The 445,687-nt window shown below is 70.2% G+C and carries 452 protein-coding genes, 4 tRNA genes and 1 other RNA gene (2 of these 457 only partly in view); 205 read left to right on the top strand and 252 right to left on the bottom strand.

The genetic code is table 11. From position 1 onward, the window contains the following. The 3 genes from glgX to glgB form a co-directional block, all read left to right on the top strand. Positions 1-1,520, top strand: partial view of a glycogen debranching protein GlgX gene (gene glgX / locus ACIPY8_RS09410; RefSeq protein WP_400817282.1) — the 3' portion only. It extends 553 nt beyond the left edge of the window; the window shows 1,520 of its 2,073 coding nt (coding positions 554-2,073); the start codon falls outside the window, past its left edge; its stop codon occupies positions 1,518-1,520. Positions 1,521-1,582: 62 nt separating this feature from the next. After that, positions 1,583-3,658 carry an alpha-1,4-glucan--maltose-1-phosphate maltosyltransferase gene (locus tag ACIPY8_RS09405; RefSeq protein ID WP_400817280.1) on the top strand — a complete coding sequence of 692 codons (2,076 nt, stop codon included), beginning with the start codon at positions 1,583-1,585 and terminating at the stop codon, positions 3,656-3,658. Then, entirely contained in the window at positions 3,655-5,862 is a 2,208-nt protein-coding gene (glgB, locus tag ACIPY8_RS09400) for a 1,4-alpha-glucan branching protein GlgB (RefSeq protein ID WP_400817278.1), read from the top strand. Before ACIPY8_RS09405 ends, glgB begins: the two co-directional genes overlap by 4 nt. Before the next feature lie 36 nt (positions 5,863-5,898). Here glgB and ACIPY8_RS09395 read toward each other — a convergent pair whose 3' ends face one another. Together ACIPY8_RS09395 and ACIPY8_RS09390 are read right to left on the bottom strand one after the other, a co-directional pair. Then, positions 5,899-6,834 carry a tetratricopeptide repeat protein gene (locus tag ACIPY8_RS09395; RefSeq protein ID WP_400817276.1) on the bottom strand — a complete coding sequence of 312 codons (936 nt, stop codon included), beginning with the start codon at positions 6,832-6,834 and terminating at the stop codon, positions 5,899-5,901. Further along, positions 6,831-8,810, bottom strand: a complete 1,980-nt coding sequence (locus tag ACIPY8_RS09390) for a glycosyl transferase (RefSeq protein WP_400817274.1) — start codon at positions 8,808-8,810, stop codon at positions 6,831-6,833. Before ACIPY8_RS09390 ends, ACIPY8_RS09395 begins: the two co-directional genes overlap by 4 nt. Before the next feature lie 177 nt (positions 8,811-8,987). On the opposite strand from ACIPY8_RS09390, the gene ACIPY8_RS09385 reads away from it, so the two are divergent. Further along, on the top strand, positions 8,988-10,037 hold the full coding sequence (locus ACIPY8_RS09385; RefSeq protein ID WP_400817273.1) for an AI-2E family transporter: 1,050 nt from the start codon (positions 8,988-8,990) through the stop codon (positions 10,035-10,037). Here ACIPY8_RS09385 and ACIPY8_RS09380 read toward each other — a convergent pair. The 9 genes from ACIPY8_RS09380 to rpsB form a co-directional block, all read right to left on the bottom strand. Next, positions 10,034-10,753, bottom strand: a complete 720-nt coding sequence (locus ACIPY8_RS09380) for an alpha/beta hydrolase (RefSeq protein ID WP_400817271.1) — start codon at positions 10,751-10,753, stop codon at positions 10,034-10,036. The two genes, ACIPY8_RS09385 and ACIPY8_RS09380, sit on opposite strands and share 4 nt — an antisense overlap. Continuing rightward, positions 10,750-11,037: a hypothetical protein gene (locus ACIPY8_RS09375; protein WP_400817270.1), complete on the bottom strand. Its 288-nt coding sequence runs from the start codon at positions 11,035-11,037 to the stop codon at positions 10,750-10,752. The genes ACIPY8_RS09380 and ACIPY8_RS09375 overlap by 4 nt, the downstream gene beginning before the upstream one ends. Positions 11,038-11,046: 9 nt before the next feature. Beyond that, on the bottom strand, positions 11,047-11,697 hold the full coding sequence (locus ACIPY8_RS09370; RefSeq protein ID WP_400817268.1) for a transglycosylase SLT domain-containing protein: 651 nt from the start codon (positions 11,695-11,697) through the stop codon (positions 11,047-11,049). A 66-nt stretch (positions 11,698-11,763) separates the two neighbouring features. Continuing rightward, on the bottom strand, positions 11,764-12,345 hold the full coding sequence (locus ACIPY8_RS09365; protein ID WP_400817266.1) for a DivIVA domain-containing protein: 582 nt from the start codon (positions 12,343-12,345) through the stop codon (positions 11,764-11,766). Next, a complete protein-coding gene (locus tag ACIPY8_RS09360; protein ID WP_400817265.1) occupies positions 12,345-13,484 on the bottom strand; it encodes a phosphatidate cytidylyltransferase in 1,140 nt (379 codons plus the stop codon). The genes ACIPY8_RS09365 and ACIPY8_RS09360 overlap by 1 nt, the downstream gene beginning before the upstream one ends. A gap of 5 nt (positions 13,485-13,489) precedes the next feature. Then, the gene (gene frr / locus ACIPY8_RS09355) at positions 13,490-14,044 is read right to left on the bottom strand and encodes a ribosome recycling factor (protein ID WP_400817263.1); all 555 of its coding nucleotides are present in this window, start codon (positions 14,042-14,044) and stop codon (positions 13,490-13,492) included. A gap of 67 nt (positions 14,045-14,111) precedes the next feature. After that, positions 14,112-14,828: a UMP kinase gene (pyrH, locus tag ACIPY8_RS09350; RefSeq protein ID WP_400817261.1), complete on the bottom strand. Its 717-nt coding sequence runs from the start codon at positions 14,826-14,828 to the stop codon at positions 14,112-14,114. 91 nt (positions 14,829-14,919) lie between these two features. Continuing rightward, positions 14,920-15,747, bottom strand: coding sequence for a translation elongation factor Ts (gene tsf, locus ACIPY8_RS09345; RefSeq protein ID WP_400817260.1), 828 nt, complete (start codon positions 15,745-15,747; stop codon positions 14,920-14,922). 44 nt (positions 15,748-15,791) lie between these two features. Next, complete coding sequence (gene rpsB, locus ACIPY8_RS09340; RefSeq protein ID WP_400817259.1) at positions 15,792-16,685, bottom strand: 30S ribosomal protein S2; 894 nt, start codon at positions 16,683-16,685, stop codon at positions 15,792-15,794. Positions 16,686-17,004: 319 nt separating this feature from the next. Between rpsB and ACIPY8_RS09335 the strand changes: the two genes are divergently transcribed. After that, complete coding sequence (locus ACIPY8_RS09335; RefSeq protein ID WP_400817258.1) at positions 17,005-17,544, top strand: murein hydrolase activator EnvC family protein; 540 nt, start codon at positions 17,005-17,007, stop codon at positions 17,542-17,544. Between the two features lie 27 nt (positions 17,545-17,571). On the opposite strand, the gene ACIPY8_RS09330 is transcribed toward ACIPY8_RS09335, so the two are convergent. From ACIPY8_RS09330 to ACIPY8_RS09290, 9 genes are all read right to left on the bottom strand, one after another. Next, positions 17,572-18,474, bottom strand: coding sequence for a tyrosine recombinase XerC (locus ACIPY8_RS09330; RefSeq protein WP_400817256.1), 903 nt, complete (start codon positions 18,472-18,474; stop codon positions 17,572-17,574). Between the two features lie 81 nt (positions 18,475-18,555). Then, a complete protein-coding gene (dprA, locus tag ACIPY8_RS09325) occupies positions 18,556-19,767 on the bottom strand; it encodes a DNA-processing protein DprA (protein ID WP_400817254.1) in 1,212 nt (403 codons plus the stop codon). Beyond that, a complete protein-coding gene (locus ACIPY8_RS09320) occupies positions 19,764-21,293 on the bottom strand; it encodes a YifB family Mg chelatase-like AAA ATPase (protein ID WP_400817252.1) in 1,530 nt (509 codons plus the stop codon). The genes dprA and ACIPY8_RS09320 overlap by 4 nt, the downstream gene beginning before the upstream one ends. Beyond that, positions 21,290-21,652: a YraN family protein gene (locus ACIPY8_RS09315; RefSeq protein WP_400817250.1), complete on the bottom strand. Its 363-nt coding sequence runs from the start codon at positions 21,650-21,652 to the stop codon at positions 21,290-21,292. Before ACIPY8_RS09315 ends, ACIPY8_RS09320 begins: the two co-directional genes overlap by 4 nt. 102 nt (positions 21,653-21,754) lie before the next feature. Further along, positions 21,755-22,081, bottom strand: a complete 327-nt coding sequence (locus ACIPY8_RS09310) for a DUF2469 family protein (RefSeq protein ID WP_017204525.1) — start codon at positions 22,079-22,081, stop codon at positions 21,755-21,757. A 59-nt stretch (positions 22,082-22,140) separates the two neighbouring features. Further along, positions 22,141-22,800: a ribonuclease HII gene (locus ACIPY8_RS09305; protein ID WP_400817247.1), complete on the bottom strand. Its 660-nt coding sequence runs from the start codon at positions 22,798-22,800 to the stop codon at positions 22,141-22,143. After that, positions 22,797-23,528: a signal peptidase I gene (gene lepB / locus ACIPY8_RS09300; protein ID WP_400817245.1), complete on the bottom strand. Its 732-nt coding sequence runs from the start codon at positions 23,526-23,528 to the stop codon at positions 22,797-22,799. The genes ACIPY8_RS09305 and lepB overlap by 4 nt, the downstream gene beginning before the upstream one ends. A 117-nt stretch (positions 23,529-23,645) precedes the next feature. Beyond that, positions 23,646-23,993, bottom strand: coding sequence for a 50S ribosomal protein L19 (gene rplS / locus ACIPY8_RS09295; protein WP_400817243.1), 348 nt, complete (start codon positions 23,991-23,993; stop codon positions 23,646-23,648). A 177-nt stretch (positions 23,994-24,170) separates the two neighbouring features. Continuing rightward, complete coding sequence (locus ACIPY8_RS09290) at positions 24,171-24,662, bottom strand: MFS transporter permease (RefSeq protein WP_400817241.1); 492 nt, start codon at positions 24,660-24,662, stop codon at positions 24,171-24,173. Positions 24,663-24,771: 109 nt separating this feature from the next. On the opposite strand from ACIPY8_RS09290, the gene map reads away from it, so the two are divergent. Further along, a complete protein-coding gene (gene map, locus ACIPY8_RS09285) occupies positions 24,772-25,554 on the top strand; it encodes a type I methionyl aminopeptidase (protein ID WP_400817239.1) in 783 nt (260 codons plus the stop codon). A gap of 6 nt (positions 25,555-25,560) precedes the next feature. Here map and ACIPY8_RS09280 read toward each other — a convergent pair whose 3' ends face one another. After that, on the bottom strand, positions 25,561-26,010 hold the full coding sequence (locus tag ACIPY8_RS09280; protein ID WP_400817237.1) for a pyrimidine dimer DNA glycosylase/endonuclease V: 450 nt from the start codon (positions 26,008-26,010) through the stop codon (positions 25,561-25,563). Next, the gene (locus ACIPY8_RS09275) at positions 26,007-26,750 is read right to left on the bottom strand and encodes a class I SAM-dependent methyltransferase (RefSeq protein ID WP_400817235.1); all 744 of its coding nucleotides are present in this window, start codon (positions 26,748-26,750) and stop codon (positions 26,007-26,009) included. Before ACIPY8_RS09275 ends, ACIPY8_RS09280 begins: the two co-directional genes overlap by 4 nt. A 53-nt stretch (positions 26,751-26,803) precedes the next feature. Here ACIPY8_RS09275 and ACIPY8_RS09270 point away from each other — a divergent pair, with 53 nt between their 5' ends. Next, a complete protein-coding gene (locus ACIPY8_RS09270; RefSeq protein ID WP_400817233.1) occupies positions 26,804-27,397 on the top strand; it encodes a histidine phosphatase family protein in 594 nt (197 codons plus the stop codon). Here the strand turns inward: ACIPY8_RS09270 and trmD are convergent. Genes trmD through rpsP form a run of 4 tightly spaced genes read right to left on the bottom strand, consistent with a single transcriptional unit; the run spans position 27,394 to position 29,394 of the window. Next, on the bottom strand, positions 27,394-28,095 hold the full coding sequence (gene trmD / locus ACIPY8_RS09265) for a tRNA (guanosine(37)-N1)-methyltransferase TrmD (RefSeq protein WP_400817231.1): 702 nt from the start codon (positions 28,093-28,095) through the stop codon (positions 27,394-27,396). The genes ACIPY8_RS09270 and trmD overlap by 4 nt on opposite strands. Before the next feature lie 19 nt (positions 28,096-28,114). Next, the gene (gene rimM / locus ACIPY8_RS09260) at positions 28,115-28,717 is read right to left on the bottom strand and encodes a ribosome maturation factor RimM (RefSeq protein WP_400817229.1); all 603 of its coding nucleotides are present in this window, start codon (positions 28,715-28,717) and stop codon (positions 28,115-28,117) included. A 2-nt stretch (positions 28,718-28,719) separates the two neighbouring features. After that, the gene (locus ACIPY8_RS09255) at positions 28,720-28,950 is read right to left on the bottom strand and encodes an RNA-binding protein (RefSeq protein ID WP_050721075.1); all 231 of its coding nucleotides are present in this window, start codon (positions 28,948-28,950) and stop codon (positions 28,720-28,722) included. A gap of 6 nt (positions 28,951-28,956) precedes the next feature. Next, positions 28,957-29,394: a 30S ribosomal protein S16 gene (gene rpsP / locus ACIPY8_RS09250; protein WP_400817226.1), complete on the bottom strand. Its 438-nt coding sequence runs from the start codon at positions 29,392-29,394 to the stop codon at positions 28,957-28,959. 207 nt (positions 29,395-29,601) lie between these two features. On the opposite strand from rpsP, the gene ACIPY8_RS09245 reads away from it, so the two are divergent. Further along, entirely contained in the window at positions 29,602-30,753 is a 1,152-nt protein-coding gene (locus tag ACIPY8_RS09245; RefSeq protein WP_400817224.1) for a glutamate--cysteine ligase, read from the top strand. 1 nt (position 30,754) lies between these two features. On the opposite strand, the gene ACIPY8_RS09240 is transcribed toward ACIPY8_RS09245, so the two are convergent. After that, a complete protein-coding gene (locus ACIPY8_RS09240) occupies positions 30,755-31,726 on the bottom strand; it encodes a sugar-binding transcriptional regulator (RefSeq protein WP_400817222.1) in 972 nt (323 codons plus the stop codon). Positions 31,727-31,828: 102 nt separating this feature from the next. On the opposite strand from ACIPY8_RS09240, the gene ACIPY8_RS09235 reads away from it, so the two are divergent. The 3 genes from ACIPY8_RS09235 (at position 31,829) to glpK (ending at position 35,944) form a co-directional block, all read left to right on the top strand. After that, the gene (locus tag ACIPY8_RS09235) at positions 31,829-33,538 is read left to right on the top strand and encodes an FAD-dependent oxidoreductase (RefSeq protein ID WP_400817220.1); all 1,710 of its coding nucleotides are present in this window, start codon (positions 31,829-31,831) and stop codon (positions 33,536-33,538) included. Between the two features lie 93 nt (positions 33,539-33,631). Continuing rightward, on the top strand, positions 33,632-34,390 hold the full coding sequence (locus tag ACIPY8_RS09230) for an MIP/aquaporin family protein (protein WP_400817218.1): 759 nt from the start codon (positions 33,632-33,634) through the stop codon (positions 34,388-34,390). A 39-nt stretch (positions 34,391-34,429) separates the two neighbouring features. Continuing rightward, positions 34,430-35,944, top strand: coding sequence for a glycerol kinase GlpK (gene glpK / locus ACIPY8_RS09225; RefSeq protein ID WP_400817216.1), 1,515 nt, complete (start codon positions 34,430-34,432; stop codon positions 35,942-35,944). Between the two features lie 2 nt (positions 35,945-35,946). Here glpK and ACIPY8_RS09220 read toward each other — a convergent pair whose 3' ends face one another. Further along, a complete protein-coding gene (locus tag ACIPY8_RS09220) occupies positions 35,947-36,891 on the bottom strand; it encodes a LysR family transcriptional regulator (protein WP_400817215.1) in 945 nt (314 codons plus the stop codon). Positions 36,892-36,969: 78 nt separating this feature from the next. Here ACIPY8_RS09220 and ACIPY8_RS09215 point away from each other — a divergent pair, with 78 nt between their 5' ends. Further along, a complete protein-coding gene (locus ACIPY8_RS09215; protein WP_400817213.1) occupies positions 36,970-37,881 on the top strand; it encodes an EamA family transporter in 912 nt (303 codons plus the stop codon). A 6-nt stretch (positions 37,882-37,887) separates the two neighbouring features. On the opposite strand, the gene ffh is transcribed toward ACIPY8_RS09215, so the two are convergent. Then, the gene (gene ffh, locus ACIPY8_RS09210; RefSeq protein ID WP_400817211.1) at positions 37,888-39,447 is read right to left on the bottom strand and encodes a signal recognition particle protein; all 1,560 of its coding nucleotides are present in this window, start codon (positions 39,445-39,447) and stop codon (positions 37,888-37,890) included. A gap of 41 nt (positions 39,448-39,488) precedes the next feature. Beyond that, the gene (locus ACIPY8_RS09205) at positions 39,489-40,073 is read right to left on the bottom strand and encodes a TetR/AcrR family transcriptional regulator (protein ID WP_400817209.1); all 585 of its coding nucleotides are present in this window, start codon (positions 40,071-40,073) and stop codon (positions 39,489-39,491) included. Between the two features lie 122 nt (positions 40,074-40,195). Here ACIPY8_RS09205 and lipB point away from each other — a divergent pair, with 122 nt between their 5' ends. Continuing rightward, on the top strand, positions 40,196-40,849 hold the full coding sequence (gene lipB / locus ACIPY8_RS09200) for a lipoyl(octanoyl) transferase LipB (protein WP_400817207.1): 654 nt from the start codon (positions 40,196-40,198) through the stop codon (positions 40,847-40,849). After that, complete coding sequence (gene lipA, locus ACIPY8_RS09195) at positions 40,846-41,838, top strand: lipoyl synthase (protein WP_400817205.1); 993 nt, start codon at positions 40,846-40,848, stop codon at positions 41,836-41,838. The genes lipB and lipA overlap by 4 nt, the downstream gene beginning before the upstream one ends. A gap of 114 nt (positions 41,839-41,952) precedes the next feature. On the opposite strand, the gene ACIPY8_RS09190 is transcribed toward lipA, so the two are convergent. Together ACIPY8_RS09190 and ftsY are read right to left on the bottom strand one after the other, a co-directional pair. After that, on the bottom strand, positions 41,953-42,453 hold the full coding sequence (locus ACIPY8_RS09190) for a DUF2004 domain-containing protein (protein ID WP_400817203.1): 501 nt from the start codon (positions 42,451-42,453) through the stop codon (positions 41,953-41,955). A gap of 54 nt (positions 42,454-42,507) precedes the next feature. Continuing rightward, the gene (gene ftsY, locus ACIPY8_RS09185) at positions 42,508-43,380 is read right to left on the bottom strand and encodes a signal recognition particle-docking protein FtsY (RefSeq protein ID WP_400817201.1); all 873 of its coding nucleotides are present in this window, start codon (positions 43,378-43,380) and stop codon (positions 42,508-42,510) included. Positions 43,381-43,408: 28 nt separating this feature from the next. On the opposite strand from ftsY, the gene ACIPY8_RS09180 reads away from it, so the two are divergent. Continuing rightward, positions 43,409-44,071: a hypothetical protein gene (locus tag ACIPY8_RS09180; protein ID WP_400817199.1), complete on the top strand. Its 663-nt coding sequence runs from the start codon at positions 43,409-43,411 to the stop codon at positions 44,069-44,071. A 112-nt stretch (positions 44,072-44,183) separates the two neighbouring features. Here ACIPY8_RS09180 and smc read toward each other — a convergent pair whose 3' ends face one another. Beyond that, on the bottom strand, positions 44,184-47,729 hold the full coding sequence (gene smc, locus ACIPY8_RS09175; RefSeq protein WP_400817197.1) for a chromosome segregation protein SMC: 3,546 nt from the start codon (positions 47,727-47,729) through the stop codon (positions 44,184-44,186). 557 nt (positions 47,730-48,286) lie between these two features. On the opposite strand from smc, the gene ACIPY8_RS09170 reads away from it, so the two are divergent. From ACIPY8_RS09170 to ACIPY8_RS09150, 5 genes are all read left to right on the top strand, one after another. Next, complete coding sequence (locus tag ACIPY8_RS09170; RefSeq protein WP_400817195.1) at positions 48,287-48,568, top strand: hypothetical protein; 282 nt, start codon at positions 48,287-48,289, stop codon at positions 48,566-48,568. A 13-nt stretch (positions 48,569-48,581) separates the two neighbouring features. Further along, positions 48,582-49,670: a GNAT family N-acetyltransferase gene (locus tag ACIPY8_RS09165; protein WP_400817193.1), complete on the top strand. Its 1,089-nt coding sequence runs from the start codon at positions 48,582-48,584 to the stop codon at positions 49,668-49,670. After that, positions 49,667-50,746, top strand: a complete 1,080-nt coding sequence (locus ACIPY8_RS09160; protein ID WP_400817191.1) for a GNAT family N-acetyltransferase — start codon at positions 49,667-49,669, stop codon at positions 50,744-50,746. Before ACIPY8_RS09165 ends, ACIPY8_RS09160 begins: the two co-directional genes overlap by 4 nt. A gap of 86 nt (positions 50,747-50,832) precedes the next feature. Further along, on the top strand, positions 50,833-51,528 hold the full coding sequence (locus ACIPY8_RS09155; protein WP_400817189.1) for an ABC transporter ATP-binding protein: 696 nt from the start codon (positions 50,833-50,835) through the stop codon (positions 51,526-51,528). After that, positions 51,525-52,844, top strand: coding sequence for an FtsX-like permease family protein (locus tag ACIPY8_RS09150; RefSeq protein WP_400817187.1), 1,320 nt, complete (start codon positions 51,525-51,527; stop codon positions 52,842-52,844). The genes ACIPY8_RS09155 and ACIPY8_RS09150 overlap by 4 nt, the downstream gene beginning before the upstream one ends. 21 nt (positions 52,845-52,865) lie before the next feature. On the opposite strand, the gene mutM is transcribed toward ACIPY8_RS09150, so the two are convergent. The 6 genes from mutM to ACIPY8_RS09120 form a co-directional block, all read right to left on the bottom strand. Continuing rightward, entirely contained in the window at positions 52,866-53,729 is an 864-nt protein-coding gene (mutM, locus tag ACIPY8_RS09145) for a bifunctional DNA-formamidopyrimidine glycosylase/DNA-(apurinic or apyrimidinic site) lyase (RefSeq protein ID WP_400817185.1), read from the bottom strand. Then, entirely contained in the window at positions 53,722-54,414 is a 693-nt protein-coding gene (gene rnc / locus ACIPY8_RS09140) for a ribonuclease III (protein ID WP_400817183.1), read from the bottom strand. The genes mutM and rnc overlap by 8 nt, the downstream gene beginning before the upstream one ends. Positions 54,415-54,431: 17 nt before the next feature. Next, a complete protein-coding gene (rpmF, locus tag ACIPY8_RS09135) occupies positions 54,432-54,641 on the bottom strand; it encodes a 50S ribosomal protein L32 (RefSeq protein WP_050721097.1) in 210 nt (69 codons plus the stop codon). Between the two features lie 2 nt (positions 54,642-54,643). Next, a complete protein-coding gene (locus tag ACIPY8_RS09130; protein ID WP_400817687.1) occupies positions 54,644-55,138 on the bottom strand; it encodes a YceD family protein in 495 nt (164 codons plus the stop codon). Positions 55,139-55,272: 134 nt separating this feature from the next. Further along, complete coding sequence (gene coaD, locus ACIPY8_RS09125; protein WP_400817180.1) at positions 55,273-55,770, bottom strand: pantetheine-phosphate adenylyltransferase; 498 nt, start codon at positions 55,768-55,770, stop codon at positions 55,273-55,275. A 50-nt stretch (positions 55,771-55,820) separates the two neighbouring features. Beyond that, a complete protein-coding gene (locus tag ACIPY8_RS09120; protein WP_400817178.1) occupies positions 55,821-57,992 on the bottom strand; it encodes an ATP-dependent DNA helicase RecG in 2,172 nt (723 codons plus the stop codon). A gap of 61 nt (positions 57,993-58,053) precedes the next feature. Here ACIPY8_RS09120 and rsmD point away from each other — a divergent pair, with 61 nt between their 5' ends. After that, complete coding sequence (gene rsmD, locus ACIPY8_RS09115) at positions 58,054-58,653, top strand: 16S rRNA (guanine(966)-N(2))-methyltransferase RsmD (protein WP_400817176.1); 600 nt, start codon at positions 58,054-58,056, stop codon at positions 58,651-58,653. Here the strand turns inward: rsmD and thiL are convergent. After that, positions 58,623-59,618, bottom strand: a complete 996-nt coding sequence (gene thiL, locus ACIPY8_RS09110; RefSeq protein ID WP_400817174.1) for a thiamine-phosphate kinase — start codon at positions 59,616-59,618, stop codon at positions 58,623-58,625. The two genes, rsmD and thiL, sit on opposite strands and share 31 nt — an antisense overlap. A gap of 23 nt (positions 59,619-59,641) precedes the next feature. On the opposite strand from thiL, the gene ACIPY8_RS09105 reads away from it, so the two are divergent. Next, positions 59,642-60,142: a DUF3515 domain-containing protein gene (locus ACIPY8_RS09105; protein ID WP_400817173.1), complete on the top strand. Its 501-nt coding sequence runs from the start codon at positions 59,642-59,644 to the stop codon at positions 60,140-60,142. A 27-nt stretch (positions 60,143-60,169) separates the two neighbouring features. Here the strand turns inward: ACIPY8_RS09105 and ACIPY8_RS09100 are convergent, their stop codons facing one another. From ACIPY8_RS09100 to leuC, 6 genes are all read right to left on the bottom strand, one after another. Next, entirely contained in the window at positions 60,170-61,252 is a 1,083-nt protein-coding gene (locus ACIPY8_RS09100) for a D-alanine--D-alanine ligase family protein (protein WP_400817171.1), read from the bottom strand. Continuing rightward, entirely contained in the window at positions 61,158-62,291 is a 1,134-nt protein-coding gene (locus ACIPY8_RS09095; RefSeq protein WP_400817169.1) for an NAD(P)H-dependent glycerol-3-phosphate dehydrogenase, read from the bottom strand. The genes ACIPY8_RS09100 and ACIPY8_RS09095 overlap by 95 nt, the downstream gene beginning before the upstream one ends. Next, the gene (locus tag ACIPY8_RS09090; RefSeq protein ID WP_400817168.1) at positions 62,281-63,036 is read right to left on the bottom strand and encodes a lysophospholipid acyltransferase family protein; all 756 of its coding nucleotides are present in this window, start codon (positions 63,034-63,036) and stop codon (positions 62,281-62,283) included. The genes ACIPY8_RS09095 and ACIPY8_RS09090 overlap by 11 nt, the downstream gene beginning before the upstream one ends. Before the next feature lie 5 nt (positions 63,037-63,041). Beyond that, positions 63,042-64,409 carry a UDP-N-acetylglucosamine 1-carboxyvinyltransferase gene (gene murA, locus ACIPY8_RS09085; RefSeq protein ID WP_400817166.1) on the bottom strand — a complete coding sequence of 456 codons (1,368 nt, stop codon included), beginning with the start codon at positions 64,407-64,409 and terminating at the stop codon, positions 63,042-63,044. A gap of 65 nt (positions 64,410-64,474) precedes the next feature. Beyond that, positions 64,475-65,071, bottom strand: coding sequence for a 3-isopropylmalate dehydratase small subunit (gene leuD / locus ACIPY8_RS09080; protein ID WP_400817165.1), 597 nt, complete (start codon positions 65,069-65,071; stop codon positions 64,475-64,477). 2 nt (positions 65,072-65,073) lie between these two features. Next, positions 65,074-66,525 (bottom strand): 3-isopropylmalate dehydratase large subunit, encoded by a 1,452-nt coding sequence (gene leuC / locus ACIPY8_RS09075; RefSeq protein WP_400817163.1) that lies wholly within the window; start codon positions 66,523-66,525, stop codon positions 65,074-65,076. 187 nt (positions 66,526-66,712) lie between these two features. Between leuC and ACIPY8_RS09070 the strand changes: the two genes are divergently transcribed. Together ACIPY8_RS09070 and ACIPY8_RS09065 are read left to right on the top strand one after the other, a co-directional pair. Further along, the gene (locus tag ACIPY8_RS09070) at positions 66,713-68,008 is read left to right on the top strand and encodes an O-acetylhomoserine aminocarboxypropyltransferase/cysteine synthase family protein (RefSeq protein WP_400817161.1); all 1,296 of its coding nucleotides are present in this window, start codon (positions 66,713-66,715) and stop codon (positions 68,006-68,008) included. Further along, positions 68,005-69,318 (top strand): LLM class flavin-dependent oxidoreductase, encoded by a 1,314-nt coding sequence (locus ACIPY8_RS09065; RefSeq protein ID WP_400817159.1) that lies wholly within the window; start codon positions 68,005-68,007, stop codon positions 69,316-69,318. Before ACIPY8_RS09070 ends, ACIPY8_RS09065 begins: the two co-directional genes overlap by 4 nt. Positions 69,319-69,339: 21 nt before the next feature. Here ACIPY8_RS09065 and ACIPY8_RS09060 read toward each other — a convergent pair whose 3' ends face one another. Further along, a complete protein-coding gene (locus ACIPY8_RS09060) occupies positions 69,340-69,837 on the bottom strand; it encodes a DUF427 domain-containing protein (RefSeq protein WP_400817157.1) in 498 nt (165 codons plus the stop codon). Between the two features lie 36 nt (positions 69,838-69,873). Between ACIPY8_RS09060 and ACIPY8_RS09055 the strand changes: the two genes are divergently transcribed. Beyond that, positions 69,874-70,467 carry an LON peptidase substrate-binding domain-containing protein gene (locus ACIPY8_RS09055; RefSeq protein ID WP_400817155.1) on the top strand — a complete coding sequence of 198 codons (594 nt, stop codon included), beginning with the start codon at positions 69,874-69,876 and terminating at the stop codon, positions 70,465-70,467. Positions 70,468-70,470: 3 nt separating this feature from the next. Here ACIPY8_RS09055 and ACIPY8_RS09050 read toward each other — a convergent pair whose 3' ends face one another. Next, positions 70,471-71,475: a TerC/Alx family metal homeostasis membrane protein gene (locus ACIPY8_RS09050; RefSeq protein WP_400817154.1), complete on the bottom strand. Its 1,005-nt coding sequence runs from the start codon at positions 71,473-71,475 to the stop codon at positions 70,471-70,473. Positions 71,476-71,656: 181 nt separating this feature from the next. Between ACIPY8_RS09050 and ACIPY8_RS09045 the strand changes: the two genes are divergently transcribed. The 6 genes from ACIPY8_RS09045 to ACIPY8_RS09020 all read left to right on the top strand — a co-directional run bounded on the left by ACIPY8_RS09045 (position 71,657) and on the right by ACIPY8_RS09020 (position 77,353). After that, positions 71,657-72,319, top strand: a complete 663-nt coding sequence (locus ACIPY8_RS09045) for a TIGR00645 family protein (RefSeq protein WP_400817152.1) — start codon at positions 71,657-71,659, stop codon at positions 72,317-72,319. 60 nt (positions 72,320-72,379) lie between these two features. Further along, positions 72,380-72,937, top strand: a complete 558-nt coding sequence (locus tag ACIPY8_RS09040) for an RNA polymerase sigma factor (RefSeq protein WP_400817150.1) — start codon at positions 72,380-72,382, stop codon at positions 72,935-72,937. Then, a complete protein-coding gene (locus ACIPY8_RS09035) occupies positions 72,934-74,088 on the top strand; it encodes a DUF4349 domain-containing protein (RefSeq protein WP_400817148.1) in 1,155 nt (384 codons plus the stop codon). The genes ACIPY8_RS09040 and ACIPY8_RS09035 overlap by 4 nt, the downstream gene beginning before the upstream one ends. Before the next feature lie 107 nt (positions 74,089-74,195). After that, entirely contained in the window at positions 74,196-74,744 is a 549-nt protein-coding gene (locus ACIPY8_RS09030) for a helix-turn-helix domain-containing protein (RefSeq protein ID WP_400817147.1), read from the top strand. Beyond that, positions 74,744-75,991, top strand: coding sequence for an MFS transporter (locus ACIPY8_RS09025; protein ID WP_400817145.1), 1,248 nt, complete (start codon positions 74,744-74,746; stop codon positions 75,989-75,991). Before ACIPY8_RS09030 ends, ACIPY8_RS09025 begins: the two co-directional genes overlap by 1 nt. A gap of 45 nt (positions 75,992-76,036) precedes the next feature. Further along, complete coding sequence (locus tag ACIPY8_RS09020) at positions 76,037-77,353, top strand: acyltransferase (RefSeq protein WP_400817143.1); 1,317 nt, start codon at positions 76,037-76,039, stop codon at positions 77,351-77,353. 69 nt (positions 77,354-77,422) lie between these two features. Here the strand turns inward: ACIPY8_RS09020 and ACIPY8_RS09015 are convergent. Continuing rightward, positions 77,423-77,495 (bottom strand) — tRNA-Glu (locus ACIPY8_RS09015). 153 nt (positions 77,496-77,648) lie between these two features. On the opposite strand from ACIPY8_RS09015, the gene ACIPY8_RS09010 reads away from it, so the two are divergent. After that, a complete protein-coding gene (locus ACIPY8_RS09010; protein WP_400817141.1) occupies positions 77,649-78,287 on the top strand; it encodes an MBL fold metallo-hydrolase in 639 nt (212 codons plus the stop codon). Further along, positions 78,287-79,180 carry an aminoglycoside phosphotransferase family protein gene (locus ACIPY8_RS09005; protein ID WP_400817139.1) on the top strand — a complete coding sequence of 298 codons (894 nt, stop codon included), beginning with the start codon at positions 78,287-78,289 and terminating at the stop codon, positions 79,178-79,180. Before ACIPY8_RS09010 ends, ACIPY8_RS09005 begins: the two co-directional genes overlap by 1 nt. A gap of 17 nt (positions 79,181-79,197) precedes the next feature. Here the strand turns inward: ACIPY8_RS09005 and pepN are convergent, their stop codons facing one another. From pepN to ACIPY8_RS08990, 3 genes are all read right to left on the bottom strand, one after another. Then, a complete protein-coding gene (gene pepN / locus ACIPY8_RS09000; protein WP_400817137.1) occupies positions 79,198-81,678 on the bottom strand; it encodes an aminopeptidase N in 2,481 nt (826 codons plus the stop codon). Positions 81,679-81,690: 12 nt separating this feature from the next. After that, a complete protein-coding gene (locus ACIPY8_RS08995) occupies positions 81,691-81,996 on the bottom strand; it encodes a DUF4190 domain-containing protein (protein WP_400817135.1) in 306 nt (101 codons plus the stop codon). Between the two features lie 90 nt (positions 81,997-82,086). Further along, a complete protein-coding gene (locus ACIPY8_RS08990; RefSeq protein WP_400817133.1) occupies positions 82,087-83,046 on the bottom strand; it encodes a DNA topoisomerase IB in 960 nt (319 codons plus the stop codon). A gap of 174 nt (positions 83,047-83,220) precedes the next feature. Between ACIPY8_RS08990 and ACIPY8_RS08985 the strand changes: the two genes are divergently transcribed. Next, positions 83,221-84,024 carry a hypothetical protein gene (locus ACIPY8_RS08985; RefSeq protein WP_400817131.1) on the top strand — a complete coding sequence of 268 codons (804 nt, stop codon included), beginning with the start codon at positions 83,221-83,223 and terminating at the stop codon, positions 84,022-84,024. Positions 84,025-84,073: 49 nt separating this feature from the next. On the opposite strand, the gene ACIPY8_RS08980 is transcribed toward ACIPY8_RS08985, so the two are convergent. The 8 genes from ACIPY8_RS08980 to ACIPY8_RS08945 all read right to left on the bottom strand — a co-directional run bounded on the left by ACIPY8_RS08980 (position 84,074) and on the right by ACIPY8_RS08945 (position 92,476). Further along, positions 84,074-84,145, bottom strand: a tRNA-Gln gene (locus ACIPY8_RS08980). 97 nt (positions 84,146-84,242) lie between these two features. Further along, positions 84,243-85,748 carry a glutamate--tRNA ligase gene (gltX, locus tag ACIPY8_RS08975; RefSeq protein ID WP_400817129.1) on the bottom strand — a complete coding sequence of 502 codons (1,506 nt, stop codon included), beginning with the start codon at positions 85,746-85,748 and terminating at the stop codon, positions 84,243-84,245. 19 nt (positions 85,749-85,767) lie between these two features. Then, a complete protein-coding gene (locus ACIPY8_RS08970; protein ID WP_400817127.1) occupies positions 85,768-86,532 on the bottom strand; it encodes a class I SAM-dependent methyltransferase in 765 nt (254 codons plus the stop codon). Then, complete coding sequence (locus ACIPY8_RS08965) at positions 86,529-87,809, bottom strand: MFS transporter (RefSeq protein ID WP_400817125.1); 1,281 nt, start codon at positions 87,807-87,809, stop codon at positions 86,529-86,531. Before ACIPY8_RS08965 ends, ACIPY8_RS08970 begins: the two co-directional genes overlap by 4 nt. Beyond that, positions 87,806-88,582, bottom strand: a complete 777-nt coding sequence (locus ACIPY8_RS08960) for a fumarylacetoacetate hydrolase family protein (protein ID WP_400817123.1) — start codon at positions 88,580-88,582, stop codon at positions 87,806-87,808. The genes ACIPY8_RS08965 and ACIPY8_RS08960 overlap by 4 nt, the downstream gene beginning before the upstream one ends. An 83-nt stretch (positions 88,583-88,665) precedes the next feature. Next, entirely contained in the window at positions 88,666-89,766 is a 1,101-nt protein-coding gene (locus ACIPY8_RS08955; RefSeq protein WP_400817121.1) for a branched-chain amino acid aminotransferase, read from the bottom strand. Between the two features lie 63 nt (positions 89,767-89,829). After that, positions 89,830-90,873: a 3-isopropylmalate dehydrogenase gene (locus ACIPY8_RS08950; protein WP_400817119.1), complete on the bottom strand. Its 1,044-nt coding sequence runs from the start codon at positions 90,871-90,873 to the stop codon at positions 89,830-89,832. A gap of 67 nt (positions 90,874-90,940) precedes the next feature. Further along, positions 90,941-92,476, bottom strand: a complete 1,536-nt coding sequence (locus ACIPY8_RS08945) for an MFS transporter (protein ID WP_400817117.1) — start codon at positions 92,474-92,476, stop codon at positions 90,941-90,943. Positions 92,477-92,594: 118 nt separating this feature from the next. On the opposite strand from ACIPY8_RS08945, the gene ACIPY8_RS08940 reads away from it, so the two are divergent. Next, positions 92,595-93,140 carry a TetR/AcrR family transcriptional regulator gene (locus ACIPY8_RS08940; protein ID WP_400817115.1) on the top strand — a complete coding sequence of 182 codons (546 nt, stop codon included), beginning with the start codon at positions 92,595-92,597 and terminating at the stop codon, positions 93,138-93,140. Between the two features lie 76 nt (positions 93,141-93,216). Here the strand turns inward: ACIPY8_RS08940 and serA are convergent, their stop codons facing one another. The 3 genes from serA to ACIPY8_RS08925 all read right to left on the bottom strand — a co-directional run bounded on the left by serA (position 93,217) and on the right by ACIPY8_RS08925 (position 95,801). After that, positions 93,217-94,821, bottom strand: coding sequence for a phosphoglycerate dehydrogenase (gene serA, locus ACIPY8_RS08935; protein ID WP_400817113.1), 1,605 nt, complete (start codon positions 94,819-94,821; stop codon positions 93,217-93,219). 120 nt (positions 94,822-94,941) lie between these two features. Beyond that, complete coding sequence (locus ACIPY8_RS08930) at positions 94,942-95,271, bottom strand: hypothetical protein (RefSeq protein WP_400817111.1); 330 nt, start codon at positions 95,269-95,271, stop codon at positions 94,942-94,944. Further along, a complete protein-coding gene (locus ACIPY8_RS08925) occupies positions 95,268-95,801 on the bottom strand; it encodes a hypothetical protein (protein ID WP_400817109.1) in 534 nt (177 codons plus the stop codon). Before ACIPY8_RS08925 ends, ACIPY8_RS08930 begins: the two co-directional genes overlap by 4 nt. Before the next feature lie 76 nt (positions 95,802-95,877). Between ACIPY8_RS08925 and ACIPY8_RS08920 the strand changes: the two genes are divergently transcribed. Further along, a complete protein-coding gene (locus ACIPY8_RS08920) occupies positions 95,878-96,813 on the top strand; it encodes a hypothetical protein (protein ID WP_400817107.1) in 936 nt (311 codons plus the stop codon). A gap of 66 nt (positions 96,814-96,879) precedes the next feature. On the opposite strand, the gene ilvC is transcribed toward ACIPY8_RS08920, so the two are convergent. Genes ilvC through ACIPY8_RS08885 form a run of 7 tightly spaced genes read right to left on the bottom strand, consistent with a single transcriptional unit; the run spans position 96,880 to position 105,626 of the window. After that, positions 96,880-97,908: a ketol-acid reductoisomerase gene (ilvC, locus tag ACIPY8_RS08915; protein WP_400817105.1), complete on the bottom strand. Its 1,029-nt coding sequence runs from the start codon at positions 97,906-97,908 to the stop codon at positions 96,880-96,882. 41 nt (positions 97,909-97,949) lie between these two features. Then, positions 97,950-98,459, bottom strand: coding sequence for an acetolactate synthase small subunit (gene ilvN / locus ACIPY8_RS08910; RefSeq protein WP_400817103.1), 510 nt, complete (start codon positions 98,457-98,459; stop codon positions 97,950-97,952). Between the two features lie 2 nt (positions 98,460-98,461). After that, positions 98,462-100,264: an acetolactate synthase large subunit gene (locus tag ACIPY8_RS08905; protein WP_400817101.1), complete on the bottom strand. Its 1,803-nt coding sequence runs from the start codon at positions 100,262-100,264 to the stop codon at positions 98,462-98,464. A gap of 60 nt (positions 100,265-100,324) precedes the next feature. Further along, the gene (ilvD, locus tag ACIPY8_RS08900) at positions 100,325-102,043 is read right to left on the bottom strand and encodes a dihydroxy-acid dehydratase (protein ID WP_400817099.1); all 1,719 of its coding nucleotides are present in this window, start codon (positions 102,041-102,043) and stop codon (positions 100,325-100,327) included. Positions 102,044-102,052: 9 nt separating this feature from the next. Next, positions 102,053-102,850: a trehalose-phosphatase gene (gene otsB, locus ACIPY8_RS08895; protein ID WP_400817097.1), complete on the bottom strand. Its 798-nt coding sequence runs from the start codon at positions 102,848-102,850 to the stop codon at positions 102,053-102,055. Positions 102,851-102,896: 46 nt separating this feature from the next. Beyond that, on the bottom strand, positions 102,897-104,306 hold the full coding sequence (locus ACIPY8_RS08890) for a trehalose-6-phosphate synthase (protein WP_400817095.1): 1,410 nt from the start codon (positions 104,304-104,306) through the stop codon (positions 102,897-102,899). Between the two features lie 48 nt (positions 104,307-104,354). After that, on the bottom strand, positions 104,355-105,626 hold the full coding sequence (locus tag ACIPY8_RS08885) for an MFS transporter (RefSeq protein ID WP_400817093.1): 1,272 nt from the start codon (positions 105,624-105,626) through the stop codon (positions 104,355-104,357). Between the two features lie 241 nt (positions 105,627-105,867). On the opposite strand from ACIPY8_RS08885, the gene ACIPY8_RS08880 reads away from it, so the two are divergent. Together ACIPY8_RS08880 and ACIPY8_RS08875 are read left to right on the top strand one after the other, a co-directional pair. Then, complete coding sequence (locus ACIPY8_RS08880; RefSeq protein ID WP_400817091.1) at positions 105,868-107,085, top strand: PLP-dependent aminotransferase family protein; 1,218 nt, start codon at positions 105,868-105,870, stop codon at positions 107,083-107,085. Next, positions 107,082-107,360 carry a hypothetical protein gene (locus ACIPY8_RS08875; RefSeq protein ID WP_400817089.1) on the top strand — a complete coding sequence of 93 codons (279 nt, stop codon included), beginning with the start codon at positions 107,082-107,084 and terminating at the stop codon, positions 107,358-107,360. Before ACIPY8_RS08880 ends, ACIPY8_RS08875 begins: the two co-directional genes overlap by 4 nt. A 21-nt stretch (positions 107,361-107,381) precedes the next feature. Here ACIPY8_RS08875 and ACIPY8_RS08870 read toward each other — a convergent pair whose 3' ends face one another. The 3 genes from ACIPY8_RS08870 to ACIPY8_RS08860 are packed head-to-tail and all read right to left on the bottom strand — an operon-like array spanning position 107,382 to position 110,031. Then, complete coding sequence (locus tag ACIPY8_RS08870) at positions 107,382-108,584, bottom strand: acetyl-CoA C-acetyltransferase (protein ID WP_400817087.1); 1,203 nt, start codon at positions 108,582-108,584, stop codon at positions 107,382-107,384. A 24-nt stretch (positions 108,585-108,608) separates the two neighbouring features. Continuing rightward, a complete protein-coding gene (locus tag ACIPY8_RS08865; RefSeq protein WP_400817086.1) occupies positions 108,609-109,256 on the bottom strand; it encodes a CoA transferase subunit B in 648 nt (215 codons plus the stop codon). Between the two features lies 1 nt (position 109,257). Continuing rightward, positions 109,258-110,031 (bottom strand): CoA transferase subunit A, encoded by a 774-nt coding sequence (locus ACIPY8_RS08860; RefSeq protein WP_400817084.1) that lies wholly within the window; start codon positions 110,029-110,031, stop codon positions 109,258-109,260. Between the two features lie 104 nt (positions 110,032-110,135). Between ACIPY8_RS08860 and ACIPY8_RS08855 the strand changes: the two genes are divergently transcribed. Genes ACIPY8_RS08855 through ACIPY8_RS08840 form a run of 4 tightly spaced genes read left to right on the top strand, consistent with a single transcriptional unit; the run spans position 110,136 to position 113,137 of the window. Further along, the gene (locus tag ACIPY8_RS08855; protein WP_400817082.1) at positions 110,136-110,924 is read left to right on the top strand and encodes an IclR family transcriptional regulator; all 789 of its coding nucleotides are present in this window, start codon (positions 110,136-110,138) and stop codon (positions 110,922-110,924) included. 41 nt (positions 110,925-110,965) lie between these two features. Further along, entirely contained in the window at positions 110,966-111,403 is a 438-nt protein-coding gene (locus tag ACIPY8_RS08850; RefSeq protein WP_400817081.1) for a MarR family winged helix-turn-helix transcriptional regulator, read from the top strand. Continuing rightward, positions 111,400-112,614, top strand: coding sequence for an MFS transporter (locus ACIPY8_RS08845; RefSeq protein ID WP_400817080.1), 1,215 nt, complete (start codon positions 111,400-111,402; stop codon positions 112,612-112,614). The genes ACIPY8_RS08850 and ACIPY8_RS08845 overlap by 4 nt, the downstream gene beginning before the upstream one ends. A gap of 49 nt (positions 112,615-112,663) precedes the next feature. Further along, the gene (locus tag ACIPY8_RS08840; protein WP_400817078.1) at positions 112,664-113,137 is read left to right on the top strand and encodes a YbaK/EbsC family protein; all 474 of its coding nucleotides are present in this window, start codon (positions 112,664-112,666) and stop codon (positions 113,135-113,137) included. 60 nt (positions 113,138-113,197) lie between these two features. On the opposite strand, the gene ACIPY8_RS08835 is transcribed toward ACIPY8_RS08840, so the two are convergent. Next, positions 113,198-113,270, bottom strand: a tRNA-Lys gene (locus ACIPY8_RS08835). 148 nt (positions 113,271-113,418) lie between these two features. On the opposite strand from ACIPY8_RS08835, the gene hisN reads away from it, so the two are divergent. The 4 genes from hisN (at position 113,419) to ACIPY8_RS08815 (ending at position 116,239) form a co-directional block, all read left to right on the top strand. Continuing rightward, on the top strand, positions 113,419-114,216 hold the full coding sequence (hisN, locus tag ACIPY8_RS08830) for a histidinol-phosphatase (protein WP_400817076.1): 798 nt from the start codon (positions 113,419-113,421) through the stop codon (positions 114,214-114,216). Positions 114,217-114,249: 33 nt separating this feature from the next. After that, the gene (locus ACIPY8_RS08825; RefSeq protein ID WP_400817075.1) at positions 114,250-114,816 is read left to right on the top strand and encodes a hypothetical protein; all 567 of its coding nucleotides are present in this window, start codon (positions 114,250-114,252) and stop codon (positions 114,814-114,816) included. 153 nt (positions 114,817-114,969) lie between these two features. After that, complete coding sequence (locus ACIPY8_RS08820; protein ID WP_400817073.1) at positions 114,970-115,305, top strand: ATP-dependent DNA ligase; 336 nt, start codon at positions 114,970-114,972, stop codon at positions 115,303-115,305. Positions 115,306-115,378: 73 nt separating this feature from the next. After that, positions 115,379-116,239 carry a transposase gene (locus ACIPY8_RS08815; protein WP_400817071.1) on the top strand — a complete coding sequence of 287 codons (861 nt, stop codon included), beginning with the start codon at positions 115,379-115,381 and terminating at the stop codon, positions 116,237-116,239. Positions 116,240-116,313: 74 nt separating this feature from the next. Here ACIPY8_RS08815 and ssrA read toward each other — a convergent pair. Next, positions 116,314-116,683: a transfer-messenger RNA gene (gene ssrA / locus ACIPY8_RS08810) on the bottom strand. Positions 116,684-116,825: 142 nt separating this feature from the next. Here ssrA and ACIPY8_RS08805 point away from each other — a divergent pair. Beyond that, positions 116,826-117,494: an SIMPL domain-containing protein gene (locus ACIPY8_RS08805; RefSeq protein ID WP_400817069.1), complete on the top strand. Its 669-nt coding sequence runs from the start codon at positions 116,826-116,828 to the stop codon at positions 117,492-117,494. Here the strand turns inward: ACIPY8_RS08805 and hflX are convergent, their stop codons facing one another. After that, entirely contained in the window at positions 117,495-119,006 is a 1,512-nt protein-coding gene (gene hflX / locus ACIPY8_RS08800) for a GTPase HflX (protein ID WP_400817067.1), read from the bottom strand. Between the two features lie 68 nt (positions 119,007-119,074). On the opposite strand from hflX, the gene ACIPY8_RS08795 reads away from it, so the two are divergent. Further along, the gene (locus ACIPY8_RS08795) at positions 119,075-119,728 is read left to right on the top strand and encodes a class I SAM-dependent methyltransferase (RefSeq protein ID WP_400817065.1); all 654 of its coding nucleotides are present in this window, start codon (positions 119,075-119,077) and stop codon (positions 119,726-119,728) included. Between the two features lie 32 nt (positions 119,729-119,760). Here the strand turns inward: ACIPY8_RS08795 and ACIPY8_RS08790 are convergent, their stop codons facing one another. The 19 genes from ACIPY8_RS08790 to ACIPY8_RS08700 form a co-directional block, all read right to left on the bottom strand. After that, positions 119,761-120,414, bottom strand: coding sequence for an HAD family hydrolase (locus ACIPY8_RS08790; RefSeq protein ID WP_400817063.1), 654 nt, complete (start codon positions 120,412-120,414; stop codon positions 119,761-119,763). Next, the gene (dapF, locus tag ACIPY8_RS08785) at positions 120,414-121,286 is read right to left on the bottom strand and encodes a diaminopimelate epimerase (protein ID WP_400817061.1); all 873 of its coding nucleotides are present in this window, start codon (positions 121,284-121,286) and stop codon (positions 120,414-120,416) included. Before dapF ends, ACIPY8_RS08790 begins: the two co-directional genes overlap by 1 nt. A gap of 22 nt (positions 121,287-121,308) precedes the next feature. Further along, complete coding sequence (locus tag ACIPY8_RS08780; protein WP_400817059.1) at positions 121,309-121,743, bottom strand: GNAT family acetyltransferase; 435 nt, start codon at positions 121,741-121,743, stop codon at positions 121,309-121,311. Positions 121,744-121,768: 25 nt separating this feature from the next. Further along, a complete protein-coding gene (locus ACIPY8_RS08775; protein ID WP_400817057.1) occupies positions 121,769-122,296 on the bottom strand; it encodes a dihydrofolate reductase family protein in 528 nt (175 codons plus the stop codon). Positions 122,297-122,364: 68 nt separating this feature from the next. After that, positions 122,365-123,300 carry a tRNA (adenosine(37)-N6)-dimethylallyltransferase MiaA gene (gene miaA / locus ACIPY8_RS08770; RefSeq protein WP_400817055.1) on the bottom strand — a complete coding sequence of 312 codons (936 nt, stop codon included), beginning with the start codon at positions 123,298-123,300 and terminating at the stop codon, positions 122,365-122,367. Further along, positions 123,297-124,844, bottom strand: coding sequence for a tRNA (N6-isopentenyl adenosine(37)-C2)-methylthiotransferase MiaB (gene miaB / locus ACIPY8_RS08765; RefSeq protein WP_400817053.1), 1,548 nt, complete (start codon positions 124,842-124,844; stop codon positions 123,297-123,299). Before miaB ends, miaA begins: the two co-directional genes overlap by 4 nt. Before the next feature lie 110 nt (positions 124,845-124,954). Beyond that, the gene (locus tag ACIPY8_RS08760) at positions 124,955-125,443 is read right to left on the bottom strand and encodes a regulatory protein RecX (RefSeq protein WP_400817051.1); all 489 of its coding nucleotides are present in this window, start codon (positions 125,441-125,443) and stop codon (positions 124,955-124,957) included. Positions 125,444-125,862: 419 nt separating this feature from the next. After that, complete coding sequence (recA, locus tag ACIPY8_RS08755; RefSeq protein WP_050721192.1) at positions 125,863-126,909, bottom strand: recombinase RecA; 1,047 nt, start codon at positions 126,907-126,909, stop codon at positions 125,863-125,865. A gap of 268 nt (positions 126,910-127,177) precedes the next feature. Continuing rightward, positions 127,178-127,402 (bottom strand): DUF3046 domain-containing protein, encoded by a 225-nt coding sequence (locus tag ACIPY8_RS08750; protein WP_400817049.1) that lies wholly within the window; start codon positions 127,400-127,402, stop codon positions 127,178-127,180. Positions 127,403-127,421: 19 nt separating this feature from the next. After that, entirely contained in the window at positions 127,422-127,730 is a 309-nt protein-coding gene (locus tag ACIPY8_RS08745; protein WP_067114945.1) for a helix-turn-helix domain-containing protein, read from the bottom strand. Between the two features lie 141 nt (positions 127,731-127,871). After that, on the bottom strand, positions 127,872-128,351 hold the full coding sequence (locus ACIPY8_RS08740) for a CinA family protein (RefSeq protein ID WP_400817047.1): 480 nt from the start codon (positions 128,349-128,351) through the stop codon (positions 127,872-127,874). Continuing rightward, on the bottom strand, positions 128,348-128,923 hold the full coding sequence (gene pgsA / locus ACIPY8_RS08735; protein WP_400817045.1) for a CDP-diacylglycerol--glycerol-3-phosphate 3-phosphatidyltransferase: 576 nt from the start codon (positions 128,921-128,923) through the stop codon (positions 128,348-128,350). Before pgsA ends, ACIPY8_RS08740 begins: the two co-directional genes overlap by 4 nt. Next, on the bottom strand, positions 128,923-131,646 hold the full coding sequence (locus ACIPY8_RS08730; protein ID WP_400817043.1) for a DNA translocase FtsK 4TM domain-containing protein: 2,724 nt from the start codon (positions 131,644-131,646) through the stop codon (positions 128,923-128,925). The genes pgsA and ACIPY8_RS08730 overlap by 1 nt, the downstream gene beginning before the upstream one ends. Positions 131,647-131,722: 76 nt before the next feature. After that, positions 131,723-133,399: a ribonuclease J gene (locus ACIPY8_RS08725; protein WP_400817041.1), complete on the bottom strand. Its 1,677-nt coding sequence runs from the start codon at positions 133,397-133,399 to the stop codon at positions 131,723-131,725. A 68-nt stretch (positions 133,400-133,467) separates the two neighbouring features. Beyond that, positions 133,468-134,445 (bottom strand): 4-hydroxy-tetrahydrodipicolinate synthase, encoded by a 978-nt coding sequence (gene dapA / locus ACIPY8_RS08720; RefSeq protein ID WP_400817039.1) that lies wholly within the window; start codon positions 134,443-134,445, stop codon positions 133,468-133,470. 28 nt (positions 134,446-134,473) lie between these two features. Beyond that, positions 134,474-134,893, bottom strand: a complete 420-nt coding sequence (locus ACIPY8_RS08715; RefSeq protein ID WP_400817037.1) for an EF-Tu/IF-2/RF-3 family GTPase — start codon at positions 134,891-134,893, stop codon at positions 134,474-134,476. A 19-nt stretch (positions 134,894-134,912) separates the two neighbouring features. Then, positions 134,913-135,674: an SDR family NAD(P)-dependent oxidoreductase gene (locus ACIPY8_RS08710; RefSeq protein ID WP_400817035.1), complete on the bottom strand. Its 762-nt coding sequence runs from the start codon at positions 135,672-135,674 to the stop codon at positions 134,913-134,915. After that, a complete protein-coding gene (locus ACIPY8_RS08705; RefSeq protein WP_400817033.1) occupies positions 135,674-136,150 on the bottom strand; it encodes a dihydrofolate reductase in 477 nt (158 codons plus the stop codon). Before ACIPY8_RS08705 ends, ACIPY8_RS08710 begins: the two co-directional genes overlap by 1 nt. Then, on the bottom strand, positions 136,147-136,956 hold the full coding sequence (locus tag ACIPY8_RS08700) for a thymidylate synthase (RefSeq protein ID WP_400817031.1): 810 nt from the start codon (positions 136,954-136,956) through the stop codon (positions 136,147-136,149). The genes ACIPY8_RS08705 and ACIPY8_RS08700 overlap by 4 nt, the downstream gene beginning before the upstream one ends. Positions 136,957-137,052: 96 nt before the next feature. Between ACIPY8_RS08700 and ACIPY8_RS08695 the strand changes: the two genes are divergently transcribed. The 3 genes from ACIPY8_RS08695 (at position 137,053) to ACIPY8_RS08685 (ending at position 138,572) form a co-directional block, all read left to right on the top strand. Beyond that, positions 137,053-137,466, top strand: a complete 414-nt coding sequence (locus tag ACIPY8_RS08695; protein ID WP_400817030.1) for a thioredoxin family protein — start codon at positions 137,053-137,055, stop codon at positions 137,464-137,466. A 20-nt stretch (positions 137,467-137,486) separates the two neighbouring features. Continuing rightward, positions 137,487-138,050 carry a DUF4395 domain-containing protein gene (locus ACIPY8_RS08690; RefSeq protein WP_400817028.1) on the top strand — a complete coding sequence of 188 codons (564 nt, stop codon included), beginning with the start codon at positions 137,487-137,489 and terminating at the stop codon, positions 138,048-138,050. A gap of 96 nt (positions 138,051-138,146) precedes the next feature. Beyond that, complete coding sequence (locus ACIPY8_RS08685) at positions 138,147-138,572, top strand: OsmC family peroxiredoxin (protein ID WP_400817026.1); 426 nt, start codon at positions 138,147-138,149, stop codon at positions 138,570-138,572. Between the two features lie 5 nt (positions 138,573-138,577). Here ACIPY8_RS08685 and ACIPY8_RS08680 read toward each other — a convergent pair whose 3' ends face one another. The 5 genes from ACIPY8_RS08680 to ACIPY8_RS08660 all read right to left on the bottom strand — a co-directional run bounded on the left by ACIPY8_RS08680 (position 138,578) and on the right by ACIPY8_RS08660 (position 144,020). Beyond that, on the bottom strand, positions 138,578-139,012 hold the full coding sequence (locus ACIPY8_RS08680) for a hypothetical protein (RefSeq protein WP_400817024.1): 435 nt from the start codon (positions 139,010-139,012) through the stop codon (positions 138,578-138,580). After that, positions 139,012-139,752 carry a 4-hydroxy-tetrahydrodipicolinate reductase gene (dapB, locus tag ACIPY8_RS08675; protein WP_400817022.1) on the bottom strand — a complete coding sequence of 247 codons (741 nt, stop codon included), beginning with the start codon at positions 139,750-139,752 and terminating at the stop codon, positions 139,012-139,014. Before dapB ends, ACIPY8_RS08680 begins: the two co-directional genes overlap by 1 nt. Before the next feature lie 60 nt (positions 139,753-139,812). Continuing rightward, complete coding sequence (locus tag ACIPY8_RS08670; RefSeq protein ID WP_400817020.1) at positions 139,813-140,415, bottom strand: histidine phosphatase family protein; 603 nt, start codon at positions 140,413-140,415, stop codon at positions 139,813-139,815. A gap of 85 nt (positions 140,416-140,500) precedes the next feature. Then, positions 140,501-141,526, bottom strand: a complete 1,026-nt coding sequence (locus ACIPY8_RS08665; RefSeq protein WP_400817018.1) for an aldo/keto reductase — start codon at positions 141,524-141,526, stop codon at positions 140,501-140,503. 217 nt (positions 141,527-141,743) lie between these two features. After that, positions 141,744-144,020, bottom strand: coding sequence for a polyribonucleotide nucleotidyltransferase (locus tag ACIPY8_RS08660; RefSeq protein ID WP_400817016.1), 2,277 nt, complete (start codon positions 144,018-144,020; stop codon positions 141,744-141,746). Positions 144,021-144,385: 365 nt separating this feature from the next. Between ACIPY8_RS08660 and ACIPY8_RS08655 the strand changes: the two genes are divergently transcribed. Further along, positions 144,386-145,696: a UDP-glucose dehydrogenase family protein gene (locus ACIPY8_RS08655; protein WP_400817014.1), complete on the top strand. Its 1,311-nt coding sequence runs from the start codon at positions 144,386-144,388 to the stop codon at positions 145,694-145,696. A gap of 31 nt (positions 145,697-145,727) precedes the next feature. On the opposite strand, the gene ACIPY8_RS08650 is transcribed toward ACIPY8_RS08655, so the two are convergent. Then, the gene (locus ACIPY8_RS08650; RefSeq protein ID WP_400817012.1) at positions 145,728-147,653 is read right to left on the bottom strand and encodes a GDSL-type esterase/lipase family protein; all 1,926 of its coding nucleotides are present in this window, start codon (positions 147,651-147,653) and stop codon (positions 145,728-145,730) included. Between the two features lie 154 nt (positions 147,654-147,807). On the opposite strand from ACIPY8_RS08650, the gene ACIPY8_RS08645 reads away from it, so the two are divergent. Both ACIPY8_RS08645 and ACIPY8_RS08640 read left to right on the top strand, forming a co-directional pair. Continuing rightward, on the top strand, positions 147,808-148,380 hold the full coding sequence (locus ACIPY8_RS08645) for a DedA family protein (RefSeq protein ID WP_400817010.1): 573 nt from the start codon (positions 147,808-147,810) through the stop codon (positions 148,378-148,380). A gap of 39 nt (positions 148,381-148,419) precedes the next feature. Next, positions 148,420-148,596, top strand: coding sequence for a DUF5302 domain-containing protein (locus ACIPY8_RS08640; protein ID WP_161804375.1), 177 nt, complete (start codon positions 148,420-148,422; stop codon positions 148,594-148,596). A 57-nt stretch (positions 148,597-148,653) separates the two neighbouring features. On the opposite strand, the gene ACIPY8_RS08635 is transcribed toward ACIPY8_RS08640, so the two are convergent. Continuing rightward, positions 148,654-150,096, bottom strand: coding sequence for a cation:dicarboxylate symporter family transporter (locus ACIPY8_RS08635; protein ID WP_400817008.1), 1,443 nt, complete (start codon positions 150,094-150,096; stop codon positions 148,654-148,656). A 159-nt stretch (positions 150,097-150,255) separates the two neighbouring features. On the opposite strand from ACIPY8_RS08635, the gene ACIPY8_RS08630 reads away from it, so the two are divergent. After that, complete coding sequence (locus ACIPY8_RS08630; protein ID WP_400817006.1) at positions 150,256-151,536, top strand: ATP-binding protein; 1,281 nt, start codon at positions 150,256-150,258, stop codon at positions 151,534-151,536. Next, positions 151,533-152,228 (top strand): response regulator, encoded by a 696-nt coding sequence (locus tag ACIPY8_RS08625; RefSeq protein ID WP_400817004.1) that lies wholly within the window; start codon positions 151,533-151,535, stop codon positions 152,226-152,228. Before ACIPY8_RS08630 ends, ACIPY8_RS08625 begins: the two co-directional genes overlap by 4 nt. 17 nt (positions 152,229-152,245) lie before the next feature. Here ACIPY8_RS08625 and ACIPY8_RS08620 read toward each other — a convergent pair whose 3' ends face one another. The 3 genes from ACIPY8_RS08620 to ACIPY8_RS08610 form a co-directional block, all read right to left on the bottom strand. Continuing rightward, entirely contained in the window at positions 152,246-153,598 is a 1,353-nt protein-coding gene (locus ACIPY8_RS08620) for an FAD-binding oxidoreductase (RefSeq protein WP_400817002.1), read from the bottom strand. 70 nt (positions 153,599-153,668) lie between these two features. After that, positions 153,669-154,313: an FMN reductase gene (locus ACIPY8_RS08615; RefSeq protein ID WP_400817000.1), complete on the bottom strand. Its 645-nt coding sequence runs from the start codon at positions 154,311-154,313 to the stop codon at positions 153,669-153,671. 1 nt (position 154,314) lies between these two features. Further along, complete coding sequence (locus tag ACIPY8_RS08610) at positions 154,315-155,538, bottom strand: LLM class flavin-dependent oxidoreductase (RefSeq protein ID WP_400816998.1); 1,224 nt, start codon at positions 155,536-155,538, stop codon at positions 154,315-154,317. Between the two features lie 110 nt (positions 155,539-155,648). On the opposite strand from ACIPY8_RS08610, the gene ACIPY8_RS08605 reads away from it, so the two are divergent. Further along, complete coding sequence (locus tag ACIPY8_RS08605) at positions 155,649-156,797, top strand: acyltransferase family protein (RefSeq protein WP_400816997.1); 1,149 nt, start codon at positions 155,649-155,651, stop codon at positions 156,795-156,797. Continuing rightward, positions 156,794-157,672: a serine hydrolase domain-containing protein gene (locus ACIPY8_RS08600; RefSeq protein WP_400816995.1), complete on the top strand. Its 879-nt coding sequence runs from the start codon at positions 156,794-156,796 to the stop codon at positions 157,670-157,672. The genes ACIPY8_RS08605 and ACIPY8_RS08600 overlap by 4 nt, the downstream gene beginning before the upstream one ends. Positions 157,673-157,696: 24 nt before the next feature. Here ACIPY8_RS08600 and efeB read toward each other — a convergent pair whose 3' ends face one another. From efeB to efeU, 3 genes are read right to left on the bottom strand one after another with little or no spacing between them, the layout of a single operon-like run. Then, a complete protein-coding gene (gene efeB / locus ACIPY8_RS08595) occupies positions 157,697-159,019 on the bottom strand; it encodes an iron uptake transporter deferrochelatase/peroxidase subunit (protein WP_400816993.1) in 1,323 nt (440 codons plus the stop codon). Between the two features lie 22 nt (positions 159,020-159,041). Beyond that, positions 159,042-160,274, bottom strand: a complete 1,233-nt coding sequence (gene efeO / locus ACIPY8_RS08590) for an iron uptake system protein EfeO (RefSeq protein ID WP_400816991.1) — start codon at positions 160,272-160,274, stop codon at positions 159,042-159,044. Then, positions 160,271-161,224, bottom strand: a complete 954-nt coding sequence (gene efeU, locus ACIPY8_RS08585) for an iron uptake transporter permease EfeU (RefSeq protein WP_400816989.1) — start codon at positions 161,222-161,224, stop codon at positions 160,271-160,273. The genes efeO and efeU overlap by 4 nt, the downstream gene beginning before the upstream one ends. 161 nt (positions 161,225-161,385) lie before the next feature. Between efeU and ACIPY8_RS08580 the strand changes: the two genes are divergently transcribed. Beyond that, positions 161,386-162,390 carry an isopenicillin N synthase family dioxygenase gene (locus ACIPY8_RS08580; protein WP_400816987.1) on the top strand — a complete coding sequence of 335 codons (1,005 nt, stop codon included), beginning with the start codon at positions 161,386-161,388 and terminating at the stop codon, positions 162,388-162,390. Between the two features lie 4 nt (positions 162,391-162,394). On the opposite strand, the gene ACIPY8_RS08575 is transcribed toward ACIPY8_RS08580, so the two are convergent. From ACIPY8_RS08575 to rpsO, 3 genes are all read right to left on the bottom strand, one after another. Further along, complete coding sequence (locus ACIPY8_RS08575; RefSeq protein WP_400816985.1) at positions 162,395-162,724, bottom strand: transcriptional regulator; 330 nt, start codon at positions 162,722-162,724, stop codon at positions 162,395-162,397. Then, positions 162,717-163,583 (bottom strand): hypothetical protein, encoded by an 867-nt coding sequence (locus tag ACIPY8_RS08570; RefSeq protein WP_400816983.1) that lies wholly within the window; start codon positions 163,581-163,583, stop codon positions 162,717-162,719. Before ACIPY8_RS08570 ends, ACIPY8_RS08575 begins: the two co-directional genes overlap by 8 nt. A gap of 173 nt (positions 163,584-163,756) precedes the next feature. Beyond that, on the bottom strand, positions 163,757-164,026 hold the full coding sequence (gene rpsO, locus ACIPY8_RS08565; RefSeq protein WP_017203073.1) for a 30S ribosomal protein S15: 270 nt from the start codon (positions 164,024-164,026) through the stop codon (positions 163,757-163,759). Between the two features lie 185 nt (positions 164,027-164,211). Between rpsO and ACIPY8_RS08560 the strand changes: the two genes are divergently transcribed. Continuing rightward, positions 164,212-165,504, top strand: coding sequence for an MFS transporter (locus ACIPY8_RS08560; protein WP_400816981.1), 1,293 nt, complete (start codon positions 164,212-164,214; stop codon positions 165,502-165,504). A 51-nt stretch (positions 165,505-165,555) separates the two neighbouring features. On the opposite strand, the gene ACIPY8_RS08555 is transcribed toward ACIPY8_RS08560, so the two are convergent. From ACIPY8_RS08555 to ACIPY8_RS08540, 4 genes are all read right to left on the bottom strand, one after another. Further along, positions 165,556-166,110: a YceI family protein gene (locus ACIPY8_RS08555; protein WP_400816979.1), complete on the bottom strand. Its 555-nt coding sequence runs from the start codon at positions 166,108-166,110 to the stop codon at positions 165,556-165,558. A 180-nt stretch (positions 166,111-166,290) separates the two neighbouring features. Then, positions 166,291-166,659 (bottom strand): FKBP-type peptidyl-prolyl cis-trans isomerase, encoded by a 369-nt coding sequence (locus ACIPY8_RS08550; protein WP_050721230.1) that lies wholly within the window; start codon positions 166,657-166,659, stop codon positions 166,291-166,293. A gap of 189 nt (positions 166,660-166,848) precedes the next feature. Then, the gene (locus tag ACIPY8_RS08545) at positions 166,849-167,559 is read right to left on the bottom strand and encodes an alpha/beta fold hydrolase (protein WP_400816978.1); all 711 of its coding nucleotides are present in this window, start codon (positions 167,557-167,559) and stop codon (positions 166,849-166,851) included. A gap of 13 nt (positions 167,560-167,572) precedes the next feature. Beyond that, positions 167,573-168,940, bottom strand: a complete 1,368-nt coding sequence (locus tag ACIPY8_RS08540; RefSeq protein WP_400816977.1) for a PrsW family intramembrane metalloprotease — start codon at positions 168,938-168,940, stop codon at positions 167,573-167,575. Between the two features lie 88 nt (positions 168,941-169,028). Here ACIPY8_RS08540 and ACIPY8_RS08535 point away from each other — a divergent pair, with 88 nt between their 5' ends. Beyond that, a complete protein-coding gene (locus ACIPY8_RS08535) occupies positions 169,029-169,898 on the top strand; it encodes a fumarylacetoacetate hydrolase family protein (protein WP_400816975.1) in 870 nt (289 codons plus the stop codon). 67 nt (positions 169,899-169,965) lie between these two features. Here the strand turns inward: ACIPY8_RS08535 and ACIPY8_RS08530 are convergent, their stop codons facing one another. Further along, on the bottom strand, positions 169,966-171,426 hold the full coding sequence (locus ACIPY8_RS08530) for an aspartate ammonia-lyase (RefSeq protein WP_400816973.1): 1,461 nt from the start codon (positions 171,424-171,426) through the stop codon (positions 169,966-169,968). Positions 171,427-171,519: 93 nt separating this feature from the next. Further along, on the bottom strand, positions 171,520-172,434 hold the full coding sequence (locus tag ACIPY8_RS08525; protein WP_400816972.1) for a phosphodiesterase: 915 nt from the start codon (positions 172,432-172,434) through the stop codon (positions 171,520-171,522). Between the two features lie 69 nt (positions 172,435-172,503). On the opposite strand from ACIPY8_RS08525, the gene ACIPY8_RS08520 reads away from it, so the two are divergent. After that, entirely contained in the window at positions 172,504-173,070 is a 567-nt protein-coding gene (locus tag ACIPY8_RS08520) for a TetR/AcrR family transcriptional regulator (RefSeq protein WP_400816970.1), read from the top strand. A gap of 30 nt (positions 173,071-173,100) precedes the next feature. Here the strand turns inward: ACIPY8_RS08520 and ACIPY8_RS08515 are convergent, their stop codons facing one another. Both ACIPY8_RS08515 and ACIPY8_RS08510 read right to left on the bottom strand, forming a co-directional pair. Then, positions 173,101-173,436 carry a peptidase gene (locus ACIPY8_RS08515; protein ID WP_400816968.1) on the bottom strand — a complete coding sequence of 112 codons (336 nt, stop codon included), beginning with the start codon at positions 173,434-173,436 and terminating at the stop codon, positions 173,101-173,103. Beyond that, positions 173,433-174,794 (bottom strand): anion permease, encoded by a 1,362-nt coding sequence (locus ACIPY8_RS08510; RefSeq protein ID WP_400816966.1) that lies wholly within the window; start codon positions 174,792-174,794, stop codon positions 173,433-173,435. The genes ACIPY8_RS08515 and ACIPY8_RS08510 overlap by 4 nt, the downstream gene beginning before the upstream one ends. Positions 174,795-174,950: 156 nt before the next feature. Here ACIPY8_RS08510 and ACIPY8_RS08505 point away from each other — a divergent pair, with 156 nt between their 5' ends. Beyond that, positions 174,951-177,044 (top strand): S9 family peptidase, encoded by a 2,094-nt coding sequence (locus tag ACIPY8_RS08505; RefSeq protein ID WP_400816964.1) that lies wholly within the window; start codon positions 174,951-174,953, stop codon positions 177,042-177,044. A gap of 205 nt (positions 177,045-177,249) precedes the next feature. Beyond that, on the top strand, positions 177,250-178,077 hold the full coding sequence (locus ACIPY8_RS08500; protein WP_400816962.1) for an endonuclease domain-containing protein: 828 nt from the start codon (positions 177,250-177,252) through the stop codon (positions 178,075-178,077). A 192-nt stretch (positions 178,078-178,269) separates the two neighbouring features. Here ACIPY8_RS08500 and ACIPY8_RS08495 read toward each other — a convergent pair whose 3' ends face one another. From ACIPY8_RS08495 to ACIPY8_RS08465, 7 genes are all read right to left on the bottom strand, one after another. Then, complete coding sequence (locus tag ACIPY8_RS08495) at positions 178,270-179,298, bottom strand: ATP-dependent 6-phosphofructokinase (RefSeq protein WP_067115013.1); 1,029 nt, start codon at positions 179,296-179,298, stop codon at positions 178,270-178,272. Positions 179,299-179,531: 233 nt separating this feature from the next. After that, a complete protein-coding gene (locus ACIPY8_RS08490; protein WP_400816961.1) occupies positions 179,532-181,676 on the bottom strand; it encodes a DEAD/DEAH box helicase in 2,145 nt (714 codons plus the stop codon). A 202-nt stretch (positions 181,677-181,878) separates the two neighbouring features. Further along, positions 181,879-182,832 (bottom strand): bifunctional riboflavin kinase/FAD synthetase, encoded by a 954-nt coding sequence (locus tag ACIPY8_RS08485; protein ID WP_400816960.1) that lies wholly within the window; start codon positions 182,830-182,832, stop codon positions 181,879-181,881. Next, positions 182,829-183,248 carry a hypothetical protein gene (locus ACIPY8_RS08480; protein WP_400817685.1) on the bottom strand — a complete coding sequence of 140 codons (420 nt, stop codon included), beginning with the start codon at positions 183,246-183,248 and terminating at the stop codon, positions 182,829-182,831. Before ACIPY8_RS08480 ends, ACIPY8_RS08485 begins: the two co-directional genes overlap by 4 nt. Before the next feature lie 108 nt (positions 183,249-183,356). Continuing rightward, the gene (locus ACIPY8_RS08475) at positions 183,357-183,725 is read right to left on the bottom strand and encodes a hypothetical protein (RefSeq protein ID WP_400816958.1); all 369 of its coding nucleotides are present in this window, start codon (positions 183,723-183,725) and stop codon (positions 183,357-183,359) included. Next, complete coding sequence (gene truB, locus ACIPY8_RS08470; protein WP_400816956.1) at positions 183,722-184,615, bottom strand: tRNA pseudouridine(55) synthase TruB; 894 nt, start codon at positions 184,613-184,615, stop codon at positions 183,722-183,724. Before truB ends, ACIPY8_RS08475 begins: the two co-directional genes overlap by 4 nt. 28 nt (positions 184,616-184,643) lie before the next feature. After that, a complete protein-coding gene (locus tag ACIPY8_RS08465) occupies positions 184,644-185,306 on the bottom strand; it encodes a hypothetical protein (protein WP_400816954.1) in 663 nt (220 codons plus the stop codon). Between the two features lie 48 nt (positions 185,307-185,354). Between ACIPY8_RS08465 and ACIPY8_RS08460 the strand changes: the two genes are divergently transcribed. Next, positions 185,355-186,254, top strand: a complete 900-nt coding sequence (locus tag ACIPY8_RS08460) for an A/G-specific adenine glycosylase (RefSeq protein ID WP_400816952.1) — start codon at positions 185,355-185,357, stop codon at positions 186,252-186,254. A 35-nt stretch (positions 186,255-186,289) separates the two neighbouring features. Here the strand turns inward: ACIPY8_RS08460 and ACIPY8_RS08455 are convergent, their stop codons facing one another. From ACIPY8_RS08455 to ACIPY8_RS08430, 6 genes are all read right to left on the bottom strand, one after another. Beyond that, a complete protein-coding gene (locus ACIPY8_RS08455) occupies positions 186,290-188,449 on the bottom strand; it encodes a LuxR C-terminal-related transcriptional regulator (RefSeq protein WP_400816950.1) in 2,160 nt (719 codons plus the stop codon). Between the two features lie 124 nt (positions 188,450-188,573). Continuing rightward, a complete protein-coding gene (gene rbfA, locus ACIPY8_RS08450; RefSeq protein ID WP_400816948.1) occupies positions 188,574-189,005 on the bottom strand; it encodes a 30S ribosome-binding factor RbfA in 432 nt (143 codons plus the stop codon). Positions 189,006-189,080: 75 nt separating this feature from the next. After that, complete coding sequence (gene infB / locus ACIPY8_RS08445; protein WP_400816946.1) at positions 189,081-191,840, bottom strand: translation initiation factor IF-2; 2,760 nt, start codon at positions 191,838-191,840, stop codon at positions 189,081-189,083. A 59-nt stretch (positions 191,841-191,899) separates the two neighbouring features. Next, entirely contained in the window at positions 191,900-192,109 is a 210-nt protein-coding gene (locus tag ACIPY8_RS08440; protein ID WP_400816944.1) for a YlxR family protein, read from the bottom strand. 125 nt (positions 192,110-192,234) lie between these two features. Further along, the gene (nusA, locus tag ACIPY8_RS08435; RefSeq protein WP_400816942.1) at positions 192,235-193,218 is read right to left on the bottom strand and encodes a transcription termination factor NusA; all 984 of its coding nucleotides are present in this window, start codon (positions 193,216-193,218) and stop codon (positions 192,235-192,237) included. A 129-nt stretch (positions 193,219-193,347) separates the two neighbouring features. Then, a complete protein-coding gene (locus ACIPY8_RS08430) occupies positions 193,348-194,388 on the bottom strand; it encodes a TIGR00730 family Rossman fold protein (RefSeq protein WP_400816940.1) in 1,041 nt (346 codons plus the stop codon). A gap of 148 nt (positions 194,389-194,536) precedes the next feature. Between ACIPY8_RS08430 and ACIPY8_RS08425 the strand changes: the two genes are divergently transcribed. After that, positions 194,537-195,040, top strand: a complete 504-nt coding sequence (locus ACIPY8_RS08425) for a pyridoxamine 5'-phosphate oxidase family protein (RefSeq protein WP_400816938.1) — start codon at positions 194,537-194,539, stop codon at positions 195,038-195,040. A gap of 64 nt (positions 195,041-195,104) precedes the next feature. Here ACIPY8_RS08425 and ACIPY8_RS08420 read toward each other — a convergent pair whose 3' ends face one another. Both ACIPY8_RS08420 and ACIPY8_RS08415 read right to left on the bottom strand, forming a co-directional pair. After that, positions 195,105-196,862, bottom strand: a complete 1,758-nt coding sequence (locus ACIPY8_RS08420; RefSeq protein ID WP_400816936.1) for a proline--tRNA ligase — start codon at positions 196,860-196,862, stop codon at positions 195,105-195,107. Positions 196,863-196,904: 42 nt separating this feature from the next. Next, the gene (locus ACIPY8_RS08415) at positions 196,905-197,675 is read right to left on the bottom strand and encodes an isocitrate lyase/phosphoenolpyruvate mutase family protein (RefSeq protein ID WP_400816934.1); all 771 of its coding nucleotides are present in this window, start codon (positions 197,673-197,675) and stop codon (positions 196,905-196,907) included. A gap of 203 nt (positions 197,676-197,878) precedes the next feature. Between ACIPY8_RS08415 and ACIPY8_RS08410 the strand changes: the two genes are divergently transcribed. Next, on the top strand, positions 197,879-199,297 hold the full coding sequence (locus tag ACIPY8_RS08410) for an RNB domain-containing ribonuclease (protein WP_400816933.1): 1,419 nt from the start codon (positions 197,879-197,881) through the stop codon (positions 199,295-199,297). Then, positions 199,294-200,001, top strand: coding sequence for a hypothetical protein (locus ACIPY8_RS08405; protein WP_400816931.1), 708 nt, complete (start codon positions 199,294-199,296; stop codon positions 199,999-200,001). The genes ACIPY8_RS08410 and ACIPY8_RS08405 overlap by 4 nt, the downstream gene beginning before the upstream one ends. A 38-nt stretch (positions 200,002-200,039) precedes the next feature. On the opposite strand, the gene ACIPY8_RS08400 is transcribed toward ACIPY8_RS08405, so the two are convergent. Both ACIPY8_RS08400 and ispG read right to left on the bottom strand, forming a co-directional pair. Beyond that, the gene (locus ACIPY8_RS08400; RefSeq protein ID WP_400816929.1) at positions 200,040-200,915 is read right to left on the bottom strand and encodes a hypothetical protein; all 876 of its coding nucleotides are present in this window, start codon (positions 200,913-200,915) and stop codon (positions 200,040-200,042) included. A 141-nt stretch (positions 200,916-201,056) separates the two neighbouring features. Continuing rightward, the gene (gene ispG / locus ACIPY8_RS08395) at positions 201,057-202,187 is read right to left on the bottom strand and encodes a flavodoxin-dependent (E)-4-hydroxy-3-methylbut-2-enyl-diphosphate synthase (RefSeq protein WP_400816927.1); all 1,131 of its coding nucleotides are present in this window, start codon (positions 202,185-202,187) and stop codon (positions 201,057-201,059) included. A 240-nt stretch (positions 202,188-202,427) separates the two neighbouring features. Between ispG and ACIPY8_RS08390 the strand changes: the two genes are divergently transcribed. Further along, positions 202,428-204,311 (top strand): chorismate-binding protein, encoded by a 1,884-nt coding sequence (locus tag ACIPY8_RS08390; RefSeq protein WP_400816925.1) that lies wholly within the window; start codon positions 202,428-202,430, stop codon positions 204,309-204,311. 13 nt (positions 204,312-204,324) lie between these two features. Here the strand turns inward: ACIPY8_RS08390 and ACIPY8_RS08385 are convergent, their stop codons facing one another. Next, positions 204,325-205,641: a M50 family metallopeptidase gene (locus tag ACIPY8_RS08385; RefSeq protein ID WP_400816923.1), complete on the bottom strand. Its 1,317-nt coding sequence runs from the start codon at positions 205,639-205,641 to the stop codon at positions 204,325-204,327. Between the two features lie 81 nt (positions 205,642-205,722). Here ACIPY8_RS08385 and ACIPY8_RS08380 point away from each other — a divergent pair, with 81 nt between their 5' ends. The 3 genes from ACIPY8_RS08380 (at position 205,723) to ACIPY8_RS08370 (ending at position 208,771) form a co-directional block, all read left to right on the top strand. Continuing rightward, positions 205,723-206,295, top strand: coding sequence for a hypothetical protein (locus ACIPY8_RS08380; protein WP_400816921.1), 573 nt, complete (start codon positions 205,723-205,725; stop codon positions 206,293-206,295). Positions 206,296-206,386: 91 nt separating this feature from the next. Continuing rightward, the gene (locus ACIPY8_RS08375; protein ID WP_400816919.1) at positions 206,387-207,058 is read left to right on the top strand and encodes a YcnI family protein; all 672 of its coding nucleotides are present in this window, start codon (positions 206,387-206,389) and stop codon (positions 207,056-207,058) included. A gap of 90 nt (positions 207,059-207,148) precedes the next feature. After that, the gene (locus ACIPY8_RS08370) at positions 207,149-208,771 is read left to right on the top strand and encodes a Mur ligase family protein (protein ID WP_400816917.1); all 1,623 of its coding nucleotides are present in this window, start codon (positions 207,149-207,151) and stop codon (positions 208,769-208,771) included. A gap of 15 nt (positions 208,772-208,786) precedes the next feature. Here ACIPY8_RS08370 and dxr read toward each other — a convergent pair whose 3' ends face one another. Beyond that, entirely contained in the window at positions 208,787-209,869 is a 1,083-nt protein-coding gene (gene dxr / locus ACIPY8_RS08365) for a 1-deoxy-D-xylulose-5-phosphate reductoisomerase (protein WP_400816915.1), read from the bottom strand. Between the two features lie 36 nt (positions 209,870-209,905). Continuing rightward, positions 209,906-210,892, bottom strand: a complete 987-nt coding sequence (locus ACIPY8_RS08360; protein ID WP_400816914.1) for an FKBP-type peptidyl-prolyl cis-trans isomerase — start codon at positions 210,890-210,892, stop codon at positions 209,906-209,908. 124 nt (positions 210,893-211,016) lie between these two features. On the opposite strand from ACIPY8_RS08360, the gene ACIPY8_RS08355 reads away from it, so the two are divergent. Continuing rightward, on the top strand, positions 211,017-211,796 hold the full coding sequence (locus ACIPY8_RS08355; RefSeq protein WP_400816912.1) for a lysophospholipid acyltransferase family protein: 780 nt from the start codon (positions 211,017-211,019) through the stop codon (positions 211,794-211,796). A gap of 17 nt (positions 211,797-211,813) precedes the next feature. Here the strand turns inward: ACIPY8_RS08355 and ACIPY8_RS08350 are convergent, their stop codons facing one another. Further along, positions 211,814-212,311: an OsmC family protein gene (locus tag ACIPY8_RS08350; protein ID WP_400816910.1), complete on the bottom strand. Its 498-nt coding sequence runs from the start codon at positions 212,309-212,311 to the stop codon at positions 211,814-211,816. 126 nt (positions 212,312-212,437) lie between these two features. Between ACIPY8_RS08350 and ACIPY8_RS08345 the strand changes: the two genes are divergently transcribed. Further along, on the top strand, positions 212,438-213,433 hold the full coding sequence (locus tag ACIPY8_RS08345; protein WP_400816908.1) for an asparaginase: 996 nt from the start codon (positions 212,438-212,440) through the stop codon (positions 213,431-213,433). A gap of 43 nt (positions 213,434-213,476) precedes the next feature. On the opposite strand, the gene ACIPY8_RS08340 is transcribed toward ACIPY8_RS08345, so the two are convergent. From ACIPY8_RS08340 to prmC, 16 genes are all read right to left on the bottom strand, one after another. Further along, a complete protein-coding gene (locus ACIPY8_RS08340; RefSeq protein ID WP_400816907.1) occupies positions 213,477-216,236 on the bottom strand; it encodes an FtsK/SpoIIIE domain-containing protein in 2,760 nt (919 codons plus the stop codon). A 60-nt stretch (positions 216,237-216,296) separates the two neighbouring features. Further along, positions 216,297-217,106, bottom strand: coding sequence for a PP2C family protein-serine/threonine phosphatase (locus ACIPY8_RS08335; RefSeq protein ID WP_400816905.1), 810 nt, complete (start codon positions 217,104-217,106; stop codon positions 216,297-216,299). A 207-nt stretch (positions 217,107-217,313) separates the two neighbouring features. After that, positions 217,314-218,099, bottom strand: coding sequence for a large exoprotein (locus ACIPY8_RS08330; RefSeq protein WP_400816903.1), 786 nt, complete (start codon positions 218,097-218,099; stop codon positions 217,314-217,316). 118 nt (positions 218,100-218,217) lie between these two features. After that, the gene (locus ACIPY8_RS08325) at positions 218,218-218,964 is read right to left on the bottom strand and encodes a YaaA family protein (protein ID WP_400816901.1); all 747 of its coding nucleotides are present in this window, start codon (positions 218,962-218,964) and stop codon (positions 218,218-218,220) included. 76 nt (positions 218,965-219,040) lie between these two features. Beyond that, positions 219,041-219,301 (bottom strand): F0F1 ATP synthase subunit epsilon, encoded by a 261-nt coding sequence (locus ACIPY8_RS08320; protein ID WP_400816899.1) that lies wholly within the window; start codon positions 219,299-219,301, stop codon positions 219,041-219,043. A gap of 2 nt (positions 219,302-219,303) precedes the next feature. Beyond that, entirely contained in the window at positions 219,304-220,758 is a 1,455-nt protein-coding gene (atpD, locus tag ACIPY8_RS08315) for a F0F1 ATP synthase subunit beta (RefSeq protein ID WP_400816897.1), read from the bottom strand. A gap of 21 nt (positions 220,759-220,779) precedes the next feature. Further along, positions 220,780-221,679 (bottom strand): F0F1 ATP synthase subunit gamma, encoded by a 900-nt coding sequence (locus tag ACIPY8_RS08310; RefSeq protein ID WP_341934818.1) that lies wholly within the window; start codon positions 221,677-221,679, stop codon positions 220,780-220,782. 19 nt (positions 221,680-221,698) lie between these two features. Then, positions 221,699-223,339 carry a F0F1 ATP synthase subunit alpha gene (gene atpA, locus ACIPY8_RS08305; protein WP_400816895.1) on the bottom strand — a complete coding sequence of 547 codons (1,641 nt, stop codon included), beginning with the start codon at positions 223,337-223,339 and terminating at the stop codon, positions 221,699-221,701. A gap of 47 nt (positions 223,340-223,386) precedes the next feature. Further along, complete coding sequence (locus ACIPY8_RS08300) at positions 223,387-224,178, bottom strand: F0F1 ATP synthase subunit delta (RefSeq protein WP_400816893.1); 792 nt, start codon at positions 224,176-224,178, stop codon at positions 223,387-223,389. After that, positions 224,178-224,732, bottom strand: a complete 555-nt coding sequence (locus ACIPY8_RS08295) for a F0F1 ATP synthase subunit B (RefSeq protein WP_400816891.1) — start codon at positions 224,730-224,732, stop codon at positions 224,178-224,180. The genes ACIPY8_RS08300 and ACIPY8_RS08295 overlap by 1 nt, the downstream gene beginning before the upstream one ends. 27 nt (positions 224,733-224,759) lie before the next feature. After that, positions 224,760-224,996, bottom strand: a complete 237-nt coding sequence (gene atpE, locus ACIPY8_RS08290) for an ATP synthase F0 subunit C (protein ID WP_067115091.1) — start codon at positions 224,994-224,996, stop codon at positions 224,760-224,762. A 43-nt stretch (positions 224,997-225,039) separates the two neighbouring features. Further along, on the bottom strand, positions 225,040-225,822 hold the full coding sequence (gene atpB / locus ACIPY8_RS08285; RefSeq protein ID WP_400816889.1) for a F0F1 ATP synthase subunit A: 783 nt from the start codon (positions 225,820-225,822) through the stop codon (positions 225,040-225,042). A gap of 146 nt (positions 225,823-225,968) precedes the next feature. Beyond that, entirely contained in the window at positions 225,969-226,544 is a 576-nt protein-coding gene (locus ACIPY8_RS08280) for a hypothetical protein (protein WP_400816888.1), read from the bottom strand. Further along, on the bottom strand, positions 226,541-227,713 hold the full coding sequence (locus ACIPY8_RS08275; protein ID WP_400816886.1) for a glycosyltransferase family 4 protein: 1,173 nt from the start codon (positions 227,711-227,713) through the stop codon (positions 226,541-226,543). The genes ACIPY8_RS08280 and ACIPY8_RS08275 overlap by 4 nt, the downstream gene beginning before the upstream one ends. Beyond that, on the bottom strand, positions 227,710-228,414 hold the full coding sequence (locus ACIPY8_RS08270) for an L-threonylcarbamoyladenylate synthase (RefSeq protein ID WP_400816884.1): 705 nt from the start codon (positions 228,412-228,414) through the stop codon (positions 227,710-227,712). The genes ACIPY8_RS08275 and ACIPY8_RS08270 overlap by 4 nt, the downstream gene beginning before the upstream one ends. Positions 228,415-228,476: 62 nt before the next feature. Continuing rightward, the gene (gene prmC, locus ACIPY8_RS08265) at positions 228,477-229,337 is read right to left on the bottom strand and encodes a peptide chain release factor N(5)-glutamine methyltransferase (protein ID WP_400816883.1); all 861 of its coding nucleotides are present in this window, start codon (positions 229,335-229,337) and stop codon (positions 228,477-228,479) included. Positions 229,338-229,435: 98 nt separating this feature from the next. Between prmC and cysK the strand changes: the two genes are divergently transcribed. Both cysK and epsC read left to right on the top strand, forming a co-directional pair. Beyond that, a complete protein-coding gene (gene cysK, locus ACIPY8_RS08260; RefSeq protein ID WP_400816881.1) occupies positions 229,436-230,374 on the top strand; it encodes a cysteine synthase A in 939 nt (312 codons plus the stop codon). 7 nt (positions 230,375-230,381) lie between these two features. Continuing rightward, positions 230,382-231,011, top strand: coding sequence for a serine O-acetyltransferase EpsC (gene epsC, locus ACIPY8_RS08255; protein ID WP_400816879.1), 630 nt, complete (start codon positions 230,382-230,384; stop codon positions 231,009-231,011). A gap of 9 nt (positions 231,012-231,020) precedes the next feature. Here epsC and ACIPY8_RS08250 read toward each other — a convergent pair whose 3' ends face one another. From ACIPY8_RS08250 to lysA, 7 genes are all read right to left on the bottom strand, one after another. Then, positions 231,021-231,434, bottom strand: a complete 414-nt coding sequence (locus ACIPY8_RS08250; RefSeq protein WP_400816877.1) for a hypothetical protein — start codon at positions 231,432-231,434, stop codon at positions 231,021-231,023. A 94-nt stretch (positions 231,435-231,528) separates the two neighbouring features. After that, positions 231,529-232,296, bottom strand: coding sequence for a hypothetical protein (locus ACIPY8_RS08245; protein ID WP_400816876.1), 768 nt, complete (start codon positions 232,294-232,296; stop codon positions 231,529-231,531). 348 nt (positions 232,297-232,644) lie between these two features. After that, entirely contained in the window at positions 232,645-233,724 is a 1,080-nt protein-coding gene (gene prfA / locus ACIPY8_RS08240) for a peptide chain release factor 1 (protein WP_400816874.1), read from the bottom strand. An 11-nt stretch (positions 233,725-233,735) separates the two neighbouring features. Then, positions 233,736-235,655, bottom strand: a complete 1,920-nt coding sequence (rho, locus tag ACIPY8_RS08235; RefSeq protein ID WP_400816872.1) for a transcription termination factor Rho — start codon at positions 235,653-235,655, stop codon at positions 233,736-233,738. A gap of 215 nt (positions 235,656-235,870) precedes the next feature. Next, positions 235,871-236,806: a homoserine kinase gene (gene thrB, locus ACIPY8_RS08230; protein WP_400816870.1), complete on the bottom strand. Its 936-nt coding sequence runs from the start codon at positions 236,804-236,806 to the stop codon at positions 235,871-235,873. After that, a complete protein-coding gene (locus ACIPY8_RS08225) occupies positions 236,803-238,110 on the bottom strand; it encodes a homoserine dehydrogenase (RefSeq protein ID WP_400816868.1) in 1,308 nt (435 codons plus the stop codon). The genes thrB and ACIPY8_RS08225 overlap by 4 nt, the downstream gene beginning before the upstream one ends. Before the next feature lie 56 nt (positions 238,111-238,166). Continuing rightward, positions 238,167-239,579 carry a diaminopimelate decarboxylase gene (gene lysA, locus ACIPY8_RS08220; RefSeq protein WP_400816866.1) on the bottom strand — a complete coding sequence of 471 codons (1,413 nt, stop codon included), beginning with the start codon at positions 239,577-239,579 and terminating at the stop codon, positions 238,167-238,169. Positions 239,580-239,725: 146 nt separating this feature from the next. Here lysA and ACIPY8_RS08215 point away from each other — a divergent pair, with 146 nt between their 5' ends. After that, positions 239,726-240,784, top strand: a complete 1,059-nt coding sequence (locus tag ACIPY8_RS08215) for a YihY/virulence factor BrkB family protein (RefSeq protein ID WP_400816864.1) — start codon at positions 239,726-239,728, stop codon at positions 240,782-240,784. A 25-nt stretch (positions 240,785-240,809) separates the two neighbouring features. On the opposite strand, the gene ACIPY8_RS08210 is transcribed toward ACIPY8_RS08215, so the two are convergent. Both ACIPY8_RS08210 and argS read right to left on the bottom strand, forming a co-directional pair. Beyond that, positions 240,810-241,661 (bottom strand): DUF2993 domain-containing protein, encoded by an 852-nt coding sequence (locus ACIPY8_RS08210; protein ID WP_400816862.1) that lies wholly within the window; start codon positions 241,659-241,661, stop codon positions 240,810-240,812. Positions 241,662-241,714: 53 nt separating this feature from the next. Then, positions 241,715-243,379, bottom strand: a complete 1,665-nt coding sequence (argS, locus tag ACIPY8_RS08205; protein WP_400816860.1) for an arginine--tRNA ligase — start codon at positions 243,377-243,379, stop codon at positions 241,715-241,717. A 70-nt stretch (positions 243,380-243,449) separates the two neighbouring features. Between argS and ACIPY8_RS08200 the strand changes: the two genes are divergently transcribed. The 29 genes from ACIPY8_RS08200 (at position 243,450) to ACIPY8_RS08060 (ending at position 256,458) form a co-directional block, all read left to right on the top strand. Then, the gene (locus ACIPY8_RS08200) at positions 243,450-244,256 is read left to right on the top strand and encodes an SGNH/GDSL hydrolase family protein (RefSeq protein ID WP_400816858.1); all 807 of its coding nucleotides are present in this window, start codon (positions 243,450-243,452) and stop codon (positions 244,254-244,256) included. 16 nt (positions 244,257-244,272) lie between these two features. Beyond that, a tRNA-Arg gene (locus ACIPY8_RS08195) sits at positions 244,273-244,345 on the top strand. Between the two features lie 426 nt (positions 244,346-244,771). Next, on the top strand, positions 244,772-245,044 hold the full coding sequence (locus ACIPY8_RS08190) for a helix-turn-helix domain-containing protein (protein ID WP_400816856.1): 273 nt from the start codon (positions 244,772-244,774) through the stop codon (positions 245,042-245,044). After that, positions 245,041-245,301 carry a hypothetical protein gene (locus ACIPY8_RS08185; RefSeq protein WP_400816854.1) on the top strand — a complete coding sequence of 87 codons (261 nt, stop codon included), beginning with the start codon at positions 245,041-245,043 and terminating at the stop codon, positions 245,299-245,301. Before ACIPY8_RS08190 ends, ACIPY8_RS08185 begins: the two co-directional genes overlap by 4 nt. Further along, positions 245,298-246,008, top strand: coding sequence for a hypothetical protein (locus ACIPY8_RS08180; RefSeq protein ID WP_400816852.1), 711 nt, complete (start codon positions 245,298-245,300; stop codon positions 246,006-246,008). The genes ACIPY8_RS08185 and ACIPY8_RS08180 overlap by 4 nt, the downstream gene beginning before the upstream one ends. Further along, positions 245,996-247,186 carry an AAA family ATPase gene (locus tag ACIPY8_RS08175; protein ID WP_400816850.1) on the top strand — a complete coding sequence of 397 codons (1,191 nt, stop codon included), beginning with the start codon at positions 245,996-245,998 and terminating at the stop codon, positions 247,184-247,186. Before ACIPY8_RS08180 ends, ACIPY8_RS08175 begins: the two co-directional genes overlap by 13 nt. A gap of 17 nt (positions 247,187-247,203) precedes the next feature. Continuing rightward, on the top strand, positions 247,204-247,524 hold the full coding sequence (locus ACIPY8_RS08170; RefSeq protein WP_400816848.1) for a hypothetical protein: 321 nt from the start codon (positions 247,204-247,206) through the stop codon (positions 247,522-247,524). Continuing rightward, a complete protein-coding gene (locus tag ACIPY8_RS08165; RefSeq protein WP_400816846.1) occupies positions 247,524-247,664 on the top strand; it encodes a hypothetical protein in 141 nt (46 codons plus the stop codon). Before ACIPY8_RS08170 ends, ACIPY8_RS08165 begins: the two co-directional genes overlap by 1 nt. Then, positions 247,661-248,257, top strand: coding sequence for a hypothetical protein (locus ACIPY8_RS08160; RefSeq protein WP_400816845.1), 597 nt, complete (start codon positions 247,661-247,663; stop codon positions 248,255-248,257). The genes ACIPY8_RS08165 and ACIPY8_RS08160 overlap by 4 nt, the downstream gene beginning before the upstream one ends. Position 248,258: 1 nt before the next feature. After that, positions 248,259-248,564 carry a hypothetical protein gene (locus ACIPY8_RS08155; protein WP_400816843.1) on the top strand — a complete coding sequence of 102 codons (306 nt, stop codon included), beginning with the start codon at positions 248,259-248,261 and terminating at the stop codon, positions 248,562-248,564. Continuing rightward, positions 248,564-248,809 (top strand): hypothetical protein, encoded by a 246-nt coding sequence (locus ACIPY8_RS08150; RefSeq protein ID WP_400816841.1) that lies wholly within the window; start codon positions 248,564-248,566, stop codon positions 248,807-248,809. Before ACIPY8_RS08155 ends, ACIPY8_RS08150 begins: the two co-directional genes overlap by 1 nt. Continuing rightward, positions 248,809-249,687, top strand: coding sequence for a PD-(D/E)XK nuclease-like domain-containing protein (locus ACIPY8_RS08145; protein ID WP_400816839.1), 879 nt, complete (start codon positions 248,809-248,811; stop codon positions 249,685-249,687). Before ACIPY8_RS08150 ends, ACIPY8_RS08145 begins: the two co-directional genes overlap by 1 nt. Then, positions 249,684-250,619: a phage recombination protein Bet gene (gene bet, locus ACIPY8_RS08140; RefSeq protein ID WP_400816838.1), complete on the top strand. Its 936-nt coding sequence runs from the start codon at positions 249,684-249,686 to the stop codon at positions 250,617-250,619. Before ACIPY8_RS08145 ends, bet begins: the two co-directional genes overlap by 4 nt. Next, positions 250,616-250,864: a hypothetical protein gene (locus tag ACIPY8_RS08135; RefSeq protein ID WP_400816836.1), complete on the top strand. Its 249-nt coding sequence runs from the start codon at positions 250,616-250,618 to the stop codon at positions 250,862-250,864. The genes bet and ACIPY8_RS08135 overlap by 4 nt, the downstream gene beginning before the upstream one ends. Further along, entirely contained in the window at positions 250,861-251,151 is a 291-nt protein-coding gene (locus ACIPY8_RS08130) for a hypothetical protein (RefSeq protein ID WP_400816834.1), read from the top strand. Before ACIPY8_RS08135 ends, ACIPY8_RS08130 begins: the two co-directional genes overlap by 4 nt. After that, a complete protein-coding gene (locus ACIPY8_RS08125) occupies positions 251,141-251,614 on the top strand; it encodes a hypothetical protein (RefSeq protein ID WP_400816833.1) in 474 nt (157 codons plus the stop codon). The genes ACIPY8_RS08130 and ACIPY8_RS08125 overlap by 11 nt, the downstream gene beginning before the upstream one ends. Beyond that, entirely contained in the window at positions 251,614-251,805 is a 192-nt protein-coding gene (locus ACIPY8_RS08120; protein ID WP_400816831.1) for a hypothetical protein, read from the top strand. The genes ACIPY8_RS08125 and ACIPY8_RS08120 overlap by 1 nt, the downstream gene beginning before the upstream one ends. Then, a complete protein-coding gene (locus ACIPY8_RS08115) occupies positions 251,802-252,089 on the top strand; it encodes a hypothetical protein (RefSeq protein WP_400816829.1) in 288 nt (95 codons plus the stop codon). Before ACIPY8_RS08120 ends, ACIPY8_RS08115 begins: the two co-directional genes overlap by 4 nt. After that, positions 252,082-252,513, top strand: coding sequence for a hypothetical protein (locus ACIPY8_RS08110; protein ID WP_400816827.1), 432 nt, complete (start codon positions 252,082-252,084; stop codon positions 252,511-252,513). The genes ACIPY8_RS08115 and ACIPY8_RS08110 overlap by 8 nt, the downstream gene beginning before the upstream one ends. Before the next feature lie 64 nt (positions 252,514-252,577). Then, positions 252,578-252,832, top strand: a complete 255-nt coding sequence (locus ACIPY8_RS08105) for a hypothetical protein (RefSeq protein ID WP_400816825.1) — start codon at positions 252,578-252,580, stop codon at positions 252,830-252,832. Then, a complete protein-coding gene (locus tag ACIPY8_RS08100) occupies positions 252,829-253,077 on the top strand; it encodes a hypothetical protein (RefSeq protein WP_400816823.1) in 249 nt (82 codons plus the stop codon). Before ACIPY8_RS08105 ends, ACIPY8_RS08100 begins: the two co-directional genes overlap by 4 nt. Before the next feature lie 8 nt (positions 253,078-253,085). After that, the gene (locus tag ACIPY8_RS08095; RefSeq protein ID WP_400816822.1) at positions 253,086-253,472 is read left to right on the top strand and encodes a hypothetical protein; all 387 of its coding nucleotides are present in this window, start codon (positions 253,086-253,088) and stop codon (positions 253,470-253,472) included. Beyond that, entirely contained in the window at positions 253,469-254,083 is a 615-nt protein-coding gene (locus ACIPY8_RS08090; protein ID WP_400816820.1) for a hypothetical protein, read from the top strand. Before ACIPY8_RS08095 ends, ACIPY8_RS08090 begins: the two co-directional genes overlap by 4 nt. Then, positions 254,083-254,304 (top strand): hypothetical protein, encoded by a 222-nt coding sequence (locus tag ACIPY8_RS08085; RefSeq protein WP_400817683.1) that lies wholly within the window; start codon positions 254,083-254,085, stop codon positions 254,302-254,304. Before ACIPY8_RS08090 ends, ACIPY8_RS08085 begins: the two co-directional genes overlap by 1 nt. Beyond that, entirely contained in the window at positions 254,301-254,645 is a 345-nt protein-coding gene (locus ACIPY8_RS08080) for a hypothetical protein (RefSeq protein WP_400816818.1), read from the top strand. Before ACIPY8_RS08085 ends, ACIPY8_RS08080 begins: the two co-directional genes overlap by 4 nt. A gap of 7 nt (positions 254,646-254,652) precedes the next feature. Continuing rightward, positions 254,653-255,126 carry a hypothetical protein gene (locus tag ACIPY8_RS08075; RefSeq protein WP_400816816.1) on the top strand — a complete coding sequence of 158 codons (474 nt, stop codon included), beginning with the start codon at positions 254,653-254,655 and terminating at the stop codon, positions 255,124-255,126. Then, entirely contained in the window at positions 255,123-255,662 is a 540-nt protein-coding gene (locus ACIPY8_RS08070; RefSeq protein WP_400816814.1) for a hypothetical protein, read from the top strand. Before ACIPY8_RS08075 ends, ACIPY8_RS08070 begins: the two co-directional genes overlap by 4 nt. Further along, positions 255,659-255,961, top strand: coding sequence for a hypothetical protein (locus tag ACIPY8_RS08065; RefSeq protein ID WP_400816812.1), 303 nt, complete (start codon positions 255,659-255,661; stop codon positions 255,959-255,961). Before ACIPY8_RS08070 ends, ACIPY8_RS08065 begins: the two co-directional genes overlap by 4 nt. Continuing rightward, positions 255,961-256,458 carry a hypothetical protein gene (locus tag ACIPY8_RS08060; protein ID WP_400816810.1) on the top strand — a complete coding sequence of 166 codons (498 nt, stop codon included), beginning with the start codon at positions 255,961-255,963 and terminating at the stop codon, positions 256,456-256,458. The genes ACIPY8_RS08065 and ACIPY8_RS08060 overlap by 1 nt, the downstream gene beginning before the upstream one ends. A 1-nt stretch (position 256,459) precedes the next feature. Here the strand turns inward: ACIPY8_RS08060 and ACIPY8_RS08055 are convergent, their stop codons facing one another. Further along, positions 256,460-256,906 carry a hypothetical protein gene (locus ACIPY8_RS08055; RefSeq protein ID WP_400816808.1) on the bottom strand — a complete coding sequence of 149 codons (447 nt, stop codon included), beginning with the start codon at positions 256,904-256,906 and terminating at the stop codon, positions 256,460-256,462. Positions 256,907-257,002: 96 nt separating this feature from the next. Between ACIPY8_RS08055 and ACIPY8_RS08050 the strand changes: the two genes are divergently transcribed. From ACIPY8_RS08050 to ACIPY8_RS08035, 4 genes are read left to right on the top strand one after another with little or no spacing between them, the layout of a single operon-like run. Then, positions 257,003-257,782, top strand: a complete 780-nt coding sequence (locus ACIPY8_RS08050; RefSeq protein ID WP_400816806.1) for a hypothetical protein — start codon at positions 257,003-257,005, stop codon at positions 257,780-257,782. Further along, positions 257,779-258,099 (top strand): hypothetical protein, encoded by a 321-nt coding sequence (locus ACIPY8_RS08045; protein ID WP_400816804.1) that lies wholly within the window; start codon positions 257,779-257,781, stop codon positions 258,097-258,099. The genes ACIPY8_RS08050 and ACIPY8_RS08045 overlap by 4 nt, the downstream gene beginning before the upstream one ends. 32 nt (positions 258,100-258,131) lie before the next feature. After that, positions 258,132-258,281 (top strand): hypothetical protein, encoded by a 150-nt coding sequence (locus ACIPY8_RS08040; protein WP_400816802.1) that lies wholly within the window; start codon positions 258,132-258,134, stop codon positions 258,279-258,281. Continuing rightward, positions 258,278-259,606: a helix-turn-helix domain-containing protein gene (locus ACIPY8_RS08035; RefSeq protein WP_400816800.1), complete on the top strand. Its 1,329-nt coding sequence runs from the start codon at positions 258,278-258,280 to the stop codon at positions 259,604-259,606. Before ACIPY8_RS08040 ends, ACIPY8_RS08035 begins: the two co-directional genes overlap by 4 nt. Before the next feature lie 217 nt (positions 259,607-259,823). Here the strand turns inward: ACIPY8_RS08035 and ACIPY8_RS08030 are convergent, their stop codons facing one another. Continuing rightward, on the bottom strand, positions 259,824-260,222 hold the full coding sequence (locus ACIPY8_RS08030; RefSeq protein ID WP_400816798.1) for a hypothetical protein: 399 nt from the start codon (positions 260,220-260,222) through the stop codon (positions 259,824-259,826). A gap of 181 nt (positions 260,223-260,403) precedes the next feature. On the opposite strand from ACIPY8_RS08030, the gene ACIPY8_RS08025 reads away from it, so the two are divergent. The 32 genes from ACIPY8_RS08025 (at position 260,404) to ACIPY8_RS07870 (ending at position 281,740) form a co-directional block, all read left to right on the top strand. After that, positions 260,404-260,706, top strand: a complete 303-nt coding sequence (locus ACIPY8_RS08025; protein ID WP_400816797.1) for a hypothetical protein — start codon at positions 260,404-260,406, stop codon at positions 260,704-260,706. Positions 260,707-260,753: 47 nt separating this feature from the next. Then, positions 260,754-261,047, top strand: coding sequence for a hypothetical protein (locus tag ACIPY8_RS08020; protein ID WP_400816795.1), 294 nt, complete (start codon positions 260,754-260,756; stop codon positions 261,045-261,047). A 33-nt stretch (positions 261,048-261,080) separates the two neighbouring features. Continuing rightward, positions 261,081-261,443 (top strand): hypothetical protein, encoded by a 363-nt coding sequence (locus ACIPY8_RS08015; RefSeq protein WP_400816794.1) that lies wholly within the window; start codon positions 261,081-261,083, stop codon positions 261,441-261,443. Between the two features lie 53 nt (positions 261,444-261,496). Next, a complete protein-coding gene (locus ACIPY8_RS08010) occupies positions 261,497-261,790 on the top strand; it encodes a hypothetical protein (protein ID WP_400816792.1) in 294 nt (97 codons plus the stop codon). Next, complete coding sequence (locus tag ACIPY8_RS08005) at positions 261,787-261,942, top strand: hypothetical protein (protein WP_400816790.1); 156 nt, start codon at positions 261,787-261,789, stop codon at positions 261,940-261,942. Before ACIPY8_RS08010 ends, ACIPY8_RS08005 begins: the two co-directional genes overlap by 4 nt. After that, complete coding sequence (locus tag ACIPY8_RS08000; protein WP_400816789.1) at positions 261,942-262,220, top strand: hypothetical protein; 279 nt, start codon at positions 261,942-261,944, stop codon at positions 262,218-262,220. Before ACIPY8_RS08005 ends, ACIPY8_RS08000 begins: the two co-directional genes overlap by 1 nt. Beyond that, positions 262,217-262,564, top strand: coding sequence for a hypothetical protein (locus ACIPY8_RS07995; protein ID WP_400816787.1), 348 nt, complete (start codon positions 262,217-262,219; stop codon positions 262,562-262,564). The genes ACIPY8_RS08000 and ACIPY8_RS07995 overlap by 4 nt, the downstream gene beginning before the upstream one ends. After that, on the top strand, positions 262,554-262,775 hold the full coding sequence (locus ACIPY8_RS07990; protein WP_400816785.1) for a hypothetical protein: 222 nt from the start codon (positions 262,554-262,556) through the stop codon (positions 262,773-262,775). The genes ACIPY8_RS07995 and ACIPY8_RS07990 overlap by 11 nt, the downstream gene beginning before the upstream one ends. Positions 262,776-262,892: 117 nt before the next feature. Continuing rightward, on the top strand, positions 262,893-263,228 hold the full coding sequence (locus tag ACIPY8_RS07985) for a hypothetical protein (protein ID WP_400816783.1): 336 nt from the start codon (positions 262,893-262,895) through the stop codon (positions 263,226-263,228). 23 nt (positions 263,229-263,251) lie between these two features. Continuing rightward, positions 263,252-264,841 (top strand): hypothetical protein, encoded by a 1,590-nt coding sequence (locus tag ACIPY8_RS07980; RefSeq protein ID WP_400816781.1) that lies wholly within the window; start codon positions 263,252-263,254, stop codon positions 264,839-264,841. Continuing rightward, entirely contained in the window at positions 264,841-266,376 is a 1,536-nt protein-coding gene (locus ACIPY8_RS07975; RefSeq protein ID WP_400816779.1) for a phage portal protein, read from the top strand. The genes ACIPY8_RS07980 and ACIPY8_RS07975 overlap by 1 nt, the downstream gene beginning before the upstream one ends. After that, positions 266,373-267,209: an HK97 family phage prohead protease gene (locus tag ACIPY8_RS07970; RefSeq protein ID WP_400816777.1), complete on the top strand. Its 837-nt coding sequence runs from the start codon at positions 266,373-266,375 to the stop codon at positions 267,207-267,209. The genes ACIPY8_RS07975 and ACIPY8_RS07970 overlap by 4 nt, the downstream gene beginning before the upstream one ends. 15 nt (positions 267,210-267,224) lie before the next feature. After that, positions 267,225-268,466, top strand: a complete 1,242-nt coding sequence (locus tag ACIPY8_RS07965; protein WP_400816775.1) for a phage major capsid protein — start codon at positions 267,225-267,227, stop codon at positions 268,464-268,466. Between the two features lie 2 nt (positions 268,467-268,468). Beyond that, entirely contained in the window at positions 268,469-268,849 is a 381-nt protein-coding gene (locus ACIPY8_RS07960) for a hypothetical protein (RefSeq protein ID WP_400816773.1), read from the top strand. A 17-nt stretch (positions 268,850-268,866) separates the two neighbouring features. Continuing rightward, positions 268,867-269,388, top strand: a complete 522-nt coding sequence (locus tag ACIPY8_RS07955; RefSeq protein WP_400816771.1) for a hypothetical protein — start codon at positions 268,867-268,869, stop codon at positions 269,386-269,388. Then, a complete protein-coding gene (locus tag ACIPY8_RS07950; RefSeq protein ID WP_400816769.1) occupies positions 269,388-269,780 on the top strand; it encodes a hypothetical protein in 393 nt (130 codons plus the stop codon). The genes ACIPY8_RS07955 and ACIPY8_RS07950 overlap by 1 nt, the downstream gene beginning before the upstream one ends. A 180-nt stretch (positions 269,781-269,960) precedes the next feature. Next, positions 269,961-270,245: an HK97 gp10 family phage protein gene (locus ACIPY8_RS07945; protein WP_400816767.1), complete on the top strand. Its 285-nt coding sequence runs from the start codon at positions 269,961-269,963 to the stop codon at positions 270,243-270,245. Then, on the top strand, positions 270,238-270,660 hold the full coding sequence (locus tag ACIPY8_RS07940; RefSeq protein WP_400816766.1) for a hypothetical protein: 423 nt from the start codon (positions 270,238-270,240) through the stop codon (positions 270,658-270,660). The genes ACIPY8_RS07945 and ACIPY8_RS07940 overlap by 8 nt, the downstream gene beginning before the upstream one ends. A 60-nt stretch (positions 270,661-270,720) precedes the next feature. After that, on the top strand, positions 270,721-271,314 hold the full coding sequence (locus ACIPY8_RS07935) for a hypothetical protein (RefSeq protein WP_400816764.1): 594 nt from the start codon (positions 270,721-270,723) through the stop codon (positions 271,312-271,314). A 101-nt stretch (positions 271,315-271,415) separates the two neighbouring features. Continuing rightward, entirely contained in the window at positions 271,416-271,883 is a 468-nt protein-coding gene (locus ACIPY8_RS07930) for a hypothetical protein (protein ID WP_400816763.1), read from the top strand. Between the two features lie 101 nt (positions 271,884-271,984). Then, positions 271,985-272,245: a hypothetical protein gene (locus tag ACIPY8_RS07925; protein WP_400816761.1), complete on the top strand. Its 261-nt coding sequence runs from the start codon at positions 271,985-271,987 to the stop codon at positions 272,243-272,245. 11 nt (positions 272,246-272,256) lie between these two features. Continuing rightward, entirely contained in the window at positions 272,257-275,607 is a 3,351-nt protein-coding gene (locus ACIPY8_RS07920; RefSeq protein ID WP_400816759.1) for a tape measure protein, read from the top strand. Continuing rightward, a complete protein-coding gene (locus ACIPY8_RS07915) occupies positions 275,604-276,392 on the top strand; it encodes a hypothetical protein (protein ID WP_400816757.1) in 789 nt (262 codons plus the stop codon). Before ACIPY8_RS07920 ends, ACIPY8_RS07915 begins: the two co-directional genes overlap by 4 nt. Positions 276,393-276,404: 12 nt before the next feature. Beyond that, a complete protein-coding gene (locus ACIPY8_RS07910; RefSeq protein WP_400816755.1) occupies positions 276,405-277,487 on the top strand; it encodes a hypothetical protein in 1,083 nt (360 codons plus the stop codon). A gap of 10 nt (positions 277,488-277,497) precedes the next feature. After that, entirely contained in the window at positions 277,498-278,532 is a 1,035-nt protein-coding gene (locus tag ACIPY8_RS07905) for a hypothetical protein (RefSeq protein WP_400816753.1), read from the top strand. A 10-nt stretch (positions 278,533-278,542) separates the two neighbouring features. Further along, the gene (locus ACIPY8_RS07900) at positions 278,543-278,692 is read left to right on the top strand and encodes a hypothetical protein (RefSeq protein ID WP_400816751.1); all 150 of its coding nucleotides are present in this window, start codon (positions 278,543-278,545) and stop codon (positions 278,690-278,692) included. Continuing rightward, a complete protein-coding gene (locus ACIPY8_RS07895) occupies positions 278,670-279,470 on the top strand; it encodes a hypothetical protein (RefSeq protein WP_400816749.1) in 801 nt (266 codons plus the stop codon). The genes ACIPY8_RS07900 and ACIPY8_RS07895 overlap by 23 nt, the downstream gene beginning before the upstream one ends. Before the next feature lie 17 nt (positions 279,471-279,487). Further along, entirely contained in the window at positions 279,488-279,637 is a 150-nt protein-coding gene (locus tag ACIPY8_RS07890) for a hypothetical protein (protein ID WP_400816747.1), read from the top strand. Then, positions 279,634-280,410, top strand: a complete 777-nt coding sequence (locus tag ACIPY8_RS07885; RefSeq protein WP_400816745.1) for a hypothetical protein — start codon at positions 279,634-279,636, stop codon at positions 280,408-280,410. The genes ACIPY8_RS07890 and ACIPY8_RS07885 overlap by 4 nt, the downstream gene beginning before the upstream one ends. 34 nt (positions 280,411-280,444) lie before the next feature. Next, on the top strand, positions 280,445-280,705 hold the full coding sequence (locus ACIPY8_RS07880; RefSeq protein WP_400816743.1) for a hypothetical protein: 261 nt from the start codon (positions 280,445-280,447) through the stop codon (positions 280,703-280,705). Further along, entirely contained in the window at positions 280,698-281,330 is a 633-nt protein-coding gene (locus ACIPY8_RS07875; protein ID WP_400816741.1) for a hypothetical protein, read from the top strand. Before ACIPY8_RS07880 ends, ACIPY8_RS07875 begins: the two co-directional genes overlap by 8 nt. Positions 281,331-281,344: 14 nt before the next feature. Then, a complete protein-coding gene (locus ACIPY8_RS07870; protein ID WP_400816739.1) occupies positions 281,345-281,740 on the top strand; it encodes a hypothetical protein in 396 nt (131 codons plus the stop codon). A gap of 82 nt (positions 281,741-281,822) precedes the next feature. On the opposite strand, the gene ACIPY8_RS07865 is transcribed toward ACIPY8_RS07870, so the two are convergent. The 3 genes from ACIPY8_RS07865 to ACIPY8_RS07855 all read right to left on the bottom strand — a co-directional run bounded on the left by ACIPY8_RS07865 (position 281,823) and on the right by ACIPY8_RS07855 (position 285,521). Beyond that, positions 281,823-282,140 (bottom strand): hypothetical protein, encoded by a 318-nt coding sequence (locus tag ACIPY8_RS07865; RefSeq protein ID WP_400816737.1) that lies wholly within the window; start codon positions 282,138-282,140, stop codon positions 281,823-281,825. 376 nt (positions 282,141-282,516) lie between these two features. Then, the gene (locus ACIPY8_RS07860) at positions 282,517-283,374 is read right to left on the bottom strand and encodes a tyrosine-type recombinase/integrase (protein WP_400816735.1); all 858 of its coding nucleotides are present in this window, start codon (positions 283,372-283,374) and stop codon (positions 282,517-282,519) included. A gap of 344 nt (positions 283,375-283,718) precedes the next feature. Continuing rightward, positions 283,719-285,521 carry a glycoside hydrolase family 15 protein gene (locus tag ACIPY8_RS07855; protein ID WP_400816733.1) on the bottom strand — a complete coding sequence of 601 codons (1,803 nt, stop codon included), beginning with the start codon at positions 285,519-285,521 and terminating at the stop codon, positions 283,719-283,721. A gap of 75 nt (positions 285,522-285,596) precedes the next feature. Between ACIPY8_RS07855 and ACIPY8_RS07850 the strand changes: the two genes are divergently transcribed. Then, the gene (locus tag ACIPY8_RS07850; RefSeq protein ID WP_400816731.1) at positions 285,597-286,994 is read left to right on the top strand and encodes a glucose-6-phosphate dehydrogenase; all 1,398 of its coding nucleotides are present in this window, start codon (positions 285,597-285,599) and stop codon (positions 286,992-286,994) included. Here the strand turns inward: ACIPY8_RS07850 and ACIPY8_RS07845 are convergent. Then, positions 286,981-287,910, bottom strand: a complete 930-nt coding sequence (locus ACIPY8_RS07845) for an AEC family transporter (protein ID WP_400816729.1) — start codon at positions 287,908-287,910, stop codon at positions 286,981-286,983. The genes ACIPY8_RS07850 and ACIPY8_RS07845 overlap by 14 nt on opposite strands. Before the next feature lie 60 nt (positions 287,911-287,970). Beyond that, a complete protein-coding gene (locus tag ACIPY8_RS07840; protein ID WP_400816727.1) occupies positions 287,971-288,489 on the bottom strand; it encodes a CGNR zinc finger domain-containing protein in 519 nt (172 codons plus the stop codon). A 103-nt stretch (positions 288,490-288,592) separates the two neighbouring features. Here ACIPY8_RS07840 and ACIPY8_RS07835 point away from each other — a divergent pair, with 103 nt between their 5' ends. From ACIPY8_RS07835 to ACIPY8_RS07805, 7 genes are all read left to right on the top strand, one after another. Then, a complete protein-coding gene (locus ACIPY8_RS07835; protein ID WP_400816725.1) occupies positions 288,593-289,993 on the top strand; it encodes a threonine/serine exporter ThrE family protein in 1,401 nt (466 codons plus the stop codon). A 59-nt stretch (positions 289,994-290,052) separates the two neighbouring features. Further along, complete coding sequence (locus ACIPY8_RS07830; protein WP_400816723.1) at positions 290,053-290,517, top strand: MarR family winged helix-turn-helix transcriptional regulator; 465 nt, start codon at positions 290,053-290,055, stop codon at positions 290,515-290,517. A gap of 26 nt (positions 290,518-290,543) precedes the next feature. Continuing rightward, the gene (locus ACIPY8_RS07825; RefSeq protein WP_400816721.1) at positions 290,544-290,966 is read left to right on the top strand and encodes an organic hydroperoxide resistance protein; all 423 of its coding nucleotides are present in this window, start codon (positions 290,544-290,546) and stop codon (positions 290,964-290,966) included. 65 nt (positions 290,967-291,031) lie between these two features. Beyond that, positions 291,032-292,009 carry a zinc-binding dehydrogenase gene (locus ACIPY8_RS07820; RefSeq protein WP_400816719.1) on the top strand — a complete coding sequence of 326 codons (978 nt, stop codon included), beginning with the start codon at positions 291,032-291,034 and terminating at the stop codon, positions 292,007-292,009. Between the two features lie 91 nt (positions 292,010-292,100). Further along, complete coding sequence (locus ACIPY8_RS07815) at positions 292,101-294,563, top strand: glycosyl hydrolase family 95 catalytic domain-containing protein (protein WP_400816717.1); 2,463 nt, start codon at positions 292,101-292,103, stop codon at positions 294,561-294,563. Continuing rightward, complete coding sequence (locus tag ACIPY8_RS07810) at positions 294,553-295,536, top strand: acetylxylan esterase (RefSeq protein ID WP_400816715.1); 984 nt, start codon at positions 294,553-294,555, stop codon at positions 295,534-295,536. Before ACIPY8_RS07815 ends, ACIPY8_RS07810 begins: the two co-directional genes overlap by 11 nt. A gap of 22 nt (positions 295,537-295,558) precedes the next feature. Next, positions 295,559-296,725: an ROK family protein gene (locus ACIPY8_RS07805; RefSeq protein ID WP_400816713.1), complete on the top strand. Its 1,167-nt coding sequence runs from the start codon at positions 295,559-295,561 to the stop codon at positions 296,723-296,725. 110 nt (positions 296,726-296,835) lie between these two features. Here ACIPY8_RS07805 and ACIPY8_RS07800 read toward each other — a convergent pair whose 3' ends face one another. The 3 genes from ACIPY8_RS07800 to ACIPY8_RS07790 are packed head-to-tail and all read right to left on the bottom strand — an operon-like array spanning position 296,836 to position 300,472. Beyond that, positions 296,836-298,464 carry an extracellular solute-binding protein gene (locus ACIPY8_RS07800; RefSeq protein WP_400816711.1) on the bottom strand — a complete coding sequence of 543 codons (1,629 nt, stop codon included), beginning with the start codon at positions 298,462-298,464 and terminating at the stop codon, positions 296,836-296,838. A gap of 59 nt (positions 298,465-298,523) precedes the next feature. Next, the gene (locus ACIPY8_RS07795; protein WP_400816709.1) at positions 298,524-299,501 is read right to left on the bottom strand and encodes a carbohydrate ABC transporter permease; all 978 of its coding nucleotides are present in this window, start codon (positions 299,499-299,501) and stop codon (positions 298,524-298,526) included. Then, a complete protein-coding gene (locus tag ACIPY8_RS07790) occupies positions 299,498-300,472 on the bottom strand; it encodes an ABC transporter permease (RefSeq protein ID WP_400816707.1) in 975 nt (324 codons plus the stop codon). Before ACIPY8_RS07790 ends, ACIPY8_RS07795 begins: the two co-directional genes overlap by 4 nt. 163 nt (positions 300,473-300,635) lie before the next feature. Here ACIPY8_RS07790 and ACIPY8_RS07785 point away from each other — a divergent pair, with 163 nt between their 5' ends. The 3 genes from ACIPY8_RS07785 to ACIPY8_RS07775 all read left to right on the top strand — a co-directional run bounded on the left by ACIPY8_RS07785 (position 300,636) and on the right by ACIPY8_RS07775 (position 305,986). Further along, a complete protein-coding gene (locus ACIPY8_RS07785) occupies positions 300,636-302,846 on the top strand; it encodes an alpha-galactosidase (protein WP_400816705.1) in 2,211 nt (736 codons plus the stop codon). 47 nt (positions 302,847-302,893) lie between these two features. After that, positions 302,894-305,491: a X2-like carbohydrate binding domain-containing protein gene (locus ACIPY8_RS07780; protein ID WP_400816703.1), complete on the top strand. Its 2,598-nt coding sequence runs from the start codon at positions 302,894-302,896 to the stop codon at positions 305,489-305,491. Positions 305,492-305,584: 93 nt separating this feature from the next. Next, entirely contained in the window at positions 305,585-305,986 is a 402-nt protein-coding gene (locus tag ACIPY8_RS07775; RefSeq protein WP_400816701.1) for a RidA family protein, read from the top strand. A 14-nt stretch (positions 305,987-306,000) separates the two neighbouring features. On the opposite strand, the gene ACIPY8_RS07770 is transcribed toward ACIPY8_RS07775, so the two are convergent. The 5 genes from ACIPY8_RS07770 to ACIPY8_RS07750 are packed head-to-tail and all read right to left on the bottom strand — an operon-like array spanning position 306,001 to position 310,032. Beyond that, positions 306,001-307,077 (bottom strand): DNA polymerase IV, encoded by a 1,077-nt coding sequence (locus ACIPY8_RS07770; protein ID WP_400816699.1) that lies wholly within the window; start codon positions 307,075-307,077, stop codon positions 306,001-306,003. Between the two features lie 58 nt (positions 307,078-307,135). Then, positions 307,136-307,528 carry a DUF1304 domain-containing protein gene (locus ACIPY8_RS07765; RefSeq protein ID WP_400816697.1) on the bottom strand — a complete coding sequence of 131 codons (393 nt, stop codon included), beginning with the start codon at positions 307,526-307,528 and terminating at the stop codon, positions 307,136-307,138. A gap of 18 nt (positions 307,529-307,546) precedes the next feature. Further along, a complete protein-coding gene (locus tag ACIPY8_RS07760) occupies positions 307,547-308,440 on the bottom strand; it encodes a CPBP family intramembrane glutamic endopeptidase (protein ID WP_400816695.1) in 894 nt (297 codons plus the stop codon). Next, complete coding sequence (trmB, locus tag ACIPY8_RS07755) at positions 308,437-309,162, bottom strand: tRNA (guanosine(46)-N7)-methyltransferase TrmB (RefSeq protein WP_400816693.1); 726 nt, start codon at positions 309,160-309,162, stop codon at positions 308,437-308,439. Before trmB ends, ACIPY8_RS07760 begins: the two co-directional genes overlap by 4 nt. Before the next feature lie 30 nt (positions 309,163-309,192). Beyond that, positions 309,193-310,032 carry a DUF3097 domain-containing protein gene (locus ACIPY8_RS07750; protein WP_400816691.1) on the bottom strand — a complete coding sequence of 280 codons (840 nt, stop codon included), beginning with the start codon at positions 310,030-310,032 and terminating at the stop codon, positions 309,193-309,195. Between the two features lie 122 nt (positions 310,033-310,154). On the opposite strand from ACIPY8_RS07750, the gene ACIPY8_RS07745 reads away from it, so the two are divergent. From ACIPY8_RS07745 to ACIPY8_RS07730, 4 genes are all read left to right on the top strand, one after another. Further along, entirely contained in the window at positions 310,155-312,197 is a 2,043-nt protein-coding gene (locus tag ACIPY8_RS07745; protein ID WP_400816689.1) for a TPM domain-containing protein, read from the top strand. 55 nt (positions 312,198-312,252) lie between these two features. After that, the gene (locus tag ACIPY8_RS07740) at positions 312,253-312,999 is read left to right on the top strand and encodes a PspA/IM30 family protein (RefSeq protein ID WP_400816687.1); all 747 of its coding nucleotides are present in this window, start codon (positions 312,253-312,255) and stop codon (positions 312,997-312,999) included. Positions 313,000-313,061: 62 nt separating this feature from the next. Beyond that, on the top strand, positions 313,062-313,865 hold the full coding sequence (locus ACIPY8_RS07735) for an arginase family protein (RefSeq protein ID WP_400816685.1): 804 nt from the start codon (positions 313,062-313,064) through the stop codon (positions 313,863-313,865). After that, a complete protein-coding gene (locus ACIPY8_RS07730) occupies positions 313,862-314,317 on the top strand; it encodes a Fe-S oxidoreductase (RefSeq protein WP_400816683.1) in 456 nt (151 codons plus the stop codon). Before ACIPY8_RS07735 ends, ACIPY8_RS07730 begins: the two co-directional genes overlap by 4 nt. Before the next feature lie 13 nt (positions 314,318-314,330). On the opposite strand, the gene ACIPY8_RS07725 is transcribed toward ACIPY8_RS07730, so the two are convergent. Genes ACIPY8_RS07725 through ACIPY8_RS07715 form a run of 3 tightly spaced genes read right to left on the bottom strand, consistent with a single transcriptional unit; the run spans position 314,331 to position 316,042 of the window. Further along, positions 314,331-314,801 (bottom strand): SIP domain-containing protein, encoded by a 471-nt coding sequence (locus tag ACIPY8_RS07725; protein ID WP_400816681.1) that lies wholly within the window; start codon positions 314,799-314,801, stop codon positions 314,331-314,333. Positions 314,802-314,834: 33 nt separating this feature from the next. Next, complete coding sequence (locus ACIPY8_RS07720) at positions 314,835-315,569, bottom strand: tyrosine-protein phosphatase (RefSeq protein WP_400816679.1); 735 nt, start codon at positions 315,567-315,569, stop codon at positions 314,835-314,837. After that, positions 315,566-316,042 (bottom strand): carboxymuconolactone decarboxylase family protein, encoded by a 477-nt coding sequence (locus tag ACIPY8_RS07715; protein ID WP_400816677.1) that lies wholly within the window; start codon positions 316,040-316,042, stop codon positions 315,566-315,568. The genes ACIPY8_RS07720 and ACIPY8_RS07715 overlap by 4 nt, the downstream gene beginning before the upstream one ends. A gap of 185 nt (positions 316,043-316,227) precedes the next feature. On the opposite strand from ACIPY8_RS07715, the gene ACIPY8_RS07710 reads away from it, so the two are divergent. The 6 genes from ACIPY8_RS07710 to ACIPY8_RS07685 all read left to right on the top strand — a co-directional run bounded on the left by ACIPY8_RS07710 (position 316,228) and on the right by ACIPY8_RS07685 (position 322,180). Next, positions 316,228-317,154, top strand: coding sequence for an alpha/beta fold hydrolase (locus ACIPY8_RS07710; protein ID WP_400816675.1), 927 nt, complete (start codon positions 316,228-316,230; stop codon positions 317,152-317,154). 96 nt (positions 317,155-317,250) lie between these two features. Further along, on the top strand, positions 317,251-318,771 hold the full coding sequence (locus tag ACIPY8_RS07705; RefSeq protein WP_400816673.1) for an ABC transporter substrate-binding protein: 1,521 nt from the start codon (positions 317,251-317,253) through the stop codon (positions 318,769-318,771). 16 nt (positions 318,772-318,787) lie between these two features. Then, positions 318,788-319,735 carry an ABC transporter permease gene (locus ACIPY8_RS07700; protein ID WP_400816671.1) on the top strand — a complete coding sequence of 316 codons (948 nt, stop codon included), beginning with the start codon at positions 318,788-318,790 and terminating at the stop codon, positions 319,733-319,735. Then, the gene (locus tag ACIPY8_RS07695; protein WP_400816669.1) at positions 319,735-320,601 is read left to right on the top strand and encodes an ABC transporter permease; all 867 of its coding nucleotides are present in this window, start codon (positions 319,735-319,737) and stop codon (positions 320,599-320,601) included. Before ACIPY8_RS07700 ends, ACIPY8_RS07695 begins: the two co-directional genes overlap by 1 nt. Further along, complete coding sequence (locus ACIPY8_RS07690; protein ID WP_400816667.1) at positions 320,598-321,389, top strand: ABC transporter ATP-binding protein; 792 nt, start codon at positions 320,598-320,600, stop codon at positions 321,387-321,389. Before ACIPY8_RS07695 ends, ACIPY8_RS07690 begins: the two co-directional genes overlap by 4 nt. Further along, entirely contained in the window at positions 321,386-322,180 is a 795-nt protein-coding gene (locus ACIPY8_RS07685; protein ID WP_400816665.1) for an ABC transporter ATP-binding protein, read from the top strand. Before ACIPY8_RS07690 ends, ACIPY8_RS07685 begins: the two co-directional genes overlap by 4 nt. A 16-nt stretch (positions 322,181-322,196) precedes the next feature. On the opposite strand, the gene ACIPY8_RS07680 is transcribed toward ACIPY8_RS07685, so the two are convergent. The 4 genes from ACIPY8_RS07680 to ACIPY8_RS07665 are packed head-to-tail and all read right to left on the bottom strand — an operon-like array spanning position 322,197 to position 325,363. Then, positions 322,197-322,808: a GNAT family N-acetyltransferase gene (locus tag ACIPY8_RS07680; RefSeq protein WP_400816663.1), complete on the bottom strand. Its 612-nt coding sequence runs from the start codon at positions 322,806-322,808 to the stop codon at positions 322,197-322,199. 40 nt (positions 322,809-322,848) lie between these two features. Next, entirely contained in the window at positions 322,849-323,559 is a 711-nt protein-coding gene (locus tag ACIPY8_RS07675; protein WP_400816661.1) for a uracil-DNA glycosylase, read from the bottom strand. Positions 323,560-323,561: 2 nt separating this feature from the next. Continuing rightward, positions 323,562-324,344, bottom strand: coding sequence for an SDR family oxidoreductase (locus tag ACIPY8_RS07670; protein ID WP_400816659.1), 783 nt, complete (start codon positions 324,342-324,344; stop codon positions 323,562-323,564). A gap of 35 nt (positions 324,345-324,379) precedes the next feature. Next, a complete protein-coding gene (locus ACIPY8_RS07665; protein ID WP_400816657.1) occupies positions 324,380-325,363 on the bottom strand; it encodes a DMT family transporter in 984 nt (327 codons plus the stop codon). Between the two features lie 33 nt (positions 325,364-325,396). Between ACIPY8_RS07665 and ACIPY8_RS07660 the strand changes: the two genes are divergently transcribed. Next, positions 325,397-325,987, top strand: a complete 591-nt coding sequence (locus ACIPY8_RS07660) for a TetR/AcrR family transcriptional regulator (protein ID WP_400816655.1) — start codon at positions 325,397-325,399, stop codon at positions 325,985-325,987. A gap of 75 nt (positions 325,988-326,062) precedes the next feature. On the opposite strand, the gene ACIPY8_RS07655 is transcribed toward ACIPY8_RS07660, so the two are convergent. Beyond that, complete coding sequence (locus tag ACIPY8_RS07655) at positions 326,063-326,878, bottom strand: MerR family transcriptional regulator (RefSeq protein WP_400816653.1); 816 nt, start codon at positions 326,876-326,878, stop codon at positions 326,063-326,065. A gap of 189 nt (positions 326,879-327,067) precedes the next feature. On the opposite strand from ACIPY8_RS07655, the gene ACIPY8_RS07650 reads away from it, so the two are divergent. From ACIPY8_RS07650 to ACIPY8_RS07640, 3 genes are all read left to right on the top strand, one after another. Further along, positions 327,068-328,390, top strand: coding sequence for a bifunctional o-acetylhomoserine/o-acetylserine sulfhydrylase (locus tag ACIPY8_RS07650; RefSeq protein ID WP_400816651.1), 1,323 nt, complete (start codon positions 327,068-327,070; stop codon positions 328,388-328,390). 139 nt (positions 328,391-328,529) lie between these two features. Beyond that, positions 328,530-329,483, top strand: coding sequence for an endonuclease/exonuclease/phosphatase family protein (locus ACIPY8_RS07645; RefSeq protein WP_400816649.1), 954 nt, complete (start codon positions 328,530-328,532; stop codon positions 329,481-329,483). Positions 329,484-329,546: 63 nt separating this feature from the next. After that, on the top strand, positions 329,547-330,755 hold the full coding sequence (locus tag ACIPY8_RS07640; protein WP_400816647.1) for a homoserine O-acetyltransferase: 1,209 nt from the start codon (positions 329,547-329,549) through the stop codon (positions 330,753-330,755). Positions 330,756-330,763: 8 nt separating this feature from the next. On the opposite strand, the gene ACIPY8_RS07635 is transcribed toward ACIPY8_RS07640, so the two are convergent. The 5 genes from ACIPY8_RS07635 to ACIPY8_RS07615 are packed head-to-tail and all read right to left on the bottom strand — an operon-like array spanning position 330,764 to position 335,063. Next, positions 330,764-331,378, bottom strand: coding sequence for an NUDIX hydrolase (locus ACIPY8_RS07635; RefSeq protein WP_400816645.1), 615 nt, complete (start codon positions 331,376-331,378; stop codon positions 330,764-330,766). Positions 331,379-331,421: 43 nt separating this feature from the next. Then, the gene (locus ACIPY8_RS07630) at positions 331,422-332,639 is read right to left on the bottom strand and encodes an MFS transporter (RefSeq protein ID WP_400816643.1); all 1,218 of its coding nucleotides are present in this window, start codon (positions 332,637-332,639) and stop codon (positions 331,422-331,424) included. Positions 332,640-332,648: 9 nt separating this feature from the next. Then, positions 332,649-332,981, bottom strand: a complete 333-nt coding sequence (locus ACIPY8_RS07625; RefSeq protein ID WP_400816641.1) for an MTH1187 family thiamine-binding protein — start codon at positions 332,979-332,981, stop codon at positions 332,649-332,651. Between the two features lie 4 nt (positions 332,982-332,985). Continuing rightward, positions 332,986-334,224 carry a hypothetical protein gene (locus ACIPY8_RS07620; RefSeq protein ID WP_400816639.1) on the bottom strand — a complete coding sequence of 413 codons (1,239 nt, stop codon included), beginning with the start codon at positions 334,222-334,224 and terminating at the stop codon, positions 332,986-332,988. After that, positions 334,221-335,063, bottom strand: coding sequence for an NAD(P)H-hydrate dehydratase (locus ACIPY8_RS07615; protein WP_400816637.1), 843 nt, complete (start codon positions 335,061-335,063; stop codon positions 334,221-334,223). Before ACIPY8_RS07615 ends, ACIPY8_RS07620 begins: the two co-directional genes overlap by 4 nt. Positions 335,064-335,139: 76 nt before the next feature. Between ACIPY8_RS07615 and ACIPY8_RS07610 the strand changes: the two genes are divergently transcribed. Next, entirely contained in the window at positions 335,140-336,207 is a 1,068-nt protein-coding gene (locus ACIPY8_RS07610; RefSeq protein WP_400816635.1) for an NADH:flavin oxidoreductase/NADH oxidase, read from the top strand. A gap of 63 nt (positions 336,208-336,270) precedes the next feature. Here the strand turns inward: ACIPY8_RS07610 and ACIPY8_RS07605 are convergent, their stop codons facing one another. The 3 genes from ACIPY8_RS07605 to ACIPY8_RS07595 all read right to left on the bottom strand — a co-directional run bounded on the left by ACIPY8_RS07605 (position 336,271) and on the right by ACIPY8_RS07595 (position 340,208). Beyond that, positions 336,271-337,332 (bottom strand): hemolysin family protein, encoded by a 1,062-nt coding sequence (locus ACIPY8_RS07605; RefSeq protein ID WP_400816633.1) that lies wholly within the window; start codon positions 337,330-337,332, stop codon positions 336,271-336,273. After that, positions 337,329-338,645, bottom strand: coding sequence for a hemolysin family protein (locus ACIPY8_RS07600; protein WP_400816631.1), 1,317 nt, complete (start codon positions 338,643-338,645; stop codon positions 337,329-337,331). Before ACIPY8_RS07600 ends, ACIPY8_RS07605 begins: the two co-directional genes overlap by 4 nt. A gap of 108 nt (positions 338,646-338,753) precedes the next feature. Continuing rightward, positions 338,754-340,208 (bottom strand): GuaB1 family IMP dehydrogenase-related protein, encoded by a 1,455-nt coding sequence (locus ACIPY8_RS07595; protein ID WP_400816629.1) that lies wholly within the window; start codon positions 340,206-340,208, stop codon positions 338,754-338,756. Positions 340,209-340,367: 159 nt separating this feature from the next. Here ACIPY8_RS07595 and ACIPY8_RS07590 point away from each other — a divergent pair, with 159 nt between their 5' ends. After that, positions 340,368-344,042 (top strand): multifunctional oxoglutarate decarboxylase/oxoglutarate dehydrogenase thiamine pyrophosphate-binding subunit/dihydrolipoyllysine-residue succinyltransferase subunit, encoded by a 3,675-nt coding sequence (locus ACIPY8_RS07590; protein WP_400816627.1) that lies wholly within the window; start codon positions 340,368-340,370, stop codon positions 344,040-344,042. 76 nt (positions 344,043-344,118) lie between these two features. Here the strand turns inward: ACIPY8_RS07590 and ACIPY8_RS07585 are convergent, their stop codons facing one another. From ACIPY8_RS07585 to ACIPY8_RS07575, 3 genes are read right to left on the bottom strand one after another with little or no spacing between them, the layout of a single operon-like run. Then, positions 344,119-345,426: a GNAT family N-acetyltransferase gene (locus ACIPY8_RS07585; protein WP_400816625.1), complete on the bottom strand. Its 1,308-nt coding sequence runs from the start codon at positions 345,424-345,426 to the stop codon at positions 344,119-344,121. A gap of 52 nt (positions 345,427-345,478) precedes the next feature. Then, positions 345,479-345,724, bottom strand: a complete 246-nt coding sequence (locus tag ACIPY8_RS07580; protein ID WP_050721337.1) for a zf-HC2 domain-containing protein — start codon at positions 345,722-345,724, stop codon at positions 345,479-345,481. Continuing rightward, the gene (locus tag ACIPY8_RS07575; RefSeq protein WP_400816623.1) at positions 345,721-346,383 is read right to left on the bottom strand and encodes a sigma-70 family RNA polymerase sigma factor; all 663 of its coding nucleotides are present in this window, start codon (positions 346,381-346,383) and stop codon (positions 345,721-345,723) included. Before ACIPY8_RS07575 ends, ACIPY8_RS07580 begins: the two co-directional genes overlap by 4 nt. Positions 346,384-346,454: 71 nt before the next feature. Here ACIPY8_RS07575 and aroA point away from each other — a divergent pair, with 71 nt between their 5' ends. The 3 genes from aroA to bcp are packed head-to-tail and all read left to right on the top strand — an operon-like array spanning position 346,455 to position 349,330. Further along, on the top strand, positions 346,455-347,780 hold the full coding sequence (gene aroA / locus ACIPY8_RS07570) for a 3-phosphoshikimate 1-carboxyvinyltransferase (protein ID WP_400816621.1): 1,326 nt from the start codon (positions 346,455-346,457) through the stop codon (positions 347,778-347,780). Then, positions 347,777-348,847, top strand: a complete 1,071-nt coding sequence (rsgA, locus tag ACIPY8_RS07565; RefSeq protein WP_400816619.1) for a ribosome small subunit-dependent GTPase A — start codon at positions 347,777-347,779, stop codon at positions 348,845-348,847. Before aroA ends, rsgA begins: the two co-directional genes overlap by 4 nt. A gap of 9 nt (positions 348,848-348,856) precedes the next feature. Beyond that, a complete protein-coding gene (gene bcp, locus ACIPY8_RS07560; protein ID WP_400816618.1) occupies positions 348,857-349,330 on the top strand; it encodes a thioredoxin-dependent thiol peroxidase in 474 nt (157 codons plus the stop codon). Between the two features lie 21 nt (positions 349,331-349,351). Here the strand turns inward: bcp and ACIPY8_RS07555 are convergent, their stop codons facing one another. Then, positions 349,352-349,735, bottom strand: coding sequence for a hypothetical protein (locus ACIPY8_RS07555; protein ID WP_400816616.1), 384 nt, complete (start codon positions 349,733-349,735; stop codon positions 349,352-349,354). A 234-nt stretch (positions 349,736-349,969) separates the two neighbouring features. Between ACIPY8_RS07555 and ACIPY8_RS07550 the strand changes: the two genes are divergently transcribed. Next, a complete protein-coding gene (locus ACIPY8_RS07550; RefSeq protein WP_017203224.1) occupies positions 349,970-350,218 on the top strand; it encodes a WhiB family transcriptional regulator in 249 nt (82 codons plus the stop codon). A gap of 67 nt (positions 350,219-350,285) precedes the next feature. Here the strand turns inward: ACIPY8_RS07550 and ACIPY8_RS07545 are convergent, their stop codons facing one another. Together ACIPY8_RS07545 and ACIPY8_RS07540 are read right to left on the bottom strand one after the other, a co-directional pair. Beyond that, positions 350,286-351,770: a sensor histidine kinase gene (locus ACIPY8_RS07545; RefSeq protein WP_400816615.1), complete on the bottom strand. Its 1,485-nt coding sequence runs from the start codon at positions 351,768-351,770 to the stop codon at positions 350,286-350,288. 24 nt (positions 351,771-351,794) lie between these two features. Next, positions 351,795-352,181, bottom strand: a complete 387-nt coding sequence (locus tag ACIPY8_RS07540) for an Rv3235 family protein (protein WP_400816613.1) — start codon at positions 352,179-352,181, stop codon at positions 351,795-351,797. Between the two features lie 127 nt (positions 352,182-352,308). Here ACIPY8_RS07540 and ACIPY8_RS07535 point away from each other — a divergent pair, with 127 nt between their 5' ends. Then, entirely contained in the window at positions 352,309-352,920 is a 612-nt protein-coding gene (locus ACIPY8_RS07535) for a hypothetical protein (protein WP_400816611.1), read from the top strand. Here ACIPY8_RS07535 and ACIPY8_RS07530 read toward each other — a convergent pair. Beyond that, on the bottom strand, positions 352,908-353,186 hold the full coding sequence (locus ACIPY8_RS07530; protein ID WP_400816609.1) for a helix-turn-helix domain-containing protein: 279 nt from the start codon (positions 353,184-353,186) through the stop codon (positions 352,908-352,910). The genes ACIPY8_RS07535 and ACIPY8_RS07530 overlap by 13 nt on opposite strands. An 89-nt stretch (positions 353,187-353,275) precedes the next feature. Between ACIPY8_RS07530 and ACIPY8_RS07525 the strand changes: the two genes are divergently transcribed. Next, a complete protein-coding gene (locus tag ACIPY8_RS07525) occupies positions 353,276-353,908 on the top strand; it encodes an SAF domain-containing protein (protein WP_400816607.1) in 633 nt (210 codons plus the stop codon). Next, on the top strand, positions 353,905-355,137 hold the full coding sequence (locus ACIPY8_RS07520; protein WP_400816605.1) for a CpaE family protein: 1,233 nt from the start codon (positions 353,905-353,907) through the stop codon (positions 355,135-355,137). Before ACIPY8_RS07525 ends, ACIPY8_RS07520 begins: the two co-directional genes overlap by 4 nt. Here ACIPY8_RS07520 and ACIPY8_RS07515 read toward each other — a convergent pair. Further along, positions 355,061-356,287: a pyridoxal phosphate-dependent aminotransferase gene (locus tag ACIPY8_RS07515; protein WP_400816604.1), complete on the bottom strand. Its 1,227-nt coding sequence runs from the start codon at positions 356,285-356,287 to the stop codon at positions 355,061-355,063. The genes ACIPY8_RS07520 and ACIPY8_RS07515 overlap by 77 nt on opposite strands. Before the next feature lie 77 nt (positions 356,288-356,364). Further along, the gene (gene secA / locus ACIPY8_RS07510) at positions 356,365-359,172 is read right to left on the bottom strand and encodes a preprotein translocase subunit SecA (protein ID WP_400816602.1); all 2,808 of its coding nucleotides are present in this window, start codon (positions 359,170-359,172) and stop codon (positions 356,365-356,367) included. Positions 359,173-359,337: 165 nt separating this feature from the next. Between secA and ACIPY8_RS07505 the strand changes: the two genes are divergently transcribed. After that, positions 359,338-359,940, top strand: coding sequence for a PadR family transcriptional regulator (locus tag ACIPY8_RS07505; RefSeq protein WP_400816600.1), 603 nt, complete (start codon positions 359,338-359,340; stop codon positions 359,938-359,940). A gap of 63 nt (positions 359,941-360,003) precedes the next feature. Continuing rightward, positions 360,004-361,338: a hypothetical protein gene (locus ACIPY8_RS07500; protein ID WP_400816599.1), complete on the top strand. Its 1,335-nt coding sequence runs from the start codon at positions 360,004-360,006 to the stop codon at positions 361,336-361,338. Positions 361,339-361,420: 82 nt separating this feature from the next. Here the strand turns inward: ACIPY8_RS07500 and hpf are convergent, their stop codons facing one another. From hpf to mtrA, 5 genes are all read right to left on the bottom strand, one after another. Further along, the gene (gene hpf / locus ACIPY8_RS07495; RefSeq protein WP_400816597.1) at positions 361,421-362,077 is read right to left on the bottom strand and encodes a ribosome hibernation-promoting factor, HPF/YfiA family; all 657 of its coding nucleotides are present in this window, start codon (positions 362,075-362,077) and stop codon (positions 361,421-361,423) included. 124 nt (positions 362,078-362,201) lie between these two features. Next, positions 362,202-362,867, bottom strand: a complete 666-nt coding sequence (locus tag ACIPY8_RS07490) for a ComF family protein (RefSeq protein WP_400816596.1) — start codon at positions 362,865-362,867, stop codon at positions 362,202-362,204. Between the two features lie 116 nt (positions 362,868-362,983). After that, positions 362,984-364,708, bottom strand: coding sequence for an LpqB family beta-propeller domain-containing protein (locus tag ACIPY8_RS07485; protein ID WP_400816595.1), 1,725 nt, complete (start codon positions 364,706-364,708; stop codon positions 362,984-362,986). Further along, positions 364,705-366,378 (bottom strand): MtrAB system histidine kinase MtrB, encoded by a 1,674-nt coding sequence (mtrB, locus tag ACIPY8_RS07480; protein WP_400816594.1) that lies wholly within the window; start codon positions 366,376-366,378, stop codon positions 364,705-364,707. Before mtrB ends, ACIPY8_RS07485 begins: the two co-directional genes overlap by 4 nt. Before the next feature lie 6 nt (positions 366,379-366,384). Further along, a complete protein-coding gene (mtrA, locus tag ACIPY8_RS07475) occupies positions 366,385-367,065 on the bottom strand; it encodes an MtrAB system response regulator MtrA (RefSeq protein WP_400816592.1) in 681 nt (226 codons plus the stop codon). A 95-nt stretch (positions 367,066-367,160) separates the two neighbouring features. Between mtrA and ACIPY8_RS07470 the strand changes: the two genes are divergently transcribed. The 5 genes from ACIPY8_RS07470 (at position 367,161) to ACIPY8_RS07450 (ending at position 372,784) form a co-directional block, all read left to right on the top strand. Next, a complete protein-coding gene (locus ACIPY8_RS07470; protein ID WP_400816591.1) occupies positions 367,161-368,585 on the top strand; it encodes a glycerophosphoryl diester phosphodiesterase membrane domain-containing protein in 1,425 nt (474 codons plus the stop codon). Further along, the gene (locus ACIPY8_RS07465; protein WP_400816589.1) at positions 368,582-369,220 is read left to right on the top strand and encodes a DUF4129 domain-containing protein; all 639 of its coding nucleotides are present in this window, start codon (positions 368,582-368,584) and stop codon (positions 369,218-369,220) included. The genes ACIPY8_RS07470 and ACIPY8_RS07465 overlap by 4 nt, the downstream gene beginning before the upstream one ends. Then, positions 369,217-370,407 carry a DUF4350 domain-containing protein gene (locus tag ACIPY8_RS07460; protein WP_400816587.1) on the top strand — a complete coding sequence of 397 codons (1,191 nt, stop codon included), beginning with the start codon at positions 369,217-369,219 and terminating at the stop codon, positions 370,405-370,407. The genes ACIPY8_RS07465 and ACIPY8_RS07460 overlap by 4 nt, the downstream gene beginning before the upstream one ends. Positions 370,408-370,552: 145 nt before the next feature. Continuing rightward, complete coding sequence (locus ACIPY8_RS07455) at positions 370,553-371,476, top strand: AAA family ATPase (protein ID WP_400817681.1); 924 nt, start codon at positions 370,553-370,555, stop codon at positions 371,474-371,476. Further along, positions 371,477-372,784: a DUF58 domain-containing protein gene (locus tag ACIPY8_RS07450; RefSeq protein ID WP_400816585.1), complete on the top strand. Its 1,308-nt coding sequence runs from the start codon at positions 371,477-371,479 to the stop codon at positions 372,782-372,784. Positions 372,785-372,808: 24 nt separating this feature from the next. Here the strand turns inward: ACIPY8_RS07450 and ACIPY8_RS07445 are convergent, their stop codons facing one another. Next, the gene (locus ACIPY8_RS07445; RefSeq protein ID WP_400817679.1) at positions 372,809-373,801 is read right to left on the bottom strand and encodes a stage II sporulation protein M; all 993 of its coding nucleotides are present in this window, start codon (positions 373,799-373,801) and stop codon (positions 372,809-372,811) included. A gap of 16 nt (positions 373,802-373,817) precedes the next feature. On the opposite strand from ACIPY8_RS07445, the gene ACIPY8_RS07440 reads away from it, so the two are divergent. After that, the gene (locus tag ACIPY8_RS07440; RefSeq protein ID WP_400816584.1) at positions 373,818-374,627 is read left to right on the top strand and encodes an RDD family protein; all 810 of its coding nucleotides are present in this window, start codon (positions 373,818-373,820) and stop codon (positions 374,625-374,627) included. A 21-nt stretch (positions 374,628-374,648) separates the two neighbouring features. On the opposite strand, the gene ACIPY8_RS07435 is transcribed toward ACIPY8_RS07440, so the two are convergent. The 4 genes from ACIPY8_RS07435 to ACIPY8_RS07420 form a co-directional block, all read right to left on the bottom strand. Next, positions 374,649-375,863, bottom strand: coding sequence for an ABC transporter permease (locus tag ACIPY8_RS07435; RefSeq protein ID WP_400816582.1), 1,215 nt, complete (start codon positions 375,861-375,863; stop codon positions 374,649-374,651). Continuing rightward, positions 375,860-376,675 (bottom strand): ABC transporter ATP-binding protein, encoded by an 816-nt coding sequence (locus ACIPY8_RS07430; protein WP_400816580.1) that lies wholly within the window; start codon positions 376,673-376,675, stop codon positions 375,860-375,862. The genes ACIPY8_RS07435 and ACIPY8_RS07430 overlap by 4 nt, the downstream gene beginning before the upstream one ends. Further along, entirely contained in the window at positions 376,672-377,631 is a 960-nt protein-coding gene (locus ACIPY8_RS07425; protein WP_400816578.1) for an efflux RND transporter periplasmic adaptor subunit, read from the bottom strand. The genes ACIPY8_RS07430 and ACIPY8_RS07425 overlap by 4 nt, the downstream gene beginning before the upstream one ends. Before the next feature lie 84 nt (positions 377,632-377,715). Next, positions 377,716-377,922: a DUF3499 family protein gene (locus ACIPY8_RS07420; protein WP_400816576.1), complete on the bottom strand. Its 207-nt coding sequence runs from the start codon at positions 377,920-377,922 to the stop codon at positions 377,716-377,718. Between the two features lie 82 nt (positions 377,923-378,004). On the opposite strand from ACIPY8_RS07420, the gene ACIPY8_RS07415 reads away from it, so the two are divergent. Further along, a complete protein-coding gene (locus ACIPY8_RS07415) occupies positions 378,005-378,427 on the top strand; it encodes a hypothetical protein (protein ID WP_400816574.1) in 423 nt (140 codons plus the stop codon). A 33-nt stretch (positions 378,428-378,460) separates the two neighbouring features. Here the strand turns inward: ACIPY8_RS07415 and ACIPY8_RS07410 are convergent, their stop codons facing one another. The 4 genes from ACIPY8_RS07410 to manA all read right to left on the bottom strand — a co-directional run bounded on the left by ACIPY8_RS07410 (position 378,461) and on the right by manA (position 384,608). Beyond that, on the bottom strand, positions 378,461-379,843 hold the full coding sequence (locus ACIPY8_RS07410; protein WP_400816572.1) for a DUF5719 family protein: 1,383 nt from the start codon (positions 379,841-379,843) through the stop codon (positions 378,461-378,463). Continuing rightward, a complete protein-coding gene (locus tag ACIPY8_RS07405; RefSeq protein WP_400816570.1) occupies positions 379,840-382,896 on the bottom strand; it encodes a glycosyltransferase in 3,057 nt (1,018 codons plus the stop codon). The genes ACIPY8_RS07410 and ACIPY8_RS07405 overlap by 4 nt, the downstream gene beginning before the upstream one ends. Before the next feature lie 95 nt (positions 382,897-382,991). Next, a complete protein-coding gene (locus ACIPY8_RS07400; protein WP_400817677.1) occupies positions 382,992-383,309 on the bottom strand; it encodes a WhiB family transcriptional regulator in 318 nt (105 codons plus the stop codon). Positions 383,310-383,465: 156 nt separating this feature from the next. Next, positions 383,466-384,608, bottom strand: coding sequence for a mannose-6-phosphate isomerase, class I (gene manA, locus ACIPY8_RS07395; RefSeq protein ID WP_400816568.1), 1,143 nt, complete (start codon positions 384,606-384,608; stop codon positions 383,466-383,468). A 101-nt stretch (positions 384,609-384,709) separates the two neighbouring features. Between manA and ACIPY8_RS07390 the strand changes: the two genes are divergently transcribed. Continuing rightward, positions 384,710-386,128 carry an O-antigen ligase family protein gene (locus tag ACIPY8_RS07390; RefSeq protein ID WP_400816566.1) on the top strand — a complete coding sequence of 473 codons (1,419 nt, stop codon included), beginning with the start codon at positions 384,710-384,712 and terminating at the stop codon, positions 386,126-386,128. Next, complete coding sequence (locus ACIPY8_RS07385; RefSeq protein WP_400816564.1) at positions 386,125-387,423, top strand: O-antigen ligase family protein; 1,299 nt, start codon at positions 386,125-386,127, stop codon at positions 387,421-387,423. The genes ACIPY8_RS07390 and ACIPY8_RS07385 overlap by 4 nt, the downstream gene beginning before the upstream one ends. Before the next feature lie 16 nt (positions 387,424-387,439). On the opposite strand, the gene galE is transcribed toward ACIPY8_RS07385, so the two are convergent. After that, the gene (galE, locus tag ACIPY8_RS07380; protein WP_400816562.1) at positions 387,440-388,429 is read right to left on the bottom strand and encodes a UDP-glucose 4-epimerase GalE; all 990 of its coding nucleotides are present in this window, start codon (positions 388,427-388,429) and stop codon (positions 387,440-387,442) included. Positions 388,430-388,580: 151 nt separating this feature from the next. Between galE and ACIPY8_RS07375 the strand changes: the two genes are divergently transcribed. The 3 genes from ACIPY8_RS07375 to ACIPY8_RS07365 are packed head-to-tail and all read left to right on the top strand — an operon-like array spanning position 388,581 to position 392,048. Next, positions 388,581-390,491 carry a glycosyltransferase gene (locus ACIPY8_RS07375; RefSeq protein ID WP_400816560.1) on the top strand — a complete coding sequence of 637 codons (1,911 nt, stop codon included), beginning with the start codon at positions 388,581-388,583 and terminating at the stop codon, positions 390,489-390,491. Beyond that, complete coding sequence (locus tag ACIPY8_RS07370) at positions 390,488-391,450, top strand: glycosyltransferase family 2 protein (RefSeq protein ID WP_400816558.1); 963 nt, start codon at positions 390,488-390,490, stop codon at positions 391,448-391,450. The genes ACIPY8_RS07375 and ACIPY8_RS07370 overlap by 4 nt, the downstream gene beginning before the upstream one ends. A gap of 4 nt (positions 391,451-391,454) precedes the next feature. Beyond that, positions 391,455-392,048 (top strand): hypothetical protein, encoded by a 594-nt coding sequence (locus tag ACIPY8_RS07365; RefSeq protein ID WP_400816556.1) that lies wholly within the window; start codon positions 391,455-391,457, stop codon positions 392,046-392,048. A 53-nt stretch (positions 392,049-392,101) separates the two neighbouring features. Here the strand turns inward: ACIPY8_RS07365 and ACIPY8_RS07360 are convergent, their stop codons facing one another. From ACIPY8_RS07360 to glf, 3 genes are read right to left on the bottom strand one after another with little or no spacing between them, the layout of a single operon-like run. Beyond that, positions 392,102-392,836, bottom strand: coding sequence for an ABC transporter ATP-binding protein (locus tag ACIPY8_RS07360; RefSeq protein WP_400816555.1), 735 nt, complete (start codon positions 392,834-392,836; stop codon positions 392,102-392,104). After that, a complete protein-coding gene (locus ACIPY8_RS07355; protein ID WP_400816553.1) occupies positions 392,836-393,654 on the bottom strand; it encodes an ABC transporter permease in 819 nt (272 codons plus the stop codon). Before ACIPY8_RS07355 ends, ACIPY8_RS07360 begins: the two co-directional genes overlap by 1 nt. Positions 393,655-393,664: 10 nt before the next feature. Next, a complete protein-coding gene (glf, locus tag ACIPY8_RS07350; RefSeq protein WP_400816551.1) occupies positions 393,665-394,801 on the bottom strand; it encodes a UDP-galactopyranose mutase in 1,137 nt (378 codons plus the stop codon). A 62-nt stretch (positions 394,802-394,863) separates the two neighbouring features. Here glf and ACIPY8_RS07345 point away from each other — a divergent pair, with 62 nt between their 5' ends. Then, positions 394,864-395,292, top strand: coding sequence for a GtrA family protein (locus ACIPY8_RS07345; protein ID WP_400816549.1), 429 nt, complete (start codon positions 394,864-394,866; stop codon positions 395,290-395,292). After that, entirely contained in the window at positions 395,285-396,265 is a 981-nt protein-coding gene (locus ACIPY8_RS07340) for a glycosyltransferase family 2 protein (protein WP_400816547.1), read from the top strand. The genes ACIPY8_RS07345 and ACIPY8_RS07340 overlap by 8 nt, the downstream gene beginning before the upstream one ends. 15 nt (positions 396,266-396,280) lie before the next feature. Here the strand turns inward: ACIPY8_RS07340 and ACIPY8_RS07335 are convergent, their stop codons facing one another. From ACIPY8_RS07335 to ACIPY8_RS07295, 9 genes are all read right to left on the bottom strand, one after another. Continuing rightward, a complete protein-coding gene (locus ACIPY8_RS07335) occupies positions 396,281-398,233 on the bottom strand; it encodes a DUF6541 family protein (protein WP_400816545.1) in 1,953 nt (650 codons plus the stop codon). Between the two features lie 97 nt (positions 398,234-398,330). Further along, on the bottom strand, positions 398,331-400,454 hold the full coding sequence (locus tag ACIPY8_RS07330) for an acyltransferase family protein (RefSeq protein WP_400816543.1): 2,124 nt from the start codon (positions 400,452-400,454) through the stop codon (positions 398,331-398,333). A 14-nt stretch (positions 400,455-400,468) separates the two neighbouring features. Then, the gene (locus ACIPY8_RS07325) at positions 400,469-401,761 is read right to left on the bottom strand and encodes a nucleotide sugar dehydrogenase (RefSeq protein ID WP_400816541.1); all 1,293 of its coding nucleotides are present in this window, start codon (positions 401,759-401,761) and stop codon (positions 400,469-400,471) included. A gap of 45 nt (positions 401,762-401,806) precedes the next feature. Then, the gene (gene wecB, locus ACIPY8_RS07320) at positions 401,807-402,874 is read right to left on the bottom strand and encodes a non-hydrolyzing UDP-N-acetylglucosamine 2-epimerase (RefSeq protein ID WP_400816539.1); all 1,068 of its coding nucleotides are present in this window, start codon (positions 402,872-402,874) and stop codon (positions 401,807-401,809) included. A gap of 28 nt (positions 402,875-402,902) precedes the next feature. Continuing rightward, entirely contained in the window at positions 402,903-404,084 is a 1,182-nt protein-coding gene (locus ACIPY8_RS07315; protein WP_400816538.1) for a hypothetical protein, read from the bottom strand. Then, entirely contained in the window at positions 404,074-405,258 is a 1,185-nt protein-coding gene (locus ACIPY8_RS07310) for a glycosyltransferase family 1 protein (RefSeq protein ID WP_400816536.1), read from the bottom strand. The genes ACIPY8_RS07315 and ACIPY8_RS07310 overlap by 11 nt, the downstream gene beginning before the upstream one ends. After that, a complete protein-coding gene (locus tag ACIPY8_RS07305; protein WP_400816534.1) occupies positions 405,252-406,259 on the bottom strand; it encodes a 3-oxoacyl-ACP synthase III family protein in 1,008 nt (335 codons plus the stop codon). Before ACIPY8_RS07305 ends, ACIPY8_RS07310 begins: the two co-directional genes overlap by 7 nt. Before the next feature lie 27 nt (positions 406,260-406,286). Then, a complete protein-coding gene (locus tag ACIPY8_RS07300; protein WP_400816532.1) occupies positions 406,287-407,054 on the bottom strand; it encodes an SDR family NAD(P)-dependent oxidoreductase in 768 nt (255 codons plus the stop codon). Further along, positions 407,047-407,265 (bottom strand): acyl carrier protein, encoded by a 219-nt coding sequence (locus ACIPY8_RS07295; RefSeq protein ID WP_400816530.1) that lies wholly within the window; start codon positions 407,263-407,265, stop codon positions 407,047-407,049. Before ACIPY8_RS07295 ends, ACIPY8_RS07300 begins: the two co-directional genes overlap by 8 nt. 88 nt (positions 407,266-407,353) lie before the next feature. Here ACIPY8_RS07295 and ACIPY8_RS07290 point away from each other — a divergent pair, with 88 nt between their 5' ends. Further along, complete coding sequence (locus ACIPY8_RS07290) at positions 407,354-408,259, top strand: LpxD N-terminal domain-containing protein (protein ID WP_400816528.1); 906 nt, start codon at positions 407,354-407,356, stop codon at positions 408,257-408,259. Positions 408,260-408,266: 7 nt separating this feature from the next. On the opposite strand, the gene ACIPY8_RS07285 is transcribed toward ACIPY8_RS07290, so the two are convergent. Then, a complete protein-coding gene (locus tag ACIPY8_RS07285; protein ID WP_400816526.1) occupies positions 408,267-408,941 on the bottom strand; it encodes a GCN5 family acetyltransferase in 675 nt (224 codons plus the stop codon). A gap of 176 nt (positions 408,942-409,117) precedes the next feature. Here ACIPY8_RS07285 and ACIPY8_RS07280 point away from each other — a divergent pair, with 176 nt between their 5' ends. The 4 genes from ACIPY8_RS07280 to ACIPY8_RS07265 are packed head-to-tail and all read left to right on the top strand — an operon-like array spanning position 409,118 to position 413,880. After that, entirely contained in the window at positions 409,118-410,311 is a 1,194-nt protein-coding gene (locus ACIPY8_RS07280) for a hypothetical protein (protein ID WP_400816524.1), read from the top strand. Further along, positions 410,308-411,483, top strand: coding sequence for a glycosyltransferase (locus tag ACIPY8_RS07275; RefSeq protein ID WP_400816522.1), 1,176 nt, complete (start codon positions 410,308-410,310; stop codon positions 411,481-411,483). Before ACIPY8_RS07280 ends, ACIPY8_RS07275 begins: the two co-directional genes overlap by 4 nt. After that, positions 411,480-412,658: a glycosyltransferase family 4 protein gene (locus tag ACIPY8_RS07270; protein ID WP_400816520.1), complete on the top strand. Its 1,179-nt coding sequence runs from the start codon at positions 411,480-411,482 to the stop codon at positions 412,656-412,658. The genes ACIPY8_RS07275 and ACIPY8_RS07270 overlap by 4 nt, the downstream gene beginning before the upstream one ends. Before the next feature lies 1 nt (position 412,659). Beyond that, complete coding sequence (locus ACIPY8_RS07265) at positions 412,660-413,880, top strand: hypothetical protein (RefSeq protein WP_400816518.1); 1,221 nt, start codon at positions 412,660-412,662, stop codon at positions 413,878-413,880. 12 nt (positions 413,881-413,892) lie between these two features. Here ACIPY8_RS07265 and ACIPY8_RS07260 read toward each other — a convergent pair whose 3' ends face one another. Continuing rightward, positions 413,893-415,038 carry an acyltransferase family protein gene (locus tag ACIPY8_RS07260; RefSeq protein WP_400816516.1) on the bottom strand — a complete coding sequence of 382 codons (1,146 nt, stop codon included), beginning with the start codon at positions 415,036-415,038 and terminating at the stop codon, positions 413,893-413,895. An 88-nt stretch (positions 415,039-415,126) separates the two neighbouring features. Between ACIPY8_RS07260 and ACIPY8_RS07255 the strand changes: the two genes are divergently transcribed. From ACIPY8_RS07255 to ACIPY8_RS07245, 3 genes are read left to right on the top strand one after another with little or no spacing between them, the layout of a single operon-like run. Beyond that, on the top strand, positions 415,127-416,182 hold the full coding sequence (locus ACIPY8_RS07255) for a glycosyltransferase (RefSeq protein WP_400816514.1): 1,056 nt from the start codon (positions 415,127-415,129) through the stop codon (positions 416,180-416,182). 35 nt (positions 416,183-416,217) lie between these two features. Next, complete coding sequence (locus ACIPY8_RS07250; RefSeq protein ID WP_400816512.1) at positions 416,218-417,303, top strand: glycosyltransferase; 1,086 nt, start codon at positions 416,218-416,220, stop codon at positions 417,301-417,303. Further along, entirely contained in the window at positions 417,300-418,382 is a 1,083-nt protein-coding gene (locus tag ACIPY8_RS07245; RefSeq protein WP_400816510.1) for a glycosyltransferase, read from the top strand. The genes ACIPY8_RS07250 and ACIPY8_RS07245 overlap by 4 nt, the downstream gene beginning before the upstream one ends. A 43-nt stretch (positions 418,383-418,425) precedes the next feature. Here ACIPY8_RS07245 and ACIPY8_RS07240 read toward each other — a convergent pair whose 3' ends face one another. Genes ACIPY8_RS07240 through ACIPY8_RS07225 form a run of 4 tightly spaced genes read right to left on the bottom strand, consistent with a single transcriptional unit; the run spans position 418,426 to position 422,930 of the window. Next, a complete protein-coding gene (locus tag ACIPY8_RS07240) occupies positions 418,426-420,225 on the bottom strand; it encodes an ABC transporter ATP-binding protein (protein WP_400816508.1) in 1,800 nt (599 codons plus the stop codon). A gap of 10 nt (positions 420,226-420,235) precedes the next feature. Next, positions 420,236-421,225: a Gfo/Idh/MocA family oxidoreductase gene (locus ACIPY8_RS07235; protein WP_400816506.1), complete on the bottom strand. Its 990-nt coding sequence runs from the start codon at positions 421,223-421,225 to the stop codon at positions 420,236-420,238. Next, positions 421,225-422,322 carry a DegT/DnrJ/EryC1/StrS family aminotransferase gene (locus ACIPY8_RS07230; protein WP_400816504.1) on the bottom strand — a complete coding sequence of 366 codons (1,098 nt, stop codon included), beginning with the start codon at positions 422,320-422,322 and terminating at the stop codon, positions 421,225-421,227. Before ACIPY8_RS07230 ends, ACIPY8_RS07235 begins: the two co-directional genes overlap by 1 nt. After that, the gene (locus tag ACIPY8_RS07225) at positions 422,319-422,930 is read right to left on the bottom strand and encodes a DapH/DapD/GlmU-related protein (RefSeq protein WP_400816502.1); all 612 of its coding nucleotides are present in this window, start codon (positions 422,928-422,930) and stop codon (positions 422,319-422,321) included. The genes ACIPY8_RS07230 and ACIPY8_RS07225 overlap by 4 nt, the downstream gene beginning before the upstream one ends. An 80-nt stretch (positions 422,931-423,010) precedes the next feature. Between ACIPY8_RS07225 and ACIPY8_RS07220 the strand changes: the two genes are divergently transcribed. Then, positions 423,011-423,697, top strand: a complete 687-nt coding sequence (locus ACIPY8_RS07220) for a glycosyltransferase family 2 protein (RefSeq protein ID WP_400816500.1) — start codon at positions 423,011-423,013, stop codon at positions 423,695-423,697. Positions 423,698-423,702: 5 nt separating this feature from the next. Continuing rightward, positions 423,703-424,092, top strand: coding sequence for a DUF2304 domain-containing protein (locus ACIPY8_RS07215; RefSeq protein WP_400816498.1), 390 nt, complete (start codon positions 423,703-423,705; stop codon positions 424,090-424,092). A gap of 19 nt (positions 424,093-424,111) precedes the next feature. Here ACIPY8_RS07215 and ACIPY8_RS07210 read toward each other — a convergent pair whose 3' ends face one another. From ACIPY8_RS07210 to ACIPY8_RS07190, 5 genes are all read right to left on the bottom strand, one after another. Further along, positions 424,112-426,061, bottom strand: coding sequence for a DUF6541 family protein (locus tag ACIPY8_RS07210; protein WP_400816496.1), 1,950 nt, complete (start codon positions 426,059-426,061; stop codon positions 424,112-424,114). After that, complete coding sequence (locus ACIPY8_RS07205; RefSeq protein WP_400816494.1) at positions 426,058-426,795, bottom strand: ABC transporter ATP-binding protein; 738 nt, start codon at positions 426,793-426,795, stop codon at positions 426,058-426,060. Before ACIPY8_RS07205 ends, ACIPY8_RS07210 begins: the two co-directional genes overlap by 4 nt. Next, a complete protein-coding gene (locus ACIPY8_RS07200) occupies positions 426,792-427,694 on the bottom strand; it encodes an ABC transporter permease (protein ID WP_400816492.1) in 903 nt (300 codons plus the stop codon). Before ACIPY8_RS07200 ends, ACIPY8_RS07205 begins: the two co-directional genes overlap by 4 nt. Positions 427,695-427,791: 97 nt before the next feature. Continuing rightward, positions 427,792-430,182: an FG-GAP repeat domain-containing protein gene (locus ACIPY8_RS07195; protein ID WP_400816490.1), complete on the bottom strand. Its 2,391-nt coding sequence runs from the start codon at positions 430,180-430,182 to the stop codon at positions 427,792-427,794. Between the two features lie 140 nt (positions 430,183-430,322). After that, entirely contained in the window at positions 430,323-431,396 is a 1,074-nt protein-coding gene (locus tag ACIPY8_RS07190; RefSeq protein WP_400816488.1) for a glycosyltransferase, read from the bottom strand. 86 nt (positions 431,397-431,482) lie between these two features. On the opposite strand from ACIPY8_RS07190, the gene ACIPY8_RS07185 reads away from it, so the two are divergent. Together ACIPY8_RS07185 and ACIPY8_RS07180 are read left to right on the top strand one after the other, a co-directional pair. After that, on the top strand, positions 431,483-433,249 hold the full coding sequence (locus ACIPY8_RS07185) for a DUF4012 domain-containing protein (RefSeq protein WP_400816486.1): 1,767 nt from the start codon (positions 431,483-431,485) through the stop codon (positions 433,247-433,249). Positions 433,250-433,391: 142 nt separating this feature from the next. Then, entirely contained in the window at positions 433,392-434,006 is a 615-nt protein-coding gene (locus ACIPY8_RS07180; RefSeq protein WP_400816484.1) for a hypothetical protein, read from the top strand. Positions 434,007-434,235: 229 nt separating this feature from the next. Here ACIPY8_RS07180 and ACIPY8_RS07175 read toward each other — a convergent pair whose 3' ends face one another. From ACIPY8_RS07175 to ACIPY8_RS07150, 6 genes are all read right to left on the bottom strand, one after another. Continuing rightward, positions 434,236-435,690 (bottom strand): LCP family protein, encoded by a 1,455-nt coding sequence (locus tag ACIPY8_RS07175; RefSeq protein ID WP_400816482.1) that lies wholly within the window; start codon positions 435,688-435,690, stop codon positions 434,236-434,238. Further along, the gene (purE, locus tag ACIPY8_RS07170) at positions 435,687-436,154 is read right to left on the bottom strand and encodes a 5-(carboxyamino)imidazole ribonucleotide mutase (protein WP_400817675.1); all 468 of its coding nucleotides are present in this window, start codon (positions 436,152-436,154) and stop codon (positions 435,687-435,689) included. Before purE ends, ACIPY8_RS07175 begins: the two co-directional genes overlap by 4 nt. Before the next feature lie 113 nt (positions 436,155-436,267). Continuing rightward, positions 436,268-437,392, bottom strand: a complete 1,125-nt coding sequence (locus ACIPY8_RS07165; RefSeq protein ID WP_400816480.1) for a 5-(carboxyamino)imidazole ribonucleotide synthase — start codon at positions 437,390-437,392, stop codon at positions 436,268-436,270. A 90-nt stretch (positions 437,393-437,482) separates the two neighbouring features. Continuing rightward, positions 437,483-438,001, bottom strand: coding sequence for a PH domain-containing protein (locus tag ACIPY8_RS07160; RefSeq protein WP_400817673.1), 519 nt, complete (start codon positions 437,999-438,001; stop codon positions 437,483-437,485). A gap of 88 nt (positions 438,002-438,089) precedes the next feature. After that, the gene (locus ACIPY8_RS07155) at positions 438,090-438,860 is read right to left on the bottom strand and encodes a biotin--[acetyl-CoA-carboxylase] ligase (RefSeq protein WP_400816478.1); all 771 of its coding nucleotides are present in this window, start codon (positions 438,858-438,860) and stop codon (positions 438,090-438,092) included. A 2-nt stretch (positions 438,861-438,862) separates the two neighbouring features. Further along, positions 438,863-440,146, bottom strand: coding sequence for a CDP-glycerol glycerophosphotransferase family protein (locus ACIPY8_RS07150; RefSeq protein WP_400816476.1), 1,284 nt, complete (start codon positions 440,144-440,146; stop codon positions 438,863-438,865). 149 nt (positions 440,147-440,295) lie between these two features. Between ACIPY8_RS07150 and ACIPY8_RS07145 the strand changes: the two genes are divergently transcribed. After that, complete coding sequence (locus tag ACIPY8_RS07145; RefSeq protein ID WP_400817671.1) at positions 440,296-441,321, top strand: glycosyltransferase family 2 protein; 1,026 nt, start codon at positions 440,296-440,298, stop codon at positions 441,319-441,321. A 25-nt stretch (positions 441,322-441,346) separates the two neighbouring features. Here ACIPY8_RS07145 and ACIPY8_RS07140 read toward each other — a convergent pair whose 3' ends face one another. The 3 genes in view from ACIPY8_RS07140 to ACIPY8_RS07130 are tightly spaced (at most 52 nt apart) and all read right to left on the bottom strand, a layout consistent with a single transcriptional unit that may run on beyond the window. Next, positions 441,347-442,783 carry a CDP-glycerol glycerophosphotransferase family protein gene (locus ACIPY8_RS07140; RefSeq protein ID WP_400816474.1) on the bottom strand — a complete coding sequence of 479 codons (1,437 nt, stop codon included), beginning with the start codon at positions 442,781-442,783 and terminating at the stop codon, positions 441,347-441,349. Continuing rightward, positions 442,780-444,033 carry a CDP-glycerol glycerophosphotransferase family protein gene (locus tag ACIPY8_RS07135; protein WP_400816472.1) on the bottom strand — a complete coding sequence of 418 codons (1,254 nt, stop codon included), beginning with the start codon at positions 444,031-444,033 and terminating at the stop codon, positions 442,780-442,782. Before ACIPY8_RS07135 ends, ACIPY8_RS07140 begins: the two co-directional genes overlap by 4 nt. 52 nt (positions 444,034-444,085) lie before the next feature. Then, positions 444,086-445,687 carry the 3' portion of a trypsin-like peptidase domain-containing protein gene (locus ACIPY8_RS07130; protein WP_400816470.1) on the bottom strand. The gene runs 9 nt beyond the window's last position, so only the last 1,602 of its 1,611 coding nucleotides appear in the window; the start codon falls outside the window, past its right edge; its stop codon occupies positions 444,086-444,088.

Below are 445,687 nucleotides of genomic sequence, written 5' to 3'. Positions count from 1 at the left end.
TCGAACTGCTCCCCGTGCACGCCTTCGTGCCGGAGCCGCGCCTGCTGGAGCGCGGGCTCACGAACTACTGGGGGTACAACACCCTGAACTTCTTCACCCCGCACACCGCGTACGCGACCGACGACGCCCGCAAGGGAGGGCCGGAGGCCGTGCTCGCCGAGTTCAAGGGCATGGTGCGGCTTCTGCACGAGGCGGGGCTCGAAGTGATCCTCGACGTCGTCTACAACCACACCTCCGAGGAGGGCATCGGCGGGCCGCGGTCGAGCCTGCGGGGCATCGACAACGCCAGTTACTACCGACAGGACGCCGCCGGCGCGTACGTCGACACGACCGGGTGCGGCAACACGCTCGACACCTCGACGGATGCGGGGGCGCGCCTCGTCCTCGACTCGCTGCGGTACTGGGCGCAGGAGATGCAGATCGACGGCTTCCGCTTCGATCTCGCGACCGCGATCGCCCGCGACGGGACTCACACCTACACCCCCGAGCACCCGCTCCTCACAGCGATCGCGGAGGACCCGATCCTCCGCGACACCAAGCTGATCGCCGAGCCCTGGGACGTCGGTCTCGGCGGGTGGCAGACCGGCAACTTCCCGGTCGGCTGGCACGAGTGGAACGACCGCTACCGCGACCGCGTCCGCAACTTCTGGCTCAGCGACATCGACTACGCGCGGCGGGCGTCGGCACCGGTCGGGATCGGCGGGTTCGCGACACGCCTCGCCGGCTCCTCCAACACGTTCTCGGAGGAGCGCGGTCCACTCGCGAGCATCAACTTCGTCACGGCGCACGACGGCTTCACCCTGAACGACCTCGTCTCGTACGACGTCAAGCACAACGAGGCCAACGGCGAGAACAACCGTGACGGCGCCGACACGAACCGCGCCTTCAATCACGGCATCGAAGGACCGACCGACGACGTCGGGATCCTCTCGACCCGACGCAAGGCGATGCGCAACCTCCTCGGCACCCTGCTGCTCTCCGCCGGTATCCCCATGCTCACGGCGGGTGACGAGGTCGGTCGCACGCAGCGCGGCAACAACAACGCCTACGCACAGGACTCCGCGCTGACCTGGCTGAACTGGGAGCCCGAGCCGTGGCAGGAGGATCTGCGGGCGCACGTCTCCCGGCTCATCCGGCTGCGCACCGAGAACCCGGCGCTCCGTCCGAGTCGCTACGCGCGGCTCGGCGAGCACATCCCCAACGCCTCCGTCATGGACTGGTTCGACCAGAACGGCGAGACGATGGAGAGCGAGCAGTGGACCGATCCGGGCAACCGCACGCTCCAGTACGTCGCCGCCTCGACGCCGGATAGAGAGGCCGCGAACCGCATCCTCCTGATCGTGCACGGCACGGAGTCGCCGATCGACGTCCGCCTCCCGGAGGATCTCGAGGGCGCGACACGTTTCGTGTCGCTGTGGTCGAGCGCGGACGAGCACCCGTCGTCCGCGGAGGACGTCTTCGCCCCGGGCGACGTGCTCCCCGTCCCCGGCACGTCGATGCGTCTTTTCCGGGTCGAGTAGCACACGGCACGCCGCATGTCTGCGCGCTTCCGAGCATCCGGACAGCGCGGTACTGTCGGGATGTGGCCGCACGAACGAGCAGCACCCGTCCGACAGCTCTCCGGAGCGCCGCTCAGATCCCCCTGCGCCCGTTCGGGCCGACGCAGGACGCACAGGATCTCCGCACGCCGCGGATCCCTCTGCTCGATCCCTCCCCCGTCGTCGCGGGCGGGTTCACGCCCAAGGCGTTCGTCGGAGAGGTGGTGCCGTTCAGCGTCGTCGCGTTCCGCGAGGGGCACGACCTCATCGGGGTGCAGTTGCGCCTGACGGCACCGAACGGCGAGGAGTCGTTGCATCGCCTGCGCCCCCGGCTCGACGGCACGGACCGGTGGGGGGCCGAGGTGGCGCTGGACCTCCAGGGCGGCTGGACCTTCGGGTTCGAGGCCTTCTCCGACGACTTCGCGACGTGGGCGCACGCGACCGAGCTAAAGGTCGCAGCCGGGGTCGACGTCCCGGTCATGGCGGCGCTCGGCGCAGACCTCCTCGCCCGAGCCGCCGCAGAGAAGGACCGGCCGGCTCCGCAGCGGAAGCTCCTCTCCGCGACGGCCCTGGAGCTGCGGACCGCAGAGCCCGACCGCATCCTCGCCCTCTCGACCGATCCCGCCGTCGCGGCGGTCTTCCGGGAGCGCCCCCTGACCACCCTCCGGTCCGTCACCGGGCCTCGTCCGCTCCTGGTCGAGCGAACAGCCGCCGGAGTCGGCGCCTGGTACGAGTTCTTCCCGCGCTCCGAAGGGGCGAGACGGCTCAAGGACGGCACCGTGAAGAGCGGGACGTTCCGCACCGCCGCACGACGTCTTCCCGGCGTGGCCGGGATGGGCTTCGACGTCGTCTACCTAGTGCCGATCCACCCGATCGGCACGAGCAACCGCAAGGGGCGCAACAACACCCTGACGACCGAGCCCGGCGACCCCGGTTCCCCCTATGCGATCGGCTCGCCGGATGGCGGCCACGACGCGATCCATCCCGACCTCGGCACGGCCGCGGACTTCCGCTTCTTCGTGCGCGCGGCGCGCAAAGAGGGTCTCGAGGTCGCTCTCGACCTCGCACTGCAGGCCTCTCCCGACCATCCCTGGGTCACGGAGCACCCCGAGTGGTTCACGACGCTTCCCGACGGGACGATCGCGTACGCCGAGAACCCGCCCAAGAAGTACCAGGACATCTACCCCCTGAACTTCGACAACGACCCCGAGGGCATCTACGCGGAGATGCTGCGGATCGTGCAGCACTGGGTGCACGAGGGAGTGAAGATCTTCCGTGTCGACAACCCGCACACCAAGCCGCTGCAGTTCTGGGAGTGGCTGATCGCGACGGTGAACGCCGACGACCCGGACGTGATCTTCCTCGCCGAGGCGTTCACCCGGCCGGCGGTCATGCGCGCCCTCGCGGCCGTGGGGTTCCAGCAGAGCTACAGCTACTTCACGTGGCGCAACACGAAGGCCGAGCTCGAGGAGTTCCTCAGCGGCGTCGCCCACGACACGAGCGACTACATGCGCCCGAACCTCTTCGTGAACACGCACGACATCCTCACCGAGTACCTCCAGTTCGGCGGACGAGCCGCGTATCGGATCCGCGCCTGCATCGCCGCCACGGCCGCGCCGGTCTACGGCGTGTACGCCGGGTACGAGCTCGTCGAGAACGTGGCACGCCCCGGGTCCGAGGAGAACATCGACAACGAGAAGTACGAGTACAAGGTGCGTGACTGGGAGGGGGCCGAGCGGACGGGTGACTCTCTCGCTCCCCTGCTGCGGCGCCTGAACGCCATCCGGCGCGAGCACCCCGCGCTCCGCCAGCTGCGCAACTTCGCGACGCACTGGAGCGACGACGACGCCGTCCTCGTCTACAGCAAGCACCTCGACGCGGTGTTCACGGCCACCGGACGCCCCGACACGGTCATCGTCGTCGCCAACGTCGACCCGCACTCGGTGCGCGAGACCACGGTGCATCTCGACACCTCGATCTGGGGGGTCGTGCCCGGCGAGCCCTTCGAGGTCGAGGACCTGCTGACGGGAGCGGTCTGGACCTGGACCGATCACAACTACGTACGACTCGACGCCTTCGACGAGCCGGTGCACATCCTGAGGGTGAGGGAGCGATCATGAGCTATCTCGAGGACGTCACGTCGTCCGCCGACTGGGCGGCCGTCGCTGAGGGGGCGCACCACGATCCGCACGCGGTCCTCGGCTCGCATCCGCACACCGATGCGGCGGATCGCACCGTCACCGTCATCCGCGTCCGCCGACCGCTCGCGGCATCCGTCGCCGCGGTGTTCCGCGACGGTACGCGCCTCGAGCTCGCTCATGTCGCGCACGGCATCTGGGAGGCTCAGCACGACGGCTCGCCGGTGGCGTATCGCGTCGCGACGGCCTACGGCGACGACGAGGAGACACTGAGCGGGGACCCGTACCGCCATCCGCCCGTTCTGGGCGATCTCGACCTGCACCTGATCGCCGAAGGGCGCCACGAGCGCCTCTGGGAGGCTCTGGGGGCCCATCCTCGCGACCTCGACGGCGACTCCGGCGTCTCCTTCACGGTATGGGCACCGAACGCGACCGGCGTCCGCGTCGTCGGCGACTTCAACGGCTGGAACGGCCAGGGGCACGCGATGCGCTCCATGGGCGTGAGCGGGATCTGGGAGCTGTTCGTCCCGGACGTCCCCGTCGGAACCACCTACAAGTACGAGATCCACACGCGCAACGGCGCCTGGTTACTCAAGGCCGATCCGATGGCGCAGGCGGCACAGGTGCCCCCTGAGACGGCGTCGGTCGTGACGCGCTCGTCGTACTCGTGGAGCGACGGCGCCTGGATGACGCGCAGAGCGGCCACGCACGCGGTCGCGCAGCCCCTCTCGGTGTACGAGGTGCACCTGGGCTCCTGGCGAGCGGGACTCGGCTACCGCGAGGTCGCCGATCAGCTGATCGCCCACGTGACCGAGGCCGGATTCACGCACGTCGAGTTCATGCCCCTGTCCGAGCACCCGTTCGGCGGCTCCTGGGGCTACCAGGTGAGCGGCTACTACGCCCCGACCAGCCGCTTCGGCAGCCCCGACGATCTCCGTCATCTGATCGACCGCCTGCACCAGGCCGGCATCGGCGTCATCATGGACTGGGTCCCCGGTCACTTCCCGAAGGATGCGTTCGCCCTCGCCGGGTTCGACGGGCAGCCCCTCTACGAGCACCCGGATCCGCGACGCGGCGAGCACCAGGACTGGGGCACGCTGATCTTCGACTACGGCCGCCCGGAGGTGCGCGGCTTCCTCGTCGCGAACGCGCTCTACTGGCTGCGGGAGTTCCACGTCGACGGGCTGCGTGTCGACGCCGTGGCATCCATGCTCTACCTCGACTACTCGCGCAAGGACGGCGAGTGGGAGCCCAACATCCACGGCGGGCGGGAGAACCTCGAGGCGATCCGGTTCCTCCAGGAGGTGAACGCGACCGCGTACCGGCTGCACCCCGGCATCCTCATGATCGCCGAGGAGTCGACGAGCTTCCCGGGCGTGACGGCGCCCACGGACCATGCGGGACTCGGATTCGGGTTCAAGTGGAACATGGGGTGGATGAACGACTCCCTGCAGTACATCGAGCGCGACCCCATGTACCGCTCGCACCACGAGGGCGAGATGACGTTCTCCTTCGTGTACGCGTTCGGCGAGAACTATCTGCTCCCGATCAGCCATGACGAGGTCGTGCACGGCAAGGGCAGTCTGCTCGCCAAGATGCCCGGCGACCACTGGCACAAGCTCGCGAACGTCCGCGCGTATCTCGCGTACATGTGGGGCCATCCGGGCAAGAAGCTGCTGTTCATGGGGCAGGAGTTCGGGCAGCTCGCCGAGTGGTCGGAGTCGCGAGAGCTCGACTGGTGGCTGCTCGACCAGCCTTCGCACGCGCAGCTGCAGGGCTTCGTCGGCGAGCTCAACCGCACGTACCGCGCGCAGGCGCCGCTGTGGGAGCGCGACAACGACGGCTTGTCGTTCTCACGGCTCGGTGCGCCCAGCTGGGACCCCACGGTGATCGCCTTCGAGCGTCGGGACGCACACGGCGGACGGCTCGTCGTCATCAGCAACTTCGCGGGCGTCGAACGCACCGGGTACCGGCTGGCGCTCCCCCGCGAGGGCGCGTGGGAGGAGATCCTCAACTCGGATGCGGAGAGCTTCGGCGGACGCGGATCCGGCAACCTCGGCCTGGTGGTGGCCCACCCCGAGGACGGCTCGGACACGTCGGTCGCGACCGTCACGCTGCCGGCGCTCTCCACCATCTGGCTGCGCCATCAGAACGACCCGCACATCCCGAGCGTCACTCGCGGCTGACGGCGGACCCGGAAGACCGGATCCGCCGCGAAAGCGTCAGAAGAGCAGTGAGGACAGGCGGTTCCGCGCCGACACGACACGCGGATCCGCGGCGCCGATGAGTCCGAACAGCTCGACGAGACGCTCGCGCACGGGGGCGCGTTCGGCCGACGGGAGCTGCGCGAACAGGTCGAGGAGCCGTCCGAAGGCGTCGTCCACGTGTCCGCCCGCGAGGTCCAGGTCCGCGACGTCGAACTGCGCCTGCACGTCGAGAGGGCCTGCGGCCGCCGCGGCACGCGCCGCCTGCAGGTCGAGGCTCTGCACGCGGTCGAGGAGACGCACCTGCCCGAGACCGGCGATCGCGTCCTCATCGCGGGGGTTCTCCGCGAGTGCCTTCTCGTAGGCGATGATCGCCGCCGCGTAGTCGCCGCGCTCGATCGCCTCGAAGGCCTCGGCGTGCAGGGGCGGCATCGGCGGCTCCACGGGCTCCGAGTCGGAGGTCTCGGGGGCGTCACCCACGGGCAACGTCCCCGTCACACCGTTCTGCGCGGCGACCTGGAGCAACTGAGCGAAGACCTCGCGCACCTGCTCCTCGGGGACGGCGCCCGTGAACATCGGAACCGGCTGGCCGGCGATGAGCGCGACCACCATCGGGATCGACTGCGCACGGAAGCCCTGCGCCAACTGTGGATTCGCGTCCACGTCGACCTTCGCGAGCAGGACGCGACCGCCGAGCTCGCGGGTGACCTTCTCGATGACGGGGCTGAGCTGCTTGCACGGACCGCACCACTCCGCCCACAGGTCGACGACGACGGGGACCGTGCGCGAGATCTCGAGGATCTGCCCGAACGACTCGTCGGTCGCGTCGACCACGACGTCGCTCACGGCGCCCGCGGGAACCGGTGCCGCCGCGCCCGCGGCGGGGCTGGGGCGGTTGCGAAGGCTCGACAGGTCGACGGCGCCGCGCAGGGCCGCGGGAGAGATATCGGTCACTTGATCACCTCGACGGAGAGAAGGTCCTGGTGCACGGCGAGAAGCTTGATCTGCTCGGTGGAGCCCTGCGCCGGGACGGAGAAGAAGAGCTGGAACTCGTACTTGGTCGTGACGCCCTTGGCGGACTCCGTCACACCCGTGAGCGCCTTCGCCTGCGCGTTCTGGTCGAAACGGATCACGGCGTCGGCCGAGGTCGGCGTCACGCTCTCGGAGTCGATGAGGGACACGGCGACGATCGCACCGCTGCCGAGAGTGGTCATCGACACCGGAGCACTGTCGGCCGGCACGATGTCGAAGGACGTCTGCGAGGTCTCCGCGGCGCCCGAGTCGGCGAGGTTCTGCACCACCGTCTGGCGGCTGTCCTGGATGGACTTCGCGAGGTTCAGGGCGGTGTCGTCGAACAGCCCGTGCGACGCGCTCGCATCCCCGGCGTCCACGACGTCGGCGAAGGCGGCGGCGAGCTGCCCGGGCTGCAGGCTCAGGAACGCCGAGTCCGCGGGCACGAGAGAAGTTCCGAGCCACGCCGCGGCGACGTCCGGGAACACGGCATCCGCGGACATCTCGGCGATGTTCGTCACCTTGTAGGGGGACCAGGGGTCCTGCTGCGTCATGGTCAGGATGACCGGGGGCACCGTGTCGTCGCCGGTGCTCTGCGAGAGCATCAGGACCGTCCGGGGCCAGCGGTCGGTCGCTTCGGGCAGCACGACCTCGACGTCATCGGTCGGGATGACCGTCGGCACGGGCGTCTCGGGCACCGCGGAGCGCAACGCGTACTCGGTGGTCCTCGCCGCGAGGGCAGGTCCGTCCATGCGGGTCTTCGCGAGCTCGATGTCCATCGCCGTGTCGGCATCGGCGAGCGTCGACGAGACCTCCTCGAGGATCCGCTTGGCCTGCGCCTCGGTCACTGCCGGAGGCTTCTGGTTCTCGGGGGCGATCACCGTCGCGCTGGGCGACGGCGTCGGGGTGCCCTCTCCGAACTGCGGCCACGAGTCGGCGGAGCAGCCGGTGGCGATCACGGCCGTCAGGGCGAGCGCGGGGATCGCGAGCAGCCGACGTCGCGGCGTCGGGTGTGCGCGGCTCTCGGAACGACGAGCGTCGTCCGTGTCGGCGGGAGTCCCCTCCCCGGCGCCCGGCACCGGGGTGTCCGCGGTCTCAGAGCCGTCGACCGGAGCATCGTGCGACGGAGCATCGACCGACGAGGACTCGATCGCAGCGCGCTCCGACGGCGGCAGCTGGGCCAGGTCGATGGGCTCGGTGGCCGGCAGCGGTCCGGGTCCCTTGCGACGCGGTCCGCGGCCTCGACGCTGATGCCGGATCGCCAGCACGTACAGCACGAGACCGGCGGCGAGCACGATGCCTCCGGCGACCATCAGCGGCCCGGCGAGCGGCGTGGAGTTGTCGAGCGGCCACGACACGACGATGTCGCTCGGAGCATCGGCGGTGCCGTCCTGGGCGACGAGCACGCTCACGCCCTCGGGAACCTGCATGCCGGCGGTGAGGGTGCCGGTGTCACTGAAGGACTCCAGCCAGAGGTCCGACCCCGCGGGGTCGCGCCCCGGCGCCGGAGCCTCGGCATCGTCCGTCGCGGCGTCATCGGTCGCGGGAGTCTCCGTGGGCTGCGGCGCGGCGCTCGTGTCGTCCGTCGACTCGACGGACGCGGTGACGTGCTCGACGTCAAGGGCGCCGTCCGTCCCCACGCTGACGTGGTTGTAATCGGAATCGGCCAGCCAGGCCTCCATGTCGGCGGTCCGACCGTACGCCGCGAAGACGTCGCCGTCTCCCGAGACCCGCAGGGTCTGCGCACCCGGATGCTCGCGGAGCACCTCCCCGTCCAGCAGCACGAACGGCGCCGGCTCGTCCACCTCGACCGAGACCTTCTGGCTCGAGGGACCCATGAAGACGGTGCGCTGGGCGATGCCCGCACCGATCAGGCCCGCGGCCAGCACGAAGGCCACGACAGCCCATACGAAACGCACGAATAGTCTCCTCACGCGCCTCGGACGCACGCCCGAGTCGCAACACTCGACATTTCAGACTAGCGAAACCACCTGTGTGTTGCCCACGAGGCATGTCTCGCGGGCTCGCCGCGGCACGTCGCGGTCGGTGCGCACCTCCGCGCCGGATAGCCTTAGGTACCGATCACGAGGAGTCCGATGAAGATCCACAGTCCGTTCCGCACCGCCCTCGTGGCGACGCTCGGCGTCGGGCTCGGCATCCTCCTCATCACCAGCGTGCAGAGCCTGTCCACGGTGCTGCTCTACGTGGGAACCGCGCTCTTCCTGAGCCTCGGCCTCGATCCGCTCGTCTCGTTCCTCGAGCGCCGACGGCTCCCCCGGTGGCTGGCCGTCCTCATCACCATCCTCGCGGTGCTCGGCGTCTTCGCCGGGATCATCCTCATCGTCATCCCGGTGCTCGTCGACCAGATCTCGCAGCTCGTGACGCAGGTGACGGTGATCGTCAGCCGTCCGAGCCTGCTCGGCGACATCGAGGAGTGGATCACGGCCGCGTTCCCGAACCTCGACGTCGAGCGCGTGCTCCAGGAGGCCCAGGCGTGGCTCATCGCCAACCTCGGCGACATCACGAACAGTGTCATCAACGCGAGCCTGTCCGTCGTCACGGGGCTCTTCGGGGCCTTCATCGTGCTGATCCTGACGATCTATCTCACGGCATCCACTCCTTCTCTCAAGCGCGCCGTCTACCAGCTGGCGCCCGCGTCGAAGCGCGACCGGTTCGTCGACCTCGCCGATCAGATCACCGACTCCGTCGGCTACTACGTCATGGGTCAGGTGTCGCTCGGCGTCATCAACGGCATCCTCAGCATGATCTACCTGTCGATCATCGGCGCGCCGTTCCCCGCCGTGCTCGCCGTCGTGGCGTTCTTCTTCTCGTTGATTCCGCTCGTCGGCACGCTCACGGGCTCGACGATCATCGTCCTGGTGTGCCTGATCCCCGGTCTCGGGTCCCCCGGGATCGCCATCGCCGCCGCGATCTACTACCTCGTCTACATGCAGATCGAGGCCTACGTGATCTCGCCCCGCATCATGAGCCGGGCGGTGTCGGTCCCCGGCGCGGTGGTCGTGGTCGCCGCGCTGGCCGGCGGCAGCCTGCTCGGTCTGCTCGGTGCGCTGATCGCGATCCCGGTCGCGGCGAGCATCCTGATCATCTACCGCCAGGTGCTGATCCCGAGGATGAACGAGCTCTAGGCGACAGGCCACTGCGTCGGCAGCGGCAGCGCCGACGGGTTGACAGCCGCGACGATCTCGGTGAGCACACGGCGCGTCTGGCTCTCGCCGACCCAGAGGTGCTTTCCGCCCTCGACGGCGATCAGGTTCGCGTGCGGGATCGACGCGAACCGCTCGCGCGCCTCGGCCGGACGCAGATAGTCGTCGAGCTCGGGAACGAGGATCACGACCCGTGTGCCGGAGTCGCGCCAGGCGGCGACCTCCTCGTCCGTCGCGCGGTGCAGCGGAGGAGACAGCAGGATGATGCCCTCGACGTCGTGGTCCCGCCCGTACTTCAGCGCGAGCTCCGTGCCGAACGACCAGCCCAACAGCCACGGCCGCGGGAGGGAGCGCTCGCCGACGAAGTCCATCGCCGCCGCGACATCGAGTCGCTCGGCAGCTCCGCCGTCGAACGCGCCGTCGCTCGTGCCCCGGGGCGAGGTCGTGCCACGCGTGTTGAAGCGCAGCACGGCGAGGTCGGCGAGGGCGGGCAGGCGTGCCGCGGCCTTGCGGATGATGTGCGAGTCCATGAAGCCGCCCGCGGTGGGCAGCGGGTGCAGCGTCACGAGCGTCGCGACGGGTGCGGACGTCTCCGGGACGGCGAGCTCGCCGACGAGCGTCAGGCCGTCCGCCGTCCGGAGGTCCACGTCCTCACGTCGTGCCGGAAGCTCCAGCGGTCCACGGATCTCGAAGCTCACGCCATCCTCCAACAGTGCGTATGCCAGTGCCGACGTGCGGCGAGGTCCGCCGCGTCGCCCAGGACGCCGTCCGCACGCCACGCGACGATGTGCGCCGTTCCCGGGGTGATCATGCGCCCGCATCCGGGGCACATGTACTCCTTCTGCGCCTGGGGCCCGGAGACCGGCTGCACCGTCCACTCCGTCCCCCGACGCACCTCGGTCCTCTTCCAGGAGGCGAGGAGACGGTCCAGCGAGTCCTCGCCCTCAGGGCGCGACGGACGTCGTCGGTGCGAGCGGGGCATCGCCGCCGCTCACCACCAGTGGTTCTTGGTCCAGAACGCGTGCGCGCCGGCCCAGCTGCCGTAGCGGCCGGTGGCGTAGCCCGTGGCCCAGCGCAGGTTGTCGACGGGGTCGTATCCGTTACCCGGGACCTTGCTGCACGGGAGCGCCTGCACGAGGCCGCACGCGCCCGAGGACTTGTTCGTCGCGTTGGGGTTCCAGCCGCTCTCGCGGGACACGATGTAGTCCACGTAGCCCCAGTCCGCCTCGGCGATGCCGGCTGCGGCCATCCATTCGGCGGGAGCGCCACCGCCGGTGTAGTAGAGCGGTCCCCCGCCGGAACTCGATCCCGAGGACGCGGTGGTCGGCGTGGGCGTCGGGGTCGGCTTCGGCGTCACGTAGACGGAGAAGGAACCGCGCTGGACCGGAGCGATCTCCGCTCCTTCCACGGTGACGGTGAGGTTCTGCGTATCCGCCAGAGCCGCCGCGTACGCGGACTCGGTCTCGGCCTCGGCGGGCTGCTGCGCCAGGGCGACGCCGGTCGGAGCGACGAGCGCCGCCGCGAATCCGACCACGGCCAGAGCGGCGAAGAACCCGACGATCCCGCGCCGACGGGTGCCCGAACGCGCCGACAGCGCGGTCGATGCGGGCACCGGCGTCACGTCGTTTCGATGAGGGGTCATGTCGTTTCGGGAGTTCACGATAGGGGGCAGTCTACCCGGTCACCGCCGGAGCGGCCACGGGAACGTTCAGCGAACGGCCAGGATCACGTCGATCGTCGCGTCGAGCAGCGCGTCGACCTGCTCCTCGCGGTATCCGCCGCGCTGCATCCGGAACGCCGCTCCCCGCAGCTGCTCGGCCGTGAGCGGCTCGCCGTCACGCAGGTAGCGCACGATCCGCGAGGCGACGTGGTCGACCTCGTCGACGCGGTATCCGAAGGTGAGGACGCCGGTGCGCGCGAAGCGGTGGCGCCGGGGTCGGGCGAGGTGGTCCAGGATCACCTGGGCGTCGCCGCGGGCCTGCTCGACCCATGCTCCGGCGCCCTGCGCACGAACGCTCCGATCACGGGAGCGCGCGGCCAGTGCGTCCTCGACGCGGCCGAGGGCGGCGTCGACCTCGGCGACGACGTAGCCGTTCTTCACGAGCGGGAACGAGGCGACGCGCACGTCGGCGGCGGTGAGCTCTCCCCCGTCCTCGAACGCCGTGCGGGCGGCGGCAAGGAACGTGTCGACCGCGGCGCGATGGTAGCCGCGCACACGGCCCGCGGTCAGTGTGAACGCCGGCCGCGCCTGCGGCGCCTCGGTCGTGTCGAGCAGGTCGTCAGAAGCCATCACAGCACCGTCCAGGAGGAGAAGAGGAAGTACAGGCACAGGGCGGGGATCGTCGACGGCAGGATGCTGTCCAGGCGGTCGAGGAGCCCCCCGTGTCCGGGGAGCCAGGAGCTCATGTCCTTGATGCCGAGGTCGCGCTTGAGCATCGACTCGCCGAGATCGCCGAGGGTCGCGGACAGAAGGATCGCGACGCCGAAGATCACGCCGATCCACCATGGCACTCCCAGCAGGAAGATCGCGAGGAGCACCCCTGCCGCCACGGAGGCGACGACGGCTCCCCCGAACCCCTCCCACGTCTTCTTGGGGCTGATGCGCGGAGCCATCGGGTGCCGGCCGAAGGCGAGACCGGCTGCGTACGCCCCGGTGTCGGCCGCCACGGCGATCGCGATGAAGCTGAGCACCCACCACTCCCCGCCGTCCTGCTTGAGCAGGATGAGGGCGACAGCGGCGAGGAACGGCACGTACACCTGCACGAACCCGCCGATCACGGCGTCCGCGAGCACGTCGCCGTACGTCCGACCGTCCTTCTCGACCATCTGAGCCACGAGGCGCCAGACGATCACGAACGCGACGGCGAGGAACAGCGTCACCCAGACGAGCCAGAGATCGAGGAAGAACGCCGACAGCACGAGGAGACCCGCGGCGACCAGCTGCGGGACCACATCGATGCGTCGTCCGGACGTCCGAAGCGCGAGCGAGAGCTCGTACACGCCGAGCAGCGCGGCGGCCAGCGCGAACGGCACGAACAGCACCTTGATGAACAGGAGCGACGCGAGGAGTGCGCCGCCGAACGCGAGTCCGATCAGGATCGCGACGATCAGGTCGCGACCCGTGCGCTCCTTGATGCGCTCGTTCGCCAGATCGAGCTGATCGCGGGCGTTCGAGACGTGCGTTCCGAACTCGTCGCGCGCGGCGCGCCACTGCTCCCGGATCGCGTTGTGGTCACCCGTCGCGAGGGTCTCCACAGGCACGACGGGCAGCTCGTCGGGAAGCGGCGGGCGCGGCGGGATCGCCTCGGCGTCGAAGCGCGGGAAGGCGTCGTCGGCCAACGGCGTGCCGCCGGTCGACGTCGACGAGTCGCGCGCCTCACGGCGCGTATGCGGCTTGTCGGTGTCTTCACCGGTGGGGTCGTCGGTCATGCGGCCTACACCTCGAGGAGTTCGGCCTCTTTGCGCTTGAGAGCGTCGTCGATCAGGTCGACGTGCTGGCGCGTGAGGACGTCGAGCTCCTTCTCACCGCGGACGATCTCGTCCTCGCCGAGCTCGCTCTTGAGGGCGTCGAGCTCATCCTTGGCTTTGCGACGGATGCCGCGGACGTGGACCTTCGCATCCTCACCCTTGGACTTCACGAGCTTGACGTACTCCTTGCGACGCTCGGCCGTGAGCTCCGGCATCGTGACGCGCACGAGGTTGCCGTCGTTCGTGGGGTTCGCGCCGAGGTTGGGCATCTCGCGCACGGCCTGCTCGATCGCCTTGAGCGCCGACTTGTCGTACGGCGTGATGATGAGGGTGCGCGCCTCCTGGTTCGCCAGGGAGGCGAGCTGGGCGAGAGGCGTGGGCGTGCCGTAGTAGTCGACGAGCAGCTTCTGGAAGAGCTGCGGGTTGGCCCGGCCGGTACGGACCGTGGAGAAGTCCTCCTTGGCGGCTTCGACCGCCCGCGTCATGCGAGTGGTGGTTTCAGCGAGGACGTCCGCGATCACGGTGACTCCTATCGTCGGGGTGTTCTGAGAATTCTATCGGGCCGGACGCGGGAGTCCGGTGAGGCGCTCAGGCGGTGACGAGCGTGCCGATCGGCTCTCCGAGGAGGGCGCTGGTCACGTTGCCCGCGGGCTCCATGCCGAACACGCGCATGTCCATGTTGTTGTCCATGCACAGGCTGAATGCGGTCGAGTCGACGACCTTCAGACCACGCTGCAACGCGTCACGGTAGGTCACGCGATCGATCCGCTCGGCATCCGCGTGCTTGTTGGGGTCGGCGGTGTAGATCGCGTCGACGCCGTTCTTGGCGACGAGCACCTCCTCCGCGCCGATCTCCAGCGCGCGCTGCGCGGCCACCGTGTCGGTCGAGAAGTACGGGAGCCCGGCGCCGGCGCCGAAGATCACGACGCGGCCCTTCTCCATGTGCCGCTCGGCGCGGCGCGGGATGTACGGCTCCGCGACCTGCGTCATCGAGATCGCCGACTGCACGCGGGTCGGGGCGCCGGCCTGCTCGAGGAAGTCCTGCAGGGCGAGGGCGTTCATGACGGTGCCGAGCATCCCCATGTAGTCCGCGCGACCGCGGTCCATGCCGCGCTGGCTCAGCTCCGCTCCACGGAAGAAGTTGCCTCCTCCGACGACGATCGCGATCTCGACGCGATCGACCGCGGCGGCGATGTCACGGGCGATCTGACTGACCACGTCGGGGTTGACGCCGAGCTGGCCGGCGCCGAACGCCTCGCCGGAGAGCTTCAAGAGGACGCGGCGGCGTCCGGTGCGTTCGGTCATGGGGGTAGTCCTCTCGTCCCGTTTCAAGATAGTGCCTTCTGGGCATGAAGAAGGGGTCCGGATCTCCTGGATCCGAACCCCTTCGACTGTGCTACGCGCCGACCTTGAAGCGTGCGAAGTCCGTGACGGTGATACCGGCGTCCTTCGCCACCTGGGCGACCGAGAGCTTGTTGTCCTTCGCGTAGTCCTGCTCGAGCAGGGCGACCTGCTTGATGAACGCGGACACGCGACCCTCGACGATCTTGGGCAGAGCCGCCTCGGGCTTGCCCTCGTTCCGGGAGATCTCGGTGACGATCTCGCGCTCCTTCTCGACGGCGTCCGCGGGGACGTCCTCGCGGGACAGGAACGAGGGGTTCGCGAACGAGATGTGCTGCGCGATGCTGCGAGCGGTTTCCGCGTCGTCACCCGTGTAGGCGACGACGACGCCGATCTGCGGGGGCAGGTCCTTGCTCGTGCGGTGGAGGTAGACCTCGACCTTGTCGCCGGCCACGGTGCGGACCTGACGCAGCTCGACCTTCTCGCCGATGATGGCGGCCTCTTCGGAGATGACCGTCTCGACGGTCTTGTCTCCGGCCGGGGCTGCCAGCGCAGCCTCGACCGAGTCCGCCTTGGCAGCGGCGACGGCGTCGGCGACCTTGTCGGCCAGCGCGATGAAGCGCTCGTTCTTGGCGACGAAGTCGGTCTCGCACGCGAGCTCGACGAGCGTGACGGAACCGTCGTTCTCGCGAGCGGCGATCAGGCCCTCGCTGGTGGAACGGTCGGCGCGCTTCGCGTTGCCCTTGGCACCCTTGAGACGCAGGATCTCGGTGGCCTTCTCGACGTCTCCGTCGGCCTCCTCGAGCGCCTTCTTGGTGTCGACCATTCCCGTGCCGAGCTGCTCACGCAGCGCCTTGAGGTCGGCGATGGTGAAGTTGGCCATGTGTGGTGGCTCCTTGCTTCGTGATGTGTGTGGTGGTCGCGGAATTACTTGGCGTCTGCGGCCTCGGCGGCGGCGACCTCTGCGGTCTCCTCACCGGAAGCGGCCGCGACAGCCTCGTCGTGCGCCTCGGCACCGGCCTCGTCGGCTGCGGTCTCGACGACCTCGGCCTCGGTGACCTGCTCGGCGGGAGTCTCGAGGAGCTCCTTCTCCCACTCGGCCAGCGGCTCGACGTCGCCGGACTCGGGGTTGTGCTTCTGCTGCAGGCCCTCGGCCGCGGCGTCGGCGATGATGCGCGTCAGCAGCGAGACGGAGCGGATCGCGTCGTCGTTGCCGGGGATCGGGTACTGGAAGTCATCCGGGTCGGCGTTCGTGTCGAGGATGCCGATCACGGGGATGCCGAGCTTCTTGGCCTCGTCGATCGCGAGGTGCTCGCGCTTGGCGTCGACGACCCAGAGGGCGGACGGCGTCTTGGTGAGGTTGCGGATACCGCCGAGCGACTTGTGCAGCTTGTCGAGCTCGCGCTTCTTGAGCAGCAGCTCCTTCTTCGTGAAGCCCGAGGCGGCCGGGTTCTCGTAGTCGAGCTCCTCGAGCTCCTTCATGCGGGCGAGGCGCTTCGCGATGGTGGAGAAGTTCGTGAGGAGTCCACCGAGCCAGCGCTGGTTGACGAAGGGCTGGCCGACGCGCGTCGCCTGCTCGGCGAGGATCTCCTGGGCCTGCTTCTTGGTGCCGACGAAGAGGATCGTGCCGCCGTGCGCGACGGTCTCCTTGACGAAGTCGTAGGCCTTGTCGATGTAGCCGAGCGACTGCTGGAGGTCGATGATGTGGATGCCGCTGCGCTCGGTGAGGATGAAGCGCTTCACCTTCGGGTTCCACCGACGGGTCTGGTGTCCGAAGTGCACGCCGCTGTCGAGCAGCTGGCGGATGGTGACCACAGCCATGGTCGTCTCCTGGTTCTGGCGCGGTTCTGCGCCGTTGAGGTTGTCAAGCCGATCGGTCGATCGGACTTCCTGGCACCCGGCGCACACCCGCCCGTTCGGAAACGGGACCTGTGGGAGTGGATGCCACGACCTTCGTCTCTCGACGACGTCGCTGTGGGCACGCGTAGTCACCCCGAAATCGAGGTGCTCCTTCAGCATACAGGATGCGGCCGTGGCACTCGCCCTCCCCGACGGTGCCGGTGGCTCGCTTCTCCCCCGCTCTCGGCACACCACTCGCGGGCGCGGGCACGCTCGGGTGCGGCTCGGGCAGGATGCCGCGATGAGACCCCGCCTGTGCCTCGCGCTGATCCTGCTCCTCGCCTTCCTGCTCCTCGTCCCGGGGTCCAGGGCGGCGGGTGCGCCGTCGGCGGACCCCGGAGACGACGTCGTCGCCGACGGACTCCCGCAGTGGACGTGGCCGGTCGTCGGTCCTCGCCGGGTCACCGAGAGGTTCCGTGCTCCCGCGCACGCCTACGGCCCGGGCCATCGGGGCATCGACGTCGATGCCCCGATCGGCGTCACGGTCACGGCGCCGGCCGACGGCATCGTCGCGTTCCGCGGGGTCGTCGTGGACCGTGCCGTGCTGACGATCACCCATTCCGACGGACTCGTGTCCTCGTTCGAACCACTGCGTTCGGACCTCACCGCAGGCACCAGCGTGGCGGAGGGCGACGCGATCGGCGTCGTCGAGATCGGCGGCCACAGCGTCCCCGGAACCCTGCACCTGGGCGTTCGCCTGGATGGCGCCTACATCGATCCGCTGCTGCTCTTCGGCCCCGTTCCGCGCGCGGTGCTCCTCCCCTGCTGCGAGCTTCGGTGACCGTGCGTCGGTGCCCCGCAGCCGTACTCAGGCGCGAGGGTGGGCGAGGCGGTAGGTGGCCGCCAGCCGTTCCGAGGACACATGGGTGTAGATCTGGGTGGTGCCGAGACTCGCGTGACCGAGGATCTCCTGCACGGCCCGCAGGTCCGCCCCGCCGTCGAGGAGGTGCGTCGCGGCCGTGTGCCTCAGGGCGTGCGGCCCGACAGTCTCCTCGCCGACGATCGGAGACAGGACGTCGGCGACGAAGGCGTAGACGGCGCGGGAGCCGATACGTCCACCGCGTGCGCCGAGCAGAAGCGCCGGCGAGGCTGCGGACGCACGCAGGGCGAGAGCCGGACGCCCACGCGTCAGGTAGGCCCGGACGGCGTCACGCGCAGGGATGCCGAAGGGGACGACCCTCTCTTTGGCCCCCTTGCCGAGGACGCGCGCCGTGGCGCGGTCGAGGTCGAGGTCGTCGACGTCGAGCCCGCACAGCTCGGAGACTCGGATCCCCGCGCCGTACAGCAGCTCGAGGATCGCGTGATCGCGGAGCGCGACGGGGTCGCCCTGAGCAGCGCCGACCCGCTGCGCGTCGAGCAGCGTGCGCATCGCGTCCTGCGAGGCCACGGTCGGAAGCGTGCGCCCCCGTTTGGGGGCGACGAGGCGCAGGCTCGGGTCGTGCGTGATGAGCTCCTGCTCCTGAGCCCAGCCGAAGAAGGAGCGGACCGCGGCAGCACGGCGCGCGAGTGTCGAGCGTGCGTCCCCGCGCTGCGTCGCCCGCCAGAGCCAATCGCGGAGCGTGTCGAGAGTCACCTCCTCGAGTGACGCCGAGCCGACATCGACGGCGAGATCCCGCAGATCGGAGCGGTAGGCACGCACCGTCGCCGGTGACAGGCGTCGAACACGCTCGAGGTGCTCCGCGAACGCGGTGGCGGCCTCGGCGAACTCCATCCCCCCAGGATGCCGCCGCGTGCCACCGCCTGTCTGCAGCCTCGCCGTGCGGATCGCGTTCCGTCCGCGCGGTGACCGCACTCAGCTCCTCGACGCATGGCGGCGACGCCGAATCCATCCCCTCTCGGATCGTTCGACCTCGCCGCCGAGTTCGAGGATCCCGAGGAGCGAGGACACTCTGTCGACGGCGAGGCCGCAGCGGCGCGCGAGTTCGGCCGCGGACAGGGTCACGCGACTGCTCAGTGCATCGAGGAGCCGCGTCTCGTCCGGATCGACGCGCTGCTGCACGCGCACGTCGGCCTCATCGCCCCACAGCTCCCGGATCTCCGCGACGGACGTGACGCACCGGGCGTCGTACTCTCGCAGCAACCGGTGGCAGCCCTCAGAGCTTGCGGACGTGACGGGACCGGGGACCGCGCCGAGCGGCCTGCCCAGCGCTGCGGCGTGGCCGGCTGTGTTCAGAGAGCCGCTTCGCCGCCCGGCCTCGATCACCACGGTCGCGTCGCTCGTCGCCGCGATGAGCCTGTTGCGCGCGAGGAAACGCCACTTGGTCGGAGCCGTACCGCACGGCACCTCGCTGACCACGGCCCCCGTGCTCCGGATGCGCTCCAGGAGGTCACGATGACCCCGAGGGTAAGCGCGGTCCACACCCCCGGCGAGGAAGGCGACCGTCGCCCCGCCGGCACTCAGTGCCGCGCGATGCGCCGTTCCGTCGATTCCGTAGGCTCCGCCCGACACGATCACAGATCCCGTCGCGGCCAGGTCTCCCGCGAACTCGGCGGCGACGTGCTCTCCGTAGGCCGACGCCGCGCGCGCTCCGACGATCGCCACCCGAGGGGCGACCGTCAGCATCCCGACATCGCCTCTCACCCAGAGGAGCAGCGGAGCGTGCGCACCGAGGTCGTCGATCTGCGCGGGCCACTGCGGATCACCGGGGATCACCAGCTGCGCGTCCGCGTCACGTGCACTCCGCACGGCATCCGACACCCGTCGTGGATCGGTCCGCGGGCACCACCGCGCGAGCCCCTCCGCGAGGGCGGTGTCGTCGATGCGGCTCGACCCCCGCATCCGAGCCGGGGTCGGAGCGTCGCCGACCGCGACGCGCAGCGCCTCGACCGCACCGAGCTGGCGGACGAGCGCGCCGGCCACACCGTCGCCGGGCTCGGCGAGCACGTTCATGGCCACGCGCGCGAGCACATCCAGCCTGCGGTCGCCGTGCACGTGCGGACCCGAGCAGAGCAGTGAGGCGACAGCCGACAGGAGCCCCTCATCATGGCGCAGACGGTCGATCATGCGAGGAACCCCCGCTTCAGGAAGAGTGCGCGACCGACCTGGTCACGACCGGGACGCTCGACCCCGTCGAGGTCGGCCATCGTCCACGCGAGTCGCAGCACCCTGTCGTAACCGCGGAGCGTCAGGAGTCCTTTCTCCAACGCCCGGTCGAGCGGTGCGCGGGCGTCCGCTCCCACCCGGACGTCCGCCTGACGCAACCGGGTCCCCGGGACGTCGGCATTGCGACGCCAGGGCGTGCCGTGCCATCGCTCGGCCGCCCGGGCCCGAGCGGAGACGACTCGACGCTGGGCATCGGCGCTCGTCAGACGGGACGACCGATCGGATGCGGCCGCAGCCGTCGAGATGCGCGAGACGTGGAGTTCGATGTCGACGCGGTCGCGAAGAGGTCCGGACAGGCGCGCGGCGTAGCGCCGGATCGCGAGCGACGGACACGTGCACTCCCCGCCGCGGGCCCCGTAGTTCCCGCACGGGCACGGATTCATCGCCATGACCAGCTGGAAGCGCGCGGGGAACCGCGCGGTGAACCCCGACCGATGCACGTCGATCGAGCCCTCCTCGAGAGGCTGGCGGAGTGCGTCCAGCGCCACGCGCGAGAACTCCGCTGCCTCGTCCAACAGCAGCACCCCTCGATGGGCGCGCGCGATCGCCCCGGGACGCGCCGAGCGGGATCCGCCCCCGACCAGTGCCGCCACCGATGCACTGTGATGCGGAGCCTCCAGGGGTGCGCGACGGTCGAGCGCGTCGACGACCTGACCCGTGAGGGAGCGGATCGACGCGACGTCGAGCGCCTCGTCGACCGTGAGTGCGGGCAGTATTCCAGGGAGACGACGCGCGAGCATGGTCTTGCCCGCGCCGGGCGGGCCGCTCAGCAGCATGTGATGGCCCCCCGCGGCGGCGACCACGAGCGCGTCCACGGCCTCCTCCTGACCCGCGACGTCCGCGAGGTCGAGGTCATCGCTTCCGCTCGGCTCGAGCGCGGCCGGTTCGGCGGGCTCGACATCGGGCACCACGACGTCCGCTCCATGCCACGCCGCCACCTCGGCGAGAGTCGTCGCCGACCGCACCTCGATCCCCGGCACGAGCGCGGCCTCGACCGCATTGGCGAATGGGACCACGACCGTGTCGAACCCGGCCCGAGCGGCCGCGAGCACGGCGGGCAGCACCCCCGGAACCGGCCGGAGCCGACCGTCGAGCGCGAGCTCACCGATATGCACGACCTGTCGGATCGGCTGAGAAGCGATCGCGCCGCCGGCGGCCAGGGCGGTCACCGCGATGGCGAGGTCGAACGACGACCCCTGCTTCGGCAGGCTGGCCGGAGACAGGTTCACGGTGAGCTTGCGACGGGGAAGGTCGAGCCCCGCGTTCTTGCAGGCGTTGTGCACGCGCTGCACCGCTTCGCCGAGCGACTTGTCAGGAAGTCCGATGATCCGGAAGTCCGGCGTCTGGTTCGAGAGGTCGGCCTCGACCTCGACGAGATGGCCGTCGACACCCGTGAGCGCCACCGCCCAGGTGCGCACCGTGCTCATGCGAGGTCCACGAGGTGTTCGAGATCGCCGACGGACGGGTCGTCGCCCGTGACGGCGACGGCCTCCACACGCACGGCGAGGCCGCGCGCCTGCACGGGGTGTTCCGCCACCCACGCGTACGCGAGTTTCCAGAGGCGGCCCAGCTTGCGCGCGTCGACGGCCTCGAAGGGATGCCCGAACCGACCGGAGCGACGCGTCTTCACCTCGACGATCGCAAGATGTCCGCCGATGCGCGCGACGATGTCGATCTCGCCCTGCGCGCACCGCCAGTTGCGGTCGAGGATGTCGTAGCCGATACCGCTCAGATGGTTCGCCGCCCGGTCTTCGCCGGCCCTGCCGAGGTCGTCTTTCGCTGCCATGCCGACAGCCTGTCGAGGGTCGCGGACCTTCCCCGGGCTGCGGAGCAGACGACGACGGGCGTCGTGGAGAACCTGCTCATCCCTGACGCGGTGGAGAAGAGGTCACTCCCCGTCGAGCGACAGCTCCTGCGGCAGTTCGAACTCCCGCCGCTGCAGTTCCTCGACGTTGACGTCCTTGAACGTGAGCACGCGGACGGCCTTCACGAACCGGTCCGCACGGTAGATGTCCCACACCCACACGTCGCTCATGGAGATCTCGAAGTAGAAGTCGTGCTCGGTGTCCCGACGGACGACGTTCACCTCGTTCGCGAGGTAGAACCGTCGTTCGGTCTCGACGACGTACTGGAACTGCGAGACGACGTCGCGGTACTCGCGGAACAGCGCCAGCTCGAGTTCGCGGTCGTAGTCGTCGAAGGCTTCCTCATCCATGATCTCTCCATCCTAGAGTCGGCGACGAGGACTGCGTCGCACGGGACCGTCTCCGATGGTCAGAAGAGAGTCGGGGCATCCGCGATCGCCCAGGAGGAACGGTGGTGCGGCGACAGCCCGAGCGACCGGATCGCGTCGCGGTGCTCCAGACTGGCGTACCCCTTGTTCCGGTCCCACTGATAGGCCGGATGGTCGACGTGGAGCTCCGCCATGTAGCCGTCTCTGGCGACCTTGGCGATGACGGACGCGGCGGACACCGACGCGCAGTCCCGGTCCGCCTTCACCACGGGGCGCACCCGGAGCGGCACGGGATGCACCGCCGAGACGTAGTCGTGGTTGCCGTCGAGGAGCACGAGCGCGTTCTCCATCGCGACTCCCTGCGCGACCACGCTGGACACGGCCCGGGATGCCGCGAGACCCAGAGCGCGCATGATGCCGACCTCGTCGACCTCCGCGGCGCTCGCCCAGCCGACCCCGGACGCCTGCACCCACGCCGCGGCGCGCACGGCGACCTCCGGACGACGCCGCTCGGTCACGAGCTTCGAGTCACGGAGCCCCTCGGGCACGCGGCGACGCGCTCCCGCAGCGTCCATCACGGCGGCGCCCACGGCCACCGGTCCGGCGAGAGCTCCCCGTCCCACCTCGTCGAGCGAGATGATGAGATCGCACTCGGCGAGCAACCGGCGCTCGAGGGTGAGCTTGGGGGCGACGACGGTCATTCGGCGTCCGGGACCCCGTTGAAGATGTCGTGATGCCCGTCGATCGTGCCCATGCGGTCGAACGGCCACGTCGTGAGGAACGCCTTGCCGACGACGTTGTCGAGCGGCACGAACCCGCCGCTCGGCAGGTCCTGGTGCGCCCGCGAGTCCCGGGAACGATCGCGGTTGTCGCCGAGCACCCAGAGCGATCCCTCCGGCACCACGATGTCGAACGGCTCGTTGGACGCGGCCGTGTCGCCGTCCGGCAGGTTCAGGTAGGAGAGCTCGTCGATGGGCGCGCCGTTGATCGTGATCTGACCGAGCGCATTGCAGCAGACCACGTGATCCCCGGGCATGCCGATCACGCGCTTCACCAGGTGGTCCTGCGAGTCGGACGCCGAGATGCCCACGACGGTGAGAACCCAGTCGATCGCCTCGACGAGCGGAGGCTGCGCGGGAGTCTGCGGCTGTCCGTCGAGCCACCCGCCGGGATCTTTGAAGACGACGATGTCGCCGCGTTCGTAACCCGTCCAGCGCGGCGTGAGCTCGTCGACGAGGATCCGATCGTCCGTCATCAGCGTGCGTTCCATGGACGCCGACGGGATGTAGAAGGAGCGGACGACGAACGTCTTCACCACGAAGGAGACCAGCGCGGCGATGACGATGATGATCAGCACATCGCGCAGGAAGACCAGAATCCCCCGACGTCGGGTACGCGGCGTCGATGCGGATGCGGAGTCAGTCGTCATCAGGTTCCTTCACAGAGCGGCACCGCGCGGAGACGGCAGTATCAAGGGTCGCACACCCCGGGGAGAACACAGCACCCCGGGACATCGTGTCCCGGGGTGCTGTGGAGAACCTGCGCGTCAGTTGTCGCGCTTCTCCTTGATCTTCGCCTTCTTGCCGCGCAGCTGGCGGAGGTAGTAGAGCTTCGCGCGACGCACGTCACCGCGGGTGACGACCTCGATGTGGTCGATCACCGGCGAGTGCACCGGGAAGGTGCGCTCCACGCCCACCTGGAAGCTGATCTTGCGGACGGTGAAGGTCTCGCGCACACCGTCGCCCTGGCGGCCGATGACGACGCCCTTGAAGACCTGGATACGAGAGCGGCTGCCCTCCGTGATGTTCACGTGGACGTTGACCGTGTCGCCGGGGTTGAAGACCGGGATGTCGGAACGGAGCGAAGCCGCGTCGACGGCGTCGAGGATCTGCATGATCGTCTCTCTCTGCACTCGCCACAGGTCGGTTGCATGGTTCTGGAAGGAATAAGAACGGGTTCGTGCCGAACGGCGCTCGAAAGCGTCCGCGGGCTCCCCTGTGGCAGAGCCGGACACGGCACAAGGAACTATTCTGCCATGGATGGGACGAGCGACCAAAACCGCCCGCTCGGGTCAGACGTCGCGCTGGTCGCTCTCGCGAACCACGATGACCTCGTGCGCACGCGTCGTCGGAGCGGGTTCGTCTTCACGAGGCAGCGTCGACCAGGTGATCGTCTCGCGGATCCGTGCTCCGCTGCCCTTCGCCTCGTTCCAGAGCTGCCACAACTGCAGCCAGACGAGTCCGATCCCGGCGATCACAGCGCCGGTGAGGAGCCATCCGAATGCGGCGCCCGGGAAGAAGCCGACCGCGATCGTCAGGCCGTGCCACACGGTGAACCCGGCGACGTCCCACCACGACACCGCGCGTTCGATGCGCACGGACGGTCGGGAGCGCGTCAGGAGCGTGAGCAGCAGCTGACCGAGGAACACCGACGGCACAGCGATGAAGAGGACCCAGAGGATCGCCCAGCCACCCTGGAACACCCCCCAGCCGACCAGGATCCACAGCGGCAGCAGGAACGCCGCCGGGAGCAACCACCGGAAGAACGCCTGACGCAACCACATGCGTCGATCGTACGACGGCGCGCTGTGGGCGGCCCTGGTGTTCGCTGTGAGCGCGTGGACGCCCGGGCGACGTGGATCGGGGAGAATGGAGACGACGAGAGGACACCCGATGATCGAACTGCGCACCCCCGCCGAGATCGACGAGATGCGCGCCGCCGGACGCTTCGTGGCGGAGACACTGGCCACCCTCCGCGACGAGACGAAGGTCGGCACCAACCTGCTGTCGATCGACCGTCGTGCTCACGACATGATCCGCAAGGCGGGCGCGGAGTCGTGCTACATCGACTATCACCCCTCGTTCGGCGCGAGCCCCTTCGGCAAGGTCATCTGCACCTCGGTGAACGATGCGGTCCTGCACGGCCTCCCCCACGACTACACGCTGCGCGACGGCGATCTCGTGTCGCTCGACTTCGCGGTGTCGGTGGACGGGTGGGTCGCGGACTCCGCCGTCTCCTTCGTGGTCGGCACCCCGCGCGACGAGGACCTCCGCCTCATCGAGACCACCGAGCGCGCGCTGGACGCCGCGATCGCCGCCGCTGTCGTCGGCAACCGCATCGGCGACATCTCCGCCGCCATCGCCGCGATCTCGCACGGCGAGGGCTACTCGATCAACACCGACTTCGGAGGACACGGCGTGGGCCGGATCATGCACGGCGACCCGCACGTGCCGAACGACGGGCGCGCCGGCCGGGGGTTCCCGCTCCGCGAGGGACTCGTCTTCGCGCTGGAGCCCTGGCTGCTCGCGACCACCGACGAGCTCGTCACCGATCCGGACGGCTGGACGCTGCGCAGCGTGGACGGATCACGCGGTGCCCACTCGGAGCACACCGTCGCCGTCACGGCCGACGGCCCGATCGTCCTGACGGACCGGTCGTTCCTCGGCGTCAAGTAGGCCTGATCAGCCGTCGTCGACCGCGCGCTCCCAGGAGGCGACCGGTCCGTCCGTGACGAGGAAGAGCGGATGCGGCTCAGGCGCGGTCACATCGCTCCAGAGCGCGCGGACGTCCGGCGACCGTGCGGCGAGCTTCGCGTCGAGCTGCTTCCATTCGTGTCGGAGCTGGCCGGTCGTCACGGTCAGGGACGGATCAGGCGCGAGGATCACCGGGCGGAGGATCCGCGTGCGATCGAAGCGGTATCCGCGGACCTCGGCCTCGTCGGCGATAACCGCGAGGTAGGCGCCGAGCGTCTCCAGGGGGTCCGATGCGGCGCGGAACCGCTCGAGCTGCGGATGCGCGAGATATCCCTTCGTGCGACCGGCGAGCACGGCCTGTGCGAGAAGCGCCTCGCGCCAGCACGCCACGAGTCCTTGGCGGTCGAGATACCGCGGATGCAGCGACCAGATCCTCATGCGCGTCGATAGGCGTACACGTCGGTGAAGTGCGGCACGTCGAACTCGCGCCGGCCCCGCGTATCGGGGTCCGCGTCGAGGATCGCCTCGATGTGCTCGAGCATGCGGCGCTCCGTCTCGTCGTCGGCGACGAGGAACGTGCTGACGGTCCGCCACCTCGCGAGGTACGACTCGCGCGTCATCGTCTCCCGCCAGCGGACCTCGTCGTGCCGTTCGAACACGAACCCGGGCAGGTCGTCGGCGGCGCTGCTCGATGTCGCGTCGTCGGACGTGCCCCGGACGGCGGGATGGGCGACGCGGTGTGCGGCGACATCCCACGCGCACGCGGGGTCGGATCGATTCCACAGGAGACCGAGCCGACCGCCCGGCACGAGGATCCGGGCGATCTCCGCGCATGCGGGATCCCTGTCGAACCAGTGGAACGCCTGCGCGACCGTCACCACGTCCACCGACTCGTCGGAGCAGGGGATCGCCTCCGCACCTCCCGCGCGGGCGTCGACGTCGGGGAGGTTCGCTCGCAGCACGTCGAGCATCGCTGCAGAGGGCTCCACCGCGATCACCGTCTCTGCACGGTCGAGCAGGAGCCTCGTGAACTTTCCCGTGCCGGCGCCGAGATCGAGAGCCGTGTCCACCCGCGACGGAACCATGATCTCGACCGCCGCGGGCGGGAAACCCGGGCGATAGCGGTCGTAGTCCGCTCCGGAGGTCTCGAACGAACGGGCCAGCACCTCATCCACCATGCCTCGACGCTAGCAGCCGTGGTCCGGGCGGGCGGCTGTGCCATCCTGGACGCATGATCCCGCAGGACCGCCACGTTCCGGAGCACCTGTTCCTGGCGCGCCACGGCCAGACGCGGTGGAATCGTGAGCACCGCCTGCAGGGGCAGCTGGACTCGCCGCTCACCGACGACGGCCTGCGCCAGGCCGAGACGATCGCCCAGATCCTGGTCGGACGAGGCGTCACCACCGTGTGCTCCAGCCCGCTGGGACGGTCGCTGCGCACCGCGATGATCGTCGCGGAACGCATCGGGGCGGACCTGGTGGAGGTCCCGGAGCTCGCGGAGATCCATCACGGCGAGCTCGCCGGGCTCACGTGGGACGAGGCCGACGAGCGCTTTCCCCGCGCCCGCGCCGAGCGGGCGGAGAACCGGTACGGGTGGGCCTTCCCGGGCGGGGAGAGCTACGCGCAGGCGCGGGCGCGTGCGCGTAGGGCGTTGACGGCCTGCGGGTGGGCGTCGACCGGCATCCCGGTGCTGGTGAGCCACGAGATGATCGGACGGATGCTGCGCGCCGAGCTCCGGGGACTCGACGCGCCGACGGCACTCGGCCTCCGGCATCCCCCCGGCGTGGTGTTCGAGATCGAACGACGCACCGAGCGGATGCTCTAGACGTCGTCCGGGAGCAGATCGGGTCGACGTCGTCGCGTGCGCTCGACCTGCTGCTCGCGACGCCAGGCCGCGATGGCCGCATGATTGCCGCTCAGGAGCACGTCCGGCACGGCGCGCTCGCGCCACGCGGAGGGCTTGGTGTAGGACGGGTACTCGAGCAGGCCGTCCTCATGGGACTCCTCGACCAGGCTCTCCGGATTGCCGACGACGCCGGGGATCAGGCGTCCGATCGCCTCGATCATCGCCATCGACGCGACCTCTCCCCCGTTGAGGACGTAGTCGCCCAGACTGAGGAGCCGCACCTCGCCGAGTTCCGCGGAGTACTCGAACACGCGCTCGTCGATCCCCTCGTAGCGGCCGCAGCCGAACACGAGGTGCTCGCGGGTGCTCAGATCGCGTGCGGTCGCCTGTGTGAAGACCTCACCCGCCGGCGAGGGGAAGATGATGGTCGGCCGTGCGGCGATCGGTTCGCGCGACACGAGATCGTCGAGCGCCGCGCCCCAGGGCTCGGGCTTCATGACCATGCCGGCGCCGCCGCCGTACGGGGTGTCGTCGACCGTGCGGTGACGATCGTGCGTCCAGTCGCGCAGATCGTGCACGTTCAGGTCGAGGATGCCGGTGCTGCGCGCCCTGCCGAGCAGGGAGAGCGTCAGCCCGTCGAAGTACGACGGGAAGATCGAGACGACGTCGATGCGCACGGGGGAACCGTACCAGCGGTCACGCGGAGGCGTCGGAGTCCGTGGACTCCCCCGCGCTCTCGGCGTCTTCAGCCTCGGCGAGCTCCTCGAAGAGTCCGGCCGGCGGCGTGACGATGACGCGGCCGGCGCTCACGTCGACAGTGGGGACGATGGCCTCGACGAACGGGACCATGACCTCCTGCTCGCCGGCCTTCACGATGAGGAGGTCCTGCGCGGGCATGTGCTCGACACGGGCGACACGGCCGATCACGACGTCGTCGCGCACCACGTCGAGCCCGACGAGCTGATGGTCGAACCACGCGTTGTCCTCGACCTCGTCGACGTCCTGATCGATCCAGAGGATCGCGCGCACGAGGCCCTCGGCCGCGGTGCGGTCATCGACGTCGTCGAGGAACACCACCGGGTTGCCGTTCATCACCCGGTACTCGCGGACTGTGACGGTCTTGCCGTGCCACGGAGACGCCTCGGGCACCTGCAACGTGAACTCGGCCCCGGTGAAGAAGCGGCGCTCGGGGTTGTCGGTGTACAGCTCCAGCTTCAGCGCACCCTTGAGACCGTGCGCCTTGACGAGCCGACCGACGCGGAGCTGGTTCCTGCCCTGGTTCTTGTCCTTCGACACCACGGTCAGTCGTCCGCGACGTCGACGCGCACGCGACGGCCATCCGCCAAGGCGGTGATCAGCGTGCGCAGAGCCTTGGCTGTGCGGCCGCCGCGCCCGATCACGCGTCCACGATCGTCGGGGTGCACGCGCACCTCGAGCAGGTCGCCTCGCGGCGAGGTGGAGGCGTTGATACGCACATCCTCCGGGTGATCGACGATCCCCTTGACGATGTGTTCGAGCGCGGCGGCGAGCACGACGGATTACTCGGAGTCGGCGGCGGGAGCCTCGGCGGCCTCCGCGTCGGCAGCGGCAGCGGGAGCCTCCTCAGCGGGAGCCTCCTCCTTCTTCTCCGCCTTCGGCTTGATGACGGACTTCTTCGACGAGTCGGCCTCGAACGCCGTCTTCTCGTCGGCGACCTTGAGCGTGGACTTCGCGTCCTTGTCGCCCTTGAAGGTGCCCCAGTCGCCCGTGATCTTGAGCAGTGCGGTGACCTGCTCGGTCGGCTGAGCGCCGACCGACAGCCAGTACTGCGCACGCTCGGAGTCGACCTCGATGAACGAGGGCTCCTCGGTGGGGTGGTACTTGCCGATCTCCTCGATCACACGACCGTCGCGCTTGGTGCGCGAGTCGGCGACGACGATGCGGTAGTACGGCGCGCGGATCTTGCCCAGGCGCTTGAGACGAATCTTGACAGCCACGATTCTCCTGAATTGTGTGGAAGGTGACGAACCGGTCGCCTGGAGAGTGGGGTGCACAACCCGGCGGAAGCTCAAAGGGAGGACTCGTGCTGGATAGAGGGTCGAGCACGTCGTCCGACCCTCTATTCTGCCAGATCCGCGCGCCAGGAGCGAAACGCGGCGACACGGCCTTGTCGTGTCGCGGAAGCCGCGTGTCAGACTGTGCGGGTGACTGTCGAGTTCGCCCCCTCCGCACGCTCCACCGTCGGCCTGGAATGGGAGATCATGCTCGCCGATCCGGCGACCGGCGATCTCGTGGGACGCGCCCCCGAACTGCTGTCCGCGCTCGAGTCGGCGAGCGAGGACGAGCGCCACACGGTGACGGGCGAACTGCTCACGAACACGATCGAGGTCACGAGCGGTGTTGGCGACTCCGTCGCTCACGCGGTGGACGACATCGCGAACGCGATCACCCTGCTGCGCACCTCCACGGATCCGGCTGGCGTCGAGCTGCTCTCGGCCGGGAGTCATCCGTTCGCGCAGTGGTTCGACCAGGAGGTCACCGACAAGACGCGCTATCACACACTGATCGAGAGGACCCAGTGGTGGGGCCGCAACATGATGATCTGGGGCATCCACGTGCACATCGGCGTGGAGGACCGCGCCAAGGTGATCCCGATCATCAACGCGCTGACCGCCTACCTCCCGCATCTTCAGGCGCTGTCGGCGTCGAGCCCGTTCTGGGCCGGTGAGCGCACGGGGTACGCGTCGAACCGCGCCCTCGTGTTCCAGCAGCTCCCGACGGCGGGACTCCCCTGGCAGCTCTCCGACTGGGCGGAGTACGAGTCCTACCTCGACGACATGGTGCGCACCGGCGTGATGGCCGATGCGACCGAGGTGCGCTGGGACATCCGGCCCGCCCCGCGCTGGGGCACGATCGAGGTCAGGGCGTGCGACGGACTCTCCACGCTCCCCGAGCTGGCCGCCGTGGCCGCACTCGTGCAGGTGCTGGTGGAGCATCTGTCGCGCGAGCTCGACGAGGGTCGCACGCTCCCGACGATGCCCTCCTGGTTTCACCGCGAGAACAAATGGCGTGCCGCCCGCTACGGCCTCGACGCCCGGGTCATCGTCGACGCACGGGGCACGCAGCGTCCGGTGCGCGATCATGTCGCGGAGGTCCTCGAGGACCTCGCACCGCTCGCCGTGGAGCTCGGCTGCGTGCGGGAGTTCGGCAGCATCGGCACGATCCTGGCGGACGGCGCGAGCTACGAGCGTCAACTGACGATCGCGAACGCCACCGGTGGCGATCTCCAGGCAGTCGTGCAGCACCTCATCCGAGAGTTCCGCTCCGGCCCCGAGACGTCGACCGACGTCCCGTGATCTAGTCCTCGACGAGGCGTCGGGCGAGTCCTTCGTCGAGCACCACGTCGGTGACGAGGTCCGCGGCGATCGCGGCCCGCAGGCTCACGAGCTTCGGGATGCCGGAGACGACGCACACACGGCGGGGCACCCGGCGCAGCCTGTCGAGACCCGGTCCCGTCGCACGCGCGTTCACCCGGATGTCCCTCCAGGAGCCGTCCGCACGGAAGAACACGGTCGCGACGTCGCCGATCGCGTGGTCCTCTCGCAGGCTCCGGTAGTCGTCGCGTCCCAGGTATCCGCCGACATACACGCGACTGGGGACCTCTGCCGCGGGCGAGCCGAGGCTGAACACGGCGATGTCCATCTTCGCCTGGAGGTCGAGCACCCGGCGCGTGCTGCGTTCGCGCCACATCGCCTCGCGCGTCGAGGGATCGTCGAAGAACGCCGGCACGGGGAACTGCTGCACCTGGGCGCCGAACGCGCTGCCGAAGCGCTGCAGGATGTCGCTCGAGTACTCGACCCCGCTGGTCTGGGTGTTACCGGCGCCGTTGAGCTGAACGAACGTCGTGTTGTGGGTCTCCTTCTGGGTGAGCCCTCGACTGACGGCGCTGATCGTCGATCCCCACGCCACGCCGACGATCATGTTCGAGTCGACGAACTGCGAGAGCAGTCGTCCCGCAGTCAGAGCCACCCGTTCGAGACGCTCGACCTCGCTCACGATCTCGGGTGTCGGCACGACGTGCGCGACGACCCGGTGACGGTCGCGGATCCGCTGCTCCAGCATCCCGAGCCGCTCGAGCGGCGAGTTGATCCGGATGTCGACGAGACCGCTCTCCCGCGCGAAGCTCAGCAGACGCGAGACCGAGGAGCGCGAGGTCTTGAGCTCCTGGGCGATGACCTCCATCGTCTTGTCCTGCATGTAGTAGAGCTGCGCGGCGGTGAGCGCCGCGACCAGCTTCGAGTCGCGTGATCCCGCGTCCGTCTGGGCCATCCCGACCTCCTCGACCTCGATCCTTGCACATATGTGCAGTGGACTTGCGCACTCCGATACATCGGGTCGATGCTGGGGGCACGCAATACAGGGAGGTCGAAGATGATCGAGTCGACACACTCGTCACCGGAGCGCGCAGAGGTCCGCGCGGTCCGCGAATCCGGACGCACGAGCGTCCTCGTCATCGGAGCGGGGATCAACGGCATCTCGACGTTCCGGGACCTGGCCCTCCAGGGGGTGGATGTGGTCCTCGTCGAACGCGGCGACTTCGCCTCCGGTGCCTCCGCGGCGTCGAGCCACATGATCCACGGTGGCATCCGCTACCTCGAGAACGGCGAGTTCCGCCTCGTCCGCGAGTCCGTCGAGGAGCGCAACGGCCTCCTGAAGATCGCGCCCCACTACGTCAAGCCGTTGCAGACGACGATCCCGATCTACTCCACGTTCTCGGGCATCCTCTCCGCACCGCTCCGCTTCCTGACGCACAAGAGCGGCAAGCCCCAGGAGCGCGGCGCCTTCCTCATCAAGGTCGGCCTCACGATCTACGACACGTTCTCCCGCGACGGCGGCACCGTGCCGCGCCACCGCTTCCTCGGACGCAAGAAGTCGCTCGCGGAGCTGCCGCACCTCGACCCGAACATCAAGTACACCGCGACCTACTACGACGCGTCCATGCACGACCCCGAGCGCCTCGCGCTCGACGTGCTCCAGGACGGTCGATCCGCGCACCCCGGCGCCGTCGCGCTGAACTACGTCGAGGCGATCGCCCGCGACGGCGAGCAGGTCATGCTCCGCGACCGCGAGAGCGGTACCGAGTTCCCGATCACCGCCGACGTCGTGGTCAACGCCTCCGGACCCTGGACAGACCTCACGAACGACGCCCTCGGCGCCGACACCCGCTTCATGGGTGGCACCAAGGGCTCGCACATCGTGCTCGACCACCCCGAGCTCCTCGACGCGACCCGTGGACGCGAGATCTTCTTCGAGCACTCCGACGGCCGCATCGTGCTGATCTACCCGCTCAAGGGCCGTGTGCTGGTCGGCACGACCGACATCGACGCCGACCCGCGCGAGGTCCCGGTGTGCACCGAGGAGGAGATCGACTACTTCTTCGATCTCATCCACCACGTGTTCCCGCAGATCGACGTGACGCGCGAGCAGATCGTGTACAACTTCTCCGGCATCCGCCCGCTCCCCCGCCACGAGGACACGGCACCCGGGTTCGTGTCGCGCGACTACCGCATCGAGGTCGACGACAAGGGCGCTGTTCCACTCGTCAGCCTCGTCGGCGGCAAGTGGACCACGTTCCGCGCCCTCGGCGAGTCGCTCTCCGACGTGGTCCTCGGGCTCATCGGACGCACGCGCACCGTATCGACCGCAGGGCGCGCCATCGGCGGCGGCCGCGACTTCCCTCGTACCGAGAAGGCGCGCCGGATCTGGATCCAGGAGAACCTGTCCGGCGCCGGCGACCGCTCCGAGAAGCTCCTCGCCCGCTACGGGACCCGTGCCGCGCAGGTGTGGGAGTACATCGAGCAGGGTCCGGATGCTCCGCTCGCGGGAGGCGACCTCTCGACACGGGAGCTCGAATGGATGGTGCAGAACGAGCTCGTCGCGCGCCTGCAGGACGTGATCCTGCGCCGCACGAGCATCGCCTTCACCGGCAACGCCGACGCCGAGGTGCTCGAGGAGATCGCGGACGCACTGGCGCCGCTGCTCGACTGGGACCGCGCACGTCACGACGCCGAGCTCGAGCAGACGCGTCTGCTCCTCAACGAACGACATGGACTCCAGATCTCGTCCCGCGCCCGCGGCTGACGAGAACTCCGAAACGTCGCCCTCCTCGCGGCGAAACTCCCATAACGTGCCGGGGCTGAGGGGCCCCGGCACACAAGAAAGGTCAATGAAGACATGACTGATGTGAATCTCGGTCTCTACTTCCTCTCGGAGTTCGTCGGCACGGCGATGCTGATCCTCCTCGGATGTGGAGTCGTCGCGAACGTCGCCCTGGCCAAGAACAAGGGCTACGGCGGCGGCTTCCTGATGGTCAACTGGGGATGGGGTCTCGCGGTCTTCGTGGGTGTCCTCGCCTCCGCTTACTCCGGCGCCATCCTGAACCCGGCCGTCGGCATCGGACTCCTGATCGGCGGCAAGATCGGCTTCGCGCAGTTCGCCGTCGCGACCGCCGCCGAGCTCCTCGGCGCGATCGTCGGTGCGATCCTCACCTGGCTCGCGTACAAGCAGCACTTCGACGAGGAGCCCGAGCCCGCCAACAAGCTCGGCGTCTTCTCTACCGGCCCCGCGATCCGCTCCTACGGCTGGAACCTCGTGACCGAGGTCATCGGCACCTTCGTGCTCGTGTTCGCGGTCTTCGCGTTCGCGGACTACGGCGTCGCCGACATCGGCGTCCCCGGAGGCCTCGGACCGCTCAGCGCGCTTCCCGTCGCTCTCGTCGTGGTCGCGATCGGCGCGTCGCTCGGTGGCCCCACGGGCTACGCCATCAACCCTGCCCGTGACCTCGGTCCCCGTATCGCTCACGCGATCCTTCCCATCAAGGGCAAGGGCTCGAGCGACTGGTCGTACTCGTGGGTGCCCGTGGTGGGCCCGCTCATCGGTGGTGCCCTCGCCGCCGTCGCCGCGCCGGTCCTCCTGGGCCTCGCCGCCGCCTGACGCTGATCGCCCGCAGAGACATTCAAAGGAGAACACACAATGGCTGACTACATCATCGCGATCGACCAGGGCACGACCTCGAGCCGCGCGATCATCTTCGACAAGAAGGGCAGCATCGTCGCGACCGGTCAGAAGGAGCACGAGCAGATCCTTCCGAAGGCCGGCTGGGTCGAGCACGACGCGTCGGAGATCTGGCGCAACGTGCAGGAGGTCATCGGCCTCGCCCTGAGCCGCGCGGACCTGACCCGTCATGACATCGCCGCGGTGGGCATCACGAACCAGCGCGAGACCGCCGTCGTCTGGGACAAGAACACCGGCAAGCCCGTCTACAACGCGATCGTCTGGCAGGACACCCGCACCCAGGAGATCGTCGACCGCCTCGCCGGTGACGAGGGCGTGGACCGCTTCAAGTCCGTGGTCGGTCTGCCGCTCGCCACGTACTTCTCGGGGACGAAGATCACCTGGATCCTCGAGAACGTCGACGGCGCCCGCGAGAAGGCCGAGGCCGGCGACCTGCTGTTCGGCACCACCGACAGCTGGGTCCTGTGGAACCTCACGGGCGGCGTCGAGGGCGGCGTGCACGCGACGGACGTCACGAACGCCTCGCGCACGATGTTCATGGACCTCGAGACGCTCGAGTGGCGCGACGACATCCTCGAGGCGTTCGGCGTGCCGCGCTCGATGATGCCGGAGATCCGCTCGTCCTCCGAGGTCTACGGTGCAGCGGAGAGCTCTTCGCTGCTGCGCGAGACGCCGATCGCCGGCATCCTCGGCGACCAGCAGGCGGCGACCTTCGGCCAGGCTGCGTTCGACAAGGGCGAGAGCAAGAACACCTACGGCACGGGGTGCTTCCTCATCTTCAACACCGGCGAGGAGATCGTCCGCTCGAAGAACGGGTTGCTCACGACCGTCGGCTACAAGCTCGGCGACCAGCCCACGCACTACGCGCTCGAGGGATCGATCGCCGTCACGGGCTCGCTGATCCAGTGGTTGCGCGACCAGCTCGGCATCATCGACTCGGCCCCGCAGGTCGAGGAGCTCGCCGACAAGGTCGACGACAACGGCGGCGTCTACATCGTCCCCGCGTTCTCCGGTCTGTTCGCTCCCTACTGGCGTCCGGACGCCCGCGGCGCGATCGTCGGCCTAACCCGCTACGCGAACAAGAACCACATCGCGCGCGCGGCGCTCGAGGCGGTCGCGTTCCAGACCCGCGACGTGCTCGACGCGGTGAACGCCGACGCCGGAGTGGATCTGACCGAGCTCAAGGTCGACGGCGGAATGGTCGCGAACGACGCGCTCATGCAGTTCCAGGCCGACGTGCTCGGCGTGGCGGTCGTCCGCCCCGTCGTCGCGGAGACCACGGCGCTGGGCGCCGCGTACGCCGCGGGCCTCGCGGTGGGCTTCTGGAACGGGCTCGACGACCTGTCGGCCAACTGGCAGGAGGACAAGCGCTGGGAGCCGTCGATGGACGAGGCCGAGCGCGACCGTCAGCTGCGCCTGTGGCGCAAGGCCGTCACCAAGTCCATGGACTGGGTCGACGACGACGTGAAGTGATCTCAGGATGCTGAGGGAGCGGGCTCGGAGGATTCCTCCGGGCCCGCTTCCGCGTCCTGCCCGGGCGGCTGCCGGGTCGACTCGTCCACCACATGACGGAACGCAGAGGTGACCGGCCTCCCGGACCGCTCATCCCACGCCAGGTACTCGACCCGTGAGGGACCGTCGCTCACCGGGACGACCCCGATCGAGGCCGAGGTCGCCGCGACGACCCCGGGGGCCAGCAGCGTGACCGCGAGTCCTGCGGCGACGAGACCGAGGAGCAACTCGGCGGAGTCCGCCTCGAACGCGACGTCGCGTCGCACGCCCGCCGTCGCGAACGCCGCGTCGCTCTGCGCACGCCCGGACGTGCCGGCCGGGAAGTCCGCGAACACCTCCTCCCCGAGGTCGGCGACGCGGATGCGTCGTCGCCCCGCCAGCCGGTGATCGGGCGGCACTACTGCGACGAGGCGCTCGCGCGCGAGTTCCCGCGTGGAGACCCCGACCGGCTCCACCTCCGCGCGGAGCCCGAGGAGAGCCGCGTCCAGTGAACCGTCGCGCACCCGGCGCGAGAGGACGTCGCTGTTGCCGACCACGAGCTCGACCCTTGTCAGCGGATGGGCCGACCGGAAGCGCGCGATCGTCGCCGGGACGTCGAGCGCCGTGACCGTCGGTATCACCCCGAGACGCAGCGTGCCGGTCACCGCACCCGCGGCAGCCGTCGACGCCTCCCTCGCCGCCGCGGCCGCACCGACCGCGATGCGCGCGTGCACGACGAAGGCCTCTCCGGCCTCCGTGAGCCGTACTGTCCTGCTCGAGCGCGCGAACAGCCGCTGGCCGATCTCGCGCTCGAGGGCGGCGATCTGATGGCTGAGCGCCGACTGCGTCACGAAACAGCGCTCCGCGGCCCTCGTGAAGCTGGCGGTCTCGGCGACCTCGACGACGTATCGCAGCTGCTGCAGATCCATTCATCCATGATCTCTCCGCATGATTGACATGACAAGCATGCGTTGGACTCATGGACAGGTTCACGGGACGCTGGAAGCATGAACCGGCTGACCCTCCTCCTGCTGACCGCTGTCGCCCCGATGTCCTGGGGGACCACTTACCTCGTCACGACCGAGCTCCTCCCGGTCGGCCATCCCTTGCTCGCCGGACTCCTCCGCTCGCTGCCCGCGGGTCTCCTCGCGCTCGCGATCGGCCGCACCCTGCCGACGGGGTGGTGGTGGCTCAAGTCCCTCGTGCTGGGTGTCCTCAACATCGGGGCGTTCTTCCCGCTGCTGTTCCTGGCCGCCGAGCGCCTGCCGGGAGGAGTCGCCGCGGCGGTCGCCGGCGCCCAGCCACTCATCGTCCTCATGCTCGGGTCGCTCGTGCTCCGAGACCGCGTCCGTTCGGCGACGGCCATCGCAGCCGTCGCCGGCGCCGTCGGCGTCGCCCTCGTCGTGCTCGGCCCCGCGGCTCGACTCGATCTCCTCGGCATCCTCGCGGCGCTGGGCGGCGTGACCGCGACCGGGCTCGGAATCATCCTCACGAAGCGCTGGGGGCGCCCCGCGGGAGTCGGCGCCGTCTCCTACGCGGGATGGCAGCTCACGGCGGGCGGACTCTTCCTGCTCCCGCTCACGCTCGGTCTCGAAGGTCTGCCGACCCACCTCGACGGCGGGGCGATCCTCGGCTACGTCTGGCTGGGGACCGTCGGCGGTCTCGTCGCATACACGCTGTGGTTCCGCGGCATCCAGCAGCTCCCGGTGATCGCGCCCGGCCTGCTGGCGCTGCTCTCCCCCGTCGTCGCGACGGTCCTGGGCGTGACGATCGCCGGAGAGTCGTTCACGGGCGTGCAGGCGCTGGGGATCGTGATCGTGGTGACCGCGCTCGTCGGAGGGCAGTTCGCCGCCCGTCCGCGGCGCCCCGCCCGCTCGGGCGAACCGGTCCGCTCACCCCTCGCGACTGCCGAGCGCTGAGACGCCTCAGCTCTTTCCGAAGAGCTTCTGGATCTCGGCGAGGTCCGCCTCGGTCGGCGCCTTCGTTCCGCCGCCGAGGCCGAAGCCCGAGCCGGTCGGCGAGGAAGTCGGTGCGATGCCCGCGTTCTCGGCGGCGCGCTTCGCGGGGTTGCCCGAGCGCGAGCCCGAGGCCTTGCCCTTGCCCTTCTTGCCGCGCTTCGAGGAGGCGCCGGGGCGCCCCATGCCGGGCACGGGACCCATTCCCGGGATGTTGGGGGTTCCACCGCGGGCGACGGTCTTCATCATCCTGGCCGCCTGGTCGAAGCGCTGGACGAGCTGGTTGACGTCGGTGACGGTCATGCCGGAGCCTTTGGCGATGCGCAGTCGGCGTGAGCCGTTGAGCACCTTCGGGTTGCGTCGCTCACCCGGCGTCATCGAGCGGATGATCGCCTCGGTGCGGTCGATCTCGCGCTCGTCGAAGTCCTCGAGCTGCTGCTTCATCTGCCCCATGCCCGGGAGCATCCCGAGCATCTTCTTCATCGAGCCCATCTTCTTCATCTGCTGAAGCTGGTCGAGGAAGTCCTCGAGGGTGAACTGCTCGGTCGCGAGCTTCTCCGCCATCTTGGCGGCTTCCTCCTCGTCGAAGGCCTGCTGGGCCTGCTCGATGAGGGTGAGGATGTCGCCGAGGTCGAGGATCCGGCTCGCCATGCGGTCGGGATGGAAGGGCTCGAGGTCCTCCAGGCGCTCGCCCGTCGAGGCGAAGATGATGGGGCGCCCGGTGACCGAGGCGACCGAGAGCGCGGCACCACCGCGCGCGTCGCCGTCGAGCTTCGACAGCACGACGCCCGTGAAGTCGACGCCCTCCTGGAAGGCCTTGGCGGTGTTGACGGCGTCCTGACCGATCATGGCGTCGATCACGAACAGGACCTCGTCGGGGTCGACCGCCTTGCGGATGTCGGCGGCCTGCTTCATGAGCTCGGCGTCGACGCCGAGGCGTCCGGCGGTGTCGATGATGACGACGTCGTGCTGCTGACGGCGGGCGTGCTCGACCCCGTCGCGCGAGACCTTCACCGGGTCGCCGATGCCGTTGCCCGGCTCGGGCGCGTAGATCGTGGCGCCGGCCTGCTCGGCGACGACCTGCAGCTGGTTCACGGCGTTGGGGCGCTGGAGGTCGGCGGCGACCAGCAGCGGCGTGTGCCCCTCGCCCTCGAGCTGCTTCGCGAGCTTGCCGGCGAACGTCGTCTTACCGGAGCCCTGCAGACCGGCGAGCATGATGACCGTCGGCGCCGTCTTGGCGAACTGCAGGCGACGCTGCTCGCCGCCGAGGATCTGGACGAGCTCCTCGTTGACGATCTGCACGACCTGCTGAGCGGGGTTGAGCGCCTTGTTCACCTCGTCACCGAGCGCACGCTCGCGCACCTTCGCGGTGAAGTCCTTGACGACCGCGAGCGCCACGTCGGCGTCGAGCAGCGCGCGACGGATCTCGCGAACGGTGCCGTCGACGTCGGCCGCGGTGAGCTTTCCCTTCGTGCGCAGATTGCGGAAGGTCTCGGTGAGCCGATCGGAGAGCGTGCCAAACGTAGCCATGGTGCTACCGATTCTAGCCGAGCGCCCCGCGCCGGACCGCGTCAGCGCCAGCGGAGGTCGTCGAGGTTCTGCAGCGCGTCGCTGAGGACGGTCTCGGGTGCCGAGTATCCGGCCCCCTGCTCGGCCCACACCCGGAGCGACGACAGCACAGCGGCGGCGTGCGACGCCCCCAGGATGTCGGCGCGGATCGCTGCGACGCCCGAGGCGGATGCCGCGGCCGCGACGATCGAGGCGAGGCGGGCGAGTCGCAGCGCGGTGTCGCGCGTGAGCTCTTCGTCGAGTCCCATCGCGGTGCGGTTGCGCAGGGCGAGGGCGAGCGGGTCGGGGGCGAAGCCGCGCAATCCGTCCACGAGAACGGCGCGCACGGAGGACGCATCCGCGTTCCTCTCGAGCACGTCGAGCGCGGCACTGACATCGTCGATGCGCGCGTCGAGCCCGGACCAGAGCACGTCGCTCTTGGACGAGAAGTAGTTGAAGAAGCTCGACCGGCTCACACCCGCGCGCTGGGTGATGTCGGCGACGGACGTCGCATCGTAGCCGCGCTCGAGGAACAGCTCGCAGGCCGCCTCGGCGAGGGTCTCGCGAGAGGAGGCCTTGGGGCGGCCGGCGCGGCTGGTGCTGGTCATGAGGACACGGTACCGCTCAGCTACGGCGTGCAACGCCGAGCCTCTCACACCGGAGTATTGTTAGACGCGATCCATCTATCCATACGCGTCCTCACGAATGCGTCCTCACGAGGGAGTGCAGCATGCTCGACATCGTCACGGCCGGACTCGCGCCGGACTACATCCCGTACACGGAGGGCTGGGACCTGCAGCGCCGCATCCACGCCGACGTCGTCGCCGGCACCCGACCGGACACACTCCTCCTGCTCGAGCACGAGGCCGTGTACACGGCGGGCAAGCGCACAGAGACTCACGAGCGTCCGCAGGACGGCACGCCCGTGATCGACGTCGACCGGGGCGGCAAGATCACCTGGCACGGCCCAGGGCAACTGGTCGGCTACCCCATCGTGCGTCTCGCGGAGCCCATGGACGTCGTGGCCCATGTGCGCCGTCTCGAGCGCATCCTCATCGACGTCCTGCGACCTCTCGGCGTCGACGGCTACCAGGTCGACGGACGCAGCGGCGTGTGGGTGCGACGGCCCCTCTCCGAGGACAAGGTCGCCGCGATCGGCGTGCGCGTGCAGCAGGGCGTGACCATGCACGGCTTCGCGATCAACTGCGACAACACCCTCGCCGGCTTCCGCGGCATCATCCCGTGCGGGATCACCGACGCCGGCGTGACCACCGTGAGCGAGCTCGTCGGTCGGGACGTCTCCCCCGCAGACATCGTGGACTCCGTCTCCGCGGGCTTCGCCGCCGCCTATTCGACCGCCGACCTCGCAGGAGCTCCCGCATGACCGCCGCCGCACCCGAGGGGCGCAAGCTCCTCCGCCTCGAGATCCGCAACTCCGAGACGCCGATCGAACGCAAGCCCGAGTGGATCCGCACCAAGGCCAAGATGGGCCCCGAGTACACCGCGCTGCAGTCCCTCGTGAAGACCGAGGACCTCCACACCGTGTGCCAGGAGGCCGGCTGCCCCAACATCTTCGAGTGCTGGGAGGACCGCGAGGCGACGTTCCTCATCGGCGGCTCGCAGTGCACGCGTCGCTGCGACTTCTGCCAGATCGACACGGGAAAGCCCGACGCCTACGACACCGACGAGCCCCGCCGCGTGGCCGAGAGCGTGCAGCGGATGGGCCTCCGCTACGCCACCGTCACGAGCGTCGCCCGGGACGACCTCCCCGACACCGGTGCCTGGCTGAACGCCGAGACCGTGCGCCGCATCCACGCCCTCAATCCGAACACGGGCGTTGAGCTCCTCGCCAACGAGCACAACGCCGACCCGGCGTTCCTCGGCCAGATCTTCGACGCGCGGCCCGAGGTGTTCGCGCACAACGTCGAGACCGTCCCGCGCATCTTCAAGCGCATCCGCCCGGCCTTCAAGTACGAGCGCTCCCTCGACGTCATCACCCAGGGACGCGATGCCGGGCTCATCACCAAGTCGAATCTCATCCTCGGCATGGGCGAGGAGCCGGAAGAGGTCGTGCAGGCGCTGAACGACCTGCACGACGCCGGGTGCGACATCATCACGATCACGCAGTATCTGCGCCCGTCGCCCCGTCACCTGCCCGTCGCCCGGTGGGTCAAGCCCACGGAGTTCGTCGAGTTCAAGGAGGAGGCCGAGCGCATCGGGTTCCTCGGCGTGCTCGCCGGTCCGCTGGTGCGCTCCTCGTACCGAGCCGGACGCCTCTGGGCGCAGTCGATGATCTCGAAGGGACGCGAGATCCCCGCGCACCTCGCGCACATCGCCGAGGGTGCCGATCTGGGCTTCGCTCAGGCCGTCTGACGTGCTTCCGACCTCGTCATCGGCGTAGGCGGTGACGGCGGGGTAGGACGATTCGCCGGCGGTCGTCCTACGCCGGCGGCATCTCCCGCCCCGGAGGGAACGGAGCGCGACGCGTCAGTCGGCGCTCATGACCGACAGCACCGCACCGTCGGAGCCGAGATTCACGAGCAGGACGTCATCGGTCGTGTCGGCGTCGAGCGCGTACTCCAGCACCGCGAACGGCTCGGAGCCGCCGTGCTCGTCGGCGAGGATCGTCATGCTCATCAGGCGCAGCGAGCGGATGATGTCGACCGCGGCGTCTCCGCTCACGTCGACCAGGACGACGTCGAGCTCGTCACCGTACGCTTCCTGCTGCTGCAGGATGTACTCCGTCACCTCGCTCGTGCGGTCGTCGACCTCGGAGAGCATGCTGCGGCGCGCGGTGCCGTCGACGGTCTCGAGACCGGCGATCAGCGAGGCGGCGATGTCGAGCGCGTCTGCCGAGACGTCGTCCTGGTCAGGTGCGGTGAGGTCGACCGTGACGCTCTGGTCGCCGAGCTCCACGGTCTCCGACCAGAAGATCGAGCCGTCGGGGCCCGACGACAGGAGTCCGAAGTAGTCGTGTTCGATCGCCATACCGATATGAAACCAGCCCGGTGCGCGCGGCGGTAGTCCTGTCGTCGCGTGTCGTCAGCCGACCAACGACTGGACGAACACGTGCGGGGTGAAACCGCTGAGATCGTCGATCCCCTCGCCCTGCCCCAGAAGCTTCACCGGGATGCCGGTGCGCTCCTGCACCGCGAGCACGAAGCCGCCCTTCGCGGACCCGTCGAGCTTGGTCAGCACGAGCCCGGTGACCCCCGCGTGCTGCAGGAACGCCTCGGCCTGCATGACGCCGTTCTGGCCGGTCGTGGCGTCGAGCACGAGCAGCACCTCGCTGATCGGAGCCTGCTTCTCGATCACTCGGCGGATCTTCGTGAGCTCGTCCATCAGGCCGCCCTTGGTGTGCAGGCGCCCGGCCGTGTCGATGATCGCGATCTCGATGCCCTCGCGCTGCGCGAACTCGATCGTCTGATAGGCGACGGATGCCGGGTCCTGGCCCTCCTGCTGGGGACGGACGATCGCCGCTCCCCCGCGCTGGGCCCACGTGGCGAGCTGGTCGACCGCGGCCGCACGGAACGTGTCGGCGGCGCCGACCACGACGCTGCGCTGGTAGCCGCGCAGGAACTTGGTGAACTTGCCGATCGTCGTGGTCTTGCCGACGCCGTTCACGCCGACCACGAGGACGACGGCGGGGCGCTCGGTGAGCTTGAGGGTCGTGTCGAACTTCGCGAAGTGCTCCTCGAGCGTCTCGCGCAGCATCCGCTGGAGGTCCTTCGGGTCGGTCGTGCGGTAGCGCTCGACCTTGCCCCGCAGCTCGTCGACGACGCGCTCGCTGATGTCCGGGCCGAAGTCCGCGGTGATCAGGGCCGTCTCGAGGTCCTCCCACGTCGTCTCATCGATCGTGGGCTTGACGAACATGCCGCGCAATGCGCGACCGAGGGACCAGGACTTCTCCGCCATGAGTCCAGCCTACGGCTACGATCCTGAGATGCTTTCCGCCCGGCTGTTCATCCACAGCGCCGACCGCCCGGTGCAGGATGCCTGGCCGCATCTCGACGCCGACGACGCGCACGCAGTGCCCATGCCGCCCGACGCCTCCGTCGCCGACCAGACTCGGATGCTTCTCGACGATGCGCGCACGGCCCGCAGCGTGGTCTTCGCTCATTCCCTGCGAGCAGTCCCCGCTGTGCTCGCCGCCGAATCCGGACAGATCGCGGGGCTCGTCCTCGTCGAACCCGCGCTCTACGACCTCGTGCGCGGCGTGTCATCGGCGGAGAGGCACATCGCGATCGTGTCCGACGCTCGCGCCCTGGCCGCGGCGGGCGATCTCCACGGATCCTGGGCGATGCTCCGACCGCTGATGTTCGGCGGCGCGCTCGACGAGACGAGGTGGGATGCCGAGTCCTCCGTCGCGGAGCGGTGGGCGACCAGCGAGGTCCCGTGGGGTCATGGTGTTCGCCGGCGGATGCTGAGCGGCATCCCGGCCCTCGTCGTCACGGGCGGATGGAACGAGGAGTACGAGGCGATCGCAGCGGTGCTCGTCTCCCTCGGCGCCACGTACCGCGTGCTCTCCGGCGCGTCGCACCGGCCGCAGGATCTTCCCGGGTTCGCCCCGATCGTGGCCGACTTCGAGGCGCGTCTGCCCGGCTGACCCGGGCACGAGTTCGGAGTTCGCCGCCGACACGCCGCGCTCCGCCGGCGACACGCCGCGGCATCCCGTCCCTGCTCCGAAGCTGTGCCCGCCGGGGTCCCACGCAGCTCCGTCAGACGGCAGCGGCGGCGCGATCACCCACGCGCTGTCCGACCACCGCGGACACGCCGTCCTGCCGCATCGACACGCCGTAGAGGGCGTCGGCGATTTCCATCGTCCGCTTCTGGTGCGTGATGACGAGCAGCTGAGAGCTCTCGCGCAACTGCTCGAACACCGTGAGGAGTCGGCCGAGGTTGGCGTCGTCGAGGGCGGCCTCCACCTCGTCGAGGATGTAGAACGGGCTCGGGCGCGCCTTGAAGATCGCGACGAGCAGAGCCACAGCGGCGAGCGATCGCTCTCCACCCGACAGGAGCGAGAGCCGTTCGATCTTCTTGCCGACGGGGCGCACCGAGACCTCGATGCCGGTCGTGAGCATGTTGTCGGGGTCGGTGAGGGAGATGCTGCCCGAACCACCGGGGAAAAGCAGCGGGAAGACCTCTCCGAAGGCCGCCTTGGTGTCTTCGAACGCGCTCGCGAAGATCGTCTGCATGCGCTCGTCGAGGTCCCCGATGATCGTCAGCAGGTCCTGACGGGTCTGCGTGAGATCGGCCAACTGCTCGGTGAGGAACGCGTGACGCTGCTCGAGCGCGGCGAACTCCTCGAGGGCGAGAGGGTTCACTCGGCCGAGCTGCGCGAGCTTGCGCTCCGCCTCGGTGAGACGACGCTGCTGGATGCGGCGGTCGAACGGGATCGCCGTGTCGTCGAGCAGCTCCCCATCGGCGGGTTCGGCGCCCGGATCGCGCGGGACAAGCTGATCCGGGCCATATTCCGCAACGAGAATATCTTCGTCGAGAGCGAGCTCCGAAGCCACCCGCTCGAGCAGGCTTCCCAGGTGCAGCTTCTTTTCGTGGATCTGCAGCTCGAGTCCGTGCACGCTCTCCGTGAGGCCGGCGAGTCGCTCTCGCAGCGAGGTCTCCTGTGCGCGGAGCCCCGTGAGCTCCTCGTTCTGCGCGGACCGCGCGGACTCCGCCTCGGCCAGCGCGAGACGGGCTTCGGTCACCGAGCGGTCCAGCGAGTCCAGGATGCGCGGGAGCTCATCCGCCACACCGGATGCCGCTTCGCGTTGCGCCCGACGGATCACGGCGCGACGCGCGGCCTCTGCCGCCGCATCACGTTCCTGCTCACGCTGCCGCTCGAGCCCGGCGACGCGCGCCTGAGCAGCCCTCACGCGCTCACGGAGGGTCTCGATCTCGAGTCGCGCCCTGACCTCGCCCTCCCGCGCGAGCTCGAGCGCCTCGAGCAGACCGTCGCGGGCGGAGGCATCGAGCACGGGGCGCGGTGCGGACACGGCGCCCTCCAGTTCGGCCTTCGCGGACTCGGCGGTCTTCTCGGCGTCCTCGACCGCGGCCTGCGCCTGTGCGAGACCTGCTTCCAGACGCTCGCACTCGGCCACGGCCGACTCATGGGTGACGGTGATGCGGTTGACCTGCTCGGCGTGGCTCGCCAGTGCGGCGTCGTGCTCACGGAGAGCGCGGAGCGTCTCCCTGGCCTGACGCCGGGTCGACTCGACCGCCTCGTCGGCGTCGATCCGTGCTTCGCGCAGCGAGTCGACGATCACCTGCACCTCGGACATGCGGTCCGTGGCGGCGTCGCGTTCGGCGGCGAGCTCGAGACGCGAGCGTTCCCCGCCCGATCCGGTGCGGAGCGTCTGCGCGGTCACGACGTCGCCCGTCGCGGTGACGATCGTCGTGGTGACGTCCCCGGCGAGATCGAGCGTCCGACGTGCCGTCCGCGCGGCGTCCAGATCGTCGGCGATCAGCACGTGCGAGAGGATGCCGAGCACTCCGTCGGGCGCCGACACGGTGTCGACGGCGCGAGTGACCCCGGCGATCTCGGGGAGATCGACGGTCGGGAGAAGCCCGTCCGCCACGACGAAGTCGATGATTCCCCGGTGCCGCTCGGCCGCATCCGCGGCGAGAGCGAAGGCGTCGGCTGCGGCATCCACGAGCACGCCCTCCGCGAGCGGGCCGAGGACCGCGGCGATGGCCGCCTCGAAACCCGCGCGGACCTGCACGGAGTCGCCCACCAGCCCTCGGATGCCGGTCCCTCCGGCCTTGACGATCTCGGCCGCGCCTCCGGAGACCGCCAGCGCACTGCCGAGGGCAGCGGCCTTGGCCGTGAGGGAATCCACCTCGCGCTCAGCCGCGTGCAGCCTCTCACGCAGGGTCTCCCGCTCGCTCTCCGCGGCCGTCGCCGCGCGCTGCGCGCTCTCGTAGGCGGCGGAGTGCTCCGCGGCGGTGCCCTCCGGAGCCTCGGCGCCGTCGATCGACTCGAGCGCCTCCGCGGCCTCGCGACGACGCGTGTGCGCGGCCTCGAGCGCGTTCTCCTGGCGCAGCACCGCGCCGCGCACCGCGGCGAGGGCGGACGCGGCGGCCTCGGCCGTGCCGCGCAGCGCGGTCAGGCGCATGTCGTACTCCGACACCAGAGCGCTCTGCTCGGCGATGTCCACGTCGAGCGTGTCGAGCTCGGCGCGGGCGGCGACGACCTCGCGGCTCGCTGCCGCCGCGGCATCCTGCGCGTCACCGAGTCCGGCGGATATCTCGGTGATCTCGTCCTTCGCCTCGTCGATCGTGGCCTGCGTGACGGTCACCGCCGTGACTGCGGCGTCGTCCTCCTCGGAGCCGAGCAGCGCGAGTCGCTGGTTGGCGAGTGTGTACAGTCCGCGCATGCGCTCCTGCACCTGCTCGAGACCGAAAGCGACACCGCGGGCCCGATCGACCGCGACGGAGTTCTGGTCCTGCTCGAGCCGCGTGATGCTCGCTCGCACGGCTTCGGCCTGGTCCGAGAGCACCAGTCGCTCGGTGTGACGTTCGTGCTCGGTGCGGGTGTGGTCGGCGAGGGCCGTGCGCAGCGCGACGACGTCGTCCGCGAAGATCCGCGCCTTGGCGTCGCGCACGACCGCCGCGATGGTCTGCGCCTCGCGGGCGATCTCCGCCTGGCGTCCGAGGGGCTTGAGCTGACGGCGGATCTCGCCCGCCAGGTCGCTCAGCCGCGTGAGGTTCGTCTCCATGGCGTCGAGCTTGCGGAGGGTCTTCTCCTTGCGTCGACGGTGCTTGAGGATCCCGGCGGCCTCCTCGATGAAGCCGCGACGGTCCTCTGGCGAGGCCTGCAGCACGGTGTCGAGACGCCCCTGCCCGACGATCACATGCATCTCGCGGCCGAGGCCCGAGTCGCTCAGCAGCTCCTGCACGTCGAGGAGCCGGCAGTTCTCGCCGTTGATCGCGTATTCGCTGGAGCCGTTGCGGAAAAGCGTGCGGCTGATCGTGACCTCGGCGTACTCGATCGGGAGCGCCCCGTCGCTGTTGTCGATCGTGAGTTGCACCTCGGCACGGCCGAGCGGGCCTCGCGTCGAGGTTCCGGCGAAGATGACGTCCTCCATCTTGCCGCCGCGAAGCGTCTTCGCCCCCTGCTCCCCCATCACCCAGGCGAGCGCGTCGACGACGTTGGACTTGCCCGATCCGTTCGGGCCGACGATGCAGGTGACCCCGGGTTCGAAGACGAAGCTCGTCGGCTGCGCGAAGGACTTGAACCCCTTGAGGGTCAGGCTCTTCAGATGCATGCGCGTACCGCGCTTCCCGGGTGGATCACGCCCTCACGCTACCGGAATCCCGCTCCAGCACCGGCATCCCGCGCGGGCGGAAGCCGAACCGAGAGCACTCGCGACACGCCGGACACGCCCGGGATGCTTGACGTCCGCTGTGAGTTGTCGCTACCGTGAACCTCCGGATCGCCACACGAAAGGAGGTTACCGATGATCACTCTCATGAACGCACAGGCCACAGGCCTCGCCGCGCCGTTCGCGCCGCGCTTTGCGCACTCGGTAACCGCCGGCGTCCGTCGCAGCGCTCTGTCGTAGAACAGCACGCGGCCGTACCGCCGCCGCTCCTCCGCAGAGCAGCATCCAGAGGACCCGCCCGTCATCGGGCGCCCACCTCAGCGCGTCTTCGCGCCACCCCCGCTGATCCGTCCTCGGATCACGGACCCGCCTCCCCGGCATCCGCATCCGTGCGGCCGGGACTCGGCCTCTCGTCGGCACCGTCCGGCACGGCGACGTCGTCGTCGACCGGGACGGAACGACGCTTTCTCCGCACCACCCATCTCTCGAAGGACACCATCGTGAACACCACGCTGTACCGCAGCACCACTCACCCACCGGATACCGAGGACCAGCTGGTCCTGCAGATCCCCGACCACGACGAGCTGCAGCGCCTCGCGCTCGCGGACCGTCTCTCCCTCCGGATCGGCCTCTGGCTGCTCCAGAGGGCCCAGCGTCCGCGCCCCGCCCGCCGACCGGCGACGGTCCGGACCGCAGAACTGATCGATCTCGATCGACGGACACGGTCCGCCGCCGAGACGACCGCCCTGCTCACGTTCGACCTGCAGCGCCAGCTGCGCTGACCTGGAGGCCGACATGAGCATCCGACTCACATCGGAGGCGACGCTGCATCCGCTCGTGCTCCCCGCACGGGCGGATGCCGCGGACGCGGGCGAGTTCCGTGAACTCGCCCGCGTCCGAAACCTCGTGTACCGCGAGATCTCCGGTCGCGACGAGCAGGACCTCACCCCCGAGGCGCTGCTGCCGCTCCTGCGCTCCCGCGAAGAGCGCACCACTCTCGTCTGGGCCGTCCGCCTCGGGGACGAGATCGTGGGTCGTGCCGTCATCGACATCCCGCACGAGAAGGACTCGCGGGTCGCTATCGCCACGATCGAGCTGCGACCGCAGGCGTGGGGCCGCGGAATGGGCAGCGCGATCCTCCCGCACGTGGAGGCTTTCGCGCGTTCCCACGGCCGCACCGTGATCCAGAACTGGACGGAGCAGCCGCAGAGCGACGGCGACCGGCTCACCGCCCGCACCGGGATGGGGAGCGTTCCGGACGACCACGTCGCCCGGTTCCTGGCCCGTCAGGGCTTCGTGCTCGAGCAGGTGTACCGCATCAGTCGCCTGCCCCGCACTCCCGGGACCGAGAAGCGTGCACGGGAGCTCCTCGCCGAGGCCCACGAGGCGTCTCGGGGGTACCGGATCCTCCAGTGGGAGATACCCACGCCCGCCGAACACCTCGACGGGTTCGCGTGGATGAAGTCGCGCATGTCGACGGACGCCCCCTCGGCAGGGCTCGACGCCGATGAGGAGACCTGGGACGGCGACCGCCTGACCCGCAGCGAGGAGCGGACCGTCGAGATGGGACAGCGCGTCCTCGTCACGGTGGCGCAGCACGTCGACACGGGCGATCTCGCGGGCTTCACCGAGCTCGGGATCGGGCCCGACCTCGCGTCGACGACGCACCAGCACGACACCCTCGTCCTGCGTGAGCACCGCGGCCATCGACTCGGACAGCTCCTCAAGTGCGCGGCGCTGCTGCGCTGGTCGGACATCGCGCCGGACTCGCCGAGCATCATCACGTACAACGCCGAGGAGAACCGGCCCATGCTCTCCATCAACGAAGCCCTCGGCTTCGACGCCATCGCCTACGAAGGCGCCTGGAGGAAGGAACTCGCGTGAACGCGACCACTCTCACCATCAGACCGCTGACCGTCCCCGCGTCGCTGGAGGATCCGGACGCCGCGGATTTCCTCGCCTTCGGCGCGCTGAACCGGCTGGTCTGCGACGAGGCCACCGGGCTGCCCGATCTCGCGCCCGACGCCGCACAGATGCTGGCCGCGTGGCAGGAGAACACCGATTCGCTGAGCCTGGGGTTCGTGGCCCGCGCGGGCGACGACGTCGTCGGCATGCTCGCGATGGACTTCGCCCAGGAGGCCGAAGCGCGCGCTGCGGAGATCGACGTCCTCGTCCCGGAGTCGTCGGCGGGACTCGGAGTCGAGGATGCGCTGCTCGATCTCGCCGAGCGCGAGGCCCACGCCCGCGGGCGCACGCTCCTGCAGAAGTGGACTCTGCACCGGCCGATCGAGACGGAGCGCATGATCGTGCCGCGCACCGGGTGGGGTCGCATCCCCGCGATCCCCCTCACCGATGCGCTCGAGCGCCACGGCTACGTGTGCGAGCAGGTCGAGCGCAACAGCGAGCTCGACCTGCGCGCCGATCCAGCGCCGCTCGTCGCCGCGCTGGCCGAGGCCGAAGCGCACGCCGGACCGGACTACCGCACCGTGCACTGGATGGCGCCGACGCCCGTCGAGCACCGTGACGGATACGCCGCGATCCTCGCACGCCTGTCGACGGACGCCCCCAGCGGCGACATGGAGTTCGTCGCCGAGGAGTGGGATGCAGATCGGGTGATCCGTCGCGATGCGCGCAACACCGCAGCGGGCCAGGCGTTCTCGGTGGTCGCGGTGCAGCACGTGCCCACGGGTGCGCTCGTCGCGTACAACGAGCTTCTGATCGGCGCGGATCGCAGCGGGGTGACGCACCAGTTCGGGACCCTCGTGGCGAGCGAGCACCGCGGGCACCGCCTGGGGATGATCGTGAAGTGCGCGAACCTCCTGCGGTGGCGCGAGCTCATGCCTGCGTCCGCCGTGGTCTCGACGTTCAACGCCGAGGAGAACCGTCCGATGCTGAGCATCAACGAGGCGATCGGCTTCGTGCCCGTGTCGTACGCCGGAGCCTGGCAGAAGCGGATCTGAGGATCATCCGCGCGGAGTACGACTCCGGCGATCGATCATCCGTCCGACCGACGCGACGACGGCCGACTTCTCGCGAGGCTGGGAGCATGAACTCCTCCGTCCTCGAAGCCCGAGCCCTCAGCAAGTCCTACGGAACCACGCGCGCACTCGCCGGGGTGGACCTCACGATCCACCGCGGCGAGTCCGTCGCGATCATGGGCGCGTCGGGGTCGGGCAAGACGACCCTGCTGCATGTGCTCGCCGGCATCGTCGCCCCGGATGCGGGCACGGTGACGTTCCAGCCGTCGGTGGGGCATCCGGTCGAGATCTCCGGACTCCGCGAGACCGACCGTTCGCGGCTGCGACGCGAGCGGTTCGGCTTCGTGTTCCAGCAGGGTCTGCTGATCCCCGAGCTCACGGCCGTCGAGAACGTCGCGCTCGCCTCGATGATCAACGGCGTGAAGAGAGCGGATGCCGTTCAGCACGCGGCGTCGTGGCTCGCCGCCCTCGGCCTCTCGGGAATGGAAGACCGTCGCATCGGGGAGCTCTCCGGCGGTCAGGCGCAGCGCGTGGCCATCGCGCGCGCCCAGGCGACCGGTGCGGAGCTGGTGTTCGCCGACGAGCCGACGGGTGCCCTCGACTCGCAGACCTCGCAGGAGGTGATGGACGCCCTGCTGTGGTCGACCACCGGTCAGGGGCGCACCCTGCTCGTCGTGACCCATGACCCCGAGGTCGCCGCACGCTGCTCCCGCATCGTCGCGGTCCGCGATGGACGGATCGTGAGCTCGGCGGTGTCCGCATGAACCCGCACGTCCTGCGTCTGCTGCTCCGTCCGACTCCCGGCCAGAACGCCGTTCTCGCCCTGCCGATCGTCGCGTTCGCCCTCGTGACGACACTCGTGCTCACCGTCGTCGGCGGCGCGCAGTCGTTCTGGTCGTGGACCGACGACATGGCCGGGCTCTACCAGGCTCTCGCCGCGATCGCGCTGGTGCTGCTCGTCGTCCCGCTCGCGGGCCTCGGAGGCGCCGCAGCCCGCCTCTCAGCGCGGCGTCGCGACGAACGTCTGTCTACTCTGCGTCTGCTGGGCGTGACGCCGGCGGGCGTCGGCATCGCGACCGTCGTCGAATCCCTGTTGGTCGCCGGGATCGGGGCTGTCGTCGGGGTGCTCGGCTCCGTCGCCCTCAGCCCGCTGATCGGCCTGATCCCGTTCCGCGGCGAGCCGCTCGGTCTGACGTCCGTGCTGCTTCCGCCGCTGACGGTGATCGCCGTCGTCGCCGGGATCCTGCTGATCGCCGCGGGGAGCGCCGCGCTGGGGCTGCGTCGTGTGGCCATCTCCCCTCTCGGCGTGCGGATGCGTAGCACGGTGTCGACCGTGCACTGGTTCCGTGCAGTCATCGCGGTGGCCGTGCTCGTGCTCGCCTTCGTGCTGATCACGGTGTTCCCGTCGATCGCAGGCCTCACGACCACGATCGTCGTGCTCGCCGGGCTGTTCGCCGCTGCCCTCGCCGTGCTGAACGTTCTCGGCCCGTGGGTCCTGAAGATCACCGCGACCCGCCAGCTGCGGCGTGCCGAACGCCCGGAGCGTCTGCTCGCCGCGCGGACCGTGCTCGACTCTCCGAAAGCCGCCTGGCGTCAGGTGAGCGGCATCTCCATGGCGAGCTTCATGGCGGTGTTCGCCGGTACCGGGGTGTCGCTGCTCTCGCTCATGGACGGCGAGGGATCGTCACAGGACGCGACGCTGATCGCCGACATCCGCACCGGACTCATCATCACGCTCGTGGGATCGTTCCTCATGGTGGCCGCGTCGGTCGGCGTCAACCAGGCCGCCGCGATCCTCGACGAGCGGGAGTTGCACCGGAGTCTCCACGATCTCGGCGTGCCGTTGGAAACCGTCGATGCCGCCCGCCGGCGCGCGATCATGTCGCCGCTGCTCATCACGGCGATCGGGTCGGCCCTGTGCGCCGCGGCGCTCGTGCTCCCTCTCCTGGGCATCGCGTTGATCACCGCCCCGATCTCGCTCATCACGATCGCCGCGGTCGTCGCGATCGGGGTCGGCGTGGTCTGGACGACGACGCGGATCACACGACCGCTGCTCGCGCGCTCGTTCCAGGCGGCGTGAGGCGCCCGCGCACCGGGATGCTCAGCGGCGACGCTGGCAGCGGGGGCAGTAGTGGCTCGACCGGTTCATGAACGCCTCGCGGCGGATCGGCCCGCCGCAGCGGGGACACGGTTCTCCCCCGCGCCCGTAGGCGTTGAGCGAGTGCGCGAAGTAGCCGGCCTGTCCGTTGACGTTCACGTACTGCGCGTCGAAGCTCGTGCCGCCCTCGGCCAGCGCCTTGTGGAGCACGACACGGATCTCGGCGAGCAGACGACGGACGGCCTGCGTCGACAGCGACGACGCAGCGGTCTCCGGGTGGATCCGGGCCGCCCACAGCGACTCGTCGGCGTAGATGTTGCCGATGCCGCTGACCACCTGCTGGTCGAGGAGCACTCGCTTCACGGCACTGCTCCGCCGTCGCAGCGCCGTGAGGAACGCCACGTCATCGAACAACGGATCGATCGGGTCCCGCGCGATGTGCACGACCTGCGTCGGGATGCGGCTCGGTCCGTCGGACGTCAGGTCATCGACCGCGAGGGAGCCGAACGTGCGCTGATCGGCGAACACGACGGCGAGGTCGCCGTGCGTCGGATGATCGAGGTGGAGACGGATGCGCTCGTGCCGCTCCGGGACGGCATCGGGGGCGCGCAGCAGCATCTGCCCGCTCATGCCCAGATGGGCGATGAGCGCCGACTCGTCGCCCTCGAGCGGCAACCAGAGAAACTTCCCTCGGCGGTCCGCTGCGGTGAAGCGACGTCCCTCGAGGCGCGAGACGAAGTCGGCCGCACCGGCGGGGTGACGAGTCAGCGCTCGCTCGTCGAACACGCTGACGGCCGTGATGCGGGCGCCGATCGCCGCCGGCGCAAGGCCCGCGCGGACGACCTCGACCTCGGGGAGCTCAGGCACGTTGGTCGAGCAGACGCCAGGCGCTGAGCGCTGCCGCCATCTCCGCCGTCTTCTTGCTGCTGCCGAGACCGGTCATGGTGAGCTCCCCCACGACGACGGTCGCAGTGAAACGACGATCATGGTCGGGACCGCTCGCCTCGACCGAGTACTGCGGAGGCGTCGACCCGAGCCGGGCGGCGAGCTCCTGCAGGCTGGTCTTCGGATCCATCGCCGCGCCGTAGCGCTCGGGGTCGGCGAGCAGCGGCTTCGTGAGCCGCAGCACGAGTTCGGTCGCGGCGTCCGGACCCGCCGAGAGGAAGGTCGCTCCGAAGACGGCCTCCATCGTGTCCGCGAGGATCGAGTCCTTGTCGCGGCCGCCGGTCTGCTCCTCCCCGCGCCCGAGCAGGAGGTGCTCGCCGAGTCCGATTCCTCGCGCCACCTCCGCGAGGGCGACCGTGGAGACGACGCTCGCGCGGCGCTTGGCCAGCGATCCCTCGTCGAGGTCGGGGTGCGTCGTGAACAGCATGACCGTGACGGCCTGCCCGAGCACCGAGTCGCCGAGGAACTCGAGCCTCTCGTTGTGCGGGATGCCACCGTGCTCATAGGCGTACGAACGATGGGTCAGCGCCAACTCCAGAAGCTCCGCGTCGATCTCGACACGGAGCTTCTCAGGAAGTGTGCGCGTCCCTTCGGGGACCACTGTCACAGCGCTGGGGTCGCGACTCAGACGTCGGCGACCTTGCGGCCCTTGTACTCGAGGAACAGCTCGGTGCCCTGCGAGTCCGTGACGACCTTGGCCTGGTGCGGACGGCTGTAGACGACCTTGCCGTTCTCGACGGTCTTGACGAGCGCGGGAGCCTCGGCCTTCCACTGCGCGCGGCGCGAGCGGGTGTTGGAACGGGAGACCTTGCGCTTCGGGGGGTTACCAGCCATGACTAGCTCTCTTCTTTCTCGGCGGCCCGGCTCTCTGCCGTACCGTCCTGGTCTGTGATCTTCTGGAGCGCACTCCATCGAGGATCGATGGGAGCGGCCTGCTCCGATCCGGTGCTCTCGGTCAGCCTCTCGCCTGTGACCGGGTCGAGCCCGAGGCAATCCGGCTGACACACCGGCTGGAAGGGAAGCGACAATACGGCCGCATCCCTGACCAGAGTTTCAAGATCCACGTGGTCGTCTTGAACCTCGAAGTCAGTTTCTTCCTCACCAGGATACGCGAAAAGCTCCTGGAACTCGACTTCGACAGGCCGGGCGATGTCCGTGAGGCATCTCCCGCACACTCCGGAGTACTCCGCGTCGACGGTCCCCGACGCGAGGATGCCCTCGTGCACGGACTCGAGACGCACGTCGACGTCGAGCTCGGCATCCTGGGCGAACGAGACGATCCCCTCACCCCACGGCTCCGCGAGTGTCACCGTGAAGGCATGCTCGCGCATCTCCCCCGGCTTGCGCACGATGTCGCGGACGGGGAGGACGAAGGGGCCGTTGAGTCGGGAACGCACCCGGCAATGCTACCGGCTCGCGAGCGTCCGAGGCTGGTCGCCGGCTGACCGCACCGCGATCGCGCCGCTCAGATCCCGCGTCCGCCGGTGTCGAGGAACGCCGCGACGGCGGGCGGCACGAACGGCGCGATGTCGCCGCCCAGGCCCGCGACCTGACGCACCAGCGAGCTCGAGACGAGCGCGTGCGCGGGGTCGGGCAGCAGGAAGACGGTCTCGATGTCGGCGAGGTGCCTGTTCACGATCGCCATCGGCGACTCGTACGCGACGTCGATCTGCGAGCGGATGCCCTTGACGAGCACGCCGGCGCCCACGTCGCGCGCGTAGTCGACGAGCAGGCCCATGCTCCAGGAGCCGACGATCACGTTGCCGTCCATGCCGTCCTCCGCGATGGACTGCTCGAGCAGTGACATGCGCTGTGCGATCGGCAGCATCGCCTCCTTGCCGGGATTGTGCACGACGAGGACGTGGAGTTCGTCGTACAGCTTCGCCGCCCGACGGATCACGTCGAGGTGACCCAGGGTCGGCGGATCGAAGGAACCCGGGACGACGGCGATCCGGCTGCTCATGCTCCCAGCCTAGAGCACCTCTCCCTATGGCCCGACTGGATGCGACGGGCTCAGTTCTTGGCGAGAGCGGCCCGATCCTCGTCACTCACGCGACGCGCGATCGCCGACCGCAGCCCGGGATTCGCCCGGAGATCGGGGTCGTCGGCGAGGATGCCCTCCGCCAGCTCCCGCGCCCGGACGATGAGCTTCGAGTCCTTGACGACGCGCAGCAGCTTGAGCGACGAGCGCACGCCCGCCTGCGCCGCACCGAGCACGTCGCCCTCGCCGCGGAGCTCGAGGTCCACCTCGGCCAGCTGGAATCCGTCGAGCGTCGCCGCCACGGCATCCACGCGCTCACGCGCCACCGAGCCGGACTCCGCCTCGGTCACGAGCAGGCACAGCCCGGGCACGCCTCCTCGGCCCACGCGTCCTCGCAGCTGATGGAGTTGCGACACGCCGAAGCGATCCGCATCGAGCACGATCATGGTCGACGCGTTGGGCACGTCGACGCCGACCTCGATCACGGTGGTCGCCAGGAGCAGATCGATGTCGCCGCGCGCGAAGGCCTGCATCACGGCGTCCTTCTCGTCCGAGGGCATCCGGCCGTGCAGCACCGCGCGACGCAGACCGCCGAGCGTCGGATGGGTCGCGAGAGCCTCGTCGAGCTGCACCACACCCCAGCGCGGGCCCGACGCACCCTCGGGCTGCAGGAGGATCTCCCCCGCTTCCGCGGTCTTCTTGGTCGTGTCGATCGCCGCGCACACCGCGAAGACCTGGCGCCCCTGCGCGATCTCCTCCGCCGCGCGCTCCCAGACGCGGTTGAACCAGCCCGGATGCTCGGCGAGCGGTGCCACGAAGGACTCGATGCCCGCCCGCCCCTTCGGCAGCGTGCGGATCACGGACGTGTCGAGATCACCGAAGACGGTCATCGCGACCGTGCGCGGGATCGGGGTCGCGGTGAGCACCAGCGCGTGCGGGCTCGATCCCTTGGCACGGAGGGCCTCACGCTGCTCCACGCCGAAACGATGCTGCTCATCGACCACGACGAGCCCCAGATCGGCGAACGTGGTCTTCTCGCCGAGCAGGGCGTGGGTCCCGACGACGATGAGCGACTGCCCCGAGGCGACCCGGAGCGCTGCCTTGCGCCTCTCCGCCGCCGGGAGCTGCCCAGTGAGCAGCGTCGGCATGACGAGCGGGGCGAGCTGCGGCCCGAGCATCTTCGTGATCGACCGGAGGTGTTGCGCCGCGAGCACCTCCGTCGGTGCGATGAGTGCGGCCTGCCCGCCGGATTCGGCGACCTGCAACATCGCTCGCAGCGCCACGAGCGTCTTGCCGGAGCCGACCTCGCCCTGCACCAGGCGGTTCATGGGCCACGAGCCCACGAGGTCGGCCGCGACCGCCTCGCCGACCGTGTGCTGGTCGGGGGTGAGCGTGTACGGCATCGCCGCGTCGAAGCGTTCGAGCAGGCCTCCGGGCGCCGTCGGGCGCGCGGTGGCCGAGAGCGAGCGCACGGCGTCGCGCTGCTGCAGCAGAGCGGTCTGCAGCGTGAGTGCCTCGTGCATGCGCAGCGTGCGCACCGCGGGGTCGATGTCGTTGCGGGTCTTCGGTCGGTGGATCTGCTCGAGCGCGTCGCGCGCGGTGAGCAGCTCCTCGCGAGCACGGACCTCGGCGGACAACGGCTCGGGCACATCGACGAGGTCGTCGAGCACACGGCCCACGAACTTCGCGATCTGCCAGGTCTGCAGACTCGACGTCGCCGGATAGATCGGGATCAGCACTGCCGCGCGCGCATCCGCTCGGCGCCGGGCCGCATCCTCGTCGTCGAAGAGCTCGTACTCCGGGTGCGCGAACTGGGTCACGCCGTTGAACTCGCCGACCTTGCCCGAGAACACGCCTCGCCGTCCGACCGCGAGCTCCTCGGAGCGCCACTTGGCCGCACCGAGGTTCTTGGCGAAGAAGGTCAGCGACATCTTGCCGATCCCGTCGCCGATCACGACGTCCGCCATCGCGCCGCGGCGGTTGCGCATCGCACGGGCGCTCGACGACAGCACCTCGGCGACGATCGTGACGGTCTCTCCTATCGGCAGCTCCCTGATCGGGGTGAGCTCGCCCGGGTCCGCGTAGCGGCGTGGATAGTGCGAGAGGAGGTCGCCCACGGTCGCCATCCCGAAGGCGCGATCGAGCGTCTTCGCCGGGGTGGCGCCGAGCGCCTCCGCCAGCGACGTGTCGAGCGTGAGCGGCATGATTCGAGTCTAGGAGGCAGCGCCGACACGGCGCGCTCCGCGGCTGTCGTATCGTGAACGGGTGACGAGGATCATCGCCGGGACGGCACGCGGAGCACGGCTCGAGGTCCCTGGGGCGGGGACGAGACCCACGAGCGACCGCGTCCGGGAGTCGCTGTTCGGCGCACTGGAGTCGTCCGACGCGCTCGTCGGCGCACACGTGCTCGACCTGTACGCGGGTTCCGGGGCGCTCGGTCTCGAGTCCCTGAGCCGCGGCGCCGCCGACGTCGATCTCGTGGAGCACGGTCGTGCCGCCGCCGCGATCGTGAGGCGCAACGCCGCCGTCGTCGCGAAGGCGGGCGGGCTCCCCGCCGCGCGCGTGCACCAGAGCACGGTGCGGGCATATCTCCAGCGGGCGACCGGACCCTTCGATCTCGTGTTCACGGACCCTCCCTACGACCTCGACGACGACGCGATGACCGCCGATCTGGTGGCGCTCGCGCCGCTCCTCAGCCCGGATGCCGTCGTGGTGATCGAGCGCGCGCGACGCTCGACGCCCCCGGACCTCGACGCCGCCAAGCTGGAGCTCCTGCGCGACAAGACCTACGGCGACACGAGGATCTGGTGGGCCGGGCCCGCGGAAGACGAGGGTCAGCCCGCAGCGGAGTCCCAGTCGCGGTAGGGGTCCCACCCGCTCACATCGACCGGGCGGTCGTCGACCAGCAGATCCTGCCCGCCCCGGGCACGCACCTCGCCGATGCGGCGGTATCCGGGAGGGAGCACCTCGTCGGGGAACGTGGCGAGCAGCGCGTGGTCCTCTCCCCCGGCGAGGGCGCGCTCCGGATCGTCGCCGAGCGCTGCCCCGTCGAGGGCGATCGTGACACCGGATGCGGCCGCGAGACGCCGGGCATCGAGCGCGAGCCCGTCCGACACGTCCATCATCGCCGTCGCCCCCGCGAGCGCGGCCACCGGACCGAGGCCGATCGGCGGCGACGGTCGCAGCTGCGCCGCCAGCGCCGCCCGCTCTCCGTCTCCCAGACGGATGGCGTCCACGGGCACCGGGGTGTCGCCGTCGCGGAACCGCCCGAACAGCACGGCGAGCCCGCGAGCGGCGTGTCCCAGCTCCCCGGCGATCGCCACGGCATCCCCGGGCCGTGCGCCGGCGCGTGTGACCGCCGGGCGCCCCTCGAGGTCGCCGAGCGCCGTGACCGCGACCGTGAGCACGTCGGACACCGTGAGATCTCCTCCCACGACCGCGCAGCCGGGCGCGAGCGCGGCGCAGGCCTCGCGGAAGCCGTCGGCCAGCTGCTCCACGAAGGACAGCCGCAGGTCGCGCGGCACCGCGAGGGCGACCAGCAGAGCCGTGGGGCGCGCACCCATCGCGGCGACATCGGCGAGGTTGACGGCTGCGGCCTTCCATCCCAGGTCGTATCCGCTCGACCAGGCGAGCCGGAAGTCGGGGCCGTGCACGAGCGTGTCCGTGGTGACGACGACCGAGCCCGAGGGCGTGGAAACGAGCGCGGCGTCGTCGCCCGGCCCGATCAGCGTGTGCGCGCCGGGAACGGTCCGGGTCAGGATCGCACGGAGGATCTCGCCCTCGGAGAGGTCTCCGAGGCGCGGGTCGTCGGAGTCGGGTCGGGAGGGCATGGAGTCAAAGGTAGCCTGGATGCATGCCCTCCTCTCGTCGTCTGCTCCTCGTCGCGGGCATGCTGGTCGCCGCCGCAGGCCTCGCCGGCTGCTCGACCACGATCCATCTGGAGCCCGCGGACGACGCGAACAATCCGGCATGCGCCGAGGTCTCCGTCCTGCTGCCCGACGCCGTGGGCGATCTCGACCGCGTGTGGACCGACGCGCAGGCGACCGGCGCGTGGGGCGACCCCACCGTGGTGCTACGCTGCGGCGTCGACGTGCCCGCGCCGTCGACAGAGGTGTGCACGACGATCGGCGGCGTCGACTGGCTCGTCCTCGATCAGGAGGAGCAGCGTCAACGCCTCGTGACCTACGGCCGGGACCCCGCGGTCGAGGTCATCATCCGCCGCGGTGAGGAGCTCGACTTCCGCACGGTCGTGGACACGCTGTCGAAGAGCATCCAGTCCGGCCTCGAGCCCGCGACCGCACGGTGCACCGACCGCGTCCCGACGGACGACGGAACGGGATCGACCGAGGGCTGACCCGCTCCGTTCGTCGGCGCGGAACGCTCAGCGGCGCAGACCGGCCTCGATCAGCTCCGAGATGAGGTCGCCGTAGCTCAGGCCCGACGCCACCCAGCACTTCGGGAACATCGAGATCGGCGTGAAGCCCGGCATGGTGTTGAGCTCGTTCACGACGAGCTCCCCCTCGGGCGTGAGGAACATGTCCACGCGCGCGAGTCCACGCCCGTCCACGGCCTCGAACGCGCGGATGCCGGCGTCCTGGATCGCCGCGATCTGCGCGTCGTCGAGCTCCGCAGGACAGACGACGTCGACGCCGTCACCACCGAGGTACTTGCCCTCGAAGTCGTAGAAGCCGCGCGCGGTGAGCACGATCTCCCCGGGCAGCGAGGCCCGCACGCCCTCGGCGCTCTCGAGCACCGCGACCTCGATCTCCCGGCCGGACACCCCGGTCTCGATGAGGACCTTGTCGTCCTCCGCGAACGCGATGGCGAGGGCGGCGTCGAGCTCGTCCGGGGACTCGACCTTCGAGACGCCGACGCTCGATCCGGCGCGCGCCGGCTTGACGAACAGCGGCAGGCCGAGCTCGGCGGCCGCGGAGCGCACGCGCGCGGCATCCTGCGCCCACTCCCGCGCGCGCACCGTGCGCCACGGGGCCACGGGGATCCCGGCGGCCTGCAGCGCGATCTTCATGAAGTGCTTGTCCATGCACAGCGCCGAGTCGAGCACCCCGCCACCCGCGTACGGCACCTCGAGCGTGTCGAAGTATCCCTGGATGGTGCCGTCCTCGCCGTGCGGGCCGTGCAGGATCGGGAGCACGATGTCGATCTCGCCCAGCCCCTCCGTGGCGCCGTCGGTCCGGACGACGCGCAATGTGCGGTCACCGCCCGGCTCGGGCCACAGCACCCGGGTGCCGTTGTCCACGACCTCGGGCAGGTGCGCGGCGTCCAACGGGAACTTCGCAGGATCGTCGTCCTCGAGCACGAAGGCGCCCTCGCGGGTGATCCCCACGGGGATCACCCGATAGCGGTCGCGGTCAATCGCGCCCAGCACCCCGCCCGCCGTTGCGGAACTGATCGAATGCTCGCTGGAGCGCCCTCCGAAGAGCACCACCACCGTCTGCTTGTCCATGGTTGGTCCTCTCACCCTGCGGGGTGTCGTCGTCCGTCGTCAGGTGGGGTGCGATGTCGCGGGGATCCATCTTCCCGTCGAGCACCATCTTCACCTGTTCGACGATGGGCATGTCCACCTCGGACTCGCGTGCGAGCTGCAGCACCGGGGCGACGGACGCGAGTCCCTCGGCGGTCTGCTGCATCTGCTTCACGACGTCCTGGAAGCTGTAGCCCTGGCCGAGCAGGCGCCCGGCCGTGTTGTTGCGGCTGAGGGGCGACTGGCACGTCGCGATCAGGTCGCCGAGGCCGGCGAGTCCCTGCAGCGTCTCGGGATGCGCGCCGTTCGCCACGGCGAAGTCCGTCATCTCCACGAGGCCGCGCGTGATGATCGACGCCTTCGTGTTCTCGCCGTAGCCGACGCCGTCGACGATGCCGATCGCGACCGCGATGAGGTTCTTCAGCACGCCACCGAACTCGGTGCCGATCACATCGGTGTTCACAAAGGTGCGGAAGTAGCCGTTGCGCGCGGCGCGCGCCACCTCCTCGGCGGTCTCCTGGCTGCGGGAGGAGATCACGGCGGCGGTGGGCTGCTCCCGGGCGATCTCGAGCGCGAGGTTCGGACCGGACGCGACCGCGACGCGGTCGGGATCGCACCGCAGCTCCTGCTCGATCACCTGGCTCATGCGGAGTCCGGTACTGCGCTCGACGCCCTTCATGAGACTGACGATCTTCGCGTCGCTGTCGGAGAGCAGCGGCCTCAGCGCTTTGAGGTTCTCACGCAGCGACTGGCTCGGCACCGACAGGTACACCTGATCGACGTCACGCATCGCGATCGCGAGCTCGTGCGTCGCCGCCATGCTGCGGGGCAGGTTGATCCCGGGCAGGTAGCGCGAGTTGCGCTTGGCCTCGTCGATCTCGTGGGCGAGTTCGGCACGGCGGGCCCACATGGTGACCTGGGCCCCGCCGTCGGCGAGGATCTTGCCGAACGTGGTGCCCCAGCTGCCGGCGCCGATCACGGCGACCCGGGGTCCGGATGGTGCGGTGCGCTTAGGAGTCAAGGCGTCCCGTCTCCTTCTGCCCGTGGGCGGCGGGGTTCCACCGCTCGACGGGGGCCTTCTCGTCGCGGAGTCCTTCCAGGAGCGCGGTGATCGCGTTCATGACACGAGTGGTGGCCTCGTTCAGCGCGGCGGGCTCGCCCGCACGGTGCCGCAGATCGGACAGGTCGACCGGATCGCCGACCACGACCTGCACCGGCTTTCGCAGCGGCCAGAGACTCAGACCCTTCTGGTACCGACCCATGATCGCCTGCGTACCCCAGTGGGCCATCGGGATCACCGGGAGACCGCCCGCCAGGGCGAGCCGCACCGCACCGGACTTGCCGCGCATCGGCCACATGTCGGGGTCGCGGGTGAGCGTCCCCTCCGGATACACGATGACACCACGGCCGTGCTCGACGAGCTCCTGCGACTGCCGCATCGTCTGCTTCGCCGCAGCGGCCGACGACGAGCGCGCGACCGGGATCATGCCGGTCTTCCGCAGGATCCAACCCACCACGGGCACCCGGAACAGGCTCTCCTTGGCCATGAACCGCGGCGCGCGGCCGATGCGCCACACGGCGACCGCCACGATCAGCGGGTCGAACTCCGAGTAGTGGTTCGGCGCGAGCACGAAGGAGCCCTCACGGGGAAGCTTCTCCGCACCCGTGATGCGGATGCGCGCGAGCAGCCCCACGAGCGGCAGGACGATCGCGGCGACCGGCCAGAACAGACTCGGGCGGGTGGTCTCCGGCGACCGGGAACCCATCGTCGTCACCGGACGACGTCGAAGTCGGCGCCCAGGGCGTCGAGCTTGGCGAGGAACTTCTCGTAGCCGCGGCTCAGGATGTCGACGCCCGAGACCTGCGACTGGCCCTCCGCCGTGAGAGCGGCGATCACATGGCTGTATCCCCCGCGCAGGTCCGGCACCACGATGTCGGCGCCGTGCAGCGGGGTCGGTCCCGTGATCACGGCGGCTTGCTCGAGGTCGCGACGCGGAACACGACGCGGTCCGGCCTGCAGGCCGCGGGGGTGCACGACGATGTCCGCGCCCATCTTGACGAGCGCGTCGGTGAAGCCCATGCGGTTCTCGTACACGGTCTCGTGCACGACGGAGCGGCCGTGCGCCTGCGTGAGCGCCACGACGAGCGGCTGCTGCCAGTCCGTCATGAATCCGGGGTGCACGTCGGTCTCGACGACGACGGGCTTGAGCTCGCCACCGCGGCGGAACAGGATGCCGTCCTCCTGGATGTCGAACCAGCCGCCCGCCTTGCGGAAGACGTTGAGGAACGTGAGCATCTCCTGCTGCTTGGCCCCGCCGACGAAGATCTCGCCGTCGGTCGCGAGTGCAGCGGACGCCCACGACGCCGCCTCGTTGCGGTCGAAGATCGACCGGTGATCGTACCCGCGCAGCGTCTCCACACCCTCGATGAGGATGACCCGGTTGGGCTCGTAGGAGATGATGGCGCCCATCTTCTGCAACACCGCGATGAGATCCATGATCTCGGGCTCGATCGCCGCGTTGCGGAGCTCGGTCGTGCCCTCGGCGCGGACCGCGGTCAGCAGCACCTGCTCGGTCGCACCCACGCTGGGGTACGGGAGGTGGATGTTCGCGCCGTGCAGACGTGCGCCGCCGGTGGAGAGACGGATGCCGCTCGGGAGCTTCTCGACGATGGCGCCGAACTTGCGCAGCGCGTCGAGGTGGAAGTCGATGGGACGGTCGCCGATGCGGCATCCGCCCAGATCGGGGATGAACGCCTGCCCGAGGCGGTGCAGCAGCGGCCCGCAGAACAGGATCGGGATGCGCGAGGCACCGGCGTGAGCGTCGATCTCCTCCATGTGCGCGGACTCGACGCCGCTGGGGTCGAACACGAGGGAGCCGGGCTCGTCACCAGCCGACACCTGGACGCCGTGCACCTCGAGCAGCGAGCGCACCACGGCGACGTCGCTGAGGTCGGGGACGTCGCGCAGCGTGCTCGCGGTCTCGCCGAGGAGCGTCGCGACCATCGCCTTGGTGGCGAGGTTCTTCGCGCCCTTGACGTCGACGCGGCCGCGCAGCGGGCGCCCTCCGCGGATGGCGAGGACGTCTCCGGTCAACGCAGGGACTCCATCCGCCAGAGCATCGCGCACAGGTGTCGTCATTCGGAGCCTCACTTCGTTCAACGGAATTCGGGACGGGGTCGCCCTCTGCTCCCCCGTCCCGCCGTTCACTGAACGGGGAGGGTCCGGGGCCGCCACGATTCGCGGCGGGCTTCGAACTGCGCGATCTTGTCTTCGTTGCGCAGCGTGAGCCCGATGTCATCGAGCCCTTCGAGGAGCCGCCATCTAGTGTAATCGTCGATGCCGAGGTCGGCCTGGATCTCGCCGATGGTGGCGACGCGGCCCTCGAGGTCCACGGTGATGGAAGCCCCGGGATTCCGGTCGATCTCGGCCCAGATGCGCTCCAGATCCTCTTCCGAGATCGTCGCGGCGAGCAGCCCCTGCTTGCCCGAGTTGCCGCGGAAGATGTCGGCGAACCGCGGGCTCAGCACGACCTTGAAGCCGAAGTCGCGCAGAGCCCAGACCGCGTGCTCGCGGCTCGACCCCGTGCCGAAGTCGGGTCCTGCGACGAGGACCGACGCACCCTGGAACGCGTCCTGGTTGAGGACGAAGCCGGGGTCCTGGCGCCAGCCGTGGAACAGGGCGTCCTCGAAGCCGGTCTTGGTGACCCGCTTGAGGAACACCGCCGGGATGATCTGGTCGGTGTCGACGTTCGAGCGCTTCAGCGGAGCGGCGATCCCGGTGTGGGTGGTGAACTTCTCCATGGTCAGACCTCCGCCATCTCGTACAGGTCGCTGGGACTCGACAGCGTTCCGCGGATCGCGGTCGCCGCGGCGACGAGCGGCGACACGAGGTGCGTGCGTCCGCCCTTGCCCTGGCGTCCCTCGAAGTTGCGGTTCGAGGTCGACGCGCAGCGCTCACCCGGGGCGAGCTGGTCGGGATTCATCCCGAGGCACATCGAGCAGCCGGCGAAGCGCCATTCGGCGCCGAAGTCCGTGATGATCTTGTCGAGGCCCTCGGCCTCGGCCTCGAGGCGCACGCGTGCGGAGCCGGGCACGACCATGACGCGCACACCCTCCGCCTTGGTCCTGCCCTCGATGATCGACGCGAACGCGCGCAGGTCCTCGATCCGGCTGTTCGTGCACGATCCCATGAAGACCGCGTCGACCGGCACCTCTTTGAGCGGTGTCCCCGGCGTCAGATCCATGTACTCGAGGGCGCGCTCGGCGGCCGCGCGCTCGTTCGGATCGGCGATCTCGGCAGGGTCGGGGACGGATGCCGAGAGCGAGCTGCCCTGTCCGGGGTTCGTGCCCCAGGTCACGAAGGGCTCGAGTTCGTCGGCGTCGATGAACACCTCGGCGTCGAACGCGGCGCCCTCGTCGGTGGGGAGCGTGCGCCAGTACGCGACCGCGTCGTCCCAGTCCTGGCCCTTCGGCGCGTGCGGGCGCCCCTCCAGGTAGGCGAAGGTCGTCTCGTCCGGGGCGACCATGCCCGCGCGTGCACCGGCCTCGATCGACATGTTGCAGATCGTCATGCGGCCCTCCATGGAGAGCGCCCTGATCGCGCTGCCGCGGTACTCCAGCACGTAGCCCTGCCCGCCCCCGGTGCCGATCTTCGCGATGACCGCGAGGATGATGTCCTTCGCCGTGACGCCGGGCTTGAGCGTGCCCTCGACGGTGATCGCCATGGTCTTGAAGGGCTTGAGCGGGAGGGTCTGCGTCGCCATGACGTGCTCGACCTCGCTCGTGCCGATGCCGAACGCCATGGCGCCGAACGCGCCGTGGGTCGACGTGTGCGAGTCACCGCACACCACCGTGATGCCCGGCATGGTGAGGCCGAGCTGCGGGCCCACCACGTGCACGATGCCCTGCTCGGCATCGCCCAGGGAGTGCAGCCGCACCCCGAACTCGGCGGCGTTGCGGCGCAGCGTCTCGATCTGCGTCCGGCTCGTGAGGTCGGCGATGGGCTTGTCGATCTCCCACGTCGGGGTGTTGTGGTCCTCGGTGGCGATCGTCAGGTCGAGGCGACGCAGTGGTCGACCCTCGGCGCGGAGGCCGTCGAAGGCCTGCGGGCTCGTGACCTCGTGCACGAGATGCAGGTCGATGTAGATGAGGTCCGGCTCGCCGTTCTCGCCCTTGACGACGAGGTGATCGTCCCAGACCTTCTCGGCCAGGGTGCGGCGACGTGCGGACGCAGAGTCTGCTGCGGGGCTGTTCATTGCGGTTCTCCTGAAGCTGGCGGTTCGGCCCACAGTGGACTCCGCGACGAGGAGGGGCTCAGAACGAGGTCTCGTCGCGGCCGCTAAGAAGGAGCACGATCCGCATGACGTCAGGTTACCACCGCTTCCGCGGAGTGCGACGCGCCATGACACAGTACTGTCACCCGCACCATCGAGAGGGCTCTGCATGACCGTCGACTCCCCCGGCTTCGCCACGAAGGCCGTCCACGCCGCCCGGAACCAGGACACCGCGTCGTCGCGTGCGACGCCGATCTACCTCACCGCCGGCTTCGAGTTCGACGACTTCGACCACGCGGCGCACCACTTCGGCACCGGCGCGGGCTTCGGCTACACGCGCACGGGCAACCCGACGGTGCGCGCGGTGGAGCGTCAGCTCGCGGCGCTCGAGTCCGGTGCGGACGCGGTCCTCGTGGCGAGCGGACAGGCCGCTGTGGCGACAGCGCTGCTGACGGTCGCCGGCGCGGGCGACCACATCGTCTCCTCGACGCACATCTACGAGGGCACGAGGGGTCTGCTGCTCGACAACTTCGCGCGGCTCGGCATCGAGACGACGTTCATCGACGACATCCGCGACCCTGATGCCTGGCGTGCGGCGATCCGACCGAACACCCGCGCGCTGTTCGCCGAGTCCATCGCGAACGCCCGCAACGACGTGCTCGACATCGCAGCCGTGAGCGCGGTGGGCGACGAGACGGCGATCCCGCTCATCGTCGACAACACCCTCGGCACCCCGTTCCTCGTGCGTCCGCTCGAGCACGGGGCGGCCATGGTCGTGCACTCCGCCTCGAAGTTCCTCGCCGGACACGGATCGGTGCTCGGCGGCGTGCTCGTCGACGACGGGCGGTTCGACGCCGCCGCCGCCGGGCACAACGCCCCGCATCTGGTGCTGCCCGGACGCGCGGGTCTCGCGAGCGTCGCCGCACGGCACGGTGGGAACGCCCGGATCGCGTACGCCCGCGAATCGGTCGCCCCGCGGTTCGGCGCCGCGCCCTCACCGCTCAACGCCTTCCTGATCGGGCAGGGCGCCGAGACCCTCGGCCTCCGCGTCGAGCGGCAGTCCCGGAACGCGCTCGAGGTCGCCCGCTGGCTCGCCGCTCAGGACGCCGTGGAGAGCGTCGACTACGTCGGGCTCGAGAGCCACCCCGATCACGCGGTCGCGACGAAGTACCTCGGCGGCGGCTTCGGCTCGATCTTCACGTTCACGCTGAAGGGCGGTCTGGCCGCCGCACGATCCTTCGTCGAGGACGTGCGGGTGTTCACCCACATGACGCACATCGGCGACGTGCGCTCGCTCGTGCTGCACCCGGGCACCACGAGCCACGCCTATCGCACCGAGGAGGAGCGCGAGGTGCTCGGCGTGCGCCCCGGAACACTGCGCCTGTCCATCGGGATCGAGGACGTCGCCGACCTCATCGCCGACCTCACCCGGGTGCTCGAGCCCGCGCGGGAGGCCGTCGCATGAGCAGGCTCCAGCACTTCGGCTGGTTCCTCGCCCGGGGGTTCGGCCCGCAGGGGTGGGGCTACCCCTCGCTCGACTGGGACTACGACTGGACACGGCCGGAGATCTATCAGGAGGCCGCACGCACGCTCGAGCAGGCCGGGTTCGATCTGGTCATCATCGAGGATGCTCCTTCGCTGGGCTCGGCCGACACGATCGACCTGCGCGTGCGCCATGCGTTCGGCGGTCCGAAGCACGATCCCCTGCTCCTCGCGCCCTACTTGTTCCAGGCCACACGGCACCTCGGAGTCGTGCCGACCGTGAACCCCGCGGCGTACCTGCCGTACACGGCGGCGCGGCAGTTCTCGACGCTGCAGCACCTCAGCGACCACCGTCTCGGACTCAACGTCGTGACCGACACCGGCAGCGCCCGGCATTTCTCGGCGGCCGCCCAGCTCGGACACGACGAGGCCTACGACCGCGCCGAGGAGTGGCTCGACGGCATCCGCGCGCTCTGGCGCAGCTGGGACGACGGCGCCCTCGTGCGCGACAGGGACACCGATGTGTACGCGGACGGTTCTCGGCTCCACGCCGTGCAGCACCGGGGCGAGTACTACGCGTTCGACGGGCCGCTCAACGCCGTGCCGTTCACGCGGGGCGAGCCCGCGATCGTCTCTCCGGGCGGCTCGGGGCGAGGGCTCGGCTTCGCGGGCGCGAACTCCGACGTCCAGCTCGCGCTCGCGCCGTTGACGGAGTCGTCCGTGCGGGGGTACCGCGCGAAGATCCACGATGCCGCACGTGCCGCCGGTCGTGCGCCGGAGGACATCAGCATCCTCTTCGCGATCCAGCCGGTGATCACCTCGTCCGCGGAGGAGGCCGATCGCATCGTCGCCGCCTCCGCCGATCCCGACGACGCGGCGCTCGTGCAGATCGCCCGCAAGCAGTCGAGCGACCTCGAGACAGACCTCACCGCGCTCGACCTCGATCGACCGCTCGACCTGTCGGTGTTCGGTCCGCACGTCTCGCGCGGCAGCATCCAGCGTCTGGTCGGCGAGCGCGACGAATCCGCGCCCCTGCGGGCGCACCTCACCGCGCTCGCGCGCAGCGGCCGGATCAGCGACCGCACCGGTTTCGTGGGCACCGCGGAGGAGTTCGCCGATCTGATCGAGGAGCTCGGCGACTGGGGCAACGACGGCGTGCTGCTGTGGGGCGACTTCCACCCCGTGACGCTGCACCGCACTCTCGACGAGCTCGTCCCGGTGCTGCGGCGCCGCGGCATCCTGCGGCGGGAGTTCGTCGACGGGGGCCTGCAGGCCAACCTGCGCGCGTTCTGAACCGCGCCGGAACTCGGGCCGCTACCAGCCCATCGACCCGGGGACGCCCTTGAAGGGCCCGACCACGGTCGAGGTGACCCAGCCGCCGTAGAACCCACCGGGTTGCGGCACGACGACCTCGCCGTCGACCGTGCACTCGTCCATGGGCCCCGCGTAGACCGCGACCCTGCTCTGCAGCGCCTCGAAGCCCGACGACGGGTGAGGGTAGTTCCAGGCGGCGCCCGCCGCGACGAGGGCTCCGCCGTGCACGTCGAGGTATCGCGCCGCGCCCTTGAACTCGCAGAACGAGGATCCCGGCGCGTCGACGAGCGCCCCCGGGATGAAGTCGGCGATCGGCAGGTAGTACACCGGCGGGTGGCTGGTCTCCAATACCCGCACCGCGTCGCGGGTGTCCGCGACCACCTCGCCGCCGAGTCGGATCGTGACGCGTGCACCCACGGGCTCGACGCGCGGCGGCCGGGGATACTCCCACACGGACTCCTGCCCGGCGGCGGGGATCTCAGGACGTGGTCTGCGCATCTGTTCACTGTACGTCTCACGGTGTTGACTGGCCTCATGACCGCGTTGCCGATGTTCCCGCTGGGATCGGTGCTGTTCCCGTACACACCGCTGCCGCTGCGCGTGTTCGAGCCGCGGTACCTCACGATGGTCGGACGGCTCCTCGACGAGGAGGATCCTCAGTTCGGCGTCGTGCTGATCGAGCGCGGCCACGAGGTCGGCGGCGGTGACCAGCGCAGCGCGATAGGCACCATGGCGCGCCTCGTGAGCGTCTCCGCCGACGCGGAGATGCTGCACATCATGGCCGTCGGCACCGCACGGTTCACGGTGGAGAGCTGGGCGGACGACGAACCGCACCCGCGGGCCGAGACGTCGCCCGTCCCCGCCCTCGTGTGGAACGACGCGCTCACCCCGCTGCGCACTGAGGCCGAGGCGATCGTGCGGCGCGTCCTCGCGCGGACCGACGGCCCCTGGGCTCCCGACACCGAGCTGTCGGAGGAGCCGATCGCCGCTGCCTGGCAGCTCGCGGCGATCGCCCCGCTCGGCGAGTACGACCGCTACACGCTGCTGCAGTCGGCGACGACAGGCGCGCTGCTGGGGCAGCTCATCGACCTGACGCTCGAGGCGGAGTCGCTCTGGTCCGAGGGGTGAACGTCACTCCACCGGGGACGCGAGTCGTACGGCGCGCTTCTCCCGGGACGACGCCACGAGGCTCGCGATCGTCGCGACGGCCATCGACACGACGATCACACCGAGGGACACGAGGTTGTCGATGTCCGGCACCCACTCCACGTGCTGACCGCCGTTGATGAACGGCAGCTCGTTCTCGTGCAGTGCATGCAGGATCAGCTTGACGCCGATGAAACCGAGGATGACAGCGATGCCGTAGTGGAGGTATCGCAGGCGATCGAGGAGGTCGCCGAGCAGGAAGTACAGCTGCCGCAGGCCCATGAGCGCGAAGATGTTGGCCGAGAACACGAGGAAGCCGTTCGTCGTGATCTCGAAGATCGCCGGGATCGAGTCGATCGCGAAGATGAGGTCGGTCACGCCGATCGTGATGAACACGATGACCATCGGCGTCCACATCCGCTTCCCGTCGACGGTGGTGCGGATCTTCGAGCCGTCGTACGTCTCGCTGATGTCGATGCGGCGACGGAGCAGCCGCACGATGAAGTTCTCGCGCTTCACGTCGTCGTCGTGGTCGCCCTCGGGCATCGCCTGCTTGATCGCGGTGTAGATGAGAAACGCGCCGAAGATGTAGAAGATCGGCGAGAAGTGCTCGATGATCGTGACACCCACGAGGATGAACGCTCCGCGCAGCACGAGAGCGATGATGATGCCGACCATCAGCACCTGCTGCTGCAGGCGGCGCGGCACCGCGAACTGGGCCATGATCAGCACGAAGACGAAGAGGTTGTCGACCGAGAGACTGTATTCGAGCGCCCATCCGGTGATGAAGTCGCCCGCGTTGCGCCATCCGGCGACGTTGCCGAGGATCAGCGCGAAGAGGAGCGCCAGACCGACGTAGAAGACGACCCAGAGGGTCGACTCCTTCGTGGAGGGGATGTGCGGGCGGAGGCGGATGAGCAGCAGATCACCGATCAGCACGAGGGTCAGGACGACCATCGAGGTGATCTCGAACCAGACGGGGATGTCCACGGGCGTGCGGGACCTTTCGAGAGGGTACGGAGAATTCCGAAAGTCTCTCCCCCGCACACGTCGGTGCGTCGCGCGCCCGGAGCAGCTTCGACGATGCTCGTGATGACGTTACGCGCGGATCCGGGATACTCCCTCTCGCAGAAGTCCATGTTAGACCCTGCGGCGTGGTGGAATGGTCGTCGTGACCACGACTTCTCACACGGACCAGCCCGCCTCCGGACCCGCCCCGCTCGAGACGCCGCAGCGCAATCCGTGGGCGCGCTCGATCGGCTCCCTCATCTTCGTCAGCCGGTGGCTCCAAGCGCCGCTCTACATCGGCCTGATCATCGCCCAGCTGGTCTACGTCGTCGTGTTCATGGTCGAGCTGTGGCATCTGGTGGAGGAGGTCATCGCACACCCCACCGAGATCAACGAGGCCGTGATCATGCTGGCCGTCCTCGGTCTCATCGACGTGGTGATGATCGCGAACCTGCTCATCATGGTGATCATCGGCGGCTACGAGACGTTCGTCTCGCGCATCAACACCGACGGCCACCCCGACCAGCCGGAGTGGCTCTCGCACGTCAACGCCAACGTGCTCAAGGTCAAGCTCGCGATGGCGATCATCGGGATCTCCTCGATCCACCTGCTCAAGACCTTCATCGCGGTCGGCGGGCTGGATCAGGGCGGCAGCACGTTCGAAGGCAGCCGGTACACCCCGACCGGCGTGCTGTGGCAGGTCGTGATCCACATGGTGTTCATCGTGTCGGCGCTCGCCCTGGCGTGGATCGACAAGATGTCGCAGAGCACCATCAAGGCGGCTCACGCGACGCAGGCTGCGACGAGCGGAACTCCCGCGCACTGATCTGAGACGATGGGGCATCCGTCGACACTTCCCTGGTGAGAGACACCGAACGGAATCAGGATGCCCGTGCAGACGAGTGATCAGAGATGGGTGGCCCAGGCCGCGGCCGGCGACGAGAGCGCCTTCCGCGAGCTGTACCGCTCGTACGTCCGGCCGGTCTACTGGATCGCCCACGGCATCATCGGATCCCCCGCCGACGCCGAGGACGTGACCCAGGAGACCTTCGTGACCGCGTGGCGCAAGCTGCCGGGGCTCGAGCTGCGAGGGGAGTCCGTCCTGCCGTGGCTGGCGACGATCTGCCGCTTCCAGGCGGCGAACCGGATGCGCCAGCGACGTCGGGATCAGGCGCACACCGCGGAGGCCGTGGACGACACGCTCCCCGCGACGATCAGCGTCGAGGATCAGGTCATCACGACGGCCCTCGCGGAGCGGATCGCCGTGGAGATCGGCACTCTGAGCGAGCTCGACCGCGAGATCTTCCGGCTCTGCGCCGCGGAGGGGTACGCCTACCAGGCGGCGGCGGAAGAGCTGGGCATCAGTCACGCCGTGGTCCGGAATCGTCTCTCGCGAGTACGCACCCGTCTGCGCGGTGCCGTCGAGGAAGCGAGCGAGGCATGAACGACAAGACCACCGATGCGCTGCCGGAACTCTCCGACGCCGCTGTCGAACGCATCGAGGAGGCGGTGTTCGCGGAGATCGCCTCGGAGCGACCGCGCCCGGCACCGGCATCCGTCTCCGACCGCTCGCGTGAGCGCCGTCGACGCTGGCTGACCGGCGCCGGGATCGCGGCCGCCTTCGCGGTAGGGGTGCTCGTGACGCCTCCCATCCTGAACAGCGTCGGCGGGACGGCCATGAGCACCGCCGAAGACGGTTCGGGTGCCACAGGGTGGAGCGCCGATGAGTCGGCCGCCGGGTCCGGTGATCGGAGCGCGCCCCTGGGCGCCTCCGACACGCTCTCGGAGTCCACCGCGGTGGACCCGGAGCTCCAGCCCGCGCAGGGCGACGTCGATACGACCGGGCGGGACATCATCGCGACCGGCACCGTGACCCTGCAGGTGAAGGACATCGCCGACGCGGCGGACGAGATCTCGACGCTGGCCGACGAGCACGACGGATACGTGGAGAGCACCGAGATCGGCAAGAGCCTCGCGGTCGACGACGGACGAGGGTCCGTGCCGCCGGACTCCGGCTACGGCTGGATCAGCATCCGCGTCCCCTCCGCCGAGCTCGCCGACGTGATCGACGAGCTCCGGGAGTCGGGAGAGGTGCTCTCCTCCTCGATATCGAAGCAGGACGTCACCTCGACCACGATCGACCTGCAGGCCCGTGTGGAGGCGACCACCGCCTCGGTCCAGCGTCTGACCGAGCTCATGGCCCAGTCCGGGAGCGTGTCGGAGCTGATCGAGGCCGAGGTCGCGCTGACCGATCGCCAGGCGCAGCTCGAGTCGTATCAGCAGCAGCTCACCGCGCTGCAGGACCAGGTGGCGATGTCGAGCCTGCAGGTGCAGCTCACGAAGACCGCCGAGCCGACCACCGCGGATCCCGCCGGGTTCGGCGACGGCTTGCTGGCCGGGTGGAACGGGCTGGTGGTGTCGCTCAACGCGCTCGTCGTGGCCGTCGGCTTCCTCCTCCCCTGGCTCGCGATCGCGGCCCTCGTGGTGCTGGTCGTGTGGGGTGTGCGCCGGGCCCGTCGGAGCCGTCGCCGGCGCTCGGCCATGGCCTCCGCGGCCGCGACGGCGTCGCCGGGCACCCCGGACTCCACGGACTGACCGCTCTGAAGGCCGCTCCGGTGCGTCTGGAGCGGCCTTCGTCGTTGATTTTCCGGGATATACAAGAAGTCTTGTCGTCTGACCGCGTCGGCCGTACGTTTGCGTGCATGGAGGACATCTCGGTCATCACCGCCGTGCACCACCCGCTGCGACGGCGGATGTACGACTATCTGATCCTGTACGGGACCTCGCAGGTCACGACCGTTGCGAACGCCCTGCAGAGCCAGGTCGGCAGCATCAGCCACCACCTGCGGATGCTGGAGCGCGCCGGCCTCGTGGAACGCGTCGACGATCCGAACGGCGATCGACGCACGAGCTGGTGGCGCGTCGCGCGCCGCGGTCTCACCTGGTCTGCCGGGGACTTCGCGGACTCCCCCGCCGACGCGCTGCTGGCTCGCGAGGCGCAGCGCCAGAGCATCCGGATGCAGATCGAACGCCTGCAGCGCTGGCAGCGCCGCCACGAGGATCCGGCGTTCGCGGCGTACGACGCGTCCAACACGGAGACGACGTCCTGGGCCTCACCCGACGAACTGCGCGACCTCACCGCTCGGCTTCTGCGGACGCTCGACGAGTGGCGGGCATCCGTCGATCTCGAGGACGGCCAGGAGCGCACGCCGATCTTCTTCTTCGCGCACGCCTTCCCGACGGTGCCGTGATGACCGCCGTCGCGCCGGAGCAGCTCACGGTCCCGCCCCCGTTCCGTCGGGACCGCCGGGTGCACGCCTGGATCATCGTCAAAGCGCTGTCCGATGCCGGCGACGCGATGTGGACGATCGCGCTGGCGTGGACCGCCGTGCAGGTCGCCTCCCCCGCCGTCGCCGGAGTCATCGTCGCCGCCGGCACGGTTCCGCGGGCCGTCATCCTGCTGTTCGGCGGCGTGATCGCCGACCGCGCCGATGCCCGCCGCGTCATGATGCTCTTCAACGCGGTGCGGGTGGCCGTTCTGGTGGCCGCCGCGCTCTGGGTGCTGGTCGAACCTCCGAGCATCGCGCTCCTGCTGTGCGCTGCCGTCGCGTTCGGCGTGTGCGACGCCTTCTACGAGCCCTCGGCGGGCACGATCGCCCGGCAGCTCGTGCGTCCGGAGGACCTGCCCTCGTACAGCGCGATGGCGCAGACCGCGACGCGTCTCGGCACCATGGCGGGTGCGGCCGTCGGCGGCGTCCTCGTCGCGTGGTCCGGCCTCGCGGGCAGCGCGAGCGCCAATGCGCTGACCTTCGCCCTCGTCGTGGCGTTCATCGCGATCTGGCTGCGGCCGCGATTCCGTCTGCCCCGCGCCGAGCGGGAGTCGACGCTGCGCGGGATCGGACGCGGCTTCGGACACCTGCGCTCGCATCCCACGACCCGGACGCTCGTGGTCGCCCTCTCCGGGCTCAACCTCGCCGTCGGCCCGGCGATCGGCATCGGCCTGGCGCTCCGCGCGCACGACCAGGGCTGGGGCGCGCAGGCCGTGGGGCTCTTCGAGGCGCTGCTCGGACTCGGAGCCGCGCTGGGCGCCGTGAGCGTGCTGCGGTGGCGTCCGCGTCGCGAGGCCTTCGCAGGATTCTGGGCGCTCGTCGTGCAGGGCGCGGCGATCGTCGCGCTCGGTTTCGGTCCTGCCTGGACGGTCGCCGCTGCGGCGTTCGTCGTCGGCGTCACCGCGGGGTACGCGTCGGTGCTCCTGAGCGCGACGTTCGCGGCCACGGTCGACACGGCCTACCTCGGCCGCATGAGCTCGCTCACCCGCCTCGGCGACGACTGCCTCATGCCCCTCGCGATGGCCGCATTCGGCGCTCTCGCCGCGGTGACCTCGGTCGGCATCCCGTTCGCGTTGTTCGGCGGGGCCATGATGGCGATCATGATCCTTCCCCTGAGCAACCGGACGTTCCGGAGCCTGACGATCCGCGACACGTCGTCCCCAGCCTGAGACGCACGCCGCAGAGCGGACCACCACGACGCTAGAGTCGTCGCCATGAGCAGCGCCGCACCGGAGACGACCGCCCGCGAGGTGCCCGTCGGCCGCGACCTCACGCTCGACCTCGCGCGCGTCACCTGCGTCGTGCTCGTCGTGTTCGTGCACATCCTCTTCACCGGCGTCGGCCGGGGCGCGGACGGGTCGCTCCTCATCGAACGCACCGTCGAGGCGCAGCCCTGGTTCAGCGCGGCCACCTGGATCGCGAACATCATGCCGCTGTTCTTCGTGGTGGGCGGCTACGCGGCGCGCGCGGGCTGGCGCTCGGCAGTCGCCCGTGGGGAGAGCGCCGACGCGTTCGCCCGGGTGCGCCTCGCTCGACTGGCCCGACCGGCCGTGCCCGTGTTCGTCTTCTTCACGGTCGCGCTCGGAGCGGTGCGGATGCTCGGCGTCGATCCCGCGCTCGTCGACGTGGTCGCGGTCGGCGTCGGCTCGCCCCTCTGGTTCCTCGCCGCCTACCTCGTCGTCCAGGCGTGCGCGCCCGCGATGATGCGTCTGCACGAGCGGCACGGTGCGCGTGTGCTGGTCGTGCTCCTCGCCGCGGCTCTGCTCGTCGACGGCTTCCGGTACATCGTGATCGGCGGCCTCCTCGGCATCCAGCCCGTTCCGCCCGTCGGGTACGGCGCGGGTCAGGAGCTGTTCGGAGTGCCCAACATCGTGTTCGTGTGGCTGTTCGCCCAGCAGGTCGGCTTCTTCCTGTACGACGGCTGGTTCGCGCGACGCCGTTGGTGGCAGCTCGTGCTGCTGATGGTCGCAGGGTACCTCGCGCTCTGGGGACTGGTATCGCTCGACGGATACTCGTGGAGCATGCTCGCGAACCAGTGGCCGCCCACCACCCCCATGGCGGTCCTCGCGGTCATCCAGGCCGCGGGCCTGACGCTGCTGCATCGGCCGCTCACCGCCCTCATGAGGACGAGGGCGGCGCAGGGGGCCGTGTTCCTGGTCGGTTCGCGGCTCATGACGATCTACCTGTGGCACCTGCCGGTGATCATGATCCTCATCGGCATCCAGCTCGCGCTCCCGCTGCCGATGCCCGCGCCAGGAAGCGCCGTGTGGTGGTGGACTCGCCCGCTGTTCCTGGTGCTCGTACTCGCCGTCGTCTGGGTCGCCTCTCTCTGGCTCGTGCGCTTCGAGGCCGCACCGGCTCCCGAGCCGGCGCGCTTCCCCGGGCCGCGGACCTGCGCGGTCGCGGTGATGGTCTTCGTCGCGCCGATCATCGGCATCACGACCTATGGACTGGACTTCCCGCTGGCCGCGCTGTCGCTCGTCTGCACTCTCGCGGCGCTGTGGCTCACCGGGTCGCGACGAGCGACCTGACCCGACCTGGGCGAAGGTCCCCGGAGACGACGAAAGCCCTCGGATAACCGAGGGCTTTCGCGTGTTGTGTGACCCCAGCGGGATTCGAACCCGCGTTACCGCCGTGAGAGGGCGGCGTACTAGGCCGCTATACGATGGGGCCGTCCTGCGGAGCGTTTCCGTCCCGCGACAACTGTTCAAGTATGCCACGACGATTCTCACGTCGCCAAATCGAGGCCGGAGCGGACCGGATCCCGGGCGTGGCGCGCCGCGCGCATCGTTTGCCAGAGTCGGCGCGAAGGAGTTGACTCGTCTCATGCGCGTCACGAAATTCGAACATGCCGCCCTCCGCATCGAGAAGGGCGACGACGTCCTGGTGATCGATCCCGGATCGTTCACCTCTCCGATCGACGATCTGCACGGCCTGGTCGCCGTGGTCATCACGCACGAGCACCCTGACCACTGGACCCCCGAGCACCTCGACCGCATCCTCCGAGCGGCGCCGGGTACCCCGATCTTCGCGCCGGCAGGCGTCGCCCGCGCCGCCGAAGGATACGAGATCACGGTCGTCGCGCCGGGCGACACGGTCACCGCCGGACGCTTCACCCTGCGCTTCTTCGGCGGCGTCCACGAGGTCATCCACGCCTCGCTCCCCGTGGTCGAGAACGTCGGAGTCCTCGTCGACGGCGAGTTCTACTACCCCGGCGACTCCTACGCGGTGCCCGAGGGCGTCGAGGTGCAGACCCTCGCCGCACCGCTCGGCGCCCCGTGGCTGAAGATCGGCGAGGCGATGGACTACGTTCTGGCCGTGAAGCCGCGGCGCTCGTTCGGCACGCACGACATGACGCTGTCCGTCGCAGGCAAGACGATGCACCGGCAGCGCCTGCAGTGGGCGACCGAGCAGGACGGCGGGGAGTTCTTCGTGCTCGAACCCGGCGAGTCGCTCGACGTGTGATGGCGGACTCACCCTCCGCCGAGCGTCGTCTCGACGCCGACGGCGTGCGGGCCGTTCTCGCCACCGCGTCGAGCGATCTCGCGGCCCTTCCTCTCGCGCTCGTCGCCGAGGGGTGGGACAACGCGATCTGGCGGTTGGGCGCAGAACTGGCGGTGCGCGTGCCCCGACGAGCACTCGCTGCCGATCTGATCCTCCACGAGCAGCGAGCGCTTCCGGAGATCGCTCCGCGCCTCGCGCGCATCGGCGTGCGGGCTCCCGTCCCGGTGGTGGTCGGGCGTCCGACCGCGACGTTCCCGTGGCCGTGGTCCGTGGTCCCGTGGATCCAGGGATCGCCCGCCCTCGGTCGATCGCGCGACACAAACTCGGCGTGGGCTCCCGCCCTCGCCGCCGCGCTCCTCGCGGTGCACCGACCGGCCCCGCCCGACACGCCCTCGAACCCCTACCGCGGCGTCCCGCTGCGGGAGAGGGACTCCGCGCTGCGCCTGCGCCTCGAGTACCTGCGCGCGGAGGACCGCGCCGCGGCCGAACCGCTCGACGCGGTCTGGCAGAGCGGCCTCGCCGCTGCACCGGCACGTGCTCGGGTCTGGATCCACGGTGACCTGCATCCGGGCAACATCCTCACGCACGAGGGCGCCCTCGCGGCGCTGATCGACTTCGGCGACGTCACCGCCGGGGATCCCGCCTACGATCTCGCGGCGACCTGGCTGCTCTTCGACGCCGACGGGCGTGCGCGCTTCCGAGCCGGGACCGCCGACCGCTACGACGATGCGACGTGGACGCGCGCCCGCGCGTGGGCCGCGTACATCGCCGCGGTGTTCCTGACGCAGAGCGACGACCGCCCGGACTTCCGCGCCCTCGGGGAGAGCACGGCGCGGGCGGTCGTCGAGGACTGAGACACGGCCTCGCGGGACTACTGCGCGGCGCGGACCCGCAGGTCTCGGGCGAGGTGATCACGCTGCTCGATCACGATGCGACGCAGGGCCGCCGGCGCGTCGCCGTGGGCGTCGAGCCACGCATCGACCGGGTCGAGAGTCGACGTCGCCGGAAACAGCCCGACCACGAGCCGCTGCGCGAGTTCGATGCTGCGCGTGCGCCAGGCGTCGGCGATACGCGCGAAGTACTCGTCGTCGAAGCTCTCCACGAGGTCTCGGCGTCCGCCCGCGCGGAACCCCGCGATCTCGGCGTCGAGATGGTCGTTGCTCAGCGTGTCGTCGTTCCAGGCCGCGTTCCAGGCGGCCTGGCGCACGGCGGCTTCCGGTCGCGAGGCCCGCGCGCGTCGCGCCGCCGTACGCCCGGTGCCGGTGTCGTCGCGGGCGCTCTCGGCCTCGATCTCCTCGAGGCCCACGTGCGCGGTCGCGGCGAGAGCGGTCAGCAGCTGCCACCGCAGGTCCGGGTCGACCGTCAGCCCGTCCGGGGCGTGCCCGTCGAGGAGGGCGCGCACCTCCCGGTGATGCACGTCGTCGAACGCGGATGCGGCGGCGAGCGACCGCGCCCACGACAGCTGAGCGTCGCTCCCCGCCTCCGCAGCACTCAGCGCCGCCCACGAGGTCTCGGCCCAGAGCCGCTGTTCCTCGGCCCGCTGCCCCTCGGCCACGTAGTGATGGATCGCGAAGGCCGCGTTGGCGATCACGCCCACGAGCAGACCGATGTTCGACTCGTCGGGAGCGTGGCGTCGGGCGATCGACGTGTACCGCGTCGCGGCGAGTTCGCCGTCGCGCGTGGCGTTCCACAGCGACGACCAGACGAGGGCGCGCGCGAGCGGATCATCGATCGAGGACAGCGCTTCCTCGACCGTGGCGAGCGAGCGCTCGTCGAGCCGCGCCTTGGCGTAGGTGAGATCGTCGTCGTTGAGCAGCACGAGCTCGGCATCCGGTACCGCCAGCGCTGTGCGCTCCTCGGTGACGTCGAGGGCGATCTGGTCGCGTCGCACGAGGCGACCGTCGACCCGGTCGTACAGGCCGATGCGCAGCCGGTGGGGACGCGGGTCGTGCTGCACGAGGACCGCCGCGCCGTCGGCATCCCTCTCCAGCTCCAGCGTCGACAGCCCGGAGGTCTGCAGCCAGGCACGCGACCACTCGGTCATGTCGCGGCCGGAGACGGCACTGAGCTGCACGAGGAAGTCGTCGAGCGTCGTGTTGCCGAAGGCGTTCGCCGAGAAGTACCGGCGCGCACCCTCGAAGAACGCCTCGTCCCCCACGAAGGCGACGAGCTGCTTGAGCACCGACGCCCCCTTGGCGTAGGTGATGCCGTCGAAGTTCAGCTTGGCGGCCTCGAGGTCGCTGATGTCGGCCACGATCGGATGCGTCGTGGGCAGTTGGTCCTGCTGGTACGCCCAGGCCTTGCGGCGGGCGGCGAACGTGACCCACGCGTCGTGGAAGCGGGTCGCCGCCGCAGAGGCGTGCGCGCCCATGTAGTCGGCGAACGACTCCTTGAGCCACAGATCGTCCCACCACTTCATGGTGACGAGATCGCCGAACCACATGTGGGCCATCTCGTGCAGGATCGTGTTCGCCCGAGCGGCGCGCTGCGCCTCGGTCGCCGCGCCGCGCGAGAGGTACGACTCGGTGAACGTCACGAGACCCGGGTTCTCCATCGCGCCGAGGTTGTACTCCGGGACGAAGATCTGGTCGTACTTGCCCCACGGGTACGGGTACGCGAACGCGTCGGTGAAGAAGTCGAGTCCCTGCCGCGTGATCTCGAGGACCTCGTCGGCCTCCAGGTGCTCCGCGAGCGACCGACGGGTGAAGACGCCGAGCTCGATGCGCTGGTCGGCGCGACCCCACTCCCCCTCGACGCGCGTGTACGGGCCGGCCGCGACCGACGTGATGTAGCTCGAGATCGGGAGGGTGGGCGCGAACTCGACGCGCCGCACGCCGACCCCTTCGTCGATCGAGGCCGGAGCCTGGTTCGACAGGATCTCCCACCCCGCCGGAGCATCGACGACGAAGACGTACTCGGCCTTCATATCGGGCTGCTCGAAGCAGGCCATGACCCGACGCGAATCGGCAGGCTCGTACTGCGTGTACAGGTAGGTACGGTCGTCGGCGGGGTCGTGGAAGCGATGCATCCCCTCGCCGGAGCGGCTGTAGGCGCCCACGCCCTCGATGCGCACGGAGTTCTCGGCGACGAGTCCACGGACGCGGATCCGTGCTCCGTCCCAGTCGACGCCCTGCTCCTCGCCGTTGACGACCACGCGATCGACGGACAGGCCGATGAAGTCGACCCACGTCTCCGGCGTCGTCGCGGAGAACTCGAGCGTGGTGGTCGTGGGGAACCCCGACCGTGCCCGCTCGGGCGCTCCGGTCAGGTCGAGCTCGACGCGGATGCGGTGCACGGTGACGGATGCGGATCGCGCGGCCGTCTCCTCGCGGGAGAGATTGGCTGTGTCCATGCACCCATCCTGTCATCTGCCCCCGAACGCGAAACCCCCGGCCACCGCGACGATCGCGATCACCGCGAGCACGAGGTACCCGGCGAGGGCCAGGTAGCCGAGGACGAGCCCGGCGACGGCGAGACCCGCCCCGCCCTCGTGACGGCTGCGGATCTGCCCGAGGGCGATGTGCCCCAGCACCACGGGCAGGATCGCGAACCCGCAGATGCCGAGGACGAGCGTCGCGATCGCGAGCCCGTTCGTGCGGGGAGTCTGCGGCGGGGAGTAGACGGTCTGCGGCATCGGATGCGAGGCGTGCTGCGGGTTCTGCGTGCTCATGGTCTCAGCGTAGGAAGACCAGAACGCACGGTGGTGGCGGTGGTGTCGCAGTCCTGTCGCAGTCCTGAGACAGGGCTGCGGGCCGGAGCGTCATCGACCGAGAAGGCGCCGGATCGCGGACTCGGGCGACACCGTGAGGTCGAGCGTGCGGCCCCGCGCGTACTGGCGGAAGACCCGCGGGTCGATGTAACTGCCCCGGGCGACCGCGATCGTGTTGCCGAGGGCGGAGGCCGTGGCCTGCACGGCCAGCCGCTCGGCCTTCTTCCGATCGGAGCGCCCCTCCAGCACCCCGATTCGCGCGAGGGCGTCGGCCGCGAGGATCGTGCCGTGCAGCGTGCGGAAGTCCTTGGCCGTGAACTTCCCGCCGGCGACCTCGCGCAGATAGTCGTTGATCTCCGCGGACGACAGCCGCACCCGTCTCCGCCCCTTGCGGTAGGCCAGCAGGGTCGCCCGGGGCGAGCCGACCGAGAACTCCGTGAGGGCGTCGGCCAGCGCGTCGTCGGTGATCTCGATCGAGGCGAGCTGCTTGCTCTTTGCGGGGAAGCTGAGGTGCACGGTGCTGCCGTCGATCCGGACGTCGCGTCGCCGCAGCGTGCTCAGGCCGCGGCTGCCGTGCTTGACGAGGTAGCGCTCCGAGCCGATCCGCAGCGCGCCGTCGTCGAGCAGACGGAACGCGACGGCCAACGCCCGATCACGCGAGAGCCCGGGTTCTCCGATCGCCTTCGTCACACGCCCGCGCGCGGAGGGCAGAGCGGCGGCGAGGCGCAGGGCACGTGCGAACTTGCGCTGGTCGCGACCGGTGCGCCAGAGCGGGTGGTACACGTACTGACGGCGCCCGGCGTCGTCGGTGCCGACGGCCTGGATGTGCGCGAGCGGGTCCGCCGCGATCCAGACGTCGGTCCAGCGCGGCGGGATGACGAGGTCGGAGATCCGTTCGCGATCCGCCTCGGCGACCGGATCACCGGCCGCATCGAGATAGCGGAACCCGGAGCCCGACCGCCGTCGACGGATGCCCGGTTCCTCTCCCGGTACGACTCGCCTCAACGCCATCCTCGTGCTCCCCCGTCGTTCTCGTCTCGACCGAGCATGCCCCTGACCGGACCACCGGTGAAGGGCATGGCGTCGTGACCGGGCGATCTGCTAGAGGTCTCCCTGCGCACCGCGCCGGTGAGATGTCACCCTCCGGATTGTTGGCGGACACCCGCGTCTGTCATCCTCATCTGTATGACGATGTCACTCGAGCAGTTCCGGTCGGCCCTCGCGACACCGGACCTGCGCGGTGGCCTGGCGCTCCCGCTCAGCGACGTCGAAGCCGACCAGGTCGCCGCCGATCCGGCGTCCACGCAGAGCTGGTACGGCTACTGGCTCTCGCTCCAGCCCACGGTTCCGTTCGAGACTCCCGCTCACGCGGATCCGGCGTTCGCCGTGACCGCCGCATATCCGGAGACGGGCTACCCCGGGGCCGGATACGCGGATGCCGGTTACCCCGGTGCCGCGCAGTTCGCCGGCGCCCCGGGCGTCGCCGCGCCCGCGAGGAAGAACGTCGGCCTGTGGGTGACGCTCTCGATCCTCGGCGCGCTGCTGCTGATCGTCGCGATCGTCGTGGTCACGGCGTTCACCACCGCGCGCACCTGGACGAAGGTCGACGTGCCGGAGCAGCCCGAGACGTTCCACAGCGAGACCTATGAGACCGGTCGCTTCGACGTCACCATGGACGCCGTGAACCCCTGCTATGTCGACCAGGACTGGACCGACTGCACGAACCTGCTCCTTGCGACCTACAACGCGACCTGCGTGGGCGTCGAGCTGACCGAGAGCGCGACCGTCCTGTGCACCGACTACAACGGCGCGATCCTCGAGATGCAGGCGCAGGACACCCCGGGATCGTACGTCGCGACCCTCGGCACCTACGGCAACCTGACCCGCACTGCGGAGACCGACGTCCGGCAGGTCTCGAACAACGACTACCGCCCCGCGGAGACCCACGAGGCCGTGTGCTATCTCGGCTTCCTCGGAGAGTGCGAGTAGCCCTCCCAGAAACCACGAAACCCCCGCCTGAGCGGGGGTTTTCGTTGTGCTGGGGTACCTGGACTCGAACCAAGAACAACTGAACCAGAATCAGCCGTGTTGCCAATTACACCATACCCCAAGGGCGAAAGCTGGGCCTCGCACCGAGAGTCAAGCCTACCCGAGCGGCGACCGGAATGCCAAAACGTCCGGCTGCGCGTCGCCGCCCGGGCGCGCCGTCACTGCGCGAGGAAGGCCGAGAGGCCGCGCAGGCGGCGCAGCGACTCGTCCTTGCCGATCAGTTCCATCGACTCGAAGAGCGGCGGGGAGACACGGCGGCCCGTGATGGCGACGCGGGGCGGTCCGTAGGCGACCCGAGGCTTGAGCTCGAGCTTCTCCACGAGCGCCGTCGCGAGCGCGTCCTGGATCTTCTCCGGCGTGAACTCCTCGATCGGCTCGATCGCCGCGACGCACGCGTCGAGCACCTCGGCCGCGTTCGCGGGCAGCCCCTTGAGCGCGTCGGCGTCATACGAGACCTCGTCGACGAAGAGGAAGCCCAGCATGCCCGGGACGTCGCCGAGCAGCTGCACGCGCTCCTGCACGAGAGGTGCGGCGCGGAAGGCCAGCACGAGCTGCTCGTGCGTCGGCTCGTCGAACAGGCCTGCGGCGGCGAGATACGGGATCGTCCGCTCGGCGAAGTCCTTCTCCCCCAGCATCCGGATGTGGTCGCCGTTGATCGACTCGGCCTTCTTCTGATCGAAGCGCGCCGGGTTCGGATTGACGTTCGTGATGTCGAACGCCGCGATGAACTCCTCGAGCGAGAACACGTCGCGGTCGGGGCCGATCGACCAGCCGAGCAGCGCCAGGTAGTTCAGCAGCCCCTCGTGGATGAACCCGCGCTCGCGATGCAGGAACAGGTCGGCCTGCGGGTCGCGCTTCGAGAGCTTCTTCGTGCCGGTCTCCCCCAGCACGAGCGGCATGTGCGCGAAGCGCGGCACGAACGTCGTGACACCCGCGTCGATCAGGGCCGCGTACAGCGCGAGCTGCCGGGCGGTCGACGGCATGAGGTCCTCGCCGCGCAGCACGTGCGTGATGCCCATGAGCGCATCGTCGACCGGGTTCACGAAGGTGTACAGCGGGATGCCGTTGGGGCGGACGACCACGAAGTCGGGGAACGACCCTGCCGGGAAGGTGACCTCGCCGCGGATGAGGTCGACGTACGTGACGTCCTCGTCCGGCACACGCAGGCGCAGCGCGGGCTGACGACCCTCAGCGCGGAACGCGGCCTTCTGCTCGTCGGTGAGGTCGCGGTCGAAGTTGTCGTAGCCGAGCTGCTTCGCACGGCCGGCGGCTTCATTGCGCGCGTCGATCTCCTCGGCGGTCGAGTAGCTCTCGTAGAGCGCACCCGTCGCGAGCAGCTTGTCGATGACGCCGCGGTAGATGTCATGGCGCTCGGACTGGCGGTACGGCGCGTGCGGACCGCCGACCTCGACGCCCTCGTCCCAGTCGATCTTGAGCCAGGTCAGCGCGTCGACGAGCTGACGGAAGCTCTCCTCGCTGTCGCGAGCGGCATCGGTGTCCTCGATGCGGAACACCATCTTCCCGCCGTTGTGGCGCGCGTACGCCCAGTTGAACAGCGCGGTGCGGACCATGCCGACGTGCGGCAGACCCGTCGGCGAGGGGCAGAAGCGGACGCGCACGTCGGCGCCGCTCGCGGTCGTGGTGAGGGGATGAGGAGTAGCCATAGCCCTTCGATTCTACGGCTCAGCGTGCCTCGCCCACGGCGATCGCCGCGGTGTGCTCGAGCGGCACCTCGCCGTCGACCGCCCGCTCGCCGCACACCGCGTCGAAGCCCCGGCGGAACGCTGCGCGACCGGCATCGTCGAGGCTGCGGTAGAACAGGCCAGCGCTCGCGACGCCACCCTCGGCCGAGATCCAGAGCACCTCCGGTCGCGCACGCCACGTCCAGGTCTTCTCGGCCACGGCGACCCCTCGCCAACCGGCCTCCGTCAGCATCCCGGCGAAGCCCTCGGAGGTGCGCGCGAAGTCCCGCTCGGCGGGCAGCCGCTCCCCCTCGGCGGGTACGAGACCCGCACGATCGCAGACCTCTCGCCAGAACCATGACGGCGACTGCGCCCAGATCGTGGCGGCGACGCGGTCTGCCGAGACCCGCGCGAGCTCGGTGGCCGATGCCCGCGGATCCGCGACGTGGTTGAGGACGAAGTTCGCGGTGACGACGTCGAACGAGTCGGTCGCGAACGGCAGCTCCGGAAGGCCGCCGGGCAGGGACACGATCTCCGGATGCTCTCGCTCCGCGACCACGCGCATCGACGGCTCCGGCTCGCAGCCCGTGACCGTCCAGCCGTCTCGTGCGAACGCGGCGAGCAGGGACGACGTCCCCGAACCGACGTCGAGCAACGTGCGACCGGCGCCGGGTCCGAGCGCGGCGATCAGCTCCGGCGCGGTCCCCAGGCACAGCGACGCGTACGACGCCGCGTACGCCTCCCCCGTGGCCGTCCAGCTCTTCATGTCACAGGCGCTCCGACTCGCGCGGCGCGCTGCACCGCGAGCGGCGACAGTGCGACGATCGCGAGGACGATCACGGAGGCAGCGACGCCGAGACCCGCGTACTGGAAGTTCGCGAGCACGACGCCCGCGAGCACGGCGCCCGCTGCGGCGGACAGGCTCATCAGCGAGTCGCTCCGCCCCTGCCGGCGAGTGCGCAGCTCGGGCGCGCTCGCCTCGGTGAGCAGAGCCGCTCCGGCGACGGTCGCGGCGCTCCACCCGAGACCGAGGAGGATCAGCGCGACGATCACGCCCCACTCGCGGTCGTTCGCGAACACGGCGAAAGCCAAGGCGCCGCCGAGCAGCACCTGCCCGAGCAGCACGACGCGCAGGCGACCCCACCGATCGGCGAGGATGCCGAACAGCGGCGAGAGCGCGTACATGCCGCCGACGTGCAGGGCGATCGTGACGCCGACCAGCGCCGACACGTCGGCCGGAGTGGGCGCCATGCCGTGTGCGCCGTGCGCCATGTGCGAGAGGTGCACGGGGGTCATCGCCATGACGGACGCCATCACGACGTGCGACCCGGCGATCGCGAAGATCGCGTAGCGCGCGATCCGCGGCCGGTCGGCGACCGCGGTGCCGGTCGCTGCCGTCGTCGCGGTCGCGAGACGCTGTGCAGTGAGCAGCGGGTCGGGGCGCAGGGCGACCAGGTACAGGACGAGCGCGGCGCACTGCGCGACGAACGAGAACGCGTACGACCCCGTCTGCGGCGGCATGCCGATCATCTCGCCGACGATCTCGCCGGGACCGAGCAGCAGCGGACCGGCGACGCCGCCGATCGTGGTGGCCCACACGACGATCGAGAGGTCGCGTCCTCGATGCGTGGGCGCTGCGAGATCGGTCGCCGCGAACCGCGACTGCAGGTTCCCCGCGTTGCCGGCGCCGATCATGACGATGCCGACCAGCAGCAGCGGGAACACCCGCAGCGATGCGGCGAGGATCACGACGACGATTCCCACGAGCGCGAACAGGTTGCCGAGCGTGAGCGCGCGCCGTCGACCGACCCGGGCTGCGAGGCGCGCGAGCGGGATGGCGCACAGCGCGGCGCCGAGGGTCACGGATGCCGTCGCCAGGCCCGAGAGCGCATCGTCGCCGGAGATGTCCGCCGCGAGGAGCGCGCCGAGCGACACGGTCGCACCGAAGGCGATGCCGCCGAGCACCTGCCCGAGCGACAGGGTCAGCACGGTGCGGCGCTGCACCCTCGCCAGCTGCGTCGCCGACAGGGCGACGACGCTCATGATGCGCGGGGCGCGTCGCGCACGACGTTGCGCAGGATGCCGAGTCCGGTGATCTCCACCTCGACCGTGTCTCCGGCGGAGAACGCGCCCACACCCGCGGGCGTCCCGGTGAGGATCACGTCGCCGGGGAGCAGCGTGAACACAGCCGAGGCGTGCTCGATGATCGCGGCGACCGAATGGATCATGTCGGTGAGCGGAGCGTGCTGGCGCACCTCGCCGTTCACGCGCGTCTCGATCGTCGCCGTCGAGGGGTCGAAGTCGGTGTTGATCGTGGGGCCGAGCGGGCAGAAGGTGTCGAAGCCCTTCGCGCGGGTCCACTGACCGTCCTTGCGCTGCAGGTCGCGCGCCGTCACGTCGTTCGCGATCGTGTAGCCGAGCACGTGGTCGAGGGCGTCGGCCGCCGAGACGTTCTTCGCGACACGACCGATCACGACGGCGAGCTCGCCCTCGTACTCGGTCTGCTCGGAGATCGCCGGGCGCACGATCGCGTCGCCGGGGCCGATCACCGCGGTGTTCGGCTTGAGGAAGAGCAGCGGCTCCTCCGGCGCTTCGCCGCCCATCTCCGCCGCGTGGTCGTGGTAGTTCTTGCCCACGCACACGATCTTCGATCGGGGGATCACGGGCGCCAGGATCACGGCATCCGCGATCGGCACGCGCACGCCCGTCGTCTCGTATCCCGCGAACAGCGGGTCGCCCGCGAGGACGACGAGGTCGGTGTCGTCGACGATCCCGAAGAGGATGGCGTCGTCATGGCTGAATCGGGCGATCTTCATGCATTCAGCCTAGCCAGCGGGCTCGACGACGAAGCCCCGCCTTGCAGAGTTCGCAAGACGGGGTCCGGAGTCGTGGAGAACGCTCAGACGTCGAGACGCAGCAGCCAGCCGTGCCGGTCCTCACGGCGCCCGTACTGGATGTCGGTGAGCTCCTCCCGCAGCGACAGCGCGAGCTCCCCGAGAGGCTGCTCCTGCTCGAAGCCCTCACCGAGCAGGGCGCCGATCGGCGTCACCACCGCGGCGGTGCCGCACGCGAACACTTCGACGATGTCGCCGGACTCCACGCCCTCGCGCCACTCGTCGATCGAGATGGGGCGCTTCTCCACCGTGTAGCCGCGGTCCTCGGCGAGCTGCAGCAGCGAGTCCCGCGTGATGCCTTCGAGGATGCTGTCGGACTCGGGCGTCACGACGCGGCCGTCCTTGAACACGAACACGACGTTCATGCCGCCGAGCTCCTCGACATAGCGGTCCTCGTTGAGGAAGACGACCTGGTCGCAGCCCTTCGCGCTGGCCTCCTTCTGCGCGAGCAGACTCGAGGCGTAGTTGCCGCCGGTCTTCGCCTTGCCGGTACCGCCCTTGCCCGCGCGGGCGTAGTCCTCCGAGAGCCAGATGCGCACGGGCTTCACGCCACCGGTGAAGTACGCGCCCGCGGGGCTCGCGATCACGTAGTACGCGACCTTCTGCGCCGCGCGAACACCGAGGAACGCCTCCTTGGCGAACATGAACGGCCGCAGGTACAGGCTCTGGTCGGCGCCGGACGGCACCCAGTGCCCGTCGACTGCGACGATCTCGCGGAGCGACTGGATGAAGTACTCGGTCGGGAGCTCGGGGAGGGCCAGGCGGCGCGCGCTCGCCTGCATCCGCGCCGCATTGCGGTCGGGACGGAAGGTGTGCACCGAGCCGTCGGCGTGACGGTAGGCCTTGATGCCCTCGAAGATCTCCTGCGCGTAGTGGAGCACGGAGGCGGCGGGGTCGAGCGCGATCGGACCGTAGGGCTGCACGCGCGGCCGATGCCACCCGCCCTTGGCCGACCAGCAGATGTCGACCATGTGGTCGGTGAAGGCCGTGCCGAAGCCCGGGTCCTCATGCACCTCGGCCACGCGCGCCCTCGTGGCGGCGTTCAAGTTCTTCGTCACCGCGAACTCCAGCGGAGCCAGAGCCGCCTCAGCGTCGATGGTCGTCATCTCGTTTCTTCCGTTCCTCGTGGGTGGGCGCATCATCGCGCCTTCTCAGCCTACGCCTGCCGTTCAGAGGCGTGCGGTGATCGCGGAGCCGATGTCCGCGGTCGCTCGCGCACCGGTGCGCGCGGCGATGTCGGCCTCCACGGCGGCGCTCACACGAGCGCTCTCCGTCGCGAAGCCGAGGTGGTCGAGCAGCAGCGCGACGGAGAGGATCGCGGCGGTCGGGTCGGCCTTCTGCTGACCGGCGATGTCGGGCGCGGAACCGTGCACCGGCTCGAACATCGACGGGAACGCGCCGTCGGGGTTGATGTTCCCCGAGGCCGCGAGGCCGATACCGCCCGTGACGGCGCCGGCGAGGTCGGTGAGGATGTCGCCGAAGAGGTTGTCCGTGACGATCACGTCGAAGCGCGAAGGGTCGGTCACGAGGAAGATCGTCGCGGCATCGACGTGCAGGTAGTCGACCTGCACCTCGGGGTGCTCGGCGGCGACCTCGTCGACGATCCGCTTCCAGATCGCGCCGGCGTGCACGAGCACGTTGGTCTTGTGCACGAGCGTGAGCTGCTTGCGGCGGCGCTCGGCGAGGTCGAACGCGTAGCGCACGACGCGCTCGACGCCGAACGCCGTGTTGACCGAGGTCTCGTTCGCGATCTCGTGCGGGGTGCCCTGGCGGATCGCTCCCCCGTTGCCCACGTACGGCCCCTCAGTGCCTTCACGGACCACGACGAAGTCGATCGCACCCGGGTCCGCGAGAGGGCCGGACGCACCGGCGAAGAGCTTCGACGGCCGCAGGTTCACGTAGTGGTCGAGAGTGAAGCGGAGCTTCAGCAGCAGACCGCGCTCGATGTTCGCGTCCTTGAGGCGCGGGTCCCCCGGGGTGCCGCCGACCGCGCCGAGCAGGATCGCGTCGTGCGCCGAGATCGCCCGCAGATCGTCGTCGGTCAGCGTGTCGCCGGTCTCGAGGAAGCGTCCGGCTCCGAGGGAGAACCGCGTCTTCTCGAAGGTCACGTCGCTCGCGGCGGTGACGGCGTCGAGGACCTTCTCCGCCTCGGCGACGACCTCGGGACCGATCCCGTCTCCGGGGATCACGGCCAGCTTCACGACACGCGACATGCGACTCCTTGCATCGGGATGGACCGGCGCACCCGGTACGGGCGGGCCGGTCCTCCCAGCGTAGTGGTCAGTGCGTGGGGGCCTTGCGCAGTGTGACGGCGGCGATGACGCCGGCCAGCACGACCAGTGCGGCGCCGATGAGCGAGGTCACCAGCACCCCGGAGCCGAAGGCCGCGGACGCCGCAGCCCACAGCGCGTCGCCGAGCTCCGCGGGCAGCCCGGCCGCCGCGGTGAACGCTCCGGCGAGGGTCTCGGACGCCGCGTGCGCCGCCTCGGCGGGGATGCCCTCGGGGATCACGAGGGCGCCACGGTAGAACGCGGTGATGAGGCCGCCGAGCACGGCGGTGCCGAGCACGGCCCCGAGCTCGTAGGCCGTCTCCGACACCGCACTCGCAGCGCCGGCCTTCGCGGCCGGTGCGCTCGACAGGATGAGCTCGTTCGAGATCGTCTCGGCCGCGCCGATGCCGATGCCGAGCACCACGAACGCGAGGATGAGAGGAGCGACGCCGTGATCCTCGGTCGAGACCGCGACCAGCAGGTACCCGATGACCGAGAACACGAGTCCGGCGGGAACGAGGATGTGCGGCGGCACCCGACGCGAGATCGGCACGACGCTGAGGCCGGCGATGATCATCGCGACCATGCCGGGCACGAGCGCGAGACCCGCGACCATCGGCGACAGGCCGAGCACGAGCTGGAGGTGCTGCGACACGAAGTACAGGAAGCCCACGAGCGCCACGACGCTGAGCAGGTTCACGAGGATCGCCCCCGAGAACGACCCGCGCCGGAACAGCGCCATGTCGAGCATGGGGACCTCGGCGCGCAGCTGACGGCGCACGAAGAGCCAGCCCATCGCGACGCCGAGCAGCGCCCAACCGCCGGCGGTGAGCGAGGGGCCGTCGACGGCGAACGACTTGATCGCGTACACGACCGGGATCATCGCGGCCATCGAGAGCAGGATGCTGATCGGGTCGGTGCGTCCGGGGTGCGGGTCGCGGCTCTCGGGAACGAGCAGCGGGGCGCAGATCAGGAGCGGGATCAGCACCGGCACGGCGATCAGGAACACGGCCCCCCACGCGAAGTGCTCGAGCAGGAACCCGCCGACGATCGGGCCGAGGGCCGCGCCCGCGGAGAACGCGGAGGCCCACACCGCGATCGCGAGGCGGCGCTGGTCGCGGTTGAGGAAGATCGAGCGCAGCAGCGACAGGGTCGACGGCATGAGCATGGCGCCGAAGAATCCCAGCAGCGCGCGAGCGGCGATGAGCAGACCCGCGGTCGGCGCGAAAGCGGCGAGGGCCGACACGATCGCGAAACCGGTCGCGCCGATGAGCAGCATCCGCCGACGTCCGAAGCGGTCGCCGAGCGTGCCCATCGTCACGAGAAGACCCGCCAGCACGAGCGGGTACACGTCGATGATCCACAGCTGCTCGGCTCCGCTCGGCGCGAGGGCGATGGAGATCTCCGGGAGCGCGAAGCTCAGCACCGTGTTGTCCACCGACACGAGGAGCACCGGCAGCATGAGGACGACGAGAGCCGCCCATCCGCGGGGGCCCACGCGGGGAGCATCCGTCTCCGTCGTCGGGATCGACGCCGTCCGGGTCATGGGTCACACCTTTCGAGTTGCGGCGGCCTGATTCTAAACCGTCCGGATGGTATAGTAACAGAATCGCCGCTCCCCTGGCGTAGCGTGAACACAGGAATCCGCCGAGCAGAGGACCCCGATGCCCCGACCACCTCTCGCGCGCGAGCGCGTCCTCGACGCGTTCGAGAAGATCGTCATCAACGACGGTGAGCGCGCCGCGACCCTCGACGCCACCGCTCGCGAAGCGGGCGTCTCGAAGGGTGGGCTGCTCTACCACTTCGGGTCCAAGGACGACCTCGTCGCCGGCATCCTCGACCGGCTCGACCGCCTCACCACCGTCGACCTCGAGCGCATGAACGCCCACGAGGACGGACCGGTCGCGTACTACGTGCGGACCTCCGTGATGGAGGACGACGACCTCGACCGCGCGCTCATCGCCACCTCGCGCCTCGCGCAGGGCGGATCCGTCGCCGCCGGAGACGCGCTGCGCCAGGTGCGCCGGCGCTGGGAGGACACCATCCGCCCGCACGTCCGCGATCGAGCGAGCCTCGACCTCGTGATGCTCGTGAGCGACGGCCTCTACTTCAACAACTCGCTCGATGTGAACGGCGAGGAGCACCTGGTCCCCCACCGCGAGGAGCTCGAGGCGCTGCTCGCGCTCGTGCTGCGCGCCACTGCCCGCTGACCGCCCCGCCACCCGCTGACGCGACGAGGGAGGATGCCGTGGCGCACGGCATCCTCCCTCGTCGACGTCCGGAGCGTCAGACCTCGGTGATCTCGATCTGACGGAACAGGTCGGCGTCGATCGCGTGGCGCACGTCGTCGAGCAGCTCGTCCGACACGGGCGAGTCCAGCGTGAGCACGCTGAGCGCCTGGTCGCCGGCCGCGAGGCGACCGATCTGCATGCCGGCGATGTTGATCCCCGCCTCGCCGAACTTCTGCCCGTAGACCGCGACGATGCCGGGACGGTCGGTGTAGAGCATCACGACGTGGTGCTTCTCGATCGGCAGCTCGAGCGCGTGGTCGTTGATGCCGATGAGCTTCTCGGTCTGCTTCGGTCCCGTCAGCGTGCCCGACACCGACAGCTGCGAACCGTCGGACAGCGCGCCGCTCAGCGTGATCACGTTGCGGTACTCGTCGCTGACGTCGTCCTTGAGCAGACGCACCGCGATGCCGCGCTGGTCCGCCAGCAGCGGCGCGTTCACGTACGACACGGTCTCGCTCACGATGTTCGTGAAGACGCCCTTGAGCGCCGCGAGCTTGAGCACGCTGACGTCGTAGTCGTTGAGCTCGCCGTGCACCTCGACGTCGAGACTGGTGAGAGGCGACGTGGCGAGGGCCGCGAAGATCTGCCCGAGCTTCTCGACCAGCGAGATGCCGGGGCGCACGTAGGGGTCGATGACACCCCCGGCGACGTTCACGGCGTCGGGCACGAGGTCGCCGCCGAGCGCGAGACGCACGGACTTCGCGACCGAGACGCCGGCCTTCTCCTGCGCCTCCTCGGTGCTGGCGCCCAGGTGCGGCGTGACGACGACATTGGGCAGGTCGAGCAGCGGACGAGCCGAGCCGCCCTCCGCCGGGGGCTCGGAGGTGAAGACATCGAGACCCGCGCCCGCGATCTCTCCCGCGACGAGGGCCTCGTGCAGGGCCTCCTCGTCGATCAGGCCGCCGCGCGCCACGTTCACGACGAAGGCGGTCGGCTTCATGGCGGCGAACTGCTCGGCGCCGATCATGCCCGTGGTCTCGGGGGTCTTCGGCATGTGGATCGTGAGGAAGTCGGCCTCGGCGACGAGCTCGTCGAGCGACAGCAGCTGCACGCCGAGCTGCTGCGCCCGTGCCGACGTCACGTAGGGGTCGTAGGCGACGACACGCATGTCGAAGGCCGCGAGGCGCGCCGCGACGAGCGCGCCGATGCGTCCGAGGCCGACGATGCCGACCGTCTTCTCGAACAGCTCGGCGCCGGTGAACGAGCTGCGCTTCCACTGGCCGGCGGACAACGACGCGTGGGCGGCGGGGATGCGACGGGCGAGGCTGAGGATGTGCCCGACCGTCAGCTCCGCGGCCGAGACGATGTTCGAGGTGGGCGCGTTCACGACCATGACGCCGGCGGCCGTCGCGGCCTTGATGTCGACGTTGTCGAGGCCCACGCCGGCGCGGGCGACGACCTTGAGCTTCGGCGCGTGCGACAGCGCCTCCTCGTCGATCTGCGTCGCCGAGCGGATGAGGACGGCGTTCGCCTCCGCGAGCGCCGCGAACAGGGCGTCGCGGTCGGTGCCGTCGACGTGCCGGACGTCGAAGTCCGGGCCCAGGGCCTCGATCGTGGCGGGAGAGAGAACTTCGGCGATGAGCACGACGGGCTTCGGCACAGTGGATCCTTCGGGGCAGCGACAGAGGGGCCGATGCGCCGCACACCGTGGGGGCGCGATCACGTCAACTGTACCCGAGCGCGCAGTGCCGCCCGCGACGTGTGACGCCCGGCGACGACGTCAGCCCGTCGCGAGAGTGAGGCTGTACGCGATGAGGCTCAGCCAGAAGACCGCCACGACTCCGAGGCCCGCGAGGAGCGCCAGCGCGAGCTCGCCGGCCCGACGTCGACGGCCGATCAGGTAGGCGAACACGAACACGATCGCGGGGAAGACGACCCCGAACACGAGCGTCACCCAGCCGGCGGTGTCGAGCCCGCTCTGGGCCATGGTGATCAGATGGGCGACCGCGTTCCAGATCGCATAGGCGTAGAAGAGGCCGGCGAGCCCGAGCACGAGCCCGGTGATCCAGCGCGGTGAGGCGGAAGACGTCCGCACGGTCGTCTCGCTCATGACCCGATCGCCCCCACCGTCACGAACGGCCACGGCACGAGGAGCACCACGCCGAGCAGGAGCACCCCGATCCGGATCCACGCCGCCTTGCCGCGCGTCAGCACCCAGCTCGCGAGGAACCACAGCGCGGGAGCAGCGATCGCGAGCACGAACCACGGGAGGAACATGGCGTCGGCGACGAAGAAGTTCGCGAGCGGCTTCAGGCGCAGACCTCCGACGACCCAGCCGACGCTGTACAGCAGGTAGACCCCGCCGACGACACCGAGAGTGAGGAGCATCGCGGTGCTCAGCGGCGGGTGCTCGTCGATGAGGGGGTCGGCCGCGGCGCCCGCATCCGTCACCCCCGACTCCTCGTCCGGACGATGCCCGACGGCCTCGCTGCCGCGCCCGACCGCGTTCCATCCATCGGGGAGCGACGCCTCTCCGGCGGGCGGGGTCACGGACGCGGCCTTCTCGGGGACGGGCCGCGATGGCCGAGCGCCATCGTCTCCGTCCCAGGTGAGGGCGTCGTCGTCGGGATCGGATGTCATGTCTCCAGCGTAGGACACGCACTCCACTAGGCTCGGGGCATCCGGGCCAGAAGGGGCCCCAGCGGGAAGGATCACCGTGGCCGAGCAGAACGAGAACCTCGACGTGACGGCGTCGGACGGGTCAGGCGCCGAGCCGGCTCCGGGCTGGAAGCCGACCGCTCAGGCGAAGTCGAAGGCCGCCACCTTCCGATGGATCGCCGTCGCCCTCTGGGTCGTCGCGATCGCCGCCGAGGCCGTCGCGATCTTCTGGGTCCTCCGTCAACGGGTCATGGTCGGCGAGGACGGCACGTTCGTGCGCGATGCGGACACCGGTCTGCTCGAGAGCCAGAACGCCACCGCGCAGTTCCCGCAGTGGGCGTTCATCACCCTCCTGGTGATGCTCGTCGTCATCGCGGCGCTCTCGATCACGGGGTCGATCCTGTGGAAGAAGGCGAATCGCCTGCACCCTGCACGCAAGTCCGACACGGTCCGCTTCTTCGTGCAGAACCAGCTCGGCGCCATCATCGCGGTCGTCGCCTTCCTCCCGCTGATCATCCTGATCTTCCTCAACAAGGACATGGACAAGGGGCAGAAGGCCACCGCGGGCATCGTCGGCATCGTGCTGGCCGCCCTCGCGGTCGTGCTCGGCATCGACTTCGACCCCCCGTCCGTCGAGCAGTACACGGCCGATCAGTCGACGGTCATCCAGCTCCTCGGCAAGGACGAGGTCGTCTGGGTCGCGGGCGGAGCCGTGTACCACGTGTGCGACGAGGTCTCCGACATCCAGACCGGCAGCGAGAAGCTCACCGGCACGACCGCCGAGGCCGTCGAGGCCGGCAAGATCCGCCTCACGCTGAAGTTCGCCTCCGAGCTCCGCACCTGCGGGCTCGCCGTGCCCGAGAACGCGGAGGACATCGCCGACGCTCTCCGCGAGATCCAGGGAGGCGCCGTCGACACGCCGCTGCCCGCGCCGGTGTGGGCCGACCCGGCCGAGGCGCCCATCCAGGTCGAGGACGCCGCTCCCGCGGAGTGAGACTTCCCCGCGACGACGAACGGGCCCGGTGCGTGATGCACCGGGCCCGTTCTCGTGGACCGAAGGTCAGCGTGCGGCGCTGCCGTCGACGTAGTCCTCGTCCTGCTGCTTCCAGGCGAAGAGCGAACGCAGCTCCTTGCCGGTGGCCTCGATCGGGTGCGTCTCCTCCTTGGCACGGAGGGCCAGGAACTCCTCGGCGCCGTTGTCCTGGTCGTCGATGAAACGCTTGGCGAACGCGCCCGACTGGATGTCAGACAGGACGCCCTTCATGCTCTCTTTGACGCGCTCGTCGATGACGCGCGGGCCCGAGACGTAGTCGCCGAACTCGGCGGTGTCGGAGATCGACCAGCGCTGCTTGGCGATGCCGCCCTCCCACATGAGGTCGACGATGAGCTTGAGCTCGTGCAGCACCTCGAAGTACGCGATCTGCGGCTGGTAGCCCGCTTCGACGAGCGTCTCGAAACCGGCCTGCACGAGGTGGCTCATGCCGCCGCACAGCACGGCCTGCTCGCCGAACAGGTCGGTCTCGGTCTCCTCGGTGAAGGTCGTCTTGATGACGCCGGCGCGGGTGCCGCCGACGGCCTTGGCGTACGACAGGGCGGTCGCCCACGCGTTGCCCGAGGCGTCGCGCTCGACGGCGATGATGTCCGGGATGCCGCGACCGGCGACGAACTCGCGACGAACCGTGTGGCCCGGCGCCTTCGGAGCGACGAGGATCACGTCGACACCCTCGGGGGCGTCGATGTAGCCGAAGCGGATGTTGAAGCCGTGCGCGAAGGCGAGCGTCTTGCCCTCGGTGAGGTTCGGGGCGATCGACTCGCTGTAGATCGTGCGCTGGTGCTGGTCCGGCGCGAGAATCATGATGAGGTCGGCCCACTGGGTCGCGTCGGCGACGCTCTTGACCGGGAAGCCGGCCTCCTCGGCCTTGGCGGCCGACTTGGAGCCGTCCTTGAGGGCGATGGCGACCTCGACGCCCGAGTCGCGCAGGTTCTGCGCGTGGGCGTGGCCCTGCGAGCCGTAGCCGACGACCGCGACCTTCTTGCCCTGGATGAGGGACAGGTCGGCGTCGGCGTCGTAGAAGATCTCGGTGCTCACTGGTTCTTTCTCCTTGATTGGGGTTCTGTACGTGTGGTGGATCAGCCGCGAAGGACGCGCTCGGTGATGCTCTTGCCGCCGCGGCCGATCGCGAGAAGACCTGACTGCGCGATCTCCTTGATTCCGAAGGGCTCGAGTGCGCGGAGCAGGGCCTCGACCTTGCCCCGGTCTCCCGTGACCTCGATCACGAGCGCATCGGAGGCGTAGTCGACGACGGAGGCGCGGAACAGGTTCACGACCTCGATCACGTTGGAACGGGTCGAGTTGTCCGTGCGGACCTTGATCAGCATGTGCTCGCGCTGCACGGACGTCGAGAAGTCGAGCTCCACGATCTTGATGACGTTGATGAGCTTGTTCAGCTGCTTCGTCACCTGCTCGAGCGGAAGGTCGTCGAGGTCGACGACCACCGTGATGCGCGAGATGCTCGGCACCTCGGTGACGCCCACGGCGAGGGAGTGGATGTTGAAGCCGCGGCGGGCGAACAGTCCGGCGACTCGCGTCAGCAGGCCGGGGGTGTCCTCCACGAGGAGGCTCAGCACGTGCGTCGTCATGGTCAGTCCTCCTCGTCGAATGCGGGCGCGTGGTCACGCGCGTACTGGACATAGCTGTTGCTGACGCCCTGAGGGACCATCGGCCACACCATGGAGTCGGCGCTCACGACGAAGTCGATCACGACGGGGCGGTCGTTCGTCTCGAGGGCGAGCTGGATCGCGGCGTCGACCTCCTCCTCCTTCTCCACACGGATCGCGAGGCACCCGTAGGCCTCGGCGAGCTTCACGAAGTCGGGGATGCGGATCGTGCCGTGGCCCGTGTTGAGGTCGGTGTTCGAGTGGCGACCGTCGTAGAACAGCGTCTGCCACTGGCGCACCATGCCCAGCGACGAGTTGTTGATGATCGCGACCTTGATCGGGATGTTGTTGATCGCGCAGGTCGCGAGCTCCTGGTTGGTCATCTGGAAGCATCCGTCGCCGTCGATCGACCACACGACGCGATCGGGCTCGGCGACCTTCGCCCCCATGGCCGCGGGCACCGAGTAGCCCATCGTCCCCGCTCCCCCGGAGTTCAGCCAGGCATTGGGACGCTCGTACTTGATGAACTGCGCCGCCCACATCTGGTGCTGTCCCACGCCCGCCGCGTAGATGCCCTCGGGACCGGTGAGCTCGCCGATCCGCTGGATCACGTGCTGCGGCGCCAGGAGCCCGTCGGTGGGCGGCGTGAAGCCGAGCGGGAACTCGGTGCGCAGTCCGTCGAGGTACGACCACCATTCCTCGGTGTCGGGCTTCGCCGTGCCGATCGCCCCGCGGAACGCGGTCTCGAGGTCGATCAGGACGTCACGGACATCGCCCACGATCGGGACGTCGGCCGTGCGGATCTTGGAGATCTCCGCCGGGTCGATGTCGACGTGCACGACCTTGGCGTTCGGGGCGAAGAGCGCCGCCTTGCCCGTGACGCGGTCGTCGAACCGCGCGCCGAGCGAGACGATCAGATCGGCCTCCTGCAGCGCGAGCACCGCGGGAACCGTGCCGTGCATCCCCGGCATCCCGAGGTGCTGCTGGTGGGAGTCGGGGAATGCACCGCGCGCCATGAGCGTGGTGACGACGGGAGCTCCCGTGGTCTCGGCGAGGTCGAGCAGCTCGGCCGACGCCTTGCCGCGCACGACACCGCCGCCCACGTAGAGGACCGGCTTCTTCGACTCGGCGAGCAGGGCCGCCGCGGCCTGGATCTGCTTGCCGTGCGCCTTGGTGACGGGACGGTAGCCGGGCAGGTCGAACTTGGGCGGCCAGACGAACGGCGCCACGTTCTGCTGCGCGTCCTTGGTGATGTCGACGAGCACTGGGCCGGGGCGGCCGGTCGACGCGATCTCGTAGGCCGCGGCGATCGCGCCGGGGATCTCAGCTGCATCCTTCACGAGGAAGGAGTGCTTCGTGACCGGCATGGTGATGCCGACGATGTCGGCCTCCTGGAACGCGTCGGTGCCCATGAGGGTCGAGAACACCTGCCCGGTGATCGCGAGGAGCGGCACGGAGTCCATGTACGCGTCCGCGATCGCCGTGACGAGGTTCGTCGCACCGGGTCCCGACGTGGCGATGCACACGCCCACCTTGCCGGACGCGGAGGCGTAGCCCTCGGCCGCGTGGCCTGCGCCCTGCTCGTGACGCACGAGGATGTGCCGGAGCGCCTCGGCGTCCATGAGCGGGTCGTACACGGGCAGGATGGCGCCGCCGGGGAGGCCGAAGACATCGGTCACACCGAGGAGCTCGAGCGTCCGGACGACGGCCTCGGCGCCCGTGATCTCGGGCGCGGCGGACTTGGGTGCGGGGGGCCTCGGCACGGCCGAGACGGAGTCAGCAGTCATGACTTTCCTTCTGGTGGTCTGCGGATGACGTCGGATGCCGGAGAGGCGGTCCGACGTTGATCAGCCGGTCGTCGCGCCCTCGGCGGCGGACCGCACGAGACGCGAGTACTTGGCAAGGACGCCACGGGTATAGCGCGGGGGAAGCGGCTCCCAGCCAGAGCGGCGGGAGGCGAGCTCCGCCTCATCGACGAGTAGATCGAGAGAGCGAGCTGCGATATCGACCCGTATCAGATCACCATCGCGCACGAAGGCGATGGGACCTGCGTCCACCGCTTCGGGTGCTATGTGGCCGATGCACAGGCCGGTTGTGCCGCCTGAGAATCGTCCGTCCGTCAAGAGTAGTACATCTTTTCCGAGCCCAGCGCCCTTGATGGCGGCGGTGATCGCGAGCATCTCGCGCATACCCGGTCCGCCCTTGGGTCCCTCGTACCGGATGACGATCACGGCGCCCTTGTCGATCTCGCCGTTCGCCACCGCGTCCATCGCGGCGCGCTCGCGCTCGAACACCCGGGCCGGGCCCTCGAACACGGCGGCGTCGAAGCCCGCGGTCTTGACCACGGCGCCCTCGGGAGCCAGCGATCCGTGCAGGATCGTCAGGCCGCCGGTCGCGTGGATCGGGTTGTCGAACGTGTGGATGACCTCGCCGTCGATCGGGTGCGGGTCGAGCTCGGCGAGGTTCTCGGCGAGCGTCTTGCCGGTCACGGTGAGCGCGTCGCCGTGCAGCAGACCCTCGTCGAGCATCGCCTTCATGATGACGGGGATGCCGCCGTGACGGTCGACGTCGTTCATGACGTACTTGCCGAACGGCTTCATGTCGGCCACGTGGGGCACCTTGTCGCCGATGCGGTTGAAGTCGTGCAGGCTCAGCTCCACCTCGGCCTCGCGGGCGATCGCGAGCAGGTGCAGCACGACGTTGGTGGAGCCGCCGAGCGCCATCGCGAGGGCGATGGCGTTCTCGAAGGCCTCGGGCGTGAGGATGTCGCGCGTCGTGATCCCCTGGCGGAGCAGGTTGACGACGGCCTCGCCGGAGCGGTGGGCGAAGTAGTCGCGCCGACGGTCGGCCGCGGGCGGGGCCGCGGAGCCCGGGAGGCTGAGCCCCAGGGCCTCCGCCACCGAGGCCATGGTGTTCGCGGTGTACATGCCGCCGCACGCGCCCTCACCGGGTGCGATGGCGCATTCGATCCGCTTGAGGTCCTCCTCGCTCATGAGGCCGGCACGGCAGGCGCCGACCGCCTCGAAGGAGTCGATGATCGTGACGTCCTTCTCGGTGCCGTCCGAGAGCTTGACCCAGCCGGGAGCGATCGAGCCCGCGTAGAGGAACACGCTCGACAGGTCGAGGCGCGCGCTGGCCATGAGCATCCCGGGGATCGACTTGTCGCAGCCCGCGAGCAGCACGGAGCCGTCGAGGCGCTCCGCCATCATGACCGTCTCGACGGAGTCGGCGATCACCTCGCGGGAGACGAGCGAGAAGTGCATGCCCTCGTGCCCCATCGAGATGCCGTCGGAGACCGAGATCGTCCCGAACTGCAGCGGGTACCCTCCCCCGGAGTGGACGCCTTCCTTCGCCCCCTGTGCGAGGCGGTCGAGGCTCAGGTTGCAGGGCGTGATCTCGTTCCAGCTGGAGGCGATGCCGATCTGCGGCTTGTCCCAGTCGGCGTCGCCCATGCCGACGGCGCGGAGCATGCCGCGCGAGGTCGTCGCCTCGATGCCGTCGGTGACGACGCGGCTGCGCGGTTTGATGTCGATGGACTCGTGGGATGCGGACTCGAGCGAGGACATGACGGAAGTCTATTCCCGACGAGCGGAACGCTCGTCCGCGAGCGCTCCCAGAAGCAGGGCGATCTCCTGTGGGTTCTCCACACGGAGCTGCGCCGCGCTCTCCCCCGGGCCGACGCGCACACCCAGGTCGTCGCCCTCGAGCACGCGCATGGCGTCCTCGTCGGTGACGTCGTCGCCCGCGAACAGGATCGCCGTGGCGTCGAAGTGCTCGCGAAGCGCGGCCATCGCCGCATCCTTGCCCTCTGTGCGGGAGGAGAACTCGAGCACGCGGTGCCCCGACCGGCGCCGCCAGTGCGGGAAGCGCTCGGCCACGAGGGCGTCGATCTCGGCGAACACCGCGGTCTCCACCTCGCGCGTGGCGGTGCGGGTGTGCACGCCCATGCCGAACGTCTTGGGCTCGAGCTCGGCACCCTCGTAGCGATCGATGATCGGTCGTGCGGCGGCCCAGAGCTCCTCGCGGGCACCGTCGGCCGTGTCCGGCCCCGTCGACTCCGCGTGCCCCATCCCGGGGTACCAGTACTGCGCTCCGTGCGACCCGGCCAGGGCGATCAGCGAGTCGTCGGTGTGCTCGGTGATGATCCGCAGATCGTGCATGCTCCGCCCGGACACGTACGCCACGACGGTGTCCGGCAGCGCGGCGAGACGGTGGACCTGCTCCGCGACCTCGGGCAGAGCCCGCGCCGCCATGGGGTCCGGCACCAGCGGGGAGGCTGTGCCGTCGAAGTCCAACGCGACGACGAGTCGCGGTGTGGCGGCGATCGCGCTCAGCGCGGCATCCGACGTGCCAGGGGTCCAGGAGCGGGTCACAGGGTCTCCAATCGAGGCGGGTGTCCCTCCAGTATGGCCGCCTCCGTCAGCGCCCTCTGACCTCCGCGAGCGCGGCGAGGAACGACGACGACCAGGCGTCGACGTCGTTCTCGAGCACGCGGCGCCGCAGCGACCGCATCCGCTTGCTCTGCTCGGCCGGCGACATCTCCACCGCCGTCATGATCGCGTCCTTGAGGCCTGCGATGTCGTGCGGATTCACCCGCACGGCCTGACGCAGCTCGTCCGCCGCGCCGGTGAACTCGCTGAGCACGAGCACCCCGCGGTTGTCGGCCCGCGTCGCGACGTACTCCTTGGCGACGAGGTTCATGCCGTCGCGCAGGGCGGTCACGAGCATGACATCGGCGGCGAGGTACAGGGCGACCATCTCCTCGCGCGGGTAGCCCTGGTGCAGGTACCGGATGGCCGTGTGACCCATGGTGTCGTGGTCGCCGTTGATGCGCCCGACCGCGAGCTCGATCTCGTCGCGCAGGTGCACGTAGGCGTCGACGCGCTCGCGGCTCGGGCTCGCCACCTGCACGAGGGTGGCGTCCTCGACGTGCAGCCGGCCGTCCTCCAGGAGCTCGCCGTAGGCCTTGATGCGGTGACGGATGCCCTTGGTGTAGTCGAGGCGGTCGACGCCGAGCAGGATCTTCGCGGGATTTCCGAGACTCTCGCGGATCTCGGCCGCGCGCGCCTGCACCTCGGGACGCGCCGCGAGCTCGAGGTACGGAGCCGTGTCGATCGAGATCGGGAAGGCCCTGGCGACCGCTGTGCGTGTGCCGCCCTCGGCGTCGGGGACCGTCACGGCCGCGCCCTTGACCTCGTACTTGAGCCGACGGCGCACCGCCGTGAGGAAGTACGTCGCGTCCTGCGCGCGCTGGAAGCCGATGACATCGGCGCCGAGCAGTCCGCTCAGCACCTGGTCGCGCCACGGGAGCTGCGCGTAGAGTCCGTGCGCCGGGAACGGGATGTGGTGGAAGTAGCCGATCGTGACGTCCGGTCGCAGCTCGCGGACCATCTGCGGCACGAGCTGCAGCTGGTAGTCGTGCACCCACACCGTTCCCTCGGGCGCGACCGCCGCCGCAGCCGCCTCCGCGAACCGGCGGTTGACGCGCGCATAGGCGTCCCACCACTCTCGGTGGTACTGCGGTGGCGCGATCACGTCGTGGTACAGCGGCCAGATCGTGTCGTTCGCGAAGCCCTCGTAGTAGTCCGCGATCTCCTGCGCGCTCAGCGCGATCGGGATGAGGTCGATCCCGTTGATCTCCAGCGGCTCGAGTTCGAGATCGGCTTGTCCGGGCCAGCCCACCCAGGCTCCGCGGGCGTGACGCATCATGGGCTCGAGCGCCGCCACGAGCCCGCCGGGGGACGTCCGCCACTCCTCCTCGCCGTCCGCCCCGATGATCCGGTCGACGGGGAGGCGGTTGGCGACGACGACGAATTCTGCGGCGGGCATGGCGGGTCTCCAGTCGGTGCGGTGCGGTGCTCCTCAGGCTACAGAGGCTCAGACCGAGGCTACGCGAGGTCGCGTGGCGCTCAGAGGCCAGTTGACGAGCGCGGCGACGAAGGCTATGGCCGCGGCGGCGATCGGAAGGAGCAGCGCCGCCCCGGTGCCGAGGCTCTCGGCGAGTTCGCCCGCCACCGCCGCGCCGAGGGACTGTCCGACGATCACCCCGGAGCCGAGCATCGTCATGACGGTGGCCGAGCGGCCGAGCGGGCTCCGTGCGGCGCCGAGGCTGTACTGGGTCACGAGCGTCGGTCCGATGCCGATGCCCATGATGGCGAGCGCGAGCATCATGGTGCCCGGAGCGTCGACGACCAGCAGCAGGAGTGATCCCGCGAGCAGGATGCCCGAGAACACGAGCCAGCGCGCGCGCAGCGTGAATCGCGCGGGAAGCCACGCCACACCGAGCGCGAGGATCGCCGATCCCACGCCCATCACGCCGTACAGGAGTCCGGCCTGCTCGGAGGCCCCGCGATCCGCCATGAACGAGGTGAGCGAGGTGAGCATGGTGCCGAAGAAGATCCCGACGCCGAGGATGCCGAGGACGACGACCAGCACCCGCAGGTCGAACAGCTCGGATGTCGAGGACGGCGCGCGACCATCGGCGCCGCGGTGCACCGACACCACCCGGCCGCTCGGGTGCAGCGCGAACGCGCCGACGAACAGCACGGTCAGCGCCGCCGCGCCGACGAGCGGTGCCCAGGGCGCGAGCGCGGAGGCGAGGATGCCGACGAGGAACGGCCCGAACACGAAGACGGTCTCGTCGGCGGCCGACTCGTAGGCCATGGTCCCCGAGATCGTGCGCGATCGAATGCTCTCGGGCATCCGGTCGGTGATGATCGTGACGAGGCGAGACCGCGACATCGGTGCGACCTGCGGAGCGGTCGCGCCGATCCCGAAGGCGGAGAGCAGTACGAGCGCGTCGACGGCGTCGCCGTAGACCACCAGCGTGAAGAGCAGCAGCATGGCGCCGTTCGCGATCGCCAGGACGAGCAGCACGAGGCGCTGCCCGAAGCGATCGGCGGCCGCCCCCAGCAGCGGCCCGAAGCAGGCGGTGCCGAGCCCGACGGCGGCGGAGGTCAGCCCGCCGAGGGAGAGCGATCCGCGGGCGGAGACGACGACGGTGAGCACGCCGACGACCATCATGGCGAACGGCAGGCGCGCGACGAACGCGATCACGAAGTACGGGAGACCCGCGAGGCGGAGGAGATTCGGCTGCTCGGCGGCCGGATCGGAGGTGGTCGACGAGGACGAGGATGTGGCGTGTGTCATGGCTCTCGCGCGTCCGCGGACGCGGGGTCGGGTGCCGCCGCTGTCCGCCGGGGAGCCGACGGCCGGTAGATACACGGGTGCGGCCGCGGACGAGCCGCGACCCACCCATCGTAGCGGGTCGCCTCCGTGAGAGGGCTGGGACGAGGGCGGATCCCCGCGCGGGGAGATCGGTGCCGCCAGAGCGAGGAGTCCGCGGGCAGTAGGGTGGGTGCACCCGTCACGCGAAGAGGAGCTCCTGACCATGCCCGAGATCCTCACCGCCGCGCCCGCCTCCTCCCGGTTGCCCGAGCGCTCGGTCCGCGCCGGCGCCGCGCGGACCTCGCCCGTCCGCGACCTCCTGGCGCTCACGACCCGCCCCGAGGTCATCTCCTTCGCCGGAGGGCTGCCTGCGCCCGAGCTCTTCGACCTCGACGGCATCCGCGCCGCGTACGACGCCGTGCTCCGCTCCCCCGCCGTGCTGCAGTACTCGACCTCGGAGGGCGACCCGCTGCTCCGTGAGGAGGTCGCGCGCCGGTACACGGTCGACGGGTTGACGACCACGCCCTCCGAGATCCTCATCACGACCGGGTCGCAGCAGGGGCTCGGCCTCCTCTCGACCGCTCTCCTCGACCCCGGCGACACGATCCTCGTCGAGGAGCCCTGCTATCTCGCGGCGCTGCAGACCTTCGCGCTCGCCGGCGCCCGGGTCATCGGCGTCCCCACCGTCGACGACGAGCTCGACATCGACGCTCTGCACGCACTGGCAGTCGAGCACCGTCCGAAGTTCTTCTACACCGTGCCGACGTTCCAGAACCCGACGGGGCGCACGCACGGGACCGAGGCCCGACGGCGGATCGCGGAGGCGGCTCAGACCCACGGCTTCCGCATCATCGAGGACGAGCCCTACCGGCAGCTGCGGTACAGCGGCGAGAGTCTGCCGTCGATCGCAGGCTTCGCTCCGGAGCACACGGTGAGTCTCGGCAGCTTCTCGAAGGTGATCGCGCCGGGGCTGCGGATCGGCTGGATCCGCACGACGCCCGACATCCGTCCGACGGTCACGATCGCGAAGCAGGCCGCCGACCTGCACACCTCGACCATCGACCAGGCCGCAGCCGCGCACTACCTGGGGTCGGGGCGCGGTGAGGCGGCGCTGAACGGCATCCGTGCCGCGTATGCCGAACGGCGTGACGCGATGCTCGACGCCCTGCCGGCAGCGCTCCCCGCCGGCAGCACCTGGAACAGCCCGGACGGCGGCATGTTCGTCTGGGCGCGACTGCCCGAGGGCATGGATGCCACGCAGGAGCTCGCGCGCGTCCTGGCCCGCGACGTCGCCTACGTGCCGGGAGCGCCGTTCTTCGCCGGAGTTCCCGACGAGCGAGCGCTGCGCCTGTCGTTCACGACGTACGCCCCTGACCGGATCCGCGTCGGCTTGTCAAGGCTGGGCGCGGCGTGGGCGACCCCGGGTAGCGTGAAGGCATGAACTACCTCACGGGAACAGGACTCCTGGGCGCGATCATGTCGGGCGTGTCCCTGCTGCGCGGTTCGCGCGAGACGAAGATCACGTGGCGCGCCGTACTCGCCTGGGTCAGTTGGGCGATCACCTTCGCCCTGGCGATCGGAGCCGTGATCGACACGCGCCGCTACAACCGCGGCCGTCCCGTGTCGGAGGACTCCCCCCTCTACGCCAAGCAGCAGAAGGACGTCTCCAAGCAGGAGAAGAACTTCAACAAGGAGCTCAAGCGTTCGCGTCGCTGAGCCCCTCCCCCGACGCGTGGCTCAGCGCGTGAGGATGAGCGCTTCGCCCTGACCGCCGCCGCCGCACAGGCCCACGGCGGCGACCCCGCCGCCCCGGCGCGCGAGCTCATGCGCGACGTGGACGACGAGCCGGTTGCCCGAGGCCCCGATCGGATGACCGATCGCGATGCCGCCGCCGTGGATGTTCACGATGTCGGCGTCCAGTCCGAGCTCGACCTGCGACCGCGCGACGACCGCGCCGAAGGCCTCGTTGATCTCCACGAGGTCGAGATCTGCCGGGGTGATGCCCTGTCGGGCGCACGCCTGTTCGATGGCCCGTGCCGGCTGGGCCTGGAGCGAGTTGTCGGGTCCCGCGGTCTGTCCTCCGGCGCCGACGGAGACGAGCACCGGCCAGCCCTCCGCGGTCGCGCGCCCCCGGCTCGTCACGACCACCGCCGACGCGCCGTCCGAGATCTGCGAGGAGTTGCCCGCGGTGATGGATCCGCCCTCGGCGAAGGCCGCGCGCAGTCCGGCCAGGGACTCGACGGTGGTGTCGGGGCGGACGCCCTCGTCGGCGGTGACGACGATCGGCTCGCCGCGACGCTGCGGCACCGTGACGGCCACTATCTCGGCGTCGAACACTCCGGAGCCCTGCGCCGCGGACGCGCGCTGGTGCGAGAGCGCCGCCACCGTGTCCTGCGCCTCGCGCGTGAGTTCGTATCGGGCGTTGTGCCGCTCGGTCGACGCGCCCATGCTCTCGCGGTCGTACGCGTCCGTGAGGCCGTCGTAGGCCATGTGGTCGAGCACCTCGACGCTGCCGTAGGTCCAGCCGTCACGAGATCCCATGAGCAGGTGCGGCGCGCGCGTCATCGATTCCATACCGGCAGCGACCACGACCTCGGCGTCGCCCGTCCTGATCATCCGCGCCGCGTCGATCACGGCTGTCAGCCCCGAAAGGCACACCTTGTTCACCGAGTGCGCCGGGACGTCCCAGCCGATGCCGGCGCCGATCGAGGCCTGCCGGGCGGCGTTCTGCCCCGAGCCCGCGGCGAGGACCTGTCCGACGATCACGGCATCCACGTCGCCCGGGTCGACCGCGCCCTGCGCGAGCGCTCCGCGGATCGCGAAGGCGCCGAGCTCCGGGGCCGAGAAGCTCGAGAGCTGCCCCTTGAGCCGCCCCTGCGGAGTGCGAGCGGCGGCGACGATGACGACGTCCTGAGCGGACGGTGCGGGTGCGGCGTTCATGGGGGCATCCTTCCTGATGCGGTGTCAGTGCGCGAGCGCGGCGGAGACGCGCAGCGGAGGCTCGGTCGCCGCGATGACGTCCTCGACGCTCACGCCGGGCGCGGTCTCGACGAGCACGAGGCCGTCGTCCGTGACGTCGATCACGGCGAGGTCGGTGATGATCCGGTCGACGACGCCTCGGCCGGTCAACGGCAGACTGCAGTCGTGCACGATCTTGGCGGATCCGTCGCGGGCGACGTGCTCCATGAGGACGATCACCCGAGCCGCCCCGTGCACGAGGTCCATCGCGCCCCCAGGTCCCTTGACCATCTTCCCCGGGATCATCCAGTTCGCGAGGTCGCCGGTCGCCGACACCTGCATGGCGCCCAGGATCGCGGCGTCGATCTTGCCGCCGCGGATCATCCCGAAGCTCGTGGCCGAGTCGAAGAACGCGGCTCCGGGGAGCACCGTGACGGTCTCCTTACCGGCGTTGATGAGGTCGGGGTCGACGGCGTCCTCGCGCGGATAGGGTCCCACGCCGAGGATCCCGTTCTCGGACTGCAGCACGACCGTCATGTCCGCGGGCACATGGTTGGGCACGAGCGTCGGCAAGCCGATCCCGAGGTTGACGTACGAGCCGTCCTGCAGCTCTGCGGCCGCGCGGGCCGCCATCTCATCGCGTGTGAGCGCCATGTCAGGCTCCGTCCGTCGTGACCGTGCGCCGTTCGATGCGCTTGGATATACCGGGTCCGACCTCGATGATCCGGTGCACGAAGACGCCGGGGAGGTGGATGCCGTCGGGATCGAGGGCGCCCGGTTCGACGAGCTCCTCGACCTGGGCGATGCACACCCGACCGGCCATGGCGGCGAGGGGGTTGAAGTTGCGGGCCGCTTTGTTGAACACGAGGTTGCCGTGCCGGTCGCCCCGAAGCGCGTGCACGAGGGAGAAATCGGTCGTGATCGCCTCCTCGAACACGTACTCGCGCAGGGTGCCGTCCACGGCGAACGTGCGCACGTCCTTGACGGGAGAGGCGACGGCGATCGACCCGTCCGGCGCGTACCGCCGAGGCAGGCCGCCCTCGGCCACCTGCGTGCCGACACCGGTCTGCGTGTAGAACGCCGCGATGCCGGATCCCCCGGCGCGGAGCTTCTCGGCCAGCGTGCCCTGCGGCGTGAGCTCGAGCTCGAGTTCTCCCGAGAGGAACTGCCGCTCGAACTCCTTGTTCTCCCCCACGTACGACGAGGTCATCTTGCGGATGCGCTGCGCGCCGAGCAGGATGCCCAGCCCCCAGTCGTCCACTCCGCAGTTGTTGCTGACGATGCTGAGGTCGCTCGCCCCCTGGGCGAGAAGGGCCTCGATCAGGGCGATCGGATTGCCGGAGAGCCCGAATCCGCCGACCGCGAGCGATGATCCGTCGGCGATGTCCGCCACGGCCTCCTGGGCGGAGGCCCACTGCTTGTCGATCACGTGTGCTCCTTCGAAGACGTGCCTCACTCCAGCGTGCGCCGTCCGCCCTCCGGTCCCAAGCGGACTCTTGCGATGTGGACGGACTTCACCGTAGCGTCCATATCGTGGAATCCTCGAAGCGGAGCGTCCCCGGCGCTCAGGCCATCGCGCGCGCCGCGTCGCTGCTGCGACTCGTGACGGCGAGCGGCGCCGAGGGAGCATCCCTGCACGAACTCGCGCGCGACGCCGACCTGTCGCGCTCCACGACGCATCGCCTGCTCTCCGCACTCCGCGCCGAGGGGCTGGTCGACCGCGACGACGACAGCGTGCGCTGGATGCCGGGCCCGGAACTCTTCCTCATGGGTTCCGTCGCCGCCGCCCGCTACGACGTCACCGCGCTCGCGCGGGACATCGTCCGCTCCCTCGCGGTCAAGACCGAGGAGAGCGCGTTCCTGTCCGTGCGTCGCGCCGACGAGACGGTGTGCCTCCTCCGGGAGGAGGGCTCGTTCCCGATCCGGTCGTTCGTGCTCAGCGAGGGAGTCCGCTTCCCGCTCGGCGTCGCGAGCGCCGGACTCGCCATCCTCGCCTTCCTGCCCGACCACGATGTGGATGCGTATCTCGACCGGCACCCGGAGCTCGAACAGAACTGGGGGCGCCCCCACGGGGAACGCCGCCTGCGCGCCCGTCTCGCCGAGACCAAGGAACGCGGTTACGCCGTGAACCCCGGACTCATCGTCGAGGGCAGCTGGGGCCTCGGCGCCGCGGTGTTCGACCGGTCCGGGCGACCGGAGTGGGCACTGAGCCTGACGGGGGTCGCGTTCCGGTTCGGCCCTGAGCGCACGATCGAGCTCGGGCGCATCCTCCTCGCGCACGCGCATCAGCTCTCGGCGCGGATCGCCGGCTCTCGACGCTGAGCCCGGTCGAGTTGCATACCATCGGGTATATACTTCGTGGTATGAATCGCACGGACGTCATCCCCTCCCTCGTCCTGTCGTCGTATGCGCTCGGACGCATCGCCGCGCAGGATGCCGGGAACGACGCGCCCGCAGCACAATGGCGCGTGCTGAGCCTGCTCGAGCGGAGCGGACCGAGACGCGTCGGCGAGCTCGCCGCCGCGGCACGCACCACACAGCCCGGCATGACGCGTCTGATCGGGGTGCTGGAGCGCGACGGACTCGTGCTCCGCTCCCCTGTGCCCGAGGATTCCCGGGCCATCGCCGTCGGCATCACCGAGACCGGATCTCACGCGCTGCAGACGTGGCGCGCCGAGTTCCGCGACACTCTCGCGCCGCGATTCGCCGCACTCGGCGAGGACGACTGGCAGGCGCTCACCCGCGCCGCCGAGATCCTCGCCGCGCACACCACCATCGACTCGACAGGAGTTCCGCAGTGAGCAGTACCACCGCTTCCGTCTGGAAGCAGCCCGCACAGGTGTGGGCCGTCGCCTTCGCCTGCGTCGTCGCCTTCATGGGCATCGGCCTCGTCGACCCGATCCTTCCCGCCATCGCCGACTCCCTGCAGGCGAGCCCGGTCGAGACCGAGCTGCTCTTCACGAGCTACCTCGCCGTCACCGGCCTCGCGATGCTCGTCACGAGCTGGATCTCCAGTCGCATCGGCGCCAAGCGCACGCTGCTGATCGGGCTCGCCCTCATCGTCGCCTTCGCACTGAGCGGCAGCGTCGACGCGGTGATCGGGTTCCGTGCGGGCTGGGGCCTCGGCAACGCCCTCTTCATCTCGACCGCTCTCGCGACCATCGTCGGGGCGGCGTCCGGCGGCAGCGCCGCGGCGATCGTCCTGTACGAGGCCGCCCTGGGCCTCGGCATCGCGATCGGCCCGCTGCTCGGCGGCCTGCTCGGGGAGCAGAGCTGGCGCGCCCCGTTCTTCGGCGTCGTCGTGCTGATGGCGATCGCCTTCCTGGCGGTGCTCGTGCTCCTGCGCGGCCCGCAGGACAAGCCTGCGCCCGTGCGCTTCTCGGCGCCGTTCACGGCCCTGCGCCGCCCCGCTCTGGCGATCCTCGCCGTCGCCGCCCTGTTCTACAACATCGGGTTCTTCATCCTGCTGGCGTTCTCGCCGTTCCCGCTGGGCTTCGGCGCCATGGGGATCGGGTTCACGTTCTTCGGCTGGGGAGTCGCCCTCGCGATCACCAGCGTGTGGGTCGCGCCCGTCCTCATGCGCCGGATGTCCCGGACCCGCGTGATCCTCCTGGTGCTCCCGCTGCTCGCCGTCGATCTCGTCGTCGCGGGTCTGCTGGTGTCCTCGGCCGCCGCGCTCGTGACGTGCATCATCGTGGGCGGTCTCCTCCTCGGCATCATGAACACCGTCCTCACCGAGGCGGTCATGGAGGCGACGGACCTGCCTCGCTCGGTCGCCTCCTCCGCGTACTCGGCGGTCCGCTTCCTCGGCGGCGCCATGGCCCCGCCGCTCGCCGCCGCGCTGTGGCACGCGCTGAACGCCACCGTGCCGTACCTGGTCGCCGCGCTCGCCGTGCTCATCGCCGCGCTCACAGTGTTCCTCGGACGCACAGCGCTCGCCCACATCGACGACGAGCCCGCGGATGCCTCGGCCGAGGACGCGGAGGCGATCCTCATCGGCGACGCGGGGTGACCCTCTCCCCCGCGCGCTCATGGCCCCATCGTCTCGATACGGTGGGGCCATGAGCGATCTCCCCGAACGCAGTCTCCTCGTCCAGCGGCACCTCGCGGAGGCCGGTGTCGCCAGCGAGATCCGCGTGCTCCCCGACTCCGCGCGCACGGCAGTCGCCGCCGCCGCGGCGATCGGCTGCGACGTCGCGGCGATCGCCAACAGCCTCGTGCTCGTCGCCGACGGCTCCCCCGTGCTCGTCATGGCGAGCGGCGGCCACCGCGTCGACCTCGACCTCTTGGCCGTGGCTCTGGGCGTCTCGACGATCGCGATGGCACCGCCGGCGGTGGTGCGCGACGCCACGGGGCAGGCCATCGGCGGCGTGGCTCCCGTCGGGCATCCTGCTCCCCTGTCCACGTGGATCGATGAGGCCCTGGCCGAGCACGACGTCATCTGGGCGGCTGCCGGGCATCCGCACACCGTCATGCCCCTGAGCTTCGCCTCGCTGCAGCAGCTCACCGGAGGCACCGTCATCCGCGTGGCCTGAACCTTGACCCCGGACGCGAAGAAGCCCCGGAATCTGGCGAGAGATTCCGAGGCTGATCCGTGCACCCCCAGGGACTTGAACCCTGAACCCACTGATTAAGAGTCAGTTGCTCTGCCGATTGAGCTAGAGGTGCGTGGCCCGGGTTTCCCCCGGCCGAGGAATTACATTACCAGCCGATCGGCGCGACACGAAATCGGCGCCGATCCCGCGGGACCGCCGCGCGTGTCGCCCCGTGTCGACCCGAGGAAGGTGCTCGCGACGACGGCGGTTATCCTGGTCTCGTGACCGCATCCCCCGCTGCCGCCGACCACTCCCACGACCTCGCGCTCGCCCTGCGACTGGCCGATGCGGCCGACGAGCAGTCCCTGCCCCGGTTCGACAGCGCCGACCTGGAGATCTCGACCAAGGCCGACCACTCGCACGTGACGGACGCCGACCTCGCCACGGAGCGCGCGATCCGCGAGATCATCGCGGCCGAGCGCCCGGACGACGGCATCTTCGGCGAGGAGTTCGGCGCACAGGGGGACTCGCATCGGCAGTGGATCATCGATCCGATCGACGGCACCGCGAACTTCCTGCGCGGCGTACCGCTCTGGGGCACCATGATCGCCCTCGCGGTCGACGGCGTCCCGCAGGTGGGGGTCGTGAGCATGCCCGCCTTGGGCCGCCGCTGGTGGGCCTCCGCCGGTGCCGGCGCCTGGACCGCGACGGATGCCGAGCCTCGGCGCCTGCGCGTGTCCACCGTCTCCTCGCTCGACGACGCGAGCGTGAGCTTCCAGAGCATCGCGCAGTGGACCCGCTCCGGGCACCGCGAACAGCTGCTCCGCCTGGCGGATCGCGTGTGGCGCGACCGCGCCTACGGGGACGTCTACGCGTACATGCTGCTCGCAGAGGGAGGCATCGACATGGTCGCCGAGTTCGACGTCAAGGAGTACGACGTCGCCGCGGCGGTGCCGATCGTCCGCGAGGCCGGCGGCCGTATGACGGGTTTCGACGGCGCCGAGACGATCTCGGATCTGTCGACACTCGCCACCAACGGGGTTCTGCACGGCGCGTTCCTCGACCTCCTGCACGACTGATCCCCGCCTCCCCATCGCCCACGAAGGCCTGTGATGACGCACCGCACCCTGACCACCTCGCTCGGCGTGATCGCCCTCGTGGCCGTGCTCGCCGGATGCTCCGGCGGCCCTGACGCCGAGGCGACTCCGACTCCCGACGCGCCGAAGCCCACACCGACGGCGACACCCGCACCCACCCCGACCACGGAGCCCGATGCCGGCGCCGCGCCCACGTGCGACACCATCGTGTCCCCCGGCACGGTCCAGGCGCTCACTGACGCCGGATGGACCTTCGAGGAGAAGGAGTTCGTGATCGGCGACGTGACGATGACGGACGGTCTCCTGTGCTTCTGGGCCGACTACTCGGTGGCCTCCGACCACGGTCAGCTGTACGGCTGGTCGGCGCTCACCCCCGACGAGGCCGGGCGTGCGCAGTCGTCCCTGCTCGCGTCCGGGTGGACCCGCGAAGACGGCGCCGACGGCATCTACATCACGGAGAACCCGGACTTCTCGATGGGCACGGACGACGACGGATACGGTATGACGTACCTCTTCGGCGACGGGTGGGTGAAGTTCGCCGACACGCGTCAGGGCCTGATCCTCATCGACTGGCAAGGCTGACGAGGACACCTCACGAAGCACCGTGTCGCTCCGCGACGCCGATGCGGCGTGTCGTGCCGGTGTGTGCGAGAGTGAGTCCATCTCCACACAGCGACCACCTCGGTCGCGCCTCTTGGCACGGGTCTCCGTGGCGACGAACACCCGGAGTCCTTCATGGGCAAGTTCATCTACGAGGGCGGACCCAAGGTCGAGATCGAGGATCGCGCTCTCACCCATCTGCAGTTGGTCATGACCGCGAAGCTCCGCCGCGGCGAGCCGTTCTCGTTCTCCTGGAAGGACGATGCGAGCGTGGGAGGCGGCCGCACCACGGTGTGGGTGCACTCGGGCAGTTCGCTCGTGTTCAAGTACTTCGGAAGTCGACCGCCCGCGATCAACCGCGCCTGGGTGGATGCTCTCGCGTTCACGGCGAACGCCCCGTCCGGCATGTATCTCACGCCGGAGCCGACCGACATCGGCGCGGCGCGTGTCACCGACCCCATCGCGGTGTGACCGAGGCGCCTCCTCGGCCCACGGCTCGCGCCTGACCGCGGCGCGACCGTGACCGCGGTGTAGTGTCGCTCGCATGCGCACGGACGCCGACCTTGTCGCGATCGCCGCGGAGCTCTACAGCGGTCCTCTCGCGGACTTCACGGCGATTCGGAACACCCGCGCGAGAGCCACCGAGGATGCGGCGCTCGCGGCCGATATCCGCGCTCTGCGCAAGCCGTCGGTCGCCGCCTGGGTCGTGAACGTCTTCGCCCGGGAGCGGGCCGCACAGCTCGAGGAGGCGCTCGCGCTGGCCGCGGATCTGCGCGAGGCGCAGGCCGATCTCGACGCGAGGGCCCTCGCTCGGCTGGGACGCGACCGTCGCGCCCTGACCGCGCGACTCGCCGCGGCCGCGGCGGACCTCGCTTCGGCCCGAGGCGAACGCGTCACCGCGTCGACACGCGACGCGGTGCTGCAAACGATCTCCGCCGCGTTCTTCGATCCGGACGCGGCAGCCGCCGTGGCCTCCGGTCGCCTGGTGCGGGAGCTCGAGCCGGCAGGGAACTTCGCCGACGTCATGGACACGATCGTCGGAGGCGGGGCTCCCTCCGCTCCGGAGGTCCCGTCCCCGCCCGCCGACGAGGTCGCTGCCCGACGCGAGCGCAAGAACGCCGAACGTGCCCTGCATGAGGCCGAGCAGGCCCGTGACAGGCTGTCCCGCGAGCGGGCCGACGCGGCCAGGACCGCGACGTCCGCGAAGACGGGAGTCACGGACCTCGCGTCCAGGGAGACGGAGCTGGAACGCGAACTCGCACAGGTGCGACGGGATCTCGGCCGTGCGCAGTCGGCGGCGCGGAGCGCCGAGGACGCCCTGGACGCCGCGGCGGACCGCCTTGCCGACGCCGAGCGCTCCGTGACGGACGCCGAGAGGGCGCTCAACGCTCTGGACGAGTCGTGATCCCTCGGTCCGCATGACGAGACCCCGCCGGGTGCGCGAGCATCCGACGGGGTCTGAATCCGGTGACAGCGACCTGGTGGAGCTGGGGGGAATCGAACCCCCGTCCAACGCTGAGTCTCCACGCCTTCTCCGGGCGCAGTCTGTGGAAGCGTTCTGCTCGGCTCCGACCTTTGTCACAGACACCCAAGTCGACGAGCCCAGCCTGGGAAGAGTCCCACGTGACGTCCAGACGCCGTCACGCAGCAAGATTCCTAGATGACGCCAGGATCCGTATCGGAATCACATACGGTCTGACGGACTATCGGGCTCGCTTAGGCAGCGAGGGCGAAGTCGTTGCGCTTGGTTTCGGCAACTATTGTTTTGCAGAGAGCGTTTACGAGATAACTCTGCATCCTCGGCCCGCTTCTCGTGGATTCACAGGCGCTGTCGAAACCGATCAGCCCCGTGGTCCTTCTCTCGAAGGAGCCGCTGTCACTCTATGGATTTGTCACCTCGGAGAGCAGTGCTCCCGAGCATCTCAGACTACAACGTCCCCGGCGTCTTCGCCATTCCACGGACCGTCGGGACAGAGGCGTAGAGTCGCCGCATGAGCGAAGTCACCGTCACCGTCCGCGGCGAGCACGAGGCGCGCGTCGCCCCGGAGCGCGCCACCGTCCGCATCAGCGTGCGCGCCGAGGGACCCGAGCGCTCGACCGTGGTGGATCGCGTCATGGGCCTCGCCTCGCCCGTGCGCGACTCGATCACGACGAGGGCGGATGCCGGCACGGTGGTCGACTGGACGAGCACGCGCCTCGCGGTGCGGGCCGAACGTCCCTGGAACAACGAGGGCAAGCGCCTCGCGCCCGTGTACTACGCGAGCATCGATCTCACCGCGACGTTCATCGAGGCATCCGAGCTCTCGATCTGGGTGTCGGACGTCTCCCCGTGGGACGGTGTCGAGGTCGGGTGGGTCGACTGGCACCTGACCCCGGAGACCCGCGCCGAACTCGAGCGCGAGGTGGCCGCGCAGGCCGTGGGCGTGGCCGTGACGCGCGCGCAGGCCTATGCGGGCGCGCTCGGTCTGCACGAGGTGACGCCCCGGGAGATCGCCGACGTGGGTCTGATCTCGAACGGTCAGCCGTCGCCCGCCGCGCCCGTGATGATGAAGGCCGCCCGCGGGGCATCGTTCGCCGCGGACTCCGCCCCTGCCATGGAGTACGAGCCCGACGAGATCGTGATCTCGGCCACCGTCGAGGCGCGCTTCATCGCTCGGTGATCACGCGCCGACCGCGAACTGCTCCAGGTCGGCGGCGAGGCGCTCCGAGACGCGCGCGTGCACGGCTGTGCCGTCCTCGCGATGGTCGACCGACAGGAGCATGCCGCTCTCGTGGATCGCGGCGACGAGGTCGCCGCGGTCGTACGGGACGACCGCGTGGATCTCGACGGCGGGCTTCGGAAGCGCGTCCTCGATGGCGGCACGGAGCTCGACGATGCCCTCACCGGACCGGGACGACACGAAGTGAGCCTTCGGCTCCAGGCCCTGCAGCACGAGACGCTCGTCCTCGTCGATCAGGTCGGCCTTGTTGAACACCACGAGCTCCGGCATGTCGCGCACGCCGACATCCCCCATGACGTCCCGGACGGTCTGCAGCTGTCCGGCGGGATCGGGGTGCGAGCCGTCGACGACGTGCAGCACGACGTCGGCGTCACCGACCTCCTCGAGCGTCGAACGGAACGCCTCGACCAGCTGGTGCGGGAGGTTCCGCACGAACCCGACGGTGTCGGTCAGCGTGTAGACCCGGCCGTCGGTCGTCTCGGACCGTCGCACCGTCGCGTCGAGGGTGGCGAACAGCGCGTTCTCGACGAGCACTCCCGCGCTCGTGAGCGCGTTCAGCAGACTCGATTTACCGGCGTTCGTGTACCCGGCGATCGCGACGGAGGGGATCGTGTTCCGCCGGCGCTCGGCGCGCTTGGCTTCGCGTGCGGGACCGAAGTCGCGGATCTGACGACGCAGCAGAGCCATCTTGGTGCGGATGCGACGGCGGTCGAGCTCGATCTTCGTCTCACCGGGACCGCGCGAGCCCATACCGGCTCCGCCGGCGCCGACCTGTCCACCGGCCTGACGGCTCATCGACTCACCCCAGCCGCGCAGACGCGGGAGGAGGTACTCGAGCTGGGCGAGCTCGACCTGCGCCTTGCCCTCACGGCTCTTGGCGTGCTGGCTGAAGATGTCGAGGATGACGGTCGTGCGGTCGATGACCTTGACCTTCACGACGTCCTCCAGGGCGCGCCGCTGGCTCGGAGCGAGCTCGGTGTCGGCGATCACGGTGTCCGCGCCCGTCGCGGCCACGATGTCCTTGAGCTCCTGAGCCTTGCCGCGCCCGATATAGGTGGCCGCGTCCGGGTGGGGACGACGCTGGAGCACGCCGTCGAGAACGACGGCGCCCGCGGTCTCGGCCAGGGCTGCCAGTTCGCGCAGCGAGTTCTCCGCGTCCTCCTGCGCACCCTGCGGGTACACGCCCACGAGGACCACGTTCTCGAGCCGCAGCTGCCGGTACTCGACCTCGGTGACGTCCTCGAGCTCCGTGGAGAGCCCGCCCACTCGACGGAGAGCGTGACGATCCTCGAGGTCCCACTGGTCGCCGTCCGATCGGGCATGCGCCGCGGTGGATTCGTCCTGCAGCGCCTGGGCCGCTCCGAACACGCGCGCCTCGGTGCGCTTCTCCGCGTTCGCGAGCACGCGATCGAGCGCGTCGTCGCCGGTCGAGTGTGTCGTGGTATCCGTCATCCGTCCCTGTTCTCTGGGTTTCGTTGCGAGCCTTAACCTTAGCCCGCGCTGTCCGCTACGCTCACGGTATGGGGTCCGACCATTACTTCACTGCGGCCCCGGCGAGTCCTGAGAATCTGCGCACGATCCGTGTATCGCTCGCAGGCCGTGAGCTGGACGTCACCACCGCTGGTGGCGTCTTCAGCCCGGATCGGCTGGACGCCGGAACTGCAGTGCTCTTCGCCAACATGCCTCCGGTACCGCCGGGCGGCCATCTTCTCGACCTCGGAAGCGGCTGGGGACCCATCTCGCTCACGATGGCCCTGCAGTCACCGCATGCCACGATCTGGGCCGTCGACGTGAACGAGCGTGCACTCGACCTCGTCCGCCGCAATGCCGCGGCTCTCGGACTCACCAATGTCAACGCGGTCCGCCCCGAAGATGTTCCCGCCGACCTGATGTTCCGCTCCATCCGCTCCAACCCGCCGATCCGCGTCGGCAAGAACGAGCTCCACGGGATGCTGGAGAAGTGGATCCCCCGACTGGACGAACGCAGCGACGCCTGGCTCGTGGTGCAGCGCAACCTCGGCGCGGACTCTCTCCAGCGCTGGATCGCCTCGACGTTCACGCCCGGTTTCAGCGTGTTCCGCACCGCGACGGCCAAGGGCTACCGCGTGCTCAAGGTCCGCAAGCACGGCACGCCGCCGACGGAGCCCCTCGAACTGTCCGCGCTCTCGTTCTGATCCCGACCCGGTCCCATCCGGGGCGCCGAGCCTCAGGCCGTCAGCATGTCGGGGAGTTCGCGCATGTCGGTGAACACGATCGCCCCCTCGTCTTCGAGCCACTCCCCTGGCGTGATCCCTCCGGCATAGCCGAGCACGCGCATGCCGGCTGCTCGGGCGGCCTGGACACCGAATCGGCTGTCCTCGACGACCACGCACCGCCCGGGGGCGACGCCGAGCTGCGCGGCGGCGTGGAGGAACAGATCCGGTGCGGGTTTGCCATCCCGCACATCGTCGGCGCTGAAGATGCGTCCGTCGAAGTGCGACAGCATCCCGGTGAGCGTCAGGCTCCGCCGGATCTTCGCGTGGGATCCGCTCGAGGCCACGCAGGTCGCGAGATCCAGCGCCTCGATCGCCGCACGCACTCCCGGAACGGCGATGAGGTCGCGCTCGAACGCCTCGCGGTACCACTCCTCGAACGGGGCGGCCCAGTCGTCGTCGAGGGTGTGGCCGAGGTGCTGCTCGACCTCGGCGCGGAAGTGCGCATCCGAGCGTCCCACGAAGCGATGGACGATCTCCTCGTTCGTGAGCGACCAGCCGAACCGGGCGAGCACGCGGCGGTCGATGTCGACGGAGATCCGTTCGCTGTCGACCAGCACACCGTCGCAGTCGAAGATCACGAGGTCGATGTCTCCGGACGACGCCATCAGAGGAGGTCGACCTCACCGCTGTAGACCAGCTGGGCGGGTCCCGACAGGGCGACGTGCTCGCCGTCCTCCGCCGGGAACATCCGCACGCCGAGGACACCTCCGGGCACCTCGACGCGCCAGTGATCCGGTGCCTTCTCCCCAGCCCAATGACGCACGGCGAGAGCGGTCGCCGCCACACCGGTGCCGCAGCTGAGAGTCTCGCCGACACCGCGTTCCGAGACGCGCATGCGCACGTGCCCGATGCCGTCGCGGACGAGCGGCTCCCCCGGCACGACGAACTCGACGTTCGCGCCGTTCGGAAGTGCGGGATCGAGCTCCGGGGCGCGGTGGAGCTCCAGGACGGCGAGTTCCGCCTCCTCGGCGAGAGCCACCACGACGTGCGGGTTCCCGACGTCGATGCCCAGTCCGGGACGTGCGACCGGCAGGCCGTCCGCTGTCACGAGCGGGTCGTCGCCGGACAGCTTCCACAGGCCGAGATCGACCTGGTAGCCGTTCGCGCTGCGCGTGATGTCGCGGACGCCGGCCCGCGTGCCGATCGGCAGCGTCGAGCCGGGCTCGAGCGTCGCGAGCCCCGAACGCAGCAGATAGTGGACGAACACGCGGACGCCGTTGCCGCACATCTCCGCGATCGAGCCGTCGGCGTTGCGATAGTCCATGAACCATTCGGCCGCGGGTTCCTCGGCGAGCGTTGCGGCACCTTCGGCGATCGCGGTAGATCGCACCACGCGGAGGATGCCGTCGGCCCCGATGCCGAAATGACGATCGCAGAGCGCCGCGACCTGATCCGCGCTGAGTTCGAGCGCCCCGTCGGGGTCGGCGATGATGACGAAGTCGTTGCCGGTGCCGTGCCCCTTGGTGAATGCGATCATAACCCCAGTCTAGGGATCCCGGCTATGCGTCGACGATGAGCCGTTTGCCCGTGTTCGAGACGGAGAAGCGCTCGTAGCCGAGCTCGTCGTAGAACTCGAGCGCCTGCTCGTTGCCTTCTCTGACCATCAGCTGGACCTTCGGGCAGCCCATGTCCCGCAACAGTCGCTCAGCCTCGGCGACGAGCGCTCGACCGACGCCGCGGCGACGGTGCGAGGACGCGGAGGACAGGTAGTACAGCCAGCCGCGATGTCCGTCGTACCCGGCCATGACCGTGCCGATGATGCGCGACGCGGCCTCATCGTCGACCGCGACCAGGAACAGCTCGGGCTGCACGCTGAGCTTGCGCTCGATGTCGCGTCGGGGGTCGTTCCACGGGCGGGTCAGACCCGCGTCGTCCCAGAGAGCGACGACGCTCTCCGTGTCCTCAGGGCGGAAGGCGCGCACGTTCCAGGTCATCCCCCGAGTCTAGGAGCGTCCGGCCTCACTCCCGGACGACGCGATACCGGCCGCACAGGAAGTCACGGTTGCGTGCCACCTCGAGCAGTTCGAGCTCGAGCGCGCGTGGGAGCAGCGGCGATCCCGCACCGAGCGTCACCGGGGCGTACTGCACCCAGATCTCGTCCAGGAGTCCGGCGTCGGCGAACTGTCCGGCCAGGTCGCCCCCGCCGACGACCCAGAGGTCGCCCCCGCCCGCCGCCGCCGTCATCTCGTCGTGCACCGCCGTCACATCCGCCTGCGTGAGTCGCACGTCGGCACCCTCCGGGACGTCGAGGTCGCGGTGAGTGAACACCCACGTGGGCTGGGTGTACCCCCATCGCCCTTCCTCGTGACGCATGACCCATTCGAAGGTGGACGCGCCCATCGCGAGCGCGCCGATCCGCTTCTCGAACTGCAGGTACGACATCGGCCCGTCCTGGTCGATGTCACGTGAGAGCAGCCAATCGAGCGAGTGCTCCTCGGTCGCGATGAATCCGTCGAGGCTGGACGCGGTGAAGTAGTGAGTCGCCATGCCGTCACCCTGTCACGGACCACGGACATCCCCGGGCCCGGCGGCGACGTCGGCCGGGGACGGTGCGCTCAGACGTCCGGGAGCTTCTCGACGTCGATCGGAGGCTCGAGCCAGCGCAGCTCGGGGTACCGCTTGAACCACGACACCTGGCGGCGCGCATACCGGCGTGTGAGCGCTTGCGTCTGCGCGATGGCCTCGTCCTGTGTCATCCGCCCGTCCAGCTGAGCGAGAGCCTGGGCGTAGCCGATCGCGCGGCCGGCGGTGGCTCCCCGTTCGAGTCCCTGCTCCCGGAGCCGCACGACCTCGTCGACGAGGCCGTCGCGCCACATGCGTTCGACCCGGGCGTCGAGTCGCATGACGAGGTCGGCGCGCTCCACGTGCAGCCCGATCACGCGTGTGGCCCCGGGCTGCCAGAGCGCCGGTTCGGCGGGGAGAGCCGCACCGTGCGTCGCGCTCCCCTGCTCGATGACCTCGAGCGCGCGGATCACGCGCCTCTCGTTCCGAGGGTCGACCCGCCCGGCGGTGTCGGGGTCGAGAGCGCGGAGTCGGTCGATGAGAGCCGCGACGCCGTCGTGCGCGAGTTCCTGCTCCAACCGCTCGCGGATCGCCGGGTCCCGCGGAGGGAACGCGAAGTCGTAGATGACGCTCGAGACGTAGAGCCCGGATCCTCCGACGAGGACGGCATCGCCCCCGCCGCTCTGGATCGCTGTGATCGCCTCGCGCGCCCGGGGCTGATACCAGGCGACGGCAGCCTCCTGATCGACGTCGCGCACATCGAAGAGATGATGCGGGATGCCGCGCCGTTCGGCGGGAGGCAGCTTCGCCGTGCCGATGTCCATGCCGCGGTACAGCTGCATGGCGTCCGCGTTCACGATCTCCGCCGGGTTGCCGCGCGAGCGCAGCGACTCGGCGAGGTCGAGCGCGAGATCGCTCTTGCCGGTGCCCGTCGCTCCGACGACGACCCAGAGGCGCGGGGACCGCGACTCGTGCGTCGCGGTGGTCACACGCCGACGCGCAGCGTCGGCAGCCCGAGGGAGACCGCGCGCGGCGCGCCCTCGGCGCTCGGCGCGGGCACCGCGCAGGACTCGGCCTGCGCACGATCCCAGGCGTCGCCGCCACGCGTGCGACGGATCCGCAGGGGCGCGCCGGTGGGGTCGTCCGCGAGCAGGTGGAACGGCGCCGCGTGGCTGATCGTGACCGTCACGACGTCGCCCGGACGCGGCATCGGCGACCCGGGGGTCACCTCGAAGTGGATGAGGCGGTTGTCCTCGCCGCGGCCGGTGAGACGGTGGGTCTCGGTGTCCTTCTTGCCTTCGCCCGTGGACACGAGGACCTCGACCTCGCGGCCGACCTGCTTCTGATTCTCTTCGAGAGAGATCCGCTCCTGCAGGGCGATCAGGCGGTTGTAGCGTTCCTGCACGACGGCCTTCGGCACCTGATCTTCCATGGTCGCCGCCGGAGTGCCCTCTCGGATCGAGTACTGGAACGTGAACGCGCTCGAGAAGCGCGCCTGCTCGACGACGCGCATGGTGTCCTCGAAGTCCTCGTCCGTCTCGCCCGGGAAGCCGACGATGATGTCGGTCGTGATCGCGGCGTGCGGGATGCGGTCCCGGACCCGTTCGAGGATGCCGAGGAATCGTTCGCTGCGGTAGGAGCGGCGCATGGCCTTGAGGATCCGGTCACTCCCGGACTGGAGGGGCATGTGGAGCTGAGGCATCACGCTCGTCGTCTCGGCCATCGCGTCGATCACGTCATCCGTGAAGGCGGCCGGGTGCGGGCTCGTGAAGCGGATCCGCTCGAGACCGTCGATCTCGCCGGCAGCCCTCAGGAGCTTGCCGAAGGCCTGCCTGTCGCCGAACTCGACGCCGTAGGAGTTGACGTTCTGGCCCAGGAGCGTGACCTCGATCGCACCGTCCTCGACGAGGAGGCGGATCTCGTTCAGGATGTCACCGGGTCGACGGTCCTTCTCCTTGCCGCGGAGGCTGGGCACGATGCAGAAGGTGCAGGTGTTGTTGCACCCGACGGAGATCGACACCCAGCCGCTGTGCGCGGAGTCGCGCTTGGTCGGGAGCGTCGAGGGGAAGACCTCCAGCGACTCGAGTATCTCCAGCTCGGCCTCGCCGTTGTGGCGCGCCCGCTCGAGGAGGCCGGGCAGCGAGCCCATGTTGTGCGTGCCGAAGACGACGTCGACCCAGGGCGCCTTGTCGAGGACGGCCTGCTTGTCCATCTGCGCGAGGCACCCCCCGACGGCGATCTGCATGCCGTCCTTGCGTCTCTTCACAGCGGCGAGCTGACCCAGCGTGCCGTAGAGCTTGCCCGCGGCGTTGTCGCGCACGGCGCACGTGTTGATGATCACGACGTCCGCCTCGTCCCCGGCGTCCGCGCGGACGTATCCGGCGCTCTCGAGGGACCCGGACAGGCGCTCGGAGTCGTGCACGTTCATCTGGCAGCCGAACGTGCGGACCTCGTAGGATCGCCGATTCCCGTCGAGGTCGACGGCTGCCGACGAGGAGGCGATGATCGTCGGTTCACTGCGCGGGATAGTCATGATGCTCCCATTGTACGAGCGGCTCCCGCTACGCCGACCGACTCGCTGCACACGCCGATCCGTGGGCCGCCGCGGCACCTGTCGACGGACACGGCCCTCCGGGGCCGAGGTCAGTCCGAGTCGACGAAGCGCACACCGGATGTCGGGCGCCCGAAGGTCGCCTCGGCCAGGGCCGTCTTCGCCGCGGACATCGCGATGCCGCCGTTGTATCCCCGTCGCGCGAGCTGACCGACGAGTCGACGCAGCGCGGTGTCGGAGTCCAGCCGGGTGAGGGACCGCGCCTTGGAGCGCGCGTACTCGAGCGCGCGCTCCGCGTCGTCGTCCGGCAGCTCGTCGAGGGCGGCGTCGATGATCTCGCGTGGGATGCCCCGTTGCGCGAGCGCTCTCGACAGAGCCACACGGCCCTGTCCCTTGCGCTCGATCCCCGCGGCGACGAGCTGTCCGGCGAGCTGCGCGTCGTCGAGGTAGCCGCGGCGGGAGAATGCGTCGAGGACGTCGTCCACGACGTTCGCGGCGAGTCTCACCCCGTCATGGTCGAACCCGCGCAGGATGAGGCGCGCCTCCGACACGGACAGTGATCGCGAGCGCAGCTTGCGCACGAGGATCTCTTCCGCGATCGCGCGGACGTCGGCCGCCGTCGTCGTCCCGTCGCCTCCGTCCTGAGCGTTCTGCAGCGCTCGGAGACGTGGAGCACCACCACGGGCACCGCCTCGCGCAGGATGCCGGTCGCTCGGCCCCGTCCGCTGCTCCGGGTCCGCGACCCCGAACGATCCTTCCCGTGCGGGAGAGATCCGCGATCCGGTCGAGCGCGCCGGGACGTCATCCCATGTCGAGCGCCAGAGCCCCGCATCCCCGGTCCGGCGTGGGACGACGTGTTCTGCCTCGTCCGCTCGAGTGTGATCGTCTGAACGCCCCCTCGAGTCGGGTGCGGAGTCCGACTCGGACCGCGCAGCACCGAAGAGCGGGATGACGGGGGCGATCCGCTCGGATGCGCCCCCGTCGTCTCGTGTCGTCATGATCAGGCGGGGCGACGCTCGGCGAGCTCGTCTGCCGGCGCGGCGGGAGCGGCGCCGCCGATGCCGAGCTTCTGCTTGATCTGCGTCTCGATGGTCAGAGCGATGTCGGGGTTCTTGATCAGGAAGTTCCGGGCGTTCTCCTTGCCCTGTCCGAGCTGATCACCGTCGTAGGTGTACCAGGACCCGGACTTCTTCACGATCCCGTGGTCGACGCCGAAGTCGATGAGGCTGCCCTCTCGCGAGATGCCGACACCGTAGAGGATGTCGAACTCCGCCTGCTTGAACGGCGGCGCCATCTTGTTCTTGACGACCTTGACCCTGGTGCGGTTGCCGACAGCATCGGTGCCGTCCTTGAGCGTCTCGATGCGGCGGATGTCCATACGGACCGACGCGTAGAACTTGAGCGCCTTTCCACCCGCGGTGGTCTCCGGCGAGCCGAAGAAGACACCGATCTTCTCGCGCAGCTGGTTGATGAAGATCATCGTGGTGTTGGTCTGGTTGAGCCCACCGGTCAGCTTGCGGAGAGCCTGGGACATGAGCCGTGCCTGAAGACCGACGTGCGAGTCGCCCATCTCGCCCTCGATCTCCGCCCGGGGAACGAGCGCTGCGACCGAGTCGATCACGATCAGATCGATCGCGCCGGACCGCACGAGCATGTCCGCGATCTCGAGCGCCTGCTCACCGGTGTCGGGCTGCGATACGAGCAACGCATCGATGTCGACTCCGAGCTTGGCGGCGTAGTCGGGGTCGAGAGCATGCTCCGCGTCGATGAAGGCCGCGATGCCGCCGGAACGCTGGGCGTTGGCGATCGCGTGCAGAGTCAGCGTGGTCTTACCCGAGGACTCGGGACCATAGATCTCGACGATGCGGCCACGCGGGAGGCCGCCGACGCCGAGGGCGACGTCGAGGGCGATCGATCCGGTCGGGATCACGGCGACAGGGGCGCGCTCATCGCTGCCCAGCCGCATGACCGAGCCCTTTCCGAACTGACGGTCGATCTGGGCGAGGGCGGTCTCGAGGGACTTCTCGCGGTCGGCGGGTGATGGCATGTCATGCTCCTTCTGCTCGCGTGATGCCGCCTGTAGGCTGTCGCGGCCCGCCCGGGATGGGCGGAACTCTCCGACAAGGCGTATGGCTCTTCGGCCTGTTCACACCGTACGAGCGACCTCGGACATTGCGTCGTCGGCGCCGGAGAACGGGGAGAACGAGAACTCTGAACCACTTGTGCAGAAGACTACGCCTGCATCGAACGGATCTTCGATGACACGCCGCGTCGGTGTGTCATTCAGACGAAGGTTCGTGACGCGACCGGGACCGTCACCGACGGCGGGGCTCGAGACGGCCGGCGCCGTGGCGACGCTCGATCGGCACCTCGGTCGCCGCGCACAGCGCTTCCCAGATGTCGCGTGGGGGCACTCCCGCGTCCAGCGCCTCCTCGGCAGTCCGACCGGAGAGCTCGTTCAGCACGAGGTCGCTGACCAGGGACGATGCCCGGCCGCCGAACTCCGCGTCGACGGCGCGGAGGAACTCACTGCGTCGCATGGACGGACGTTCTCCGCGGTCAGTGCAGCGAGAGCTCGGGCTCGACCGAGGCCACGAGGTCGTCGGGGACGACGTCCGGGAAGACCTGGATGCCCTCGAGGACGGAGATGCGGTCGCCGACCTCGCGCATGATGGTCGAGATCGGGACGTCGAGCGCATCCGCCACGGAGGCGAGGATCTCGCTCGAAGCCTCCTTCTGACCGCGCTCCACCTCACTGAGATAGCCGAGCGCCACAGACGCCTTGCTGGCGACCTGCCGGAGCGTACGCCCCTTCTGCAGGCGGAAGTCCCTCAGCACATCGCCGATCTCCTGTCGTACAAGAATCATCGGAACCTCCTCCCAGATCGTGTTCTCGAGGTCTCCCCCGATGGAATCGTCAGTCTAGCCCTAAGGACTGTCACAGAATCTACCTTCGCACGCTGTGCTTTCGATGTGAGCACATTCATGACAACGGACACCCCCGCGGCACTATTCCCGGACCATTCGAACGAGTGCGCTCAGCACGGCATCCTGCGACCGCGCTCTGATCTCCGCGCGGTCCCCGGAGAATCGATGGGACTCGCTCAGCACGCCCTGCGGAGTCACGACGGCCACGTGCACGGTGCCGACCGGCTGCCCGTCGGGCGAGTCAGGGCCGGCGATCCCGGTCGTCGCGATCCCGACGTCGCTCGGCCGTCCGACGGAGACGACCCGACGGATCCCGGTCGCCATCTCGATCGCCACACGCGGATGCACCGCGCCCTGTGCGGCGAGGAGCTCAGCATCGACGCCGAGAACGCTGTGCTTCACCGGCGTCGCATACGCGACCACGCCGCCCCAGAGCGCGGCCGACGCGCCGGGAACCGACACGATCTCCGCCGCGACGGCACCGCCCGTGAGCGACTCGGCGACACCCAGGGTCCAGCCCCGTGCCACGAGCGCCGCGACCGCTTCCGCCGCGAGCGTCACGACGCCTGCCGAGAGCCCCGGACCTGCGCGACGATGTAGTCGATCCCGCTCGCGACGGTCAGCACCAGAACGACGATCATCAGCACGGCGGTGACGATCGTCCACGGGCCGAGCCCGATGAGCACATGAAGAGGCAGCAGCGCCCACGAGAGCGCCACGCCCTGTACCGCGGTCTTGACCTTGCCCATCCAGGCGGCCGCGACGACGTGCTCGCTCGCGACCATGAGACGGTGCACCGTGATGCCCCATTCCCGGATGAGGATGATGACGACGAGCCACCAGTGCAGTTCGCCGAGGATCGCCAGGCCGATGAACCCCGCCCCCGTGAGCAGCTTGTCGGCGATCGGGTCCCACAGCTTGCCGAAGTCGCTGACGATGTCGTAGCGACGGGCGAGGTAGCCGTCGACCCAGTCGGTCGAGATCGCGATGACGAAGAGGATGCCCGCGATCCAGCGGAGCGTGAGGTCGGGGATGCCGTACGTCCCACCGAGGAGGAGCACGATGAAGAAGACCACCGCGAGCGGGATCCGTGCGACGGTGATCGCGTTGGGAAGCTGCCGAGGGATCGCCATCAGTCGCGTCCCGTCAATCCCCAGGCGTCCTCGTCGCCGCCTTCTGCTTCGACCACCGGGAGCCCGTCGTACTGGGCTTCGACGGGATCCCGCGTCGGCAGCGGCGGAGCGACGGGAGCAGCCGGCGCGGAGGCGGCCGTCGCCGAGGCCGCGGCGGGCACGTCCTCGCCTCGGAGCTTCGCCATGACCTGAGGGAGCTGCTCCGGAGTCGCGAGCACGTCGCGCGCCTTCGAGCCTTCAGAGGGGCCGACGACCTCTCGGGACTCCAGGAGGTCCATGAGACGGCCGGCCTTCGCGAAGCCGACGCGGAGCTTGCGCTGCAGCATCGAGGTCGATCCGAACTGGGAGGAGACGATGAGCTCGGCCGCCGCGAGCAGCAGCTCGAGGTCGTCGCCGATGTCCTCGTCGACCTCCTTCTTCTTGGCCGGTTCCATGGCCTCCTGCACGTCCGCGCGATACTCCGGACGGGCCTGTCGGGTCACGTGCTTGACGACCGCGTCGATCTCCTTCTCGTCGACCCACGCGCCCTGCAGACGGAACGGCTTGGACGACCCCATGGGCGAGAACAGGGCGTCGCCCTGACCGATGAGTTTGTCGGCTCCGGGGCTGTCGAGGATGACCCGGCTGTCGGTGACGCTGGTGACGGCGAACGCGAGTCGCGACGGGACGTTCGCCTTGATCAGACCGGTCACGACGTCGACGCTCGGACGCTGGGTCGCGAGGACCAGGTGGATGCCGGAGGCTCGGGCGAGCTGCGTGATACGCACGATCGAGTCCTCGACGTCGCGCGGGGCGACCATCATGAGGTCGGCGAGCTCGTCGACGACGACGAGGAGGTACGGGTAGGGCTTGAGCACGCGCTCGCTGCCCACGGGCACCTCGACCTCGCCGGCACGGACGGCCTTGTTGAAGTCGTCGATGTGGCGGAAGCCGAACGACGCGAGGTCGTCGTACCGCATGTCCATCTCCTTCACGACCCACTGCAGCGCCTCGGCGGCCTTCTTCGGGTTCGTGATGATGGGCGTGATGAGGTGCGGGACTCCCGCGTAGCTGGTGAGCTCGACGCGCTTCGGGTCGATCAGCACCATGCGCACGTCGGACGGCCGTGCGCGCATCAGGAGGCTCGTGATCATCGAGTTCACGAAGCTCGACTTACCGGATCCCGTCGAACCGGCGACGAGGAGGTGCGGCATCTTCGCGAGGTTCGCCGTGACGAAGTTGCCGCCGACGTCCTTGCCGACGCCGATGGTCAGCGGATGGGTGCTCTTCTGCGCGGCCTGCGACCGCAGCACGTCGCCCAGCGAGACGGTCTCGCGGTCGGTGTTCGGGATCTCGATGCCGATCGCGCTCTTGCCCGGGATCGGCGAGAGGATGCGCACGTCGTTCGACGCGACCGCGTACGCGAAGTTGTTGCTCAGCTGGAGGATCTTCTCGACCTTGACGCCGTGACCGACCTCGACCTCGTACTGCGTGACCGTCGGTCCGCGCGAGAAGCCCGTGACCTTGGCGTCGACGTTGAACTGGGACAGCACGCTCGTGATCTGCTCGACGATCCTGTCGTTCGCCTCCGAGCGCGCCACGGACGGCGGTCCCTCGGCGAGAACGCCCGGCGACGGCAGGATGTAGGGCGCGACAGGGGCCTGCGGACCGCGGTCCCCCGGTCCATCCGTGCCGAAGCCGTCGAGCCCCGGGAGCTCGGGCATCTCGCCCGTGTCGGAGTCGTCGTCCAGCAGCGCGGTCGTCTGCTGCTCGGCCAGCGCGTCGGTGACCGAGCGCACGTCCGAGATGACCTCGGTGGCGGCGTCGTAGGGGTTCGCGACAGTGACGGCCTGGTCGTAGGCCGGCGTCGCGTCCGGCTGCGAGAGCAGCGCCGTGATGTCATCGGATCCGAGCGTCCCCTCGTCGGGGTCCTCCTCGCGGCCGGTCTTGTTGCGACGCCACCACGGGAGCACGTCGGGATCGTCGACCTTGTCGGCATCGTCGATCGCCGCCGCATCCTTCGCGGGCTTCTCCACTCGCTCGGCGTCGAACATCCAGGCGTAGAGGTCGCCGAGACGCGCGCCGATCCGGTTCGGCGGAGTCTTGGTGAGGATGAGGATGCTGAGCGCGATGAGGAGAGCCAGCACGATGTACGCGGGGATGTCGGTGAGATACGTGAGCGGCTGGCCGATCAGCCACCCGAGGAGCCCCCCGGACTCGCTGAGCGCCGGCATCCCCTGATTCGGATGCGGACGCGGACCCGCCACGTGGAAGATGCCCGAGAGGGCGAGGACGAACATGCCGAAGCCGATGCCGATGCGCCCGTTGTCGTGCACCGACGACGGATGCCGGAACAGCCATCCGGCCAGGAGGAGCAGCAGCACGGGCATGATGAAGGCGACCCGGCCCACGAACAGTCCGACCGAGTACGCGCTGATGCTGGCGGCGACCTCGCTGCCGATGAAGAACCACTCGTTGACCGCGCCGGCGATCGCCAGGAGCACGAGGAAGAAGGGGAAGCCGTCGCGACGGTCGTCCTTCTCGAGGGTCTCCGGTCCGAACGCGCGGAAGAGACCGCCGACACCGTGCGCCAGGCCCACCCACGCGCGAGCGATCACCGGGGGCTTGTCGACCTCGTCGATGTACTTCTTGGGCGCGGCCTGCGACTTCGGAGCGGTCTGCCTCTTCGGGCGAGGCGTGGCGCTCTCGGACGCGCGCGCTGACTTCGTGGTGCTCCTGGCCATGCTCTCACGTTACGGCCCGCAGCCGACATCGGCCCGTAATGACGCGGCATTCCGGGCCGATCGGCGGTCGTGGGCCTCAGGCCTCGATGACGAGCGGGACGATCATCGGACGGCGGCGGAGCTTCTGGTTCACCCAGCGTCCGATCGTGCGTCGCACGACCTGCGACAGCGCATGCGTGTCGCGCACGCCGTTGCCCGATGCCTCCTTGAGCGCGGCGACGATCTTGGGGGCGACGTCGTCGAAGACCGAGTCGTCCTCCGCGATGCCGCGCGCGTGGATCTCGGGGCCGGAGATGATGCGCCCCGTCGCGGCGTCCACCACCACGATCACCGACACGAAGCCCTCCTCGGCGAGGATGCGCCGGTCCTTGAGGTCGGCGTCGGTGATCGCGCCGACGGTCGAGCCGTCGACGTACACGAAGCCGAGGTCGAGCTGCCCGGCGATGCGCGCGTCGCCGTCCTTGAGGTCGATCACGGTGCCGTTCGAGGCGATGATGGTGCGCTCGGCCGGGATGCCCGTGTCCTGCGCCAGCTTCGCGTTGGCGACCAGGTGACGGTACTCGCCGTGCACGGGCAGCACGTTCTTCGGCTTGAGGATGTTGTAGCAGTAGATGAGCTCACCCGCCGCCGCGTGCCCGGAGACGTGGACACGGGCGTTCGCCTTGTGGACGACGTTCGCGCCGAGCTTGGTGAGACCGTCGATGATGCGGTAGACGGCGTTCTCGTTCCCGGGGATGAGGCTGGACGCGAGGATGACGGTGTCGCCCTCCCCGATCTCGATCGCGTGGTCCATGTTGACCATGCGGCTGAGCACCGCCATCGGCTCGCCCTGCGAGCCGGTGGACATGTAGACGATCCGGTCGTCGGGGAGGTCCCGCGCCTTCTTGTAGTCGATCAGGACGCCGTCCGGCACCTTGAGGTAGCCGAGCTGCTCGGCGATCGTCATGTTGCGGACCATGCTGCGCCCGAGGAAGGCCACCCGACGTCCGTTCGCATGAGCGGCGTCGATCACCTGCTGCACACGATGGACGTGGCTCGAGAAGCTCGCGACGATGACCCGGCGAGGAGCCTTGGCGATGACCTGGTCGAGGACCGGGCCGATGGAGCGCTCGGTGGGCGTGAAGCCCGGCACGTCGGCGTTCGTCGAGTCGACCAGGAACAGGTCCACTCCCTCCTCGCCGAGACGCGCGAACGCACGCAGGTCGGTGATGCGGCCGTCGAGGGGAAGCTGATCCATCTTGAAGTCACCGGTCGCGAGGGCCGTGCCGGCGGGCGTGTGGATCGCGACTGCGAGAGCATCCGGGATCGAGTGGTTGACCGCGACGAACTCCAGATCGAAAGGCCCGACCTGCTCCTCCTGGCCTTCCTTCACCGTGAGGGTGAAGGCCTTGATCCGGTGCTCCTTGAGCTTCGCCTCGACGAGCGCGAGAGTCAGGCCCGAGCCGATCAGCGGGATGTCGCTCTTCAAGCGGAGGAGATACGGAACCGCGCCGATGTGATCCTCATGGCCGTGCGTGAGGACCACGCCGACGATGTCGTCGAGGCGGTCCTTGATCGGCTCGAAGTCGGGCAGGATCAGGTCGACTCCCGGCTGGTGCTCCTCCGGGAACAGCACGCCGCAGTCGACGATCAGGATCTTGCCGTCGTACTCGAAGATGGTCATGTTGCGACCGATCTCACCGAGGCCGCCGAGCGGTGTGACGCGCAGGGTCCCCTCTTCGAGCGCGGCAGGATCTGCAAGGGGGATCGACATGGTGTCTCCTCAGTCGGACGCTCCGCGCGTCCGGTCGTTCATGGTGGCGCGGCGCACCGCGGCCCGTATCAGCGTGTCGTGCCGTGCACCTTCGGCAGCGCGCCACCCGCGGCGGCGTTGCGGTCGGGACGGAAGTTCGAGAAGTCCGCACCGGGGACTCCGGCGACGAGGTCGAGCTCATCCTCGATGAGGGCGGCCTCCCACTCCTCCGGACCGACCAGAGGCAGGCGGACGCGCGGGCTCGAGATGCGTCCGAGCCCGTGCAGGATGTACTTCGCCGCGACGGTGCCCGGCACGTGCGTCATGACGGCGCGCACAAGAGGCTCGAGGCGCTGGTGCTCGGCGGTGGCTGCCGCGAGATCGCCGCGGTTCACGGCGTCCACGATCGTTCGGTAGGGCGTCGCCGCGATGTTCGCGGTCACGCCGATCAGACCGGTCGCGCCGATGGCGAGGTGCGGCAGCACGTTCGCGTCATCGCCGGAGAAGTACATGAGGTCGGTCTGGTTCAGCACGCGGCTGACCTCGGAGAAGTCGCCCTTCGCGTCCTTCACGGCGAGGATGTTGGGGTGCTTCGCCAGACGAAGGATCGTCTCGTACTTGATGGGCACACCCGTACGGCCGGGGATGTCGTAGAGGATCACCGGGAGGTCGGTGGCGTCCGCGACGAGACGGAAGTGCGTGAGGATGCCGGCCTGCGTGGGCTTGTTGTAGTAGGGCGTGACGATCATGATGCCGTCGGCGCCGGCCTTCTCGCTCGCCTTGTAGAGCTCGATCGCGTGCGCGGTCTCGTTCGACCCGCCTCCGGTGATGATCTTGGCGCGGCCCGCGGAGACGGACTTGCCGACCTCGACGAGCTTGAGCTTCTCGGGATCCGTCAGGGTCGAGGTCTCGCCGGTCGTGCCCGTCACGACGATGCCGTCCGCACCAGCGGTGATCACGTCATCGATGTGCTTCTCGACGGCGGGCCAGTCGACTTCACCGTCGGCCGTCATCGGAGTGACGAGCGCGACGAGGACCTGTCCGAAAGGGTTGCCCGAGTGCGTCATGCCCCCAGCGTATCGGTTCGGCGGGTGCTCACGCGGACGCAGCGGGTCGGATGACATCACCGCGGACGACATCGACCGTGCCGCGCAGGAGCAGGCCGACGTTCGCACCCGGCGCCGCCTCCCTGACCGTCTTGCGGAACATCTCGATCCCGGTGATCTCGGTCGATCCCGTCGTCGCGCCCCCGCGGGTCACGACCACCGCGTCGCCGATCCGGAGAACGCCCGAGGTCACGGTGCCGGTCGCGACGATGCCCCGGCCCGTGATCGTGAAGACGTCCTCGACCGCGAACTCGGTCGACGACGTCACCGCCGTGAACGACTCCCCCGCTGCGACCGTCGGAGCCCCGCTCGTCATCGCGGCGAGGCGTGCGGCCTCGGCCTCGTTGTAGCGGCGCAACGTCTCGTTCGCATCCTGCGGCTCGCGCTTCCGTCCGAACAGCCATCCCATCGTGCGATCGCCGTCCGGATCAGACCCGGCCGCGGCGGGCGACGCCGGAGGTGAGCGATGCCGGGAGAAGAGCCGCCAGCGCGACGATGGCCTTGTACCGCAGCGACGGGATCGACACGGCCTTGCCGAGTGCGGCGTCCCGCAGGCCCTCGCGCACCACATCCCGGGCGTCGAGCCACATGACCGCGGGCACGCCCTCGTTCCCCGGCGCGAGGCCCATGCGTTCGTGGAACGTGGTGTGGGTGAAGCCGGGGCACACGGCCGTCACGCTCACGCGGTCTCGGGCGTACTCGGTGTTCGCCCAACGACTGAACCCGATGAGCCAGCTCTTGCATGCCGAGTACGTCGACCTGGAGATGAACCCTGCGACCGAGGCGACGTTGATGATGCGTCCACCCCGTCCGCGCATCGTCTGCAGCGCCGCGTGCATGAGCCGCATCGACGCCTCGACGTGCACACGCAGATGGCGCACCTCGTCGTCGATGTCGTTGTCGGCGAACTGGAGCGGCAGTCCGAAGCCGGCGTTGTTGACCAGGAGGTCCACGGGGTCGCCGACGTCGCGCAGCCGCGCCGCGACCTTCTCGACGCCGTCGACCTCGGCGAGGTCGGCCGCGAGCACCTCGACCGCGACGCCGTGCTCGGCGCGCAGATCGGCGGCGAGCTCCTCGAGAGCATCGGCGGAGCGTGCCACGATCACCAGGTCGGCACGACGCCGGGCGAGCTGACGTGCGAACTCCGCGCCGAGTCCGGCGCTCGCTCCCGTGATGAGTGCGGTGGGCATCAGCGCTCGTACCCCCGGAAGCGGTAGCGGATGCCGGTGCGCGAGGTCTGCCACTCTCCGTCGTCGACAACGCGCCAGCCCTCGATCGAGGGGGCGTGGGCGTCGCCGTCGACACGGAGGTCGAGCTCCGTGATCTCGAGCCGATCCGCATCGGCGATCACCTGGCGGAAGATCTCCGCACCGCCGATGATCCACACGCGGTCATGCCCGCGCACCGCCTCGGCCACCGTGGCGGCACGACGGGCCCCCTCGGCGGCCCAGTCCTGCTGGCGCGTGATGACCACGTTCTCCCGGCCCGGCAGCGGACGGAAGCGCTCGGGGAGGGAGTCCCAGGTCTTGCGGCCCATCACGACGGGGGCGCCGAGGGTGATCTCCTTGAAATGCGCGAGGTCCTCGGGGACATGCCACGGCATCCCGCCGTCGGCCCCGATGACGTGCCCCTCGGCCTCGGCCCAGATCAGCCCGACCCAGGTCATACCGCCACCGCCGCGCGGATCGGAGCGTGGTGCTGGTAGTCCTCGACCAGGAAGTCGTCGTACTCGTAGTCGAACACAGAGTCGGGCGTGCGCGCGAACCGCAGCGTCGGGGCCGGGTACGCGTCGCGGCTGAGCTGCTCGCGCACCTGCTCGACGTGGTTGTCGTAGATGTGGCAGTCGCCGCCGGTCCACACGAAGTCGCCGGGCTCGAGACCGACCTGCTGCGCGATCATCAGGGTGAGCAGAGCGTACGAGGCGATGTTGAACGGCACACCGAGGAACAGGTCGGCGCTGCGCTGGTACAGCTGGCACGAGAGCCTGCCGTCTGCGACGTAGAACTGGAACAGCGCGTGGCACGGTGCGAGAGCCATGTCGGGGATGTCGGCCGGGTTCCACGCCGACACGATGAGACGCCGCGAGTCGGGCGTCGCGCGGATCTGCTCGATCACCTCGGAGAGCTGGTCGATGCTGCGCCCGTCCGGCGTCGGCCATGAGCGCCACTGCACGCCGTACACGGGACCGAGGTCGCCCTGTTCGTCGGCCCACTCGTCCCAGATGCTCACACCGTGCTCCTGCAGCCAGCGCACGTTCGAGTCGCCGCGCAGGAACCACAGCAGCTCGTAGGCGATGGACTTGAAGTGCACGCGCTTGGTGGTGACGAGCGGGAAGCCCGCGGCGAGGTCGAAACGGATCTGGCGACCGAAGACGCTCGTCGTGCCGGTGCCGGTGCGGTCGGACTTGTGCGTGCCGTTCTCCAGCACGTCGCGGAGCAGGTCTTCGTACGGCGTGGGGACGGCTGCGCTCATGTCAGCCAGACTACCCGCCGGCGACGACATCGGATCGGAACGTCATGCTCCGACACATCAGGCCTCCGGCCGCCGCGGCGGGCATAGCCTCGGACCATGTCGCCCGCGCTCGCCCTCGCCCTCGCCGGAGGTCTCGTGGCGCTCGCGGTCGTCGCGGCGTTCGCGATCCGCGTGCGCGACGGACGTCGGCGTGCCGGCGGACACCTGCGCTTCGATCCGCAGGATGCGGATGCCGTCGCACTCGGCGCCCGCGCGACCCTGGTGCAGTTCAGCACCGAGATGTGCACCCGCTGCCCGCAGGTGCGACGGCTCCTGACCTCGTACGCCGAGGCGGACGACGCCCTCGTCCACCTCGAGGTCGATCTCACGCACCGTCCCGACCTGTCGGCCCGCTATCGCGTGCTGCAGACCCCGACCACCTTCGTCGTGGACGGCTCCGGAGCCGTGCGCGCACGATTCCACGGCGTACCGCAGCCGCGCGCGCTGACCGAGGCACTCGCCGCCGTGTGAGGCGGAGGGACAGGAGAATCATGAGCACACCGGCAGGCATCGACCCGCGCGGGCCCCGTTTCGCCGCCACCGTCACGACCGTGCTGTTGTTCGTCGCGACGTTCCTCGGACTCGTGGGGATCTCGACCGCGCGGGGAACCGGGTGGATCGCGTACCAACCGCTCGCGGACGCGACGTTCCCCGAAGGCGGGTGGGCCGTCTCCGCGGCATCCGTCGCACAGCGCGCGCTCGACCCGGGATTCCTGCTGACCGTCGTCATCGCGGCGCTCTTCCTGTGGAGCGTGCTCTCCCCCGCGACGGCGCCGTGGGGAGTGCTCTTCCGTCGTGTCGTGCGTCCGCGTCTGGGGGCGCCGGGCGAGCTCGAGGACCCGCGTCCGCCGCGCTTCGCGCAGGGCGTCGGCCTGCTCGTCGTCACGATCGGCCTGGTGCTCCACCTCGCCGGGGTGCCCTGGGCGCTGCCGATCGCCACGGCTGCGGCCTTCGTCGCGGCGTTCCTCAACGCCGCGATCGGACTGTGCCTCGGATGCCAGCTGTATCTCCTGCTCCAGCGTATCGGCGTGCTCGGCCGGGCCGCCTCGGCCTGATCCCGCGGGCGACGCCGGTTCCCTCGCGGACCGCCCCTCGATAGGCTGACCGCACACGCGAGCCGCCTACCGAGCAGCGCGAGAACCGGAGGAATCATGCCCGTCACCAGCGAAGCGAACACCACCTGGACCGGATCCCTCGCGGAGGGCTCCGGCACGGTCGCCTTCTCGTCGTCGCACCTCGGCACCTTCCCGATCGACTGGAAGGCCCGCAGCGAGGGCAGCGACACCACGACCACCCCCGAGGAGCTGATCGCCGCGGCCCACGCCTCCTGCTTCAGCATGGCGCTCTCGCACGCGCTCTCCGAGAACGGCACACCTCCGGAGCGCGTGAACACCAGCGCATCGGTCAGCTTCACCCCCGGCGTCGGCATCACCGGCAGCCACCTCAACGTCAACGCGGTCGTCCCCGGGCTCACTCCCGAGGCCTTCCAGGAGATCGCGAACGGCGCCAAGACCGGCTGCCCCGTCTCGCAGGCACTCGCCGGCATCGAGATCACGCTCGAGGCGACGCTGGCCTGAGCCCGTCAGGCGCGCGAGAGCCGGATCGCCTCGCGGATGCTGGCACGGGCGTCCTTGCGGCGCCCTGCCGCGTCCTGCACGACGCCCAGGCGGTAGCGGGCCCGCCAGTCGCCCCGCGCCGACTCGGCCTCCGCGGTGTACCGGGCGATGAGCGGATCCGCGTCCTCCGGGCGCAGCCGACCGCTCGGGGTCAGCTCGGTCTCGGCCTCCGGCATCCCGCCCTCGGCGTCGAGCATCCGCCCGAGCCGGTCCGCCTGGAACCCGAAGACCATCTCGCGGATCAGCGCCCAGCCGCCGAGCGGGGCGAGCACCACGAGCGCGACGCCCATCCCGATCGAGATCGGCGTGCCGACCGAGAAGAACATCACGGCGAGCCAGATGGACACGCCGAGGTAGACGGCGAGCGAGGCGGCCATGAGCGCGACCGCGATGCGGGACATCACGAGCGGATGCCGATGTCGATCATGCTCTCCAGCCCGACGACGACTCCGCGCGCCTGCGCGGCGTAGGGCACGGCGAGACGGATGCCCGGCGCGTAGGCCAGAGCGGGCTCGACTGTGTCGTGCGTGAACGTGAGCGACTCGCCGGGACCGGCGAGGATCACCTCCTGTTTGGCGATCACGCCCGGGCGCCGCAGCGAGTGGATCGGGACGCTGCCGACCTGCTGTCCGCGGGCGCGCTGGTCGGCGTGCGGCGCGCTCACCGGCCCCTGCTCCGCGCGAGCCGCGGCGATCAGCTCGGCGCTGCGCACGGCCGTTCCGCTGGGCGAGTCGACCTTCTTCTCATGGTGCGCCTCGATGATCTCGGCGGACGGGAAGAAAGGTGCGGCCGCCGCGGCGAGGGCCGAACCGAGCACCGACCCGAGCGAGAAGTTCGGGATGAAGACCGCGCCGGTGCCCGCATCGGCGACCAGCGGACGGATCAGCGCGATGCGCTGAGCGGACCAGCCGGAGGTCGCGACGAGCACATTGATGCCCCGCTCGACCGCGGCGCGCACGACGTCGATGCTCACCTGCGGCGTGGTCGCGTCGACCACGAGGTCGACTCCGTCCACCTCGGCCAGATCGCTCGAGGAGGTGAGCACGCGAACCACCTTGAAGCCGTCCAACTCGTCGATCACCGTATGGATGATCGACCCGAGCTTCCCGGTGCCGCCGACGAGTGCTACCTGCGTGGTCATGCCCTCAATCCTATTTCGGGACGTCGAAGGCTCCGCCGCGCCGGGCCGGGAGCACCCGGATCAGACCGGCATCGTGTCGGGGATGCCCGTGCGGAGCTCGACCGGCAGATGTCCCGTGTCGTTGTGCGTGAGGAGCGTCCACGGACGTCCCTGCTTCTGCGCGATCACAGTCAGCCCGCAATGCGCCTGGTTGAGCGTCATCCACCGCCACTCGGGGGCTCCCAGCACCTCACGCACGAACCACGAGATGACGAAGTTGTGGGTGATGAGCACTTCGTGGACGTCGCCGGGCTTGCGCACGAGGAACTCGTTGACGGCGTCGGACATCTGCGCCGCACCGGCCTCGATCTCGGCGTCGGTGATGGATCCGAAGAACGGCTCGAATGCGGCGGGCGTGTCCTCGGTCATCCCCGTCGGGACGCAGTCGAACAGGAGGGCGGTCGGCGCCGGGTCGACCGACGGCAGACGCGCCGCGATCGCACGCGCCGTCTCGGCGGCCCGCAGGAGCGGAGAGTGCCACACGGCGTCGAGCGGGAGACCGGACAGCCGGTCGGCGATCAGCTCGGCCTGTCGTGCACCGCGCGGCGAGAGGGGTCCGTCGGCGAGGCCGTGCTCGGCATCCTGATGTTCACCGTGTCTGACCAGGTATATGTAGTGCGTCACAAACTCGCTCGCTTCATCGACAGCATCCGCCGGGGATCCCTCCCACCCTATGCCAGGCGTGTGACAGACGTGTGACGTCGCGCGGTCAGTTGCCGGCGCGGGTGAGGTCGGCGACCTGCGTCCGCGACAAGGATACGCCTGCGCCCTGCATGAGCTCGTCGACGTGCTCGGTCGCGAAGGTGTTCACGATCGGCGCGGCGACCGTGCGCTGTGCGAGCAGCCACGCGATCGAGACCGCCGCCACCGGGACCTCCAGCTCGGCGGCGACCTGGTCCAGCGCGCGGAGGATCTTGGTGCCGCGACGATTGAGGTGTCCGCGCAGCTGCTCCCCGCGTACGCCGCGCGAGGTCATCGCCTTGCTGCGGTGGCGTCCCGAGAGGAAGCCGTGCTCGAGGGCGTGGGACGGCGTGACCGCCAGGTTCTGCGCTCCCGCGACGAGGCGCAGGTCCCCCTCGAACGGCTGCCGGCGGATCAGGTTGTACGGGGAGTCGATGACCTCGATGCGCGGGTAGCCCGCCGAGGCGAGGATGCGCGCCTCGACCAGGCGCTCGGGAGCGAACCCGAACGCGCCGAGCGCTCCGATCTTGCCGGCGTCCACCATCCACTCGACCGTGGCGAGGGTGTCCTCGAGATTGGTCGTGCGATCCAGCGTGGCATCCAGGTAGAGCACATCGATCCGCTCGACGCCCAGACGCGTGAGCGAACCCTCGACCGCGCGGACGAGGTTCACCGATCCCAGGCCGGGGTTGTCGGCGTGCGCCCCGATGCGGACGCTCAGGAGGGCCCGTTCCCGCTGTCCGCGGGAGCGGAGCCACTGTCCGATGATGTGCTCGCTGCGTCCTCCGGAGAAGCCGTCCGCCGTGTGGATGGCATTGCCGCCGAACTCCACGTAGCGGTCGAGGATGCCGTGGCTGGTCTCGAGGTCGACGTTCCAGCCGAACTCGGCCGCGCCCAGCATGAGCGGGAACGTCTCGAATCCGGTCTCTCCGAGGGGGACGCGAATGGTCTCTCCTATTCCGGGACCGACGATCGGGATGGGGGCGGAGGGATGCTCCGTGTCGTGCGGCGCGCGCTCTGCGGAGGCGCCTGCGCCTACGCTGAACAACCGCATTTCCTCACCCCCGCGTCGATCGGAGCCGTCCGATCCACGTCGCTGCCGTGTATGCACCCCCCGGTGCGTACTTCGAGGGTAAGGGACGTCGAGGAGCACGCCGTTCATTCCGGGGAACGGCGGGGAAACTTCCCATAACGGTTTGATCACGCGTACACGCGGGAACCCGGGCCCGACTCGAGGTCGGACCCGGGTTCCGGTGTCGTGCGTCAGCCGATCACTCGGCGGCGGACTCCTCCGCGGGAGCGGCGTCCGCGGCCGGCGCGTCGTCGAGCACGGGCTCGAGCGACAGCTTGCCGCGGTCGTCGATCTTCGTGATCTTCACGAGGATCTTCTGTCCGACCGAGAGGACGTCCTCGACGTTCTCGACGCGCTTGCCACCGGCGAGCTTGCGCACCTCGGTGACGTGCAGCAGTCCGTCCTTGCCCGGGAGCAGCGAGATGAACGCACCGAACGTGGCGATCTTGACGACGGTTCCGAGGAACTGCTCGCCGACCTCCGGGTTGGTGGGGTTCGCGATCGCGTTGACCTGCGCGCGGGCGGCCTCGGCCGAGGGGCCGTCGGTCGCGCCGATGTAGACGGTGCCGTCCTCCTCGATGGAGATCTGCGCGCCGGTCTCGTCCTGGATCGCGTTGATCGTCTTGCCCTTCGGGCCGATCAGCTCGCCGATCTTGTCGACCGGGATCTGCACGCTGATGACGCGCGGCGCGGTCGGCGCCATCTCGTCGGGAGCGTCGATCGCGGCGTTCAGGACGTTGAGGATCGTCAGACGCGCGTCGCGCGCCTGGGTCAGGGCTCCGGCGAGCACCGACGACGGGATGCCGTCGAGCTTCGTGTCGAGCTGGATCGCCGTGACGAACTCGCTCGTGCCGGCGACCTTGAAGTCCATGTCGCCCAGGGCGTCCTCGGCGCCGAGGATGTCGGTGAGCGCCGCATAGCGGGTCTCACCGTCGACCTCGTCGGACACGAGACCCATCGCGATGCCGGCGACGGGGGCGCGCAGCGGCACACCCGCGTTCAGCAGCGACAGGGTCGACGCGCAGACGGAGCCCATCGACGTCGAGCCGTTCGAGCTCAGCGCCTCCGAGACCTGACGGATCGCGTACGGGAACTCCTCGCGGCTCGGCAGCACCGGCACGAGGGCGCGCTCGGCGAGGAAGCCGTGCCCGATCTCGCGACGCTTCGGCGAACCCACGCGGCCGGTCTCACCGGTCGAGTAGGGCGGGAAGTTGTAGTGGTGCATGTAACGCTTGCTCGTCGTGGGCGACAGCGAGTCGATCTGCTGCTCCATCTTGAGCATGTTCAGCGTGGTGACGCCCATGATCTGGGTCTCGCCGCGCTGGAAGATCGCCGAACCGTGGACACGCGGAATGACCTGCACCTCGGCGTCCAGCGGACGGATGTCGGCCAGACCACGGCCGTCCATGCGGACGCTCTCCGTGAGGATGCGGCCGCGCACGATCTTCTTCGTGACCGACTTGTACGCCGCGGAGAACTCGAGCGGTGCCGCTGCGGGCAGCTCGCCCGCCTCGGTCGCTGCGATCAGCTCGGCCTTGACGCGGTCCTTGACCACGTCGTCGGCGGCCTGACGCTCCTGCTTGTCGGCGATCTGGTACACATCGCCGAGATCCGCGAACGCACGCTCCGAGACGAAGTCGTAGACCTCGTCCTGGTACGGCGGGAAGACCGGGTACACGCCCGGCTCCTTCGACGCGGTCGCGGCGAGCTCGGCCTGAGCCTTCACGAGCTGCGCGATGAACGGCTTCGACGCCTCGAGACCCTGCGCGACGACAGCCTCGTCGGGCTTCGTGGCGCCGGCCTTGATCAGGTTCCAGCTGCCCTCGGTCGCCTCGGCCTCGACCATCATGATCGCGACATCCTCGGTGCCGTCGGCTTTCGTGACGACACGACCGGCGACGATCAGGTCGAACACGGCCTCCGAGACCTGCTCGGCGGTCGGGAACGCGACCCACTGGTCGGCGTGCTCGCCGTGACCCGGGATGAACGCGAGGCGCACGCCGGCGACGGGGCCGGAGAAAGGCAGACCGGAGATCTGCGTCGACGCCGAAGCGGCGTTGATCGCGAGGGCGTCGTAGAACTCGCCCGGAGCGATCGACAGCACGGTGATGACGATCTGGACCTCGTTGCGCAGGCCGTCGACGAACGACGGACGCAGCGGACGGTCGATCAGACGGCAGACGAGGATGGCTTCGGTCGAGGGGCGACCCTCGCGGCGGAAGAACGAGCCGGGGATCTTGCCCGCGGCGTAGGAGCGCTCCTCGACGTCGACCGTCAGCGGGAAGAAGTCGAAGCCCTCGCGCGGGTGCTTGCCTGCGCTGGTGGCCGAGAGGAGCATGGTCTCGCCGTCGAGGTACGCGGCGACGGCGCCCTGAGCCTGCTGCGCGAGGCGGCCGGTCTCGAAGCGGATGGTGCGGGTGCCGAAGCGGCCGTTGTCGAGAACGGCCTCGGTGGCGGTGATTTCAGGACCTTCCAAGAGGTCTCTCCTTCTTTGTTTAGACTCGCTCGTCCGTGTGACGCGCGAGCGTGTTCATGAAGGAGCAGGACGACGGGGTTCGGGCGCGCGGGCACTCCCGCGAATCTCGCCTGCGCTGGCCACCAGTAGAAAGCCACCCGACGCCGCACGCCGAGGAACCCACCACAGGGGACCAGCTTCTCCGCCGATCGCTCCATGAGTCGATATGCAGTTGTGCGACCGGCCTGAGCCAGTTCCGTCAACTCTATCAGCGCCGCCGCGGAATCACGCGGGACCGGCCACGATCCCGAAGAGTCATCGGCCCGTCACCGCGCGTTCACCGCGTGGATGCGGTCAGGTGCGCGGCGTCCGGTGAAGTGTTCGTCATGCGCATGTCAGTGATCGGCTGCGGGTACCTCGGTGCCGTGCACGCCGCGGCGATGGCCTCCATCGGACACGACGTCGTCGGCATCGACGTCGACGAGCGGAAGGTCGCCGCACTCGCCGACGGCGCCGCCCCGTTCTACGAGCCGCAGCTGGACGACCTGCTGCGCGACGGTCTCGCCTCCGGGCGCCTGCGCTTCCGCACGGACATGGCGGAGGCCGCGGGGTCGGCGGTGCACTTCCTCGCCGTGGGCACCCCGCAGGTCGCGGGCGGCCACGCGGCCGATCTCCGGTTCGTGGACACCGCGGTCGAGGCGCTCCTCCCCCATCTGCGGCCGGGCGACGTCGTCGCCGGCAAGTCCACGGTCCCGGTCGGCACGGCGGCGCGGCTCGCGGAGTCGATCGCCGCGACCGGCGCGACCCTGGTGTGGAATCCCGAGTTCCTCCGCGAGGGCTGGGCGGTGCACGACACCATCACCCCGGACCGGCTCGTCGTCGGCATCCCGTCCTCGCAGGCCGGGGACACGGCGGCCGATCTCCTGCGCGACGCGTATGCTCCGGCGATCGCAGCCGGAGCCCCGTTCCTCGTGACCGATCTCGCGACGGCCGAACTCGTGAAGGGCGCCGCCAACGCATTCCTCGCGACGAAGATCTCCTTCATCAACGCGATGGCGGAGATCGCAGAGGCCTCCGGGGCCGACGTCACGCTGCTCGCCGACGCGCTCGGTCACGACACCCGGATCGGTCGTCGCTACCTCGGCTCCGGCATCGGCTTCGGCGGCGGCTGTCTCCCCAAGGACATCCGCGCGTTCGCGGCGCGTGCCGAGGAGCTCGGGCGCGGTGAGGCGGTCGGCTTCCTCCGCGAGGTCGACAGCATCAACCTGCGACGACGGGATCGCGCCGTGCAGCTCGTCGTCGACGCGCTCGGCGGACTCGTGTTCGGCAAGCGGATCGCCGTGCTCGGCGCGGCGTTCAAGCCGTTCAGCGACGACATCCGCGACTCCCCCGCCCTCGACGTCGCGGTGCGACTGCGCGGACTCGGCGCGGACGTCGTCGTGACCGATCCCGCCGCCCTGCCGAACGCGACCACGGCGCACCCGCAGCTCGGCTATGCGGACGAGCGCGACGACGCCCTGCGCGACGCGGACGCGGTCGTGGTCGTGACCGAGTGGGACCTCTACCGCCGCGAGATGACTCCCGAGCACGCGGGTTCGCTCGTCGCGGGACGCGTCATCGTCGACGGTCGCAACTGCCTGGATGCCGCCGCCTGGCGCGCCGCGGGGTGGTCGTACCACGGCATGGGCCGCCGCTGACCGGAACGGTCGCTGCTCGTTCCGGAGCTCCTCAGGAGACCGTGACGCGGCGCTCCGACGCGGACCGTCCGAGATAGACGTAGTCGTCGTGCTTGGCGTCGCGCCCGTCGCCCGCCGCCCGTCCGTGCAGACGCCGCCATACCCACGGCAGCGCGTGACGACGCCACCACAGGCCGGCGCCGATCGACTCGTTCTCGTGGAGTGCCGCGTCGAGGGCTCCGAGAGCGTCGGCGTGCGGCACTCCGAGCACGTCGCCGGCCCGGTACGCGAGGAAGCGGTGGCCGCGGCTGCTGAGGTGCACGAGGTCCTCGCCCCAGTTCTCCCGGTCGGGCAGCGACGGATGCATGTCCGTGTCGATGAGGATGGCTCCCGTGCGTGCGGCGATCCCGGCGAGCGCGGTCGCGAACGCCGAGAACCGACGCGTGTACAGGCGCGCGGCCCGTCGCCGCGGCAGGAAAGGGGTCACCAGCACGACGTCGGCACCGATCTCCCGCAGCCGACGGACGGCGTCCTCGAGCTCCGCGGCGAGCGCCCTCACGTCGACGGTGCGCTTGACGAGGTCGTTCGCTCCGATGAGCACGGACACGAGGTCCGGTCGGAGCTCGAGCGCGCGCGGGAGCTGCGTCGCGCACACGTCGTGCACGCGCTTGGACCGGATCGCGAGGTTCGCGTAGTGCAGTCCTCCCCGGGCTGCCAGGAGGAGCGCGAGGCGATCGGCCCATCCACGCAGCGCGCCGTCGGGGGCGGGGTCGCACAGTCCCTCGGTGAGCGAGTCGCCGAGCGCGACGTACCGCTGCCACCGTCGTCCGACGAGAGGGGCGGTCGTCTCCGGACGGGTGACGCGGCGCGCGCGGAGTCCCGAGTCCACGGCGCGGAGCCCCCGCGCCTCCTCGAAGTGTCCGAGCAGCTGATCGCACACGCTCGCCCAGCTCCGCCCCTGCACGGCTGCCCAGCCGGCCTCACCGAAGGCACGGCGCTTGCGGGCGTCTCCGGCGAGGTCGGCGACGCGCGTGCGCAGGTCGTCGAGGTCGCCCGGGCGGTACAGCCAGCCGTCGATGCCCATCCGCACGAGGTCGAGGGGCCCGCCGCGTCCCGTGGCGACGACGGGCACACCGCTCGCGTGCGCTTCCTGGAGAGTCTGCCCGAAGGTCTCGCTCTCCCCCGGGTGCACGAACACGTCGAAGGACGCGGCGGCGGCCGCGAGTGCCTCCCCGCCCAGGTGGCCGAGGAACAGCGCCCGCGGCATGAGCGCCTCGAGCTTCGCCCTGCTGGGTCCGTCTCCCACGATCACGAGGCGTGCGCCGGGGATGTCCTGCAGCACGGCGAGGTCCTCGACCTGCTTCTCGGGCGCGAGACGGCCGATGTACCCGATCACGACCTCCCCGCCCCATCCTCGCCGCAGCGTCTCGTCGCGGCGTGCGGGCTGGAAGCGCTCGGCGTCCACTCCGCGCCCCCACCGTCGGACGCGGTCGACGCCCAGCGTCGCGAGCTGCTGCGCGGATTCGGCGGATGGCGCGAGCGTGAGCGTCGCCCTCCGGTGCAATCGCGCAATGTGGGTCTGCGCGATGCCCGTCGTGACGGGGATGCGATAGTGCTCCGTGTAGGCGGCGACGTCGGTCTGGTACGCGGCGACGGAGGCGATGTCGAGCCGTTCGGCGGCGAGCGCGCCCCGCCAGCCCAGAGCGAACGGGGAGGCGAGATGGACCACGTCGGGCTGGAACCGGCGCAGGGACGCCGCGACCCGGTGCGCGGGCGAGGTGCCGACGCGGACGTTGCGGTAGCCCGGCAGCGGGAGGCTGGGGATCGGCTCGACGCGGGCGCCGTCGATCTCGGACGGGATGCCGACGGCGTCGGGCGCGATCACGTGCGCCTCGTGCCCGGTGCGCTCGAGGTGCTTCAGGATCTGCAGCACGGATCCGGTGACACCGTTCATGTGCGGAAGGAAGGACTCTGTCACGATCGCGACTCTCACACCCTCAGGATGCAGCGGCTGCGGAGGCGCGGATCGCCGAAACGACCGCGGGCACCAGAAGTTCACCGGATGCTGGATCGCTGGTCACCGGCTATCCGCGCTTTGGTTCCCGTTCATCTCGGACCCGCACTGTGGGGCCGTGCCGACAGACCTGCTCACCGGCCCCTGGGGTCTCGCGATCATGAGCCTGCTCGTGCTCGGCGACTCCTTCTTCGTGGTGATCCCCGGGGAGATCGCTGTGACGGCTCTCGGCGCCGTCTCCTCGGCATCCGGTTCCCCGCCCCTGTGGGCGGTCATCGCGTGCGCGGGGATCGCCGCCGCCCTGGGCGATGCGAGCGTCTATGTGATCGGCCGCACCGTGGGGACGGAGCGGTGGCGCTGGATGCGCGCTCCCCGGGTCCAGCAGGCTCTCACCTGGGCGCGTCGCCGGCTCGACGGCGGCATGGCCATGGTCCTGTTCACCGCGCGCTTCGTGCCGTTCGCGCGTCTGGCGATCAACCTCGTCGCGGGTGCCTCCCGCATCCACCCGGTGCGCTACCTGAGCCTCGCGGGCGTCGCCGCTCTGGGGTGGGGCGCCTATCAGGCCTCCGTCGGGGCTCTGGTCGCCGCGATCGTGCCCGGAGGTCCGGTGGTCGCGGTTCTCGTGTCGGTCGCGGTCGCGGTCGGGCTCGGCGCGGTGATCGACCTCGTGACCCGGCGTCTGCGCCGATGACCGACCTCGCGCTCCGGGTCGTGCTCTAGGCTGGCGGGCATGAGCACCGAAGAAGGCGCGTCCTCGACCGAGGACATGAAGCGCAAGTTCAAGGAAGCGCTCGAGAAGAAGAACGCGCACCACCGTGAGGGCGAGGCCCACCTGGACGGCGACTCCGCCGTGCACGGAGGCGCCGCCCCGCAGACGCGGCGCGAGTTCCGACGCAAGAGCGGTTGACCGCACGGATGCGGGAGCCGATCTCCTCGGCTCCCGCATCCTCTCTCCGTCCGCGTCTCAGCGCTGCTGCGCTGCCCGGGCGCGAGCCCGCTCCTGCTTGGCCGACATCTCGTCGATGGCGGAGTCCTTGAGGCCCTGCGAGTCGACCGCGGTCTTCTCGTCGGACATCCCGTGGCTGTCGACCCCGTCGAGGAGCGACTCGTCGAACGGCAGGTCTCCGCCGAGCACGCGGCGCACCCGATCACGGTCGATCTGCTTGGTCCACGTTCCGATCAGCAGGGTCGCCACCGCGTTGCCGGTGAAGTTCGTCAGGGCTCGCCCCTCGGACATGAACCGGTCGATCCCGACGATGACGCCGACGCCGTCCACCAGGTCCGGGCGGTAGGCCTGGAGGCCTCCGGCGAGAGTGGCGAGTCCTGCTCCCGTGACGCCCGCCGCCCCCTTGCTCGCGATGATCATGAAGACCAGGAGGCCGATCTGCTCGCCGATGGACATGGGCTGCCCCATGCCCGTCGCGATGAACAGCGACGCCATCGTGAGGTAGATCGCGGTGCCGTCGAGGTTGAACGAGTATCCGGTCGGGACCGTGATGCCGACGACCGGCTTCGAGACGCCGACGTGCTCCATCTTCGCGATCAGACGCGGCAGCGCCGACTCGGACGACGACGTGCCCACGATGAGCAGGTACTCGCGCGCCAGGTACTTGATGAGGCTGAAGATGTTGACACGCGTGACGGCGTACAGCAGCACACCGAGCACGACGACGATGAACACGATGCACGTGATGTAGAACGCGACCATGAGGATGCCGAGGCTCCAGATCGCCGCGATGCCGGTCTTGCCGACCACGGCGGCGATCGCCCCGAAGGCTCCGAGCGGAGCCAGCCACAGGATCATGCCGAGGATGCGGAACACGAGCTTCTGCAGGTTCTTGACGGCGTCCATGATCGGCGCGCCCTTCTCGCCGAGGCCCTGGAGCGCGAAGCCCGAGAGCAGAGCGATGAAGAGCACCTGCAGCACGCTCTCGCCGGTGAAGGCGGAGAAGAAGGTCGTCGGGATGATCCCGAGCACGAACTCCGTCGTGGTCTTGGCCTCGGTGTCGGTCGCGTCGTAGCTGGAGCTCGCCATGTCGAGGCCCGCGCCGGGGTGGATGATGTTGCCCACCACGAGGCCGATCGCGAGCGCGAAGGTCGACATCACCATGAAGTAGAGCAGCGCCAGACCGCCGATCTTGCCGACCGTCGCCGCCTTCGCGATCGAGCCGACGCCCACCACGATGGTGCAGAAGATGATCGGGGCGATCATCATCTTGATCAGCGAGACGAAGCCCTTGCCGATCGGCTCGAGCGACTGCCCGACCTCGGGGGCGATGAGCCCGACGGCGGCGCCGAGCACGACCGCGATGATGACGGACACGTACAGCCACGTGTGCCTGTCCCACGCCTGCTTGTTGCGCCGCCAGTGGAAGCCCGGAAGGGAGAATCCCGTCGTGATGGCCATGTTTCCTCCTCGATCATGAACGTCGTCGTGTCATGTGCGCGGGCGACCTCGCCTGCGATCCCCTCACGCTCCCCGACTTCCCTCGGCCACGCGATTTGTGGTCGTATTGGTCATCACGGATCTCGGCGCCCCGCGATCGACGACGATCGGAAGGAAGCGATGGCACACGCCCGCAGCGCGCGCAGCACGGCGTCGCGCGTCTTCCTGGTGCTGCTGGTCGCCGCGCTCGTGATCGGCGCGCTCGTGGCCGTGTTCCTCGTCGTGGAGGCGCAGCGCGCGACGCACGCGGAGGCCGAGCGCGTGACGGCCGCCACGGCGCAGACCCTGGCTTCCTCTCCCGTCGTGACCGAGGCGCTGGAGTCGGGTGACCGTGCCATGGCGACGCGGATGCTGGAGCCGTACGCACTGGACGTCGTCGACACCGCCGACCTGGATTTCGTCACCGTGATGACCCCTGACGGCGTGCGCGTGACGCACCCGGACCTCGACCGCATCGGAGAGCAGTACCTCGGCACGATCCCCGTCGAGCCCGCGCCGCTGACCGAGGTGTTCACCGGCACGCTCGGTCCTTCGGTGCGCACGATCGTGCCGGTGCGCGCGCCCGACGGGGAGGTCCTCGGCTGGGTGTCGGCCGGCGTCACGATCGAGTCGATCTCCGACACGCTGTTGCGCCGGCTCCCGCTGTCGCTCGCGATCACCGCCGCGCTCGTCGCTCTCGGGGCGCTGGGAGCATGGGCCGCACGGCGCGTCACGCGACGTATCGCCGGTGATCTGCCGCCGGGTCAGGTGCGCGACGCCGTGTCGTCGTACGAGTCGCTGCGCACGCTCGGCGACGCCCTTCGAGCGCAGACGCACGAGCACGGGAACCGCATGCACACCGCGGTCGCCCTGCTCGAGCTCGGCCGCAGCGCGGAGGCGATCGACATCCTCACCGAGACATCCCGCCAGAGCCAGTCCCTCGTCGACCAGGTGACCGCGCGTCGCGCGGGCGATCCGGCCGTCGGTGCCCTGCTGCTGGGCAAGGCTTCCCAGGCGAAGGAGCGCGGCATCGACTGGCGCATCCGCATCGAGCCGGACACTCCCGCGTCACCGCTCTCGCCGGTCGACAGCGTCGCCGTGCTCGGCAACCTCGTCGACAATGCGATGGACGCCGCGGCCGGAGGCGCCGAGCGCTGGGTGTCGGTCGTGCTGCAGCCCGCGCCGGACGGCGGGATCGAGCTCGAGGTCTCCGACAGCGGGTCCGGTGTGCCCACCGAGCTTCGCGAGCGGGTGTTCGAGTCCGGGTTCTCGACCAAGCCCGCGGGCGCTCAGGGGCGGGGAGTGGGCCTCGCCCTCGTGCGGTCCGTCGTGCACGACGCGGGCGGCACGGTCGAGGTGCGCTCCGACCCGACGACGTTCCGCGTGACCCTGCCCGCCGCGCGAAGACGGAGGACTCCGTGATCCGCGTGCTGCTCGTCGATGACGACGCCCTCACGCTCGAGCTGCATCGCTCGTACGTCGAGCGGATCGAGGGCTTCGAGGTCCGCGCCGAATGCTCCGGGGCGCGCGCCGCGCTGAACGCCGTCCTCGGGCACGCCGGCGCAGACCCGTTCGACCTGGTGCTGCTCGACATCACGATGCCGGACGGCTCCGGGATCGACGTGCTCCGCACCCTGAGGGCGAGAGCGACCGCCATCGACGTGATCGCGATCACGGGCGTCCGCGACGCCGAGACCGTACGCCAGATGGCGGCGCTCGGCGTCTACCAGTACCTCGTCAAGCCCTTCCCCTTCGCGGTGTTCCGCGAGCGCCTCACGGCCTACCGCGACCACCGCGAGAGCGCGCGCTCGACCGACGGCGAGGCCACGCAGGCCGAGATCGACGCACTGCTGGGGCGCGCGACCGGCGCGATCGCGCTTCCCAAGGGGTTGTCCGCCGCGACTCTGCAGTCTGTCTCGGCCGCCCTGCGCTCCTCCGGGCCGGTGTCGGCGAGCGAAGCAGCGGACCTCCTGGGGATGTCGCGCGTCTCCGTGCGCCGGTATCTCGAGCACCTCGCCACCGAGGGCGTCGTGATCCGGGCGGCACGCCACGGCACACGGGGGCGCCCCGAGACCGAGTACTCGTGGCATCGGCGCACCGACGGGAGTGTCTGACGCGAGAGCCGACGCGATCAGCGCGGAAGCCTGCCCTCGTGCAGCAGCCCCTCCGGATCCAGGCGCGCCCGGACGGCGCGGAGCCGCTCGATCGACTCGACCGGACCGCACTTGTCAAGCGTCTCCCCCGGCCCGAGGAACGTCGGCACGGTCTGCGGCGCCAGGGCGCGATCGAGCACGCGGCGGAAACCCGCCATGCTCGCGTCGCCGGGCTCGGGCGGCGCGCCGGGAAAGACCGGCACGAGTGCGTGCAGCAACCACCCCACGCCCTGCAGCGTCGCGAATCCCGGACGGCGCGGTGCATCGAGCGCGCCGCCCAGCATCCGGATGTCGATGCCCATGACGGGCCACTGCTCCGGGGCCTCCCGGAACCTCATGAGCTCGTCGATCAGCGCATCGTCGAGCGAGGTGAGCGCCGCCGACGCCCCGCGCCCCGGAGTGGGGTCGGTGGGCTCCGCCGCCGCCGCGGCGAGCGTCGCGGGCGAGGTGGGACCCGCGGTCTCCTGCCGCACGGTGGCTGCGCCGCGGATACCCCGCAGCAGGTCGTCGGCCGGGCCGTTCGTCGAGAGCGCCTGCACCGTCAGGAAGCTGCGGCCGCGGATCGCCTCAGGGAGCTGGGGCGCATCGGGCATGCGCATCGAGTTCGTGAAGACGTTGAGCGACTCCGGAGCGTCGGACGCGAGGTCGCGCACCGCGCGCAGCACGTCCGCGGAGTCGGAGGCGTCGAAAGTCAACGCCGCGCCCCAGATCGCCGGGGCGCGGACCAGGTCGATCTCGAGATCGGTGACGATCCCCGCGATGCCTCCTGCGCCTCGCAGCGCCCACATGGTCTCGGGGTCGCTGTCGTCGTCGACGCGCTCGTGCGTGCCGTCGACGCGGAGGATCCACGCCGCGCGCAGCGCCTCCGATCCGAGACCGGCCGTGCGGCTGAACCAGGAGTGGCCGCCGCCGAGCGTGTAGCCGGCGACGCTGACGACGGGGCTCGTGCCCGCGGGGGCCGCCCAGCCCGTGCCCTCGAGCGCCTGCACGACCGCGCCCCACCGCACGCCGCTGCCGACCCGCACGATGCCGGCGTCGAGGTCGAGCGCGAGGCCGTCGAACGCCGCGGTGCGTACGAGGAGCGCACCGGCGAGGTCTCCGCCGGCGCCGTGCCCGCTCGGCTGCACCGCGATCACGGCGCCCGCGTCGCGCGCCGCCCCGAGCAGCACGCGGAGGTCGTCGACGTCGGCCGGCGACGCGACGGCGGCGGGATGCTGCTCGACCGCGAGGTTCCACGGTCGGCGCGCGGCGGCGAACTCGTCGTGGTCAGGAAGGATCAGCGACCCGCGCAGCGCTGCGGCGGCGGAGTCCCACACGGAGGAGAGGGCCATGAGGTCACCGTACGACGCCCCTCGGACATTGTCGACGGCCTCCTGGCCCTCTCTCGTGCCGGTTCACGGCTCACTCGCCGGCGAGACCGCCCAGCATGTGGCCGAACGAACGCCCCTCGCCGAGGTACGTCGCCGGGTCGTACGGGTCCGCCGCCGTCGCGACCTCGCGGCTCGCGATCGCCTCTGCGAGCTCGCGAGCGCCCTTCTCGACGCGCTTCGCCAGTGGCGCGACGTCGTCGCCGGAACCTCCCCAGTCGCTCGAGGCCGCGAAGACGCCGGTCGACACGGCCTCCGCGTGCAAGTAGGCGAACAACGGGCGGATCGCGTAGTCGATCGCCAGGGAGTGCCGCGCCGTGCCGGCGTTCGCACCGATGAGCACGGGCTTCCCGGTCAGCGAATCGGGGTCGAGCACGTCGATGAACGACTTGAACAGTCCCGAGTAGCTCGTCGAGAAGATCGGGGTGACCGCGATCAGGGCGTCCGCAGAGACCACGGTGTTGATCGCGGTCTCGAGCGCGGGCGGCGCGAAGCCGGTCAGCATGTTGTTCGTGATGTCGTGCGCGTGGTCGCGCAGCTCGATGACGTCGATCGAGGCCTCGATGTCCTTCGCGGCGAGGGCCTTCACGGTCTCCGCCGCGAGTCGGTCCGCGAGCATCCGGGTGGACGAGGGGTTCGACAGGCCGGCCGAGACGACGGCGATGCGACGCGTGGTCATGTCACGCCTCCTTCCGGGCGAGGCCGAACGCCGCACCGGCGGGCGCCGGGGTGTCCTGGTAGGGCGAGTCGCCGGTGAGGTTGTCGCCGCGGTTCGCGCCGGGACGCGCCTGCCGGGTCGGTCCGTCGCCGAACACGGCCCGCACGCGCGCGGCGTGGGTCGGGGCGTCCGGCACGGTGTCGGGGCGGTCCTTGGCCAGTTCCCTGCGCAGCACCGGGACGACCTCCGATCCCAGGATGTCGAGCTGCTCGAGCACCGTCTTCAACGGCAGGCCGGCGTGGTCGATCAGGAAGAGCTGGCGCTGGTAGTCGCCGAAGTGCTCGCGCATGCCCGCGTAGCGATCGATCACCTGCTGCGGCGAGCCCACGGTGAGCGGGGTCATCTCGGTGAAGTCCTCCATGCTCGGGCCGTGGCCGTACACGGGCGCGTTGTCGAAGTACGGACGGAACTGCGTCACCGCGTCCTGCGACTTCGCCGCCATGAACACCTGGCCGCCGAGGCCGACGATCGCCTGCTCGGGGGTGCCGTGCCCGTAGTGCGCGTAGCGCTGGCGGTAGAGCTCGATCAGGCGCTGGTAGTGCTCCTTGGGCCAGAAGATGTTGTTCGCGAAGAAGCCGTCGCCGTAGTACGCGGCCTGCTCTGCGATCTCGGGCGTGCGGATGGAGCCGTGCCACACGAACGGGGCGATGCCGTCGAGCGGGCGGGGCGTCGAGGTGAAGCCCTGCAGCGGTGTGCGGAACTTGCCCTCCCAGTCGACGACGTCCTCGGTCCACAGCTTGTGCAGCAGGGCGTAGTTCTCGATCGCGAGCGGGAGACCCTGGCGGATGTCCTTCCCGAACCAGGGGTACACGGGCCCGGTGTTGCCGCGGCCGAGCATGAGGTCCATGCGGCCGCCGGACACGTGCTGCAGCATCGCGTACTCCTCGGCGAGGCGCACCGGGTCGTTGGTCGTGATGAGCGTGGTCGAGGTCGACACGAGGAGGCGCTCGGTCTGCGCGGCCAGAGCCGCGAGAAAGGTGGTGGGGCTCGACGACCAGAACGGCGGGTTGTGGTGCTCGCCGATCGCGAAGACGTCGAGGCCGACCTCCTCCGCGTGCTTCGCGATCGTCATGGTCGCGGCGATCCGCTCCTGCTCGCTGGGCGTGACGCCCGTGGTGGGGTCGCGGGTGATGTCGCTGACCGACATGATGCCGAACTGCATCTGCGTGGCTGCCTGCTCGCTCATGGTTGCTCCGTCTTCTCCGAATCGGACGTCGTGCATCCGTTTCTATTCATTTGAATGTATATGGGTCAACGCAGTCGGAGCAACTTTATTCCCGGGAGTAGCCTCGGAGGATGAACAGTGCCGGAGCCCGCCCGAACCCCGACACCGCGACAGTCCCCAAGCCCCGTCGACGTGTGCCCTTCTGGGACAACGCCCGCTACGCGTGCATCGTGCTCGTGGTGCTCGGCCATGCCGTCCAGCGCCTCACGTACGACTCCGACATCGCGCTCGCGGCCTACCTCGCCCTGTACGCGTTCCACATGCCGGCGTTCGCGATCATCTCGGGCTACTTCTCGAAATCCGGGTCTCCCACCCGCGTGCAGATGGCCCGCATCATCACCGACATCCTCGTGCCGTACGTGATCTTCGAAGTGCTGTGGACCCTCACGAAGTGGCTCGTGGAGGGACAGGCCGACCCGAACCTCACGAAGCCCTCGTGGACTCTGTGGTTCCTGCTCGCCCTGGGCATCTTCCGCCTCGTGCTCCCGTATCTCGCGCTGCTGCGGTGGCCGCTGCTGTGGACGATCGTCATCTCGATCGGCGTCGGATACCTGCCCAACGTCGACAGCACGTTCTCGCTCTCCCGCACGCTCGGCCTCCTCCCCTTCTTCACGCTCGGCTGGTGGCTGCGCGAGCACGACATCGTCGCGCGGTTCCGACTCCTCGACGCACGGCCGTGGTGGACGCGGGTCGCCGCGATCGTCGTGCTGGCAGCCGCGGGTTTCACCGCGTGGCACTGGATCGACGTCTGGCAGGCGATCGACCTGCGCCACTGGCTCTTCTACGAGGACGCGTACGCCGACCTCGGCGGCGAGCAGTGGTGGGCCGGCGGTGTGCGGATCGCGCTGATGCTGCTCGCCGTGCTTCTGAGCGTCTCGTTCTTCGCGCTCATCCCCCGCGGCACCTACTGGTGGACGAGGTTCGGCCAGTACACGATGTACGTCTTCCTCCTGCACTCCTTCGCGCTGTACCCGTTCCGCGAGTCCGGCATCCTCCGCGACCTCGACCCGACATGGATCTGGCTGCCGCTCGTGACCCTGCTCTCCGTCGGCCTCGCCCTGCTGCTCGCGACGCGTCCCGTGCGGTGGGTGTTCCGCCCGCTCGTCGAGCCGCGGCCGAAATGGCTTTTCGTCGACCCCGATCTGGCCGGCCGCGAGGGCCACCGCAGCGACCCGACCGGATCCCGGCGCCCTCGTCCGACCACGGGCGCGAGCCGGTGAGCCGCGCGCCGAGCCCTGCGCAGAGCGTGCGCGACGAGATCGTCCGGGAGTCGGATGCCGCCGGCTTCGGCGCGCACGGCCTCCACGTCCGTCTCGGCGACGACGTCGCGGAGCATCGCTGGACCGCCGACGTGCGCGAGGAGATCCACTCCGTCGCGAAGGGCGTGAGCGTCCTGGCCGCCGGCATCGCGCAGGCCGAGGGACTCGTCGACCTCGACGCACCCCTGAGCGAGATCGCCGAGGACGTCCCGCTGGGCGCCGGAGTGGCCGAGCTCACGCTGCGCCGCCTGCTGTCGATGTCGAGCGGGATCGACCTGCCCTGGTCGGAGACGATGATGACGGACTGGCCGGACCTCGCCGCCGAGTTCCTCTCGCGCGACTCCCGCGGCGCCGTCTTCCAGTACTCGAACGCGAGCACGTACACGGCCATGGCGATGCTCGCGCGGCGGACGGGTGACGTCGCGGACTACCTGCGCCCGCGCCTGTTCGTCCCTCTCGGCCTCGACGACGTGATGTGGCGACGCTGCCCGAACGGACGCGTGCTGGCCGGCGAGGGCATCGCGCTGCGCACGGAAGAGCTCGCCCGGCTCGGGATGCTGATCCGCGACCGCGGTGTCTGGCGCGGCGAGCAGGTCGTCCCGGCGGCCGTCGTCGACGCGATGCACACCGACTGGGTCGCCGCCGGCGTCTCGGCGGGCTACGAGCGCTACGGCCTCGCCGGATGGGACGGTCCGGGCGATGCCTGGCGTCTGCACGGCGCCTACGGCCAGCTGCTGATCTTCCGCGGCGATGCCGTCGTCACCGTCACCGCGGACGACCACTTCGGCGCTGACGCCTTCGCCGCGACGGTGGTCGACCGCCTCGCGGCCGCCTGACCCGACGGCCCGCACCCGACCAGCTCAGGCGAACAGTCCGGCTCCGACGTAGGAACCGGGCTCGGCCCCTCCCGGGATCGCCCAGATCCCGGAGCCGACGTGTCGGATGTACTCGTTCATCCGGTCGGTCGACAGCTTGCGCTGCAGCGTGATGAACTGCGCGGGGTCGCGCTGGTACGAGAGGAAGAAGAGTCCGGCGTCGAGGCGTCCGAGGTCGTTGTTGCCGTCGACGTAGTTGAACCCGCGACGGAGGATGCGGACGCCGCCGTTCTCTTCCGGATGGGCGAGACGCACGTGCGAGTTCGCGTCGATCTTCGACGACGAGAGGTCCGGCGCGGTGAACTCGTCGCCTCCGGACAGCGGTGCGCCCGCGCCCTTGTCCCGGCCGATGATCGTGTTCTGCTCGGAGAGGCGCACGCGGTCCCAGGTCTCGATGAGCATCGCGATCTTGCGGGCTACGAGGTACGACCCGCCGGCCATCCATCCCGGTTCGTCGGATGCCGCGACCCAGACGTCCTTCGCGAGCGCCTCGGCGTCGTCCGCGAGGATGTTGGCGGTGCCGTCCTTGAAGCCGAAGAGGTTGCGCGGGGTCGCCTGATCCGCGGTCGTGCGGGAGGTCTTCCCGAACCCGAGCTGCGACCAGCGCAGCTTCGCCCGGCCGAAGGCGATGCGGCTGAGGTTGCGGATCGCGTGCACCGCGACCTGCGGGTCGTCGGCGCAGGCCTGGATGCAGAGGTCCCCGTGCGAGGTCTGCGGATCGAGGTCGTCGCCGAGGAACGCGGGCAGACGTTCGAGCCCGGCCGGGCGACGCGCCGCGATGCCGTAGCGGTCGCCGTCCTCGTTCTCGAACAGGCTGGGGCCGAACCCGATCGTGATGGTGAGTCCTGCGGCCGGAAGCCCCAGCGCCTCCCCGGTGTCGTCCGGCGGCACCTCCGCGTCGCCCCCGACGGCGCCTGTCGCACTCACCTCGAGCCCCTGCGTCATACGCGAGGCCGCGTAGGTCCAGTCCTCCAGCAGGCTGACGAGGTCGTCGCGGTCGGTGCGCGGCATCATGTCGAACGAGGCGAAGTGCAGGTGCTCCTGCACGGGCGTCGTGATGCCCGCCTGATGCGGGCCGAAGAACGCGTAGGCATCCTCCGCCTCGTCGGCGGCGCGGGCCCGGCCGAGAGCGACACCACCCGCGAGTCCGGCGCCGACGCCGACGGCGAGCGAGGCGACTCCCCCGCCGAGGGCGAGGCCGAGGAGCCCTCGGCGGCTGAGCCCGGAGCGCGGGGCGTCTGCGGGTACGGACGCCGCCGCCGTCTCCGGGGTGGAGTCGGCGGCGGCGTCGTTCGTGCTGTCGTTCACCTGCGCGATCGTACTCTGCGGATCAGTCGAGGACCGTGCCGGTGAGCTGCGAGAGCGGCTCGGCGAGCGCGTTGATGAGGTCGGTGAACTCGCGCTTGTCGGCGTCCGTGAGCTCGGAGTACCCGACGAAGCCCTCAGCGAGGGAGCCGTGTGCCGCGAGCGAGGCCTCGAGCGCGGAGTACCCGTCCTCGATCTGGCCGACGAGCTTCTCGCCGTCGTCGCCCTGGGCGGACGCGAAGTCCTGCACGAGCGAGAACGCCATCTTCGACCCTTCGACGTTCGCCGCGAAATCGTAGAGGTCGGTGCCCGACCACCAGTCCTCCTCGCCGGAGATCTTGCCGGTCGCGACCTCGTCGAGCAGCGCGATCGCGCCGTTCGAGATGCCGCCGATGCCCTGGTCGTCGAGGCTGTCGGTGAAGTCGTCGGAGTGCACGTAGTCGTAGAGCTCCTGCACGTCGGCGAGCAGCGTGTCACCGTAGTCCGCGCGCTCCTCCGTCGTGGACGGCGCCCAGTCCTGCCACGCCGGGGTCTCCCCGTCGGCGTTCAGCGCGTCCTGCGCCGGGACCCACAGATCCTTCTCGATGCGGTGGAACCCGGTCCAGTCGAGGCCCTCCGCGACCGCGTCAACCTCGCGGTAGTCGATGCGCGGGTCGAGGGTGCCGAGCGCCTCGGCGACGGGTTCGATGCGCTCGTAGAAGGCGCGGGTCTGCGGGAACAGCGTGCGGGCGGTCTCGTCGTCGCCCGCCTCGTACGCGGCGACGAGATCCTCGACCGCGGGAACGAGCTGTCCGACCTGGTCCTTCACGAACGCGGCGTACAGGTCGACGGCCTGCTGCTTCTGCTCGGCGTCCTCGCCCGCGAGGGCGACCCGGTCACCCGTGACGGTGAACTCGGACCTGCCGACGCCGTCGCCGATCATCCCGGGCTTGCACAGCGTGAAGTACTTCCCGGGCTGCGCGACGACGGTCAGGGTGCGCGAGGCGGCGGGGGCGATGTTCTCGACCTCGCCCACGATGCGCAGCCCGTCCTCGGCCAGCAGGTAGAACTCCGTGGTCTGCGCGCTGTCGTTCTTCACATCGAACGTCAGCGTTCCGCTCTGCGCCGTCGACCCCGAGACGGAGCAGTCGGAATCGGTCGAGGCGACGTCGAACGCGGCCCCCGCGGCGACGTCGCTCTTCGCGACGCATCCGCTGAGGACGAGGACGGCCGCACCCGCGGCCGCGACGGCGGCGAGGACTCGGCGGGAGGTGGTCATGGTGCTCCTTGATCGGTGAGGGACGGCACGGGCTCATCCGCATGTGCGGGCTCGGGTGCCGTCCGAGGGGTGGCGGGCCGACGGGAGCGGACCCCGCGGACGAAGAGGAAGCCGACGACGAGCATGTACACGGCCCAGGCCGCGACCTGGAGCCACGTCATCCGCGGCATGAAGCCGATCGTGGCCTGGAGGATCGTCGCGAGGGTCCCGCCGGGCGCGATCACAGCGCTCACGTCGAAGGCCCAGCCGAACGGGAACGCAGCCCAGCCGGTCGCGACGGCTCCGGACACGGCGTCGATCGGGGCGACCGCGGTGAACGGCCCCGGCAGCGCTCCGGCCTCCTGCAGATCCATGACGGCGTAGGCCAGCACGCCCGCCGCGACCACGACGAGGAATCCGCTCGTCCAGGCGAAGAACCGGCGCAGGTCGAGCCGCACGGCTCCGCGCGCGAGCAGCCAGCCCACGACGACGGCCGTCAACAGGCCCAGAATGGCGCCGAGCAGCGCGGCGGGTGCATCGCCGAAGGACTGCACCATCGACCACAGCAGCAGGGTCGTCTCGATGCCCTCGCGGGCGACCGAGACGAAGCCGATCGCGACGAGCGCCCAGATCCCGCCCTGTGTGAGCGCTCGATCGATCCCGCCCTCGAGCGTCGCCTTCATGGTGCGCCCGGCCTTCTGCATCCAGAAGATCATCCAGGTGACCATGGCGACCGCGAGCAGCGACATCAGACCGCCGATGAGCTCCTGCGCCTCGAAGGTCAGCGAGTACGCGCCGAACGTCAGGATCGCGCCGATGCCGAGCGCCAGGGCGATGGCGAGGCCGACCCCCGCCCACATGCGGGGCAGCGCGTCCTTCCGGCCGAGGCGGCTGAGGTAGGCGACGAGGATGCCGACGACGAGAGCGGCTTCGAGGCCCTCACGAAGGCCGATCAGGAAGGTGGCGAGCACGAACGGGACTCTTTCACGGAAATGAGGTAAGGCATTCCTTACCGACAGGAGACTCTAGCACCACGTCGACGCGTGTTTCGACAGGATGCGCCACGCCACCGCTCGGGTAATCCGACGCAACACTCGCCCCGTGCCCGTCGAGACCGACTTACGCTCAGGTCATGGCTGATCTCTCGCTCCCCATCCTGGACCTGTCCCAGCTCGACGCCGGCCCCGTGGCCGCTGCGACGTTCCGCGACGAGCTGCGCGCCGCGACGCACGACGTCGGCTTCTTCTACCTCACCGGCACGGGCATCTCCCCCGAGCTCGAGGCCCGGCTGCACCGCGCGGCCCTCGACTTCTTCGCCCTGCCCGAGGAGGACAAGCTCGCGATCGAGAACGTGAAGAGCCCGCACTTCCGCGGGTACACGCGCATCGGTGGAGAGCGGACGCAGGGCAAGGTCGACTGGCGGGAGCAGATCGACATCGGCCCGGAGCGCGAGCCCGTCGAAGGCGGCCCCGTGTTCAACCGGCTCACCGGACCGAACCTGTGGCCCGCGGCGCAGCCCGAGCTCAAGGCCGTCGTGACCGAGTGGCACGACACCCTCACCGAGATCGCCCGCAAGCTGCTGCGCGCCTGGGCCGTGACGCTCGGCGCGGAGGAGACGTACTTCGACGAGCCGTTCCGCGACCCGTCGACGCTGATCAAGATCGTCCGCTACCCGGGGACGCACGAGCCCGAGCCGCAGCAGGGCGTCGGCGCGCACAAGGACTCGGGAGTGCTCACGCTTCTCTGGGTCGAGCCGGGCAAGGGCGGCCTGCAGGTCGAGCGCGACGGCGAGTGGGTGTCGGCCCCGCCCGTCTCCGGCGCCTTCGTCGTGAACATCGGCGAGCTGCTCGAGTACGCCACCGGCGGTTATCTCAAAGCCACGAACCACCGCGTGATCTCGCCCAGGGCGCCGGAGGAGCGCATCTCGATCCCGTTCTTCTTCAACCCCGCGCTCGATCAGCAACTGCCGCTTCTGGAGCTCCCGGCCGACCTCGCGGCCGCCGCGACCGGGATCACGGAGGATCCGAGCAATCCGATCCACGCGACCTACGGCGAGAACGCCATGAAGTCGCGGCTGCGCGCGCACCCGGACGTCGCGGCGATCCACCATCCCGATCTGGTGAAAACATCCGCCTGACGGATCAGGGCGGAGCGGCGCCGCCGAGGGCCACGATCTCGCGCAGGGCGTCCAGGTGTCCTGCGAAGGCCTCCCGCCCCTCGCGCGTCGATCGCACCCATGTGCGCTGACGCGTGCCCAGCGCCGCTTTGCGCGCCAGGACGTAACCCGCCGACTGCAGGTGCGAGATGGACTTGCTGAGCGGCGAGTCCCCGCATTGCAGGATCTCCCGCAGGGTCACGAAATCGAGTTCGATGCCCTCGCCGAGCGACGCCAGAATCGAGAAGCGGATGGGCGACGCGAAGTTGTCGTCCAGCCTCGTGCGCGGATGAGGCATCCGGGTTCCGTCAGCCACGGCGGGGATGTCCCTGCGCGAACGAGACCGCGACGAACAGCACCAGCACGACCGCGCCGAGCGACACGCCGACCGAGGAGAGCCCGCGGGCGCCGAGGTCGAGCATCACGACGCCGACCAGCGCGACTCCCGCGACGGCGACCGCGACGACGTGGGGCCAGCGCCAGACGGCACCGATCTCCGACAGCCCGATCTCCGTGTCGGACGCGAAGAGCCAGACGGCGACACCCAGGACCACGAGCAGCAGGAGGACCGTCCTCAGGACGTCTTCCGGCGCCGCCGCGAGCGCGGTGAGCGCGCCGAAGGTCACCCCGACGAGGATGGTGCCCCACCGTGCGGCGCGGTCGAGCGGAGCAGAGGGCGCCACGGGCGGTCGGGGATCGCGGCGGGCGCGGATCAGTCCTGCCGCGGCGTACCCTCCGAACCCGAGCGCGAGGAGACCGACCGACGCATAGAGGGGCAGCACGGGGAATGACGGGACGAACACCGCGGCGAACATCAGCACGAGAACCGCGGCCAGCAGAACGCCCCCTCCGAGGATGAGCGGCCAGTGCGCCCGTGTGAGCCGGCGCTGCATTCCCCAGCGCTGCGCCATGCCCGAGGACAGCTGCCCCCAGACGAGGAAGGCGAAGACGAGCACCTGTGCGAGGCCGCCGTCAGCGCGCAGCTGCGTGGCGAAGACCAGCAGGTACACGGCGAGGATCCCGGTGTTCGCGATCTGGAGCCACGCCAGCGCCCGTCGGTCGATCGTGCGCTCGCGGCGCTGCGCGACAGCATCCGCTTCGTCGAGGAACCGCTGCGCGATATCGGCATCCGGCTGCGCGAGCGCCTCATGCCCTGCGACTGGTTTCTGCTCCATGACTCCCCCGCCCGCTTCCTGGTGGCCCGCCCGCTTTCCTGAGGGAAAGCTCTCTACTTTCCTAACGGAAAGCGTATGGAGGATCAACCCCCGGGCGCGACGAAGGCCGCCCCACACCGTGGGGCGGCCTTCTCAAGAATGTTTTGCGCGATTGTACGCGGGGGCGCTCTGCGTTATCGGCGGAGACCCAGGCGTGCGATCAGCGAGCGGTAGCGCTCGATGTCGACGCTCTGGAGGTAGCCGAGCAGACGACGGCGCTGACCCACGAGCAGGAAGAGGCCACGACGCGAGTGGTGGTCGTGCTTGTGCTCCTTCAGGTGCTCGGTGAGGTCCTTGATGCGCTGCGTCAGCATCGCGGCCTGCACCTCGGGGGATCCGGTGTCACCGGGGTGCGTCGCGTACTCTTCGATGATCGCCTTCTTGACGTCTGCTTCCAGTGCCATAGATTCGATCCCCTCTCTGCTTGTTGCGCGGCGCCCGACGCCTGATGCGAGGGCTCTCTTTATCCGCGGCCGATCGAACGGCAACCTGAAGAGTCTACCAGGCATCCGCGCCGCTCATTGACCGCCTCCGCCCGCCCGCCTCCGCCCCTCGGATACGCTCGGAGGATGCACGACAGGCACCACCCGTGAGCGCCGCTCGCAGCCACCTCATCGACCTCACCCCGCTGAAGGCGAGCCCCGCGTTCGCCCGGATGTGGATCGGCTCCTCCCTCGCCGGGATCGGCGGCCAGCTCACGATCGTCACGGTCATGCTGCATGTGTTCGCCCTGACCGGCAGCACGTTCGCGGTGTCGATGATCGCCGTCGCCGGCCTTGTCCCGATGGTGCTCGCCGGCCTCTACGGAGGGATGCTCGCCGACGCGTTCGACCGCCGCAGGGTGGCGCTGATCGCCGCGACGGTGACATTCGCCTCGACCGCCCTCCTCGCGGCGCTCACCTGGACCGGCGCCGAGACGATCTGGTGGCTGTACGTCCTCAGCATCGTCAACTCGGCCGCGAACTCGGTCGGGATGGCCACGCGCACCGCGATCGTGCCCCGTCTGATCCCCCGCGACCTGCTCGCGGCGGCCTCAGCCCTCAACGGCGTCGCGTTCGGGCTCACGGTCATGGCGGGCCCGGCGCTCGCCGGCATCCTCGTCGCCCTCACCGGCTACGGCTGGACGTACACGATCGACGTGGTCCTCATGCTGTCGATGTTCCTCGGGCTGTGGACCCTCCCCGCCCTGCGACCCGAGGGCGACATCGTGCGCCCCGGCCTGGCCTCGCTCGTCGACGGCTGGCGCTTCCTGCGCCGCGCGAGCAACATCCGGATGCAGTACGTGATCGACATCATCGCGATGACGTTCGGACAGCCTCTCGCCCTGTTCCCCGCTCTGGGCACCCTGCTGCTGGGCGGCGGCGCTGTCACGACCGGCGTGCTCACGGCCTCCGTGGCGGTCGGCACCTTCGCGTCGAGCCTGTTCTCCGGCCGTGTCGTGCAGTACCGCTGGCACGGACGAGGGATCGCCCGCGCCGTCGAGGTGTACGGCGCGGCGATCCTGCTGTTCGGCGTCGTGCTGCTGATCGGCGCGTTCTCGCCGCCCGTGTCGGAGAGCGCTCCGAACATCGCGCTCATCGTCGCCGCGTGCGTGGCTCTCGCCGTCTCGGGCGCCTCCGACAACGTCAGTTCGATCTATCGGAACACCATGATGCAGGCCGCCGTGCCCGACAGCATGCGGGGGCGCCTGCAGGGGGTCTTCATCGTGGTCGTCGCGGGCGGCCCCCGCCTCGGCGCGCTCTACGCCGGGGCTCTCGCCTCGCTCACCACCCTCTGGTTCCCGCCGTTGCTCGGCGGGTTCCTCGTGATCGCCCTCGTGGCGATCCTCGCGGCACGCAGTCCGCGCTTCCGGTCGTACGACGCCGAGAGCCCGGCGCCCTGACGACGAAGAGCCCCGCCCTCACGGACGGGGCTCTTCCGGGCGATCCGAGGATCAGGCCTCCTGCTGCAGAGCACCCTGCAGGTCGAGGTTGATCGTGACGTCCTTGCCGACGAGCACGCCGCCGGTCTCGAGTGCGGCGTTCCAGGTGAGGCCGAAGTCCTCGCGGTTGATGACGGCCTTCGCCGAGGCACCCGCCTTGTAGTTGCCCCACGGGTCGGAGCCGAAGCCGCCGAAGTCGACCTCGAAGGTCACGGGCTTGGTGATGCCGCGGATCGTGAGGTCGCCGTCGACGAGCAGCTCGCCGTTCTCGGCGCGGGCGCCGGTCGAGACGAAGTCCATGGTGGGGAAGTTCTCGGAGTCGAAGAAGTCGGCCGAGCGGAGGTGCTGGTCGCGGCCCTCGTCCTTGGTGTCGACCGAGGTCACGTCGACGCTCGCCTCGACCGTGGCGTCGAGCGGGTTCTCCGGTGCGACGAGCGTCGCGCTCTTGGCGCCGAAGGTGCCGCGGACCTTGGAGATCATCATGTGGCGGACGCTGAAGGTCACTTCACTGTGGGCCGGGTCGAGGACGTAGGTGCCGGGACGGTAGCCGGGGATGTCGATGGTCATGTGGTGCTCCTCTGATGACGTCAGTCGCATCTGCGACGATGAACGCGTGCCGCTGGCGCGGCATCACGGGAGATAACTTACATGCACTTGCATGTATTCCCCTGAGTGCGGAAATTTCTCAGAACGACGGAAGGCGCCGCATCCGAGGGATGCGACGCCTTCCGCGACTCGCGCGAGGACTCAGCCGACCGCGACGAGATCGATGATGAAGATGAGGGTCTTGCCCGACAGGAAGTGACCCCCGCCTGCGGGGCCGTACGCCAGGTGCGGCGGGATCACGAGCTCGCGGCGTCCGCCGACCTTCATGCCGGGGATGCCGTCCTGCCAGCCCTGGATCAGGCCGCGCAGCGGGAACTGGATGGTCTCGCCGCGCCCCCACGAGGAGTCGAACTCCTCGCCGGACTCGAACTCGACGCCCGCGTAGTGGACGGTCACGGTGTCGCCGGGCTTGGCCTCGGCTCCGTCGCCCTCGATGAGGTCGCGGATCACGAGCTCCGAGGGAGCGGGGGCGGTGGGGGCGTCGAACTCAGGCTTCGTACGATCAGTCATGCCCTCCATCCAACCCGAGCCCGGAAGCACGGTCAACGCGACGGGACCTGCTCACAGCGAACACCCCGAGGCGAGGGGTCTTGACACCCGCAGGACGCGGGTGCACCCTGGTCGTAGACCAACTCAGCGCCCGGGAGACATGCAGGCATCGCCGCAGCACCGGGCGCTGAGTCTGTCTCCGGACGGCGCTCAGTCCCGGCGGGGAGCCCCGGCGCCGTGCTTCTCGGCATACCCGCTGAGCATGCGCGCGAGCTCCTCCGGCCTGCTCAGCGCGACGCAGTGGCTCCCGTCGATCTCGTCCGCGACCACGCCCAGCCGATCGAGTGCGAGGCGGCGGAGGAACTCCGGCGGGAAGAACCGGTCCTGCGTGCAGACGATGAACTCGGTCGGGACGTCCGGCCAGGCGGCCAGGGGCCACGGCGTCTCCATCGCCGCGGCGGAGGGATGCGCGCGCTCCCGACCGATCGCCTCAGCCGCGAGCTCACGCGGCACGTCGTGGTAGAAGCTCACGAAGGGGTCGTCGTTGCCGGTGAGGCCGCCGTCCGCGGCCGCCTGTGCGGAGACCGCCTCGCCGAAGCCGGTGTTCTCCCACCAGTCCTCTGGCCGCTCCCCCGGCCGAGGGATCATGCCCGCGAGCAGCACCAGGGCATCGGCGTGCAGCCGCTCGGCGACCAGCGGGGCGGTGAAGGCTCCGAACGAATGGCCGACCACCACTCCTCCCCGGAGCCCTTCGAGGTCGGCGACGACCGCGTCGGCATAATCGTCCAAAGTCGCCGTGTCGTCGTCGGCCAGGAGGTCGGGGGCGAAGACGTCGTGACCTGCGCGCCGCAGCGCCGCGGCGACCAGGTGCCAGGACCAGCCCACATCGCCACCACCGTGCAGGAGGACGAACGCAGTCATGGTCGTGATCCCCTCAGTAGGCGAGCAGTGCCGCGCGGGCCGCCCTGGTGCGCACGAGCAGTGCCTGCTCCTCCGCGGGAGCCATCGGATCGCGACCCGTGATCGCCCGCTGGCGCACGGCGGCGAGAGTCGTGGCGTCCTTGATGAACTCGCGCATCAGCGGGCGTCGGTCGCCGCGCAGCTGCGCCGCCCAGCGCAGGCCCGTCTTGCGTCCGGCAGGGGTCGCGAGCATCGTGACCTCCTCCGGCGTGAACCATCCGGCGGCCGCGTAGTCGCCGAGACGAGCCTTCGTGAGCCGTGCTTCCTCTCGCCGCAGCGCCACGACCCCGAGGATGAAGCCCACGAACAGCGGGACCTGCAGCACGAAGTAGAGCAGGAAGAAGTTCGCGAACGAGGAGCCGTTCCACAGCCCGTGCAGGAACATCGCGCCGAGCATCCCGAGCAGACCGAAGCCGATGGCCGCACCGGTGGAGGCACCACGACGCGCGGCGAGACCGATCGCGAGACCGGTGAGCGAGGTGAACATGGCGTGCGCGAACGGCGACATGATCGCTCGCAGGATGAACGTCACCGTGAGCTGCTCGCCTCCGCCCTCGATGAGACTGATCGCGAAGTACTGGATGTTCTCCGTGAAGGCGAAGCCCGCCCCCACGAGGGCGCCGTAGACCACGCCGTCGACGGGGCCGTCGAACGAGCGGCGCGCGATCAGGAAGATGAGGAAGACGCCGACGCCCTTCCACAGCTCCTCGACCACGGGAGCCTGGATGACGGCTCCCGCGACCTCGTTGCGCGGACCGCCGAGGACGATCGAGAGACCGAGGTCGACCAGCAGGGTCAGGCCGACGGCCGCGATCGCCCCCCACGCGATGGCGAAGAACACGAGGGACTTGGGCTCCGGCTCCCAGCGGTCGATCATCCGGACGACGAGGAACACCGCGGTGAGAGGGATCAGCGCGAGCACGAGGCCGATGACCGACGCGAGAGCACCGAGGAACAGGCCGAAGTAGGCGATGAGTGCGAGGAGCAGCAGGCCGAGGAAGCCGAACAGCACACCGAGCGCGATGCGACCTCCCCGTTTGCCCGAGGGCAGCGCCGGAAGTCCCTGCGAGGGCGACGGAGCGACCGGGGCGGGCGGCGAGTACGGCGTGGGCTGTGCGAGCACGGAGGCGTACGTCGGTCGCTGCGAGAACGCGGCCGGCGTGTAGGCCGACTGCGCGTACTGCTGCGCCCCGTACTGCGGCGCCTGCTGCGGATACTGCACCGCGGGCTGTTGCGGCTGGGGCGGAGCGTACCCGGGCTGCACGTGAGCGGGCTGCCCCGCGGGCGGCTGAGCAGGCGGCGGGGTGTACGGCGATGGCTGCGACGGTCCTCCGGAACTCATAGCGACAGCATATTGGCTACAACCACCGCGGTCCGGCTCTGGTGACTTCCTCCAGCGCCGAGCGTGCGGCACCGGATAGCGTAGAGGCATGCGGTTCGCTCATCTGCGTCGCGCCGACTCCTCTGCCGCGAAGCTCGCGGTCGTGGACGGCACCGATGCCATCCTCGTCTCAGACCTCCTCTCCGATGCTCCGGCGACCCTGCAGCAGCTCATCGAGCGGGGAGCACCGGCCCTCGATGCGCTGCGCGCCGCCCTCGCCGACGGCTCAGCCCCGCGCCACGCGCTCGACGACTGGGACTTCGCATCCGCTGTGATCGCTCCCCCCGCCGTGCTGGCCGTCGGACTGAACTACGCCGCCCACTCCAGCGAACTCGGCCTCAAGACCGACGCGGCGCCGACCGTGTTCACGCTGTGGCCGAACTCCCTGACCGGGCACGAGCAGACCACCTCATGGCCGCGTGCGCTCAGCGAGGCGGTCGACTACGAGGCGGAGCTCGGCGTGCTCATCGGCACCCCCGCGAAGGACGTCTCCGCCGACGAGGCCCTCTCCCACGTGTGGGGCTACACCGTGGTGAACGACATCACGGCGCGCAACGTGCAGTTCTCCGAGGCGCAGTGGTCGCGGTGCAAGTCCTTCGACGGGTTCACCCCGACCGGTCCGTTCGTGGTGACCGCCGACGAGATCCCCGATCCGCAGGACCTCCACATCTGGGCCGTGGTCGACGGCCAGACCGTGCAGGACGCGAGCACCGACCAGATGGTCCGCTCCGTGGCGACCCTCATCGCGCACCTGTCGCAGTCGCTCACCCTGCTTCCCGGCACGCTGATCTCGACGGGCAGCCCCGGCGGCGCCGGCTACTCCCGCGATCCGCAGATCTTCCTGCGCGACCGCTCGACGGTGACGGTCGGCATCGACGGGATCGGCGAGCTCACCACGCACTGCCGCGTCCTCGACTGACCCGCGCGCACGAGAACGGCCCCGGCGGATCGCCGGGGCCGTTCTGCGTGTTCTCCTCGGACCGGGATCAGATCTCGATGAGGTCCTCGGGCGTGATGACCGGGATCGCCGCCGTGACGGCCTCGAGGCCCGAGAGCCGCGCGGGCGAGAGCTGCTTCATGACCTCGTCGCGCGACATGAGACCGGCCTCGACCACGAGGTCGGCGACGTTGCGGTTCGTGAGGAGGGCGGTCTTCGCGAGGGCGGCTGCGGCGGCGTAGCCGATGAAGGGGGTCAGCGCCGTGATGACGCCGACCGAGGCGCCCACCATCGCACCGAGACGGTCGCGGTTCGCCGTGATCCCATCGACGCAGTTGACGCGCAGCGTCCACATCGCCTGACGCATCCAGGTGATCGACTGGAAGATCGAGTGGGCGATCACCGGCTCGAAGGCGTTGAGCTGCAGCTGGCCGGCCTCGGCCGCCATCGTGACGGTCATGTCGGCGCCCGCGACGGCGAAGGCCACCTGGTTCACGACCTCGGGGATCACGGGGTTGACCTTGCCGGGCATGATGCTGGACCCCGCCTGCATCGCCGGGAGGTTGATCTCGCCGAGTCCCGCCTGGGGCCCCGACGACAGCAGTCGAAGGTCGTTGCAGATCTTCGACAGCTTCATGGCGTTGCGCTTGAGCGTCGACGAGAACGACATGAAGGAGCCCGTGTCGCTCGTGGCCTCGACGAGGTCGCCCGCGGTCACGAGGTCGAGCTCGGTGATCTCGCGCAGGTGCTTGAGCACGGCGGGTGCGTAGTCGATGTGGGTCGTGATGCCGGTGCCGATCGCCGTGGCGCCCATGTTGATCTCGAACATGAGCGAGGCGTTCTCGGTGAGGCGCGTGTGGTCGTAGCCGAGCGTCGTGGCGAAGCCGTGGAACTCCTGGCCGAGCGTCATCGGCACGGCATCCTGCAGCTGGGTGCGACCGACCTTGAGGACGTCGTGGAACTCGTGCGACTTGTGCAGGAACGAGATCCGCAGGAGGTCGAGCTCCTCGAGCAGCGAGCGCAGCGTGAGCGACAGCCCGATCTTGACCGCGGTCGGGTACACGTCGTTGGTCGACTGGCTGCGGTTGGTGTGGTCGATCGGCGACAGGAACGCGTAGTCGCCCTTCTCGCGCCCGGCCATCTCGAGCGCGATGTTGGTGATGACCTCGTTCGCGTTCATGTTCGTCGAGGTGCCGGCACCGCCCTGGATGACGCCGACCGTGAACTGGTCGTGGAACTCGCCGTCGATCACACGCTGCGCGGCGCGGTCGATCAGGTCGGCGCGCTCGGGATCCAGCACACCGATCTCGCGGTTGGCGCGGGCACTGGCCTGCTTGACCATCGCCAGAGCGATCACGAGGTCCGGGTACACCGAGATGGGCCTCTTCGTGATCGGGAAGTTCGCGTCGGCGCGAGCCGTGTGGATCCCCCAGTACGCATCGACCGGGATCTCCATGCTCCCCAGGGAATCGGTCTCGGTACGGGTCAGTGCGGGCGCGGCAGAAGCCATGTCACATCCTTGTGGGTAGTGGCGAGTGTGTGAAGCGGGGGATGCGACAAGTCTACGCCCGAGCGCATGCGCCCACCGGGATACGTCCGCGCGTCACCGCTTGCGCGAGAACGCCTCGAGACGTCCGTCCGGGCCCAGGCGGGCCATCTTCTCGAGCCATGCCTCCGAGAAGTACGTGCCGGTGGGCGCGTCGACCACGGGCACGACCGTGTGGGTGATCGTGTCGGAGTGGACGTGCACGAGCTGGAACGCCTGCGCCGCATCCATCCCGTTCACGTCCGCGGCCGGGAGGGCGACGTTCATCGTGTAACAGGTGGCCGAGGAGACGCTCACCGGCACGCCCGCGAAGGTCCCGTGCGAGGAGTAGTGCAGGTGGCCGGCGAGGATGCCGCGCACGTCCGTGCCCCGGATCACGTCGGCGAACTCGTCCTGGTGTCGCAGCTCGAGGATGTCGAAGAGCGGCAGGTGGCTCGGGAGCGGCGGATGGTGCATCGCGAGCAGCGTCCCGTGCGGTGCCGGTTCCCGGAGGACCTCGGCGAGCCAGGCCAACTGCGCCTCGTCGAGGTCGCCGTGGTGCCAGCCGGGGACGCTCGAGTCCAGAGCGATCAGACGCAGGCCGTCGAGATCCCAGACGCCCGTGACCGGTTCCTGCGTCGGAGCGAGGTCGAGCAGCCCCTCACGGAGCGCGGGGCGCTCGTCGTGGTTGCCGGCGACCCAGACGACGACCGTGCCGAGCTCGGCGGCCACTGGCTCGACGGCGGCGCGCAGTCGGCGGTACGCGTCGGGCTCCCCCAGGTCGGTGAGGTCGCCCGTGATGACGATCGCCGCCGGGCTCGGATGCACGGCCCTGATCGCGTCGAGTGTGCGCGCGAAGGTCGACTCCACGTCGTACCTCCCGCCGAGCCGGGCGCCGCCGGCCAGGAAGTGCGGATCGCTCACGTGCACCACGACATGGGAGGCCGGACGGTGACGTCCGAACACGTACTCGCTCTCGGAGGGCGCGGTCATGCCACCAGCCTAGGGTGCGCGCCGTCACCGTCATCACGTCAGCTGTAGTGCTTCCGCTAGAGTGCGGAGATGGCCAAGAACGAGACCCGCCGGCGAGAGATCGCGGATGCCGGGCTGCGCGTGCTCGCGAACGAGGGCTCCCGCGGTCTCACCCACCGCGCGATCGATCAGGAAGCGGGGCTGCCGGTCGGCACGACCTCGAACTACTTCCGCACCCGCGACGCGCTGATCGAGGGACTCGTCGATCGCATCGGCGAACGCCTCGCCCCCACCGACGACGACCTCGCCCGGCGTGCCGCCGATGCGCCCAGCCCCGCACTGTTCGCGGACTACCTGCGTGACATCGTGAGGCGGCTCTCCGCCGACCGCGACGTCACGGTGGCACTGTTCGAGCTGCGCCTCGAGAGCAGCCGCCGTCCGGAGATCGCCGCGCTGCTCGGCGCATGGCAGCGCGCGGGGTTCGAGGGCGACGTCGCGTTCAACGCCTTGGCCGGCCTCCCCGGGGGACGCCGGGAGATCGCGCTGTTCCACTACGCGATCGACGGCCTGCTGCTCGACCGGCTCACGACGCCGATCGACCCCGAGACGTCGACCGACGACATCATCGACGACCTGGTCGCCGGCCTCCTGCGCTGATCGCGCGCGGCCTCTCGGCCCCGACGGGACTCAGTGCCCGACGACGATGATGAGGATGCCGGCGACGACCGCGGCCGCGCACAGCGCGAAGCATCCGTACGCTCCGATGAGCGCGAGGCGCTTTTGTCCTTCGGTGAGCGGGTTCTTCCGCGCCGCCTTGGCCGCCTGCTTCGCCGCGCGCTTCAGCTCCTTCTCGCTCACGACCGTGATGGCGTCCGTGAACTCGGCCGGGCTCACGACCGGTGCGCGGCCGCTGCGGACGAGGAGCCTCAGACCCGTCGCGTAGAACGTGACGACGGCGCAGGCGCCGAGCAGCGCGGCGATGAAGACCTGCGCGAAGGCGCCCCAGTCGATGTCGACGCTCACTTCGATCCCTCCCCGTCCGTCGTCGGCTCGCTCGCGGCGGATGCCGTGTCGCGCGTCCTGCCCTTCGCCGCCGCCTTCGCGTCGGATTTGGCCTTGGCATCGGCCTTGGCCTTCGTCTTCGCCTTCTCGCGCGCCTCGGCCCTGGCCTTCGCCTCAGCCTTGGCCTGGGCGATGCGCTGCTGGCGGCGCGTCGGCGGAACGGTGTCCGGCTGCTCGACGGCGAGGCCGGATTCGGCGACATCGCTCATGGCGTTGGCGTGCGTCACGGCATCCTTGCGCGAACGGAGGAAGAGCCCGACGATGACGACGACCGCGAGGACCGCGTCGATCGCGATGCCCCAGGTTCCGAGCCAGGTCACCAGAAGAGCGGCGACCGCACCCACGGCGCCGGCGGCGGGCAGGGTGAGCACCCATCCGATCGCGATGCGCCCTGCTGTCCGCCAGCGGACGGTCGAGCCGCGGCGGCCGAGGCCGGAACCGATCACGGATCCCGAGGCGACCTGGGTCGTGGAGAGGGCGAAGCCGAACGCGCTCGACGCGAGGATCGTCGCGGATGTCGCGCTCTCCGCGGAGAAGCCCTGCGCGGGCTTGACCTCGGTCAGGCCTTTGCCGAGAGTGCGGATGATCCGCCATCCGCCCAGGTACGTCCCGAGCGCGATCGTGACGGCACACGCGATGATGACCCACAGGTAGGGGTCCGCCTGCTCGCTGTTCTGCCAGCCCACCGCGATCAGCGCGAGGGTGATCACGCCCATGGTCTTCTGCGCGTCGTTGGTGCCGTGCGCGAGGGCGACGAGAGACGAGGTGAAGATCTGCCCCCAGCGGAAGCCGTCTCGCCCGTCGGGCTTGCCGTCGTAGCGGCGCGTGACGGAGTAGGCGATCTTCGTCGCCGCGAACGCGATGACCCCCGCCGTGAGCGGCGCGATCAGCGCGGGCAGGATGACCTTGGACAGCACCATCCCGAAGTCGATCCCGGCCACCCCGACACCGACGAGCGTCGCGCCGATGAGACCGCCGAACAGGGCGTGCGACGAGCTCGAGGGCAGCCCGAGCAGCCAGGTGAGCATGTTCCACGTGATCGCGCCGATGAGCCCGGCGAAGATCATCGGCAGCAGGACGTCGCCCTGCATGCTGTCTTCGCGGATGATCCCGTGCGACACGGTCTTGGAGACCTCCGTCGACAGGAACGCCCCGACGAGGTTGAGCACTGCCGCGAGGAGCACGGCGGTCTTGGGCTTCAGCGCACCCGTGGCGATGGGGGTGGCCATCGCATTGGCGGTGTCGTGGAACCCGTTGGTGAAGTCGAAGAAGAGTGCCAGCGCGATCACGAGCACGACGATGAGGACTGCGGTTTCCACCGTTCTCTTTCGGTCGTCGGAAAGGGGGAAGGTGTCGACGAGATCGACGTGATGAACGAAGAGTTCACCGTGGGTTTGACTTCCGTTAACCGGCCCCGGTAGATCCTCCCACCCCGTCGGGTGCCGGTCAACTCGACCTGGACTAGCGTGGAGAGGGTGACTGAAGCCCCTCGCGCCGCCCGCCGCTCCACCCTCCGCACGCACCACGGCGACACCGTCGACGACCCCTACGAGTGGCTCCGCGAGAAGGACTCCCCTGAGGTCGTCGCTCATCTCGAGGCCGAGAACGCGCACACCGAGGCCGAGCTCGCCGGACTCGCCGATCTGCGCGAGACCCTGTTCCAGGAGATCAAGGGCCGCGTCCGGGAGACCGACCTCTCCGTACCCACGCGGCGCGGCGACTGGTGGTACTACAGCCGCACCGAGGAGGGCGCGCAGTACGGCATCCACTGCCGCACCGCCGCGGCGGCGGACGACTGGACTCCCCCGCGGCTCGAGCCCGGTGTCGCCGTGCCCGGCGAGGTCGTGCTGCTCGACGGCAACGTCGAGGCCGAGGGGCACGACTTCTTCTCGCTCGGGGCGTTCGACACCTCCGACGACGCCACGAAGCTGCTCTGGTCCACCGATTTCGAGGGCGACGAGCTCTACACCGTCCGGGTCCGCGACCTCGACAGCGGGGCGATGCTCGACGACGAGATCCCGAACACGGGCGGGGCGTTCTTCACCCCCGACGGCACCGGGATCCTCTACACGACCCGCGACGACGCCTGGCGTCCGGACACCCTGTGGCTGCATCGTCTCGGCACCCCGGTGGCCGACGACGTGAGACTGTTCCACGAGCCCGACGAGAAGTTCTGGCTCGGCGCCGGGATCACGCGCAGCCGCCGGTACCTCGTGATCGCCGTCGGCTCGAGCATCACGAGCGAGGAGCGTCTGGTCGATCTGACCGGGGACGTCACCGCGGAGCCCGTCCTCGTCTGGCCGCGACGCGAGGGTGTCGAGTACTCGCTCGAGCACGCGGTCGTCGACGGCGAGGATCGCCTGTTCATCCTGCACAACGACGGCGCGCTCGACTTCGAGCTCGTATCGGTCCGCGCCGACGACCCGCAGGGCGAGCGCCGCGTGGTGCTCCCCCACGAACCCGGACGCCGCCTTCTCGGCGTGGACACGTTCCGCGACTTCGCGACCGTCGAGTACCGCCGCGAAGGGCTCGAGCGCGTGGGACTGCTCGACTACGCGACGGATGCCGTCGAGGACGTCGTGTTCGACGAGCCTCTCTACTCCGCGGGCGTGAGCGGGAACCCCGAGTGGCACTCCCCCTTCCTGCGGCTCGGCTACACGTCGTTCGTCACGCCCGGTACGGTGTTCGAGCTCGATCTGTCCACGCGCGAGCTCGTGATGCGCAAGCAGGTCGAGGTGCTCGGCGGGTACGACCCGAAGGACTACGACCAGCGGCGCGCGTGGGCCACAGCGGCCGACGGCACCCGGGTGCCCATCTCGCTGGTGTGGAAGCGCTCGTTCGGCGAGCCGGGAGCCGAACCGCGTCCGGCGCACCTGTACGGCTACGGCTCGTACGAGCACTCGATCGATCCCGGCTTCTCGGTCATGCGCCTCTCGGAGCTCGACCGTGGCGTGATCTTCGCGGTCGCGCACGTGCGCGGCGGCGGCGAGATGGGGCGCCAGTGGTACGAGGACGGCAAGCTGCTGCACAAGCGCAACACGTTCACGGACTTCGTGGCGTGCGCCGAGCACCTCGTCGCGGACGGCGTCACGACGCCCGAGCGTCTCGTGGCCGAAGGCGGCAGCGCGGGCGGTCTGCTCATGGGCGCGGTCGCCAATCTCGCGCCCGAGCTGTTCGTCGGCGTGCTCGCCGCCGTGCCCTTCGTCGACGCGCTCACCACGATCCTCGACCCGTCGCTGCCGCTCACCGTGATCGAGTGGGATGAGTGGGGTGACCCGCTGCACGACCCCGAGGTCTACGCGTACATGAAGTCCTACACCCCGTACGAGAACATCGGGGACGGGACGACGTACCCGCGCATCCTCGCCGTCACGTCGCTGAACGACTCCCGCGTGGCGTACGTGGAGCCCGCCAAGTGGGTCGCCGCCCTGCGCGAGGCCGGCGCATCCGACGTGCTGCTCAAGTGCGAGATGGTGGCCGGCCACGGCGGCGTCAGCGGACGGTACAACTCGTGGCGGGAGCGGGCGTTCGAGCTCGCCTGGCTGCTCGACACGGTCGGCCTCGCCTGACGGCATCCCCTCCTCGCGTGCGCCGTCCCGGAGGTAGGCGGTGACACCGGAGTAGGACGTTTCCGCCGATCAGCTCCTCCGTCGGCGCCATGGCCTACGCTCACAACACCTGACCGCTCCTCCACAGGACGTGCTTTCGCGAAATCTCGCGCACACGCAGGAGTATCGGCACTGAGCTGGGCGCGTGTCCGCCACGCTCGAGCGAATGGATGCCCTGACCGAGTGGATGCGCCGGCATGACGGCGTCGCGCACAGCACGACCCTTCGCGACGCCGGGTTCCCCGTGCGGACGATCCGCCTCGCTGTCGAGCAGGGGCGACTCGCCCGCGTGCGGCGTTCCTGGCTGGTATCCGAGAGCTGCAGTCCCGCGCGTCGCGCAGCCGCTGCTTCGGGAGGGCGAATCGCCTGCGTCACAGCGGCTCGCGAACTCGGACTCTGGACGCCCGCGGACGACTCGGTCCACATCGCGGTCGCGAGTACGGCATCCCGTCTCGTCGGATCACCGATCGTGCACTGGGCGAAGGGTCCGGTTCCCGTTCCGTCCCGCTCGTCCGAGGAACCGCTGCTCAACCTCCTGTTCCACACGGCACGGTGCCTCGAACCCGGTGACGCCCTCGCGGTCTGGGAGTCGGCGCTCCACCACCGACTGATCGACGCGGAGGAACTCGCGCACGTGCGGTGGAGGAGCGAGCAAGCCACAAGTCTCGCGTCCCTCGCGTCCTCGTTGTCGGACTCGGGACTCGAGTCGCGTTTCCTCTGGATCATGCGCGCGGTCGGCGTGAGCGTACGTCAGCAGGTGTGGATCGACGGACATCCGCTCGACGGACTGATCGGGCGGCACCTGGCTGTGCAGCTCGACGGCTTCGCACATCACAGCGATCCCGCGACACGGCGGCGTGACATCCAGGCCGACCCGCGCTTGGTACTGCGCGGCTACGTCGTGCTTCGCTTCGACTATCGACAGGTCTTCTTCGAACCCGAGGAGGTGCAACGGGCGGTACTCACCGCGATCGCGCAGGGCCGCCATCTGTGAACGCTCTCGTCGACACGACTGCCTCACTCGGCGTAGGAGAAGACCGCCAGGTAGGAGATTTTGACGGAGGGATACCTCCGTCGCGACCATCTCCTACCCTGGGTGCCGCGCGAGATCCGGATGCCGCAGCGCGGCGCGACCGGATCTGGTGCAGGCGACCGGATCGCGGACCGCCCCGCACCCGTGGCGGACTCAGCCGAAGAGAGCGGCGGCCTCGTCGTAGCGGCTGCGCGGCACGGTGTTGAGCTCACCGAGCGCTTCGGCGAACGGCACGCGCACGATGTCGGTGCCCTGCATGGCGACCATCTGGCCCCACGCGCCGTCGACGATGGCGTCGGCGGCGTGCAGTCCGAGCCGGGTCGCGAGGACGCGGTCGAAGGCCGACGGCGACCCGCCGCGCTGGATGTGTCCGAGGATCGTGGCACGGGTCTCGATGCCCGTGATGCGCTCGATCGCCGGAGCGAGCTGGTCGCCGATGCCGCCGAGACGAGGGCGGTTGAACGCGTCGAGACCCTTGTCGCTGTACGCCTCGTCCATGCCCTGGAGCTTGAAGCCCTCCGAGACGACGACGAGCGGTGCGCGGCCGCGGTCATGAGCGCTGGTGACGAGCGCGGTGATCTCCTCGAGCGTCTGCGGGACTTCGGGGATGAGGATGGCGTGCGCGCCGGCGGCCATGCCCGCGTGCAGGGCGATCCAGCCCACGTGACGGCCCATGACCTCGGCGACCATGCAGCGCTGGTGGGAGTCGCCGGTGGTGCGGAGGCGATCCATCGCGTCGGTCGCGATGTTGACGGCCGTGTCGAAGCCGAACGAGTAGTCCGTCGCACGCAGGTCGTTGTCGATCGTCTTCGGGACGCCGATGACGTTGATGCCGTCCTTCGCGAGGCGGTCGGCCGCCGCGAGCGTGCCCTCCCCGCCGATCGCGATGATGCCGTCGATCTTGTGGCCGTACAGGGTCTTGGCGATGTTCTCCGCGCCGCCGCGCTCGCCCTCGTAGGGGTTCGTGCGGCTCGTGCCGAGGATCGTGCCGCCGACCTTCGAGAGGCCCTTGACCTCGTGCCGCGTCAGCGGGAAGAAGTCGCCGTCGACGACCCCGCGCCAGCCGTCGCGGATGCCCACGAACTCCAAATCGTAGGTGGTGGTGCCCTTGAGCACGATGCCGCGGATGACCGCGTTGAGTCCGGGGCAGTCGCCGCCGCTCGTCAGGATGCCGATCTTCATGCTTGCCTCAGACGGTTCGGGAACAGGGGGAAAGGCGACGCTGCCTGCGATCGACACTAGCGGTCGGGGGCGATCGTCCGCCATTCGGGACGGTGAAAACGCGCGATCTTGCCGTCGGATCGCGACGATTCGTCAGATGTTCACCGATTCGGCATCCGAGACGAGAAATCGGCGTCAAGAACCATAGTTCTTAACGCCGATCTTTCGCTGAGCCGGCGGACCCGCCGGAACGATCAGGCCGCGCCGAGAGCCTCGCGCAGGAGGTGCATCAGAGCGCCGAGCTGCACGGGCTCGGCCGCCGCGTCGTCGGTGGCCTCGCCGTCGAGCGCGCGGGCTGCGAGGCCCTGCTTCTGGTCGATGAGCTCCGCGATCTTCGTGTCGACCGTGTGGGCGGCGATGATGCGCCACGCCGTCACGGGCTCGTCCTGGCCGATCCGGTGGACGCGGTCGATCGCCTGCGTCTGCTCCGCGGCGGTCCACGACAGCTCGGCGAGCACGACGTTGGAGGCTGCCTGCATGTTGAGCCCGACACCCGCGGCCGTGAGCGAGCACACCGCGATCCCGACATCCGGGTCGCCGTTGAAGTCGTCGATCGCCTGCTGACGTGCTGTCGAGGTCTGGTCTCCCCGGATCGACACCGAGCGGATGCCCGCGGCGGCGAAGTGCGCCTCCGCCTGGTCCATCACGTCGATGTGCTTCGCGAAGAACACGACCTTGCCCACCGAGCGCTGCAGCTGCGCGGCGTAGTCCGCCGCCAGCTGGGCCTTGGCCTGACCGATCCGACGCACCATCGTGAAGACGTTGTCTCCGCCCGTGCCCGCAGCCTTCGACTCCTCGAGCTCGTTCTGCGCCACGAGACGCACGATGTCCTCGTCGATCTCCCCCGGAGCGAGGCCGCGGTCACCGCGTGCCTCGATGATCCGGCGGTACCGGGCTGCGAGACGTTCGCCGAGCTCGCGCTCCGCCTGGCGGATACTGCGCCCGAACTCGTCGTCGAGCTGCACCGGCAGGTCGGCGATGAGCTTGTCGGGGAGATCGGCGGCGACGTCCTTCTTCTTGCGTCGCACGATGCCCATCGAGATGACCGCGTCGCGGGCCTCGGGGTAGAACGCCTTGTCGGCGGGCGTGAAGCCGGTCGCGTCGAGCTTCTCCATGAGCTCGGGACCGGGCTTCTCCCCCGTCGTCCAGCCCAGGAAGCGCCAGATCGCGTCGAAGTCCTCGACGTCGTTGATGAGGGGCGTTCCTGTGAGCGCGAGCATGAGCGGATTCCCGCCCGGGGTGCGCTCACGCACTCGCGACGCGAGCGACAGCACGTTCTGCGAACGCTGCGAGCTGAGGTTCTTGATGAAGTGCGCCTCATCGACGACCATGCCGCGCAGACCGATCGATGCGAGCCACGACATGTGCCGATCGAGGATCTCGTAGTTGACGATGAACACGTCGGCGAAGGCGTCGATGTCGTCGCCGTCGCCCTGGATCACGGTGGCCCGCCGCTGCGGCGTCCAGCGCTCGACCTCGCGCGCCCAGTTCATCTTGACGACGTTCGGGACGACCACGAGCAGCGGGTACGCCCCGGCCACCGAGGCGGCGAGCACGGACTGCGCGGTCTTGCCGAGGCCGGGCTCGTCGGCGAGCAGGAAGCTGCGGTGCCCAGCGCGGACAGCCTCGAGGAAGCGCGACTGGTGCACCATGACCTCGAGCCCCTTGGGCGACAGGTGGTCGAACTCGGGTGCGGGCGGGAGCTCCATGCTCGCGGCGGCCCCGCCGGCTCCGGTCTCGAAGGCCTTGTACAGCGGCCCCATGAGCTCCCAGCCGTCGAGGCGACGACGCGGGGTCGTGGTGATCCGCGGGGTGAGGTCGGGCGCGAGGAAGGGGTTCGCGAGCTGACGCGCCTCGACCGAGGGCGGCGTGACCTGACGCTCGGCGATCGCCGCCGAGACGACGGGCACCTGGATGGGCGCGACATCCGCGATGATGAGCTCCTCCGGCGGGAGCTCGGCGCCGGACTCCAGTAGCCAGTCGCGGCGCATGCGCTTGGCGACGGGCGACGTGGCCTGATCGGCTTCGAGGAGCTGGATCAGCGAGGTGTCGCGTGCGGCGGTCTTGGCGAGGATCGTCGCCACACCGTCGAGGCGCTTGAGCAGCTCGGCGCGCGCGGCGTCGGCGATCTCCGGATCTGCCTTGACCCTGGCACGCTCCTCGCGCACCAGGAAGGCGATGACCTGGAACTTCACCCGGTTCGTCGGGCCGAGCTTGCCGCGCTGCGATTTCGCCTCGATCTCGCGCACCTTGCGCGCGAGGATCGGGATGAGGGGGGCCTCATCGTCGCGACGGGATGTCTTCTTGCGCCGCGTGGCGGCGGTTGCCGTGGTCGGCATGCTCCTCCTGAGCGTGAAGGCCCCTGCATCCCCATGATGCGAGGCCGTTCTCGATGTCCGCGTGTGGCGCGAGCCAGGACCGTGCGGACGGCAGTACCGGTCGACACCGATGCGCGATTGCTGCGTGAGGATCGCTGACGACCGCGACCAGTCTATGCCATGGCGGCGGGCGGGGGCAGTCTCCGCCACGCCGCACGGGGCGTCAGGAGCCGACGGAGTCCAGGACCCGCTCGGCCTCGGTCACGTCCGCGGCCATCTGCGCCTTGAGCTTCTCGATCCCCTCGAACGCGACCATCCCGCGCAGCCGTTCGATGAACTCCACCGTGACGTCATGCCCGTAGAGATCGAGATCGGTCTGTCCCAGCACGTGCGCCTCGACCTGGCGTTCGAGCACGTCGTCGAAGGTGGGGTTGGTGCCGACCGAGATCGCCGCGCGGTGACGCAGGCCGGTGTCGTGGTCGACCAGCCATCCCGCGTAGACGCCGTCCGCCGGGACGAAGGAGTCGACCGACGCCGAGAGGTTGGCCGTCGGGAATCCCAGCTCGCGGCCGCGCTTCAGTCCGTGCACGACCTCGCCGCGCACATCGACGCGGCGGCCGAGCGCGCGCGCGGCGGTGGACACGTCGCCGTCGATCAGCAGCTCGCGGATCCAGGTCGACGACACACGACGATCGGAGCCGTCGAGGTACACGTCGTCGACGACCTCGACCGTGAACCCGTGCACGGGTGCGAGTTCACGGAGCAGCTCCGGGGTGCCGGCTCCTCCGCGCCCGAACCGGAAGTCCTCGCCCACGAGGACGGTCGACACTCGGAGCGCCCCCACGAGGATCTCGCTCACGAAGTCCTCGGCCGTGAGTGCGGCGAGCCGCTCGTCGAAGGTGAGCATCAGCGTGGCGTCGAGCTCCAGCTCACCGAGCAGTTCGAGCTTGCGGTCCACCGTCACCACGTTCTCCGGGCAGCGGTCGGGCCGGAGAACCGCCAGCGGGTTGCGGTCGAAGGTCACGGCCACCGAGCGGACTCCGGAGGCGTATGCGGCCTCGCGGAGCCGCCGGATCACCGCGCGGTGCCCCGCGTGCACGCCGTCGAACTTGCCGATCGCGACAGCCGAGGGGCCGAAGTCCGCCGGAACGTCCTGCGGATGACGGAAGACGATCACGCGCGTACCTCGGCGTCCGGGATCGGCGTCGCCACGTCCGACGGGCGGTGGGTGCGGAGCCACCAGATGCCGAACACGGGGAGGACGAGCGGGATGAAGAGGTAGCCGCGGCCGAACATCGACCAGACGGTGTCGTGCGGGAACAGATCGGGCAGGAAGATGCTGAGCGCTCCCACCACGAGGACTCCGGTGAGCTCGAAGACGATCGCGATCCAGGCCACCGTGTACCAGCCGGCGCGCCGTGCGAACACCAGTGCGAGCGTCGCCAGGACGTACACGATCGCCGCCAGGGCGGACAGGGCGTACGCGAGGGGCGCCTCGTCGAACTGGCGGACGATCTGCACGAAGCTGCGGCCGGTCGCGGCGAGCGCCATCACGGCGTAGACGATCACGAGGACACGGCCGATGCCGGTCATCCGGGAGGAAGGGTGGGAGGTGCTCATAGCTCGATCCATTCTAGGCGCGCGCCGAAGACACCGGAGCCGCTCGCGCGGGGGTCGTGACGGCGGATGACGGCCCGCCGGTCACGCGATCTGGACGGTCCAGATGACGTGCATGCGCCACACCATGACCGCGACCGCGAGGGCTGCCACTCCGAGGATCACGGTGCTCCACCTGCTGCGCTCCATGAGGGCCCACAGCACCGCTCCGATCGGCAGCAGGACCGCCGAGACGAGGTAGACCCAGTACTCGAGCAGGTCTCCCGTCGGCGGGTTGCCGGCGAGAGGGGCGACGATCGCCGCGACGACCTGCACCACCAGGAACAGCTCGACCAGAGCGAGCGCGCCGACGGACCAGTCGCTGGGCCGTCGTCCGGCGAGGCCGACGACCAGACAGAACGCCCCGGCCGCGACCGCGACGGCGACCTGCACGATCGTGAACCAGAGGATCATCGCGAGACCTCCGGCATGTTCATGGCGCTCTTGAGGTCGGGGCCGCGCTTCTCGACGACGCCGACGAGCGTCTCGTCCTCGTCGATCGCGGCCGCGATGGCACCCGTGAGGCGCGACGCCTGACCGGCCAGACGCTTGCCGTGGCGCAGGTCGCGTGCTTCGTCGGCGGTGACCCGCAGCACGTCGAGCACGAGCTCCGCCGCCGCCGCGGGGGTCAGGGGCGTCGAACCGGCGAGGTCGTCGATCCCGACGGCGTCCGCGACGTCGAAGCTCCCCACCCTGGTGCGTCGCAGCGCGGTGAGATGTCCGCCGACGCCGAGCCCGGCACCGAGGTCCCGGGCGAGCGAGCGGATGTACGTGCCCGAGGAGCAGTCGACCGTCGCATCGAGGTCGATCGCCCCGGAGACCGTGCGGCGCTCGTGGACGTCGAAACGCGACACGGTGACGTCTCGAGCCGCGAGCACCACCTCCTCGCCCGCACGGACGCGGTCGTACGCGCGGCGTCCGTCGACCTTGACGGCCGACACCGAGCTCGGCACCTGCGAGATGCGGCCGGTGAGTGCGCGGACCCCGGCGTCGACGCGCTCGATGGTCACGGCATCCAGCGCTTCGGCGTCCGCGTGGACGACGACCTCCCCCTCGGCGTCGTCCGTGGTGGTCGTGGAACCGAGGCGGATCGTCGTCTCATAGGTCTTGTCGGCTCCCACGATGTACGTGAGCAGGCGCGTCGCGCCTTCGATGCCGACCACGAGGAGACCGGTCGCCATCGGATCGAGGGTGCCGGCGTGGCCGACCTTGCGCGTGCCGAACGCACGCCGGACGCGGGCGACCACGTCGTGGCTGGTCAGGCCAGCGGGCTTGTCGACGAGGAGGATGCCGGGCGAGACCATCCCCCCAGCCTACGGGGCGCGCCTGCGCTCAGCCGCACACCTCGTAGGACGGCTCCGATCGCGTCGTGACCCGGACGTCCGACACGGCGCTGTCCCCCTCCCGGACGCCGAAGAAGACGTGGGCCTCGCCCGTTCCGGGCACCATGAGCCAGGTCGTGTCGCCGATCTGCGGCGGGATCTCCTGGGCGTCGGCGTGCGCGGCGAGGACCTCCTCCCGGGTGGACCCCAGCCCGAGGCCGTCCTCCGTCCGCGGGCTGCCGGTGCCGTACTCCGTGTGCCCGCCCGCGTTGACGGAGATCTCCCCGATGGGCGCCGTGTCGCTCTCGGTGCCGCGGACGAAGTACATCTGGTAGTTCGCCGCCGGGTCCTGCCAGAAGGCCGACCATGCGCAGGCGGCCGCGTCGTTGGTCCACGAGTCAGGCAGCTCCGCGAGCGTCGTCGTCAGGTCCCCGCCGATGAGGATCGGCCCGACACCCGCATCCGTGATCAGCCACGTCGACGGGTCAGCCGGGTCCACTGCAGGCATCGTCGGCGTCGGGGTCGGTGTCGGCGTCTCGCTCGCCGACGAGGTCGACGTCGAGGTCGGCTGCGGCGATGATGCGGGAGCGCACCCCGCGGTGATCCCCGCGAGCACGGCGACGGCGAGTGCCGCACCCGCCGCGCGGAGCTTCGTGACGTTGGTGGATTCCATCGGGTCCTGCCTCCGGTCTGTCGTGTCTGGGTCGCTTAGGCTGTCGGGATGCCCCCGACGTCGCGTCCTGACCCCCCAGGACTGCTCCGCCTGATCGAATGGTATCGAGGATCGGCGCGCGACCTGCCGTGGCGGCGCCCCGCGTTCCATGACGAGTTCGGCGCGTGGGGCACGCTCGTCAGCGAGTTCATGCTGCAGCAGACGCCGGTGACCCGCGTGATCCCTCATCTGGAGGCATGGCTGACCCGGTGGCCCACGCCGCGGGCTCTCGCGGCCGCGTCGCCGGCCGAGGTGCTGCAGCAGTGGTCGAACCTCGGATATCCTCGACGAGCGCTGTGGCTGCACCGGGCGGCCATCGAGGTGTCCGACCGCCACGACGGTGTCGTGCCCCGCGACGTCGACGCGCTGCTCCAGCTCTCCGGGATCGGCGACTACACGGCGAGGGCGGTCGCGGTGTTCGCCTACGGCGACAGGCATCCCGTCGTGGACACGAACACGCGACGCGTACTCGCGCGCGCCGTGCTCGGTCAGGCGCAGCCCGGTGCGCCGTCCCGCACGGACCTCGACCTCATGTCCTCACTCCTCCCGGAGCAGGACGAGGACGCGGCGACGTTCAACGCCGCAGCGATGGAGCTCGGCGCGACCGTGTGCGTCTCGAGAGCACCCCGCTGCGACAGCTGCCCGGTGCGCGATTCCTGCGCGTGGGTGGCCGCGGGACGCCCCGACACCGGTGATGTCCGGCGCCGACAGGCGGCCTTCGAGGGATCCGATCGACAGGCCCGGGGCGCCGCGCTGCGGACGCTGCGCCAGGCGGCTCCGGAGGCGGTCCCCCTGGCCTCCGTCCTGCGCGAGTGGCCCGATGCGCTGCAGCGCGACCGCGCGATCGACTCGTTGATCGCCGACGGCCTGGCGGAGGCCGACGGGGAGCTGCTCTCCCTCCCCCGCTGACGCACTCCTCGCACGACCGCCCGTCGGCACGTCGATCAGCCGTATCGGGCGCTCCGATGTCCCCGCAGCACGAGCTCGACACGACTGCGGACGCCGAGCTTCGCGAACACGCGGCCGAGATGCACCTCCACGGTCCGGACCGACACGGTCAGCGCCGCGGCGATCTCGCGGTTGGACGCGCCGCTCACCGCCATCAGGGCGACGTCGAGCTCACGCGGGGTGAGCAGGTTCGCCCACCCTCGACGGAGCGCGATGGCGGCCTCGACTTCCGCCGCGCCGCCGTTCTCCTCGGCGATGCCGTCCCAGCGCTGCGCCACGGCGTCCGCCCACGCGCGCGCTCCGCACTCGTCGAAGAGCTGCCGGGCCGCGAGGAGGTGCGTCCGTGCGGTGATCGGATCGTCGTCGACGAGCGCCCTGTTCCCGATCGCGGCTTCGACCCGCGCCCGTTCGAACGGTGACGAGATGGACCGCGCGACCTCCGTCACCTCCGCGGCCTCGCTCCGCCAGACCGCGTCGACGCTGGAGACCGCACGCCACCGGAGCAGACGTCCCAGTTGCATCTCCGGGGGCTCGACGCGATGACGCACGAGGGAGGCCGGGTCGACGCCCACGGGTGCCTCTTCGTCCAGACCGGGCACCGAGAGCGCGAGCTGCGGACCGCCGCGGTCGAGCCAGAGCCGCAGACACGACGCCGCCTCGTTCGACTCGCCTGCGAGATGGGCGCGGAGCGCTCGGTCGACGAGCTGGTCGATGCGAGAGGCCGAAGGCAGGGCGACGGCGAGCGAACGGGCGAACGGTCCGAGGGTTCCGAGGACCGCGAGATCGAGTCGCCGCGCGAGCACGACGCCGAGACCCGCGAACGGCACCGACAGCGGCAGGACCAGCGCCTCTTCGCAGAGACGCGAGCGCGCGCCGGCGATGTCGCCCGCCCAGACGCGCAGCAGCACCTCGACGACCACCCGGTGCGCGGAGATGAGATCGCTGTGTTCGAAGCCGGAGATGAACGGATCGTCCTGATCGAGGACACCGGACTCCCCGGTCGCGAGGATCTGCAGTCCGCCCGCGAGGTCGCCCGCGAGGGCTCGCCGCAACGCGCCGAGCACGACTCCCGTGACCGCGCCGGTCCCCTCGACATCCGCGGGGTCGCCTTCGCCCAGCAGGAGCCAGACGAGGGAGACGACGGGGTCGCGGAGCCGGCGCGCAGACCCCGTCCGCTCCGCTCCGTCACGCAGAGCGTCGATCCAGGTGCGCGCCCCCGTTCGATCGCCGCGTTCGGCGCACAGGGCTGCGCCGAACGCGGCGGCTCGGGTCCAGGCGTGCCAATCGTCGGGAGCGTCTCCCCGCGGACGCAGCCGCGACGCGTCCGGCACCGCCCCCTGCAGATGGGCGTGCGCGACGAGCAGCGCGGCGAGTCCGTGGAGCCGGGTGCTCTCGTCGGCGGACGGGCACACCGCGGCGAGCCAGCCGACCGCCTCCGCCATATGCCCCGCTCCGACCGCGGACACGCCGGCGGTCAGACGCGCCGCGCTGTGGTCCGCGCCGTCCGTGTGCGCGGCGGCCTCGGAGGCGAACAGCACCGCGCGCTCGCTGGCGCCGACATCCGCGAGCTCTCTGGCCGCGCGCAGGAGGATGCCCGCGGACACCGCGTCCCCGCCGACCGAGCTCCGTGCCCGGTGCCACGCGGCCAGCACCGCGTCCCCGGCGTCGGAGTGGGCCGAGGCGAGACGCCGATGCGCGTCCGTGACGGTGTGAGGGCTGCTCGTCGTCCACACCCACAACGCGAGGCGTCGCTCGACGAAGCGGAAGCGCCCCGCGTGGACGCGCAGATGCGCGCTCGAGTCGAGCGTCCTCTCGGCGCCGGGGCCGCACGCGGCCAGGAGGGGGCCGAGGGCGTCGTCCTCGCTCACCGCGGCGGCGAGCAGCAGCGAACGTTCGTCGGAGGGGAGGTCGAGCTCCGCGAACCGCGCCAGGAGCTCCGGGACGAGGGGCAGCGGCCGCGGGAGCGGTCGTGTTCCCGCGCGCTCGTCAGGGCTCAACCGGGCGACGACCGCTCGGATCGTCTCGTCGTCTCCGTCGAGGAGCGCGAGAAGACGGGCCACGACGCGAGGAGCGCAGCCGAGCCCGCGCGCGAGGAGATCCTCGAGGACACTCTCGGCCGCGGCGACCAGCAGTGACTCCGCATGCTCGCTCGACACCTCTCGCCGACCCCCGTCCGGCCGAGCATCCGCTCGACTGTGCCGACGGTAGCAACCGGAGCCCGCCGCTCAGGCGAGATGCCGGAACTTCACACTCGTGTCGACGAGGAGGGTCGTGTGGACGTCACGCCGTGGCGTCGTCGTCCTCGTGCCGGTAGGGGTCGGACTCCCCCGCGTGCGACGCCGAGGACGCGAGCTTCGCGACCTGCGCGTCGCGCTCCTGCGCCTCGCGCAGCAGTGCGGAGATGTGGTCCGCGTTCTCCGGGAGCGCGTCCGGGATGAACTCCAGGGTCGGCACGAGACGAGTGCTCAGCTGACGGCCGACCTCGCTGCGCAGCATCCCCGTCGCCGACGTGAGTGCGGCGCCGCTCGAGAGACGCTCCTCCTCCGTGCCGAGCACGGTGTAGAACACCGACGCGTGCTGGAGGTCGCCGCTCACGCGGACGTCCGTGATGGTGACGAAGCCGAGCCGCGGGTCGCGCAGCCCCTTCTCGAGGCGCTCCGCGAGGATCACACGGATGCGATCAGCGAGTCGGGCCTGTCGTTCTCCAGCCATTGTTCCTTCTCCTCCTGCGGAAGCCCGTCGGGCGAGGATGCTTCACGCACCCTCGCCCGACGATATCGAATCCGATCAGCCGCGCGGCTTCTCGACCATCTCGGTGGTCTCGATCTCGTCGCCGATCTGGATGTCGTTGTACTTGCCGAGGCCGATACCGGCCTCGTAGTCCGTGCGGACCTCGGTGACGTCATCCTTGAAACGACGCAGCGACTCGATGGCCAGGCCATCGGCGAGCACCACGCCGTCGCGGATGACGCGCGCCTTGGCGTTGCGCGTGATCGTTCCCGAACGCACGATGACACCGGCGATGTTGCCGAACTTCGAGGAGCGGAACACCTCGCGGATCTCGGCGACACCCGACTGGACCTCTTCGTACTCCGGCTTGAGCATGCCCTTGAGCGAGCTCTCGATCTCGTCGATCGCGTTGTAGATGACGGAGTAGAAACGGATGTCCACACCCTCACGCTGAGCGCGCTCGCGCGCCTTCGTGTCGGGGCGGACGTTGAAGCCCACGATGATCGCGTTGTCGATCGTCGCGAGGTTGACGTCGGACTCGGTGATCGCACCCACACCGCGGTGGATGATGCGCAGCTGGACCGACTCGTCGACCTCGATCTTGAGCAGCGACTCCTCGAGTGCCTCGACGGCACCGGAGACGTCACCCTTGATGATGAGGTTGAGCGACTCGACCTTGCCCTCTTCGAGAGCACGGGTGAAGTCCTCGAGCGAGATGCGCTTGCGGGCCTTGGCCAGCTGCGCGTTGCGCTCGACGGCCTCGCGCTTCTCAGCGATCTGACGCGCCGTGCGGTCTTCCTCGGTCACGATGAAGACGTCGCCGGCACGCGGCACCGAGTTGAGACCCTGCACCTGCACGGGACGCGACGGGAAGGCCTCGAGGACCTGCTCGCCGTTCTCGTCGGCCATCGCACGGACGCGCCCGTAGGCCGTGCCCGCGACGATCGCGTCGCCGACGCGGAGCGTTCCGGACTGGATGAGCACCGTGGCCACCGAACCGCGGCCCTTGTCGAGCTTCGCCTCGATGGCGACACCGCGAGCGGCCTTGTTCGGGTTGGCCGTGAGGTCGAGCCCGGCGTCGGCGGTGAGCAGCACGGCGTCCAGGAGGTCCTGGATTCCGGTGCCGGCGCGAGCCGAGACGTCGACGAACATGACGTCGCCGCCGTACTCCTCGGCGACCAGACCGTACTCGGTGAGCTGCTGACGCACCTTGGCCGGGTTGGCCTCGGGCTTGTCGACCTTGTTCACCGCGACCACGATCGGCACGTTCGCCGCCTGAGCGTGGTTCAGCGCCTCGACCGTCTGCGGCATGATGCCGTCATCGGCCGCGACCACGAGGATGGCGAGGTCGGTCACCTGCGCACCACGGGCACGCATGGCGGTGAACGCCTCGTGACCCGGGGTGTCGATGAAGGTGATCGCGCGCTCGATGCCCTCGTGCTCGGTCCAGACCTGGTACGCACCGATGTGCTGCGTGATGCCGCCGGCCTCGCCCTCGATGACGTTGGTCTGACGGATCGCGTCGAGCAGTCGCGTCTTACCGTGGTCGACGTGACCCATGACGGTGACGACCGGGGGACGGATCTCGAGGTCGTCCTCGCTCTCCGCCTCCAGCTCGGCCTCGAGGTCGAGACCGAAGCCCTCGAGGAGCTCCTTGTCCTCGTCCTCGGGCGAGACCATCTGGATCTTGTAGCCGAGCTCCTCGCCGAGGACCTCGAACGTCGCCTCGTCCAGCGACTCGGTGGCCGTGGCCATCTCGCCGAGGTTGAAGAGGATGGTGACAAGCGTTCCGGGCTGGACCGTGTAGCCGGTCAGCGTCTCGATCTTGTCGGCGAAGTCCGCGATGGACGCGCCGCGACGCATGCGGATGGTCTCCCCGTTGCCGCGGGTGACGTTGACGCCACCGACGACCGGAGCACTCCGCATCTCGAACTCTTGCCGCTTCGCCCGCCGCGACTTGCGCTGCTTGCTCTTGCCGCCGCCCTTGCCGAACGCACCGGCAGTGCCGCCGCCGGGGCCACGACCACGGCCGCCGCCACCGGGACGTCCGGCGAAACCGCCGCCGGGACGAGCGCCGGGACCGCCGGCACCGGGGCCACCGGCACCGCCGGGACGACCGGGACCGCCGGGACGCTGCTGGAACGGTGCACCGGGACGACCGCCCTGGCCACCACGAGGGGCGCCGGGACGCGGCGAACCGGGACGCGGAGCGCCGGGCCGAGGAGCGCCGGGGCGCGGAGCCTGCGGACGCGGGATGTTGCCCGGCGTCGGACGCTGGCCCATGCCCTGCGCCGAGGCGAAGGGGTTGTTGCCGGGACGGGGCCCGGTGGGGCGCTGGCCCATGCCCTGGTTGGACGCGAACGGGTTGTTGCCCGGACGCGGCGCACCGGGCTTGGGCGCGCCGTCGGAGGACGGCTTCGCCGCAGCGTCGGAGGACGGCTGGGGAGCAGCGGGACCGGGCTTGGCCGCAGCCGGGCCGGGGGTCGCCGCAGGAACTTCTGCCGGCGCCTGAGCGGCAGCGGGTGCTTCGGGGGTCGGAGCCGGCTTGGGGCCGGGCTTCGGGCCGGGGGTCGGCGCCGCGGACTTCGCGGGCGCCGGCTTCGCCGCCGCAGGCTTCGCGGCGGGGGCCGCCTCACCCGAGGACTTCAGCGAGGGGTCGGCCTCGATCGCCGCGCGCAGCTTGCGCGCCACCGGCGGTTCGATGGTCGAAGAGGGGCTCTTGACGAACTCTCCGAGTTCCTTGAGCTTCGCAAGTGCGACCTTGCTGTCGACGCCGAACTCAGCGGCGATCTCATGTACGCGTGGTTTACCAGCCACAATTCTCCTGTCTGGGTCGGTCTGCCCAGACAGGGCAGACCACTAGTCGCGGACGGGTCTCATTTCGAGCCGTTCACTTTGTTTCCATAGCTGTTCAGCCTTTGTTTCTCGATGGTCTGCGTGTCCAGAGGACCGGACACGCGCAGTGCTCGTCCGAAAGCACGTCGCCGCAGCGCGGCATCCATGCATTCCTGCGTCGGATGCACCCACGCGCCCCTTCCCGGCAGGACGGCACGCTCATCGATGACGAGGATGTCGTTCTGGGACACCACCCTGAGGAGGGCGGAGCGGGAAGCACGCGTGCGGCAACCGACGCACGTTCGTACGGGTTCCATCTTACACCTGCGATCCCACCCGACTCGCGCCGGCAGGGCGAGTCGGGTGTCGGAGAGAGTCAGTCCAGGACGCTGTCGGGCTGGATGTCGATCTTCGCGCCCGTGAGCTTGGCGGCGAGTCGGGCGTTCTGGCCCTCCTTGCCGATCGCGAGCGAGAGCTGATAGTCCGGCACGAGCGCGCGCACGGCTTTGGTGCCCGCGTCGAGGATGAACGAGCTGGTCACCTTGGCGGGCGACAGCGCGTTGGCCACGAACGCGGCCAGCTCGGGGTTGTAGTCGACGATGTCGATCTTCTCCCCGGCGAGCTCCTCGGTGACGGCGCGGACGCGACGGCCGAGCTCGCCGATGCAGGCGCCCTTGGCGTTGATCGACGGGTCGTTGGCCTTCACGGCGATCTTCGTGCGGTGACCGGCCTCGCGGGCGAGAGAGACGATCTCGACCAGGCCGGCCGCGATCTCCGGCACCTCGAGCGCGAACAGCTTGCGGACGAGGCCGGGGTGCGTGCGCGAGACCGTGATCTGCGGACCCTTGAGGCCCTTCGCGACACTCGTGACGTAGACGCGCAGGCGCGATCCGTGCGTGTACTCCTCGCCGGGGACCTGCTCCTCGGGTGGGAGGATGGCCTCGACCGATCCGAGGTCGACGTGGATCATGCGCGGGTTGGGCCCCTGCTGGATCACGCCGGCGACGATGTCGCCCTCCTTGCCCCGGAACTCGCCGAGCACGGCGTCGTCGGCGATGTCGCGGAGGCGCTGGCTGATGACCTGCTTCGCGGCGAACGCGGCGATGCGTCCGAAGTCGTCCGGGGTGGCATCCTCCTCGCCGATGACGGCCCCCTCCTCGTCCTTCACGGCCTGGAGCACGGCGACGTGCCCGCTGCGACGGTCGAGTTCGACGCGCACGCCCTCGGGCGTGGCGCCGTCGGCGGAGACGTGCTTCGAGTAGGCGGTCAGGATGGCCTGTTCGATGATCGCGACGAGCTCGTCGAAGGGGATCGCCTTCTCCTTCTCGATCCCACGCAGCAGACTCAGTTCGATATCCATGACGGCTCCCTATTCAGCTCTCGTCGCGCCGGTTCGCACGCGCGACATCCGTACAACGATACCCTGTGCGCGCATCGCCGTGCCACGACGCCCACCCTGCGGGCCGGACGGATGCCGCGCGGCGGTCGCTCAGTCGACGGGAGCGCTCGCCAGGCCGTTGATCGCGCCGATGAGGCGGAACAGGCTCCCGACCTGACGCTGGTCGAGGTGCAGCGCGAGTCGCGGGAGCTGAAGCACGTCGTCGTCGGCCACCTCAGGCGGGCGCGGCACTGTGCGCTCGATGCGGCCGCTCGACAGCATCCCCGCGAAGCGTTCGTTGAGGTCGTCGAGCTCGGCATCCGTCGGCTCGGCGCGCAGTCGAAGAACCAGCGTGTCACCGACCCAGCGGAGCGAGTCGTAGTTCCGCCAGAAGCCGGCGATCTCGGCCACGGCCGCGTCGACCGAGTCGGTGATCACGACGCGGTCGAAGTCCCCCTCGGAGATCACGCCCGTCGGGGCGAGGTCCTCGTCGACGAAGCGCTTGAGGCCGTTCCAGAACGTGCCGCCCTGCTCGTCGAGCAGCACGATCGGGGTCGGCTCAGCCTTGCCGGTCTGCTGGAGGGTGAGCAGCTCGAACATCTCGTCGAGGGTGCCGAACCCGCCGGGGAGGCAGATGAAGCCGCTGGACTCCTTGATGAGCATGAGCTTGCGGGTGAAGAAGTACTTCATCGCGACCACGTGATCGCTGCCCGCGACGAGACTGTTGGCCTTTTCCTCGAACGGGAGCCGGATCGAGACGCCGAGCGACAGGGCAGGGCCCGCACCCTCGGCCGCCGCCTGCATGATGCCGGGGCCTGCGCCCGTGACGACCATCCAGCCGTCGGTCGCGAGGGCGGCGGCGACGTCGCGGGCCTGGACGTAGAGCGGGTCGTCCTGCCGGGTGCGCGCCGACCCGAAGACCGTCACCTTGGGGACGCCGCGGTAGGGCGCGAAGAGTCGGAACGCGTCGCGCATCTCCGCGAGCGCCGCAGACGCGATCTTGAGGTCGAGACGCTCGGTGTCGTCCTCGCCCAGCAGCACGGCCGTGCGCATCATGCGCATCACGAGGCGACGGTCGGTGCGGACTCCCGCCTCGTCGAGCACGGTGTTGATCTCGGCGGCGAGGGACTCCGGCAGCGCTTCCTCAGTCATGCCTCCACCCTGTCACGCTCCACAGACGGGAGCGCCGTCGCAACGCCGCCGGTTCACCGTGCCGCCATCGACCCGACATACGGGATCACGTGTCCACCGCCCTGTCAACACCCGTGCCGTGGCTGACGCGCGGAGAGAGGATCGGCGCATGACTGAGATCACCGGACCAGAAGCCCTCGCCCGCGTCGCCGCCCTCGTCGAGGACATCGACTTCACCATGCTCACGACGCTCGACGACGACGGGAACCTCGTCAGCCGTCCGATGTCGACGAGGCAGATGGACGACGCCGGCGACATCTGGTTCTTCACCGCGGAGGACACCGAGAAGGTCGAGGAGGCGCAGGAGCACCGACAGGTCGGGCTCTCCTACTGCGACGCGAAGGGGATGCGCTACGTCTCCGTCGCCGGAACCGCCGCGGTCGTCCGCGATCGGGCGAAGATGGAGGAGCTCTACTCCCCCTCGCTCGACATCTGGTTCGAGGACGGCCTCGACACCCCCGGGGTCGTCCTGCTCAAGGTCACACCCGTCGTCACGGAGTTCTGGGAGTCGACCAAGGGACCGATCGCGATGGCCGCCGGCGCGCTGAAGGCTCTCGTCACCCGTGACACCCCCGACGACGACATCATGGACCACGGGCGCATCGTCTGCTGACCGCGCCCCACACGTGAGAACGCCGCACCCGTCGGACCGGGTGCGGCGTTCGCGTGTCAGCGGTTCAGCGGCGCGAGAGCGCCTCGATCGCCTCCGCGACGGACACGGTGTCGCGGTCGCCCGAGGCGCGGTCCCAGAGCTCGACCTGTCCGTCGGCGGCGCCGCGTCCGACGATCACGATCTTCGGCACGCCGACGAGCTCGGCATCGCCGAACTTGACGCCGGGCGACACCTTGGGGCGATCGTCGTAGAGCACGTCGAGCCCTGCGACCTCGAGCTGCGCCGAGATGTCGGCCGCGACGTCGAACGCCACCTGGTCACGGCCGGCGGCCACGACCTGCACATCGAACGGCGCGACCGAGGCGGGCCAGATCAGCCCCTTCTCGTCGTTGTTGAGCTCGGCGATGATCGCGAGGATGCGGGTGACGCCGATGCCGTAGGAGCCCATCGTGACGGTGACGAGCTTGCCGTTCTCGTCGAGCACCTTCAGCCCGAGAGCCTCGGCGTACTTGCGACCGAGCTGGAAGACGTGGCCGATCTCCATGCCGCGGGCGAGCTCGACGGGACCCGAGCCGTCCGGCGCGGGGTCGCCAGCGCGGACGTTCGCGATCTCGACGATCCCGTCGGCCGCGAAGTCCCGCCCGGCGACGACCGAATGCGCGTGCTTCTGGTCGATGTTCGCCCCGGTGATCCAGCTCGTGCCCTCGCTCACGCGCGGGTCGACGAGGTAGCGGATGCCGGTCGCCGACTCTTCGCCGAGCACGGCTCCGGTAGGCGACCAGGGCCCGATGTAGCCCTTGACGAGCAGGGGGTTGTTCTCGAAGTCGTCGGCGGTCGCGGTCTCGACCTCGGCGGGCGCGAACGCCACCTCGGCGCGCTTCTCGTCGACCTCGCGGTCACCGGGGATGCCGACGATCACGAGCTCGCGCGTACCGTCGAGGTGCGTGAGCGCGAGCACGACGTTCTTCAGCGTGTCGGCCGCCGTGTAGTCGCCGTCCAGGTGCGCGTTCGAGTGCGCGACGAGCGTCTCGATCGTGGGCGTGTCGGGCGAGTCGAAGACCACGGGCTCCGCGGCGGCGTCGAACGGGATCGCCTCGGGCACCGCGGTCGTGAACGCCTCGACGTTGGCCGCGTAGCCGCCGGCGCTGCGGACGAAGGTGTCCTCGCCGACGGGCGTCGGGTGCAGGAACTCCTCGCTCCGCGAACCACCCATCGCACCGGCATCCGCCTGGACGATCACGTATTCGAGACCGAGGCGCTGGAAGATGCGCTCGTACGCGTCACGCTGAGCCTGGTAGCTGGCGTCGAGTCCGGCATCCGAGGAGTCGAAGGAATACGCGTCCTTCATCGTGAACTCGCGGCCACGGAGCAGGCCGGCACGGGGCCGGGCCTCGTCGCGGTACTTGTCCTGGATCTGGTAGATCGTGAGCGGAAGGTCCTTGTACGACGAGTACAGGTCCTTCACGAGCAGCGTGAACGCCTCCTCGTGCGTCGGCGCGAGCAGGTAGTCGCCGCCCTTGCGGTCGTTGAGACGGAACAGGAGGTCGCCGTACTCCTCCCAGCGCCCGGTGGCCTCATAGGCCTCGCGCGGCATGAGCGCCGGGAAGTGGACCTCCTGGGCGCCGGCCGCGGACATCTCCTCGCGCACGACCCTCTCGATGCGCGCCTTGACGCGGAGGCCGAGTGGCAACCACGCGAAGATGCCGGCTGCCTGCGGGCGGATGTAGCCGGCGCGGATGAGCAGCTTGTGGCTCGCGACCTCTGCGCCAGCAGGATCTTCGCGGAGCGTACGGAGGAAGAAGTTGGAGAGACGAGTGACCACGGGCCCAGTCTAGTGACCGGCGGTCACCCGTCCTCGCGACCGTCAGTTGAGGGCGGGCAGTCCCTGCGGGACGACGCCGCCGGCGTACAGGCTCGCGGCGAGCTCCTGCGTGGCGGTCAGCGCGACGCGCTGCGGCAGCGGTCCGTAGGAGATGCGCGCAACGCCGAGCTTCTCGTACTCGGACGCGGCGAGCGCGCCGGGAAGGCCGATGACGCTGATCTTGCGCTCGCCGATGCCGTCGACCAGCTGTCGCGTCACGGCGGCGTCGAGGATCCCGGGGATGAACACGGAGGTGGCTCCCGCCTCGAGGAACGCGCGTCCGCGCTGGATCGCGTCAGCGACGCTCTCGGCGACCGGGCGGTGTCCCGCGCGCACGAACGCGTCGGTGCGGGCGTTGAGAGCGAACGGCACGCCCTCGGCCTCGGCGGCCTTCACGATGGCCTCGACGGCCGCGACGGATTCGTCGAGGGGCTTCAGGCGGTCCTCGACGTTCGCGCCGACGACGCCGGCCTGGATCGCGAGGCGTGTGGTGTCCCCCGCGTCTCCGTAACCGTCGTCGAGGTCAGCCGTCACGGGCACCGACACCGATGCCGCGATGCGGCCGACCATGTCGATCATGATGTCGCGGGGCGTAGTGCCGTCGTCGTACCCGAACGACGCGGCGATGCCGTGGCCGGCGGTCGCGATCGCCTTCGTCTCGGGCAGTGCGGCGACGGCTCGTGCGGACACGACGTCCCATACGTTCACGACGCGGAGGATCTCCGGGGCTTCGTACAGTCCGATGAGGGTCTGGGCCTTGTCTGCAGTGGTCATGCCTCCACGCTAACGCGGGTGGCGCGGGCGTGGGCCGATCAGGGCTCCTCCCGGCGAGTGTTGCGGCCCGGCGGGCGCGCCCACATCGACGCTCCCCGCCGCCGAACCATGCCCCGATCCCCGACAGCACGCCTCCTCCGTTCTGCACGCTCGCATGGGTGGCGAACGACCTGCGCGTCACCTCGCCCACCTAGGGTGGGGGCATGCCTCAGCGTCGTTCCCGTGTCGCCCCGTCCGCTGCGCAGACCGAGTTGGCTGCGGCACTCGCCGCGCTGCGCGAGTCGCTCGACGCACCCGCCGAGTTCTCCGCGGAGGTCCTCACCGAGGCCGAAGCGGCGACGGCTCCCGCGCCCGAACTCGACCTGCGCGACATTCCCTTCGCGACACTCGATCCGAAGGGCTCGCGAGACCTGGATCAGGCGTTCCGGCTGGAGCGGCGTGGGTCGGGCTACACGGTCCGCTATGCGATCGCCGACATCCCGGGATTCGTGACCCCCGGCGGGGCGGTCGACGCCGAGGCACGACGTCGAGGGCAGACCCTGTACGCCGCCGACGGCACGATCCCGCTGCACCCGAAGGTTCTGAGCGAGGATCGAGCGTCACTCCTCCCGGACGTCGAGCGCCCGGCACTGGTCTGGACGTTCGCGCTCGACGAAGCCGGACTGGTGGAGGACTTCCGGCTCGAGCGAGCGCTGATCCGCTCCCGCGCCCGACTCGACTATGTCTCCACTCAGGCCGCGCTGGATCGCGGCGAGGGCGGACCCGCCGCGCTCCTCCCCGAGATCGGCGCGCTGCGGATCGAGCAGGAGCGGCTGCGCGGCGGTGCGAGCCTCAACCTGCCCGACGAGGAGGTCGTGCGCACGTCCGAGGGCGGGTACGCGATCGAACGCCGGCATCCGCTCCCGGTCGAGGAGTGGAACGCTCAGCTCTCCCTCATGACCGGCATGGCCGCGGCATCACTCATGCTCGACGCTCGGATCGGGATCCTGCGGACGATGCCGCAACCCGACGAGAAGGCGTTCGACGCCTTCCGGCATCAGACCGAGGCGCTCGGGCGTCCTTGGCGCAGCGGTCGTTACGGCGACTATCTGCGCGAGCTGGATCGCGCAGACCCCCTGACACTCCCCGTCCTCGAGGCGGCCGCCATGCTGTTCCGAGGGGCCGGATACGTCGCGTTCGACGGCACGGTCCCGGCCTCGACCGAGCAGGCCGCGATCGCCGCCCCGTACGCACACGCGACCGCGCCCCTTCGTCGCCTCGTCGACCGGTGGTCCCTCGAGATCTGCCTCGCCGTGTCCGAGGGACGAGAAGTGCCCGGGTGGACTCGCGAGTCGCTCGCCGACATCCCCGGGCTCATGCAGGAGTCCGGGCAGCGCGCGTCGAAGCTCGACTCCCAGACGGTGAACTGCGTCGAGGCAGCGCTTCTCACACCGCTGATCGGCACGACCATCGATGCGACCGTCGTCGAGGTCCGCGGCGAGAACCGTGCCAGCGTGCAGATCGGGGAGCCCGCCGTCACCGCTTCCGCGCCCATCCCTCCCGGGACCGCGGCCGGAGCCATCGTCCGCCTCCGGATCGTCGACACCGACATCACCACCGGCACCGTGGACTTCTCGCTGTGACAGACCGCAGCGTCGAGGATCTCCTGGCCGTCGCCGAGCGCTTCGTCGCCGCACGCTTCCCGCGCGCGGCCATCGCGATCATGGCGGGAAGCACCAGTCGCGGTGAACGCACCGCGAGCAGCGACATCGATCTGCTGCTGCTCGGCGACGACCTCTTCGATGACGGCGCATCGAGCGAAGCATCCACCCACGACTTCGACGACGAGGTGTTCGAGGTCTTCGCGTACACGCACCGCGGGTTCGAGGAGTGGGCGCAGCGCGGGATCGAGCAGCATCGCCCCGTGATCGTGCACATGCTGCTCGAGGGCACGATCATCCGCGATGACGGACGGTCGGAGGGGCTTCGCGCGCACTGGCGTCCGGTGATCGAGGCGGGTCCTGTCCTCACCGAAGCGGAGTCGCGGTTCCGTCGCTACGTCATCACCGATGTGCTCGACGATCTCCGCGACGCGACCGACGTCCTCGAGCGTCGGGTGGAGGCATCCATCCTCTTCGAGCGGACCGCCGAGCTCATGCTTCTGGACGCCGGTCAGTGGATCGCGACCGGCAAGTGGCTGCCGCGACGACTCCGTGCGCTCGACGCGACTCGCGCCGAGCTTCTGAGCGCGCCGCTGCTCGCGGATGACCTGGAGATCTTCGCTGCGCGGATCGAGGAGGAGCTCGAACGTGCCGGAGGCCGGGTCCAGGGCGGCTTCGTGCGCTGAACTCAGGCGGACACGGAACTCAGGCGGGTACTGAACTCTCAGGCAGGAACAGCGCTCGTCGTCATCACGAGCAGCTGCGGGTCGGCGAGATCCAGCGCGACGGTGATCGACGCGAACTCCGCGAGGGATGCCGCGTGGGTGCCGCCGCAGAGGATGTCCGCCGTGCCCACGGGCAGCTCGCAGTGCCAGGTGCGCCGGTCGACGATCGTCGGGCCGGCCGGCACGACGCGGCTCTCGGCACCGGACACGACCCACTCCGCGAGCGTCGCGTTGATCGACGCGACCCTCTCATCGAGCGTGGCGGCGAAGGTCTCGGTGTCGAAGCCCGCCCTGCGCAGACTCTTCCCGAGGCGGTACTCGTCGACGGCGCCGTCCTCGTGGATGCGGCTCGACTGATTCGCGCGTCCCTCGAAGTCCGGCGTGCCGAGCGCGTCGAGGCCGGGATCCTTGCGCCACAGGTCCGCGAGCGCGAGGTCCAGGGCGAGTGAGGCGAGGTGACACGCGGTGTGCCCCCGGCTGAGACCCGCACGACGGGGCTCGTCGACGATCAGCTCGACCTCGGCGCCGGGGACAAGCCATCCCGGAGCCTCACCCTCGAGAGGGTGAGCGACCAACCAGGTCCAGCCGTCCACGCCGCGCTTGACCGGGATGTCCGTTCCCACCGCGAACGCGCCATCGTCGGACACCGCGGCCATGACCGCCTCCGTCACGCGCACCGACGAGTCGTCGAGCGAGATCGTCCCGCTGTCCCCCGGCTGATCCGGCCAGGTGTGGTCCACGGGGTGGAACGGAGTCCGGTCGACGACGACGACGACCGTCCCCGTCTCCAGGGCGTCGACGCGCTCTACGACGCCGGTCTCCCGCACCGCCCCTTCCGCGAAGGAGACGAGCGTGGCGGAGGGCTGTGCGGTCATGACGTCAACTCTTCCACAATGCGCAGGCACTGCCGCCCGGGGTGTGCGGCGTCGGCAGTCAGGGCGACGGCGGGATCGTGACGCTCGCGAGAGGACATCGACGCTGTCTGGGATCGGCGCCGCGACCCGGCACCTGACGGGTCAGGCCGTGACGACCTGCGCGGTGCCGAGCGGAGCGTCCGGGCCCATCTCGGCGGCGATGCGGTTCGCCTCGTCGATGAGAGTGGCGACGATGTCAGCCTCGGGCACGGTCTTGATGACCTCGCCCTTCACGAAGATCTGCCCCTTGCCGTTGCCGGACGCGACACCGAGGTCGGCCTCGCGGGCCTCACCCGGTCCGTTGACGACGCAGCCCATCACGGCGACGCGCAGGGGCACGGTCATGTCCTTGAGTCCCTCGGTGACGTTCTCGGCGAGCGTGTACACGTCGACCTGGGCGCGCCCGCACGAGGGGCACGAGACGATCTCGAGCTTGCGCTCGCGGAGGTTCAGCGACTGCAGGATCTGGTGGCCGACCTTGACCTCTTCGGCGGGCGGCGCCGACAGCGAGACCCGGATCGTGTCGCCGATCCCCTCGCCCAGCAGGATGCCGAACGCCGTGGCGCTCTTGATGGTCCCCTGGAAGGCGGGACCGGCCTCGGTCACACCGAGGTGCAGCGGCCAGTCGCCCCGCTCGGCCAGCTGCCGGTAGGCCTTGACCATCACGATCGGGTCGTTGTGCTTGACCGAGATCTTGAAGTCGTGGAAGTCGTGCTCCTCGAACAGCGAGGCCTCCCACACGGCGCTCTCGACGAGCGCCTCGGCCGTGGCCTTGCCGTACTTCGCGAGCAGCCGACGGTCGAGAGAGCCCGCGTTGACGCCGATGCGCAGGGAGACTCCCGCGGCCTTGGCCGCCTCGGCGATCTTGCCGACGTTTCCGTCGAACTCGCGGATGTTCCCCGGGTTGACGCGGACGGCGCCGCAGCCGGCGTCGATCGCGGTGTAGATGTAGCGCGGCTGGAAATGGATGTCGGCGATCACGGGGATCTGACTCTTCATCGCGATGATCTTCAACGCGTCGGCGTCGTCCTGGTGCGGCACCGCCACCCGGACGATCTCGCAGCCGGATGCGGTCAGCTCGGCGATCTGCTGGAGGGTCGCGTTGATGTCCGTCGTCTTCGTCGTCGTCATCGACTGCACGGTGACGGGAGCGTCGCCGCCGACGAGAACCTTGCCGACCTTGATCTGGCGGGACTTGCGTCGCGGGGCGAGGACCTCGGGGACCTTCGGCATCCCAATATTCACTGCTGGCACATGTTCAGCCTACGCCGCCAGGATGCACGCGGGCTGGATGTCGCCGCCTCGTCATGCACCCGTCACCGGCGCCGACCGTGTGATAGTTTCAGCCCATGCTCGCGAACGTCACCTGGTGGCCCGCCTCCTAGGCGGTGTGTTCGCGTTCCCACGAATCCAGACCGCCTCCGGGGCGGTCTTTTCGTTGAGCCGAGCCGGAGCCACGCACAGGAGACCCCGATGACCCTCTCTCGCCTCGCCGAGCTCACCGCCGATCCCGAGGCCTCGTTCGTCCTCATCGCGCGAGACGGCGCAGACACCGTCGAGCTGCTCACCGGAGAGGTCGTCGACGTCGACCTGCTCGCCGACATCCCGCTGACGATCGACGGATCCGCCCGCGAGGTCTTCGCGATGGTCCCCTACCGTCAGGTGCGCGAGCGTGGATTCGTCGCCCAGGACGACGGCACCCCTCTGCGTTGTCTCGTCGTGGACGAGCACCACCACATCGCGACGCGCGAGCTGCTCTCCGCGCTCCCGGCCGGCGGCATCCCTCTTCGCGACGGCGGCTTCGACGTCTCCGACGAGGACTACGCCGCGATCGTCGAGACGGTCATCGCCGACGAGATCGGCCGTGGCGAAGGAGCGAACTTCGTCATCCGGCGCGACTACACGGCCGAGATCGACACGGACGACCGGACGGCCGCACTCACCTGGTTCCGCGCGCTGCTCACCCACGAGCGCGGTGCGTACTGGACGTTCGCGGTCGTCACACCCGGACACGTCGCGGTCGGCGCCAGTCCCGAGGCACATGTCGTCGCCCGCGACGGAGTCGTGACGATGAATCCGATCTCCGGGACGTTCCGCCACCCGGCTGGGGGCTCCACCCGCGAGACGCTCATGGAGTTCCTGTCATCGACCAAGGAGACGGAAGAGCTCTTCATGGTCGTCGACGAGGAGCTCAAGATGATGAGCGCCGTCTGCTCGGACGGTGGACGGATCACCGGTCCGCACCTCAAGGAGATGTCGCGGCTCACGCACACCGAGTACATGCTCCGCGGACGCAGCCGGCTCGATCCGCGCGACATCCTCCGCGAGACCATGTTCGCGCCGACCGTCACCGGGTCGCCGATGCAGAACGCCTGCGCCGTGATCCGTCGTCACGAGACGAAGCCGCGCGGCTACTACTCGGGCGTCGCCGCACTCTTCACACCGAACGCCGACGGCGGTCACGACCTCGACGCCCCCATCCTCATCCGCACGGTGTACGTGCAGGACGGGTCGCTGAGCGTCCCGGTCGGCGCGACCCTCGTGCGCCACTCCGACCCCCACGGCGAGGTCTCCGAGACGCACGGCAAGGCCGCGGGCGTGCTGGGGGCGATCGGCGCGATCGACCGTGACCGCGCCGCAGAGGCCCGCGAGGACGCGGACGAACCCGGTCGGCGCCAGGCTCTGGCCGACGACCCCGAGGTCGCAGCACTGCTCGCCTCGCGCAACGCCCGGCTCGCGGAGTTCTGGCTCAACCCGCAGGGCGAGGACTTCACGGGGCCGTTCACGGGACGCACCGCGCTCGTGGTCGACGCCGAGGACCGCTTCACGACGATGCTCGCGCACCAGCTGCGCCACCTCGGCCTCGACGTGACGATCGCGCCCTGGAGCGACGCTCGGGACGACGAGGTCGATTCGGCGGACCTCGTGGTGGCCGGTCCGGGACCGGGCGACCCCCGCGACGACGACAGCCCCCGCATCAGCCGCATGCGGCAGATCGTCGGCCGCCGGGTCGACGCCGGACGACCGCTGCTCGCCGTGTGCCTGAGCCACCAGATCCTCGCCGACCGGCTGGGCATCCCGCTCGTGCCGCTCGACGCTCCGCATCAGGGTCTGCAGAAGTCGGTGCCGGTGTTCGGCGAGGACGCCTCGATCGGCTTCTACAACACCTTCACCGCACGCGTCGATCCGGGCACGACGCAGGTGGGCGCGGTCGAGGTGTCGGCGGATCCCGCCACGGGCGACGTGTATGCGCTGGGTGGACCCCACGTCGCCTCCGTGCAGGGGCACCTGGAGTCGATCCTGTCGCGCGACGGCATCCGCACGCTGCACCGCCTCGTGGAGAAGGCGCTCGCCTGAGGATGCCCGGCGGTCAGCCGCCGAGGATCTTGATGGGGTTGAACAGGTCGGCCACGAGCAGCAGCGCGCCCATCGCGATCAGCAGTGTCGCGACGACGACCGTCAGCGGCACGAGCCGCGTGGCGTCGACGGGCGCAGGCGGCGGGCGGCGGAACAGCCGCGCCCACGCACGACGGATGCCGTCCCACAGCGCGACGACGATGTGACCGCCGTCGAGCGGCAGCAGCGGGATGAGGTTGAAGACGAAGAGGGCGACGTTCAGCGACCCCAGGAGACCGAGCAGCACGGCGAAGCGGTTGAGCACCGGCGCATCGGTCGCCGCGACCTCTCCCGCGAGACGTCCGACGCCCACGACGCTGAGCGGGCCGTTGGGGTCGCGCTCCCCACCGGTGACGAGGGAGACCCCGACGTCCCACAGTCGCACCGGCAGCGTGAGGATCATCGAGCCGACGCGCGCGACCGTGTCTCCGGCCATCTCCGGGCCTGCGGACAGCGGCTGCTGCACGTAGCCCATCTGAGCCCCCATGCCGACGTAGCCGACCTCCTTCACGACCGGCTGGCCGTCGTCGCCGATCACGGGCTGACCACTGGCGTCGGTGATCGTCCGCTCGGCCGTCACCGGCGTGATGCGCAGGGTCTGCTCCGCGCCGTCGCGGCGCACCACGACGTCGAGCGTCTCCCCCGGAGACGCCTGCACGATCGCGGTCGCCTCGGCGAACGTCGACACCGGGGCGCCGTCGATCGACACCAGGACGTCTCCCGGCTTGATCCCGGCCTCCGCCGCGGGAGTCGCCGGGTCGTCGGGTGCGCACTCCGTCGCGGTGGAGCCCGCTGGCAGGACGCACTCGCTCACCGAGGCGATCGTCGTCGTGCCCTGCTGCACGCCGATCCCCGAGACGAGGACGGTGAAGATCACGATCGCGAGCACGAGGTTCATGAGCGGTCCGCCGAGCATCACGATCACACGCTTCCAGACCGGAAGCCGGTAGAAGACGCGATCCTCCGCTCCCTCGGCGATCGTCTCGTCGTTCGCGGTGCGCGCGTCCTGAACGAGCGCGCGGAACACGCCCTTGGCCGGCCCCGCGGTCTTCGACGCCGGGTACATGCCGGACATCGAGATGAAGCCACCCAGCGGGAGGAGCTTGAAGCCGTACTCCGTCTCCCCGATGCGCTTGGACCAGATCCGCGGGCCGAAGCCGATCATGTACTGGCCGACGCGCACGCCGAACAGCTTCGCGGGGAGGAGGTGACCGACCTCGTGCAGACCGATCGACAGGCCGAGGCCGATCAGCATGAACACGATGCCACCCAGATAGAGCAGTGCTTCCACTCCCCCAAGGTACTGGTGCCCGCCTAGGAATCAGCCCACATCCCGTCGGGTGCCGCGCCCGCACCGGACTAGGGTTGATCCGTGACCGACCGCCAGCTGCGACTCCTGCGCGCGGCGGCGGCATCGTCGATCGCGACCGTGCTCGCGGCGGTGTCCCACACAGTCGCCGGAGGCTCGGCTCCGCATCCGCTGCTCGTCGTGGCGATGACGGCGCTGCTCGTGCCCGTCGCCGCCGTGCTGATCGGCGTCCGCCCCTCTCGCGTGCGTGTCGCGCTCACTGTGCTCGTCTCGCAGATCGCGTTCCACCTCGTGTTCGCGCTGCTCGGCGCGCCGACGGCCGGTCTCAGCGGCATCGGGCACCAGCACCACCTCGATCTCGCGGCGTTCGGGCCGGTCGCCGCCGTCGCCGCCCCGGATGCGCTGATGATCGGAGCCCACCTCGTCGCCGCGATCGTGACGATCGCCCTGCTGTGGCGGGGCGAGTCGCTGATCCGGGCGATCGCGCAGTGGATCGTCGCGCGACTGCGGAGCCGCGCCACATCGGTGTGTCTGCCTCATCGCCGCCGTCCGCTCCCGACGTCCTCCGCGGTCCCCGTCCTCCGAACCGCGCTCGCGACATCTCTCTCCCGTCGAGGACCTCCCGCCCTGGTCTGATCATCATCCGGCGCCGTCTCCACCGTGACGGCGTCTTCCCGCGGTTCCGCGCGCCCTCGGCGTGCCCGCACCTCAGACACAGGAGTAACCCATGCGTACCTTCACCACCCGCCGCACGCTCGTCACCGGCCTCATCGGCGGCGCCGTCCTCGCCCTGGCCGTTCCCGCGATGGCCAGCGCACACGTCGGCGTCAGCCCGGACGAGCTCACCGCCGGCGACCACGGCGTGTTGACCTTCTCGTTCTCGCACGGCTGTGAGGACTCCCCCACCACCGCTCTGCGCATCACGATGCCCGAGGGGCTGGCCTCGGTCGCGCCGACCATCGACTCGAACTGGACGATCGACGTCGAGCGCGGCGACGACGGCCTCGTGAGCGCTGTCACGTACACCGCGCTCACCCCGGTGCCCAACGGACTCCGCGGAGCCGTCACGCTCGGAATCAGCCTCGACGACAGCACCCCCGACACGCTCGTCTTCCCCGTCGTGCAGTCGTGCGTGGTCGGCAGCACGGAGTGGACGCAGGTCGCCGAGGACGGCGAGGACCCGCACAGCCTCGACGCGCCGGCGCCTGTCGTCTCGGTCGCTCCTGCCGTCGAGGCTCACGACGCGCACGGAGACGCGCCTGCAGACGACGCCTCCGGCTCCGCTGCCACGGACGACCAGGGTAGCGACGCGCTGGGCACCGTGCTCGGAGCGGGCGGCCTCGTCGCGGGCGTCGCCGCGCTGGTCGTGTCGATCCTGGCGTACCGCCGCCGGGCGTGAGGCCTGCGCACGTCCCCTCGCGCTCACGGAGTGCGAGGGGACGTGCCGTGCCCGGGCACGACCGCCTCGCCGTGAGAACATGGACGGGACATGTCGATTGAACAGCAACCGAGCCTGCCGCCCGTGCTCCGCCCCGCGAACCCGCCCCGGCGTGAGCTGTCCGAACTCGCCACCCGATTCGCGCGCGAGGTGCGCGGCGACGCCACGGGAGTGACCCTCACCGGGATCACGCTCGCGACCGCCGATCTGCGCGCCGGAGAGGCCTTCGTCGCCATCCGGGGAGTGAACCGCCACGGCGCGGAGTTCGCCCCCGTCGCCGCCGAGAAGGGCGCCGTCGCGATCATCACCGACGAACAGGGCGCCGACATCGCGGCATCCGCGGGTCTGCCGATCCTCGTGGTCGACGACCCCCGGGGGGTTCTCGGCGCGCTGAGCGCATGGGTGTACGGCACCGGCGCCGGCGACCCGCTCCCGCTGCTGTTCGCCACCACGGGGACGAACGGCAAGACGAGCGTGTCGCATCTGCTGGAGGGCATCCTCGACCAGATCGGCGTCGTCACGGGACTGTCCTCGACGGCGGAACGCCACATCGCGGGCGAGGTCATCGTGTCGCGCCTCACGACGCCCGAGGCCTCCGAGATGCACGCGCTGCTCGCCCTGATGCGCGAGCGCGAGGTCGAGGCCGTCGCCGTCGAGGTCAGCGCTCAGGCGCTCTCGCGGCACCGCGTCGACGGCATCCGCTTCGATGTCGCGGGCTTCACGAACCTCAGCCACGACCACCTCGACGATTACGCCGACATGGAGGAGTACTTCGAGGCGAAGCTCCCGCTCTTCCGCCCCGACCGGGCCGTCCGGTCCGTCGTGTGCCTGGACTCCCCCTCGGGAGCGGTCGTCGCCGATCGTGCGGAGGTCCCCGTGGTCACCGTGGCCACCCCCGCGATCGCCGCCGATCCGACGTCCGCCGGCCGCGCCGACTGGGTCGTCTCGATCGACGACGAGCGCGCATCGGGCACGACGTTCACCATGACCGGACCTGCCGGATCTCTCACCACGACGGTCCCCGTGATCGGCCCGCACATGGCGGCGAACGCCGCGCTCGCGATCGTCATGCTCCTCGAGGGCGGGTACGCCTGGGACCGGATCGTCTCCGCACTCGATCGCGACGGCGGGATCCGCGCGCATCTGCCCGGGCGCACGCAGCTCGTCTCGGGCGAGACCGGCCCCGCCGTGTTCGTCGACTTCGGTCACTCCCCCGATGCGTTCGAGAAGACCCTCGCGGCCGTGCGGCGTGTGACTCCCGGGAGGGTGCTGATGCTGTTCGGAGCCGACGGCGACCGCGACGCCAGCAAGCGCTACGACATGGCGCGCACGGCCGTCGAGGGCAGCGACATCCTCGTCGTCACCGACCACCATCCGCGCTTCGAGGACCCCGGTTCGATCAGGGCCACTCTCGTCGCCGGCGCACGCGACGCGCGACCCGACGCCGAGATCCACGAGTACTCGCCGCCCGAGGCAGCGATCGTCGCGGCCGTCGGCATGGTCGGCGAGGGCGACGCGATCCTCTGGGCGGGACCCGGTCATCAGGACTACCGGGACATCCGCGGCGTGCGCACCCCCTACTCGGCCCGCGAGCTCGCGCGACGGGCGCTCAAGGCCGCGGGGTGGCCCGTGCCGGATCCGGCCTGGCCCGTGCCCTACGCGTCCGAGGAGTGAGGCCGGGCGGCGCGGTCAGCCCTTCGCGATGAGCGCGTCGGCCGTGCGGCGACCCCAGGACTCGGCGTCCGCGAGCGACTCGACGGTCAACGTCGCGGGAGGCTCGTGCGCGTCGACGACGCGGGAGATCGTGTCGACGATCCCGAGGAACGTGAGGCGCCCCTCATGGAACGCCGTCACGGCCTGCTCGTTCGCAGCGTTGTAGACCGCCGGGAAGGTGGCGCCGGCGCGTCCGACCGCCTTCGCGAGGGCGACGGAGGGGAAGGCCTCGTCGTCGAGAGGCTCGAAGGTCCACGACGCCGCCTTCGTCCAGTCGAGCGGACGACCCACGCCGCCCACTCGATTCGGCCAGTCGAGCCCTAGGGAGATCGGGAGCCGCATGTCCGGCGGCGACGCCTGCGCGATGGTCGAACCGTCCACGAACTCCACCATGGAGTGCACGATCGACTGCGGGTGCACGACGACGTCGATGTCGTCGTAGGCGACGTCGAAGAGGAGGTGGGCCTCGATGACCTCGAGCCCCTTGTTCACGAGGGTCGCGGAGTTGGTCGTGACCATGCGGCCCATGTCCCAGGTGGGATGCGCGAGCGCCTCCTGCGGCGTGACCGTCGTCATCTCGTCACGGGTGCGACCGCGGAACGGCCCGCCGGACGCGGTCACGACCAGTCGCCTGACCTCGTCGTGCGTACCGCTGCGGAGCGCCTGCGCGAGTGCGGAGTGCTCCGAGTCGACGGGCACGATCTGGTCGGGAGCGGCCGCGGCGAGCACGAGCTCCCCGCCGACGATGAGCGACTCCTTGTTCGCGAGCGCGAGCGTGCGTCCGGCCTTCAGCGCGGCGAGGGTCGACCCGAGACCGATCGAACCGGTGATGGCGTTCAGCACCACGTCGGCCTCGACGTCGCGCACGAGCTGCTCGGCCTGTTCCGCGCCCAGCGCCGTGTCCTCGACCTGGAACCGCGCGGCCTGCTCCGCCATCATCTCGGCGTTGCTGCCCGCGGCGAGACCGACGAGCTCGAAGCGCCGAGGGTTCGCGCGGATGACGTCGAGCGCCTGGGTGCCGATGGAGCCGGTGGAGCCGAGGACGATGATGCGACGCATGACGTCAGCCTATGACACGCCCTCGGCCCGGCCGGATCAGCCGGCCTGGGCGATCGGGGTCGTCCCGAGGATGTCGACGACGAACACGAGGCTCTCGTCCTGCAGCTCGTTGCCCTCCGACGCGCCGTAGCCGTCCTTCGGAGGCATCACGACGAGAACCTGGGACCCGACGGTCTGACCCTCGAGAGCCATCTTGAAGCCGGTCACGACGCCGGTGGTCGGGAACTGGGCGGGAACGGCGCCACGACTCCAGCTCGAGTCGAACTCGCTGCCGTCGGACCACTTGACGCCGCGGTACTGGACCGTGACGAGGTCGCCGGACTGGACGACGGGTCCGTCGCCCTTCTTCAGGTCCTCGACCTTGGTCTCGGTCGGAGCGTCGCCGTCCGGGATGGTGATCGTGGGAGCGCCCTCGTCGTCGAGCTCGACGGTCGGCATCCCCTCGACCGGGTCGACGTCCTCGCCGGAGGCGATCGTCGGCAGCTTCTCGATGGTCTCGATGTACAGGATGTTCGGGTTGCCGCCGTCCTGAGCCGGAGGCAGAGCCAGCACGACCTGGGAGCCGAGCGGCGCGCACTCCACTGCCGCGGTGAAGGCGAACTCCTGCGTCAGATCGTAGTTCTGCTGCTGCGCCTGCCCGTCGCTGAGCAGGGCGGGGACGACACCGTCAGGGCCGAGCGAGGAGCTCGCGAGCACCTCGGAGGTCGCGCCGTCGACGAGCTGGTAGCGGAGGGACACGAGGTCGCCGGCGTGCAGATCGTCTCCGCTGCCCTCCTTCACGACCGTCCGCTCGGCGGCAGTCACCTCGGTCCCTGCCGGGATGGAAACGGTCGCGGCCGCCCCTTCGCCGTCCACCACGACGGCGTCCGAGCCCGCACCGGATGCCAGGTCGGCGACGCACGTCGTCTCCGGTGCCGACGTGGGGTCGGCCGTCGAATCGGGAGCTGCGTCCCCCGAGCATCCCGCCAGAAGCAGGGTCGCGGCGGCGACGGTGGACAGGACGATGAGCGGACGCTTGCGCACAGTGAGACCTCAGGGTTCGCGGGCGGGACGTTCCATCATCCCGCATCGCCCTTTGTCCGCGCTGGGAGGCGCGCGCTGACTCTTCATTCCCACGAGAGCATGAATCCGGCGGTACTCTGCTCTGATGACGTCAGAGCAGTCCGTGGAGCCCGAACCGTCACCCGAGGACTCGGCGAAGCCGCGGCACACCGGGTTCGCCTATGCGCTCGGCCGCAGTCTGATCACCCCGCTCGCGCGCGGCGTCTACCGCCCCCGCATCGAAGGCAGGGACAACGTCCCGCGCTCCGGCGCGGTCATCTTCGCGAGCAACCACCTCTCGTTCATCGACTCGATCGCCATCCCCGTCGCGGCGCCTCGGCCCGTGCACTTCATGGCCAAGTCGAGCTACTTCGAGGGCACCGGATTCCGTGGCTGGCTGAGCAAGACGTTCTTCCAGTCGATCGGCGCGATCCCCGTGCGGCGCGGCGCCGGACAGGCCGCACTCGACGCCCTGGACCTGCAGCGCCAGCTCCTCGACGAGGGCCTCGCGGTCGCGCTCTACCCCGAGGGGACGCGCTCCACCGACGGGCGTCTCTACAAGGGCCGCACGGGCGTGGCGTTCCTCGCGCTGCAGACGGGCGCTCCGGTGGTGCCGGTCGGGCTCGTCGGCACGGACAAGGTCATGCCGGTCGGCGCGAAGGTCCCCACGCTCAAGGAACGGATCACCGTCCGGTTCGGCGAACCTCTCGATCTGTCGCCCCACGGCCCCGCCGAGAGCGGGCGTGCACGTCGACTCGCGACGGACGAGATCATGGCGGCGATCCACGCCCTCTCCGGGCAGGAGCTCGCCGGCGCGTACAACGAGGCACCGGCGCAGGGCGCGATCGAGAAGATCAAGCAGGCCCTTCCGCACGAGCGCCGCTGACGGCAGCTCGCTCGACTTCAGGCGGAGCCCTGCGCCGTGACGGTCGCCTCGTGACGCACCGGGAAGTTCATCGAGTTCGCGATGAAGCACCAGTCGTGGGCCTGCGCGTGCGCGCGCTCCGCGGCCTCGATCATCGAGGCGTCCGCGACGACGACCTCCGGACGCAGCATCACCTCGACGAACGCTCCCCCGCCCGCACCGTTCTCCCGCATCAGACCGGATGCCGCGTCACGGTACGAGACCACGACGACGCCTGCGGTCACGCAGGCGTGCAGGTACGACAGCAGGTGGCACTGCGAGAGCGAGGCCAGCAGCATGTCCTCCGGGTTCCAGCGCGACGGGTCGCCGCGGAACGGCTTGTCGGCCGAGGCGAGCAGCTCGGGCTTGCCCTCGACCTCCAGCGTCACATCTCGCCGGTAGTCGCGATAGCCGCTGGTGCCGGTGCCGGCGTTGCCGGTCCACGTCGCGGTGAGGGCGTAGCGATGGTCGCCGAGAGGTGCGGAGCTGAGTGCCATGGCACCAGTCTGCCAGCCGGCGCCGACGACGGATCCGCGGGGCTGAGCGCACGGCGGCGCGCCCGGAGGCGCGACGTCCCCGGTTCGAGGACGGCCGTCCGGCCTCACGACGATATCCTGGACGACGTGCTGGAGACTCTCACCGTTCAGGATGCCGTGGAACTCGCTGTCGTCGAGCGGAGCGGATTCGTCGAGTCCCGCCATGCGGGTGCGGCGGTCGTGCTGTCGCCGGACGGCGAAGTGATCGCCCGCCACGGGAACGCCGACGCCGTGATCCTGCCGCGCTCGAGCCTCAAGCCGCTGCAGGCCGTCGCCTGCATCACCGCCGGCGCGGTCCTGGAGGGCGAGCAGCTCGCTCTCTCGACGGCCAGCCACGTCGGCACCGACCGTCACGCTGCCGTCGTCCGTGACATCCTCACCGAGGGCGGGCTCACCGAGGACGACCTGGCCTGCCCTCCCGCGTGGCCCAGCGACACCGCCACCCGGGACGAGATGGTGCGCGAGCACGGCCAGCAGGAGCGCATCCGCATGAACTGCTCGGGCAAGCACGCCGCGATGCTGCGCGCCTGCGTCGCGACCGGCTGGCCGACGCAGGGCTACCTCGATCCCGCGCACCCGCTCCAGGTGCACATCCGCGATGTGATCGAGCGTCTGACGGGCGAGAAGGTGGCTCACACCTCCATCGACGGCTGCGGCGCCCCCGTGCACGCGATCACGCTCACGGGACTCGCCCGCGCGATCCATCGCATCGGCACGGCATCCGATCGCTCGCCGTTCGCACTCCACCGCGTGGCCGGCTCGCTCGTCCGCGCGGTGCGCGACAGCCCGTGGACGATCGAGGGCCCCGCGCGCCCCGACACGATCGCGATCGAGACGCTCGGGGTCTTCGCGAAGGGCGGCGCCGAGGGGATCATGGTCATGGTCGCCCCGAACGGCACCACGGTCGCCCTGAAGATGCTCGACGGCGGAGCCCGCGCCTCGACGCTCGTCGCGGCGACGCTGCTCAACCGCGCCGGAGCGATCGGCGAGGCGGACCTCGCCGCTCTCGCCGCGGCTCTTCCCCTCGACGTGCTCGGCGGCGGTGGAGTGGTCGGCTCGATCCGCGCCGGCTCCGGAATCTGACCGCTCCGTCGACACGACCGCGACACCAGAGGCGTATGCGGCCTCAGCGCCGCGGCCGCCAGGCGTCGACGACCACTCGTCGAGGCGACTCGGACCCCCGGACCGCCCACGCGCGACCGGCGTGAGGGCGCGCGTACGGCGGGAGTTCGCGGACGGCGGCGAGCTGACGGAGGTCGGTCGGGTTCTCGGAGCGGACCAGGATCTCGCCGTCGGCGCGCGCACGCTGCCAGAGACTCCACTCGCGCTGCCAGGTCTCGGCATCCGCCACGAGGATCGTCCGCGGCTTCCGGTCGACCGAGCCGACGTCGGCGGGGGCCACGACCGCACAGTCGGGGAACATCGAGGCGAGGTCGGCGATCGCCTGATTCGCGCCGGCGCTGACGACAGCGGTCACCGCGGCGCTCGGACGCCACGAGGATGTCGACGTCCGGTCGCCCCGCGCTCGCGACGAGCGGAGTCGCTGCTCGGGAGTCCACGCGAGCTGCACGTCGTGATCGCCGATGCGCGCGCGTCCAGCCGGTCGGTCGCGAACGTATCCCTCGGGGTCGCCCCCGGCCGCCAGATGCTCCGTGCGGCCGCCCGTGCGCAGCACCGCGCGCCTCGGGAGGAGATCGAGGATCCGCCCCGATGCACCGCTCGACCTCGTCGCCGCGAGCACGATCGTCGCCTCGGGTCTCCCCCGGATGATCCTCTCCCAGAGCTGCGCCAGGTGCGCCGCGTGCTCCGCGGGGAGCGCCTCCAGCTGCGCATCGAGGTCGTCGCACAGGATCAGCTCGGGCCGTCCTGACGGCGGGGCCGTCGCGAGAGCGCTCACCACGTCCCACGCGCTCTCCGGGTCGATCGGCACCTCCACGACGCCGGGGCACTGCACCGCGATCGCGCGGAGTGCCGAGCTCCGCCCGGAGCCGCTCTGCCCGATCACGGCGATCCCCCGGTCGCTCCCGACCCGCAGGAGCTCGAGCGGCTGCTCCTGACGCTCCGGGAGGTCCGCTCGTCCGAGCACGATCGTTCCCCCGGGGGCCTCTCGCCGGAGGTCCGCGAGCGCCAGCACGGTCGGCAGCGGCGGCAGCCACGGGCTCCGTGGAGGAGGCGACGCGGACCATCGCTCGCCGATGCGCTCCAGGTCGTCCGCCTGCGTGAGGGCGACCCGCAGCGCTCGGGCGTTGTCGTCGCGGGGCCGTCGGGCCAGGGCGAGGCCTCGAGCCTCCGGTCCGCCGGTGATCTGCGCCGCGTCGTCGCTGCCGATCACGGCACGGCTGTCGGCCGGATCGCCCACGCGGAGACACACCCGCAACGGGCAGTTCGCCGCGAGGGCGTCCCTGACGACCCCGACCGCGCGCTGGGTCCCGAGCACGAGATGCATCCCCAGAGCGCGGCCGCGGGCGGCGATATCCGTGAAGACGGACGCGAGATCGGAATGCTCCTGGAGCAGGGCGGCGAACTCGTCGACGACGATGACGAGCCGCGGCATGTCGACCTCGGCGATGTCGCGCGCCCCGTGCTCCGCGAGGACCGTCTCGCGGCGTCGCAGCTCCGCCGACAGACTGGACACGCCCCGACGCGCTCCCGCGGGGTCCAGGTCGGTGACGACGGCGACGACGTGCGGAAGAGCCCGCAGCGCCTCGAACGCGGTGCCGCCCTTGAAGTCGGCGAGCACGAACACGACGCGGTCCGGACCGTACGCGCTCGCGAGAGCCGCCACCCACGAGACCAGCAGCTCGCTCTTGCCCGAGCCTGTCGTCCCGGTCACGATCGCGTGCGGCCCGTCCTCCACGAGGTCGAGGACCACCGCGTCCCGCTCGCTCCGCCCGAGGGTCGCCGCGAGGGAGGACGCACGCGCGTTCTGCGCCAGGTCGCTCAGGAGCACCCGGTCGGGGATCACCGAGGCGGCCGTCGTCTCCTCGTCGTCGAGCTCTCGGGCAGCCGAGCGGACCTGCGCGCGGGAGACGAACTCCGGCCTGATCTGGACCACGCCGTCCGGCGTCCGGACCGTCGCCTGCTGCACCTCCTCGATGTCGATCACGCAGGCGATCCCCTGCGGAACGGTCTCCGCAGAAGGGAGCACCCAGAGCGCGGCCTCCGCGGAGGTGTCGAGCGTCTCCCCGTGCTCGACGACCGCCAGTCGGAACCCGGCGCGCCCCACGGCGCGCGCGTGCGGGAGGGCGGCGAGACCGAGACGCTCGACCGCGCTCCCGACGAGGACCAGCTGCGATGCGCCGAATCGCAGGCACAGCTGCAGCACGAGAGCACGCGCGGCAGCGGCTGTGAGCGTCGACCCTCCTCGCAGCGCCACGCCGTACCCGAGCTGCACCGCGACCGGCACGTCCTGGATCCGGGCGCAGCGGACCCGGAACTCGCGAGCCCGCTCCCCCTCGCCGCCCCCGGCACGGAGGGTGCTCGGTCGCGTGCCCGAGCCGACGACGATGGAAGTCTCCGCATCCAGCTGCCGCCCGTCCCGAAGCGGCGGGTCCGACAGCGCGGTCACGACGTCCGGGTCGCGGTGACGGCGGAGCATCCTCTCCGCCTCGTGTCGTTCGCGCAGCTCGTCCTCGGCCCGGAGCCACCCGGCGTCCTCCTCGGCCTCCGCCCGCCGGCGCGCCGACCATCGGGAGCGCGTTCCGTCGATGGCACCGGCGACGAGCATGAGCGGCCCGAGCGCGGCGAAGCACAGGGAGAGGATCGACCCCGTCACGAGCCACAGCACGATCCCCCCGATCACCGGCACCAGGGCGGCGAGGATCGGGAGCGGGGTCCGTCCCGGCGGCGTGGGCGCGGGCGGAATCGTGATCGGAAGGGAGTCCATGCCCCCAGTGGACACCGCGGTCGCGGGGCGATCACCCCTCTCCACAGACTCCTGCGCGGGTCAGACGACTTCCTCGGATGTGGAGGACGGGTCGGCGCCCTCGGGCTGTTCGGAGACCTGCACGATCACGAGCGTCACGTTGTCCCGTCCGCCGTTCTCCAGCGCCGCAGCCAGCATCGCGTCGACGGCGGCCGCGGGCTCGGCGTTCTCACGGAGGAAGTGCTGGATGCCGTAGTCGGTCAGCTCCTTGGTGAGACCGTCGGAGCAGATCACGAATCGGTCGCCGGCCCTGACCTCGAGCGCGAGGTAGTCCGGAGGCGTCAGTTCGCTCGCTCCGACGGCGCGGGTGATCACGTTGCTGTACGGATGGCCCTCGGCCTCTTCCGGGCTGATCTTGCCCGCGGCGATGAGCTCCTGCACGACGGAATGATCGGTCGTGACCTGGACGAGTCGATCGTCCCGCAGGAGATACACGCGCGAGTCGCCGATGTTGAGCGCGACCCAGTGCGGCTCGTCGTCCGCGAACTCGAGGAAGACGCCGGTGAGCGTCGTCCCGGTGCCCTCGTCCGTGGTGTCGGGATGGTCCGCGATGTCGCCGACGGCGAGTTCGAGCGCACGCTCGATCGCGTCGCGCTCGACCGTGCCGTCGGACACCAGGGCTTCGAGGCGGGAGATCGTGCTCTGGCTGGCGATCTCGCCACCCGCGTGACCGCCCATGCCGTCCGCGACGATGAACAGGGGGTACTCGGCGAAGAACGCATCCTGGTTGGTCTCGCGACGACGTCCGACGTCCGTCGCCCCTGCCCAGGACAGGAGCAGCGGATGCTGCGCAACCGTGACGCTGTGCGTCCTCGTCGTCGTCTCAGCCACTCGTCGCCTCCGAAATACCCCTGGATCGGGTGGCCCCAGGATACTCACACATCGTAGTGGACTCCGCGCCGCCGAACTGCGCTCCGCGGTCGTCCCATGCCTCCACGTTATCGTCTCCCGACGCCCGACTCGTACGATCCGTGGCGCGGCGCCGTGCCCGGCACAGCACAGAGCCCCCGACCGGAGTCGAGGGCTCTGTGCCGGCGATCAGGCCGGGGGCTGGTTGGGGTCCGACGGAGCGGCCGGCGGAGCGGGCGGTGCTGCCGGCGGAGCGGCGGGCGGAGCCGGGGGCGTCTGCGGCGCTGCGGGCGGGACCTGCGGAGCCGCGGGCGGGACCTGCGGCGCGGCGGGCGGAACGCCGGGAGCCTGCTGCGGAGCGGCCGGCGGCGTGTAACCGGGCTGTGCGGGCGGCGCGTAGCCGGGCTGAGCCGGCGGGGCGTACCCCTGCTGCGGAGCGCCGTACCCCTGAGGGGCGCCGTATCCCGGAGCGGCGGCCGGACGCGGCTGCACGGGGATGCCCTGCCACACCGTGTTGTCGCCGAAGAAGCCGTTGTCGGCCCACGGAGCCGGGGCGACGTTCGGGTTCCACCGGGACTTGTCGAAGGCGTTGATGCCGTACCAGACGATCGACAGCAGCACGAAGAGGATGACCCAGACGGCATCCTTCTGCAGCTTCAGGCCCACACGCCAGGCGGCGAGGGCCAGGACGACCGCGAGCGCGAGGCCCGTCAGGAAGTTCAGGTACGGGATGAACGAGAGGCCGAAGCCGATCAGCACGACCCACGGCGAGACGTCGCCGAGCTTCGCGAACACCATCATGTTGTAGACGGGGACCCAGGCGCGCCACTTGCCCTCGACGCCCGCCTTCTCGAAGATCTTCATGAGGAAGATCGACGAGATCACATAGAACGCCGCTGCGAACAGCAGGCCGATGAAGAGACCAGCGAGAACAGCGCCGAGAGCCGCCCCGCTGTCGTAGTAGTCGTTGTACATGATCCCCTCCGGATCCGATGGAGCAGTCGCTGTGCGCGCTGCGACACCCACCATATCGGTGCGCTGTGACCACCGGCAACGACACGCGTGGGGAGAAGTCCCCACCCGCGTCCGCACGTCATTCCGCGACGACGAGCTCCAGGACGCGGTCGACGTCGGTGTCGCGCAGGACGATGCCCCGCGATCCCGCCCACGACCGCAGCGTACGCAACGACCGGACGCGGGGTCGGTCGTCCGCGAGGGCGCGCACGAGGAGGCCCTTCGACTTCTTGTTGAAGTGGTTGAGCGCACGGCCGTGCTCCGTCACGACGCGCACGTACGCTGACGGGACGGACGCGGGGATCGGTCCGAGCGCGACGTAGGCCTCGCTGCGGAGATCCAGCACGAACGCGGGCTCCTCCCCCGCGATCGCCTCCGACGTCGCCTCCGCCCAGTGCCGACGCAGCGGCGCGACGCCGGGAAGCGAGGTGCCCGCCGCGAGACGGTAGGCGGGGATCGGGTCCAGAGCGCCGACGGGCCCGAACGGCGCGGAATGGATCCACACATGCGCGCCGAGCCATCGCCGAGAGGCCGTCGACAGCGACGCCGCATCGAGGGCGTCGAAGAGGACGCCGGTGTAGCGATCGACGGCCGGCATCGTGGCCGCCGTGCGGAGCGCCGCGTTGTGCGCGACCTCATGCGCCTGCTTCGCGCTGAGCTTGAGCGCGGAGCGCGCGGCATCCTCATCCCCGGCGAGCTCGACCAGGGCGTCGATCACCGCCTCCCGAGTCCGGCCCAACGCGGGCAGCGCGAGCGACGCCGCATCGAGCGGAGCGCCGTCACCACCGGGGCGCTTCGTCTCGGACGGTGGGAGCAGGATCTTCATGGGACCTCGTGACGCAGAGACGCGTCCGCCCCGACACCCGTGCGGGGGTCGAGGCGGACGCGATGAGTGGAACTGATCAGGCGATGAGGGCGGCGTTGCCGGCCACGATCGTCAGGTCGTTGCCCTCCATGGAGAGGAATCCGTCCTGCGCGTTCGCCAGCACCTTGGTGCCGTCGGTCTGGGTGATCCGGACCTGGCCCTCGGCGAGGATCGCCAGGACCGGCTCGTGCCCGGTCATGAAGCCGATCTCGCCCTCGACGGTCTTGGCGACCACGAGGCTCGCCTCTCCCGTCCAGACCTCCGCGTCCGCGGAGACGAGGCTGACGTGCAGAGCCATGGTCAGCCGTTCTCCTTCTGGATCTTCGCCCACTGCTCTTCGACGTCGGAGATGCCGCCGACGTTGAAGAAGGCCTGCTCGGCCACGTGGTCGAAGTCACCGCGGGTGATCGCGTCGAACGACTCGATGGTGTCCTTCAGCGGGACGGTCGAACCCTCGACGCCCGTGAACTTCTTGGCCATGTAGGTGTTCTGCGAGAGGAACTGCTGGATGCGACGTGCACGCGACACGACGATCTTGTCTTCCTCGGAGAGCTCGTCGACACCGAGGATGGCGATGATCTCCTGCAGCTCCTTGTTCTTCTGGAGGATCTGCTTGACCGTGGTGGCCACGCGGTAGTGGTCCTCGCCGAGGTAGCGGGGGTCCATGATGCGCGACGTCGAGGTCAGCGGGTCGATGGCCGGGTACAGACCCTTCGACGCGATCTCACGGGAGAGCTCGGTCGTCGCGTCGAGGTGCGCGAAGGTCGTGGCCGGGGCCGGGTCGGTGTAGTCGTCGGCCGGCACGTAGATCGCCTGCAGCGAGGTGATCGAGTGACCGCGCGTCGAGGTGATGCGCTCCTGGAGGAGGCCCATCTCGTCGGCGAGGTTCGGCTGGTAGCCCACGGCCGAGGGCATACGGCCCAGAAGGGTCGAGACCTCGGAACCGGCCTGCGTGAAGCGGAAGATGTTGTCGATGAAGAGCAGCACGTCCTGCTTCTGCACGTCGCGGAAGTACTCCGCCATCGTGAGAGCCGAGAGGGCGACGCGCAGACGCGTCCCCGGCGGCTCGTCCATCTGGCCGAAGACGAGGGCGGTCTTGTCGAAGACGCCCGCCTCCTCCATCTCGTGGATGAGGTCGTTGCCCTCACGGGTGCGCTCGCCGACACCGGCGAACACCGACACACCACCGTGGTCCTGCGCGACGCGCTGGATCATCTCCTGGATGAGGACCGTCTTGCCGACGCCGGCGCCGCCGAACAGACCGATCTTTCCACCCTGCACGTAGGGGGTCAGGAGGTCGATCGACTTGATGCCGGTCTCGAACATGGTGGTCTTCGACTCGAGCTGGTCGAAGTTCGGCGCCTTGCGGTGGATCGGCCAGCGCTCGGTGATCTCGACGGTCTCACCGGGCTCGCCGTTGAGGACCTCGCCGATCACGTTGAAGACCTTGCCCTTGGTGACGTCGCCGACGGGGACCGAGATGGCCTCGCCGGTGTCGCGCACCTCCTGGCCGCGGACGATGCCGTCCGTCGGCTTCAGGGCGATCGCGCGCACCAGGTCGTCGCCGAGGTGCTGGGCGACCTCGAGCGTGATCTCCGTCGACTCCTCGCCGATGGCGATCGTGGTCTTCAGAGCGTTGTAGATGTCGGGGATCGAGTCGTGCGGGAACTCGATGTCGACAACCGGACCGTTGACGCGTGCGACGCGCCCGACGACCGCGGTCGCCGGCTGGTCAGCCGTGGCGATGGAAGTCATTATCGTCTCTTTCCTGATGGTCTATTTGCTCGACGAGAGGGCGTCGGCGCCGCCGACGATCTCTGCGATCTGCTGCGTGATCTCCGCCTGACGCGCGTTGTTGCGCAGACGGGTGTAGTCGGTGATGAGCTTGTCGGCGTTGTCGCTGGCGGACTTCATCGCCTTCTGCGTCGCAGCCTGCTTGGCGGCGGACGACTGCAGAAGGGCGTTGAAGACGCGGCTCTGGATGTACACCGGCAGGATCGCGTCGAGAACGGTCTCGGCGTCCGGCTCGAACTCGTACAGCGGGTAGACCGTGCTGCCCGCCTCCGAGTCGTCGGCCTCCGTGATCTCCAGCGGGAGCAGACGCACGGACTCCGGCGACTGCGTCATCATGCTGACGAAACGGTTGTACACGAGGTGGATCTCGTCGACGCCGCCCTCGTCCGCACCGCGCGAGAAGGCCTCGAGCAGCGTGGCCGAGATCTCCTCCGCCGTGTGGAACGACGGGGTGTCGGTGTCGCCGGTCCACTCCGCGGCCGACTCGATGCGACGGAACTGGAAGTACCCGACGGCCTTGCGACCGATGAGGTAGAACACCGGTTCCTTGCCCTGCTCGCGCAGGAGCGAGGCCACCTCGAGACCCTCACGGAGGATCTGCGAGTTGAACGCTCCGGCGAGACCGCGATCCGACGAGAAGATCACGACCGCGGAGCGGCGGATGTTCTCAGGCTCACGGGTGAGCGGGTGGTCGACGTTCGAGTGCGTCGCGACGGCCGACACGGCCCTCGTCACGGCCCGCGCGAAGGGGCTGGACGCCTTGACGCGTGCCATCGCCTTCTGGATGCGCGAAGCCGCGATGAGTTCCATCGCCTTCGTGATCTTCTTGGTCGTCTGAGCAGAAGAGATCTTCTGCTTGTAGACCCTGAGTTGTGCGCCCATGAATCAGTTCCTCACGCGATTACGCGCGACGACCCTTGACGATCTTCTCCTGGTTGACGTCCTCGGCCTCGGCCGCAGCGTGCTCCTCGTGGCCGGGGGCGCCGATGGCGTGACCCTTGCCACCCTGGAACTCCAGGATGAAGGCATCCGTCTGCTTCGACAGTTCCGCGACCGTGTCGTCGTCGAGGACGTTGGTCTCACGGAGCGTGTCGAGCACCGAGGTGTTGCGACGCAGGTAGTCCAGGAGCTCGCGCTCGAACCGGAGCACGTCCTCGACCTCGATCGTGTCGAGCTTGCCGTTGGTACCGGCCCAGATCGAGACGACCTGCTCCTCGACGGGGTACGGCGAGTACTGCGGCTGCTTGAGCAGCTCGGTCAGACGCGCACCGCGCGAGAGCTGACGACGCGACGCGGCGTCGAGGTCGGACGCGAACATCGCGAAGGCCTCGAGCGAGCGGTACTGGGCCAGCTCGAGCTTGAGCGTTCCGGAGACCTTCTTGATCGACTTGACCTGGGCGTCACCGCCGACTCGCGACACAGAGATACCCACGTCGACCGCCGGACGCTGGTTGGCGTTGAAGAGGTCGGACTGGAGGAAGATCTGGCCGTCGGTGATCGAGATCACGTTGGTCGGGATGTACGCCGAGACGTCGTTGGCCTTGGTCTCGATGATCGGGAGGCCCGTCATCGATCCGGCGCCGAGCTCGTCGGACAGCTTCGCGCACCGCTCGAGCAGACGCGAGTGCAGGTAGAAGACGTCGCCGGGGTAGGCCTCGCGGCCCGGCGGACGACGCAGGAGCAGCGACACGGCACGGTAGGCCTCGGCCTGCTTCGACAGGTCGTCGAAGATGATGAGGACGTGCTTGCCGCCGTACATCCAGTGCTGGCCGATGGCCGAACCGGTGTAGGGAGCCAGGTACTTGAAGCCGGCGGGGTCGGATGCCGGAGCGGCCACGATCGTGGTGTACTCCAGGGCACCGGCCTCTTCGAGCGCGCCCTTCACCGAGGCGATGGTCGAGCCCTTCTGACCGATCGCGACGTAGATGCAGCGGACCTGCTTGCTGACGTCGCCCGACTCCCAGTTGGCCTTCTGGTTGATGATCGTGTCGATCGCGATGGCCGTCTTGCCGGTCTGGCGGTCGCCGATGATCAGCTGACGCTGACCGCGGCCGACGGGGATCATGGCGTCGATGGCCTTGATGCCCGTCTGCATCGGCTCGTGCACCGACTTGCGCTGCATGACGCCGGGGGCCTGGAGCTCGAGCTCGCGGACGCCCTCGGTCGCGATCGCGCCGAGGCCGTCGATCGGGTTGCCGAGCGGGTCGACCACGCGGCCGAGGTAGCCGTCGCCGACGGGGACCGAGAGGACCTCGCCCGTACGGGTGACTTCCTGACCCGCCTCGATGCCGGTGAAGTCGCCGAGGACGACGACGCCGATCTCGTGCTCGTCGAGGTTGAGCGCGAGACCCTTGGTGCCATCGGCGAAGGTCACGAGCTCGTTCGCCATGACGCCGGGCAGTCCCTCGACGTGGGCGATGCCGTCGGCGGCGTCGATGACGGTGCCGACCTCGGTCGCCGCAGCCCCGGTGGGCTCGTATGCCGCGGCGAAGTCCTTCAGCGCGTCACGGATGACGTCGGGGCTGATCGATAGTTCTGCCATTGTCTTCCCTTTGTATCTGGGTGCGCGGTTCCCCGCGCGAAGTCGTGTTAGCCGGCGAGCTTCTGGCGAAGGTCGGCGAGACGGGCGGAGATGCTGCCGTCGATGACGTCGTCCGCGATCTGCACGCGCAGACCTCCGACGACGGTGGGATCGATGACCTCGTTGAGGGACACCGTCCCCTCGTAACGGCGCGAGAGCGCGTCACTCAGGCGCGTGCGCTGGGCTGCGGTGAGCGGCTTCGCGGTGTAGACGGTGGCGACGACGCGGTCGCCCTGGCTCGCGACGATCCGCATGGCACGGGAGAGCAGCTGACGAACGCGGCGCTCGCGCGGCTGACGCACCAGCGACGAGACGATCAGCGCGGTCGAGGCGCTCGTCGCCCCGCCCGCGAGCAGACGATCGATGAGCGAGCCCTTGGCGGACTCGCCCCCGAGACGACTGCCGAGCGCGAGCTCGAGCTCCGGGTTGGCGGCGACGACGCGGGAGAAGCCGAAGAGCTCCCCCTCGATGTCGGCCTTCGGGTCCGCGATGGACGCGGCCCGGATGGCCAGCTCCTCGATGCCGTCCGTCAGCTCCGCGGCGGACGACCAGCGCTCGGCGACGGCCGTCTTCAGCACGTCCTGCGCGTTCTGCGAGAACGCGCCGAACACCGCGGTCACGACGTTCTGTCGCGCCGCGGCCGCAGCCGCAGGATCGGCCAGCGCGCCGCTCAGCTGGGACGACTCCGCCACGGCGCGGGCGGCTGCGAACAGCTCCTGCGCCGTGTCGAGAGTGACGCCCTTCGCTGCGGCAAGCGTCTGAGTGGATGCCGCGAGTGCCTGAGTGGTCGCGCTGCCCATTACTGAGCCGCCTTCTCGGATGCTTCGAGGTCGGCGAGGAAGCGGTCGACGACCGCCGTCGCGCGTGCATCGTCGGAGAGCGTCTCGCCGACCACGCCGCCGGCGAGATCGATGGCGAGCGTGCCCACCTCGCTGCGCAGCGAGACGAGCGCCGTCTGACGCTCGGCCTCGATCTGCGAGTGCGCGGCCGCAGTGATGCGAGCTGCCTCGTTCGATGCGGTGTCCTTGGCCTCGGCGACGATCTTCTTGCCGTCCTCGCGGGCGGCCTCACGGATCTCACCGGCCTCGGTGCGTGCCTCGGCCAGCTGTCGCGTGTACTCCTCGAGCGCGGCCTCGGCCTGCTTCTGAGCCTCGTCGGCCTTGGCGATGTTGCCCTCGATCGCGGCGGAGCGCTTGTCGAGCATCGCCGTGAACTTGGGAAGGGCGACCTTCCACACGACGAGGAGGATGATGAGGAACCACAGGCCCGACCAGATGATGTCGTACCACGCGGGGATCAGCGGGTTGTGCGCTTCACCCTCAGCCGCGAGGTTCGTGACAAGAGCGTTCAGCATCCTGTCTCCTTCAGAAGTCGGTAGAGATTACGGGAAGGGGATGAATCCGACGGCGATGCCGACGAACGCAAGCGCCTCGGTGAAGGCGATACCGATCCACATGAGGACCTGCAGGCGACCGGCCAGCTCGGGCTGACGGGCGACGCCCTCGATGGTCTTGCCGACGACGATGCCCACACCGATGGCCGGGCCGATGGCTGCGAGGCCGTAGCCGACCGCCGCGATGTGACCGTTGATTTCAGCGAGAACCGTAGTAGCGTCCACGGGTTTTTCCTTTCGTTGGGTGGATCGGCAGTTGCCGACCCGCTCAGTGCTCTTCTGCGACCGCGAGCTGGATGTAGACCGCGGTGAGGACGGTGAAGACGTATGCCTGCAGGACGGCCACCAGGATCTCGAAGAGAGTGAAGGCGCCGCCGAAGGCGAGGGTTCCGATACCGAGGGCAGCCCAGCCGCCGCCAGCGGTGAAGAAGAAGAACTGGGTGGCCGCGAAGCACAGCACCAGCAGCATGTGACCGACGACCATGTTCATCAGGAGTCGGAGCATCAGGGTGACCGGACGGATGATGAACGTCGAGAGGAACTCGATCGGGGTCACGATGAAGTAGACCGGCCACGGCACACCCGAGGGGAAGAGCGCGTTCTTGAAGAAGCCTCCGGGGCTCTTCTTGATGCCGGCGTAGATGAAGGTCACGTAGCTCACGAGCGCGAGGGTGAGCGGCACGGCCGCGATGCTCGTACCGGCGATGTTCAGGAACGGGATGATGCCCGTGATGTTCATGAACAGCGTCATGAAGAAGATCGTCGTGAGGATCGGCAGGAACCGGTTGCCGTCCTTGCGGCCCAGGAGATCGTGCGCGATCCCGCCGCGGACGAAGTCCAGGCCCATCTCGACGACGCTCTGGAAACGGCCGGGGACGACCTTCATGCGGCGCGTCCCGAGGACGAGCAGCAGGACCACGACGATCACGGAGAGGAGCTGGACCAGGTGGATCCGGTGGACGGGGATACCCGCCACATTGAACAGGATCTCCGGGAAGAACTCGTCGATCGAAGGTCCGTGGAACTCGCCGTCCGTGGCGAGTTTGGGCATCAGGGTCGCAGCAAGATTGAACAGCGCGGGCTCCAGCTTCGGGGCACCGGTCAGAACCGGGGCGACGATGGTCGGTGTGCTTCAAGCGCAAGCGCTCGCGGGCGAGCGGCGGGCACGTCTCAACCCTATCAGAATCTGAGGGTTCCCTAAGACCGCTCGGGGTCGGTACGCTCTCCCTCCGCCGAGTCGTCGGCGAGGAGGTCGTGACGACCGGGGGCACGGTCTTCCGGCACGACCGTGGGGAGCTGCACGCCGCCGGGCGCCCGGTCCGCCGGCGCCTCGGTCGGCAGGGACGCATCGCTCACGTTCGGGAGGCGCATCCGCGTGATCACGATCACGTCGATGACGAGAGTGGCGACGACTCCGCTGACGATCGAGAGGAAGAACACCATCGGATGGATCCACGGCTGACCGCTGAGCGCGATCATGATCACCACGAAGAGGCCGAGCTTCAGCAGCCAGCCTCCCAGAACGATCGCGAAGAACAGCTGCACGTACAGCGGGTCACCGAACCAGCGGTTGGCGATCAGGATGCTCAGAGCCGTGATCCCGAGGAACAGCATCGCGAGCACGACCCCCAGCAGACCGCTGATCAGCCCCTCTCCCCCGCCGACGAGCAGGCCGATCAGGCCGGCCACGATCGCGAGGACCACCATCGAGACGGCGGACCAGATGAGCGTCTTCCGCAGGATCGGGGTACTGGATACGGGATTGGGGCTCATGAGGACTCCACGGGTGTCGGGTCGGGCTCGGCATCCGTCGCGACTCGTTTACGACGGGAGGGCATCAGGGTGATGACGAGGCAGGCGGCGATGCCCAGGACGCCGAAGCCGACGCCGGGCAGATACTGCCCGGGCCAGTCCTCACGGGCGCCCACGTACATCAGGAGCACCGCGAACGAGATGATCGCGGTCCAGGCGTAGAAGATGAGCACGGCGTCGCGGTCGCGGTGGCCGAGATCCAGCATCCGATGGTGCAGGTGCTTGCGATCGGGCGAGAACGGCGATTTGCCGGCGTTCATGCGACGCAGCACGGCGAGGCCGAAGTCGAGCAGCGGCAGCAGCACCACGAGCAGCGGCAGCAGGATCGGGATGAACGCGCCGAGCAGCTGCGAGCGGCCCAGACGCTCGAGGTCGAGCGCCGAGGGCTCGAGCTGCCCCGTGACCGCGATCGCCGAGGTCGCCATGAGCAGGCCGAGGACGAGGGCGCCGGAGTCGCCCATGAAGAGCTTCGCCGGGCTCCAGTTGAAGGGGAGGAACCCGATGCATGCGCCGATGAGGACGGCCGCGAGGAACGACGCGAGGTTGAAGTAGCTCGAGGCGCCCGTGTCGCGCGTGAGGATGTAGGAGTACGCGAAGAACACGCCGTTCGCGATCAGGCAGACCCCTGCGACCAGGCCGTCGAGCCCGTCGATGAAGTTCACCGCGTTCATGACGATCACGATCGCGAACATCGTGATGGTGATGCTCAGCCAGCTGGAGAACACGATGAGGTCGCCGAAGGGCAGCGACAGGATCTGCAGTCCGCCGCCGATCGTAATGATCGCTGCGGCGAGGAACTGCGCGCCGAGCTTGATCATCCAGTCGAGGTCCCAGAGATCGTCGACCACGCCGATGATCGCGATGAGCAGGGCGGCCGCGAGGATCGACCACATGGTCTGCGGCGGCATCCAGATCGTCGCGAAGAACGGGTTCGCCGCGGAAACGCCCATCGCGACCGCGATGCCGAGGAAGATCGCGACGCCGCCCAGACGCGGCGTGGGGGTCTTGTGCACATCGCGCTCACGGATCTCGGGGTAGAGCTTGAACCGCAGGCTCAGCTTCCACACCGCCCAGGTCAGCGCGAACGTGATCGCGGCGGTGATGACGACCGTGAGGAGGTACTGCTTCACAGATCCTCGTCCTGCTGCAGCGGCGGGCCGGGCTCGAGCAGATCGCCGAGCACCTCCTCGAGACGCTCCCGACTGATCGCCCCGGCACGGAGCACGCGCACGGTGCCGGTGGTCGGCTCCGCACCCCGGGGCACGAGGGAGGTCGCGTCGACGATCGTCGAGGCCACGCCTTCCTTGCTGATGCCGTCGGCCAGGTACACCGCGACGCTGTCGCCCAGCATCCGCTCGGCGTCGTAGGCGGAGATCGCGGCGTCGCGACCGGTGAGGTTGGCGCTCGACACCGCGAGGGGTCCGGTCTCGGCGAGCAGCTCGAGGGCCACCCGCCCCTCCGGCATGCGGACGGCGACGGTGCCCTGGGTCTCCCCCAGGTCCCAGACCAGCGAGGGCTGGGCGGGAAGCACGATGGTCAGGCCTCCGGGCCAGAATGCGTCGACCAGGCGCTGCACCGGCTCCGGCACCGATTCGGCGAGAGCCGCGAGGGTCTCCTTCGATCCGATCAGCACAGGGGGCGGCTGGTTGCGCCCGCGCCCCTTGGCATCGAGGAGCCGCTGCACCGCGGCGGGTGAGAAGGCGTCGGCGGCGACGCCGTAGACCGTGTCGGTGGGCATGACGATGAGCTCGCCCCGGGCGATCGCCTGGCGGGCGTGGCGCATGCCGGCGAGGAGCTCGGACTCGTCGCCGCAGTCGAAGATGGAGGACATGACCTTCCGATTCTAGTCCGGGGTCGTCTGTGCGACCGGTGACGGCGCGGCCGTTCGCGGCGTCAGGAGCGCAGCGCCGTGGTCGCCCGGTCGCGGAGAGTGAGATCGCGGTGCGTCGCCGCGGCCCTCCAGCCGTCACGCGTGAGGATGCTGCGGATGGCCTCCCCCTGGAGCTCGCCGTGCTCGATCACGAGCAGGCCCCCCGGTCGCAGCAGTTCGGCCGCCCGGACGCTGAGGACGCGCACGATGTCGAGCCCGTCCTCCCCGCCGTACAGCGCCATGCGCGGATCGAACAGCCGCACCTCCGGGTCGCGGGGCACCGCGGCGTCGGGCACATACGGCGGGTTGGAGATCACGACCGACGCCGTGCCGTCGAGGTCACGGAACGCCTCGCGGAGGTCCTCGTTCACGAGCGTGAGGTTCGCGACGCCGGCGGTGTTGCGCAGCGCCCAGGGGTAGGCCTCGGCCGAGAGCTCGGTCGCGTGCACGACGGCGTGCGGCACCTCGGTGGCCATCGCGAGGGCGATCGCGCCCGATCCGGTGCCCAGGTCGATCGCGACCGGCGCGGGGTCCGGCGAGGCGAGGAGCGCGTCGATCGCGAACTGCACCACCGTCTCGGTCTCGGGACGCGGCACGAACACGCCGGGGCCCACCGCGAGCTCGAGGTGACGGAACGGCGCGACCCCCGTGATGTGCTGCAGCGGCTCTCGGGCGGCACGACGCGCGACCGCCTCGTCGAACGCCGTCGCCCGATCGTCCGGGATGCCGTCGCCACGCACCAGGGCGGCCTGCACCTCGCCGCGGCGCAGACCCAGGACGTGGCCGGCCAGGAGCTCGGCGTCGACGAGCGGATCCGTCACCCCCGCATCGGCGAGCCGCTGCGCCGCGGCGCGCACGAGGGAGGCGAGGGAGGTGTCGGGCATACGTCCAGCGTACGGGGCACCGGCCGTCACATTCGGCGACCGCTCCCCGGGCTCGCCTAGGCTGGGTCGCAGTCACCCCGCACCCAGGAAGGCTCCCCATGCCCGGCATCCACTCCGACATCACCACGGCGTTCGGCAACACCCCGCTGGTCCGCCTCAACCGGGTGACCGAGGGCCTCGGCGCCACGGTGCTCGCGAAGCTCGAGTTCTACAACCCCGCCTCCAGCGTGAAGGACCGCATCGGCATCGCGATGATCAACGCGGCCGAGGAATCGGGCCAGTTGACGCCCGGCGGAACGATCGTCGAGTCCACGAGCGGCAACACCGGCATCGCGCTCGCGATGGTCGGTGCGGCGCGCGGCTACCGGGTCATCCTCACCATGCCCGCCTCGATGTCGAAGGAGCGCCGCGTCCTGCTCAAGGCCTTCGGCGCGGAGATCGTGCTGACCGATCCGACGCTCGGGATGAAGGGCGCGATCGCGGAGGTCGAGAAGATCGTCTCCGAGACGCCCGGCGCCGTGTGGGTGCGTCAGTTCGAGAACGCCGCGAACCCGCAGATCCACCGAGAGACCACCGCCCAGGAGATCCTGCGCGATACCGACGGCGCCGTGGACATCCTCGTCGCGGGCGTCGGCACCGGCGGAACCGTCACCGGCACCGGGCAGGCGCTCAAGGCCGCGAAGCCCGGGGTGCAGGTCATCGCCGTCGAGCCCAAGGACTCCCCCGTGCTCACCGAGGGCCACCCCGGCCCGCACAAGATCCAGGGCATCGGTCCGAACTTCGTCCCCGCGATCCTCGACCGCGACGTGCTCGACGAGGTCATCACCGCCGAGTTCGAGGACTCCCTGCGCGTCGCGCGCGATCTCGCCGCGAAGGAGGGGCTCCTGGTCGGCATGTCGTCCGGCGCCGCCGTCTCTGCCGCGCTGCAGGTCGCCGCTCGTCCCGAGAACGCCGGCAAGACCATCGTCGTCGTGATCCCCGACACCGGTGAGCGCTATATCTCCACCGCGCTGTTCGAGGATCTGCGCGAGTCCTGATCCACGCATGGACAGGTCGCATCGTCCGCGCATCGCTCGCGCGATCGCGCGGATCCCGATCCCGAGGGACGGCGTGATCGCTCGCCTGCGGGAGGACATCGCGGCAGCCCGACTGCGGGATCCCGCCGCGCGGAGCTCGCTCGAGGTCGCGCTCCTCTATCCCGGCCTGCACGCGATCTGGGCGCATCGCGTCTCGCATGCGCTCTGGCGTCGCCGGCTGCGGCTGCTCGCACGCGCCGGCTCGCAGATCTCGCGCTGGCTCACCGGCATCGAGATACACCCCGGCGCCCGGATCGGCCGCCGCTTCTTCATCGACCACGGGATGGGCGTCGTGATCGGCGAGACGGCCGAGATCGGCGACGACGTCATGCTCTACCACGGGGTGACGCTGGGCGGCCGCACGCGCGACTCGGGCAAGAGGCACCCGACGATCGGCGACGGCGTCGCTGTGGGTGCCGGCGCGAAGATCCTCGGCCCCGTGACCGTCGGCGACCACTCCGTCGTCGGAGCGAACGCCGTCGTCACGCGGGACGCCCCCGCCGACAGCGTGCTGGTGGGCATCCCCGCCAAGCCGCGGGCGCGGACCTCGCACGACGACACCAGGGCGCTGCTCACGGCACCCGACTACTCGATCTGAGGACCGCGCTCAGCGCTTCCGACCCGACGCCCGCTTCTCCTCGACGTCCTTGCGGAGGAAGATGAGCGGCAGCAGCACGCTGCCCAGCGCCGTCACGAGCCAGACGATCACCGCGCCGAGGAGCCAGCCCGTCGCGTCGACGATACGCAGGCCGCCGATCGGCAGCAGGACGACGATCACGAGCGCGATGAGGGTGGAGAAGATCCCGATGCCGCCCATCAGCACCGGCGCATAGCGGTCGGCGAGCCTGCTCACCCACGGGGCGAGCACGCTCTGCAGGATCGCGAAGATCAGGATGCAGACGACGAAGCCCCACCACTCGTCCCACTGGATCCGGAAGCCCTCGAGCAGCAGATCGGCCACGATGAGGCCGAGGCCGGCCGAGACGAGGTACATCAGCGAGCGGAACAGGAACGTGATCACGGCCCGAGCATAGCGCTCGGGAGGACGAGCCTGTGGGAGCGCACTCATACCCGTCTGTTTCCGCCGAACGGCAGAGACAGACGCATGATTTGCGTCATACGGCAGAGATAGACGGGTCTGAGACTCTCCTCGATCGGCGACAGGCCTCACGGATCCGACGGACGGCCTCGTGGGGTGAACGGTAGACGTGCTCCGAGGTCAGACGGACGGTGAGCCAGCCCGCCTCGGCATATGCCTGGTACTTGTCGATGTCTCGTTCGAGCTGATGGCGCAGGAGATGACCGTCGCTCTCGTACTCGATCGCAACGCGCAGTTCCGGATACGCCAGCTCACTGCATCCGAGGAAGCGCCCTCGAGCGTCGTATACGTCGTGATCGAGCACGGGTTCAGGCAGACCCGCATCACGGATGAGCAAACGGATCTGCGTCTCCGGAGGGGACGCTGCTCCCGTGCGCGCGTATTCCAGAGCACGACGAAGTGCGGGGGCACCGGGACGACCGCGGCGTTCGGCGAAGCGCTCGAGGCGTTCGCGGTCCGCGAGCGCGGACTCCGTCACCGGTCCGAACCCGCCGGGATGCCGCGGGATGTGGAGGACGTGATCGGCGGCCACGATCAGCTCTTCCTCGCGCAGCGTCCCGCCCAGCGACGCCCACGTCGAGGCGGGGTCAGTGACACGGATGCCGCGGCGATCCGTGACGAGGACGAAGGATGATGTGAACTGTCGCCCCCGCAGCCCTGGCCTCACCGGCGCGGTACGCGGCCGGAGCACGCCGACCTCGATCATGGCGGGGAGCCTCGCAGGCAGCGGGATCTGCCACAGGTGAGCCGCGGTTGTCCCGCACAGGAAGGCGTGCGGTGGCATGAGTGGGATGTAGGCGCTGATGAGCCGCGCGAACTCTGCGGAGCGCCGCGCCCAGATCGGCGCATCGTCGAACACTGCCGTGCCGGAGTCTCGACGACGCCGCGCCCCGTGGAAAATCGTCTCGAGATGGTCGCCGCGAAGCGCGGATCTCCCGACGCCGAGCATCCCGGCCTCAGCGACTGTGAACGCGTCGGGCAATCGGGAAGGCAACTCAGGGCGGCGACGTGGCATGACGCAAGGGTGCACGATCGGGATTCCCGCGCGTGCGAGCCTTCCACAGAGCCCGTCTATTTGCGTCGAATGGTCACCGCGCGCCCGCTGTTTCTGCCGTTCGGCAGAAACAGCGGGTCAGGCCTCGGACCCGACGGCGGCGAGGCGCGCCTCTTCATCGGCCTGGATCGCACTCTCGATGATCGGTTCGAGAGCACCGTCCATGACCTGGTCGAGGTTGTACGCCTTGAAGCCGGTGCGGTGGTCCGCGATCCGGTTCTCCGGGAAGTTGTACGTGCGGATGCGCTCCGAGCGGTCCATCGTGCGGATCTGCGACTTGCGCGCGTCGGAGGCCACGGCGTCGAGCTCCTCCTGCTGCTTCGCGAGAAGACGGGCACGGAGCACGCGCATCGCGGCCTCGCGGTTCTGCAGCTGCGACTTCTCGTTCTGCATCGACACGACGATGCCGGTCGGCACGTGCGTGATGCGCACGGCCGAGTCCGTGGTGTTCACCGACTGACCGCCGGGACCGGACGAGCGGAACACGTCGATCTTGAGGTCGTTCTGGTCGATCTGGATCTCCTCGGGCTCGTCGACCTCGGGGAACACGAGCACGCCTGTGGTCGACGTGTGGATGCGCCCCTGCGACTCCGTGGCCGGGACGCGCTGCACGCGATGCACGCCGCCCTCGTATTTCAGGTGCGCCCAGACGCCCTGCGCGGGGTCGGACGACGATCCCTTGATCGCGACCTGGACGTCCTTGTATCCGCCGAGGTCCGACTCGTTGCGCTCGAGCAGTTCGGTCTTCCAGCCCTTCGACGCCGCGTACTGGATGTACATGCGCAGCAGATCGGCGGCGAACAGCGCCGACTCGGCACCGCCCTCCCCCGCCTTGATCTCCATGATCACGTCGCGGGCGTCGTCGGGGTCGCGCGGGATCAGCAGTCTCCGCAGCCTCTCCTGAGCCGCCTGCAGCCCCTGCTCGAGAACGGGAACCTCGTCGGCGAACGCGTCGTCCTCGCGCGCGAGCTCGCGCGCGGCCTCCAGATCATCGGAGGCCGCGACCCACGCCTCGTGCGCCGCGACGATGCGCGAGAGCTCGGCATAGCGCCGGTTCACGCGCTTGGCGCGCGCGGCGTCGGCGTGCACCGCCGGGTCGGAGAGCTCCTCCTGCACCCGGCGGTGCTCGTCGATCAGAGTCTGGACGGACTCGAACACCGTGGCTCCGCTCAGCGGATGTTGCTGTCGTGCCCGTGGCCGCCGGCCGGCAGCGTCGGGATCGACTTCTGCATCTGCACGAGGAACTCCACGTTCGAGTGGGTCTCCTTGAGCTTGCCGAGCACGACCTCGAGGGCCTGCTGCTGGTCGAGGCCCGCGAGGGCACGACGCAGCTTCCACGTGATCTTGACCTCGTCGGCCGAGAGCAGCATCTCCTCGCGGCGCGTGCTCGACGCGTTGACGTCGACCGCCGGGAAGATGCGCTTGTCGGCGAGCTGACGCGACAGGCGCAGCTCGCTGTTGCCGGTGCCCTTGAACTCCTCGAAGATGACCTCGTCCATCTTGGAGCCGGTCTCGACGAGGGCGGTGGCGAGGATCGTGAGCGATCCGCCGTTCTCGATGTTGCGCGCGGCGCCGAAGAAGCGCTTGGGCGGGTACAGCGCCGAGGCGTCGACGCCACCCGTCAGCACACGACCCGAGGCCGGTGCGGCGAGGTTGTAGGCACGACCGAGACGCGTGATCGAGTCGAGCAGCACGACGACGTCGCGGCCCAGCTCGACGAGACGCTTGGCACGCTCGATGGCGAGCTCGGCGACGGTGGTGTGGTCCTCGGCCGGACGGTCGAACGTCGAGGCGATGACCTCGCCCTTGACCGTGCGCTCCATGTCGGTGACCTCCTCGGGGCGCTCGTCGACGAGCACGACCATGAGGTGGACCTCGGGGTTGTTCTGCGCGATCGCGTTGGCGATCTGCTGCAGGACGATCGTCTTGCCGGCCTTCGGCGGCGCGACGATGAGGCCGCGCTGGCCCTTGCCGATCGGGGCGACGAGATCGATGATGCGCTGCGTGAGCTTCTCGGGCGCGGTCTCGAGACGCAGGCGCTCCTGCGGGTACAGCGGGGTGAGCTTGCCGAACTCGACGCGCGTCGCGGCGTCGTCGATCGAGAGGCCGTTGACCGAGTCGACCTTGACGAGCGCGTTGTACTTCTGGCGACCCTGCTGCTCGTTCTCGCGCGGCTGCTTGATCGAGCCGACGATAGCGTCGCCCTTGCGCAGGTTGTACTTCTTGACCTGGCCGAGCGAGACGTAGACGTCGCTGGGACCGGCGAGGTAGCCGGTGGTGCGCACGAAGGCGTAGTTGTCGAGGACGTCGAGGATGCCGGCGATCGGGATGAGGACGTCGTCCTCGCCGATCTCGGTCTCGAACTCGTCGGTCGGGGTGCCGCCGCGGCGCTTGTTGCGCTGACGGTTGCGGCCGTTGCCGCCCTGGTCGTCATCGGCGGCGTTGCTCTGCTGCTGCTCGCCCTGGCCGTTGCCGTTCTGGCCGCGACCGCGGTTGCGGCTGCGGTTGCGGCTCCGGCTGCGACCGCCCTGCTCGTCGCCGTCGGAGGACTCGGCGGAGTCGTTGGACGACGACACCTCGGTGGGAGCCTGCTCGGCGGGCTTCTCCTCCGCGGCGGGCGCCTCGGTCTCGGCGGCAGCCTTCTTGGCCGGACGGCGTCCGCGGCCCTTCTTGGGCTCCTCGGCGGCCTCGGCCGGAGCGGTACCGGCGTCGGCGGGCTTCTCGTCGGCCTTCGCCTCGGCGGCGGCGGGCGTCTCGGTCGGGGCCGGAGCCTCGGCGGCGTCGGCGGCAGGCTCGGCGTCAGCCTTCTTCGCACGGCTGCGGCGCGGGGCCTTGGCCTTGGGCGCCTCGGTCTCGGCGGCCGGCGCCTCGGCGGCGGAGGCGTCGGCGGCCGGAGCCGCGTCGGCGCTCTCGGCGGCCTTCTCGGCCTTGGCGGCCGCGGCCGCGGTCGCGGTGTTCGCCCGGCGCGGTGCGCGCTTGCGTGCGGGCGCGGCCTCGGCCGGCGCGTCGGTCGCGGGGGCCGCGGCGGCTGCCGGGGCCTCGGCGGCCGGAGCCGCCTGGTCGTTCTGGGTCTCGGAGAAGTTCTCCACGAGTGCTCCCTCTTTGGTCTCGAAGACGTGAGCGGTACGTGCGCAACGGGTGCTGCGCACGATCGCACGGGCTGACGCTCGGCGTCGGCCGGCCCCGCACCGGACTCTCGGTGAGAGCCGCACTCCGTGATGAAGGCGGCGCTCTCGACAGCTCGGTGCGTCAGGGGTTTGGCGTGCGGGTCTTGCAGAGTTGCAATGGGGCCAGATTCACGAAACTACGTGGAGCCCTCCGCTCGAGTCCCCACTGTACCACCACGCACGTCGACGGCGAGCAGCAGCGCGTCCCACGGGGTGTCGGTGGTCGAGGCGGCCAGTTCCACGGCATCCTGTCGGCTGCCGGGACCGTCGGCGAGCACCAGCACGCTGGGTCCCGCGCCCGACACGACGGCGGCGAATCCGGCAGCGCGCAGCGCCTGCACGAGACGCTGCGTCTCCGGCATCGCCCCCGCACGGTAATCCTGGTGCAGACGATCGGCGGTCGCGTCGAGCAGCAGCTCCGGGCTCTGCATGAGCGCCGCGATCAGCAGCGCCGACCGGGACACGTTGAACACCGCGTCGGCCGTCGACACGTGCGGCGGCTGCAGCGACCGCGCCGCCGACGTGGACATCGTGTACGCGGGGACGAGCACGAGGGGCGAGACGCCGCGGTGCACGAGCAGCTTCTTGTGCTGCGGGCCGCGCTCCCCCATCCACGCGATCGTGAGGCCTCCGAACAGCGCCGGAGCGACGTTGTCCGGGTGCCCTTCGATCTCGGTCGCGAGACGCAGCATGTCGGCGTCGTCGATGTCGACGTCGCCCGCCAGCAGGCCCTTCGCGACGAGGATGCCCGCGGTGACGGCGGCACCGGACGAACCGAGGCCGCGACCGTGCGGGACGCCGTTCTCCGCGACGATGCGCAGACCGGGCATCGGGCGAGAGACGTCCGCGTAGACGTGCGCGACCGTGCGGACGATGAGGTTCGACGCGTCGCGCGGGATCTCCGCCGCACCCGATCCGGACACCTCGATCTCGAGCTCGCCGGCGGGGAGCTCGGTGACCAGGAGGGTGTCGTAGATGCTCAGTGCCAGGCCGAGCGTGTCGAATCCGGGGCCGAGGTTCGCGCTCGTCGCGGGGACCGTGACCTCGACGGTGCGTCCGACGGCCACCGTCACTCGCCTTCGACGCGCAGCACGGACACCACGCGCTCGACGACGGAGCTTCCGGCGAGGGCGTCGACGGTCGCGCTCAGGGCCTGATCCGTCGCCCGGTGCGTGCCGATCACGAGACGTGCGGTGGGCTCGTCCTCGCCCTCGACGGTCTGCACGACCGTCGCGACGGAGACGTCGCCCTCGCTGAGGATCCCGGCGACCGTCGCGAGCACGCCGGGCGCGTCCGAGACCTCGAGGGTGATCTGGTAGCGCGTGGTGACGTGGCCGATCGGCACGACGGGGAGGTTCGCCCTGGTCGACTCCCCCACGCCCACACCGCCCGCGATGTGACGACGTGCGGCGGAGACGACGTCGCCGAGGACTGCCGAGGCCGTCTGGACCCCGCCGGCGCCGGCGCCGTAGAACATGAGGGATCCCGCGGCCTCGGCCTCGACGAACACGGCGTTGTTCGCGCCGTGCACGGCCGCGAGAGGGTGCGACTGGGGCACGAGAGCCGGGTACACGCGCACGGAGATCGACTCGGAGCCGTCGACGTCGATGCGCTCGCACACCGCGAGCAGCTTGATCACGAAGCCGGCGGAACGGGCCTCCTCGATCATGGCCGCGGTGATCGAGGTGATGCCCTCGCGGTGCACGGCGTCGAGCGGCACGGCGGTGTGGAACGCGAGGCTCGCGAGGATCGCCGCCTTCTGCGCCGCGTCGTAGCCTTCGACGTCGGCCGTCGGGTCTGCTTCGGCGTACCCGAGGCGCTGGGCGTCGGCGAGCACATCTGCGAAGTCGGCGCCCTCGGTCTCCATGCGGTCGAGGATGTAATTGGTCGTGCCGTTCACGATGCCCATGATCCGCACGACGCGGTCGCCGGCCAGCGAGTCGCGCAGGGGCCGGATGATCGGGATGGCCCCGGCTGCCGCGGCCTCGTAGTAGACGGAGGCGCCCACGCGATCGGCCGCCTCGAAGAGCTCGGGTCCGTGGGTCGCGAGGAGCGCCTTGTTCGCGGTGACGACGTCCGCGCCGGATCCGATCGCCTGCAGGATGTTCGCGCGTGCCGGCTCGATGCCGCCGATCAGCTCGATCACGATGTCCGATCCGAGGATCAGCGACTCCGCGTCGGTCGTGAACAGCTCCTTCGGCAGGTCGACGTCGCGTGGTGCGTCGAGGGTGCGCACGGCGATGCCGGCGAGCTCGAGCGAGGCTCCCGCGCGGTCGGCGAGCTCGTCGCCGTGACGCAGCAGAAGGGCGGCGACCTGGGAGCCGACCGCGCCGGCGCCCAGCAGCGCCACCCGAAGTCGTCGGTACTCAGTCGTCATTGCTTCTCCTTCGGAGGATGGGACGGGTGATGCGGTCCGGGGCGGCGATGGGGGCGTCAGCCCCGCACCGCATCCGCCACGGGGATCCCGGCATCGCGGGACAGGACATCGGCGATGGTCTCGCCGCGGACGATCACGGTCGACCGGCCGTCGCGGACGGCGACGATCGGCGGACGCGGGACGTGGTTGTAGTTGCTCGCGAGCGAGGCGCAGTAGGCCCCCGTCGCCGGCACGGCGAGGAGATCGCCCGGCGCCACGTCATCGGGCAGGTACTCGTGGTCGACGACGATGTCGCCGGATTCGCAGTGCTTGCCCACCACGCGGCTGAGCTGCGGAGCGCCGTCGCCGCGGCGGGACGCGAGCCGCGCCGAGAACTGGGCGCCGTACAGCGCCGGCCGGGCGTTGTCGCTCATGCCGCCGTCGACGCTGAGGTAGCGGCGCACGGCGCCGGACTCGAGCTCGACGTCCTTGGTCGTGCCGACCTCGTACAGCGTCACGCCGGCCGTGCCGACGATCGCGCGCCCGGGCTCGAACGAGAGCGCCGGGACCGCGATCCCGCGTGCGGCGCAGCCCTCGGCGACCGCCGCGACGATCTCGCCCGCGAGGGTCTCGATCGGGGTCGGATCGTCGACGCTCGTGTAGGCGATGCCGAAGCCCCCGCCGAGGTTGAGCTGAGGCACCGATCCGTGCTCGAGCAGGGCCGCGTGCAGTTCGAGCACACGGGACGCCGACTCGCGGAAGCCCGCGACGCCGAAGATCTGCGAGCCGATGTGGCAGTGCAGCCCGGCGAAGTCCAGGCCCGGGATCTCGCGGATGCGCGCGACGGCGATCTCGGCATCCGCCAGCGGGAAGCCGAACTTCTGGTCCTCGTGGGCCGTCGCGAGGAAGTCGTGGGTCTCGGCGTGGACGCCGCTGATCACGCGCACGAGCACGCGCTGGACGGCTCCGGTCCTGGCCGTGATGGCGGCGAGACGCTCGATCTCGATCGCGCTGTCGACGATGATCGTGCCGATGCCGACCTCGACCGCGCGCTCGAGCTCGGCGACGGACTTGTTGTTGCCATGGAATCCCAGGGAGGCCGGAGCGACGCCCGCCGCCAGCGCGACCTCGAGCTCGCCGCCGGTGCACACGTCGACGCGCAGGCCCTCGTCGACGACCCAGCGCGCGACCGCGGTGCTGAGGAACGCCTTGCCGGCGTAATACACCTGGGCGGTCGTGCCGTTCTCGGCCGCCGCGTCGTCGAACGCGACGCGGAACGCGCGGGCACGGGTGCGGACCTCGTCCTCGTCGAGCACCAGCAGCGGGGTGCCGTAGGTCTGAGCGAGCGTCGTCGCGGGGATCCCGGCGAGGGTCAGAGCGCCGTCGGCGGCGCGGACCGCGGACGCGGGCCAGACGGCGGCCGGGAGTGCGTTCGCGTCGTCGGGCACGACGAGCCAGTCCGGGGCGAGCGAGTCGGCAGGGGAATGCAAGGATCACCAATCGTGGGACGGGCCTCGGGCCGGAGGGGCACAGCGAGTTGACCCGATTCTAGGGCACCGTCCATGCCGCATCCGTCATGGTGACACCCCGCGTCAACCCCCTGCGAACCCGGCCTCGCGGCTCATAGGGTGGGGGCGTGACGACGAGCAGCGAGAGTTCTCCGACGGAGCCCACCCGGCCCGGCCTCATCCCCCGCGTGAGCGCCGCTGCGATCCGCTGGGCGCTGCAGCGTCGCGCCGTCCGTGCGTTCCTGCTGTACTCCGAGCGTCGCGGCGCCATGCTCGCCGACAGCGTCACCTACCGTGCGCTGTTCAGCGTCTTCGCGGGCGTGCTCCTCGGATTCTCGATCGCGGCGCTCTGGCTCGCCGGCAACCCCGACGCGTGGCGCGCCATCATCGACGCGGTGCAGTCCGTGGTGCCCGGGCTGATCGGCACGGACGGGGTGATCAACCCCGACGACCTGCGGGCGCCCCTCTCGCTGTCGATCGCCGGGATCGTCGGCGCCGTCGCCCTCGCAGGATCGGCGCTCGCGGCGATCGGGTCTCTGCGGACCGCCGTCAGGGTCATCGCGGGCACCGCCCAGGACGACATCCTGTTCATCTGGGTCATGCTGCGAAACCTGGCCCTGGCGATAGGGATCGGCGTCGCCTTCGTCGCTGCCGCCGCCGTGACGTTCCTCGGCCGCCTCGGTGTCACGTGGCTCAGCGGGCTCTTCGGTTTCTCCGAGGACTCCCCCGCCGCGACCTGGGGGATCCGCATCGTCTCGCTGCTGGTCGTCCTCGTGCTCGACACCGCGCTCGTCGCCGCCATCTTCCGCCTGCTCTCGGGCGCGAAGCCCGCTGCGCGGTCGCTGTGGGTCGGCGCGCTGATCGGCGGCATCGGTCTCCTCGTGCTCCAGGAGCTGTCCAGCCTGTTCGTCGGCGGCGCCACCAGCAACCCGCTGCTCGCCTCGTTCGCCTCCCTGCTGGCGCTGCTCATCTGGCTGCAGCTGTCGACCCAGGTGATCCTGATCGCGTGCGCGTTCATCGTCACCGCGGAGGAGGAGCGGGTCGACCGCGTGCGCGCGCGGTTCGGTGCGACCACGCTCGAGCAGCGCCGCGTGCAGCGCGCCGAGGAGGAGGTCGCCCTCGCGACCGCGACCCTGAGGAAGGCGCAGACGGACGCGGGGCTGAAGACCCCCGTCGACGACGCCTGAGGCCGGACCCGCACCTCGGACGCGCTCAGCCCTGGACGCAGGTGCCCTTGTCGAGCAGAGACGCGTCCGTCGCGATCGCGCCGTCCACGTCGACGTCGATCACGACCTCGTCTCCGTCGATCCGCAGACCGGTGAGAGTGAGGCCGGCCGGCAGCTGGTCCTTGATGCACACGCGCTGCGTGTCGGTGAGCTGGGCCCCCAGGGACCCGAGCGAGGAGCCGACCTGATCGGCGTCGACCTGCAGACCGCCGATCGTGAGCGACACGGGGGTGAGCTCGAGGTCGCCCTCGGCCACACCGGGGGTCACGGTCAAGGAGATCGGGATCGGGATGCCGAGCACGGGCACCGATCCCGCGACGGTCGCGTTCGGCGCCTCGAGCGTCACGGTCTCGACCGGCAGGTCCGTCTTCGCGAGGATCGTCGTGAACTGCGACTCGTCGATGCGGATGGTCCCCGTCGCGCCGCCCAGATCCCCGCCCTGCAGCGGCACACCTGTAGCGGTGACGTCGACCGCTCCGGTGATGCCCTCGAGCGTGACCGCGTCCGTCGTGAGATGCAGGCTGTCGAGGCGTCCGCCGATCAGCTGGGGCAGCAGGATGCCGTCGGCTTCGACGTCGAGCTGCTGGTCGGCCGGGAGGTCGAGCTGCTCGACGACGATCGAGCGGACCACGCCGGGCAGGATCGAGCGCGCCACGAACTCCGCGGCCACCACGAGCAGCGCGACCACGATCACGACGATGAGCAGCACCCACGGCCAGCGCTTGCGGCGGCGGGCCGGCGCGACGGCATCCTCCCCGTCCTGTCCGCCGGGGATCACGAGCGTGGGATGCTCCGTGTCGGCGGCAGGGTACGGCAGCGTGTGGTTGTCGTCGCTCATGCTGACATCCTGCCGTATCGGCTCGGTGAGGGAGCCGACACGGCCAAGCGGGACTACTTGCGCTCGGGCGCGGACACCCCGAGCAGGTGCAGCCCGTTGCGCAGCACCTGACCGGTCGCGTCGTTGAGCCACAGCCGGGTGCGGTGGACGCTCTCGACAGGCTCGTCACCGAGCGGGATCACGCGGCAGTTGTCGTACCAGCGGTGGTACAGCCCCGCGAGCTCCTCCAGGTAGCGGGCGACGCGATGCGGCTCGCGCACCTCCGCAGCGAAGGCCACGACACGCGGGAACTCCTGCAGCGCGCCGAGCAGCGCCGCCTCTGTCTCGTGCGTCAGCGTCTCGGGAGCGAACTCCGAGCGGTCGACACCCGAGTCCGCGGCGTTGCGCGCGACGTTGTGCGTGCGCGCGTGGGCGTACTGCACGTAGTGCACCGGGTTGTCGTTCGACGGCTTCTGCAGAAGCTCGGGGTCGAGGGCGAGAGGCGAGTCCGCCGGCGAGCGCTCGAGCGAGTAGCGCAGCGCATCCGTGCCGAGCCATTCCCGCAGGTCGTCCATCTCGATGATGTTCCCCGCGCGCTTGCTGAGGCGTGCGCCGCCGACCGACACGAGCTGGCCGATCAGCACCTCGACGTTCTTCTCGGGGTCCTCGCCCGCGGCACCCGCGATCGCCTTGAGGCGGTGCACGTAGCCGTGGTGGTCGGCGCCGAGCAGGTACAGCTTGTACTCGAAGCCGCGGTCGCCCTTGTTCAGGTAGTACGCGGCGTCGGCGGCGAAATAGGTGTACTCGCCGTTCGAGCGACGGATCACGCGGTCCTTGTCGTCGCCGAAGTCGGTCGTGCGCACCCAGACGGCGCCGTCCTGGTCGAACACGTGCCCCTGCTCGCGCAGACGGTCCACGGCCCGGTCGACGAGGCTCACGCCGTTCTCGTCCTTGGCGTGCAGCACGCGCTCGGAGAACCACACGTCGAACTCGACGTTGAACTTCGCGAGCGACTCCTTCTGCTCGGCGAGCTGGTACTCGTAGGCGAGCTCACGCGTCACCAGCAGCTGCTCCTCGGCCGGGAGGTTCAGCAGATCGGGACGGGCTGCGAGCACGCGCGTCGCGAGGTCGCCGATGTAGCTGCCCGCGTAACCGCCCTCGGGCGTCGGCTCGCCCTTCGCGGCGGCGAGCACGGAGTGCGCGAAGCGCTCCATCTGCACGCCGGCGTCGTTGATGTAGTACTCGCGGGCCACGGTGGCACCGGATGCCGCGAGCACGCGCGCGATCGCGTCGCCGAGCGCGGCCCAGCGCGTGTGACCGATGTGCAGCGGGCCCGTCGGGTTCGCGCTCACGAACTCGATGTTGACGCTCTGACCCGCCTGCGAGTCGTTCGTGCCGTAGGCCTCGCCCGCGTCGACGATGACCTTCGCGAGCGCGCCGGCCGCTGCGGCATCCAGACGGATGTTGATGAAGCCCGGACCTGCGACCTCGGCCGTGTCCACGCCGTCGACCTCGGCGAGTCCGTCGGCGATCTGCTGTGCGAGCTCACGCGGATTCGTGCCGAGCTGCTTCGCGAGACGCATCGCGATGTTCGACGCCCAGTCTCCGTGCTCGCGGTTGCGCGGACGCTCGAACACGATGTCCGACGAGGCGAGCGCGAGGGGCTCGCCCGGACGTCGTTCCTCGGCGATCGGGGCGAGGACGGCGAGGAGGGCTTGGGCGAGCGTTTCAGGATTCATAGACTGCCCAGTTTACGGCGCGTCGCGGTGCGGAATTTGCGCGGGGCCGAACGTGATCTACAGTCATGCCATGCTTCCCGCCGCCACCCGTCGTCGTCTGCCCTTCGCAGGCGTCGTGATCGCCGTGCTCCTCGCGGTCGCCGCGGTCGTTCTCGGGATCTGGCGTCCGTGGACGGGGACACCCTCGACCGACCCGGTCGGCGCCGCCGCCCTGGGCGACGACGTGGTCGCGATCGCGCCCGCCCCGCTCGCTCTGCCCGAGCATCCGACGGTGCTCGTGTTCGGCGACTCGTGGACGTACGGCTCCGCCGCGACCGTGCCGACCGAGGGGTACGCGTACCTGCTCGGCGATCTCCTCGGCGGCGAGACCATCGTCGACGGCGTGCGCGGCAGCGGCTACCTCAAGCCCGGGATCGACGGACCGACGTTCGGGGAGCGCATCGCGGCGCTCGATCCCTCCCTCTCCCCCGACCTCGTCATCATCCAGGGCTCGATCAACGATCGGGCCCAAGGCGTCGCGGGTTATCGCGAGGCCGTGAACGCCGCCTGGGACGCCATGGCCGCGACCTACCCGGAGGCGACCATCGTCATCCTGGGTCCCGCTCCGCACGAACTTCCGGTGGGCGCTGCGACTGCGCGCATCGACGCGGACCTGTCGGAGCTGGCCGCCGCCCGCGGCTGGTGGTACATCTCCCCCGTGACGGAGAACTGGATCACCGACCAGAACTACCTCTCGGTGATCGACGTCGAGATCGGACGCAAGCACCCCTCCTCGGACGGCCACCGCTACCTGGCCCAGAAGGTCGCCGACGCACTGGGCCGACTGGGCGACGCGCCCGTGACCGAGGCCGGGTCGGAGACCACCCCCCAGCAGTGATATCGTCGTTCGGTACGCCTCCGTAGCTCAGTGGATAGAGCGCCGGTTTCCGGTACCGAAGGTCGCAGGTTCGACTCCTGTCGGGGGCACAACATCCAGCCCGGTCTCCTCGGAGGCCGGGCTGTTCTGCGTCGTCACGGCGATGTACTGCGCGTAGAACGCCACAGGGTCGAGGCGCAGCACGCGTGCGATGTTCTCGAGCTCGTCGGCGAGGAACGGCGACTTGCCCTTGAGGCGCTCCCCCATCGATGAGGCGGAGAGCCCGATACGGACGGCCACGAAGCGCGCGGAACGCTCTTCCTGGTCGATCAACGACTTGACGAACGCGCCGCGAGCCTGACGAAGGAGTCGGGCGTCGTCGGTGAACGGGATGACGTTGCTCTGCATGCTCATGGCATGAGTGTATGAGTTTCCGGTCACTTTGGCAAGGAAAGCCGTTACGGAGTGTCGGATAGTCGGCAACACACCGCAGGCGTGGCTTGCGTTGTTGCGGAATCTCGCACACACTTGCCGACATGACGAAACCAGGAGTTGGCATCCCGGCCAAGGTGCGCGGTGTCGCCGCCGAAAAGGGCTACACGCAGGAGCGCATCGCGCTGACGATCGGCATCTCTCGAACGCAGCTCGTCGAGCGCTACGCCGGCCGCACGTCGTTCAAGGCGGACGAGATCCTGGCTCTCGCCATCGACATGCGCGTGCCTGTGGAGAGGTTCTTCCCCTCCGAGCAGGAGCTGCGCGAAACCGACCGACGGGTCGCTGTGGCAGCGGCCGCAGGCGCGTCATCATGACCACCGGGGAATGGGGAACCGGTACGCCCTCTGCTGGGGAGCAGGGCGCGGAGGGTCGGGGCACCGTGGGGACGGATGCTCCGACCACTCCGATGGGCTCGGCGCTGCCGATCGTCCAGTTCTCGAGCGCGATGCTCACGCTCCTGTGCGTGGTGCTCGTCATCGCTCGGATGAAGGCCGACGCCGTGCTGATCATCGGCACGATCACGCTCGCCCTCTGCATCTGGGCCACGCTGCGCATGCGGGGACGGTCGTGAGCGTCAAGGTCTCGTCGTGGGTCTGGCACGGCCAGGAGGCGAAGGGCGTCACGGGTAACGAACTCGTGCTGCTCCTGGCGCTCGCCGACGTCGCCGACGACCGCGGGCGCTGCCGCTACATCGACGACGAGGGCGACATGACCTATGCGGTACTCGCGGTCAAGGTTCGGGTGTCGCGGTCGACGTTGATCCGCATGATCGCCAAGCTGCGCGAGCGTGGGTTGCTCGATCACACCCCGGGGACGAAGAAGCACGCGAACGCCTTCCAGATCCTCGTGCCGTGGGTCGATTCGTCCGGTTTCAATCTGGAACCGAATGCGATCAATGAGGTGTCAAATCCGACGGGATTCGGTGTCAAATCCGACGAGGACACCTCTCTTATACGTAGTGACGTACTTAACGATCAGTTCGGCCAGTTCTGGACTGCGTATCCGCGGAAGGTCGCCAAGCCTCGAGCGCTGAAAGCGTTCCTCTCCGCTGCGAAGGAAACCGACCCTGCCGTGATCGTGGCCGGCGCGATCCGGTTCTCCCGCGATCCGAACCTGCCCGACAAGCAGTTCATCCCGCACCCCGCGTCATGGCTCAACGACGGGCGTTGGGACGACGAGGAGCTGCCGCCGCGCATTCGTCCTGCTGGCCCTGGTCCTGCAGGTCCCTCCTCCGACGACTACGAGCCCGGAGAGGAGTGGGCGGCATGGACCCGCTGAACCCTGAGCAGTACGTCATCGGCGCGCTGATGATGCGCCCCGCCGTTCTCCCTGACGTCGTCGCGGAGTGCTCCCCCGACGACTTCGCGGACTCCCGCCTCGGCGCGATCCTCGAGGGGATCGTCCGACTCGTCGCTGAGCACACGCCCGTCGACATCGTCACGGTCGGCGATCACCTCGCCGCATGGGACGTCCGCGGAATCGACTTCGCCCACCTGAGTGCGTGGAGCACCTCCGTACCGACCGCCGCGAACGCCGGCTACTACGCCCGCATGATCCACAACGCCGCGCTGACCCGCGGTCTGCGGAACCTCGGCGGCCGCATCATGGACTCTCAGTCCGGCGACGTCGTGGACGAGATCTCGCGAGCGATCGCCGAGCTGCAGGCGCTGCGTGAGCGCGGGTCGAGCCGACGGAGCAACCTGATCACGCTGCGCGAGCTCCTCGCGGTACCCGAGCAGGAGGATGAGCCCGACTGGGTCGTGCACGGCCTCCTCGAGCGGCGCGATCGGCTCATGCTCACCGGCTCGGAGGGCGGCGGCAAGTCGACGCTGCTGCGCCAGATCGCCGTGCTCTCGGCTGCTGGTCTGCATCCGTTCGAGCACTACCACACGCGGCCCGTGCGCACGCTCGTCGTCGACGCCGAGAACTCGCAGCGTCAGTGGCGGCGCGCGGTGCGATACATCGCACAGAAGGCCCACCAGTACGGGACGGTCGACCCGCAGGACATGCTGCAGCTCGAGTGCACGCCTCGCATGGATCTCACGCGCGCCGAGACGCTCGGCTACGTGCACCGGCTCATCGACGAGGCCAAGCCGGAGCTGCTGCTCATCGGCCCGCTGTACCGTCTCACGCCCCGTGCGATCAAGGACGACGACGACGCGGCGCCGCTGCTCGCCGCACTCGACTCTCTCCGCGAGCGGGGCGTCGCGATGCTCATCGAGGCTCACGCCGGCCACTCGACGTCCGCGGGCGGCGAGCGCGATCTGCGGCCGCGTGGATCCTCGGCGCTCCTGGGTTGGCCGGAGTTCGGCCTCGGGCTGCGCCGGCACCGCGAGGGCCGCGGCCGCTTCCAGCTCGTCCGCTGGCGTGGCGACCGCGAGGCGCGCGACTTCCCGCCGCAGGTGTCACGCGGCGAGCACCAGATATGGCCGTGGGAGCGGCACGTAGGCGCATGAACGAAGGGATGGGAATCATGGGGAACACCGTCGACACGGTCGCCGCGAAGAAGGCGCAGATCGCGCTCTCGCCCGAGGTCGTCCGGCACACGCTGTGGTGGTTCGGTGACCGCGCGTACGGCCAGGAGCCGGGGCACTTCGTCACGCGGCTGCTGAACCTGATCTCGGCATCCGACCCGGACAACCGGGACAAGATCTCGAACGAGTACCCCGAGTACGTGCAAGCGCACGGTGTCGTGGCTCGCGAGAGCTGGGGGCTCGACTTCCTGCTCTCGCTCGCGAAGGATGCCGCCCGCGACGAGGCAGCGGCCCGCAGCGCCGCGCGAGGGCTGTTCTGATGCGCGCGGATCAGGTGACCGGCCCGGTGCGCCTCCCCGAGCTCGCACCGTCGCCGCTGCTGCGTGGATGGGCGCTCGTCGCGCTCCTGACCGGACTTCTCGCCTCGGCGCTCGGCGTCGTCGGGATGGTCGTCTCGTGAGCGCCGTGCTCGGCGTCGACCCGTCGCTGACGATCTCCGGCTGCGCGCTCGTGCAGTGGACGCCGACCACGGATCCCACCTGGGAGACGTGGCGAGGACGCTCAGCACCTGCAGAGGTCGAGAATGCCGAGACGAGCCGCCGCCGCATCCGGAAGATGCTCACGGAGATCCTCGCGTTCGTCCCGCCGCAGCTCACGCTCTCGGTCGTCGAGGCCGCCGCGATGGGCGCGAAGTACACGCCGCTCGCCGACGAGCGCGCCGGCCTCCGGTGGATGCTCATCGACCAGCTCCTCGTGCGCGGGCCTGTCGTCCTCGTCACGCCGAGCACGCGGCAGGTCCTCGCGCACAGCGACTCGATCCCGCGGAGCACGAAGCCCACGGCGCGCAAGCGGCTCGTCCTGGCGTCCGTCCGGCGGCTCGTGCCCGAAGCGCACGTGCCGGACCACAACGTCGCCGATGGTGTGGCGCTCGCACGGGCTGGCGCTCACGCCGCCGGCCTCGAGGCGCCCTACACGGACAAGCAGATTTCGGCTCACGCGAAAGTCGCGTGGCCGATCGATAGCGAGCACTCGCTCGCAGGAATGGGGAAATGACATGGATATCAAGCCGACCAGCTTCGCCCGCGGGGTGCCCAAGGAGGAGCGGAACGGGTTCTTCGGACTCGAGGAGGAGCTCATCGAGTCCGTCGGGAACCCGCAGCCGATCGTCGCGGTCGTGACGTACACGCTCGACGAGGTCGTGACCAAGACCCTCGCGGGTGAGACGTACCCGGTCGTCAAGGCGATCTCGATCGAGCCCCTGCACGACCCCGCCGCGGCCGAGACCGCGTCGAAGCTCCGCGACGCCGCCATGAAGAAGCGCACGGGCGTCGAGCAGCTCGACCTGCCGGAGGTGGAGTGATGGGCGTCCAGTACCTGCCTGGCGCGACTCTCAAGCCGCGCCTGCTCGCCGACCGGGACCCGGCCGTGAACGCCGAGCGCCGCCGCCTCGCGAACCGCCGTCGCGGCGGGGCGCGCGAGCTGTTCGCACACCTCGCGCCGATGGTCCTCGCCGCCCGACCGCGCATCGTCGTCGACGAGGGCACGCCGCGGGAGCGCGTCGTGCTCGGCCGGTCGACGTTCCGCAACGTGCTCGGAGAAGTCTGATGAGCGCGCTCGAGAGGATGGAGCCGCCCGAGGTCATCTCGGGGCAGCTCATCGAGGGCATGGACGAGGAGGAGTACCACGCGCACCACGCGCTCTCCACGTCCGGGATGAAGCAGCTCCTCCGCTCCCCGAAGCACTTCCAGCTCTCGCGGGAGGAGGAGCGCGCACCGAAGCCCGCGTTCGACGAGGGGCACGCGATCCACGAGCGTGTCCTCGGCGTCGGTGCTCCCATCGTGCAGATCCCCCGCGACCTTCTGTCGGCCGACGGTGGGGTCCGCACGAAGGACGCGAAGGCGTGGGTCGACAAGGCCCGCGATGAGGGGAAGGTGCCGCTCAAGCCGCCGGTGTACTACCGGATCACGCGCGCCGCCGACGCGGTCCTGTCGAACGCGAAGGCGAAGTCGCTGCTCGATCGCCCCGGCCTCTCCGAGGTGTCGCTGTTCGCGCAGGACCCTGTGACGGGTGTGCAGCTCCGCTGCCGCTTCGACCGGCTCTCCGACATCGGACTCGACGTGAAGTCGACGACCGACGTGCGGCCGCGGAAGGTCACGAGCACGGTGATCGACTTCGGTTACGACGTGCAGGCGTGGGTCTACCGGTACGTGTACCAGCTCGTCACCGGCGAGGAGCTCCCGCCGATGCACTTCATCTTCGTGGAGAAGGAACCGCCGTACGAGGTGCGCGTCGTGCGCCTCGCCGATCCGGCTTGGGCTGTCGGCGGCGAAGCGAAGGCACGCGCTGCGATCGACCTGTTCGCGTGGTGCATGGAGCACGACCGCTGGCCTGGCGACGACGAGGACGGCGGCCCAATCCAAGACCTGCCCGTGCCGGCCTGGTATGAGCGGCAGATGGACGCGCTCACGGAGGACGCCCTGTGAGCGCCGCGCTGCTGCCCACGACCACCGACCGCAACGAGTGGACCGAGGAGGAGGCCGCGGTCGTCGAGGCCGCCGGTCTCGTGTTCATACACCAGTACGGGGAGAGCAAGGGACAGAAGATCCTCGCGCCCCGCCCGGTGATCGCGAAGTTCATGCACATCTGTGAGCGCACGGGTCTCGACCCGATGGCCAGGCAGATCTACTGCATCGGCCGCTTCGGCTCGGATGGGCTCGAGTGGTCGGTGCAGACCGGCATCGACGGGTTCCGCGTCATCGCGGAGCGGTCGAAGGTCTACGCGGGCCAGGACGAGCCCGAGTGGCTCACGAAGGATCACGGCTGGGTTCAGGCGTTCATCAAGGAGCTGCACGGCGATCACCCGCTCGCGGCCCGGGTGAAGGTCTATCGCAGCGACTGGGACCGGCCGATGGTCGGGATCGCGACGTGGGACGAGTACGCGCAGAAGAAGCGCAACGGTCAGCTGACGGCGATGTGGGAGCAGCGCGGTCCGGGGCAGCTCGCGAAGTGCGCCGAGGCTCTCGCGTTCCGCAAGGCGTTCCCGCAGGACCTGTCGGGCCTGTACACCGACGAGGAGATGCAGTCGCAGGACGTCGAGATCGGCGAGGGCGACAGCGAAGGCACCGCGGTTCGTCCTCGGCGCCGCGGCATCCCGACTCTCGCCGACCGCGCCCGCGCTGCAGAGCGGGCAGATGCGGAGGCTGCTGCAGTGGCCGAGCCCGTCGTCGTCGACGCGGAGCTCGTCGACGAGGAGCCCGTCGCGGATCCGGAGACGACGGATGCCGCGCCCGAGACCGAGGACGGGCACGTGTGCTCGCGCTGCGGTCTGCCGCGCGCTGACGAGGAGGGCGGGATCTGCGGCCCGTGCGAGATCGAGATCGAGGCGGAGATCGCCGCCGGAGAGGAACAGTCGTGAGCATCGTCCAGGTCCTCGCCGCTGCTGCGAGCGAATGCGACGGCTACGCGTGCTCGCCGGAGCACTCGGTGCCGATCTCCGAGATCATCGTCCGTCGGATGCCCGAGGGCATCGAGCGGACCGTCGACCTCCTGGCGGCCACGGGCGGCGACCTCCGCTTCCTGATCGGCGGTCTCGTCGTCTCGGCTTTCCTCTCGATCGGCGGCGCCGCGCTGCTCTCTCGTCGAGGGAGGTCTGCCCGATGAGCGCTCCCCTGGTGCGCACGCAGCACGGTGCGATCCTCGGCGTCGACTGGCGCGCTGAGAAGGGCGCGGTGCCCGGTCGGGTGCCCGCGACTGACGTCATGCCCGGTGATGGGATCCGCCTCGCGAACGCTGCGCCGACGGTCCTTTGGGTCGAGCACGTCCAGGTCGTGCGGGTGTGCGTGCGGACGGCCGGCGGCGCGGAGATCGTGATCGAGCGCGCACCGGGGGACCTCGTCGAAGTCGTCGAGATCGGCCGATTCGAGCCGGAGGTGCGCGATGGACGATGAGCTCACGCCGGTCGTGTGGCCGAACGGCGACCAGGTCGACTTCGACTCGATCGAGGCGTACGCCGAGGACGCGCGCCGGGTCGCGGAGTCGAACCTCGACGACGGCGTGGTGCGCGGTCCGGACTGGGTTATCGCCGAGCTCGAGCTGATCTCGGCGCACGCGGCGCGCATGGTGCTCGTCATCATGAACGCCGAGACCCTCAAGCGGCGGACCGCGACGAAGCTCGCGCGTGCGAAGGCGAACGCCCGGATCGCGCACGCCCGGAAGGTCCCGACGCTGCAGACCGCGCACATCGTCGTGGACACGGCCGAGCTGCAGGACGAGTACGACGTCGCGGTCGCCGCGTTCGAGTACGCGCGCCGCGTCGGGAACCTCCTCGCGGGCTACACGACCCGCGTGCAGTCGATCGGCCGTCAGGTCGAAATCACGTACTCGCTCGCGGGTGCGGGAAGGGGTCGATGATGGCGCTCACGAAGTGGGAGCGCGTCGAGGTGACGTGCGATGCGGGGCCGCTGGCGATCATCAACGCGCTGCAGGAGATCCCGTCGGGCTCGCAGCTCGTCGCGATGGACACCCAGGAGCTGCCGTTCTTCGAACCGGCAGCGGGTGCGATCCGTCGGGTCACGCTCACGTTCGAACGGCTGGTGCCGTGATGGTCGGCGACTTCTGGGAACTGATCGACCAGCAGCTCGACGAGATCGGCGCGGGCGTGGAGACCTTCGACGGTGTGCGCCTCGTGCTCGGTCGCGGCCAGGGCCCTGACGCGACATTCTTCGCGGGCTCGGGTGGCGATCGCACGCTCGCCGAGGAGCTGCGCCGCTCGGGCTGGGAGCACGTCTGGGGCGATCGGATCTTCTACGTCATGCGGCATCCGGTGTCGGGCGAGGTCCTCACATACATCGAGGGCGACGTCGTGCGGGGTGATCAGCGTGGCTGACGTGACGGCGTCCGATCGCGCCGCTGTGAAGCACCGCGACGGCTCACGCTGCGCGTCGTGCGGCTCTGAGGTCGATCTGACGATGCAGCACCGGGCGCGGGTCGGGCAGGGCGGGACGTCGTTTCGTGTAGGCCGCTCTGGGCTCCTCACGGCCTGCGCGGTCTGCAACGGCGAGTACGAGCACGGGAAGCAGACGCAGGCGCTCGTCTACGGCTGGAAGATCCGCGCGTGGGTGACTGCGCACGTCGTGCCGGTGTTCTACCTCCCTCGCGGCGTCTGGGCCGTGCTGGGGACGAAGGGCGGCGTCCGGGTGATCTCACCCGCTGACGCCGTGGTGATGATGCGTGCCGTCTACGGGGCGCAGTGGGATGCCTGGGCGCGCGAGCTGCCTGTCCAGGTCGGACTGGAAGGGGTACGGGCATGAACCCGGGAGAAGTGATGATGTGGGCGCTCGCCGTGCTGGTCGTGGCCGGGCGAGGGGGCGCGCGATGACCGTGCAGCGCGAAGTGACGCTCAACCTCGCCGCCGCCGAGATGAACGACGAGTTCGGCGTCGACGTTGACTTCATGGGCGCCCGCGAGGCGCTCACGACCGCCGAGGCGCGGGAGTTCGCCGAGGAGATCATCGCGGCCGCCGATGAGGCGGACGCCGCGGCGATCGACCACGCCGGCCGACCGATCGAGCCTGCAGCGCACGACCTGCTCGGGCGTGTCGGGTCTCGGTTCGCTGAGGACGAGTCGTGAACGTCGAGCGGGAGATCGACGCTGCGAACCGGCGGGTGCAGGCGCAGATCGATGCAAGTGCACGCGCCGCGCTGATCCGCATCGGCGTCGACCCCGACGAGGTCGCCCGGGAGGAAGCCGAGGCGAGGATGCAGGCGGCCCGCGACGTGTTGGCCGCGTGGGGCTACGCCGTCGGCGAGTGGGTAGCGATGTTCGCGCAGCTCGTCGAGGCGTTCGAGCGTGCGTTCGCGGAGGCAGGGCGATGAGCGCGGGGATGGACGCCGACCGCGTCGGGATGATCGTCGCGTGCCTGCAGCTCGACGGGCCTGAGGCGATCACCGAGTGGTCCGAGATGAACGTGCGGACGCAGGAGGACGCGCTGAACTTCGCGATCTCGCTGACGGCGATCGCGGCTTCGTGGATGGTGTCGGCGCTGCCGATCCCCGCGGGCGCGCTGTACGCGGTCCCTCCGGGGCTCTCGTGCCGTGCTGACGCGGACGCGCATCGCGCGGTCGTGATGGTCGCGAACAACGATCATGCGTCGGCGTCGGCGCTGCTGCAGGGCGTCGTGGAGCGCGGCGACCTCGTGTCGGTCATCATCCACCTCGTCGAGTTCGCGCGCGCCGCGGTCCAGGGAGATACCTCGGCGGTGGCGCTGTGATTCTCGACCTCGAGGTGTCGCGCTGGGTGCGCCGGTTCGAGTGGCATCTCGACCAGCTCCCCGGCATCCTCGAGGTGCTCCGCGCCGACTCGAGCGGTCTCAAGGCCGCTCGCCTCTCGGAGCGTGTGAGCGGGGGCGGCGGACCAGCGCGGCTGCCCTTCAACGTCGACCTGGTCGACACGACGGATGATCTCTGGGCCGCGGTCATCGAGTACACGAGCGAGGTCGCCGAGCGGCTGGGCGAGACCGTCACCGACGCGGTGACCTGGCGGCGCTCTGGCGCGGCCGTGGGACTCTCGTCGGCGGTCACCGGGTACCAGGCCCGGGTGCTCGCATTCGCGGTCGTCAGGTGGCTCACGGAGCGATCCGAGGAGATCTCCGGACTGCCGATGAACGACGCCGAGGATCACCTGTTCGGGATGATCCGCCGGCTGCGGGTGCAGTACATGCTCCCGCCGGTCGAGCGCCCGTCGCGTCGTCGGACGTGCGAGGCGTGCGGGGAGCGTGCCGTCGCTGCCGAGTGGGTGTCCGACGCGCTGGGTCGCGGGGTGCTCGTCGTCGAGTGCCGCGACTGCGGGGAGTCGTACGACACGGAGGCGCGTGGTGCGTGATGTGGCTCACGTACAGGGAAGCAGCGCGGCGGGTGCGCCGGTCGAAGGACACGGTGCGGCGCTGGCGACGGCAGGGGATGCCGATGCGGTTCGACGACAAGGGTCGCCGGATCGTGCAGGAGAAGGTGCTGCTCGCGTGGTGGCGCGGGCGGATGAAAGCGGATCCGGTGTTCCAGGCGCGAGTGCGCGCACGGCTCCGGGCGGAGATGGAGGAATCATGACGATCGAGATCCTGACGGGCGGTGTCGCCGGCCAGAGCCGCGCCGAGCTGGTCACGAAGGCTAAGGAGGTCGCGTCGGCGTATTTCGGCACTCCGTGCGTCGTCGTCCGGCTGCGCGACGCCGAGGGCGACACACTCTCGCGCGATCACAGCGGCGCCGTGACGTCCGTGACGTTCAAGGCGAACTTCGACGCTCAGGAGCACCACGACGTCCGTGGTCGCACCTACGGCCCGGATCAGTGCCGTACGTGCGATCGGGACTCGTGGCCTCACGACCCGCTGCGTCGCGCCGACTGGTCCGTCGTCGACAAGAAGGGAGCGCCGACCGATGGAGTGCTCTGAGTGCGAGATGAATGTGCTCGCCGGTCACGCGCCGCACTGCTCGCGCCGCTGCCAGGCGAAGGACGGCACCGATCAGTGCGAGCGTGCCGTCGACCACGGCGGCGTCCACACGATCTATGACGAGTTCGGGGAGGAGATCACTCGGTGCTGGCCGAATCGTGCGCCGGTCCTGGGGGCCGACTGCCGCGATGAAAAGCACGCCGCGTGCATCGGGGACGCATGGGACGTTCTGCGCGACGAGGCGACGCCCTGCACGTGCTTCTGCCATCACGTCGAGCTGTCCGTCGTCGAGCAGGGCTACGTCGAGACCCTCTCGGAGATCCTGGGCGAGGAGATCACGGTCACCGACCGCGGGACGATCCTTCTCACCGAGGTCCAGGTGAAGCAGGTCATGCACCGCTTCGCTATCAAGCCCAACGACGACTTCGAGGTGAACGGCTCGACGTGGTGCGGCATCCCCATCGAGGAGGTGAAGTCGTGAGCGGCTACTCGAAGGGCGACACGCTCCTCGTCACGCGAGACGGCTTCGGCGACTACGCCACGGGCCGCGGAGGCGTGTACTACGCCGAGGGCGACGAGGTGCTCGTCACGAGCACACGCTCACAGCTCCACGGCTATCTAAATGTGCGCCCCGCCCCGCCCGCGAACGGCCTGGTGTTCCGCATCCCGACCGACCGGGTGCGTCCTGTGCCCCGGATGATCGGCGAGATCCCCGCCGGCGGCATCTCCGCGGAAGATCCCCGGATCGCGTGGCTGTTCGAGGACGCCGGCCGCATGGCCGACCGGCTCGGGCTCTGCGCCGACTACGACCGCCTGTGCGACGCGCTCGGCATCCCGGGCAGGATCCGCACGTTCACGGTCTCGCTGCTCTCCGGCGACGGGATCACCGTCACGGCGAAGGTCGAGGCCCGCAGCCGTCGTCTCGCGGAACAGCGGGTGCGTGAGCGCCTCGGCGGCGGGACTGATGCCGCGCCGCTCGTGCTCGAGGCATCCCGACCGGCGGAGGTGGAGTCGTGATTCGCGTCACGACCCTCAGCCGCGATTGCTACGACTGGGAGCTCGCGCTGTGCTTCGCCGCTCCCGTCGGCTCCGCGAACCGGATGCACTACGCGCGTCTGGCGATGCGCTGCGCTCCGACGCCTGGCACGCGCGAGTTCGCCCGCGCTCAGTACGTCGCCGCTCGCCGCGCCTTCGAACACGAGTGCCGTCGGCGCCGCCCGAGGTCGAAGGACTTCCTCGTCATCGCGATCACGCTCCCGCCGTCGATCGTTCTCGGCTCGCTGCTCACGCAGCTCCTCACAGGAGGGATCCGCTGATGCGCATCATGACCGTTCGCCCGCCGTGGTCGAACCTCATCATCAACCACGGGAAGGACGTCGAGAACCGCTCGACGAACATCGCAGGCGCCTACCGCGGCCCGGTCGCGATCCACGCCGGTCTCCGCCAGATGCCCGCCGGAGACCGCGCCTGGCACGTCGCCTCCGCGGCCGGCATGGACACCGATCGCTACGACGGCGAGGAGCTGCACCTCGGGCACATCATCGGTGTCGTCGACCTCGTCGACGTCCACTCGGCATCGGTCATCGGCGGCTGCGGCCGTCTGGTGCACGACTGCCCTGAGCACGGGACCTGTCGGACGCACTGCTCCGAATGGGGCGAGGGTCCATCTCCGAGCGGATGGTTCCACCACCTCGTGCTCACGAGCCCGCGGGCTCTCGAGACGCCGATCCCCTACCGCGGGCGGCTCGGCCTCCGCACGTTCAACGAGACGACGGATGCCGAGATCCTCCGCACCCTTGAGGCGCTGTCATGAGCTACTCGGCGGCAGCGGCCGCGGCAGCGTCGTCCTCAAGTGATTTCGCGCGGTGGCGGTCGTACATTGCGAGCGCCTCCTCGGGCGTCACTCCGCCTCGGAACCATGCTCCGAGCACCGGCGGCGTCGCCCCCTTGGACACCGCACGGAGCGAAGGGTCCTGCGTCGCTGCGTCGCGGAACGCCTGCTCGAGCAGCGACGCGATCGGCTGCTCCTTGAGCGTGAGGATCAGCTCCAACGACGTGAGCGCATCCTGCACCGCTTCCTCCTGCCGGAGACGCTCGTCCGGTTCGAGCGTGGCATACGACCCGGCGAGCTTCGTCAAGGCGTGCACGATGTCCTTGATCGCCTGCTCTTTGGCCCGGTCGATTCGCCGCCGCTCGGCGCGGCGCTCAGTGAACGCCTCACGCAACCACGGCACCAGAGCGCTTCCGATGAGCGCTATCACCGCGCCTAGAACCACAGCCCATCCGCTATCCATGCCCCGCACTCTATCGGCGGTGCTCTCGTGACGGCGCGGTCGTGCGCCTGGTGCCGTCGGCCGATGCCCGCCGGCATCCGCTCCGACGCGATCTGCTGCTCGGTCCGCTGCCGTCAGGCTCGTCACCGGTTCGTCGGCGGCGTAGGCGTCTCGCCCGACGTCGGACCCGTCACGCTTCGGCTCGCGTACGCTGACCCGCCGTACCCGGGGCTGTCCCGCCGCTACTACGAGGGCCACGACGACTATGCGGGCGAGGTCGACCACGCGCGTCTCATCGAGCAGCTCGACGCGTACGACGGGTGGGCGCTGTCGACGTCCGAGCGAGCACTGCACTACGTGCTCGGGCTCTGCCCGCGAGGCGTGCGCGTCGCATCCTGGCATCGCGGCGAGCGGGCCACGCGTAGCGGAGGACCTCTGAACGCGTGGGAGCCCGTGATCTACTTCGGCGGACGGAAGGACCCGTCGCGCTTCACCACGGCCGCGCACGACGCGTCGCTCCTGCAGGAAGCACGCGTCGCGGATCCGGATACGTCGTGTGGCGATCGCCGACGCCTCGATCCGTCGCTCGTCGACGACCGACACGTCGCGAGGATCCCCGCGACGTCTGACCCGTCGCCCGAGTACTCGAGACGCATCGACGTCCTGCAGTACCGGCCCGGTGTCCGCACCACAGACCCCGGCCGCGTAGTCGGCGCGAAGCCCCCACAGTTCGCCCGATGGATGTTCGACCTCCTCGGCGCTGAGCCGCAGGACGACTTCCACGACCTGTTCCCGGGCAGCGGAGGCATCCAGCGAGCGTGGGACGCGTTCGCTGCACGATCGACCGAGGCGGCGATCTCGTGAGCGACTCCGGCCGCTACCCCCTGCCCCTCGGCGGCGAGCACTGCACGCCGATCGCCGAGCACGAGGGACTCGCCGTCGGCGACCGCATCACGTTCCGCGACGGCGGTCGCCCCGTGCTGCTCACGGGAGCGATCGCCGAGCTCTACCTCGAGGAGCACCCGAACGTCCTGACGTGGCGTCCCGAAGGCTTCGTGTTCGCCGAGGTCGACCTACTCGACGGCGGCCGCGCCCGCTGCTGGTTCAACCGCGACCACCCCACCCCCGCACAACCACTCGACGGTGCGCTCGGCGCATCACCGGAAGGAGCGCTGTTCTAATGCCTCTCTCGTACCCACCTATCCGCGTCGTCATGGTCGACGGCGAGAAGCGCTACCAGGCGACGTGCCGGACCTGCGGCCAGGACGTCTGCCGCACGCCGCAGGTCGTCAAAGCCGCCGTCGACGAGACCCGCAAGTCCCACGGCCGCGAAGCCGAATGCACCCGAGGAGCGAAGTCATGAGCCACACGCTCGAGCTGTTGTCCGAGATCGAACACGGCACCGTCGCCGGCTACCGCGCCGGATGCCACGGCTCCGCAGCGACCTGCGGCGCCGAAGTCTCCTGCGTCGAGGTGTTCACCCGCTACCAGGGCGACTGGGGCTTCCGGAAGCGCGTCGACGCCGGGGAGACGCCCGCCGAGATCATCGCGGCCGAGCTCGCAGACCTCGCCGAGGTGCGCGCCCGCGACACGGCCGCGAACCGAGAGGCGAAGCGGGAGGGTGCGCGCGCCGCGGTCGCTCGCGAGCGGAAGCGGAAGCCGCCTCGCGAGCGTCAGCCGCGCACTGATCGCATGGATCACGACGAGCTCGTGCGGCTCCACGCCCTCGGCTGGTCCGACGTCCGGATCGGCGCCGCTCTCGGCTTCTCCGCGGCATCGGTCGGTAAGGCCCGTCGACGGCTTGATCTGCCCCTCAACCGCAAGGTGCGAGAGCCCGGAGAGCCGAGGGCCCCGCGCGCCCCACGCCCGCCCGCCGCGCCCTCGCAGCGCACGATACGCCGCCGGCAGATCGGCGAGCTACACGCCGAGGGACTCACCGACAACGAGATCGCGGAGCGCCTGGGCGTCACCCGGATGGCCGTGTCGCAGGTCCGCTCTCGGCTCGGCCTCACCGTGAACCCCGACTCCCGCGCAGGGCACCTCTACGGCCCGCGAGCGTCCGCTCAGCACCGCGACGACCTGCAGCGCCTCCACGGCCTCGGGAGGACCGACCGTGAGATCGCTCAGGAGCTCGGCGTCTCATCCAGCTACGTCGGCGACCTCCGCCGTCAGGCCGGCCTCACCGCAAACCGTCCCGCGAACCGGCGATGGGAGGGCATCGAGAAGCAGGGCCACGGCACGAACGCATGCCACGCCCGCGGCTGCCGCTGCGCCGCCTGCGTCGAAGCCCACCGAGAGTACATGCGCGACTACCGCGATCGCCGCCGCGAAGCGGGCGCCGGAGAGAACCACGGCACCGCGTACGGTTACCAGCTCGGATGCCGAGGGAAGGGCTGCCCGTCGACGCCGTCGTGCACGGACGCGATGCTTGAGCAGGACCGTGCACGCCGCCGTGCTGCCGGTGTCCAGGAGAAGTCCCTCGTCGACGCCGCGCCCGTGCGTGCGCACCTTCGGGACCTCAAGGCCGCGGGGATGACCGGTGAGCGGATCGCCGAGGCTGCCGGCGTCCCGCACGCGACCGTGAAGTCCGTTCTGCACTCTCGCGGTGCTGACCGCCCGCCCGTCGCGACGATGCTCGCCGAGCGCGCGGCTGCGCTCCTCGCTCTCGGCATCCCGGAGTCGGCGTGAGCAACGGTCCGATCCAGCAGTGGCGGGACTCCCTCAAGCCGGAGAAGGTCTCCACACCGGACGCGAGCCGGGTGTGCGCCCGCAACGCGGAGCGCACACGAGCGTACTGCGGGCGCAAGAACGACCGGATCTCAGATGCGTGGATCGGCGTCACGTGCTCCGATTGCCGCGCCGCCCGCCGAGCGGATCTCGAAGCTGCAGCCGCGCAGCAGAAGGCTCAGCGGAGCAGATGAAGGTCAGGGCGCCAGAACACGATGGGGAGCGTCGCCGGGTGATGGTAAATGCGGTATGCCTCGTCACCGACGCGAGCGGCGAGCCCGAAGCGGGCGCAGAACGCCACGACTGCTTCCCGCAGCGCCTCGGAGTCTTGGAGGTACGGCGCGGTGATCGCCATCACGGGCGCCCGGTTGCCGCTCCCCCGTGGCTTGAACCGGATCGTGTGATCGAACAGCTGCCCGTATCGAGGGCCGTCTGCGAGGTCGGCATCCCAGAGATCCGGGTCCACGAGCTTGCCGACGTCGTACGGGGATCCCTCGCGGCCGAAGTAGATGAGACCCTGCTGAGCGGCGATGGCGTTCACGTTGGGATAGTTCTCCCACTCGTCATGGCGTGGCATGACCCGAATCTTATCGGCGTGTCGCGTTTGACCGCCGTCCGTTGCACTCCCCTACCTTGAAAGTGCGGACGTTTTCGGGATCACCCCGGGACGTCCGTTCGGCATTTCCGGTTCCCCTTCCCCCGCCGGGGCGACTTCCCCAGAGTCGCCCCGGCTCCCCCGTTCTGGCATACTCGCGACCATGTCGATCCCCGGTGCAGTCTCCCGCCCCTCGAATCCCAAGCTCGCGCGGATCTTCGACGACGCGATCCGCTCCGGCCGCGAGGTCCGCTACGCCGACGAGACGTCGGTCGTCGTGTACCAGCGCAACCAGTGGGGATGCGGCGGGATCATCCTGCTGATCCTCCTCGGGCTGCTGACCGCGTTCATCGTGCCGATCATCCTCCTCGTCCTCGGTGCGTTCGCTCCGGGCGGGCAGGTCATCACGCACACGCTGCAGCCGAACGGTCGCGTGAAGACGAAGCGCCGCGCAGCTCGCAACTAGCCCCGCCCACCAACCCCTAGCGCCGTGCCGGCGCGTCGGGAGGTCTCATGCCTCCCCGCGATACCGGCCGGCGCTTTCGTCGTCTCAAGGGCGAGTTCCGTACCGAGTGCGAGCGCGACGACGCGCCGTGCTGGCTGTGCGGGCAGCGCGTCGACTACACGGTCCCGGACTGGTCGACCGACGATTCGTTCTCCCTCGACCACTACTTCCCCGTGTCGACGCATCCGCATCTGCAGACGGATCCGGCCGGGTTCCGTGCTGCGCACACGGACTGCAACCGGCGCCGGTCGAACCGTGCGCCTCACCCTGGTCTCGGCCGTGTCTCGCGGTCGTGGTTCTGACCCTGCCCATCGATCGAAAGAGAGCACCCCATCATGCTCGTGTCATCCGTCACCGTTGCCGAGGTCGACCTTCCCGGCGACCCGACCGTCCAGCTCCTCGGCGAGCACGCCGTGCACGCGACCGACTGGCTCGCGCACCAGCTCGCCGCGATCGTCTCGCACGCCGCACCGATGCACGCGTGGATGACGGGCGAGGGGTTCGTGATCGTCACCGAGACCCGCACCGACGACGCCCCGACGTACGCGGTCGAGGTCGGCCTGCACGTCGACGGCACCGCACCCGACGACGACTCTGTGTCGCTCGCCGCCGCGGCCGCCGTCCTCCTCCGCGTGCAGCAGCTCGACATCTCGGGCGACACGGTCACGCTCACGACGACCGCGCTGCGGGCCGCCTGATGGACGACCGGCAGTGCGACAACCAGAGGTCGCACGAACGTCACGTCTGGACGATGGAATACCCGCGGCAGACGCCCGAGACTCCCGGCCTCACGCGCGACTTCCAGTGCGCCGGCCGACACGGTGCTGAGGTCGGCGTGGCGCACGTGTCACCCAGCCCGTCCATCCTTGCGCTGATCGTCGACGCCGACGTGCGCGAGCGCTGGTGGCACAAGGTCGACCCCGTGCGCCGGCAGACCACGAACATGGTCGCGGCGCTCGACGACGACGGGTACGTGGTCTGCGAGCCGGGGCTGTTCTCCGATCTCATGGAGGCCGCGGGCTGGACGCCGGGGAAGGCATCGTGAGCGCGCCCGTCAACGTCACGCTGCGCGTCACGACCAGCGACCCCGAGATCGTCGCCCGCGCCGCCGAGCACTTCTCGCGCGTCGCCGCCGGTCTCGCGCTCGAGGGCGTCCACACGTTCATGATGTGCGGACCCGACGAGGAGGACGACTGATGCGCACCCGCGCCGAGATCTCACGCCGCGACGCCGCACTCGTCGAAGCGATCACAGGCAAGGCCGAGCTGACCGGCCGCCGCGCCCGCCGCCTGATCGTCCTCGACGGCGTACTGCACCGCGCGAACGGCCGCTACATCGTCGGCAACGTCCCTGTGATCGATGAGCACGGGGAGATCATGGTCGCCCGCAGCGCCGACGGCACGACGCGGATCGTCACTCGTCGTCACCGCTTCCGCATCCCGAAGGGGCATCCGTGGAGAGGTAAGCGACCATGACCTCCGCCCTCTGGGTCCAGCACCACATGCGCATGGTCGCCGGCCTCCCGTGGTGGATGCGCCTCTACGAGATCGCCCGCCTCCTCCGCATCCGTGCTCGCATCACCCGGCAGCACCGGGTGACCGATCCCTCGTGCCTCTGGTTCGCCGGTCAGGGTGTGGTGCGTCGGATGCTCGGTGTCCGCGTCCCGAGCATCCGACGGCTACGGTTCGACCGCGCCCGCGGCCGCACCTGCCCCGCATGCAAGCCGAAGCCCGAGCGCCACACCCGCGTCGCCCCGGTCGCCCCACGGCTCATCGTCATGCAGGACGAGATGCACGAGTGGAACCAGCGTGGCCGGTAACCAGGAGATCCCCTGCGACGTCGTCGGCTGCACCGCATCCGCCGTCGTCGTCCTCGCGTTCCGCGGGACCCCCGGCCACACCCACGTCTGCCGACCCCACGAGCTCATCGACCGTGAGTACGGCGACGTCGTCGCGTCCGGCCCGCTCCCATGCCCCGGATGCGCGATGGGCGCCCTCCCGATGTACGTCGCGACCCCACCCACCCTCTGACCCGAGGGGAGGGGCGTCAACGCCGCCAGAGGGCCACACCAGCGCCCACTCCCGCCTGCTCCTGTCCTCTCTCCCCGACCCTTCTGGGCGGGGTTTCTTCGTGTCTGGGGGTCTCTCGTGGCTCAGAAGCACCTCCGGGCGGTGAACAAGGTCATCCGGGCGGCTGATCTCGACTGTGAGGGTCTGGATGCCGCTCTCGTCGAGTTTCTGCGTGATTCCGCGCGTCAGATCGACGCGAAGGGCATGGATGGGGTCTCGGCGGCCCTGATCTCGGCGTATCTGTCCGCTCAGAAGGACGTTTCGCGCGCTGTGGCGCGGAAACCGGCCAAAATCCCGCCCGAATCGGCGCCCGACGAGCCCTCTGAGGCCCCAGATGCCGTGGACGAACCGGACGCCTCTGAGGGCGCGACGGTCACGAAGCTCGACGCGTTCATGCAGCGGCACACCGCCTAGACGCAGGGGGTGGAGGTGTCGCGGTGATTTCGACCCTCAAGGGCAAGACAACCCCCCGGTTGTTCACTCCCCCGCTGCGTGAGTTGACGCCGGAGACGTCGCGCGGGTTCGAGGTGATCGCGTTCGCGCTCGAGATCCTCGGCGTGCACCTGTACCCGTGGCAGGAGTGGCTGCTGATCCACGCGCTCGAGCTGAACGTCGACGGCACGTACCGCTTCAAGCGGGTGATCGTGCTCGTCGCGCGTCAGCAAGGCAAGACGATGCTGTCCTCGGTCCTCGCGGCCTGGTGGTTGTTCGTGGACTCGAAGCGAAACCCGGATCGGGTGCCGCCGCTCAAGTTCAAGATCGTTGGCGTCGCGCAGAGCCTCGATATCGCGCGTGAGCCGTGGAACGCGGTGAAGCTGTGGTGCGATCCGGACCCGGAGACCGACGAGGAGCAGGCCGCAGCGGTCCCCGACCTGCAGGCGGTCACGCAGAAGGCGCTCGACTCGAACGGCAAGGAGATGCTGCGGGCGCGCAACCTCGCGCACTACGAGGTCCGTGCGGCCACGAACACCCGCGGCAAGCCCGCGGCGCGCGTGATCTTCGACGAGCTCCGCGAGCAGAAGACCTGGGCGGCGTGGGCCGCTGTGTCGCAGACGGCGAAGTCGTTCTGGTCCGGGCAGATGTGGGGCATCTCGAACGCGGGCGACGCGCTCTCGGTCGTCCTGTGGAAGCTGCGCGAGGCCGCGCTCGCCACGATCGCCGACTGGGAGAGCTACGTCGACAGCGGGCTGCAGCAGCTCGAGGACTTCGTGAACGAGCACGACACGTCCCTCGGGATCTTCGAGTGGTCGGCGCCGGAGGGCTGCGGCAAAGAGGACGTCGAGGGGATCCTGCAGGCGAACCCGTCGATCGGGTACGGCGCGATGACCGTGGCCGACGCGATCGCCGACGCCCGCACGATGCCGGATGCCGAGTACCGCACCGAGGTGCTGTGCCAGTGGGTCACGGCGAACCTGCGCACGTACCTCTCCCCGACGGAGTGGGGCGACCTCGCCGACGAGGAGTCTCAGATCGACCCCGGGTCGGACCTGTGCCTCGCGATCGACACCGCGCACGACCGATCCCACACGTACATCGCGGTGGCCGGCTGGCGTGCCGACGACCTCGCGCACGTCGAGGTGATCGCCGATCGCGCCGGCATGCTCTGGGCGCCCGGAGTCGCGCGCGAGATCCGCGAGAAGTGGGGCGTGCGCCGTGTGGCGCTGCAGGCGCGCGGTGCGCCCGCACACGAGTTCATCGCGGCGCTGCGTGACGAGGGCTTCGACGTCGTCGAGATCGGCGGCTCCGACCTCGGCTCGGCGACGGGCCGCATCCACGACCGTGTCCGCGATCAGACGCTGCGGCATCTCGGACAGCCGAACGCCGATATCGCCGTGAGCGGTGCGGTGACCAAGACCCTCGGCGACCTGCAGGTCTGGGACCGCAAGGCGTCGCCGGTCGATATCTCTCCGCTGGTCGCGGAGTCGTACGCCCTGTTCGGGCTCGAGACGGGCGCAGGCCCCGCCGCGGTGTCGGCGTACACGGCAGTCGGCGGGGAGACCCTCGGTGACTGGTGGGAGGAGGACTGATGGGGTTCCTGTCTGAGTTCACGGCGCGTCTCGCGGGCGGGCAGTCCGGCCGGATGACGGGCGACGTGACGATGCACGACGGCCGCCAGGTGCGCGTGAGCGCGTTCACGTTCATGGACGCGGAGAACTACCTCCGCGGCATCGAGGGGATGGCTCCCGAGACGCTGTGGGCCGCGCAGCCGCACCTCCGCACGGTCGTCGACTTCCTCGCCCGTCAGATGATGCAGCTCTCGCTCCACCTCTACGAGCGGAACGCCGACGGCGACGTGGACCGTGTCCGCGAGGGCCCGGTCGCCGAGATCCTGCGCCGCGCGAACGACGAGCAGACGTTCTCCGAGCTCATCGAGCAGCTCGTCACCGAGTGGGCCGTCCGTGACGACGCCTTCGTGTTCGTGATGGCCGACAAGTCGCTGCGCGTGTTCCCGACGTCGTGGGTCGAGGTCAAGGGGAAGTACTTCGGCAGCAAGAAGTACACCGTGACGACGCCGGAGGGCGGCACGCTCAAGTTCGATAGTCGCGACGTCATCCGGTTCAAAGGCTGCACGCCCGGGAACCCGCTGCGCGGCACATCGCGCGTCGAGACGCTGCGCCTGGTGCTCGAGGAGCAGTTCGCCTCGCTGATCTACCGGAAGCAGACGTGGAAGAAGGGCGGCCGGTTCGGCGGGTTCCTCACCCGCCCGAAGGACGCCCCGCGCTGGGATGACGACGGCCGCAAGCGCTTCTGGCGCATGTGGGACGCGTTCACCGGCAACCGCGGCGCGAAGGCCGGCGGCACTCCCCTGCTTGAGGACGGCATGGAGTGGAAGCCCGCCGGCTTCTCTCCGCGCGAGAACGAGTGGGCCGAGGCGACGCAGCTCTCCCTCGGCACGGTCGCGCAGGTCTACCACGTCAACCCGACGATGATCGGTCAGCTCGACAACGCGAACTTCTCGAACGTCCGCGAGTTCCGGCGGATGCTCTACACCGACACGCTCGGCCCGCTGATCACCCGCATCGAGGAGCGCCTCACCGCGTTCCTGCTGCCGCTGCTCGGCGCGCCCGCCGGCCAGTACCTCGAGTTCAACGTCGAGGCGAAGCTGCGCGGATCGTTCGAGGAGCAGGCGAAGGTGCTTTCGGCTGCCGTGGGCGGCCCGTGGATGCTCCGCTCCGAGGCTCGCAAGAAGTTCAACCTCCCGATGATCGAGGGCGCCGACGAGCTGATCGTCCCGCTCAACGTCGTGCTGGGAGGGCAGGCGTCGCCGGTCGACGGTGGCGCGGCATCCGGTCAGAAGGGCATCGAGTCCCTGTCGTCCGTTCAGGGCGTCGTCGACCGATTCCGGACGCGTCAGGCCGAGGTCATCTCGGCGAAGCGCGGCGCCGGGGATCCGCACTGGTGGGACAGAACCCGCTGGGTCAAGGAGCTGCGCCGAGACCTTCTCGACGTCGGCCTCTCCGACGGCGAGGCACAGGTCCTCGCCGACCGCGTGAACGACCAGGCGTTCGCGCACTTCGCCGCCGAGCCGAGCTCGGCCTCTCTGCAGGAGGTGTCCGCATGAAGATCAAGGATCGGCCGTTCGAGCTGAAGGCGTTCGACCCCGACACGGGTGTGTTCGAGGGTTACGCCGCGGTGTTCGGCAACAAGGACTCGTACGGCGACGTCGTCGTGGCCGGCGCGTTCAAGGAGTCCCTCGAGGAGGACTTCGGACCGGGCGGGTCGGGCGTGCCGTGCTACTGGGCGCACAACTTCTCCGACCCGTTCATGAACATCGGCGCGACGATCTCGGCCGTCGAGGACGACTACGGGCTTCTCGTGAAGGTCGCCCTCGACCTCACGACGAACGCCGGCAAGCGGGTGCATCAGCTCCTCGTCGACGGCCGCGTCAAGCAGATGTCGTTCGGGTACGAGGTCCTCGAGGCCGCGTTCGTCGAGTCCGAGGAGCTCGGGTTCTTCTACGAGCTCCGCAAGATGCGGCTGTTCGAGGTGTCGGTCGTGCCGATCGGCGCGAACACGGCGACCACGATCCTCTCCGCGAAGTCGGCCGAGGTGCAGCCCGTTGTCGACGGTCTCCGCACGGCTCAGGCAGCCATCAACGCCGCGTACAAGGCGCTCGGCATCGACCCCGGCGCCGAGGTGCCGCAGTCCGCTCCCGAGATCCCCTCCCCTGTCGAGGCCGCTGAGGCCCCGGCTCCCGAATCTCCCGCTGCCGCCCCGGCCGCGGGTGACCCCGATTCGACCTCCAGTGACGAGGAACCGGATGCGGCCAACGCGGAGGAGCCGGCACCGCCGGCCAACGCGGAGGAGCCGGTCGCGGCCAAGTCGCGTGCGGACGACGAGTCAGCCATCGCCCGAGCACGAGCTGCGCTGCAGCTCGCGGGCATCAACCCCTGATGAAAGGAGATCCTGGTGGATCTTGCAACACTCATGGCTGAGCGCGACCAGATCGCGGCCAAGATGCGGACTCTCATGGAGCCCGCGGACGGTGCCGCGACCAAGTCGCTCGACGCCGACGGGCTCAAGGAGCTCGACGCCCTCACGAAGTCGCTCGGCGACGTGCAGACCAAGATCGCATCGGTCATGGCCGCACAGGCGCAGCTCGACGCACTCGGCGGCCCGGAGGTCCCCGAGACCTTCCGCGGCGAGAAGTCGACCGCGGCGAAGTCGATCGGTCAGCACTTCGTCGACTCCATCGGCACGAAGATCGCGCGCCTCGGCATCGATCGCGGTCTGACGCTGACTGCCGACGAGTACACCGGCACGAAGGCCGCGACGGACACGCACGTGTCGTCGATGGTCCCCGCGCCGCTGCTCACCGACATCGACCGCACCCCGGTCCGTCAGTACCAGCGTCGCCTGTTCCTCACGGACTGGCTGCTCTCGGGTGGCATCTCGGGCAACGCGATCACCTACTACGTCGAGAAGATCTCGGCGATCGAGGGTGCCGTCGCGGCGATCGCGGAGAACGCGCGCAAGCCCCAGCTGCACCACACGGGCTGGGACCCGGTCACCGAGACCCTCAAGAAGGTCGCGGGCTTCATCAAGGTCTCGACCGAGATGCTCGAGGACGCCGCGTTCCTCGTCACCGAGATCGAGACCCGGCTCCTGGCCGAGCTCGCGCTCGCCGAGGAGATCCTGCTGCTCTCCGGCAACGGCACCGGCCAGAACCCCCTGGGTCTGCTGAACCGTTCCGGCCTGCAGACGGAGACCGCCGCGGGCGAGGCCGACCTCATCGAGGCGATCTTCCGCGCCTCGCAGAAGGTCACGCTCGCGACCGGCCTCGTCGCCGACGGCGTCGTGATGAACCCGGCCGACTACCAGACCGTGCGCCTGTCCAAGGACCTCAACGGCCAGTACCTCGCCGGCGGCCCGTTCGTCGGCCAGTACGGCAACGGCTCGATGGACGACGCCGTGCGCATCTGGGGCCTGCCGATCATCGTCACGCCGGCGATCGCGGCGGGCACGGTCCTGGTCGGTGCGTCGCAGGCGGCGACGGTCTACTCGAAGGGTTCCTTCGTGCTCTCGGGCACGAACACCAACGAGGACGACTTCGTCAACAACCGGGTGACGATCCTGGCCGAGAAGCGCGTCGCGCTCGCGGTCCGTCGCCCGGCGGCGTACGTCAAGGTGACCGTGACGGAGGGCGAGTAATCATGGCTCTCGTCATCCGTCGCGTCCAGATCGCGGGCCAGTGGACCACGGTGCAGGTCACCGAGGACGAGGCTCGCGTGATCGACGAGCGCGCCGCCGAGGTGGCCGCCGCCGAGAAGGCGATCGCCAAGGCCGCCGCCGAGAAGCAGGCAGCAGCAGAAGCCGAGGCCGCCAAGGCCGCCGCGGCCGACGGTGCTCCTGCAGCCGCCGACGCGGGCACCGGTGACGGTGCTGCCGCTGCGGGCGACACCGGAGCCGCTGACGGCGGTTCCACCCCCGAGGGTGCCGACGGTACTCCGGATGCCTCCCAGAGCGCTGACGGCGCTGCTGCGGCTCCGGCGCCCGCGAAGGCTCCCGCCAAGCGCGGCGCGGCCGCGAAGTAACCGAGGACGGGTGCGACATGACCATCGAACCGATCGTGCAGTCGAGCACTGCGATCAACGCCGACTTCTGGTTGGCCGCCGCTCACGGCTCTGTCCGTCGTGAGTGCGGATGGCATGTCGCGCCCGTCATCGAGGAGACGCTCGTGCTGGACGGGAGCGGCGGCGACACGCTGCTGCTCCGGTCCGGCCGAGTCGTCGAGCTCCTCGAGGTCCTCAACGACGGTACGGACGTGACCGCCGATGTCGACTTCTCCCGCGCCGGGATCCTCGAGCTGCGCGGCGGCCGCTGGACGCGACGCCTCGGGCGCATCTCCGTGAAGCTCCGTCACGGCTACGAGACCGACGAGGTGCCCGAAGTCGCGGCGCTCATCGCCACGCTCGCCCGCCGCGGCGCATCCTCCCCCGGCATCGTCGCGAATCAGTCGGTGAACGGGTCGAGCGTCGGCTACCTCACGGCCGGCGGCGCTCCGATCTCCATCCCGCTGCTCGAGATCGAGCGCCGGACCCTGGACCCGTACCGCCTCGTCTGGGAGGCGTGATGGGCACGCTCGGCGAGTACATCGGTACCGGCGGTGACGGCTTCGGGTTCGAGCACGGCGAGATCGTCGAGCGGCTCCGCGCTGGTCTCGTCGAGGACCGCTACTCGAAGAAGCTCGTCCGGCAGGACTGGAACAACCCCGAGGTGCTGACGATCGTCGGCGCCTCGATCGGGAGCGTCGGACAGACTCAGGCCGACGGCTCGCAGCGACGTCAGACGACAGTCGCCGCGCTGCTCACCGTCACGGACCCGAATGCCGACGTCGTGATCGGCGATCGCATCCGACGCGGCGCTCAGGTCTGGTCGTGCGTCGAGTTCCCCGAGACCGACAAGAACCCGTTCACCGGGTGGCGTCCGACGCTCGTGATCGCGCTCGAGGAGTACCACGGCTGATCCGTCGCGGATCCGCCGCCGACGCGTGACGAGGTCCTCCTCGACGCGTCCACCTGGTCGCGACGACGTGTCGGCGATCGCCACACGACGCGTCGAGCGTCGACGACCTACGCGTCGTCCCTCACCGCGGCCGCGCACGACGCGTCGCGGGAGTACTCGCGACGCCCCAGGAGGTGCCCGATGCCCGAAGGATTCGTCGCGAACGACGCATGGTTCGCGGAGCTCGGCAAGTCCCCGGGTGTGGTCAGCCTGTGCAAGACCGCGGCTGACGCCACAGCATCCCGTGCTCGCGGCCGCGCTCCGGTCCTCACCGGCGAGTACCGCGACAAGATCCACGTCGAGCGCCACGACACGCAGTACCGCTGCGTGTTCCGCGTCGTCGCGGGCGCCGCGCACTCGCTCGGCGTCGAGTCCAAGACGGGCAACCTCGCCCGCTCACTCGGCGGAGGTGGCGCTCGTGCCTAGCGTCGAGTGGCCCGACCTCGAGCAGTGGCTCACCGACTACGCGCGCGAGATCCTCGCGGCCGCGTCGCTGGCGTCCGACGTCGGCAACAAGGAGCCCGCCGACGGCGAGTTCCCCGAGGCGCTGATCGTCATCCGCAACGACGGCGGCCCGAAGACGTCCATCATCACCGCGCAGTGGTCCGTGGGGGTGACGATCCTGGCCGGGACGCGGATCTTCGACGCGCCGGCGCGCGATCTCGTGCGTCCGATCTTCGGTGCGTTCACCGACGAGGACCTGCCGACTCTCGGCGGGCGGTCCTGCCCCATCGCGTCCGTCGACGACTTCAACGGCTGGTACACGGTCACCGAGGTCCAGGACCGGACGCGCATCTACTTCACCGTGACGTACACGGTGCAGGGCTCGCCCGCCGGGTGAGTCTCTCGCTGGTGCTCTCCGTCTGCGCGGGTCGGGTGCCTAGACAGAAAGGAGCGGCTCATGGTCGCTGACGCGCAGGGTAATGATCTCGGGGCCGTAGGAGTCCCGATCTCGGGAAACCTCGGGGTCGCTCCGGTCGCACAGGCCAACGTGATCGCACCGGCCGCGGGCGCGGTCCTCGAGATCGCGCTTCCGGCTGCGTACCGGAAGCTCGGCCTGTTCAAGCAGGACGGTGGGTTCAACCTCACCACCGAGAAGGACGGCGACGCGATCGAGCTCTTTCAGGAGGGTTACTCGATCCCGTCCGGTCTCGCGAATGCGACGCTTGCCGTCACGCTCGCGCAGACCGACAACCTCGTGCGCGAGGTCGCGTGGGGCAAGACGCCCGACGAGAACGGGTACATCACCGTCGACGCGGGCGGTCACGCAACGCGGTACCTCCTGTGGTCCGAGGAGATCTTCCGCAACGGCATCCTGATCCGTCGCCTCGGCGTCGCGACGGTCGACTCGGTCCAGATCGACCAGTCGACCCGCGGCGAGGTCAAGGGCTACGCGATCACGTTCAAGTACCAGCGCTCGCCGTACTTCGACAACGAGCACTTCGGTGAGTGGCTCATCGACACGAACGTCGTCGAGCCGCCCGAGGAGGGCTGACCCTCCCCCAAGCAGGCCGGTGCTGCAGCGCGTGATGGGCACGCTGCAGCACCGGCCGATCTCATGCCCATCTGCCCATCAGACAAGGAGCGACCACGCTCATGGAATCGAACATCATCCCCGACGGTGTCTCCCCGACGCCGTCCGAGTCCCCCGTCCGCGACCAGGCGATCGCGGAGACCACCACGGATGCCTCCCCGGCGATCGCGGCCGCAGTGCCCGTCGTCGACCCGGGGCCGGTCTCCGGCCCCGGTGAGCCCGGGCCCAAGCCCGAGGTGTTCACCACGGCCGACGGGATCTTCCACGCGCAGCTCTCGTCCGGGGAGCTCGTGCTCAAGACCAAGGTCCCCTACAAGACCTTCAAGCGCCTCACGGGCATGTCCGAGGGCGACTCGCTCGCCGACCTCGAGCTGTTCATCGACGAGGTCGGCATCGGCAACTCGAAGCAGATCATGGAGGACTGCGACGACACGATCCAGCTGATCGTCGTCGCCGCGAAGTACTTCGCGAAGTTCAACGAGATCGCGGAGGCCCGCCTGGGGGAATCCGGGCTGTCGTTGAGCTCCTGACGAAACACGAGCACGAGGCGGCCCGGGACTTTCGTGGTCTCGGGCTGTCTCTGTTCGAGCTCGGCGGCGACGCGTGTTCGTGGGGCGAGGCGCTGCTGCTGGTGCAGTCGCTCGCGCTCGACACGACGACGTATCTCGGGGCGGCCATCGCTGGATGGGCGCGCCCCGCATCCATGACCGAGGTCGCGCAGCTCCTGCACTCGTTCTCGGCGATCGCCCGCTACTCGCAGAAGCCGCCCTATGGGTCGGTGCTGTTCCCGTGGGATCACCTCGTCGACCCGGCCGCGTATGAGCCGGTGCCGACGGAGGTCCGCGAGGACATGACAGAGCGTCTGCAGCGGTACTCCGCGTTCAGCGACTGAGGGGGTTCCCTGTGTCCTCGAAGGAAGTCGGCTCCGGCCACGTCGCGATCTTCCCCTCGTTCCGCGGGGTGCGGAAGGGCATCGCGAAAGAGGTCAATGCTGGCGTCTCGGACGCGGGGAAGTCCTCGAAGCGCGGCATGGCGCGTATCGGCCAGACCGGAGGCGCGGAGCTCGGCCGCGGCCTCCGGTCTGCGCTGACGGCATCCGCCGGCGACCTCGGCTCGGGCGCTCTCAAGACGCTCGAGAAGAACGTCGCAACCACTTCGCGCGCGCTGTCGACAGCGCGTCTCAAGCAGGCCGACGACGCCGGCCGCGTGCGCGTCGCAGAGACGAAGCTCGCCGAGGCGATCGCGAAGAGCGGCGCGAGCTCGTCGCAGGCGATCGCGGCGGAGGAGCGGCTCGCGTCCGCCCGTCGACGCCTCGAGGTGTCAACGGCGAGCGTGACTCGGATCTCTGCAGATCTCGCGTCCGCTCAGTCGAAGCTCAAGACGGCGCAGGACGCCGTCGCTGCCGCCACGGAGCGCGCCTCCCGTGCGGCGAGTAACCGCGGCTGGTCGGCGTTCCGCCGCAACGTCTCGGACGTGCTCGCGCCGGTTCGGCTGCTGGGCTCGTCGCTCTCAAGTCTCGCGACCCGCACGCTCGCGCCGCTGACGACCCGCCTCTCCGCGTTCGGGTCCGCCGTCACGGCCCGCGTGACGAACGCTGTACGCCCCGCCGCGCTCGCTGTGCGCGATTTCGGGCTACAGGTGGGCCTCCGGGTCACCTCGGCGCTTTCGAGCGCTGAGAAGGCCGTCACGCGCCTGTTCGGTCCTGCGCTGCAGCGGCTGTCTCCGCTGACGTCTGCGGTCGGGCGGTCGTTCTCCGGCATGGGTCGGATCATCGGTCAGTCGTTCTCGGGCCTGGTCGGGGTCGCTGGTCAGGTCGCATCGGGCATCGGGTCGGCATTCGCCGCCGGGATGCGCGTTGTCGGCCGCACTGTGTCGGATGCCGTGACGCTCGCTCGCGGGCAGCTCGGTCTCCTCGCCGCTGGCATCGCGACGACGATCGGCGCCGCGGTCGGTGGAGGTTTCAAACGTCTGTTCTCGATCGAGGACGCCACAGCTCGCATGCGCGGGCTCGGCCTCTCGAGCGACCAGGTCGCTGGGGCGCTCAAGAACGCCGAGAACGCCGCCGTGGGGACTGCGTTCGGTCTCGACGAGATGGCCGGCGCCGCGTCGATGGCACTCACCGCCGGGGTCAAGACCGGTCCCGAGCTCGCGGCCTACCTCGAGTCCGTCAAGGGTGCGGCGACCGCCGGCAAGGTGCCGCTGTCAGAGGTTGCTCAGATCTTCGGCAAGGTCCGCACGTCGGGTCGCGCCTACACGATGGAGATCAACCAGCTCGCTGATCGCCAGATCCCGATCTGGGGCGCGCTCGCTTCGCGCATCGGCGTCTCGGTCGACGAGGTCCGCAACCTCGCGTCTGAGGGCAAGATCACTGCCGAGGTGTACGAAGCGGCCGTGCGCGACGCGACCGGCGGCATGGCGGCCGAGGTCGCGCAGACTACGACGTCGTCGTACAAGAACGCGTTCGCCGCGCTCAAGCGCTTCGGCGTCGCGCTCATCGGCACTCGCGTCGAGGGCGACAAGCTCGTCGGCGGTCTGTTCCCGCTGCTCAAGCAGTTCGCGGACATGGTCCGATCCGCCTTCGACGCTGCGTCGGCCGTCGTCGGCCCGTTCATGGCGGCGCTGACGGATCAGATCGCAGGCAAGATCGGTCCTGTCCTCGAGCGGCTCACGACGATGTTCAACGGCATCAAGGAGTCGTTCGCGGGCGGGTACGAGGCGCCTGACTTCTCGAACCTGACCGGCTCGCTCGGCGCTCTCGCGCCGATCATCGGTCTCGTCGTCGGTCTGTTCGGCCCGCTGCTCGCGCAGCTCCCCGTGATCGGGCGGCTGTTCCTCGGGCTCACCGGCCCGGTGGGTCTCGCGATCGGTGCGCTGATCGCAGTATTCACGATCGATCCGACGACGCTCGCGAGCGGGTTCGAGACGATGATCCCGGTCATCGTGGGTGCGATCACGGGCCTCGTCGGCCAGGTGGTCACGCTCATCACGACGCTGATCCCTCAGATGGTGTCGGCGCTCTCGGCAGGGCTGCCGGTCCTCCTCGAGGGATTCGTCTCGCTGCTACTCGCGGTCGTCGACGCGGCGGTCCAGGTCCTCCCCGACCTGATCTCGGCTGTCGTCGGGCTGATCCCGGTCCTCGGGACGGCGCTCGTCGGCGCGCTGCCGATCATCATCGCTGCGGCGATCACGCTATTCACGGGTCTGATCGACGCCGTGGTGCAGATCCTGCCGATGCTGATCGCGATGCTGCCGCAGATCATCGAGGCGGGGCTCGAGCTGTTCTCGGGGCTCATCACGGCGCTGATCGAGGTGATCCCGCAGGTCGTCACGGCTCTGGTCGAGATGCTGCCGGTCATCCTCGAGACGTTGATCGGGATGCTGCCAACGCTGCTCGAGACCGCGATCAACCTGTTCCTGCAGCTCGTGCTCGCTATCGTCCAGGTGCTGCCGCAGCTCATCACGACGCTGGTCGAGATGCTTCCGCAGATCATCACGACGCTCGTCGGGATGATCCCGACGCTGCTGCTCGCCGCGGTCGATCTGTTCATCCAGCTCGTGCAGGCGATCCCGGTCGTGCTGCCGCAGTTGCTGACGGCGATCATCGGGATGATCCCGCAGGTCGTGACGTCGCTGATCAGCATGATCCCGATGCTCATCACGGGCGCGGTACAGCTGTTCAAGGGCATCGTGCAGGCGCTGCCGAAGATCATCCCCGAGCTGATCTCGGCGATCTTGGGTCTCGGTCCGGAGCTGGTGAAGGCGATCGTCTCGCTGATCCCGCAACTGTTCGACGCTGGTAAGTCCCTCATCCAGGGACTCATCGACGGCGTTAAGGACATGTTCGGGGCGGTCGGGAGCGCGTTCGGCGACATGATGGACTTCGTCGGCGGGTTCTTCCCGCACTCCCCCGCGAAGCGCGGTCCACTCTCCGGCTCCGGCTGGCGGCGGATCCGCGAGGGCGGGCAGGCGCTGGTCGATCAGTTCTCGGCGGGTGTCGGCGACTCGTCGACTGCAGCCGCTCTGTCGAAGGCGGTCGGCAACGCCGCGTCGCTCACCGCGCACGTAGCGGCCTCTCAGGCCGACGCTGTTCGAGCATCCGCCTCGAGCACGTCGGACGAGCGCGCGATCTACGTGCAGAGCCCGTGGGGTCCGGAGTACATGCGCGCGCAGACCGAGGAAGTCGCTCGCGGCGCGTCGGCAGAGGTCGTCTCCACGGCCAACACGGCGTTCCGGCGCGGAGGGAGGCGGCGATGATCACGGCAACGCTGATCGGTGGCGCCGCCCCGCAGAATGTGCAGATCGTGGTCGATGTCACGCCGGCCGGTGTCCCGTGGACGCTGACCGGCGAGGCTGGGGACCACTCGTGGACGGTCCCGGGAGGTGAGGGAGTGGGCGACGGGCAGCAGCTCGTGCTCGCCGACAACCGCACCCCCGGGAACGTCCCGATCATCTACACGTTCAGGGCGGGCGCAGCCGCGCAGACCTCGGCACCGATCGTCGTCCCGATCGAGGGCCGTGACGATCTGCCCGGTCACCTCGCCCTGCAGACGCTCAGCGGCTCCCGGTCTCTGATCGTCGGACTGCTCAAGGGATCTCTCGAGACGCAGATGGTGTCTGGGCAGGTGCGTCACCGAGTCGCCGGGCGTCGACGCCCCGTGATCCGTCACGACGTCACGAGCGACGTCGAGGGCACGCTCGTCGTGCTCGTCGAGACCGCGCAGCAGCGGGAGTTCGACGAGATGCTCGCCGAGGGCACGCCGTTGCTCTATCGACTGGGCGTCGAGGCGATGGATCTCTCGCCGGTCGGCGTGTTCTCGTACGGTGACCCGACATCGGTCGCGTACCAGGCTCGCGGGCTTCGTGCCTGGTCGCTGCCGTACGCGCTGATTGACGACCCGTACCTCGACGTGCGACTCGCCGGCTTCTCGTGGGACTACTTCGATGACGTGTGGGAGGGCCAGACCTGGAACGCGTTCGACGCGCAGATGGCCGGCCTCACCTGGGATCAGTTCGACATGCTCGACTGGTCGACTCTCTGAGGGGAGCCGAACGTGCGCACTGGACCCTCCGCGAAGGCTCTCGCGTCCTCGGTGTCATGGCGGCCGATGGTCTCCTCGTGGCTCGGGGTCGAGGTCCTCGCCGACGTCGTGCCCGTGCTCTCCGGCAAGATCACCTGGACGGTGGGCCAGGAGGTCACTGCGACGCTCACGATGACCGTCCCCGGGACGTCGGTGGAGAACGGCCGGACACGCTCGTGGCGACCCGGTCGCGACCCGAAGCATCCGCTCGCACGCTACGGGCAGAAGCTCGACGTCTCGCTGCTCGTCGACGGCTACCTGCTGCGCCTCGGCCGGTTCGGTATCCAGGACTGGAAGGACGGCGACGGCGGCGAAATCGAGGTCTCGGGCGCGGGCATCCTGCAGAACGCGTCCGACGATCGGCTCATCGTCCCGACGGGGCCGCGCGACAACGGCACCCTCAAGTCGGAGTTCGCACGCCTGACGCCGGACTACATGACCGTGCAATTCGATGCCTCGCTGGTCGACCGTGCGTGCCCGAAAGCGATGGAGTGGGACGAGGAGCGCCTCAAGGCTCTCTACGAAATCGCGGACGCGTGGCCGGCACGGCTGCGTGAGGACGCGTGGGGCGGCATCCAGGTGCTGCCGCCCCTGCCCGAGACCCCCGTACCGGTCATGTCGTTCACGGACGGCGAGGGCGGGACGCTCATCAGTGCTCCCACGGAGGACACGCGCGAGGGCTCGTACAACGTGTTCGTGGCGCGGTCCTCAGCGGACGGTGTCGAAGCTCAGGCCGTCGCCGCCGTCGAGGGCGGGCCGATGGCTGCCTCCGGCGAGTATCGGCCCGTACCGACCTTCTGGTCGTCGCCGCTGCTCGCGAACGAGGCGCAGTGCCTCGCAGCGGCGCAGACCAGGCGATCGAACTCGACCCGGCAGTCGATCGTGCGCCGCGTCGAGCTCGTGCCGGATCCGCGCATCGAGATCGACGACGCCGTGGAGCTGATCGTCGATAAGGACACCGACGACCAGGTCGTCGACTGGGGATACGTGATCGGCGTCGAGCTGCCGCTGACCGTCACCGACGGCCCCATGCAGATGGACGTTGCGACGTTCTGAGGAGGTCGTGATGCCCTCGAACCTCGATCTATTCGGGCTCGCCGACCCCCTCCCCGATGGGCTTACTCCGGGTACGGACTCCGGCGCGCTCGTGACCGGCCGGCTGCTCGGCCTCGATATCCCTCGCGGTCTCGCTCAGGTCTCGGTCGGCGGCTCCGATGGCCTGTGGGTGCCCGCGGACCCGGCGATCTATCCGCCGGATGCGCTCGTGCGGCTCCTGCGGTCGCCTCTCGACGGCGGCCGCATCACGATGTGCCTCGGCCCGCTCTCCCCTGGTGCTGAGCTCGCGTGGGGTCGCGTCGTATCCGTGAATGCGGCCGTCGGCCTGCTCAAGGTCGCCGTGCTCGGAACCGAGGTCGACCTCCCGTACAACCCCGGCACGTACAACGCCGGCACCTGGGTGCACGTGCTCCGCGCCCCGTCACGATTCGGCACGCCGTACTTCGTGTCGGGTCCGTCGGGGAACTACAACGGCGACAGCCCTGGCACACCGGGCGGCGGGGCGAGCAACCCCGGGTCGCTGGTGACCCGTACGGCGACGATCGTGCCCGCGTGGTCCGGCTCCTGGCGCTCTCGCTTCTCGACCTGGGATCAGTGGAACACGAACCGATACGGCGGCCGCTCGACGCTCTGGCAGGGCGACGGGTTCGGGTCGGGGCCGATGACCGGGCTCGCGGTCTACGGGGAGCGGGTCGTGAGTCTCGGCGCCGCGGAGATCCTGTCGATCGGCGTGTCGGTGTATCGGGCTGACAGCTCGGACAACATCGCGAAGGCGGCGGTGCTGCAGCCGTCCCCGCACGGTTCGTTCCCCGGTGGTGCCCCGGTGATCTCGCCGGCCGCTGCCGTCGCGACTCCCGGACTCCTGCCGAACGGTGGCGCGTTCGTCATGCTCCCCGCGTCCGTCCTCGAGGGGTTCCGCACCGGGGCGTTCAAGGGCCTCGCGACCGTCGGGAGCGCCTATGCCGGGTTCTCCGGGACGCCTGAGAGAGCACCAGTCCATGCCGACGGTATGGCGCTCTCCGTGACGTACACCGTCCTGCAGTGAGGGGTCTCCGATGGACGAGCCGATCGACCAGCCCGCGAACGACGGGATTTATACCGAGTGCCCCGTCTGCGGCGCGCTCGTCGCCAACCAGGGAACACACGATGCGTGGCATGCGTCACGCGAGGAGGAGGTGAGCGATGCCCACGCAGAACGCTCGTAAGCACGTCGTCCCGACCGGGGGCGAGCAGTCGATCTCGCGCGCCACGATCTATCAGGCGTTCGCGAACTCGATCCACGACGTCGTCCCGGTCGCCAACACGACCGAGCGCGGCCAGGTCGTCGCAGCACTGACCGCTGCAGGGCTCCCACCCTCGGCGGCGAATCCCCTCATCGTCTACCGCGCCGATGCTCCCGGGCTCCACAAGCTCGAGATCAACACGGGCGGTGCGCTGTGGCTCGGAGCCGACGGATCGATGCGGTTCGCGGACTCGGCCGCCCTGGACACCTGGACGGCCACGAATCCGGGGCTCCTGGTCGCGGGCGATCGGGCATGGGTCGGCAGCCTCTCGTACGTATACACCGGCACGCAGTGGCTCATCGCACCTGGTCAGCAGCTCGGGTACATGGTGTCGAGCACGTCAAGCGGTGTCATCAACTCTCAGCTCGGAACCGTCGTCTCGACGCCGAAGCTGCCCGTGAACCAGCCGTTGAAGATCTTCTGCAGTCGGGTCTCGGGGTCCGCGAGCGCCGCGGGTCCGATCGCGTATGCGATGGCGATGCGGAACAACGCCGCTGACGTCACCGCGGCGGCGAACGACCGGTCAGTCGTCACGCGCGCGTACCAGAACGGTGGCGGTCTCGTCATGTCGATTCCCGGCGCTGTGACACGGTTCGTGACTTCGACGGCGGAGAAGGTCACCGCCGCGCTGTACCTCGGCGCGGGCGGGTGGATCTCGTTCGGGGCGGATCAGCAAGAGCTGTGGATCGAGTCGGCCTGATGGACGAGGAGGCGAACGTGGATGCAATCCCGGATGCCGAGAAGCTCCGCGAGCTGCTGGCAGCGGAGGGCGGCGCCGACGTCGCGCTGATCGAGGTGGAGGGCCGCGCGCCGTTCTACGTCGGTCTGAACGACGACGGCGAGCTCGTGGAGGTGCATCGATCATGACGTACCGTCCTCGATCTGTCGTCGCGCTGCAGGGCGGTCGCGGCTGGCTCACCGCCGAGTCCGCAGCGTCGATCCATCGCATCGACCGGCGGATCGGTCACCTCCTGCAGATCACCGAAGCCGGTCGGTCGTTCTTCCGTCAGGACGAGCACTGGCAGGCATACCGCCGCTACCTCAACGGCGGGCCCTGGGCGCCGATCGCACTCGACCCGGACACGCCGAGCGTGCACCAGATCGGCGACGCGATCGACTCCGACGAGGCGCAGCAGATCCTCGCGATCATGGCGGACCACGGCTGGGTGCGCACGGTGTACCGCTGGGTCGGCGGGAAGTGGACGCTCGTCGAGCGCTGGCACTTCGAGCACTTCATCGAGAAGGACAACCACCGCTACGAAGGCGACCCCGCCGGCGCAGCATCAACCCCGGTCGTGCGACCGGATCAGTCCGAGGAGGACGAGATGCCCGATTCAATGTTCGCGCACGTCGGCGGCGTGCCGTCCTGGTGCTGGCTCAACTGGGCCACGGGACAGGTGTTCGCCGTGCACACGCAGGCGGAGGGCGACTGGGTCCAGAAGTACATGGGTCCGGTGCGCTCGAACTGGTGGGGTGACCCGATGGGCGACGCCTACTACCGGAACCGCCTCGCACTGTTCGGCATCCTCTGCCCCAAGGTGACGATCGAGCGCGGACACCTCTCCGACGAGGACTTCGCTCGACTCGAGCAGATGATCTCCGCCGGCGTGAAGGATGCGCTCGCGGGTGCGAAGGCGTGACGGCTCATGCCCGCGCGCGATCTGAGGAGGGGCGATGGACTGGTGGGTCGGACCTCTAGTCACGCTGCTCGTCGCGGTTATCACCGGCTCGGGCGTGTGGGCGGGAGTCCTGCTCACACGCCGGTGGCAGATGATCCAGCGGCAGGACGCCGAGCGCGCAGCCGCGGAGAAGCAGCAGCGCGAGACGCAGCAGCAGAAGCTCCGAGCGGTCAGCTACGCGTCGAGGCTTCGCGCGCACATCGAGCGCGGAGATCCGCCGCCGCCCGAGGACTGGCCGGAGGGCATCTATGACTGAGTCGAGACGCCGAAAGAAGTCCGGCATCGGTGCGCTGCTCTCGCTGCTCGCGCTGCTCAGCGCGTTCGCCGTCGTCGGTGTCATCGTCCTCGGTGTCGTCGCGTTCCAGCAGTCCGAGCGTGCTGCGCAGGCCGAGACCGCCGCTGCCGCTGCCGACGAGAGGCGCGATGCCGAGTCCGCCGAGCGCGGCGAAGCGATCGAGGCGCTGCGCGAGCAGGTCCTCGAGCTCGGCGAGGAGCCGGTCGTCGAGCCGGTCCCCGAGTCCACGAGCCCGACCGTCGTGAACGGCAAGGACGGACAGGACGGCGAGGACGGGTCCGACGGTCTCCCGGGTCCCGCACCGACGCAGGAGCAGCTCCTGGCGGCGCTGCAGTCGTTCTGCGCAGGGAACGCGTGCCGAGGCGATCGCGGGGCGCAGGGAGAACCGGGCACACCCTCGACGGTCCCCGGTCCGGTCGGCCCGGTGGGACCCGTCGGTCCTGCAGGGCCTACGTGTCCGGCAGGCTCGACCGCTCAGCAGGTCTGGCTATCGGTCGCCGATTCGCAGTTCGGGACCTTCTCCCGACAGCCGGCGACGATCTGCCGTCCGACCACCACCGCGCCGGCACCGGCGCCGACCCCGTGAGGGAGGTGAATCCCATGAAGAAGATCCGTGACTGGCTCACCGACGATCGGCGCGTCTCGCTGCAGGCGTTCTTCGCCGTGCTCGGCGTGCTCGCCGTGCAGCTCGGCTTCGCGACCGAGGACACCACGGGCCTGGTGCTCGTGTTCACCGGTGCGCTGCTGCAGCTCCTGCAGGCGCTCCTGGCGCTCGCGTTCCTCAGACCGTCGGAGGCGGCCGTGTGGCTCGATACCATCGGCCGCGGTGTCATCTACGCGTTCGCTGCGGCCGCCGCACCGGTCGCCGTCGCCGTCGGTCTCCTCACCGACGAGCAGGCAGGCAGCATCCTCGCCGCCGTGTCGACCGCTCTCACCGCGCTGGCCGCTTTCCTCGCTGTCGTGAACAACCGCGCTCAGTACGCCCTGGCGGCCTGATCTGCGCATCGAAAGACCCCCACCTAGCCTCCGGGCCGGGTGGGGGTCTTTTCTGCGTCTCAGGGGCCGCCAGGCGCTCCGGCTACTCGTCGTCGACGAGCGTCACTGCGTTGCCCCATACCCAGCACCGGAACGTGTGTTCCTCGGCCCGGAACTCGATGCCGGCGGCGAGGGGCGTGGATCGGACGAGCTTCGCGTCGACACGGATTGACTCGGGCCCGAACCGGACCCACGCGCGCACGAGCTTGGGCCGCGGGTAGATCGTCATCGGCTGATCGCGCACCTCGAGCTCGCGGTCCGTCAGCGACTGCAGCGGACCGTGCTTCGCCGCCGCGATGATCGACTGGTGCTGCGATCGTCGGTCGAGCGCTGCCGAGAGGCGTGCGCCTGGGTTCCCCATTGCCGGTGTGTCCTTCCTCCGGCCGAGAGCGTCGAGTCTACTGCGCGGCGCCGACGTCGCGGCATCAGCAGCACACGTCGGCGATCGCCACACGACGTATCCGGATCCGCGACGCGTGCTTCCTGCAGGAGCGACGCGTCGTGCGCGGCCGCGAACACTGAGAAGCCCCTCCCGCACCCCAGATGCGTGGAGGGGCTTCTCGCGCGTCCCCAGCGCGCGCTCCGCAGCGGCTACGCCGCGCGGCGCTGTTCGGCGAGGTAGCGCACCAGCCGAGGGCGCTCTTCCCACCGTTCGCAGTGTCGAACGTGTGCGCGGAGCTGACGAACTCGCCACGGCGCTCCGCACTTCGGGCAGTCGGGCTGACGTCGCTCGGTCATCACGCGGCCTTCCTTCCGGAGTGAGTCGGGATCGTCCTCGGAGGTAGCACGCTGAGCGCCTCACGCTCGTCCTCGTCGAGGACCAGCGTGTACTGCTGGGTGTGCGCGAGGGAGGCGTGTCGCATGAGCTCCTGGACGGCTCTGATGTTCGCGCGGCCTCGCACCAGCTCGGTCCCGAAGCTGTGGCGCAGCGAGTGCCCCGTGAGGCGCTTGTCGACGATCCCTGCTCGATCGCGGGCGTCGGTCATCAGGTCGCTGACGGACTGTCCCTTGATGTGGCCGTCGCGCCCGCCGCGCGCGGGGAACCACCAGCCCTCGTTCATCGTCGGCGCGAGGTCGCGGATCACATCGTGCAGCGGCAGGTAGTCGGTGCGACCTCCTTTGCCGAGGACCTTCATCGTGCCGCTCTCGAGGTCGACGTCGTCGGAGTGCACGGCGGCGATCTCCGATGCACGCAGCCCCTGGTACGCGCCGAGCAGGATCATCGCCCGGGTGCGCTTGTATGCGCCCGTCGACAGCATCCGGTCGATCTGCTCCTGCGAGTACGGCCGGGGGCGACGCTTCGGCACGCGGACCACGGGAAGCCGCAGCGCGGGGTTGTCGGCGCGGAGCCCCTCGTCGTGCACGAACGTGTAGAACGCCAGGAAGGTCGCACGCGTCGTCGCGCGTGACGACGGCGCGATCTCCTGCCGGCCGATGTCGCGGCGCATGTGGAACACGGTCGCGGTGAGCAGGTCGGTCTCCTGGCGCGCGGCGAACGCGCGCAGGATCGACTCTCGCGTGCGGATCGTTCGGACCGCTCGGTTGCCGCTGCGCTGGTAGTCGGCGAACGCCTCGAGCAGATCTGTATCGTTCATCATTTCCCCCTCGGAAATAGCTGTTGCCTCGACCGTATGGACGGCGGCGAGCGCCTCGCGACGACCGCCGCGCCCAGACTCCACCGCGATTCCCGGTGTGTGTCGTTCACGGGGCGGAGTGGCCGCGGCGCGGTATCAAGGACCGCTGCTGTCGCGTGGAGGTCAGGCGACGCGCTCGCCGATGGGGGTCACGGGAGCGAGAGCGGCGCGAGTGTGAACGAACTCCGCGGGGATCCTCGGCGTCAACATGCGGACGTTGGTACCGTAGGTCGCAGGTTCGACTCCTGTCGGGGGCACGGATACACGAGAACCCCCATCCCGTCCGGGTGGGGGTTCTACTGTTCCTACCCGCGCGGCCGGTGCGCCTTGCGGGCCAGCGCATCCGCGGCACGCACGAGTGCGAGGTGGGAGAACGCCTGCGGCGTGTTGCCGAGCTGACGCCGCGCGACCGGGTCGTACTCCTCCGACAGCATCCCGACGTCGTTCGCGAGGCCGCACAGCCGGTCCATCAGCGTCTCGGCCTCGTCGAGACGGCCGGTGCACGCGTACTGCTCGACGAGCCAGAACGAGCAGGCGAGGAAGGCGCCCTCAGAACCGGACAGCCCGTCGACCCCGGTCGCGGTGCGGTACCGGTAGACGAGCCCGTTCTGCACGAGGGTCTGCTCGATCCGGTCGACCGTCGCGAGCATCCTCGGGTCGTCGGGGCGGCAGTATCCGACCTGCGGGAGGAGCAGCAGCGAGGCGTCGACCTCCTCGGTGTCAAAGTGCTGCACGAAATGTCCGTCCCGCACGCCGCGCTGGTCGATCTCGGCCCGCATCCGGTCGCGCAGCTCTCGCCACCGCTCCACCGGACCATCGAGACCGTCCTCTTCGACGGCCCGGACACCACGGTCGAATGCGGCCCAGATCATGACCCGCGAGTGCGTGAAGTACTGCGGCTCCCCGCGGATCTCCCACAGCCCCTGGTCTCGCCGCTCGATCTGCTCGGACGCGAAGCGCAGAAGCTGCTTCTCCAATGCCCAGGAGAACGCCGTCTCGCGCACGCCCGCCGCCCGCGCGGCGGACAGCGTGACGACGACCTCGCCCACCACATCGGCCTGGTACTGGGTCGCGGCGCCGTTGCCGAGCCGCACCGGGCGCGAATCCTCGAACCCCGGCAGCTGCGGAAGCTCGCGCTCCGTGATGTCACGCTCCCCCGCAGGGCCGTACATGATCTGCAGGTCGGCCGGATCACCCGCCACGGCGCGCAGCAGCCAGGTGCGCCAGCTGTCGGCGAGGCGCAGGAACCCGTGATCGACGAGCGCCTCGAGCGTGAGCGCCGCGTCGCGCAGCCACACGTACCGGTAGTCCCAGTTGCGCTCCCCTCCGATGTCCTCGGGCAGGCCCATGGTCGCCGCGGCCGCGATGCCGCCGGTCTCGCGGTTCGACAGCGCGCGGAGGATCAGCAGGGACCGCACGACCTCCGCATGGTGCGGGCCGGTGTGCGCGATGCTGCCCGCCCACTCCCGCCACCAGTTCGCGGTCTCGGCGAACGCGGCGTCCGCGTCGAGCAGCGCCGGGACGTCGCGGTGCGAGGGGAACCACGTGAGGTGGAGGTCGCGCACCTCGCCCTCGCGGATCACGACGTCGCCCGTGTGCTCGTGGTCGTTCGGCTCCAGCCGCGCGCCACGGATGGCGACGGCATCAGGTCCCGCCATCGCCACGAGACACGGCTCGTCGTCCGTCCCTGTCTGACGCACCCACGGCATCGCCCGGGCATAGTCGAATCGCAGCGTGAGGTGCTGCGCGAACGTCATCTCTCCCCGGATGCCGACGATCCGCCGCACGACGTCCGTCCGCAGCCCCGACGCCTCGGGATCCGCGCCGACGGGCATGACGTCGTGCACCTCGGCGACCGCGTCGCCGCTCTGCCACCGCGTCACGAGCACGAACGTGTCGCCGTCGTAGCGACGCGTGCTCACGGCATCCACGTCGACGGGGCGAAGCTGCCACCGTCCGTGGTGCTCGTCTCCGAGCAGCGACGCGAACACCGAGGCGGAATCGAGGCGCGGCAGACACAGCCAGTCGATGCTCCCCGCGGTGGACACGAGCGCCGCCGTGCGGCAGTCGCTCAGCAGGGCGTAGTCCTCGATCCGTGCAGTCACCATCCGCAGTGTGCCACGAGTTCGCGGACGTGACCACGGGGTGGCGCAGGTCCTCGGCGAATGCATACCCTCGACGGCATGGCCAGCACGTCACGGACCCTGCTCATCCTCGGAGCATCGGGCGATCTCACCTCCCGTCTGCTTCTCCCGTCGCTGGGTGCACTGCTCGCGCGGAAGGCCGATCGCACCGTCACCGTCCGCGGCGCGGGTGTCGAGGACTGGGACGAGTCCCGCTGGCGGACGACCGTGACGGAGGCGGTCGGAGCGGACGCCGCCGGGCGCGTGACGATCGGCGACTACACCGCGGTCGACGTCACGGACCCGAAGGGCCTCGGTGCCCTGATCGAGACGGTCGGGCCTGGCACCGTGCTGTACTTCGCCCTGCCGCCCGCGATCACGCGCAAGGCGGTAGAGGCCCTGCGCGGAGTCGAGCTCCCGGACGACCTGGTGCTCGCGATGGAGAAGCCGTTCGGCGACGACGCGGCGAGCGCCCGCTCCCTCAACGCCGCACTGACCGCGCTGGTGCCGGAGGACCGGATCTTCCGCGTCGACCACTTCCTCGGGCGCTCGATGCTCCTCAATCTCCTCGGGCTCCGTCTCGCGAACCGCATGTGGGATCCGGTGTGGTCGGCCGAGCACATCGAGTCGGTGCTGATCCGCTTCGACGAGTCCCTCGCGCTCGAGAACCGCGCGGGCTACTACGACCACGCCGGAGCCATGATCGACATGATCCAGAGCCATCTGCTGCAGGTCCTGGGGCTCATGGCGATGGAGCCGCCGGCGACTCTCGGCGAGCGCGACCTGCGCGACGCGAAGGCCGCCGCGCTGCGCGCCACCCATGTGTGGGCGGACTCGCCCGCGACCGCGTCGCACAGGGCCCGCTACACGGCGGGAGCGGTCGCGGGGAAGGACATCCCCTCGTATGTCGACGAGGACGGGGTGGATCCCGAGCGCGCGACCGAGACGCTGGCCGAGGTCGTCTTCGAGGTCGCCAACGAACGGTGGGCCGGTGTGCCCTTCGTGCTCCGCTCGGGCAAGGCTCTGCCCGCCAAGCGCTCCGAGGTCGTGGTGACCTTCCGCCCCGTGCGGCACCTGCCGGCCGGACTCTCGCCCGCACCGCGCGACGGCGGGCGGTTGACCTTCGCGCTCGGCCCGGATCGCATGACCCTCGACGTGCACGTGACGAGCGGCGACGAGCCGTTCGACCTGCGAGACGAGGAGCTCGTCGCGGACATGGGCCAGGGGCAGCAGCGCTCCTACGAGGAGGTGCTCGACGAACTCCTCGACGGCGACGTCACCCTCTCGGTGCGCGCGGACGAGGCCGAGGACTGCTGGCGCATCCTGCAGCCGATCCGCGATGCCTGGGCGGCGGGCGAGGTCCCCCTGCAGGAGTACCCGGCGGGATCGGCAGGGCCTGCCGGATGGCCGAGTGCGGCGCCCTCCCCCGGCGGCGCCGACGCCGTCACCGCGTCGTGACGGCCTCCAGCACCGCGAGCACGAGCGGCACGGTGGCGAGCGCAGCGACCGTCTGCACCCCGGTGATCGACGCCATCAGCCGATGGTCACCACCCATGCGCCGCGCCAGGACGTAGGCCGACGGCGCGGTGGGGACGGCCGCGATGAGCACGATCGCCGAGAGCACCACGCCGTCGATGCCGAGCAGCAGGGCCGCCGCCACGGCGAGCGCGGGAAGCACCAGCAGCTTGAGGACCACGGCGATCCCGACGTCGAGCACGTCACGCCGGCGGAAGGCGAACGTGAGCGCCGCCCCGGCGATGAGGGTGCCGGTCACGAGGGCCGGCGCGGCGAGCAGGTCGAGCACCGTCGCGACGGGCCCCTCGAGCGGCAGCGCGAGGACGTTCACGGCGATCCCGATCACACAGCCCTGGATCAGGGGGTTCGTCAGGATCTCCCGCGCGAACCGCGGTCGCTGCTCGTGCACGCTCTCCCCCCAGCGTGCGAGCGCGGAGACGCACACCACGTTGACGAGCGGCACCATGACCGCACTCGCGATCGCATAGGTCGCGATCCCCTCCTCACCGTGCAGGGCCGCCGCGAACATCAGCCCGAGATAGGTGTTCACTCGTACGGAGCCCTGCACGAGCGACGTGAGACGGGCGCCGGTGATGCGCAGGATGCGTGCACCGCCCAGCAGGATGCCGAGGACGAGCAGCACCGGGACCGTCAGCGCGATCACGAGCGGCCCGATGGGCACCGCCCCGAGATCCGCGCGTCCGATCGAGGTCACGAACAGCACGGGCGTGAAGACCCGGTAGCTCATCCACTCCAGGCCCCGCCAGAAGCTCGGGTCGAGCGGGGCGCGATGACGCAGCGCCCAGCCGACGGCGAGCAGGACGACGACGGGCAGGATGGCGGTGAAGGCGAGAGGCACTCACCGAGGTTCGTGCAAGGAGTCAGAGCGTTTCAACCATGACAGTCGGAGGTACCGCCATCACGTCCGGGAGCGATGACGGTGCACGGCGTCGTAGTTGCCGCAGCGCGCGGAGCAGTAGCGACGTCGGCCGTTCCTGCTGGTGTCGACGAAGACGGCGCGGCACCCGGCGCGCAGACATGCGCCGAGGCGCTCTCCCTCCGACTCGACGGTGAAGATCGCGAGCCCTCCCGCCGTGACGGCCCGCACTCGCCCGACGACGTCGTCGTCCTCCGGTGTGAAGTGCAGATGCGGACGACGGCCGTCATGGGTCGTGAGGTAGACGCCGGTCGTCCCGACGGTCAGCAGGGCGTTGACCGCGACCGTGCGGGCATCCACGTCCTCCGCCGCGAAGACGGCGCGCAGACGTACGGCCCAGTCGTGCAGGAGCGCCGCCTGCTCGACGTCGAGCTGCGGCCGCCGGATGCCGTGCTCGTCGAGGAGCGCCTCCAGCGCGGGTCGGGCGACCTCGGATACGGCGGCGTTCACGAGGGCGGCCGACAGATGCACGCCGGGCATGTTGTCATGAGCGAACAGCATTGAACGATTACACCACGACGACATCCGACGTCGACGGGTGCGGGATCTCCGAGGTCGCCCGCGCGTCTCCGCGGCACGAGGCATCGCACGGAAGAATGGACGCATGTCCCCGAACTCCCGCCGGCGACTGCTCGCCTCGATGCAGCGGATCCTGCACAACGACCCGTCGCGCGTCGCGCACACCGAGATCATGCCGGTCATCGACGAGCGCACGGTCCCGCGCGTGCTGGACCTCGCGACCCGGATCGGCGAGGCGATGTTCGCGGTCGGCGCCTCCGCGCACGAGGTCACGCTCGCGATCATCCGCGTGAGCGAGGCCTACGGTCTGCGCGGTGTGCAGGTCGACGTGACATACAACTCGATCACCGTGTCGTTCCACCTGAGCGGCGAGGTGTGGCCCGAGACACTCGTGCGCGTGGTGCGCGTCGCCGCCCCCGACCACGCCAAGCTGCAGCGCGTCCAGGCGCTCGTCGCCGACATCGCCGACGGCCTCGACCTGGAGTCGGCGCGCACCGCGTTCCGGGCCATACGTCGGCTGCCGTTCCGCTACCAGCAGCCGGTCGTGATCGTCGCCCGGGCCCTGCTCGCGGTCGGCGTGAGCATCCTGCTCGGCGCCTCGCCGGTGATCGTCGGTCTGACCTTCCTCGCCGCACTCGTCGCCGCGCTCACCCAGGCCGGTCTCGCGCGCATCCGGGTGCCGCTGTTCTTCAGCCAGATCGCGGGCGGGTTCGTCACGACCGTCGTGGCGGTGGCGGTCTCGGCGCTGGGCGCGGCCGGGATCGAGCCGTTCGTCGGCATCCGCCCGTCCATCATCGTCGCCTCGGGCATCGTGCTCATGCTCGCCGGTCTCACGGTCGTCGGCGCGGCGCAGGACGCGATCGACGGCTTCGCGCTCACGGCCGGAGGCCGCATCCTCGACCTCACGATGCAGACGCTCGGCGTGGTGATCGGCATCCTCGTCGGCCTGGAGCTCGGCGGGCTGCTGGGCTTCACGATGGACCTCCCCGACGATCCCGCCCCGCTCGGACCGCTGCTGGGCGTGTTCGCGGGCGCGGTCATCATCGCGGTCGCGGTCGCGGTCTTCAACGGAGCGGGCCTGCGGATCATCCTCGTGAGCGCGCTCCTCAGCGCCATCACGATCGCGGGCTACCTGGGCGCGACCGCCGTGAACCTGCACCCCGCAGCGGCGAGCGCGGTCGGCGCGCTGCTGGCGAGCTTCGTGGGCGTGCTGATCGCGCACAACCTGCACGTGCCGTCGGTCGCGGTGACCACGGCCGCGATCGTGCCGCTCGTCCCCGGCGTGGCGGTCTTCCAGGGGCTTCTCGAGATGGTGCACGCGGGCGGGACGGCGAGCGGGGTCGTGGGCGCGGGCGGGTCGCTCATCGACGCCGCGGTGATCGGGATCGGTCTGGCTTCCGGGGCCTCTCTCGGCCTCTACCTCGGCACGCCCGTGCGCGCGACGCTGTCCAGCGTGACGAAGACCCGAGCGCGGCTCCGCCGCTGAAGTCGTCGGCAGGGCGTCCATTCAGGTGATGCACAACTAAGTTGTGCACAATCTTTCTCATGGCCGTGACCGATGAGATGGTGTGCTTCTCGCTGTACTCCGCCGCCCGCGCTACGACGCAGGCGTATCGCTCCCTCCTCGCGCCCTGGGGCCTCACGTATCCGCAGTACCTCGTGCTCGCGATCCTCTGGAACGAGGGCGAGCAGAGCATCAGCGCCCTCGGCGACGCCATGCAGCTCGACTCCGGCACCCTCTCCCCGCTGGTCCGCCGGCTCGAGCAGGCAGGCTACGTCGCCCGGACCCGCCGCGCCGGCGACGAGCGGGTCGTGATCGTGCAGCTCACGGACGCGGGGGTCGCACTGCGCGCCGAGGTCGCCCCCGTGCATGCCCGAGTGGCCGAACTCGCCGGCAAGGCCGACGACGAGGACCGTCGCCGCCTCATCGCCGAGCTCCGCGCACTCACCGCACTCCTGCACACCGTCGCCGACTCCGACGACCACGCACCGACCACCCGCGGTCGCTGACCGCCCCACCGGAAGGAATCCTCACGATGGATGCCCTGTACACCGCCGAAGCCCTCGCCACCGGAGCCGGACGCGACGGTCGCGTCGTGACCGCCGACGGCGGTCTCGCGTTCGACCTCGCCATCCCGAAGGCGATGGGCGGCAGCGGAGACGGCGCGAACCCCGAGCAGCTCTTCGCCGCCGGTTACGCCGCCTGCTTCCACTCCGCGCTGCAGGCCGTCGCGCGCACGCAGAAGGTCGCGATCGCGGACACCTCCGTCGGCGCCCGCGTGCACATCGGCTCGAACGGTCAGGGCGGCTTCGGCCTGGCCGTCGAGCTCGAGGTCGTGATCCCCGATCTGCCGCACGACGAGGCTCAGGCGCTCGCGGACGCGGCCCACCAGGTCTGCCCGTACTCGAACGCGACCCGCGGCAACATCGAGGTCACGATCACGGTCGCCGACGACTGACCCGCCTCTCCTCCCGCACCCGTACCGAACCGGAACGCACGCCCCATCCCACAAGGAGAACACCCATGCGCGCACTCATCCACCAGTCCTTCGGCGCCCCCGAGGAGGTCCTCGCGGTCGAGGAGCGTCCGACGCCCGATCCCGGCCCCGGCCAGGTCCGCCTGAAGATCGTCCTCTCCCCCATCCACAATCACGATCTCTGGACCGTCCGCGGCACCTACGGCTTCGTGCCGGATCTGCCTGCCGCCTCCGGCACCGAGGCGCTGGGCATCGTCGACGCGCTCGGCGAGGGTGTCGAGAACCTGAGCATCGGGCAGCGCGTGGCCACGGGCGGCACCTTCGGCGCGTGGGCCGAGTACGTCGTCGCCGACGCCGCCGGACTCATCCCCGTCCCCGAGGCGATCGACGACGAGACCGCATCGCAGCTCGTGTCCATGCCCTTCAGCACGATCACTCTGCTGGAGTTCCTCGGCGCGAAAGAGGGCGACTGGATCGTGCAGAACGCGGCGAACGGCGCCGTCGGCCGCATGCTCGCCCAGCTCGGTGCCGCACGCGGCGTGAACGTGCTCGGACTCGTCCGACGCGCGGCCGGTGTCGACGAGCTGCGCGCGCAGGGCATCGAGCACGTCGTGGCGACGGATGCCGAGGACTGGCGCGACAGGGCCGCCGAGATCACCGGCGGCGCGCACGTCGCGTACGGCGTCGACTCCGTCGGCGGCACCTCGGCCGGCGACGTCCTGTCACTGCTCGGCGAGGGGGGCACGCTCGTGGCGTTCGGCGCCATGCAGTCCCCGGTCATGGAGATCGCCTCCTCGGACGTGATCTTCAAGCAAGCGGTGGTGAAGGGTTTCTGGGGCAGCAAGGTGATCCCCTCCCTGGATGCCGCGACGCGCGGCGCGCTGTTCGGCGAGCTGATCCAGCGCCTCACGGACGGCACGCTCACGCTGCCCGTGTCCGCGGTGTTCGACGCCGCGGACATCCGTGACGCGGTCCTGGCCAGCGACACGGCCGGACGCGTCGGCAAGGTGCTCCTGAAGTTCTGAGCACACCCTCGGCGGGATTACTTGACATCGGCAAGTAATCCCGCCTACGCTGACGGTGCCCTCGACGACCCATCGATCACACCGGAGTGCGATGACCGACACCCTGCGCCCCACCGACACCCTGCGTACAACCGACACCCTGCGTCCAACCGATACCCTGCGCCTCACGTGGGACGAACCGGCCGACCGCTGGGACGAAGCCGTTCCGCTCGGGAACGGACGCATCGGCGCCATGGTCTTCGGCGGCTCGCGCACCCGGTACCAGCTGAACGACTCCACGGTGTGGTCGGGCACTCCGGACGGACCCAGGCGCGCCCTGGACGCCGTGCGGGCGCGGGGGGCGGGTCCCGAGCGCCTCGCCGCCGTGCGCGCGGCACTCGACACGGGAGACGTGCGCCACGCCGAGGACCTCCTCATGGCGTTCGAGGGCCCGTACTCGCAGGCGTTCCTGCCGCTCGGCGACCTGCACGTCGACATCCCCGGAGCGCGACCCGCCGTCCCGGCGCGGACGCTCGACCTCGACACCGCGACGCTCGATGAGGTCCTGCACCTCCGCGACGGCCGTCTGCAGAGGCGCTCCTGGGTGTCCGCGCCGGCGCAGGCGCTGATCGTCGAGATCACCGGCGACACCGCATTCGACGCCGTGCTCGACGTGTCCACGCCTCTGCGCGGAACCCCCGTCGCCGCCACGGACGCCCTGATCCTCGACGTGCAGGCGCCGATCGACGGCGCGCCTCTGCACGAGACCACGGTCGACCCCCCACTGCGCTATGCCGAGGGGGACGAGGAATACGACGCCTTCGCGGTCATCGCGGCCGGCGTCGACACCGACGGCGAGATCGAGGCCGCTCCCGGCCGCCTCGCCGTCCGCAGAGCCCGCCGCCTGCTGATCGCCCTGTCCACATCGTCGCGCGCCGAGTCGTGGTGGGCCGACGCCGACGGGGACTGGCGGACCGCCTCACGCGAGGCGATCCGGGACCGCGCCCGAGGACGAGCGGGGGCCGCATCCGCGCGCCCCGCCGCCCAGCTTCTCGGCGAGCACGTCGCGGATCGGCGACGGACGACTCATGCGCGGTTCGCGATCGGCAGTCGGCGTCACGGCGCCTGGAGCGTCGAACGGGATGTGCTCCGCGGCGACGACCCGCTGCTGCGCGCCACGGTCGCGGCCGAGTACGGCCAGTACCTCCTGGCCTCCTGTTCGCGGGCGGGCAGTCCCCCGGCGAACCTCCAGGGCATCTGGAACGCCGAGCTGAGGCCGGCCTGGTCGTCGAACTACACGATCAACATCAACACCGAGATGAACTACTGGGCGGCGCCGCTGCTGCTCGCCCCCGACGCGATCGAGCCCCTCATCGCCCTGGTGGAACGTCTCGCCCGCTCCGGATCGGACGTCGCTCGGCGCCTCTACGGGGCCCGCGGCTGGGTCGCGCACCACAACAGCGACGTATGGGGGTGGAGCCTCCCGGTCGGCGACGGACGCGGTGCGGCGAGCTGGGCGATCTGGATGATGGGCGGCGTCTGGCTCACTCACACGCTGTGGGACGCGTACGAGATCGGCGGGGACCGGGACCTGCTGCGCACACGCCTCTGGCCGCTGCTGCGCGGAGCCGTGGAGTTCTGCCTCGACTGGCTCGTCGTCGACCCCGACGGTGCACTGCGCACAGCGCCCTCCACCTCTCCCGAGAACTCCTACCTCGCACCGGACGGGCGACCCACGGCGCTCGGTCTCACCTCGGCGTCCGACCTCAGCCTCATCCGTGCGCTGTTCGCGCGCGCCCTCGTCGCGATCGACGACCTCGATCTCGACGACGCGCTCGAGGCGGAGGTCCGCGCGGCTCTGGAGCGCCTCGCGCCCCTCGGCATCGGCGCCGACGGGCGGCTCCTCGAATGGTCGGCCGACGTGGTCGAGCACGAGCCGCTGCACCGCCATCTCTCGCCCGTGATCGGCCTGCACCCGCTCGACATCGTCACGCGCGAGGGCACGCCCGAGCTCTTCGACGCCGCGGTCGCGCTGCTCGACGCCCGAGGTCCCGGCGCCATGGGGTGGTCGTGGGCATGGAAGATCGCCCTGCGCGCCCGTGCGGGACAGGGTGACATCGCCGCCGCGTTGCTCGCGGAGGCGCTGACGCCCTTCGACGGGGACGCGACGAGGCACGGTCCGGTCGACGGGTCCGAGTGGGGCGGGCTGCTGCCCAACCTCTTCAGCACGCATCCCCCGTTCCAGATCGACGGGAACCTCGGCTTCCCCGCGGCCATCACCGAGATGCTGGTGCAGAGCCATGGAGGCGCGCTGCGTCTCCTGCCCGCACTCCCCGCGTCGTGGCCGCGCGGCGAAGTGCACGGCATCGCGGTGCGCACCGGACTTCGGCTCGACCTCGCGTGGCAGGACGGACACGTCTCCGCGGCCGTGCTGCACAACCCCGGCTCCATGCCCCGTGCGGTCGATGTGACGACGGACGGGGGCACCGTGCGCATCGACGTTCCGCCCGCCGGCAGCGCGACCGTACCGGTCGCCGCGCCCTCCACCCCCGCGGAGGCTCCGCATGCACGGTGACGTCACGACGGTCGACGTGCCGACCACGCAGACCGAGCCCGAGGATTTCGACGCCTTCTGGGCCGAGACGATCGCCGAGACGCGCAGTCTTCCGCTCGACGTCGCCGTCGCGCCGCATCCGACTCGCCTCACGCAGATCGACGTGTTCGACGTGACGTTCCGCGGCTTCGGAGGCACCCCGATCCGTGCGTGGCTGCGCGTGCCGCAGGGCTCCGCCGCGCCGCTCCCCGGCCTCGTGCAGTTCTTCGGCTACGGCAACGGCCGCGGTCACGCGCTGCGCGACCTGCGCTGGGCGGCCGCGGGATACGCGCACCTCGTGGTCGACGCGCGCGGACAGGGTCACGGCGACACCGACGACGACCACGCCGACGGCGGACCCTCCGCGGGCGGGTTCCTCACCCGCGGCCTGCGGTCGCCCTACGAGTACTACTACCGGCGGGTGTACGCGGACGCGGTGCGCGCGGTCGACGCGCTGCGGTCACTGGATCTCGTCGATCCTGGGCGCGTGGGCGTGGTCGGCGCGAGCCAGGGCGGGGGCATCGCGCTCGCGATCGCCGGCCTGGTCCCGGACATCGCCGCCGCCATCGTGCAGGCGCCCTTCCTGTGCGAGCTCGATCGCGCGGCGACGCTGAGCACGGAGCATCCCTACTCCCTCCTGACGCAGTACCTCGCCGATCGACGCGGCGACGCGGCCGCCGCCCTCGACACGCTCCGGTACTTCGACGGGGTGAACCATGCGAAGCGGGCGACGGCGCCCGCGCTCCTCAGCACGGGGATGATCGACGGCATCGCCCCACCGGAGACCGTCCTTCCCGCCTTCACCGCCTACGGTGGCACGTCGACCGTCGTGCTCTGGCCGCACAACGGCCACGAGGCGGGAGGAGACCTCGACGAGGAGAACGCGCTCGCGTTCGCCGCCGAGCACCTCGCGGCGCGGGCTCCCGCCGCCTCGGGGACCGATTCGCTACGATAGCCGACACGAACCGAAGGATCTGATGGATCACGACACCGCCGCGCGCACCACGCTCATCCGCTCGGCGTCCGACGCCGGTTCGCGGGTCTTTGAGACGATCCTCACGCGCAGCCCCATCAGCAGGATCGACATCGCCCGGCAGACGGGCCTGTCGCAGGCCGCCGTCACGAAGGCGGTCGCTCCGCTCGTCGCCGCCGGCCTCGTCGACGCACCACCCGCCTCGCACAGGGACGGCACTCCCGGCCGCCCCGTGAGTCCCGTGTCGATCGTGCGGGAGTCGATGGTCATGATCGGCGTGAAGGTCAACGCCGACGAGATCATCGCGGTCGCCACCGACCTCGCCACCTCGATCCTCGCGAGCGAGCGGCATGCCCTTCCCGCGGACGATCCGCACACGGTGATCGACGCGATCGTCGACGTCGTCGCCTCGCTCGAGCGCGCGCTGGGCGACCGGGCCGTCGCGGTCGCGGGCATCGGCGTGTCGGTCTCCGGCGACGTCGACAGCTCCACCGGGATCGTGCGCGAGTCGAACCTCATGGGCTGGGCCGACGTGCCTCTCGGCGATCTCCTCCAGGAGCGGCTGCCCTGGCCCGCGACGGTCGAGAACGACGTGCACGCCCTGACGATCGGCGAACACTGGTTCGGAGTCGGCCTCGGCACCGCGTCGTTCGCGATCGTGACGATCGGCCGCGGCATCGGCAGCGGTCTGCATCTCAACGGCGAGGTCGTGAGCGGTGCGTTCGGGGTCTCGGGCGAGATCGGCCATCTGCCGCTCGCCGACCCCGCCCTCGTCTGCCCGTGCGGCCGACGCGGATGCGTCGAGGCGGCCGCGTCGACGTCGGCGATCGAATCGGCGGTCTCCCTCGCCCTCGGACGCCCGGTGGCGATCGCCGAAGCCGTCGCCCTCGCCCATGCCGGCGACCCGGACGCCGATCGGGCCTTCCGCGAGGCGGCGCGGCTCATCGGCACCGCGATCGCGACCCTCGTGAACCTCACGGGTCCCGAGGTCGTCATCATCGGCGGCGAGGGCGTGTCGAACTTCGACCTGTTCGAGAAGACGCTGCGCGACGCGTTCGAGGCCCACGCCTTCGGCACGGCGGTGCGTGCCCGGATCGTCACCCGGCCGCACACGTTCGAGGACTGGGCCCGCGGATCCGCGGCGACGGCCATCCAGGCCCTCGTGCGCTGAGCCGCGCCCGTCGCGTCGCGATCTGCGGCGCACGTCGCTCGCGCACGTCGCTCACGCACGAAGAAGCGCGGGACGGAGGACCCGTCCCGCGCTTCTGCCGCGCGTCCCGCTCAGAGCGCGTCGTACAGCTCCTGCTGGAGCTCCAGGTAGCGCTCGACCCCCAGACCTGCGAGGTCGTCGAGGTAGGACTGCCACGTCGCATCGTCGTCGACGTCGCGCTGTCCGGCGACGAACTCCGCCTGCGCCTGCGTGATGTAGGTCGCGATGTTCGTCTGCAGCTCGGCGATCTCCGCCGACGTGTCGGGGTTCGGCCACAGCTTCGCGTCCGGGAACAGCAGGTCCTCGTCCGGCGCGTACGGCTCGTAGAGCTGCGTCGCCTCGAGCAGACGGCGCTCGTAGCCGTCCGGGCTGTAGACGTCCTCCGGCACGACCTGCGAGTTGCGGTACTCCAGCGAGTCCCAGTACTGGCCCATCGAGCGCCACGAGGCGTTGGAGGTCTCGTCGTACGTGAGGGGCTTGAAGCTCGGCTCGAGCTCGGGGTCGAGCGCGAGGTCGCCCTCCTCCGCCGGAACCCAGGCCTCGCCCTCCGGGCCCATCGCTCCCAGGCGATCGCCCTCGTCGGTCACCAGGTAGTCGATGACCTTGATCGCCTTGATGCGCTCCTCCTCGGTCGACTTGTTCGTCAGGGCGAACATGCCGAGGGGGCTCACCGGCGACCGGTAGGTGGCGAACTGCGTGCCGTCCGGCCCCTTCACCGGCGGCACCGCGTCGTAGTGCGTGTCGCGACCGTCGGGCGAGTCGGCCGTGACGATCTCGTACGGGTGCAGCACCGCGGCCGCACCGAGGATCTCGGCGTCTGCGTTGTCCCCGAGCGCCCGCAGCGCGTTGCCGTTCTGCGTGAACGCCGCGGTGTCGATCAGACCCTCGTCCGCGAGGGACGCGATGTACTGCAGCCCCGCGCGCCATCCGTCGGACATCGCCGAGATCTCGACCTTCCCGTCGTCCATGACCATGGGCGGGGGGCTCGACGGGCTGCCGTACGGCGCGTACGCGAACGCGTTCATGAAGTAGTTGATCACGGGCTCGGACGCCGAGGCGCTGAGCGGCACCTCGTCGGCCTGGCCGTTGCCGTTCGGATCGTCGTTCTTGAACGCGCGCAGGACCTCCCGCAGCTCCTCGGTCGTGGTCGGCTGCGACAGCCCGAGGTTGTCGAGCCAGGTGGTGTTCATCCACAGCTTGGAGGGGTAGCTGCAGTGGAAGCACTCGGTCCACTGGGTGATCGCGTAGATGTGGCCGTCGGGAGCGGTGACCGACTGCTTCCAGTCGGGCTTCTCATCGAAGCGCTCCTTGAGGTTCGGCGCGTACTCGTCGATGAGGTCTTCGAGGGGGACGAGCACGCCCTGCTGGCCGTATTTGAGGACCTCGCTGCGCGAGAACGCGTCGACCCACGGCACGAGGAAGTACGCGTCGGGATAGTCGCCGCTCGCGAGCGAGACCTGGCGCTTCTCGCCGGCGACGCTGCCGTCGTAGGTCGTGGTCTGCCACGAGAAGTCGATGTCGAACTTCTTCTCGAGCAGTTGCGTGAACGCGTTGTCCTCGAGCGAGCCGTTGTCGCCCTGCGGACCGAACGCCACGAGGCTGCCGTCGTCGTCGCTCGCCGACGTGCAGGCGGCGAGCGCGCCCGTCGCCAGTGCGAGCACGCCGACGGCGGCTGCTCCTCGGATGATGCTGTGTCTCATTGCCGGAATCTCCTTTGCCCGGTTGATGGGGTGTTGTGGTGGGTCTGTGGAGGGGAAGGTCAGCCCTTGACGGCGCCGACCATGATCCCCTTGCTGAAGTACTTCGCGACGAACGGGTACGCCACGAGCATCGGGATGGTCGCGATCACGACGGTCGAGTACCGCAGCAGATCGGCGAGCTCGCGGCGGCGCAGCTGCTCCGCGACATCGCCGCCTCCTCCCGAGTCGTTGAGGATGAGAAGCCCCCGGAGCACGAGCTGCAGGGGCTGCAGGTCGGCGTCGCGCAGGTACAGCAGGGCGTCGAAGTAGGAGTTCCACTGCATGATCGCGTACATGAGCGCGATCACCGCGATCAGCGGCTTCGCGAGCGGGAGCACGACGGTCCACAGGATGCGCAGCTCCGAGGCGCCGTCGAGCTGCGCGGCCTCGTAGACCTCGTCCGGGACCGCCGAACGGAAGTACACGATCGCGATGATGACCTGCCATACGCCGATCGCGTTCGGCAGCAGCATCGACCAGCGGGTGTCCAGGAGTCCCAGAGACTGCACGACCAGGTACATCGGGATGACGCCGCCGCTGAAGAGCATCGTGAAGACGACGCCGCCCGTGATGACCTTGCGACCGAAGAGCTGCGTCCTCGAGAGCGGATAGGCGACGGCGATCGTGCCCACGACGCTGATGAGCGTGCCGGCGACCGTGTAGAAGATCGAGTTGCCGAACCCCCGGAGGATGGCCGGGTTGCCGAGCGCCTCCGCGTACCCCCGGAACGTGAAGTCCACCGGCCAGAAGAGGACCCGGCCCGACGACACGGCCTGCGGACTCGACAGCGAGCTCGCGACGATGTTCAGCAGGGGCAGCAGCACGACGAGGAGGAAGACCGAGAGCAGGATGTAGGCCGCGATGACGAACACGCGGTCGGCCCTGGTCTCCTTGACCTTGACGCCGCGGCGGAGCGGGTCGCGCCGATGGCGAGGCCTCTTGTTCTTCGCGACGACGATCTCCTCGGTGAGGAGCGCCTCGGTGTCGATCGTGGTCACCACAGTCCGTTCCCCGTCACTCGCTTGGACACCGTGTTCACGACCAGCAGCAGCACGAGGCTGATCACGGCGTTGAACAACCCGATCGTCGCTCCGAGACTGAAGTTCGCGTTCAGGATGCCTGTCTTGTACACGTACGTCGGGATGATCTCCGACGTCGACAGATTGAGGGCGTTCTGCAACAGGAAGGCCTTCTCGAACCCGATCGCCATGATGTTGCCCACGCCGAGGATCAGGATGATGGAGGCCGTCGGAAGCAGGGCGGGGATGTCGACGTTCCAGATCTTCTGCAGCCGCGAGGCGCCGTCGATCTTCGCGGCCTCGTAGAGCGAGGTGTCCACCGAGGCGAGAGCCGCGAGATAGATCACCGCCGAGTAGCCGGTGGTCGTCCAGATGTCGGTGGCGACGTAGATGTGCCGGAAGAAGTCGGCGTCGGCGAGGAGGTCGACCTGCCCGGCGCCGAAGAAGCTGAACGTCCGACCGAGCAGGCCGACGCGCGGCGACAGGAGGAGGATCGTCATCGACACGACCACGACCGTGGAGATGAAGTAGGGCGCATACGTGACGAGCTGCACGGTGCGGGAGAAGAACCGCAGCCGCACCTCGTTGAGGGCGAGAGCGAGGATGATCGGCAGCGGGAAGCTCGCGATGAGGGTGTAGGCCGCGAGGATGAAGGTGTTGCCGACGAGGCGGGGGAACACCGGGTTGCGGAAGAGCGCCGCGAAGTTGTCGACACCGACCCAGGGGCTCCCCCACACGCCGTCGATCGGGTTGTAGTTCTTGAACGCGATGACGGCGTTCGCCATCGGCACGTAGCGGAACACCACGAACCAGATCACGGGGATCAGCAGCAGCAGGTAGAGCTGCCAGTATCGGCGCAGGCTGCGCGCGAATCGCGACCGTCTGGTCGCGCGGCGGGGACTCGACGTCGAGACCTCCGCGGAGAGTGCCTGCTCAGCACTGAGCTTCATGTCGCCCTCCCGGGGCAGAGTTACTTTACGACGTAATAAAACCACGACGCGACGGAAATGTAAACGGGCAGTTCTCCCCGCATCGAATTCTCCCGGATGCTTGCGCCCCACTTCCGAACGTGGTTTATTGACGATGTCAAGTAACTATCGGAGGGTCTCAGCCATGACTTCCCGTGCCGACGACCTCGTCGCACTCCGCGCCTCGGGCGCATCCTTCATCCTCGAACTCACCCGCCCGGTCCCGCGTGTCCTGCACTGGGGCGCGGACCTCGGACCGGTGTCCGCGGACGTCGCCGACGCGCTCGTTCTCACCGCCGGCCCCGCACAGCTCAACAACTCCCCCGACGCGCCCCGCGCCTTCTCGGTCCTCCCCTCGGAGTACGAGGGCTGGTCGGGCACCCCCGCCCTGGCCGGGAACGCGCAGGGCGTCGCCACGACCCCGCGCCCCCACCTCGTGAGTCACCGCGTCGAGCGCGACGGCGACGACCGCGGTGGACGGATCCTCCTGGACTTCGAGGATGCCGTCGCAGGACTCCGGACGGAGCTTCGCTACGGCCTCGACGCCCACGGCGTCCTCTCGGTCGAGGTCGCGGTGACGCGCGATGCCGCGCTGAGCCCTCGCGCCGGGTCCCTGCCGTACACGCTCGACGGCGTCCTCCCGCTGCTCGGCGTCCCCGAGCGCGCGACCGAGATCCTCGACTTCACGGGCAAGTGGTGCCGCGAGCGCTCCCCGCAGCGGTCCCCGCTCGGGTTCGGCACGCACCTCCGCGACGCGCGACGCGGCAAGTCCGGGCACGACTCGCCGTTCCTGTTCGCCGTCGGCACCGCCGGATTCGGCTTCGGCCAGGGCGAGGTGTGGGCCGTGCACCTGGCGTGGAGCGGAGACCAGCGCTACCTCGCCGAGCGTCTGCCCGAGGGCGCCGGTGCGGCGTCGTCCGTCCTCGGCGCCGGCGAGTCGCTGCACTCCGGCGAGATCGTGCTCCGCGACGGCGACCGCTACGAGGCCCCCACCGCGCTCTTCGCGTGGTCGGACCGCGGGCTCGACGCCGTGACCGATCGGTTCCACCGCCGGCTCCGCGCACGCGCCGGCCATCCGACGACGCCCCGGCCTCTCGTCCTCAACACGTGGGAGGCCGTGTACTTCGACCACGACCTCGATCGGCTCGGAGCGCTCGTCGAACGGGCCGCCGACGTCGGCGTCGAGCGGGTCGTGCTGGACGACGGCTGGTTCCGGGGGCGGCGCGAAGCCGACGCGGGCCTCGGCGACTGGTACGTCGACGAGGACGTGTGGCCGGACGGGCTCGCTCCCCTCGTCGATCTCGTCCGCGCCCATGGCATGCAGTTCGGTCTGTGGTTCGAGCCGGAGATGGTCAACCTCGACTCCGACCTCGCCCGCAGCCATCCGGACTGGGTGCTCGGCCCCGCCGAGGGTCTCGGCCCGGCTGCGCGCTCCCAGTACGTCCTGGACATCGCCCGACCCGAGGCCTACGAGTTCCTGCTCGAACGCATCGACGCCCTCGTCAGCGAGTACGCGATCGACTATCTCAAGTGGGACCACAATCGCGACCTGCTCGAGGCCGTCAGCCGCGGGACCGACGGCGACCGCCCCAGCGTCCACCGCCAGACCAGGGCGCTGTACCGGCTGCTCGACGACCTGCGCGACCGGCATCCGGGCCTCGAGATCGAGACGTGCTCCGGCGGCGGCGGCCGCATCGACCTCGGCATCCTCGACCACACCGACCGCGTCTGGGCGTCCGACTGCAACGATCCGGTCGAGCGCACGCAGATCGAGCGCTGGACGCGCGCGCTCGTGCCCCCCGAGCTCATCGGGTCGCACCTCGGCGCCGCGCGTTCGCACACCACGTCCCGGGTCACCGACCTGTCCTTCCGTCTCACGACGGCGCTGCTGGCCCATGCGGGCATCGAGCAGGACCTCACCGCAGTCGACGACGCCGAACTCGCCGTGATCCGCCGCTGGGCGCAGCTGTACCGGGAGTTCCGCCCGCTGGTGCACACGGGCCGCATCGTGAACGCCGATCTCGCGGACCCCGCGACCACGCTGTCCGGGGTCGTGGCGCAGGACGGCTCGGCCGCGCTGTTCACCTGGGTTCGCACCGCGACCTCGGCCGCCGGCCAAGCGGGTCGCGTCCGCATCCCCGGCCTCGATCCCGCGGAGACGTACACCGTCCGGGTCCGCGAGGATCTCGGCCCCGCCAGCCGGCATCAGGGCGACGACCCCGCCTGGGTGTCCGCCGCCGCCGTCGACCGGGCGATCCGCGTCCCCGGTGCGGTGCTCGCGGACGCGGGTCTCCCGATGCCGACCCTCAATCCCCAGCAGGCCCTGCTCCTCGACATCCGTCGCACGGAGCACTGACCCCTCCTCCCCATCCCCCGACAGAGAAGTCGACAGAGAGGAACACCATGAAGCACCATCGATCCCGCCGACGAGCGGCGTCCGTCACCGCGGCACTCGCCGTGACAGCGCTCGCCCTCGGCCTCGCGCCGACAGCGGGGTGGGCGGAGTCCACACCGCCGCCCACCCCGTCCCCCGAGACCTCGGCTCCGGCCGAGACGCCGATCCCCGAGCCGGTCGAGACGACGTCGCCCGACGACGGCACCGCGACACCGGTGCCCTCGTCGGAGCCGAGCACCGAGGCGACGCCCCCGGCGGACGGAGCACGTGAAGCCCGGACGCCCGCGCCGCGCGACTCGGGCATCTCCCCGCTGTCGAGCGGCGGCCCCTACATGGGCTGGAGCAGCTACAGCATGCAGGTGCACTCCGGCGGTCAGTGGATCACGGCCGACCAGATCATCGCGCAGTCCGACGCGATGCACTCGACGCTCCAGCAGTACGGCTACGAGTACATCAACATCGACGCCGGCTGGAACGGCGGGCAGGACGAGTACGGTCGGCCGATCCCCAGCGCGACCCTGTACCCCGACGGCCTCGACGCCGTGATCGACCACATCCACGGCAACGGGCAGAAGGTCGGCCTCTACCTGATCCCCGGCATGAGCCTCGAGACCGCGCAGAAGGCGCTGCCGATCCACGGCGCCCCCGGATGCACGACCGAGAACCTCCTCAAGCAGCCGCTGCAGCAGGGCGACTACTGGGGCTTCGGCTACCGCCTCGACTTCGACAACCCCTGCACCACGAAGTACATCGACTCGATCGCCGACCTGCTCGGCGAATGGGGCATCGACTTCATCAAGTTCGACAGCGTCACCCCGGGCTCGGGCGTGAGCGACCTGTCGATGGATGCGCGCGAAGAGGTCGCGGCCTGGTCGCAGGCCCTGAAGCGCAACGACATCTGGTTCGAGCTGTCGTGGGCGGTCGACATCGAGTACGCCGACTACTGGAAGCAGTACGCCGACGGCTGGCGCGTGGACTGGGACGTCGAGTGCTACTGCGGCGACGAGGCGCTCACCACGTGGGAGAACGTCGCCCGACTGTTCCCGCGGCTGTCCGACTGGTGGCGTCACGGCGGACCCGCCGGGTGGAACGATCTCGACTCCCTCAACGTCGGCAACGGGAAGATGGACGGCCTCACGAAGGATGAGCGACGCACCGCGGCGACGCTGTGGGCCACCGCGGCCGCACCGTTCTACCTCGGCAACGACCTCACCGACCTCGACTCCTACGGGCTCGAGCTGCTCACGAACAAGGAGGTCATCGCGGTCAACCAGGCGGGTGTCCCGGCCCGCCCCGTCTCCACGGCGACGAAGCAGCAGGTCTGGTACGCCCTGAACGCCGACGGCACCTACACGGTCGCCCTGTACAACCTCGGGCGGACGGACGCCGACATCACCGTGAACTGGTCCGACATCGGCCTCGCCGGGTCGGCGAAGGTCCGGGACCTCTGGGCGGGAAAGAACCTCGGCACCGCGGACGGGAGCTTCACGGCCGAGAGCGTGCCGATCCACGGCGTGCGCCTGCTCAAGGTCACCCCGGGCAAGCAGTCCGTCGTGACCGTGAACGACGACGCGCTCCGCGTCTCCTACGACGGCGACTGGTCGCGCAACGGCGGCTACGAGGTGCCGGCGACCTCGCAGCCGTTCACGGTCGCGGTCACCGATACCCCCGGCGGAGGGACGCCGACTCCCCCGGACACCGGACTCACGGTGACGCTCAACGACGACGACTCCCGCATCGCGTACAGCGGCTCCTGGGGGTACAGCAACAACCGCGGCCTCGGCGACCACGGCGACGACGTGCACTACGCCGAAGCCAACGGCGCCGCGTTCGAGCACACGTTCCAGGGCACCGGCATCCAGTACGTGACCGAGCTGCACGAGTCGCAGGGCGACGTCGAGATCTACCTCGACGGCCAGCTCGTCGACACCGTCAGCACCTACCGCGCCCCGGGTGACGGGCGTCTGTCGCAGCAGGTCGTGTACAGCGTGAGCGATCTGCCGAGTGGCAGCCACACCTTCCGCGCGGTGAAGAAGTCCGGATCGTTCATGCTCCTCGACAAGCTGGTCGTCACGCTCGACAGCCAGCTGAGCACGACCTCGGGCGCCTTCAACAAGGCTGCTCCCGCCGACATCTCGGTGGACGTCCTCCGTGATCCGAGCGCGCTCGCATCGATCGGTCTCGGCGGCGAAGCGCTGGAGAGCGGCAGCGACTACACCGTGTCCGGCTCCACGGTCACGCTGTCGTCCGCCTTCCTGGCGACGCTCCCGGTCGGCGAGGCGACGCTCGACTTCTCCTTCACCGGCGACCACCTGGGCGACGTGCACGCCACGGTCGCCGACGGGGATCGCGTCTCGTTCGCGTTCCGGGGCACGGCGGTGTCGTGGATCGGACCGAAGGCACCGGATCAGGGGACGGTCGACGTCTACCTCGACGGCACCAAGGTCGCCACGGTGGACACGCATGCCGCCACGAGGCTGACCGGTCAGGAGCTGTTCGCGACGACCGGTCTCAAGGACAAGGCGCACACGATCGAGATCGTGAAGACCTCGGGCGACGTGCTGCGCTCCGACGTCTTCTCGTACACGGTCAAGAAGGCGGGCTGAGCACACGGAGGCGGGGCGGGTCCACGGGTCCGCCCCGCTTCCGTGCGCCCGGGGACATCCGCGGATGTCCGACCCCCGGAGCACACTGCGGGCATGGACATCGAACTCCTCCAACCGGCGGGCCTGGTCGTCAGTCCCGCTTTCAGCCATGTGGCCGTCGTCCCTCCGGGGGCCACGACCATCCACGTCGGCGGCCAGAACGGCGTCGACGAGACCGGAGCGATCGTCTCGACGGATGCCGCGGAGCAGTCCCGCCGGGCCGTCGAGAACGCTCGCACGGCCCTCGAATCCGCCGGCGCGACCCTCGACGACGTCATCGCGTGGACGATCTTCCTGAAGCAGGACGCCGACGTGCGCGCCGCCTACGGTGCCGTCGCGCCGCTGCTGGCACGCGACGGCGCGCCCCCGCTCGTCACCACGGCGCTCGTCGCCGCACTCGCGGTGCCGGGCGCGTCGATCGAGGTCAGCGCGATCGCGGCCGTCCTGCGCGAGTGACGTGAGTCGTCCGACTAGATGCGTCCGCGCACCGGGGTCCGCTCCGCCGTGTCGCCGCCGTCGGGCATCGTCATCTCCGCCCGGACGCCGAGCAACCGCACCTCGCGAGACGGGTCCAGCGTACGGCCCAGTGCCGAGGCCGCCTCGATCACGTCGTCACGGCGGTCCGTGGGAGCGGCGAGCTTGCGCCCGAACGTCTTCGTCTCGAACGGCGCGTACCGCACCTTGAGATGCACCCGCACGACGGGCCTGCCCTCCGCGGCGCAGTCGTCGAAGGCGCGGCCCGCCAGCTCGCGCAGCGCCGCGTCGACCTGCTCCGCGGCCGTGAGGTTCTCGGGGAAGGTCGTCTCCCGGCTGTGGCTGCGCGCCACCCAGGGGGTGTCGTCGACCGTCGCCGGCCCGATCCCCGCCCCCAGGTCGCGATACCAGACGCCCATCCGCGGTCCGAACTCCGCGATCAGCGCATCCCCGTCGGCGTCGGCGAGCCGGCGTACCGTGTCGACGCCCAGCCCGGCGAGACGCTTCTGCACCTTCGGGCCCACGCCCCAGAGGTCGCGCGTGGGTCGCTCCCCCATGATCTCGAACCAGTTGTCGGCTGTGAGCCGGAACACCCCGCGCGGCTTGCCGAACTCGGTCGCGATCTTCGCGCGCACCTTGTTGTCGCCGATGCCGACCGAGCAGTGCAGCCCCGTCGCCTCGAGCACGGCCGACTGGACGATCCGTGCGACGCGCTCGGGATCGTCGGTCGTCACGCCGAGGAAGCACTCGTCCCACCCGATGACCTCCAGGACGACTCCCGGCAGTGCTCGGAGGGCGGACATGACCTCGGCCGAGGCCGACTCGTACGCCTCGTGGTCGACGGGGAGGAAGACGGCGTTCTCGGGGGCCTTGCGCGCCGCGATCTTCAGCGGCATCCCCGAGCCGATCCCGAACTCCCGCGCCTCGTACGACGCGGTCGACACGACGGCGCGCTCCGTGGTGTCGCCCCGTCCGCCCACGATGACGGGAAGCCCCACGAGCTCGGGTCTCCGCAGCACCTCGACGGCCGCGATGAACTGGTCCATGTCCACGTGCAGCACCCAGGAGGCCATGCCACGAGTGTGACCTGTCGCGGCGGGGATGTCACCCCCTCCCGCGAGAGACGGCGATTCAGCCCAGGGAGACGCCGATCGCGGTCACGACCACGGCGAGGAGCGGCAGCGTGCCCTGCATCGCGGCGGCGCGGAGCTTGGTGCGGTCCGAGAGCACGAGCACGAGAGCCGCGGCGACCATCATGCCGGCGCCGGCGAAAACGAGCGTGAGCCCGACGGTGGGCGCGCCGACGATCGTGAGGCCGATGCCGAGCAGCACGGAGAGGGCGAGGAACAGGTTGTAGAAGCCCTGGTTGAAGGCGAGCTGCTTCATCGTCACGGCATCCGCCTCGCTCGCGACGCCGAAGATCCTGCGCGTCTCGGGCTCGGTCCACTTGAGCGACTCGAGCGCGAAGATGAAGACGTGGAATGCGGCAGCCGCCGCGGCGAGGACGAGACCGGCGATGAGCATGGCTCGATCGTACCGACCTCAGACGAGGAAGATCGGCAGCAGCCCCGGATTGTGCGCGTGCACGAGCACCGCGAACACCACCGCGTCGAACAGCAGGTGCACAGTGACGACGTACGCGAGCGAGTGCGTGCGCAGGAAGATGAACCCCTGCAGAAGGGCGAACGGGATCGTGAGGACAGGACCCCAGGCGCGGTATCCGAGCTCCCACAGGAACGACACGAACACGATCGCCTGCAGGGCGTTCGCGAGCATGTCGGGGAAGTGTCGCCGCAGCAGCGCGAAGACCGTGCAGATGAAGAACAGCTCGTCCCAGATGCCCACGGCGCCGACGCCGACGAACAGCCGGGCGATCAGGTCGGGCGTGTCGACCACGGGCCAGTTCTGGTAGACGCCGCTCGTGATGAAGTAGAACGGCAGGATCAGCCACCCGAGCACCAGCACGGCGGCGAGCCAGCCCCACTGCAGACGACCCCAGCGCCGATGGCCGCGCCACGGGAAGCTGATCGCGCGGTCGCGGTACACGAAGCGCGACACCAGATACGGCACCGCGACGGCCCCGCCGAGCGCGAGCGTGAAGCGGAGCATCGCGAGGTCGTCGAGCTCGGCCGCGAGCGGGATCACGCTCACGACGAGCATCCCCAGCGCGATCAGCGACAGGTCCCGGGTGAGCGAGGGCTGCCGGCTCACGCCGATCACCCGCGCCGTCTCGCGGCGGGACCCCACGCTCACGACCGCATCGGGAACGCGCGGCCGGTTCCGCTCCACGAGCCACGCCGACAGGATGCCGAGGGCCAGCAGAGCCCACCCCAGCCACGGCGTCTCGAGCACGAAGAAGGCCGGCGCCGCGAGGCACACGAGCACGGCGGGGGCGATCCCCGGCCAGACGGTCGTCTCGGCGCGGACGGTCGTCACGCGCGGGGCTTCCGCCGGTACACGAGGTCGCGGATGTCGCGGCCCTTCGCGAGGCCCTTGCGCTCGAACGCGGTCATGACGCGGCCCTCGAAGCGCTCGGCCCACTCCCCCTCGAATGCGCGCTCGAAGTCGGGCTCGGCGTCGAACACCTCGCGCATCTGCAGCGCGTAGTCCTCCCAGTCGGTCGCGAGACGCAGCAGACCGCCGTCGCGCAGCGCTCGCGCCGCCGTGGCGCCGAATCCGGGGCGGATCAGCCGGCGCTTGGTGTGCTTCTTCTTGTGCCACGGATCGGAGAAGAAGATCCAGATCTCGCCCGCGGCGCCCTCGGGCAGGTACGACGACAGCACCTCGGGCGCGTTCGCCTCGATCACGCGCAGGTTGCGCGCCCCCTCGCGGTCGGCGTCGAGCATGGTGCGCGCGAGCCCCGCGCGGAAGACCTCCACCGCGAGGAAGTCGTCGTCGGGACGGGATGCGGCGGCCGACACGATCGCGTGCCCTTGGCCCGAGCCGATCTCGACGAACAGGTCGGCGTCGCGGCCGTACTCGACGGCGGGATCGAGGCGTGCCTCGGGGTGCACCGAGGTCCAGGCGACGTCGCGCGGCACGTCGAGCAGGTAGTGCGGGCCGAGCTCCTCGAAGGCGCGCTCCTGCGCATCGGACATCCGCCCGCTGCGGCGCACGAAGGACACCGGTTCGTCACGGAAGGTGCGGGGTTCGGGCATGACTCCAGGGTAGTCGGCGCTCGAGCGCGCTCAGGATGCCGGAGCGGTCACGAAGTCGATGAGCTCCTCGACGCGACCGAGCAACGACGGCTCGAGGTCGCGGTAGGTGTGCACTTTCGACAGGATGTGCTGCCATGCCCGTGCGGTGTCGGCCTGAGTCTCGTGCGGCCAGCCGAACGCCCGGCAGATGCCCGTCTTCCAGTCGATCCCCCGCGGGATCTCCGGCCACTTCGCGATGCCCAGAGCGCGCGGGGTCACGCACTGCCATACGTCGACGAACGGGTGGCCGACCATCTTCACGTGGCGGCCGTGCGGCCCTCGAGCGACGGCCTCCGCGATCCGCGACTCCTTCGACCCGGGGACCAGGTGATCGACGAGCACGCCGTAGCGACGGGTGGCGCTCGGCGGCTGCTCCTCCAGGAGCTCGTCGAGCAGGTCGACGCCTTGCAGGTACTCGACGACGACGCCCTCGACCCGCAGGTCGGCTCCCCACACCTTCTCGACGAGCTCGGCGTCGTGACGCCCCTCGACGAGAATGCGGCTGGGCAGCGCGATCCGTGCGCGCTGGTCGGCGACGGCGAAGGACCCGGATGCCGTGCGCCCCGTGCTCTGCTTCTTCGCGGCGGGCGGGGTCAGACGCACAGCCGAACCGTCGATCAGGAAACCGCCGCCGAGCGGGAACAGGCGCTTGCGTCCGAGACGATCCTCGAGCTCGACGTTGCCGCCCTGCACGCGCGTGACGGCGCCGCAGTAGCCGTCGGCCGCGACCTCGACCACCAGGTCGAGCTCGGCCGCGACCTCGGGAATCGGCTTCACACCGCGCTGCCGCCAGCCCGATGCGAGCACATCCGATCCGTACCTGTCATCCATGCCCTCCAGCGTATGTGTCTCCGCTGAGGGCGAACGGCCAACCCCCGCCGGAGGCTGTCGCGTGTCGGACTCAGTGCATAGACTCGTGCCATGGGGCTCGGCTGCCGGTCGGAGGGAACGCGATGAAGACACGGTTGCTCGGAGCGGCCGCGCTGGCGCTGGCCGCGGCGTTCGGGACGCTCGCCGCCCCGGCGGCGCATGCCACGGATCCCGTCACGCTCGACTCCGGGTATGTGACCGACGATGCGGGCGTGCTCAACCCGACCGAGAAGCAGGCGGTCGAGGACAGGCTGGAGACCCTGAGCGAATCGGCGTCGATCGAATTGTTCGTCGTCTTCGTCGACGACTTCACCTCTCCGACCGACAACGCGCAGTGGGCGGACACGGTCGCCGAGAACAACAACCTCGGTTCCGAGCAGTATCTCCTCGCCGTGGCGGTCGAAGGGCGGAGCTACTACATCTCGGCCGCAGCCGACGGACCTCTGAGCGATGGCAAGCTCGATGAGATCGAAGACCGGATCCTCCCGCAGATGCGCGACAGCGACTGGAGCGGCGCGGTCATCCTCGCCGCCGACGAGATGCAGGGCGACGGCGGCGCGGGGGCGCTGCGCGCGACGCTCATCGTCGTCGGGATCGTGGTGCTGGCCCTGTTGGTGTGGCTCGTCGTCGCGATCGTCCGCCGCTCGCGTCGCAACGCCGCGATCCGCGCGCGCGGTGCGATGCCCGAAAAGCCCGACCCGAACGACCCGTTCTCGACCCTGACCGACGAGCAGGTGCAGACCCAGGCCGGTGCCGCGCTCGTGCAGGCCGACGACGCCATCACGTCGAGCCGCGAGGAGCTCGGGTTCGCGGTCGCGCAGTTCGGTGAGGCCGCGACCGCCGAGTTCAGCGGCGCCGTCGAGACGGCCAAGGCCAAGATGTCGGAGGCGTTCGACCTCAAGCAGAGGCTCGACGACGAGATCGAGGACACGGTGCAGGATCGCCGCGCCTGGCACATCCGCATCATTCAGCTGTGCGACGAGATCGACGACGTGCTCGACGACAACACCGAGGCGTTCGACGCCCTCCGCAAGCTCGAGCAGAACGCGCCGCAGGAGCTCGAGCGCGTGCGCGGCGAGCGCGCAGCCCTGGAACCCGTGCTGGCCGGTGCCTCGGCCGCTCTCTCCGGGCTCGCCGCCACGTACGACCAGAGCGCCCTCAGTACCGTCACCGACAACCCCGCGCAGGCGGCCGAGCGCGCCGCCCTCGCCGACCGTTCGATCGAGGGTGCCGCTCAGGCGATCGCCTCCGGTCGCTCGGGCGAGGCGGCGTTCGCGATCCGCACGGCCGAGCAGTCCGTGGCCCAGGCTGCACAGCTCGTGAAGGCCATCACCGACCTCGGCGGCGAACTCGCCGGAATCGAGTCCCAGGCACAGACCCTTGTCGCCGAGCTGAAGGGCGACATCGCGACCGCGCAGCAGATCCCCGACACCTCGGGTACGATCGCCGGCGTCGTGTCTGCCACCGCCCAGCAGCTGCAGGTCGCGCAGGCCGGACTGTCCGGCACCGCCCGCAGTCCGCAGCGCGTGCTCGACGCGCTCACGGCGGCGAACACCCAGATCGATGCGGCGATCGCGCAGGGCACGGCCGCGGTGGAGCGCAGCCGTCGTGCGCAGCAGATGCTCGACCAGACCCTCGCGCAGGCCGAGTCCGAGATCCGCGCGGCGCGCGAGTACATCGAGACCCGCCGCGGCACGGTCGGCTCGACCGCGCGCACCCGCCTCTCGCAGGCCGAGGCCACGCTGACACAGGCGCTGAACCTGCGGTCCTCGAACCCCGAAGCCGCGCTGACCGAAGCGGGTCGGGCACTCGACCTCGCGCGACAGGCCACGTCGTCCGCGCAGGCCGACGTCTCGGCCATGAACCCGAGCCGCTACGAGGACGATGGCTGGGGCGGAGGGGGCATCTTCGGAGGATCGTCGGGCGGCGGATCCGGCCTCGGCGGAGACATCCTCGGCGGCATCATCGGTGGCCTCCTGTCCGGCGGCGGAGGCGGCGGCTCCACGCGCCGCAGCAGCAGCTGGCGCTCGAGCGGGGGCGGCGGGTTCCGCAGCTCCGGCTTCGGCGGCGGGGGCGGCAGCCGGTCCAGCGGCCGCAGCGGCCGTTCGGGAGGTCGACGCTTCTGAACCTCGCACACGCTTTCACACAGACCACGACGACGACCCTCTGAAAGGAACACGCATGACCAAGCAGTCCATCTTCGGACGTATCTCGACCCTCGTCCGCGCGAACATCAACTCGCTCCTGGACTCTGCGGAAGACCCGCAGAAGATGATCGACCAGCTCGTCCGGGACTACACCAACAGCATCGCCGACGCCGAGTCGGCGATCGCGGAGACCATCGGCAATCTGCGGCTCCTCGAGCGCGACCACGAAGAGGACGTCCAGGCGGCCACCGAGTGGGGCAACAAGGCTCTCGCCGCCAGCCGCAAGGCCGACGAGATGCGCGGGAGCGGCAACGCGGCGGACGCCGACAAGTTCGACAGCCTCGCCAAGATCGCCTTGCAGCGCCAGATCAGCGCGGAGCGCGAGGCGACCGGCGCCGAGCCGCAGATCGCGTCGCAGACCGAGATCGTCGACAAGCTGAAGTCCGGCCTCAACGGCATGAAGGACAAGCTCGGCGAGCTCAAGAACAAGCGCAGCGAACTGCTCGCCCGCGCCAAGGTCGCCGAGGCGCAGACCAAGGTCCAGGACGCGGTGTCGTCGATCAACGTGCTCGACCCCACGAGCGAGCTGGGCCGCTTCGAAGACAAGGTCCGCCGCCAGGAGGCCCTCGCCCAGGGCAAGGCCGAGCTCGCGGCGTCGAGCCTCGACGCGCAGTTCGAGAGCCTCGAGGACCTCGGTGAGCTCACCGAGGTCGAGGCCCGTCTGGCCGAGCTCAAGGCCGGCGGCTCGAACGCCTCGCGCCAGGCGATCGAAGGCTCCTGACACACCCGCGGATGCCCCGGACAGATGTGTCCGGGGCATCCGCCTTCCCCTGGGAGGCATCCATGGTGCGTTTCCTCGTCGTCCCGCAGTGGCAGGGCTCCCCCGCCGCGCGCGCGATGCTCCTCGTCGACGGCGCCTCGGCGATCGCCGGGGACCTTCCCCGCGCCGCCACGACCGTGCTCGACGTGCCCGTCGAAGCCGGCGAGTCCCTCGGCACCGGCGTCCGCCGTCTGAGCGCCCTCCGCCGCACGCGGGAGCTCGTCGCCGAGAACATGACGGCCGACACGGTCGTGATCGGCGGGGACTGCAGCGTGACCGTCGCGGCTCTGGCCGCCCTGCCCGGCGGCACCGACGACCTCGCCGTCGTGTGGTGCGACGCCCACGGCGACCTCCACACGCCCGAGACCTCGCCGTCCGGGGCGTTCTCCGGCATGGCCCTGCGCGCCGTGCTCGGGGAGGGCGAGGCGCAGCTGGCTCTCTCCCCCGGCATCCCGCACGACCGCGTCGTCACGGTCGGGATGCGCACGCTCGACGACGCCGAGGAATCGGCGCTCGACGGACTCACGCGGCTGACGGTCGACGATCTCGACCGCGTCGACGCCCTCGCCGACGCGGTCGCGGCCACCGGCGCGGGCCGTGTCTGGGTGCACATCGACGTCGACGTCCTCGACCCCGCCGATCTCGCGGGCGTCTCGGCGGCCGTGCCCTTCGGCGCCACCCCCTCCGCACTCGGCGCAGCGATCCGAGCCCTTAGCGAACGGGTGCCGCTGGCCGGCGCGACCATCGCCGGCTTCGCCCCGCGATCCCCTGCCGACGCCGTCGACGACCTGGGCGCGCTGCTGCGCCTCGTGGGGGCCGTCGCATGACCGACTGGCGACCCGCCGCCGAGGAGGCGCTCGTGCGCGGGCGACGCCTCGACCGCCGCATCCCCTCGTTCCTGCTGCGCTCCCCGATCAGTCGGATCGGCTACGTGTGGGGCACGGCCGTCGGATGGGTGTGGGGATCCCTGTGGAGCACCGGCCCGGTCGAGCGACGCGCCGGACTCTGGGTCTTCCAGGGCATGCCCTCGTGGACCTTCAATCGCGGAGGCGTGTGCGTGGGCGGCTGCTTCCTCACGGGCGACTCCCGTCCTTCCGACGCCGTGCTGCGTCACGAGGCCGTGCACAAGGCGCAGTGGTTGCGCTACGGATTCCTCATGCCGGTTCTCTACGCGATCGCCGGACGGGATCCGCTGCGGAACCGCTTCGAGATCGAGGCAGGCCTCGAAGACGGCAACTACGTGCGTCGGGGGAAGCCGGTCCCGTCGTCACGACGATAGAGCCGCGGGGCGCTCAGCGGTCGAGCGGGAGCAGACCGAAGCGCTCGGGAGCGTGGATCCGCGACGGCTCGATCGCGAGATCGGTCGTCAGATGCTCGACGATGTCCGCCGTCCCGAGGTATCCGCCCAGCAGCGTCACGTGCGTCTCGACCTCGTCGTCGCACATCATCTCGTCGGCCCAGGCGCAGGTCGCGCGAGCGAGGGCCTGCCCGGGGGCGCAGGCGCGTCCCGTGCCCGGGGCGCCGGAGCGGCGGTCGCGGGCCAGCCAGGTCACGGTCATGCGGCCGGGGGCGTCGATCACGCCGATGTCCGCGGTCTCTGCGACCTCGACGAAGATGCGTCCGGAGGCGCACAGCGGGAGCGTCGCGAGGAACGCCTCGAGTTCGGCGAGCGAGTGCTCGTCGGCGGTCACGAGGTGATGCGCGGAGCGACGTGCGGCACGGCGCGCGGCGCGCGTGCTGCGGGTGTCGACGGAGAGGCTCATGATGTCTCCATCGTACACCAAGTGAAGGCTTGCCTAACCTTGGTCGCGATCCTCCGCGACGACGGGCTCGACGAGGGTCGCGTGCAGCGCGGCGAGCTCGGCGTCCGTCATCCCCTGGGCGCGCAGGTAGGCGCCCGCCGAACCCCATCGTTCGTCCACCGCGGCGAGGAGAGCGCGCATGACCGGTGCAGGCGACTGCGTGGCCAGGGCGACGGCGTGCACCGCCTCCGGATGCTGGGATCGCAGGTACGCGGCGATCCGTCGCGAGCGCTCGGGCGGCAGCTGCGACTCCGTGAGGGCGTAGTCGGCGATGATCGCCTCCCGGTCCGCGCCGACCGCCGACAGAGCGAGTGCGACCGTCACGCCGGTGCGGTCCTTGCCCACCGTGCAATGCACGAGGGTGGCCTCCCCCGCGGCGATGATGCGGATCGCCGCCACGAGTCGGTCGCCGCTCTCCTCCAGGAGGTGGAGGTAGAGGTCGTCGAGGCTCGTGTCGCTCTCGAAGAACGAGCGCACGGATCCGAGGAAGAGCGGCAGATGGGTGGTGGCCGGCCCCTCGATGCCGCTGGGCTCCGCGGCGACCTCCTCGCCGTCACGCAGATCGACGATGTGCGCGACGGCATGCCGGAGGGCATCCGCACCCGCCGTCGTCGCGCCGGACAGCTGCCCGGAACGAAGCAGGACCCCGGAGCGGATCCGCCCGCCCGCCGCCGGGATGCCGCCGACGTCGCGGACGTTCGTGACGCCCTCGATGTGGAGGACGTTCATGCCTGCGCCTGAGCCCCCCGCGGCGGCACGGGGTAGCGACCCGCGATGACGACACGGTTGAACGCATTGATCGAGATGCACGCCCAGCTCAGGGCCGCGTACTCCTTCTCGGTGAAGATCGCGCCGACGCGGTTGTAGAGGTCATCGGAGATGCCGTCCTCGGAGATGAAGGTGAACGCCTCCGCGAGCTCCAGCGCCGCCTGCTCACGCTCGGTGAAGACGTCGCTCTCGCGCCACGTGGCGATCTGCATCATCGTGTCGGCGTCGATGCCCGCGGCGGTCGCACGGTCGACGTGCACGCGCGTACAGTACGCGCAGCCGTTGAGCTGCGAGCAGTGGATCATCACGATCTCCTTGAGGCGGTCGTCGATGCCGTTCGCCGCGCAGATCTGCCCCACCGTCTTCGAGAACGCATCCAGTGCCTGATAGGCGGTCGGCTCGGTCTTGGAGAGGTGCACTCGCGTCTCGCTCATGCCGTCCATGATATTCGCTCGCGTGTGGTCGTCGGCGGCGATGATCCGCCCTCGACGAGATGACAATGGAAATGCAGAAAGACAATTCAAACTGTGATTAACATGACGTAATGCGCGGTAAAAGCGGGACTCTTCTCGTCATTCTGCTTCCGCATTTCCCGCGCGCCTCTCCGGCAGAGCAGAATATGCACGTGGCGACCGACATCACCGAGTTCAGCTATCTTCCCGCACAGGCCGAGGCGACGGGGGCATCCGTGCCTGCCGTCGAGCGGCTCTCCCTCGCCCTCCCCGACGGCCGCACGATCAGCGCCCTGCGGTTCGGCTCCGCTCCCCCGCGCGTCACCCTCCTCCACGGCGCCGGGCTCAACGCCCACACCTGGGACACGACGGTCCTCGCGCTCGGCGCGCCGACGCTCGTGCTCGATCTCGCCGGCCACGGCGACTCCTCGTGGCGGGACGACCTCGACTACACGCCCCGCACGCTCGCGGTCGACGTCGCGGCCGCTCTCGACGCGTGGACCGAGTCCCCCCAGGTCGTGGTCGGCCAGTCGCTGGGCGGCCTGACCGGCGCCGCCCTCGCGGCTGCGCGCCCCGACCTCGTCGCCGAGCTCATCGTCGTCGACATCACCCCGGGCATCGACACGTCCGCGGGTCCCGCCGCCCTGCGCGAGTTCTACGCGGGCCCCACCGACTTCGCGAGCCGCGACGAGCTCGTCGACCGCGCGATCACCTTCGGCTTCGGCGGCGCACGTCCCGACACCGAGCGCGGCGTCTTCCACAACACGCGTGTCCGGGCCGACGGGCGCGTCGAATGGAAGCACCACTTCGCGCACCTCGCCGCCCAGTCCCTCGCCGCGCACGCCCCCGGCGACGCGGCCGCGCCGTCGCTGCTGAGCGCCTCGGGATGGGACGACCTCACCCGCACCACGACGCCGATCACGCTGGTCCGCGCCCTGCACGGTTTCGTGAGCGCCGCGGACGCCGAGGAGTTCGCCCGCCGCCTCCCCGACGCCCGCGTGGTCGTCCTCGACGCGACGCACAACGTGCAGGAGACCGCGCCGGCGCCGCTCGCCGACCTGATCGCCTCCGCTGAGGCCTCGACGGGTTTGTGACGCTCCGTTCCACAGGCGCGCCGACCGCCCCGACTCATCCCTAGGCTCGTCCCACCGGCACACAGCACCTGCCGCACCGAGAGGAAACACCCGACAATGTCCCGACGTACCCGGCGATTCGCACTGATCTCCGCGATCGCAGCGAGCGCGATCATCCTCAGCGCCTGCTCGGGCGCCACCGAGCCCGAGACCACGGCCCCCGTCGGAGAGCCCGACCCCGATGCCACGCTCCAGGTCGGTCTCGTGCTCGAGCCCACCAACCTCGACATCCGCCACACGAGCGGCGCCGCGATCGAGCAGATCCTCATAGACAACATCTACGAGGGCCTCGTGAGCCGCACGGAGGACAACGAGATCGAGCCTCGTCTCGCCTCTGACTACGAGGTGTCGGACGACGGGCTGACCTACACGTTCACCTTGAACGACGACATCACGTTCCACAGCGGCACCGCGCTGACGTCGGCCGACGTGGTCTCCTCGTACGAGGCCGTCCGCACCGACACGACGCTGCAGGGCAACGCCGACTTCTCGTCGGTCGCGTCGATCACGGCTCCCGACCCCACCACGGTGCAGATCGTGCTCACCGAGCCGAACCAGAACTTCCTGTTCGCGCTGACCGGCCCAGCCGGTCTCGTGTTCCAGACCGGCGACACGACCGATCTCAAGACCGCGGAGAACGGCACCGGTCCCTTCACGCTCACGCGCTGGAGCAAGGGCAGCACGATCACGTTCGCGCGCAACGACGCGTACTGGGGCGAGCCCGCCGGCGTCGCCCAGGTCGAGTTCCAGTACATCCCCGACTTCACGGCCGGAGTCAACACGGCACTCGACGGCGGCGTGCAGGTGCTCACCGCCGTCGATCCGAACCTCGCCTCGCAGCTGGAGGACTCCGGGGACTTCACCCTGACCACGGGGCGCACGACCGACAAGGCGACGCTCGCGTTCAACAACGCCAAGGCCCCTCTCGACGACGTGCGGGTGCGAGAGGCGCTCCGTCTCGCCATCGACCATGAGTCACTCGTGGAGGCCGTCGGAGCCGGCACCACGCTGTACGGCCCGATCCCGGAGCTGGACCCCGGATACGAGGACCTGTCCGACGTGATCTCGTACGACCCCGAGAAGGCGAAGGAGCTCCTGAAGGAGGCGGGCCAGGAGGATCTCGAGCTCACGCTCACGATCCCGAGCTTCTACGGCACCACGGTCCCGAAGGTCCTGATCTCCGACTTCAACAAGGTCGGAGTCACGCTCAAGGTCGACTCGGTCGAGTTCCCGACCTGGCTCGAGGACGTCTACACGAACCACGACTACGACCTGAGCTTCGTGCTGCACGTCGAGCCGCGCGACTTCGGCAACTTCGCGAACCCGGACTACTACTTCGGCTACGACAACACCGAGGTGCAGGACCTGTACACGCAGGCGCTGTCCGAGGTCGACCCCGACGCGTCGGCGAAGCTGCTCGCGCAGGCCGCTCGCATCGTGTCCGAGGACCACGCCGCCGACTGGCTCTACAACGGCGCCACGATCACGGCCGTCAGCCCGCTCGTGTCGGGGTTCCCGGAGGACTCGATCAACTCGCGCATCGACCTGGCCGGCGTCACCGTCGCCGCCGAGAACTGATCGCGGCGCACACGTCGTGATCCGCTACGCGCTCGTCCGAGGAGCCCTGCTCGTCGCAGGGCTCCTCGTGTCGAGCGTGCTGATCTTCCTCACCCTGCGCGTGTTCCCGGGCGACGTCGCCCAGCTGATCGCCGGCACCCAGGCGTCGCCCGCCGAGGTCGAGGCTCTCCGCGAATCGCTGGGGCTGAATCGTCCGCTGCCGGTGCAGTACGCCGAGTGGATCGGCGGGATCCTCCGTGGAGACCTCGGCACGTCCCTGCTGTCGGGGGCGTCCGTCGGCGAGGAGCTGGTCGAGAAGGCGCAGGTGACGGTCCCGCTCGGGGTCATGTCGCTGCTGATCGCCGTGCTGATCGCCGTGCCGTTCGGCATCCTCGCCGCTCTCCGCCGCGGTCGCCCGGGCGGCACCGCGCTGAGCGTCGGCGCACAGGCTCTCGCCGCCGTCCCCGTCGTCTGGGCCGGGATGATGCTGATCGTGGTGTTCTCCGTCTGGCTCGGGTGGCTGCCGCCGCAGGGATTCCCCCGCACCGGGTGGAGCACACCGGGGAGGGCGATCGAATCGCTGATCCTCCCCGCCCTCACGATCGGCGTCGTCGAGGGCGCCATGCTGCTGCGCTTCGTCCGCAGTGCCACGCTGCAGGCCGCCGGGCAGGACTTCGTCCGCACGGCCGCGGCGAAGGGTCTCACGCGCACACGCGCGCTCATCTCGCACGGCATCCCCGCTGTGGGACTGTCGATCGTCACGGTTCTGGGACTCCAGGTCGCAGGGATCATCGTGGGCTCGGTCGTGATCGAGCAGCTGTTCACCCTTCCGGGTATCGGACGGATGCTGGTGACCGACGTCGGCACGCGGGATCTCGTCAAGGTCCAGAGCGAGCTCCTGGTCCTCACCGGGTTCGTGCTGGTGATCGGCTTCCTCGTCGACCTGATCCATCGTGCGATCGACCCGCGGCAGAGGGAGGCCTGATGCCCGGCTGGCTCACCAGACTGTGGGGCGGCGCGACCGGCCGCTTCGGCCTGATCGTCATCGCGGTGATCGCCATCGCCGCACTCGTCTCGCTGTTCTGGACGCCCTTCGACCCTCAGGACTCCGACATCGCGTCGCGGTGGTCCCCGCCGAGCTGGCCGCATCTGCTCGGCACGGACGACACCGGACGGGACATCCTGAGCCTCCTGATGGCGGGGGCGCGCACGACCGTGTTCGTGAGCGTGGGGGCCGGTCTCGTGGCGACGGTCGTCGGGATCGCCCTCGCAGCGCTCGGCGCTCTGACGGCGCGCTGGCTCCGCGAGACGGTCGCCATTCTCGTCGACATCCTCATCGCCTTCCCCGTGCTCCTCATCGCCATGATGATCTCCTCGGTGTGGGGAGGCTCCCTCGGGGTCGTGATCTGGTCCGTGGGCATCGGCTTCGGCGTCAACATCGCCCGGGTCACGCGCCCCGAGCTGCGTCGCGTGCAGCAGAGCGACTTCGTGCTCGCGGCGCGCGCCTCCGGCCTCACGACGGGGCAGAGCCTCGTGAGGCACCTGCTGCCGAACGTGGCCCCGGTGTTCATCGTGCAGCTGTCGTGGTCGATGGCGGTCGCCGTACTGGCCGAGGCCGGGCTCTCCTACCTCGGGTTCGGCGCCTCGGTCGTCGATCCGAGCTGGGGGCTGCTGCTCGCCGATCTGCAGCGCTACATCGGCGTGCACCCGCTCTCGGTGATCTGGCCGGGACTCGCGATCACGATCACGGTGCTCGCCCTCAACGTGCTCGGCGACGCCCTCCGTGAGGCGACCGACCCGACGCTGCGTCATCGCGCAGCCCAGGTCCACGTCCCGGCGGTGGTCGCGTGAGCCTCGTGGTGGACGGCCTGGTGGTCGAGATCGACGGGCGGCGCGTCGTCGACGGCATCTCGTTCGAGGTCCCCGACGGAGCGCGGCTCGGGCTGATCGGCGAGTCCGGGTCCGGCAAGTCGCTCACGGCGCTCGCGATCCTCGGGCTGCTCCCCGAGGGAGCCGTCGCGCGGGGCAGCGTGCGCTGGCGCGGGACGGAGCTGATCGGGATGCCGGACCGCGACCTCGCGCGGCTGCGCGGCGACGAGATCGGCATCGTCTTCCAGGAGCCGCGCACCGCCCTCAACCCGATCCGCACCGTGGGTCGCCAGATCGCGGAATCCGTCCGCATCCATGAGGGGCTCGACCGTCGTGCCGCGCGACGACGCGCGATCGAGGAGGCGGCGCGCGTACGTCTCCCCGACCCCTCGTCGATCGTCGACCGGTACCCCCACCAGCTGTCGGGAGGACAGCGTCAGCGCGTCGCGATCGCCATGGCCCTCGCGTGCCGCCCGCAGCTCCTCATCGCCGACGAGCCGACGACCGCGCTCGACGTCACCATCCAGGCGGAGGTCCTGTCGCTGCTGCTGTCGCTCGTCGAGGAGAACGGGATGTCGCTCGTGTTCATCACGCACGACCTCGCGGTCCTGGCGCAGGTCGCGACGCACGGCGTCGTGCTCGAGGACGGGAGGGTCGTCGAGGCCGCTCCCGTGAGCACCCTGCTCAGCTCCCCGTCGTCGCCGGTGACGCAGGGGCTGCTGCACGACGCCACGGCCACGCTGTGGCGTCCGGATGGAGGCCGCGAATGAGCCTGATCGAGGCGCGCGGCCTCAGCCGCGAGTTCGTCGTGCCGAAGCGCGCGGCCTTCGAGCGCACGCGCCGGCAGACGGCGCTCGCACCCACGGACCTCGATGTCGAGGCCGGCACGTCGCTCGGCATCATCGGCGAGTCCGGATCGGGGAAGTCGACGCTCGTGCGGCTGCTGCTCGGCCTGGACCGCCCCTCCGCGGGCTCGGTCGCCGTGGACGGGCGGCCCGTCGATGCCGCGGCGTCGGCCCGGTCTCTGCACTGGCTGCGCCGTGAGACCGGCCTCGTGTTCCAGGATCCCTACGCCTCGCTCGACCCGCGCATGACGGCGGGACGCATCATCGGGGAACCGCTCTGGGCGCTCGGCATCGAGGGCGACCGACGGGCGCGGGTGCGAGAGGTGCTCGCTCAGGTCGGTCTCGAGCCCGACATGGCGGATCGCTATCCTCACGAGTTCTCCGGCGGGCAGCGCCAGCGCATCGCGCTCGCACGCGCCATCGTGCACCGTCCGCGCATCCTCGTGGGCGACGAGCCGCTCTCCGCTCTCGACGTCACGGTGCGCGCTCAGATCCTCGAGCTCCTGATCGAACTGCGCCGGACCATCGACCTCACACTGCTGCTCGTCTCCCATGACATCGGCGTGGTGCAGAACCTCTGCGACGCCGTCGTCGTGATGAAGGACGGTCACGTCGTCGAACGAGGGACCACCGACGACGTGCTGCTGCACCCGACGCACGACTACACCAAGGCGCTGCTCGCCGCGATCCCGGTGCTGCCGTCCTCTTCCGACTGACCGCTCCGGCCTGCGCTCAGCGCCCGGCGCCGAAGAAGCGACGCCTGCGGCTGGGGCGCAGCGCCTTGCGCATGTACACCGTCCCGAGATCACGGCCGAACTTGTGCCCGACGCGTCCCATGCGCCCCGCCTCCACGAAGCCGAGCCGCGCGTGCAGGCGGATCGACGCCTCCGCCTTCGTGTCGCTGATCACCGCCACCATCTCGCGGATGCCGAGCTGCTCGCACGCGTCGATCAGGGCCTGCAGCAGCACCCCGCCGAGGCCCTTCCCGCCCGCGCCCGGACCCAGGTAGATCGAGTCCTCGACCGTGTACCGGTAGGCGTTCTTGCCCGCCCAGGGCTGCGCGAGCGCATAGCCCAGCACCGCGCCGGACGGCGACACGGCCACGAGGAACGGCAGGCCGAGCCGACTGAGCAGCGCGAACTTGTCACGCCAGTACGGGATGCTGCTGCGGCGCTCGTCGAGCGTGACCACCGAGTTGCTCACGAAATGGTTGTAGATCTCGCGCACGTGCGGCAGATCTCCCGACCGGGCAGGACGAATCGAGTACGAGAACACCTCGGGCGAAGGTGCGGGGCGCAGATGGCGCGGCAGCACACGGCGGCGGTCACCGGGCTCGAACTGCATGCGCTCAGCTTAGGGCGCGCTCACCGAGGAACGGCACGCGTCACGCGGACGGCTGGTCACCGGCGACCCGCCAGTCGACCGGGTCGGCCCCGAGTCCCTCGAGCAGCGTGTTCGCCCGGGAGAACGGCCGCGACCCGAAGAACCCCCTGCTCGCCGACAGCGGCGACGGATGCGCGGACGCGATCACGGGCGTCTCGCCGAGCAGTGGCTGCAGGTTCGCGGCGTCCCTGCCCCACAGGATCGCGACGAGCGGCTTCTCGCGCGCGACGAGGGCGCGGATCGCGAGCTCGGTGACCTTCTCCCAGCCCCAGCCGCGGTGCGAGGCGGCCTCGCCCGGACGCACGGTCAGCACACGGTTCAGCAGCAGCACGCCCTGGTCGCTCCATGCCGTGAGGTCGCCGTGCGGGGCCGGCGGGATGCCGAGGTCGCTCTCGCGCTCGCGGTAGATGTTCCCGAGGCTCCGCGGCAGCGGACGCACGGCGGGATCGACCGCGAAGGACAGTCCGATCGGATGCCCCGGCGTCGGGTACGGGTCCTGGCCGGTGATGAGCACCTTGACGTCGGCGAGCGGGCGCTGGAAGGCGCGGAGCACGTTCTCCCCCGCGGGGAGGTAGCCGCGCCCCGCCTTCTGCTCGGCACGCAGTCGATCGCCGAGCGTCGAGATCGCGTCCTGCGCCGGCGCGAGCGCCTCGGCCCACCCCGGGTCGATCACACCGTCGGCGGCGAGCTCCGCGAGCGTGCGCGGTGGCATCGTCACTCGACCGCGCGGACGCGCAGCGGGCCCCGGGCGAGGAGGTGGTTCGCGGACTGCGCGACCGGCCGCATCGTGACGAGGTCGAGGTTGACGTGTCCGGGGGCGTCCAGCGCGTACGCGATCACGTCGGCGACGTCCTCCGCGAGCAGAGGCGCGTCGACACCGGAGTACACCGCCTCGGCCGCCGCTTTGTCGCCGCCGAGACGGTTGAGCGTGAACTCCTCGGTGTGCACGAGCCCCGGCGCGATCTCCGCGACGCGGATCGGCTCGCCGTTCAGCTCGAGGCGCAGCGCGTGCACGAGCATCGACTCCGCGGCCTTCGCCGCGTTGTATCCGGCACCTCCCGCGTAGGCGACCTGCGCGGCCGTCGAGGTCACGAACAGGGTGTCGGCGTGGCCGTCCGCGGCGGCGGCGCGGCGCAGCAGCGGCAGCAGTCCCGAGACGAGGCGCTGCGTGGCGAGCACGTTGGCGTCGAACATCCACTGCCAGTCCGCGATCGAGCCGTCCTCCACCCGGTCGGTGCCGCGCGCCCCGCCGGCCACCTGCACGAGAGCGTGCACGGGCCCCGTGGCATCGAGCTCCTCGACGAGCGCTGCGACCGCGGCCTCGTTCGTGAGGTCGCAGGCGATCGCCGAGGCGCCGGTCTCCGCGACGAGGGCCGCCAGCCGGTCTTCGCGTCGCGCGACGCCCACGACGTCCCACCCGCGGGAGCGCAGCGCACGCACCGTCGCTTTCCCGATCCCCGAGCTGGCACCTGTCACCACTGCACGCCTGTTCACCATGCCTCCACCGTACGATGTTCGGCTCTCGAACGCGGTCAGCGCGCGGCGTTGCGGAGGCGAGACTCCGCTCGCGCTCCGGTGCCCGTGTCCCGCGCCTCGGCGTGCGTGTGTTCGCCGCTGTCCTTCGAGGAGCTCTCGACGAGAAGGACGACGGCGACTCCGATGCCGCACAGCAGGAAGCCGATCAGAGTCTCGACCGTCAACGGTTCGTGCAGCAGCAGCGCGCCGGCCAACGAGGTCGTCGGCGCGATGAGGAACAGCAGCGCCTGGAGGGCGGTGATCCCTACCCTCCGGAGCAGCCACCAGTAGAGCCCATAGGCCGCGAGCGTGGGGAACACAGCGGTGAGCACGACGGCCGACCAGAACGATCCCGACGGCGGCGGAGTCAGGTTCCCGGTGATGGCGGCGATCACGAGCAGCAGCAGGGCGGTCACCGTCACGTGCACGGTGAGTGCCACGATGAGGGGCGTCCGGGTCTCGTACCGACGCTGCAGCAGCGTGCCGACGATGAGGCAGGCCATCGCGACAGCGGGCAGCGCGTACGCCATCGGGTGCGCTCCTGCCGACCCGAACTGGGAGCGCACGACGAGCAGCACCCCGAGCGCGCCGACAGCCAGACCTGCCCACTGCGATCCGCGGACCCGCAGTCCGAGCACCGGCCCGACGAGCACCGCGATGATGAGGGGCTGCACGGCGTCGATCAGCGCCACGGTGCCGGTGGCGATGCCCGCCGCGACCGCGCCGTAGACGGCGAGACAGTAGCCGAACTGGGCGAAGAGGCCGATCGAGGCCTGGATCCCGAGATCGCGGATGCTCGTGGCCTGCGCCCTGCGCGAGGCGACGACGAGGACGACGAGGGCCAGGGCGAGCGGCACGAAGCGCCACACGAGCAGAGTGAGCGGCGAGACGTCGACCGTCGCGAAGGCCGGGATGACGAAGCCCGAGCTCCAACTCACGATGAAAGCAGCGGCGGCCAGGATCGTGACGATCCTCGAAAGTATACCGATCTGTTTACTCATGCCTCGACTATACAGAACGGTATACTCGCTGTCATGACCCTGCCCACGCCGACCCTCGCTCCCCTGACACCCGGAGCGCGACGAGTGCTCGAGGCCGCCTCCCGGCTCTTCTACGAGCGCGGCATCCACGCCGTCGGCGTCGACACCATCGCCGAGGAGGCGGGCGTCACGAAGAAGACGCTCTACGACCGGTTCGGCTCGAAGGAGGCTCTCGTGGTCGCCTACCTGCAGCACCGCGACGCGAGGTGGCGGGAGCACCTCGCGACCCATCTCGCCGGCGCCCCCTCGACCGGCGTCGAACGGGTGCTGGCCGTCTTCGACGCCGCCCTCTCCTGGTCGGACGAGAACAGCCCCAAGGGCTGCAGCGCGATCAACGCCCGCGCGGAGGTCGGCGAGGGCAACGACGGTCATCCCGTGTTCCCCGAGGTCGCTCGGCAGAAGGCGTGGCTGCTCGACCTGTTCGCCGAGCTCTGTGCCGAGGCGGGCGTGCGCGACCCCGCCCGGATGGCCGAGGCGATGATGCTGCTCTACGAGGGCGCCATCGTCACGGTCGGCATGACGACCTTCGACGAGCCCTTCGCCGTCGCCCGACGGTGGGCTGCGACGCTCCTCGACGAGCGCTGACAGAGACCGGTCGGAGGCCGCGCTGCCGCATCCGGCTGTCCCGCCTCCGACCGCACCACCTCCGACCTCAGCGGGTCAGGCCCGCTCGACCGGCACCTGCAGCTCGGTCAGCCAGTCCGGGCCGGGTTCGTGGCCGTCCGCCTCGAGGTAGACCTCCCGGGTGTCGCCGACCACCCGGTAGCCGTCGGCGACGAGCTGCTGCATCAGCGTCGACCAGGATTCGCCGATACCGCTCATATCGCCCCGATGCTGCAGAGTCGCAGCCCTGGGCACCTCGGGGAGCTCCACGACGTCATACCCCTCCCCCGCGACGGGGTCATCCTCGGCCGAGTACGAGACGTGCACGGAGACGCCATCCTCGCCCTCTGCCCCGTACCAGAAGATCCCCGGCTCGAGGAGAGGTCGCCCCGCGGCCTCGAGCGCCCGGTCGAGCCCGTCGATGAGCGGCCCGATGACCGGGCTGACGTTCTCCGGTCCCATTCCCGGGGCCACGCCGTGGACGGCGTAGACCGTGACGGACGGCAGGGTCTTGTAGACGATGTCGGACATGATGGCTCCTTCGAGTTGCCGGAGGCGTCGCTCGATCCGGGCGATGCGCAGGCGGTCCGCGGCGATCGACGATTCGAGATCGCGACGACGCTCGACGAGCAGGGTCCGCAGCGCGGCATCCTGATCCTCGACGCCCGCCAGTCCCGCGATGCGCTCGAGTCCGACGCCGAGCTCCCGCAGCTCCACGATCCGCAGCAGCAGAGGCAGCTGGTCGATCGCGTAGGAGCGGTAGCCGGTGCGGACGTCCACCCGCGCGGGCGCGAGGAGACCGATCGCATCGTAGTGCCGCAGCATGCGCACGCTCACCCGTCCGAGGGCGGCGAATTCTCCGATGGTGTACATGATGGAGCCCACACTCGACCATGACACAGTGAGAGGGTCAAACCCCACCCATCGCCCAGATTCGACGGGAGCGCGCACATCCGGTGTTACGTCACATTTCCCCTCCGTTGTTGACAACCGCCGGAGTTCCGTACTGTCACTGCAAGGCATCCGCCGTTTCGACCTTCCGACCGTTCCAGGGGGAACAACATGTCCGCACCCGAGACCTGGCGTTTCGAGACCAAGCAGATCCACTCCGGCGCCGCGCCCGACCCCGTCACCAAGGCACGGGCGACGCCGATCTACCAGACCACGTCGTACGTGTTCGACAGCGCGGACCACGCGGCGAACCTCTTCGCGCTCGCGGAGTTCGGCAACATCTACACCCGCATCCAGAACCCCACCCAGGATGTCCTTGAGCAGCGCCTCGCGGCGCTCGAGGGCGGAACCGGTGCCCTGGTCCTGTCCAGCGGCCAGGCGGCCTCGACCTTCGCCGTGCTGAACATCGCGCAGGCCGGCGACCACTTCGTGTCCTCCAGCTCGATCTACGGCGGCACGTACAACCTCTTCAAGTACACGCTCGCGAAGCTCGGCATCGAGGTCACGTTCGTCGAGAACCAGGACGACCCCGAGGAGTGGCGTCGCGCCGTCCGCCCGAACACGAAGCTGTTCTTCGCCGAGACGATCGGCAACCCGCAGATCAACATCCTCGACATCCGCACGGTCGCCGACGTCGCGCACGAGGCCGGCGTGCCGCTCATCGTCGACAACACGATCGCGACCCCGTACCTCATCCGTCCGTTCGAGCACGGCGCCGACGTCGTCGTGCACTCGGTCACGAAGTTCCTCGGCGGTCACGGCACCACGATCGGCGGCGTCATCATCGACGGCGGCACGTTCGAGTGGTCCAAGAACGTCGAGAAGTTCCCCGGTCTGACCGAGCCCGATCCCTCGTACCACGGCGCGAGCTACACGACCGCCGTGGGCGATCCGCTCGCCTACATCATCAAGGCGCGCGTGCAGCTGCTCCGCGACCTCGGCTCGTCGATCGCGCCGCAGAGCGCATGGAACCTCATCCAGGGCATCGAGACGCTGTCCCTGCGCATCGAGCGCCACGTGCAGAACGCGCAGGAGATCGCCGAGTGGCTCGACGGCCGCGACGATGTCGCGAGCGTGAACTACTCCGGCCTCCCGTCGTCGCCCTGGTACGCGGCGGCCAACACCTACGCGCCGAAGGGCGTGGGAGCGGTGCTCTCGTTCGAGCTCAAGGGCGGCGTGGAGGCCGGTCGCGAGTTCGTCAACAGCCTGTCGCTGTTCAGCCACCTCGCGAACATCGGCGACGTTCGCTCGCTCGTGATCCACCCGGCATCGACCACGCACGCCCAGCTCACCCCCGAGCAGCAGCTCACGGCCGGCGTCACGCCCGGTCTCGTGCGACTGTCGGTGGGCATCGAGAACATCGACGACCTCAAGGCCGACCTCGACGAGGCCCTCGCGGCCGCGCGTCGGGTGTCGGAGGCCGCACGCGCCTGATCGCGCCCGCCCCGTCCGAAGCGCCCCGGGTTCCGCCCGGGGCGCTTCGTCGTCTCCGCAGCCGTCATCGCACGTCATGACGCTCGGCGGGCGCACAGGCGCCCCGTCGAGAATGGAAGGCCGCCCACGAGGAGCCCCGATGACCGTCGTCGCCCGCCCGCAGCCGTCCAGGACGCCCCCGTCCCGGTCGGCACGGCGCTCCGCGTCCGCCCGCCGCATCGCCGTGATCGCGCTCGGGCTGCTGCTCGTCGTCGCCGCGTCGTGGATCCCGGGGATCATCGGCACGGCGGCGTCCGTCATCCTCCCCGGGATCGGCATCGCCCTCATCGTGCTCGCGATCGTCGCGCTCGTGCGCGCGCGGCGCATCCTGCTGCTCCTCCTGGTGCCGGCACTCGTGTGGGGGCTCGCGATGCTCCCCTCGGCGCCGGGCCTCGCGGCGGCCGCTCACGCCGACGCCGGCACTCTGGAGATCGTGAGCCAGAACGTCCGTGCGCACTCGGGCGGTGCGACAGCCTCCGCGCAGGAGCTCTCCGCCACGGGGGCGGACGTGATCGCCCTGACCGAGCTGGACGGCGAGAGCCTCGCGGCCGCTCGCGACGCCCTCGCCGCCGACTACCCGCACTCCTGGGCCGTGGGCACCGTCGGGATCTGGAGCCGCTATCCGCTCGGCGACGCCGAAGCGTTGACGCTCGGGCTCGACTGGAAGCGCGCGATGCGGGTCACCGTGCAGACGCCTCAGGCGGAGGTCGCTGTGTACGTCATGCACGCGGCCTCCGTCAGGCCGGGACACCAGCAGGGCCGCGACACCATGCTGTCCGGCATCGCGGAAGCGGTCGCCGCCGACCCCGCGGAATCGGTGGTCGTCGTGGGCGACTTCAACGCGGCCTCCGCCGACCCGGCGCTCGATGCCCTGCGCGGCCGCCTCGACTGGGTGCGTCCGACCGACGGGACCCTGGGCTTCACCTGGCCCGTCGGACTGCCGCTCGTCCGGATCGATCACGTGTTCTCCCGCGGCCTGGACGTGCTGTCATCGACGACCGTCCGCGCCGGCAACAGCGACCATCTCGCGACGGTGACGAGCTTCGGACTCTGAGCGACGCTCCCGGGCGTCCGTAACGTTCGGCATCCGACCTGTGGGCCACGCGAGAATGGATGCATGGACTGGCAGACGACCTCGGAGGACACGGTGCCCTCGGCTCCCGTGACGGAGGCCGATGTGCGCCTGCTGCGCGCCCGGCCACCTGCGACCGGCGCGTGGCGCGACGGCGACGCGCTCGGCGGGCGACGGTTCGCCGCGTTCGGAGCGTTCGCGACCGAGAGCGGGGCCGAGCTTCCCGGCATCCGACTCGCCTTCGAGTCCTGGGGCGAGCTCAACGCCGCGGGGGACAACGCCATCCTGGTGCTGCACGCGCTCACGGGCGACAGCCACCTGCGCGGTGAGGCCGGCGCCGGACACCCCACCGCCGGCTGGTGGGAGGACATCGTCGGTCCCGGTGCTCCCCTCGACACGGACCGCTGGTTCGTCGTCGCGCCCAACATGCTCGGCGGATGCCAGGGCTCCACGGGTCCAGCCAGCATCGCGCCGAACGGGTACGAGTGGGCCTCGCGCTTCCCGTATCTCACGATCCGCGACCAGGTCGCGGCGCAGGTACGGCTCGCCGACGCCCTGGGAATCGACACCTGGGCAGCCGTGATCGGCGGCTCGATGGGCGGCATGCACGCCCTGGAGTGGGCCGTCGAGCACCCCGCCCGCGTCGAGCGCCTCGCCGTGCTGTCGTCGCCGCCGGTGACCACCGCCGACCAGATCGCCCTCAACACCGTGCAGCTCGAGACGATCCGCATGGATCCGCGGTTCCAGGGCGGCGAGTACTACGACCTGGCCGACGGCGACGGCCCCCATCGCGGGCTCGCGCTGGCCAGGCGCATGGCGCTGCTGAACTACCGCAGTCCGATCGAGCTGAACCAGCGGTTCCAGCGCTCGTGGCAGTCGGACGTCTCGCCGCTGGGCCACGGCGGGCGTTTCGCGGTGGAGTCGTACCTCGACTTCCACGGCAACAAGTTCACGCGGCGCTTCGACGCCAACAGCTACGTCACGCTCGTCGAGGCGATGAACTCGCACGATGTGGGCCGGGACCGCGGCGGTGTCGAGGAGGCGCTGCGGCGCGTCACGGCACGCACCCTCGTGCTCGGCATCGACAGCGACCGGCTCTTCCCCGTCGACGGCCAGCACCGCATCGCGCACGGCATCCCGCACACTCTCGACGGATCCGAGGCCGTGGTGCTCACGAGCGACTTCGGCCACGACGGGTTCCTCATCGAGACCGCCGCGGTCGGACACCACCTGCGTCGCCTGCTCGCGTCCTGACAGAGGGCTCAGCCCTCCACGAGCCGCCAGGGCAGGGATCCGGTCTCGAGCCGGAGCTCGTCCCAGACGAACGCCGTGCCCTGATCCGTCTCACGCACCGACGTCGCGAAAAGCCGTGCGATGCCTGCCGAGGCCAGCGCGGACTCGACCGAGACCGCATCCGTCAACTGGTGCAGAGTGATCCAGGTCGGCGGGAAGAGCGTCCACTCCCCCGCGGCGTGGCGTTCGAGGGCCTGCGCGGGAGTCACCCACGCGGTGTCGACGACCTCGCCCTCCGAGAGCGTCAGGTCCCCGTCCGGCGCCGCAGCGAGGAAGAACCACGTCCGGATGCGCACGGGCGCCTCGACCGGCGGCTGCCATCGCGACAGCACGACGGGGTCGTGGATCACGAGGCCGACCTCCTCCTCCGTCTCCCGGATACCGGCGCGTCCGGCGTCGGCCTCCTCGGTCGCGCCCGGACGTCGATCGGACTCCTCCACCTTCCCACCGGGGAACACCCAGGCGTCGGCGAAGGATCCGCGCCCGGGACGCCGCATCAGCAGCACCTCGACGCCCGCGGCGCCCGGTCTCAGCAGCACGACCGTTCCCGCGACGGGGAGGTCGGCGTCGGCGACGTCGCTCATCCCCTCACTCTACGGCGAGGTCGACGTCGCCCCGGCGGCCGACTCAGCCGACCAGGACACGACGACGCGCTTCGACGCGATACGACAGCAGCGCGATCAGCAGACCCGCGACCGCGAGCGCCGCGCCGGTCCACGACGGCGCCGTGAATCCCCAGCCGGCCGCGATCACGGCCCCGCCGAGGAACGCTCCGAGGCTGTTGCCGATGTTGAGGGCGGAGTGGTTCATCGCCGCGGCGATCGACTGGTTGTCGCCGGCGACGTCCATGAGACGCGTCTGGATGGTGGGGCTCAGGACCGAGGAGACGAACCCCACCACGAGCACCATGAGGGCGAGGGACACGATCCAGAACGACAGCGCCGCGAGCAGCGCGAACACCGCCGCCATCGTCGCGAGGCCGAACAGCAGGGTGCGTCGCAGGTCGAGATCCGCCAGGTGCCCGCCGACGAGGTTGCCGACGGTCATGCCGACTCCCATCAGCACGAGCACGATCGGCACGACCCAGTCGGGCGACCCGGCGACCTCGGTCACGAGCGGCGCGATGTAGCTGTACACCGCGAAGAAGCCGCCGAAGCCGATCGCTCCGACGCCGAGCGTGAACCACACCTGCGGGATCCGGAAGACACCGAGCTCCTGGCGCATGGTGCGTCCGGGCGACCCGGGATGCTCGGGCACGAAGAACACGATGCAGACGGTCGCGATCGTGAACACGAGCGCGACGACCGCGAAGGCCGCGCGCCAGCCCCACAGCTGCCCGAGGTACGTGCCGAGCGGCACCCCGACGACGTTCGCGACGGTGAGACCGGTGAGGATGAACGCGACGCCCTTCGCGCGGTTGCCCGGTCCCATGACGTCGGCGGCGATGAGAGCGCCGATGCCGAAGTACGCGCCGTGCGGCAGACCGGCGAGGAAGCGCGAGACGCCCACGAGCTCGAACGTCGGCAGCACGACGGTGAGGGCGTTGAAGACCGTGAGCGCGATCGCGAGGCAGATGATCACGCGGTGCCGGGGGAACCGCGCCACGAAGCCCGCGATGGTGGGCGCGCCGACGACGACGCCGAGCGCGTACAGCGAGATCAGCCAGCCGGCCTGGCTCAGCGCATCCTCGCGGCTGGAGGCCCAGAGCGTCGGGAGCAGTTCACCGGCGATGTTCGGGAGCAGCCCCATGACGACGAACTCGGTCATGCCGATGCCGAAGCTGCCTATGGCGAGAGAGAGGAGCGCCCACTTCGCCGCACCCCTCGATTCAGTCGAGGGATTCACCGGTTCAGCTTAGCGGTCTCCGGAGTCCTCGATCGCCGCCTCGAGCCGGGCGATCTTGGCGTCGAGCTCGCCGGAGTAGCCGGGGCGGATGTCGGCCTTGAGCACGAGGGACACCCGGGAACCGAAGGGCATGACGGCTTCGGTCGCCCTCTTCACGACGTCCATGACGGTGTCCCAGTCCGGACCCTCGATCTCGGTGAACATGCTCGTCGTGCGGTGCGGCAGCCCCGATTCGCGCACGACGCGGACGGCGGCGGCGACGGCGTCGTGCACGGAGGCGTCGCTGCGCTCGGAGCCGTCGGCGGGGACGCCGCTCGGTGCGACGGAGAAGGCGATCAGCATGGGGTCACTCCCTGTTCGTGGATGCGGTGGCGGGGACGCGGAGGAGCGCGCGGATGCCGACGGCGAGGAGCACGACCAGCAGCGCGTTGCGCAGGGTGAGGATGACGACGGGCAGCGCCTCGGCGCGCAGCAGGGCGTCGTAGTTCAGCGGGTAGACGAGGCAGGTGAGGGCGCACAGCGCCAGGACGAGGACCGCCGCCGCCGTCGCCCTGGTGCGGTCCATCACGAGCCACAGCAGCGCCGGCACGATCAGCCAGCTCTGGAACTGCGGCGAGCCGACCTTGTTGAAGGCGATCAGCGTGACGACGAGCGAGAGCGCGAGGGGCGGGAGCAGTCGGGACACGGAAGCTCCCCGCATCGCCTTCCGTGCGCCGACGGCCGTGAGTGCGAGTGCGACCAGAGCCATGAGCGGCGTCAGCACCGCGCCGATCGCGTCCGCGCCGGGCGCCGCGATCTGGAACGTGAGGATGTCGAAGCTGTACTCGATGCGCGCCGCGCCGGCGGTCGCGAGCCAGAGGAACGGAGTCGCCGCCACGGCCTCGATCTGCAGGCCGCGCCCGGTCTGCTCCGTGAGGAACCCGAGGATCTCGGCGTCGGCGCCGAGCAGGAAGAGGACGACGACGATCCCCGCCGTCACGGCGAGCGCGGTCAGGAGCATCCGCATGCGGGCGCGCACCGCCACGAGCGCGGCGACGAGGAGCGCTCCCGGCCAGATCTTGATCCATGCGCCGATCGTCAACAGCGCCGCGGCGACGGCCGGACGTCGCGACAGCCAGAGCCCGCCGACGATCGCGATCGGCACCGTGACCGCATCGATCCGGTACATCGCGATGGGGCCGAGCAGCAGGAGAGCCGCGATCCAGAACCACGCCGCCACGCGACGAGGGGCAGCCGGGCGACGCCCGAGGAGCACCGCGAAGGCGACCGCGTCGAGCGCGGTGACGAGAACGGCCCACGCGACGAGATAGGCGGCGGACGCCCCGAAGGCCGCGGCGAACGGCGCCGAGAGCATCGCGGCGGCCAGCATGGGCAGCAGCGCGAGCTGCGGGTAGACCCAGGTCTCGGTGACGCCCACGATCGGGCCCCCGGTGAGCGCGGCGGTCGACCAGGGCTCGTAGACGAGCACGACGTCGCCCATCGGCTGGCTCGGGTAGATCCAGCCGGTCACGGCGGTCACAACGTGGACGACGAGGAAGGAGCCCCAGAGCAGCAGGAGACGCACGGCGTGGTGGCGGGCGCTCACCGGAGCAGTCCCGCGACCGCATGCGGCAGGGATTCCGCGACATCGAGCGCGACGATCGGGTGCCCCGGAGCGTCGTCGTCCGCCCCCGCCGCGATCCGCGCGGCTGCGCCGTGCAGCCAGGCCCCCGCAGCCGCCGCCTCGTTCAGCCTCGCGTCGGGGTTCGCCGCGACCACGGCCCCCAGCACTCCCCCGAGCACGTCACCGGTTCCCGCGGTCGCGAGCCATCCCGTTCCCGCGTCGACCCGGATCACCGTGCCGTCCGGGTCGGCGATGATCGTCGCGGCGCCTTTCAGCAGCACGACGGCGCGCAGTCTGTCGGCGACGGAGGCTGCCGCGCGCCGCCGGTCGGGGTCGTCGGGAAGGTCGAGCTGCTGCCGGAGACGAGCGAACTCCCGCGCGTGCGGGGTGAGGATCAGCGGCGCGCCGCCGGCCGGGGCGTGCGCCGCGAGGTCGAGGGCACCTGCGTCCACGATCACCGGTACCGACCCGGCGAGGATCCCGCGCAGCTCCTCCTCGTCCGCGGGGGTGCGCCGCGCGGCATCCGTGCCGGAGCCGATCACCCAGGCGTCGACGCGCGCCCCGTCCGCGCTCGGGCTCACCACGGTCTCGGGACGACGGGCGATCACCGCCTCGCCGGCGCGGCTGCCTCCGATGTAGCGCACGAAGCCGGCACCGGAGCGCCATGCGGCCTCGACGCCGAGGATCGCGGCGCCGGGATACGCGTCCGATCCCGTCCGAAGGCCCACGACGCCGCGCGAGTACTTGTCGTCGTCGTCACGGGGCGCCCGCACGAACCGCGCGGTGTCGGCGCGGGACCAGTCGAGCGCATCGGAGGGCATGGGTCCACGTTAGCCCTCGCACGTGCGAGACGACGTGCACGCGCCCCCTGGTCCGTCGGCACCGTAGCGTGGACCCGTGAGCATCCTCTTCTCCCCGCTGACCATCCGATCCGTCACCGTCCGCAACCGGCTCTGGGTCTCGCCCATGTGCATGTACAGCGCCGTCGACGGCGTCGTGCAGGAGTGGCATCATACGCACCTCGCACAGTTCGCGGCGGGCGGCGCGGGTCTCATCGTGGCCGAGGCGACCGCCGTGGTGCCGGAGGGACGCATCTCGCCGCGCGACGCCGGTCTCTGGAACGACGAGCAGCGCGACGCATGGGCACCGATCGTCGCCGCGATCCACGCCCGCGGCGCGACTGCCGGTATCCAGCTCGCCCACGCGGGACGCAAGGCCTCGACGTGGTGGCCGTGGGCCGAGCAGCGCGGCAGCGTGCCCGCCTCGGAGGGCGGGTGGACGACGACTGCCCCCTCGGCCGTCGCGTTCGAGGGGTTCGAGGCCCCCGTCGCACTCGGCGCGGCCGGCATCGACGCCGTGGTCGACGGATTCGCCGCCGCCGCGCAGCGGGCGATCCACGCGGGCTTCGACGTGCTCGAGATCCACGGCGCCCACGGGTACCTGATGCACCAGTTCCTGTCCCCCCTCTCGAACGTCCGCGACGACGAGTACGGCGGCCCGCTCGAGAATCGCGCCCGGCTGCTGCTGCGCGTGGTCGACGCCGTGCGCTCCGCCGTCGGGGACGACGTCCCGCTGTTCGTCCGCATCTCGGCCACCGACCATGCCGAGGGCGGCTTCACCTCCGAGGAGGCCGCGCTCGTGGGCGCCTGGGCGACCGAGCACGGCGCCGACCTCGTCGACGTGTCCAGCGGCGGGCTCGTTGCCCACCAGCAGATCCGTGTGTTCCCCGGCTATCAGGTCCCGCTCGCCGAGAGGGTGCGCCAGGGCGGCCGCATCCCGGTCACGGCGGTCGGACTCATCACCGCCGCCGCGCAGGCCGAGCAGGTGCTGGAAGAGGGCGCCGCCGACGCGATCTTCGCCGGACGCGAATGGCTGCGCGACCCGCACTTCGCGCTGCGCGCTGCCCATGAGCTGGGCACCGAGGTGGCCTGGCCGCCGCAGTACGACCGCGCACGGTGGCGCTGACCGGCCCGCACAGATGACGAGGCCCTCCGGACGCGTCCGGAGGGCCTCGTCATCTGTTCTTCCTCAGTGCCCGCGCACGCGACGGGTGGCGTCCTGCACCTCGCCCACGAGCTCCTCCAGGATGTCCTCCAGGAAGAGCACCGCGGTCGTGCGGCCCTCGGCGTCGCGCACCTTCGCCAGGTGGCGACCGGCGCGGCGCATCACGGCCAGGGCGTCCTCGAGGTCCGTCTGCTCCTGCACCGGCACCATGTGATGGATGCGCTTGGCCGGCAGCGGCTCGAAGAGCCTGGCCTCGGCGTCGGGTCCGTCCGACGCGCGCAGGATGTCCTTGAGGTGCACGTAGCCGACCGGCACGTCCTCATCGTCGACGATCACGTAGCGCGAGAACCCGTACCGAGCGACCGCCTTCTCGATGTCGTCGGGCGTGGTGCTCTGCGGCAGCGTCACCAGCTCGCTGAGCGGGACCGCCACGTCGCGCGCCTTCTTGTCGGTGAACTCCACGGCCGCGGCCACCGCGCCCGCGGTGTCCATCAGCACGCCCTCACGACGCGACTGGTCGACGATCGTCGCGACCTCGCCGAGTGTGAACGTCGACGACGCCTCGTTCTTCGGCTCGACGCGGAACAGGCGCAGCACGCCGTTCGCAGCGGCGTTGAGCACCCAGATCACCGGCATGAAGGCCTTCGACACCCACACGAGGGGCGGGGCGAGGAGGAGAACGGCCCGGTCCGGGACGGAGAACGCGAGGTTCTTCGGCACCATCTCCCCGAACACGACGTGCAGGAACGACACGATCAGCAGCGCGATCGTGAACGACACCGTGTCGACCACGGCATCCGACCACCCGATCGCATGCAGCGGGGCGGCGAGAAGGTGGTGGATCGCCGGCTCCGACACGTTGAGGATCAGCAGCGAGCAGATGGTGATGCCCAGCTGCGAAGTCGCGAGCATGAGCGTGGCGTGCTCCATCGCGTACAGCGCGGTCTTGGCCGCGCGCGAGCCCTGCTCGGCACGCGGCTCGATCTGCGACCGGCGAGCGGAGATGACCGCGAACTCGGCGCCGACGAAGAACGCGTTCGCCACGAGCAGCACGACGAGCCAGGCGAGTCCTGCCCAATCGTTCATCGGTTCGCCTCGCCTTCGGCGATCTCGGGATTCGGGACGTAGCGGATGCGGTCGACCCGCCTCCCGTCCATCCTCACGACCTGCAGAGTGCCGGTGTCGAGCGGCACCTCATCGCCGACGCTCGGAACGCGCTCGAGCACGCTCATGACGAAGCCGCCGACCGTGTCGTACACGTCGCCCTCGGGCACGTCGACACCCGCGCGACGGCGCAGCTCGTCGGGCCGCAGCTCCCCGGGGAAGGTGATGCCGTCGCGGCCGACGATCACGCCGGCCCTGGTGCGGTCGTGCTCGTCGGACACCTCGCCGACGATCTCCTCCACGAGGTCCTCGAGCGTCACGAGCCCCGCGGTCCCGCCGTACTCGTCGACCACGACCGCGAGCTGGTAGCCGCGGGCGCGGAGCTCGGCGATCAGGCCGTCCACGTGCGCGGTCTCGGGCACCCGCAGCGGCTCGGTCGCGAGCGCGCCGGCCGGCACCTCGGCGCGGCGATCGCGCGGAACCGAGATCGCGGCCTTGAGGTGCACGACGCCCGTGATGTCGTCGAGGTCGTCGCCGTACACGGGGAAGCGGCTGTGCCCGGTGCGACGGGCGAGCTGCAGCACGTCGTCGGCCGAGTCGCTCGCGGCGATCGCGTGCATGCTCGGACGCGCCGTCATGACGTCGGCGGCCGAGAGCCGGGAGAAGGTCAGAGTGCGGTCGAGCAGCGTCGCGGTGTCCGCTTCGAGCACGCCGGCCATCGCAGAGCGCCGCACGAGGGACGACAGCTCTTCGGCCGTGCGGGCGCCGGACAGCTCCTCCTTGGGCTCGACGCCCAGGCTCCGCAGCACGCCGTTGGCCGAGCCGTTGAGCACGACGACGGCGGGCTTGAACACGGTCGTGAACGCGACCTGGAACGGCACGACGAGCTTGGCCGTCGCCAGCGGCAGAGCCAGAGCGAAGTTCTTCGGCACGAGCTCGCCGAGGATCATCGACAGCGCGGTCGCGACGAACATCGCCACCACGGTCGCCAGCGGGGCGATGACCGCCTCCGGGAAGTGCCAGGCGACGAGCGTGGGGCGCAGCATGTTCGAGAGCGCCGGCTCCATCGTGTATCCGGTGAGCAGGGTGGTCAGCGTGATCCCGAGCTGCGCCGACGACAGGTGCGTCGAGGTGTGCCGCAGGGCGCTGATCGTGAGCGAGAGCCGGGACTCCCCGCGGGCCTGGCGCGCCTCGACCTCAGCACGGTCGAGATTGACCAGAGCGAACTCGCTCGCGACGAACAGACCGGTGCCGACCGTGAGCAGGAGCCCCACGCCCAGCAGGATGAAGTCCATCAGAGCAACCCCTCACAGCGGAGAGGCGGGCGGTGGGGCGATGTACTGCAACTGGGAGGGTCGTCCATAGTGAGAAAATCATACGGGATCGCACCCCTCCCGAGGCCGTCACCAGCTGACCGGAAGCGCCTTGCCCTCCTCGTACCCGGCGGCCGACTGCAGCCCGACGAGCGCGCGTCCGTGGAACTCCGTCACCGAGGCGGCGCCCGCGTAGGTGAACGAGGAGCGGACGCCGGACGTGATCATGTCGAGCAGGTCCTCGACGCCCGGGCGCAGCGGGTCGAGGTAGATCTTCGACGAGGAGATCCCCTCGGCGAAGAGCTCCTTGCGCGCGCGCTCGTAGGCGTCGAGGCGACCGAAGCGCGCCTGCACCGCCTTCGTGGACGCCATGCCCCAGGACTCCTTGTAGAGGCGGCCGTCCGCATCGTGCTGCAGTTCGCCCGGCGCCTCGATCGTGCCGGCGAACCAGGAGCCGATCATGACGGACGCGGCTCCGGCGGCGAGCGCGAGCGCGACGTCGCGCGGGTAGCGCACTCCTCCGTCGGCCCACACGTGCGCGCCGAGCTCGCGTGCGGCCTGAGCGGTCTCGAGGACCGCGGAGAACTGCGGGCGTCCGACGGCGGTCATCATGCGGGTCGTGCACATCGCACCGGGCCCGACGCCCACCTTGAGGATCGAGGCGCCCGCGTCGACGAGGTCGCGCACACCGTCGGGCGTGACGATGTTGCCGGCCACCACGGGAATGCCGAGTCCGAGACCGGCCACCGTGCGCAGCGCGCTCAGCATCCCCTCCTGGTGGCCGTGGGCGGTGTCGACCACGAGGACGTCCACACCGGCCGCGGCGAGCGCCGTCGCCTTCGCTGCGACGTCGCCGTTGATGCCGACGGCCGCCGCGACGGCGAGGCGTCCGTCCGCGTCGAGCGCCGGCCGGTACAGCGTCGACCGCAGTGCGCTCCGGGCGCTGAGGGTGCCGACGAGGTGACCGTGGCGCACGATCGTGACCGTCTCGACCCCCGTCTCGGTGATCACGTCGAACGCATGCCGCTCGGAGCCGATGTCGTCCGCATCGAGAGCAGGGGTGCCCGTGTGCACCAGGTCGCCGAGCTGAGCGTCGGGCAGCGCGGTGGCGAGGCGCGTGGCCGGGAGGACCCCGAGGATGCGGTCGACGTCGTAGGGCGCGGCGCCGGTCGCGACCACGATGCCGTGCCCGGGGGCCGCGGGGAACAGCCGCAGCGCGTCCGCGACGGATGCCTCGGGCGGGAGGACGACCGGCGTGTCCCACAGCACCGGCTGCGCCTTCACGTCGCGGATCGCGGCGTCGAGGTCCTGCAGCGGCATGTCCTGCGGCAGCACGCCCAGGCCTCCGCGTCGCGCGAGGACCGCCGCCAGACGGGGCCCGGTGACCGAGTTCATGTTCGAGGCGACCAGGGGTAGCGTCGCCGGAGTCCCGTCCTGCGGGGCGAGGTCGACCTGGAGGCGGCTCGTGACCGCCGACCGGCGGGGCACGAGGAACACGTCCGAGTACGTCAGATCGACAGTGGGTGATGCGCCGATGAACTCCATGCCTCCACGGTACTCAGATCGCGGGACGAGGGTGTCGTGCCTGGACGATTGCGCGCCGAAACACGTTAGGCTTGATGGTCGAGAGTGTGCGGGCCCGGACGCATCCTGACGTCCTGATGCGCACACGTGGAATTCAGCGATGAAAGAGGGCGATCGAGCGTGTCGAACCAGGTGACCGGCGTCAGCGGCGACGGGGGGTTCGGAGCCAATTCCTGGCTCGTGGAAGAGCTCTACGAGCAGTTCAAGGTGAACCGCGACTCCGTCGACAAGGAGTGGTGGCCGATCCTCGAGAAGTACCACTCCGAGGCAGGAGCCGGCGCCACGCAGGCCGCACCGCCCGCTGAGGCCTCCGCTGCCCACCCCGTGACGGCGCCCATCCCCGTCATCGGAGCTCAGCCGGTGGCGCGCACCACCGCCAAGCCCGCGGTCGCCGCGCCCATCCCCGCGCAGGCCCCGAAGCCGGCCGCCAAGGAGGCGGAGGAGTCCGCCGAGGAGGACAAGGTCACGCCGCTGCGCGGCCTCCCCAAGACCCTCGCCGCCAACATGGACGAGTCGCTCACCGTCCCCACCGCGACCAGCGTCCGCACGGTCCCGGCGAAGCTGATGATCGACAACCGCATCGTCATCAACAACCACATGGCGCGCACCCGCGGCGGCAAGATCAGCTTCACCCACCTGATCGGCTGGGCGCTCATCCGCACGCTCGACGAGTTCCGCAGCCAGAACGTCTTCTACGCCGAGGTCGACGGCAAGCCGTCGGTGGTCGCCCCGGCGCACGTGAACCTCGGGATCGCGATCGACCTGCCCAAGCCCGACGGCACCCGCGCGCTCATGGTCCCGAGCATCAAGCGCGCCGACACCATGACGTTCTCCGAGTACCTCGTGGCCTACGAGGACCTCGTCACCCGAGCGCGGAACAACAAGCTCACGGCCGCCGACTTCCAGGGCACGACGGTCTCGCTCACCAACCCGGGCGGCATCGGCACCGTGCACTCCGTGCCGCGCCTCATGAAGGGCCAGGGCTGCATCATCGGCGCCGGCGCCCTCGAGTACCCCGCCGAGTTCCAGGGCGCGAGCGAGAAGACGCTCAACGAGCTCGCGATCGGCAAGACCATCACGCTCACCAGCACCTACGACCACCGCGTGATCCAGGGCGCCGGCTCGGGCGAGTTCCTCAAGAAGGTGCACGAGCTGCTGATCGGGCAGCGCGGCTTCTACGACGACATCTTCGCCGCGCTCCGCATCCCGTACGCGCCGATCCGCTGGAACCCCGACATCGCGGTCGACCTGGCCGAGCGCGTCGACAAGCAGTCCCGCGTGCAGGAGCTCATCAACTCCTACCGCGTGCGCGGTCACCTGATGGCGGACATCGACCCGCTCGAGTACCAGCAGCGCTCGCACCCCGACCTGGAGATCGAGAGCCACGGACTCACCTTCTGGGACCTCGACCGCGAGTTCGTCACCGGCGGCTTCGGCGGCCGGCGCATCGCGAAGCTCCGCGACATCCTGGGCGTCCTGCGCGACTCGTACTGCCGCACGCTCGGCATCGAGTACATGCACATCCAGGACCCGGAGCAGCGACGCTGGTTCCAGGAGAAGGTCGAGGTCAAGTACCAGAAGCCGGGCCACGACGAGCAGCTGCGCGTGCTGCGCAAGCTCAACGAGGCCGAGGCCTTCGAGACTTTCCTGCAGACGAAGTTCGTCGGCCAGAAGCGCTTCTCGCTCGAGGGCGGCGAGTCGCTCGTCCCCCTTCTCGACGAGATCCTGCAGGGTGCGGCGACCGCCGGACTCGAGGGCGCGGCCATCGGCATGGCTCACCGCGGACGCCTGAACGTGCTCACGAACATCGCAGGCAAGACCTACGGCCAGGTGTTCCAGGAGTTCGAGGGTCTGCAGACCCCGGGCAACCAGCGCGGCTCCGGCGACGTCAAGTACCACCTCGGCACGCAGGGCACCTTCATCGCCGATGACGGGTCGGAGCTTCCCGTCTACCTCGCCGCGAACCCCTCGCACCTCGAGACCGTCGACGGCGTGCTCGAGGGCATCGTCCGCGCCAAGCAGGACCGCAAGCCGATCGGCACGTTCACCTGGCTGCCGATCCTCGTGCACGGCGACGCCGCGTTCGCGGGCCAGGGCGTCGTGGTCGAGACCCTGCAGATGTCGCAGCTGCGCGGCTACCGCACCGGCGGCACGATCCACGTCGTCGTCAACAACCAGGTCGGCTTCACGACCCTCCCGAACGACTCGCGCACCTCGGTGTACGCCACCGACGTCGCCAAGACGATCCAAGCACCCGTCTTCCACGTGAACGGCGACGACCCCGAGGCGGTCATCCACGTCGCGCAGCTCGCGTTCGAGTACCGCGAGCGCTTCCACCGCGATGTCGTGATCGACCTCGTGTGCTACCGCCGCCGCGGTCACAACGAGGGCGACGACCCCTCGATGACGCAGCCGCTCATGACCGACCTGATCCAGGCGAAGCGCTCGGTGCGCAAGCTGTACACCGAGTCCCTCGTGGGTCGCGGTGACATCACCGAGGAGGAGTACGACGAGGCCAAGGCCGACTTCCAGAACCGTCTGGAGATCGCCTTCGCCGAGACGCACGCCGCCGAGACGGGGGCGACCCCGATCGCGCACGACCTCCCCGCGGTCGACGAGCAGCTCGGCGAGCCGGAGGTCACGGGCGTCCCGACCGAGGTCATCCAGCTCATCGGCGACGCGTTCGTGAACAAGCCCGAGGGCTTCACGGTGCACTCCAAGCTCCAGCAGCAGCTCGAGAAGCGTCTCGACATGAGCCGCAACGGCAACATCGACTGGGGCTTCGGCGAGCTCCTCGCCTTCGGGTCCCTGCTCGTCGAGGGCACCCCGGTGCGCCTCGCCGGTCAGGACTCGCGTCGCGGCACGTTCGTGCAGCGCCACGCGACCCTGCACGACCGGGCGAACGGCCAGGAGTGGCTGCCCCTGTCGAACCTGTCCGAGTCGCAGGGCCGCTTCTTCGTGTACGACTCGCTCCTGAGCGAGTACGCGGCGCTCGGCTTCGAGTACGGCTACTCGGTCGAGGCGCCCGAGGCCCTCGTGCTGTGGGAGGCCCAGTTCGGCGACTTCGTCAACGGCGCCCAGTCGGTCATCGACGAGTACATCTCCGCCGCCGAGCAGAAGTGGGGCCAGCAGTCGAGTGTGACCCTGCTGCTCCCCCACGGCTATGAGGGCCAGGGGCCCGACCACTCGTCGTCCCGCATCGAGCGCTTCCTGCAGCTGTGCGCGCAGGACAACATGATCGTCGCTCGCCCCTCGACGCCCGCGTCGTACTTCCACCTGCTGCGTCGCCAGGCATACGCCCGTCCGCGCAAGCCGCTCATCGTCTTCACCCCGAAGGCCATGCTGCGTCTGCGCGGGGCGACGAGCCCGGTCGAGGCGTTCACGCAGGGCCGCTTCGAGCCCGTCATCGATGACGACCGCGGTCTCGACCGCGCCGCCGTCAAGCGGGTCCTCGTCCACTCGGGCAAGGTCCACTGGGACCTGCGCTCCGAGCTCGAGAAGAACCCGAACCCCGCGGTCGCCCTCGTGCGCCTCGAGCAGCTGTACCCGACGCCGATCGACGCGCTGAAGGCCATCACCGACTCGTACCCGAACGCCGAGCTCGTATGGGTGCAGGAGGAGCCGGAGAACCAGGGCGCCTGGCCCTTCCTGGCCCTCGCGTTCGCGGACGTGCCCGGCGATCGTACCTTCCGTCCGATCGCGCGCGCGGCGTCTGCCTCGCCGGCGACCGGCTCGTCCAAGGTGCACGCGGCCGAGCAGGCGACCCTGATCCGCGAGGCGCTCACGCTCAGCTGAGACAGCGCGACACGACGAAGGGCCCCGATCATCGCGATCGGGGCCCTCCGTCGTGCGGGAGCAGCGCTCCGCGAGCTCAGTACCAGATGTCGAGCACGGGTGCGGGCAGGCTCACGAATGCGCGGTCGAGTGCGGCGATCGTGTCCGGAGCGGCCACGATCCGTCCGGCTCCGAAGAGGGATGCCGCGCGCACGCCCCCCACGTAGATCGAGGACAGGGCGGACACGTCGAGCTCGGCATCCGGGGTACCGCCCTCGACCGCCTCCACCTCGGCGGCTCCCGTCGCGTCGACGCGGAGCCGCCAGTCGCCCGTCGTGAATCCGAGCGGATCGGTCACGCGCAGCACGAGATCGACCGGCGCGGAGTAGCGCCGAGCCGTGAGGGCGGAGCGCACGTCGAGGATGCGCAGCCACCCGTGGTCGTGCACGGTCTGCGTGACGCCGCGCTGGTCGTGCACGAGCCACGGGAGGGCGTCGTCGAGCGGACGGAGGTCGGCCTCCACGCGGTCGACGAGGTCGTGCTGCAGGGCGAAGCGCCACAGCGCGGCCGACGCCTCCGCCGTCTCGGCCACGAGCAGGCGCACCCGCAGCGTGTGTCGCCACGCGGCGTCCCCCGTGCCCTCCGCCAGGGTGTACGCGATCGCGCCGCGGACCTCGCCCGCGGTGTCACGGTAACGGACGCCGCGCACGCGGTCGCGGTCCGTGTCGGCGGGGGCGAGCCCGGACATCTGCTCCCAGCGCGCCGTCCACCCCGGTATCTGTCCCGACCGGGAGCCCCGCGCCCGCTCGTGCACGGCGCCGAGCTCCGCCGCGAGGGTCTCCCGATCGATGTACTCGAGGCGACCGGGAGCGACCGGGGCCGTCCACCCGGCGCGGCGGGTGTCGACGGCGACGCGGGCGACGGGAACAGCCGCGCCGAAGCCGTAGCGCCCGTAGATCGTCGCCTCCGACACGGTGAGGCCGGCCATCGGGACCCCGGCGGAGGCCGCGGCGCGCAGCTCGCCCTCGAGGAGTGCGCGGGCGATGCCCCGACGGCGATGCGTCGCGGAGACCGTGACACCGCTGATGGCCCACATCGGGAGCTCTCCCCCGCCGGGAAGCGTCAGCGGCGTCACCCACGAGTCGACGGTCGCGACGGGGCGTCCGTCGGGTGCGGCCCCGTCGAACACGCCGATGTTGCGGCGGGACTCGAACGTCGGGGTGCCGAAGGCGAGCGCCTCCGCGGTCTGCTCGGGTCCGAGGAAGCCCCGGGACACGGCGCGCTGGAACGACTCGGACTCCGCGGCGTCGGTCGTGTCGATCACCCGGTAGTCGAGTCCGTCGGTCGACAGACGGTCGGCGGAGGCAGGGTCTGCGGGGATCTCGCGTGCGTCGATGAGCGTCATGAGACCACCCTACGGGTGCGTGCCGACGTCCTCCGTCGGGACGGCGGGTGGACTAGTGCTGCGCGGCCTGGACCTCGCGCAGTCGCGCGAACACCTGGTCGCGCAGCTCCTCCGGAGCCGTCTCCTTGCACGCGCGAGCCACGACCTCGGTGAGGGTCTTCGCGACGAGCGCCTCGTCCCGGCAGGACGGGCAGTTCTCGAGGTGCTCGCGGATCTCGGAATGCTCGGTCTTGCACACCTCGTTGCGGAGGTACTCCTCCAGATCCTGGCGGGCCTTGTCGCAGCCGCAGTCGCTCATTTCCTGCTCCTCGTGTCGGCCGCGGAGATTCCCCGCTCCGCGGCATAATCAGCCAGCAGCTCCCGCAGCATCCGCCTGCCTCGATGCAGGCGGCTCATCACGGTGCCGATGGGCGTCTTCATGATGTCGGCGATCTCCTGGTAGGCGAATCCCTCGACGTCGGCGAGGTACACCGCCAGCCGGAAGTCCTCCGGGACAGCCTGCAGCGCGTCCTTCACGACGGATGCGGGCATGTGGTCGATCGCCTCGGCCTCGGCCGATCGGCTGTGCGAGGCCGTGGTCGACTCCGCGCCGCCGAGCTGCCAGTCCTCAAGCTCGTCGATCGTCCCTTGGAACGGCTCGCGCTGCTTCTTGCGATAGATGTTGATGTACGTGTTGGTGAGGATCCGGTACAGCCACGCCTTGAGGTTCGTGCCCTGCGAGAACGTCGACCAGGAGCCGTACGCCTTCACGAAGGTCTCCTGCACGAGATCGGCGGCGTCGGCCGGGTTGCGGGTCATGCGCATGGCGGCGGCGTACAGCTGGTCCATGAACGGGAGTGCCTGCTCCTCGAACTCCCGTCGAGGGTCGCTGACCGTGCCTGCGGGTGCGGTGTCATCCATCACCGGCCAGTCTAGGCCGCCGAGGCGCACTGATTCGCGTTCCAGCGTGGCGAGCATGCTCTCTCTTTCGGTCTCGAGATCGCGCCGTTCGGTCGGGCGGCGACTCGTCTTTACTAAGGTGGGAACCGATGAGCGCTGACAGGTATTCCCCCGCACCGGTCCGCGGCGCCTACACGGCCCCGACCGCCACCGACGCCGTGCACGCCACCGTGACGATCCCGGGCTCGAAGTCGCTCACGAACCGCGAGCTCATCATCGCCGCGATCGCCGACGGCCCCGGTCGTCTCGTCGCGCCGCTGCACTCCGACGACTCCCGTCGCATGGTCGACGCACTGCGCGCTCTGGGCGTGGGGATCGAGGAGGTCGAGGGCACCGGGGAGTTCGGTCCGGACCTCGTCGTGACACCCGCCAAGCTCGTCGGCGGCACCACGGTCGACTGCGGTCAGGCGGGCACCGTCATGCGCTTCATCGCCCCGCTCGCGGGCCTCGCCGCGCACGACGTGCACCTCACCGCGCACGAGACCGCGCTGCACCGTCCGATGGGCGGGCTCATCACGGCGCTCCGCGACCTCGGAGTCGACATCGACGACGAAGGCACCTGGGCCCTGCCGTTCACGATCCGCGGCCACGGTCGGATCATGGGCGGCCGCGTGGAGATCGACGCCTCGGCATCGAGCCAGTTCGTGTCGGGACTCCTCCTCGCCGCGCCGCGCTTCGACGTGGGGCTGCATCTCGTGCACACGGGAGAGCACCTGCCGAGCCTCCCGCACATCGACATGACGATCGAGGCGCTCAGCCGCCGCGGCATCCGCATCGAAAGACCCGCTCACGGTGAATGGCTCGTCGAGGCGGGAGTGCCCCGCGCCAAGGAGATCGCGATCGAGCCCGATCTGTCGAACGCCGCACCCTTCCTCGGTGCGGCGCTCGTCGCGGGAGGATCCGTCTCGGTCCCCGGCTGGCCCGTGCACTCGACGCAGCCCGGTGCGCTGCTGCCTGAGATCCTTCAGGCGCTGGGGGCGCACGTCGGCCGGCACAGCGGCACGCTCACCGTCAAGGCGGGCGCCGAGATCCGCGGCCTCGACATGGATCTGTCCGCGGCCAGCGAGCTCACCCCGACGCTCGTCGGCCTCGCCGCCTTCGCCTCGGGGCCGACGACCATCCGCGGCATCGGCCACATCCGCCTGCACGAGACCGACCGCATCGCGGCGCTGATCGCGAACCTGCGCGCGCTGGGCGGCGAGGCCGAGGAGCTGCCCGACGGTCTGCGGATCATCCCGCGCCCGCTGCACGGCGGGACCTGGAAGGCGTACCACGACCACCGCATGGCGACGACCGGCGCTCTGATCGGACTCCGGGTCCCCGGAGTCGAGATCGACGACATCGGCACCACCGCGAAGACGCTCCCCGAGTTCACGCTGCTGTGGGAGCGGATGCTGCGAGGCGCATCCGCGTGAGCTGGCTCGACGACGCCGACGACCTCGAGGACGACTACGAGGACTACGACGAGAGCAGCATCCGCAGCCGTCCGAACCCGAAGGCCAATCGTCCGCGCACCAAGCGCCGCCCCGCCCACGACGACGCCCGGATCGGCCGAGTCCTGGGCGTGGACCGCGGTCGCTATTCCGTGATGATCGACGAGGACGGACCCGACGAGCGCACGATCACCGCGGCCAGGGCGCGAGAGCTGCGCCGGACGCCGATCGTCACCGGCGACCGGGCACGCGTCGTCGGCGACACGTCGGGCGACGAGGGCACGCTGGGGCGCATCGTCGGCATCGTCGACCGCACCTCGCTCCTGCGGCGCAGCGCCGACGACACCGACCAGGTGGAACGCGTGATCGTCGCGAACGCCGACCAGATGCTCGTCGTGGTCGCGGCCGCCGATCCGGAGCCGCGCGCCCGTCTGGTCGATCGCTACCTCGTCGCGGCGCTGGACGCCGGCATCCGTCCCCTGCTCGTCGTGACCAAGACCGACCTCGCCGACCCCGCCGCCTTCCTCTCGCATTTCGACGGCCTGGACCTCCGTGTGTTCACGAGTGCTCGCGAGGAGATGCCGGTCGACGAGATCGGCGCCGCGCTCGTGGGGCACTCGACCGTGTTCGTCGGCCATTCCGGCGTGGGCAAATCGACCCTCGTGAACGCACTGGTGCCGACCGCGCTGCGCGCAACGGGCCACGTCAACCACGTCACCGGGCGCGGACGCCACACCTCCTCGTCGACCGTCTCGCTCAGATACGAGGGCCCCGAGGGGTCGGGGTGGGTCATCGACACCCCCGGAGTCCGCTCGTTCGGCCTCGGGCACGTCGACCCCGCGAACATCCTCGCCGCGTTCACCGAACTGGCCGCGATCGCCCAGAACTGCCCCCGCGGCTGCACGCATCTCGCCGATGCCCCCGATTGCGCCCTGATCGAGGCCGCGCAGCGCGGGGAGCTCGGCGAGACGGGCCTGGCCCGGCTGGATTCGCTGCAGCGGCTGCTCCAGACCTTCGCGGACAAGGCGGAGCAGACGCCCGGCCGATAGGCTGAAGGCGTGACTGTGCGCCTGGAACCCGGAACCGCTGCCCCCGACTTCGCCCTCCTCGACCAGGACGGCGACACCGTCCGTCTCGCGGATCTCCGCGGCGACAGGATCGTGCTGTACTTCTACCCCGCCGCGATGACTCCCGGATGCACGACGCAGGCCTGCGACTTCCGCGACAGCATCTCCTCGCTGCAGGGCGCCTGCTACCGCGTGATCGGCGTCTCGCGCGACGAGCCCGCGAAGCTGCGCGAGTTCCGCGAGCGCGACGGCCTCACCTTCACGCTGCTCAGCGACCCCGACCACGCCGTGCATCTCGCCTACGGCGCGTGGGGCGAGAAGATGAACTACGGCAAGGTCGTCGAGGGCGTGCTGCGCTCGACGTTCGTGATCGACGAGGACGGCGTCCTCACCCTCGCCCAGTACAACGTCAAGGCCACGGGACACGTCGCCCGGCTGCGCAAGCAGCTCGGCATCGACGCCTGAGGCGCACCGCTCCGGCGTCGCCTACTCCGACGGCTCGGAGTTCTCGGCGCGGGTCGCGGCGATCAGCAGGGCGAAGCACACCAGACCCGGTACGCCCGCGGCGAGCGTGAACACCCACTGCACGGGCTGGATCGTGAGCGAGGCGAAAGCCAGAGCGACCGCGAGCACCTGGAAGACGACGCCGCCCGAGCGCGCCCAGGAGCGCCCCATCCGCGTCCCGATCGCGAAGGCGACGAGAGCGACGGCACCGAGGAGCGTGAGCACGATGAGCGCGATCGCGGTCGGCAGCGATGCGGCATCCCCCGAGCCCAGTCCCACGATCTCGATGAGGGCGAACACGATCAGCGCGAGAGCCTCGAGGGCGAGGATCGCGGCGGCGGCGAGAGCCGGGATCGGTGAGCGCACGTTGTCTCCTGAGAATCGAATGAGAAGCGAAGAAACCCTTGATTTCGCCTGGTTCATGTAACAGAATAGACAGCGTCATGTGCTCCCACAGCGGCGTGGGGCGGGCTTCGTGCCCGCATCACAGAATGCGGGCAACCGTCCGTATCTCAACAGGGTAGCTGAACCCGAACTGCGACCCGAAATCCGAGTCATCGCGCTGCGAAGACTCACAAGTCCCACACCGAGGAGCCCCCTATGGATTGGCGCGACAAGGCCGCCTGTTTGACTGTCGACCCCGAGCTTTTCTTCCCTGTCGGGAACACCGGCCCGGCCGTCGACCAGATCGAGAAGGCGAAGACCGTCTGCGCCACCTGCACGGTGACCGAGATCTGCCTGCAGTACGCCCTCGAGACCAGCCAGGACTCGGGCGTGTGGGGCGGCCTCTCCGAGGACGAGCGTCGCGCTCTGAAGCGCCGCGCCGCACGCGCACGACGCGCCTCCTGACATCGACGCGAAAGCGGCCCGAGATCCGATCTCGGGCCGCTTTTCCGTGTCCGGTGATCCGGCGTCGTCAGGCGGTGAGCCAGCGCAGCGGGATGTCGATCACGACCTCCGTGCCCTCGCCCTCGCTCCCCCGCCACTCGATCGAGCCGCTCAGCTCGCCCTGGATGAGGGTACGGATGATCTGTGTTCCCAGCCCCTGACCGATGCGCCCCTCCGGCAGTCCATGCCCCGTGTCGCGCACGGTGACGCGGAGGTTCTCCTCGGTGCGGGCGGCGTCGATCGTGACGATGCCCTCCTGCCCGGCGAGGCCGTGCTCGACCGCGTTGGTCACGACCTCGGTCAGCGCGAGGGCGAGAGGGGTGGCGTACTCGCTCGGCAGAACGCCGAAGCGCCCGGTCGACTGCGTGCGGGCGCGCGTGTTCGGCGCGGACGCGACCTCGGCCACGAGCTTGAGCACCCGATGGAACACCTCGTCGAAGTCCACCTTCTGCGTCAGTCCCTGCGCGAGGGTGTCGTGCACGACCGCGATGGCGTCCACTCGTCGCATGGCCTGCGTCAAGGCGTCTCGGGCCTCGTCGGAGTGCGTGCGCCGCGCCTGGATCCGCAGCAGCGACGCCACGGTCTGCAGGTTGTTCTTGACGCGGTGGTGGATCTCGCGGATCGTCGCGTCCTTGGTGATCAGCTCCTGCTCCTGATGGCGGAGCTCCGAGACGTCGCGGCACAGGACGATCGCGCCGATCCGCGTGCCGTGGTCCTTGAGCGGGATCGCGCGGAGCGACACGGTGACGCCGCGCGCCTCGATGTCCGTGCGCCACGGAGCGCGGCCGGTGACCACCACGGGGAGGGATTCGTCGACCTGGCGCGACGGCGGGACCAGACGGGTCGTGACCTCGGCCAGCGACTCCCCCTCGAGCTCGTCGTCGAACCCCATGCGGTTGAACGCGGAGAGCGCGTTCGGGCTCGCGAACGTCGTGATGCCGTCGACGTCGATGCGGATGAGACCGTCCGAGGCGCGTGGCGCGCCGCGACGCGGAGACGTCGGCGCCGCGAGGTCGGGAAAGCTCCCGTCCGCGATCATGCGGAACAGGTCGTTCGCGCACTCGTCGAACGTGATCTGCTGACGCGACGGCGTGCGCGCCTCTCCGAGGTTGGTGTGTCGCGTCACGACGCCGATGACCGACGGGGCACGTTCCGCGCCGCCGCGCACGTTGACGATCGGGACGGCCCGCACCCGGGTCGGGGTCTCCTCGAACCAGTCCGGCGAGGAGGAGTCGACGATCTCGGCGGAGTCGAAGGCGCCCTGCACCTGCGTGCGCCACTGCGGGCGGACCCGCTCCCCCACGATGTCGCGGTAGAACAGGGTGGCCGCACCGCTCGGACGCGCATGCGCGACCGCGATGAACGTTCCGTCGTCGGTCTGCACCCACACGACGATGTCGGCGGAGGCCAAGTCGGCCAAGAGCTGGCCGTCACCGGCGAGTCGATGGAGCCATTCGACGTCGTTGTCGGTCAGGCGGCCCTGGGCATGGGCGAGATCAGTGAGGGTTGACACCCTTCCAGCCTAGAGCGCGGAGCCTCAGAGGATGGCCAGCGACGTCGAGCGCCACCGGCGATCGAGTCCCTCCAGGCGGATGGCGACGGCCCTGGTGCGGCCGGGGCCCGCGACGACGACGACCGCCTCGACGATGCCGTCCGCCGGCTCGGACACGCGGATCGTCAGGATGTCGAAGGTCGGCCGCGTCGGCGGCACGCCCCGTGCGCTGCGCGCCCGTGCCGAGAGGTTCGCCCGTGTCACGAGACTGCGATAGGCGTCCTCGCTGAACCACCGGGCGAGCTGGTCCACCTCCCTGATGCCGGCGAGGACCTCGAGGACTCCCCGCGTGAGACTGCGCAGCAGCGGCTGCGGGTCGGGCAGTTCGAGACGCGGCGTGGGCTGGGGGCCGAAGTACTCGTGAAGCGACATCTGAGGCTCTCTCCGTCCGGGGAACTGCCGTCAGTAGAGCACGCGGATCGGGCCCCGATCGGCGCTCCCCGACAAGTGTGTGGATAACTCGTATGCGCCGTCGGGGCGGTCGCCTACGGTGTCTCAGGTGCACTGGGATCGTCTGTTCGAAGACCTCGAAGGTCAGCTCGCCTCGGAGTGGGAGAGCGAGCGCGCGGCTCTGGATGCCGAGTCCGAGCGGCTCCGCATCTCCCGCCTCGATCTGCGCGATCGGCTGCGCGTGCTCAGCGCCTCCGGATCCGCCGCCGCGGTCGACCTCGCCGGCTGCGGGCGCCTCCGGGTGCGGCTGCAGGCGCTGGGAGCCGACTGGACGGCGATGGCGCTCACCGAGTCGGACGGGGCGCCGCGTGCCCGGGCGACCCGGATCGTGCCGCTGCACGCGATCCGCGGCATCGGAGTCGATCACGGACAGCTGCTCTCGAGCCTCGACGGCGGCGATCCGGATCATCGGATGCTGCGGGAGAGGATGACGCTCGGCTTCGTGCTGCGCGACCTCGCACGCCGACGGGCGCCGGTGCGCGTCTTCCGGATCGGGGAGTCAGAGCTGCACGGGACGATCGACCGGGCCGGAGCAGATCACCTCGACCTCGCGGTGCACGACGCCGGCGCTCCGCGGGCCGTCGGGTCGGTGCACGGATTCTGTGTCATCCCGTTCGCCGCTCTCAGCGGCGTGCAGATCGCCGGCGATCACACGCCCTGAGTCCGCGCGCTGCCCCAGAGCTCGGGGAAGCTTGCCTCGTTCGCCTGGCGCCACAGCGCCATCCGCCGTGCTTCCTCCGTCTGCGCGGCGAGGTACTCCGCCAGACTCGGCTCCTCGATCCGCCATCGTGGCGGCGAACCGAGGCGGGCGCCCTGCAGGCGCCCCTGGTACACCAGCTCGACGACCTCGTCGACCTCGATCCCGAGCATCTCGGCGACCTGCGCAGGCGCGAGGAATCGCACAGCGGGTGCCGACGGCTCAGACATGCCCCCATTCTCCCTCCGACCGGACGACGCGTCGCGAAGCGCCTCGCGGTGTGGATAACTCGCGAGGAGCACCGCCGAAATCTGTTTGCATGTCCCGCATGACCCTCTTCTCACGCCCTCGGCGCGCCTTCTGGGCCGACCTCCGCTTCGTCATCGGCCTCGTGCTGATCGCCGCCTCGATCACGGGCGTCTGGGTCGTGGTGTCGTCCGCCGGGACCACGACGTCCGTCTTCCAGACGACCCGCACGATCGTGCAGGGCGAGGTGCTCACGGCCGATGACCTGCGCACCGTCGAGGTGAACCTCGCCGTCCTCGCCGACGACTACCTCTCCCCCGCGACGCTCCGCGAGGGCGTGGTGGCCGCACGCACGCTGGGCGCGGGCGAGCTGGTCCCCCGGTCGTCCCTGGCCGATGCGGAGGCGCGCCGCACGACGACGATCGTGGTCTCGAGCAGCACCGGAGTACCGCAGGAGGTCGGCGCGGGCAGCGTGGTGGAGCTCTGGGAGACGCCCGCGCCGCCGGAGGATGCCGAAGCCATTGCCCCGCCGCGCGTGCTGGTCGGCGATGCGATCGTGCACGCGCTGGTCGAGGACGACGGAGTCCTCTCCGGCGGGCCGACGGGCGTGGAGCTCGTGATCGACCGCGGCGCCGTCACCGATGTGCTCGCGGCGATCGCCGCGGGTGCGGACCTGTCGATCGTCCCGGTCGGCTCTGCCCGATGACCACGGTGCTGATCGGACTTCCCGAGCCACGTGCCGGCGTCCTGGCCGCCGAACTGGAGCTCGAGGGCGTGACGGCCGTCGTCGCCCCTCTCGACGCACTGGTCGCCCGACTCGCGGATGCCGACGCCGTCGTCGTCCCGGCCCGACGCGAACTCCTGACGCCCGCCTTCATCCTGGCCTGCGACCGTGCATCCGTGCGAGTCGTCCCGGTGGGCGACCACGACAGCCGGATGCTCGCGCGGCACGGCCTCGCCGCGACGCTCACCGAGGGCGCGAGCGGCTGGGAGGTGCTCGAGGTCCTGCGGGAACCGGATCCGCCGTCGCCTCCGGCGTCCGCAGAGGACCATCGCATCATCGTCGTCTGGGGCCCGCACGGCGCACCGGGACGGTCGACTGTCGCGATCCAGCTGGCGGTCGAGCTCACCAGACGCGGACGTCGGACGGCCCTCGTCGATGCCGACACGGTCGCGCCGTCGATCGCCCTCCTGCTGGGACTGAGCGACGACTCCCCGGGGATCGCCGCAGCCTGCCGACGGGCGGAGATGGGCGCGCTCGACGAGGCGGAGCTCCTCCGGCTCTCGGCCACCGTGTCCACGAGCGCGGGAGCGCTCGCCGTCCTCAGCGGGATCAACCGCCCGTCGAGGTGGCCCGAGCTCTCGGCCGAGCGACTGCGCGCCGCACTGCGGGCGAGTCGCTCCTGGGTCGAGGACTGCGTGGTCGACGTGTCCGGTGCGGTCGACGCCGACGACGAGGTGACGTTCGACATCACCGGGCCTCGCCGACACGCGGCCACGACGTCGGCGCTGGCCGAGGCGGACGCCGTGATCGCCGTCGTGACCGCTGATCCCGTGGGGATCAGCCGATTCCTCCGCGATCACTCCGAGTTGCGCCGCCTCACCGGGAACGCTCCGCTGACGATTCTCATCAACAAGGTGAGACCGGGTCCGCTCGGCTTCGACGTCCGCGGTCAGATACGACGGACGCTCGAGCGGTTCGCGGGGGTCACAGACGTGTCGTTCCTGCCGCTCGACCACCGCGCCACGGACGCCGCGCTGTTGCACGCCCGGCCGCCCTCCGACGTCTCGCCGCGCTCGGCGTTCGTCGCCGCGGTGCGTCGTGTCGCCCTCAGGCTGACGCCCGGCGCCGAGCCGACTACTGCCGGTAGCTCGAGAGGAAGTTCCCGAGGCGCTCGACGGCCTCGGCGAGAACGCGGGGCTCCGGAAGCGTGACGATGCGCAGGTGATCGGGCGTCGCCCAGTTGAACCCGGTGCCCTGCACGAGCAGGATGTGCTCGGACACGAGCAGGTCGTAGACGAGCTTCGCGTCGTCCCTGATCTCGTGCACGTTCGGGTCCAGTCGCGGGAACGCGTACAGCGCTCCCTGGGGCTTGACGCAGGACACACCGGGGATCGCCTCGAGGCCCTCCCACGCGATGTCGCGCTGCTCGTGCAGACGCCCCGTGGGGGCGATGAGCGCGTCGATCGACTGCACGCCCCCGAGCGCGGCCTGCACCGCGTGCTGCGAGGGGACGTTCGGGCAGAGGCGCGTCGAGGCGAGGAGCGTGATGCCCTCCAGGAAACCCTTGGCGTGCGACTGCGGGCCGGTGATGACGAGCCAGCCCGAGCGGTATCCGGCGACGCGGTACGTCTTGGACAGGCCGTTGAACGTCAGGCAGAGCAGGTCGGGCGCGAGGGTCGCCGTGGGGATGTGCACGGCGTCGTCGAAGAGGATGCGGTCGTAGATCTCGTCCGACAGCAGCAGGAGCTCGTGCTCGCGCGCGATCTGGACCATGCCCTCAAGGATCTCCCTCGAGTACACGACGCCCGTCGGATTGTTCGGGTTGATGATCACCATCGCCTTGGTGCGCGGTGTGATCTTCGAGCGGATGTCCTCGAGGTCGGGCTGCCACTCATCGTCCTCGTCGCAGACGTAGTGCACGGGGGTGCCGCCGGCCAGGCTCGTCATGGCCGTCCACAGCGGGTAGTCGGGGGCCGGGATCAGAACCTCGTCGCCCTCGTCGAGCAGGGCCTGCATGGTCATCGTGATGAGCTCGGAGACTCCGTTGCCGAGGAAGACGTCCTCCGGATCGAAGCGCGGGAAGCCCTCGATCTGCTCATAGCGGCTCACGACCGCGCGTCGTGCCGAGACGATGCCCTTGCTGTCGCTGTAGCCGTGCGCGGTGGGGAGCGCCGCGAGCATGTCGTGCACGATCTGGTGAGGAGCCTCGAAGCCGAAGATGGCCGGGTTCCCGGTGTTGAGCTTGAGGATGCGGTGCCCCTCCGCCTCGAGCCGCGCCGCCTCGACGAGCGTGTTTCCACGGATCTCGTACAGGACGTTCTTGAGCTTCGACGACTGGTCGAAGTGGCGCGATGGTGTCATTGCGCAAGCCTACAGGGACGCGAAGAGGGCCAATCCTCGCGGACTGGCCCTCTCGGTGACGCGCCTTGCGGCGTGCGCTACTTCTTCTTCTTGGACTGCGCTCGACGCTGCTCACGGTTCCCGGCGGCCGGAGCCTCGGCATCCGTCCGCTGCCCGAACGCACCACGAGGGGCCTCCTGCGGAGCCTCCTCCTGCGAGGCGCTCTGCGCACGTGCGGCGGCCTGACGCAGACGGTCCGTGGCCGCCTGCTGCACCTGACCGCGCTCGTTGCGGACCTCGACCTCGCCGGCGTCGTTGGCCGCCGAGTACTCGAGCCGCTGCTCGCCGGCGCCGTCGGACAGCCCCTTGGCCTCGACCTCCGCCGTCTCGGAGTCGCCCGCGCGACGCACCTCGACCTCGAGGTTGTAGAGGTAGCCGACCGACTCCTCCTTGATCTGCCCCATCATCGACTGGAACATCGCATAGCCCTCACGCTGGTACTCGATGAGCGGGTCGCGCTGAGCCATGGCCCGGAGGCCGATGCCGTCCTTGAGGTAGTCCATCTCGTACAGGTGGTCGCGCCAGCGGCGGTCGAGGACCTGCAGCACGACGCGGCGCTCGAGCTCGCGGGTCGCGGCCTCGCCGAGAGACTCCTCACGCGTCTCGTACGCGATCTTCGCGTCGGACAGCAGCTCGCGCGCCAGGCCGTCGGCCGTGATGCCGCCCTTGCGGTCGGCCGCCTCGGACACGACCTCGTCGATCGTGACGCTCACCGGGTACAGGGTCTTGAGCTCGGTCCACAGGGCGTCGAAGTCCCAGCTCTCGTTGTGGCCCTCGCCGGTGTGGTCCCGCACGACGCCGCCGATGGCGTCCTCGATGAAGTGCTGGACACGGTCGGCGATGTCGTCGCCCTGGAGCATGTGGCGGCGGTCGGCGTAGATCGCCTCGCGCTGACGGTTGAGGACGTCGTCGTACTTGAGCACGTTCTTGCGCATCTCGGCGTTGCGCGCCTCGACCTGCGACTGCGCGCTGCGGATCGCGCGCGACACGAGGCCCGACTCGATCGGCACGTCGTCCGGGAAGTTCGTGCGCGACAGGATCGCCTCGGCCGCACCGGACTGGAACAGACGCATGAGGTCGTCGGTGAGGCTCAGGTAGAAGCGGCTCTCGCCCGGGTCTCCCTGACGACCGGAGCGTCCGCGCAGCTGGTTGTCGATGCGGCGGGACTCGTGGCGCTCGGTGCCGAGGACGTAGAGGCCACCGGCCTCCTGCACCTTCGTCGCCTCCTCGGCGACGACCGACTTCATGGCCTCGTACGCCTCGTCCCAGGCGACCTCGTACTCCTCGGGGGTCTCGACGGGGTCGAGGCCCTTGCTCTTGAGCTCCTGCACCGCGAGGAACTCGGCGTTGCCGCCGAGCATGATGTCGGTGCCTCGACCGGCCATGTTGGTCGCGACCGTGACCGCGCCCAGGCGGCCGGCACGGGCGACGATCTCCGCCTCACGGGCGTGGTTCTTCGCGTTGAGGACCTCGTGCTTGACGCCCTTCTTGGCGAGGAGGCGCGACAGGTACTCGCTCTTCTCGACGCTCACGGTTCCGACCAGCACGGGCTGACCTGCCGCGTGACGCTCGGCGATGTCCTCGACGACCTGCGCGAACTTCGCCGTCTCGTTCTTGTACACGAGGTCGGACTGGTCCTTGCGGATCATCGGACGGTTCGTGGGGATCGGGATCACGCCGAGCTTGTACGTCGACATGAACTCGGCGGCCTCGGTCTCGGCGGTACCGGTCATGCCGGCGAGCTTGTCGTAGAGACGGAAGTAGTTCTGCAGCGTGACGGTCGCGAGGGTCTGGTTCTCGGCCTTGACCGGCACGCCCTCCTTGGCCTCGATCGCCTGGTGGATGCCCTCGTTGTAGCGGCGCCCCACGAGGATGCGACCCGTGTGCTCGTCGACGATCATCACCTCGTCGTTCATCACGACGTAGTCGGTGTCCTTCTTGAACAGCGCGAGCGCCTTGATGGAGTTGTTGAGGAACGAGATGAGCGGCGTGTTCGCCGACTCGTACAGATTGTCGATGCCGAGGTAGTCCTCGACCTTCTCGATGCCGGGCTCGAGCACGCCGACCGTGCGCTTCTTCTCGTCGACCTCGTAGTCCTCGCCCGCCTCGAGCGTGCGGGCGATCTTCGCGAACTCGGCGAACCACCGGTTGGCCTCGCCCGAGGACGGCCCCGAGATGATGAGCGGCGTGCGCGCCTCGTCGATGAGGATCGAGTCGACCTCGTCGACGATCGCGAAGAAGTGCTCGCGCTGGACGAGGTCCTCCTTGCGCCACGCCATGTTGTCGCGGAGGTAGTCGAAGCCGAACTCGTTGTTCGTGCCGTACGTGATGTCGGCCGCGTACTGCTCGCGGCGGACGGCGGGAGTCTGACCGGACACGATGATGCCCGTCGTCATGCCGAGCGCGCGGAAGACACGGCCCATGAGCTCGGCCTGGTAGCTCGCGAGGAAGTCGTTCACCGTGATGATGTGCACGCCCTCGCCCGCGATCGCATTGAGGTACGCGGGGAACGTCGCGACGAGGGTCTTGCCCTCACCGGTCTTCATCTCGGCGATGTTGCCGAGGTGCAGGGCGGCGCCGCCCATGATCTGGACGTCGTAGGCGCGCATTCCCAGCGTGCGCTTGGCCGCTTCGCGGACGGCCGCGAACGCCTCGGGCATGAGCTGATCGAGGGTCTCGCCCTTCTCGAACCGGGCACGCAGCTCGGTGGTCTCGTTGCGCAGCTCCTCGTCCGTGAGCTTCGAGATGTCCTCTTCCAGCGCGTTGACGGCCTTCACCACCTGATTCAGGCGACGGATGACCCGTCCCTCGCCGGCGCGCAGCAGCTTCTCAAGAGGATTGGCCACAGATGTCATCTCCCTGTCGATGGGTCCGGCGGCGCCGTCGGTTCAGGCGTCGCGCCAGGCATACCTTGTCATGTTACCGGGCCGTGACCTGCGCGTCGGCTGCATGGCGCGCCGTCGCGCCGTTTCCCGGTATGCATATAGTGGTCCTCGACTCCAGGAGGTCCCATGTCCGTGCGACAGAGCCTGCTCGCGATCCTCGCCCAGGGACCGTGTTACGGCCATCAGCTGCGTCACGAGTTCGATCGACGCACGGGGTCGGTGTGGCCGCTCAACGTCGGGCAGATCTACAACACGCTCGAACGCCTCGAGCGCGACGGCTTCGTGCAGCGCGGAGCCGCGGACGCGCAGGGACACGTCTACTGGGAGATCACGGCGGCGGGGGCTGACGACGTCGACCGCTGGCTCCTCTCACCCGTCGCCCGCGGGGCGTCCACCCGCGACGAGCTCGCGATCAAGATCTCGGTCGCCGTCACGCTCCCTGGCACCGACGCCGCCACGGTCATCGACCGTCAGCGAGAGGAGAGCGAAGCGCGACTGCGGCGTCTCCGCGGACTCCGGGCCGACCGCGACGACGCGGACGCCGAAGGCCTGGCGTACTCGTTCGTGACCGACTCGCTGATCTTCGCCGCCGAGGCCGAGCTGCGCTGGCTCGATCACGTGAGCGCCCGCCTCACCCGGCATCCGCAGCATGCCCTCGCCCTCGAGCTCGACTCCGAGCGCCCCAAGCGCGGACGTCCCGCCCGGATCGCGAGCGCCGTCCTGATCTGATCCCCGTTCGCCTGGAGCGGATGCACAGCCGCACCGGGGTCCTGGGAAACTAGGATCTGAGGCATGGCTGGAATATGGGGCAGACGCAAGCGCGAGCAGGAAGAACTGGCCGCACAGGACGCCGATCTGGCGCGGCGGGCCGAGCAGGCACTGGTCGCCGCCGACGAGCGGATCCGGTCGACCTCCGACGAGCTGGTCTTCGCCCAGGCCGAGCTCGGCGATTCGCTCACCGGAGATCTGTCGAAGGCCCTCGACGCCGTGCGCACGCATCTGCGCGAGGCCTTCCAGCTCCACCAGCTGAACCACGACGAGATCCCCGACACCCCGGAGGAGCTCCGCACGCGCAACGCGCGCATCGTGCAGCTGTGCGACTGGGCGCAGGACCTCCTCGACGAGAAGACCTCCGACCTCGCCGAATCCGTCGCGAAGGTACGTCGCGCTCCCGAGGTCATCGCGCAGGTGCGCGCCGACGCCGCGGCGCTCAGCTCGCGGATTCCGCACACCAACGACACCGTCGCACGGCTCTCGGCTCGCTACGCGGACTCGGCCATGCATCAGATCACCGCGAGCGCTGCGGAGGCCGAGCAGCTCATCGCGTTCGCGACGCACGGCGCCGACGTCTCCGAGCGTCGCCGCGAGGCCAAGCAGAACGAGGAGGCGAACCTCGCGCTCGAGACGGCCACCGAGGCGACGCGGCGCGCCTCGGCACTGCTCGACGCGGTCGAGGACTTCGAGATCGAGGCGCTGCGTGCCGAATCCACCCTCGCCGAGGTCGTCGCCGACTCCCGCGGAGACCTCATCGCCGCACGCACGGCGCCGCAGGTCCCCGCTGTGGCCGCGGCGGTCACCGATCTGCAGAGCGCCCTGAGCGCGCTCTCTCCCGCGGGGTCGCCCGGAGACCCGTTCGCCGAGCTCTCGCAGCTGCGCGCGGCCAACACCGCGCTCGACGACGCGATCGCCACGGCTCGACACCGCGCCGAGCATCCGCTGCCCAGCCTCGCGCAGGTGCAGCACGCGATCGACGACGCGGACCGTCAGCTCGGCGTGGCCCGCGGACTGATCTCCGGACACCGCGGCTGGATCGGCGCGGACGCGCGCACTCGACTCGCCGAGGCGGAGCGTCTGCGGGTCGACCTCGCCGACCTGCTCCCCGCCGAGGAGACGCGCGACCAGGCTCTCGCGAGCGCGCGTCGCGTCGCGCACCTCGCCGCGGAGGCGTTGCAGCTCGCGCAGCGCGACATCGACTCCTCCCGCCCGCAGGATCAGGGTTGGGGCGGCGACGGATGGGGCGGCGGCGGCTGGGGCGGCGGTCGACGTGGCGGCGGCGGAGGCGACATCGCCTCCGGCATCCTCGGCGGCCTCGTGATCGGCAGCCTTCTCGACGGCATCTTCGACTGAGCCCAGGGCACGCGCTCCGGATCCGCCGACACGAGAACGGCCCGTCCCTCCGGGGACGGGCCGTTCTCGTGTCATCCGAAGATCAGGACGCGAGCGCCTCCGCGGGAGGAGCCTGCGTGTCCAGTGCGATCACACCGTAGTCCCAGCCCTTGCGTCGGTAGACGACGCTCGGGTGGTCGGTGCGCGCATCGACGAACAGGAAGAAGTCGTGCCCGACGAGCTCCATGCGGTCGACGGCCTCCTCGACCGTCATCCACTCGGCGTCGAAGCTCTTGGTGCGGATGACGACCGGCGAGTACGTCTCGTCCTCGTCGCTCTGCACCGGCACGCTTCCGGTGGCCACCGCCCGCAGGACGTCGGCGGACGCCGGCTGGACGTCGATCCCCTCGAGGGCTCCGCTGCCCTTCTCGAAGTGCGCTCCACGAGGATGCTGGCGTCCGTCGACGCGCTTCTCCTTGGCCCGGCGGAGCTGCTCGGACATCTTGTCGACCGCGAGGTCGAGGGCGACGAACTTGTCGCCGTCCGTGGCCTCGGCGCGGACGATCGGGCCCTTGCCCACGAGCGTCAGCTCCACGGTCTCCTCGGGCACCTGACCGTTGCGGTACACCCGATGGGTGACCTTGATGTCCAGTCGCTGCGCACGCGCGGCGAGCGTCTGGATCCTGGCGATCTTCTCCTCGACAACGGACCGGAAGCGATCGGTGATACCCACTCCGACGCCGACGATGCTCGTTTCCATTGCTGCCTCCTTGTCCCGGTCCTCCCGGCCAAGGGCGGACCGTGGTCGCCTTGTGACCCCCCACGGTAGTCCGCCTGCGACCGGATGTCACGGGTCATTTCCTCCGTGTCGTCGATGCACTTCCTCAGGGTTCGCTGTGATGCGGCGTGGCGGCGAGCACGACCGCGCAGAGCACCCGGAATCCCGCGCGCTCGAGCGTCGCCGCGGCCTCGTCCACCGTCGCTCCCGTCGTCATGACGTCGTCGACGATGATCACCTCGCGCCGTCTCCCCGCCGTCCGGGCGCGCATGCTCCCCCGGACGTTCGCCGCTCGTCCGGCGGCATCGAGCCCCCGCTGATCCCGTCGAGCGCGGACCTCCGAGAGCACGCGCAGCGGACGGGCGCCGGCGCCGCGGATGAGGAGCTCGGGCACCCGATAGCCGCGACGGCGCATCGACCGCCGCGAGGTCGGCACCGGCACGAGCAGCGGCAGGCGTGCATGACGGCCGGGGAGCGCCGCGGCGAGCGCGGTACCGAGAGGGCGCGACAGCAGGGTCTCGCCGTCGTCCTTGAGACGGCGGATGCAGCGGGCTCTCACGCCGTCGAACGTCAGCGCGGCGCGCACGCGGAGTCCTCCGGGCGTGAGCGACTCTATCGGGCGGGGGCTCAGCTCGTCGCGGCAGTCGTCGCAGAGGAGGACCTCGGGCGCACCGCATCCCGCGCACTGCGCCGCGAGGAGGAGCCCGAGGATCTCGGCGCCGATGGCCCGCAGGGCAGGAAGGCCGTCGGGGAGTGCGGAGGCGTGACGCATCCCCGGATCATCCGCCGGGTGTCGGCATCGTGCGACGCCGCACACGGCGTTGCTCCACTGCATGTGCACAGGTCGACAGAACTCGCCGCGCGTGCAGGACGAGCCGCACCCACGGGTCAGTGGCCGGCGCGCGTCGCGAGCAGCAGCACTCCGTCGGTGGACTCGCTCCACGCCGATCCGCTTCGGGCGTAGACGGAGCCGTCGGAGGAGAGGATGCGGACCCCCGTGGTCGAGCGCGACCCCGCGATCGACACCGCGGCGCTCGGCGCGGCCTCGACCGTCCCCGTGCCGCCCACGACCTGGGTCAGCACGCTCCGGTCCTCCCCCGCCGTCAGCACGCCGAGTCGATCCTGCCCGAGCCAGACGAGTCCGATCGCGGCGGAGTCGAGCTGCACGACCTCCTCGGTCGGACCGAGCTCCGTCGGCGCCCCGGTCTCGTCACGGAGGATCGCCGAGACCGCGACCCATCGCTCACCGCCCACGACCACCACGGCCGCGATGCGCGCGCCGTCCGCGGAGACACGGATCGCCGACACCTGCGACGCCTCCGGCCATGCCGCGGCGATGTCGAGCGGCCGCACGTCCGTGCTGATCGCCTTCAGCGCCGACGGCGTCGACGACGGCACCGACCAGGTGTAGTCGAAGGGGTCCATCGACGGACGCACCAGCTGGGCCCGCGCGTCGAGCTCGTCGAAGTTGCCGTCCCCCGCCATCCAGACGTGCCCGTCCGCGAGCTGCACGGCGGCATGCGCCCCGCTCGTCGACACGTCCACTGCGGCAATCGGCTGCGTGAGAGCGAGGATCTCGTCGGTGACACCGGGGAGAGGCGTGATCTCACCGCCGACGAGATTGCCGAAGGTGCCGTCCTTGAGCACGAGGCTCCCCCCGTCGGGCGGATCCTCCACCACCTTGGTGACTCCGGCGTCCAGCGTGCGTCCGTCGACGGTGAAGCGCACCTGGCTGATCTGCAGTCGCGAGGCCTCGAAGGTCGCCTGCAGCTGCGTGCGCATGCGCGACAGCGTGACGGGATCGAGTCCGGTGGCGGCACGGTTCAGCGCGACCTCCGCGACCTGATCCGCGTCGATGGGCACCGCGTCGCGCGCCAGCTGCACGCCTGCGGGGAAGGCGCTCTGCACCGCAGGGTCGAGCCACGGGCTCGGAGCTCCCCCGATGAGCGACTGCGCGATGGTCGTCGCGACCGTGGCACGTCGAGGGAACCACCGGACGTCCGGGACGAGTCGCTCCCACGTCGCGTCGTAGTACTGCAGCGCGTAGTCGTCGTAGACGCGGGAGAACCGCGATTCGTCGAGCACGACGCCGTCCGGCGCCTCGGAGATGCGCCACTGCCCGTCGGACTTCACGACCACGAACGCGGAGTTCGACGCGCCGATCGCCTCGGAGTACGCGCCGGTCGCGTCGACGCTCGCGATCTGGTCGAACGTCACACGCACACCGGCCCTGTCACCGTCCGCGGCGGTGTCGTCGTCATCGTCCACGTCGGAGTCGAAGGACCGTGTCGACGCGCTCACGTCGATGGACACGCCGGTTCCCGGACGCCACGTCGCGGCGAGGTCCGGCGTGAGGAAGGTGCGGGCCGTGTCCCAGTTGTCGGCCGGCGTGATCGCGGCCTCCATGAAGCCCTCCACGATCGCGGCCGGACCCGCGCCGTCCGCCGGTCCCGAGGCGAGCGGGAGGAAGTCGGGGTCCTCGGGCGAGGCGCCCAACGGCAGACCTCGCTGGGCGTCTCCCGTCGTGGGCAGCCCCGTGCAGCCGGCGAGCAGCAGCGCGGCCACCGCGCCGAGCGCGACGGCGCGGAGAGTCCTGCGGAGGCGCACGGTCATTCGAGGCTCCCTCGGTCGAACAGCTCGGCCGGGAGGTCGGCGAGCTGGATGGGCTGCGTCGCGTCGCCGATCTCGCCGAGCGCGTCCTGCGGCTCCACGGGGATCGGGGACGGCCCGTCGAGTGCCTCCCCGCGCGGGATGGTCAGGACGAAGTTCGTGCCCACCCCCAGCTCCGACCACACCGCGAGGGTCCCGCCGTGCAGCGTCGCGTCGCCGAGCGCGATCGACAGGCCGAGACCGGTCCCGCCGATCGTGCGCTGGCGCGAGGGGTCCGCGCGCCAGAAGCGGTCGAACACGCGCTCGGCGTCCGCCGGGTCCATGCCGAGACCGAAGTCGTGGACTCCTGCCGCCACCGCATGCTGGTTGCTGTCGACCGTCACCACGACCGGTCGCCCCTCGCCGTGCTCGATCGCGTTGCCGATCAGGTTGCGCAGAACGCGGCGGACACGTCGCGGGTCCATGTCTACCGGCGAATAGCCGCCGGGCGCGACGAGGCGCAGTTCGCTGCCACGTCCGTCGGCGAGGGGGCGCATCTGCTCGATCACGTCTTCCGCGAGGTGCGCGAGACTCGTCGCCTCGAGCTCGAGCTGCACGGACCCCGCGTCGTACCGGCTGATCTCGAGGAGGTCGGACAACAGCGTCTCGAAGCGCTGCACCTGGGTGTGCAGGAGCTCCGTGGTGCGCGCGGTCGTCGGGTCGAACTCCTGCTTCTGATCGTTGAGCATGTCCGCCGCGAGCCGGATCGTCGTGAGCGGGGTGCGCAGCTCGTGCGACACGTCGGACACGAAGCGCTGCTGCACGAGCGAGAGCTCGCCGAGCTCCTTGATCTGCGCCTCGATGCTGTCGGCCATGGCGTTGAACGAGCGCCCGAGCACGGCGAGCTCGTCCTCCCCGTGCACGTCGATGCGCACGCCCAGGTCTCCCGCCGCGAGGCGCGCACTGGTATCGGCGGCCTCGACGATCGGCGTGGACACCGTGCGCAGCACGATGAACGAGATCGCCGCGACGATCGCCACGAGCCCGATGCCCGCGATCCACAGCGTGCGCTGGACGAACGTGAGGGTGTTGTCGGCGTCGGCGAAGTCGTAGGCGAAGTAGATCTCGAAGGGCCCGGCCTCGGGGACCTGGAGCTGCTGCCCCACGATCACCCCCGGCACGGAGCGCCCGCCGATCTCCAGCGACACCGACTGCCACGACTGCCAGTCGTCGAACTCCACGACCCTGTTGTGCAGGGCGTCGCTGATGTTGTTCATGCTGAGACCGGCCGTGAAGCCGTTCAGCGGGATGTCGACGTTCTTGTCGACGCGCACCCCCGCGAGTCCCTCGGCGGTCGAGTTGCGACCGAGGTCCTCCTGCACGCTGTCCCACAGCTCGGTGAGCGCGCCGGGGCTGTCGCCCAGGGCCGTCGCGTCGAGCGTCATCTGCGCCTGGTCGATCGACCGGCGCGCATCCTCCAGCGCCTCGTTCTTGCGCGACTCGAAGAGATCGCTCTGGATCACGAGCGCCATCGTCACGCACGTGATGAGGATCGCGGTCGACGTGAGCAGCAGCGTGATCGTGAGGGTGCGGAACCGCAGGGATCGCCGCCACAGTGTGCCGAGCACATCGGGCCAGCCACGCCAGTCGCGCAGGACAGCGATCGCCGTGGTGGTCGCTGTCGTCGCGGCCATGCTCGCCTAGCCCGGGCTCCCGGCCCGGTAGCCGACGCCGCGGACCGTCATGACGATCTTCGGGTTGTCGGGATCGAGCTCGACCTTGGCGCGCAGGCGCTGCACGTGCACGTTCACGAGACGCGTGTCGGCCTTGTAGTGGTAGCCCCACACCTGTTCGAGCAGCATCTCGCGCGAGAACACCTGCTGGGGCTTGGAGGCGAGCGCGACGAGGAGCTGGAACTCGAGCGGCGTGAGCGCGATCGGCGCCGTCCCGCGGCGGACCTCGTGCGCGTCGACGTCGACCGTGAGGTCGCCGACCCGGAGCTGCTCCCCCACGGTCGTCGGCGCCGGACGCAGACGGGTGCGGATGCGGGCGACGAGCTCCTTGGGATTGAAGGGCTTGACGATGTAGTCGTCGGCGCCGACCTCGAGCCCCCGCACGACGTCGGACGTGTCGCTGCGGGCTGTGAGCATGATGATGGGCACGCCCGATTCGGCGCGGATCCTGGTGCAGATCTCGATGCCGTCCATGCCGGGCAGCATGAGATCGAGGAGGACGAGGTCCGGACGCTGCGTGCGCCACTCCTCGACGGCCTTCGCACCGTCGGCGCAGAACACCGGTTCGAAGCCCTCGGTGCGCAGCACGATGCCGATCATCTCGGCGAGCGCTGTGTCGTCGTCGACCACGAGGATGCGTGAGGTCATAACTGTTACCTTATGGCACTGAGTACCACGGCCCCACGTCTGCACGCGCGAGGTGTGTTATGACACGATGGGAGCGCACGACGGAGGGAGTGCCGGTGACCGGCCAGACGTGGACCCCTGCCCCCAAGAGGGGCATCATCCCCCTGCATCCGATGACGTTCGGGATGCTGCTGGGGCGTTCGTTCTCGGCTCTGCGACACAACCCGAAGGTGCTGTTCGGCTTCGGCGTCGTCATCCAGCTCGCCGTCGTGGTGCTGAGCGCCGCCGTGATGGGCTTCGTGTTCGCGACCGCGTTCGCGCGTCTGGAGTCGCTCTCCGCCTCGTCCCCCGACTTCGAGGCGATCGTCGCGGGCACGATCGGGATGAGCATCGTGGCCGGGATCGCGGTCGGACTCGCCTCCGTCGCCTTCACCGCGCTGATGCAGGGCGTGGTCGCGGCCGAGATCGGCAACGCCGCGCTCGGCGTCAAGGCCTCGTTGGGCGCCCTGTGGAAGAAGATGATCCCCGCGTTCTGGCGGCTCGCGGGCTTCGCCTCGCTGTCGATCGTGTTCGTCTTCGGCGCGATGGTGATCGTCTTCCTCATCATCGCCGCGTTCGTCGCGGGCGGTCTGGGCGGCTCTCCCGAGGCCATCGGCGGCCTGGTGATCGTCGTCATCCTGCTCGTGCTCGCGACGATCCCCCTCGTCGTGTGGCTCTCGACGAAGCTCCTGCTCGTGCCGTCGATCCTCGTGCTCGAGCGGGCGCGCTTCCGCGAGGCGCTCGTGCGATCGTGGCGCCTGACGCGCGGCCGGTTCTGGGTCGCGTTCGGCGTCACCTTCCTCATCAGCGTCATCATGGGCTTCGCGATGCAGGTCGTGAACCTGCCCGTCACGCTGCTGAGCACGATGCTCGGCGGCGTGATCGCCCCGACCGGCTCGCCGGACCCGGCCTCGATCATGGGATTCGTCTTCGCCTTCCTCGCGCCGCAGATCCTCCTGCTCGTGCTGCAGGCCATCACGATCGTCGTGCAGAGCTCCGCGGGAACGCTCGTCTACCTGGACTCCCGGATGCGCTACGAGGGCCTCGACCAGGCGCTCATCAGCCATGTCGAGCGCCGCGACCTCGGCTGGACCGCTGATCAGCTCGAGGACCCTTTCGTCGTCGACCCGGCGAGGGCCGTCTCGAGCGCTCCGCCGCCCCGGCAGGTTCCCGAATGGGCGCTGGGCGCGGGCGGCCAGCCCTACCCCGGCTCGCCGTATCCGCAGTACCAGGACCCGAGTCAGCAGTACCCGGCACAGCAGCAGTACCCGCAGTACCAGAACCCGAGTCAGCAGTACCCGCCGTACCCGGCGCAGCACCAGTACCCGCAGTACCAGGACCCGAGTCAGCAGTACCCGCAGTACCCGGCACAGCAGCAGTACCCGGCACAGCCTCCTGCCGCACCCGCTCCCCCGGCCTACACGCCGCCGTCGACGGCATCCGTGCCCGAGGCCCCCGGCACTCCGAACACCCCGGGTCCCGGCGGCGCAGGCACGGCATGATCCGACCGATCGACGTGCTGATCCCCGACGGGGACGAGGCGAGGCGCTGGGCCGAGCAGGAGCTGTCGGACCCGCGGTACGCCGACGCGAAGCCCACCTGGTTCGATCTGCTCATGCGCGACATCGGTCGCTTCCTCGGCGATCTCTTCAGCTCGGACAACGGCGCGAACGTGGGACCGTCGGCGCTGGTCGTGGTGTGCGTGATCGTGGTCGCCGCGCTCGTCATCGCGCTCATCGTGTGGGGGCGTCCTCGACGCTCGCAGGCGGTGCGACGTCCGTCCGGCGGCCTGCTCGGCGCCGACGACGACCGCAGCGCCGCCGAGCTGCGGTCCGACGCCGAGCGCAGCGCCCGCGACGGAGACTGGGACGCGGCGACGATCCTCCGTTTCCGCGCCCTCGCCCGAGACCTCCTCGAGCGCGACCTCATCGACCCCGCGCCCGGCGCCACGGCTCAGGGCATCGCCCGGGAGGTCACGGCCGTGTTCCCCGCGGAGGGCTCCGCCGTGCGGGCCGCCGCCGTGTCCTTCGACGACGTGCGCTACCTCCGGCACCCCGCGACGGCGGAGAGCTACGCCGGGCTCGCCGCGACCGATGAGCGCCTGCGGGCGGCACGTCCCCGACTGGTGAACGCATGAGCACGACCGCGCAGGAGATCGAGGAGTCGACGGCCGCGGTCAGCCGTCCGGGCCGGAGGCTCCGCTCGCTGGGCGGCTGGGCCGTCGTCGGTGCTCTCGTGCTCGTCGGCGTCTTCGTGGCGACGCTCGTCGGGGTGCAGATGCCGAACGGCCGGGGATCGCTCGACCCCGAGGGCGTCGGCGATTCCGGCGGCATGGCGCTCGCCGAGATCCTGCGTGACCAGGGCGTCGACATCACTGTGGCGCGCACCACGACCGAGGCACGTGCCGCCCTGCGCGACGGCACGACCCTCGCCCTCGCCAATCCGTACACGCTGACGGACGACGGCATCCGCGATCTCATCGCGCCCGCCGAACGCGTCGTGTTCCTGTCGTCGGGCACGCATCTGCTCTCGCTCCTCGACATCGGCGAGAACGCGGCCGCCGACTCCGCCGCCGTCGGACCGTCGTGCGACGTGCGCGAGTTCGCCGACGTCGGCACGATCCGTCCCGACCGGGTCTTCCGCCCGGCGGCCGGCGTCGAGGGATGCTTCGGCACGGGCGACGCCGCCGCCGTGCTGATCGACGAGACCGACGGCCAGACCCGCGCGGTCGTCGAAGGAGCGCGGCTGTTCAGCAACGCCTACCTCGCGGAGAACGGGAACGCGGCTCTCGGGCTGGCGCTGCTCGGGCAGACCGACCGCCTGGTCTGGTACGTGCCGAGCTTCGAGGACACCGACATCGAGGCGCAGTCTCCCGACACCCTCGGCTCGCTCACCCCGGGCTGGGTCACGCCCGCGATCCTGCTGCTCCTGCTCACCGGACTCGCCGCCGCGCTGTGGCGCGGCCAGCGCTTCGGTCCGCTCGTGGCCGAGACGCTCCCGGTGACGGTGCGTGCGTCGGAGACCATGCACGGTCGCGCGCGCCTGACCGCGAAGTCCGGCGACGCCGCCCATGCCGCCGAGGCGATCCGCGACGGCACCCGCCGCCGTCTCGCCCGTCGTCTCGGTCTCGCGGTCCACGCCACCGCCGACGAGGTCGCGGACGCCGCCTCCGATCGGCTGCGCATCCCGCGCGGCACTCTGCAGTCCGTGCTCCAGGGGGCGCTGCCGGCCGACGATCCCGCACTCGTCGAGTACTCGCGACGCCTGCGGGAACTCGAGGACGCGGTCGATCAGGCGATTCACGAACTGCGGAGACCGGAATGAGCCCGGCTGCTCCGCCGACACCCCGACCAGACACACCGACCAGCGTTCGACCGGAAGCCGAGGACACCGCGTGACCACCGATCCCACCACCGACTCCCCCGCCGCCTCGACGGCCGCGGTCTCCGACGCCGACCTGCGACAGGCCATGCACCGTGTGCGGTCCGAGGTCGACAAGGCCGTGGTCGGCCAGGCGGGCACCGTGACGGGTCTGCTCGTCGCCGTGCTCGCGCGCGGACACGTGCTGCTCGAGGGCGTTCCCGGCGTCGCCAAGACCCTCGTCGTCCGGTCGTTCGCCCGCGCCCTCGGTCTCGACACCAAGCGCGTGCAGTTCACCCCCGACCTCATGCCGGGTGACGTCACCGGATCGCTCGTCTACGACGCCCGGACGGGAGAGTTCGACTTCCGCGCCGGTCCCGTCTTCACGAACATCCTCCTCGCCGACGAGATCAACCGCACGCCTCCGAAGACCCAGGCCGCGCTCCTCGAGGCCATGGAGGAGCGCCAGGTGTCGGCCGACGGCACCAGTCGCGCGCTGCCCGACCCGTTCCTCGTCGCGGCGACCCAGAACCCCATCGAGCACGAGGGTACGTACTCGCTGCCCGAGGCACAGCTCGACCGCTTCCTCATGAAGCTCGTCGTCGGGATGCCCGAACGCGACGCCGAGGTCTCGGTGCTGCGCCGACACGCGTCCGGCTTCTCACCGCGGGAGCTCACCGGCGTGCAGCCGGCCGTGACCGCGGACGAGATCCGCGCGGCACAGGACGCGGCGTCCCGCGTCGAGGTCACGGACGACGTGCTCGGCTACGTCGTGGACCTCGCCCGCGCAACGCGCCAGTCCCCCTCGGTCGAGCTCGGCGCCAGCCCACGCGCCTCGACCGCGCTACTCGCGGCCGCCAAGGCATGGGCCTGGCTGAACGCCTCGTCAGCCGTGACGCCCGACCACGTGCAGACGATGCTCGTGCCGGTATGGCGCCACCGCCTGTCGCTGCGGCCGGACGCGCAGATGGAGGGGGTCTCGGCGGATGCCGTGCTCACCTCGGTCGTGCAGCAGACCCGGGTGCCGATCTAGGTGTTCGTCACCGGTCGCCTCGCGCTCGCGGTCGCCGTCGGCGTCGTGCCCGTCGTCCTGTCCGGATTCGCGGGCTTCCCACCGTACGCGGCTCTGGGCCTCTGGATAGCACTGTGCGCGGTGCTCGTCGCGCTCGACGTGCTGCTCGCCCCCAGCCCGCGCACGGTCGTCGTCAGTCGACGCGTGCCGACGAGGACGCGCCTCGGCGAGCTCGTACCGGTCAGCGTGGCCCTGCAGAACCGAGGTGGCCGCACCCTGCACGCTCTGATCCGCGACGCCTGGCAGCCGACCGCCGGCGCCGGGACCGATCGTCAGCGGCTCGAGGTCCCGCCGGGAGAGCGTCGCCGCATCGAGATCCCTCTGCTCCCCCGCCGACGAGGCGAGCTCGTGAGCGAGTTCGTGATGATCCGCTCTCGCGGCCCGCTCGGACTCGCCGGGCGGCAGGCACGACACCCCGTGCGCGGCGCCATGCGGGTGCTGCCGGCGTTCTCCTCGAGGAAGCACCTGCCGTCGCGGCTCGCCCGTCTGCGGGAGCTCGACGGCAACACCAGCATCCAGGTGCGCGGCCAGGGGACCGAGTTCGACTCCCTGCGCGAGTACGTGCGCGGCGACGACGTGCGCTCGATCGACTGGCGCGCCACGGCGCGCGCCGGCACGACGATGCTGCGCACCTGGCGACCGGAGCGGGACCGCCACGTCGTGATCATCATCGACACCGGCCGCACGGCAGCCGCACGCGTGGGCGACGGCACGCGCGTCGACGCCGCGCTGGAGGCCTCGTTGCTGCTCGCGGCGCTCGCGTCCCGCGCCGGAGACCACGTGCACCTGCTGATGTACGACCGGGTCGTGCGTGCACGGGTCACCGGCGTCGAGGGCACGGCGCTCCTCCCCGCGCTCACGGATGCGATGGCCCCGGTGCATGCACGGCTCGTCGACACGGACTGGTCCGGCGCCTTCGCGGCAGTGCGGACTCTGACGACGCGCCCCTCGCTGATCGTCGTGCTCACGGCGCAGGACGCGGCCGAGTCCGCCCGTGGGTTCCTCGGGGCGTTCCCCGACGTCGGCCGGGCCACATCGATCCTCGTCGGATCGGTCACGGACGACGGCATCGTCGACCTCACCAGGCAGCGCGGTTCCCGCGAGGAGATCTACCTCGCCGCCGCCGCCGAGCGCACCATGCGCGACGCCGAGAACGTCGCCGATGCGATCCGCCGCGCCGGGGGCGAGGCGATCGCCGCCGACCCCGAGACGCTGCCGCCGCGCATCGCGGACCGCTATCTGGAGCTCAAGGCCGCCGGACGGCTCTGAGCTCCGCCGCGCGGGTCGCGGCGCTCAGCCGGCCAGGAGACGCGGCGTGCCCGCCTCGTACTCGACGAGGTCGCCCGTCTCGCCGCGTCGGTGCGCCCGTCCGCCGACCACGAGCATGTAGATGAGGAAGACCGCGAGCGCCGCGGCACCGATCCCGATCTTGACCGGCCAGGGCAGCGCCCAGCCCGTCACGAAGCCCTCGACGAGTCCGGCGAGGAACAGCGCGAACACCAGACCGATCGCCACCGTCGCGAGCGAGCGGCCCTCGCTCGCCAACGATTCCGCGCGGGACCGGTTCCCCGGCGCGACCCACGACCAGAAGAGGTGCAGGCCGCCGGCCGCCGCCACGAAGATGCACGTCATCTCGAGCATCCCGTGCGGGAGGATGTACAGCACCATGATGTCGGCCTTGTCGTGAGCAGCCATCACGGCCCCCGAGATGCCCAGCCCCATCGCGTTCTGCACGAGTGCGTAGACGGGCCAGATCCCGGTGACGCCGAACAGCACGCACTGCAGCGCGATCCAGGCGTTGTTGGTCCACACCATGCCCATGAAGACCGCGGCGGGGTTCTCGGTGTAGTATCCCGTGAAGCTCTCGTCCGCGTACTGCTCGAGGGCGGCGGGCGGTCCGAGCGTCGCGACCAGCGCGGGGTCGGAGGCGATCCAGGCCGCGGTGCCGACGGCGACCGCGATGAAGCCGAGCGCGACGACGAGGGTCGTCCACCGCAACCGGTACAGCGCGGCGGGCAGCTGCAGGGTGAAGAACCGCGCGGTCTGCGTCAGGACGCTGTCCGACGCGCCGGTGAGGCGCAGCCGGGCACGCACGAGCAGCGTCGACAGGTACGAGCCCTGCGGCGACTCGCCCACCGAGGTCTTCAGCTCCGCGAGATCCGCGGACGCGGCGCGATAGCGGACGATCAGCTCGTCGACGCCCGCCCCGTCGAGGCGCGCACGGCTCAGCTGCTCCAGCCGCTCCCATTCGGCGCGGCGTGCATCTGTCAGCGCATCGGCATCCACCTGATTTACTGTACTCATGTCTGCGCCGCTCGATACGTCCGACGAGGTGCTCTCCGGAGAGGCCGTCGCGATCGATGTGCAGCCCATCGGCTTCGTGCTCCGCGCGACGGGGGCGCTGATCGACATGCTCCTGGGCTTCGCGGTCTTCATCCTGTGGATCTTCCTGCGCATCTGGCTGTTCGACGCGGGCATCCTCGACGACGCCACCGACCGCATCGCCACCGTGAGCGCCCTCGTCGTGAGCTTCGTCGTTCTTCCCATCACGATGGAGGTCGCGCTCAAGGGTCGCAGCCTCGGCAAGCTCGCGGTGGGCGGACGCATCGTGCGCATCGACGGCGGCGCCACCGGATTCCGGCACGCGTTCATCCGCGCTCTGCTCGGCGTGCTCGAGATCTACATGACGCTGGGCAGCGTGGCGGTGCTCTCCGGCGTGTTCAGCGCGCGTTCGCAGCGTCTCGGCGACATGGTGGCCGGGACGTACAGCCAGCGTGTCCGCGCACCGAAGCTCGTGCCCTCCGTGCCGATGCTCCCTCCGTCGCTGCAGGGGTGGGCGCAGATCGCCGACGTGGCGCGCCTGCCCGACCGTCTCGCGCGACGCATCTCTCAGTTCCTGCAGAGCGCGCCGCACATGGTCCCCGCGGCACGGGCGCGCGTCGCCCACGATCTGCTCGCCGAGGCGTCGGCCTTCGTCTCCCCCGTTCCCCCCGTGCCCGCGGAACAGGTGCTGATGGGGGTCACGGTGCTCCGGCGCGAACGCGAGCGCCGCGCTCTCGAGAACGCCGATCGCCGCGCCGAGAAGCTCACCGGCCGCCGCGTCGGCGTCTGACGCGGCGGGCGCGGGGTCCCGTCAGAACCGGATCGCGTCGATCACCTTGACCCGCAGCGCGACCAGCGCCGGGATGAAGCCGGCGACCGCGCCGACGACGATCGATGCGGCGAGGCCCACGAAGGCGGCACGCATCGGGAACGGCGGGATGTCCTGGATGCCGTAGAACATCGAAGTCACGACCCAGTCGGAGCGCAGCACGGCGACGACGATCGCGATGCCGACCATGCCCGCGACCGTGGTCGCCACGAGACTCTCGAGGAACACCGAGACGAACACCCTCCCGGACGTCGCGCCGAACGCCCGGCGGACGCCGATCTCGCGCACGCGCTGCCGCATCGCGACGAGCTGGATGTTGATGAGACTGAGCGCCCCCAGCGCGAGGATGACCGCGGCGATCCCGCCGGTCACCATCTCGAACGTCGCCTGCGCGTCCGCCGCACCGGGCTGAGCGGCCCAGTCGGAGCGGTTGATCGAGATGGTCTGCCCCTCGGGGAGGCCGGCGCGGAGATCCATCGCCAGCACCGGCGCGACCTGGTCGACCTGATCGGGTCCCACCCAGATCTCGTACTGCGGCATCGCCCCCTCGGGGAGGGAGTCGACACGCGCCCGATAGGCGTCGTACAGGAGGTCGACGCGCAGCTCTTCGTCGCCGAAGCCCTGCCGCGGCACCACTCCGACGACCTGGTAGGTCCCTCCGGCCGGGCCGGACAGCGCGAGCGTCGGATGCGCGTCGAGCGGAGTGCGGCCGATGCGGTCCCACAGCGCCTCGGTGATGATGACGGGCGGTGCGAGAGCGTCGACGTCCGCGTCACGGAACTCCCGTCCCTCCAGGAGCTGCTCGCGATGGATTTGCGAATAGGCGGGGTCGAGCAGCCGGGCGTTCACGTCGACGATGCCGTCCGGCAGCTGCACGGGCACCATCACCCCGTACGCGATGCGCGCCGTATGGCTGAAATCGAACCGTGCGGTCGCCCGGGCGAACCGCTCGTCGAACGCGTCGACATCGATCGAACTCCCGTCGTCGGCGCTGATGTTGACCACGAGCGTCGCCGCCCTGCCGCCCCACCGGTCGGACTGCTCGGCCTGGAACTGTCGCTGGTACTCCGAGATCGCGACGACCCCGGTCAGGGCGGCGACGGACACCGCGATGCCGATGAGGCTGAGCAGGACGCGCAGCTTGTGGACGCGGATCTCGGCCCAGGCGTCGGTCAGGGCTCCGAGGAGGCCGGTCATGACGACACCTCCCGCGCGATCGGCGTCAGCGACGGCGGTCCCTCGGGCTCCGGGGCGTCGGCGCGCGACGGAGCGGTCGCCGCGGACGGCACCGGGGCGGCCAGGGTCGAGGCCTCGAACGCGCGGTCGAGGTCGGCCGGCACCAGCACGCCCGCATCCAGCCGGTAGTGCCGTCGGGCGCGGGCCGCGACGTGCAGGTCGTGCGTGATCGTCACGAGAGCGGCATCCGTCTCGGTGGCGACCTCGTCGAGCAGGGACATCACGGACGCCCCGGTGTCGATGTCGAGCGCGCCCGTCGGCTCGTCCGCGAGGATCAGCACCGGACGCCGCACGAGGGCCCGCGCGATGGCGACACGCTGCTGCTCGCCGCCGGACAGGCGATCGGCGATCTGCTCGACGCGGTGTCCGAGGCCGACGCGTTCGAGCATGTCGGTCGCGATCTGCCGACGGTTCCAGAAGAGACGGCCCTTGGCGTGGCCGAGCGGCATCATGACGTTGTCCAGCGCGGTGCGACCCGGCAGGAGGTTGAACTGCTGGAACACGAAGCCGACGTTGTCGCCGCGGAGTCGGTCGAGTCGGCCGGAGCGCATCCGACGCACCTCGCGCCCCTCGAACGAGACCGTGCCGGACGTCGGCGCGTCCAGCATCCCGAGGATGTTCAGGAGGGTCGACTTGCCCGAACCCGAGCGTCCGACGATCGAGACGTGATCTCCCGCCCCCACCTCGAGCGTGATGCCCCGGAGTATCTCCAGCTCGGAGTCGTCGGGCAGCAGCACGCTCTTCGTGACGTCGGCGAGCGCGACGAGCGTCACCAGCTCATCCCGCTGTCACACTGCTCCTGACCGGGGGCGATCTCGTAGCAGAACTCCTCGACCGGAGCGACGAAGCCTGGTACGAACTGCCGGATCGACTCGCCCTCCTCGAGTCCGGAGACGACCTCGACCATGGTGCCGTCGTTGACCCCGAGGGTCACCGGGCGCTCCTCCGGGTCGGCCCCGTCGCCCGCGTCGACCCACACGGTGCCCGTGCCCGCCCCGCCCTGCACGGCCGTGACGGGGACCACGAGGGCGTCGTCGACCTGGCCGAGTGCGAGATCCATGGTGGCCGGGAGGCCAGCGAACACGACCTGGTCGACGGGGATCGCGCAGCGCACGCTGGCGGTGCCCTCCGCACTGACCTGCACCCGCACGCCCGTGCAGGTGAACGGCGCGGGACCACCCGTGATCGTCACGGCCGCCTCTGTCGGCGCGTTCACGAGCCGGTACAGCTGCACGGGCTCGACGGTCGCGAGCAGGTGGTAGCGGGCGGGGGTGATCTTGTAGGTCTCCGTGCCCACGGACGTCGCCTGCCCCTTGACGAGCGCCAGTTCGGACACATCGCCCGCCTCGGGCGCGACGACGTCGATGTCCTTCTTCGGATCGTCCTGACGGATCGTGTAGAGCTTCTGCCCGGCGACCACCGAGGCCCCGTCGGCCACGTGCACGGCGAGGACCGTTCCCGTGATCTCGCCGCGAACGGAGTAGGCGTCGTCGCGGGCCACGTTGCCGCTGAGGGAGAGGGCGTTCACGACGGAACCGCGTTCGACGCCGATCACGGGATCGCTGATCGACGACTCGGGACTCACCACGGCCTCGGTCCGGTCCGGGAAGAACGCGAGTTTCACGAGCGCCGCAGCGCACGCCCCGAACACGATCACGAGGAGAAGGGGGAAGATCCAGCGTCGCCAGACGATCACGGCTGCCTTTCCGGCCGCGCCGCCCTGGCGCATCCGCGGTCAGCGTATCCGTCGGACGTCACGGCTCCGCGCCGTCGCGGCGGCGTGTTCCTGGCAGAACCCCGACAGTCGGGCGTGTCAGGCGCGGAGCGCCTCGTGACGCACGACGAGCCAGCCCGCCGGGACCGACAGGCGATCGGCGTGCGGCGCGCACAGGTCGTGCGCGTTCGGGTGATGCGCAGCGCCGAGCGGGCCCAGCGCCGCCATCTGGTCGCCGTAATCGTAGGTGAGCGTCGCCACGGCTTCTCGCGCGCAGCCGACCTTCGAGCAGAGTCGTCCGTCCATCCCCGCCAGGCTACGTCCGTCCGACGTCCGCGGGCGGATGCCGCGCCGCCGCGGTCGAGGGAGTTCGCCCTAGACTTTCGCTATGCCCCGTCGCGCTCACCCCTCCGCCGCCCCGCGCCGTGGTGCGCGCCATGGTCGGCACGGACGCCTGGGACGCAGTGAGGTCGTGCGCCCGCCCCTCGCCCCGATCGACGGACGCATCGACCGGTTCGACCTGACCGTCGGCACGGCCGTCGAGTTCCTCCGAGGGACGTGGCCGGAGCTCGAGGACGTCCGGTTCGAGATCGGCGCCATGCCGGCGTTCGAGGGCGGCGACGAGGTCCCGCGCTGGTATCTGGATCGGCAGAACCGACGGATCGTGCTCTTCCGGCTCCCGATCGAACGGCTACTGCCTCCCGGGCACGACGACGGTGCGCATCGACGCATGGCGATCGAGAGCGCCGTGTTCCGCGCAGCCGCCGAGTATGTGGGGCGCGAGCCCTGGGATCTGGGTCACGAGCACTGAGCCGCCCGCGACGCGATCACCTCGGATCGCAGGTCAGGGATAGACCCTGATGCTCTGCTGCGCTCCTGCGGCCGGCCAGACCGGCCATCCCGCGAGCGCCCCCGCCGCGGTCATCGTGACCGAGGCGTGTACGGGTCCGGACGCGGTCACCGCATAGACGGTCCGCGGGTCGACGCCGATCGCGGCCGAGGACCCGGCCGGGACGGTCACCGCCACGGGCTCGTCGCTCCCCTGCTCCACGACCACGACCTCGACCTCCCGATCCTCGTCGTTCGCGAACACCAGACGCGGCTCCGGGCCGTCGGGGACGGCCACGAGGACCTCGGAGTCGAACTCCGGCGCGGGCAGGAGCCAGGCGAAGTCGGTCTGCGGTCCGGAGCCGTCCTGCTCGCGCACTCCCGCCAGGACGGGGACGTCCGCGTCGACCTGCACCGTGTACTCCCCCGGCGGAACCGCCGACAGCGAGAGCTCGGTGGGCTCGTCGGCCGTGAGCGGGATCGGCAGCTCCACGACGGGGTCGGACTCCCCGATCGCACGCACGGTCACGACCGCCTGCGCATCGGCTCCGGGCGACATGAGCCGCACGACGGCCATCTCGCTGCCGTCGGCGGGGCTCTCGAACATCTGGACGCCCGGGATCACGGGATGCCGTTGCGCGGCCGTCACCGCGTCCTGCAGGTCGACGCCCGCGGGGTCGAGGGTGCGGGTGAGCGACGACTGCAGCACCGCGCGCACAGGGGAGCCCGTGGCCGTGACCTTCACGACCGGGATCTCGGAGCCGCTGGCGATCGAGGAGAGCGGGAGCGCGACCTGAGTGCCGGCCGGGACGATCACGGAGGTCGAGGCGCGCACGGTGCCGAACACCGACAGCGCGACCGTGGACGGCACCGCGCCCGGATTCGTGAGCACGATCAGGTCCTTCGACCCCGTCTCGACCGTGCCTCCGAGAAGCCAGGACTCGGTGCTCGCCGGTCGGCAGGGCGCGGCCGCGAAGCCGAACAGGTCCTCCTCGGACAGGTTCACCGACTCGGTCGCGCCGAGCATGGGGGCGGCGCGGCCGGTGACCTCGCCGACGAGGCGACGCACGTCGCCCGCACCCACGAGATCGTCGACCGCGAGCGAGGTCGACTCGGGAGCTCCCTCCGATCCGCCGGATGTGATGCGCGGCGTCGCCGCCGACACCATCTCCAGCGGGTTCGAGGAATCACGTCCGAGAGCGCGGAAGTCGCCGTTGCACACGAGCACGGTGTCTCCGGGCATCGGGGTCACGTCTGCGTACGCCGGCTCGTGGGCGACGGTGGGCCACGGTGCCGTGATCGCGACCACGGCACCGACGACGCAGGCGGCCGCGACCACGGCCCCGGTCAGCACGCGGGCGCTCGTGGCGGCGACGCGGAACGTGCGAGTGCCGGTCATCGGCTCTCCTCCTCGGAACGCTGATCGGATGCCGCGGACTCGGCCCCGGACTCGGGCTCAGGCGCCGCGGTGTCCGGTCTCTCGGGCTCGACCTCGGACTCGGGCTCTGCGGTGTCCGGTGTCTCAGGCTCGGACTCGGACTCGGGCTCGGACTCAGGCACGGGCTCGGGCTCAGGCTCTGCGGCGTCCTGTGTCTCGGACTCGGGCTCGGGCTCGACGTCCTCGGCGTGGCGCGGCAGCACGATGCGCTCCTCCGGTGCGAGTCCGACGATCCGGGAGGTGGCGCGAGCGGCGCGACGCGAGGCCCGCGTGGGGATCGACAGCAGCAGCGCGGCGAGCACGAGCACCAGTTGCCCCGTGACGACGAGACGGGATGTCGCGGCCTGCGCGACGGTCGGGGCCGGCCGCGGTTCGGCGTCGGCCTCGAGCCGGTAGAGGACCCCCCGGTCCGTCGTTCCGGCCTGCACGAAGCCCGCCCGCTGGTCGAGCGCGGTGACGGCCGCGGTGCGCAGCGTGCGCGCCCGGTCGGCCTCGTCGTCTCCGACCTGGGCGAGGAGCACGTACGAGATGCCCACCTGTCCCAACTCGGCGGCCGCGTCGAAGTCGCGTGCAGACAGGAGGTCGACCGAGAGCGTCGTGATGTCCTCGCCCTGGAGCGCGGTCGCCGTCGAGAGCATGGTCGTCTGGGCGCCGAGCGTCTCGCTGGCTCCCCAGGCGACCTCGGCGGCGAGACCGCCGTCGTTCTGCGGGGTGAGCACGAGCGTGCCGATCGGACGGTCCCCTCCGGCCTGCGCCGCGACGTACGCGGGCAGCGTCGACGCGGGGCCGTCGGTCAGGACGGTGCGCCCCAGGTGGAACGCGGCGATCGCCGGAACGGCGCACACGGCGATCGCGAGGCCGGCGACCGCGGCGCTGACGACGCGGACACGCGGGAGGGTGATCGCACTGTCGAGGGTCACGAGGGCGGCGCCGAGGACGCCGATCGCGGCGAGGCTGAGTCCCGTGCCGGGCCAGATCGCCACGGGCACGCCCTGGGCGAAGGCGACCGTGACGCCGACGGCGAGAAGCGCCGTGGCGAGCCCCGAGGCCGCGACCACGAGCAGGGTGATCCCGGCGCGCCACCGGGGCGACACGGCCGACACGAGCGCGAGCAGCGCGAGAGGCGCGAGAAGGAGCCCCGCCCACGAGGCGACGTCCGGGCCCACCACGGCCGTCCACCCGGCGACGTCCGGCGTCGGGAATCCGGAGATCAGGCCGAGGCGGCCGGCGGCGTCCGCGGAGGCCTGCGGTCCCGCCCAGAGGTATCCGGGATCGGCCAGGACAGAGAGGAGGCTGCCATGCCGCATCTGCCACACCACGAGCGGAGCGAACAGCGCGACCGCGGGGACGAGCACCCACAGGAGCCGCACGGCCCCGCGGACGCGAGCGCTGCCGAGGCTGATGCCGACCGCGACGACCCAGAGCAGCAGCAGCGCCGGCGCCAACGACGGCGCGCACGCGACCACGGCGGCGAACACCAGCGACGCGGCCCCGGCGGCGCCCCACGAGCGATGCGCGACGACCGCGGTGTGGAACAGCCACGGAAGGAGCAGGTGCACCAGCACGGCGGCAGGACGGCCGTCGACGAGCGCGGTGAGGAATGTCGGCGTCAGCGCCCAGACGATGCCGGCGAAGATGCGCAGCCCCGAACGGTCCGTGACGCGGGTCGCCGCGAACCAGCCGCCGAGGACGGCGAGCGGCAGCGCGAGGATCCACAGCAGTACGAGCGAGAAGGACGGGCCTGCGGGCCACAGCGTCCCCAGGACGGCGACGACCGCGGCGAAGGGGTCGGCCGGTCCGACCACGTTGACGCCGAGACCCCGGAGGCCCCAAGCGGCGTCCTCCCAGAGCGCGCCGACCGTGGTGCGCAGCGGCAGCAGAGCGCCGCCACCGAGCACCGGCCAGGCGAGGAGCGTGGTGAACGACGCGACGCTCACCACCAGGGCGGCGAGCACCGCCCACGCACCGCCGCCGGAGAAGAAGCGGATCTCGCTCACCGCGCCGTGCTCGCTGCCGTGTCCGTCGTCGAGCCGTCGTCGCAGATCCCCGCGGGAGATCCGCAGCGGGGCGATGCTCGACCAGCTGGAGGTCCGGAAGGCACGGATCCGCTCGCGCGACCGGGTGATCGCGGGGACACGGACCATCGCGGTCACGGCCGCACCCCACTCCGGCGCGACCGCCTCGGGGCGCTTGCCGATCAGGTGCGTGATCGATCGCCACAGTGCGAGCGGCAGAAGCGTGAGCCAGTGCAGCGGCACCGCGAACGCCGGCGCGTAGGCCAGGCGCCGATGGAGCTGGGCGAGCCGGGTGGCGAAGGCACGGCGGCCGCGACCGACGGGCAGCGCCGCGGGTCCGTCGGGAGAGACGGAGATGCGCGCGGACGGCGCGAGCACGACGCGTCCTCCGCCGAGCCGGGCGCGCACGCCGAGGTCCAGCCCCTCGTCGGCGCCCGCGAGCGCGGGGTCGGGGCGCAGCGCCTCACGGACCTCGGAGCGGATGAGCATGCCGCGGATGTCGGCACCGAGCACGTCGTCGCGTCCGTCGTGCTGCCCCTGGTCGAGTTCGCCGGCCGCGAGCTCGACCGAGCGTCCCAGACCGGTCATGCTGATGCCGAGCGACACGATCTCGCGGTCGTCGTCGGTCTGCACGAGTTTGGGCGCGGCGATCGCGGCCGAGGGCGAGCGCTCGAGCGTGCCGATGAGCCGCTCCAGGGCGCGAGGGTGCGGCGCGGTGTCGTGCGCCAGCAACCAGACGGCGCTCCCTGCGGCGACGCGGGGGCGGGCGAGCTCCACGGCATCGGCGAAGGACGTACCGCCGCGCGCCTCGATCACGCCCTCGACGAGCGAGCCGACGACCTCGCTCTCGCGAGCCGTGGTGGCGTCTCCGCACATCACGAGGGTGATGGCGACAGCGGGGGTGGACTGGGAGCGCAGGGCGTCCAGCGTGCGGAGCAGCTGCGCGCGGGCGGAGGAACCGGGGCGCGCCACGATGATGGCATGAACTCGGGCTGGCATGACGTGGTCAGCCTAAGCCGCGCGATACCGCCTCGGCGGCAGCCGCCGCGGCGTGGCCTCGAAGCCGGGCAGGACTCGGGGTCGTGGACGTCGTGTCAGCTCGCGCGACGCTTGAGCTTGCGGCGCTCACGCTCGGAGAGACCACCCCAGATGCCGAAGCGCTCATCGTTGTTGAGCGCGTACTCGAGGCATTCGCCGCGGACGTCGCACGAGGTGCAGATCCGCTTGGCGTCGCGCGTGGATCCGCCCTTCTCGGGGAAGAAGGCCTCCGGATCGGTCTGCGAGCACAGGGCGTCGGTCTGCCACGCCAGAGCGGTGTCGTCCTCGGACTCGACCTTTCGAACCCCGGGAACGCCGAGGTTGATCGGATCGACGAACCAGTTCTCCGGTACGTCCGAACGGTATCCCGTCATCTCGATCTCCAACCCTTGTTCCGCCCCCTCGGCGGGCCGTGCTCCACTAATTACACCCGTGTGATTCGCTCCGGTCAAGTCGCGGATCGTAAACCCTCAATCATGTCTTGAAGGTTCTTGGGCGTTCATCGGCGTGTCGCACGCCCCGGAGCGGGGTCAGCGCGTCGACGCGCGGGAACCCGGGGTCGCGATGAAGGCCTCCCCGCGCCCGGAGAGCACGATCCGGGACTCGTCGCCCCCGGCGAACGCGACGGTTCCGACCGCGACGTCCTGCGGGGTGCCGCCGGTCGCGGTCACGGCGACCTCCCCCGCGGTCGCGAGCACCATGGTCGGACCGGTGACGTCGACCTCGACCTCGTCTCCGCGGAGCTCCACCCGGCGCAGCGCGAAGTCCTCGATCGGAACGGAGTACTCGGTGATGGAGCCGTCCGGGTGCGGTCGGAGCACCGGCACCTCGCCCGGCTCCGTGTCGAGGACGGACAGGAGCTCGGACACGTCGATCCGCTTCGGGGTGAGGCCGCCACGCAGCACGTTGTCGCTGGCGGCCATGATCTCGACGCCGAGGCCCGAGATGTACGCGTGGAGGAGTCCGGCACGCAGGAAGATCCCCTCGCCGCGACGCAGCACGACGTGATTCATGAGGAGCGCCACGACGACGCCGGGGTCTCCGGGGTACGTCTCCGCGATCGCCGACACGGCACGGAGGGTCGTCGCCCACTCCCCCGAGGCCGACACCACGGCTGAGCGCACGGCCGCGATCACGTCGTCCACCTCGACCTGGGCGCTTCCGGACAGCAGCCAGCCGATGGCGTCGCGCAGCACGTCGCCGTCGCCGCGCAGGCGCCCGGCGAGCGCGGCCGGGCCGGGCCCCTCTCCGAGCACGCTCAGCAGGTCGAGCGTCGCGTCGATCGGCCGGAGACCGCTGAGCGACTCGAAGCGGTCGCTCAGCGCCACGATCAGCTCGGGCTTGTGGTTGTCGTCGCGGTAGTTCCGGGTGGGGTCGTCGGCGCCGAGACCGGACTCCCGCGCCCAGCCGTCCTTGGCCTGGGCGATCGTGGGGTGCACCTGGATGGACAGCGGGGAGGCCGCGGCGAGGAGCTTGAGCAGATACGGCAGGCGCCCGCCGGTGACGGCGTCGAGGGTGCCGCCGCTCGCCACGTCGGCCGGATCCCCCGGGTGATCGCCGAACCACACCTCCGCCTCGGGGACGGTCGACGGCTCCCTCCCCTCGAGCTCGGCCAGAAGGGTCTGCGACCCCCAGGCGTAGTCGCGCGGGACGTTCGTCAGGCTCAGCAGCATGTGACCAGGGTAGGGGTCGACGCGCGGCCGTCGCGACCCGGGACCGTCCGGCGCGCGTCGCACCCGGTGCGCGCTCGGGTGCGCGCGGTAGCCTGAACGCGATGGCGCAGTACACGAAGCATCCGGCGGCAGCCCCGCCCCAGGCCCCCGAGCGAGAGTCCACGGGGCATCTTCTGCTGCGCGGGTACATCATCCTCGTGCTGTTCGCTACGTTCGCGCACGCCGCGGTCTACAACCTCGTCGGGGAGTACGGCGCGGTCGCGGTGCTGCTCGGCTTCCTGATCGCGACCCTGGCGATCGGCATCCCGATGATCGCGCGACGCCGCCCGCAGCGATTCGCCTGGCGCCGCCTGCCGTGGGCGGCCACCGCCTACACGGCGCTCGCGCTGCTGTCGGTCATCTGGTCGCAGTGGCGCGGATCGACGCTGATCACGTGGGTGCTGCTGGCGACCGTGACGGTGAACGCGCTGTTCGTCGTGCACGTGCTGTCCTGGAACGAGATCGTGCGCGCACTCGCGTCGGCGTTCAAGTGGATCCTCGGCCTGTCGCTCGCGATCGAGCTCTGGGTCGCCCTGATCGTGCACGGGCCGATCCTCCCCAACTTCTTCGTCCGTCCGGAGGGCGAGGAGATCAACGCCCACTGGTACTGGGTGCGGGGCAATCTCTTCGACGGCGACCGCATTCAGGGCATCGTGGGCAACTCGAACCTGCTGGCGATCATCAGCCTCTTCGCGATCCTCACGTTCGGCGTCCGCTTCGCCGCACGGGCGCGCTGGCGCACGACCCTCGCCCTGTGGATGATCCTCGCGGCCTACTTCCTGCTGCGCGCCGGCTCCGCGACCGCGTACGCCTGCGCCGCCGCGACGGGGGTGGTGCTGGTCCTCGCCCTACTGATGCGACGCACGCGCACGCCCGGCGGTCGCACCCGGCTCTACGTCCTCTTCGTCGGCGGAGGCGCGGTGCTGGCCGCCGCCGTGTGGGTGCTCCGCGATCCGCTCCTGTCGATCCTGGGCCGCAGCGGTGACCTCACGGGGCGCTCCGACCGCATCTGGACGAAGGTCCTCGAGCGCGCGGCCGAGCATCCCGTGTTCGGCAACGGCTTCTCGAGTCCCTGGGTCCCCTTCGACCCGGCGTTCGACGGGTGGATCGTCGACCACGGCATCACGGTGTTCCACGCGCACAACATGTGGCTCGACGTGCTGATGCAGCTCGGGGTCGTCGGCGTCGTGCTGATGGCGCTCGCGTACCTGAGCCTGCTGTGGCGCTCGTGGTTCTTCGCGGTGGACCGCCCGCGCTGGGACCTCACGAGCGACCGGCCGTACTCGCCCGTCACGCTGCTGCCGAGTCTGTTCACGGTCGTCCTGCTCGTGCAAGGGCTCACCGAGTCCACCCCGATCATGCTGTGGGGCTGGATGCTGCTCGTGATGCTGACCTTCAAGATCAAGTCCGTCCCGCTGATCGGCATCGGCGAGCGCGACCGTGTGATCGAGCACGGTGAGAGAGCGCGGCGGGTTCCGTGACGTCCCCTCGGCGCCTCGTCGATCTCCTCGGCTCGGCGGAGTTCGCTCGTGCGTTCACGATCGCCGTCCTGAGCGCCGTCTTCGCGTCCTTCGCGATCGAGCGCATGACCTCGCAGGTCACGCTCGCGACGATCATCGCCGTGCTGTGCGCCGTGGGCGCCGCGATCCTCTGGGTGCGTCGAGAGGAGCTGTCACTGCTGCGGTTGGCGCCGTCCTCACTGCTCGCCTTCCTCGCGTGGGCGCTCGTCAGCCTCGTGTGGACCACCGACAAGTCCGACACCGTCTTCGGGTGGTTGGCGCTCTTCGGATTCGCGTTCCTCGCGATCACCGTCGGCCACATCCGCGACACGCTGCAGACGGTGCGGGCGCTGGGCGACACGCTCCGTGTGCTGCTGGTCCTCTCGCTCGGGATGGAGATCCTCTCCGGGGTCCTCCTCGACATGCCCTTCGGATTCCTGGGCATCCAGGGCAACCTGGCGGTGGGCGGTCCCGTGCAGGGCCTGTTCGGCAGCCGCAACATGCTCGGCTTCATCGCCGTGCTCGCTCTCATCACGTTCGTGATCGAATGGCGATCGCAGTCCGTCACCGCGCCGATCGCGATCCCCTCCGTGGCGCTCGCCGCCCTGCTCGCGTTCCTCTCCTCCTCCCCCACGGTCATCGTGCTCGCGGCCGCCGTGGGCATCGTCACCGTCGCTCTCACGATCGTGCGGCACACGCCGACCGAGCGCCGCAGCCTCGTGCAATGGGTGCTCGGCATCCTCGTGGCGCTCGCGCTGACCGCCGCGTTCGCCCTGCGGCATCCGATCATCGCTCTGCTCGACGCCGGATCGGACTTCTCCATCAGGGCGACCCTGTGGAACACCATGCTCGACTTCGTGTCGCTCAAGCCGATCACCGGATGGGGATGGTTCGGGCCGTGGGCGCGGGGCGAGTACCCCTTCACGTACATCAACTTCCTGCTCGACGACCACCATCAGAGCGGACTCAACGCCTACTTCGACGTGATGCTGCAGCTCGGGTGGGCCGGCCTCGTGCTGTTCCTCGCCCTCGGAGGCGCGGCGACGGTGAGGTCCTGGCTCGTCGCGAGCGTGCGCCGATCGGTGGTCTACGCGTGGACGCCGCTCATGCTCGTGACACTCGCGGTGGACTCGATGTTCGAGAGCTTCACCCTCGACGGCGCGGGATGGTTCCTGCTCGTGCTGTGCGCGCTGCGCGCCGGGCAGTCCCGGTCCTGGCGCGAGAACATCGACGCGGCGCACACGGGGGCGATCCCCACGCTCCGCCCGGAGCACTGAGCCCGGGACCCGACGGTCAGACCTGGGCGCGCAGCTTCTCCGCCCAGGCGATCGCGTCCCGCACGCCGTCGTCGACCGAGCGCTCGGCGCGCCAGTCGAGCAGCTCGTGCGCGAGATCGACGATCGCGTAGGCGCCCGCCTGATCCCCCGGTCGGCGTGGGGCCTCCACGACGGGCAGCGTCTCCCCCGTCACGCGCTCGACCGCCGACACGAGCTCCCGCACGGTCACGCCGTCGCCGCGGCCGAGGTTGATCGCTCGGAACGGGCTGTCGCCCGTCACGACGTCGTCGAACCGCTCGACGGCGGCGACATGCGCGAGAGCGAGGTCCCACACGTGGATGTAGTCGCGGAGGCCCGAGCCGTCGCGGGTGGCCCAGTCGGTCCCGGTGACCTCGAACGGGCGTCCGGCGGCGCGCGCCGTGAGGATCTTGCCGAGCGCGTGCGTGGGGACGGGGTTCTGCAGCCCGGTGCGCAGCCGCGGGTCCGCGCCGATCGGGTTGAAGTAGCGCAGCGCGATCGCGCGCAGATCGCCGGCCGCCGCCGCATCCTCGAGGATCTGCTCGACCATGGCCTTGGTCGTCGCGTAGGGACTCGAGGGCGCGAGGCGTCCGGTCTCGTCGACGCCGCCGCCGTCCTCCCCCGCGTACACCGAGGCGGAGGAGCTGAAGACGATGCGTGCGACACCCGCTTCGCGCAGACGCTGGAGCAGGAGGATCGTCTTGCCGACGTTCGCGTCGTAGTAGCCGAGAGGGTCCGCGACAGACTCCGGCACGACGGTGCGCGCGGCGCAGTGGATCACGGCGTCGATGTCGGGGTGCGCGGTGAGCAGGCGATCGAGGAGGTCGCGGTCGGCGATGTCGCCCTCGAAGAGCTCACGGCCCTCGCCGAAGCGACGCAGTCCCGCGGAGAGATCATCGAGCAGGACGACATCGTGCCCCGCTTCGATGCACGCCGTCGCGATCGTGGACCCGATGTATCCGGCGCCGCCGGTGATCAATACCTTCATCGGGGGTCAGTCTACAGACGGGCACCTCGGCGTTCCGGGGCGGACTCACCGGGATCACCGGGCTGCGGAGGGTAGGCTACTCTCTGCTCGTCGAGTTCCCGCGCCGCCGCCCGCCGGCGACCCGTGGCACCCAACATCGGAGATCCATCCCGTGGCATACGTCCTACAGAACGTCGTCTTCCCGCTCGATCGCGACCCCGACCTTCTGCCCCTGTACGCAGATCCCGAGACGTGGTCGGTGATCGAGGACGAGCCCGTCCGCGTGTCCAACCGCGCTCACCTCGGCAACATCCTCGGACGGCATCGCGCACGGGTCGTGGCCGGACGACGCGTGTCCCTCGGCACGTACTTCAACGCCTTCCCGGCGTCGTACTGGCAGCACTGGACGAGCGTGCGCGCGGTGCGCCTCACGGTGCGCACCAGCGGCCCAGCGACGATCCTCGTCTACCGCTCGAACGGCTCGGGCGTCCGTCAGCGCGTCGCGACGCGCGAGGTCACCGGCGACGCGGAGACCTCCTTCGACCTGGAGCTCACGCAGTACAGCGACGGCGGCTGGATCTGGTTCGACGTGGTCGCCGACGAGAAGCACGCCATCATCGAGGGCGCCGAGTGGACGACCGACCAGGAGCCCGCCCGGACCGGCAAGGCCTCGCTGGGGATCACGACCTACAACAAGCCCGACTACTGCGTCGAGACGCTGCGCGCGCTCGCGGCATCCCCCGATGCGCTGGAGTACGTGGACCGGATCTTCCTGATCGACCAGGGAACGCAGATCGTCGCGGAGCAGGACGGCTTCGACGATGTGGCCGAACGCCTCGGCGAGACCCTCCAGGTCATCCGACAGCCCAATCTCGGCGGCTCCGGCGGGTTCGCCCGTGCGATGCACGAGTCCCTGCAGCGCCCCGAGAGCGACTTCGTGCAGCTGCTCGACGACGACGTCCGGCTCGAGCCGGAGTCGCTGCGCCGCTCGATCGTGTTCGGACGCTACGCCACGTCCCCGGTGCTGGTGGGCGGTCACATGTTCGATCTGCTCGACCGCCCCAAGCTGCACGGCTGGGCCGAGGTCGTCGACGAGGCGCCGTTCATGTGGCGCAACCTCTATCAGGAGAAGATGCCGCACGACTTCGGCGTCGCGAACCTCCGCCAGTCGAGCCTGCTGCACATGCGGATGGACGCCGACTACAACGGCTGGTGGATGTGCCTGATCCCGCTCGACGCGATCCGCGAGGTCGGCCTCGCGCTCCCCGCGTTCATCAAATGGGACGACGCCGAGTTCTGCCTCCGCGCGGGCGAGGCCGGATTCCCGACCGTGTCGATGCCGGGCGTCGCGCTGTGGCACGTCTCCTGGGTCAACAAGGACGACACGATCGACTGGCAGGCGTACTTCCACGCCCGCAACCGCATCGTGGCGGGTCTGCTGCACTCGAACGCTCCGCGAGGCGGACGGCTCCTGGTGCACAGCCGCCGCGTCGACCTCAAGCACCTGATGATGATGCAGTACTACCCGGTGGCCCTGCGCGCGATGGCGCTGCGTGATGTGCTCGCCGGCCCCGGGCACATGCGCGAGAACCTCGCGACGGCGATGCCCGCCGCGCGCACCCTCGCCGGCGAGTTCCCCGAGACCGTCGTGCATCGCGACCCCTCCACGGTGCTGCACTCGCGCAACGGACGTCGCGTGTACAAGCAGCTGTCGAAGAACAACCTCGACAATCCGACCGGCCTCCGACTGCGCTGGTTCACGCTCTCGACGCTGATCGCGCACTGGCTGCACCGGCCGGCGCCGGAGAACGTGCAGCAGCCCGAGGTCGAGTTCGGCAAGGAGGACGCCCAGTGGTGGCGTCTCCCCGCCTTCGACAGCGCCCTCGTGAGCGCGGCCGACGGCTCCGGCAAGAACATCTACACGCGCGACCGCGCCAAGTACCGCCGCATGCTGCGCGAGACGACCCGTCTGCACGCGCAGCTGCGCCGACGCTGGCCCGAACTGCAGCGTGAGTATCGCGAGGCGCTGCCCGACCTCGTATCCCCCGCATCCTGGCAGAACATCTTCGAGGAGAAGGCATGACCGCGGCGCCCGCTGCATTCGATCCGGCAACGGCCACCATCGTCATCGTCACGTTCAACCGATCGCACCTGCTCACCGGTCTCCTGGAGAGCATCACGGCGATGGACCCGAAGCCGGGCCACGTCGTGATCGTCGACAACGCGTCGTCCGACGACACCACCGATGTCGTCGAGTCGTTCCGCCCGCGTCTGGGCACCGAGCTCGTCTACCGTCGGCTCGAGACGAACACCGGCGGATCGGGCGGCTTCAGCGAGGGCATGCGCACCGCGTACGAGCTCGGCTCCGAGTGGATCTGGATGATGGACGACGACGTCGAGGTCATCCCCGACGGTCTCGGCAAGATGGGTGCGTGGGCCCCGCGCTTCAAGAGCATCCAGGGCCGCCGCTACGACTACGACGGCAGCGAGTTCTACTGGCAGTACCGGATCGCGGAGCGCATGGGCATCCCGATCCCGTTCGCCCCCTCGGGCTTCGACGCGTCGGGCTTCAAGGAGATGAACAGCGGCTGCTTCGAGGGCATGTTCATCCACCGGTCCATCGTGAAGCAGATCGGTCTCCCCGATCCGCGCTTCTTCATCTACTGGGACGACCAGATGTACGGCTGGCTCGCCTCGCGCAAGACCACCGCCGTGATCGTCGACGAGTTCGTGCTCCGTCGCACGCGCGAGATCCGCCAATGGGACATGGGCATCCGCCATATGAACGCGTCGAGCAACGCCTACCGCTTCTACATCATGCGCAACCGCGCCTACATCAAGCAGTACTACCGGGTGCACGGCGCGTACAACCCGGTGCTGTTCGGCCTCGGGACGGCGATGACCTTCGCGAAGGAGCTCATCCGCCTCGTGTTCGTCGAGCGCACGGTGCGCGGCACCAGCAACCTGTTCCGCGGGCTCAAGGAGGGCGGCCGTCTGGGTCGCGACCGCTCCTGGCAGCCGATGGCGCCCCTGGAGGTCTGAGGCCGTGACGGACGAGCAGCAGCCCGAGCTCCGCTGGGCGCCCCTTCCCCCGAAGCGGAACAACCGCGGCCGCGTCTGGCTGATCGTCGGCCTGGCAGTCGCTGCCCTCGTGATCGTGGGCGTGCTGCTGTTCGTCCTGATCCCGCGAGGTGAGGACGACCCCGATCCGACGCCCTCTCCCTCCCCGTCGGCCACGGCGACACCCACGCCGACTCCCACTCCGACCCCGACGCCCACTGCGCCGCCGACCGACCCGCCGATCGTGACCGAGCCCCCTGTCATCGACCCGACGGTCGATGCGTTCCGTGCACAGGTGGGTGGATGGCTCGAGGACGGCGGCCGCGGGCTCGATCTGATCGCCGGCCTCACGGGTCCGGACGCGGCATCCGTCGTGCAGACCCTGCAGGAGGACTCCCAGCGGATGTCGGACGCCCAGGCACCCTCGTCGATCGCGACGCAGTGGCGTGACGGTGTCACCTCCTACATGTCCTCGCTCGCGAGCCTGCGCTCGACCGTCGACGCCGGCGGCGACACGGCGGCGACGCGGGCGGCGGCACAGTCCTCCCTGCAGAAGCTCAACGTGCTCCTCGGCCTCTGAGTCCGGCCCCGAGGCGGGCGGGCCGCCGCTCTCCCTCGACCGGCGCGGACGGCTCAGGCGTTGTAGTCGGCGTTGTAGCGGTCGAGGACGTCCGTGATCGGAGCGTCGAGCACGAGACCGCCCTTGTCGAGATACAGACCGCGCGTGCAGAAACGCCGCAGGTCCCGCTCGTTGTGGCTCACGAAGAACAGTGTGCGCCCCTCGGCGAGGAGCTCATCGATCCGCTTGTAGCACTTGTCGCGGAAGGCCTTGTCGCCCACCGCGAGCACCTCGTCGACGAGCAGGATCGGCTCGTCGAGCTGCGACACGACGGAGAACGCCAGGCGCACCTTCATGCCGTTCGACAGGTGCTTGTACGGGGTGTCCTCGAACCCGGCGAGCTCGGCGAACGCGATGATGTCGTCGTAGCGACGGGACACCTCGTCCCGCGACATCCCGTGCAGACCGGCGGTCAGTCTCACGTTCTCGCGCACGGTCAGATCGCCGACGAAGCCTCCGGTGATCTCGATCAGCGGTGCGACGCCGCCCGTCACCCGCACGTGTCCCTCGTCGGCGAGCAGCACGCCCGCGACGAGCCGCAGCAGCGTCGATTTGCCCTGGCCGTTGCGCCCGACGACGCCGATCGACTCGCCCTGCTGCACCGAGAAGGAGACGTCGCGCAGCGCCCAGAACTCTCCGGGCCGGGAGCGCCGCGACGCACCGGCGAACATGTCCTTGAAGCTGCGCCGCCCCCGCCGGTTGCGGCGGAAGTGCACTCCGAGCCCGCGGACGTCGATGGCTTCGGTCATCACAGCTCCTTCAGCACGGGACGCTCGAGGGCGCGGAACGCCCAGACGCCCAGCGCGAGGATCACGACCGTCATCGCGACGCTCACGATGAGCGTGAACGGATTCCACTGATCGGGGAAGAACGGCATCCGATAGAGCATGAAGATCCCGGCGAGCGGGTTGAAGGCGCCGAGCGTCTGCGCGAAGCCCGGCAGATCGGTCACGTTGTAGATGATCGGCGTCGCGTAGAACATCGCCCGCAGGATGAGGGCCGTGGTGCGCTCGAGGTCGACGTACAGCACGCACAGCGGCGCGATGAGCAGTCCGAGGCCGACGAGCAGCATGGTCTGCAGGAACATCGCCACCGGGAGCCACAGGATGCCCCAGCCGATCTGCACGGTCTGATCGGGGTGCGTCTCGACGATGAGGTTCACGACGATGAAGATCACGAGCACGGGAAGCGAGAACAGATACTCCATGCCCTTGCTGAGCACGATCCGGTTCACCCAGATCGACCGCGGGATCGCGGTGGAGCGCACGAGCCGGGAATCCTTCTTGAACGCGCGCGTGAAGTCCGACACCGACGAGTTGAACCACACCCACGGGAGCAGGGCGCTGATCAGGAAGATGATGTACGGCTCCTCGCCGACATCCCGGTGGAAGACCTGTGTGAAGACGAACCAGTAGATCGCGCTCATGACGAGCGGGTCCAGCACGGACCACAGATAGCCCAGGAAGCTCGTCGAGTAGCGGACCTTCAGATCGCGCGCCGAGAGCAGCCAGAGCGAATGCAGATAGCGCCGGGGCGTCCCGGGCGCCCCGACAGCAGCGTGACTCACGATGATGAGTCTAGGAGAGAGTGTTGTTCCACAGCGACAGCGCCGAGCCGATGGCCATGTGCATGTCGAGGTACTGGTACGTCCCCAGCCGTCCGCCGAAGTGCACGTCGCGCTCCCCCTTGGCGAGCTCGCGGTAGGCAAGCAGCCCGTCACGGTCGGTCGGGGTGTTCACGGGGTAGTACGGCTCGTCCTCGCGGTCCGCGAAGCGCGAGAACTCGCGCATGATGACGGTCTTGTCGGACTCGAAGACGTCCTTGCGCTCCGGGTGGAAGTGCTTGAACTCGTGGATGCGCGTGTAGGGCACGTCCATGTCGGGATAGTTCATGACGCTCGTGCCCTGGAAGTCGCCGACGTTCAGCACCTCCTGCTCGAAGTCCAGCGTGCGCCAGCTCAGCGCGCCCTCGGTGTAGTCGAAGTAGCGATCGACCGGGCCCGTGTAGACGATCGGCACCTGGCCGACCATCGCCTTCTTGTTCAGCGGCTGCGACTCGTCGAAGAAGTCGACGCCGAGCTTGACCTCGATGTTCGGGTGATCGGCCATCCGCTCGATCCACGCCGTGTAGCCGTCGGTGGGCAGGCCCTCCCACGTGTCGTTGAAGTAGCGGTTGTCGTACGTGTACCGCACCGGCAGGCGGCTGATGATGTCGCCGGACAGCTTGTGCGGGTCGGTCTGCCACTGCTTCGCGGTGTAGTCGCGGAAGAACGCCTCGAACAGGGGGCGGCCGACGAGGGCGATGCCCTTCTCCTCGAAGTTGGCGGCGGACTTCACGTCGAACTCGCCGGCCTGCTCGCGGACGAGAGCGCGCGCCTGGTCGGGTGTGTACGCCGACTGGAAGAACTGGTTGATCGTCCCGAGGTTCACCGGCATGGGGAACACGGTGCCCTTGTGGGTCGTGTACACGCGGTGCACGTAGTTCGTGAAGGACGTGAAGCGGTTGACGTACTCCCAGACCGTCGCGTTCGACGTGTGGAACAGGTGCGCGCCGTAGCGGTGGACCTCGATGCCGGTCTCCGGCTCCGCCTCGCTGTAGGCGTTGCCGCCGATGTGGTGCCGACGGTCGATGACCGTGACCTTGCGACCGGCGTCCGCCGCCCGCTCTGCGATGGTGAGACCGAAGAAGCCCGATCCGACAACGAGAAGATCCATGGGTCCATCGTATCCGGGAGCACCGGACGGACCTGAACGCGGGGTCTGAGAGAATCGATCCCATGCCCCATCCCCTCAGCGCCGCCGCGCAGCGCCTGTGGGCGCACAGTGCGGTGCGCTATCTGGTCGTCGGAGGCTTCTGCTTCCTCGTGGACGTGGGGCTGCTGTGGCTCGCGCACGAGGTGATCGGCATCCCGCTCGCGATCGCGACGCCGGTGTCCTTCCTCGCCTCGTTCGCGGTGACGTACACGTTGCAGCGCATCGTCGCGTTCACCTCGGACGCCAAGGTCGTGCCGAGCGTCGCCCGCTACACCGCGCTCGTGATCTTCAACACGCTCGCGACCACGGGGATCGTGTGGGCGGTGGACGCCCTCGGCGGCGGCTGGCTCGTCGGCAAGGTCGTCGCGGTCGTCGCTACGACCGTCTGGAACTTCTTCGCGTATCGTCATTGGGTGTTCGCCACCCCCCGATCCGGGAGCACCGATGTATAAGAACGCCGTGATCGCGGCCGTCGTCCCCGCCTACAAAGAAGAGCGGATGATCGCCACGGTCATCACGACGATGCCGGACTTCGTCGACCACATCGTGATCGTCGACGACTGCAGCCCCGACGGCACGAGCGACGTGGTCCGCGGCCTCGACGATCCGCGGGTCACGCTGATCCGCCACGAGGAGAACCAGGGCGTCGGCGGATCGATCATCACCGCGCATCGCGCCGCCATGGAGCTGGGCTCCGACGTCAACGTCGTCATGGCGGGCGACGCGCAGATGGACCCCGCGTACCTCCCCGACCTGCTCGACCGCGTGACCGACGGCGGCTTCGGATTCGCCAAGGCCAATCGGTTCTACTCCCCCGAGTCGTTCCGCGGCATGCCCGGGTACCGCGTGCTCGGCAACATCGTGCTGTCGTTCTTCACGAAGCTCTCCTCCGGCTACTGGAACCTCTTCGACCCGCAGAACGGCTACACCGCCGTGCGCACCGAGGTCCTGAGCCGCATCGCTCTGGAGCGCGTCGCCCGCCGCTACAGCTTCGAGAACGACCTGCTGATCCGCCTCAACATCGCCCAGGTCTCCGCCACCGACGTCCCGATCCCTGCCGTCTACGGCGAGGAGGTGTCGAGCATCCGGTTGAGCAAGGTGATCCCCGAGCTGCTGCACCGCCTCACCGTGGGCTACTGGTCGCGGATCTGGTACCGCTACGTGCTGTGGTCGTTCTCCCCCATCGCCCTCCTGCTCTTCGCCGGGCTGTTCTTCACCCTCGTGGGACTCGGGATCACGATCTGGGTGATGTTCCAGATCGCGGCGTCGGTCGTCGCGACCGCGGCCACCGTCATGCTCGCGGCGCTCCCGCTCATGATCGGATTCCAGATGCTCCTCGCGGCGCTGCAGCTCGACATCCAGGCGACGCCGGACGCTCCCGACCGCAAGCCCTTCGCGCCGGCGCGCTCACCGCTCGCGGACTGAGCCGGATCCCGACCGTCAGTCGCAGGCGACGATCTCGTACAGCTTCGCCTCGCCCTCGCTGTCGGCCAGACGGACCACGTCGCCGAGGTCCGACAACCCGGGGTACGAGTGATCGTCGTTGTGGATCTCGGCCGTGCCGAAGTCGAGCACCCAGCGCGTGTGCGTGCGCTCGAGAGCTGCGCACACCTCCGGGTCGTCGCCGACCCGGTTCAACCGCTCGGTGATCGTCGTCATGTCCGCCGACAGCTCCTGGAAGATGTGCGGGACGAGCGCCCGGCGGTTCGCCAGGGCGAAGCTCAACGAGGTTCCCGTCCACGGGCTGCCGACGATCACGTCGTCGGCGGGCACGGTCTCCGGCAGTCGGTCGATCAAGGTCCGCTCGTCGTTCGTGAGCAGCGGCGACCACTCCTCCTGCTGGTACATGACGGCCGTGTTGGCGGTCTCCTCCGCCAGCGCCGCACCGGTCTGCGTGGCGAGCAGGATGCCCACGCCGATGATCGCGCCCGACGAGGCGGGGACCCACCGCAGCGCGGGACGGTCGTCGGCGCGGAGGAGACGCGCGAGGACGGCGACGACGCCCACGACGCCCAGCGCGCCCAGCGGCACGAGGAACGTCGGGAGCAGGGCCACGATGCGGTAGACGTCCTGATACCAGGTGCCGGTGAGTCCGTACCGGAACCCGCTCATCGGGAACGCGATGCAGACCACGAACACCACGAGCATCCCCGCCGTCGACGCCACGAGCCACCACTGCACGCGCCACCGTCGCGCGATCACCACGGTGAGCACACCGAGGGCCGCGACCGCGGACACCACCCAGGCGGCCGGGCGCCACACGAATCCACCGGACACGATCTGCGTCAGCGCGTCCTGCAGGGTGGCGGACGGCGGCCAGAAGGCGAGCCCCGGGTTCGGCCGGGCGACGATGAAGACCGCCACCGCGACCAGGAAGACGCCGACGAGCGCGGCGAGAGCCCCGCGACGGCGGGCGGGAGCTCGGTGCTCCGTGCGCTCGCGACGGGCCCACAGCGCCACACCCGTGAATGCGATGAGGAAGCCGGGCAGCAGGAAGGCCATCAGCGTGCTGGGGTGTGCGAGCGCGACGGTGGGCACGAGCGCCACGAGGAGAGTCCAGCGCACAATCGGGTCGGGGCGCTCCCCCCTGCCGATGCCGGCCACCAGCACCGCCGCGGCGACGGCCGACGGCAGCAGCGCGATGGAGAGCACGTTCGGGTACAGGACGCCGAAGTCGAGCATGAGCAGCGGGAACGCGGCCATGCCGATCGACAGCGCTCCGGCTGTCACCGTGGCGCCGAGGTGCGCGCCGACGATCGTCCGCACGAGCCACAGGCACGAGATCGGCCAGACGACGGCGCCCAGGACGATGCTCACGACGTTGACCGAGGCCGCGACCCCGGCGCCGCTCAGCTCGGCCACGGTCGAGACGACGATGTGCCACAGATCCGGATAGAAGCCCGGGAGGAGCTGACGGGTGGGGGCGATGAAACCGTCGTCCATGATCTGGCGCACGGCGTTGAGGTGGTAGATGTTGTCGAACGTCTGCGAGATGTTCGACGGGGCCCCGAAGGCCGACATCAGTCGCCCCGCGGCGAGCACCGAGACGACGACGACCACGAGGAACGGGAGCGCTTCGCGCCACCAGCCGGCCCGGCCCGGCTCCTCGCGGGGCAGCCGGCCCCGCACGACGAGGCGCTCGACGAGCACCCGCACGGCGAACGCGGCGACGAGGAGGAGCACGCCGCCCACGGCCCAGCCGAGGACGGACCAGTGGAACGGGACGATCACGTTCACGAGTGCGGCGGCCGCGAGCATCGCGAGGGACAGCGGCGCGGCCGCCGCGAGGACGGTGAAGCCCCGCAGCCGCACCGCCAGTGCCGCGGCGGCACCGGGGAGGAGGACGACCGCGAGCGCGACGAGGACTGTCCCCGCCTGGTCGGTCCAGCCCATCAGGCGCGTCCGCCCCGTGCGGTGACGGGAGAGACCGGGGAGGCGGTGCGGCCGGATCCGACGATTTCCATTGATCCATCGTATCCGCGCCCGCTTGTCAGCCCCGCCCGCTCCCCTCGTCGAGCAGCGCACCGAGCATCGGCGCGAACCGCCGCACGTAGTCGAGGTTGAGGTGATCCGCGTCGTAGAACACCGCGACGCCGCCGATCGACGCGGGGCAGACCTCCTGGTCGCAGAAGTAGGCGTGCGCATCGAACGCGCGGATCCCCGGATCGGCCGCGGCGGCGGCCGCGGCGAGGTACGGATCGGCGGGCAGAGCCTCGTCGACGGGCACCGCGCAGGCGAGCGGGTCGCGCGCGTTCACGAGCAGGCAGTCGGGTGAGCGGACCTCGCCGTTGTAGGGCACTCCTCCCAGGGCGATCACCGGGATGCCGTCGGCCGACCAGGCGCGCCAGGTGCGGAGCAGGCCGTCCACGAACTGCTCCTGCTGCGGCCGGCCCGTGCCGTCGTCGACGAGCTCGACGCTGCCCGCGGAGGACGTGAACACGGCGTCGGGTCTCTCCTCGCGGACCGCCTCCTGCACGGCGGTGGACCAGTCCGTGCACCGTTCGCGCTCGGCGGCCGTCCACGGCGTGCGGAACCCGACGTACGGTGCGTCGAGGACGGGGCACCCGCCGCCGAACGTCGTCGTCACGATCCAGCCCCGCTCCCGGGCGAGATCGAACAGAGCGCCCTGCCACTGCTGGGCATGGGAATCTCCGACGAGCCAGACCCGCGGCGCGTCCGTCCCTCCGCCGAAGTCGCACACCACGGTGGCGGTGCGATCGCCGAACGGCAACAGGGCGGGGTCGGCCGCGCACTCCGGAGGCGTCGCGAAGTACGCGTTGCCCGACCCCATCACGACGTCGCGCGCCGGGCCGAAGGCATCGGCGCAGTCGGCGCCCGACTCCATCGCCTGCGGTCCGACGCACGCTTGGATCTCCACCGATTCCGGAGGCACGTCGGCGTCCGCCTGCGCCCGCCCCGCGGCGATCAGACCTCCGCCGAGCAAGGCGACGACCACCATGCCCGCGAGCATCGCGATCAGCGATCGGCGGGGACGCCCGTGCAGCAGGCGCCAGCGCTGGCCGGGTCGCTCGACGAGCCGGAAGGTCGCCCAGGCGAGCAGGAACGCGGCGCCGAGGATCCCGATCCGCATGATCGTCGACATCTCGGCGCCGACCGCGAACGGCACGAGCACGATGAGCGGCCAGTGCCAGAGGTACAGCGAGTACGAGACGTCGCCGATCCACTGCACGGGGCGCGTCGCCGTGATCACGGAGTGCCCGAGCCGCGCGTGCCCGACGCCCGCCACGATCACGGCCGCCGTCCCGAGCACCGGGACCAGAGCCGCCGCGCCCGGGAACGGCGTGTCGGAGTCGAACAGCGCCGCGGAGGCGACGATCGCGACGAGACCGGCGATCGCGACGAGGTCGGCGATGGACCGCGGCAGCCTTCTCGTGCCGAGAAGGGCGATGAGCCCGCCGACGCCGAACTCCCAGGCACGGGTCACGGTGACGAAGTACGCCTGCTCCGGCATGCTCGTCGTGAGGACGACGCTCGTGCCGAACGACGCCAGGACGACCACGCCCAGGACGACCGCGGCGGTGCGCGCGGGACGCGCCGAACGCCGGAGCGCCCACCACCACGCGCCGATCAGCAGCACCGGCCACACGAGATAGAACTGCTCCTCGACGGACAGCGACCAGTAATGCTGGGCGATCGTCGCCTGATCGTTGATCGCCGAGTAGTCGACGGACATCGCGCTGAGGAACCAGTTCTCGACGTAGCCGGCGCTCGCGATGATCTCCGACCCGGCACGCTCCCAGCGCGGATACGGCAGGAGGAGGATCGTCCCCACGGCACCGGCCGCGAGCACGAGGAGCGCGGCAGGGAGCAGACGGCGGATTCGCCGGGCGTAGAAGGCGGCCAGCGCGATGCGCCCGGTCTCGGCGTGCTCCCGAGCGAGGTGGCTCGTGATGAGGAACCCGGAGATCACGAAGAACACGTCGACGCCGACGTACCCGCCGGTGAGACGCGTGGGCCACAGATGATTGGCCACGACCGCGAGGATCGCGACGGCTCGGAGCGCCTGGACGTCCGGCCGGAACCGTGCCGCCCGGGGCGGGGTCGGCGGACGGTCCGTCGACGAGCGCTCGACCGTCGTCACGTCGTCACGCACCGTCCTCGGCGCGCTCAGCCCCGGCCGACGACCAGTCGCGGCACGCCGACCCAGCGCTCGGCGTCGGTCGCGGCGCGCCCGTCGACCAGGAGCGAGATGCCCGGCAACTGGGCGGGCTCGAGCTCGCGGTAGTCGGCGTGATCGGTCTGGAGGATCGCGACGTCGACGGCGTCGCCGAGATGGTAGGGCTCGAAGCCGAGGCGACGGAGCTCCTCGTCGGTGTACAGCGGATCGTGCACCGCGACCTCGGCGCCCCGCGCGCGCAGCGCCTCCACCGTCGGGAAGACCCCCGAGAAGGCCGTCTCCTTCACCCCGCCGCGGTAGGCGGCGCCGAGCACGACCGTGCGCAGTCCGCTGAGGGAGCCGAGCATTTCGGCGGCGCGCTCCACGAGACGCGCGGGCATGGACTCGTTGAGCTCGCGAGCGGTGCGCACGATGTCGGCGTCCGGATCGGTGGAGAGGTAGAGCTTCGGATACACCGGGATGCAGTGTCCGCCGACGGCGATGCCGGGCCGGTGGATGTGGCTGAACACCTGGGAGTTGCAGGCCTCGATGACCTCGTACACGTCGATGCCGTTGTCGGCGGCGTACAGCGCGAACTGGTTCGCGAGCCCGATGTTCACATCGCGGTAGGTCGTCTCGGCGAGCTTGGCCATCTCCGCCGCCTCGGCGCTGCCGAGGTCCCAGACGCCGTTCGCCCGGGCGAGGTCGGGACGCACGTCGAACTCGAGCACGGCGCCGTAGAACTCGCGCGCCCGGCGACCGCCCTCGTCCGACAACGCGCCGATGAGCTTGGGGTACTTGCGCAGATCGGCGAAGATGCGCCCGGAGTACACGCGCTCGGGCGAGAAGACGACGTGGAAGTCCTCCCCCTCCGTGAGTCCGGACAGACGTTCGATCGCCGGGGCGAACCGGCCGCGCGTGGTCCCGACGGGCAGCGTCGTCTCGTACGAGACGAGCGTGCCGGGCGTCAGGTGGGCGGCGAGCGACGCGGTCGCCTGATCCATCCAGCCGAACTCCGGCTCGGCGGTGACCTCGTCGACGAACAGCGGCACGACGACGACCACGGCGTCCGCGCCCGGGATCGCCTCGGCGTAATCGGTCGTGGCGCGCAGACGTCCCGCGGCGAGCGCGGCCGTGAGCTTCTCCTGCAGGTGCGCCTCCCCCGGGAACGGCTCGATCCCGGCGTTGATGGTCTCCACGGCGGCGGCGTTCACGTCGACGCCGATCACATCATGCCCGCGGTCCGCGAACTGCAGGGCGAGGGGGAGCCCGATCTTTCCCAGGGCCACGACGGCGATACGCATGAGGACCAGTTTATGGGGCGCGGGGAGTCCCTCGTCGCGCGCGGGTCAGCCGGTCGCGCCGAGGAGCACGTCGATCACGCGTCCGGCGGCGCGGCCGTCGCCGTAGGGCGCCGCATCCGTGTCCGCGGGTCGCGCGCGGCCGACACCGGCGGCGATCTCCTCCGCGGTCTGCGCGAGGACGTTCCAGCCCAGCTCGATCGTCTCGACCCATTCCGTCTCGGTGCGCACCGTCGTGCACGGGATGCGGAGCAGGAACGCCTCCTTCTGCAGACCTCCGGAGTCCGTGACGACCCCGCGGCTCGACAGGGCCGCGGCGATGAGGTCCGGGTACGCGAGCGGGGCGTGGGACACCAGCGAGCCCCGGGTGAGGGAGATCCCGTGCTCCGCGGCCTTCGCGACGACACGCGGGTGCGCGAGCAGGACGACGGGGTGCTCGAGCGAGGCGAGCGCGTCGACGATCTGCGCGAGACGCTCCGGGTCGTCGGTGTTCTCCGCGCGGTGGATCGTCGCGACGTGGTAGCCCCCCGCGTCGAGCCCCAGCTCGTCGAGGAGCGCGGGACGCGAATCCCCGATCCGATCGCGCACCTCGTACAGGACGTCGGTCATGACGTCGCCGACGAGCACCGTCCGCTCGGCGAGTCCCTCGTGCGCGAGGTGGTCGGCCGCGACCTGCGTCGGCGCGAGCAGCAGATCCGCGGCGTGATCGGTCATCACCCGGTTGTGCTCCTCGGGCATCCGTCGGTTGAAGCTGCGCAGCCCCGCCTCCAGGTGGGCGACCGGAAGGTGCATCTTCACGGCGCTCAGGGCCGCGGCGACCGTGGAGTTCGTGTCCCCGTACACCAGCACCCAGTCCGGCCGGTGCTCGTCGAAGACGGCGTCCAGCGCGGCGAGCATCGCGCCCGTCTGCACGCCGTGCGACCCGCTGCCCACGCCGAGGTGCACGTCGGGCTGCCCGATGCCGAGGTCCTCGAAGAACACGTCGGACAGCATCGGGTCGTAGTGCTGACCCGTGTGGACGATGACATGCTCGACACCGGCGGCTCGGGCGGCGTGGTGGATCGGGGCGAGCTTGACGAACTGAGGACGCGCACCGACGACGCTGATGATCTTCACGGGGAACCACTCTACGAGCAGATCGGGATCACGAATCCAGGAACGCCGCCAGCGCGGCGGCGGAGCGCGTCCCGTCGTGCACGTCCCGGATGAACGCCGGCCCCGCAGCGGCGAGCCTCGCGGAGGTGCCGCGGTCCGCCGAGATGCGCCTCAGGACGTCCTCCAGGTCCCGCCAGCGCGCCTCGACGATCGGGAGCTCGGCACCGGTGGTGTCGCGGATCGCCTGACGGGTGTCGTCCGAGACATGCGACACGACGAGCCTTCCGGAGGCCATCGCCTCGCACGCTGCGACCCCGTACGCGCCCGCGAGGAACTGGTCGAGGACGATGTCGGCCGATCCGTAGAGCTCGGGCATCCGTTCCGCCGGGATGCCGCGCACCTCGCGGTAGTCGACGACGCCCTCGTCGTGCAGCCTCCGCATGGTGTCGGCGATCTGGTCGCTGCCCTTCAGCCCCGCCCGCGTCGGCGCGTGCACGACCCGGATCGGCCCCTCGCCCTGCAGCGCGGGAGCCGCCGCGGCCGATGACCAGCGCTCGGGCTCGACGACCACGGGGATCCACGTCGCCCCGGGGACGAACGGGAGGAGGTCGGGGGTGGACACGAAGACCGGGACGTCCGCGGCGGCGGTGAGTCGAGCGTTCGCGGCCGCGATCCGCTCGAGGGCGTCGGTCTCCCCGTAGCGCCCGGGGGCGAAGGGCGAGTCCGGCTCGTCCCGGGCGTGCGCGCTGGGCAGTCTGATGTCGCTGCCGTGCCAGAGCAGCGCGACTCGGATCCCGGCGTCCTGGAGCTCGCGGACGGCCGCGAGGACGTCGCCGTCGACCTCGTGGAGGTGCCGACCGGACTCGATCACGACGTGGGTGAAGCGACGCCGGATGTTCTCGCCCTGCGCGCGCCGCCACCGCTGGTTGGCGATCAGCGCCGACGCGGGGATCACGTGGTCGGCGGTGAAGCCGAAGACGTCGTCACCGCCGCGGAACATCGTGCTCGCCGCCGCGACGTCGGGCAGCGTCTCCGCGGCCCGCGCCCACGCGTATCCCTGACCCGCGGAGTTCACCGGTCCGATCAGCAGACGCCGACGGGCGTCCGCGATCGGGGTGACGCCCGTCTCGCGGAACTGCCGCGCGAGTCCGGGCAGCACATGCCCCGCGATCGCCGCAGGCAGCGCGGCGACGGCGAGACGGTAGGCGCGTGCGCCGAGATCAGCGGGCATGCGTCGAGGAGTCGACGATCCGACGGACGGCGTCCGCCCAGACCTCGACCTGTCGCTCCGCCGAGAGCGCGTCGGCCGCGCGCATCGCGGACTGCTTGAATCCGTTCACGCGCTCGATCGTCAGCGCGTCGATCGCGGACGCGATCTCGGACTCGGCGAACCCCTCCGTCACGACCCCCAGGTCGTGCTCGCGGACCAGCCGCGCCATCTCGACCGACGGGCCGACGATGATGCCGAGTCGCGCCTGCACGTAGTCGAAGAACTTGTTGGGCAGCGCCATGACGTTGTTCGTGCTCACCGGCTGCAGGATGTGGATGCCGAGGTCGTACTCGTTGAGGGTCTCGATCAACACCGACTGCGCGACGGGGTCGTGCACCGTGATCCGGGGGCCGAGCTCCTCGGCGAGCGCGACGAACTCCGCCCTGTCCTTCTCGGGGTTCCACGTCAGGTACAGGTCGAAGCTCACGTCGGCGGGCGATGCGGCGACGGCGCGCATGATCTCGGCGAGGCTGCGCTCGTGGAAGGGATTGCCGCTGTGCACGAGACGGATCGTGGGACCGGCCTCCCGGAACGGCAGATCGCGGAGGTGGGTCGAGTTCGTCACGACGCCCGGCTCGAGCCCGAACTCGTGGTACTTCTTCGCGATCTCGCGGCCGACGGTCGTGGACGACGCCACCGGAGACACGAGCTCCCGCGTCATCCACGTCCAGTAGCGCTGGTGGCGCTTCCCCATCGGCGAGTCCTCGAACCCCATGTCGGGGAAGAACTCGTGCAGGTCGGCGTGCACGCGATCAGCCCCGAACAGCCGACAGGCGACGCCCACCGTCTCGGCGTCGTTCGCGATCACCGCGTCGAAGCGGCGTCCCGCGAGGCGGTGCATGGTCTCGATGACGCCCGGCGTCTGGAAGTACATGCGGCGGAACCACTCGGTGCGGTGGGCGACCTCGTCGAGCGCACGTGTGAGGAGTCCTCGCGGAGGCGTGTGGTCGCCCGTGATCTCGATGTGCGTGACGCCGGGGTGCGGCGACGGTCCGGGCGAGCAGGTCGTGACGTCGTACTCGTCGACGAAGCGTCGGACCTGCTTGATGACGCGCGGATCGCCGTCGATCGGCACGAAGGAGAGGATGAGGAGCGTGGCGCGTCCGGCGGTCGAGCGACCGTCGGACGTCACCACGTCGCCACCAGTCCGCCCCAGGAGAGACCGACACCGAAGCCGACGAGCATGACGCGCATGCCCGGCTTCAGCGCACCCGAGCGCTCGGCGTCCGCGAGCGCGATCGGGATGGTCGACGACACCGTGTTGCCGGACTCGGCGAGCGAGACGAAGAACCGCTCGGCCGGAACACCGAGCTTCTTGCGCAGGTGGTCGAGCATGAATGCGTTCGCCTGGTGGAAGACGAAGAGGTCGACGTCGTCGCGCTCGAGTCCGGCCTTGCCGAGGATCTCCTCGACGGTCTCCGGGACCACGCGCAGCGTGAAGTTGAAGATGTCCGGCCCGTCCATGTACAGGTCGTACCCGGACTGCACGAGCTCGCGCACGGCGGCGTCGGCCTTCGGCTGGAGCGCCGCCCCCGAGCGGAGCCCGCCGTTCGGGACGATCAGGCTCTTCCCCCCCGAGCCGTCGGTGCCGTAGGTGATCGCGGTGAGGGCGTCGGCGTCGCCGTCGGCCGTCACGATCGTCGCCGCGGCGCCGTCGCCGAAGATGGTGCGCACCGACTTGTCGGCCGGATTGATGAACTTCGTGTACGTGTCGGCCGTCACGAGCAGCACGGTCGCGGCCTGCCCGGACTCGATGAGGCCCTTGGCCAGACCGAGGCCGTAGATGTAGCCGGAGCAGCCGAGCGTGATGTCCGTCGCCCCCGCCGACGTGGGGATGCCGAGCGCGTCCTGCACGATGCAGGCCGTGGACGGCAGGAAGTAGTCGGGGCTCTGCGTGCACAGGATGACGTAGTCGACGTCCTCGGGTCGGATGCCGTCGCGCTCGAAGAGCTTGCGCGCCGCGGCGATCGCGAGATCCGAGGAGAACTCCTCGGGTCCGGAGATGTGACGGCGATCGATCCCCGTCTTGGCCGAGATCTTCTCGACGCTCCATTCCGGGAATTCGGCCGAGAGGTCCTCGTTCGTGAGGACGGCTTCGGGGAGGTAGTAGTCGACTGCGGAGATGCGGGCACCCATGGCGTCGAGTCTACCGACCGCCCGGCCTCACCTCGCGGTGTACCCGCCGTCGACGACCAGCACGGATCCGGTCACCCAGCGCGACACGGGCGAGAGCAGATACAGCGCGGCATGCGCCACGTCGTCGACGGTCCCCAGGCCGAGCGGATGCGCGGCGGTGATCTGCGCCCACCCGTCCGCACCGACGCCGGCCCTCAGGCGATCCGTCAGCGGCGTCTCGACGATCCCCGCCGCGATGCTGTTCACGCGGATGCGCTCGCGGGCGAGTTCCAGTCCGAGGGACTTGCCGAGCGACGCCACCGCCGCCTTGCTCGCGGCGTACGCGCTCACTCCGGCCTCACCGACGAGGCCGACCGCCGAGGAGAGCAGCACGATGCTCGCGTCCTCGGCCCGCACCCGCGGATGCCGGAACGCCTTCGCGAGCATGAGGGCGCTCGTGACGTTGATGTCGAGGAGCTCGGCCGTCTGCGCTGCCGTCGCGATGCGCAGCGGCGCCGTCACGTGGATGCCGGCGGCGTGCACGAGGCCGCTGAGCGGTCCCATCTCCGCCGCGACGTCGCGGAGCATGCCCGTCACGCCGGCGTGGTCCGCGAGGTCGTACTCGACCGACACGTGTCCGTCGCCGTCGAGCATCGCCCTGGTCTCCGCGAGCTCCGCCGGACGGCGGCCGATCAGGGCGACCCTGGCGCCCTGCCTGCTCGCGGCGACGGCGGTCGCTCGGCCGATCCCGGAGGTCGCCCCCGAGACGACGATCGCGCGACCGTCGAGGGCGAGGAACGAGGTGTCGTCAGGCACCGGCGAGTGCGCGCAGATCCTGAACGGTCTTCGCCTTGGCGAGCTCGTCGGCCTCGATCGTCACGCCGACCCGCTCATCGACCTCGGCGATGAAGCTGATGTTGGCGAGCGAGTCCCAGCCGATCTCGTCGAGGTCGTCGGTCAGCGAGACCTCTCCGACCTCGACTTCGAGGATCTCCGCCACGAGCTCAAGAAACGCCTTCTCATCCATGCGTCGATCATATCCGCTCCCCCGCGGACGCACGGGGTGGCCACGCCGCCCGGCGTGCGGCCGCGCCGCCCCGCTATAGGGTCGGAGCATGAGCGCTTCCGTCGTCACCGCCTCCGCCCTCGCCGCCGAGATGTCGTCCGTCCTCGTGGGCGACGACCGCGACGTGACGGGCCTCGCCCCGCTCGGGGAGGCCGGTTCCGCGCAGCTCACGTTCGTCGTCGATCCGGTCAAGTACGGCGAGGCGTTCGGCCGTGCCCTCGCCGCGGGCGCCGTCGTGCTCGTCCCGGCGGCGGCCGAGGTCGACGACGCGCGGGGCACCATGATCCCGGTCGAGAACCCGCGCGCGGCGTTCGCCCTGATCGTCGCCGCGCATTTCGCCCGTCGCCCCGAGCCCGGGATCGCCGACACGGCACGCGTGCACCCCACGGCCGAGATCCACCCGACGGCGCACATCGGCGAGTACACGGTGGTGCGGGCCGGGGCGCGTGTCGCAGAGCACTCCGAGGTGCGCGACCACGTCGTGATCGGCCATGACGTGGCGATCGGCGCGCACGCGCTCATCAAGAGCCACGCCGTCATCGGCGAGGAGGGCTTCGGCATGGAGAAGGACGAGCGCGGCGACAACATCCGCATCCCGCACCTCGGTTCCGTCGTGATCGACGATCACGTGGAGGTGGGGAACTTCACGACCGTGTGCTCGGGAACGATCTCGCCCACGCGCGTCGGCGACCACACGAAGATCGACGACCACGTCCACATCGCGCACAACTGCCGGATCGGTCGCAACGTCATCATCACCGCCTGCGCCGAGATCTCCGGGAGCGTGGTGATCGAGGACGAGACCTGGATCGGCCCGAACGCGTCCGTGATCCAGGGCGTCACGCTGGGCCGGCACTCCCTGCTCGGCATCGGCGCCGTGGCGCTGAAGTCCGTGCCCGCCGACGAGGTGCGCGTGGGCAACCCCGCCAAGCGACTCGGCGACAACCCGCGCTGAGCGCGGCTCAGTAGTTCTCGGCGGGGACCTTCTCGAACCACCAGAACGGGTGGGTGAGCACCTGGATCAGCGGCTCGCGGTCGACCCAGAGCGCGAAGTGCCCCTCGCGCCAGTGTCCGCTGCTGTCGCTCAGGTACTTCATGCTCGGCATCATGAAGCGCGGCTCGTAAGAGTGGTAGCGCACCGTGTCCGACCAGCGCTCGAGCAGCTCGGAGGCGAATTCGAAGCCGCCGAGTCGTGCGGGCTCGTGCAGGCTGAAGCCGCCGAGGGGGCGCCCCACGGCGGTCTCGAACACCGTGCGCTGCTTCTCGGCCCACTCGAGGTTGGTGCCGCCCATGACCTCGCCGATGCCGCCCTCGAGGTGCAGCTGGACCTCGTGCCCGAGCTCCTCCATCTCGCGGATCATCATGAGCGACGGCAGGCTCATGATGCTGTAGCCGCGGGCGTGGACGCGCAGGAAGATGCTCGAGGTGCAGCCGGCCTCCGCGTCGACGCGGGCGACGCGCATGGCCTGCTCGATGCTGTTGTCGATGTCGTGACGGAGCACCAGGTGCTTGGGCTGCGGATCGTCGAGGTACTTCTCGAAGCTCGTGACCGCGTATCCCGCGTCCAGATAGGCGTGCAGGGTCGCCGCGTAGTCCTTGAGGGCGAAGCCCATCTTTCCGGGCTCTGAGGGGGTCATCGATCCACCGTTCGTGTCTGTTCCGGTCCGCCGATCGGGGTCGCGGCAACCCCGCCCATGTTAGCCGCACGCGCGGGAGACACCGAGACGCGACGCTCTCAGTAGACTGGGCGCATGATTTCCCGCCGCCCGGAGACCGCTCCTCGAACGTGAACAGGAACAGAATCCCGCGGTGGGTGAACGCTCTGATCGACCGGATCGCCGACAGCCCCACGAGCCTCGTCGGCCGTCTCGCGGCCCGACGCTACGGCACCCCGATCCCCGGCAGCGTGGGGGTCACGGAGTTCGCTCCCGCGGACCGCCGGGTCCTCATCGCCCCCGTGAACTACTCGGGCCAGGGCTACGAGTGGGCGCGAGCTCTCGAGCGCGACCTCGACGGCGTCTCGGCGCGCAACATGGCGATCCACGTGCCCGGGGGCTTCGACTACGCCGCGGACCTCCTCGTGCCCGTGCCGACCTATCACAACGACACCGAATGGCAGGAGCGCCAGCTTCGCGCGGCCCTCGAGGCGACCCACGTCCTCATCGAGGCCGAGGAGCCGCCGTTCGGACGCCTGCTCGGGCGTTCCGTGGCCCGTCAGGCCGACGCCCTGGTGCGGGGCGGCGTCGACGTCGCGTTCCTCGCTCACGGCACCGATGTGCGGCTGCCCTCCCGGCACATGCGGGACAACCCCTGGTCGCACTACTCCGACCCGGGGATCTATGCCACACGCGACGAGACCCTCGCCGCACGCAACATCGCCCTGCTCGAGCGGAGCGGTCGCCCCGTGTTCGTCTCGACCCCCGACCTCCTCGACGATCTGCCCGACGCCGCCTGGTGCCCCGTCGTGGTCGACCTCGCCCGCTGGGACACGCCGCGCAGCGAGCGCGCCCCCGACGCTCCCCTCCGGGTGGCGCACGCCCCGTCCGTCTCGGTGATCAAGGGGACGCACCTCGTGCTCGACGAGCTCCGCGCACTCGAGGCCGAGGGCGTGATCGTGCTCGATCTCATCCAGGGCGTCCCCTCGGCGGCGATGCCCGCGCGTTTCGCCGCCGCCGACGTCGTCATCGACCAGCTCCGGATCGGCTCCTACGGCGTCGCCGCCTGCGAGGCGCTCGCCGCCGGCTGCGTCGTCGTCGGGCATCTCGCCGATCGCGTCCGGGCCCGTGTGGCCTCGGCGACCGGCTCGGAACCGCCCGTCGTCGAGGCCACGCCCGAGACCATCGGCAGCGTGCTGCGCGGGCTGGCCGCCCACGACGACCTCGATCCCCTGCGTGCCGCGGGCCGCGACTTCGTCGCAGCCGTCCACGACGGCCGACGCTCGGCCGCGGTGCTCGATCGGCTCTGGCTGGCGGCTCCGCCGTCGCAACGAGAGGACCCCACCCGGTGAACCCCCGTCTCGAAGCTCTCTGGAAGCTCCTCCCCAAGCCGGTGCAGGACGCCGTGGCATCCACAGCGGACCGTCTCCGCGGGGTGACGCCGCCCCCTCCGCCGCATCCCGATCCATCCCGGCCGATCCGGATGCTCGTGGGTCCGGTCAACTACGCCGGCCAGGGCTACCGGTGGTCGCGCGCCGCCGAGGCGGACGGCACCGTCTCCGCCGTGAACTACGTGCACGCCGAGAACAACCTCCTGCAGTACCCGGCCGACTACACGGTCACGTGGCGCACCACCGAGCACTCGCGCGCCTGGCAGCGGTCGATGGTCGAGACGATCGCCGCCGAGTACACGCACGTCCTCATCGAAGCCTGCTTCCCGATCGTCGGCGGGCTGTTCTCCGGCGACCTCCGCCGCCAGGTCGCCCTGCTCCAGGAGCGCGGCGTGCGGGTCGGGATCGTCGGCCACGGCACTGATGTGCGGCTGCCCTCGACGCACCTCACCTCGACGCCGTGGTCGCACTTCACGGACAGCGACGAATGGGTCGCGGCCGAGCTGGTCGAGAAGGCCGTGTCGGAGAACCTCCGGGCGATCGAGGACATCGCGGTGCCGACGTTCGTGTCGACCGCGGGCCTCCTCGTGGATCTGCCCCGCGCGCACTTCCTCGGGGTCGTGATCGATCCGGAGCGATGGGCGAACGACGCCCCGCTGCTGGAGCGGGAGCGCATCCGCGTGATCCACGCCCCCACCAACCCGCACGTCAAGGGCTCGCCGCTGATCATCCCCATCGCGCAGCGGCTGCACGACGAGGGTGTGATCGAGTTCGTGCAGCTGGATCGCGTCCCCAACGACGAGATGCCCGGCGTCATGGCCTCGGCGGACGTCATCCTCGACCAGTTCCGCGTCGGCGACTACGGGGTCGCGGCGTGCGAGGGCATGGCCGCCGGCCGCCTTGTGCTCGCGCACGTGACCGCGCAGGCGCGCGAGGAGGTCGAGCGTCACGCCGGCATGCCGCTCCCGGTGCCCGAGACCACCCCGGACACGCTCGAGGAGGTCCTGCGGGACATCGTCGCCCGCCGCGACGAGTACCGCGGGATCGCCGCGACCGGTCGGGAGTTCGTGCGTCGCCTGCACAACGGCGACTTCTCGCGACGCGTCCTGATGACGCATTTCCTCGCGGAGTGACCGTGCGGATCGCCATCGCCACGCGCATCTACCGGCCGGAGCCGTCGGCGGCATCGTCGTACCTGGGCGCCGTCGCCGACGAGGCCACGTCGCGAGGTCACGACGTGACGGTCGTCACGGTGCGCCCTCCCGCGGGCATCCCCGTCGGCAGCACCGTCGAGACCGTGCGGATGATGCCCGTGCTGCGCGACCGGAGCGGCTACGTCAAGGGGTATCTCCAGTATCTGAGCTTCGACGTCCCGCTGTTCTTCCGGCTGCTCGTGCTGCGACGCCCCGATGTCGTCCTCATGGAACCGCCGCCCACCACCGGGCTCGTCGTCCGAGTGGTCTGCGCGATCCGCCGCATCCCCTACGTGTACGACGCCGCGGACATCTGGTCGGACGCCGCCGAGCAGGCGACGGGGTCGCGCACCGTGATCCGCGTGCTGCGAATGATGGAGAGGTTCGCGATGCAGGGCGCGCGGAGCCTCGTGACCATCTCCCAGGGCGTGATGGACCGGGTGCGGGCGATGGGCGTGGACCGCCCGGTCACGGTGACCGGGTTCGGTGCGGACACGACGGCGTTCCTCTCGCCCGTGCGGACGGACACGCCGACCGACCGTGTTCTCCTCTACGCGGGCACGTACTCGCCGTGGCACGGGGCCGATGCCGCGGTCGACGCGTTCGCCGCGTTCTCGTCGACGCACCCCGGCTACCGGCTGCGCTTCATCGGCAACGGCAGCGAGCGCGACCTGCTCGAGCGCCGGGCACGCGAACTCGGGGTCGACGACGCCGTGGAGTTCGTCGAGACGATTCCGAGCGAGCAGCTGCTCCCCGAACTGCACCGCGCCGTCGCGACGATCGCGACGCTCCGGCCCGGCGGCGGGTACGAGTACGCGTTCACCACGAAGGCCTACTCGTCGATGGCGGCCGGCTGCCCCGTGGTCTTCGCCGGCCCCGGACCCACCGCGGCGTTCCTCGACCGGGCGAACGCCGAGGTCCGCGCCGGGGTCGTGTGCGACTACGACCCCGCGCAGATCGCCGAGGCCATGGCGGTGTTCGCCGACGATCCGCTCAGCGGAGAGCAGCGGGTCGCCCTCGCCGAGTGGACGGCCGCGGAGCACTCCCTCACCGCGGTCGCCTCCCGCGTCGTGGACGTGATCGAGGCCTCCGCGGCCGGAGAGCGGAGGAGCTGACATGCGGGCGTGGATCAATGCCGTGGCCGACCGGATCGTCCGGAACCGTTCGAAGCTCCCCCGCTGGGTGAACCGGATGCTGGACTCGGCCGCGCGTGACCCCGACGGACTCATCGGCCGTCTCGCGCATCGCGCTCTCGGCGGCGGCAGCGCCCCCGTCACGGAGGTGCCCGACGCCGCCGTCCGCGTGTTCATCGGACCCACGAATTACTCCGGACAGGGCTTCCGGTGGGCACGGGCTCTCGAACAGGCCGATCCGACCGTGCAGGCCCGGAACATGGAGATCGTCATCCCCGGCGGCTACTCCTTCGCGGCCGACACCTCGGTGCCCGTCGCGGCCACATCGTCGGCAACGTGGCAGGAGGGCGAGTGGGCCGCCGTCCAGCGGTTCTCGCACGTGCTCATCGAGGCCGAGCGTCCGCTCTTCGGCAGACTCTTCGATCGCGATATCGCCGCCGAGGTCGAGGCCCTGGACGCGGCCGGGGTCTCGGTCGCTTTCCTCAGCCACGGCACCGACATCCGCAATCCGCGCGAGCACGCGCGCCGCACCCCCTGGTCGCCGTACCCCGAGGATCCGCGCACGGAGGTCCTCCAGGCCGACGCCGACGAGAACCTCGCCCTCCTCACGCGACTGCGCCGTCCCACCTTCGTGTCGACCCCCGACCTGCTGGACGAGCTGCCGTGGGCGTCGTGGTGCCCCGTCGTGATCGACGTGCAGCGCTTCCGGACCGACCGCGCCGCCCTGTCCGGCGGCACCCCTCGCATCATCCACTCGTCGAGCTCCGCCGTGCAGAAGGGCAGCCACCTCATCGAGCCGGCCCTCGCGCCGCTCGTCGACGCCGGCCGTGTGGACTACCGGCTCGTGACCGGGGTCAGCTCGGACCGCATGCCGGATCTCCTCGCCGGAGCGGACATCGTGCTCGACCAGTTCCGTCTCGGGTCCTACGGCGTCGCCGCGTGCGAGGCGATGGCCGCAGGACGCGTCGTGATCGGCCACGTGCTGCCAGGGATCCGGGAGCGCATCGAGGCGGAGATCGGCATGCCGCTTCCGATCGTCGAGGCCGACCCCGACTCCCTCCACGACGTGGTCGCCGGTCTCCTCGCCGATCCCGACAGGGCGCGCGCCGCCGCCGCCGCCGGCCCGCGCTACGTCGAGGCCGTGCACTCGGGCGCCCGCAGCGCGGAGGTCCTGCTCTCCGAGTGGATCCGCAGCTCCGCCTGAGCGATCAGCCGTTCACGCGGAGGCGATGCCGACCGTGCCGCGCGCCCGGTCTCGTGCGTCCTTCCACCGGCGCATCCGCTTCTCGAGAGTGCGTTCGACGAACGTGTGCAGAGCCCACGCCGCGACGAGGTCGACGACGAACAGCACGGCGAACCACAGGAGGTTGCGCCATGAGGCTTCCTGGTAGCCGAAGATCCGCAGCGCGAGGTAGATGAACGTCGCGTGGACGAGGTAGAACGCGAACGACCACTCGCCCAGACGCACCTGCCAGCGCGATGCGAACCACAGGCGCTTGCCGCGCAGCGCGTGACTCGCGAGGGCGACGATCGCGAGTCCGCAGGCGATCGTGAAGAACTCGTTCGTGAGTCCACGGAGCACGACCGTGACCGGCCCGTCGCCGATCAGGCGTCCGGAGAACAGGAGCAATCCGATCACCGCGGCCATCGAGCCGATGCCGACGATCGGGTGGATGCGCGGACGCCAGCCCGAGCGCATCGCCCACGCGAGCGCCATCCCGAGCACGAACTCCGGCAGCCGCTGCACGGGCACGGGCACGACGGCGAGGCCGGTCTCGGGGAAGACGAGGACGACCACCCGGTACACGAACGCGTACAGCACGACCCCCGCCCCCAGGAGCAGCGCTCCGCGCTTGGCCATCGGGACCAGCACGCGGGAGATCCACGGGTGGAGCGCGTAGAAGAACGCCTCGCAGGTGAGGGTCCACGCCGCGGGGTTGCCCGAGAACAGGATCATGGGGTTCGACCACCACGCCTGCAGCACCACGACCGAGAGCAGCAGGATGCCGAGGTCGAACGGCTTCAGGAAGCTCCCCTCGGGGACCGCGAAGATCGTGTAGAAGACCGGGATCGCGAGCAGGAGCGCCGCCATGTGCGCGGGCCAGATCCGTGCGAAGCGCCGCCAGTAGAACGTCGACACGGGGAGGTTCGGCCGCGCCGACCAGGTCAGCACGAACCCGGACAGCACGAAGAAGAACGTGACGCCGAGGTAGCCGTTCAGGAGGACCGTGGTGATCGGCCCCGGCAGCGGCGCGAAGACGTGCATGTGGTACAGGAAGACCGCGAAAGCAGCCCACCACCGCAGTCCGGTCAGAGAGTCGAGTCGCTCGGTCGGCTGAGCGAGGGTCGATTCAGCGTGCACGCGTACTGCTTCCGGTCGGCGGGAGGGGCCTGCCCAGGATACCCGCCCGCGCCGGGCCGCCGTGCGAGGCACGGATAGGATCGATCACATGCCGCACCCCGACGTGGACGTGATCATCCCCGTGCACACGCCGAGCCGCCCGATCCGTCGCGCCGCCGCCTCGGTGCTCGCGAACGAGGCGGATGTGCGCGTGACCGTCGTCGCGCACAACACGGATCCGGACGGGATCGCCGACCGCCTCGGCGACCTCGCGGAGCACCCCGCGGTGCGGCTCCTCCCGCTGCAGGACGGCATCCCCTCCCCGGCCGGGCCCATGAACCACGGGATCGCGGCCGCCGAGGCACCCTACTTCTCCGTGCTCGGCTCCGACGACGAGCTCGACCCCGGCGCGATCGACTCCTGGCTGGGGATCGCGCGCTCCACGGGCGCGACGACAGTGATCCCCCGCGTGCGGGTCGAGGAGAGGCTCGAGCCCACCCCTCCGACGCGTCGCGGCCGCACGCGCGACCTCGACCCCGAGCGCGATCGGCTCTCCTACCGGTGCATGCCCCTCGGACTGATCGACAGAACCCGGTTCCCGGACCTGCGCTTCACACCGGGACTCACGTCGGGCGAGGACCTGGAGTTCACCGCGGAGCTGTGGTTCACCGGGTCGCGCATCGCGTACGCGCGCACGGGGCCCGCCTACTTCGGTCACGACGATGCCGACGATCGGGTGACACGCGTCCTGCGCCCCCTCGCCGAGGACTTCGCGTTCCTCGACATCGTGGCGGCACGTCCGTGGTACTCGACGGCTCCGGTGTCGCTGCGCCGCGCGTTCGGCGTGAAGAACCTGCGCGTGCACCTGATGGACGCCGTCGTCGCCCGCCTCGACGCCCCCGGGGGCATCGAGGCGTATGCGGCGGACCTGCTGGCGATCGCCGACCGCATCGAGCGCATGTCCCCCGGCGCGACCGCGCTGCTCGCACGGGCGGACCGGAAGGTGCTCCGCGAGCTCGCCTCCGACGCCCCCTCGTCCGAGCGCATCCTCGCGCACGTCGGCGCCCGGTGGGGTGGAGGCTTCGATGCGCGGCTCACCGCGAATCCGCTGCTGTCCCTGCACCGGCAGGCGCCGTACCGCACGCTGCGGGACATGCTCCCGTAGGGGAGCCGCACGGCGCGCGATAGCATCGACTCGGTATGCACTCTCCACTCGTCGACGTCACGATCGCCGTCCACTCCGCCACCCGTCCGATCGCCCGCGCCGTCGCCTCCGTCGTGAACGGCACGAAGGCTCCGGTCCGCGTGACCGTGGTGGCGCACAACATCGACCCGGAGATCATCCGGACCAACCTCGGCGACTGGGCCGAGCACCCCGCGGTGCGGCTCCTGTCGCTGCGGGACGGCATCCCCTCCCCCGCCGGGCCCATGAACCTCGGGATGCAGGAGGCCACGGCGCCGTTCCACTCCCTGCTGGGCTCCGACGACGAGTTCGCCCCGGGCGCGATCGACTCCTGGCTGGCCCTCCAGCGCCGCACGGGCGCGCAGGCCGTGATCGGACGCATCCGACTCGTGACCGGCGGCCCCGACCCGTACCCGCCGGTGCGCTCCGGGACACGGACGACCGGTCTCCGTGCGGATCGCGATCGCCTGCACTACCGCAGCGCTCCCCTGGGACTCGTCGACAGGTCGCGCTTCGGCGATCTGCGGTTCGCCGAGGGACTCGCCTCCGGGGAGGACCTCGCGTACTCCGCGACCCTCTGGATCACCGCGGACAGCGTGGCCTACGACCTCTACGGGCCGCCGTACGTGGGTCACGACGACGTCGACGACCGCGTGACCTCGGCTCCGCGCAGCGTGGACGCCGACTTCGCCTTCCTGGACACGATCGAGCAGACGGACTGGTTCCCGAACGCATCGCGCTCCGATCTGCACGCGCTCGCGGTCAAGCTCGTCCGCATCCATTTCTTCGACGCCGTCGCCGCGCGCCTCGACGACCCCGGCATCGCCGCCGTCTCGTCCGACCTCCTGTCGGTGCTCGACCGCGTGTGCGGCTGGGCGCCGGGCGTGCTGTCCGTGCTGTCCTCCGCCGACCGCCGCGTGATCGACGCGCTGCGGGTCGGATCCCCCGATGCGCAGCGCGTCCGCGAGCTCCTCGGCCGACGCTGGATCTACCTGTCGCTCGGCGCCCAGCTCCCGCGGAACCCGTTGTTCGCCCTCCACCGGCAGGCCCCGCTGCGCACCCTGTTCGCCGGCGCACGATCGCAGCGACGGGGGCAGCTGTGACTTCCCCCGCCGTGGACGTGACGATCGCCGTCCACTCGGCCACCCGTCCGATCCGCCGCGCCGTCGCCTCTGTGCTCGACGGGACCGCGGCGCCCGTGCGCGTGATCGTCGTCGCGCACAACATCGACCCCGCGATCATCCGCGACAACCTCGGCGACCGCGCCGACGACGAGCGGGTCCTCCTGCTGGACCTTCAGGACGGCATCCGCTCGCCCGCCGGCCCCATGAACCTCGGCTTCGCGACGTCGACGGCGCCGTTCGTCGCTCTTCTGGGCTCCGACGACGAGTTCGCGCCGGGCGCCCTCGACTCCTGGCTCCGCGTGCAGCGCGAGACCGGGGCGAGCACCGTGATCCCGAAGATCGTGATCGTCGGCCGGCACAACAACCCCCTCCCGCCCGTGCGCGGCGGCCGCCGTTCCCGTCGCCTGGACGCCGCGCGCGACCGTCTCGCGTATCGCAGCGCGCCTCTCGGTCTCATCGACCGCGCGCGGTTCGGGCACCTCCGCTTCGCCGAGGGGCTCTCCTCCGGAGAGGACATCGCGCTCACCGCCGAGCTCTGGTTCCGCGGGCATCGGATCGCGGTGGACATCGACGGCCCGGCGTACGTCGGCCACGAGGACGAGAAGGATCGCGTGACCTTCACCCCGCGTCCGGTGGAGGACGACTTCGCGTTCCTCTCCGGCCTCGAGGACGCGGCATGGTTCCGCGAGCTGCGTCCGCGCGCGCGCACCGCCGTGGTCGTCAAGCTCCTGCGCATCCAGTTCCTCAGCGCGATCGGCGTGCGCGCGACGAGCACGGAGGAGCTCGTCGCCCACCAGGCGGCGCTGCGACGCGTCCTCGACCGACTCGAGGCGCTCGCGCCGCGCGCTCTCCGCCTGCTTTCACGCGTCGATCACCGCATCATCGCCGAGGCCTTCTCCCCCGCTCCGGACGTCGCCCGCATCGGGGTCCTCGCGAACGACCGCTGGAACCAGCGCTCGTTCGGCGCCCTGCTCACGCCGAATCCGCTGCTGTCGCTGCATCCGCAGGCGATGGCGCGGCTCTTCCGCGCGGCGAACCGCACCGACGCGATCGGGTGATCCTCCGGCGGCAGCCGGAGGATCACCCGATCGGGTCCCGGACCTACTTGCGGTCGAGCTCTCCCGCGAGTCCGGCGAGCACGACCTGCTCGGCGAAGGCCGGCAGCGAGGACGCGACCTCGAGGAAGGTGCCCTGCGCGGCGATCACGCCGTCGTCCATGTAGCAGATGCGGTCGTAGTCCTTGATGGTCGACAGTCGGTGCGCGACGGAGATCAGCGTCACCTCGCCCTGCAGAGAGCGGATGGCCTTCGTGACCTCGTCCTCGGTCTTGGTGTCGAGGGAGCTCGTCGCCTCGTCGAGCACGAGCACGAGCGGATCGGTGTACAGAGCGCGGGCGATGCCCAGGCGCTGCTGCTGGCCGCCCGACAGCGAGACGCCTCGCTCGCCGATGCGCTCGTCGATGCCGTTCGCCCGCGACCGCACCAGCGAACCGAGCTGTGCGCGCTCCAGCGCGTACTCGACCCGGTCGCGATCGATCTCGTCGGTCCAGGTCAGAGCCACGTTCTGCGCGATCGAGGCGTCGAAGAGCGCGACGCGCTGCGGCACGTAGCCCACGCGTCCGCGCCACTGGCGGAGCACGCTGGCGAGCGGCGCGCCGTCGATCGTGATCGCCCCGGAGGTCGACTGACTGAGACCCAGGAGCAGGTCGATCAGGGTCGACTTCCCGGCGCCGGAGGGCCCGACGATACCGAGCGAGCTGCCCAGCGGGATGTCGACCGACAGCCCGCGGATCACGTCCTCCTCCGCCTTCGGGTAGCGGAAGTGCACGTCCGAGAGCGTGAGACGACGCGGGTTCTCGGCGAGCTCCGCGGTGTCCGCGGGGGTCTGCGAGACCGCCATGTCCTTCTCGGCCGCGGTGAGGTCGCCGATCACATCGGTGGCGGAGGGGATGCTCGCGACACCCTGCACGATGCCGCCCTGGATGCCGGTGATCGCCGGGATCAGGCGGAAGCCGGTGGCGGCGAACAGCGCGACGGACGACAGCGCGGCGGTGAGACCGCCCTGGAGGAACGACGCGGTGCCGATGATCACGACGCCGCCGATCAGCGCCGCCTCGAACGCGAAGCTCGGGATGACCCCGAGGAACGACGAGTTGGCCCGGGCGCGCACCGAGTGGTGACGGCTGTCGGTGACGAGCTGGGCGACGTCGGCGAGACGGTTGCGCAGGCTGAGCTCCTTGAGCGCCTCCATCATCTCCGTCATGAGGATCGCGACGCGGTAGCTGTAGTTGCGATTGACGGTCGCCGCCTCCAGCGCGCGCTTCGTGACGACCTGGTGCACCACGAACGCGACGAGCGTCAGGTAGACCAGCGCGATGATCGCGGTGATGGGGTCGACGACGAGCAGCACGGCGATGATCAGCACGAACGTGAAGATCGAGCTCGGGACGCGCATGAGCGGCAGCAGGAAGCCCGACATCGTGTTGGCGATGCCGCCGTCGGCGATGCGGGTGATCTCGGCCACCGTGCGCTTCGAGCGCTCCTCCCAGCTGGAGTTGATGTACGCCTTGAACATCCGGTCGCCGATCTCCAGCTCGTAGCGGGCGAAGCGACGGGTCGCGAACCAGTGCAGGAGGATCGACAGGACGGACTTCAGGATGATGAGACCGCACGCGCCCAGCACGAACATCGGCGCCATCTCGGCCGTGACCTCGCCGATCACGGGCAGCGTGAGCGTCCCGCCCGCGAGTGCGGGTCCGATGATGACGGCGAGGAGCGACATCGCGATGACGTCGAGCGCCGTGATCAGCGTCGTGGCGATCATGTAGCCGACGAAGTACCGCTGCGCCCCCGTCGGGAGGAGCGGAAGGAGGTCCTTGAGGACCGGCCAGATGCGTTTCATGTTCTCGCGATCAGAAGCTGACGGACGTGCCGGAGGTCGCGGACGCGAGCGCGCCCTCGACCACCTCGAGCGTGCGCAGGCCCTGCTCCATCGTGACGACGTGGTTGGGCTTGCCGAGGACGGCGTCGCGGAACGACTCGTGCTCGACGCGCAGCGGCTCGCGCTTGGCGAAGGAGTAGCGGGTGATGTCGCCCTCCGAGACGCCGCGGAACGCGAGCATCGACTCCCACTCGAGCGGGATCGTGCCGTTCGCATAGAAAGTCAGGTCGCCGGTCGACGTGTCGGCGATGAACGTGCCGCGATCGCCGGTGACGACCGTGACGCGCTCCTTCATCGGGGACAGCCAGTTCACGAGGTGGTTCACGATGACGCCGTTCGCGAGGCGACCGGTGACCGTGATCATGTCCTCGAACTCGCGGCCGCTCTTGTGCGCGGTCTGCGCGAACACCGTGGTGTACTCGCTCTGCGCGACCCAGCTCGTGAGGTCGATGTCGTGCGAGGCGAGGTCCTTCGCGACGCCGACGTCGGCGATGCGCGCCGGGAAGGTGCTCTGTCGGCGCGTCGCGATCTGGTAGACGTCGCCGAGCTCCCCCGCCTCGAGGCGACGGCGCATCTCCTGCAGTGCGGGGTTGAACCGCTCGACGTGTCCGACCGCGCCGACGAGACCCTTGGACGCGAACGCGTCGGTCATCCGACGGCCCGCCTCCACGGTGTGCGCGATCGGCTTCTCGACCAGGGTGTGCACCCCGGCGTCGGCCAGCTTGAGCGCGGCGTCCTCGTGGAACGCGGTCGGCACCGCCACCACGGCGATGTCGATGCCCGCGGCGATGAGCGACTCGATGTCGGGGAGGATCTCCAGGTCGCCGGCGACCTTGTGCGGGTCGCCGCCCGGGTCGGCGATCGCGACGAGGTCGATGCCCTCGACGTCGCGCAGGACGCGGGCGTGGTTGCGTCCCATCATCCCGACGCCGAGCAGTCCGGCGCGCAGCGCAGCGGCCATCAGGCGCCCGCTCCCGCGACGGTGTTCACCGCGGCGACGATGCGCTCGAGGTCGTCCTGCGACAGCGACGGGTGCACGGGCAGCGAGACGACCTCACGGGCCGCGCGCTCGGTCTCGGGCAGGTCGAGGCCCGGCGCGAAGTGCGCGAGCGACGGCAGACGGTGGTTCGGGATCGGGTAGTAGACGCCCGCACCGACGTTGTGCTCGCTCTTGAGCGCGGCGACGAAGCCGTCGCGGTCCTCGGGCACGCGCACCGTGTACTGGTGGTAGACGTGCACGGCGCCGTCGGCGACGGGCGGCACGACCACGCCCTGCAGGTTCGCGTCGAGGAACGCCGCGTTCTGCTGGCGGGTCTTCGTCCACGCGTCGACCTTGGTGAGCTGCACGCGGCCGATCGCGGCGTGGATGTCGGTCATGCGGGCGTTGAACCCGATGACCTCGTTCTCGTACTGGCGCTCCATGCCCTGGTTGCGCAGCAGCCGGACACGACGGGCGATCTCGTCGGTCGCGGTCGTGACCATGCCGCCCTCGCCGCTCGTCATGTTCTTGGTCGGGTAGAGGCTGAACATCGCGAACTCGCCGAAGGAGCCCACGGGGCGTCCGTCGAGCGAGGCGCCGTGCGCCTGAGCCGCGTCCTCGTACAGGGCGACCCCGCGCTCGGCGGCCAGCGCCTCGAGCTCGCGCATGCGCGCCGGGTGGCCGTACAGGTGCACGGGCAGGATGCCCTTGGTCCTGGGCGTGATCGCGGCGGCGACGGCCTCGGGGTCGAGCGAGAACGTGTCGGGCTCGATGTCGACGAACACCGGGGTGCCGCCGGTCAGCGCGACCGAGTTGCCGGTCGCGGCGAACGTGAACGAGGGGACGATGACCTCGTCGCCCGCGCCGACGCCCGCGGCGAGCAGGCCCAGGTGCAGACCCGCCGTGCCCGAGTTGACGGCGACCGAGGGACGGCCGGGCACGAAGTGCGCCGAGAACTCCTGCTCGAACGTGGCGACCTCGGGCCCCTGTGCGACCATGCCGCTGCGGAGCACGCGGTCGACGGCCTCACGCTCCTCGTCGCCGATGATGGGCTTTGCGGGGGGAATGAACTCGCTCACACGGTCTCCTTGGTCAGTGTTCCGTCGGTCTCGATGTAGCGGTCGCCCGTCGTCGGGCAGACCCAGGTCTTGTCGTCGTCGCCCGGCGTCAGCGGCACGCCGGACTCGCCGACCCAGCCGATGCGACGCGCGGGGACCCCGGCGACGAGGGCGTAGGCCGGGACGTCCTTCACGACGACCGCGCCGGCGGCGACCGTCGCCCAGGCGCCGATCGTCACGGGGGCGACGCAGGTGGAGCGCGCGCCGATCGCGGCGCCGCGCTCGATGGTCACCCCGACGGGCTCCCAGTCGTGGGCGCTCTTGATCGTGCCGTCGGCGTTGATCGCGCGCGGGTAGGTGTCGTTGGTCAGCACGACCGCCGGACCGATGAACACGCCGTCGGCGAGCTTCGCGGGCTCGTACACGAGGGCGTAGTTCTGCACCTTGCAGTTGTCGCCCATCTCGACGCCCGTCCCGACGTAGGCTCCACGCCCGATGATGCAGTTCTCACCGAGGCGAGCTCCCTCCCGCACCTGGGCGAGATGCCAGATCGAGCTTCCGGAGCCGATCGTCGCCTCGGGGGACACATCTGCGGAATCGACGATTCGCACACCGGACGGTGAGCCCATACGGGTATCTCCTCGCAACAGGGAAGTGGGATTCACTCATCCTATCTGCTCGCTCTCACGATTCCTGAGAGGATAGACGGGTGACCACGCCACCCCTCCCCGATCCGCACACGTGGATCGTCGTCCCGCTGTACAACGAGGCCACCGTGATCGCGGGTGTGATCGAGGGGCTCCTCCCCTCCTTCCCGCACGTCGTCTGCATCGACGACGGCTCGACCGACGGATCCGCCGAGGCCGCCCGCCGCGCCGGGGCGATCGTGATCGAGCATCCGATCAACCTCGGTCAGGGAGCCGCGCTCCAGACCGGCATCGACTACGCCGTGTCGCGGCCGGAGTGCGAGTACATCGTGACCTTCGACGCCGACGGGCAGCACCGCGTCGAGGACGCGCGCGACATGGTCGCCGCCGCCCGCGCCGCCGGTGCGGCCATCGTGTTCGGCTCGCGGTTCCTCGACGATCGCACCAAGCCGGGCTGGATCAAGCGCGTGATCCTGAAGACGGCCGTGTGGGTCACCAACCTCACCACGAGCATCAAGCTGACCGATGCGCACAACGGTCTGCGCGTGATCCGCCGCGATGCCGCCGCCCAGGTGCAGCTCAAGCAGGATCGCATGGCGCACGCGACCGAGATCGTGCTGCAGCTCGGTCACACCGGGCTGCAGTGGATCGAGCATCCCGTCGAGCTCCTGTACACCGACTACTCGAAATCGAAGGGCCAATCGGTGCTCAACTCCGTCAACATCCTCGTCGACCTGGTCGTCCGGTGAACGCCATGTGGATCCAGATCCTGCTCATCGTCGGCGTCGTCGCCATCGGCGCCTTCTTCATGCGACGCACCGGCGCCGACAGCCACCTCGCGATCCGTCGCCTCCTGTTCGGGGTCTTCGTCCTCGCCGCGGTGCTGTCGATCCTGTTCCCGCAGTGGCTCACGTGGGTCGCCAACCTGATCGGCGTCGGCCGAGGCACCGATCTGCTGCTGTACGCGCTGATCCTGATGTTCCTCGTCTTCGTCTACACGCAGTCGCGGCGGAACGCCGCCCAACAGCGTCGGCTCACGCTCCTCGCGCGCAAGCTCGCCCTCCTGCAGGCCTCGGGCAGCGAGCCGGCCGACGCCGCGGAGAAGGCGCCGAGCGACGGCCCCGAGAGCGGCTCAGGCCGCTGACCCTCGCCGGTCGCCGGGGTCAGTCGCAGGCCGTGATCCGCCAGAGGCTGGCGTCGCCCTCGCGAGCGATCTCCTCGAATCCCGGCCGGCCGTCGAAGTCGGTCATACCCGGCATCAGGTACTCGCCGGGACGTGTCCCGCCGATGCCGAAGTCCAGCACGTACCCGGGAGCTCCGTACGCCGCGAGTGCCTCGCAGACGGCGGGGTCGTCCCCCGCGTCGCGCAGGTCCGCCGAGATCACGTCCCACGCGTCGGACTGCGGCGGCGACCACGTGCGTGGGATGATGTCCCGTTCGCCCAGCACGTAGGCGAACGCCGCACCGGTCGACGGGTTGGCGATGAGGACGGCGTCCTCCGGGAGGAGCTCGGGAAGGCGGACGAGGAGGTCGTACTCGTCCTGCGACAGATAGCTGTCGCCGTCCATCGCGTAGCGCGACTGCTCGTCGGTCTCCGAGGCAACGCGCAGCAGGACCACGGGTGCGATCGCCACCAGGGCGATGCCGACGATCGCCGTGACGGCGACGGCGACGGCGGTCATCCCCCGGCCGCGCCCGGCGGTGAGCGTCCAGCGCCGCGCGGACAGCCAGCGGATCAGCCCGTCGAGGCCGATGACGGCGAGCGGGATCACCACGATCGGCACGATCGAGGCGATGCGGAATGAGTCGCCGTACCAGGGACCGGTCAGCGCGCGCTTGACCACGGGGAGGTCGGTCCCGACCGCGACGACGTACAGCACGGACACGACCGCCCACGCCGCCGCGAACCACAGCAGACGCCGATCGCGGACGGCGATCACGAGGCCGACGACGAGCAGGGCGCTGATAAGCGGAGCGGCGGGCAGCAGCGAGTGGCTGTTGAGCAGCACGTCGAGAGCCGCACCGGGCACTCCGCGGTACGAGCGCCACAGCACGGGACCCGCGAGGTAGGCGAGCGCGGCCCATACCACCGCGAGGGCGACCCAGCCGGCGACGAGCAGGGCGACGATCGGAGGGCGCGGGCGACCGGAGCCGCCGAACAGCGCCGTTCCCGTGCCCCACAGCATCACGAGGAGACCCCAGACGAGGATCGTCGACGGCTGCGACAGGACCACGGCGATCAGGCCGAGGAGGATGACGAGGGCGGGGGCGCCGGCCACGGCGAGACGCCGCGACCCGCTCGTGCTCCCCCACGTGCGGCACAGCTGGACCGTCGCCCCGATGACGGCCGGCACGATCGCCAGCGAGAGGGCGTAGGGATAGAGGACGCCCCACTCGAACATGAGCTGCGGGAAGGCCATGAGCCCGGCGGAGAGCGCGGCGGCCAGCGCGACGATCCGTGCGCTGTCGCGGACGACCACGCGGGCGAGGAACGCGATGCCGAGAGGCCAGACGATGGCCGCGATCACGAGGGCCACCATGTTGACGGCCACGGGGATCAGATCGACGTCGAACGCGACCAGCGAGGCGACGGCATGCCAGGCCGCCGGGTAGAACGACGACGCCCCGATCAGCCCCGACAGATCGAGCGACGATGCGGAGCCGGTCTCGGCGATCCAGCGCAGGGCGTTGAGATGGAACACGGCGTCGTTCGTCTGCGAGATCGCGTCAGGACGGCCGACGTAGGTCATGAGGCGTGCGGCGTTCAGCCCACCGCCGACGAGCAGGCCGGCGGCCATGAGCATCTGGGCGGTGCGGGTCGACCGCGGAGCACGCTCCCGAGTCCCCTCCGGACGGGCGAGGCGTCCGAGCAGCCACGCCGGCACCGCGAGCACGAGCACTCCGAGGACGACGCTCAGGTGGTTCCAGGGCAGCGACACGAACGACAGTACGAGCGCCAGCAGGGCCAGCGTGCCGACGGAGATCGCCGGGGCGAGCGCCCACAGGGTCAGCCCGCGAACGCGCAGCAGCGCCCCGAGCAGCAGGCCGGGCGCGAACAGCACGACGACCGCGAGCCCGAACACGCCCGCCTGTGCGACCCAGTCGAGGATCATTCGTCCACCAGCGCGATCGCGCCCTCGATCTCCCCGTCGTAGATCACTTCGCCCTTGTTGATCACCACGCCTCGAGTGCAGAGCTCACGGACCATCTCCATGTCGTGGCTGACCACGACGAGGGTCTTCCGCTGTGCGATCAGCTCCTCGAACTTGAGTCGGCATTTCTCGCGGAACGGCGCATCGCCCACCGAGAGGATCTCGTCGACGAGGAGCACGTCGAGCTCGACGTGGATCGCGACGGAGAAGGCCAGGCGCATGAACATCCCCGAGGAGTAGTGCTTGACCTCCTGGTCGATGAACTGCTCGATCTCGCTGAACGCGACGATGTCGTCGTAGCGTTCCTCGACCTCCTTGCGCTGCATCCCGAGGATCGCGGCGTTCAGGAAGACGTTCTCGCGACCGGAGAGCTCCGGGTGGAAGCCGGCGCCGACCTCGATGAGCCCGGCCACCCGGCCGCGGGTGAGCACCTCGCCGTCGTCGGGCTCCATGACTCCGGAGATGAGCTTGAGGAGCGTGGACTTGCCCGAGCCGTTGAGGCCGAGGATCGCGACGGACTCCCCCTCGTTGATCACGAGATCGAGTCCTTTGAGGGCCTCGAAGGTGCTGCTGGTCTTCTGTCGGCGGATCCAGGAGACGACCGTGTCCTTGAACGACAGCGCGTGGTTGAGGGTGAACCTCTTGCGCACGCCGTCGACGATGATGCTGGGGCGGGTTGCCGTTGCAGTGCTCATAGGTCTTGCGCGAACCTTCCCTCGAGACGTCGGAAGACGAACTGTCCCAGAAGCAGAGTGGCGATGGCGATCAGGGCGGCCCACAGCGTGTTCCAGCCGAGGTTCGGCGGCACGGCCATCGTGGCCTCGGTGACCGGGCGCCAGAACGCGTAGTGGAAGAGCTCGACGCCCTGCGTGATGGGGTTGAGTAGGTAGAGTTCGACGATCCAGTCGGGCCAGCCGAGCTTCTCGACGGCATCCTGCACCATCGTCCAGGCGTACAGCACGGGCGAGGCCCAGGTCGCGAGGAGCAGGAGCAGCTCGACGATGTTCTCCGCGTCTCGGAAGCGCACGTTGATCGCGCCGAAGAAGAGCCCGAGGCCGAGGGCGAACAACGCCACGATGAGCATGCCGGCGAGCGCCGCGCCGACGCCGAGCAGCGTCACGCTGGGGATCCAGCCCAGGAACAGGCAGACGATCAGCAGCAGGGCCAGCTGCGGGAGGAAGTGGATGAACGCCACGAACACGGCCGACACCGCGAACAGCTGCCGCGGCAGGAACACCTTGCGCACGAGCGGGGCGTTGTTCACGATCGACGTCGTCGCGTTCTTGTACGCCTCGGAGAACAGGTTGATGATCACGATGCCCGAGAACAGGTACACCGGATAGTTCTGGATGTCGCGGTTGAGGCTCAGGAAGAGTCCCAGAACCACCCAGAACACGAGGAACTGCGCTCCGGGCCGCACGTACGACCACGTCCAGCCCAGCACCGAGTTGCGGTACCGGGTCGTGACGCCGGTGCGGACCAGCAGGTAGAGCAGATAGCGCCAGCGCACGACGTCGATGAGACCGCGGCTCTTGCCGGGGACTTCGAAGTCGGAACGCGGGACGACGGCGAAAAGATCTCGGGTATCTGTCACTGGCCCACTCATTCAGCTGCGGTGGCGGGGCGCCACGACGCACCTCAGTATCCTACGGCCCGCTGACCGATTCCCGAGGACACGCACGGCGCGCGCGTCACCCGAGCGCGGTGAAGCCGCCCCAGCCGGTGCCGATCACGCCGCTGGCGCCCCATCCGCCTCGGCCGTCTCCGCGGAACAGGTAGAGGTCTCCCCCGGTCGATCGGGCCAGGACGTCCTGGGTGCCGTTGCCGTCGAAGTCCCCCGGGCTGAAGATCGCCGTGAAGCCGCCCCATCCGTACCCGATCTGACGGGGGGTCCCCCACCCGCCCTGACCGTTCGTCGGGTACAGCCAGAGTGCGGCATCGCTGCTGCGCAGGATGAGATCGGCGTTGCCGTCACCGTCGAAATCGCCGGCGTTGAGCGCCATCGTGAACCCGGTCCACCCGAAGCCGATCTGCGTCGCCTGGCTCGCCCAGCCTCCTCGGCCGTCTCCGCGATAGTAGACGAGGTGTCCCGCGGAGTTCCGGGCGATCACGTCGGGATTGCGGTCGCCGTCGTAGTCGATGCCGCCGGTGATGAGCGACAACGACTGCCAGCCGGTGCCGATCAGCGTGGGCTGGCCGTACCCGCCTCCGGCGGCGCCGGGGATCAGGTAGAACTCGCCGCTCGCGGTGATCCTGCCGAGGTCGCGGTAGCCGTCTCCGTTGAAGTCGCCCATCGTGATCATGCGATCTCCCGCGGCCCAGCCGCTTCCGATCTGCTGCGAGCCGCGCCACGCGCCGGCGCCGTTGCCGCGGTAGAGGTTGAGGTTCCCCTGCGCCGTGAGCGCCACGACGTCGCGCGCCCCGTCGCGATCCACGTCTCCTGCTCCGGGGAGCAGCGCACGCGGCTTGGTCACGGCGGTTCCCGCTCCCGCGAGCGTCGGCATGATCTGCCAGCCGTTGCCGATCTTGCGTCCACCCATCATTCCGCCGACCGCGTTGCCGGGGTAGAGGTAGAGGTCGCCACCGGCGGTGCGCGCGGCGACGTCCACGACGCCGTCGCCCGTGAAGTCCCCGGCGGCGAAGATCGTCGTCATCCCGCCCCAGCCCTGACCGATCTGGGCCTGTCCGATCCAGCCGCCGCGGCCGTCGCTGTAGTAGGCCCAGAGGCGTCCGGCGGCGTCGCGGGCGATCACGTCGTTCTTCCCGTCGCGGTTCAGGTCGATGCCGGCGACGAGACTCGTCATCCCGGCCCAGCCCCACCCGACGCGGATGCCGGGGCGCAGACCGCCGCGGTCGTCACCCCGCCACAGCGTGAGATCGCCGTTCGTGCTCGTGGTGAGGACGTCGGGGATGCCGTCGCCGTCCATGTCGCCCGCCGCGGAGGCGTGCACCACCGCGCTCCAGTCCAGGCCGAGCGGCTGCGGGGCGCTGAACCCGGACCCGGTGCCTCGCATCACCGAGACGGACCCCTGTGTGCGGATGAGCGCATCGCGGTTGCCGCTGCCCCGGAGGTCGCCGACCATCATCACGGAGGCGTTGGCCGGGAGCCCGCTGGCGAGCTGCTTGCGGTCGCCCCACACGTTGACGGCGAAGGGGTAGCCCCACAGGCCGCCGCTTCCGTCGACTCCGAGCACGTACGACGACTGGTCGGTCGACGACAGCGTCGGGGTCATGAAGGTGGGCACCTGCGTGGAGCCGAACCAATCGGTGAAGTAGTTGTAGAAGTTGCGGTTGCCGTATGCCGAGCAGCCGTCGCCCTCGCCGTAGCCCGCTGCCATCGCGGCGGCGTTCGGCTGGTAGGGCGTGTAGTAGTACAGCGCCGACGTCGCCCGGTTCGCCACGTACACGGGAGCGGATCCGCACGCGATCTCCGGGTTGTAACGGATGTTCCAGGTCTTGCCGGGCGCGTAGTAGGTGAACCACTTGCCCTCCATGTAGATCTGCATCTGGCGCGCGGCGCCGTAGATCTGGTGGAAGAAGCCGACGTAGTTCGGATCGCATGGCACGCCGCCGTCCGGGCACCCCTGACCGAGTGCAGCCCAATAGCGGTTCGCGCTGGGCCAGGTGTGGGTGACGAGACCCTGCTCCTTCTGGAGCATGACGATGAGCACCTGCGGGTTGATGTTGCAGGACTGCGCGACACGGTAGATGATCCGGGCTGCCGACTCGTTCGCCGCCCCCGTGTATCCGCTGCAGTATGCATCGGCCGGACGGTTGACCGAAGTGATGGTGAAGTCCTTCAGGCACACGATCGGGCCGTACTTGTCCGCGCCGCCGAGACAGCGGGAGACCTTGCTGTTGAAGAAGGCCTGGATCTGCGCCTCGGTCATGGTGTTCTTCGCCGTGAGGACGGCGTCGCTGATGATGTTCCCCGGCGTGAACCCGGCCAGGCTGGTCTTCACCTCACGCGCGACGGGCACGCCGATCGCGGCTGTCGTCGCCGCGGTCGCGGACGCAGCAGGGACGGCGACACCGACCACGAGTGCCGAGACGGCGACGATCGTGGCGAGGATTCGGGGCATCCTCATGGTGTTTCGAGAGCGTGGGGCACGTCGAGACATGTGACCAGTGTGACGGAAGTTGCGGGATGATGCCACTGTTACCGAATTTCGACCACCGGCGTGTCGGCGTGTCGTCCAAGCCACAGCCGACGTTCAGGCGATCACAGGTCGGCGTGCAGACCCCAGACGCGCTCGGCCGCACCCTGCCACGAGAACGCGCGCGAACGGTCGGCCGCCAGCACGCTGAGGCGCCGTGCGCCCGCCCCGACGGCATCGGCCACGGCATCGGGCAGGTCCTCCTTCGACACGAGGGAGCCGCCGTCGACCACCACGTCGCGGTGCGCTCCGCTGTCGACCGCGACCACGGGGACGCCGAGCGCCATCGCCTCGAGGATGCGCCACGGCCAGGCGGCAAGGCCGCTCGTCGCGACGAGCGCGGAGGCGGCGGCGAGGACGGCCGCCCTGTCGTCCCGGGAGAGCGCGCCGCGGATGTGCGCCCGCGATTCGGGGAGACCGGCCGCCGCGGCGATCTCGGCGAGCCGCGGCTCCGTGCCCTCGGGCGCGTCCAGCACGACGGCGTCCGTTCCTGCGGCCACCGCCGCACGGAACCCGGACTCGAGGGTCGCCGGAGTCCCCGTCAGGACCACGTAACCGGTCGGGAGGGAGAGCGCGGCGCGGCGCGGCGCGGCGTCGAGCGGGACCGCGAACCCGGTGGGCGGCGCCCCGGGGATCACGCGGATGCGGTCGCGGAGCTTGGCGATGTCGACGAGGCGCTCCGCGATCGCGTGCGTCGGCACGACCACGGCGTCCGCGTGCTTCACGGCGCGCTTCAGCATCGATCTCTGCCAGGCCACGGCCGACTTCGGCAGCGCGTCAGGCGCCTCCCATGCGCGCAGGTCCCACACGGTCACCGTGGTCTGGTCGTTGTCGTGCACGCGATCGTGCCGGACGAGCGGGGCCATGAGCGACGCCGAGTGGATGAGTCCACCGCCGACGCCGGGTACGAGTCCGAGCTGCCAGGACGCCGCGAGCTCACGACGCGCGAGGGACAGTCGGCGTATCTCCGCGAGACCGGGCACCGAGTCCTCCGCACCGGCGGGCACGATCGCGGCCACATCGCAGCCGGAGGGGGTCGTCGTCACGAGACCGGCGGCGAGATCCAGCGCGGCCCAGGCGAGATCGGCGTCGACGACCTGCGTCAGTTGATCCAGAACAACACGCAGCCGAGCACCCATGCGACAAGAGTAGTGTCCGCAGCCGCTCCCGCCTCGGAGGCGGGACGGGGCTCGGCCGTTCGCGCCGTTCGTGCTTGAATGCTGAGGTGAGTGACGGACGCCTGCCGGTACGTCGCCGGTGGCTGCGGTGGACCATCGGCGTCATCCTGACGCTCCTCGTGCTCGCGATCGGCTGGGTCACGGTCCGCGGCATCGGCGCCGTGAACGACCTCCAGCAGGTGTCGACGTCGGCCGGACAGCTCAAGACGGCGATCGGCGAGGGCGACCTCGACCGGGCGACCGCGCTGTCGAACCGCATCGCCCACCACGCCGAGTCCGCGCACGGCCTCACCTCCGATCCGGTGTGGCACGCGTTCGGGATCGTGCCGTGGCTCGGTCCGAACTTCTCCGCGGTGAGCGACGTCGCGGCGATCGCGGACGACGTCGCGGCCGATGCGCTCGTGCCCGTGCTGGATGCCGCCGGCTCGCTGGATCTCGCGAGCCTGGGGCTCTCGGGCGGTGTGATCGACCTCACGCCGTTCGCGGAGATCGAGCCTCCGCTCGCCGATGCGAGCGCAACGCTGAGCGCGGCCGTGGACCGCGCTCTGCGCATCGACGCGGACGCCACGCTTCCGCCGCTCGCCGACGCGGTGAGGGAGATGCGCTCTGCCGTCACCCAGGCGTCGACGGTGGTCGGCGCGCTCCACGGCGCCTCGGCCCTGCTGCCCAGCATGCTCGGAGCCGAGGGCCCGCGGAACTACGTCGTCGCGATGCAGAACAACGCCGAGCTCCGGTCATCCGGCGGGATCATCGGCGCCATTGCTCTGCTGCACGCCGAGAACGGACGGATCTCGCTCGTCCAGCAGGCGTCGACGGCCGACTTCCCCCCGCTCACGGAGGCTCTCCCCCTCAGCGAGTCGACGGTCGCGCTGTTCGAGGACCGGCCTGGTCGCTATCTGCAGAACATCACGAACATCCCCGATTTCACGGAGGCCGCTCCCCTCATCGCGGCGCGCTGGCAACAGCGTTTCGGCACCGAGGTCGACGGCGTCATCGCGGTCGACGCCGTCATGACCGAGAACCTCCTCGCCGCCACGGGGCCGCTCGCGTTCGGGCCGTTCAGCGCGACCGAGGACAACATCGTCGACCTGCTGCTGTCCGAGATCTACACGACGATCCCCGACCCCGCGATCCAGGACCAGATCTTCGCGCAGGCCGCGAGCGCGCTGTTCGGCGCCGCCCTGACAGCCGCACCGCCGAAGGATCTCGTGGCCGCGCTCGCGACCTCCGCCGACGAGGACCGCATCCGCATCTGGAGCGCGCACGAGGACGAGGAGCGGATTCTCGCGGCGAGCGAGCTCGGCGGAGCCCTCCCCGCGGACGACGCCACGAGCCACGTGGGAGTGCTGTTCAACGACACCACGGGCGCGAAGATGGACTACTACACGGACGCGACGATCACGACATCGATCGGCCGCTGCGACGGCGAGCCCACGACGCAGGTGCGCGTCACCTGGACGAACGACGCCCCCGCGGACGCCGCGACCTCCCTGCCTGCCTACGTCACGGGCGACGGCACGTACGGCGTCCCCCCGGGCACCGTGCGCACGCTCATCACGGTGTACGGGCCCGAAGGCGCGACGCCGTCGTTCGTGGGGCACGAGGGCGGCCAGGAGGGCGAGGGCGCGCAGACCGCTCTCCTCGGCACGCGGTCGGCCGTCCAGCAGGAGGTCCTCCTCGCCCCGGGAGAGTCCACCACGATCACGGTCGAGTACCAGGGCGAGGGCGCGGGGAACCGGCTGACCGAGGTCGAGCACACCCCGATGATCCGCACGCCGAAGATCTCCCGCGAGGATCTCCGCTGCGGTTCGTGACTTTCCCGGTCCGATGATGTAGTCTCATCCTCACTGGGGAATATCTGGGTTCTGCAATCCTGTCGTGGGGACAGGGAGAACCCACGTCATCGGATGCAGGGGTGTATCCGGGGCGATTCCGCGTGAATTTCTGGGGAGAATCATGCTGAAGAAACTGGCTGCCATCAGCCTGACCGCTGGCGCACTCGTGCTCATGGCACCTGCTGTCGCCTCTGCTGCGACCGACTCCTACGCGGACACACCGCGCGTGTCGGTCGACGAGCCCGTCATCAACTCGTGCGGGGCATCGACCATCGCCTTCGGTGCGGGGTACTACGAGCCCTCCGAGGTTCTCGGGGTCTCGGTGTCCGGACTGAACGCCGCCGATGCGGCCGTGTCCGGCAACACCGCCGCGGCCGACGGAAGTCTCGTGGTGTCGTTCCGCCCGCCGGCCGACGGTGACGGCACGTACGCCATCACGTTCGACCGCTCGCAGGCGACCGGCGGCGCGACCACCGGTCGCACGGTTCCGGCCTCGCAGGTCTCCGCGGCGTCCTACACCGCACGCGTGACCGTGTCGGGCGGCTCGGTCGTCGGAGCGAGCTGCCACCATGACCCGGCCGCTGCCGGCACCGAGATGCCGCTCACGGGCGACGGCCTCGAGCTGGCGCTCACGGGCGGCAGCGTCTCGCCGTGGGTCGTCGGCGGTGGAGCTGCGGCTCTCGTCGCCGGAGGCGCCCTCGTCGCGACCGGCGTCATCCGCCGCAAGCGCGCCTAGATCAGGTCCCCGCATCGCGGGGATCGACCGGACGACGGTGATCCCTCCCCCTCCGATCACCGTCGTCTGGCGAATCCGGTGACGAACCGGAGAGCCCACGACCGCCCCCTTCACTCTCGATCGGCGGCCGTGGGCTTGTTCGCGCCCGCGTGCACCCTCGACGGCCTGGGCGCGGTCACCGGGATGGGGGTCCGGCGACTGCCGGGTCGGCGGTAGCAGCTCTGCCCTGTCAGGGCGTCGGAGTCGGCGTCTCCGTCGGCGGGTGCAGTGCCTGCTGGATCAGCGAGTGGATGTACCCGTAATCGGGAGCATGCTCGTCGATCCCGTTGTCCGGCGTGAGCTCGATCGTCGTCACGGTCTGCTCCTTCGCCTTCGTCATGAGGTCGAAGAACTCGGGCAGCTTGTCCTGCGGGAGGTCGGTGCTGATGAGCGCCGTGCCCGCCGCCGCGACCTCGTTGAAGCGCGTGAGGACCGTCTGCGGTGTGAACTGCGCGAGGATCGCCTCCTGCAGCTCACGCTGGCGCCTCATGCGGTCCCAGTCGCTCGTCGTGTACCGCGATCGCGCGTACCACTGCGCCGTGTCGCCGTCCATGTGCTGCTGCCCCGGCTCGATCCATCCGATCGCCCAGGCATCGACGTCGTGCGGGTCGGTGCCGTCCGGCGGGCCGCCCTTCGGAAGCCTCTCGGTGACGGTGATGTCGACCCCGCCCAGCGCGTCGACGAGATCGGCGAAGCCGTGCATGTCGACGAAGACGTAGTACGGGATCTCGATGCCGAGCACGCCTTCGGCGGCATCCTTGGTCGCCTCGATCCCGGGATCGGAGCCGTGCGCGACGGCGTCCGGGTACAGGGCCGCACCGTCGTCCTCACGGCAGACCTCCGCGGCGTTGCGCACGTGGTTCATCCAGCCGTTCCAGCCGCACGTGTTGGAGCTGTGCCCCTCGAATCCGTTCGGGTACAGCGCCTGCATGGGGCTGCCTTCGCTGAACGGCGCGTTCGGCAGTTCGCGCGGGATGCCGGTGATCGTCACGGCGCCTGTGGTCGCGTTCACCGAGACGACCGAGATGCTGTCGTAGCGCATCGAGTCGCGGCCCTCGCCGCTGTCCGCCCCGAGCAGCAGGATGTTGTAGTAGCCGTCGCTCGGCGGCAGGCTCGGTCCGCTCTGCCCGAAGATGCTGCTGATGGTCGAGCGCACGGAGCCGACGACGGTCGCGGCGTAGCCGGCGCCACCCCCCAGGAGTCCGAGGATGAGCAGCGCGACGAGCGGGATCGCGAACTTCGACGGGCCGGGGATGCGCACGAGACGCACCAGCCGCAGCACGTCGAACGTCAGCACGATCCAGAGCACGACGTAGCCGACGAGGAGAGCCTGCACGATCGTGAGGATCGCCGCGGACAGGAACCCGCCGCCGACGGTGAGCCACAACATCACGGGTCGGGCGAACAGCGCCAGGCCGGCCGCCACGATCACCAGGAACCAGGCGAGGAGCGTCGCCCCCAGCCCGAAGCGTCCGAGTCGGCGGTTTCCCGAGAGCACCTGCGCGGATCCGGGCACCAGCACGTTCATCAGCACGAGCCACCACCCGCGCTTGGTCATCATCCCGGCATCCGCGGTGTCGGGGTTGCGCATGGGCCGCGTCTCGATCAGCGGCCGCGCGCGTCCGCGCGGGGGCGCCAGGGTCACAGCGACCCCTTCAGCCGTTCGTTCTTCTCCTGGACCTGGGACTCGAGGTCGCGGGCGTAGGCCTCGACGCGGTCGGCCAGGGCCTCGTCGGACGTACCGAGGATGCGGGCGGCCAGCAGGCCGGCATTCCGCGCGCCGCCGATCGACACGGTCGCGACCGGGATGCCCGCAGGCATCTGCACGATCGACAGCAGCGAGTCCATACCGTCGAGGTACGCGAGAGGCACGGGGACGCCGATCACGGGCAGGGCGGTCATCGAGGCGACCATGCCCGGCAGATGCGCTGCTCCCCCGGCTCCCGCGATGATGACGCGGACGCCGCGGCCGCGCGCCTCCCGCGCGTAGAACATGAGCTTGTCGGGGGTGCGGTGGGCGGAGACGACCTCCACCTCGTGCGCGATTCCGAAGTCCGTGAGCGCCTGGGAGGCGTCGCTCATCACGCGCCAGTCCGAGTCGGATCCCATGATGACGCCGACGAGTGGAGCGGCGGAGGAGTGCAGAGGCTCAGTCACCCACTCAGGCTACGGTCTGCTGCTGGGAGAACCCCCGAACGGCGCGCGAAGTCCGGCGAGCGCGCTCAGTCGAAATGCGCGGCCGCCGCGCGGGCGACGTACACCGCGTCGTCGAGGTCGTCCCCCGAGACGTTGACGTGCCCGACCTTGCGCCCTGGACGCGGATCCTTGCCGTACGTGTGGATCTTGGCGGACGGATGCTCGGTCATGGCACCCGCGAACCGCGCCCCGATGGTGGAGTCCTGCGGTCCGCCCAGGATGTTGACCATGACGGACCACGGCGCCCGTGGCGACGGGTCGCCGAGCGGCAGGTCGGCGACCGCGCGCAGGTGCTGCTCGAACTGACCGGTCACGGCGCCGTCCTGACTCCAGTGACCGCTGTTGTGCGGACGCATCGCGAGCTCGTTCACGAGGATGCGCTCGTCGTCCGTCTCGAACAGCTCGACGGCCAGCATGCCCGTGACGCCGAGCCCCTCGGCGATCGCGCGTCCGATGCCCTCGGCGACCTGCACCAGGCGGTCGGCCGCAGCCGGAGCGGGGGCGATGACCTCGGCGCACACGCCGTCGCGCTGGACCGTCTCGACGACGGGGTACGCGACCATCTCGCCACCGGGGCGTCGGGCGACCTGCTGCGCGAGCTCGCGCACGAAGCCGACGAGCTCCTCGACGAGCAGCGCGTCGCCCTCGGGAAGGGCGTCGAGCCAGTCCTGGGCCTCGGCGGCGGACCGGACGACGCGAACGCCCTTGCCGTCGTATCCGCCCCGCGGGGTCTTCACGACGCCCGCACCGTCGTGGGCGTCGAGGAACGTCTGCAGCTCCTGAGCATCGCGCACGGGGGCCCAGTCGGGCTGCGGGACGCCGAGGTCGGCGAGGCGTGCCCGCATCACGAGCTTGTCCTGCGCGAACTGCAGCGCATCGGGTCCGGGGTGCACGGCGACACCGTCGGCGACGAGGGCACGGAGGATCTCCTGGGGCACGTGCTCGTGGTCGAACGTCACCACGTCGACGTCCCGGACGAAGGCTCGGACCGCCTCGAGGTCGCGGTAGTCGCCGACCGCGGTGGCCGCGAGCTGCGCCGCCATCCCCTCGTCCTCGGCGAGGACACGCAGCTCGAGTCCGAGCTCGACCGCCGGAGCGATCATCATCCTCGCCAGCTGACCTCCACCGATCACGCCCACGCGCAGCGCCATATGCCGTCTCCCATCGTCACGACCATTGTCCCGCATCGACGGGACGACCGGGGACACCGCGTCCCCGCCCCGCGGCGTCCGACTGCGGGGTCAGAACGCGGCCGTGCCGTCGTACCCCGACTGCGCATCGCGGTGGGCCAGGATCTGGCTGACCTCGATCTGGTCGGCGAGCGTCTCGTGCACGAGCGTGACGTTCGGGACGTTCGCGAGCCTCAGAGGAGCGTCGACGCCGTTCGAGAGCGTGATCGTCCCCGCCCCCCACAGCCGCTGCAGCGGTCCGCGGCGCACACCGATCGTGTACCCGCGAGCATGGGACATCTCCTGACGGCTGCGCGCGCCGATGCCGTGGTTCACGATCACCCTGCGCGTCGTCACCGTCACGGTGCGCGACCACCAGATCAGCCACGGGACGAGCACCAGCAGGACGACCAGGAGACCGGCCGCGCCCAGGAGCATCCAGTTCTCGAACGGCGCGGGGAGGTTGTCGAAGAAGTACGCCGTGGCACCGAACACCGCGATCAGCACGAGCGCCGACCAGAACAGGCGCCGCGCGTGACCTCGGAATCGCGCGATGAGCAACTCCTCCGTGGGCGTGCCGGGAGGTGGCATCGTCGGCCGTCCGCCGAGCGTCACGGGCTGGGTCACCCCTCCATTGTGCCTGGCCCGACCGACAACCCGCGCGCTCGGGCCGGGCGTGTCAGTCCAGGGCCGGCCGCACGTGCACGACGTCGCCCGCCGCGACCGCCTGCTCCCCGGCGTCGTCGTGGACCACGAGACGCCCGTCCTCGTCCAGCCGGACCGCCCGCCCCTCGAGCATCCGCTCCCCCGGCAGCGACACCCGCACGTCCTGGCCGATGGTCGCGCACCGTGCGGTGACGGTCGCGTGCAGTCCGCTCGCCACGGCGTCCCCGGTCGCCACGAGGCCGGCCACGAGACCGTCGAGGCCGAGGAGGTAGTCCGCGAGCAGACGATCGACGTCCGCCACGGCGCCGAGGACGGCGAACGACGTCGCTGTGGGAACGGGGAGCTCGGCGGTGGTCATCGCCGTGTTGACGCCGGTCCCCACGACCACGGCGTCGCCGGTCGCCTCGGCGAGGATGCCGCAGATCTTGCGTCCGTCGACCAGCACGTCGTTCGGCCACTTGACCACGACATCGGAACCGGGGAGCTGCGCGGCGACGGCGTCCGCCATGGCGACGCCCGCGGCCAACGGGACCCACCCTCGGGCGCGCGGATCGACGGGGAGTCGACGCAGGAGCACCGAGATCGCGAGCGATGCCCCGGGCGGCGCCGTCCACACGCGGTCGAGACGTCCTCGTCCGGCTGTCTGCGCGTCGGTGAGCAGGACCGAGAGATGCGGCCAGGCCTCAGGATCCGCGGCGAGCGCACGGAGCGCCGCGTTCGTCGATCCCACCTCGGGCAGCACCTCGACGCGCGTCGCGATGTCACGGGCGCGGGTCAGCTCCACGATCAGACCTCCTCGTCGTCGATCTCGTCGTCGTCGTCATCCTCGTCGGTGCGGATCGCCCCCACCTCGAGTGCCCGCCACTCGTCCCACTCCGACATGAGGCGATCGATCGCCGCGTGGAACTTCGCGGTGGCGACGCCCTGCGCGGTGTCGCCGAAGTAGTGCCGCACCCACATGCGCAGGCGGGCGGTCGCGGCCTCGTCGGCTCTGACGCGCTCGACCTCCGCGAGGATGTCGCCCGCCGACGCGGTCGTGAGCCATTCGCAGTCCGAGAGGTAGCCGGTCGTGTCGACGTCGGCTCTTTCATCGGCGGGTCGAGTGACCATGAGCGGCTTGCCCACCGCGAGGCGGTCGTAGACCATGGCGGAGATGTCGACGACGGCGACGTCCGCGGCGGCGAGCTGCCAGCCGAGCTCGGGTCCGTCGTCGTGCACGTGCTGCGCCGCGGGATCGGCGGCGTTGGCCGCGGCGATCGCGGCGATGATCCGCTTGTGCGCCGCGCCGTACTCCGCGTCGACCACTCCGCTGCGCGGGTGCGGTCGGTACAGGAGGCGGTGGGACGGCGACGCCAGCACCGCGGCCGCGAGCGCTTCGCCGTGCGTCGCGATGGATCCGTAGTGCGCGCTGGGCCGATCGCCCTCCCACGTCGGGGCGTAGAGCACGACCGTGCGGTCATCGGGCTCGTAGGGCAGCGCGCCGGAGTAGTGGTCGGCCTGCGGACGACCGATCTCGATCGTGCGGGCGTCGATGTCGTAGTCCCACAGCGTGCGCGAGAGCCGGTCGCGCGCGGCCTGCCCGGCCACCAGGGCGTAGTCGTACGCCTTGTACTGGTTGGTGGTCATGTACATCTTGTCGGACTCGCCGTGGTTGATGAACACGTGCCAACGACGGCCGTACCGGAACATCTGGAAGTTGCGGGTGTTCTGGTTCACGTACAGCACGACGCGGATGTCCTGCGTGGCGAGGAACCGCTCGAGGTCGCGCACCGTCGGCACGAACGCCACGGGCGGTGCGTCCTCGTCGAGCAGCTTGTCGGCACCGGTGGCCGAGCGCGAGAGCACGACGACGGGCCACTTCCTGGCGAGCTCGGCCAGCGGGCGGTACCACTGCCGCATCTGGTACATGTTCACGGCGCCGTCTGCGAAGTACACCGCGACCTTGTAGTGCCCCGGCAGATGGGGCTCGCGCTCGACCAGACGGCGACGCACCCGCTGCACCGCCCGCCGCGAGGCCAGCGCCCGCTTCAGCAGACGGTAGGCCTTCTTCGCATCGGACGCTGCACCCATCCCTCCAGGATACCGAGTGCCTGCGCCGCGGCAGCACGAGGGGCGTTGCCGCCCGTCCGGGAATCAGGGAACGTTCGTGCGGCCCGTGCCATGATCATGGTGTGCCAGACAACGACATCTCCGCTCCCGAGATCGGGGTGTCGTTCGTCATGCCCGTGCTGAACGAGCATGCCTACCTCGAGCACGCCGTCCGTTCGGTGCTCGCCCAGGAGCTGGCCGTCCCGGCGGAGCTCGTCCTCGCGCTGGGCCCGTCGAGCGACGGCACCACCGAGCTCGCGCAGCGTCTCGCCGCCGCGGACGAGCGGATCCGTCTCGTCGAGAACCCCGAGGCGCACATCCCCGTCGGGCTCAACGCCGCGATCCGCGCGAGCCGCTTCGCCACCGTGATCCGCGTCGACGCGCACTCCGAGCTGTCTCCGGGATACGCGGAACGCGCCCTCGCGACCCTGGAGCGCACGGGCGCCGCGAACGTCGGCGGCGTCATGCACGCCGACGGCCGCACACCCTTCCAGCGCGCCGTCGCCCGCCTGTACAACTCCCCCGTGGGGCTCGGCGGGGGCGCGTACCACGGCGGCACCCAGGAGGGGGAGGCCGAATCCGCCTACCTGGGCGTCATGCGCCGCGAGGTCCTCGACGAGGTGGGTCTCTTCGACGAGACGATCCGTCGCGGCGAGGACTGGGAGCTCAACCTCCGGATCCGTCGCGCCGGCCACCGCGTCTGGTTCGACCCGACGCTGTCCGTGACCTACTGGCCGCGGGAGAGCTGGATCCGCCTGGCGCGCCAGTTCCGCGCGACCGGCGCCTGGCGGGGCGAGCTCGTGCGCCGGTTCGGCCGACGCAACGGCATCCGGTTCTTCGCGCCGCCCGCGCTCGTCGTGCTCGTCGCCGCGGCGATCGTCCTCGGCGCCCTGCAGCTGACCGGCGTGGTCGGCGGCGCGACCTCGATCGTGCTGTCGGTGCTGCTGTACCTGCCGCTGCTCGCCTATGTGCTGCTCGTGCTGGCCGTCGCCTGCCTCCCCGGAGGCGGCGGACCGCGTCAGCGTCTGTGGACGGCGATCGTCATGCCCACCATGCACCTCTCGTGGGGCCTCGGGTTCCTCGGCGGCGTGCTGCGCGGCGCCGGGGACACCGTCGACGCGTCACGTCTCGGGACGCGGAACACGCCGCTGCCCTAGCGGGCACGATGCGCGTGGCGATCGCTCAGCGCGTCACGTACCCCTGGTCGAGGATGCGGTCGACGACGCGTTCGGCGGCGTGGCCGTCGTCCCTGGAGTTGAACTGAGCGCGCCATGCCGCGTACTTGTCCGCGTAGCGCGCGGCGACGCCGTCGTCCGCGAGCGCGGCGACCAGGTCGTCCTGAGTGCGCACGAGCGGTCCCGGCGCGCGCGCCTCGAGGTCGAAGTAGAAGCCGCGCAGCTGCCCTCGGTAGTGGTCCAGGTCGGGCACGAGGAAGTACATCGGCTTGCCGGTGACGCTGAAGTCGAACATGACGGAGGAGTAGTCCGTGATGAGGGCGTCGGCCGCGAGCAGCAGCTGTGCGGTCTCCGGATACCCCGTCACATCGATCACACGGGCGCCGGCCCGGTCCCGGCCCGTGTCGATGGTTCGCGAGTGGCCGCGCACGAGCACCACCGCGTCCGTCTGGCCGGCGAGTCGCTCGGCATCGACGAAGTCCACCATCTCGGCGCGATCGTCACGCCAGGTCGGGGCGTACAGGAGCACCCTCTCGTCCTCGCGGATGCCCAGTGCGGAGCGGATCGCGGAGGCGTTACCCGTCACGAGCGCATCGTTCCGCGGGTAGCCCTCGACCCAGATCGGTCGTCCGAAGAACGCGTACGCCTTGCGGAGGATCCGCTCGGAGTACGTGTTCTGCGCGAGCAGCACATCCCAGCGTCGCGACTCCTTGACGACCGCGGCCATGCGGCGCGGGTCGAATCCGGGGCGGTGCAGCGCCAGACGCTTGAGCGGCGTGCCGTGCCAGGTCTGCACGACCTTCTGCCCCTCCTTGCGTGCGAAGCGCCGTCGCAGCCAGTCGTTCACGACGAGCAGTCGCGCCGCCGCACGCGCACGCCACCACTCCGGGCTGCCCTCCACCACGGCGATCGCCCCCTCCGGGACGGGGACGGAGAGGTCCACGACACTCCAGTACCGCGTGACGCCCGGCGCCCGCGTGGAGAGGGCGCGATCGATGGCCTGCGGGTTGCAGCCGACGCTGCGCCCGTAGAAGCTCTCGAAGAACACCGCGTTCTCGGTCCCGCCCGTCTGGGCGACGTATCGTCCCTCGAGCGTGGACTGTCCCTCGACCGTCTCGTACACGGGATCGATCGGCGCCGCGACGATCGCGGTCCCCCGGTCGACGGCGATGCGGACTCCGGTGAGCACGTGCGGTTCGAGCGAGATCTCGTCGAGGGGCACGTCGGCGACGCGGATCTCGTACTCGCCGGCGGGGAGCGGGAGCTCCGGGCCTCCCCACCGCGCGGCACGGAGCGGGAAGATGGCCTTCCAGGTCTTGCCGCCGCCGGTGATCCGGCCCTCGACCCGCGCCCGCGGACCGATCAGGTCGGCCGCGGCCGGACGCTGGCCGGCCCCTGCGATGATCAGCGTCTCTGCCGCCTCATCGATCCGGGCCGTCGTCATGCTGCTCCCTTCGGCGCGGGGATGCCCCGCGCACGGATCGTGTCGTAGACGCGACGGGTGTTGCCGCCGTCGCGGAACGCGTGCATCTCCGCGCTGAGCGTAGCGGACCGCTCCGACCTCGACGCGAATCGCGCCGGGTCGTCGAGCAGAGCGGAGAGCCGCCCGACAGCCGTGTCCCAGTCCTCCGCGACGTCGTCGCCCGCGACGTCCGCGAACCGCCCGTAGAAGCCTCGGGTGCGCGCGTACTCCGCGGCGTCCGGCGCGAGGTACACGACCGGCATCGCGAGGAGACCCACGTCGTAGGCGAGTGAGGAGTAGTCCGTGACGAGCACGTCCACCGCCGGAAGCACGGGCGTGACGTCCGCGAGCAGCCCGGCGCCGAGCTGTCGCACACGTCGCGTCGGCAGCGGCGGAACGTAGCCACCGGCGCCCAGCGGGTGCGAACGGATCAGCAGCACGGCGTCGCGCTCCTCGAGCATGCGCACGATGCGCACCCAGTCGTCGGCGCTCGGCACGGCGGGATCGGGCGCACCGTCGCGCCAGGTGGGCGCGTAGAGGACGATCCGGGCCCCCGAGGGGAGTTCGTCGAGCGTGGCGCGGAGCACTTCGGCGGCGGCGTCCCGACGCGCGGCGGGCTCCCCCGCCGACAGGACGTCGACCCGAGGCTCGCCGGTGACGACGACGCGGTCGCCCCCGAGACCGAACGCGGATTCGAGGCGTCCGCGGGATCGATGCGAGGCGGCCGGCAGCACGCGGATGCGCTGCGCGGCGCCGCGATAGAGAACGCCCACGAGCCGACGCAGCAGCGGGGCTCCCGGGACCGCGGGCACCTGCGTCGTGGCGGGCGAGTCGAGCCCGATGCGCTTGAGCGGGATGCCGTGCCACAGCTGCACCACGAAGGCGCCGGCGATCGCGTAGCGGTTGACGTCGCCGAGGCCGTGCGTCACGACGATCACGCCGGCGCGCGCCGTGGTCCACCAGCCGCGGAGACCGCTCTTGGGGACGGTGCGGATGCCGAGGGCTGCCGCGTCGCGCTCCTCGCGCTCGGACGACGTCAGCCAGATCGTGTCGTGCCCCTGCGTCGCGGCGTGTCGCTGCAGCGCCAGGGCGCCGTCTCCGATGCCCGCGCCGCAGCCGAACACCCAGCGGTTCCCGCGCGGGACGAGTGCGGTGCCGAGGCGTCCGATGAGGGACAGGGGGATCCGGAGCAGCTTGGCCGCATTGCCGGAGCCGAAAGAGAAGGACGCCACCCCGCGAGCCTATCGCGCGGGTGGCGTCCTTCTCTGAACGGCGGCCTCGTCGTCAGCCGGCGAGTTCGCCGAGCGTCACGTCGACCTCGTACTCCTTGCCGCCACGGATGTACGTGACCTTCGCGTCGCTCCCGGCCGCGGCCGCGCGGACCTGTGCCGTGAGGTCGTTCGCGCTCGTGATCGGCACCCCGTTGAACTTCGTGACGATGTCGTCGGCCTTGAGCCCGGCAGCGGCCGCCGCTCCTCCGCCGGTCACGTCGGCGATGTACGCACCGGACACCGAGGCGTTCTCGACGCTCGCGGCATCACGGACGGATGCGCCGAGCAGACCGTGGGTCGCGGCACCGTCCGAGATGATCTCCTCGGAGACCCGCTTGGCGATGTCCGAGGGGATCGCGAAGCCGATCCCGATCGAGCCGGACTCCTCGGAGCTTCCCGCCCCGGCGATCGCGACGTTGATGCCGATGAGCTCGCCCTTGCTGTTGACGAGCGCGCCGCCCGAGTTGCCGTGGTTGATCGCGGCGTCGGTCTGGATCACGGCGATCGAGATGCTGTCCGAGCTCTGCTGCGAGCCGTTGCCCGGCAGGTCGAACTGGAAGGGGCCCTGACCCTCGCCCTCGTCCGGCGTCTGCTGCTCCTGCGGCGCGTCCTCCGCGGAGGAGTCGGGCAGGGCGGACGACTGGATCTGGATGCTGCGGTTCAGCGCGCTGACGATTCCGGTCGTGACCGAGTTCGAGAGTCCGAGAGGAGCTCCGAGCGCCACCGCGGTGTCGCCCACGTTGAGCTTCGACGAGTCGGCGAACGTGATGGGCGTGAGGTCCTTCGCATCGGTGAGCTTGATCACCGCGAGGTCGTAGATCGGGTCGGTGCCGACGACCGTCGCGGCGAAGATCCGTCCGTCGGAGGTGGTGACGCGGATCGTCGGGTCGGCCACCGCTCCGCCCAGCGTCACCACATGCGTGTTGGTGAGCACGTAGCCGTCGTCGCTGATGATGACCCCCGAGCCGCTGCCCGCCTGATCGGAGCCCGCGACCTCGATCGTGACCACCGAGGGGAGCGCGGCGGTCGCGACCGCCGTGGTCTCGTTGACCGAGCCCGGGTTGTTGACCGTGACCGTCTCGGGCCCCTGGGCGACACCCGTGGAGTTCTGGTTCGAGATGCCCGTGAGGATCGCACCGCCGCCGAAGCCCGCGACGCCGCCGACGAGCGCGGCCGCGACGACGATCGCCGCGAACTTCACACCGGCGCGCGGCTTCTGCTCCTTGGTCTTGACGGGGCCGCCGAACGGCTGGCCCGGCTGCGCGGCCGTGTGGATCCCGAAGGCGGCACCGGGAGACGTGGCTGCGGGTGCCACCGGATGGGTCGCGCCGGCCGGACCGGGGACGCCGAAAGGCTGCTGCGGCAGGGTGGGAGCGGTCGGCCCCGCCTGCGGAAGCTGCGCGGCCGGAGCCTCGAAGACGGGCGACGGGACGCCCGGGGTCGCTGCCGGTGCTGCCGGCGTCGACGTGAACGTCGAAGGCACCTCGTGCCCCTGACCGGGCGCGGCGCCGGTCTCAGCGGCGGCGGGGGTCGTCGAACGGTCGACGGTCTCTGCGGCCTCGGTGGACGGCACGGCGTCGTTCGACGCGGATGCCGAGTGGTCCTGGGTGCTGTC

Source organism: Microbacterium sp. NPDC089696 (assembly GCF_044749125.1).
Taxonomy (GTDB): Bacteria; Actinomycetota; Actinomycetes; order Actinomycetales; family Microbacteriaceae; genus Microbacterium.
This window is presented reverse-complemented; position numbering and strand designations above follow the sequence as displayed.

What these genes read in the sequence shown, in the direction of transcription:
- glgB (WP_400817278.1), top strand. Translation starts at nt 3,655, where the DNA reads ATGAGCTATCTCGAGGACGTCACGTCGTCCGCCGACTGGGCGGCCGTC.
- ACIPY8_RS09385 (WP_400817273.1), top strand. Translation starts at nt 8,988, where the DNA reads ATGAAGATCCACAGTCCGTTCCGCACCGCCCTCGTGGCGACGCTCGGC.
- ACIPY8_RS09375 (WP_400817270.1), bottom strand. Translation starts at nt 11,037, where the DNA reads ATGCCCCGCTCGCACCGACGACGTCCGTCGCGCCCTGAGGGCGAGGAC.
- ACIPY8_RS09370 (WP_400817268.1), bottom strand. Translation starts at nt 11,697, where the DNA reads ATGACCCCTCATCGAAACGACGTGACGCCGGTGCCCGCATCGACCGCG.
- ACIPY8_RS09365 (WP_400817266.1), bottom strand. Translation starts at nt 12,345, where the DNA reads ATGGCTTCTGACGACCTGCTCGACACGACCGAGGCGCCGCAGGCGCGG.
- ACIPY8_RS09360 (WP_400817265.1), bottom strand. Translation starts at nt 13,484, where the DNA reads ATGACCGACGACCCCACCGGTGAAGACACCGACAAGCCGCATACGCGC.
- pyrH (WP_400817261.1), bottom strand. Translation starts at nt 14,828, where the DNA reads ATGACCGAACGCACCGGACGCCGCCGCGTCCTCTTGAAGCTCTCCGGC.
- tsf (WP_400817260.1), bottom strand. Translation starts at nt 15,747, where the DNA reads ATGGCCAACTTCACCATCGCCGACCTCAAGGCGCTGCGTGAGCAGCTC.
- rpsB (WP_400817259.1), bottom strand. Translation starts at nt 16,685, where the DNA reads ATGGCTGTGGTCACCATCCGCCAGCTGCTCGACAGCGGCGTGCACTTC.
- ACIPY8_RS09335 (WP_400817258.1), top strand. Translation starts at nt 17,005, where the DNA reads ATGAGACCCCGCCTGTGCCTCGCGCTGATCCTGCTCCTCGCCTTCCTG.
- ACIPY8_RS09330 (WP_400817256.1), bottom strand. Translation starts at nt 18,474, where the DNA reads ATGGAGTTCGCCGAGGCCGCCACCGCGTTCGCGGAGCACCTCGAGCGT.
- dprA (WP_400817254.1), bottom strand. Translation starts at nt 19,767, where the DNA reads ATGATCGACCGTCTGCGCCATGATGAGGGGCTCCTGTCGGCTGTCGCC.
- ACIPY8_RS09320 (WP_400817252.1), bottom strand. Translation starts at nt 21,293, where the DNA reads ATGAGCACGGTGCGCACCTGGGCGGTGGCGCTCACGGGTGTCGACGGC.
- ACIPY8_RS09315 (WP_400817250.1), bottom strand. Translation starts at nt 21,652, where the DNA reads ATGGCAGCGAAAGACGACCTCGGCAGGGCCGGCGAAGACCGGGCGGCG.
- ACIPY8_RS09310 (WP_017204525.1), bottom strand. Translation starts at nt 22,081, where the DNA reads ATGGATGAGGAAGCCTTCGACGACTACGACCGCGAACTCGAGCTGGCG.
- ACIPY8_RS09305 (WP_400817247.1), bottom strand. Translation starts at nt 22,800, where the DNA reads ATGACCGTCGTCGCCCCCAAGCTCACCCTCGAGCGCCGGTTGCTCGCC.
- lepB (WP_400817245.1), bottom strand. Translation starts at nt 23,528, where the DNA reads ATGACGACTGACTCCGCATCCGCATCGACGCCGCGTACCCGACGTCGG.
- rplS (WP_400817243.1), bottom strand. Translation starts at nt 23,993, where the DNA reads ATGCAGATCCTCGACGCCGTCGACGCGGCTTCGCTCCGTTCCGACATC.
- ACIPY8_RS09290 (WP_400817241.1), bottom strand. Translation starts at nt 24,662, where the DNA reads ATGTGGTTGCGTCAGGCGTTCTTCCGGTGGTTGCTCCCGGCGGCGTTC.
- map (WP_400817239.1), top strand. Translation starts at nt 24,772, where the DNA reads ATGATCGAACTGCGCACCCCCGCCGAGATCGACGAGATGCGCGCCGCC.
- ACIPY8_RS09280 (WP_400817237.1), bottom strand. Translation starts at nt 26,010, where the DNA reads ATGAGGATCTGGTCGCTGCATCCGCGGTATCTCGACCGCCAAGGACTC.
- ACIPY8_RS09275 (WP_400817235.1), bottom strand. Translation starts at nt 26,750, where the DNA reads ATGGTGGATGAGGTGCTGGCCCGTTCGTTCGAGACCTCCGGAGCGGAC.
- ACIPY8_RS09270 (WP_400817233.1), top strand. Translation starts at nt 26,804, where the DNA reads ATGATCCCGCAGGACCGCCACGTTCCGGAGCACCTGTTCCTGGCGCGC.
- ACIPY8_RS09240 (WP_400817222.1), bottom strand. Translation starts at nt 31,726, where the DNA reads ATGGCCCAGACGGACGCGGGATCACGCGACTCGAAGCTGGTCGCGGCG.
- ACIPY8_RS09235 (WP_400817220.1), top strand. Translation starts at nt 31,829, where the DNA reads ATGATCGAGTCGACACACTCGTCACCGGAGCGCGCAGAGGTCCGCGCG.
- ACIPY8_RS09230 (WP_400817218.1), top strand. Translation starts at nt 33,632, where the DNA reads ATGACTGATGTGAATCTCGGTCTCTACTTCCTCTCGGAGTTCGTCGGC.
- glpK (WP_400817216.1), top strand. Translation starts at nt 34,430, where the DNA reads ATGGCTGACTACATCATCGCGATCGACCAGGGCACGACCTCGAGCCGC.
- ACIPY8_RS09220 (WP_400817215.1), bottom strand. Translation starts at nt 36,891, where the DNA reads ATGGATCTGCAGCAGCTGCGATACGTCGTCGAGGTCGCCGAGACCGCC.
- ACIPY8_RS09215 (WP_400817213.1), top strand. Translation starts at nt 36,970, where the DNA reads ATGAACCGGCTGACCCTCCTCCTGCTGACCGCTGTCGCCCCGATGTCC.
- ffh (WP_400817211.1), bottom strand. Translation starts at nt 39,447, where the DNA reads ATGGCTACGTTTGGCACGCTCTCCGATCGGCTCACCGAGACCTTCCGC.
- ACIPY8_RS09205 (WP_400817209.1), bottom strand. Translation starts at nt 40,073, where the DNA reads ATGACCAGCACCAGCCGCGCCGGCCGCCCCAAGGCCTCCTCTCGCGAG.
- lipB (WP_400817207.1), top strand. Translation starts at nt 40,196, where the DNA reads ATGCTCGACATCGTCACGGCCGGACTCGCGCCGGACTACATCCCGTAC.
- lipA (WP_400817205.1), top strand. Translation starts at nt 40,846, where the DNA reads ATGACCGCCGCCGCACCCGAGGGGCGCAAGCTCCTCCGCCTCGAGATC.
- ACIPY8_RS09190 (WP_400817203.1), bottom strand. Translation starts at nt 42,453, where the DNA reads ATGGCGATCGAACACGACTACTTCGGACTCCTGTCGTCGGGCCCCGAC.
- ftsY (WP_400817201.1), bottom strand. Translation starts at nt 43,380, where the DNA reads ATGGCGGAGAAGTCCTGGTCCCTCGGTCGCGCATTGCGCGGCATGTTC.
- ACIPY8_RS09180 (WP_400817199.1), top strand. Translation starts at nt 43,409, where the DNA reads ATGCTTTCCGCCCGGCTGTTCATCCACAGCGCCGACCGCCCGGTGCAG.
- smc (WP_400817197.1), bottom strand. Translation starts at nt 47,729, where the DNA reads ATGCATCTGAAGAGCCTGACCCTCAAGGGGTTCAAGTCCTTCGCGCAG.
- ACIPY8_RS09165 (WP_400817193.1), top strand. Translation starts at nt 48,582, where the DNA reads ATGAGCATCCGACTCACATCGGAGGCGACGCTGCATCCGCTCGTGCTC.
- ACIPY8_RS09155 (WP_400817189.1), top strand. Translation starts at nt 50,833, where the DNA reads ATGAACTCCTCCGTCCTCGAAGCCCGAGCCCTCAGCAAGTCCTACGGA.
- ACIPY8_RS09150 (WP_400817187.1), top strand. Translation starts at nt 51,525, where the DNA reads ATGAACCCGCACGTCCTGCGTCTGCTGCTCCGTCCGACTCCCGGCCAG.
- rpmF (WP_050721097.1), bottom strand. Translation starts at nt 54,641, where the DNA reads ATGGCTGGTAACCCCCCGAAGCGCAAGGTCTCCCGTTCCAACACCCGC.
- ACIPY8_RS09130 (WP_400817687.1), bottom strand. Translation starts at nt 55,138, where the DNA reads ATGCGCGAGCATGCCTTCACGGTGACACTCGCGGAGCCGTGGGGTGAG.
- coaD (WP_400817180.1), bottom strand. Translation starts at nt 55,770, where the DNA reads ATGAGCAGCCGGATCGCCGTCGTCCCGGGTTCCTTCGATCCGCCGACC.
- ACIPY8_RS09120 (WP_400817178.1), bottom strand. Translation starts at nt 57,992, where the DNA reads ATGCCGCTCACGCTCGACACGTCGCTGGCGGAGGCGCTCGGCGCCACC.
- thiL (WP_400817174.1), bottom strand. Translation starts at nt 59,618, where the DNA reads ATGCCCTCCCGACCCGACTCCGACGACCCGCGCCTCGGAGACCTCTCC.
- ACIPY8_RS09105 (WP_400817173.1), top strand. Translation starts at nt 59,642, where the DNA reads ATGCCCTCCTCTCGTCGTCTGCTCCTCGTCGCGGGCATGCTGGTCGCC.
- ACIPY8_RS09100 (WP_400817171.1), bottom strand. Translation starts at nt 61,252, where the DNA reads ATGGACAAGCAGACGGTGGTGGTGCTCTTCGGAGGGCGCTCCAGCGAG.
- ACIPY8_RS09090 (WP_400817168.1), bottom strand. Translation starts at nt 63,036, where the DNA reads ATGGGTTCCCGGTCGCCGGAGACCACCCGCCCGAGTCTGTTCTGGCCG.
- murA (WP_400817166.1), bottom strand. Translation starts at nt 64,409, where the DNA reads ATGACGACACCTGTGCGCGATGCTCTGGCGGATGGAGTCCCTGCGTTG.
- leuD (WP_400817165.1), bottom strand. Translation starts at nt 65,071, where the DNA reads ATGGAGAAGTTCACCACCCACACCGGGATCGCCGCTCCGCTGAAGCGC.
- leuC (WP_400817163.1), bottom strand. Translation starts at nt 66,525, where the DNA reads ATGAACAGCCCCGCAGCAGACTCTGCGTCCGCACGTCGCCGCACCCTG.
- ACIPY8_RS09070 (WP_400817161.1), top strand. Translation starts at nt 66,713, where the DNA reads ATGACCGTCGACTCCCCCGGCTTCGCCACGAAGGCCGTCCACGCCGCC.
- ACIPY8_RS09065 (WP_400817159.1), top strand. Translation starts at nt 68,005, where the DNA reads ATGAGCAGGCTCCAGCACTTCGGCTGGTTCCTCGCCCGGGGGTTCGGC.
- ACIPY8_RS09060 (WP_400817157.1), bottom strand. Translation starts at nt 69,837, where the DNA reads ATGCGCAGACCACGTCCTGAGATCCCCGCCGCCGGGCAGGAGTCCGTG.
- ACIPY8_RS09055 (WP_400817155.1), top strand. Translation starts at nt 69,874, where the DNA reads ATGACCGCGTTGCCGATGTTCCCGCTGGGATCGGTGCTGTTCCCGTAC.
- ACIPY8_RS09040 (WP_400817150.1), top strand. Translation starts at nt 72,380, where the DNA reads ATGCCCGTGCAGACGAGTGATCAGAGATGGGTGGCCCAGGCCGCGGCC.
- ACIPY8_RS09035 (WP_400817148.1), top strand. Translation starts at nt 72,934, where the DNA reads ATGAACGACAAGACCACCGATGCGCTGCCGGAACTCTCCGACGCCGCT.
- ACIPY8_RS09030 (WP_400817147.1), top strand. Translation starts at nt 74,196, where the DNA reads ATGGAGGACATCTCGGTCATCACCGCCGTGCACCACCCGCTGCGACGG.
- ACIPY8_RS09025 (WP_400817145.1), top strand. Translation starts at nt 74,744, where the DNA reads ATGACCGCCGTCGCGCCGGAGCAGCTCACGGTCCCGCCCCCGTTCCGT.
- ACIPY8_RS09020 (WP_400817143.1), top strand. Translation starts at nt 76,037, where the DNA reads ATGAGCAGCGCCGCACCGGAGACGACCGCCCGCGAGGTGCCCGTCGGC.
- ACIPY8_RS09010 (WP_400817141.1), top strand. Translation starts at nt 77,649, where the DNA reads ATGCGCGTCACGAAATTCGAACATGCCGCCCTCCGCATCGAGAAGGGC.
- ACIPY8_RS09005 (WP_400817139.1), top strand. Translation starts at nt 78,287, where the DNA reads ATGGCGGACTCACCCTCCGCCGAGCGTCGTCTCGACGCCGACGGCGTG.
- pepN (WP_400817137.1), bottom strand. Translation starts at nt 81,678, where the DNA reads ATGGACACAGCCAATCTCTCCCGCGAGGAGACGGCCGCGCGATCCGCA.
- ACIPY8_RS08995 (WP_400817135.1), bottom strand. Translation starts at nt 81,996, where the DNA reads ATGAGCACGCAGAACCCGCAGCACGCCTCGCATCCGATGCCGCAGACC.
- ACIPY8_RS08990 (WP_400817133.1), bottom strand. Translation starts at nt 83,046, where the DNA reads ATGGCGTTGAGGCGAGTCGTACCGGGAGAGGAACCGGGCATCCGTCGA.
- ACIPY8_RS08985 (WP_400817131.1), top strand. Translation starts at nt 83,221, where the DNA reads ATGACGATGTCACTCGAGCAGTTCCGGTCGGCCCTCGCGACACCGGAC.
- gltX (WP_400817129.1), bottom strand. Translation starts at nt 85,748, where the DNA reads ATGGCTACTCCTCATCCCCTCACCACGACCGCGAGCGGCGCCGACGTG.
- ACIPY8_RS08970 (WP_400817127.1), bottom strand. Translation starts at nt 86,532, where the DNA reads ATGAAGAGCTGGACGGCCACGGGGGAGGCGTACGCGGCGTCGTACGCG.
- ACIPY8_RS08965 (WP_400817125.1), bottom strand. Translation starts at nt 87,809, where the DNA reads ATGAGCGTCGTCGCCCTGTCGGCGACGCAGCTGGCGAGGGTGCAGCGC.
- ACIPY8_RS08960 (WP_400817123.1), bottom strand. Translation starts at nt 88,582, where the DNA reads ATGAAGATCGCCCGATTCAGCCATGACGACGCCATCCTCTTCGGGATC.
- ACIPY8_RS08955 (WP_400817121.1), bottom strand. Translation starts at nt 89,766, where the DNA reads ATGACGACCATCGACGCTGAGGCGGCTCTGGCTCCGCTGGAGTTCGCG.
- ACIPY8_RS08950 (WP_400817119.1), bottom strand. Translation starts at nt 90,873, where the DNA reads ATGTCGCGTGTCGTGAAGCTGGCCGTGATCCCCGGAGACGGGATCGGT.
- ACIPY8_RS08945 (WP_400817117.1), bottom strand. Translation starts at nt 92,476, where the DNA reads ATGACCCGGACGGCGTCGATCCCGACGACGGAGACGGATGCTCCCCGC.
- ACIPY8_RS08940 (WP_400817115.1), top strand. Translation starts at nt 92,595, where the DNA reads ATGCCCCGACCACCTCTCGCGCGCGAGCGCGTCCTCGACGCGTTCGAG.
- ACIPY8_RS08930 (WP_400817111.1), bottom strand. Translation starts at nt 95,271, where the DNA reads ATGAGCGAGACGACCGTGCGGACGTCTTCCGCCTCACCGCGCTGGATC.
- ACIPY8_RS08925 (WP_400817109.1), bottom strand. Translation starts at nt 95,801, where the DNA reads ATGACATCCGATCCCGACGACGACGCCCTCACCTGGGACGGAGACGAT.
- ilvN (WP_400817103.1), bottom strand. Translation starts at nt 98,459, where the DNA reads ATGACGACGCACGTGCTGAGCCTCCTCGTGGAGGACACCCCCGGCCTG.
- ACIPY8_RS08905 (WP_400817101.1), bottom strand. Translation starts at nt 100,264, where the DNA reads ATGACTGCTGACTCCGTCTCGGCCGTGCCGAGGCCCCCCGCACCCAAG.
- ilvD (WP_400817099.1), bottom strand. Translation starts at nt 102,043, where the DNA reads ATGTCCTCGCTCGAGTCCGCATCCCACGAGTCCATCGACATCAAACCG.
- ACIPY8_RS08890 (WP_400817095.1), bottom strand. Translation starts at nt 104,306, where the DNA reads ATGCCCGCCGCAGAATTCGTCGTCGTCGCCAACCGCCTCCCCGTCGAC.
- ACIPY8_RS08885 (WP_400817093.1), bottom strand. Translation starts at nt 105,626, where the DNA reads ATGACACACGCCACATCCTCGTCCTCGTCGACCACCTCCGATCCGGCC.
- ACIPY8_RS08880 (WP_400817091.1), top strand. Translation starts at nt 105,868, where the DNA reads ATGCCCGAGATCCTCACCGCCGCGCCCGCCTCCTCCCGGTTGCCCGAG.
- ACIPY8_RS08875 (WP_400817089.1), top strand. Translation starts at nt 107,082, where the DNA reads ATGAACTACCTCACGGGAACAGGACTCCTGGGCGCGATCATGTCGGGC.
- ACIPY8_RS08870 (WP_400817087.1), bottom strand. Translation starts at nt 108,584, where the DNA reads ATGAACGCCGCACCCGCACCGTCCGCTCAGGACGTCGTCATCGTCGCC.
- ACIPY8_RS08865 (WP_400817086.1), bottom strand. Translation starts at nt 109,256, where the DNA reads ATGGCGCTCACACGCGATGAGATGGCGGCCCGCGCGGCCGCAGAGCTG.
- ACIPY8_RS08850 (WP_400817081.1), top strand. Translation starts at nt 110,966, where the DNA reads ATGAATCGCACGGACGTCATCCCCTCCCTCGTCCTGTCGTCGTATGCG.
- ACIPY8_RS08840 (WP_400817078.1), top strand. Translation starts at nt 112,664, where the DNA reads ATGAGCGATCTCCCCGAACGCAGTCTCCTCGTCCAGCGGCACCTCGCG.
- ACIPY8_RS08825 (WP_400817075.1), top strand. Translation starts at nt 114,250, where the DNA reads ATGACGCACCGCACCCTGACCACCTCGCTCGGCGTGATCGCCCTCGTG.
- ACIPY8_RS08820 (WP_400817073.1), top strand. Translation starts at nt 114,970, where the DNA reads ATGGGCAAGTTCATCTACGAGGGCGGACCCAAGGTCGAGATCGAGGAT.
- ACIPY8_RS08815 (WP_400817071.1), top strand. Translation starts at nt 115,379, where the DNA reads ATGCGCACGGACGCCGACCTTGTCGCGATCGCCGCGGAGCTCTACAGC.
- ACIPY8_RS08805 (WP_400817069.1), top strand. Translation starts at nt 116,826, where the DNA reads ATGAGCGAAGTCACCGTCACCGTCCGCGGCGAGCACGAGGCGCGCGTC.
- hflX (WP_400817067.1), bottom strand. Translation starts at nt 119,006, where the DNA reads ATGACGGATACCACGACACACTCGACCGGCGACGACGCGCTCGATCGC.
- ACIPY8_RS08795 (WP_400817065.1), top strand. Translation starts at nt 119,075, where the DNA reads ATGGGGTCCGACCATTACTTCACTGCGGCCCCGGCGAGTCCTGAGAAT.
- ACIPY8_RS08790 (WP_400817063.1), bottom strand. Translation starts at nt 120,414, where the DNA reads ATGGCGTCGTCCGGAGACATCGACCTCGTGATCTTCGACTGCGACGGT.
- dapF (WP_400817061.1), bottom strand. Translation starts at nt 121,286, where the DNA reads ATGATCGCATTCACCAAGGGGCACGGCACCGGCAACGACTTCGTCATC.
- ACIPY8_RS08780 (WP_400817059.1), bottom strand. Translation starts at nt 121,743, where the DNA reads ATGACCTGGAACGTGCGCGCCTTCCGCCCTGAGGACACGGAGAGCGTC.
- ACIPY8_RS08775 (WP_400817057.1), bottom strand. Translation starts at nt 122,296, where the DNA reads ATGGCGACTCACTACTTCACCGCGTCCAGCCTCGACGGATTCATCGCG.
- miaB (WP_400817053.1), bottom strand. Translation starts at nt 124,844, where the DNA reads ATGACTATCCCGCGCAGTGAACCGACGATCATCGCCTCCTCGTCGGCA.
- recA (WP_050721192.1), bottom strand. Translation starts at nt 126,909, where the DNA reads ATGCCATCACCCGCCGACCGCGAGAAGTCCCTCGAGACCGCCCTCGCC.
- ACIPY8_RS08750 (WP_400817049.1), bottom strand. Translation starts at nt 127,402, where the DNA reads ATGCGACGCAGTGAGTTCCTCCGCGCCGTCGACGCGGAGTTCGGCGGC.
- ACIPY8_RS08745 (WP_067114945.1), bottom strand. Translation starts at nt 127,730, where the DNA reads ATGATTCTTGTACGACAGGAGATCGGCGATGTGCTGAGGGACTTCCGC.
- pgsA (WP_400817045.1), bottom strand. Translation starts at nt 128,923, where the DNA reads ATGGCGATCCCTCGGCAGCTTCCCAACGCGATCACCGTCGCACGGATC.
- ACIPY8_RS08730 (WP_400817043.1), bottom strand. Translation starts at nt 131,646, where the DNA reads ATGGCCAGGAGCACCACGAAGTCAGCGCGCGCGTCCGAGAGCGCCACG.
- ACIPY8_RS08725 (WP_400817041.1), bottom strand. Translation starts at nt 133,399, where the DNA reads ATGTCGATCCCCCTTGCAGATCCTGCCGCGCTCGAAGAGGGGACCCTG.
- dapA (WP_400817039.1), bottom strand. Translation starts at nt 134,445, where the DNA reads ATGACGCACTCGGGCAACCCTTTCGGACAGGTCCTCGTCGCGCTCGTC.
- ACIPY8_RS08715 (WP_400817037.1), bottom strand. Translation starts at nt 134,893, where the DNA reads ATGGGATGGCTGTTCGGACGGAAGCGCGAGCCGCAGGATGCGAACGAG.
- ACIPY8_RS08710 (WP_400817035.1), bottom strand. Translation starts at nt 135,674, where the DNA reads ATGCCCACCGCACTCATCACGGGAGCGAGCGCCGGACTCGGCGCGGAG.
- ACIPY8_RS08705 (WP_400817033.1), bottom strand. Translation starts at nt 136,150, where the DNA reads ATGACCTGGGTCGGGCTGATCTGGGCCGAGGCCGAGGGGCACGTCATC.
- ACIPY8_RS08700 (WP_400817031.1), bottom strand. Translation starts at nt 136,956, where the DNA reads ATGAGCGCAGCCGTCCCCACGCCGTACGAAGACCTGCTCCGCGACGTG.
- ACIPY8_RS08695 (WP_400817030.1), top strand. Translation starts at nt 137,053, where the DNA reads ATGTCGCCCGCGCTCGCCCTCGCCCTCGCCGGAGGTCTCGTGGCGCTC.
- ACIPY8_RS08690 (WP_400817028.1), top strand. Translation starts at nt 137,487, where the DNA reads ATGAGCACACCGGCAGGCATCGACCCGCGCGGGCCCCGTTTCGCCGCC.
- ACIPY8_RS08685 (WP_400817026.1), top strand. Translation starts at nt 138,147, where the DNA reads ATGCCCGTCACCAGCGAAGCGAACACCACCTGGACCGGATCCCTCGCG.
- ACIPY8_RS08680 (WP_400817024.1), bottom strand. Translation starts at nt 139,012, where the DNA reads ATGTCCCGCATCGCGGTCGCGCTCATGGCCGCCTCGCTCGCCGTCTAC.
- dapB (WP_400817022.1), bottom strand. Translation starts at nt 139,752, where the DNA reads ATGACCACGCAGGTAGCACTCGTCGGCGGCACCGGGAAGCTCGGGTCG.
- ACIPY8_RS08665 (WP_400817018.1), bottom strand. Translation starts at nt 141,526, where the DNA reads ATGCGGTTGTTCAGCGTAGGCGCAGGCGCCTCCGCAGAGCGCGCGCCG.
- ACIPY8_RS08655 (WP_400817014.1), top strand. Translation starts at nt 144,386, where the DNA reads ATGCGCATGTCAGTGATCGGCTGCGGGTACCTCGGTGCCGTGCACGCC.
- ACIPY8_RS08640 (WP_161804375.1), top strand. Translation starts at nt 148,420, where the DNA reads ATGAGCACCGAAGAAGGCGCGTCCTCGACCGAGGACATGAAGCGCAAG.
- ACIPY8_RS08635 (WP_400817008.1), bottom strand. Translation starts at nt 150,096, where the DNA reads ATGGCCATCACGACGGGATTCTCCCTTCCGGGCTTCCACTGGCGGCGC.
- ACIPY8_RS08630 (WP_400817006.1), top strand. Translation starts at nt 150,256, where the DNA reads ATGGCACACGCCCGCAGCGCGCGCAGCACGGCGTCGCGCGTCTTCCTG.
- ACIPY8_RS08620 (WP_400817002.1), bottom strand. Translation starts at nt 153,598, where the DNA reads ATGGCCCTCTCCTCCGTGTGGGACTCCGCCGCCGCAGCGCTGCGCGGG.
- ACIPY8_RS08615 (WP_400817000.1), bottom strand. Translation starts at nt 154,313, where the DNA reads ATGACCACGCGTCGCATCGCCGTCGTCTCGGCCGGCCTGTCGAACCCC.
- ACIPY8_RS08610 (WP_400816998.1), bottom strand. Translation starts at nt 155,538, where the DNA reads ATGAGCGAGCAGGCAGCCACGCAGATGCAGTTCGGCATCATGTCGGTC.
- ACIPY8_RS08605 (WP_400816997.1), top strand. Translation starts at nt 155,649, where the DNA reads ATGAACAGTGCCGGAGCCCGCCCGAACCCCGACACCGCGACAGTCCCC.
- efeO (WP_400816991.1), bottom strand. Translation starts at nt 160,274, where the DNA reads ATGACCACCTCCCGCCGAGTCCTCGCCGCCGTCGCGGCCGCGGGTGCG.
- ACIPY8_RS08580 (WP_400816987.1), top strand. Translation starts at nt 161,386, where the DNA reads ATGGCTGATCTCTCGCTCCCCATCCTGGACCTGTCCCAGCTCGACGCC.
- ACIPY8_RS08570 (WP_400816983.1), bottom strand. Translation starts at nt 163,583, where the DNA reads ATGGAGCAGAAACCAGTCGCAGGGCATGAGGCGCTCGCGCAGCCGGAT.
- rpsO (WP_017203073.1), bottom strand. Translation starts at nt 164,026, where the DNA reads ATGGCACTGGAAGCAGACGTCAAGAAGGCGATCATCGAAGAGTACGCG.
- ACIPY8_RS08555 (WP_400816979.1), bottom strand. Translation starts at nt 166,110, where the DNA reads ATGACCATCGACATCCCCGGCTACCGTCCCGGCACCTACGTCCTCGAC.
- ACIPY8_RS08550 (WP_050721230.1), bottom strand. Translation starts at nt 166,659, where the DNA reads ATGACTGATCGTACGAAGCCTGAGTTCGACGCCCCCACCGCCCCCGCT.
- ACIPY8_RS08545 (WP_400816978.1), bottom strand. Translation starts at nt 167,559, where the DNA reads ATGACTGCGTTCGTCCTCCTGCACGGTGGTGGCGATGTGGGCTGGTCC.
- ACIPY8_RS08540 (WP_400816977.1), bottom strand. Translation starts at nt 168,940, where the DNA reads ATGAGTTCCGGAGGACCGTCGCAGCCATCGCCGTACACCCCGCCGCCT.
- ACIPY8_RS08535 (WP_400816975.1), top strand. Translation starts at nt 169,029, where the DNA reads ATGCGGTTCGCTCATCTGCGTCGCGCCGACTCCTCTGCCGCGAAGCTC.
- ACIPY8_RS08530 (WP_400816973.1), bottom strand. Translation starts at nt 171,426, where the DNA reads ATGGCTTCTGCCGCGCCCGCACTGACCCGTACCGAGACCGATTCCCTG.
- ACIPY8_RS08525 (WP_400816972.1), bottom strand. Translation starts at nt 172,434, where the DNA reads ATGACCGCGCCCTCCGAGAGCGAGTACGTGTTCGGACGTCACCGTCCG.
- ACIPY8_RS08520 (WP_400816970.1), top strand. Translation starts at nt 172,504, where the DNA reads ATGGCCAAGAACGAGACCCGCCGGCGAGAGATCGCGGATGCCGGGCTG.
- ACIPY8_RS08500 (WP_400816962.1), top strand. Translation starts at nt 177,250, where the DNA reads ATGGATGCCCTGACCGAGTGGATGCGCCGGCATGACGGCGTCGCGCAC.
- ACIPY8_RS08495 (WP_067115013.1), bottom strand. Translation starts at nt 179,298, where the DNA reads ATGAAGATCGGCATCCTGACGAGCGGCGGCGACTGCCCCGGACTCAAC.
- ACIPY8_RS08490 (WP_400816961.1), bottom strand. Translation starts at nt 181,676, where the DNA reads ATGCCGACCACGGCAACCGCCGCCACGCGGCGCAAGAAGACATCCCGT.
- ACIPY8_RS08480 (WP_400817685.1), bottom strand. Translation starts at nt 183,248, where the DNA reads ATGACCGGCATCGGCCGTGTCCTCGTGATCGTCTACGCCGTGATGGCG.
- ACIPY8_RS08475 (WP_400816958.1), bottom strand. Translation starts at nt 183,725, where the DNA reads ATGATCCTCTGGTTCACGATCGTGCAGGTCGCCGTCGCGGTCGCGGCC.
- truB (WP_400816956.1), bottom strand. Translation starts at nt 184,615, where the DNA reads ATGGTCTCGCCCGGCATCCTCCTCGTCGACAAGCCCGCTGGCCTGACC.
- ACIPY8_RS08465 (WP_400816954.1), bottom strand. Translation starts at nt 185,306, where the DNA reads ATGGAATCCACCAACGTCACGAAGCTCCGCGCGGCGGGTGCGGCACTC.
- ACIPY8_RS08460 (WP_400816952.1), top strand. Translation starts at nt 185,355, where the DNA reads ATGCCCCCGACGTCGCGTCCTGACCCCCCAGGACTGCTCCGCCTGATC.
- rbfA (WP_400816948.1), bottom strand. Translation starts at nt 189,005, where the DNA reads ATGGCTGGAGAACGACAGGCCCGACTCGCTGATCGCATCCGTGTGATC.
- nusA (WP_400816942.1), bottom strand. Translation starts at nt 193,218, where the DNA reads ATGGATATCGAACTGAGTCTGCTGCGTGGGATCGAGAAGGAGAAGGCG.
- ACIPY8_RS08430 (WP_400816940.1), bottom strand. Translation starts at nt 194,388, where the DNA reads ATGACTGAGGAAGCGCTGCCGGAGTCCCTCGCCGCCGAGATCAACACC.
- ACIPY8_RS08425 (WP_400816938.1), top strand. Translation starts at nt 194,537, where the DNA reads ATGACTGAGATCACCGGACCAGAAGCCCTCGCCCGCGTCGCCGCCCTC.
- ACIPY8_RS08415 (WP_400816934.1), bottom strand. Translation starts at nt 197,675, where the DNA reads ATGACCACTGCAGACAAGGCCCAGACCCTCATCGGACTGTACGAAGCC.
- ACIPY8_RS08410 (WP_400816933.1), top strand. Translation starts at nt 197,879, where the DNA reads ATGCCTCAGCGTCGTTCCCGTGTCGCCCCGTCCGCTGCGCAGACCGAG.
- ACIPY8_RS08400 (WP_400816929.1), bottom strand. Translation starts at nt 200,915, where the DNA reads ATGACCGCACAGCCCTCCGCCACGCTCGTCTCCTTCGCGGAAGGGGCG.
- ispG (WP_400816927.1), bottom strand. Translation starts at nt 202,187, where the DNA reads ATGCCGAAGGTCCCCGAGGTCCTCGCCCCGCGACGCAAGTCCCGCCAG.
- ACIPY8_RS08390 (WP_400816925.1), top strand. Translation starts at nt 202,428, where the DNA reads ATGACCCTCTCTCGCCTCGCCGAGCTCACCGCCGATCCCGAGGCCTCG.
- ACIPY8_RS08375 (WP_400816919.1), top strand. Translation starts at nt 206,387, where the DNA reads ATGCGTACCTTCACCACCCGCCGCACGCTCGTCACCGGCCTCATCGGC.
- ACIPY8_RS08370 (WP_400816917.1), top strand. Translation starts at nt 207,149, where the DNA reads ATGTCGATTGAACAGCAACCGAGCCTGCCGCCCGTGCTCCGCCCCGCG.
- dxr (WP_400816915.1), bottom strand. Translation starts at nt 209,869, where the DNA reads ATGCGTCGCATCATCGTCCTCGGCTCCACCGGCTCCATCGGCACCCAG.
- ACIPY8_RS08355 (WP_400816912.1), top strand. Translation starts at nt 211,017, where the DNA reads ATGACGTCAGAGCAGTCCGTGGAGCCCGAACCGTCACCCGAGGACTCG.
- ACIPY8_RS08350 (WP_400816910.1), bottom strand. Translation starts at nt 212,311, where the DNA reads ATGGCACTCAGCTCCGCACCTCTCGGCGACCATCGCTACGCCCTCACC.
- ACIPY8_RS08340 (WP_400816907.1), bottom strand. Translation starts at nt 216,236, where the DNA reads ATGGACTCCCTTCCGATCACGATTCCGCCCGCGCCCACGCCGCCGGGA.
- ACIPY8_RS08330 (WP_400816903.1), bottom strand. Translation starts at nt 218,099, where the DNA reads ATGTACAACGACTACTACGACAGCGGGGCGGCTCTCGGCGCTGTTCTC.
- ACIPY8_RS08325 (WP_400816901.1), bottom strand. Translation starts at nt 218,964, where the DNA reads ATGAAGATCCTGCTCCCACCGTCCGAGACGAAGCGCCCCGGTGGTGAC.
- ACIPY8_RS08320 (WP_400816899.1), bottom strand. Translation starts at nt 219,301, where the DNA reads ATGGCTCTGCACGTCAGCCTCGTCTCCGCGGACGCGGAGGTCTGGACG.
- atpD (WP_400816897.1), bottom strand. Translation starts at nt 220,758, where the DNA reads ATGACTTCCATCGCCACGGCTGACCAGCCGGCGACCGCGGTCGTCGGG.
- ACIPY8_RS08310 (WP_341934818.1), bottom strand. Translation starts at nt 221,679, where the DNA reads ATGGGCGCACAACTCAGGGTCTACAAGCAGAAGATCTCTTCTGCTCAG.
- atpA (WP_400816895.1), bottom strand. Translation starts at nt 223,339, where the DNA reads ATGGCAGAACTATCGATCAGCCCCGACGTCATCCGTGACGCGCTGAAG.
- ACIPY8_RS08300 (WP_400816893.1), bottom strand. Translation starts at nt 224,178, where the DNA reads ATGGGCAGCGCGACCACTCAGGCACTCGCGGCATCCACTCAGACGCTT.
- ACIPY8_RS08295 (WP_400816891.1), bottom strand. Translation starts at nt 224,732, where the DNA reads ATGCTGAACGCTCTTGTCACGAACCTCGCGGCTGAGGGTGAAGCGCAC.
- atpB (WP_400816889.1), bottom strand. Translation starts at nt 225,822, where the DNA reads ATGCCCAAACTCGCCACGGACGGCGAGTTCCACGGACCTTCGATCGAC.
- ACIPY8_RS08280 (WP_400816888.1), bottom strand. Translation starts at nt 226,544, where the DNA reads ATGAGCCCCAATCCCGTATCCAGTACCCCGATCCTGCGGAAGACGCTC.
- ACIPY8_RS08270 (WP_400816884.1), bottom strand. Translation starts at nt 228,414, where the DNA reads ATGTCCTCCATCTTCGACTGCGGCGACGAGTCCGAGCTCCTCGCCGGC.
- prmC (WP_400816883.1), bottom strand. Translation starts at nt 229,337, where the DNA reads ATGCCCGACACCTCCCTCGCCTCCCTCGTGCGCGCCGCGGCGCAGCGG.
- cysK (WP_400816881.1), top strand. Translation starts at nt 229,436, where the DNA reads ATGCCCGGCATCCACTCCGACATCACCACGGCGTTCGGCAACACCCCG.
- epsC (WP_400816879.1), top strand. Translation starts at nt 230,382, where the DNA reads ATGGACAGGTCGCATCGTCCGCGCATCGCTCGCGCGATCGCGCGGATC.
- ACIPY8_RS08245 (WP_400816876.1), bottom strand. Translation starts at nt 232,296, where the DNA reads ATGCCACCGCACGCCTTCCTGTGCGGGACAACCGCGGCTCACCTGTGG.
- ACIPY8_RS08225 (WP_400816868.1), bottom strand. Translation starts at nt 238,110, where the DNA reads ATGACGACTGAGTACCGACGACTTCGGGTGGCGCTGCTGGGCGCCGGC.
- ACIPY8_RS08210 (WP_400816862.1), bottom strand. Translation starts at nt 241,661, where the DNA reads ATGAGCGACGACAACCACACGCTGCCGTACCCTGCCGCCGACACGGAG.
- argS (WP_400816860.1), bottom strand. Translation starts at nt 243,379, where the DNA reads ATGAATCCTGAAACGCTCGCCCAAGCCCTCCTCGCCGTCCTCGCCCCG.
- ACIPY8_RS08200 (WP_400816858.1), top strand. Translation starts at nt 243,450, where the DNA reads ATGCTTCCCGCCGCCACCCGTCGTCGTCTGCCCTTCGCAGGCGTCGTG.
- ACIPY8_RS08190 (WP_400816856.1), top strand. Translation starts at nt 244,772, where the DNA reads ATGACGAAACCAGGAGTTGGCATCCCGGCCAAGGTGCGCGGTGTCGCC.
- ACIPY8_RS08185 (WP_400816854.1), top strand. Translation starts at nt 245,041, where the DNA reads ATGACCACCGGGGAATGGGGAACCGGTACGCCCTCTGCTGGGGAGCAG.
- ACIPY8_RS08175 (WP_400816850.1), top strand. Translation starts at nt 245,996, where the DNA reads ATGGACCCGCTGAACCCTGAGCAGTACGTCATCGGCGCGCTGATGATG.
- ACIPY8_RS08170 (WP_400816848.1), top strand. Translation starts at nt 247,204, where the DNA reads ATGGGGAACACCGTCGACACGGTCGCCGCGAAGAAGGCGCAGATCGCG.
- ACIPY8_RS08165 (WP_400816846.1), top strand. Translation starts at nt 247,524, where the DNA reads ATGCGCGCGGATCAGGTGACCGGCCCGGTGCGCCTCCCCGAGCTCGCA.
- ACIPY8_RS08155 (WP_400816843.1), top strand. Translation starts at nt 248,259, where the DNA reads ATGGATATCAAGCCGACCAGCTTCGCCCGCGGGGTGCCCAAGGAGGAG.
- ACIPY8_RS08150 (WP_400816841.1), top strand. Translation starts at nt 248,564, where the DNA reads ATGGGCGTCCAGTACCTGCCTGGCGCGACTCTCAAGCCGCGCCTGCTC.
- ACIPY8_RS08145 (WP_400816839.1), top strand. Translation starts at nt 248,809, where the DNA reads ATGAGCGCGCTCGAGAGGATGGAGCCGCCCGAGGTCATCTCGGGGCAG.
- ACIPY8_RS08130 (WP_400816834.1), top strand. Translation starts at nt 250,861, where the DNA reads ATGAGCGCTCCCCTGGTGCGCACGCAGCACGGTGCGATCCTCGGCGTC.
- ACIPY8_RS08125 (WP_400816833.1), top strand. Translation starts at nt 251,141, where the DNA reads ATGGACGATGAGCTCACGCCGGTCGTGTGGCCGAACGGCGACCAGGTC.
- ACIPY8_RS08120 (WP_400816831.1), top strand. Translation starts at nt 251,614, where the DNA reads ATGGCGCTCACGAAGTGGGAGCGCGTCGAGGTGACGTGCGATGCGGGG.
- ACIPY8_RS08105 (WP_400816825.1), top strand. Translation starts at nt 252,578, where the DNA reads ATGACCGTGCAGCGCGAAGTGACGCTCAACCTCGCCGCCGCCGAGATG.
- ACIPY8_RS08095 (WP_400816822.1), top strand. Translation starts at nt 253,086, where the DNA reads ATGGACGCCGACCGCGTCGGGATGATCGTCGCGTGCCTGCAGCTCGAC.
- ACIPY8_RS08085 (WP_400817683.1), top strand. Translation starts at nt 254,083, where the DNA reads ATGTGGCTCACGTACAGGGAAGCAGCGCGGCGGGTGCGCCGGTCGAAG.
- ACIPY8_RS08080 (WP_400816818.1), top strand. Translation starts at nt 254,301, where the DNA reads ATGACGATCGAGATCCTGACGGGCGGTGTCGCCGGCCAGAGCCGCGCC.
- ACIPY8_RS08075 (WP_400816816.1), top strand. Translation starts at nt 254,653, where the DNA reads ATGAATGTGCTCGCCGGTCACGCGCCGCACTGCTCGCGCCGCTGCCAG.
- ACIPY8_RS08060 (WP_400816810.1), top strand. Translation starts at nt 255,961, where the DNA reads ATGCGCATCATGACCGTTCGCCCGCCGTGGTCGAACCTCATCATCAAC.
- ACIPY8_RS08050 (WP_400816806.1), top strand. Translation starts at nt 257,003, where the DNA reads ATGCCCGCCGGCATCCGCTCCGACGCGATCTGCTGCTCGGTCCGCTGC.
- ACIPY8_RS08040 (WP_400816802.1), top strand. Translation starts at nt 258,132, where the DNA reads ATGGTCGACGGCGAGAAGCGCTACCAGGCGACGTGCCGGACCTGCGGC.
- ACIPY8_RS08035 (WP_400816800.1), top strand. Translation starts at nt 258,278, where the DNA reads ATGAGCCACACGCTCGAGCTGTTGTCCGAGATCGAACACGGCACCGTC.
- ACIPY8_RS08030 (WP_400816798.1), bottom strand. Translation starts at nt 260,222, where the DNA reads ATGCCACGCCATGACGAGTGGGAGAACTATCCCAACGTGAACGCCATC.
- ACIPY8_RS08025 (WP_400816797.1), top strand. Translation starts at nt 260,404, where the DNA reads ATGTCGATCCCCGGTGCAGTCTCCCGCCCCTCGAATCCCAAGCTCGCG.
- ACIPY8_RS08020 (WP_400816795.1), top strand. Translation starts at nt 260,754, where the DNA reads ATGCCTCCCCGCGATACCGGCCGGCGCTTTCGTCGTCTCAAGGGCGAG.
- ACIPY8_RS08015 (WP_400816794.1), top strand. Translation starts at nt 261,081, where the DNA reads ATGCTCGTGTCATCCGTCACCGTTGCCGAGGTCGACCTTCCCGGCGAC.
- ACIPY8_RS08010 (WP_400816792.1), top strand. Translation starts at nt 261,497, where the DNA reads ATGGAATACCCGCGGCAGACGCCCGAGACTCCCGGCCTCACGCGCGAC.
- ACIPY8_RS08000 (WP_400816789.1), top strand. Translation starts at nt 261,942, where the DNA reads ATGCGCACCCGCGCCGAGATCTCACGCCGCGACGCCGCACTCGTCGAA.
- ACIPY8_RS07995 (WP_400816787.1), top strand. Translation starts at nt 262,217, where the DNA reads ATGACCTCCGCCCTCTGGGTCCAGCACCACATGCGCATGGTCGCCGGC.
- ACIPY8_RS07975 (WP_400816779.1), top strand. Translation starts at nt 264,841, where the DNA reads ATGGGGTTCCTGTCTGAGTTCACGGCGCGTCTCGCGGGCGGGCAGTCC.
- ACIPY8_RS07970 (WP_400816777.1), top strand. Translation starts at nt 266,373, where the DNA reads ATGAAGATCAAGGATCGGCCGTTCGAGCTGAAGGCGTTCGACCCCGAC.
- ACIPY8_RS07960 (WP_400816773.1), top strand. Translation starts at nt 268,469, where the DNA reads ATGGCTCTCGTCATCCGTCGCGTCCAGATCGCGGGCCAGTGGACCACG.
- ACIPY8_RS07955 (WP_400816771.1), top strand. Translation starts at nt 268,867, where the DNA reads ATGACCATCGAACCGATCGTGCAGTCGAGCACTGCGATCAACGCCGAC.
- ACIPY8_RS07950 (WP_400816769.1), top strand. Translation starts at nt 269,388, where the DNA reads ATGGGCACGCTCGGCGAGTACATCGGTACCGGCGGTGACGGCTTCGGG.
- ACIPY8_RS07945 (WP_400816767.1), top strand. Translation starts at nt 269,961, where the DNA reads ATGCCCGAAGGATTCGTCGCGAACGACGCATGGTTCGCGGAGCTCGGC.
- ACIPY8_RS07935 (WP_400816764.1), top strand. Translation starts at nt 270,721, where the DNA reads ATGGTCGCTGACGCGCAGGGTAATGATCTCGGGGCCGTAGGAGTCCCG.
- ACIPY8_RS07930 (WP_400816763.1), top strand. Translation starts at nt 271,416, where the DNA reads ATGGAATCGAACATCATCCCCGACGGTGTCTCCCCGACGCCGTCCGAG.
- ACIPY8_RS07915 (WP_400816757.1), top strand. Translation starts at nt 275,604, where the DNA reads ATGATCACGGCAACGCTGATCGGTGGCGCCGCCCCGCAGAATGTGCAG.
- ACIPY8_RS07905 (WP_400816753.1), top strand. Translation starts at nt 277,498, where the DNA reads ATGCCCTCGAACCTCGATCTATTCGGGCTCGCCGACCCCCTCCCCGAT.
- ACIPY8_RS07900 (WP_400816751.1), top strand. Translation starts at nt 278,543, where the DNA reads ATGGACGAGCCGATCGACCAGCCCGCGAACGACGGGATTTATACCGAG.
- ACIPY8_RS07895 (WP_400816749.1), top strand. Translation starts at nt 278,670, where the DNA reads ATGCCCACGCAGAACGCTCGTAAGCACGTCGTCCCGACCGGGGGCGAG.
- ACIPY8_RS07885 (WP_400816745.1), top strand. Translation starts at nt 279,634, where the DNA reads ATGACGTACCGTCCTCGATCTGTCGTCGCGCTGCAGGGCGGTCGCGGC.
- ACIPY8_RS07880 (WP_400816743.1), top strand. Translation starts at nt 280,445, where the DNA reads ATGGACTGGTGGGTCGGACCTCTAGTCACGCTGCTCGTCGCGGTTATC.
- ACIPY8_RS07875 (WP_400816741.1), top strand. Translation starts at nt 280,698, where the DNA reads ATGACTGAGTCGAGACGCCGAAAGAAGTCCGGCATCGGTGCGCTGCTC.
- ACIPY8_RS07870 (WP_400816739.1), top strand. Translation starts at nt 281,345, where the DNA reads ATGAAGAAGATCCGTGACTGGCTCACCGACGATCGGCGCGTCTCGCTG.
- ACIPY8_RS07865 (WP_400816737.1), bottom strand. Translation starts at nt 282,140, where the DNA reads ATGGGGAACCCAGGCGCACGCCTCTCGGCAGCGCTCGACCGACGATCG.
- ACIPY8_RS07860 (WP_400816735.1), bottom strand. Translation starts at nt 283,374, where the DNA reads ATGAACGATACAGATCTGCTCGAGGCGTTCGCCGACTACCAGCGCAGC.
- ACIPY8_RS07855 (WP_400816733.1), bottom strand. Translation starts at nt 285,521, where the DNA reads ATGGTGACTGCACGGATCGAGGACTACGCCCTGCTGAGCGACTGCCGC.
- ACIPY8_RS07850 (WP_400816731.1), top strand. Translation starts at nt 285,597, where the DNA reads ATGGCCAGCACGTCACGGACCCTGCTCATCCTCGGAGCATCGGGCGAT.
- ACIPY8_RS07840 (WP_400816727.1), bottom strand. Translation starts at nt 288,489, where the DNA reads ATGCTGTTCGCTCATGACAACATGCCCGGCGTGCATCTGTCGGCCGCC.
- ACIPY8_RS07835 (WP_400816725.1), top strand. Translation starts at nt 288,593, where the DNA reads ATGTCCCCGAACTCCCGCCGGCGACTGCTCGCCTCGATGCAGCGGATC.
- ACIPY8_RS07830 (WP_400816723.1), top strand. Translation starts at nt 290,053, where the DNA reads ATGGCCGTGACCGATGAGATGGTGTGCTTCTCGCTGTACTCCGCCGCC.
- ACIPY8_RS07825 (WP_400816721.1), top strand. Translation starts at nt 290,544, where the DNA reads ATGGATGCCCTGTACACCGCCGAAGCCCTCGCCACCGGAGCCGGACGC.
- ACIPY8_RS07820 (WP_400816719.1), top strand. Translation starts at nt 291,032, where the DNA reads ATGCGCGCACTCATCCACCAGTCCTTCGGCGCCCCCGAGGAGGTCCTC.
- ACIPY8_RS07815 (WP_400816717.1), top strand. Translation starts at nt 292,101, where the DNA reads ATGACCGACACCCTGCGCCCCACCGACACCCTGCGTACAACCGACACC.
- ACIPY8_RS07810 (WP_400816715.1), top strand. Translation starts at nt 294,553, where the DNA reads ATGCACGGTGACGTCACGACGGTCGACGTGCCGACCACGCAGACCGAG.
- ACIPY8_RS07805 (WP_400816713.1), top strand. Translation starts at nt 295,559, where the DNA reads ATGGATCACGACACCGCCGCGCGCACCACGCTCATCCGCTCGGCGTCC.
- ACIPY8_RS07800 (WP_400816711.1), bottom strand. Translation starts at nt 298,464, where the DNA reads ATGAGACACAGCATCATCCGAGGAGCAGCCGCCGTCGGCGTGCTCGCA.
- ACIPY8_RS07790 (WP_400816707.1), bottom strand. Translation starts at nt 300,472, where the DNA reads ATGAAGCTCAGTGCTGAGCAGGCACTCTCCGCGGAGGTCTCGACGTCG.
- ACIPY8_RS07785 (WP_400816705.1), top strand. Translation starts at nt 300,636, where the DNA reads ATGACTTCCCGTGCCGACGACCTCGTCGCACTCCGCGCCTCGGGCGCA.
- ACIPY8_RS07780 (WP_400816703.1), top strand. Translation starts at nt 302,894, where the DNA reads ATGAAGCACCATCGATCCCGCCGACGAGCGGCGTCCGTCACCGCGGCA.
- ACIPY8_RS07775 (WP_400816701.1), top strand. Translation starts at nt 305,585, where the DNA reads ATGGACATCGAACTCCTCCAACCGGCGGGCCTGGTCGTCAGTCCCGCT.
- ACIPY8_RS07770 (WP_400816699.1), bottom strand. Translation starts at nt 307,077, where the DNA reads ATGGCCTCCTGGGTGCTGCACGTGGACATGGACCAGTTCATCGCGGCC.
- ACIPY8_RS07765 (WP_400816697.1), bottom strand. Translation starts at nt 307,528, where the DNA reads ATGCTCATCGCCGGTCTCGTCCTCGCCGCGGCGGCTGCCGCATTCCAC.
- trmB (WP_400816693.1), bottom strand. Translation starts at nt 309,162, where the DNA reads ATGCCCGAACCCCGCACCTTCCGTGACGAACCGGTGTCCTTCGTGCGC.
- ACIPY8_RS07750 (WP_400816691.1), bottom strand. Translation starts at nt 310,032, where the DNA reads ATGGATGACAGGTACGGATCGGATGTGCTCGCATCGGGCTGGCGGCAG.
- ACIPY8_RS07745 (WP_400816689.1), top strand. Translation starts at nt 310,155, where the DNA reads ATGAAGACACGGTTGCTCGGAGCGGCCGCGCTGGCGCTGGCCGCGGCG.
- ACIPY8_RS07740 (WP_400816687.1), top strand. Translation starts at nt 312,253, where the DNA reads ATGACCAAGCAGTCCATCTTCGGACGTATCTCGACCCTCGTCCGCGCG.
- ACIPY8_RS07735 (WP_400816685.1), top strand. Translation starts at nt 313,062, where the DNA reads ATGGTGCGTTTCCTCGTCGTCCCGCAGTGGCAGGGCTCCCCCGCCGCG.
- ACIPY8_RS07730 (WP_400816683.1), top strand. Translation starts at nt 313,862, where the DNA reads ATGACCGACTGGCGACCCGCCGCCGAGGAGGCGCTCGTGCGCGGGCGA.
- ACIPY8_RS07725 (WP_400816681.1), bottom strand. Translation starts at nt 314,801, where the DNA reads ATGAGCCTCTCCGTCGACACCCGCAGCACGCGCGCCGCGCGCCGTGCC.
- ACIPY8_RS07720 (WP_400816679.1), bottom strand. Translation starts at nt 315,569, where the DNA reads ATGAACGTCCTCCACATCGAGGGCGTCACGAACGTCCGCGACGTCGGC.
- ACIPY8_RS07715 (WP_400816677.1), bottom strand. Translation starts at nt 316,042, where the DNA reads ATGAGCGAGACGCGAGTGCACCTCTCCAAGACCGAGCCGACCGCCTAT.
- ACIPY8_RS07710 (WP_400816675.1), top strand. Translation starts at nt 316,228, where the DNA reads ATGCACGTGGCGACCGACATCACCGAGTTCAGCTATCTTCCCGCACAG.
- ACIPY8_RS07705 (WP_400816673.1), top strand. Translation starts at nt 317,251, where the DNA reads ATGTCCCGACGTACCCGGCGATTCGCACTGATCTCCGCGATCGCAGCG.
- ACIPY8_RS07695 (WP_400816669.1), top strand. Translation starts at nt 319,735, where the DNA reads ATGCCCGGCTGGCTCACCAGACTGTGGGGCGGCGCGACCGGCCGCTTC.
- ACIPY8_RS07685 (WP_400816665.1), top strand. Translation starts at nt 321,386, where the DNA reads ATGAGCCTGATCGAGGCGCGCGGCCTCAGCCGCGAGTTCGTCGTGCCG.
- ACIPY8_RS07680 (WP_400816663.1), bottom strand. Translation starts at nt 322,808, where the DNA reads ATGCAGTTCGAGCCCGGTGACCGCCGCCGTGTGCTGCCGCGCCATCTG.
- ACIPY8_RS07675 (WP_400816661.1), bottom strand. Translation starts at nt 323,559, where the DNA reads ATGCCACCGCGCACGCTCGCGGAGCTCGCCGCCGACGGTGTGATCGAC.
- ACIPY8_RS07670 (WP_400816659.1), bottom strand. Translation starts at nt 324,344, where the DNA reads ATGGTGAACAGGCGTGCAGTGGTGACAGGTGCCAGCTCGGGGATCGGG.
- ACIPY8_RS07665 (WP_400816657.1), bottom strand. Translation starts at nt 325,363, where the DNA reads ATGAGTAAACAGATCGGTATACTTTCGAGGATCGTCACGATCCTGGCC.
- ACIPY8_RS07660 (WP_400816655.1), top strand. Translation starts at nt 325,397, where the DNA reads ATGACCCTGCCCACGCCGACCCTCGCTCCCCTGACACCCGGAGCGCGA.
- ACIPY8_RS07655 (WP_400816653.1), bottom strand. Translation starts at nt 326,878, where the DNA reads ATGTACACCATCGGAGAATTCGCCGCCCTCGGACGGGTGAGCGTGCGC.
- ACIPY8_RS07650 (WP_400816651.1), top strand. Translation starts at nt 327,068, where the DNA reads ATGTCCGCACCCGAGACCTGGCGTTTCGAGACCAAGCAGATCCACTCC.
- ACIPY8_RS07645 (WP_400816649.1), top strand. Translation starts at nt 328,530, where the DNA reads ATGACCGTCGTCGCCCGCCCGCAGCCGTCCAGGACGCCCCCGTCCCGG.
- ACIPY8_RS07640 (WP_400816647.1), top strand. Translation starts at nt 329,547, where the DNA reads ATGGACTGGCAGACGACCTCGGAGGACACGGTGCCCTCGGCTCCCGTG.
- ACIPY8_RS07635 (WP_400816645.1), bottom strand. Translation starts at nt 331,378, where the DNA reads ATGAGCGACGTCGCCGACGCCGACCTCCCCGTCGCGGGAACGGTCGTG.
- ACIPY8_RS07625 (WP_400816641.1), bottom strand. Translation starts at nt 332,981, where the DNA reads ATGCTGATCGCCTTCTCCGTCGCACCGAGCGGCGTCCCCGCCGACGGC.
- ACIPY8_RS07615 (WP_400816637.1), bottom strand. Translation starts at nt 335,063, where the DNA reads ATGCCCTCCGATGCGCTCGACTGGTCCCGCGCCGACACCGCGCGGTTC.
- ACIPY8_RS07605 (WP_400816633.1), bottom strand. Translation starts at nt 337,332, where the DNA reads ATGAACGATTGGGCAGGACTCGCCTGGCTCGTCGTGCTGCTCGTGGCG.
- ACIPY8_RS07600 (WP_400816631.1), bottom strand. Translation starts at nt 338,645, where the DNA reads ATGGACTTCATCCTGCTGGGCGTGGGGCTCCTGCTCACGGTCGGCACC.
- ACIPY8_RS07595 (WP_400816629.1), bottom strand. Translation starts at nt 340,208, where the DNA reads ATGGAGTTCATCGGCGCATCACCCACTGTCGATCTGACGTACTCGGAC.
- ACIPY8_RS07585 (WP_400816625.1), bottom strand. Translation starts at nt 345,426, where the DNA reads ATGACGCTCATCGACGCACGCGAGATCCCCGCAGACCCTGCCTCCGCC.
- ACIPY8_RS07580 (WP_050721337.1), bottom strand. Translation starts at nt 345,724, where the DNA reads ATGAGCGACTGCGGCTGCGACAAGGCCCGCCAGGATCTGGAGGAGTAC.
- ACIPY8_RS07575 (WP_400816623.1), bottom strand. Translation starts at nt 346,383, where the DNA reads ATGCTCGCCACGCTGGAACGCGAATCAGTGCGCCTCGGCGGCCTAGAC.
- aroA (WP_400816621.1), top strand. Translation starts at nt 346,455, where the DNA reads ATGAGCGCTGACAGGTATTCCCCCGCACCGGTCCGCGGCGCCTACACG.
- ACIPY8_RS07550 (WP_017203224.1), top strand. Translation starts at nt 349,970, where the DNA reads ATGGATTGGCGCGACAAGGCCGCCTGTTTGACTGTCGACCCCGAGCTT.
- ACIPY8_RS07540 (WP_400816613.1), bottom strand. Translation starts at nt 352,181, where the DNA reads ATGTCGCTTCACGAGTACTTCGGCCCCCAGCCCACGCCGCGTCTCGAA.
- ACIPY8_RS07530 (WP_400816609.1), bottom strand. Translation starts at nt 353,186, where the DNA reads ATGTCTGAGCCGTCGGCACCCGCTGTGCGATTCCTCGCGCCTGCGCAG.
- ACIPY8_RS07525 (WP_400816607.1), top strand. Translation starts at nt 353,276, where the DNA reads ATGTCCCGCATGACCCTCTTCTCACGCCCTCGGCGCGCCTTCTGGGCC.
- ACIPY8_RS07520 (WP_400816605.1), top strand. Translation starts at nt 353,905, where the DNA reads ATGACCACGGTGCTGATCGGACTTCCCGAGCCACGTGCCGGCGTCCTG.
- ACIPY8_RS07515 (WP_400816604.1), bottom strand. Translation starts at nt 356,287, where the DNA reads ATGACACCATCGCGCCACTTCGACCAGTCGTCGAAGCTCAAGAACGTC.
- ACIPY8_RS07505 (WP_400816600.1), top strand. Translation starts at nt 359,338, where the DNA reads ATGTCCGTGCGACAGAGCCTGCTCGCGATCCTCGCCCAGGGACCGTGT.
- ACIPY8_RS07500 (WP_400816599.1), top strand. Translation starts at nt 360,004, where the DNA reads ATGGCTGGAATATGGGGCAGACGCAAGCGCGAGCAGGAAGAACTGGCC.
- hpf (WP_400816597.1), bottom strand. Translation starts at nt 362,077, where the DNA reads ATGGAAACGAGCATCGTCGGCGTCGGAGTGGGTATCACCGATCGCTTC.
- ACIPY8_RS07490 (WP_400816596.1), bottom strand. Translation starts at nt 362,867, where the DNA reads ATGCGTCACGCCTCCGCACTCCCCGACGGCCTTCCTGCCCTGCGGGCC.
- ACIPY8_RS07485 (WP_400816595.1), bottom strand. Translation starts at nt 364,708, where the DNA reads ATGACCGTGCGCCTCCGCAGGACTCTCCGCGCCGTCGCGCTCGGCGCG.
- mtrB (WP_400816594.1), bottom strand. Translation starts at nt 366,378, where the DNA reads ATGGCCGCGACGACAGCGACCACCACGGCGATCGCTGTCCTGCGCGAC.
- mtrA (WP_400816592.1), bottom strand. Translation starts at nt 367,065, where the DNA reads ATGACCTCACGCATCCTCGTGGTCGACGACGACACAGCGCTCGCCGAG.
- ACIPY8_RS07465 (WP_400816589.1), top strand. Translation starts at nt 368,582, where the DNA reads ATGATCCGACCGATCGACGTGCTGATCCCCGACGGGGACGAGGCGAGG.
- ACIPY8_RS07460 (WP_400816587.1), top strand. Translation starts at nt 369,217, where the DNA reads ATGAGCACGACCGCGCAGGAGATCGAGGAGTCGACGGCCGCGGTCAGC.
- ACIPY8_RS07455 (WP_400817681.1), top strand. Translation starts at nt 370,553, where the DNA reads ATGCACCGTGTGCGGTCCGAGGTCGACAAGGCCGTGGTCGGCCAGGCG.
- ACIPY8_RS07440 (WP_400816584.1), top strand. Translation starts at nt 373,818, where the DNA reads ATGTCTGCGCCGCTCGATACGTCCGACGAGGTGCTCTCCGGAGAGGCC.
- ACIPY8_RS07435 (WP_400816582.1), bottom strand. Translation starts at nt 375,863, where the DNA reads ATGACCGGCCTCCTCGGAGCCCTGACCGACGCCTGGGCCGAGATCCGC.
- ACIPY8_RS07425 (WP_400816578.1), bottom strand. Translation starts at nt 377,631, where the DNA reads ATGCGCCAGGGCGGCGCGGCCGGAAAGGCAGCCGTGATCGTCTGGCGA.
- ACIPY8_RS07420 (WP_400816576.1), bottom strand. Translation starts at nt 377,922, where the DNA reads ATGGACGGACGACTCTGCTCGAAGGTCGGCTGCGCGCGAGAAGCCGTG.
- ACIPY8_RS07415 (WP_400816574.1), top strand. Translation starts at nt 378,005, where the DNA reads ATGCCCCGTCGCGCTCACCCCTCCGCCGCCCCGCGCCGTGGTGCGCGC.
- ACIPY8_RS07410 (WP_400816572.1), bottom strand. Translation starts at nt 379,843, where the DNA reads ATGACCGGCACTCGCACGTTCCGCGTCGCCGCCACGAGCGCCCGCGTG.
- ACIPY8_RS07405 (WP_400816570.1), bottom strand. Translation starts at nt 382,896, where the DNA reads ATGCCAGCCCGAGTTCATGCCATCATCGTGGCGCGCCCCGGTTCCTCC.
- ACIPY8_RS07400 (WP_400817677.1), bottom strand. Translation starts at nt 383,309, where the DNA reads ATGACGGGATACCGTTCGGACGTACCGGAGAACTGGTTCGTCGATCCG.
- manA (WP_400816568.1), bottom strand. Translation starts at nt 384,608, where the DNA reads ATGCTGCTGAGCCTGACGAACGTCCCGCGCGACTACGCCTGGGGGTCG.
- ACIPY8_RS07390 (WP_400816566.1), top strand. Translation starts at nt 384,710, where the DNA reads ATGGCGCAGTACACGAAGCATCCGGCGGCAGCCCCGCCCCAGGCCCCC.
- galE (WP_400816562.1), bottom strand. Translation starts at nt 388,429, where the DNA reads ATGAAGGTATTGATCACCGGCGGCGCCGGATACATCGGGTCCACGATC.
- ACIPY8_RS07370 (WP_400816558.1), top strand. Translation starts at nt 390,488, where the DNA reads ATGACCGCGGCGCCCGCTGCATTCGATCCGGCAACGGCCACCATCGTC.
- ACIPY8_RS07360 (WP_400816555.1), bottom strand. Translation starts at nt 392,836, where the DNA reads ATGACCGAAGCCATCGACGTCCGCGGGCTCGGAGTGCACTTCCGCCGC.
- glf (WP_400816551.1), bottom strand. Translation starts at nt 394,801, where the DNA reads ATGGATCTTCTCGTTGTCGGATCGGGCTTCTTCGGTCTCACCATCGCA.
- ACIPY8_RS07345 (WP_400816549.1), top strand. Translation starts at nt 394,864, where the DNA reads ATGCCCCATCCCCTCAGCGCCGCCGCGCAGCGCCTGTGGGCGCACAGT.
- ACIPY8_RS07340 (WP_400816547.1), top strand. Translation starts at nt 395,285, where the DNA reads ATGTATAAGAACGCCGTGATCGCGGCCGTCGTCCCCGCCTACAAAGAA.
- ACIPY8_RS07335 (WP_400816545.1), bottom strand. Translation starts at nt 398,233, where the DNA reads ATGGGCTGGACCGACCAGGCGGGGACAGTCCTCGTCGCGCTCGCGGTC.
- ACIPY8_RS07325 (WP_400816541.1), bottom strand. Translation starts at nt 401,761, where the DNA reads ATGCGTATCGCCGTCGTGGCCCTGGGAAAGATCGGGCTCCCCCTCGCC.
- ACIPY8_RS07315 (WP_400816538.1), bottom strand. Translation starts at nt 404,084, where the DNA reads ATGCCCGCTGATCTCGGCGCACGCGCCTACCGTCTCGCCGTCGCCGCG.
- ACIPY8_RS07305 (WP_400816534.1), bottom strand. Translation starts at nt 406,259, where the DNA reads ATGGGTGCCCGCATCTCCGCAGTCGACTACTACCTCCCCGAAGCCGTC.
- ACIPY8_RS07295 (WP_400816530.1), bottom strand. Translation starts at nt 407,265, where the DNA reads ATGGATGAGAAGGCGTTTCTTGAGCTCGTGGCGGAGATCCTCGAAGTC.
- ACIPY8_RS07290 (WP_400816528.1), top strand. Translation starts at nt 407,354, where the DNA reads ATGAGCGCTTCCGTCGTCACCGCCTCCGCCCTCGCCGCCGAGATGTCG.
- ACIPY8_RS07285 (WP_400816526.1), bottom strand. Translation starts at nt 408,941, where the DNA reads ATGACCCCCTCAGAGCCCGGAAAGATGGGCTTCGCCCTCAAGGACTAC.
- ACIPY8_RS07265 (WP_400816518.1), top strand. Translation starts at nt 412,660, where the DNA reads ATGCGGGCGTGGATCAATGCCGTGGCCGACCGGATCGTCCGGAACCGT.
- ACIPY8_RS07255 (WP_400816514.1), top strand. Translation starts at nt 415,127, where the DNA reads ATGCCGCACCCCGACGTGGACGTGATCATCCCCGTGCACACGCCGAGC.
- ACIPY8_RS07250 (WP_400816512.1), top strand. Translation starts at nt 416,218, where the DNA reads ATGCACTCTCCACTCGTCGACGTCACGATCGCCGTCCACTCCGCCACC.
- ACIPY8_RS07240 (WP_400816508.1), bottom strand. Translation starts at nt 420,225, where the DNA reads ATGAAACGCATCTGGCCGGTCCTCAAGGACCTCCTTCCGCTCCTCCCG.
- ACIPY8_RS07235 (WP_400816506.1), bottom strand. Translation starts at nt 421,225, where the DNA reads ATGGCCGCTGCGCTGCGCGCCGGACTGCTCGGCGTCGGGATGATGGGA.
- ACIPY8_RS07225 (WP_400816502.1), bottom strand. Translation starts at nt 422,930, where the DNA reads ATGGGCTCACCGTCCGGTGTGCGAATCGTCGATTCCGCAGATGTGTCC.
- ACIPY8_RS07215 (WP_400816498.1), top strand. Translation starts at nt 423,703, where the DNA reads ATGTGGATCCAGATCCTGCTCATCGTCGGCGTCGTCGCCATCGGCGCC.
- ACIPY8_RS07210 (WP_400816496.1), bottom strand. Translation starts at nt 426,061, where the DNA reads ATGATCCTCGACTGGGTCGCACAGGCGGGCGTGTTCGGGCTCGCGGTC.
- ACIPY8_RS07205 (WP_400816494.1), bottom strand. Translation starts at nt 426,795, where the DNA reads ATGAGCACTGCAACGGCAACCCGCCCCAGCATCATCGTCGACGGCGTG.
- ACIPY8_RS07195 (WP_400816490.1), bottom strand. Translation starts at nt 430,182, where the DNA reads ATGCCCCGAATCCTCGCCACGATCGTCGCCGTCTCGGCACTCGTGGTC.
- ACIPY8_RS07190 (WP_400816488.1), bottom strand. Translation starts at nt 431,396, where the DNA reads ATGGGTGCTCGGCTGCGTGTTGTTCTGGATCAACTGACGCAGGTCGTC.
- ACIPY8_RS07180 (WP_400816484.1), top strand. Translation starts at nt 433,392, where the DNA reads ATGCTGAAGAAACTGGCTGCCATCAGCCTGACCGCTGGCGCACTCGTG.
- purE (WP_400817675.1), bottom strand. Translation starts at nt 436,154, where the DNA reads ATGGGATCCGACTCGGACTGGCGCGTGATGAGCGACGCCTCCCAGGCG.
- ACIPY8_RS07165 (WP_400816480.1), bottom strand. Translation starts at nt 437,392, where the DNA reads ATGGCGCTGCGCGTGGGCGTGATCGGTGGAGGTCAGCTGGCGAGGATG.
- ACIPY8_RS07160 (WP_400817673.1), bottom strand. Translation starts at nt 438,001, where the DNA reads ATGCCACCTCCCGGCACGCCCACGGAGGAGTTGCTCATCGCGCGATTC.
- ACIPY8_RS07150 (WP_400816476.1), bottom strand. Translation starts at nt 440,146, where the DNA reads ATGGGTGCAGCGTCCGATGCGAAGAAGGCCTACCGTCTGCTGAAGCGG.
- ACIPY8_RS07145 (WP_400817671.1), top strand. Translation starts at nt 440,296, where the DNA reads ATGCCCGTGCTGAACGAGCATGCCTACCTCGAGCACGCCGTCCGTTCG.
- ACIPY8_RS07140 (WP_400816474.1), bottom strand. Translation starts at nt 442,783, where the DNA reads ATGACGACGGCCCGGATCGATGAGGCGGCAGAGACGCTGATCATCGCA.